Source organism: Paenibacillus konkukensis, assembly GCF_023523925.1.
GTDB lineage: Bacteria > Bacillota > Bacilli > Paenibacillales > NBRC-103111 > Paenibacillus_S > Paenibacillus_S doosanensis.
Map to the genome: position 1 here is coordinate 807,403 of NZ_CP027059.1, position 461,373 is coordinate 1,268,775.

At 53.7% G+C, this 461,373-nt stretch carries 409 protein-coding genes, 1 tRNA gene, 5 pseudogenes and 1 riboswitch (1 of these 416 only partly in view); of the genes and pseudogenes, 62 read left to right on the forward strand and 353 right to left on the reverse strand.

Annotated features, from left to right (window positions below):
- The 15 genes and pseudogenes from SK3146_RS03460 to SK3146_RS03530 form a co-directional block, all read right to left on the reverse strand.
- Window positions 1–279, reverse strand: partial view of an RNA-binding protein gene (locus tag SK3146_RS03460; RefSeq protein WP_249863762.1) — the 5' portion only. 54 nt of this gene lie to the left of the window's left edge; only the first 279 of its 333 coding nucleotides appear in the window; its start codon is at window positions 277–279; its stop codon lies beyond the left edge, outside the window.
- Window positions 280–409: 130 nt separating this feature from the next.
- Window positions 410–622 (reverse strand): YezD family protein, encoded by a 213-nt coding sequence (locus SK3146_RS03465; RefSeq protein WP_249863763.1) that lies wholly within the window; start codon window positions 620–622, stop codon window positions 410–412.
- 123 nt (window positions 623–745) lie between these two features.
- On the reverse strand, window positions 746–1,555 hold the full coding sequence (locus tag SK3146_RS03470; protein WP_249863764.1) for an alpha/beta hydrolase: 810 nt from the start codon (window positions 1,553–1,555) through the stop codon (window positions 746–748).
- 28 nt (window positions 1,556–1,583) lie between these two features.
- Entirely contained in the window at window positions 1,584–2,645 is a 1,062-nt protein-coding gene (locus SK3146_RS03475) for a sulfate/molybdate ABC transporter ATP-binding protein (RefSeq protein ID WP_249863765.1), read from the reverse strand.
- Between the two features lie 6 nt (window positions 2,646–2,651).
- The gene (gene cysW, locus SK3146_RS03480) at window positions 2,652–3,536 is read right to left on the reverse strand and encodes a sulfate ABC transporter permease subunit CysW (RefSeq protein WP_249863766.1); all 885 of its coding nucleotides are present in this window, start codon (window positions 3,534–3,536) and stop codon (window positions 2,652–2,654) included.
- Window positions 3,537–3,579: 43 nt separating this feature from the next.
- Window positions 3,580–4,416: a sulfate ABC transporter permease subunit CysT gene (cysT, locus tag SK3146_RS03485; RefSeq protein ID WP_249863767.1), complete on the reverse strand. Its 837-nt coding sequence runs from the start codon at window positions 4,414–4,416 to the stop codon at window positions 3,580–3,582.
- A 48-nt stretch (window positions 4,417–4,464) separates the two neighbouring features.
- Window positions 4,465–5,544 (reverse strand): sulfate ABC transporter substrate-binding protein, encoded by a 1,080-nt coding sequence (locus tag SK3146_RS03490; RefSeq protein ID WP_249863768.1) that lies wholly within the window; start codon window positions 5,542–5,544, stop codon window positions 4,465–4,467.
- 409 nt (window positions 5,545–5,953) lie between these two features.
- Window positions 5,954–6,424: a Fur family transcriptional regulator gene (locus tag SK3146_RS03495; RefSeq protein ID WP_249863769.1), complete on the reverse strand. Its 471-nt coding sequence runs from the start codon at window positions 6,422–6,424 to the stop codon at window positions 5,954–5,956.
- A 58-nt stretch (window positions 6,425–6,482) separates the two neighbouring features.
- Window positions 6,483–7,514: a CobW family GTP-binding protein gene (locus SK3146_RS03500; protein WP_249863770.1), complete on the reverse strand. Its 1,032-nt coding sequence runs from the start codon at window positions 7,512–7,514 to the stop codon at window positions 6,483–6,485.
- 260 nt (window positions 7,515–7,774) lie between these two features.
- Window positions 7,775–11,479, reverse strand: coding sequence for a cobaltochelatase subunit CobN (locus tag SK3146_RS03505; RefSeq protein WP_249863771.1), 3,705 nt, complete (start codon window positions 11,477–11,479; stop codon window positions 7,775–7,777).
- A 26-nt stretch (window positions 11,480–11,505) separates the two neighbouring features.
- The gene (locus SK3146_RS03510) at window positions 11,506–13,578 is read right to left on the reverse strand and encodes a VWA domain-containing protein (protein ID WP_249863772.1); all 2,073 of its coding nucleotides are present in this window, start codon (window positions 13,576–13,578) and stop codon (window positions 11,506–11,508) included.
- Entirely contained in the window at window positions 13,542–14,471 is a 930-nt protein-coding gene (locus SK3146_RS03515; protein WP_249863773.1) for a magnesium chelatase ATPase subunit I, read from the reverse strand. Before SK3146_RS03515 ends, SK3146_RS03510 begins: the two co-directional genes overlap by 37 nt.
- Complete coding sequence (locus SK3146_RS03520; protein WP_249863774.1) at window positions 14,468–15,235, reverse strand: ABC transporter ATP-binding protein; 768 nt, start codon at window positions 15,233–15,235, stop codon at window positions 14,468–14,470. The genes SK3146_RS03515 and SK3146_RS03520 overlap by 4 nt, the downstream gene beginning before the upstream one ends.
- Before the next feature lie 47 nt (window positions 15,236–15,282).
- Window positions 15,283–16,370, reverse strand: a pseudogene (locus SK3146_RS03525) (FecCD family ABC transporter permease).
- On the reverse strand, window positions 16,360–17,400 hold the full coding sequence (locus SK3146_RS03530) for an ABC transporter substrate-binding protein (RefSeq protein WP_249863775.1): 1,041 nt from the start codon (window positions 17,398–17,400) through the stop codon (window positions 16,360–16,362). The pseudogene SK3146_RS03525 and the gene SK3146_RS03530 overlap by 11 nt, the downstream one beginning before the upstream one ends.
- A gap of 273 nt (window positions 17,401–17,673) precedes the next feature.
- Between SK3146_RS03530 and SK3146_RS03535 the strand changes: the two genes are divergently transcribed.
- Both SK3146_RS03535 and trhA read left to right on the forward strand, forming a co-directional pair.
- A complete protein-coding gene (locus SK3146_RS03535) occupies window positions 17,674–19,032 on the forward strand; it encodes a poly-beta-1,6-N-acetyl-D-glucosamine N-deacetylase PgaB (RefSeq protein ID WP_249863776.1) in 1,359 nt (452 codons plus the stop codon).
- A 320-nt stretch (window positions 19,033–19,352) separates the two neighbouring features.
- The gene (gene trhA, locus SK3146_RS03540; RefSeq protein ID WP_249863777.1) at window positions 19,353–19,997 is read left to right on the forward strand and encodes a PAQR family membrane homeostasis protein TrhA; all 645 of its coding nucleotides are present in this window, start codon (window positions 19,353–19,355) and stop codon (window positions 19,995–19,997) included.
- Window positions 19,998–20,637: 640 nt separating this feature from the next.
- Here the strand turns inward: trhA and SK3146_RS03545 are convergent.
- The 7 genes from SK3146_RS03545 to SK3146_RS03575 all read right to left on the reverse strand — a co-directional run bounded on the left by SK3146_RS03545 (window position 20,638) and on the right by SK3146_RS03575 (window position 30,069).
- A complete protein-coding gene (locus SK3146_RS03545) occupies window positions 20,638–21,051 on the reverse strand; it encodes a DUF4395 domain-containing protein (protein ID WP_249863778.1) in 414 nt (137 codons plus the stop codon).
- Window positions 21,052–21,120: 69 nt separating this feature from the next.
- Window positions 21,121–23,529 carry a type IA DNA topoisomerase gene (locus SK3146_RS03550; protein ID WP_249863779.1) on the reverse strand — a complete coding sequence of 803 codons (2,409 nt, stop codon included), beginning with the start codon at window positions 23,527–23,529 and terminating at the stop codon, window positions 21,121–21,123.
- 77 nt (window positions 23,530–23,606) lie between these two features.
- Window positions 23,607–25,433: a cache domain-containing sensor histidine kinase gene (locus tag SK3146_RS03555; RefSeq protein ID WP_249863780.1), complete on the reverse strand. Its 1,827-nt coding sequence runs from the start codon at window positions 25,431–25,433 to the stop codon at window positions 23,607–23,609.
- Window positions 25,433–26,452, reverse strand: coding sequence for a response regulator transcription factor (locus SK3146_RS03560; protein WP_249863781.1), 1,020 nt, complete (start codon window positions 26,450–26,452; stop codon window positions 25,433–25,435). The genes SK3146_RS03555 and SK3146_RS03560 overlap by 1 nt, the downstream gene beginning before the upstream one ends.
- Window positions 26,453–26,529: 77 nt before the next feature.
- Entirely contained in the window at window positions 26,530–28,098 is a 1,569-nt protein-coding gene (locus SK3146_RS03565; RefSeq protein WP_249863782.1) for a type 2 periplasmic-binding domain-containing protein, read from the reverse strand.
- A gap of 113 nt (window positions 28,099–28,211) precedes the next feature.
- Window positions 28,212–29,084, reverse strand: a complete 873-nt coding sequence (locus SK3146_RS03570) for a carbohydrate ABC transporter permease (RefSeq protein WP_249863783.1) — start codon at window positions 29,082–29,084, stop codon at window positions 28,212–28,214.
- A 28-nt stretch (window positions 29,085–29,112) separates the two neighbouring features.
- Window positions 29,113–30,069: an ABC transporter permease gene (locus SK3146_RS03575; RefSeq protein WP_249863784.1), complete on the reverse strand. Its 957-nt coding sequence runs from the start codon at window positions 30,067–30,069 to the stop codon at window positions 29,113–29,115.
- Window positions 30,070–30,269: 200 nt separating this feature from the next.
- Here SK3146_RS03575 and SK3146_RS03580 point away from each other — a divergent pair, with 200 nt between their 5' ends.
- The gene (locus tag SK3146_RS03580; RefSeq protein WP_249863785.1) at window positions 30,270–32,423 is read left to right on the forward strand and encodes a HelD family protein; all 2,154 of its coding nucleotides are present in this window, start codon (window positions 30,270–30,272) and stop codon (window positions 32,421–32,423) included.
- A 240-nt stretch (window positions 32,424–32,663) separates the two neighbouring features.
- On the opposite strand, the gene SK3146_RS03585 is transcribed toward SK3146_RS03580, so the two are convergent.
- From SK3146_RS03585 to SK3146_RS03600, 4 genes are all read right to left on the reverse strand, one after another.
- Window positions 32,664–33,632: a 2-hydroxyacid dehydrogenase gene (locus tag SK3146_RS03585; RefSeq protein ID WP_249863786.1), complete on the reverse strand. Its 969-nt coding sequence runs from the start codon at window positions 33,630–33,632 to the stop codon at window positions 32,664–32,666.
- 53 nt (window positions 33,633–33,685) lie between these two features.
- On the reverse strand, window positions 33,686–34,528 hold the full coding sequence (gene larE, locus SK3146_RS03590) for an ATP-dependent sacrificial sulfur transferase LarE (protein WP_249863787.1): 843 nt from the start codon (window positions 34,526–34,528) through the stop codon (window positions 33,686–33,688).
- 197 nt (window positions 34,529–34,725) lie between these two features.
- Window positions 34,726–36,420 (reverse strand): putative bifunctional diguanylate cyclase/phosphodiesterase, encoded by a 1,695-nt coding sequence (locus tag SK3146_RS03595; RefSeq protein ID WP_249863788.1) that lies wholly within the window; start codon window positions 36,418–36,420, stop codon window positions 34,726–34,728.
- Between the two features lie 290 nt (window positions 36,421–36,710).
- Window positions 36,711–37,187, reverse strand: a complete 477-nt coding sequence (locus SK3146_RS03600; RefSeq protein ID WP_249863789.1) for a glutathione peroxidase — start codon at window positions 37,185–37,187, stop codon at window positions 36,711–36,713.
- A gap of 145 nt (window positions 37,188–37,332) precedes the next feature.
- Between SK3146_RS03600 and SK3146_RS03605 the strand changes: the two genes are divergently transcribed.
- Entirely contained in the window at window positions 37,333–38,634 is a 1,302-nt protein-coding gene (locus SK3146_RS03605) for an AAA family ATPase (RefSeq protein WP_249863790.1), read from the forward strand.
- 89 nt (window positions 38,635–38,723) lie between these two features.
- Entirely contained in the window at window positions 38,724–40,433 is a 1,710-nt protein-coding gene (locus tag SK3146_RS03610; protein WP_249863791.1) for a vWA domain-containing protein, read from the forward strand.
- A 153-nt stretch (window positions 40,434–40,586) separates the two neighbouring features.
- Here the strand turns inward: SK3146_RS03610 and SK3146_RS03615 are convergent, their stop codons facing one another.
- Together SK3146_RS03615 and SK3146_RS03620 are read right to left on the reverse strand one after the other, a co-directional pair.
- On the reverse strand, window positions 40,587–41,105 hold the full coding sequence (locus SK3146_RS03615; protein WP_249863792.1) for a GNAT family N-acetyltransferase: 519 nt from the start codon (window positions 41,103–41,105) through the stop codon (window positions 40,587–40,589).
- 46 nt (window positions 41,106–41,151) lie between these two features.
- On the reverse strand, window positions 41,152–41,772 hold the full coding sequence (locus tag SK3146_RS03620; protein ID WP_249863793.1) for an ATP-dependent DNA ligase: 621 nt from the start codon (window positions 41,770–41,772) through the stop codon (window positions 41,152–41,154).
- A 96-nt stretch (window positions 41,773–41,868) separates the two neighbouring features.
- Between SK3146_RS03620 and SK3146_RS03625 the strand changes: the two genes are divergently transcribed.
- Window positions 41,869–42,093, forward strand: a complete 225-nt coding sequence (locus tag SK3146_RS03625; RefSeq protein WP_249863794.1) for an alpha/beta-type small acid-soluble spore protein — start codon at window positions 41,869–41,871, stop codon at window positions 42,091–42,093.
- A 129-nt stretch (window positions 42,094–42,222) separates the two neighbouring features.
- Here SK3146_RS03625 and SK3146_RS03630 read toward each other — a convergent pair whose 3' ends face one another.
- The 8 genes from SK3146_RS03630 to SK3146_RS03665 form a co-directional block, all read right to left on the reverse strand.
- Complete coding sequence (locus tag SK3146_RS03630; protein WP_249863795.1) at window positions 42,223–42,852, reverse strand: pyridoxamine 5'-phosphate oxidase family protein; 630 nt, start codon at window positions 42,850–42,852, stop codon at window positions 42,223–42,225.
- 17 nt (window positions 42,853–42,869) lie between these two features.
- Window positions 42,870–43,541, reverse strand: coding sequence for an HAD family hydrolase (locus SK3146_RS03635; RefSeq protein ID WP_249863796.1), 672 nt, complete (start codon window positions 43,539–43,541; stop codon window positions 42,870–42,872).
- A gap of 148 nt (window positions 43,542–43,689) precedes the next feature.
- Complete coding sequence (locus SK3146_RS03640; RefSeq protein WP_249863797.1) at window positions 43,690–44,766, reverse strand: DUF3900 domain-containing protein; 1,077 nt, start codon at window positions 44,764–44,766, stop codon at window positions 43,690–43,692.
- Between the two features lie 129 nt (window positions 44,767–44,895).
- Complete coding sequence (locus tag SK3146_RS03645; protein WP_249863798.1) at window positions 44,896–45,522, reverse strand: superoxide dismutase family protein; 627 nt, start codon at window positions 45,520–45,522, stop codon at window positions 44,896–44,898.
- Window positions 45,523–45,620: 98 nt separating this feature from the next.
- Window positions 45,621–46,289 carry a GNAT family N-acetyltransferase gene (locus SK3146_RS03650; RefSeq protein WP_249863799.1) on the reverse strand — a complete coding sequence of 223 codons (669 nt, stop codon included), beginning with the start codon at window positions 46,287–46,289 and terminating at the stop codon, window positions 45,621–45,623.
- A gap of 16 nt (window positions 46,290–46,305) precedes the next feature.
- Window positions 46,306–47,169 carry a carbon-nitrogen hydrolase family protein gene (locus tag SK3146_RS03655; RefSeq protein WP_249863800.1) on the reverse strand — a complete coding sequence of 288 codons (864 nt, stop codon included), beginning with the start codon at window positions 47,167–47,169 and terminating at the stop codon, window positions 46,306–46,308.
- 17 nt (window positions 47,170–47,186) lie between these two features.
- Complete coding sequence (locus tag SK3146_RS03660) at window positions 47,187–47,864, reverse strand: class I SAM-dependent methyltransferase (RefSeq protein WP_249863801.1); 678 nt, start codon at window positions 47,862–47,864, stop codon at window positions 47,187–47,189.
- Window positions 47,865–47,981: 117 nt separating this feature from the next.
- The gene (locus tag SK3146_RS03665) at window positions 47,982–49,160 is read right to left on the reverse strand and encodes a HipA domain-containing protein (protein ID WP_249863802.1); all 1,179 of its coding nucleotides are present in this window, start codon (window positions 49,158–49,160) and stop codon (window positions 47,982–47,984) included.
- Between the two features lie 360 nt (window positions 49,161–49,520).
- On the opposite strand from SK3146_RS03665, the gene SK3146_RS03670 reads away from it, so the two are divergent.
- On the forward strand, window positions 49,521–49,667 hold the full coding sequence (locus SK3146_RS03670) for a DUF4023 domain-containing protein (protein WP_249863803.1): 147 nt from the start codon (window positions 49,521–49,523) through the stop codon (window positions 49,665–49,667).
- A gap of 420 nt (window positions 49,668–50,087) precedes the next feature.
- On the opposite strand, the gene SK3146_RS03675 is transcribed toward SK3146_RS03670, so the two are convergent.
- On the reverse strand, window positions 50,088–51,029 hold the full coding sequence (locus tag SK3146_RS03675) for an aldo/keto reductase (protein ID WP_249863804.1): 942 nt from the start codon (window positions 51,027–51,029) through the stop codon (window positions 50,088–50,090).
- 25 nt (window positions 51,030–51,054) lie between these two features.
- Window positions 51,055–52,056, reverse strand: coding sequence for a Gfo/Idh/MocA family protein (locus SK3146_RS03680; RefSeq protein ID WP_249863805.1), 1,002 nt, complete (start codon window positions 52,054–52,056; stop codon window positions 51,055–51,057).
- Between the two features lie 140 nt (window positions 52,057–52,196).
- Between SK3146_RS03680 and SK3146_RS03685 the strand changes: the two genes are divergently transcribed.
- Together SK3146_RS03685 and SK3146_RS03690 are read left to right on the forward strand one after the other, a co-directional pair.
- Entirely contained in the window at window positions 52,197–53,036 is an 840-nt protein-coding gene (locus SK3146_RS03685) for an AraC family transcriptional regulator (RefSeq protein ID WP_249863806.1), read from the forward strand.
- A 251-nt stretch (window positions 53,037–53,287) separates the two neighbouring features.
- The gene (locus tag SK3146_RS03690; RefSeq protein ID WP_249863807.1) at window positions 53,288–55,447 is read left to right on the forward strand and encodes a DNA topoisomerase III; all 2,160 of its coding nucleotides are present in this window, start codon (window positions 53,288–53,290) and stop codon (window positions 55,445–55,447) included.
- Window positions 55,448–55,519: 72 nt separating this feature from the next.
- Here SK3146_RS03690 and SK3146_RS03695 read toward each other — a convergent pair whose 3' ends face one another.
- Both SK3146_RS03695 and SK3146_RS03700 read right to left on the reverse strand, forming a co-directional pair.
- Entirely contained in the window at window positions 55,520–55,813 is a 294-nt protein-coding gene (locus SK3146_RS03695; RefSeq protein ID WP_249863808.1) for a hypothetical protein, read from the reverse strand.
- A gap of 60 nt (window positions 55,814–55,873) precedes the next feature.
- Window positions 55,874–56,782 carry a TIGR01777 family oxidoreductase gene (locus SK3146_RS03700; protein WP_249863809.1) on the reverse strand — a complete coding sequence of 303 codons (909 nt, stop codon included), beginning with the start codon at window positions 56,780–56,782 and terminating at the stop codon, window positions 55,874–55,876.
- Window positions 56,783–57,044: 262 nt separating this feature from the next.
- Here SK3146_RS03700 and SK3146_RS03705 point away from each other — a divergent pair, with 262 nt between their 5' ends.
- Both SK3146_RS03705 and SK3146_RS03710 read left to right on the forward strand, forming a co-directional pair.
- Window positions 57,045–57,485, forward strand: a complete 441-nt coding sequence (locus tag SK3146_RS03705) for a MarR family winged helix-turn-helix transcriptional regulator (protein ID WP_249863810.1) — start codon at window positions 57,045–57,047, stop codon at window positions 57,483–57,485.
- A 132-nt stretch (window positions 57,486–57,617) separates the two neighbouring features.
- Window positions 57,618–62,762 carry an AAA family ATPase gene (locus SK3146_RS03710; RefSeq protein ID WP_249863811.1) on the forward strand — a complete coding sequence of 1,715 codons (5,145 nt, stop codon included), beginning with the start codon at window positions 57,618–57,620 and terminating at the stop codon, window positions 62,760–62,762.
- A gap of 40 nt (window positions 62,763–62,802) precedes the next feature.
- On the opposite strand, the gene SK3146_RS03715 is transcribed toward SK3146_RS03710, so the two are convergent.
- The 16 genes from SK3146_RS03715 to SK3146_RS03790 all read right to left on the reverse strand — a co-directional run bounded on the left by SK3146_RS03715 (window position 62,803) and on the right by SK3146_RS03790 (window position 81,578).
- Window positions 62,803–63,600: an alpha/beta hydrolase gene (locus tag SK3146_RS03715; protein WP_249863812.1), complete on the reverse strand. Its 798-nt coding sequence runs from the start codon at window positions 63,598–63,600 to the stop codon at window positions 62,803–62,805.
- Between the two features lie 33 nt (window positions 63,601–63,633).
- Window positions 63,634–63,975, reverse strand: a complete 342-nt coding sequence (gene ytxJ / locus SK3146_RS03720; protein WP_249863813.1) for a bacillithiol system redox-active protein YtxJ — start codon at window positions 63,973–63,975, stop codon at window positions 63,634–63,636.
- A gap of 39 nt (window positions 63,976–64,014) precedes the next feature.
- Window positions 64,015–64,503 carry a metallophosphoesterase family protein gene (locus tag SK3146_RS03725; RefSeq protein ID WP_249863814.1) on the reverse strand — a complete coding sequence of 163 codons (489 nt, stop codon included), beginning with the start codon at window positions 64,501–64,503 and terminating at the stop codon, window positions 64,015–64,017.
- A gap of 100 nt (window positions 64,504–64,603) precedes the next feature.
- The gene (locus SK3146_RS03730; RefSeq protein WP_249863815.1) at window positions 64,604–66,736 is read right to left on the reverse strand and encodes a hypothetical protein; all 2,133 of its coding nucleotides are present in this window, start codon (window positions 66,734–66,736) and stop codon (window positions 64,604–64,606) included.
- A 4-nt stretch (window positions 66,737–66,740) separates the two neighbouring features.
- The gene (locus SK3146_RS03735; RefSeq protein WP_249863816.1) at window positions 66,741–67,628 is read right to left on the reverse strand and encodes an ABC transporter ATP-binding protein; all 888 of its coding nucleotides are present in this window, start codon (window positions 67,626–67,628) and stop codon (window positions 66,741–66,743) included.
- A gap of 3 nt (window positions 67,629–67,631) precedes the next feature.
- Window positions 67,632–70,556, reverse strand: coding sequence for an ABC transporter permease (locus SK3146_RS03740; protein ID WP_249863817.1), 2,925 nt, complete (start codon window positions 70,554–70,556; stop codon window positions 67,632–67,634).
- 11 nt (window positions 70,557–70,567) lie between these two features.
- The gene (locus tag SK3146_RS03745; RefSeq protein ID WP_249863818.1) at window positions 70,568–71,665 is read right to left on the reverse strand and encodes an efflux RND transporter periplasmic adaptor subunit; all 1,098 of its coding nucleotides are present in this window, start codon (window positions 71,663–71,665) and stop codon (window positions 70,568–70,570) included.
- Window positions 71,592–72,302 carry an ABC transporter ATP-binding protein gene (locus SK3146_RS03750; RefSeq protein ID WP_249863819.1) on the reverse strand — a complete coding sequence of 237 codons (711 nt, stop codon included), beginning with the start codon at window positions 72,300–72,302 and terminating at the stop codon, window positions 71,592–71,594. Before SK3146_RS03750 ends, SK3146_RS03745 begins: the two co-directional genes overlap by 74 nt.
- A 100-nt stretch (window positions 72,303–72,402) precedes the next feature.
- Window positions 72,403–73,932 carry a response regulator transcription factor gene (locus SK3146_RS03755; RefSeq protein ID WP_249863820.1) on the reverse strand — a complete coding sequence of 510 codons (1,530 nt, stop codon included), beginning with the start codon at window positions 73,930–73,932 and terminating at the stop codon, window positions 72,403–72,405.
- Between the two features lie 4 nt (window positions 73,933–73,936).
- On the reverse strand, window positions 73,937–75,646 hold the full coding sequence (locus SK3146_RS03760; protein ID WP_249863821.1) for a sensor histidine kinase: 1,710 nt from the start codon (window positions 75,644–75,646) through the stop codon (window positions 73,937–73,939).
- A gap of 75 nt (window positions 75,647–75,721) precedes the next feature.
- The gene (locus tag SK3146_RS03765; protein WP_249863822.1) at window positions 75,722–75,994 is read right to left on the reverse strand and encodes a hypothetical protein; all 273 of its coding nucleotides are present in this window, start codon (window positions 75,992–75,994) and stop codon (window positions 75,722–75,724) included.
- A gap of 48 nt (window positions 75,995–76,042) precedes the next feature.
- Window positions 76,043–76,831, reverse strand: coding sequence for a TIGR00266 family protein (locus SK3146_RS03770; RefSeq protein WP_249863823.1), 789 nt, complete (start codon window positions 76,829–76,831; stop codon window positions 76,043–76,045).
- Window positions 76,832–76,900: 69 nt separating this feature from the next.
- A complete protein-coding gene (locus tag SK3146_RS03775; protein WP_249863824.1) occupies window positions 76,901–77,392 on the reverse strand; it encodes an acyl-CoA thioesterase in 492 nt (163 codons plus the stop codon).
- 57 nt (window positions 77,393–77,449) lie between these two features.
- Entirely contained in the window at window positions 77,450–78,625 is a 1,176-nt protein-coding gene (purT, locus tag SK3146_RS03780) for a formate-dependent phosphoribosylglycinamide formyltransferase (protein WP_249863825.1), read from the reverse strand.
- 100 nt (window positions 78,626–78,725) lie between these two features.
- Window positions 78,726–80,639: a nitric oxide reductase activation protein NorD gene (locus tag SK3146_RS03785; protein ID WP_249863826.1), complete on the reverse strand. Its 1,914-nt coding sequence runs from the start codon at window positions 80,637–80,639 to the stop codon at window positions 78,726–78,728.
- A 33-nt stretch (window positions 80,640–80,672) separates the two neighbouring features.
- Window positions 80,673–81,578, reverse strand: coding sequence for an ATP-binding protein (locus tag SK3146_RS03790; RefSeq protein WP_249863827.1), 906 nt, complete (start codon window positions 81,576–81,578; stop codon window positions 80,673–80,675).
- Window positions 81,579–81,927: 349 nt separating this feature from the next.
- On the opposite strand from SK3146_RS03790, the gene SK3146_RS03795 reads away from it, so the two are divergent.
- Window positions 81,928–82,245 (forward strand): winged helix-turn-helix transcriptional regulator, encoded by a 318-nt coding sequence (locus tag SK3146_RS03795; RefSeq protein WP_249863828.1) that lies wholly within the window; start codon window positions 81,928–81,930, stop codon window positions 82,243–82,245.
- A gap of 147 nt (window positions 82,246–82,392) precedes the next feature.
- On the opposite strand, the gene SK3146_RS03800 is transcribed toward SK3146_RS03795, so the two are convergent.
- The gene (locus tag SK3146_RS03800) at window positions 82,393–82,656 is read right to left on the reverse strand and encodes an aspartyl-phosphate phosphatase Spo0E family protein (protein WP_249863829.1); all 264 of its coding nucleotides are present in this window, start codon (window positions 82,654–82,656) and stop codon (window positions 82,393–82,395) included.
- 163 nt (window positions 82,657–82,819) lie between these two features.
- On the opposite strand from SK3146_RS03800, the gene SK3146_RS03805 reads away from it, so the two are divergent.
- Window positions 82,820–83,503, forward strand: a complete 684-nt coding sequence (locus SK3146_RS03805; protein WP_249863830.1) for a response regulator transcription factor — start codon at window positions 82,820–82,822, stop codon at window positions 83,501–83,503.
- A gap of 304 nt (window positions 83,504–83,807) precedes the next feature.
- Here the strand turns inward: SK3146_RS03805 and SK3146_RS03810 are convergent, their stop codons facing one another.
- From SK3146_RS03810 to SK3146_RS03845, 8 genes are all read right to left on the reverse strand, one after another.
- On the reverse strand, window positions 83,808–84,539 hold the full coding sequence (locus SK3146_RS03810) for a YhcN/YlaJ family sporulation lipoprotein (RefSeq protein ID WP_249863831.1): 732 nt from the start codon (window positions 84,537–84,539) through the stop codon (window positions 83,808–83,810).
- 125 nt (window positions 84,540–84,664) lie between these two features.
- On the reverse strand, window positions 84,665–85,162 hold the full coding sequence (locus SK3146_RS03815; RefSeq protein WP_249863832.1) for a hypothetical protein: 498 nt from the start codon (window positions 85,160–85,162) through the stop codon (window positions 84,665–84,667).
- Window positions 85,163–85,239: 77 nt separating this feature from the next.
- Window positions 85,240–86,316, reverse strand: coding sequence for a Gfo/Idh/MocA family protein (locus SK3146_RS03820; RefSeq protein WP_249863833.1), 1,077 nt, complete (start codon window positions 86,314–86,316; stop codon window positions 85,240–85,242).
- A gap of 133 nt (window positions 86,317–86,449) precedes the next feature.
- Window positions 86,450–87,103 (reverse strand): response regulator transcription factor, encoded by a 654-nt coding sequence (locus tag SK3146_RS03825; RefSeq protein WP_249863834.1) that lies wholly within the window; start codon window positions 87,101–87,103, stop codon window positions 86,450–86,452.
- Window positions 87,100–88,476: a sensor histidine kinase gene (locus SK3146_RS03830; RefSeq protein WP_249863835.1), complete on the reverse strand. Its 1,377-nt coding sequence runs from the start codon at window positions 88,474–88,476 to the stop codon at window positions 87,100–87,102. Before SK3146_RS03830 ends, SK3146_RS03825 begins: the two co-directional genes overlap by 4 nt.
- A gap of 126 nt (window positions 88,477–88,602) precedes the next feature.
- Window positions 88,603–88,986: a kinase-associated lipoprotein KapB gene (locus SK3146_RS03835; RefSeq protein WP_249863836.1), complete on the reverse strand. Its 384-nt coding sequence runs from the start codon at window positions 88,984–88,986 to the stop codon at window positions 88,603–88,605.
- A gap of 12 nt (window positions 88,987–88,998) precedes the next feature.
- Window positions 88,999–89,319: a thioredoxin family protein gene (locus tag SK3146_RS03840; RefSeq protein ID WP_249863837.1), complete on the reverse strand. Its 321-nt coding sequence runs from the start codon at window positions 89,317–89,319 to the stop codon at window positions 88,999–89,001.
- A gap of 81 nt (window positions 89,320–89,400) precedes the next feature.
- Entirely contained in the window at window positions 89,401–89,934 is a 534-nt protein-coding gene (locus SK3146_RS03845) for a hypothetical protein (RefSeq protein WP_249863838.1), read from the reverse strand.
- Between the two features lie 101 nt (window positions 89,935–90,035).
- On the opposite strand from SK3146_RS03845, the gene SK3146_RS03850 reads away from it, so the two are divergent.
- Window positions 90,036–90,245: a hypothetical protein gene (locus SK3146_RS03850; RefSeq protein WP_249863839.1), complete on the forward strand. Its 210-nt coding sequence runs from the start codon at window positions 90,036–90,038 to the stop codon at window positions 90,243–90,245.
- Between the two features lie 207 nt (window positions 90,246–90,452).
- On the opposite strand, the gene abc-f is transcribed toward SK3146_RS03850, so the two are convergent.
- The 3 genes from abc-f to SK3146_RS03865 form a co-directional block, all read right to left on the reverse strand.
- Window positions 90,453–92,066, reverse strand: coding sequence for a ribosomal protection-like ABC-F family protein (gene abc-f, locus SK3146_RS03855; RefSeq protein WP_249863840.1), 1,614 nt, complete (start codon window positions 92,064–92,066; stop codon window positions 90,453–90,455).
- Between the two features lie 133 nt (window positions 92,067–92,199).
- A complete protein-coding gene (locus tag SK3146_RS03860; protein ID WP_249863841.1) occupies window positions 92,200–94,131 on the reverse strand; it encodes an ABC-F family ATP-binding cassette domain-containing protein in 1,932 nt (643 codons plus the stop codon).
- A 66-nt stretch (window positions 94,132–94,197) separates the two neighbouring features.
- Window positions 94,198–95,238, reverse strand: coding sequence for a M42 family metallopeptidase (locus tag SK3146_RS03865; RefSeq protein WP_249863842.1), 1,041 nt, complete (start codon window positions 95,236–95,238; stop codon window positions 94,198–94,200).
- Between the two features lie 106 nt (window positions 95,239–95,344).
- Between SK3146_RS03865 and SK3146_RS03870 the strand changes: the two genes are divergently transcribed.
- A complete protein-coding gene (locus tag SK3146_RS03870) occupies window positions 95,345–95,677 on the forward strand; it encodes an ASCH domain-containing protein (protein ID WP_249863843.1) in 333 nt (110 codons plus the stop codon).
- 158 nt (window positions 95,678–95,835) lie between these two features.
- Window positions 95,836–96,228, forward strand: a complete 393-nt coding sequence (locus SK3146_RS03875; RefSeq protein WP_249866161.1) for a hypothetical protein — start codon at window positions 95,836–95,838, stop codon at window positions 96,226–96,228.
- Window positions 96,229–96,266: 38 nt separating this feature from the next.
- Here the strand turns inward: SK3146_RS03875 and SK3146_RS03880 are convergent, their stop codons facing one another.
- The 13 genes from SK3146_RS03880 to SK3146_RS03940 all read right to left on the reverse strand — a co-directional run bounded on the left by SK3146_RS03880 (window position 96,267) and on the right by SK3146_RS03940 (window position 108,353).
- Complete coding sequence (locus SK3146_RS03880; protein ID WP_249863844.1) at window positions 96,267–96,557, reverse strand: Dabb family protein; 291 nt, start codon at window positions 96,555–96,557, stop codon at window positions 96,267–96,269.
- A gap of 48 nt (window positions 96,558–96,605) precedes the next feature.
- Complete coding sequence (locus SK3146_RS03885) at window positions 96,606–97,475, reverse strand: PP2C family protein-serine/threonine phosphatase (protein ID WP_249863845.1); 870 nt, start codon at window positions 97,473–97,475, stop codon at window positions 96,606–96,608.
- 3 nt (window positions 97,476–97,478) lie between these two features.
- On the reverse strand, window positions 97,479–99,209 hold the full coding sequence (locus tag SK3146_RS03890) for a DUF6382 domain-containing protein (RefSeq protein WP_249863846.1): 1,731 nt from the start codon (window positions 99,207–99,209) through the stop codon (window positions 97,479–97,481).
- A gap of 42 nt (window positions 99,210–99,251) precedes the next feature.
- Window positions 99,252–99,764 carry an A24 family peptidase gene (locus SK3146_RS03895; RefSeq protein ID WP_249863847.1) on the reverse strand — a complete coding sequence of 171 codons (513 nt, stop codon included), beginning with the start codon at window positions 99,762–99,764 and terminating at the stop codon, window positions 99,252–99,254.
- A complete protein-coding gene (locus SK3146_RS03900) occupies window positions 99,761–100,570 on the reverse strand; it encodes a TadE/TadG family type IV pilus assembly protein (protein ID WP_249863848.1) in 810 nt (269 codons plus the stop codon). Before SK3146_RS03900 ends, SK3146_RS03895 begins: the two co-directional genes overlap by 4 nt.
- Window positions 100,534–102,813 carry a hypothetical protein gene (locus SK3146_RS03905; protein ID WP_249863849.1) on the reverse strand — a complete coding sequence of 760 codons (2,280 nt, stop codon included), beginning with the start codon at window positions 102,811–102,813 and terminating at the stop codon, window positions 100,534–100,536. The genes SK3146_RS03900 and SK3146_RS03905 overlap by 37 nt, the downstream gene beginning before the upstream one ends.
- A gap of 89 nt (window positions 102,814–102,902) precedes the next feature.
- Window positions 102,903–103,922: a TadE/TadG family type IV pilus assembly protein gene (locus tag SK3146_RS03910; protein ID WP_249863850.1), complete on the reverse strand. Its 1,020-nt coding sequence runs from the start codon at window positions 103,920–103,922 to the stop codon at window positions 102,903–102,905.
- A 21-nt stretch (window positions 103,923–103,943) separates the two neighbouring features.
- Window positions 103,944–104,165: a Flp1 family type IVb pilin gene (locus tag SK3146_RS03915; protein WP_249863851.1), complete on the reverse strand. Its 222-nt coding sequence runs from the start codon at window positions 104,163–104,165 to the stop codon at window positions 103,944–103,946.
- A gap of 33 nt (window positions 104,166–104,198) precedes the next feature.
- On the reverse strand, window positions 104,199–104,564 hold the full coding sequence (locus tag SK3146_RS03920; RefSeq protein ID WP_349655211.1) for a type II secretion system F family protein: 366 nt from the start codon (window positions 104,562–104,564) through the stop codon (window positions 104,199–104,201).
- A complete protein-coding gene (locus tag SK3146_RS03925; protein ID WP_249863852.1) occupies window positions 104,531–105,064 on the reverse strand; it encodes a hypothetical protein in 534 nt (177 codons plus the stop codon). The genes SK3146_RS03920 and SK3146_RS03925 overlap by 34 nt, the downstream gene beginning before the upstream one ends.
- Window positions 105,065–105,070: 6 nt before the next feature.
- Window positions 105,071–105,976 carry a type II secretion system F family protein gene (locus SK3146_RS03930; RefSeq protein WP_249863853.1) on the reverse strand — a complete coding sequence of 302 codons (906 nt, stop codon included), beginning with the start codon at window positions 105,974–105,976 and terminating at the stop codon, window positions 105,071–105,073.
- 33 nt (window positions 105,977–106,009) lie between these two features.
- On the reverse strand, window positions 106,010–107,236 hold the full coding sequence (locus SK3146_RS03935; protein ID WP_249863854.1) for a TadA family conjugal transfer-associated ATPase: 1,227 nt from the start codon (window positions 107,234–107,236) through the stop codon (window positions 106,010–106,012).
- Complete coding sequence (locus SK3146_RS03940) at window positions 107,223–108,353, reverse strand: P-loop NTPase family protein (RefSeq protein WP_249863855.1); 1,131 nt, start codon at window positions 108,351–108,353, stop codon at window positions 107,223–107,225. Before SK3146_RS03940 ends, SK3146_RS03935 begins: the two co-directional genes overlap by 14 nt.
- Window positions 108,354–108,734: 381 nt before the next feature.
- Between SK3146_RS03940 and SK3146_RS03945 the strand changes: the two genes are divergently transcribed.
- A complete protein-coding gene (locus SK3146_RS03945) occupies window positions 108,735–109,163 on the forward strand; it encodes a hypothetical protein (protein ID WP_249863856.1) in 429 nt (142 codons plus the stop codon).
- Between the two features lie 439 nt (window positions 109,164–109,602).
- On the opposite strand, the gene SK3146_RS03950 is transcribed toward SK3146_RS03945, so the two are convergent.
- The 11 genes from SK3146_RS03950 to SK3146_RS04000 all read right to left on the reverse strand — a co-directional run bounded on the left by SK3146_RS03950 (window position 109,603) and on the right by SK3146_RS04000 (window position 119,515).
- Entirely contained in the window at window positions 109,603–109,863 is a 261-nt protein-coding gene (locus SK3146_RS03950) for a hypothetical protein (RefSeq protein WP_249863857.1), read from the reverse strand.
- 18 nt (window positions 109,864–109,881) lie between these two features.
- Complete coding sequence (locus tag SK3146_RS03955; protein ID WP_249863858.1) at window positions 109,882–110,622, reverse strand: MBL fold metallo-hydrolase; 741 nt, start codon at window positions 110,620–110,622, stop codon at window positions 109,882–109,884.
- 40 nt (window positions 110,623–110,662) lie between these two features.
- Window positions 110,663–110,821: a hypothetical protein gene (locus tag SK3146_RS03960; protein WP_249863859.1), complete on the reverse strand. Its 159-nt coding sequence runs from the start codon at window positions 110,819–110,821 to the stop codon at window positions 110,663–110,665.
- Window positions 110,818–111,486 (reverse strand): class I SAM-dependent methyltransferase, encoded by a 669-nt coding sequence (locus SK3146_RS03965; protein ID WP_249863860.1) that lies wholly within the window; start codon window positions 111,484–111,486, stop codon window positions 110,818–110,820. Before SK3146_RS03965 ends, SK3146_RS03960 begins: the two co-directional genes overlap by 4 nt.
- 52 nt (window positions 111,487–111,538) lie before the next feature.
- A complete protein-coding gene (locus tag SK3146_RS03970) occupies window positions 111,539–112,576 on the reverse strand; it encodes a 23S rRNA (cytidine(2498)-2'-O)-methyltransferase RlmM (RefSeq protein WP_249863861.1) in 1,038 nt (345 codons plus the stop codon).
- Window positions 112,576–113,346, reverse strand: a complete 771-nt coding sequence (locus tag SK3146_RS03975) for an ABC transporter ATP-binding protein (RefSeq protein WP_249863862.1) — start codon at window positions 113,344–113,346, stop codon at window positions 112,576–112,578. Before SK3146_RS03975 ends, SK3146_RS03970 begins: the two co-directional genes overlap by 1 nt.
- A 90-nt stretch (window positions 113,347–113,436) precedes the next feature.
- The gene (locus tag SK3146_RS03980; RefSeq protein ID WP_249866163.1) at window positions 113,437–113,772 is read right to left on the reverse strand and encodes a cyclic-phosphate processing receiver domain-containing protein; all 336 of its coding nucleotides are present in this window, start codon (window positions 113,770–113,772) and stop codon (window positions 113,437–113,439) included.
- A 173-nt stretch (window positions 113,773–113,945) separates the two neighbouring features.
- On the reverse strand, window positions 113,946–114,797 hold the full coding sequence (locus tag SK3146_RS03985; RefSeq protein WP_249863863.1) for a deoxyribonuclease IV: 852 nt from the start codon (window positions 114,795–114,797) through the stop codon (window positions 113,946–113,948).
- Between the two features lie 11 nt (window positions 114,798–114,808).
- Window positions 114,809–115,618, reverse strand: coding sequence for an Fpg/Nei family DNA glycosylase (locus SK3146_RS03990; RefSeq protein ID WP_249863864.1), 810 nt, complete (start codon window positions 115,616–115,618; stop codon window positions 114,809–114,811).
- Window positions 115,619–115,782: 164 nt separating this feature from the next.
- Complete coding sequence (locus tag SK3146_RS03995) at window positions 115,783–117,249, reverse strand: ribonuclease H-like domain-containing protein (RefSeq protein ID WP_249863865.1); 1,467 nt, start codon at window positions 117,247–117,249, stop codon at window positions 115,783–115,785.
- Between the two features lie 19 nt (window positions 117,250–117,268).
- Complete coding sequence (locus SK3146_RS04000; protein WP_249866164.1) at window positions 117,269–119,515, reverse strand: DEAD/DEAH box helicase; 2,247 nt, start codon at window positions 119,513–119,515, stop codon at window positions 117,269–117,271.
- 417 nt (window positions 119,516–119,932) lie between these two features.
- Between SK3146_RS04000 and SK3146_RS04005 the strand changes: the two genes are divergently transcribed.
- Window positions 119,933–120,319, forward strand: a complete 387-nt coding sequence (locus SK3146_RS04005; RefSeq protein ID WP_249866165.1) for a NucA/NucB deoxyribonuclease domain-containing protein — start codon at window positions 119,933–119,935, stop codon at window positions 120,317–120,319.
- Between the two features lie 148 nt (window positions 120,320–120,467).
- Here the strand turns inward: SK3146_RS04005 and SK3146_RS04010 are convergent, their stop codons facing one another.
- The 8 genes from SK3146_RS04010 to SK3146_RS04045 form a co-directional block, all read right to left on the reverse strand.
- The gene (locus SK3146_RS04010; RefSeq protein ID WP_249863866.1) at window positions 120,468–120,941 is read right to left on the reverse strand and encodes a YhjD family protein; all 474 of its coding nucleotides are present in this window, start codon (window positions 120,939–120,941) and stop codon (window positions 120,468–120,470) included.
- Complete coding sequence (locus tag SK3146_RS04015; protein ID WP_249863867.1) at window positions 120,938–122,191, reverse strand: DNA polymerase IV; 1,254 nt, start codon at window positions 122,189–122,191, stop codon at window positions 120,938–120,940. Before SK3146_RS04015 ends, SK3146_RS04010 begins: the two co-directional genes overlap by 4 nt.
- A gap of 271 nt (window positions 122,192–122,462) precedes the next feature.
- Window positions 122,463–122,675, reverse strand: a complete 213-nt coding sequence (locus SK3146_RS04020) for a hypothetical protein (protein ID WP_249863868.1) — start codon at window positions 122,673–122,675, stop codon at window positions 122,463–122,465.
- A gap of 94 nt (window positions 122,676–122,769) precedes the next feature.
- Window positions 122,770–123,738: a metal-dependent hydrolase gene (locus SK3146_RS04025; RefSeq protein ID WP_249863869.1), complete on the reverse strand. Its 969-nt coding sequence runs from the start codon at window positions 123,736–123,738 to the stop codon at window positions 122,770–122,772.
- 106 nt (window positions 123,739–123,844) lie between these two features.
- Window positions 123,845–124,771 (reverse strand): LpxL/LpxP family acyltransferase, encoded by a 927-nt coding sequence (locus tag SK3146_RS04030; protein WP_249863870.1) that lies wholly within the window; start codon window positions 124,769–124,771, stop codon window positions 123,845–123,847.
- 61 nt (window positions 124,772–124,832) lie between these two features.
- A complete protein-coding gene (locus tag SK3146_RS04035) occupies window positions 124,833–125,609 on the reverse strand; it encodes a GNAT family N-acetyltransferase (RefSeq protein WP_249863871.1) in 777 nt (258 codons plus the stop codon).
- Window positions 125,610–125,774: 165 nt separating this feature from the next.
- The gene (locus SK3146_RS04040; RefSeq protein WP_249863872.1) at window positions 125,775–126,467 is read right to left on the reverse strand and encodes an LrgB family protein; all 693 of its coding nucleotides are present in this window, start codon (window positions 126,465–126,467) and stop codon (window positions 125,775–125,777) included.
- The gene (locus SK3146_RS04045; RefSeq protein WP_249863873.1) at window positions 126,454–126,813 is read right to left on the reverse strand and encodes a CidA/LrgA family protein; all 360 of its coding nucleotides are present in this window, start codon (window positions 126,811–126,813) and stop codon (window positions 126,454–126,456) included. The genes SK3146_RS04040 and SK3146_RS04045 overlap by 14 nt, the downstream gene beginning before the upstream one ends.
- A 181-nt stretch (window positions 126,814–126,994) precedes the next feature.
- Here SK3146_RS04045 and tlp point away from each other — a divergent pair, with 181 nt between their 5' ends.
- Window positions 126,995–127,213, forward strand: a complete 219-nt coding sequence (tlp, locus tag SK3146_RS04050; RefSeq protein ID WP_249863874.1) for a small acid-soluble spore protein Tlp — start codon at window positions 126,995–126,997, stop codon at window positions 127,211–127,213.
- Between the two features lie 113 nt (window positions 127,214–127,326).
- Here the strand turns inward: tlp and rnz are convergent, their stop codons facing one another.
- Both rnz and metH read right to left on the reverse strand, forming a co-directional pair.
- Window positions 127,327–128,271: a ribonuclease Z gene (gene rnz, locus SK3146_RS04055; protein WP_249863875.1), complete on the reverse strand. Its 945-nt coding sequence runs from the start codon at window positions 128,269–128,271 to the stop codon at window positions 127,327–127,329.
- Between the two features lie 80 nt (window positions 128,272–128,351).
- A complete protein-coding gene (gene metH, locus SK3146_RS04060) occupies window positions 128,352–131,795 on the reverse strand; it encodes a methionine synthase (RefSeq protein WP_249863876.1) in 3,444 nt (1,147 codons plus the stop codon).
- Window positions 131,796–132,057: 262 nt separating this feature from the next.
- Between metH and SK3146_RS04065 the strand changes: the two genes are divergently transcribed.
- Window positions 132,058–132,600: a 1,2-dihydroxy-3-keto-5-methylthiopentene dioxygenase gene (locus SK3146_RS04065; RefSeq protein ID WP_249863877.1), complete on the forward strand. Its 543-nt coding sequence runs from the start codon at window positions 132,058–132,060 to the stop codon at window positions 132,598–132,600.
- Between the two features lie 83 nt (window positions 132,601–132,683).
- On the opposite strand, the gene SK3146_RS04070 is transcribed toward SK3146_RS04065, so the two are convergent.
- From SK3146_RS04070 to SK3146_RS04085, 4 genes are all read right to left on the reverse strand, one after another.
- The gene (locus tag SK3146_RS04070; protein WP_249863878.1) at window positions 132,684–133,481 is read right to left on the reverse strand and encodes an HAD family hydrolase; all 798 of its coding nucleotides are present in this window, start codon (window positions 133,479–133,481) and stop codon (window positions 132,684–132,686) included.
- Window positions 133,482–133,546: 65 nt separating this feature from the next.
- A complete protein-coding gene (locus tag SK3146_RS04075) occupies window positions 133,547–134,065 on the reverse strand; it encodes a hypothetical protein (RefSeq protein ID WP_249863879.1) in 519 nt (172 codons plus the stop codon).
- Between the two features lie 247 nt (window positions 134,066–134,312).
- Window positions 134,313–134,507 (reverse strand): DUF896 domain-containing protein, encoded by a 195-nt coding sequence (locus tag SK3146_RS04080; RefSeq protein WP_249863880.1) that lies wholly within the window; start codon window positions 134,505–134,507, stop codon window positions 134,313–134,315.
- 255 nt (window positions 134,508–134,762) lie between these two features.
- Complete coding sequence (locus SK3146_RS04085; RefSeq protein WP_249863881.1) at window positions 134,763–135,122, reverse strand: LysM peptidoglycan-binding domain-containing protein; 360 nt, start codon at window positions 135,120–135,122, stop codon at window positions 134,763–134,765.
- Between the two features lie 153 nt (window positions 135,123–135,275).
- On the opposite strand from SK3146_RS04085, the gene lexA reads away from it, so the two are divergent.
- The gene (gene lexA / locus SK3146_RS04090) at window positions 135,276–135,899 is read left to right on the forward strand and encodes a transcriptional repressor LexA (protein WP_249863882.1); all 624 of its coding nucleotides are present in this window, start codon (window positions 135,276–135,278) and stop codon (window positions 135,897–135,899) included.
- A gap of 62 nt (window positions 135,900–135,961) precedes the next feature.
- Here the strand turns inward: lexA and SK3146_RS04095 are convergent, their stop codons facing one another.
- From SK3146_RS04095 to SK3146_RS04145, 11 genes are all read right to left on the reverse strand, one after another.
- On the reverse strand, window positions 135,962–136,882 hold the full coding sequence (locus tag SK3146_RS04095) for an alpha/beta hydrolase (protein ID WP_249863883.1): 921 nt from the start codon (window positions 136,880–136,882) through the stop codon (window positions 135,962–135,964).
- A 60-nt stretch (window positions 136,883–136,942) separates the two neighbouring features.
- Window positions 136,943–137,551 (reverse strand): TetR/AcrR family transcriptional regulator, encoded by a 609-nt coding sequence (locus SK3146_RS04100; protein ID WP_249863884.1) that lies wholly within the window; start codon window positions 137,549–137,551, stop codon window positions 136,943–136,945.
- A gap of 276 nt (window positions 137,552–137,827) precedes the next feature.
- The gene (gene glnA, locus SK3146_RS04105) at window positions 137,828–139,165 is read right to left on the reverse strand and encodes a type I glutamate--ammonia ligase (protein ID WP_249863885.1); all 1,338 of its coding nucleotides are present in this window, start codon (window positions 139,163–139,165) and stop codon (window positions 137,828–137,830) included.
- Between the two features lie 95 nt (window positions 139,166–139,260).
- Window positions 139,261–139,674: a MerR family transcriptional regulator gene (locus tag SK3146_RS04110; protein WP_249863886.1), complete on the reverse strand. Its 414-nt coding sequence runs from the start codon at window positions 139,672–139,674 to the stop codon at window positions 139,261–139,263.
- 99 nt (window positions 139,675–139,773) lie between these two features.
- Window positions 139,774–141,021: a methionine gamma-lyase family protein gene (locus SK3146_RS04115; protein ID WP_249863887.1), complete on the reverse strand. Its 1,248-nt coding sequence runs from the start codon at window positions 141,019–141,021 to the stop codon at window positions 139,774–139,776.
- Entirely contained in the window at window positions 141,014–142,336 is a 1,323-nt protein-coding gene (gene hflX, locus SK3146_RS04120; RefSeq protein WP_249863888.1) for a GTPase HflX, read from the reverse strand. Before hflX ends, SK3146_RS04115 begins: the two co-directional genes overlap by 8 nt.
- Window positions 142,337–142,400: 64 nt before the next feature.
- Window positions 142,401–142,589 carry a hypothetical protein gene (locus SK3146_RS04125; protein ID WP_249863889.1) on the reverse strand — a complete coding sequence of 63 codons (189 nt, stop codon included), beginning with the start codon at window positions 142,587–142,589 and terminating at the stop codon, window positions 142,401–142,403.
- Window positions 142,590–142,806: 217 nt separating this feature from the next.
- Complete coding sequence (locus tag SK3146_RS04130; protein ID WP_434006855.1) at window positions 142,807–143,781, reverse strand: AAA family ATPase; 975 nt, start codon at window positions 143,779–143,781, stop codon at window positions 142,807–142,809.
- A 263-nt stretch (window positions 143,782–144,044) separates the two neighbouring features.
- Window positions 144,045–144,743 carry an HAD family hydrolase gene (locus SK3146_RS04135; protein WP_249866167.1) on the reverse strand — a complete coding sequence of 233 codons (699 nt, stop codon included), beginning with the start codon at window positions 144,741–144,743 and terminating at the stop codon, window positions 144,045–144,047.
- A gap of 15 nt (window positions 144,744–144,758) precedes the next feature.
- Window positions 144,759–145,403, reverse strand: a complete 645-nt coding sequence (locus SK3146_RS04140) for a histidine phosphatase family protein (RefSeq protein WP_249863890.1) — start codon at window positions 145,401–145,403, stop codon at window positions 144,759–144,761.
- Between the two features lie 124 nt (window positions 145,404–145,527).
- Window positions 145,528–146,745: a GTP-binding protein gene (locus SK3146_RS04145; RefSeq protein WP_249863891.1), complete on the reverse strand. Its 1,218-nt coding sequence runs from the start codon at window positions 146,743–146,745 to the stop codon at window positions 145,528–145,530.
- Window positions 146,746–147,026: 281 nt separating this feature from the next.
- Between SK3146_RS04145 and SK3146_RS04150 the strand changes: the two genes are divergently transcribed.
- On the forward strand, window positions 147,027–147,827 hold the full coding sequence (locus tag SK3146_RS04150) for a GNAT family N-acetyltransferase (RefSeq protein ID WP_249863892.1): 801 nt from the start codon (window positions 147,027–147,029) through the stop codon (window positions 147,825–147,827).
- Complete coding sequence (locus SK3146_RS04155) at window positions 147,824–148,372, forward strand: GNAT family N-acetyltransferase (RefSeq protein WP_249863893.1); 549 nt, start codon at window positions 147,824–147,826, stop codon at window positions 148,370–148,372. The genes SK3146_RS04150 and SK3146_RS04155 overlap by 4 nt, the downstream gene beginning before the upstream one ends.
- 67 nt (window positions 148,373–148,439) lie before the next feature.
- Here SK3146_RS04155 and SK3146_RS04160 read toward each other — a convergent pair whose 3' ends face one another.
- The 13 genes from SK3146_RS04160 to SK3146_RS04220 form a co-directional block, all read right to left on the reverse strand.
- Entirely contained in the window at window positions 148,440–148,970 is a 531-nt protein-coding gene (locus tag SK3146_RS04160) for a YdcF family protein (RefSeq protein ID WP_249863894.1), read from the reverse strand.
- 118 nt (window positions 148,971–149,088) lie between these two features.
- The gene (locus tag SK3146_RS04165) at window positions 149,089–149,496 is read right to left on the reverse strand and encodes a VOC family protein (protein WP_249866168.1); all 408 of its coding nucleotides are present in this window, start codon (window positions 149,494–149,496) and stop codon (window positions 149,089–149,091) included.
- Window positions 149,496–150,464 carry an ADP-ribosylglycohydrolase family protein gene (locus tag SK3146_RS04170; RefSeq protein ID WP_349655189.1) on the reverse strand — a complete coding sequence of 323 codons (969 nt, stop codon included), beginning with the start codon at window positions 150,462–150,464 and terminating at the stop codon, window positions 149,496–149,498. Before SK3146_RS04170 ends, SK3146_RS04165 begins: the two co-directional genes overlap by 1 nt.
- A 141-nt stretch (window positions 150,465–150,605) precedes the next feature.
- A complete protein-coding gene (locus tag SK3146_RS04175; RefSeq protein ID WP_434006856.1) occupies window positions 150,606–151,322 on the reverse strand; it encodes a peptidylprolyl isomerase in 717 nt (238 codons plus the stop codon).
- A gap of 73 nt (window positions 151,323–151,395) precedes the next feature.
- Window positions 151,396–154,305, reverse strand: a complete 2,910-nt coding sequence (locus tag SK3146_RS04180; RefSeq protein WP_249863896.1) for a transglycosylase domain-containing protein — start codon at window positions 154,303–154,305, stop codon at window positions 151,396–151,398.
- 363 nt (window positions 154,306–154,668) lie between these two features.
- Window positions 154,669–154,905: an RNA chaperone Hfq gene (hfq, locus tag SK3146_RS04185; RefSeq protein ID WP_249866170.1), complete on the reverse strand. Its 237-nt coding sequence runs from the start codon at window positions 154,903–154,905 to the stop codon at window positions 154,669–154,671.
- An 11-nt stretch (window positions 154,906–154,916) separates the two neighbouring features.
- Complete coding sequence (gene miaA, locus SK3146_RS04190) at window positions 154,917–155,888, reverse strand: tRNA (adenosine(37)-N6)-dimethylallyltransferase MiaA (protein WP_249866171.1); 972 nt, start codon at window positions 155,886–155,888, stop codon at window positions 154,917–154,919.
- The gene (locus SK3146_RS04195) at window positions 155,882–156,679 is read right to left on the reverse strand and encodes a class I SAM-dependent methyltransferase (protein WP_249863897.1); all 798 of its coding nucleotides are present in this window, start codon (window positions 156,677–156,679) and stop codon (window positions 155,882–155,884) included. The genes miaA and SK3146_RS04195 overlap by 7 nt, the downstream gene beginning before the upstream one ends.
- The gene (mutL, locus tag SK3146_RS04200) at window positions 156,679–158,760 is read right to left on the reverse strand and encodes a DNA mismatch repair endonuclease MutL (protein WP_249863898.1); all 2,082 of its coding nucleotides are present in this window, start codon (window positions 158,758–158,760) and stop codon (window positions 156,679–156,681) included. The genes SK3146_RS04195 and mutL overlap by 1 nt, the downstream gene beginning before the upstream one ends.
- 73 nt (window positions 158,761–158,833) lie before the next feature.
- Window positions 158,834–160,297 carry a S41 family peptidase gene (locus tag SK3146_RS04205; RefSeq protein ID WP_249863899.1) on the reverse strand — a complete coding sequence of 488 codons (1,464 nt, stop codon included), beginning with the start codon at window positions 160,295–160,297 and terminating at the stop codon, window positions 158,834–158,836.
- A 30-nt stretch (window positions 160,298–160,327) separates the two neighbouring features.
- Window positions 160,328–163,168, reverse strand: a complete 2,841-nt coding sequence (gene mutS, locus SK3146_RS04210; protein ID WP_249863900.1) for a DNA mismatch repair protein MutS — start codon at window positions 163,166–163,168, stop codon at window positions 160,328–160,330.
- 81 nt (window positions 163,169–163,249) lie between these two features.
- On the reverse strand, window positions 163,250–164,692 hold the full coding sequence (locus tag SK3146_RS04215) for a putative amidoligase domain-containing protein (protein WP_249866172.1): 1,443 nt from the start codon (window positions 164,690–164,692) through the stop codon (window positions 163,250–163,252).
- A 141-nt stretch (window positions 164,693–164,833) separates the two neighbouring features.
- Window positions 164,834–165,400: an outer spore coat protein CotE gene (locus tag SK3146_RS04220; protein WP_249863901.1), complete on the reverse strand. Its 567-nt coding sequence runs from the start codon at window positions 165,398–165,400 to the stop codon at window positions 164,834–164,836.
- A gap of 179 nt (window positions 165,401–165,579) precedes the next feature.
- On the opposite strand from SK3146_RS04220, the gene SK3146_RS04225 reads away from it, so the two are divergent.
- Window positions 165,580–165,858, forward strand: coding sequence for a hypothetical protein (locus SK3146_RS04225; RefSeq protein WP_249863902.1), 279 nt, complete (start codon window positions 165,580–165,582; stop codon window positions 165,856–165,858).
- A gap of 54 nt (window positions 165,859–165,912) precedes the next feature.
- A pseudogene (locus SK3146_RS04230) lies at window positions 165,913–166,086 on the forward strand (MFS transporter); the annotation flags it as partial.
- Window positions 166,087–166,154: 68 nt separating this feature from the next.
- On the opposite strand, the gene SK3146_RS04235 reads toward SK3146_RS04230, so the two are convergent.
- The 8 genes from SK3146_RS04235 to SK3146_RS04270 form a co-directional block, all read right to left on the reverse strand.
- Window positions 166,155–167,123 (reverse strand): aromatic acid exporter family protein, encoded by a 969-nt coding sequence (locus SK3146_RS04235; protein ID WP_249863903.1) that lies wholly within the window; start codon window positions 167,121–167,123, stop codon window positions 166,155–166,157.
- A 239-nt stretch (window positions 167,124–167,362) separates the two neighbouring features.
- Complete coding sequence (locus SK3146_RS04240; protein WP_249866173.1) at window positions 167,363–168,133, reverse strand: ABC transporter permease; 771 nt, start codon at window positions 168,131–168,133, stop codon at window positions 167,363–167,365.
- A gap of 85 nt (window positions 168,134–168,218) precedes the next feature.
- Window positions 168,219–169,010: an ABC transporter ATP-binding protein gene (locus tag SK3146_RS04245; RefSeq protein WP_249866174.1), complete on the reverse strand. Its 792-nt coding sequence runs from the start codon at window positions 169,008–169,010 to the stop codon at window positions 168,219–168,221.
- 45 nt (window positions 169,011–169,055) lie between these two features.
- Complete coding sequence (locus SK3146_RS04250; protein ID WP_249863904.1) at window positions 169,056–170,069, reverse strand: ABC transporter substrate-binding protein; 1,014 nt, start codon at window positions 170,067–170,069, stop codon at window positions 169,056–169,058.
- Window positions 170,070–170,481: 412 nt separating this feature from the next.
- Window positions 170,482–171,366, reverse strand: a complete 885-nt coding sequence (locus tag SK3146_RS04255; protein ID WP_249863905.1) for an ABC transporter ATP-binding protein — start codon at window positions 171,364–171,366, stop codon at window positions 170,482–170,484.
- A gap of 26 nt (window positions 171,367–171,392) precedes the next feature.
- Window positions 171,393–172,436 carry a FecCD family ABC transporter permease gene (locus SK3146_RS04260; protein WP_249863906.1) on the reverse strand — a complete coding sequence of 348 codons (1,044 nt, stop codon included), beginning with the start codon at window positions 172,434–172,436 and terminating at the stop codon, window positions 171,393–171,395.
- A 1-nt stretch (window position 172,437) separates the two neighbouring features.
- A complete protein-coding gene (locus SK3146_RS04265; RefSeq protein WP_249863907.1) occupies window positions 172,438–173,445 on the reverse strand; it encodes a FecCD family ABC transporter permease in 1,008 nt (335 codons plus the stop codon).
- A gap of 190 nt (window positions 173,446–173,635) precedes the next feature.
- Complete coding sequence (locus SK3146_RS04270; protein ID WP_434006884.1) at window positions 173,636–175,099, reverse strand: carboxypeptidase M32; 1,464 nt, start codon at window positions 175,097–175,099, stop codon at window positions 173,636–173,638.
- Between the two features lie 211 nt (window positions 175,100–175,310).
- On the opposite strand from SK3146_RS04270, the gene SK3146_RS04275 reads away from it, so the two are divergent.
- Window positions 175,311–175,646: an iron-sulfur cluster biosynthesis family protein gene (locus tag SK3146_RS04275; protein WP_249863909.1), complete on the forward strand. Its 336-nt coding sequence runs from the start codon at window positions 175,311–175,313 to the stop codon at window positions 175,644–175,646.
- A gap of 104 nt (window positions 175,647–175,750) precedes the next feature.
- Here SK3146_RS04275 and SK3146_RS04280 read toward each other — a convergent pair whose 3' ends face one another.
- The 5 genes from SK3146_RS04280 to SK3146_RS04300 form a co-directional block, all read right to left on the reverse strand.
- A complete protein-coding gene (locus SK3146_RS04280) occupies window positions 175,751–176,305 on the reverse strand; it encodes a beta-class carbonic anhydrase (RefSeq protein ID WP_249863910.1) in 555 nt (184 codons plus the stop codon).
- A 181-nt stretch (window positions 176,306–176,486) separates the two neighbouring features.
- Complete coding sequence (locus tag SK3146_RS04285; protein ID WP_249863911.1) at window positions 176,487–177,080, reverse strand: hypothetical protein; 594 nt, start codon at window positions 177,078–177,080, stop codon at window positions 176,487–176,489.
- Between the two features lie 104 nt (window positions 177,081–177,184).
- Window positions 177,185–178,624 carry a HAMP domain-containing sensor histidine kinase gene (locus tag SK3146_RS04290; RefSeq protein ID WP_249863912.1) on the reverse strand — a complete coding sequence of 480 codons (1,440 nt, stop codon included), beginning with the start codon at window positions 178,622–178,624 and terminating at the stop codon, window positions 177,185–177,187.
- Complete coding sequence (locus tag SK3146_RS04295) at window positions 178,617–179,357, reverse strand: response regulator transcription factor (protein WP_249863913.1); 741 nt, start codon at window positions 179,355–179,357, stop codon at window positions 178,617–178,619. Before SK3146_RS04295 ends, SK3146_RS04290 begins: the two co-directional genes overlap by 8 nt.
- Window positions 179,354–179,890: a DUF309 domain-containing protein gene (locus tag SK3146_RS04300; RefSeq protein WP_249863914.1), complete on the reverse strand. Its 537-nt coding sequence runs from the start codon at window positions 179,888–179,890 to the stop codon at window positions 179,354–179,356. The genes SK3146_RS04295 and SK3146_RS04300 overlap by 4 nt, the downstream gene beginning before the upstream one ends.
- Window positions 179,891–180,046: 156 nt before the next feature.
- Between SK3146_RS04300 and SK3146_RS04305 the strand changes: the two genes are divergently transcribed.
- The 3 genes from SK3146_RS04305 to SK3146_RS04315 all read left to right on the forward strand — a co-directional run bounded on the left by SK3146_RS04305 (window position 180,047) and on the right by SK3146_RS04315 (window position 182,892).
- Entirely contained in the window at window positions 180,047–180,496 is a 450-nt protein-coding gene (locus tag SK3146_RS04305; RefSeq protein ID WP_249863915.1) for a hypothetical protein, read from the forward strand.
- A 34-nt stretch (window positions 180,497–180,530) separates the two neighbouring features.
- On the forward strand, window positions 180,531–180,806 hold the full coding sequence (locus SK3146_RS04310; protein WP_249863916.1) for a YxcD family protein: 276 nt from the start codon (window positions 180,531–180,533) through the stop codon (window positions 180,804–180,806).
- A 151-nt stretch (window positions 180,807–180,957) separates the two neighbouring features.
- On the forward strand, window positions 180,958–182,892 hold the full coding sequence (locus tag SK3146_RS04315; protein ID WP_249863917.1) for a glycosyl hydrolase family 18 protein: 1,935 nt from the start codon (window positions 180,958–180,960) through the stop codon (window positions 182,890–182,892).
- A gap of 205 nt (window positions 182,893–183,097) precedes the next feature.
- Here SK3146_RS04315 and SK3146_RS04320 read toward each other — a convergent pair whose 3' ends face one another.
- The 6 genes and pseudogenes from SK3146_RS04320 to rarD all read right to left on the reverse strand — a co-directional run bounded on the left by SK3146_RS04320 (window position 183,098) and on the right by rarD (window position 190,067).
- Window positions 183,098–183,949: an energy-coupling factor ABC transporter ATP-binding protein gene (locus SK3146_RS04320; protein WP_249863918.1), complete on the reverse strand. Its 852-nt coding sequence runs from the start codon at window positions 183,947–183,949 to the stop codon at window positions 183,098–183,100.
- Window positions 183,946–184,749 carry a cobalt ECF transporter T component CbiQ gene (gene cbiQ, locus SK3146_RS04325; protein ID WP_249863919.1) on the reverse strand — a complete coding sequence of 268 codons (804 nt, stop codon included), beginning with the start codon at window positions 184,747–184,749 and terminating at the stop codon, window positions 183,946–183,948. Before cbiQ ends, SK3146_RS04320 begins: the two co-directional genes overlap by 4 nt.
- The gene (locus SK3146_RS04330) at window positions 184,746–185,024 is read right to left on the reverse strand and encodes an energy-coupling factor ABC transporter substrate-binding protein (RefSeq protein ID WP_249863920.1); all 279 of its coding nucleotides are present in this window, start codon (window positions 185,022–185,024) and stop codon (window positions 184,746–184,748) included. Before SK3146_RS04330 ends, cbiQ begins: the two co-directional genes overlap by 4 nt.
- Window positions 185,021–185,787, reverse strand: a pseudogene (locus SK3146_RS04335) (energy-coupling factor ABC transporter permease). The gene SK3146_RS04330 and the pseudogene SK3146_RS04335 overlap by 4 nt, the downstream one beginning before the upstream one ends.
- Window positions 185,788–185,943: 156 nt before the next feature.
- A riboswitch (cobalamin riboswitch) is annotated at window positions 185,944–186,134 on the reverse strand.
- A gap of 273 nt (window positions 186,135–186,407) precedes the next feature.
- A pseudogene (locus tag SK3146_RS04340) lies at window positions 186,408–188,544 on the reverse strand (thioredoxin domain-containing protein).
- A gap of 644 nt (window positions 188,545–189,188) precedes the next feature.
- A complete protein-coding gene (gene rarD / locus SK3146_RS04345) occupies window positions 189,189–190,067 on the reverse strand; it encodes an EamA family transporter RarD (protein ID WP_249863921.1) in 879 nt (292 codons plus the stop codon).
- Window positions 190,068–190,495: 428 nt separating this feature from the next.
- On the opposite strand from rarD, the gene SK3146_RS04350 reads away from it, so the two are divergent.
- Window positions 190,496–190,897, forward strand: coding sequence for a VOC family protein (locus SK3146_RS04350; protein WP_249863922.1), 402 nt, complete (start codon window positions 190,496–190,498; stop codon window positions 190,895–190,897).
- A 201-nt stretch (window positions 190,898–191,098) separates the two neighbouring features.
- On the opposite strand, the gene SK3146_RS04355 is transcribed toward SK3146_RS04350, so the two are convergent.
- Window positions 191,099–192,487 (reverse strand): flavin monoamine oxidase family protein, encoded by a 1,389-nt coding sequence (locus SK3146_RS04355; protein WP_249863923.1) that lies wholly within the window; start codon window positions 192,485–192,487, stop codon window positions 191,099–191,101.
- 414 nt (window positions 192,488–192,901) lie between these two features.
- Complete coding sequence (locus SK3146_RS04360) at window positions 192,902–193,087, reverse strand: hypothetical protein (protein WP_249863924.1); 186 nt, start codon at window positions 193,085–193,087, stop codon at window positions 192,902–192,904.
- A 13-nt stretch (window positions 193,088–193,100) separates the two neighbouring features.
- On the opposite strand from SK3146_RS04360, the gene SK3146_RS04365 reads away from it, so the two are divergent.
- On the forward strand, window positions 193,101–194,669 hold the full coding sequence (locus SK3146_RS04365) for a hypothetical protein (protein WP_249863925.1): 1,569 nt from the start codon (window positions 193,101–193,103) through the stop codon (window positions 194,667–194,669).
- Between the two features lie 121 nt (window positions 194,670–194,790).
- Here the strand turns inward: SK3146_RS04365 and SK3146_RS04370 are convergent, their stop codons facing one another.
- On the reverse strand, window positions 194,791–195,306 hold the full coding sequence (locus tag SK3146_RS04370) for a hypothetical protein (protein ID WP_249863926.1): 516 nt from the start codon (window positions 195,304–195,306) through the stop codon (window positions 194,791–194,793).
- A gap of 177 nt (window positions 195,307–195,483) precedes the next feature.
- Here SK3146_RS04370 and SK3146_RS04375 point away from each other — a divergent pair, with 177 nt between their 5' ends.
- On the forward strand, window positions 195,484–196,053 hold the full coding sequence (locus SK3146_RS04375; RefSeq protein WP_249863927.1) for a DoxX family membrane protein: 570 nt from the start codon (window positions 195,484–195,486) through the stop codon (window positions 196,051–196,053).
- A gap of 157 nt (window positions 196,054–196,210) precedes the next feature.
- Here the strand turns inward: SK3146_RS04375 and SK3146_RS04380 are convergent, their stop codons facing one another.
- Together SK3146_RS04380 and SK3146_RS04385 are read right to left on the reverse strand one after the other, a co-directional pair.
- Window positions 196,211–196,606, reverse strand: a complete 396-nt coding sequence (locus SK3146_RS04380; RefSeq protein ID WP_249863928.1) for a retropepsin-like aspartic protease — start codon at window positions 196,604–196,606, stop codon at window positions 196,211–196,213.
- Complete coding sequence (locus SK3146_RS04385; RefSeq protein WP_249863929.1) at window positions 196,596–196,853, reverse strand: hypothetical protein; 258 nt, start codon at window positions 196,851–196,853, stop codon at window positions 196,596–196,598. Before SK3146_RS04385 ends, SK3146_RS04380 begins: the two co-directional genes overlap by 11 nt.
- 312 nt (window positions 196,854–197,165) lie before the next feature.
- Between SK3146_RS04385 and SK3146_RS04390 the strand changes: the two genes are divergently transcribed.
- Window positions 197,166–199,502, forward strand: coding sequence for an nSTAND3 domain-containing NTPase (locus SK3146_RS04390; RefSeq protein WP_249863930.1), 2,337 nt, complete (start codon window positions 197,166–197,168; stop codon window positions 199,500–199,502).
- Between the two features lie 170 nt (window positions 199,503–199,672).
- On the opposite strand, the gene SK3146_RS04395 is transcribed toward SK3146_RS04390, so the two are convergent.
- From SK3146_RS04395 to SK3146_RS04450, 12 genes are all read right to left on the reverse strand, one after another.
- Window positions 199,673–201,358 carry a methyl-accepting chemotaxis protein gene (locus SK3146_RS04395; protein ID WP_249863931.1) on the reverse strand — a complete coding sequence of 562 codons (1,686 nt, stop codon included), beginning with the start codon at window positions 201,356–201,358 and terminating at the stop codon, window positions 199,673–199,675.
- A 206-nt stretch (window positions 201,359–201,564) separates the two neighbouring features.
- Entirely contained in the window at window positions 201,565–202,392 is an 828-nt protein-coding gene (locus SK3146_RS04400) for a metallophosphoesterase family protein (protein ID WP_249863932.1), read from the reverse strand.
- Window positions 202,377–202,847, reverse strand: a complete 471-nt coding sequence (locus SK3146_RS04405) for a carbohydrate ABC transporter permease (protein WP_249863933.1) — start codon at window positions 202,845–202,847, stop codon at window positions 202,377–202,379. The genes SK3146_RS04400 and SK3146_RS04405 overlap by 16 nt, the downstream gene beginning before the upstream one ends.
- Complete coding sequence (locus tag SK3146_RS04410; protein ID WP_249863934.1) at window positions 202,844–203,068, reverse strand: hypothetical protein; 225 nt, start codon at window positions 203,066–203,068, stop codon at window positions 202,844–202,846. The genes SK3146_RS04405 and SK3146_RS04410 overlap by 4 nt, the downstream gene beginning before the upstream one ends.
- Window positions 203,069–203,141: 73 nt before the next feature.
- A complete protein-coding gene (locus SK3146_RS04415) occupies window positions 203,142–203,387 on the reverse strand; it encodes a GntR family transcriptional regulator (RefSeq protein ID WP_249863935.1) in 246 nt (81 codons plus the stop codon).
- 109 nt (window positions 203,388–203,496) lie between these two features.
- A complete protein-coding gene (locus SK3146_RS04420; protein WP_249863936.1) occupies window positions 203,497–204,822 on the reverse strand; it encodes a Gfo/Idh/MocA family protein in 1,326 nt (441 codons plus the stop codon).
- A gap of 32 nt (window positions 204,823–204,854) precedes the next feature.
- Window positions 204,855–206,399, reverse strand: coding sequence for an extracellular solute-binding protein (locus SK3146_RS04425; RefSeq protein ID WP_249863937.1), 1,545 nt, complete (start codon window positions 206,397–206,399; stop codon window positions 204,855–204,857).
- A 37-nt stretch (window positions 206,400–206,436) separates the two neighbouring features.
- The gene (locus tag SK3146_RS04430) at window positions 206,437–207,270 is read right to left on the reverse strand and encodes a carbohydrate ABC transporter permease (protein WP_249863938.1); all 834 of its coding nucleotides are present in this window, start codon (window positions 207,268–207,270) and stop codon (window positions 206,437–206,439) included.
- Between the two features lie 56 nt (window positions 207,271–207,326).
- Window positions 207,327–208,229, reverse strand: coding sequence for an ABC transporter permease (locus tag SK3146_RS04435; protein ID WP_249863939.1), 903 nt, complete (start codon window positions 208,227–208,229; stop codon window positions 207,327–207,329).
- Between the two features lie 152 nt (window positions 208,230–208,381).
- On the reverse strand, window positions 208,382–209,437 hold the full coding sequence (locus SK3146_RS04440; RefSeq protein ID WP_249863940.1) for a response regulator transcription factor: 1,056 nt from the start codon (window positions 209,435–209,437) through the stop codon (window positions 208,382–208,384).
- On the reverse strand, window positions 209,437–211,206 hold the full coding sequence (locus SK3146_RS04445; protein ID WP_249863941.1) for a sensor histidine kinase: 1,770 nt from the start codon (window positions 211,204–211,206) through the stop codon (window positions 209,437–209,439). Before SK3146_RS04445 ends, SK3146_RS04440 begins: the two co-directional genes overlap by 1 nt.
- A 306-nt stretch (window positions 211,207–211,512) precedes the next feature.
- A complete protein-coding gene (locus SK3146_RS04450; protein ID WP_249863942.1) occupies window positions 211,513–211,809 on the reverse strand; it encodes a DUF4177 domain-containing protein in 297 nt (98 codons plus the stop codon).
- Between the two features lie 173 nt (window positions 211,810–211,982).
- Here SK3146_RS04450 and SK3146_RS04455 point away from each other — a divergent pair, with 173 nt between their 5' ends.
- On the forward strand, window positions 211,983–212,528 hold the full coding sequence (locus SK3146_RS04455) for a TetR/AcrR family transcriptional regulator (protein ID WP_249863943.1): 546 nt from the start codon (window positions 211,983–211,985) through the stop codon (window positions 212,526–212,528).
- A gap of 33 nt (window positions 212,529–212,561) precedes the next feature.
- On the opposite strand, the gene SK3146_RS04460 is transcribed toward SK3146_RS04455, so the two are convergent.
- From SK3146_RS04460 to SK3146_RS04470, 3 genes are all read right to left on the reverse strand, one after another.
- Window positions 212,562–214,307 (reverse strand): Rieske (2Fe-2S) protein, encoded by a 1,746-nt coding sequence (locus SK3146_RS04460; protein ID WP_349655190.1) that lies wholly within the window; start codon window positions 214,305–214,307, stop codon window positions 212,562–212,564.
- 191 nt (window positions 214,308–214,498) lie between these two features.
- Complete coding sequence (locus SK3146_RS04465; RefSeq protein ID WP_249863944.1) at window positions 214,499–215,812, reverse strand: (Fe-S)-binding protein; 1,314 nt, start codon at window positions 215,810–215,812, stop codon at window positions 214,499–214,501.
- Window positions 215,809–217,188, reverse strand: coding sequence for an FAD-binding oxidoreductase (locus tag SK3146_RS04470; RefSeq protein ID WP_249866176.1), 1,380 nt, complete (start codon window positions 217,186–217,188; stop codon window positions 215,809–215,811). The genes SK3146_RS04465 and SK3146_RS04470 overlap by 4 nt, the downstream gene beginning before the upstream one ends.
- A 293-nt stretch (window positions 217,189–217,481) precedes the next feature.
- Here SK3146_RS04470 and SK3146_RS04475 point away from each other — a divergent pair, with 293 nt between their 5' ends.
- Window positions 217,482–218,591 carry an alpha/beta hydrolase gene (locus SK3146_RS04475; RefSeq protein ID WP_249863945.1) on the forward strand — a complete coding sequence of 370 codons (1,110 nt, stop codon included), beginning with the start codon at window positions 217,482–217,484 and terminating at the stop codon, window positions 218,589–218,591.
- A 49-nt stretch (window positions 218,592–218,640) separates the two neighbouring features.
- Here the strand turns inward: SK3146_RS04475 and SK3146_RS04480 are convergent, their stop codons facing one another.
- From SK3146_RS04480 to SK3146_RS04490, 3 genes are all read right to left on the reverse strand, one after another.
- Window positions 218,641–219,420 (reverse strand): stalk domain-containing protein, encoded by a 780-nt coding sequence (locus SK3146_RS04480; protein WP_249863946.1) that lies wholly within the window; start codon window positions 219,418–219,420, stop codon window positions 218,641–218,643.
- A gap of 136 nt (window positions 219,421–219,556) precedes the next feature.
- On the reverse strand, window positions 219,557–221,248 hold the full coding sequence (ilvD, locus tag SK3146_RS04485; protein WP_249863947.1) for a dihydroxy-acid dehydratase: 1,692 nt from the start codon (window positions 221,246–221,248) through the stop codon (window positions 219,557–219,559).
- A complete protein-coding gene (locus SK3146_RS04490; RefSeq protein WP_249866177.1) occupies window positions 221,245–221,931 on the reverse strand; it encodes a GntR family transcriptional regulator in 687 nt (228 codons plus the stop codon). The genes ilvD and SK3146_RS04490 overlap by 4 nt, the downstream gene beginning before the upstream one ends.
- 672 nt (window positions 221,932–222,603) lie before the next feature.
- On the opposite strand from SK3146_RS04490, the gene SK3146_RS04495 reads away from it, so the two are divergent.
- Window positions 222,604–223,011, forward strand: coding sequence for a hypothetical protein (locus tag SK3146_RS04495; protein ID WP_249863948.1), 408 nt, complete (start codon window positions 222,604–222,606; stop codon window positions 223,009–223,011).
- A gap of 1 nt (window position 223,012) precedes the next feature.
- Here the strand turns inward: SK3146_RS04495 and SK3146_RS04500 are convergent, their stop codons facing one another.
- Together SK3146_RS04500 and SK3146_RS04505 are read right to left on the reverse strand one after the other, a co-directional pair.
- Entirely contained in the window at window positions 223,013–223,732 is a 720-nt protein-coding gene (locus SK3146_RS04500) for a YheC/YheD family protein (protein ID WP_249863949.1), read from the reverse strand.
- 186 nt (window positions 223,733–223,918) lie between these two features.
- Entirely contained in the window at window positions 223,919–225,127 is a 1,209-nt protein-coding gene (locus SK3146_RS04505; protein ID WP_249863950.1) for an MFS transporter, read from the reverse strand.
- A 307-nt stretch (window positions 225,128–225,434) separates the two neighbouring features.
- Between SK3146_RS04505 and SK3146_RS04510 the strand changes: the two genes are divergently transcribed.
- Window positions 225,435–226,694, forward strand: coding sequence for a multidrug effflux MFS transporter (locus tag SK3146_RS04510; protein ID WP_434006857.1), 1,260 nt, complete (start codon window positions 225,435–225,437; stop codon window positions 226,692–226,694).
- 79 nt (window positions 226,695–226,773) lie between these two features.
- On the opposite strand, the gene SK3146_RS04515 is transcribed toward SK3146_RS04510, so the two are convergent.
- Window positions 226,774–226,983 (reverse strand): hypothetical protein, encoded by a 210-nt coding sequence (locus SK3146_RS04515; protein WP_249863951.1) that lies wholly within the window; start codon window positions 226,981–226,983, stop codon window positions 226,774–226,776.
- 139 nt (window positions 226,984–227,122) lie between these two features.
- On the opposite strand from SK3146_RS04515, the gene SK3146_RS04520 reads away from it, so the two are divergent.
- Complete coding sequence (locus SK3146_RS04520) at window positions 227,123–227,284, forward strand: hypothetical protein (protein ID WP_249863952.1); 162 nt, start codon at window positions 227,123–227,125, stop codon at window positions 227,282–227,284.
- A gap of 111 nt (window positions 227,285–227,395) precedes the next feature.
- On the opposite strand, the gene SK3146_RS04525 is transcribed toward SK3146_RS04520, so the two are convergent.
- The 3 genes from SK3146_RS04525 to SK3146_RS04535 form a co-directional block, all read right to left on the reverse strand.
- Complete coding sequence (locus tag SK3146_RS04525) at window positions 227,396–227,602, reverse strand: cysteine-rich CWC family protein (RefSeq protein WP_249863953.1); 207 nt, start codon at window positions 227,600–227,602, stop codon at window positions 227,396–227,398.
- 30 nt (window positions 227,603–227,632) lie between these two features.
- A complete protein-coding gene (locus SK3146_RS04530; RefSeq protein WP_249863954.1) occupies window positions 227,633–227,821 on the reverse strand; it encodes a hypothetical protein in 189 nt (62 codons plus the stop codon).
- 94 nt (window positions 227,822–227,915) lie between these two features.
- Window positions 227,916–228,869: a carbon-nitrogen hydrolase family protein gene (locus SK3146_RS04535; protein WP_249863955.1), complete on the reverse strand. Its 954-nt coding sequence runs from the start codon at window positions 228,867–228,869 to the stop codon at window positions 227,916–227,918.
- A 228-nt stretch (window positions 228,870–229,097) separates the two neighbouring features.
- On the opposite strand from SK3146_RS04535, the gene SK3146_RS04540 reads away from it, so the two are divergent.
- Window positions 229,098–230,534 carry a MocR-like pyridoxine biosynthesis transcription factor PdxR gene (locus SK3146_RS04540; RefSeq protein ID WP_249866179.1) on the forward strand — a complete coding sequence of 479 codons (1,437 nt, stop codon included), beginning with the start codon at window positions 229,098–229,100 and terminating at the stop codon, window positions 230,532–230,534.
- 300 nt (window positions 230,535–230,834) lie between these two features.
- On the opposite strand, the pseudogene SK3146_RS35240 reads toward SK3146_RS04540, so the two are convergent.
- Window positions 230,835–231,235, reverse strand: a pseudogene (locus SK3146_RS35240) (GlcG/HbpS family heme-binding protein).
- Between the two features lie 177 nt (window positions 231,236–231,412).
- Complete coding sequence (locus SK3146_RS04555) at window positions 231,413–232,333, reverse strand: hypothetical protein (protein ID WP_249863956.1); 921 nt, start codon at window positions 232,331–232,333, stop codon at window positions 231,413–231,415.
- 131 nt (window positions 232,334–232,464) lie between these two features.
- Here SK3146_RS04555 and SK3146_RS04560 point away from each other — a divergent pair, with 131 nt between their 5' ends.
- Window positions 232,465–233,367 carry a LysR substrate-binding domain-containing protein gene (locus SK3146_RS04560; RefSeq protein ID WP_249863957.1) on the forward strand — a complete coding sequence of 301 codons (903 nt, stop codon included), beginning with the start codon at window positions 232,465–232,467 and terminating at the stop codon, window positions 233,365–233,367.
- 83 nt (window positions 233,368–233,450) lie between these two features.
- On the opposite strand, the gene SK3146_RS04565 is transcribed toward SK3146_RS04560, so the two are convergent.
- Both SK3146_RS04565 and SK3146_RS04570 read right to left on the reverse strand, forming a co-directional pair.
- Complete coding sequence (locus SK3146_RS04565; RefSeq protein WP_249863958.1) at window positions 233,451–233,885, reverse strand: FixH family protein; 435 nt, start codon at window positions 233,883–233,885, stop codon at window positions 233,451–233,453.
- A gap of 118 nt (window positions 233,886–234,003) precedes the next feature.
- Window positions 234,004–234,678 (reverse strand): hypothetical protein, encoded by a 675-nt coding sequence (locus SK3146_RS04570; protein ID WP_249863959.1) that lies wholly within the window; start codon window positions 234,676–234,678, stop codon window positions 234,004–234,006.
- Between the two features lie 299 nt (window positions 234,679–234,977).
- Between SK3146_RS04570 and SK3146_RS04575 the strand changes: the two genes are divergently transcribed.
- Window positions 234,978–235,403, forward strand: a complete 426-nt coding sequence (locus tag SK3146_RS04575; RefSeq protein WP_249863960.1) for a VOC family protein — start codon at window positions 234,978–234,980, stop codon at window positions 235,401–235,403.
- Between the two features lie 75 nt (window positions 235,404–235,478).
- Here SK3146_RS04575 and SK3146_RS04580 read toward each other — a convergent pair whose 3' ends face one another.
- The 6 genes from SK3146_RS04580 to SK3146_RS04605 form a co-directional block, all read right to left on the reverse strand.
- Window positions 235,479–237,020 carry a right-handed parallel beta-helix repeat-containing protein gene (locus tag SK3146_RS04580; protein ID WP_249863961.1) on the reverse strand — a complete coding sequence of 514 codons (1,542 nt, stop codon included), beginning with the start codon at window positions 237,018–237,020 and terminating at the stop codon, window positions 235,479–235,481.
- Window positions 237,021–237,418: 398 nt separating this feature from the next.
- Window positions 237,419–238,369 (reverse strand): carbohydrate kinase family protein, encoded by a 951-nt coding sequence (locus SK3146_RS04585; protein ID WP_249863962.1) that lies wholly within the window; start codon window positions 238,367–238,369, stop codon window positions 237,419–237,421.
- Entirely contained in the window at window positions 238,366–239,667 is a 1,302-nt protein-coding gene (gene melA / locus SK3146_RS04590; protein ID WP_249863963.1) for an alpha-galactosidase, read from the reverse strand. Before melA ends, SK3146_RS04585 begins: the two co-directional genes overlap by 4 nt.
- Before the next feature lie 22 nt (window positions 239,668–239,689).
- Window positions 239,690–240,514, reverse strand: coding sequence for a carbohydrate ABC transporter permease (locus tag SK3146_RS04595; RefSeq protein ID WP_249863964.1), 825 nt, complete (start codon window positions 240,512–240,514; stop codon window positions 239,690–239,692).
- Between the two features lie 16 nt (window positions 240,515–240,530).
- Window positions 240,531–241,433, reverse strand: coding sequence for a carbohydrate ABC transporter permease (locus SK3146_RS04600; protein WP_249863965.1), 903 nt, complete (start codon window positions 241,431–241,433; stop codon window positions 240,531–240,533).
- A gap of 51 nt (window positions 241,434–241,484) precedes the next feature.
- A complete protein-coding gene (locus SK3146_RS04605; RefSeq protein WP_249863966.1) occupies window positions 241,485–242,768 on the reverse strand; it encodes an ABC transporter substrate-binding protein in 1,284 nt (427 codons plus the stop codon).
- A gap of 237 nt (window positions 242,769–243,005) precedes the next feature.
- On the opposite strand from SK3146_RS04605, the gene SK3146_RS04610 reads away from it, so the two are divergent.
- Window positions 243,006–244,037 carry a LacI family DNA-binding transcriptional regulator gene (locus SK3146_RS04610; RefSeq protein WP_249863967.1) on the forward strand — a complete coding sequence of 344 codons (1,032 nt, stop codon included), beginning with the start codon at window positions 243,006–243,008 and terminating at the stop codon, window positions 244,035–244,037.
- 382 nt (window positions 244,038–244,419) lie between these two features.
- Complete coding sequence (locus SK3146_RS04615) at window positions 244,420–245,463, forward strand: SIS domain-containing protein (RefSeq protein WP_249863968.1); 1,044 nt, start codon at window positions 244,420–244,422, stop codon at window positions 245,461–245,463.
- A 139-nt stretch (window positions 245,464–245,602) separates the two neighbouring features.
- Here SK3146_RS04615 and SK3146_RS04620 read toward each other — a convergent pair whose 3' ends face one another.
- A complete protein-coding gene (locus SK3146_RS04620) occupies window positions 245,603–246,559 on the reverse strand; it encodes a LysR family transcriptional regulator (protein ID WP_249863969.1) in 957 nt (318 codons plus the stop codon).
- 136 nt (window positions 246,560–246,695) lie between these two features.
- Between SK3146_RS04620 and SK3146_RS04625 the strand changes: the two genes are divergently transcribed.
- Both SK3146_RS04625 and apgM read left to right on the forward strand, forming a co-directional pair.
- Window positions 246,696–248,183: an SLC13 family permease gene (locus SK3146_RS04625; protein ID WP_249863970.1), complete on the forward strand. Its 1,488-nt coding sequence runs from the start codon at window positions 246,696–246,698 to the stop codon at window positions 248,181–248,183.
- Between the two features lie 21 nt (window positions 248,184–248,204).
- Window positions 248,205–249,443 (forward strand): 2,3-bisphosphoglycerate-independent phosphoglycerate mutase, encoded by a 1,239-nt coding sequence (apgM, locus tag SK3146_RS04630; protein WP_249863971.1) that lies wholly within the window; start codon window positions 248,205–248,207, stop codon window positions 249,441–249,443.
- Window positions 249,444–249,554: 111 nt separating this feature from the next.
- Here apgM and SK3146_RS04635 read toward each other — a convergent pair whose 3' ends face one another.
- From SK3146_RS04635 to SK3146_RS04660, 6 genes are all read right to left on the reverse strand, one after another.
- Window positions 249,555–249,848, reverse strand: a complete 294-nt coding sequence (locus tag SK3146_RS04635; protein ID WP_249863972.1) for a hypothetical protein — start codon at window positions 249,846–249,848, stop codon at window positions 249,555–249,557.
- 145 nt (window positions 249,849–249,993) lie between these two features.
- Entirely contained in the window at window positions 249,994–250,179 is a 186-nt protein-coding gene (locus tag SK3146_RS04640) for a hypothetical protein (RefSeq protein WP_249863973.1), read from the reverse strand.
- Between the two features lie 73 nt (window positions 250,180–250,252).
- Window positions 250,253–250,738 carry a hypothetical protein gene (locus SK3146_RS04645; RefSeq protein ID WP_249863974.1) on the reverse strand — a complete coding sequence of 162 codons (486 nt, stop codon included), beginning with the start codon at window positions 250,736–250,738 and terminating at the stop codon, window positions 250,253–250,255.
- A gap of 192 nt (window positions 250,739–250,930) precedes the next feature.
- On the reverse strand, window positions 250,931–251,446 hold the full coding sequence (locus SK3146_RS04650) for a hypothetical protein (protein ID WP_249863975.1): 516 nt from the start codon (window positions 251,444–251,446) through the stop codon (window positions 250,931–250,933).
- A gap of 28 nt (window positions 251,447–251,474) precedes the next feature.
- Window positions 251,475–253,622 (reverse strand): ABC transporter transmembrane domain-containing protein, encoded by a 2,148-nt coding sequence (locus SK3146_RS04655; RefSeq protein ID WP_249863976.1) that lies wholly within the window; start codon window positions 253,620–253,622, stop codon window positions 251,475–251,477.
- 326 nt (window positions 253,623–253,948) lie between these two features.
- Complete coding sequence (locus SK3146_RS04660) at window positions 253,949–254,560, reverse strand: DUF7002 family protein (protein WP_249863977.1); 612 nt, start codon at window positions 254,558–254,560, stop codon at window positions 253,949–253,951.
- Between the two features lie 325 nt (window positions 254,561–254,885).
- Here SK3146_RS04660 and SK3146_RS04665 point away from each other — a divergent pair, with 325 nt between their 5' ends.
- A complete protein-coding gene (locus tag SK3146_RS04665) occupies window positions 254,886–255,089 on the forward strand; it encodes a hypothetical protein (RefSeq protein ID WP_249863978.1) in 204 nt (67 codons plus the stop codon).
- A 129-nt stretch (window positions 255,090–255,218) separates the two neighbouring features.
- Window positions 255,219–255,401, forward strand: a complete 183-nt coding sequence (locus SK3146_RS04670) for a hypothetical protein (protein WP_249863979.1) — start codon at window positions 255,219–255,221, stop codon at window positions 255,399–255,401.
- A 315-nt stretch (window positions 255,402–255,716) separates the two neighbouring features.
- Here SK3146_RS04670 and SK3146_RS04675 read toward each other — a convergent pair whose 3' ends face one another.
- The 6 genes from SK3146_RS04675 to SK3146_RS04700 all read right to left on the reverse strand — a co-directional run bounded on the left by SK3146_RS04675 (window position 255,717) and on the right by SK3146_RS04700 (window position 262,598).
- A complete protein-coding gene (locus tag SK3146_RS04675; protein ID WP_249863980.1) occupies window positions 255,717–256,823 on the reverse strand; it encodes a Gfo/Idh/MocA family protein in 1,107 nt (368 codons plus the stop codon).
- A 222-nt stretch (window positions 256,824–257,045) separates the two neighbouring features.
- Entirely contained in the window at window positions 257,046–258,317 is a 1,272-nt protein-coding gene (locus tag SK3146_RS04680; RefSeq protein WP_249863981.1) for an ABC transporter substrate-binding protein, read from the reverse strand.
- Between the two features lie 12 nt (window positions 258,318–258,329).
- A complete protein-coding gene (locus SK3146_RS04685) occupies window positions 258,330–258,776 on the reverse strand; it encodes a MaoC family dehydratase (RefSeq protein ID WP_249863982.1) in 447 nt (148 codons plus the stop codon).
- Window positions 258,773–259,933: a CaiB/BaiF CoA transferase family protein gene (locus SK3146_RS04690; RefSeq protein ID WP_249863983.1), complete on the reverse strand. Its 1,161-nt coding sequence runs from the start codon at window positions 259,931–259,933 to the stop codon at window positions 258,773–258,775. The genes SK3146_RS04685 and SK3146_RS04690 overlap by 4 nt, the downstream gene beginning before the upstream one ends.
- Window positions 259,930–261,093: an ABC transporter substrate-binding protein gene (locus SK3146_RS04695; protein WP_249863984.1), complete on the reverse strand. Its 1,164-nt coding sequence runs from the start codon at window positions 261,091–261,093 to the stop codon at window positions 259,930–259,932. Before SK3146_RS04695 ends, SK3146_RS04690 begins: the two co-directional genes overlap by 4 nt.
- Before the next feature lie 17 nt (window positions 261,094–261,110).
- Window positions 261,111–262,598: a DUF5605 domain-containing protein gene (locus SK3146_RS04700; RefSeq protein WP_249866180.1), complete on the reverse strand. Its 1,488-nt coding sequence runs from the start codon at window positions 262,596–262,598 to the stop codon at window positions 261,111–261,113.
- Window positions 262,599–262,913: 315 nt separating this feature from the next.
- On the opposite strand from SK3146_RS04700, the gene SK3146_RS04705 reads away from it, so the two are divergent.
- Window positions 262,914–263,957, forward strand: a complete 1,044-nt coding sequence (locus tag SK3146_RS04705; protein WP_310943267.1) for a LacI family DNA-binding transcriptional regulator — start codon at window positions 262,914–262,916, stop codon at window positions 263,955–263,957.
- 154 nt (window positions 263,958–264,111) lie between these two features.
- Here the strand turns inward: SK3146_RS04705 and SK3146_RS04710 are convergent, their stop codons facing one another.
- The 43 genes from SK3146_RS04710 to SK3146_RS04920 form a co-directional block, all read right to left on the reverse strand.
- Entirely contained in the window at window positions 264,112–264,609 is a 498-nt protein-coding gene (locus SK3146_RS04710) for a DUF1854 domain-containing protein (RefSeq protein ID WP_249863986.1), read from the reverse strand.
- The gene (locus tag SK3146_RS04715) at window positions 264,609–266,798 is read right to left on the reverse strand and encodes an ABC transporter ATP-binding protein (protein WP_249863987.1); all 2,190 of its coding nucleotides are present in this window, start codon (window positions 266,796–266,798) and stop codon (window positions 264,609–264,611) included. Before SK3146_RS04715 ends, SK3146_RS04710 begins: the two co-directional genes overlap by 1 nt.
- 448 nt (window positions 266,799–267,246) lie before the next feature.
- The gene (locus SK3146_RS04720) at window positions 267,247–267,726 is read right to left on the reverse strand and encodes a hypothetical protein (RefSeq protein WP_249863988.1); all 480 of its coding nucleotides are present in this window, start codon (window positions 267,724–267,726) and stop codon (window positions 267,247–267,249) included.
- A 253-nt stretch (window positions 267,727–267,979) separates the two neighbouring features.
- Window positions 267,980–269,335, reverse strand: coding sequence for a four-carbon acid sugar kinase family protein (locus SK3146_RS04725; RefSeq protein ID WP_249863989.1), 1,356 nt, complete (start codon window positions 269,333–269,335; stop codon window positions 267,980–267,982).
- A gap of 26 nt (window positions 269,336–269,361) precedes the next feature.
- Window positions 269,362–270,615 carry a ribulose-bisphosphate carboxylase large subunit family protein gene (locus SK3146_RS04730; RefSeq protein WP_249863990.1) on the reverse strand — a complete coding sequence of 418 codons (1,254 nt, stop codon included), beginning with the start codon at window positions 270,613–270,615 and terminating at the stop codon, window positions 269,362–269,364.
- Complete coding sequence (locus SK3146_RS04735; RefSeq protein ID WP_249863991.1) at window positions 270,612–271,289, reverse strand: aspartate/glutamate racemase family protein; 678 nt, start codon at window positions 271,287–271,289, stop codon at window positions 270,612–270,614. Before SK3146_RS04735 ends, SK3146_RS04730 begins: the two co-directional genes overlap by 4 nt.
- Before the next feature lie 20 nt (window positions 271,290–271,309).
- Window positions 271,310–273,319, reverse strand: a complete 2,010-nt coding sequence (locus SK3146_RS04740) for an alpha/beta hydrolase family protein (RefSeq protein ID WP_249863992.1) — start codon at window positions 273,317–273,319, stop codon at window positions 271,310–271,312.
- Between the two features lie 23 nt (window positions 273,320–273,342).
- Window positions 273,343–274,653, reverse strand: a complete 1,311-nt coding sequence (locus SK3146_RS04745) for a Gfo/Idh/MocA family protein (protein ID WP_249863993.1) — start codon at window positions 274,651–274,653, stop codon at window positions 273,343–273,345.
- Between the two features lie 186 nt (window positions 274,654–274,839).
- Window positions 274,840–277,890, reverse strand: a complete 3,051-nt coding sequence (locus SK3146_RS04750; RefSeq protein ID WP_249863994.1) for a hypothetical protein — start codon at window positions 277,888–277,890, stop codon at window positions 274,840–274,842.
- A 377-nt stretch (window positions 277,891–278,267) separates the two neighbouring features.
- Complete coding sequence (locus SK3146_RS04755; protein WP_249863995.1) at window positions 278,268–280,001, reverse strand: glycoside hydrolase family 127 protein; 1,734 nt, start codon at window positions 279,999–280,001, stop codon at window positions 278,268–278,270.
- A gap of 41 nt (window positions 280,002–280,042) precedes the next feature.
- Window positions 280,043–282,943, reverse strand: a complete 2,901-nt coding sequence (locus SK3146_RS04760; RefSeq protein WP_249863996.1) for an ABC transporter permease — start codon at window positions 282,941–282,943, stop codon at window positions 280,043–280,045.
- Window positions 282,944–282,955: 12 nt separating this feature from the next.
- Entirely contained in the window at window positions 282,956–283,990 is a 1,035-nt protein-coding gene (locus SK3146_RS04765) for an efflux RND transporter periplasmic adaptor subunit (RefSeq protein ID WP_249863997.1), read from the reverse strand.
- Between the two features lie 188 nt (window positions 283,991–284,178).
- The gene (locus tag SK3146_RS04770) at window positions 284,179–285,591 is read right to left on the reverse strand and encodes an S-layer homology domain-containing protein (RefSeq protein ID WP_249863998.1); all 1,413 of its coding nucleotides are present in this window, start codon (window positions 285,589–285,591) and stop codon (window positions 284,179–284,181) included.
- A 208-nt stretch (window positions 285,592–285,799) separates the two neighbouring features.
- Complete coding sequence (locus tag SK3146_RS04775) at window positions 285,800–287,131, reverse strand: ABC transporter substrate-binding protein (RefSeq protein WP_249863999.1); 1,332 nt, start codon at window positions 287,129–287,131, stop codon at window positions 285,800–285,802.
- A gap of 138 nt (window positions 287,132–287,269) precedes the next feature.
- Complete coding sequence (locus SK3146_RS04780) at window positions 287,270–288,613, reverse strand: ABC transporter substrate-binding protein (protein ID WP_249864000.1); 1,344 nt, start codon at window positions 288,611–288,613, stop codon at window positions 287,270–287,272.
- Window positions 288,614–288,647: 34 nt separating this feature from the next.
- Complete coding sequence (locus SK3146_RS04785) at window positions 288,648–289,721, reverse strand: hypothetical protein (protein ID WP_249864001.1); 1,074 nt, start codon at window positions 289,719–289,721, stop codon at window positions 288,648–288,650.
- A gap of 87 nt (window positions 289,722–289,808) precedes the next feature.
- Window positions 289,809–291,122, reverse strand: coding sequence for an ABC transporter substrate-binding protein (locus tag SK3146_RS04790; protein ID WP_249864002.1), 1,314 nt, complete (start codon window positions 291,120–291,122; stop codon window positions 289,809–289,811).
- A gap of 219 nt (window positions 291,123–291,341) precedes the next feature.
- Window positions 291,342–292,031, reverse strand: coding sequence for a hypothetical protein (locus SK3146_RS04795; RefSeq protein ID WP_249864003.1), 690 nt, complete (start codon window positions 292,029–292,031; stop codon window positions 291,342–291,344).
- A gap of 19 nt (window positions 292,032–292,050) precedes the next feature.
- Complete coding sequence (locus SK3146_RS04800) at window positions 292,051–292,761, reverse strand: hypothetical protein (protein ID WP_249864004.1); 711 nt, start codon at window positions 292,759–292,761, stop codon at window positions 292,051–292,053.
- Between the two features lie 220 nt (window positions 292,762–292,981).
- A complete protein-coding gene (locus tag SK3146_RS04805) occupies window positions 292,982–293,728 on the reverse strand; it encodes a hypothetical protein (RefSeq protein ID WP_249864005.1) in 747 nt (248 codons plus the stop codon).
- Window positions 293,729–293,787: 59 nt separating this feature from the next.
- Entirely contained in the window at window positions 293,788–294,774 is a 987-nt protein-coding gene (locus tag SK3146_RS04810) for a carbohydrate ABC transporter permease (RefSeq protein WP_249864006.1), read from the reverse strand.
- Between the two features lie 15 nt (window positions 294,775–294,789).
- The gene (locus tag SK3146_RS04815; RefSeq protein ID WP_249864007.1) at window positions 294,790–295,656 is read right to left on the reverse strand and encodes a carbohydrate ABC transporter permease; all 867 of its coding nucleotides are present in this window, start codon (window positions 295,654–295,656) and stop codon (window positions 294,790–294,792) included.
- Window positions 295,653–297,923 carry a DUF5696 domain-containing protein gene (locus SK3146_RS04820; protein WP_249864008.1) on the reverse strand — a complete coding sequence of 757 codons (2,271 nt, stop codon included), beginning with the start codon at window positions 297,921–297,923 and terminating at the stop codon, window positions 295,653–295,655. Before SK3146_RS04820 ends, SK3146_RS04815 begins: the two co-directional genes overlap by 4 nt.
- Entirely contained in the window at window positions 297,920–300,046 is a 2,127-nt protein-coding gene (locus SK3146_RS04825) for a YIP1 family protein (RefSeq protein WP_249864009.1), read from the reverse strand. Before SK3146_RS04825 ends, SK3146_RS04820 begins: the two co-directional genes overlap by 4 nt.
- Window positions 300,047–300,105: 59 nt before the next feature.
- Window positions 300,106–303,243 (reverse strand): glycosyl hydrolase, encoded by a 3,138-nt coding sequence (locus SK3146_RS04830; protein ID WP_249864010.1) that lies wholly within the window; start codon window positions 303,241–303,243, stop codon window positions 300,106–300,108.
- 29 nt (window positions 303,244–303,272) lie between these two features.
- Entirely contained in the window at window positions 303,273–305,348 is a 2,076-nt protein-coding gene (locus tag SK3146_RS04835; RefSeq protein ID WP_249864011.1) for a beta-galactosidase, read from the reverse strand.
- Complete coding sequence (locus SK3146_RS04840) at window positions 305,345–308,545, reverse strand: glycoside hydrolase family 2 TIM barrel-domain containing protein (protein ID WP_249864012.1); 3,201 nt, start codon at window positions 308,543–308,545, stop codon at window positions 305,345–305,347. Before SK3146_RS04840 ends, SK3146_RS04835 begins: the two co-directional genes overlap by 4 nt.
- An 18-nt stretch (window positions 308,546–308,563) precedes the next feature.
- Complete coding sequence (locus SK3146_RS04845; RefSeq protein ID WP_249864013.1) at window positions 308,564–310,654, reverse strand: hypothetical protein; 2,091 nt, start codon at window positions 310,652–310,654, stop codon at window positions 308,564–308,566.
- Window positions 310,651–313,704: a glycosyl hydrolase 2 galactose-binding domain-containing protein gene (locus SK3146_RS04850; protein ID WP_249864014.1), complete on the reverse strand. Its 3,054-nt coding sequence runs from the start codon at window positions 313,702–313,704 to the stop codon at window positions 310,651–310,653. The genes SK3146_RS04845 and SK3146_RS04850 overlap by 4 nt, the downstream gene beginning before the upstream one ends.
- Window positions 313,705–313,825: 121 nt before the next feature.
- Window positions 313,826–315,481: a hypothetical protein gene (locus SK3146_RS04855; RefSeq protein WP_249864015.1), complete on the reverse strand. Its 1,656-nt coding sequence runs from the start codon at window positions 315,479–315,481 to the stop codon at window positions 313,826–313,828.
- Complete coding sequence (locus SK3146_RS04860; protein ID WP_249864016.1) at window positions 315,471–316,358, reverse strand: sugar phosphate isomerase/epimerase family protein; 888 nt, start codon at window positions 316,356–316,358, stop codon at window positions 315,471–315,473. The genes SK3146_RS04855 and SK3146_RS04860 overlap by 11 nt, the downstream gene beginning before the upstream one ends.
- A complete protein-coding gene (locus SK3146_RS04865) occupies window positions 316,355–317,449 on the reverse strand; it encodes a Gfo/Idh/MocA family protein (protein ID WP_249864017.1) in 1,095 nt (364 codons plus the stop codon). The genes SK3146_RS04860 and SK3146_RS04865 overlap by 4 nt, the downstream gene beginning before the upstream one ends.
- Window positions 317,450–317,610: 161 nt before the next feature.
- Window positions 317,611–319,974, reverse strand: a complete 2,364-nt coding sequence (locus tag SK3146_RS04870) for a glycoside hydrolase family 95 protein (protein ID WP_249864018.1) — start codon at window positions 319,972–319,974, stop codon at window positions 317,611–317,613.
- A gap of 127 nt (window positions 319,975–320,101) precedes the next feature.
- Window positions 320,102–321,517, reverse strand: coding sequence for a DUF5605 domain-containing protein (locus tag SK3146_RS04875; protein WP_434006885.1), 1,416 nt, complete (start codon window positions 321,515–321,517; stop codon window positions 320,102–320,104).
- Between the two features lie 70 nt (window positions 321,518–321,587).
- A complete protein-coding gene (locus tag SK3146_RS04880) occupies window positions 321,588–323,018 on the reverse strand; it encodes a DUF5060 domain-containing protein (RefSeq protein WP_249864020.1) in 1,431 nt (476 codons plus the stop codon).
- A 31-nt stretch (window positions 323,019–323,049) separates the two neighbouring features.
- On the reverse strand, window positions 323,050–323,955 hold the full coding sequence (locus SK3146_RS04885; protein ID WP_249864021.1) for a carbohydrate ABC transporter permease: 906 nt from the start codon (window positions 323,953–323,955) through the stop codon (window positions 323,050–323,052).
- Window positions 323,956–324,861, reverse strand: a complete 906-nt coding sequence (locus SK3146_RS04890; RefSeq protein WP_375295452.1) for a carbohydrate ABC transporter permease — start codon at window positions 324,859–324,861, stop codon at window positions 323,956–323,958.
- 52 nt (window positions 324,862–324,913) lie between these two features.
- Window positions 324,914–327,889: an extracellular solute-binding protein gene (locus SK3146_RS04895; RefSeq protein WP_249864023.1), complete on the reverse strand. Its 2,976-nt coding sequence runs from the start codon at window positions 327,887–327,889 to the stop codon at window positions 324,914–324,916.
- Window positions 327,890–327,916: 27 nt separating this feature from the next.
- On the reverse strand, window positions 327,917–329,038 hold the full coding sequence (locus SK3146_RS04900; RefSeq protein WP_249864024.1) for an ABC transporter ATP-binding protein: 1,122 nt from the start codon (window positions 329,036–329,038) through the stop codon (window positions 327,917–327,919).
- Window positions 329,039–329,438: 400 nt separating this feature from the next.
- A complete protein-coding gene (locus SK3146_RS04905) occupies window positions 329,439–330,461 on the reverse strand; it encodes a dienelactone hydrolase family protein (RefSeq protein ID WP_249864025.1) in 1,023 nt (340 codons plus the stop codon).
- Between the two features lie 265 nt (window positions 330,462–330,726).
- The gene (locus tag SK3146_RS04910) at window positions 330,727–331,617 is read right to left on the reverse strand and encodes an AraC family transcriptional regulator (RefSeq protein WP_249864026.1); all 891 of its coding nucleotides are present in this window, start codon (window positions 331,615–331,617) and stop codon (window positions 330,727–330,729) included.
- Window positions 331,618–331,693: 76 nt separating this feature from the next.
- Window positions 331,694–332,758 (reverse strand): sialidase family protein, encoded by a 1,065-nt coding sequence (locus tag SK3146_RS04915; protein WP_249864027.1) that lies wholly within the window; start codon window positions 332,756–332,758, stop codon window positions 331,694–331,696.
- Window positions 332,755–334,944 (reverse strand): MGH1-like glycoside hydrolase domain-containing protein, encoded by a 2,190-nt coding sequence (locus SK3146_RS04920; RefSeq protein ID WP_249864028.1) that lies wholly within the window; start codon window positions 334,942–334,944, stop codon window positions 332,755–332,757. The genes SK3146_RS04915 and SK3146_RS04920 overlap by 4 nt, the downstream gene beginning before the upstream one ends.
- A gap of 149 nt (window positions 334,945–335,093) precedes the next feature.
- Between SK3146_RS04920 and SK3146_RS04925 the strand changes: the two genes are divergently transcribed.
- Window positions 335,094–336,395 (forward strand): IS1380 family transposase, encoded by a 1,302-nt coding sequence (locus SK3146_RS04925; protein ID WP_024982794.1) that lies wholly within the window; start codon window positions 335,094–335,096, stop codon window positions 336,393–336,395.
- A gap of 350 nt (window positions 336,396–336,745) precedes the next feature.
- Here SK3146_RS04925 and SK3146_RS04930 read toward each other — a convergent pair whose 3' ends face one another.
- The 7 genes from SK3146_RS04930 to SK3146_RS04960 form a co-directional block, all read right to left on the reverse strand.
- Window positions 336,746–337,735, reverse strand: coding sequence for a sialidase family protein (locus tag SK3146_RS04930; protein ID WP_249864029.1), 990 nt, complete (start codon window positions 337,733–337,735; stop codon window positions 336,746–336,748).
- Window positions 337,736–337,810: 75 nt separating this feature from the next.
- On the reverse strand, window positions 337,811–340,180 hold the full coding sequence (locus tag SK3146_RS04935) for a glycoside hydrolase family 95 protein (RefSeq protein WP_249864030.1): 2,370 nt from the start codon (window positions 340,178–340,180) through the stop codon (window positions 337,811–337,813).
- Between the two features lie 80 nt (window positions 340,181–340,260).
- A complete protein-coding gene (locus SK3146_RS04940; RefSeq protein ID WP_249864031.1) occupies window positions 340,261–342,981 on the reverse strand; it encodes a hypothetical protein in 2,721 nt (906 codons plus the stop codon).
- Between the two features lie 74 nt (window positions 342,982–343,055).
- A complete protein-coding gene (locus SK3146_RS04945) occupies window positions 343,056–344,357 on the reverse strand; it encodes an alpha-L-fucosidase (RefSeq protein ID WP_249864032.1) in 1,302 nt (433 codons plus the stop codon).
- 21 nt (window positions 344,358–344,378) lie between these two features.
- Complete coding sequence (locus SK3146_RS04950; RefSeq protein ID WP_249864033.1) at window positions 344,379–347,108, reverse strand: alpha-L-rhamnosidase; 2,730 nt, start codon at window positions 347,106–347,108, stop codon at window positions 344,379–344,381.
- Window positions 347,109–347,322: 214 nt separating this feature from the next.
- A complete protein-coding gene (locus tag SK3146_RS04955) occupies window positions 347,323–347,955 on the reverse strand; it encodes an SGNH/GDSL hydrolase family protein (RefSeq protein ID WP_249864034.1) in 633 nt (210 codons plus the stop codon).
- Between the two features lie 53 nt (window positions 347,956–348,008).
- Window positions 348,009–348,968 carry a dihydrodipicolinate synthase family protein gene (locus SK3146_RS04960; RefSeq protein WP_249864035.1) on the reverse strand — a complete coding sequence of 320 codons (960 nt, stop codon included), beginning with the start codon at window positions 348,966–348,968 and terminating at the stop codon, window positions 348,009–348,011.
- Window positions 348,969–349,152: 184 nt separating this feature from the next.
- On the opposite strand from SK3146_RS04960, the gene SK3146_RS04965 reads away from it, so the two are divergent.
- Both SK3146_RS04965 and SK3146_RS04970 read left to right on the forward strand, forming a co-directional pair.
- A complete protein-coding gene (locus tag SK3146_RS04965) occupies window positions 349,153–350,190 on the forward strand; it encodes a glycoside hydrolase family protein (RefSeq protein WP_249864036.1) in 1,038 nt (345 codons plus the stop codon).
- Window positions 350,177–352,894, forward strand: a complete 2,718-nt coding sequence (locus tag SK3146_RS04970; RefSeq protein ID WP_249864037.1) for an alpha-L-rhamnosidase — start codon at window positions 350,177–350,179, stop codon at window positions 352,892–352,894. The genes SK3146_RS04965 and SK3146_RS04970 overlap by 14 nt, the downstream gene beginning before the upstream one ends.
- A 121-nt stretch (window positions 352,895–353,015) precedes the next feature.
- On the opposite strand, the gene SK3146_RS04975 is transcribed toward SK3146_RS04970, so the two are convergent.
- The 6 genes from SK3146_RS04975 to SK3146_RS05000 form a co-directional block, all read right to left on the reverse strand.
- Window positions 353,016–353,450, reverse strand: coding sequence for a GNAT family N-acetyltransferase (locus SK3146_RS04975; protein ID WP_249864038.1), 435 nt, complete (start codon window positions 353,448–353,450; stop codon window positions 353,016–353,018).
- 17 nt (window positions 353,451–353,467) lie between these two features.
- Window positions 353,468–354,046: a hypothetical protein gene (locus SK3146_RS04980; RefSeq protein ID WP_249864039.1), complete on the reverse strand. Its 579-nt coding sequence runs from the start codon at window positions 354,044–354,046 to the stop codon at window positions 353,468–353,470.
- A gap of 13 nt (window positions 354,047–354,059) precedes the next feature.
- Window positions 354,060–354,701: a histidine phosphatase family protein gene (locus SK3146_RS04985; protein WP_249864040.1), complete on the reverse strand. Its 642-nt coding sequence runs from the start codon at window positions 354,699–354,701 to the stop codon at window positions 354,060–354,062.
- Between the two features lie 34 nt (window positions 354,702–354,735).
- Window positions 354,736–355,443 carry an FAD-dependent thymidylate synthase gene (gene thyX, locus SK3146_RS04990; protein WP_249866181.1) on the reverse strand — a complete coding sequence of 236 codons (708 nt, stop codon included), beginning with the start codon at window positions 355,441–355,443 and terminating at the stop codon, window positions 354,736–354,738.
- Between the two features lie 326 nt (window positions 355,444–355,769).
- Window positions 355,770–356,216, reverse strand: coding sequence for an 8-oxo-dGTP diphosphatase (locus tag SK3146_RS04995; protein ID WP_249866182.1), 447 nt, complete (start codon window positions 356,214–356,216; stop codon window positions 355,770–355,772).
- 79 nt (window positions 356,217–356,295) lie between these two features.
- Window positions 356,296–356,472, reverse strand: coding sequence for a hypothetical protein (locus SK3146_RS05000; protein WP_249864041.1), 177 nt, complete (start codon window positions 356,470–356,472; stop codon window positions 356,296–356,298).
- Between the two features lie 275 nt (window positions 356,473–356,747).
- Here SK3146_RS05000 and SK3146_RS05005 point away from each other — a divergent pair, with 275 nt between their 5' ends.
- On the forward strand, window positions 356,748–358,025 hold the full coding sequence (locus tag SK3146_RS05005) for a sensor histidine kinase (protein WP_249864042.1): 1,278 nt from the start codon (window positions 356,748–356,750) through the stop codon (window positions 358,023–358,025).
- Window positions 358,026–358,104: 79 nt separating this feature from the next.
- Here the strand turns inward: SK3146_RS05005 and SK3146_RS05010 are convergent, their stop codons facing one another.
- The 3 genes from SK3146_RS05010 to SK3146_RS05020 form a co-directional block, all read right to left on the reverse strand.
- The gene (locus SK3146_RS05010; RefSeq protein WP_249864043.1) at window positions 358,105–358,620 is read right to left on the reverse strand and encodes a GNAT family N-acetyltransferase; all 516 of its coding nucleotides are present in this window, start codon (window positions 358,618–358,620) and stop codon (window positions 358,105–358,107) included.
- 163 nt (window positions 358,621–358,783) lie between these two features.
- A complete protein-coding gene (locus SK3146_RS05015) occupies window positions 358,784–358,957 on the reverse strand; it encodes a hypothetical protein (RefSeq protein ID WP_249864044.1) in 174 nt (57 codons plus the stop codon).
- A gap of 28 nt (window positions 358,958–358,985) precedes the next feature.
- Entirely contained in the window at window positions 358,986–359,684 is a 699-nt protein-coding gene (locus SK3146_RS05020; RefSeq protein WP_249864045.1) for a PIG-L deacetylase family protein, read from the reverse strand.
- Window positions 359,685–359,862: 178 nt separating this feature from the next.
- On the opposite strand from SK3146_RS05020, the gene SK3146_RS05025 reads away from it, so the two are divergent.
- Window positions 359,863–360,114: an LSM domain-containing protein gene (locus SK3146_RS05025; protein WP_249864046.1), complete on the forward strand. Its 252-nt coding sequence runs from the start codon at window positions 359,863–359,865 to the stop codon at window positions 360,112–360,114.
- A gap of 54 nt (window positions 360,115–360,168) precedes the next feature.
- Here SK3146_RS05025 and SK3146_RS05030 read toward each other — a convergent pair whose 3' ends face one another.
- Window positions 360,169–360,333 carry a DUF3973 domain-containing protein gene (locus SK3146_RS05030; RefSeq protein WP_249864047.1) on the reverse strand — a complete coding sequence of 55 codons (165 nt, stop codon included), beginning with the start codon at window positions 360,331–360,333 and terminating at the stop codon, window positions 360,169–360,171.
- A gap of 229 nt (window positions 360,334–360,562) precedes the next feature.
- On the opposite strand from SK3146_RS05030, the gene SK3146_RS05035 reads away from it, so the two are divergent.
- Window positions 360,563–361,081 (forward strand): C40 family peptidase, encoded by a 519-nt coding sequence (locus SK3146_RS05035; RefSeq protein ID WP_249864048.1) that lies wholly within the window; start codon window positions 360,563–360,565, stop codon window positions 361,079–361,081.
- A gap of 567 nt (window positions 361,082–361,648) precedes the next feature.
- On the forward strand, window positions 361,649–361,873 hold the full coding sequence (locus SK3146_RS05040; RefSeq protein WP_249864049.1) for a hypothetical protein: 225 nt from the start codon (window positions 361,649–361,651) through the stop codon (window positions 361,871–361,873).
- A gap of 152 nt (window positions 361,874–362,025) precedes the next feature.
- On the opposite strand, the gene glgA is transcribed toward SK3146_RS05040, so the two are convergent.
- From glgA to glgB, 4 genes are all read right to left on the reverse strand, one after another.
- Window positions 362,026–363,453, reverse strand: coding sequence for a glycogen synthase GlgA (glgA, locus tag SK3146_RS05045; RefSeq protein ID WP_249864050.1), 1,428 nt, complete (start codon window positions 363,451–363,453; stop codon window positions 362,026–362,028).
- An 83-nt stretch (window positions 363,454–363,536) separates the two neighbouring features.
- On the reverse strand, window positions 363,537–364,637 hold the full coding sequence (gene glgD / locus SK3146_RS05050; RefSeq protein ID WP_375295451.1) for a glucose-1-phosphate adenylyltransferase subunit GlgD: 1,101 nt from the start codon (window positions 364,635–364,637) through the stop codon (window positions 363,537–363,539).
- A gap of 15 nt (window positions 364,638–364,652) precedes the next feature.
- Window positions 364,653–365,816, reverse strand: a complete 1,164-nt coding sequence (locus SK3146_RS05055; RefSeq protein ID WP_249864052.1) for a glucose-1-phosphate adenylyltransferase — start codon at window positions 365,814–365,816, stop codon at window positions 364,653–364,655.
- A gap of 5 nt (window positions 365,817–365,821) precedes the next feature.
- On the reverse strand, window positions 365,822–367,753 hold the full coding sequence (glgB, locus tag SK3146_RS05060; protein WP_249864053.1) for a 1,4-alpha-glucan branching protein GlgB: 1,932 nt from the start codon (window positions 367,751–367,753) through the stop codon (window positions 365,822–365,824).
- Between the two features lie 267 nt (window positions 367,754–368,020).
- Here glgB and SK3146_RS05065 point away from each other — a divergent pair, with 267 nt between their 5' ends.
- From SK3146_RS05065 to SK3146_RS05075, 3 genes are all read left to right on the forward strand, one after another.
- Window positions 368,021–369,157 carry a peptidylprolyl isomerase gene (locus tag SK3146_RS05065; protein ID WP_249864054.1) on the forward strand — a complete coding sequence of 379 codons (1,137 nt, stop codon included), beginning with the start codon at window positions 368,021–368,023 and terminating at the stop codon, window positions 369,155–369,157.
- A 210-nt stretch (window positions 369,158–369,367) separates the two neighbouring features.
- A complete protein-coding gene (locus SK3146_RS05070) occupies window positions 369,368–370,231 on the forward strand; it encodes a class I SAM-dependent methyltransferase (protein ID WP_249864055.1) in 864 nt (287 codons plus the stop codon).
- A 3-nt stretch (window positions 370,232–370,234) separates the two neighbouring features.
- Window positions 370,235–370,936, forward strand: a complete 702-nt coding sequence (locus SK3146_RS05075) for an RluA family pseudouridine synthase (protein ID WP_249864056.1) — start codon at window positions 370,235–370,237, stop codon at window positions 370,934–370,936.
- A gap of 153 nt (window positions 370,937–371,089) precedes the next feature.
- On the opposite strand, the gene SK3146_RS05080 is transcribed toward SK3146_RS05075, so the two are convergent.
- The 3 genes from SK3146_RS05080 to SK3146_RS05090 form a co-directional block, all read right to left on the reverse strand.
- Window positions 371,090–371,845, reverse strand: coding sequence for an ABC transporter permease (locus SK3146_RS05080; protein ID WP_249864057.1), 756 nt, complete (start codon window positions 371,843–371,845; stop codon window positions 371,090–371,092).
- Window positions 371,846–371,863: 18 nt separating this feature from the next.
- Entirely contained in the window at window positions 371,864–372,598 is a 735-nt protein-coding gene (locus tag SK3146_RS05085) for an ABC transporter ATP-binding protein (RefSeq protein WP_249864058.1), read from the reverse strand.
- 293 nt (window positions 372,599–372,891) lie between these two features.
- Window positions 372,892–373,299 (reverse strand): MarR family winged helix-turn-helix transcriptional regulator, encoded by a 408-nt coding sequence (locus SK3146_RS05090; RefSeq protein WP_249864059.1) that lies wholly within the window; start codon window positions 373,297–373,299, stop codon window positions 372,892–372,894.
- Between the two features lie 256 nt (window positions 373,300–373,555).
- Between SK3146_RS05090 and SK3146_RS05095 the strand changes: the two genes are divergently transcribed.
- The gene (locus SK3146_RS05095; protein ID WP_249864060.1) at window positions 373,556–373,723 is read left to right on the forward strand and encodes a hypothetical protein; all 168 of its coding nucleotides are present in this window, start codon (window positions 373,556–373,558) and stop codon (window positions 373,721–373,723) included.
- On the opposite strand, the gene gyrA is transcribed toward SK3146_RS05095, so the two are convergent.
- The 18 genes from gyrA to SK3146_RS05185 all read right to left on the reverse strand — a co-directional run bounded on the left by gyrA (window position 373,720) and on the right by SK3146_RS05185 (window position 401,517).
- Window positions 373,720–376,155 (reverse strand): DNA gyrase subunit A, encoded by a 2,436-nt coding sequence (gyrA, locus tag SK3146_RS05100; protein ID WP_249864061.1) that lies wholly within the window; start codon window positions 376,153–376,155, stop codon window positions 373,720–373,722. The two genes, SK3146_RS05095 and gyrA, sit on opposite strands and share 4 nt — an antisense overlap.
- Window positions 376,156–376,162: 7 nt before the next feature.
- Complete coding sequence (parE, locus tag SK3146_RS05105; RefSeq protein WP_249864062.1) at window positions 376,163–378,154, reverse strand: DNA topoisomerase IV subunit B; 1,992 nt, start codon at window positions 378,152–378,154, stop codon at window positions 376,163–376,165.
- Between the two features lie 73 nt (window positions 378,155–378,227).
- The gene (locus tag SK3146_RS05110) at window positions 378,228–379,220 is read right to left on the reverse strand and encodes an ABC transporter permease (protein ID WP_249864063.1); all 993 of its coding nucleotides are present in this window, start codon (window positions 379,218–379,220) and stop codon (window positions 378,228–378,230) included.
- Window positions 379,213–380,181, reverse strand: coding sequence for an ABC transporter ATP-binding protein (locus SK3146_RS05115; protein ID WP_249864064.1), 969 nt, complete (start codon window positions 380,179–380,181; stop codon window positions 379,213–379,215). The genes SK3146_RS05110 and SK3146_RS05115 overlap by 8 nt, the downstream gene beginning before the upstream one ends.
- Window positions 380,182–380,279: 98 nt before the next feature.
- Window positions 380,280–381,104, reverse strand: coding sequence for a GDSL-type esterase/lipase family protein (locus SK3146_RS05120; RefSeq protein ID WP_249864065.1), 825 nt, complete (start codon window positions 381,102–381,104; stop codon window positions 380,280–380,282).
- A 219-nt stretch (window positions 381,105–381,323) separates the two neighbouring features.
- Window positions 381,324–382,709: a M23 family metallopeptidase gene (locus SK3146_RS05125; protein WP_249864066.1), complete on the reverse strand. Its 1,386-nt coding sequence runs from the start codon at window positions 382,707–382,709 to the stop codon at window positions 381,324–381,326.
- 318 nt (window positions 382,710–383,027) lie between these two features.
- Complete coding sequence (locus tag SK3146_RS05130; RefSeq protein WP_249864067.1) at window positions 383,028–384,875, reverse strand: ABC transporter ATP-binding protein; 1,848 nt, start codon at window positions 384,873–384,875, stop codon at window positions 383,028–383,030.
- Window positions 384,872–386,707, reverse strand: coding sequence for an ABC transporter ATP-binding protein (locus tag SK3146_RS05135; protein ID WP_249864068.1), 1,836 nt, complete (start codon window positions 386,705–386,707; stop codon window positions 384,872–384,874). The genes SK3146_RS05130 and SK3146_RS05135 overlap by 4 nt, the downstream gene beginning before the upstream one ends.
- Before the next feature lie 477 nt (window positions 386,708–387,184).
- A complete protein-coding gene (locus SK3146_RS05140) occupies window positions 387,185–390,877 on the reverse strand; it encodes a dynamin family protein (protein WP_249864069.1) in 3,693 nt (1,230 codons plus the stop codon).
- A gap of 64 nt (window positions 390,878–390,941) precedes the next feature.
- The gene (locus tag SK3146_RS05145) at window positions 390,942–391,214 is read right to left on the reverse strand and encodes an NAD/NADP transhydrogenase alpha subunit (protein WP_249864070.1); all 273 of its coding nucleotides are present in this window, start codon (window positions 391,212–391,214) and stop codon (window positions 390,942–390,944) included.
- Window positions 391,215–391,253: 39 nt separating this feature from the next.
- Window positions 391,254–391,919, reverse strand: a complete 666-nt coding sequence (gene nth / locus SK3146_RS05150) for an endonuclease III (protein ID WP_249864071.1) — start codon at window positions 391,917–391,919, stop codon at window positions 391,254–391,256.
- Between the two features lie 221 nt (window positions 391,920–392,140).
- Window positions 392,141–394,897: an S-layer homology domain-containing protein gene (locus SK3146_RS05155; RefSeq protein ID WP_249864072.1), complete on the reverse strand. Its 2,757-nt coding sequence runs from the start codon at window positions 394,895–394,897 to the stop codon at window positions 392,141–392,143.
- A 51-nt stretch (window positions 394,898–394,948) separates the two neighbouring features.
- Window positions 394,949–395,506 carry a GerMN domain-containing protein gene (locus tag SK3146_RS05160; RefSeq protein ID WP_249864073.1) on the reverse strand — a complete coding sequence of 186 codons (558 nt, stop codon included), beginning with the start codon at window positions 395,504–395,506 and terminating at the stop codon, window positions 394,949–394,951.
- 13 nt (window positions 395,507–395,519) lie between these two features.
- Complete coding sequence (locus SK3146_RS05165) at window positions 395,520–397,235, reverse strand: N-acetylmuramoyl-L-alanine amidase (RefSeq protein ID WP_249864074.1); 1,716 nt, start codon at window positions 397,233–397,235, stop codon at window positions 395,520–395,522.
- 189 nt (window positions 397,236–397,424) lie between these two features.
- Complete coding sequence (locus SK3146_RS05170) at window positions 397,425–398,930, reverse strand: AAA family ATPase (RefSeq protein WP_249864075.1); 1,506 nt, start codon at window positions 398,928–398,930, stop codon at window positions 397,425–397,427.
- The gene (locus tag SK3146_RS05175; protein WP_249864076.1) at window positions 398,923–399,429 is read right to left on the reverse strand and encodes a hypothetical protein; all 507 of its coding nucleotides are present in this window, start codon (window positions 399,427–399,429) and stop codon (window positions 398,923–398,925) included. The genes SK3146_RS05170 and SK3146_RS05175 overlap by 8 nt, the downstream gene beginning before the upstream one ends.
- A 227-nt stretch (window positions 399,430–399,656) precedes the next feature.
- The gene (locus SK3146_RS05180; protein WP_249864077.1) at window positions 399,657–400,148 is read right to left on the reverse strand and encodes a cell wall elongation regulator TseB-like domain-containing protein; all 492 of its coding nucleotides are present in this window, start codon (window positions 400,146–400,148) and stop codon (window positions 399,657–399,659) included.
- A 70-nt stretch (window positions 400,149–400,218) separates the two neighbouring features.
- Window positions 400,219–401,517 (reverse strand): amidohydrolase, encoded by a 1,299-nt coding sequence (locus SK3146_RS05185; RefSeq protein WP_249864078.1) that lies wholly within the window; start codon window positions 401,515–401,517, stop codon window positions 400,219–400,221.
- A gap of 270 nt (window positions 401,518–401,787) precedes the next feature.
- Between SK3146_RS05185 and SK3146_RS05190 the strand changes: the two genes are divergently transcribed.
- Both SK3146_RS05190 and SK3146_RS05195 read left to right on the forward strand, forming a co-directional pair.
- Window positions 401,788–402,408 carry a DUF47 domain-containing protein gene (locus SK3146_RS05190; protein ID WP_249864079.1) on the forward strand — a complete coding sequence of 207 codons (621 nt, stop codon included), beginning with the start codon at window positions 401,788–401,790 and terminating at the stop codon, window positions 402,406–402,408.
- Between the two features lie 28 nt (window positions 402,409–402,436).
- Window positions 402,437–403,435: an inorganic phosphate transporter gene (locus tag SK3146_RS05195; RefSeq protein ID WP_249864080.1), complete on the forward strand. Its 999-nt coding sequence runs from the start codon at window positions 402,437–402,439 to the stop codon at window positions 403,433–403,435.
- Between the two features lie 96 nt (window positions 403,436–403,531).
- On the opposite strand, the gene SK3146_RS05200 is transcribed toward SK3146_RS05195, so the two are convergent.
- The 14 genes from SK3146_RS05200 to SK3146_RS05265 form a co-directional block, all read right to left on the reverse strand.
- Window positions 403,532–404,152, reverse strand: a complete 621-nt coding sequence (locus SK3146_RS05200) for a redox-sensing transcriptional repressor Rex (protein WP_249864081.1) — start codon at window positions 404,150–404,152, stop codon at window positions 403,532–403,534.
- Window positions 404,149–407,013 (reverse strand): ATP-dependent DNA helicase DinG, encoded by a 2,865-nt coding sequence (gene dinG / locus SK3146_RS05205; RefSeq protein WP_249864082.1) that lies wholly within the window; start codon window positions 407,011–407,013, stop codon window positions 404,149–404,151. Before dinG ends, SK3146_RS05200 begins: the two co-directional genes overlap by 4 nt.
- 86 nt (window positions 407,014–407,099) lie before the next feature.
- Window positions 407,100–407,741, reverse strand: coding sequence for a tetratricopeptide repeat protein (locus tag SK3146_RS05210; RefSeq protein WP_249864083.1), 642 nt, complete (start codon window positions 407,739–407,741; stop codon window positions 407,100–407,102).
- A 67-nt stretch (window positions 407,742–407,808) separates the two neighbouring features.
- Entirely contained in the window at window positions 407,809–408,192 is a 384-nt protein-coding gene (gene panD, locus SK3146_RS05215) for an aspartate 1-decarboxylase (RefSeq protein WP_249864084.1), read from the reverse strand.
- A 45-nt stretch (window positions 408,193–408,237) separates the two neighbouring features.
- Window positions 408,238–409,101: a pantoate--beta-alanine ligase gene (panC, locus tag SK3146_RS05220; protein ID WP_249864085.1), complete on the reverse strand. Its 864-nt coding sequence runs from the start codon at window positions 409,099–409,101 to the stop codon at window positions 408,238–408,240.
- Window positions 409,102–409,119: 18 nt separating this feature from the next.
- Window positions 409,120–409,974, reverse strand: a complete 855-nt coding sequence (gene panB / locus SK3146_RS05225) for a 3-methyl-2-oxobutanoate hydroxymethyltransferase (RefSeq protein WP_249864086.1) — start codon at window positions 409,972–409,974, stop codon at window positions 409,120–409,122.
- Window positions 409,975–410,281: 307 nt separating this feature from the next.
- A complete protein-coding gene (locus SK3146_RS05230) occupies window positions 410,282–411,262 on the reverse strand; it encodes a biotin--[acetyl-CoA-carboxylase] ligase (RefSeq protein ID WP_249866183.1) in 981 nt (326 codons plus the stop codon).
- Window positions 411,262–412,569, reverse strand: coding sequence for a CCA tRNA nucleotidyltransferase (locus SK3146_RS05235; RefSeq protein ID WP_249864087.1), 1,308 nt, complete (start codon window positions 412,567–412,569; stop codon window positions 411,262–411,264). Before SK3146_RS05235 ends, SK3146_RS05230 begins: the two co-directional genes overlap by 1 nt.
- 49 nt (window positions 412,570–412,618) lie before the next feature.
- A complete protein-coding gene (gene bshA, locus SK3146_RS05240) occupies window positions 412,619–413,788 on the reverse strand; it encodes an N-acetyl-alpha-D-glucosaminyl L-malate synthase BshA (RefSeq protein WP_249864088.1) in 1,170 nt (389 codons plus the stop codon).
- A 74-nt stretch (window positions 413,789–413,862) separates the two neighbouring features.
- Entirely contained in the window at window positions 413,863–414,561 is a 699-nt protein-coding gene (bshB1, locus tag SK3146_RS05245; RefSeq protein ID WP_249864089.1) for a bacillithiol biosynthesis deacetylase BshB1, read from the reverse strand.
- The gene (locus SK3146_RS05250; RefSeq protein WP_249866184.1) at window positions 414,558–414,977 is read right to left on the reverse strand and encodes a methylglyoxal synthase; all 420 of its coding nucleotides are present in this window, start codon (window positions 414,975–414,977) and stop codon (window positions 414,558–414,560) included. Before SK3146_RS05250 ends, bshB1 begins: the two co-directional genes overlap by 4 nt.
- Window positions 414,978–415,025: 48 nt before the next feature.
- Window positions 415,026–415,829: a 4-hydroxy-tetrahydrodipicolinate reductase gene (dapB, locus tag SK3146_RS05255; RefSeq protein WP_375295512.1), complete on the reverse strand. Its 804-nt coding sequence runs from the start codon at window positions 415,827–415,829 to the stop codon at window positions 415,026–415,028.
- 40 nt (window positions 415,830–415,869) lie between these two features.
- Window positions 415,870–416,385 (reverse strand): tetratricopeptide repeat protein, encoded by a 516-nt coding sequence (locus SK3146_RS05260; protein WP_249864090.1) that lies wholly within the window; start codon window positions 416,383–416,385, stop codon window positions 415,870–415,872.
- A 44-nt stretch (window positions 416,386–416,429) separates the two neighbouring features.
- On the reverse strand, window positions 416,430–416,768 hold the full coding sequence (locus SK3146_RS05265; protein ID WP_249864091.1) for a nucleotide pyrophosphohydrolase: 339 nt from the start codon (window positions 416,766–416,768) through the stop codon (window positions 416,430–416,432).
- 192 nt (window positions 416,769–416,960) lie between these two features.
- Here SK3146_RS05265 and SK3146_RS05270 point away from each other — a divergent pair, with 192 nt between their 5' ends.
- Entirely contained in the window at window positions 416,961–417,830 is an 870-nt protein-coding gene (locus SK3146_RS05270; RefSeq protein ID WP_249864092.1) for a YitT family protein, read from the forward strand.
- A 3-nt stretch (window positions 417,831–417,833) separates the two neighbouring features.
- Here SK3146_RS05270 and SK3146_RS05275 read toward each other — a convergent pair whose 3' ends face one another.
- The 53 genes from SK3146_RS05275 to cmk all read right to left on the reverse strand — a co-directional run bounded on the left by SK3146_RS05275 (window position 417,834) and on the right by cmk (window position 461,352).
- Window positions 417,834–418,700 carry a sporulation protein YpjB gene (locus SK3146_RS05275; RefSeq protein ID WP_249864093.1) on the reverse strand — a complete coding sequence of 289 codons (867 nt, stop codon included), beginning with the start codon at window positions 418,698–418,700 and terminating at the stop codon, window positions 417,834–417,836.
- 43 nt (window positions 418,701–418,743) lie between these two features.
- Entirely contained in the window at window positions 418,744–419,520 is a 777-nt protein-coding gene (locus tag SK3146_RS05280) for a DUF1405 domain-containing protein (protein WP_349655193.1), read from the reverse strand.
- Window positions 419,493–420,374 (reverse strand): menaquinol-cytochrome c reductase cytochrome b/c subunit, encoded by an 882-nt coding sequence (locus tag SK3146_RS05285; protein ID WP_249864094.1) that lies wholly within the window; start codon window positions 420,372–420,374, stop codon window positions 419,493–419,495. The genes SK3146_RS05280 and SK3146_RS05285 overlap by 28 nt, the downstream gene beginning before the upstream one ends.
- A gap of 232 nt (window positions 420,375–420,606) precedes the next feature.
- Window positions 420,607–421,278, reverse strand: coding sequence for a menaquinol-cytochrome c reductase cytochrome b subunit (qcrB, locus tag SK3146_RS05290; RefSeq protein ID WP_249864095.1), 672 nt, complete (start codon window positions 421,276–421,278; stop codon window positions 420,607–420,609).
- A 16-nt stretch (window positions 421,279–421,294) separates the two neighbouring features.
- Window positions 421,295–421,843, reverse strand: coding sequence for a QcrA and Rieske domain-containing protein (locus SK3146_RS05295; RefSeq protein ID WP_283942808.1), 549 nt, complete (start codon window positions 421,841–421,843; stop codon window positions 421,295–421,297).
- Between the two features lie 249 nt (window positions 421,844–422,092).
- Window positions 422,093–422,530, reverse strand: coding sequence for a DUF2487 family protein (locus tag SK3146_RS05300; protein ID WP_249864096.1), 438 nt, complete (start codon window positions 422,528–422,530; stop codon window positions 422,093–422,095).
- A gap of 115 nt (window positions 422,531–422,645) precedes the next feature.
- On the reverse strand, window positions 422,646–422,837 hold the full coding sequence (locus SK3146_RS05305) for an IDEAL domain-containing protein (protein ID WP_249864097.1): 192 nt from the start codon (window positions 422,835–422,837) through the stop codon (window positions 422,646–422,648).
- A 270-nt stretch (window positions 422,838–423,107) separates the two neighbouring features.
- Complete coding sequence (locus tag SK3146_RS05310) at window positions 423,108–424,244, reverse strand: hypothetical protein (RefSeq protein WP_249864098.1); 1,137 nt, start codon at window positions 424,242–424,244, stop codon at window positions 423,108–423,110.
- 145 nt (window positions 424,245–424,389) lie between these two features.
- Window positions 424,390–424,971 (reverse strand): histidine phosphatase family protein, encoded by a 582-nt coding sequence (locus SK3146_RS05315; RefSeq protein WP_249864099.1) that lies wholly within the window; start codon window positions 424,969–424,971, stop codon window positions 424,390–424,392.
- 21 nt (window positions 424,972–424,992) lie between these two features.
- On the reverse strand, window positions 424,993–425,625 hold the full coding sequence (locus tag SK3146_RS05320) for an anti-sigma factor family protein (RefSeq protein WP_249864100.1): 633 nt from the start codon (window positions 425,623–425,625) through the stop codon (window positions 424,993–424,995).
- Window positions 425,622–426,212, reverse strand: a complete 591-nt coding sequence (locus tag SK3146_RS05325) for an RNA polymerase sigma factor (RefSeq protein WP_249864101.1) — start codon at window positions 426,210–426,212, stop codon at window positions 425,622–425,624. The genes SK3146_RS05320 and SK3146_RS05325 overlap by 4 nt, the downstream gene beginning before the upstream one ends.
- A 444-nt stretch (window positions 426,213–426,656) precedes the next feature.
- On the reverse strand, window positions 426,657–427,748 hold the full coding sequence (locus SK3146_RS05330) for a prephenate dehydrogenase (RefSeq protein WP_249864102.1): 1,092 nt from the start codon (window positions 427,746–427,748) through the stop codon (window positions 426,657–426,659).
- Window positions 427,749–427,797: 49 nt separating this feature from the next.
- Window positions 427,798–428,898, reverse strand: coding sequence for a histidinol-phosphate transaminase (gene hisC, locus SK3146_RS05335; protein ID WP_249864103.1), 1,101 nt, complete (start codon window positions 428,896–428,898; stop codon window positions 427,798–427,800).
- 278 nt (window positions 428,899–429,176) lie between these two features.
- Entirely contained in the window at window positions 429,177–429,986 is an 810-nt protein-coding gene (gene trpA / locus SK3146_RS05340; RefSeq protein WP_249864104.1) for a tryptophan synthase subunit alpha, read from the reverse strand.
- Window positions 429,973–431,178: a tryptophan synthase subunit beta gene (gene trpB / locus SK3146_RS05345; RefSeq protein ID WP_249864105.1), complete on the reverse strand. Its 1,206-nt coding sequence runs from the start codon at window positions 431,176–431,178 to the stop codon at window positions 429,973–429,975. Before trpB ends, trpA begins: the two co-directional genes overlap by 14 nt.
- Window positions 431,171–431,878, reverse strand: coding sequence for a phosphoribosylanthranilate isomerase (locus tag SK3146_RS05350; protein WP_249864106.1), 708 nt, complete (start codon window positions 431,876–431,878; stop codon window positions 431,171–431,173). Before SK3146_RS05350 ends, trpB begins: the two co-directional genes overlap by 8 nt.
- A gap of 6 nt (window positions 431,879–431,884) precedes the next feature.
- Complete coding sequence (gene trpC, locus SK3146_RS05355; RefSeq protein WP_249864107.1) at window positions 431,885–432,682, reverse strand: indole-3-glycerol phosphate synthase TrpC; 798 nt, start codon at window positions 432,680–432,682, stop codon at window positions 431,885–431,887.
- Window positions 432,672–433,712, reverse strand: coding sequence for an anthranilate phosphoribosyltransferase (trpD, locus tag SK3146_RS05360; protein ID WP_249864108.1), 1,041 nt, complete (start codon window positions 433,710–433,712; stop codon window positions 432,672–432,674). The genes trpC and trpD overlap by 11 nt, the downstream gene beginning before the upstream one ends.
- Window positions 433,713–433,785: 73 nt before the next feature.
- Window positions 433,786–435,324 (reverse strand): anthranilate synthase component I, encoded by a 1,539-nt coding sequence (trpE, locus tag SK3146_RS05365; RefSeq protein WP_249864109.1) that lies wholly within the window; start codon window positions 435,322–435,324, stop codon window positions 433,786–433,788.
- Between the two features lie 463 nt (window positions 435,325–435,787).
- A complete protein-coding gene (gene aroH / locus SK3146_RS05370; RefSeq protein ID WP_249864110.1) occupies window positions 435,788–436,165 on the reverse strand; it encodes a chorismate mutase in 378 nt (125 codons plus the stop codon).
- A gap of 2 nt (window positions 436,166–436,167) precedes the next feature.
- Window positions 436,168–437,262: a 3-dehydroquinate synthase gene (gene aroB / locus SK3146_RS05375; protein ID WP_249864111.1), complete on the reverse strand. Its 1,095-nt coding sequence runs from the start codon at window positions 437,260–437,262 to the stop codon at window positions 436,168–436,170.
- 20 nt (window positions 437,263–437,282) lie between these two features.
- On the reverse strand, window positions 437,283–438,446 hold the full coding sequence (gene aroC / locus SK3146_RS05380) for a chorismate synthase (protein ID WP_249864112.1): 1,164 nt from the start codon (window positions 438,444–438,446) through the stop codon (window positions 437,283–437,285).
- 305 nt (window positions 438,447–438,751) lie between these two features.
- Window positions 438,752–438,916, reverse strand: coding sequence for a hypothetical protein (locus SK3146_RS05385; protein ID WP_249864113.1), 165 nt, complete (start codon window positions 438,914–438,916; stop codon window positions 438,752–438,754).
- Window positions 438,917–438,996: 80 nt separating this feature from the next.
- Window positions 438,997–439,776: a CheR family methyltransferase gene (locus SK3146_RS05390; protein ID WP_249864114.1), complete on the reverse strand. Its 780-nt coding sequence runs from the start codon at window positions 439,774–439,776 to the stop codon at window positions 438,997–438,999.
- Window positions 439,777–439,791: 15 nt separating this feature from the next.
- Complete coding sequence (gene ndk / locus SK3146_RS05395; RefSeq protein ID WP_249864115.1) at window positions 439,792–440,235, reverse strand: nucleoside-diphosphate kinase; 444 nt, start codon at window positions 440,233–440,235, stop codon at window positions 439,792–439,794.
- A gap of 67 nt (window positions 440,236–440,302) precedes the next feature.
- Window positions 440,303–441,277, reverse strand: coding sequence for a polyprenyl synthetase family protein (locus tag SK3146_RS05400; protein WP_249864116.1), 975 nt, complete (start codon window positions 441,275–441,277; stop codon window positions 440,303–440,305).
- A 14-nt stretch (window positions 441,278–441,291) separates the two neighbouring features.
- Entirely contained in the window at window positions 441,292–442,134 is an 843-nt protein-coding gene (locus SK3146_RS05405) for a menaquinone biosynthetic enzyme MqnA/MqnD family protein (protein WP_249864117.1), read from the reverse strand.
- Entirely contained in the window at window positions 442,097–442,729 is a 633-nt protein-coding gene (locus SK3146_RS05410) for a UbiX family flavin prenyltransferase (RefSeq protein ID WP_249864118.1), read from the reverse strand. Before SK3146_RS05410 ends, SK3146_RS05405 begins: the two co-directional genes overlap by 38 nt.
- Window positions 442,726–443,574, reverse strand: coding sequence for a UbiA-like polyprenyltransferase (locus tag SK3146_RS05415; RefSeq protein WP_434006858.1), 849 nt, complete (start codon window positions 443,572–443,574; stop codon window positions 442,726–442,728). Before SK3146_RS05415 ends, SK3146_RS05410 begins: the two co-directional genes overlap by 4 nt.
- 47 nt (window positions 443,575–443,621) lie before the next feature.
- Window positions 443,622–444,347 (reverse strand): demethylmenaquinone methyltransferase, encoded by a 726-nt coding sequence (locus SK3146_RS05420; protein ID WP_249864119.1) that lies wholly within the window; start codon window positions 444,345–444,347, stop codon window positions 443,622–443,624.
- A gap of 11 nt (window positions 444,348–444,358) precedes the next feature.
- Entirely contained in the window at window positions 444,359–445,222 is an 864-nt protein-coding gene (locus SK3146_RS05425; RefSeq protein ID WP_249864120.1) for a heptaprenyl diphosphate synthase component 1, read from the reverse strand.
- 89 nt (window positions 445,223–445,311) lie between these two features.
- On the reverse strand, window positions 445,312–445,833 hold the full coding sequence (locus SK3146_RS05430; RefSeq protein ID WP_249864121.1) for a hypothetical protein: 522 nt from the start codon (window positions 445,831–445,833) through the stop codon (window positions 445,312–445,314).
- Between the two features lie 113 nt (window positions 445,834–445,946).
- Window positions 445,947–446,177 (reverse strand): trp RNA-binding attenuation protein MtrB, encoded by a 231-nt coding sequence (gene mtrB / locus SK3146_RS05435; RefSeq protein ID WP_249864122.1) that lies wholly within the window; start codon window positions 446,175–446,177, stop codon window positions 445,947–445,949.
- A gap of 110 nt (window positions 446,178–446,287) precedes the next feature.
- A complete protein-coding gene (locus tag SK3146_RS05440) occupies window positions 446,288–447,214 on the reverse strand; it encodes a phosphatase PAP2 family protein (protein WP_249864123.1) in 927 nt (308 codons plus the stop codon).
- Between the two features lie 75 nt (window positions 447,215–447,289).
- Window positions 447,290–447,366: transfer RNA gene (locus SK3146_RS05445), tRNA-Pro, on the reverse strand.
- 155 nt (window positions 447,367–447,521) lie between these two features.
- The gene (locus tag SK3146_RS05450) at window positions 447,522–447,794 is read right to left on the reverse strand and encodes an HU family DNA-binding protein (protein WP_249864124.1); all 273 of its coding nucleotides are present in this window, start codon (window positions 447,792–447,794) and stop codon (window positions 447,522–447,524) included.
- A gap of 339 nt (window positions 447,795–448,133) precedes the next feature.
- Window positions 448,134–449,612, reverse strand: a complete 1,479-nt coding sequence (spoIVA, locus tag SK3146_RS05455; protein ID WP_249864125.1) for a stage IV sporulation protein A — start codon at window positions 449,610–449,612, stop codon at window positions 448,134–448,136.
- Window positions 449,613–449,929: 317 nt separating this feature from the next.
- Window positions 449,930–450,667 (reverse strand): hypothetical protein, encoded by a 738-nt coding sequence (locus SK3146_RS05460; RefSeq protein WP_249864126.1) that lies wholly within the window; start codon window positions 450,665–450,667, stop codon window positions 449,930–449,932.
- A gap of 3 nt (window positions 450,668–450,670) precedes the next feature.
- Window positions 450,671–451,000: a 2Fe-2S iron-sulfur cluster-binding protein gene (locus SK3146_RS05465; RefSeq protein ID WP_249864127.1), complete on the reverse strand. Its 330-nt coding sequence runs from the start codon at window positions 450,998–451,000 to the stop codon at window positions 450,671–450,673.
- Window positions 451,001–451,026: 26 nt separating this feature from the next.
- On the reverse strand, window positions 451,027–451,614 hold the full coding sequence (locus tag SK3146_RS05470) for a nucleotidyltransferase domain-containing protein (protein WP_249864128.1): 588 nt from the start codon (window positions 451,612–451,614) through the stop codon (window positions 451,027–451,029).
- A 21-nt stretch (window positions 451,615–451,635) separates the two neighbouring features.
- Window positions 451,636–451,929: a 2Fe-2S iron-sulfur cluster-binding protein gene (locus SK3146_RS05475; protein ID WP_249864129.1), complete on the reverse strand. Its 294-nt coding sequence runs from the start codon at window positions 451,927–451,929 to the stop codon at window positions 451,636–451,638.
- A 75-nt stretch (window positions 451,930–452,004) separates the two neighbouring features.
- The gene (locus SK3146_RS05480) at window positions 452,005–452,184 is read right to left on the reverse strand and encodes a DUF2768 family protein (RefSeq protein WP_249864130.1); all 180 of its coding nucleotides are present in this window, start codon (window positions 452,182–452,184) and stop codon (window positions 452,005–452,007) included.
- A 120-nt stretch (window positions 452,185–452,304) separates the two neighbouring features.
- The gene (locus SK3146_RS05485; protein ID WP_249864131.1) at window positions 452,305–452,604 is read right to left on the reverse strand and encodes a stage VI sporulation protein F; all 300 of its coding nucleotides are present in this window, start codon (window positions 452,602–452,604) and stop codon (window positions 452,305–452,307) included.
- Window positions 452,605–452,673: 69 nt separating this feature from the next.
- The gene (locus SK3146_RS05490) at window positions 452,674–453,717 is read right to left on the reverse strand and encodes an NAD(P)H-dependent glycerol-3-phosphate dehydrogenase (protein WP_249864132.1); all 1,044 of its coding nucleotides are present in this window, start codon (window positions 453,715–453,717) and stop codon (window positions 452,674–452,676) included.
- 17 nt (window positions 453,718–453,734) lie between these two features.
- Window positions 453,735–454,328 (reverse strand): glycerol-3-phosphate 1-O-acyltransferase PlsY, encoded by a 594-nt coding sequence (gene plsY / locus SK3146_RS05495; RefSeq protein WP_249864133.1) that lies wholly within the window; start codon window positions 454,326–454,328, stop codon window positions 453,735–453,737.
- A gap of 13 nt (window positions 454,329–454,341) precedes the next feature.
- On the reverse strand, window positions 454,342–455,664 hold the full coding sequence (gene der, locus SK3146_RS05500; RefSeq protein ID WP_249864134.1) for a ribosome biogenesis GTPase Der: 1,323 nt from the start codon (window positions 455,662–455,664) through the stop codon (window positions 454,342–454,344).
- A 107-nt stretch (window positions 455,665–455,771) separates the two neighbouring features.
- Window positions 455,772–455,963, reverse strand: a complete 192-nt coding sequence (locus SK3146_RS05505) for a capping complex subunit for YIEGIA (protein ID WP_249864135.1) — start codon at window positions 455,961–455,963, stop codon at window positions 455,772–455,774.
- A gap of 13 nt (window positions 455,964–455,976) precedes the next feature.
- Window positions 455,977–456,879, reverse strand: coding sequence for a YIEGIA family protein (locus SK3146_RS05510; protein WP_249864136.1), 903 nt, complete (start codon window positions 456,877–456,879; stop codon window positions 455,977–455,979).
- Window positions 456,880–456,894: 15 nt separating this feature from the next.
- Window positions 456,895–457,533 (reverse strand): hypothetical protein, encoded by a 639-nt coding sequence (locus tag SK3146_RS05515; protein WP_249864137.1) that lies wholly within the window; start codon window positions 457,531–457,533, stop codon window positions 456,895–456,897.
- 80 nt (window positions 457,534–457,613) lie between these two features.
- Window positions 457,614–458,699 carry a type 2 isopentenyl-diphosphate Delta-isomerase gene (gene fni, locus SK3146_RS05520; protein WP_249864138.1) on the reverse strand — a complete coding sequence of 362 codons (1,086 nt, stop codon included), beginning with the start codon at window positions 458,697–458,699 and terminating at the stop codon, window positions 457,614–457,616.
- A gap of 24 nt (window positions 458,700–458,723) precedes the next feature.
- Window positions 458,724–459,962, reverse strand: a complete 1,239-nt coding sequence (gene rpsA, locus SK3146_RS05525; RefSeq protein ID WP_249864139.1) for a 30S ribosomal protein S1 — start codon at window positions 459,960–459,962, stop codon at window positions 458,724–458,726.
- Window positions 459,963–460,085: 123 nt separating this feature from the next.
- Complete coding sequence (locus tag SK3146_RS05530) at window positions 460,086–460,670, reverse strand: lysophospholipid acyltransferase family protein (protein WP_249864140.1); 585 nt, start codon at window positions 460,668–460,670, stop codon at window positions 460,086–460,088.
- Between the two features lies 1 nt (window position 460,671).
- Window positions 460,672–461,352 (reverse strand): (d)CMP kinase, encoded by a 681-nt coding sequence (gene cmk, locus SK3146_RS05535; RefSeq protein ID WP_249864141.1) that lies wholly within the window; start codon window positions 461,350–461,352, stop codon window positions 460,672–460,674.
- Window positions 461,353–461,373: the final 21 nt, after the last annotated feature.

A 461,373-nucleotide genomic window follows, 5' to 3' on the forward strand; every position in this document is an offset into this window, starting at 1 on the left:
GTACAGTTGCTTCGTCACGCCGCCTTTGCCGAAACGCAGGATGCCGCCGCTCCGCTCTCTTCCGCCCCTCGCGTTAATGAGACGGAGGAAGGATAAGGTGGACTTGCGGCGCTGCAGCACATCGCGATAACCGAAACCGTACAGCCATTGATCGATCGTATTGTAAATACCGCGGTTCAAACCGAATGTCTGGAAACAATACGTTACGAATTGAATATCGGGCAGGTGAAGCACTTCCGATTCATCCAGCTCCGCCCATGGCTCTGCATTCGCTATCATCACGGGTCATCTCCCTTAATTGAATTTTATCGCGAAAAAAAGAGACTCTCCGGACCGGGCTTTGAAATTCTTGCGAACTCTCATGCCCCGTCGGGAGGTCTCCGGCAATCCGGTGGACCTTGTCTTCCCATTAGCCTCTGCGGCGGCTCCCTGGCGATCTGCCTTCGGCAGCGTTCTGATCTCGGAGGGCCGATTCCGATTCAAAGCGTTTGCGCTCCGTACGCTCGATTTGGACGATTCGGCCGTCATGGACGACAATTTGAACGGTTCCATACTCCAGCCCGTTAACCGAGTTCACAATTCGTTTGTTCCAAACGTCATCGATTTCCAATGGTTTAGCCATCGTAACCCCTCCATTATACATTATCCTCATCCGTTTTGTCGGATTATAATTAAAAGAGAAAACGTCTGCCGACGTCTTGTTGTAAAAGCAGCAGCAGCCTGTGTTGCGGGCTTAGCGTTATGTTTAGATCGTCCAATCGTACCAGTCCTGTTTTCGCTTATCAAGCGACAGCAGCCAGTTTTTGGTCGTCGACATCAGCTGTACGAACGACTGACCGGTAGAATACGTATGATCGGCTTGAAAAACGACTTCTTTATCGCACTGTCCTTGCGATCTGAGCCAGAACAGCTTCTGGTACAGGAAGCAGTAATCGACAGGGATCACCTCGTCATTCGTCCCATGAACGAGCAGCACATCGCCGCCGAACTTGCGCGTCTGCTCGAACGGCTGGTGCCTCGTCAGCGATTCGAAATATTCCGGCTTGAACGAATAGCCCAAGTAATCGGATGACCCTAGCTGCACGGCTTCCTCGTATGTTTTCTTACCGGTAATTTTAATAATATCGTTAAACGGATGAGCTACGGCCGACCAGAGCACCAAGGATTTGACCCGTTTATCCTTCGCAGCCGTCAGCACCGCTACGGCGCCTCCCAAGCTATGCCCCAGCAAAATGACGCGCGTAGGATCTACGCAATCGATGCCTAGAGCGTAGTCGATGACGGATCGCGTTTGGTCGATCATTGCATCAAGACCTCCCGCCCCGTAATCGCCGGTGCTTTCGCCGCATCCGGCAAAATCGAATCGCAGCACCATATATCCCAGCTCGGTAAATTCCCGCGCCGCCTTGACGAACAACCGGTTTACTCCGACCCGGCTGCCGATAAATCCGTGGGCGATAATGATGATCGGGTTTTTCGAGCCTGTAGAGGCCGGATAATGAAGAGTCGCCGCCAGCTCCTCTTGATCGCTTCGTATTGTAATATGATGTTCCATGACAACTCTTCCTTTCCGTTTGCTGGATTTAGATGTGTACCGGAAGCGGATCGATCTTCAGTCCGTTCTCAACCGTCCGATGCTCCTGTTCATTAAACAAATAAACGCGATGAATCAATACTTGCACCCGGTCTCCCGGCTTGAGCGCTTCCTGCTCCAAGGAGCGGTAAGCAAATATAGTTTGCCCGGCCAATTCGACCTCTATTTGCCAGTTCGTTCCGCGGAAATAAACGTTTTTTACGGTACCGGGCTCGGATGCGGACGGAAATGAAATTTCCGAGGCATAACCCACTTCTACGAACTCGGGCCGAATAATCGCTTTCGCCTCGCGCAGCTCCGCCTGCTCGAAGCCTTTGAAGCGGGTAATATGTTCCAAGCTGTTGGACTCCCCGATAAAGCCGGCTACGAACGGCGTCTGCGGGCGCTGATAGATGTCAATCGGCGCTCCCTGCTGCTCCAGCGTCCCCTGATGGATAATCATAATCTGATCGGCCACCTCGACGGCTTCCTCCTGGTCATGGGTGACGAAGATCGTGGTGATGCCGACCCGGTTAATCATATCCTTCAGCCACGTCCGCAGCTCCTTGCGCACCTTCGCGTCAATCGCGGCGAACGGCTCGTCGAGCAGCAGCAGCTGGGGCTCCGGCGCAATCGCCCTGGCGAACGCGACCCGCTGCCGCTGTCCGCCGGACAGCTGGTGGGGCAGCCGCTTCTCCAGCCCCTTAAGACCGGTCAATTCGATAAGCTCGGTAACTCTCGCCTTAATCTCCTGCTTGCCGCGCTTTTGCACCGTCAATCCGAAAGCGATATTGTCGTACACGCTCATATGGCGGAACAGCGCATAGTTTTGAAAGACGAAGCCGATGCCGCGTTCCTGCGGCGGCAGATCGTTGACTTTTTTGCCGTGGAACCAGATTTCGCCGGAATCCGGCTGTTCAAGTCCCGCCAGCATCCGCAATATGGTCGTTTTTCCGCCGCCGCTCGGTCCGAGCAGCCCGATCAGCCTGCCTTTTTCGATTTCGAAGCTGACCTGCTTGGTAGCCTGAAACGTGCCGAACGTTTTCATCAATTGTTTCGCTACGATATGCATGGTTCCCTACTCTCCTTCCTGCTGCTGAGTCCTGTTAAATCTCCACTCCACGATTGCCTTTACGACCAGCGTCACGACGGCCAGCAGCACGAGCAGCGAAGCCATGGCGAAAGCGCCGGCGAAATTGTATTCGTTGTACATGATCTGAATATGCAGCGGGATCGTATTCGTAGAGCCGCGGATATGACCGGAGACGACGGATACGGCGCCGAACTCTCCCATCGCTCTCGCGTTGCACAGGATGATGCCGTACAGCAGCCCCCACTTGATGTTGGGAACCGTTACTTTCCAGAAGATGCGCCAGCCTTTGGCCCCTAGCGTGACGGCGGCTTCTTCCTCTTGCACGCCTTGAGCCTGCATGAGCGGAATCAGCTCGCGTGCTACGAACGGAAACGTAACGAACACCGTCGCCAGGACGATACCCGGCAGAGCGAAAATAATCTTGATGTCATGCTCGCCGAGCCACGGGCCGAACCAGCCTTTCGCGCCGAATAGCAATACATAGATGAGACCTGAAATCACGGGCGAGACGGCAAACGGAAGGTCAATCAGTGTGATAAGCAGGTTTTTACCTCTAAATTGGAACTTGGTAATGGCCCATGCTGCGGCCAGGCCGAACACAACATTGAGCGGAACGGCTATTCCGGCCGTCAATAACGTCAGCCGAATCGCGGCGGCCGCATCGGGATCGGAGAAAGCGTTGAAATACACCTCGCTGCCTTTGCGGAAAGCCTCGACGAACACCGAAACCAAAGGGAGCACGAGCAACGAACCCAGAAACAAGATGGCGATGCCAATCAAAATCCATTTTACGACCGTCGGTTCGGTGATGTGCCGCGGTCTTTCCCGCGTTACCGAACCTGCTTTCACGGTTGCCACATATCCGGCCATGATAGATCCTCCTGAAAGTTTTGCCGAAGCAAAACCGGATTATTTACGAAGCACTGTTCAAGCGGTTCGCACGCCACTGAATGAAATTGATGACGAGCAGCATCAGGAAGGATATGACGAGCATTACGAGTGCTATTGCCGTAGCGCCCGCGTAATCGTACTGCTCCAGCTTCGTCATAATGAGCAGCGGCGCGATTTCCGTCTTCATCGGCATATTGCCGGAAATAAAGACGACCGATCCGTACTCGCCCACCGCTCTGGCAAACGCCAAGGTAAAGCCCGTTAATAAAGCCGGCAGCAGCTCGGGAAAAATAACCTTCGTGAACGTCTTCCATCTCCGCGCGCCCAAGCTGACCGCAGCCTCTTCGATCTCCTTCTCCAGCTCTTCAATCACCGGCTGCAGCGTGCGTACGACGAACGGAATGCCGATAAAAGTGAGCGCCAAGGTAATGCCTATCGGCGAAAAGGCGACCTTGATGCCGAGCGGCTCCAGCAAGCTGCCGATCCAGCCGTTCTGCGAGTAAATCGTCGTCAGCGCGATCCCCGCCACCGCCGTCGGCAGTGCGAACGGCAGATCGACCAGGGCGTCGATGAACCGTTTGGCCGGGAATGAATAGCGCACCAGCACCCAGGCGACGATAAAGCCGAATACCGTATTGACCAGCGCCGCGCCTATCGCCGTTCCAAAGCTGATTTTATAGGAGGCGACTACCCGCGGATCGCCGACCGTATGCCAGAACTGCTCCCAAGACAGACCGGACGTTTTGATGAAGATAGCGGATAACGGGAACAAAACGATGAGGCTGAGATACAGTACCGTATATCCCATCGACAATCCGAAGCCGGGTAAAATACTCCGTTCCTTCCAACCTTTTGCCATGGATTTCTCTCCTCTGACTCGCAATCTCTCTTCTATTGAACGACCGTATTACGGTTTATAGATTTGGTCGAAAACGCCGCCGTCGTTAAAATGCGTCTGCTGTGTTTTGGTCCATCCGCCGAACGGCTCGTCGTCGATCGTGAACAGATTGACTTTGCTGAACTGCGATTCATACTTTTTGGCTACCGATTCCAGACGCGGGCGATAGTAGTTTTTGGCGGCGATCGTCTGGCCTTCTTCCGAATACAAGTATTCCAGATACGCCTGCGCGACTTCTCGCGTTCCCTTCTTGTCGACTATTTTATCGACGACGGCGACCGGCGGCTCAGCCAACACGCTGATGGACGGAGTTATAATCTCGTATTTGTCTTTGCCGAACTCGTTAATCGAGAGATACGCTTCGTTCTCCCAGGCGATCAGCACGTCGCCGATGCCGCGCTGCACGAAGGTTGTCGTAGAATCGCGCGCGCCGGAATCGAGCACGGGCACGTTTTTGAACAGCTGCTGCACGAAATCTTTGGCTTTGGCTTCGTCTTTGCCGTACTTCTGATAGGCGTAGCCCCATGCCGCTACATAGTTCCAACGGGCGCCGCCGGACGTTTTCGGATTCGGAGTGATGACCTGCACGCCGGGCTTGATCAGATCGTCCCAGTCTTTAATTCCTTTCGGGTTGCCCTTCTTCACCAGAAAAACGATCGTTGAAGTATACGGCGAGCTGTTGCTTGCCAGCTTCTTCTGCCAATCCTTCTGAATGAGCCCCGCTTCCTGAATCGCATCGATATCGTAAGCGAGCGCCAGCGTAACGACATCCGCTTCCAAGCCGTCGATGACCGAGCGGCCTTGTTTGCCTGAGCCGCCGTGCGACTGTTTGAAGGTAACGGTCTGGCCGGTTTTATTTTTCCAATAGGTTGAGAACGCCTTGTTAAAATCCTGGTACAACTCGCGCGTAGGATCGTACGAAACATTGAGCAGCTCGACCGGTTTGGCCGCCGCCGTCTTGTTATCTCCGCTTCCCGCAGAAGCGTCCTGCGCAGCCGGAGCCGAGCCGCCGCCGCAAGCGGTCAGGCCGACCAAGGATAAGCTGAGCAAACTGACCACGGACCACTTTTTCCAATTGACATGAAACATATTGATTTCTCCCCTCGACATTTCGTTCTTCTTAAGGTTCGACCATATGTAATCGATTGTCGGCGCTGGGCAAGACTCGCTTCAGCGTTGGAATCTCCGGTGGTCCGGTCGATCAACATATATTCCGATGTGATTACTATGATTTATAGTCAGTATATTAGCACCGCTGGTACATTGTGTCAATCGTTTTTTGCAAGAACAAATCCCCAAAAGTGACGTGATGCTCTGAAGCTTATTCCGTCCGCATCCAGCCTTAGCTGGATCGGCGTCTAACCCTTCCTCTGGGATCGTTCTATGGGTAGACATTCCTTTCGGGGGAGACCACGGATATCCACAGGATATGGCTGCGCATCATTTCCTAAACAACGAAAAAACCTTCGGATTACGTGCATCCGAAGGTTTCATATTATCATTGCCGGGTGGTCGCATGCGCGGCGCATTCATCGCAATATCCGAAGATTTCGAAGCGGTGGTTGACGACTTGGAAGCCGTCCGGGAGGTTCGGTACCTGCTTCATCGGGCAAAATTCGAAGGTGACCGTTTTTTCGCATTGAAGACAGATCATATGATGATGATGATGCGTTTGACAGCGAGCGCGGAATTTCACGCCGTCATTCAAATAAAACTGCTCCAGCACTCCCATCTCGCTAAGCAAACGAAGATTCCGGTACACCGTGTCGAAGCTGACCCCCGGATACTTCTGCCGCATCGATTCGTACACGTCCTTCGGCGACAGATAGCCTTCCGCTTCCGCGAACAGAGTCGCCAAGCTCTTGCGCTGGTCCGTAATTCTCCAGCCTTTGTTGGACATGGCGCGAACCATCTCCTGAACCATTTCCTGCGTATCGCGCTGCTCGTGTTCATGTTGGTGTTTTGACATGATTTATCCCTCAATTATCGCATACTTAGGTTAATAATGCCTTAAATCGGGTATAGAGTCAATCTTTTTGCTCCAAAGCTTTCAGCTCGGCCGCCAGCCTATCCTTGGAAAAATGCTCGCCGATAAAGACGGCGACGTTCGGCACCGCTTCCTTCGGTGCAATTTTGACAAAATCCATTTCACGGTAAGCGTACTGGAATAAAAATAAGCTTGCGGTATCGGAAAACCGCAAAATCCCTTTAGCGCGGTATACTTCCTCCGGCAGTCTGCCCACCAGCTCCTCAAACGCCTCGCTGTCGATCGGGCCCGAAAAATAATGCGTGTATACCATGACATGATCATGCGAATGATGGCTGTGCACTTCATGCCCGTTCTCATGATCGTGTTCGTGCGACGGATGGCTGCAAGCTTCGCCGTGCTCATGGCCGCAATCGTGGCGCTCCGCACCGCCGGCCCGGGACGGAACCTCTGCCGTGCCTGCGGACCGTTCTATAGCGTCGAACATCGCCATATCGACCTGACAGCGAACGGTAGCCGTCATCGGCGCCGCCGGGTTCAGCTCGCGGATCTCACTCTCCAGCTCGGCCAGCCGCCCGGGCTCGATCAGATCGATCTTGTTCAAAATCAGCTGCGTCGCGCAGCGGACTTGATCCTGCATCAAGCGGAACGTCTTTCCCTTGCCGTTCTTCTGAGCCAGCAGATGCGCCGCATCGATCACCGTGATTACCGATTTGAGCTCCAGCTCCGTCAGCAGCGACGCATCCGTCACTCCTTCGAGTATTTCGATCGGATTCGCCGCCCCCGTGCATTCGACGAAAATGACGTCGGGATCGTTGTCCCGGATCAAATCCCTCAGCTCCAGCCCCAAGTCGCCGCGGATCGTACAGCAAATGCAGCCGCTCAGCATCTCCGTCATCGGGACGCCGTCTTCGACCAGCATGCCGTCCAGATTGACATCGCCCAATTCGTTCATCAACACGGCCGGCTTGCGGCCGCTCAGCTTATAATAATCGATGGCCTGCGACAGCAGGGTCGTCTTCCCGCTCCCCAAAAAGCCGGATAATATGTGTACAGGTACGGCTCGTTTCATTCTTTTCTCTCCTTAAGGACAACCGTCTATATAGAAAATTGTAGCTCTCATTGCCCGCAATGTCAATTATAAGTAATTATTACGATTAAAAATAAGATTCATCCGTCCGAGGCGAAAGCTTTCCCCAAATAAAGAAAGACGCCTGACGGCGCCCTTGTAAACATCTATTTCTCTTTCCTCCGCACATTGGCAGATTAAGCGCGGCCCGATCTTAGCATTGCTTGTAAAGTTCCGCTCGGCTAGTGCCGGGAAGCCTCCCCTTATTCGGCCTGTTCCTCTATCTTCCCTTCAAGCTGCATATAGCTTTCGTACAGTTGTTCCAGCTCCTCGTCGCTGGCCTGCCAATAACCGCGCTGATGGCTTTCGAGCAGCGTTTCCACCATATGGTGATACGCCCAAGGATTATTGTCCTCAAGCCGCCGGCTCATCCGCTCGTCGGCCACGTACGTTTCGTGCAGCTGCCGGAAAATCCACGGATCGACCCGATTCGTCGTGGCGGCCAGGCCGAGCACATTCTCGAACCGCCGGGCAATGTGCTGCGCTCCGTGATAATCGTGCCGAAGCAAACCGTCGATCCACTTCGGATTGGTCAGCCGGGTCCGTACTCCGCGCAAGATCGATTGCTCTACCGGCTCACTCCATACTTCCTCCCCTGTCGTGTCGGTAATGACGATGTCCGCTTGACTGCCTTTGGCCCGTTCGACCGATTTGGCAAGCCCGCCGAAATATTCATAGTAATGATCCAGATCGGTGATCTCATGCTCATGATTGCTGCGCACCTGCGAGACGATCTCTACAGCCGACAGCTGCCTGCGGAACAATCCGGGCATCGGCGTCCCTCTATGCTGCCCGCTGTACAGATGCTGCAGCCTTTTCGTAAACAATTCGGCGAATTGCGACTCATCCTCCCACTGCTTCGTCTCGATGAGCCGGCTTATCGAGGTTCCGTATTGTCCTTCGGCAGGTCCGAAGATGCGGGCGCAGGCCATATCCCACGCTTCGCCGGGCTCATAGCCTTCCTCCACCAGCGCACGGTGCAAAAGAAGCGACTGCTTCTTGAAGCCGTTCGCAACCTCCGGCTCATCGAGCTCGGATACGCGAACGAACAATTCATGCAGCTCCTGCAGCACATTCGGAAACATGTCGCGGAAAAAGCCGCAGATCGTAATAAGCACATTGATTCTCGGCCGTCCGAGCTCCTCCGCCGGCACGATCTCGTAATTCGAGCGGGCCCAGCTCATCCGTTCATTAACGCGAACGCCGAGATAATGCAGTATTTGCCCCACCGTTTCACCTTGCGTGCGCGAGGTTTCAAGGCCCCACAGGACAACGGCTGCCGTCTCCGGGTAGCTGCCGTTCTTCTCATAATGCATGCGCAGCGTATTGTCTGCGATGGCGGCACCGCGCCGGACCGCAGCGGCGCTCGGCACCGAGCGCGGGTCAAATTGCACCAGATTGAAGCCTGACGGGAGCACCTCGGGTTGGCGAATCGCATCGCCGGCTAAGCGTACCGGAATATAGCGCCCGTCCAGCGCCTGCAGCAGATGCTCCTCTTCCCGGTTAAGCCGCGAAGCCTCGTAGGCGGACCGTCCGCCGGCAAGCGCGGCTTGCAGCTCCTCCAATTGCCCGGGGTTCGGCTGCAGCTCGCCGGGCAGCTCTTGGCCGGCCATGTAACGCTCCAGCGCAGCGGCTTCCAGCGCGTCCAGCCGCTCCAGAAGCTCGCGGTCCGGCTGCTCCTGCAGCTTCTCGTCGTCGATGCCGACGCAATCGGCAATGATGCCGCGAAGCGAGCGGCCGCCGGCTCCGAAGCGCAGAACGAAGCGGGCGTACTGCAATGCGGCTTCATGCTCCAAGCCCTCGCCCAGCACATGCAGGCCGCTCGGAATAGCGGAGCGGCTCGTCCGGTACAGTTCCGTCTCTATCGCCTCGATCGTATCCGGAAGCTTAAGCCGCTCGGCCTGCTCGGCGATAAGTCCGCGGATGACGGGGCAGCGGGAAGGATCGGAACGTTCCGCTTCCCGATATTCGTGCAGCAGCGCATCCAAGCCGCCGTATTCCCCGTACAGCTCCGATACCGTGAAAGGAGGGGACTGGTACCCGATCAGCACCGCATGGCTTCTGCGCTTGGCGATCATCGCTTCGGACGGGTTTCCGACATAGTAATAATATAAATGAGGCAAATCGCCGATCAGATGATCCGGGAAACATGCCGAAGACATCCCGCTTTCTTTCCCCGGCAAAAATTCCAAAGTACCGTGCGTCCCGACATGAATGACGGCATCCGCTTCAAAGCTGTCTCTCAGCCATTCGTAAAAGGCAGCATATTGATGCGGAGGCGGCAGCGACGAGTCGTGATACGTTTTCTCCGGATGCTCGTGAACGCCGCGGGCCGGCTGCAAGCCGACGAAGACGCGCCCGACTTGAATGCCGGGTATAAGAAACTGACCGCTGCGGACCATAACGTCCCCCGGCGGCGTGCCCCATTCCTGCTCCATCTCGTCGGCCCGCGGCATGGAACCGAACCGACTCTCGTAACCGGAAGCTCCATAGCGAATCATGCCGCCTTGATGATCCGGCTCGCTCCAATGGGGAGAATTGACAATGCCGCCGTCCACGAACCTCGACTTGACTTGCTCCGCCGTCAGCGCTTCCGTGTCGTACCCTTCCCGGACAAGCAGCTGCAGCAGCCTGGCGGCGGAGGCGAACGTATCGAGGAAAGCGGCTCCGAACACATTGCCTTCTCCCGGCGGATAGTTATAGCAGATGACGGCGACGTTCTTCTCCGCGCGGGGCTTGGATTGCAGCCGGAGCCAGCGCTGCATGCGCCCGGCAAGCCGCTCCACCCTGTCGGGGATGAGGCGAAGCTCCTTCATACGAAAAGCGGACGGCGCTTCATCCCCTTCTTCCGTTACTTCGTGGAGCGCGGCGACAGGAAGCATTTCGATGCCTCCGTCCAGCTCGGGCAGCATCATCTGCACCAAAAACTCGGACGGCGTCAGCCCTTGAGGCGAGGCCATCCACTCCTTCCGTTCGCGTTTGGTTAACAAAAAAGGATGCAGCAGCGGAGCTCCCAGCTTCTCCAGCATAGCCGTCATTTTTTGCGAATCGCCTCCCACCGGCCCTGCTCCGAGCCGGAACGGGAGCAAGCTCACGATCAGGCTCGCCGGCCGCCCGCCGTTCTCCAACAGCGCCTGCAGCCGGTCCGCGTCGGCTCCCGCCAGCGCGGGAAAAGCGATAGGCAGTACATGCGCAAATGACCGGATTCGCTCGATAATGCCGGCGGCGCACCCGGCGGTATGCATCGGATAGCTTCTTGCGGAAAACAACACTGCGACGACGGGCAGCCCTTCCTGATGGGGATGAGCTGCCAGATGCTCTTGCCGCGTTGCGTAATAGGTACCCGTACCCGGCTCCCATAATCCCAGCTCCTGCAAAACGACGGGCGGCTCCGGCTCGGGCCAATGGCCGAATCCCCCGTATTCCCGGCCGATAAGGAGGAACAATTGATGCAAGTTATGCGTTCCTCCGCCGCGCCAATAATCGATAATGCGCAGATAGTTGGCGTAATCTCTCCTCTTCTCCGCGGATAAGCCTTGCGGAGAAGCGAAACGGCGATCGCCGCGCGACGGCGGAAGCTCGCTTGCTTCCAGCGAGCCGAGCCGAGCAAGCTTACGCAGCGGCTCGGCATCCCCGCCGACAACAATTTTGTGCGCCGAAGAATCGGCGCATGCTTGCAGCGAAGGCTGCAGCCATTCATAGGAGGTGCCGTGCGGGTCCAGAAGCAGCAGACCCGCTTCCTCGGCAGCCTGCTTCATCGCAGCGGCCCATTCCGGCTCAGCCGCCTGCTCTTCATGGAAGACAGACAACCGGATATGCCCGTAATAAGGGGCGGCCGGCTGTTTCATCAAGCGGGATACATCGGCCGCGGCGGAATACGATGTCGTTAGTAAAGCGATATGCAACATGTCGGTTTCTCCCTTTCTCTTGCGACTTACATCAGCTTGCGCACGGCGGCGGCAATTCGTTCCCCCTCCAATTGCTCCAGCTTCAAATAACGGGCGCCGAGCGAACGGGCCAGCTTGTGCGCCTGCCCCAGCTGAACGGGCCCTTGCTCCGTATCGACGATAAGAAGCGGAATTTGCGCCGCGGCGATTGCCCGCCCGATGCGGACGCACTCTTCCCATACTTGTTTCGTTCCCATTCCCTCCTCGCCGATCCCCTCGTTGGCTCTGCAATCGCTGAGCAGCACAAGAATCGGCGATACCTCCCGCCGTTTGCGCATTTCTGCAGCCAATGTCTCTCCGCCTTTGCGCAGCGCGTGCGCCAGCGGTGTTTTCCCGCCGGTCGGCATCTCCCGCAGGCAGCGCTCCGCCAGCTCCACGCTGCGGGTAATGTCCAGCGCCAACTCCGCTTTGCGCCCGCGGAAGGCGACCATGCCTACGCGGTCTCTCTTCAGGTAAGCGTCTTTCAGCAGCGACAATACCGCTCCTTTCACGGCCTTCATCCGCTCTCTAACCCCCATTGAGCCGCTGGCGTCCACAACAAATAAAATCGTGCTGCCGCATTTCCTTCGCCGCTCTTTCATGCGGATATGCTCGGGGAGAATGACAAGCGCCCGCTCCTTTTCCGCATACATCCGCTGATAAGGAGCGGCTGCCCGCAGCGTAGCGTCCAGCGCCAGATCGGCCGGCTTCCCAATAGGGACGGAAGCTCCGACATACCTCCCCTGCCGCGTGCCCGCGAGGCTCGTATCGCGCTTGCCCGATGCTGCGCGCAGCGCTTTGGGCGACGGAGGCGACGCCCAATCCGGCTGCCGTACCTCGAAGGTACCGCCGATAGCCGCAACCGTTTCTCGGGCCGTCCGGGACATGTCCCCCGTTGCCGGACGATGCTCCTGAGAAGCCGCCGAAGCGTCCTGCTCCCGTTCGGCGCGGCGTTGACCGGCAGAGCCGGAACGATCGAGCGGGGCCCGGCTTTCTCCGCGCCGTCCCGCTTGCTCCTCAGCCGCTCTATGCTCCGCCGTTTCGCCGCAGGCTCCGGCGCGTTCCGGTTCGGCAGGCGGCTTCGCCCGCTCTGCGGGGCGGGCGAAGCCGCCGGTTTCGCCGCGGCGCGGCTTATCGGTACCGGCGGCATCCGCCTCCGGCCCGCCGCGCTTCATGCGGTGCGGCAGCGCATAAGCCGCCGCTTCCTGCACGTGCCGCGCCTCTACCGCGCGGCAGCCTTCCCAGGCTGCGGCCGCTCTCGCGCAGCCTATAAGCGCCAGCTCGGCGCGATGCCCGTCGCAGCCGGCTTCTTGCGCGATCGCCGCCGCGAGCTCCAGCTCGGCGCGCCCGGCCGCAATGTGCGGCAGGCGGAGCCTTGCCGCCGCAATGCGCTTGCGCAGCGCCTCCGTCTCGGCGACGCAGCCTGCGGCGAATGCGGCGCGGTTCGCCTCGAAAGCGAGCGTCCGGCGAATAATTTCGCAGCGCCGCTCCCGCTCGGCCACCGTCTCCATCGTAACGCCGATGGCGAAACGATCGCGGACGGAAGCGGGCAGCTCTCCTTCGCCGGGGTCCATGCAGGCGATCAGCGCGATGCGCGACGCATGGACGGCGGACACGCCTTCGCGCTGCAGCTCCATCTGCCCCGATGCAGCTGCGTTGAGCACGATTCTCAGCGCCGAATCGTCCAGCAAGTTGACGGCATCGATATACAGGAAGCCGCCGTCCGCCTCGGCGAGCAGGCCTTTCTTTGCGCGTCTGCTTCCCGATCGCAGCGCTTCCTCCCAATCCGCCGACCCGGCGATGCGGTCCTCGGAGGCATGGGCGGGCAGCTCTTTCCATGGACCTGCAGCCTCATCCTCAGGCAGCAGCCGGGACAAGCCGCGGGCCAGCACCGATTTGCCCGTACCCGGCGCTCCCTGCAGCAGCAATCCTCCGATGCCGGGATGTACCGCCAACAATAGCAGCGCGCGCTTCGCTCTATCCTGGCCTTCAACCGCGCAGAAAGGCAGCGAAGCTGCGACCGCTTCTTCTATTGCCTGCCGCTTCATGCGAAGCTCGTTTCCTCGATCAACCGTTCCCATACGTCCGCCCCCTCGCGCTCTTCGAACGGACGCTTACGCAGCCGATGCGGCAGCACAAACCTCGCCGCCGCCCATATATCGGCCTCGCTCGCCTCCGTCCTCCCGTCCCAAGCGGCCATGGTCATAGCCGTCTTGATCATCGTAATATCGGCGCGGTGTCCGTCCACCTCGCAGCGGATGGACAGCTCCGCCGCCCGCTCCAGCAGCCGGTCCTGCAGCGGTATGCGGGGAAGCAGCTCCCGTGCCCGGTTGATGCGGGCAAGCAGGCTGCTCTGCTCCTGCTCATACCGCCCGCAAAAGCTTGCCGGATCGCTTTCAAAAAGCAGTCTGCGGCGTACGACCTCGGCGCGGCCCTCAACGTCCCGTTCTCCCCCGACCTCTACCGACAAGGCGAAACGGTCGAGCAGCTGCGGCCGCAGCTCCCCTTCCTCCGGATTCATGGTGCCGATCAGAATAAACCGGGATGGATGGGAGAACGATATCCCCTCCCGCTCCACCGTGTTCACTCCCATAGCTGACGCATCGAGCAGGACGTCGACCAGATGATCCTCAAGAAGATTGATCTCATCGACGTACAAAATATGCCCGTGCGCTTCGGCCAGCAAGCCGGGCTCGAACTTTTTCTCGCCGTGCCGGATCGCATGCTCGATATCCAGCGTGCCTACAAGGCGGTCTTCCGTCGCGCTGACCGGCAAATTGACGACCTTCAATTCCGGCAGCAAATCCGCCAAGGCGCGAACCGCGGTCGATTTGGCCGTTCCCTTCTCCCCTTTGACCAGAACTCCTCCCAGCATCGGATTGACGACCGATAACAGCAGAGCCTGCTTCATCGCATGCTGGCCGACGATGGCGGTGAACGGATATAGATGATGCTGCGCGTTGATGCTATTCATCGCTTTTCTTCCTCCTCTTGCCGCTCTCGGCTATGTATTAATCCTCTGGTTACAATAAGCGGCTTGCCCGTCTCGACGTCGGCGATCACACTGGCGTCCACTCCGAAAACATCGCCCAGCATGCGGGGAGTCAGCACGTCGGCAGGTGAACCCTGGGCATATATTTTACCGGCGCTCATAACAATGAGCTCATCGCTGTAGCGGGCCGCATGATGCATATCATGAAGCACCATAACGACCGTAATAGGAAGCGTTCGGTTCATCTGACGGACAAGCTCCATAATTTCGATTTGGTGACGAATGTCAAGAAACGTCGTCGGTTCGTCAAGCAGCAGCACCCGTGGCCGCTGCGCGAGCGCCATCGCGATCCAGGCCCGCTGTCGCTCCCCTCCCGACAACTGCCCGAGAGGCCGATGCGCAAGCGGCCTCATGCCTGCCGCGCCGATCGCCCATTCTATGATCTCCCGGTCCTCGTCTGTCTCTCCCTGCATGAAAGTCCGGTGCGGATAGCGCCCGAATGCGGCCAATTGCTGCACCGTCCATTCGGCGGCGCTTTCCTGCGTTTGCGCAAGCAGCCCCAACTGCCGCGCAGCCGCTTTGCCGCCCATCCGGTACAACTGCTTGCCGTCCAGCAGCACGGCTCCGTCATCCGGCTTCAGCTGGCGGGCCAATGCTTTGAGAAGCGTGCTTTTGCCGCATCCGTTCGGTCCGATTACGGCATGGATGCGGCCTTCCGTAAAAGCAAGGTCCAGTTTGTCTATCACCGTCTTTCCTTCATATGAAAGGCGCAGCGAACGAGCCGCCAGAACGCTCATACCCGATCCCCTTTCCTTCTTAACAAGTAGAGAAAAAACGGCGCGCCCAGCGCCCCCATAATAATGCCGACAGGCAGCTCCACCGGCGCAAAAATCAATCTCGCCACCGTATCGCAGCAAGTGACGACGCCGGCCCCCAGAAGCGCGGACGCCGGGATAAGCAGGCGATTATCGCCGCCGACCAGAAGCCGCGCGGAATGCGGCACGATCAATCCGACGAAGCCAAGCAAGCCGGCAACGCTGACGGCGCTTGCCGCAAGCAGCGTGCCGACGGCCGTCAGAAAAAGCCGAACGGCTTCCACCGGCAGCCCCAGGCTTCGCGCCTGAGCGTCTCCCAGCAGCAGCACGTTCATTTTGCCCGAACCGATAAGAGCAGCCGTAATGCCGATTAGCGTATACGGTAAAATAATACCGACATGAGGCCAGCTTTTGGCGGCCAACCCCCGACAAGAAATACAAGCGCGCCGTGCACCCGGTCGCTGTAGAACGTTAACAGCGCCGAAATGCCCGATCCCAGAAAAGCGGATACCGCTACTCCGGCCAGAATGACCCGCATCGGGCTAATGCCGTTTTTCCAGGCTAGAAGATAGATGAACAGCGCGGCGGCCGTCGCACCGAGGAAGGCGACCGGCGTTAACATGCCCTGCATATGCGGAAACAAAATCAGAAGGATGATGCCCGACAGCCCGGCCCCCGAAGAGACTCCGATAATATGCGGGTCGGCGAGCGGATTTCGCATAACGCCTTGCAGCAGAACGCCGGCAACGGCGAGATTCGCTCCCACCAGCGCGGCGACGATCGTGCGCGGCAGCCTGATGTTCCACAGCACCTCCCGCAGCGCCCCCGTCTTACCGGTAAACAAATAACCCGCCACATCCTTGACAGGAATAGCCACCGCACCGCTCGCTACGCTGAAAAGAAGCGATAAACCGAGAAAGAGCATGATGAACAGCGCTGCTGCGGGCACTCGCACTCTCGTTCCCATCCTGTCGGTCCGCTCTCTTCCCGGCCGCGATTGGTTCTTCCTTTTCCCCTCCGGCGATGCATGAGCAGGCTGAACTTCGGCGGAAGGTTTAATCGGCATGGCCGTATATCTCCGGATACACAAGCTTGCCCATGTACAGAACAGACTCGTCGAGCTTCAAGCCGGGGTTCGTCAAAAACAAAGACGACGGGGCGATGATCATCCTTCCTTCCTTAACGGCCCTTAGCGAGCTCCAGGCAGGATTGCTCTGCAGATCCGACTTGATTTTCCGCTCCCCGGTATCCTTACTGCCGTGAATGACGATAAAGATGTAATCGGGGTCCAGCTCCACCAGCTTTTCCAGACTATAAGGCGTCGTGGTCGGGCTCTTCTGCGAAGGCGTCAGCGTCTCCGCCACATTCGTCAGCTTGAGCAGCTTCGCTATTTCAAGTCCTGTCGTATCGCTGCGCTGCAGAGATATGCTGGCCGGCGTCACGTTCATCATCGCAAATGTTTTCGTCTCTGCCGGCCGCTTGAATAACAGCTGCTGCAAGCGCCCGTCCAGCGCGGCGAGCAGCTCCGTCGCATGAGGCTCCGTGCCGGCCAGCTTCCCCATCAGCTGGGTCTGCCGGATAATGTCTTCATAAGAATTCAGCCGCATCAGCGCCAACGGAATGCCGCTCGCCGCCAGCGCCTCCTGCAACGAGCTGTGAAATTGCGGGTGGCCGATGACCAAATCCGGCTTGAGCGCCACCAGCTGTTCCAAGCTCGGGCTGCTCAACTGTCCGACGCTGACCGCCTGCTCCGCTCCCTTGGGCGGCTGAATGTCCGGCGTATCCGTTCTTCCGACCGCTTGCCCGCCGACGGAATATAACAGATCCAAGTATTCCGGATTCAATACGACGATCCGCTCCGGCTTTTTGTGCAGCACCACCTGTTTGCCGGTGCTGTCCTCCCATTGCGCGAACACGGCGGCTTCCTGCGAGTTATTCCCGCCGGATGCGTTCACCGCCGCAGGAGCATCCGGAAGCTCTCCCCTGCCGGCAGGGGCCGTTCCCGCGGGTTCGGTTCCGCAGCCCGACAACAAAGCAATAGCCAATAGCGTGGAAACTACCGTTATGTAAGAAGCGTATCTCGGTTTTGACAGCAATCTGAACCTCTCCTCATTTTATCTAATTGTAATTTTTACTATAGTAATAATTACGATTTATAGTGTAATGGATTTCATTTCACCCGTCAATCGAAAATTGGCGTGCCGCAAGGTAAACACGCCCGGCCTCGCCGCCCGCCGTTTCAAACCGGCGACGATCAGCGCAGGCGGCCCCACGCTTTGGTATATATCCCGCTTTGAACGCCATATGCATAAAAGGGTATGATAGAATAACGGGCGGCGGTTGCTGCAGACTAGCGCGGAGGTGAGGCAATGAAATCTTTACTGGGTCCGTCCATTCAAATCGATCCGTCCTTCCCCTACTATTCGAACCGCTCCGAGCAGAGCATAGCCGATGAACTGCTGGCCGCAGGGTACCGTGTCGTTCATTATTTCGTAACCGACGAAACAAAAGTAAACGGCAAGCTGGTCGACCGATTGCACAGAGAGGGAATGACCGTCTGGGCTATGGTTCTCGGCAACGGCGCCTATACGACCGCCCATTTGCCGAAGGATTGGCCGGACTGGCAGATGCAGCTTCTGAAGCCGGTTCATGACGGCTATTATCGCCTCTCCCCTTTCAGCTACCGTTATACGGAATGGAAAAAGCAGGCCGCCGCAGATCTCGTGCGTACATATCCCTTTGACGGCTTCGAGATCGCGGAGCCGTATTTTCCCGAGTGGAACGGGCTGTCCAGCGGCGTCTACGGCGACTTGGGCCCCTATGCCCGGGCGCAGTTCAAGCTGCAATACGGCTCTCCCATCCCGGAATTTCGCTACTCCTCGTCGCCGCATTATTATAAAAGCAATCCGATCCTCTACCGGCAATGGATCGAGTTTCGCGTAGACGCCGTAAACCGGTTTTTGTTCGAAATCATCAACGGTCCCGGCGGTGTCCGGGAAGCGCGTCCCGATATTCGTATCGCGACGTGGTCGCTTGGGGTCGATGCGGGCCCGGACGCCGTCGGCAAGCTGCGGGAATACCAAGGCATCGACGCCGTGTCCATGGTCTCGACCGTCCGTCCCGACGCGCATTTCGTTCAGACGCATTGGCCCGATTGGATGCGCTGGAGACTGCCTGCGGACTACGCCAAACGCTACGAACCGTTCGTCGCAAGAGTCCGCGTGCTGCATCCCGGCTTGCCTCTGGGACTGCAGACGGATATCGGCTCCCTGAAGCCGATGCGGCGCTCCCGCGGTTGGCTGGAGCGGTTCGCCGCCGTATCCGGCGCGCTCGGTTATGCGACATGGACCGCTTACGAGCACCATCTTGGCAAGGCCATGTACACGGAGCAGCCGCAGCCGGTGCGGGCCGAACGGCATGGCGAAGAGCGAGTCAAGATCGTTTTTCAAAAGCGGGTTGATCCCGCCTCAGCCTCGCCGCCCGACCGATATGAGATCGTAACCGGCCGTAAGTCCTCGAGCCACCCCTTATATCCGGATCATGTGAAGGTCGACGGGAGTACGGTCTGGCTCCGAAGCGGGCAATTCCCCAAGGAAGCGTTCGAATTGTCCGTCTCCGGTATTAAGGACACTCCCGAATTGTGGCTTTTTCCGGAAAAGCGCGGCAACGAGATGTCGGCCCCTTATCATATTAAGGTGGACGGCACGGACAAAAACTCCAGCCTCTGACGGGAGAACCGGGCATGTTGATTCATCGGTAGTACGCGGCCTGAAGAGGCCGCTTATTTTATCGATGTGACTTTCGATGTGATTTTCGATGGGATGCGATGCGATGGGATGCGAACCGATGCGCTTGCGTCAGGAGCGATGACGGTAGATTCCGGCCGACCATGATCATGTATCGTTGCGATCCGACCGGCGGTCTCGGTATGCCGTTCGGTCGCTTCAGTAAAATCACGCATGACTATGTTGGTAAAAAAACGAATTTTCGGGAATGATAGGATCAGCGGCGAACCGCTTATTTTATCGTAATCGGAGTGAATGCGAAGATGACTTCCACATCATGGAAGGAACAGAGGGCTAACGCGGTCAGCCACGGCTTCGGAGCCGTGCTAAGCGCGGCGGCGCTCATAATGCTGCTCATGCGATCATGGCAATCGGGCAATATGCTGACGCTGCTCGGGGGCGGCGTATTCGGAGCTTCGCTGCTACTGCTCTACGTCTCGTCTACTCTGCTGCACAGCTCCAAGGAGGAACGGCGGATCGCCGTTTATGAAACTTGGGATCACGCGGCCATCTATTTGCTTATCGCCGGAACCTACACCCCCTTCCTGCTCGCCCTCCGCTCGGAAACCGTGGGCGTCTGCATGTTGGCGGCCGTCTGGACGCTGGCGTTGATCGGCATTGCGATGAAGCTGAAGTATCCCGGGCGGTTTCTGCAGCTCTCGATAGGCCAATATTTGCTGATGGCCTGGCTGGTCGTGCTGATTATCCGTCCCCTGCAGCAGTTGATGCCGCCGGCGGGCGTCGCCTGGCTGGTAGCCGGCGTTATGCTGTACAGCACAGGCAGCATCTTCTATTTTTGGCGCCAAATGCGTTATCATCACGCTGTCTGGCATTGCTTCGTCGTCGCCGGAAGCGCCTGCCATTTCATCGCGGTGTACGGCTATGTCATGCCCCTCTTCAACCGCTGAAAATGCAGGTATGCCGGTACCGGCATGATTCATAAAAGCATGGCGATGGACTGGATTCGCGACTCGATTCGCGGGCTGCGGTCGATAGAGGTTTCCGCTCTCTAATCGCGGCCTACGGCCCATAGAGGTTTCCACTCGCTGTTGCAGCCGGATTTCTTTCATTTTGAATCTCTCATGCGGGAGGGAAATCCGGCTGCAAGGGCGACCGTTTACGCTTTTCCCACTTTCTCCCCGCCCGCTTGGCGCCGTACACTCGCAGCGGACACAGCGGCCGTTATATAAACCCTATCGGCCATTTTGGATTTCTAACGGACACAGCTGCAGCTACTGGCCCAGCGCAGCCTCCTTGGTCAAGCATTTCAGGCATTTAAGTTCCGTGATGTCCGTCCCGTTTAAAAAATGTCTGTTTACGGCGAATTTAGCTCCATGGCGTCCGTTAAACTTAGAGAAACGGTTCATGCAAGGTTCCACGCGCACGGACTGAGCCTCGGGACTGCCTCATCCCAACTTTCGGGGTGTTCGAGAGTCTGCCTATGCGGACAAAAAAACCTTCGCTCCGCTGAAGCTGCGACTCCGGACTGTTAGGCAATGCCTAACAATCGGAGCGTGCGGTTCGTAACGGATTGAAGGTTCATTTTGCTTATTTTCTTCTGAAATTTTTCTTGAACTGATAATAAAGGAAACAGCCGACGCAGTAGCCGCACAGCGCGGCCAGGGCTGCGGCCGCAACCATACCGGCGGCAATATAGCCGACGATCGAGTGGGCGTTCGCCAAGAAGGCTAGCGTCGCCACCGTCAATAAAGCTACGGCGATGGCATTGTTAAACCGCTGCAGCTCTCTCGCTTCCGTCGCCGCTCCGGCAATCCGGCCCTTCAGCAGCGGCGCCGCGGCGACGATAAACAAATTGCCGCGCGCTCCCTGCCATAAACCGATCACTTGGATGGCCCACAGCACGACGATGAAGGCGGGCTGCCGAAACAGCATAGCCAAAAGTATGAACAGAACAATTCCCGCTTGATTCGCCCTGACGTAAGGGACAGGTATTTCTTGCATGACGCGGCGCCTCCCTTTAAATATGAAATTTGGTCGCGATACGCTAAACGGCGATGTTCGAAGCGCCCGCTAAGTTGCGGACACGGACTCGACGGTGAGCCTCCCCGTAGACCGATCGGCCAGCGCCAGCCGGCCTTCGACCGGCCTGCCGTTCTCGTCGGTCAACTGCATAAGCGCGGTGCGGCCCTTCTCGATGAGGAAGCGCACCGCCGTCTCGGACAGCGAGGCGCCGAAGCTGTCCTTCCAGATGACAAAGCCGCAGCCGGCTTTGTATTCGGTGCAGCCGTAGCCGCGGCGGCCCATGATGATGCGGCCGCCGCAGCCGGGCCGCGGGCACGCCGCGATGCCCGGCCGCGCCGCCTCGGCCTGCGCCGGCGCCCCCGGCGCAGCAGCGCCTGCCGCAGCCCGCACCGGCTGCGCTGCCCCTTCCGCGGCCCCGCCGACGGCGGCCGCGGCCGTGCTGCGCCGCGAGCGCGTACCGCTCGCGGGCGTCTTCGCCGCGCCCGCGCTGCGTGCGGCGCGCGTGCGCTTGGCCGCCGGTGCCGCGGCGGCCTCATTCGCGCCGGAGCCGGCGGCGGCGCGGGTTTTGCGCGTCCGCTTGGCTGCGCCTGCGGACGGGGCTTCGCCTTCGAAGGCCGTCTTGTCGGCCTTCGATTGCACGCGAACCTTATCGACGATCAGGTTCGTAAATTTCTTTACGTTGGCCATGAACGCCTCGTCCGAGGCCAACCCGCGGGCAATCTCATTGAGGCGGCGCTCCCAATGGCCGGTCATCTCGGGCGACGTCAGCAGATCGACGCCCGCCCCCCGGATCAGCTCCACCGCCGTGCGCCCCTTCTGCGTAATGACGATCCGCTTGCCCTGCATGACGATGTAGCCGACCTGCTTCAGCCGCTCGATGACGGAAGCGCGCGTAGCCGGCGTGCCTAGACCCGAATCCTTCATCGCGTCGCGCAGCTCCTCGTCCTCCACCTGCTTGCCTGCGCCTTCCATCGCCTTCAGCAGCGTGCCTTCAGTATACGCTTTAGGAGGCTGCGTCTCCTTCTCCTTGGCCGCCGTTTTGGCGCACAGGACGCCTTCCTTGGCATTCAGACTGAACGGAGTGCTGATTTCTTCCTCCGGCTCCTCTTCACCTTCCTTATCCGTCTTGCTTTTGCGTTTGGCCTGTTCCTTCTTCTGGTCTTCGTAGATCACCTTCCAGCCGAGGGACAGCAGCTGCTTGATCGTGCTTTTGAACGTTTCGCGCTCCACTTCCGTCAAGACCGTATGGACCTTGTATTCCGCCGCCGGATAGAAGTGGGACAGGAATCTTCTCACTATCAAATCGTATACGTTCTGCTCGTCCGCGGACAAGCCGCCCGCCTTTTTATGCGTCGGGAGAATCGCGTGATGGTCCTCGACCTTCGCCGGATTGCAAACCGCCCGATTGTTTTTGTGCACCAGCCGCTTGTCCGCCTGCTCCGCCAAATCTCCGTATGAAGTCCCGCGCAGCTGATCCAAGGAACGATGCATTTCGGCGATGTTTTGCTCCGTCACATAGTTCGAATTCGTCCGCGGATAACTGATCACCTTATGCTTCTCGTAGAGCGACTGGGCGATATCCAGCGTCTTCTTCGCCGAATAGCCGTATTTCGCGTTCGCTTCGCGCTGCAGCAGCGTCAGATCGTACAGCCGGAACGGATACTCCTTCGTATCCTTCACCTCATAGCTGGCGATGACGCCCGGCTTGCCTTTCAGCTTGGCCGCAAGCGCGGCGGCCTTGTCGGGATCGGTCAACCGCTCCCCTTGCCACAGGCCCTTGTATTCCGTCTCGCCTTGCCGGAATAGCGCCTCGACCTCGTAAAATTTGCTGGATCGAAACGCTTCGATCTCTTTCTGCCTGTCATACAAAATCGCCAGCACCGGCGTCTGAACGCGGCCTACGGAGAGCAGCTCGTTGTGCTTCGTCGTAAACGCCCGCGAGCCGTTCATCCCGATCAGCCAATCCGCTTCGCTGCGCGCCCTGGCCGCCTTGGTCAAATTATCGTATTCCGATCCTTCCTTCAGCTCGGCAAAGCCTCTGCGGATCGTCTCCGGGGTCAAGTCGGATATCCACAGCCGTTTAACCGGATGCCTCAGCTTCAAATGGCGCTGAATAAGCGAGAAAATATGCTGACCCTCTCGCCCGGCGTCGCAAGCATTGACAAGCTCTTTGCTGCGCTTGGCCAGCTCGGCGATCACCTTTAGCTGGTCCTTCGTCTTATAATTCGGAACCAGCTTGAACGTGCCCGGAATAATCGGCAAATCGTTGAAATTCCACTTTTTATATTTATCGTCATACGCATCCGGTTCCGCCAGCCCGATCAGATGCCCGATCGCCCATGTAATAATGTACTGCTCGCCCTCAATGTAAGTACGGTGATTTTTCGCCTTCGGATCGATGGCCGCGGCGATGTTTCTCCCCATATCGGGTTTTTCGGCAATGATTAATGTTTTCAAAAATATGTTCGCTCCCTACCGTGGACAATAGTTCCCATATTCGCCATGGTAACGAAAAAATGACGATTTGTAAATCGTCATTGATCGCTTCTGCCCTGGGAAGACATTGGCATAAGCATGAATATTTTCGTACCTTCGCCCGCTTTGCTCTCGATTCGCAGGCCGTATTCCTCGCCGAACACCATCTGAATGCGGCGGTGCACATTGACGATTCCGATCCCTCCGGTAACCCGCTCCTTGCTGCCATGATCGTCGGTCAGACGGTAGGAGCTCAGCCTCTCGTTCAACTCGGCCAGCTTGGCTTCGGGAATGCCCTCTCCGTTATCCTCGACGCTGACCCAGAAGATGCCGTCCTCCTCCCCGGCGTCGACCCGGATGTAATGATGAGGCTCCACCCCCTCGGGAAAGGCATGCTGGAAAATATTTTCCACCAGCGGCTGCAGCGTAAGCCGTACCATTTTGTGCAGCAAATACTTGGGCGGCACTGCGGCGTCGATTTCGAATTCATAATCGATCCGATGCCGGAGAATGACCATATACGTAAGCACATGCTTCAATTCATTGGCCACCGTAATCTCCTCAAGATTCGTTTGCACCGAATAACGAAGCATATACGCCATCGCCTTGACGATTTCCGATATTTCGTCCGAATCCTTCAATGCCGCATAGCAGGCGATCGTCTCCAGCGTATTGTATAGAAAATGCGGGTTGATCTGCATCTGAAGCGATTGAAACTCGGCCTTTTGCCGCTCCAGCTGCGTCTCCCGATTCGTCAATTCCGCCTCGTACACCTGCTTCACCAGCTCCGACAGCCGCTTCACCATCAGGTTGTAGCTGAAGGTCAGCTCATCAATCTCGTCCTTGGGCTCATAATGATTCACCGGAATCGTGACCCAGTTTCCTTTCTCCGTCTGCCTCATGCCGTTTTTGAGCACGCGGATCGGCCGGGTAATCGATAGGCCGAACCGCTGCGACAGCCATATGGCGAGGACGAGCGTCACCAGACCGATGGCGATCGTAGTCGTGCGGATGCTGGAAATCGGTTTTTTCAGCTGGTCCAGCGGCATGGACACGACCAGCGTCCAGCCCGAATAAGCGGATTTGCGGCTGACGAACGCCTGCTTCTTATTACCCTCGCCGCCTTCGAACATCTGCGCGTCGGAGGCGCCGATCTGCTCGCGCAGCTTGTCCGGCACCATCGTTCCGATCATCTCCCGCTGCGGATGGTACACGATTTCGCCGGATTCATCCATAATGAAGAAGTAGCCTTCCTCGCCGAGATCGATGCCTCCCCACAGCGTCGACAGCTCCCTCGACTGTACCTCGAAAGCGAGAATGCCGTTAAAATTCGGCGACGACAGCCCCTTGATTTTCCGCGCCAGCGTGATCACGCTATTTTTCCGCTCCGGCAGAATCGTCGTATTCAAGGCGCTGAGAAGGCCGTTGTCCTTCGTGCGCTGCTTCAGCATCTGCAGCTGCTCATGCACCTCAGACGGGGAGAGCGGCTGGTCATAGCCGCTGTTAAAGGCGAAGATCGCGTTTTCATTATAGCTGATAATATAGACGTTATTGATCTCCGGGTTGCTGATAAACAGCGGTTTGATTCCGTACGCCTTGATCGAGGAATAAAAGCTGTAATAATCGTAGCCGTCGATCCGCGGCATATCGATAAATTGCTTCACATCCTGGTTGGACAGAAGCGAAGTCATGGCACGATCGTAATTTTGCAAATACAGATCGGTTTGGTACATCGCGTTATTGACGATCTGCGACATATGACGTGCGCTTTGCTCGTCCAGCTCCTTGGATGCGCGGGTATACGTCACTACGCCTACGGAAGAGAGAGAGAGCACGATCACGATCAAAAAGTACGTGAGCAGCTTGCGCGACAAATTGCCCTTCATTATTTAATCCCCAATATGCTGCGGTACTCGGAAGGCGAATAACCGGTCATTTTCTTAAACATTTTCGTAAAATGCGGGTAATCCTCGTAGCCGACCTCCGCCGCAATATCGCTCATTTTCAGATGAGGGACGGCCATCAGCTTCTGCGCCAGCTCGATCCGCCTCTTAATCCGGTACTGTACGAACGTCTCGCTTGTCATTTTCTTAAACAAAGAGCTGAAATATGTCGGCGTCAAACCGACCATATCCGCCACTTCCTCCAGCGTAATTTCCTGGGACAAATGGTTGTCTATATACGATTTCGCCTCTTTCATCGGGTCCTTGTAGTTGCCGCTCCGCTTCACCGTCAGCTCGGCGGTCAGCTGTTTTAATTGACGGTCGAAGTCGGCGAAAGCCTCCTCCCGCGTAAGAAACCGTTCCTCCGATTTCTCAGGCGCAACCGTGATGGATTTGCGGGCCAGACGTTTGACCAGCATCGTAATGCATTCCTTCAGCAGCTCCTTCAGCTGCGCTACGTTCAACTCCGAGGACAGGCAGTACTGCTTCCACTGCTCGGTAAGCCGCTCCACCTCTTCCAGATTGAGCATCCAAATCGCATGCTCCACCTGCTCGATCCAATCCTCGTACTTGGTCAGCGACAAAAACCCCTTTGTTTTGGCTTTCATCAGCGTCTCCAATATATCGGCCACATCCGTTTTGGTAACGGGCTTGAGTAAATAATGCTTAACGCCGTAGGACATGCACTTTTGCGCGTATTCAAAATCGGAATAGCCGGATATAACGACAATAGGGATGTGCGCATACTGCTCATGAAGCTGCTTGCACAGCTCCAGACCGTCCATCTTCGGCATTCTTATGTCCGTAAAGATAATGTCCGGAACTTGCTCCCGGATGATTTCCAAAGCTTGAACCCCATTGGTAGCCGTCTCGATGCCGGATAACGGAAGCTCGCACTGCTCCGCCATCTTAGCGAGACCCTTACGAATAATCGGTTCGTCATCTACGATCAGTAATTGCATGCAGGAAATCCTCCTTCTCGCGAAAACGGGAAAAGCATCTACCCTTTTCGATGCCGATCCGGGTAGATGCTTATTCATTATTGATTGTTAAAGAGAGATACGCCGTCTTTCTTATTATATCGTTCCGTAGCTTCTTTAATAATCTCGTTGCCGCCTTTGGACTTGTACTCTTCGATAACTTTCGGCCAATCGGAGATCGGCTCTTTGCCGTAAATCATTTTGACCATGTGATCGATGATCAGTTTAGGGCCTGTGTCGCCGAGCGGCGTCAAGTCAGGATATTTGGAGAATGCTTTCAGGTCCGGATAGAAGCCGATACCCGGAAGACCTTCTTTGGAAAGAATCGTATCGAACGCAGTCAATGTATCTTTGCCGTCTTTGCTTTGCTCCAGCTGCAATTTGTTGTAGGTGGAATCTTGGCCGACCCACAGCGTTGTACGCCATCCTTCTTCAGCCGTTTCATCCTTGTTCGTAGGCGCTTTATACTTGATTTGCCCGTTCTCGACCGTATAGTTCTCGCCTTCGACGCCGAGGCTGAAAAATTTAGCCGCTTCGTCGGTCGTCATCCATTCGAAGTATTTCATGATGCCGGCCGCTTTATCCTTGTCCACATTCTTGTTCAGGTAGAACGTGCGGACCATCGGGGAATACAGGAAGTATCCGCCTTTGCCTTCGGGACCTTTCGGAGAAGCGATAACATCCACTTTTGCGCTCGGATCTACCGCCATTATGTTCGTCCGGAAGTTAGCCAAGCCTCCTCCTACGTTAGCCGACCACATACCGGATTTGCCTGCGTTGATGTTTTTGCTGTAATCCGTCGAAGAGATCGTGGCGAAATCTTTCGGGATCAAGCCTTCGTCATACATCGTCTTGTAGGTTTGCAGCGCTTTCTGCATATTCTCGACATCGAAGAATTTCGGCACCACCTGATCGCCCTGCACCTCGAACTGATCCTTGTAAGGAAGCACGTCGAACGCGCCCAGGAACGTATCGGCGTATTTGAAATTTTCGCGCATTTGGTAAGGATTTTCTACTCCCAGCTTTTTGAATGCGCGCAGCACGTTCAAATATTCGTCGACGGTTTTCGGTACCGGAAGCCCCGTTTTTTCCAGCAGGTCGGTACGGATGTACGTGCCGCGGCGGGACGGGTTCGTCAAGTAGTCGGGAATGCCGTAAATTTTGCCGTTATACGTAACGGAATCCCATGCCGCTTTCGGCACCTTCTTCAGCAGCGTAGGAGCGTATTGCTTCAGCAGATCGTCGAGCGGCTGGAACACGCCGGCTTCTACCGAACCGGCCATGTCTTTGCCTGTCGGCAAATCAAGGCTTCCCAGCACGTCCGGAATATCGTTGCCCGCGAACAGCACGCTCATCTTCTCTCTCTGAATCAGCCTAACATCCAGCTCCGTGTTGGTCAACTTATCCAGACGCTGAACCCATTTTTCTTTGCTCAGATCCGGTTGTTTTTGCCCGTAACCGTCGCCCGTCGTCGTCGGGAAGGAAATCGAGAATTTCAAAGGACCCGCAGGCGCTGCAGCCCCTCCGCCGCTTCCTTCCGCTTCCTTGGAACCCGATCCGCTCGAGCAGCCCGCAATGGAGCCGACCGCCAGAACAGATGCCATTACCAGGCTTACTGTCTTTTTCATATTACCCCTTCTCCCTTTAGAGTCTTGAAATCTGTTTGGTTGCGTTTACATTCGTATCATAACCTAACTGACCCTGAAGCAGAATTGCTAAAATTACGGAAGGTTGTGTTTTTTTATGATTTGATCGAGCCTACCAGCATCCCTTTAATAAAATGCTTTTGCAGGAACGGATACACCAGCATGATCGGTATCGTAGCTATGACGATAACCGCCATTTTAAGCCCTTCGGGCGACAGATCCATCGCCGAATCCAGCGCGGAGGAGTCGGAGGCTCCGAATTGGTCTGTAATGATCATCTCGCGAAGCCGCACCTGCAGCGGAATCAGCGAACGGCTGTTGATATAATAAATCGCTGCGGAATACGTATTCCAGTTCGATACCGCGTACATAATACCCATCGTAGCCATCGCCGGCTTGGACAGCGGCAGCACGATTCTCCACAGCATTCCCATCTCGCCGCAGCCGTCAATCCGTGCGGAGTCGAACAGCTCGTTCGGCAAGTTCATAAAGAAGGACCGCATGACGAACAAGTTGTACGCGCTGATCGCCGTAGGAATCATAAGCACCCACAAGGTATCCAGCATTTTAATGTTTTTGAGCAGCAGATAGTTCGGAATGAGCGGCGCATGAAAAATCAATGTAATGAGCACCATAATCAAAACGATTTTGCGTCCAAGATATTCCTGTCTTGATAAAGGATACGCAAGCGAAGCCGTTGCGAGCAGATTGATCAAGGTACCGCCCACGGTAATGAACACGCTGTTGCGGAACGCAATCCAGATCGTCTGGTCTTTCAAAATGCTGGTATAGTTCGCCGTCGTAAAGCTGACCGGCCAAAAATAGACGAGACCTTTATTAATCGCGACGCTGTTGCTGAACGATTGCGCGATCACGTGCAGCAGCGGCAGCACCATCGTTAATCCCAATAAAGTCAAAAATACGATGTTAATGACGTTAAATGTTTTTACACCTTTGCTGATAACCATATCGTTTCACCTCCATAGAACAGGCTCCCTAGTAGAGACCGTCTCCCGTAGCTTTTTTGCTGAAAGTATTGCCGATTACGATGAGCATCAGACCGACAAGCGACTTGAACAGTCCGATCGCGGTCGTATAGCTGTATTGACGGTCGACCAGGCCCGCCCGGTATACGTAAGTATCCAGTATTTCCCCGTTCTCGCTGTTCAGCGGATTAAGGAAAATGTAGACGCGCTCGAAGCCGAAATCGAGGAAGTTGCCCATATGCAGCAGCAGCAAAATCGTAATGGTCGGCAAAATCGTCGGCAGCGTGATCGAGAACGTCTGACGCCAGCGGCTCGCGCCGTCGATTTGCGCCGCTTCGTACAAATCCGGGTTAATCCCCGCGATAGCCGCCAAATAGATGATCGTTCCCCAACCGCTGTCTTTCCATACGCCCGATCCGATCAAGATCGTACGGATGTACGAATTATCGCCCAGGAAGTAGATCGGCTCGATGCCGAAGGTAGACAAAATTTGATTGACGAAGCCGGTTGTCGGAGACAACAGGCCGACGACGATACCGCCGACGATAACCCAAGACAGAAAGTGCGGCATATATACAACCGTTTGGATAATCCGTTTATACGCCATAATCCGCAGCTCGTTAAGCAGCAGCGCCAGGATGATCGGCACCGGAAACGCAAATACCAGGTCGTACAGACCGATCAATAACGTATTTTTCAAAATCGTAATAAACTCCGTGTATTCAAACATGCGTTTGAAATTCGCGAGCCCTATCCACTCGCTCCCCGTTATCCCTTTAAAAATGTTGTAGTCTTGAAAGGCAATAACCGAGCCTAACAGCGGCACGTATTTGAACAACAGGAAGAAAATAATTCCTGGAACTGAAATAAGATACAAGGCAAAATATTTACGGATAAACGCCGTCTTGGCATTGCCGGATTTAAAGTTTACTTGTACCCGATCAGAAGCTTGAATTTTGCTTGCCATACTACACCCCTCCTCTAGTTTTCGTGAAAGTTATTGTAACTAAATTGTACTTGGCGGCCGCTTGTCCAACAATGGACTGACTTGTAGTGAGTTGTGTTTTTTTACGTTTTCTCGCTTGGTTGCAATTTCCAAAGCAATTATGATATAGTAGATCTCCTGTCTTTTAAAACTAGGGTTGGAACGAATGGAGGTTTATCGTCTTGGAGTCCAGTGTGCAAAGCGCTTATCAGGAAGAATTGAATCGGCTTGAGGAAACGTTTAAAGAAATTGACCGGCAGCTCGCCGAGTTAGCTAAAATTCCCCCGTACACGGGTCACGAGCATACCGAGCAGGTGCTGGAATCGATACGGGAGGGCCGGCGCCGCAATCTGGCCGTGGCGCAGTCGGAGCCTTATTTCGGCAGACTGGATTTTCAGGAAAGCGGCCATCATAATCCAACTCCCTTATATATAGGAAAGGTCGGTTTGGAGAAAGATCCGACGCTGGAGCTCATGGTCATCGACTGGAGAGCGCCGGTTGCCAGCTTGTTCTATTCCTTTACCGGCGGCAATGAAGCGGTTACTTACGATTCCCCCGACGGAATGGTCGAAGGACTCGTTTACTTGAAGCGGAACTTGGTCATCCGCAAGCAGATTTTGCAGCGCGTCGTCGACACGTTCGATCGGGCAGGCGATAATATGGCCGTCACCGACGAATTTCTGCTGTACCGGCTCGGCGAGAACAAGGACAACAGACTGAGGGACATCGTCTCTACCATTCAGGCTGAGCAGGATGCGATTATCCGTGCCGTCAAGAACAGCGCTCTTTTTATTCAAGGGGTGGCCGGAAGCGGAAAAACGACGGTCGCGCTTCACCGGCTGGCTTTTTTATTGTATCAATACCGCGATCAAGTCCGCGCCGAGCGGATGATTATATTTGCGCCGAACCGCATGTTCCTCGACTATATCTCAGGGGTGCTTCCCGAGCTCGGCGTCGGGCATATCCAGCAGACGACCTTCACGGATTGGGCGCTGGAGCTCTTGGATCACGAAGTCAAGCCCGCCGATCAGGCGCAGCGGCTGCGGTACTGGTTTCAGATCGGCGGTCAGCGGCCGACGATGGACGATTCGGCTCCGGGACGGGTCAAAGGCTCCGTGGGCTTCATGCGCTGGCTCGACCGCGCGCTGCAGCAATATGAAGCCTCGGCTGGACCGCAAGCGGATTACTCCCCTTGGGACGGTACCAAGCTTCCGGCGGCGACGATCCGCCAATGGTACGACGTCGAGAACAAGCATGAGCCGCTGATGAAGCGGCGCGAGCGGGTGTTGGCAAGAATCAAGCGGTGGCAGGAAATGGAGCTCGACAAAGTATGGGAAGTCCATCTGAAGAAAGAATATAAGAAGAAGGCCGCCCAGCGGCTGCGCGAGTATACGAAGCAGTGGACGGAATACACGCCGTTCACCTTCTACAAAGAGCTGTTGGGGCCGCAGCCCCCCGCCTACCTCTCCTCGGAACTGCTTGCGGAGCTTTCGCCCGAGCTGATACGAGAGACGCAGGCGCTGCTGAAAAAAAAGCTCGTGCAGCCGGAAGATCTCGCCCCGCTTTTATTCATTCGTTCCCGGTTTTACGGCATACACGGCGAGCTGACTTTCGATCATACGGTGATCGACGAAGCGCAGGACTTTTCCCCGTTTCAGATCACTTTGCTTAACATGCATACAAGAAACCAGTCGTTTACGATATTGGGCGACTTATCCCAAGGCATTCATGCATACCAGGGCATTCACGATTGGAAGGAATTTATGAGTCTGTTCGAAGCGGAAAAAACGGCTTATTTCCAGCTGAACCGCAGCTACCGCTCGACTATGGAAATCATCTATTTCGCCAATGCCGTCTTAATGAACAGTGCGGAGAAGCCATCCGTGCTTGCAGAGCCCGTCTTCCGCAGCGGAGATCCCGTCAAGATCCGGCAGGTGGGCGAAGCCCAGCTTGCAGGACAGCTGCAGCAGGAAATGCGCCGTCTGCAGTCCGGCGAAGTCTCGACCGTCGCCGTGCTGGCCCGCACCGAGGAGCGGTGCGAGCAGCTGCACCGGAGCTTGACCGCCGAAGGCATGCAGGTTCATCTGATCGGGGCCGGACAGCAGCATTATGAAGGCGGCCTCTCGATCGTGCCGACGTTTATGGCCAAGGGGCTGGAATTCGACGCCGTCATCATTGTCGACGCCGATCCCGACCATTACTCGGCAATGCCGCAGGACGCCAAACTGCTCTACGTCGGCTGTACCCGCGCGCTGCACTCGCTTCAGCTGTGGTACGACGGCACGCCTTCCCCGTTAATCGCAAGCATACAGGGAGATTTCGCAGTAAGCGAATAGTTTTTATAATTGTTGAACAAAAAGAAACCGTTCTTGAGTCAATGGAAGTACCATCCGCCATTTACGAAAGGAACGGTTTCTTTGCGCATTTTGCAAAATCAGGCTGTTTATTTGAATGGTCTGAAGTTCATGAACATGGCCTCGGGGATGTTCGTCTGTACCTCTTTTTTAACGCTTTGATAAAAAAGCGGCCGCGCCGAACCTTTCGGTTCCAGCGCGCCGCTTCTCTTCGACTGCACTCTATTTAACCAAAGCCTGCAGCTCCGGCACTACATAAGCCTTGCCTCCGGTCAAAGCGCCGACCAGATTTTGCGCCGCCAGCATCGCCATATCATAGCGCGTTCTTGATGTCGCCGAGCCGATATGGGGCAGCGTCACTACGTTATCCATCTTCAGCAGCGGATTGTCCGGCGACACCGGCTCGGTATCGAATACATCTAAGCCCGCTCCGCGAATTTGGCCGCTTTGCAGCGCTTCGATCAGCGCCTGCTCGTCCACCGTTTGCCCGCGCGACGCGTTGATGAAGAACGCGCTCGGCTTCATCAGCTCGAAGTGCTCCTTGCGGATATAATGAACCGTCTCCGGCGTCAGCGGCGTCATCAGAACGACGAAATCCGACCTCCGAAGCAGATCTTCCAGCGCGCAGTAGCTTGCTCCGAACTTCTCCTCCGTCTCCGGCTTGCGGCTGCGGTTATAGTACAGCAGTTCCATATCAAAGCCGTGCACCGCCCGCTTCGCAATCGCTTCGCCGATCCGGCCCATCCCGATGATGCCGAGCGTCGTATGATGCACGTCGAGGCCGAACCACTGATCTTCCTTGATCGCGCCGCGTTGCCACTTCCCTTGCTTGACGAGCCGGTCGAGTTCGGCTACTCTTCTCGACGACGACAGCATCAGCGCCATGACCAGATCGGCGACCGTATCGTCCAGCACATAAGGCGTATGCGTGCCGATAATGCCTCCTGCCAACATGTCCTGGGTATGAAAATGATTATAGCCGACGGATACGGTGCTCACCGCTTTAAGCCGGGGAGCATGCGCGATCAATTCCGCGTTCACGGGTCCGGCTGATACGATTAAGCCTTCGTAATCCTTAATGACGGAGAGCAGCTCTTCCCTCGGGATAGAGCCTTGACCCTCCCATACGGTACAATCGCAATGCTCGTTCAAATAGTCAAGCACAGAATCGGGCAATTTTCGGGTAATCATTACTTTCGGTTTATGTGCCAACGCGCTTCGCTCCCCTCATTCAACGCTTAAGTTTATTTTACGGATTCGGCGTGGACCGCCTGCTGCTGCGGGCTAAGCACTTCGTTAAGACTTCCCGAGCGGTACCCTTTCAAATCCATCGTTACATACGCATAGCCGATTTCCTTGAGCTTGGCGTGAACCGTATCGGCGACGGCGAGCATTTCGGCCAAATCCGCCGCAGGAACTTCGATTCTCGCCAAATTGTCATGCTGACGGACTCGGACCTGACGGAATCCAAGCTGGATCAGAAAATCTTCCGCTTGGTCGATCATGGACAGCTTCAGCGCCGTTATCGCTTCCCCGTAAGGAATCCGCGACGATAGACAAGCGAACGAAGGCTTATCCCATGTGCGCAGCCCGAACCCGCGGGACATATGACGGATCTCGGACTTCTTAATCCCCGCCTCCAATAGCGGAGCTCTGACCCCTTTTTCATGAGCCGCCTGCAAGCCCGGCCGATGCTCGCCGAGATCGTCGGCGATCGCTCCGAACACGACATACTCGTAGCCCCGTGCCTCTGCGATCGGAATCAGATGATCGAACAATGAATTTTTGCAAAAATAGCAGCGGTTCGTCGGATTTTCGGCGTAACCCGGAATGTCGAGCTCGCTGGTATGAATCACTTCGTGTACGGCTCCCAGCTCTCGGGCTAGAACGATGGCTTCCTCCTTCTCCCTGACCGGATACGTCTCCGAATCGGCCGTAATGGCCAGCACCCGTTCCGGACCGAGAAATTCAAGCGCGGCTTTCAGCAAAAAAGCGCTGTCGACGCCGCCGGAAAAAGCGACGACCACTTTATCCATCGAACGGAGAATGTCCCCGAGTTTCTCATATTTTTGTTCCATGCTTTCCATCTTTGTATGCCTCCTGAAGAATTCCATGCGGAATCCGTATATCATTGATTTTCGGATACTCGATATTACTTTGCAATCGTGTGCAAAGAACTAGACGTCTACCGATGTCCTTGTAACATGCTCGGACCGGGTTCATTTCATTATAGTCTTTTTTGTGCGGCAGAAAAAGGGGTTTCATCAAGGTAAGTAAGTAAACTTTATCGGATTCCCGCACGCTCGCGGTGCAGCAGCCGTTCGAACTCCCCGATCGGAAGCGGCCGGCTGAAAAAATAACCTTGCCCGTGCGCGCAATTTTGCTGCAGTAAAAAACGCAGGTCTTCTTCCGTTTCCACCCCTTCGGCCACAACCTCCAGCTTCAGATGGTTCGCCATCGCTATGATTGTCGATACGATGGCCGCGCTGTCCGGATCGGTGCTGAGGTCGCGGATGAACGACTGGTCGATCTTTAATTTATGTAACGGGATTTTCCGCAAATAATGCAGCGAGCTGTAGCCCGTGCCGAAATCGTCCATCGATATGCGGATTCCCCAATATTTGAGCTCGTTAAGCTTGCGGATGACGCGGTCCACATTATCCATCGCCATGCTTTCGGTAATTTCCAGCTCCAGGTAATGCGGCTTCAGGCCGCTCTCCCTCAGAATGCCCAAAATATCTCCTACCAGATTATGCTTCTGGAATTGTCGCAACGACAAATTGACCGAAACGATCAGCGTAGGCAAACCGCTGTCCTGCCAGCGTTTATTTTGGCTGCAGGCCGTCCTTAGCACCCATTCGCCTATGGCTACAATGAGCCCCGTCTCTTCCGCCAGCGGGATGAATTGAACCGGGGAGATCATACCGTGCTTCGGGTGGTTCCAGCGGATCAGCGCTTCCATACCGATCAGCCGGTTGTTGCGGATATCGTATTGCGGCTGGTAATACAGCTCGAATTCCTCGCGCTCCAACGCTTTGCGCAGATCGTGCTCCAGCTCCAACCGCTGCAGCGGATCGTTCATCAGCTCGTCCCGCGTATGGCGGTACAGCCTTTGCCCCTTCTCGCGCTCCTTCGTCTGCACCTTCGCCGCGTGCCGGATCAGACTGTTCATGTCGGTACCGTCCCGTGGGTAGTGCGCGATGCCGATATTGCCCGGAATCGTCAGCTCCCGGTCGTATACGGCGTAGGGAACCATCAGCTTCTCATGAATAATCCGCGCTTCTTCCATAATAAAGTCGGGATCGGCGTCCGTCTTGTACAGTAGCGCAAACTCGTGATTGCCGAGACGGCAAATCAGATCCGCACGGCCTATCCGCCGCTGCAGCCGCTCGCTGACTTGCTTCAGCAGCAAATCTCCCCAGCTAAGCCCCAACGATTCGTTTATGATCGGAAACCGGTCCAGGCTGACCAGCATAATCGCAAAAGGGGCCGGCGGACTCTCGTTCCCTGCCGCGGCAAGCGTCTGTGTCAATTGAATTTGAAACAGAGTACGATTGGGCAGTCCGGTAAGCGTATCGTGATAAGCCATATGCTCGATAAGCCGGGACGCGAGCTTCTGCTCGGTAATATCCTTCATGATCAAATACACGAACCGCTCTTCTTGGCCGCATACCGGAATCAGCCGCAGCATAATGCTCAGCGTATGGCCGGAACGATGGCGAAACTCGAGCTCTCCCTGAAGCGTATCGCCCCGCAGCGCCCTTGGAAAATAGCCCGCGAAAGCCTCCGCTGCATCGGCCGACAGCATGGATGCGAACGGACGCAGGTTCAATGCCCGAAAATCATAGCCGGTAAGTCTGCCGCACTCCGCATTAATTTTAAGGATGTGACCGTGTGTATCCAGAAGCAGCATCGCTTCGCCGCTTAACCGGAATAATGGATGCGATGTTATAAGACCGATCGGATCCGAATCAATCATGGTGCAATCACTCTCCTACTTGCCACGCTATGTACGGTTATTATAGCATAGGTCGAACGATCCATGGCGAAAAGCATAGGAATTTGTTGAAATTTGTATTATTTCACGAACGTTATATGATTTTTTGAACATAATGCCGGAAAAATACGATTGATTGGGGGATACCGTATTCCGGCTGCCAGCGCCGGCAAATATCTTTTCAATAAAAAAACCGCCAAAGGTGGACTGCACCCCAATTGTTAGATACGATCTAACATTGGAGGCGCAGTTCATTCCCGGCGGTCCGTAAATTACAGCTGTTTGGCGATTGCGTCCCGAAGCTCGCTGTCCTCCGGCGCCACTCTGCTGGAGAAACGGCCTGCGATTTGTCCGTCCTTGTCAATGAGAAATTTCTCAAAATTCCATTTGACGTCGCCCTGCGGCTCCGCATGCTCGGTCAGCCATTTGTACAGCGGATGCTTGTCCTCTCCCAAAATCTTCACCTTATCCAGCACCTCGAAGGTGACGCCGTAATTCATGCTGCAGAACTGCTGAATTTCTTCGGCCGTTCCGGGCTCCTGGCCTCCGAAGTCGTTGCAGGGAAAGCCGAGCACGACGAGCCCCCGCTCTTTCCACTCTTGGTTCAGCTGCTCAAGCCCCTTATATTGCGGAGTAAATCCGCATTTGGAAGCTACGTTCACAATCAGCACGGCTTTCCCTTTGTACTCGTCCAGCGATTTGGTGCGGCCGTCCGCCGCGGTTACGGAAAAATCATAAATGGATGCCACCAGAATGCCTCCCTCAGTTCGATTTCTTTTATCTTAACATGAATAATGCTGGAATAAAAATCCTCGGCGGATTCGTATAACGAAAGCAATTTTGTTACAATGTAAAGGTTAAACTTTCCATGGACTACGGTTAGGAGGGCCCCTTATGAACGATATCCAATCGATCCAAAATAAATTGGAGCAAGCCATCGTGCTGCTGGAAGAACGGTTTCTGGAACGCGAGGAGCTTATTCGTCTGCTGCTGCTCGGTCTGATGAGTCATGAAAACGCGCTGCTGATAGGACCGCCGGGAAGCGCCAAATCGCAGCTGGCCCGCGCGGTTTCCCAGCTGTTCGGCGGCGGCGGATGGTTCGACTATTTATTGACCCGCTTCACGACGCCCGATGAAATGTTCGGCCCCGTCTCGCTGCAGCAGCTCAAGCAGGACGTCTACGTGCGCCAAACGGCGGGCTATTTGCCCTCGGCCGATTTCGCCTTTCTCGATGAAATTTTCAAAGCGAACAGCGCTATTCTGAATGCGCTGCTGTCGATTTTGAACGAACGCGTCTTTTTCAACGGGCGGGAGAAGGAGCAGGTTCCTCTTGTGTTTCTGATGGCCGCCTCCAACGAGCTGCCCGAGGACAACGACCAGCTAGCCGCCCTGTACGACCGGTTCTTGATCCGTTACGAAGTCGGATTTTTAAAACAAATGTCCAGCTACGAGCAAATGTTCCAGCTGCCGACAGAGCCGCTGCCTTCCCTGCTTTCGGTCAAGGATGTGGAGAGCGTACGCAAGGCGGCTGCAGCCGTAACCATCCCGGAGACGCTCATCTATATGCTCTACCGGTTGAAAACGGAAATGGAAACGAAGGAATTTTCCCTCTCCGACCGCAGATGGCGCAAAATCGGAGAAGTATGGAAAACGTCCGCTGCGCTTAACGGCAGAAATACCGTCAACGTATGGGACACCGTATATACGCCGCATATGCTGTGGGATTTCCCCGAGGATTTGCACGTGCTTCAGGAGCTGTTCCAGAAGGAGTTTCAGGAAGCGCTCAAGCAGGAATCCGAACGCGAGCTGCCGCTGCGCGCCTACGATCAAACGGCCAAGCACTGGCTCGGCACGGAAGACGAGCTGCATTCGTTTCAGTTCAAGAAGGAAGTCGGGGGCCGCATGAGCCAGGAAGCCCAGGAACAGATGAAGGATAAGCTGGAGAGCTGCCGCATCGAGCTGGAGGAAACGGCAAGAGCCTTGCGCGGCAAGCTCGTACAGTGGCAGCAGCGGGAAAAGGATTTGCCCGGTTATATCCGCAATCAAAACTTTCTGCTGACGCAAACCGACCGCTTCGCGGTCAAATATACCCATCTGCGTATCCAGGGAGAACGCATTCTCCAGACGCTGCAGGGACTGTACCGGACGCTGTTCGACCGCGAAATTCCAGGCGTCCAGTACGATTACACGCTCTAGGAATCTGTCCGACGGAGTACATCAGACAGACTCCTAGTAGTCTGCTGAACAAACGGCCCTCTCAATCTATTTGTCGGCGGTGACGAATTATGATCATACAATGCGCCCGAATCGACCGGTTCGTCTTTGACGGGTATGTCCACTCTTCGCGGACGGCGCAGGAATGGGTCCGCGAGGCGCAGGCGACTTCGCCGTGGTTTACGGTCGAACTGTTCGCCGATTTTTTCATGTGCTTTTACTTGCCGCAGCCGGACATCGATCGCGCTCAGGATGCCTCCGCCTTTCACCGCTGGCTTGTGGAACAGCTGCGGCAGCAATTTTTTTACCGGACGATCCATCCGAGAACGATCGGTGAAGTGAACGCCTCGTTCAAAACCGCGCTGAAGAGCTTAATGTGGCTCACGGCCAGCTACGCAGACGAAGTGAAACGTCGCAAGCAGGATGAGCGGATTTTGACGGCGATGGGCTTGAATGAACAGAAACAGCAAGCCCAAGAGCAGGCGCAAGTGAACGAGCATTTGTCGGAGAAGCAGCTGGAGCGGCTCAAGCTGGTCGGCTATACGCTGCAGCAAGGCAAGCGCAATGTGGAGGAAAAGCAAGCGGCGCTCGATACCCGTCCTCTGGTCGAAGCCGAAGTTGTCCGGCTGAAGCGGAGGATCGTCGAGCTTCAAGAAGAAATGCGCACCGACTTCACGCGCAGGGACAAAGCCCGGCTCAAGCTGAAAAAGGCGGAGACCGAGCTTCAGCAGCGCGAGAGGCAGCTCGAACGGTTTACGAAACGAGACCAGGACATGTTCCGGCAGCTCGAAGAGCAGCTTGGACAGTGGCTCAGCCGCTCGCTCAAGGAAACGCTGGAAACTGAGGAACTGGAGAGTTTGAACGTTCACGAGCTGCTGCAGGCGAGCCAGCGAATCGCCAACCGCCGCTGGGGCGCCGATCTCGGACGGCTGCACCGGCAGCAGTTCGCCAATTACCTGCAGTGGGTAGAAAAGCTCAAGCGGCATCCCGAGCTGATCGCGTTCCTGCAGGAGGTCGGACGCAACCTTCAGCATTTGAAGGTGCAGCGCAAGAAGCTGCGCTCCCCGCATATCCCGGAAGCGTATGACGATCTCAGGCAATCCGGCGACATTAGCCATATGCTGCCGAGCGAAGCGAGTCTGCTGGCCGATGCGGATTACGAAGCATATTTTACGGTCAAGTGGCTGGATCGCAAGCTGCTGACTTACAACGTATCCGGGTATGACGAAGAGCCCCAGAAGGGGCCGGTGCTATGTATGCTGGATACGTCTCATTCCATGCGCGGCGGCAAGCTGCGGCTCGCGCAAATCTTCGTCGCGACCTTCGCCGCCTTCAGCCTGCTGGAGCGCCGCGACTTCGTGCTGCTGCTGTTCGGCGCGCGCGGCGAGCTGATCGAGCAGCCGCTGTACTGGCGCAAGCCGGACTGGCCGGCGCTCTACGCGCTGGCGCAGCTCGCCTTCGGCGGCGGCACCCATTTCGATGCCCCGATCAAGCGCGGCATCGAGATTGTGGAAGGGCATCCGCGCTTCACGGATGCCGACTTCGTGATGGTCACCGACGGGATCGGGACCATCAGCGCCCCGGTTCGGCAGCAGCTCGCCGAACTCGGCAAGAGCAAGCAAGTGCGGCTGCACACGCTGATCGTCGGAAACGCGCGGCAGCACTTGGCGAATCGCTACGAGATCCTGGGGGTGTCCCATCAAGTGCGCTTCGCCGCTACGTGGGAGTCCCAGGACCCGATCAAGGACGAGCTCCTGCTCGACGTATTCCGCAAGCGCTAATCCGTTTCGGGCAGCCATGCCGGAAGATGCAGGCCCGTTTCATACCGTAGAACCGGCAGTCCCGGAGCAAGCATTCAAGCGCCGGACTGCCGGTTCTTTATTCGAGCCTGAAATCCGGCATCCTTCCCTGCCGAGCGGCACATCGTTCTTTCGTTAATCCGTTAACCGTTTGGCGTAGCAATGTCTAAGCTTTCCCCCGTACATTGGACGGGTAAACTGCCGCGTCAGCCCGGCCGCCTCCAAATTGTTAATGCTCGGCCTGTTGTCCGGATGAACGGTTGCATACAAATACAAGCAATGTCTCTCGCGGGCGCGCTGCTCGCGCAATTGATGGAAATATCTTTGTAAACCGCGCCCTCGCGCGCATTCGTGAACGACCGTAGAGTCCAGAACCGCTACGAAGGGCAATTCCTCCTCCGGTACGCCGAATTCTCTCCCGAGATTATCTGCAAACTTCAGCACCGTATACGCTACAAGGCGTCCGTCAAGGAAGGCGCCGTATATCTCCCCTTTGTCGCCAATGTGCTCGTACAAATATTCTTCCTCGTCCATAGCGAATAACGCTTGCGAGGGAAGCCGCGAGATGACGTCCGTCATAAGACTGCGTATTTTTTCCACGTCATCGTGACCTAATCGGCGTATCTGCCGCTCCATATTTTCCATATTCTTCATCGGTACAGAGCCCTTCTCGAATGATCTTTACGATTGATTGCTTCTTTCAAATTCCTTCTGAGTCCGGCTTAGGCGCTATCGCGAGCCAATCGTGGGAACGCCGGGACACATACGGACTGTCTTTGCGTTTGGCGACGATGCCGGGCAGCTGCTCCGCGAGCGATTTCCGGTACAAATCTTCTCCCCTGCCGTCCGCCTGTTCCGTAATCCGGAAATATTCGTCTTCTTTCAGTACAGACTCCAATACGGACCTGCGCTTCATTAGCGGCAGGCCCCGTAAATCCCGTCCTTTATACATGAGGATATCCCACACGATATAGCAAGCCGGCCGCTGCTTCATATAAGCCCGGATTCGCTGATGTCCTTTCGCTTGCAATCTGTCTCCGGCCAGCTTAGGATCGTACCGCCCGGTGTGCGGATCGAGGCAGCATACCTCGCCGTCGAGCACCACATCACCGTCTGCCGGCACCCGGTGAAGCTCCGGAAAATGCCGCGTCACTTCGTTCTTATCGCGCAGCCATAACCGCGTCTCAATGCCTTGGCGGGATAAAATAAGCCTCCGCCCGCCCCATTTAGGCTCAAATACGTACGCTTCGTCATTAAAGATACTGTCGGCATGCTCCGCCAGCATCGGACTTAATTTCATGGTCATCACCAATTTCATCATACCATGAGGCCTATGCATGAATAATTAGTTAATTGCTGGGGGAACATATCATTACTGGATGATTACTTACCAAATACAAACAACGAGGTGTCCATTATGGCAAACAACCAATCGAGAAGCAGCAACCAACTGGTCGTACAACAAGCATCTCAGGCATTGCAGCAATTGAAATACGAAGTCGCCCAAGAGCTCGGCATTCAAATTCCGGCCGACGGCTACTACGGTTACATGGCTACTCGAGATACCGGAGCCATCGGCGGTCACATGGTTCGCCGTCTCGTGCAAATCGCGGAGCAGCAATTGACGGGCTTCCACAAATAGACCGGCGCTACCCAAGACGCCTCCGGCTCCGCCTAGCGGATTTGGAGGCGTCTTTGCCGTTTGCCTTAATAAATATCCGTCCTCCTGGCGCAGCACGGCGGATAACCGCGAAGGACTAGCTCCGCTCGTTTAATACAGACGCTGCGTATAGCTTTCCACCAGCCCTTGGGCGATGCTCTGTTCGTCCCTTCCGGTATGCGCCGCCAAAATCCGGGCCGGCACCGGCAGACGCTCCCGCCCCAGCCAGCTCTCCGGCCTCCACAGCTGCGACCGTTTGAACGCCTTGGCGCAGTGCATGTAGCATTCCTCGACGACGACGCCGATGCCGAGCTGCGGACTCTTGCCCATCGCCTGCATCCGCTGCAGCAGCTCCTCATCCCGGGTCACGTAGGCCCGGCCGTTTACGCGCAGCGTTTCCTCCAGCCCCGGAATGAGGAAGATCAGGCCGATCTGAGGGTTGGATATAATGTTGCGCAGCGAATCCGCGCGCCGGTTGCCCGGCCGCTCCGGAATAACGAGCCGCTGCCCGTCAAGCACCAGTACAAATCCGGGCGCGTCGCCTCTGGGCGACACGTCGCACCTGCCCTCGCTATCCGAAGTCGATACGAGCAAAAACGGAGATTTGGCGATATAATCGCGGCAGTGATCGTCCAACGAGCCGATCGCTTTGCGCGCGACGACTTCGCTCGGATACCCCAATAGGTCCCGAAGTTCTTCTTCCCCTGTAATAACGTCCCGAAATTCATTCTCCCGCTCCACTGACGCATCACTCCATTCTAATCGTTTTCACGAGCTTCCATCCCCAAGCGAAGCAGCACCCCAGGCGTAATTTCTCTTATGGAGCTTACGACCGCCTCTGCCGCGGACACATCCTGACTACCCGAATCGGCATTCTGGAAGCCGATGCACTTCATCCCCGCAGCCTGCGCGGCCCTAACCCCGTGGCGCGAGTCTTCCACGGCGACGCAGTCGGTAGGGGCGACTCCGAGCAGCGCGGCGGCCCTCAGATACACGTCGGGCGCAGGCTTCCCTTTGCCGACCTCTTCCCCGCTGACGACGGCGGAAAAGTATTCGGCGATACCGAGCTTATCCAGCACGGCGAGAATAAACGATTTCGGCGAGGAAGAAGCCAAGCCGACGGCGATCCGGCGGTCCTTCAGCAAGCCGAGCAGCTCCGGGACGCCGTCGATCGGCCCTTCTGCGCTTTGCTGCAGCTCGTTCAGCTTCATTTGAACCTGCCATTCGATCAATTCTTCCAAGGAAGCCTCCAGATTGTGCTTTTCCTTCACTCTGCTCCACATATCGGGGTTTGTCATCCCGACGTAGCTTTCCAGCTCTTCCATATCGGCCGGTATTCCCAGCCGGTTAAACGCCATTTGTTCCACTTTGAAATGCAGCGGCTCGCTGTTGATCAGCACGCCGTCCATATCGAAAATGACCGCTTTCATCCGTGTTCTCCGCCTCCCCTGTAATAGCGGTGAAAAACGAGCGACCTGCGGTCGATAGAGGTTTCCGCTCGCTGTTGTAGCCGGAATCGCTTTTCCGGATTCAAACGGCCCCCCGCTCGTTGTTCACCGGGCTTCTAACCATCTTCTCTTACTCGCCGCTTTCGTCCGTTTTCCGCTGAATCCGGTCCACGATGCTTTCCAGCGGCTCGGGATCGAGCAATTCGACCGGCGATATGCCTTTGTCGAATTGCAGGAAATCCCCCTCCATCACGACGACATAGCGGCTGCCTACCTTGGCGATATGCAATTGGTCGCCAAAGTCCGCCAGCAGTCCGCGAACCGTCATGTTGCCGACCTTCAGCTTCATCTCGATATCCGGCTTCTGCTCGATCAGGATGGCCGACGCCTCCGAGACCTGCTCCGGCGTCCATTTCTCCTGCAGCTCCCGCTTCTCGCTGTAAGCCCACAGCTCCATCGCCTGAACTTCCTGCTCCTTCGCTTCCGGATTATCCTCGTACACTTGTTCGATATATTGATGCACGAAGCCGAGCACCTGCTCGTTCATCATCTCGGGCATCGATTTCTCATACTCGACGAATTTCAGGAAGTCTTCAAAATACCGCGCATGGGACGATTGATGAATTTTAAGCTCCCACGGCTCCACCATGCCTTCTTCCGGCATATGCGGGTACATGATCGACTTCATATTTTTGGCGTTGATCGCCATCTCCACTTTGTTAAGCAGGCTGCGCTCGTCGGTAATGCGCGCGATCTTTTGCTCGAAATCGCATTTTAAGACAAACAGAAACGGATCGTCGAACAGCTGCGCATGCTTCGCCCGCACGATAAAGACGGCGCCGCCGCGGATCGCGCTCGTATCCATGTAAGCTTGGACCAGAGCGTCCGCATGGCCGATGTACATTTCCTTCGTTTCCGCCGTCCGCAGCCGGTCAAACATATTATAGTTCGGATTGCTGTCCAGGTCGTAGCCGGGTTCTACCGCGAACCGTCCGATCTTGGTCGGCACCTGCTCCGCCTTCGGATTGCGCTCCGCATGACGCTTCGCTATCTTCGTAAATTCGCTGCCGAGAAACGAACTGAGCTCGCTCTCCAAATAATCTTCTCCGTCCAGCGTTTGATAATGCTTGTAATGCTTGCCGCCCTGGCCGTCCTCGCTTTCGGTTTGAATGACGAAGAAAGATATATATTCAACTTCAAATTTCATGTATGCAAGCTCCCCCGTGACAAATAAAAACCCACCCCATAGGCGAGATTACTCAGCCCCTAAGGTGGGTTCCATCCTATCGTATCACAGGTTTCTGCGGGCAGCAATGCCAAACCGCAGCAGCCGCGGCTACATAATGACGCCGCAGGCTATCCGGCTCCCGGAATTGCCGGAAGGATCGGTCTTGTAGTCATCGGCGTTCTCATGAATGACAAGCGCGGTGCCTCCGGTCTTCACGAGCGAATTCGCCTTATCCTTAGCCAAAGTCACCTTCGTATCGACGAACTCCGCGCGGGCGGTGCCGTCGGAGCCGACCTCCAGATTCGGCAGGTCTCCGGCATGATATCCTTGAGGATTGTCGAAGCCGTGCTTTTTGCCTTCCGGATTAAAATGCTCGCCGGCCGACGTGAAGTCCGGAGGCGTGCATACGCCGGTTTGGTGAACGTGAATACCGTGTTTGCCCGGAGTCAAACCGGACACTTCGACCTGGAACTTGACGCCTTCGGCTACTTGCGACAGCTTGGCCGTACCGATCTTCGTTCCTTTGCTGTTAATGATGTCGATCGACTTCGGAGCGACCGACGGCTCGTTCGCCTGAGCTCTGACCGTATCCGATCCGGTGCCGGCATTTTCATGCATCCCCGGATGGGCCTCATCCGCTTGGGCGGTCGTCGCCACCGTTCTCCATTCGCATCCGGATGTGAGCACCAATGCGAAGCTGAGCAGAACGGCTCCGCGGTTAACGATGTTTTTCATGTCTTTATCCTCCAATGGCCTGTGTAAAATGTTCCTTTTACATTGTATCCTATCGGAGAATAATTAAACATCGAATCGTCGCCCGCCGGCGCCTGCCCTTAACGAGCCAGAAAAGGATTGCGCCATTCCATCAGCATGGCGTAATGATGCGATTCTTCATCGTCGAGGTAATGCTCCGCCAAGGCAACCGGCGTTCGGCCGCAGCGCATCAGGAAGGTCAGCACCGGGTCCTTCAGCCGCCCTTCCAGCACGGCCTCAACGTACTGCCCGGCCGTCATTTGATCGGCATGAACATGATAACCGGGGAGTCTTCCTCCGCCGAGCAGCCTTTTCAGTTTCAATTCAATGACGACCTCGTACATCGAATGCATGAGCAGCTTGCCGAGCCCGAGCTTCCGGTAAGCGGGCAGCGCGCATATGTCGACGATATACAGCGTATCCCCCTGCGGGTTATGGTTGCGGATGTACCCGCCGTCGGTAGCCTGCTCCCATGTATGCCGCGGGCTGGCGGGATCGAAATCGACCCGCAGGCCGGTTACGGAAGCAACCGCCCTGCCGCCGATGTCCACGCACAGCGCCCCTTGCGGAAACAAAGCGACATGGTTGTCCAGCTGACGTTCGTTCCACCACAGCTCCGGCGGGAACGGGGGCGGGAAGCTTTGCCGCTGAATATCGATCAAGTCGGCGAAGTCGGCGTGCGTATAGCTGCGAACGGTCGTCATGACGGGGCGATCCCGGTCGAATACGTACAGCTCTTTCCGGTACAAGCCGTGTCCCTCCCTTCTAGCTCCAGTCCGTATACAAATCGGTTCTGCGGTCTCTCCACGTAGTGACGGAGCCTCTCTCGCGCACTTCATGAAGCAGGCTGAGGTCGAGATCGGCCGTAATTACCATATCGTGATTGATCTCTCCGGCAGCCAGAACCCCTCCCGGAGGAAACGGCACGTCATTGGGCGTAATGACGGCGGCCTGTCCGTAATTGCCTCTCATGAAATCGACCGTCGGCAGCGAGCCGACCGTTCCGGTCGTAACGACATAGATTTGGTTTTCGATCGTTCTCGCATGGCAGGTGTAGCGGACGCGATGGAAGCCGTGCCGGTCGTCCGTGCAGGACGGGCAGAACAGCACATCCGCGCCGCGGGCGCGCGCCATCCTTACGATTTCCGGGAATTCGACGTCATAGCAGATCAGCACGGCGATGCGCCCTTTATCCGTATCGAACAAATGAAGCGCGTCTCCGGCCTGCATATTCCATCCTTTAACCTCGGAAGGGGTTACGTGAAGCTTGCGCTGCTCGCCTACGCGGCCGTCCGGGTAAAACAGAAATGCGGTGTTGTACAATTTTCCGCCTTCTTCGATAATGTGGGTTCCGCCGATGAGATGCATGCCGGTGCTTTTCGCGAGCGACCGGAACAATTCCATATACCGCTCCGTATAAGCGGGCAGTTCTTCAATCGTAAGCGCTGCAGGATGATGCTTCCCGCCCCCGATCGACATCAGCTGGGTCGTGAACAGCTCGGGAAACAGCACGAAATCGGCTGCGAATTCCTCCGCGGTTTTAACGTAATGCGTCACCTGAGCGGCGAAATCCTCGAAGCTTGCGATCGTATGCAGATGGTATTGAACGGCAGATACTCTTAATTTCATAGGTAACGATGCTCTCCTTATTCATGGTTTGCTGGCAAATCTTTATCGCTCGCATTCGTGTTATCCTCGATCGGATCGAAGAACAAAATATGCGGTTTTTTCAAGCACCACGTCGTCATGCACCGCTGATGGGCTACGTTAACCGTCTTGAGCGGTTCCATCAGCAGCCCTTGCAGCCGCTCCGTCGTCTTCAGGATGCGTTCCTCGTCGGCGAGAAAGCGGGTGCTTCCGTCCGGCAGCTTATACCTTGAGTCTCCTAACGGAATGATCTTATTCTCGATTCCGATGCTTGTCGCCAGTCTGGCGAACAACAGCCCGCCGGGGCGAAGCACGCGCCACATTTCTTGTACCATTTGTTGAAAATGCGTTTCATTCTGGGCAAAATGGAGCACCGCGCAGCTGATGACGACGTCGAAGCGGTCGTTGGCAAAGCTCATCTTCTCGACCGGCTCCGACCTAACCTGATCGTCCGACCAGACGGGAGCCAAAGCCTGTCCCATCTTGCGAACCGTCTGCACCGCCTCGTCGGAGCGGTCGACGGCGTACACCGGATAGCCGCTGCGCAAAAAATACGTCAGGTTGCGTCCCATGCCGCAGCCGGCGTCCAAAATCCGCATCCCCTCGGCAATCCGGCCCTTCAGCAGCTGATCGAATAAATAAATATCAATATCGCCGAACAGTTCGCGAGGATTCATTCCCCTTATCAGCTCACTTCCAAATCATAACTGTTTTGTTCAGCCATTATATCATCAAAAAAGCAATCGTAACCACCGGTTTAATCGATGGCTTCCATCGCTCTATAAGGGCTCCATTTATTGCAAAAAATCTCTAGCCCTTGATCTCACAAACTTAGAAAGTATCCTCAAACGTTGATCTGGCAAGTTATATGACGGGTGTTTTTCAAATTCAAAACTCAATAATTTGCGAAGCTTGCTCCTGTGACTCGGTTCCATATACTTGGCAAGGAATTTTAAATCCTTGTTGGGAGTAAAGGCAAAAGTATATTGTCTCCAATCCAAATATGCATTTAAGTCCGCGAAATCAGTGTCCATAGCCTGATGTAATAATGACATTCCGTTGTCGAATATCGGAGCTACTTCCTCGAGTTCACCTGTAAGATTGTTTCTTAAAAAGCCAAAATTGCCAAAGTGTCTATCGTGGTTGGCAATGACGACATCAAAAATCATAATATCTATAAACCTGTCGTAAAAGTCTTTCATCTTGGATGTCGCAAATAATAATTCCGATGCGGATAATCCGGGATATGCAACATGAGCGGGAATAAAAGATATATCTTTTGATGTAAACAAAAGGCATATCGAGCAAAGCTTTCCCTTCCACTTCTCCAGTTCATACCGAACATGATTTAAACCGAGAGCTTCGGCAACCTGTGCCGAATAATACTCGGAATAAGGCTCTAATCCTGCATTTGCGGCGCCTTCAGTACCGCCTTTATATAAATAAACCTTTCCGTCGATTCTCCTCCAACATTTTGGCAGCATTCCGTTTGTTGTAAACTCGGGCGAACTGACAATGCCTTTTACTTTTTCGTTATAGCCAGTAAATGCAACCAGCGCCAACGTCTCCGAAAATTCATTATCATATAAATTGTGGTTAGTCCATGTTAGATCCTTCTGTTCCTCCGGGAGAATCCAATAATCATCCGTTAGAGAAAGACCTAAAGTTGTACGGAGCAGGTTTACCAGCGGAGGGTCGATATCAGGCAATGCGCTTAGCAAGTTTTCTACAAATACGCGATTCTTTGGTATAAACCGGCTCTGTACCCATCCTAGCAAATATTCATTCGTTAGCTGCATCCCATATGGTAAAACCGCTGGATTCGAATCGTGTACTTTCTCGATCCGACACAGAGTTTCTCTCATTCCGGTTAATATAATTTTGAAATCAATCAAAACATCGTCTTTTTTGCATAAAGAAAATCTATAGCTCCTCTGCACTTCCAAAGAAGCAAAAAGCTCCGTTTTTCCCAAAGGGTTCATCCTCCCATCCAGTCATTTTTTTATCTCCTCGTAAATTTCCTTCATCCCCTTTTTCCGTGATCCCCTTATAAAATAAATCGATTTCCGTTTCTTATATCATAGCACAGGACGAAGCCGCGACCTATACAGTAAATTTGCGAAAAGCACAAATAACGCAAGACTATGACAGCGCTTGTCACCCGTACATGACGGGTCCCATCCTCGCCATAGCGGAACAATGGAGAACGCCACATGCGCAGATGACATGGCTGCGGAGACGGCGAGGAGCGCCTATAAACCGAAAGTCGGACGGCTCTATATTTTGTTTCCCGCGGGGGAATACTACCCATCGGTGAAAGGAGGGAATCCCTGATGAAGAACAATTTGCGCGGCGATACGGAGAGTTGGGTAGAGAAAGTGCACGACACCCAAGCCAAAGACGAAAAAAACCGCAAACACCAAGGAGACGGTCATCCGGACAAGTCGCTGCCGGGCAAGCAGCATTTGGACGGCAACTAAACGCAAGGCGAAGACGAGGCGGCAGCCGTCTATCGGTGCCTTTCCCAAGATGTCCGGGCCGCATGTAACGGCAGCTCATATCGCTGCTAGCCAGCCGATGGGACTCTTTACGACGCTGATTGAGGGAACTCCGAAGTGGAGCTCCATGCCGCAAGAACAAATCCCCCAAAAGTGACGTGATGCTCAGAAGCTTATTCCGTCCGCATCCAGCCTAAGCTGGATCGGCGTCTAACCCTTCCTCTGGGATCGTTCTATGGGTAGACTTTCCTTTCGGGGGAGCCCACGGATTTCCACAGGATATCGCTGCGCATCATTTCCCAAACAACGACAAAAAGCACCCCTAGGGGTGCTTTTGCCATATGGACGGACCGTTCCGAAAGTAGCAAAAAGCGGCTTCGTCCTTTGTTCCACGCTCTTTCTCTAAGCTTCGACGGTATCGACATGCTCCAGCCAGTTCAGCTCTTCGGCGGTCAGCTTGATTTGTGCGCCGTCGACGCATGATTGCAGCTCGCTTAAGTCTCTTGCTCCGATCAGCGCTCCGGTCGGGAACGGCTGATTGATGACATAGGCAAGAGCGATCTGAATCATGCTCACGCCTTTGCGGGCGGCCAGCTCCTGAGCGCGGCGCAGCCGCTCCCAGTTGGCGTCGCTGTAGTAGACGCGGACGATTTCTTTGTCCTCCAGCTTATCGGGAGCGAATCGTCCGGTGAAAAATCCTCTTGCCTGGGACGACCAGGATAGCAGCGGTAGCTGCGTCCGCTCATGCCAAGCGCATGTCTCGGCGTCGGCCGATACGCAGCCTTTCCAATGCGGCTCGTTAGGCTTGGCGAGACTTAAGTTCGGGCTGCTAAAGGTAAATCCGGCCAAGCCGCTCGCCGCCGCGTAATCGTTAGCCTCCTGAAGCCTTTGATGCGTCCAGTTCGACGCCCCGATCGCGTGAATGCGTCCCGCGCCGATATGGCGGTTCAGCGCATCGATAATGACGCTGACCGGAATGTTTTCATCGTCGCGATGAAGCGCGTACAGATCGATATAGTCGGTCCCCAGGCGCTCCAGACTTTTGGCCAAATCGCTGTCGATATCCTCGGGCGTAACCCGCGGGCCGTCGGCGTTATGATGAGCGCCTTTGGTCAAAATGACCACATCGTCGCGATTGCCGCGCTCTTTCAACCACTTGCCGATCGTTTCCTCGCTTTGCCCGCCGCAATAAATATGAGCCGTATCTATGGTATTGCCGCCAATGGCAAAATAATTGTCCAACACGTCGCACACTTTACCGTAAACGTCATGGGTAAAAAAGTCGGAGCCTTGAATCAGGTTGGTCACCGGTTTCGGGCAGCCTGCAATACGAATCGTTTCCATAAGATATCGTCTCCTTATTTTGTCGTTACAACACTACGCGCACGCGTTCCTGAGCGGATTGCATGCAGGCGTCGATCACTTTCATGCCCCGGACGATATCGTCGGTGCCGAAGCGCTGAGGGCTTCCTTCCAATACGCTGCGGCCGATATCGTCCGCCTGCAGCGCGTAATGGTTGACATAAGGAACCGCTACTTCCCTGCGTTCCCCTCTGACGGTGACGAAGAAATGATCGTCCGCGTTCTGACGGCTGACGTAAGCGCAAGGAACTTCAATCCGGCCGTCGGTACCGATAATCTCCAGCACGTTGCGCCCGGCGGCCCACATGCCGCAGTCAAAGGTGAGCGCCACGCCGTCCGCGAATTCGAGCAGTCCCGACGCCATCATGTCGACCTGGTCATGCTCCGAAGAGAAGAAAGCGTGCACCGTCGCCGCTTGCGGCTCTTGTCCGAGAATCAGCCGCGCCGCGCTGATCGGATACACTCCGACGTCATACAGCGAACCCCCGCCCATATACCGCTTGTAGCGGACATTGTTCGCATCCTTGGCGTTGTTGAACGTGAATGCGCCGTGAATCCCGCGGATCGCGCCGATCTCTCCAGAGGCGATAACGTCCCGGATCATCGCATACCGCGGATGATGGCGGTACATGAACGCTTCCGCCAGCTTCACGCCGGCTTTCGCGCATGCGGCTACCATCTCTTCCGCTTCCTGCGAATTGAGCGCCGCCGGCTTTTCCACCAGCACGTGTTTACCGGCTTCCGCCGCCCGGATCGTCCATTCCTTATGAAGATGGTTCGGCAGCGGGACGTAAACGGCATCAATCTGCTCGTCGGCAAGAAGCTCTTCATAGCTTCCGTACGCTTTCGGTATATTCAGCGAGGCAGCGGTTTCCTTGGCCTTCTCCTCGCCGCGGCTTGCGATTGCCGCTACTTCTCCCGTTTGCGATTGCTGAATGCCCGGAATAACGGCACGCTTGGCTATGCCTGCACAACCAAGTACTCCCCAACGCAGCTTGCTTTGACTCATTGCAATCTCCAGCTCCTTCGAATGTAAACCTTAAATGTAGTACTTTATTGCTATTATATTGAACAATAATTAAAATGAAAATAACAGCTTATTGCACATCGATATAATAATATTGTCATCAAAAGGAGGAGTCTTCCGGTATGAGAAGACAACGTCTGCTGCCCACCTTGACTGAGCATGTTTACTTCTGTCTCCCCGAATCCGTCGGCTGGTATAGGGACGATCCGGAGCACACCGTGAACCGCCAGGAAGGCGCCTTGAACAACTTCAGCATTCACCTGATTGTCTCGGGCAAGGGGTATGTCGAGGCCGACAGCGAACTGCAAACGCTAGAAGCCGGCGACGCCTTCCTGTATTTCCCGCTTCAGCAGCAGCATTATTATTCCAGCGCGGACGAGCCTTGGGAAGTCCGCTGGGTTCATTTTTACGGATCGAAGCTGAAGGATTATTTGCTTGAGAACGGACTGCATCGTTCGCATCTATGGACGATCCGCCAGTGGAAGCCGCTGGAGCAAGCGCTGCACGAGCTCTTGATCGAAGCCGAGGAAAACTCCTTTTTCCAGCTCACCAGGCTTTCGACCTTGACCTATGCCGTAATTGCGGAATTCGTCAATCAGGCGGTTCCCTTAAGCGCCAACCAGCACGCCGAGACGACCGACCGCATTTTGCAGCTGCTCCCTCTGCTCCAGCAGGAAGCCTGCAAGCCGTTTGAGCTCGATGAATGGGCGCGGCAGGCGGGCATCAGCTCCTACTATTTCTGCAAGCTGTTCAAGAAGGTGACCCAGATGACCCCGATGACGTTCGTCACGCTCAGCAGGCTGCAGATGAGCAAGCAATGGCTGCTGGAGAAAGCGGACGTGCCGATTCGTCAAATCGCCATGGACGCCGGTTACCCCAGCACAAGCTACTTTAACAAGCGGTTTCTTGAGCAGGAAGGCATGACGCCGACCGAATACCGGGAGCTGTACCGCAACAAATAATTTCCGTCAGCCGGCTCTTGCGCTTAGCCAAGACACGTTCCGTCCAAGGCGAGCGGCCGCAGCGGCGGCATCTCTTTACCGGAAGGCTTGCCCGATCAAGCGGCTAGACGCAGACGACAATGCGCCGGAACATGGACAAGAGCCCCATTTTCCAGTAATGTTGTACATGATGGACGATGACCGTGCGGAATATGCGCCGCCCCTTACGCGCAATTCCCCGAAAAAATGCAGGATTTAGTAAAGGAGAAGCTATGAAATCACTCGTATTGGCCGAAAAACCGAGCGTTGCCAAAGAACTCGCCCGCGTCCTAGGCTGCAGCCAAAAACACAAGCATTATATGGAAGGACCGAAGCATGTCGTTACATGGGCGTTGGGACATCTTGTTACGCTTGCGGAGCCCGAAGACTATGATGCCAAATATAAAACCTGGAATCTGGAAGATCTGCCTCTGCTTCCGGAGCGCATGAAGCTCAAGCTGATCAAAGAGACGACGCCCCAGTTCCGGGCCATCTCGCAATTGGCCAAGCGCGCCGATCTGGAGCAGTTGATCATCGCAACCGACGCCGGGCGCGAAGGCGAGCTCGTCGCCAGATGGATTATGGAGCTGATTCATTGGCGCAAGCCGTATCAGCGTCTATGGATTTCGTCCCAAACCGACAAAGCGATACGCGAAGGCTTCGCCAAGCTGAAACCGGGGCGCGAATACGATTCGCTCTACCAATCCGCCGTCTGCCGCGCCGAAGCGGATTGGCTGATCGGCCTTAACGTGACGCGGGCGCTGACCTGCAAATTTAACGCCCAACTGGCGGCCGGAAGGGTGCAGACGCCTACGTTGTCCATGATGATGGAACGCGAGCGCGAAATACGCAGCTTCCAATCCAAGGATTACTGGATGATCCGCGGGCAATTCGGCGGCTTCCAGGCTCTCTGGCGGGGCAAGAAGCATCCTGACGGACGGCTGTTCGACAAGGCCGCAGCCGACGAGCTGGTAAGCCGTCTGCAGCGCGGCAAAGCAGCCGTATCCCAGCTGAAGGTTACCGGAAAGAGCGAGCCGCAGCCGCTGGCTTACGACTTGACGGAGCTGCAGCGGGACGCCAACCGCAAATACGGATTTTCGGCGAAGCAGACGTCGAACGTCCTTCAACGCTTGTACGAGCAGCACAAGCTGGTCACCTACCCACGGACGGATTCGCGCTATTTGACCTCGGATATGGTATCTACGCTGCCCGCCAGGCTCGAAAGCCTCAGCGTTCAGCCGTACGCCGCTTTGGTGAAACCGCTGCTTCGCAAGCCGCTGCCTGTCACGGGACGCATCGTCGACGACAGCAAGGTGTCGGATCACCATGCGATCATTCCGACCGAGCAGGCGCCGCTGCTGCATACGTTAAGCGCGGACGAACGCAAATTGTACGATCTGATCGTTCGCCGCTTTATTTCACTGTTTTATCCTGTGTACCGGTACGATGAAACAGCCGTTACCGTTGAAGCGGCGGGCGAGAGCTTCTACGCCAAAGGCCGCATAACGAAGGATTTGGGCTGGAAATCCGTCTATGGTCAAGATGGCTCGGCCTCCTTCTCCGAGGATGATGACGAAGATCATCGCGACCACGATGCCCATGACCCGCAGCAATCGCTGCCGCAGCTTCAAATCGGCGATACGTTCAAGGAAATCCGCATCAGCCTGGAGAAGCATATGACGAAGCCTCCGGGCCGCTATACGGAAGCCTCCCTTTTATCGCTGATGGAAAAGCATAACCTCGGTACCCCCGCGACCCGGGCGGATATTATCGAGAAGCTGCTGTCGACCGATACGATCGAGCGCAAGATGAACACGCTCCAGCCTACCGGCAAGGGAGCCCAGTTGATCGAGCTCGTCGCCCCGGCGCTTCGTTCTCCCGAGCTGACGACCCGCTGGGAGCAGGAGCTGGAGCGGATCGCCAAAGGCCGCGGCAATATGAAGGCGTTTCTGGCGGGTATCCGCGAACAAACCGTCGAGATGGTCAGCGAGGTCAAGAACAGCACGACCGAGTACAAGCCGCATAATTTGACGCACTCGAAGTGCCCGGATTGCAGCCAGGCACTACAGGAGATCAAAGGCAAGCGCGGCAAAATGCTCGTCTGCATCAACCGGGAATGCGGCTACAAGCGCGCCGCAGAGCCTGCGCTGTCGAACAAGCGCTGCCCGCAGTGTCATAAGAAAATGGAGATTCACACGGGCAAAGCGGGCAAATACGCCCAATGCCGTCACTGCAACGTCATCGAAATGCTGAACGACGAATCGCGAATGAGCGGCAAGGCCGCAAGGCGCAACGCTTCGCAGCTGATCAACCAGTACAGCGACAACACGAGTCTCGGTTCCAGTCTCGGAGACGCGTTGAAAGCGGCGCTGCAAAAGCAAAAAGAAGATTGAGGCCAACAAGGCCCCAATCTTCTTTTTATTTGCCCGCCTGCAGCGGCTGTGCGGCGGCTGGCCGGACGCGCATTAGCTCCGTGCGCCGGAACCGGCCTTCTCCAAAAGCTGCGGCTTGACCTGCAGCTCGTAAAATGCCAGCAGCTGCTCCTTTTCGCCGGGAGTGAACTGGTATTCGCAGTCGATCCCCCCGTCCTGCGGAACGATCTGCGCGACGCCGCCCGAATACGTGCAAATCAATAGCGCCGTCAAACCGGTTACATCGTCCGGAATCGTATCGGCATTGCCCACGCCGAAGCGGATCTCCACATCGATCCACTGCTCGTCGCGCAAATCGATCGATGCCCGCAAACGGATCAGCTGCATTTCTTTTACATCAACAGAACCATATTGTATCATTCGTCTCCCCTCCCCCGCGAGCAGCTCTTATTTCAGCTGTTTGGCGCTGCCGAGAAGATCTCTCAGCGCAGACTCCAGAACCGGGTACTGGAAGTGGAACTCGTACTCGGTCGCCAGGTAAGGAAGCGCCCGTTGCCCTTCCAGCAGCAGCGTCGAAAGCTCACCGAACATCAGCTTCATCATGAAAGCCGGAACCGGAAACCGGTGCGACGTGTTCATCGCTTTGGCCAGCGCCCGTCCGAACTCGTCGTTCGTAACCGGCTGAGGGGCGGTCGCATTGATTTGTTCGATAATATCTTCATTTTCGATGCAAAATTCGATTAGGCGGCATAAATCGTGAATGTGAATCCAAGACAGCACCTGCCGGCCGCTGCCGATCCTTCCGCCGATCCCCAGCTTGTACGGCAGCATCATTTTCGGGAAAGCGCCTCCGTCCATGCCGAGCACAATGCCCAAACGCAGCTTTACGATGCGGGTATCCGGGATGCTGTCCATCGCCTGCTCCCACTGCGCAACGACTCCGGATAAAAAATCCGATACGTTCGGATCGCTGTGTTCGACGAACGTTTTCGTCTCCGACGTGCCGTAAATGGATATTCCCGAAGCGTTCACGACGACCTGCGGCTTCTTCTCCATCCGGGAAACGATATCCGCGATTTGCTTTACCGTATCCAGCCGCGATTGCAGAATTCGTTCTTTGGCTGCATTCGTCCACCGTTGATTGATCGTTTCCCCCGCCAAATTAACGATGGCGTCGACACCCTCCAGCACTCTGACATCCGACTTTAACTCCGCCCACGTCGCATTGCGAATCAAGGAATGACTGGAAGGCTTGCGATTCCGTGAAATGAGAATAAGCGAATACTTCCGCTCCAGAAAATACTTGATCAAGTGCCGGCCGATAAAACCGGTGCCTCCTGCAATGGCAATCTTCATTGATGACTACTCACTTTCAACTAATGGGATATAAAAATATAACCACATTATATACTAAAATCGGCGATTAGCAAAAAAAACGGCGTAAAATCGGCCTAAAAAATAAGAAAACTTGCAATTCGGAGCCCTTTCCGCGCCGCCCATACGAACGCCATGAACGATATGAAGCGAAGGAGACGCCTCCTTTGCCCCACTTTGTGCGGTTATTTTATTGGCAGAATATTTGGCGAAGCTATATAATACTACTAACGGAGGTTACGCTATGAAAAATAATGAAGCGTTGGAGCAGTTCCTCACCCATATGCAAACGATCAATCGCCATATGCGCTCCAAAGTATTCGATCAGCAGCCGGATGCGCTGACCCGCGTTCAATGGCTCCTGCTCAGGCATCTTCACCGCAACGGCACTCGCACGATCGGCCAATTGGCCGTGCATCTGGATGTGCGCCCGAGCACCATGTCGCAAATGATCGACCGCCTGGAGAAATCGCGTCTGGTTTACCGCGAGTGCAGCCAGCCCGATGCCCGGGTGAAGAACGTCGGCTTGACGGATGAAGGCAAAGACCTCATACGCCGCACGGAAGCTCTGTGGATGGAAGCGTTGAACGATTCGTTCAACTTGTTCACGGAACGGGAGCAGGCGGATTTGATCGGGTATATGGAGAGACTGACCCGTGGGCTGAATAAGCATACGAGAAACTGACCGACTCTTGCCCGCTCCACGTGAATAAAGTCGATTGATGAAAGATATTGTCGGTTTCGGCAATTTCCTGTTGCTTCCTTTTTGCGAAAAAAGTAAAATATATTTAAATGGAAGTAATCGGAGGATACCCGCTTGTCATTGAACATAAACGATATCCAAATGCACAAATGGTACGATCACGAGCCGTTTGCCTTTTACCATGGCCTCGACCTAACCACTGGGCGCAAGTATTGGATCAAGATGCTGAAGACGGAATATCCGTCCCAGCAGGATGTCCAGTGGCTTATAAATGAATATGAAAACGGACAAACCATCCAACTGGATGAGCTGATCAGGCCCCTCCGGTTGGAATCCTACAACAATTCAACGATTCTTTTGTTGGAGCATTCGGAAGGCCATCCGCTTTCTCAACTAGCAGCTTCGGGTCCCCTGGAAATGAAGCTCTTTTTGCGTTTGTCCATTGCGATGACCGAGATGATCCGCAAGCTCCATCAGCTCAAATATATTCATTTGAATCTCTCCCCTCACGCATTCGTTCTGGAATCCGGCAGCATGAGCATGCAGTTGACGAATATACATAACGCAAGCCACTTATCATCGAACGACGGCATTCCGGCGCAGCCGGCGGAATTGATGTTCTCCGGTCTGCCGTACATGGCACCGGAACAGTTCGGCCGAATGGAGCGCAGCATCGACTATAGAACCGATATTTACTCGCTCGGTATCGTATTTTACGAACTGCTCACGGGCACGCTTCCTTTTGACGGCGCCGATGCTACAGAATGGATACATCAGCATATGACCAAACAGCCGATCACACCGTTCGAAGCGTGCGCTGACGTTCCGAAGCCGGTCTCCGATATTGTGATGAAATGTTTGGCAAAGCATCCGGAACACCGCTATCAGAGCGCCTTTGCGTTGAAATGCGATCTGGAGGCCTGCCTTGCCGTATGGCTCAAGGAAGGGTTCGTCGACAACGTTTCGCTGGGTGCGAACGCGGCTACGGACATCTTTCATATATCCGATTCGTTGTACGGACGCGATCAGGAGCTTGCCGACATTCAGAACGCCTATCATCGAATGCTGCTGGGAAGCAGAGAGATGGTGTTTGTTTCCGGTCTGTCCGGCGTAGGCAAGTCCTTTCTCATTCACGAATTTCGAAAGTCCGTGCAAACCGGCGACGGCTTGTTCATCTCCGGCAAGTTCGAGCAATTCAAACGGGATATGCCGTTCCAGGCGATTCAACAAGCCGGCCAGCAGATCGTTCATTACTTGCTGACTTTAGGGGAAGCCTCTCTGCTCATGTGGAAAAAGAAAATTGCAGATGCGGTCGGCCCTAACGGACAGGTGCTCATTGACATGATTCCCGATATGGAAAAAATCATCGGCAGTCAGCCTCCTCTGAGCAAGCTTCCGCCTGCGGAAATGCATAATCGGTTTCTAATAACCGTTCAGCAATTTCTCGGCGTCTTTGCCACCAGGGAGCATCCGCTCACCGTCTTTATCGACGATCTGCAGTGGGCGGACCCCGCCTCGCTGCAGCTGATTCAAGATTTGGCGTCGCAGAATTCTTTCACCTACAGCTTGTTTATCGGGACTTACCGGAGCAACGAAGTGACGGATACTCATCCGCTCAGCTGGATGATGGACAAGCTCAGGAGGCTGACGCACATCAATCTCGTTGCTATAGAGCTGGAAGCGCTCGGCGAGACCGACGTGAAGCATCTGCTCAAGGATACGCTGGGACCGGCGCACCCCAGTGAGCTGGGCGAGCTGACCTCGATGCTGATTGAGAAGACCAAAGGCAATCCCTTCTTCACCAAGCAATTTTTGCGCTCCTTGTACGACTATCAGCTGCTCGCGTTCAACTACGACGCGGGCTCATGGGACTGGGACATCGCCAAAATCAAAGAGCTGCACATTACCGACAACGTCGTTGATTTCATGATCAACAAAATACGAAGGCAGCCGGAGTCGGTCCAGCAGCTGTTGATGAAAGCCTCCTGCATCGGCCACGTATTCCCTATGCAGCTGCTGGCGCTTGCGGCGTCGCAGGATTCCCAGAAAATCGAACGCGAGCTGCGAAGCGCCGTCGACGAAGGTTTGATCGTCGCCGTATCCGAAGCTTCAGACGATCAGCCTTCCGGCAAATACGCTTTCCTGCATGATCGCGTCCATCAGGCCGTCTATTCTTTGGTTCCCAAACACCAAAAGAAAGAGCTGCACCATCTGATCGGCAAGCTTATGCTGGATACATTCAGCGAGGAGGCGTTGGAAGAATATATTTTCGAGATCGCCAATCAGCTAAATTTGGGCAAGGAGCTGCTCGTCGCCAGGCAGGAGAAAGAACGGCTGGCCGGGTACAATATGAGGGCGAGCCGGAAAGCGAAGGCGAATACGGCCTATGAGACCGCCTTGAAGTATGTGACGCACTGCGTGCGGCTGCTCGACGAGGACAGCTGGAACGGCCAATATGAATTGGCCTTCTCCGTCTATCTGGAGCTAGCCGAGCTGGAATATTTATGCGGACATTTTGAGGAGGCGAAGCGGTCCTTCGAACTCATTCTCCGCCGTGCGCGAACCAAGATGGCCAAAGCCGACGCCTACAACCTGATGATGGTGCTCTATACCAATTTGGGATTGCACGAGCAAGCTATGGAGATGGGGCTCGAAGGATTGCGGCTCTTCGGCATACCGCTTCAGCCGGCGGTCAAACGCTCCTCCATCCTGCTTGAACTGGCGAAAACCAAGTGGCATATGCTTGCCAAACAGCCGGAGGATTTATTCGATTTGCCGCAGATGGTCGATCCCGATCACCGGGCGGTCATGAGGCTTATGGTCAATTTGATCGCTCCGACGTATTACCTGAATTCCGATCTGTACATTTATTTGATGCTTAAGATGTTCAACTACTCGCTTCGTTACGGCAACTCGGAAGGGTCCGCGCTGGCCTATTCCACTTACGGCGTCATTATCAGCTCCATTTTCGGCGATATTCGCAGCGGCGCCAAATACGGCAAAGTCGGCCTGATGCTGTGCGACGCGTTCGACCATTTGCCGATCAAATGCAAAGTGTACTTCGGCTTCGGGGCGTTCACGAACAACGTAACCCAGCATATCGAGACCAATCTGTTGTACCTGAAAAAAGCTTATCAATTCGGCGTAGAATCGGGAGACTTCGTCTACGGCGGCTATTCGATCGCGTTCAGCTTTTTCCTGCGGCTGTACAAGGGAGACCCTCTCGGCGACGTGTATAACGAAACGGAACTGTACCATCCTTTCGTCCTCCGCGCGCAGGATAAGGATACGATCTATATCATGATGGTGCTGCAGCGGTTTATGCTGTTCAACAAGGAAGAGCCGGTTCCGCAGGCTAACGCCAAGCCCGGGGACCCGCTGAAGCCGTTCATGAGCAAGGAAGAGCTGGAACAGCTCCAGAGCTTCTCTAATAAGGCGACGATCCATACGTATTACGCGCTGCAGCTGCTGACCTATTATATGCTGGGCCGGCAGACCGAGGCCAAGCAGCTTATGGATACGGCGGAGCAGAGTCTGCAATTCGTCTTCGGCCTAATCCATGTTCAACTATTTTACTTTATAAGCTCGCTCGTCATGACGGCCATTTATGAAGAAGCCGAACCCGCCGAAAAGAAGATGTATTGGCGCAAGCTGCAAAAGCATCTGAAAATCATCAAAAAATGGAGCGTTCATTCTCCCGACACCTTCCTTCACCAGAAGCTGCTGATCGAAGCGGAGATGAACCGGATATCCGGCAGTCACAGTCTGGCCGCGGTGCTGTACGAACAAGCGATTTTTCACGCCGGCAAGCAGCGGTTCGTCCATATCGAGGCGATAGCCAATGAATGCGCCGCCAAATTTTACATGCATACCGGCAAGCTCAAGATCGCCCGTTCTTATTGGATCGAGGCCAAAATGCTGTACAGCAAGTGGGGAGCGGCCCGCAAAGTCGCCGAGCTGGAAGATAAGCATCCTTATTTAATTAACCGCGCGCCTTCAGCCCATTCGGCGATCGACGTAACGACGGTTGCCAAGGCTTCGCAGGCGCTATCGAGCGAAGCGGTATTTCATAAGCTGCTCGAAAGCTTCATGCATATCGTCATGGAAAATGCGGGCGCAGAGAAAGGCCTGTTGCTGCTCATTAGAGACCATCGCCTCTATGTCGAGGTGGAGAAGCGTCCCGACAAGCCGTTCGCGGCACTGCATTCGATTCCGCTTGAGGAATACGAGCATGCGGCCCTCTCCGCCGTTCAATATGCGATGCGCAAGGAAGAGCCTTTGCTGCTGCACGACGCCGCCGGCTCGCAGATGTTCCCGAAAGACGTCTATATCCAAACGCATTTGCCCAAATCCATGCTGATTTTACCTATTATGAAGCTCGGCAAGATGATCGGCGTGCTGTACTTGGAGAACAATCTGGCCACCCATGTTTTTCAGGAGCAGCGGCTCGACACGCTGAAGCTTCTGACGTCGGAAATTGCCGTTACCATCGAGAACTCCACTCTGTACGCCAATCTGGAGCATAAAAATTACGCGCTGCGTCTGCTGGAGGAACAGGAGAAAAACGTCCGGCTGCAGCTGGACGAGAAGGAACGCTGGGTGCAGTCGTCCGAAGCGACGATGCTCAATATCCGCAAAGCGCAGCATGAGCTCATAAACAATGTGCAAACCGTCCACGCGCTGTTGATGATGAATAAATACGATATGGCCAAAGATTATATTTCCGTCTGGTGCAAAGAAATTGTTCAACAGTCCGTCGTCAACTCGGTGAAATTCCCCGTACTCGGCGTCGTTCTGAATAATATCAGCCTCCCCTGCATCTCCGGCAAAATTGAGCTTCAGGTAACGGGAGACCTCGATTGCACGTTCGACGGGCTGACGCTGCCGATCAGCTACTTCTCCAGCATCGTGCATAATCTGCTTAAAAATGCGATTGAAGCGATACCTGACGACGATCCGCTGCGAACGCTGCGCCTTACGATCGAGGAGCTGGAAGATTCGTACAGGCTGTCCATTTTCAATACCGGCTCTTACGTCGAGGAGGCTTACCGAAAAAAAATATTCGACAAAGGCTTCTCCACCAAATCCGAATCGACCAATTCCGGACTGGGGCTTCACATCGTTCAGAACTACATTCATCATTACGACGGGACTATCGAATGCCATTCGGAGAAAGGCGTCGGCACAACATTCACAGTATGCTTGAAGAAAAAAAATGCCGCGCCCTCGCTCACGCTTGCAGAAGCGAAAAACCCTTAAGACATGTTAAGTGTCCTAAGGGTTTTCGGCCTATGCCGCTTCAATCGCACGAAGCAAAATAGGATTCAAGGAAACCGAGCGCATCCGGCAGATGCTCGCTCCAGTAATCCCATGTATGTTCTCCGGAATACTCTTCATACTTATGGCTGTAGCCGATGCTTTCCAGATGCTCGCGATAAGCGGCGTTCATTCCGTGCAGTTCGTCGCCGGTGCCGCAATTGAAATACAGAGCGGGACGCCCTTCTTCCTTCAGCCTGCGGCTTGCGAGCGCTTGAAGATCGTATTCCCCGGCATACGGGCCATGAAGCGGGCCGATCATCCGGCTTATATCCGAACGCGCGTACCGGGCGGCAATCGCCGCCGTGGATGTCAATGCCCCGGACAAACTGGCCGCCGCTCCGAACAGCTGTGGATGCCTCAGCGCCAGCGAGAACGCGCCGAACCCTCCCATGGATAAGCCGCAGACGGCCCGACCGCCCGGCTCTTTTCTGGTTCTGAACTGCTTATCGATATCCTCGACCAGATCATAAATGAAATAATCCTCAAACCGCCCGCTGCCATCGTACCAGTTCATATAAAAGGTTCCCGTTCCGTAACCTCCGTCGCTCGGCATCACGACAATGCAGCGGCGAAGCGAACCGGCCGCCATCATCCGATCCAGCGTCTGCTCGGCATTTCCTTTCAGCAGCCAATGCGCCTCGCTGCCGAACATGCCGTGAAGCAAATAGATGACCGGGTAATCGCGCTCTTCCCGCTCATAGCCGTCCGGCAAATAGACGAAGCATAATTTACGGGCATACAACGCTCCGGAGAAAAACGGATGCGGCCGCACAGTCATGGTTCTTCCTCCCTAGATGTCGGCGCGAACCGGTTAGTCGAGAACCGCCGTCATATGTTCTTCCGTAATGGCCCAGTGGGACGTATTCCAAATCGTCTCTTTATTTTTAATATACAAAATTTGCGGGGAAGCGTGCTTCACGCCGGTATCTTCCGCAATCTGATTCGATACCGGACGCGATTCGATAACTTTGACCAATACGTAGTCGACGTCATTGTTCGGCTTATTTTGCAGGTAAGCCTCGTATTCTTTCAGCGCGTTGAAGCTGACCGGACAAGCCGTACTATGCTTAAGCACAACGATAGGCTTGTTCGCGGTTCCATCCAGTTGTTGATTCCATTCTTCCAACGTCGTAATTTCTTTCCATTGTGTCATGATAAAACCTCCAATATCGTATTAGAATGACGGCCGTCCCTAGTCAAAGTAGAACAAGGACGCCTCAACGCTCGAGCCCAGCTCAAGGATGCCGTAGGAATACCGCGGCTGACGCCGTTTGTCGGTCGGTGAACCGGGATTAAATAATAAAATGCCGTTATGCAGCCCTTGGTAGGGAATGTGGGAATGGCCGAATACGATCACATCGACGCTCATATCGCGGAATGCGTCGATGGCTTTGTCCAGGGTAGACTTGCGCCCTCCGTCCCCATGCACCAAGCCGATGCGAAAGCCGGATACGTTCAACACTTTATGGCGTCCGAACCGTTCGATAATGTCCATTCCGTCATTATTGCCGGCGACACCGTCCGTAGGAGCGATCTGTTCAAACAAGCCGACAACTCTCTCATCGATCCAATCTCCGGCGTGAACAATCAAATCAACGCCCTGCAAGCCTTCAACCAGAGCCTGCGGAAGCTGCTTGGCCCGCCCAAACATATGCGTATCGGAAACGACCCCAACGCGCAAATGTACCCCTCCTTTCGAATGCCGCTCATTTCTTCATTCTACCATAACTTTCATAAAAGAAAAAAGCACCTGTTAAGGTGCTTTCAAACGCATATCCGCCTCAATCGGTTTTACCGAACCAGTCGATCGTTTGCGAGCCTAGAAGCTTGCGCATGCCTTGAAACTCGTAGTAGACGGAAAGCTTATATTTTTTAAGGGACTGGATTTTCCCGAGCAAATCGGAATCCTTGACGGTCATTTTATAGCTGTGTTCGCCCAGTTCTAGCTTCAGATCGTCGTCGTCCGCCGCCGTTTCCAGATAAAACTTTTGCTCGTAAGTCATGTTGCCGGCTTCGTCCTGGAATTGAATGATTACTTTGCTGCCGTCGTTATTCGTCTCCAGGAAGCTGTCCTTCTCCAGATCGTACAGGAAATTGACGCGCAGCTGGGAGCTGTCCAGCCAGGTGCTGATTTGGCTTAGCGATATGGTGTAGGGAGCGAACGACAATTGTTTCAGAGTCTCCTGCCCCTGCTGCCGTTCCCTTGGAAGCTCCATTTCGACGGCGTTAATATAAGCGTCCGGCTTGTCATCCGGCAAGCTGATGTGCTGATCGGTCACCGACTCCCCGACGACCAGCTTCAGACCGCTCGTATCCACGCTTACCGGCAGTTTCGTGGAAAAGGAGACGAGCGCCGTGCCCTGCGGGTTCAATTTCTGCTTCACTTCCCGCACCTTGGCCGGATACAACGAATCGTCCGGCGTTTTGACGAACGCCGACAGCTTCGGGATTGCGCCGGAGCGCTTCTCCCGGTTCGTCACCTCGAGCTGCGCTTCCAGCAGCTTACTTTTCCCGTCGGTAAATGTATTTATCGCGCGCGGCGCATACTGGGTGCTGCGCCCGGCCGCAGTGATCGATTGCGGCTGCCCGAACGGAACCTCCGGCAGCTTGACTGCCGATGGAGGCAGCAGAAATTGCGCGATGTCCTCCGTCCCGTTATCGCTTTCCTTCTCTTGAAGGACGAGCTTGATCGCCGAAAACGGGTATGTATACGGAATTTTGCCTACCAGCTGAACATGGACCGAAGCCGCCGGCGGAAGGCCCACAGCCTGATCCGTCTTGACTGCCTTAGCTTCTACCTTGACGCCGCCATCCAGCTCGTAATAAGCCTTCAATTCCGGGAAAGGCAGCGCTGCGGCCTGTCTATGCGAGATGCTTAGATCGGCGCTGAGCACGTCCTGGTCGTCCCACGGCATTCTGTCGAGCTTCTCCAGCTTCATTTCGTAGACTCCGTCTTTGTTGGTATACTCGATCGAATCGCCCAGCGATTGGGGGGCCTGCTGTTCGGCCGTCACCTTCAAAGTCGTCACCGGCACATCCAGTTTCAAATCGTTTGACACCGTGACCGGCTGGGTCATGACGACATCCCAGCCGCCGTCCGCGGCAGCTGCCGGAAGCTGAGCCGCCTTCAGCTGCAAGTCCAGCGGCACCTCCGGCTGCAGCTGCTGCTTGTCTCCGTTTACCGCGATGTCCAGCGGATACATTGCTCCGTTCGACGCGCGAAGAGAGTACTGATAACCCGGCAGCTTCAAGGTCGCCTGTCCCTTGTTCGTCAGCCTTAGCGTGAGCTTGGGCGAGATAAAGCTGTCGTTCGTCAGCGCAGACCATGCGGTGACTTCCAAGGCAACGGGCATCCCGCCCATGGAAACCGTCTTGCTTGCCGACTCTGGAGCGAAGACGCCGGCGGCCTCCGCCTCCTCCGGAAATCGGATGTCGCCCACCTTCTTTTCCAGCTCGGCGCTCGAATAATCCCATCGGATAATGCTAAACGACAGATCGCTCAAGACCGTCGCATCATTCACTGGGGCATAGAAGGAAAAGTCCATTTGCTGCCCGGCGGGAATTTCCTTCTTCAGCTTATCCTGCGGCAGCAAATCCGCGGTAAATTCGGCGCCGGAGCGGCTGTACACCTTCACCCAATAATCGAGAAACGACAACGAGCCGTTCCCGCCGTTCGTCACCGTTAACGTAAAATACAGCATGTTTCCGTTATCCCCAGGCATGACGGCGGCGTTCTTCAGCTCGATGCCGCTGTACGGCGAAAGCGCGACGGACGACAGTCTCGCCGCAGCGTCCAGCTCATCGCGCTGATAACCGAAGCTTTCGGCCATAGCCTTGCTATCCGGCAAACCCCAAACCGAGCTCGAAGCGAGCAGGACGAGCAGCGCCATTTTATTGATCGCAGACCTTCTCATGCTTTCACTCCTTCTCCTCGGGAGGCAGCAGCACAATGCGTCCGTCCTCCACCTGAACCCGGACCTTATTGGACGACTGTATGCCGATCGTTTGCAGCATATCGCCCGGTATTTGCAGCCGTCCTGACTTATCCAGTACGGCGTACTCCACATGGGAATCCTCTTCGTCCACTTGCACGCCCCGCTCCAGCTCCGCCAGCTCGTCGGCATACGATTTCTTGCGGATAATCTCCGAAGAGGTTTTGCCGTCGCGAATCGCTACGACGCGGTCCACCTTCTTCGCCAGCAGCGGATCATGCGTAACGATAACGACCGTAAGTCCCATCCGCCGGTTCAAGTCGCGGAACAAATCGAGAATCTGGTTCGCCATCTTCGTATCTACGGAACCGGTCGGTTCGTCCGCAAGCAGCATCTTCGGATTGTTCGCGAGTGCAATCGCGATCGCTACGCGCTGCTGTTCGCCGCCGGACAGCTGATTCAGCCTGTTCTTGATACGATGGCTGAGGCCGACCGCCTCCAGCAGCTCCAGCGCCCGCTCCCGCTTCCGTCTGCCCTGCAGCAATATCGGCAGCTCCACGTTCTCCAGCGCCGTAAGATAAGGAATCAAGTTCCTCGCATTGTTCTGCCAGACGAAACCGACGGTTTCCCGCTTGTATTTGACGAGATCCTTCTCGGTGAATTTGAGCAAATCTTTGCCGTCCACCTGAAGTTGGCCCGCCGAAGGGCGATCCAGCCCCCCCAGCATATTCAGCAGCGTCGATTTGCCGCTGCCGCTGTTGCCGATGATCGCCATCAGCTCGCCGGGCTCCACATGAAGATCCAACCCTTGCAGAGCTACGACTTCCAGGTCGGCGACCTTATATATTTTGACAAGGTTATCGCAATGTATCATGTTCTAATCCTCCCCGAGCTTCACAGCTTGATGAATTTTAATCCGCGACAGCATGGTGCCGAGAATGAACAGTCCCATCAGCAGCATCACGCTCACGATGATGTACAGCTGCAGTTGGTCGCGGGGGTCGAACGTCACCTGAAACGGCGGCACTTGACTTGACGATTGCAGCGAGAGCTGGAACATCGGCACGAATAACCGGCTCGTCAGACTGCCCGAGAGCAGCCCGATCGCGATAGCGGCCCCCGATGTCAGCAGCTGCTCGCCGATCAGCATAAAGATCAGCTGCCTGAACGATATGCCCATAGCCCGCAAAATGCCAAGCTGCAGCACCCGGCTCATGAGCGACAAAATCCAGTACAACAAAAAGCCGCAAAAGCTGATAACGATCGAAATAATAAACCCTAGCGTCATCACGCCGTTGATAGCCAGCAGAAACGGATCATTCTTGGATTTGATCAGCTCCTGTTTGGCGTCGGTCAGCTTGGTGACCGGGATTTTCTTCTCTTCCAGCGCGTCGTACAGCTGCTGGCTGGAAGCGTCCGGTTTCAGCTTCAGCCAGACGTCATACGGCTCGAGAGCCATATTATTCTGGATATAGGACAAATGGCCGACGATAAGCATCGGAGCCAGCACTTTCTTCGCTTTAGCGCCTGCCGCCGAGCCGCTTGAGCTTGCCGACTTATCCGCATACTTCGGATTCGGATTCCAGGACGGCCAATAATCGACGATGCCGTATATATTGAACATCGTGCTCTCTACCCCGTTCCACCCCGCGTACAGATGGTCGCCTACCTTCACATTGAACTGATCCGCTAATGTCCGGGAAATAAGCACCGCTTGCGGATTGGAAGCGAGCAGGTTCAAGTAGTCGTTAAAATAATGATCCAGCAGTCCGTCCCGCAGCCAGGCCGTATTTCCGAAATCGTCGGTATCGATCCCCATCATGGTGGCGGTTCCCTTCTCCTTGCCGACCGTAAATTGGGCCTCCGGCTTCGTAAACACTTTGGCCGCATGCTCGACACCCGGCAGCTGGGTCAGCGGCAAAAACGGCGGCTCGGAATACTGAATCTTTTTCTTCGGTTCCGGGATGACCGGGGTCGCCCCGGCGTCTTGATCATCCGCGTCATCCGATTCCTCCATATCCATTCCAGGCGGGGGCGCGTCATCCTCCCATTTGATCTGCATCGCGATATCGGCCCCGTTGCCGTACATGATTTTCTCTCCGGCATTTTTATTAATCGTTCTCGCTGCGCTTGCGCTGAACAGGCCCGTAGCCAGCGTAACACTCAGAAACACCATGATCGCCTGGTACTGCGTCGTCGACCGGCCTACCTGAAGCAGCGTCGAATATAGCGACGGAGGCCACAAACGGCGTCCGGCGCCGTAAATCCCGCGGATCATCCACGGATAAATGCGCAGCATGGCGAAGCTGGCTCCGAGGATGAATAGCGCCGGCACAAGAAACAGCAGCGGGTCCATCTGCAGATCGCTCGCCTCCAGGCCCAGCGATTGCATATCGGCCATTCTGCGCTCGAACGACTTCAGCCCGTAGAGCGCGATTCCGATCAGAATGAGGTCCAAAAAGTACTTGTGCCAAAACGAGGACTTGGATTGGCGGGCCATCTGCTGCTTATGACCGACGATGCTCGTTCTTGTGGCGAACAGCACGGGAAGCAGCGTCATTGCGAGCGAGCACAGCACCGCGATCATTCCGTATTGATAGGCTTCGCGGTTCAGCCGTACGTCCAGCGCCGCCCGCTGCACGAATTCGAGGAAGCCGTTGGAGGCCCCGAGCATCCGGGTTAAGGCAAGACCGGACATCGGGCCGGCGATGAGGGCGATGCCGCCCAGCAGCAGCCCCTCGACCGCGTATCCCAGAATAATCTGGAGTCTGCTCGCGCCCCGGCTGCGCAGAACGGCTATTTCGGTCTTCTGCCGCTCCGTAATCAAATTCGATACCATGAACAAATAGTACGCGAGCATAATCATGACCGGCACGTTCAGCGACCAGAGCATCGTCCGCAGCTTCTCTTCTTTGACATAATAACCGTTTAACGTCTGCAGAGCCGGAGCCTTCATCGAATAGTTGGGAAACTTCGAGCTAAGGAAATCTTCCGTCCGCTGATACGTCTGGATGAATCTAGGTATGGAATCCAGCTTCATCTGGCTGTAATCGACAGTCGTATACCAGATGCTGGAGCGCAGCATCAGCCGCTGCTCCTCGTTCACATTTTTCTCGAACCACGGGAATGCCGCGAGCAGGCTCGAGTTATAGCTCGACAACGCGTTGTACCAATACACGTCGTCGTACGATTTGCGGTCGATCACTCCGACGATTTTGAAACGGAACTTCTGCGGCGCCGCTTCGTCATCTATCTCATACTCCTGCCCTACGACCATCTTCAGATTCGTCAGCGCCTGATCGACAACTGCGACCTCGACAACGCCGTTCACCGGCTCCGCCGCCGGAAACTTGCCGTCGATCAGCCTGACGTGATCCTCCAGATCGCTCAGCGCGGTGATGTCGGCGAGCCGCTTGACCGTGCCGTCGATTTTACCGGCGTCCGCAGGCACCAGATTGTATTTGTCCGTCGCCCGTTCGATGACGTACGAGTTGATCGGAAGCTGAAAGCGCGGCTGCGCCGTATGAACCATATAATCGTCCGCATCGCGAATCGCTTGCTTCGCATCGGCAGGTTTAAGCTCCCCCGTAATGTAGGTGGACGTCCAGAAGATGCCAGGATACTGCAAAGTGTTTTCTTGCAGAAGCTCAAGGTCCTTCACCAGCAGCCGCTGCAAAATGGCGTTCGTATAAATGGGCATGCTGCTGACCAGTCCGACCGAGATGATCAGGCCCAGCAGCAGGCTGAATTCAAGCCATTTGTTTTTGATCATTTTGCGCATGATCATCACAAGAATTGCCAAGACCCGTCACCTCAATTGTTTAAAATCACCTTTTGCCCTTCCTTAAGCCCCTTGCGGATTTCCACCTCGGTGGCCGACACGATGCCTTTCTCCACGTCCACTTCTTTGCGGCTCTCTCCTTCCAACACCTGAACATAATCCCGCCCCAAATAGGAACGAAGTCCGACCTTCGGAATGACGAGGACGTTCTCCCTTTGCTCGGTCACGATGGAAATATCGGCATTCGTGCCGATCGTCACCTCGTCGGGAAGGCGATCGGGGACAATGACGATGGACTTGGCGTTTTTATCGGCGATCGCCTTCACATCGGATTGTGGAGCGGTAGCCGGAATCTGGACGACTTTCCCCTGAAGACTTGTCGATTTAATCTTTAATTCGGCCGTCATGCCTACCTGAATGCCGGTCAGATCGTTCGTATTGGCGGTTTCGTATACCAGCTTGATCGACTTGGGATCGGAGACGCTTACGATCGTTTTGTAAGCGGTTACCGCATCGCCCTGCTTAATCGAATCGATGTAAGTGACAATGCCGTCCACGTCGGAAATGAGCTTTGTTTTGGCCAATTGCTGGCGGAGCATATCAAGCTGTATTTCCTCCTTCTGGACGTCGAGGACTTTGGAACGAATGGCCAGAGCGTCTCCGCGCTTCTCATCCTTCGTCTGCTCCAGAGCGATCTTGGCTTTCTCCACGACCAGCTCCTGCTGACGGATTTTCCCCTCAATCTCTCCTTTGTCGAGCTCCGCCACTACATCGCCCTTCGCCACTTCCGAGCCGAGCATTACGTTGATTGCGGTCAATCTGCCTCCCGATTCGGGGTAGGACAAATACTGCAGCCTGTCGGAAGCGAAGGTGCCTACGCCGCTAATCTGCTTCGTAATGGTCCCTTTCTTCACTTCGTAAAGCTCGAAGTTTTCCTTGACGGGCTTGACCAGCGGCGGCTGCAGCGCCTGTTCTTCTTTGGGCAGCAGGCTGCAGCCCGGCAGCGCCAATACCGATGCGGCCAGCGCCGCCATAATGAACGGCTTATGCCGGTGATTAGCCTTCTTCCACAATGTGCCCATCCTCCAATGCGTATACTTGATCGACGATTTCCATAATCGCCGGATCATGCGTCGTTAAGACGATCGTCATGCCTTCCTGCTGGACGAGATCCTTAAACACCTTCATGACCTGCAGCCCCATCCGGCTGTCCAGCTCCGCGGTAGGCTCGTCGGCCAGCAGCAGCTTCGGGCGGTGAGCGATCGCCCGGGCAATGGCGACGCGCTGCTGCTCTCCCCCCGACATCTCATAAGGGCGATGCTTTATTCTCGCCTTCAGCCCGACAAAATCGAGCGCCTGCTCCGAATACTCCCGATACTTCGACGAAGGGACGCCGGCGATGCGCAAGCCGAATTCGACGTTCTCATAAGCCGACATATACGGCACCAGGGCGAAGGACTGAAAGATGAGGCCAAGCTGCGTGCGGCGCAGCTCGTTGCGCTTTTTGTCCGACATGACGGTGACGTCCTTTCCCATGAAATAGATCGCCCCTTCGGTCGGCCGGTCGAGCGCCCCGAGCATGTTCAGCAGCGTCGTTTTCCCGGAGCCGGATCGTCCTCTCAAAGCGACAAGCCGCCCCGCGGAAATGCTAAGATTGGCGCCGCGAAGCGCATGAACGGCCCCGCTTCCCTTACCGAAAGTCCGGGTTACGCCGAGCGCCTGGATAATCGGCTCCGCAGCGGATTGTTTCAATAACGGATAATTCATATCGATGGATTGCACCCCTTTTTCATGTAAGCGTTCTCTATCATAAATGTAACTTTTTCCATCGCATAAAAATAGACACCAATTTGTTAGGAATTGGTGTCTATTTGTTCTGTTCCTCGTATTCTTTCGGCGTGCATCCGACAATTCTTTTGAACGTCTTGGCAAACGCTTTGGCGTCGATGAAGCCGACGGCTTCCGCGACTTCATACACTTTCCGCTCGCCTGCGGTCAAAAGACGCTTGGCTTCGTCAATCCGGATGGCCGTAAGCGTCTCCGTCAGCGATTCGCCGGTTTCCTTGCCGTACAAATCGCTCAAATAGCTGCGGCTGAGCCTGACATGCTCGGCAATGTCGGATGTGCTGATTTGCAGATGATAATGACGCTCCATATAATGTATCGCCTTGCGGACGAACGGATTGCGCGAGACCGGCAGCGGCTTCGCTTGCAGCTGCCTAGCTAAAACGCGACAAGCCTCCGTCAGCCATGCCGCCAGGGAATCCATCCGCAGATGCGACTGCACGGAGACGGCCGTAACATACTTCCGCTCGAACGGCTCCAAATCCGCGGCCGTCTGCTGCCTAGCGAATGCGGCCGCCTGGCCGAGCAGCTCGTACACGAACGCGTACGCCGCATCGACGGCAGGCTGCAGCTGCAGCAGGCGCTCCCCGATTTGCCGGGACCAATAGTTCATCGCTTCTTCGTTCATCCCGGCAACGGCCCGCAGCAAATTTTGCTTCTCTTCCTGCGGAAGCAGCCCTTCCGCCGCTTGCTTCGCGAAGCCGTCGGCCGCTTCCCGGTCCGTCCCGTCCGCCGCCTCGTATCCATAGAAATAGCCGTGGCGCTTGCTCTCGTGCATCGCGATAACGTCTCTCAGCTGCTCGGCGCAGCGAATGCCCGCAACCTCGGTTATCAAGTACGACTCCGGCATGAGCCCGGCCTCTCCACCGAGAAAGTCCGCGAGCCCTCCGCCGTTCCCCGGCTTGTCATAGAAAAGCAGCAGCCGCTGTTCGCTCAGCGACACATAAGCGAGCGCATCAGGCCAGTGCCAACCGAGTACCGGCAGAGCTGCGCCGGGCGCGAAATAAATCATGAAGCTGGCCATTTCGGCGCCCGCCCCGAACCATTCGTTCGCCAGTTCTTCGTCAGGCTCCCCGCTGATCCACGTTTTTTGCAGCCTAAGGCCCCATTGGGCCTGCTTGGACTGCTGCAGTTCGCGATGCAGCCGCTCGCGCTGCGCTTTATCCGTCCGTTGGCTCTGCAGAGCTTCCCTGGCCTCGCCCAAAATAACCGCCAGCTGCTCCGGCTCCATCGTCGGCTTCAATATATAATCATGGGCCCCCCGCTTCATCGCTTCCTTTACATAGGCGAAATCGTCCAGGCAGCTGAGCACGACGATAGCGACATCCGCCCCCTCTTCCTTCAGCCGCTTGACCAGCTCCAAGCCGTCCATTCGGGGCATTAGAATATCGGTAACGATCAGATCGACGCGGCCGCTGCGCACAAACTCCCACGCATCCAGGCCATCGGCCGCTTCGCCCGCCCATTGCAGGCCGTGCTCCTCCCAGCGGATCATCGTTTTGAGCACTTTGCGCACGATCGGCTCATCATCGACAATCAGTACGTTCATCATGGGCTTATCCTACCTCGCTTTGATGCACCGGCAGCGTCAAACGTATCGTCGTTCCCTGCCGCGCCTTGCTTATAATGCTCATGTTATAGCCGTCTCCGTAATACAGACGGATTTTTTCCCGAATATGCTTCAGTCCGATACCGCTCATCCGCTCCCTCATCGCGGCCGCGTCGCTATCATGCCGCAGCGGCTCGCTCTCCATACCTATTCCGTTATCTTCTACTTGGCACAGCAGAAGCTCACGCTGCACGTCTAGCCAGATGCGGATAACGATAAGTCCCCCTTTTCGCCCCGGCTCGATTCCGTGAATAATCGCATTCTCAACTAAAGGCTGCAAAATCATGCGGGGAACGAGGCAGCCGTTAGTCAGCGAATCGACTTCGCATTCCAGCCGCACTTGATCGCCGTAGCGAAACGATTGAATTTCCATATAATCGCGAATCAGCCCGATTTCTTCGCGGATCGTGATGAAATCTCCCTTTTTCCCCAAGCTCGCCTGCAGCAGCCTTACCAGCGAGGTAACGACCTCGGCGATTTGCGGCGTATGATGCATCTTCGCCACCCATTTGATCGTATTGAGCGTATTATACAAAAAGTGAGGGTTCAGCTGATATTGCAGCGCTTCCATCTCCGCTTCTTTTTTCAACGATTCCTCTCTCTTTACCTGCTTGATCAGCTCTTCCAGCCTGTTGAGCATCTGGTTGTAGCTCTCTCCGAGCTCGCTCCATTCGCGGCTGCTTTTACGTACCCAATACGCTTTGAAATCGCCGAGCTCCGCCCGATTCATCAATGCGCGCAGATGCAGCATCGGGGTCGTAAAAAAATGACGAAACAAGTAAGCGCTTAAACCGATCACAAACAGCAGCAGCAGGATCGCCAGTGCGAGCGTCTGCCGAAAAGCTTGTCCGTGAGCATGCTCCAAGCTCTGCGGAGCTTCGATTCGCGACGTCCATACCGTCCCGGGCAGTTCCACCTTAAGCTGGGACCATACGGCATCGCCCTTCCACTGGGTCTGTCCGTCCTGCGCCGTCGCCCATTCCGGCTCTCGGACATCCCCGTTATAGGCCGAGGAGAACCTGCTGTACATCGTCGCGCCGTCCTGATCCAGCAGTTGGTTGCGCAGCAGCGGCCACTTGCCATAGATGTCTTTCATCAGCGAATCCATATCGATCATCATGTGCACCGAACCTCTGACCACATTCGTTTTGCGGTCCGCTACAGGCGCCGCATAGATCATTTCCGCCGGACCCGACACATCGTCCTCCGCCTGTCTGCGCACGATAACTCTATCCTGCTTCTGAAGCGCGCCCGGCTGAACGTCAAGCAGCGCGCCGGCCGCATCGGAGTTCGTGCAAATGATATAGCGTTTATCGTTCACCGCGACGCATAAATCCGATATATACGGCATCTGCGAGATTTGCTGTTTGATAAGCATGTCGGTATAGTCTCTGAGCGTCCTCTCCTCCGCCGAATCGCGGGTTAGCGAAGCGTCGGCCAGCCGCTGCACATAAGGATCGCCGCCAATGCTGCGGGCTATGCCGTCCAGCTCGGCAAACGTTTGCTTCAGTCTTTGCAGCGTCTGTTCGTGCAGACGCGCGACCTGTCCCGACATTTCGAGGCGCTCCTTCTCCGCCAATTGGCGGGAATAGAACGTAACGGTGGCAAGCACGGACAACGTGCATACGAGCAACACATAAATTAGCAGACGAAACATGCGCGTCTAATCTCCCGAAACCTCTCAAATTTGGAAAAAAACCCATGAGCCTTAAAGCTCACGGGTTTCATTTCGTTACGGCGTTCCTGCCATTTGAATCGCTTGAGCCGCAAGCTCGTCTTTATAGCTCGACATGCAGTTGCACAAGAAATCCTTGCGGCAAATCGGGCAAGGCTCTTTGAGCAGACGATTGACATGCGTCAAAACCGGTTCGCCGGATGCTGCTTCCTTCTCGAATATAAGTCGGCACGAAGTGCGGTCCTTCAAGTTCACCACAATTTCAAACAAACCATTTTTCTGGTTGTGGCTGACAATTTTGGCATCGACGACTTGTGGTTGATATGCCATTGATCTCAGCACCTCTCTTATGTATTTATCTTTGAATAATAGCTTGTTTTACTTATCCCCGTCAAGTAGATTGCCGATTCCCCCGAGAATGCTGCCTTCTTCTTTACGGCCGCCCGCGCGGGTAGCCGAAAGCACGCGGTCTGCCAGACGGCTGAACGGCAGCGATTGAATCCATACCCGTCCCGGCCCTCGCAGCGTGGCGAAGAATAAGCCTTCCCCGCCGAAAATAGCGGTCTTGATTCCTTTGACGAACTCGATATCATAATCGATATCCTGCGTCATGGCGACCAGGCAGCCCGTATCCACGCGGATCAGCTCTCCCGGAGCCAGCACCTTCTCGCAGATCGCCCCGCCGGCATGAACGAACGCCAGTCCGTCTCCCTCGATCTTTTGCATGATGAAGCCTTCTCCGCCGAAGAAGCCGGTACCCAGCTTACGCTGCAGAGCGATCCCTACCGATACGCCTTTGGCGGCGCAAAGAAAGGCATCCTTCTGGCAGATCAGCCTGCCGCCGAGCTGCGACAAATCCATAGGCAGAATATGCCCCGGATACGGCGAAGCGAAGGACACTCTCTCCTTCCCGCGGCCATGGTTCGTAAACAGCGTCATGAACAAGCTTTCGCCGGTCAACAGCCGTTTGCCCGCGCCGAACAGCTTGCCGACAAACCCCTTGTCATCGTCGCTGCCGTCTCCGAAAATCGTCTGCATATGGATGGAGCCGTCCATCATCATTAAGCTGCCCGCCTCGGCTACGACGCTTTCCCCCGGATCGAGCTCTATTTCCACATATTGCATTTCCGAACCGACAATTTGATAATCGATTTCATGAGCGTTCATTTGGCAATCCCTCCCGCTTCATACTATATCATACCTCGGCTTGGCAAGTCTTGCCTTGAGCAGCCTGGCTCAGACGGTCTTGGGACCGCGCTCCTCCTTGCGCTTTTTCCGCGCTTGGTACCGCTCCTCGGCGCTTGCGAACAGCTTAAGCTCCTCTTCGCTTTCGGGGATGACGGCGGGAACGGGAGTCGGCTTGCCCTCGTCGTCCAGCGCCACGAACGTCAGAAACGAGGTCGCCGTCGTCTTCCGCTCTCCCGTAAACAAGTTTTCGGACTGCACCTTGACGTAAACTTCCATCGAGCTGCGGTGCGTCCAGGAAACGAACGCTTCCAGCATGATGGCCTCCCCGACTCTTACCGGAGCGAGAAAATCGAGGCTGTCGCTGGATGCCGTAACGACGCCTCGCCGCGAGTGGCGCATGCTGGCAATCGTCGCGATTTTATCGATATACCGCATGACGACGCCTCCGAACATCGTCCCGTGATAGTTCGTATCGGAAGGAAATATAATATCGGTCATCGTCGAGCGTGACAAGCTTGCCGGTTTGGCTTCGTCAGTCATGATCCCGGACACCTCCTGTTGTTTTGACAAACAGCCTGCTCACGAAAAATAATTCGTTTAGTAGCTCAGCTTCAATAGAGCGGCGGCTTCGGCCGCCGTTTGACGAGCCTGCTGCACATCGTCCGCCGTGCTTAACGCAACCGCCATTCTGCGGCCTGCCTTGGTCTCCGGCTTGCCGAAGACGCGCACCTGCGTATTGGGAAGCGCCAGCGCCTGCCCGATGCCCTCCACGCGGAATTGCTGCCGTTCTTCCCCGGCCTTCAGCGTATGGGACGCTCCCGGCGTCAGCAGACGGATCGTCGGAATCGGGAAGCCGAGAATCGCTCTGACATGCAGCGCGAATTCGGACAAATCTTGCGTCACCATGGTCACCATGCCCGTATCGTGGGGCCGCGGCGACACTTCGCTGAAATACACCTCGTCTTTGCCCAAAAACAGCTCGACGCCGTAAATGCCCGTTCCGCCGAGCGCCTCGGTAATCGTTCCGGCAATCTGCCGGGCCAGCTCGATCTGCCGCTCGCTCATCGGATGAGGCTGCCAGGACTCGATATAATCGCCGTCCTTCTGCACATGGCCGATCGGCGCGCAGTACGTCGTTCCCGAAGCCGAGCGCACCGTAAGCAGCGTAATCTCCGATTCGAAATGAATAAACTGCTCGACGATGACTCGCGTCTTCTTGGCGCGGCCGCCTTCCATCGCATAGTTCCACGACGCCTCTACGTCGTCCGGCGTGCGGCAGACGCTCTGGCCCTTGCCCGAGGAGCTCATAATCGGCTTAATGACGCACGGCGTGCCTATTTTGGCGACCGCCGCCTCCAATTCCTCCAGGCTGTCGGCGAATTCATACTTCGCCGTCGGCAGCTGCAGCGTTTCCGCAGCCAACCGGCGGATGCCTTCGCGGTCCATGGTCAACCGCGCCGCCGTCGCCGTCGGAACGACGCGGAAGCCTTCTTGTTCAAGCTCGACCAGCACGTCCGTAGCGATCGCCTCGATCTCCGGAACGATCAGATCCGGGCGTTCCTGCAAGATCACCCGGCGCAGCTGCTCGCCGTCGAGCATATTGATCACATACGAGCGATGCGCCACCTGCATCGCCGGAGCGTTCTCGTAACGATCGACGGCAATCGTCTCGACTCCGAGCCGCTGGGCTTCAATGACGACTTCCTTGCCGAGCTCCCCGGAGCCGAGCAGCAGCATTTTCTTGGCCTGTCCTGATAATGGTGAACCGTACATGATTATCCTTCCTCCCGAAGCGAGAATACTTGCATCTGTAACCATTCATTTTCTTATGTATGACTGCACCGCCCGCAAGACCGGCGAATAAGCCGTGCGATTAGCGGAGCAGCAGTCTGCGCAGTATAGGGGCAAGCTGCCCGGCAAGCTCGGAAACGTCGGGTACGAGCACGCTGTGCCTTCCGTAAATATTTCTCATCGTTTCGCGTTCCGTGTCTTTAATAAACCCGCTGCCAATGAATACGCTGATGACCTCCACGCCCCGTCTTCTTGCCTGAAGAACGGCCTCGCACGTATCTACGATGCCTTCCTCATGATAATCGGAGGCCGACGGCTCTCCGTCTGAGAATACGAGCAGCACCTTCTGCTTCTCCGGTCGAGGCAGCAGCCTCTCCGACGCAATCCGGATCGCATAGCCGTCCCGGTTATCCTGCTCCGCCTGAAGCTGAAGCAGCTTGGCGCCGGCCGACGGGTCTGTCAGGCTGCCCGCGAAATCGGTAACGATCCGAAATACGTTCGGAGCGGCTTCCTCCGTCACCTCGTCCGCATCCTCCCAAAAGCCGATCACTTCATGCGGAATGCAAAGCTGAGTCAACGATTCGTGGAACAGCGCAATGCCGAGATGCGCCCGTTCCATTTTATCATACATGGAAGCGGAGCAGTCGACCAACAAGGAAAAAACGGCGTCGATCTCCGCGGCAGGCTGGCTGCGCTTGTAAAACAGCCGCGGCAGCGGCTCCCACGCGCTGCGCACCAGCTTGCGGCCGAGCCGCCCCGACAGCCGTTCTCCCCGCGGGGCGCTGCGTTTCTGCTCCATCGTCATTCGAATCGTCTTCTTCAGCTTGCTTGCGATCGGCTCCACCTGCCGCTTCATCTCCGCATAGTCCAGCAGCGCCCGCGAATCGGGCGCTTCCGCCTGCCTGTACACCGGCCTCGCCTTGCGGTTCAGCCGGCCGTACGGCTCAGCACCTCCGGCCGGACCGCCCTCAATGCGGTCCAGCGGCTCTAGCGACGGCAGCTCCGGCTCGTTCCGGTTCGCCGCCCGGGACGCTCCTTGCGCAATGCCGAGCGCCTGATCGTCGCTGTCCGCTTCGCGAACGTGGTCGCTTAACAGGTCGGTGCCGGAGCCCTGCTCGATATCGAAGCGGAGCAGCGTCTGCTCCTGCTTCTTCGTCTCGCGATGCCAGTTCGGCAGCTTCTCGCCCTTCTGCTGCGGCTCCTCCCGTTTCTCCAGCGGCAGCGTCTCGCCGCTCTTCAGCTTCTTCTTGCGCTTCAGCTCGCCGATATAGTCCCAGGACAGCGGCTGCACGGTCCCGTTATGGCGAAGCAGCGAGTAATAGCCGACCCGGCAATCGCTCTCCATGGAGCCAAGCTCCATCCACCGCTCCACGACGCTTTGGCACAGCTGCGCCGCCTCGACCGTGCTTCTTAGCGACGAGACGGCCCGCAGCCAGCGATTCAGCGGCTCCAGCAGCTGCGGGGAGCCTTGAGCCGTAAGCAGCAGCGATTCCGCCGCTTGTCCGTGCAGCAAGGCGGCTGCGGCGCACAGCAGAGCGTCGCTCAGCTCCTTGCGGCCGAAATGCCCGTCGCTCTTGGCCGCATAATGCTTGGCGAGAATCTGGCTGCGCAGCTTGAAACCGGAGGCGGTCCCCGGCCTGAGTCGGATGCAGATAGCCGTTAACCGGATTTCCTCGCACAAGGCCAGCAACTGCCGCGCCAGACGGGACAGCAGGTGGCCTTCGGACCAGTCCAGGTAGCCGGCCACGGCCCGCGAATCCGTAAACCACGCGCTGCCTGCGGCCCTTAAATACACATCCGTCTTCATTCCGGCCAGCTTCGTCTCCTCCGGATAATAGCTCCAAAACTGGCTGACCGCAATCATCTTTTCCCGATCGTCATAGAAGGAATGATAGGAAAACTCCAGCCGCAGCTCCTCCAGCCCGGACAGCGCCTTGGCCAAATCCAGCAGCTGCATGTGCAGAAACGCGTCTACCTCATTTTCAACAAAACGCATAAGCTCTCCTTATTACCCGCCGGTTATCGCATTTCATCCGAAATACGTTTCCGCGAGGTTGTTCACCAATGCCTGCTCCCGCTCGTCGTCCAGCTTATCGGCGATCGCTCTGCGGACGGCCCGCAGCGGCGCCATGTAGGCGGCCAAATCGCACGCATCCAGCAGCGCCCGTACGGATGCCGCTTCATCGGACAGCTGCCCGGAACGGATCTGCTCCTGCAGCTCCGCGGCCAGACGGACGAAGCGCCGCAGCTGATCGTCCGCCGACAAATGCGAACGTTCCTTCAGCAGCTGCAGCAGTTTGTCGCCCGCTAGATACGGGACGTCGACGACGACAAAGCGGTTTTTCAACGCTTCATTCATCGGCACCGTTCCTACATAACCGATATTGACCGCGGCAATGACGCGAAATCCTTCCTTGGCGCGGATCACTTCGCCCGTGAACGGGTTGGTTATCGTTCTCCGATGATCGAGCACGCCGTTAATAAGCGGCAGCGTCTCCGGCTTGGCCATATTCACCTCGTCGATATACAGCCAATGCCCCCGGGTCATCGCCTTGACGATCGGCCCGTCCACAAACTTCACTTGAGACTGCCCCTGCAGAACCTCCAGCGTTTTGAAGCCGATCAATCCCTCCGCATCGAGATCGACCGAGCAGTTGACCGAATGCAGCGGATAGCCGAACAAGTAGGACAACGTTTCCGCCAGCCGCGTTTTCCCCGAGCCCGTCGGGCCTTTGAGCAGCACGTTTTTCCCGAGTGCCAGCGCTACGATCGCATCCTCCAGCACGTGGTCATCGGGCGATTGGTAGGCGTCCTCGCCGATTAAAGCGAGCGACTCCGCATCCAGCGAATGGCGGAGAAACTCCCTCTTCTCCAGTATTTGTTTCAGCAGAGGCGCGGGAAGCTTCGAATCCGACCATCGGTCTGTAACTATCATGTTATCTAATCCTCTCGTTTAAAGCGTCTTTTACCTATCGTTGTTATACTGCAACAACCGATATTTTTCAACCGTTTATGTCAAATTGAGCGGCAAAAAAGCTTGACTCGTCACTCCGCCGTCAGCTTGGCGGACAAAGGTTCAATTTGTTAACGCTGTATTTTCCATTTTTTCACCGCGGATACATGCCAAATCATTCGTTAAGCTGTATAATAACATCAATGAATCCATCCGCTTGCTCGGATCGGATAAATCCGAATGGGAAATGCTGATCTTAGGCTTTTCTGAAAAGGGCTTACTTTTATCAAGTAACTTATGTTAAACTATAATCATGAAGGAGATGATATCCATGGCCGATCACGATTATCAGCTTTGTCCCAAATTCGAAGCTGCATTCGAGCTGCTCGGGAAACGCTGGACAGGCTTGATTATCCAGTCGCTGCTGAGCGGTCCTCGACGCTTTAAAGATATTTCGGAAATGATTCCGGGAATGAGCGACAGAATGCTGGCCGAGCGATTCAAAGAGCTGGAAGCCTCCGGCATTATATACCGTCACGTCTACCCCGAAACTCCCGTACGGATCGAATACGAGCTGACGGATAAAGGGAAGGCCTTGCAGCCCGTCATGGCGGAAGTTCATTTATGGGGCGAACAGTGGTTGAAATAAGACGTACAAAAAGACGATCCGTCACCGGTCGCCTAGTTTCATTCCATTTCTCCGCCAAAGTCAGTCCGCTGCAAAAGCGTCTGCGCGGCGGTATATCATCGGCTGCTGATTCGGGCACTGTTCTGCTCGCCTGTCGGCAGCTGATTTTTATGTGGTTTCGCGGTATTGTTTGCTTTTCTTCTGCTCCACTTGTTTACGCATGATCATCACGATCAATTGATCTAATTCCTTGCTCTTCTCCACGACATCAGGACTTGTCAATTCATAGCCGTTCACAGAAATCAATTGTTCCAAAGCCCTATTGCACAAGCGGATTTTACGCTCTAATTGAGCCGAGACCAGCATGGAATCAACCTCCCTGTGTTCATCAATTTGACACGACTCTTCGACAAATACAAGCTTGTCCTTCATTGTTTTTTCAGTTACAGTAAATATACTGTATATACTGATTATCTATATTATGATGGAATAGTTTTAAAAAAGTTGCAGACTTTGGATGCTTTTTGGCTAAAATTCTTCATACTTTCCTAACAATGTCACCTTTGAAATAAATATTTTTTTGGAGGAGGAATTCATGTCAACCATTTTATTGATTGAAGACGATCAAAGCATTGCCGATATGATTTCCATCTACTTATCGGAAGAGAATTATAAAGTCCGCTTCGCTCCCGACGGCAAACAGGGCAAGCAGCTGTTCGAAACGGTTCATCCCGATGTGATTATCCTGGATGTCATGCTGCCCGATATGAACGGAATCGAGCTATGCCGCGAATTCCGGACGCTGTCCTCCGTTCCGATTATGATGATATCGGCCAAAAGCGAAGTGTCCGAGCGAGTCAAAGCGCTTGTCATCGGCGCCGACGATTATTTATGCAAGCCCTTCAGCATGAGAGAGCTGGCCGCGCGTACGGGAGCCCTTCTGCGCAGATCGACCATGAATAAAGCCTCCTCGGAACCGGTGCGCGCCGAAGCCCGAACCATACGGGTCGATACCGAGAAACGCTGCGTATACGGCCGTAACGGCATTGTGGAGACGACTTATTCGGAGTTCGAGATGATGAAGCATTTTTGGCTGCATCCGGGCAAAGTGTTTTCCAGGGAGGAGCTGCTCAATAAAATTCGCGGTATCGACTCATTCGTAACCGAGCGCTCGGTCGATGTACATATAACCAATTTGCGTAAAAAAATCGAGGAGGATCCGAAAGATCCCAAGCATATTAAGACGGTGTGGGGCGTAGGCTATAAATTCGAGCCCTAAAAGGGTGGCGAAAAAGTCCGCTGCGGCGTCCATTCGATCCTCCAATCGTTGTTGAAATCGGATTCTTTGGTCTCGGCAAAGAACAAATCCCCCAAAAGCCATCCATGCCGCCGACGCGGCACCACAGACAATGGAAATGGGGTACCAAGAGTAATTTCCAGGGTAGTGACGTGATGCTCTGAAGCTTATTCCAATTACTTTCGGGGAGCCCCCGGATATCCACAGGAAATGGCTGCGCATCATTTCCTAAACAAAAATAAAACTCCTGACCGGCCAAGCGGCGCCGTCAGGAGTTTTTTTGCCGTTACCGGCGCGTATTCGTATCGCTTGGGAATACACGCTGGATCATCGTATTGAATTCGTTCATATAGACGGATGCATCGACGCCTTTACCGCTTTCCGCTTCGTAAAAACGAATACGCTGCACAAAATTCGGATTAGCCGAAGCATACACTCTCTGCACTGAAGGCTGCAATGCCATGATCTGCCCGGTTATCCGGCTGGCCGTCGAATGGCTGAGTCCGCCAGTCTCGGTCCAGTTAATCCGGTTCGCCCCCTTATCGGTTCCGAATAAACCCACTCCGCCTTTCGGGCTGAAGCTGTGTGCTTTCATGTCTTGATGCGCTTCTTTATCGACGTCATGGCCGTCCATCACCAAAGCGACGTAAGCGTTGTTCTCGGTAAACAGAACCGTAGCCTTATCGATGCCCGGCATTTGCTCCAGGCGGGACGAGATCTCCGGAGCGAAACGAAATGTTTTCGTTAGGTGAGGATTGGTCATATCCAGCTGCCTAAGAGCTCCCGGGTTGTCCGGCTGCGGACCGGAGTTCTGCTGCTTCTCCCACTTCGGTTTGACTCCCAGAGTCTCATTCTCGTTATTCAGGCTGCTCCGATCGTACAACGCATGATGATCCTTGGATTCCAAACCCCCGCCCAGCTGTTTGTTGCGGTTCTCGTTACAGCCTGCGACGGCAAACAACAGCCCTGCCGCCAGGCCGATCCGCCCTATCGTAATAAGCATATGTATCCTGCGCATGGTCACCCTCCTCTGTTACTCGTCGGTTACATGATTAGGATGAGTTATGCGCGGGAAAATATGCAGCAGTACGTTAAAGAACGAAAAAAGGAGCCGCTTATCGAATCATAAGGGCTCCCTTATCATTAACCGTTATCGTCCCGGCCAAGCGTCCGGTCGAGTTCCTCCAGCAGCTTGCGGACCGCTTCCTCCGAACGTTCCGGAGCTTGCTTGAACCGGAGAAGCTGCTCCTGAAGGCTGGCTCCGATTTCCTCGCTTTCGCTTTCCTGCTCCGTATAGGAAGGGTCGAACCATACGTAATCCCCGTCGGGACCGTTGCGCAAAAACGCCTTCTTCCAGTGCTCCGGATAATCGAAAGACTGCTCGCCGAAAACCAGTCCCAATACATCGTCGCTGTCGATCGGCATCAGATGGTGAAAGCTTTCTTCCCCGCTGCTCTCGGGCCCTATCGCCGCAATTTGTTTATGAATATAAGCATAGTGGAGATAATGCTCTCCCGTCAATTTATCCTTGGCGACTTCATACAGCTCGAGCGAATCCTCCTTAAGCTGCTTGATCGTCTCCAGACGCTCCTGAAGCCACTCGGATGGGACTCGTCTCATTTCAACGAATGACATAACCATAGTCTTCTCACTCCTATTGTCTGCCTAATGCTAATGCCTTCGTTATCGCTTGACGGCACCGGGCCAGCTTTAAAGACCTAGTTCCAATCCAACTTGACCACTTCTCCGCTTCGGGAGGATTCGTAGATCGCTTCGAGCACCATGCTGTTGGTTAATCCGGACAGACCGGACGTGAGCGGCTCTTTGCCGTCGCGAATGCATTCCAGGAAATGCCGGCTTAACCGGACGCGCGAGTTTTCGTCGCCTTCTTTTCCCGGTTGCAGCTCGACATCGGCCGTACGATCGAACAACTCCGTATGCAGCTTGCCTTTGCCGCCGCGCAGCGATGCTCCGCCTTCGGTCCCCATCACGTAGATGTACGGTTGGTTGTCCAGCATGTCGGTGTGGGCCGCCCAGCTCACATCCAGCGAAAGGGTGCTTCCGTTATCCATCTTGATCAGCGCCGTCGCCAAATCTTCGACGTCGTAGCTGCCGTTCCAATCCGGCGTTCCCCAGGTGCCGATGCCGCGGCGCTTCGGTCCGAACTCGGCGTAAGTCGTGCCGAATACCGATACCGGCTTCGGATTGCCCATAAAGTGCAGGGACAGATCCAGCATATGAACGCCGATATCGATCAGCGGGCCGCCGCCCGATTTGGACATTTGTGTAAACCACGTCCCCCAGCCCGGGATGCCTTTGCGACGAAGCCAGCCTGTTTTCACATTATAAATATGACCCAACGCGCCCTTGTCAATTTGCTCTTTCAGCTGCATATGAATCGGTTCCCACCGCATTTGATGAGCCATCATCAATGTTTTGTTCGATTTCTTATGCGCTTGGACAATTTCTTTGGCCGAAGCGGCATTGATCGCCATCGGCTTCTCCAGAAGCACGTGCTTTCCGGCGTTAAGCGCCTGTATGGCAATGGCGGCATGCATCTCGTTAGGAACGGCGATAATTACCGCGTCTACATTCGCATCCTGAAGCAGCTGCTTATAGTTCGCATAAACATGAGGGATTCCATGCTCCTTCGCTCTCGACTCCGCCAGCGGCAGGAATGCGTCGGCAATGGCGATAACCGCCGCTTCCGGCAGCTTCTTCAGCTCGTTCAAGTGAACGTTCCCGATGTTGCCGGCCCCGATCAGGCCGATCTGTATTTTGTTATTGGCATCCATGGCCATTCCATCCTCCCATCAATAAAACGCTATTCGTAAACCGATCTTAAATATACCACATGGCCGTAATTTTTTGCTATGCCGAAAAAACGGCTTGAAGCGCAGAAAAGCGCATTCAACGCCGTTTTAGCATTCACAGAATCCCCATATCCTTCGCCTTCTGCGCGGCTTCCTTGCTGCTTTTGCCGCCCAGCTTGCGCAAAATATTGCCGACATGGACCTTAATCGTACGGATCGATACGACGAATTTATCGGCTATTTGCGTCTGGGTATGCCCCTTCTCTATCAAATCCAGCACCTGGATTTCCGTCGGCGTCAGCAAATTTTTCAGTTCTTTGACGCGGACTTCATGCTCCAGCCGCTTAAGCCGTTTGAACTCCTCGCGCATTTGCGCGGCTACGCTCGGATGAATCGAGCTCCGGTTCGCATAGGCGTTGCGGATCGCCTGAGGAATTTCGGTGAAATTGGACTTCACCATATAGTCGACCGCCCCGACCTTGAAGGCTTCGAAGATCAGCTCCTTCTCCTCCATCGACGTCAGCATGATCACTCGGGCTCCGGTGCATTGGACGATTTCGGCCGCTGCCCAAATCCCGTCCGGGCTATCCGACATCATAATGTCCATCAGCACGACGTCCGCCTCCACCTGCTCAAGCAGCTCTACGGCCTCCTGACCGGAAGAAGCGGTGCCGACGATGCCGATATCGCCTTCTTTGCTCAAGTAGCCGGTCAATCCGCGAAGCCAGTCCTGATCGTCCTCCACGATGACGACACGTATGACGCTCATCTTCCGCGGCCCCCCTTCTTTTTGGGAAAGTTAATGAATACCGATGTCCCTGCCCCCTGCTTGCTGTCTATCGTCATGCTTCCTTTGTGCTTTTGAACGACAGAATAACAGTACGACAAGCCGAGACCGAAATTAAGCTTTTTCCCCGATTTGGTCGTATAAAAAGGATCGAAAACTCGCTTCAGCTGTTTTTTGTCCATCCCTGCGCCCGTATCCTTGATTTCGACCGTGATGTTCCGTTTCGATTCCGTCAGCCTTACGGTAAGCCGACCGCCCTGCGGCATCGCCTCCACCGCATTGGTCATCACGTTAGTGAATACTTCCGATAGCTGGGCGCGGTCCCCGCGAATGCTGCCGGTATAGCGCAGCTCCCTGACGGCTTCGACGGAACCGAGCGAGGGCGCCATAATCGCTTCCATACTTTGCTCCAGCAGCCGGTCCAGCCGCAGCTCCTCTTCATGCAAAATAACATCCTGCGTCTGACCTTGAATCCGGTAAATCATATCATAAATATGCTGGGAAGCGTTCATAATGACCTCGATATCCTGCGTCAGCTGCTCCTCATCCGCTTGCCCGGCCTCCGACTTGATCTTTTCGCTGAACAGCCGGATTTTGCCTACGTCGTTTTTGATCGCATGATTGAGGATGGCCGTCCCGGACGTAATCGCCCGCAGCGTGTAATCGAGCTTCTGGTTTTGAATTGAAATTTGCAATCCCATAAAACCGTAGCGAAAGCTGGAGAACAAGATGACCGTTAGGGTAAACCCGATCACCCAGGCATTATACCGCCACCATTCGTACAATCCGAAATACGTAGGAAGAACATATAAGGTAAATAAGGCAAAAAACAGCGTAGGCGCCGCAGCCAGCGTCGTCAGCATCCGGTGCTTGCGCAGAAACGAATTTCTCTCTTTCACCGTTGCGTGAATCAAAATAGCAATCCCTGCTAAAATATACGGCGTCGTCCACAGCGTAACGAACCGATATGGAATCGGATCATCGGCCGACGGCTCGAAGGCGAACGAAACCAGCACAGGGATGAGCAGCGCCCAAGGCACCCATCTTTTCCGCAGCGACCATGAGGAATAATGGGGATGATACACTACGGTGAACATAAGAAACGTATAGGGCAAGCCGTAATAGCAGACGAGCGAGCAGATTGTTTCCGCCTGCGTCATCATCCCGGCAACGGGCTCGGTCAGCCAGCCTTGATCATAGAAGAACGGCATGACGTCATCATGTATGACCGCCGAAAGCCCCCCCGACCCTCCAGTGAAAGCGATGCTGGCAATCCAGCGCGTCGTCTGCCGCTTCGGGTCCGTCACGATCAGCAGGAGACCGATGGTCCACAAACCGATAAGCACAAACAACATCGAAACCGACACTCCAGTCAACCTATATGCGAATCCCGCTTGCAGTCCGCATCTCCCGAAAACCGGGGGTTATTTTTTAGCACATCAGGTCGAACCTCTTTGAAGGGACGTCGATAGACGTTTTTCTCATACGGAATATTCGCTTTTCAACTGCTCCAGCTCCTGGATGCTGCGCTCCGCCCATTTTACCGTTTGCCGAAGCATATGCAGCTCAAGGTCCAGCGACTTCTTCAGCGAACCGGCGTAATCCGGAACCTCGCCCCGGTACGGCTTGATCGTGTACAAAGGCATAAGGGCAATCTCCCCAAAAGCTAACGCGCGGCGCTGATGAAAAAAAGCAACGTCCGGGTTCATGGGATTGTGCAAATCGCCTTGAGTCGGATGCTTCAAGACCGCCAATATTTTCACCGCAGCCTTGGATGCCGAAGACATCTCTACGATTTCACCGATATATTCTCCTGTTTTATATTCCGCCGTGACCAAACTTCCGATAGCAAGTGAATCGTTCATGGGCTGCCCCTCCTAATCTTGTAATGAAGCTTCAAACCAGACCAGCAGTTCTCCTACGTCCTGCATCCGGTATTTCTTCTGCATCCGTTGACCGCCGCCGGACACATTGACGATGCAAGGGACGCTCTCGATTTGCCAGCTTTGCGCCAGCTCCGGGCAAAAGTTGGCGTTGCATTTCACGATGGGCAAATTTCCCCGGATCGCCGTAATGACTTGAAGCATCTTCTCCGTAACCTTGCAAGTACCGCACAGCGGCGTAAAAAAATAAACGAACAGGCGCCCTTCCTCCCGTTCCAGCCACTGTCTCACCTGCACTTCCGTCCACTCTTCCACGCCGTCTTAACTTCCTTTCCTTCCGAGAAGCCGAGCGCTTGGCATGTATGGATGCAGCCCTCTCCTCAGTCATCATACGTTTCAACGGGAAGCCGCGTTCCCTTGGCGCTCCAATCGTTCCATGCTCAGCGCCAAATGCTCCAGCAGGCTGGGGATATCGTCAATCTGACGTTCGTCCAGCTTTCGGGAAAATTGGACCGTCACATGGTTGGTGCGGACGGACGGCTCCTGTCCGTATACGGTTTGCACGACTTGAAGGATCGACGGAGCTTCCCCCCAAATCGAACGGAGGATCGCCTCCGCCTCTTCGCAATCGCGGGCCGGTTCCTGGATCGGGTATACAAATTCCAGCTCCAGACTGCAGCCGGGCTGCTTGCCCTGCTCCGCGAGCAGCTCCGCCGACAAATCGGCTAGCGATGCCTTCAAGAAGAAGCTTCCCTTCACCGCTCCGTCAGGCTTCCTCACCGCCTCCATACCAAAGCTGCGCGACATGGCGGACAGCTCGACGCGGTCGGTCCGATTCACGATTTGCAGCTCCCCGCTCAAATCCATATCGTACATCGCGCCTTCAAACACGACCTTCAAATTGTCAAAAATCGTAGGGTCGAACATCATGCACCTTCATTCCGTTAACTTGAGTATATAATATTTTTCGCTTGCTTCCTATGGGACAAATCAGTACAATGATATCATCCAATTCAAGGAAGGTGTACAGCATGTCGGATGTAAATCAATCGAACGAATCCGGTGAAGAACCGAAAAAGATCAGCCTCGCCGACGCGATCAAAAACAAGCTTGCCCAGAAAAAACAAGCTCAGCACGATGCAAAATCGAATCCTCAGCAGCGGGCCGGCAACAGCGCTGTCATGCGAAGCCAAAACAACAAAAAACCGAACAACCAGCGCCGCCGCACCGGCGGAAGCTAAGCGACATACCGCACGGATGGCGGCAGGAAGGCTTGCACATTAGCAATGAACTCAAGGGCGAGAGCAAACTGAAGTTTTCCTATGCGGTAAAAAGAAGGATGAGCAGATATTCCGGCTCATCCTTTTTTCGTTGAATTGCTTTCGTTCTACGCTGCAAACCGCCGGGCGGGACGCAAGCAGCCTGCGCTCCTCCCGTCCCCCGGGAAGTTACGCGTACAGCTGCTCGCGCTGCTTCTTGATTTCGTCGCTTTCGAGATATTCGTCGTAAGTCATCATCTTATCGATGATGCCGTTCGGCGTAATTTCGATGATCCGGTTAGCCACCGTTTGAATGAACTGATGGTCATGGGAGACGAACAGCATGGAGCCGTCGAAATCGACCATTCCATTATTCAATGCCGTAATGGACTCGAGATCCAAGTGGTTCGTAGGTTCATCCAAAATAAGCACGTTAGCGCCGCTCATCATCATTTTGGACAGCATGCAGCGCACCTTCTCGCCTCCGGACAATACGCTCGCTTTCTTCAACGCTTCTTCGCCGGAGAACAGCATGCGTCCGAGGAAACCGCGAAGATACGATTCGTCTTGATCCTTGGAATATTGGCGCAGCCAATCGACCAGGTTCATATCGGAATTAAAGTATGCCGAGTTGTCTTTAGGGAAATAGGCTTGCGTCGTTGTAACTCCCCATGCGTACTCGCCCGAGTCCGCCTCAAGCTCGCCCATCAAAACTTGGAACAGCGTCGTTTTGGCATGGCCGTTCGGCCCGACCAGCGCGATTTTGTCGCCTTTATTCAAGGTGAAGCTGATATTGTTCAGCACAAGCTCGCCGTCGATCGTCTTGGTCAGCTTGTCGACCGTCAAAATTTGCTTGCCCGCTTCGCGCTCCGGCTGGAACTTGATAAACGGATATTTCCGTGTGGAAGGCTTAATATCCTCCAGCGTCAACTTCTCCAGCTGCTTCTTACGGGAAGTCGCCTGCTTCGACTTGGAAGCGTTGGCGCTAAAACGCTGAATGAACGCCTCCAGCTCTTTGCGCTTCTCTTCTACCTTTTTATTGGATTCGCGCGTCAGCTTCAAAGCCAATTGGCTCGACTCGTACCAGAAGTCGTAGTTGCCCACATACAGCTGGATTTTGCTGAAATCGATATCCGCAATGTGCGTACATACCTGGTTCAGGAAGTGACGGTCATGGGATACGACGATAACGGTGCCTTCGAACCTCGCGAGGAAGTTTTCCAGCCAGTTAATCGATTCGATGTCCAAGTGGTTGGTAGGCTCGTCGAGCAGCAAAATGTTCGGGTTCCCGAACAGCGCTTGCGCCAGGAGGACGCGGACTTTCTCGTTGCCGCCCAAATCTTTCATTTTTTGCTCGTGCAAATCTCTGGAAATGCCCAGACCGATCAACAGCTCGGCCGCGTCGGATTCCGCCTGCCAGCCGTCCAGCTCCTGGAATTCTCCCTCTAATTCGGCGGCGCGCATGCCGTCTTCTTCGGAGAAATCCGGCTTGGCGTACAAAGCGTTCTTCTCTTCCATAATTTCAAACAAACGGGCATGGCCCATCATAACCGTTTTTAAAACTTCCATTTCGTCATATTCGAAATGGTTCTGCTTCAAGACCGCCATCCGCTCGCCGGGGGTAATGCTGACTTCCCCTTTGTTCGGCTCCATCTCGCCGGATAATATTTTCAAAAAGGTAGATTTACCGGCTCCGTTGGCGCCGATTAAACCGTAGCAGTTGCCCGGCGTAAACTTGATGTTGACGTCCTCGAACAGCGCCCGCTTGCCGTATCGTAAAGTGACGTTGGATACTGTAATCATTCTATGACCTACTCTCTTCATTTAGTGCGTTAACGCCCTCAAAAGCTTCCAATCACAAATTATATCATAAAAAGGCCGATTTTTCCCAATCTATACGATAAAAAAATGTTCTGCCGCTTGCTGCTTCGCTCTTTTACTTATTTCCGGCGATTTGCTCCACAAGCTCGGACAGTTCGGCCCACCGATCCATCGCCTGTTCCAATTGGGTGCTGACCTGCTGCTCTTCGGCATACAGCTCCTGTACTTTGCCGTAGTCGCTGCCGGCGCGTTCAATCTCCGTCTTGATGACGGTGAGCCTTTCTTCTAACCCGGCGATCTTTCCTTCGATCTCGTCCCATTCCTTCTGTTCCTTAAAAGACAGCTTGCGGGGGCGCTGCGCCTCCCGCTTGCCGGACGCTTCGGCCTGCTGCAGCCCTTGAGCCCCGGAAGACGGCTGCTGCTTGCGGACTTCGCTCTCCGCCTGTTCCTCTCTGCGGACGGCTTCCATATACTCCGTATAGTTGCCGTAAAAGTGGCGAATCTGCTCCCCGCCTTCGAACGCGAATAAATGATCCGCAGTGCGATCCAAGAAATAGCGGTCATGCGATACGGTAATGACGGCGCCGGGGAAGTCTTCCAAGTACTCTTCCAGAATCGTCAGCGTCTGGATGTCCAAATCGTTGGTCGGTTCGTCCAGCAGCAGTACGTTCGGCTCGCCCATCAAGGTGCGGAGCAAATACAAGCGGCGGCGCTCTCCGCCCGACAGCTTGCCGATCGGCGTCCACTGCAGCGACGGGGAAAACAGGAAGCGCTCCAGCATTTGCGCGGCTGTGATGCTCTCGCCGTTAGCCAGGCGGATCACCTCCGCCGCTTCCTTGACGTATTCGATGACGCGCTGCTTAGGGTCCATCTCCACAGTTTCCTGCGTGTAGTAGGCGAGCTTCACGGTCGATCCGATCTCGATCGCCCCTTCATCCGGCTGCAAGCGGCCCGCGATCAGATTAAGCAGCGTCGATTTGCCGCTGCCGTTCGGGCCGATAATCCCGATCCGGTCATCCGGCAGAACAATGTAGCTGAACTGGCCGAACATCCGGCGGCCTTCGAACGATTTGCCGACGTCCTCCAGCTCGATGACCTTTTTGCCGAGACGGCTTGCGCCGAGCGCCATTTCCAGCTTATCGGCCGGCCCGTCTACCTTCCGGTCGCGCAGCTCGATCACCCGTTCGACCCGCGCCTTCTGCTTGGTCGTACGGGCTTTGGCGCCGCGCCGCAGCCATGCAAGCTCGCGCCGGAGCATATTTTGCCGTTTGTCCTCCTCGGCGGCCTCCCGTTCGAGACGCTCCGCCTTCTTCTCTAGAAACGCCGCATAATTGCCGTCATAGCTGTACAGCTTGCCGCGGTCGAGCTCAAAGATGCGGTCCGCGACGCGGTCAAGAAAATAACGGTCATGCGTCACGAGCAGAAGCGCGCCCTTCCATTTGCTCAAAAACTCCTCCAGCCATTCCACCGTCGCATGATCGATATGGTTCGTCGGTTCGTCCAGAATGAGCAGATCGGCCGGCTGGATCAGCACCCGCGCCATCGCGACCCGTTTGCGCTGGCCTCCCGACAGGACGCCGACTTTCTGGGAGAAATCGTGAATGCCGAGCTTGGTCAACACGGTTTTGGCGGTCGTATTCGCCTCCCATGCGTTCAATATATCCATGCGCTGCTGCACGGCAAACAGCCGGGACTGCCGCTTCTCGTCCTCGGGGGCTTGCTGCAGCGACAATAAAGCTTCTTCATAATCGCGCAGCGTCTGCATGAGCGGCGTATCGCCGTAAAACACCTGCTCAAGCACCGTACAATCGGCATCGAATTCGGGATTTTGCGGCAAATATTCGACGCGGAAATGATTCGAGTGGATCAGCTTGCCGGAATCTACCGATTCGAGTCCGGCCATCGCTTTAAGCAGAGAAGACTTGCCCGTCCCGTTAACGCCGACCAGTCCGATCCGCTGCTTTTCATTGATTTGAAATGAAATATCGTCAAATAACACTTTTTCCCCGTAGCTTTTGTTGAGATGCTCCACGGTCAAAATATTCACTGCACTACAGTCCTTTCTTTACCGTACGTTGTCCGGTCCGTTATCTTGCTTCGGCTTCGCCGGATTTCACGTTTCCGTCACATAAGCGGTTAACAGCGCGATCGTATTCCATAACGCATCGCCGTGCGTCCGTTCCATGCCGTGCGAGGCATGTACGCCGGGGCCGATCAGCGCGGCCCGGATATTGCTGCCTCCGCGCAGCGCGGCCGAGGCGTCGGAGCCGTACTGCGGATAAATATCGACGGCGTAGCCCAGTCCGTCGCGCTTGGCAAGCTCGATCAGCTTGGTTGTCATATGATAATCGTAAGGGCCCGAGGAATCTTTGGCGCAGATCGAAACGTCATGCTCCGCGCAGGACAAGTCCTCCCCCATCGCCCCCATATCGACGGCAAGCAATTCGTCGATCTCCGGCGGCAGGTAAGCGGCACCGTGGCCGACTTCCTCATAGGTGCTGATAAACAGCTTTAATGAATAGGCAGGGGCGATGTTTTCGCGGCGCAGCAGCTCCAGCATCCCGAACAGCGCGGCGACCCCTGCTTTATCGTCCAAGTGACGCGACTTGATATAACCGCTGCTCAGGAAGCGGGTACGCGGATCGAACGAGATGAAGTCGCCGACGCCGATGCCGAGCTGCTTGACTTCCTCCTCGGAAGAAACCCGTTCATCCAGCCGAATCTCCATCACCGCTTCCTCCCGCTTCAGCTCTCTCGCGTCCGGGTATACGTGAACGGAAGGCTTCGTCGTCAGGATCGTTCCTTCGTAAACGCGCCCGTCCCGCGTATGAACGAGGCAGTACTCATTCTCGACGGCGCCCATCATAAACCCGCCTACCGAAGTAAAGCGCAGCGCGCCGTCTTTTTTAATGGAACGAACCATCGCTCCCAGCGTATCGACATGACCCGATAACCCGACGACGCGTCCTTCCTGCCGCCCGGGCACGGTGATAACGCCGCCGCCCTTATTCGTATAGGAGACGGACAGCCCCAGCCTGCCCGCCTCCTCGGCGACCACCTTCATAATCGGGTGGCAGTAGCCGCTCGGGCTTGGCGTAAGCAGCAGCCGCTCCAGCAATCGAAGCACATATTCGCGGTTGATCTTGGATTTCATCTTTATCGGCTCCTTCGGATCGTTGTATCGGATCTATCTCCATTTGCTATCGGTAATTTTTTCATGTAAGCTAACAAATGAATAATTTCAGGGAGGAATACACTATATGCCAGAAACATTGCCGCCAAAAACCTGTTCTATCGAACGTCTTGTAACCGTTGCGGAAGACGTGGAAAAAGTCATTCGCGGGGAAAAGACCGCGACCCGCCGCAACGGCCGCTACGCCGATCCCGGTGAAATCATGGAGCTTCAAGGCCAACAATTCGAGGTTCACAAAGTTTATCAGCAATCGCTCGGCGAATTAACGGACGCAGACGTTCAAGCCGAAGGCTACGCCGATGTGGAGAGCTACAAAAACTATATTCTGTCCATGCATGCAGGCATGCCATGGCTTCCTCACATGAAAGTGTGGGTTCACGAATTCCGCCGGGTTCAATAACGAACTTAAGGCAAGTCTTGGGAATTCGCATCCTTTTTAAGCAAGCGCAAACAGTGTAGTCTTCATTAAATGAATGCTACACTGTTTTATTCACCATTTCAAGTTTGGAGGCTTATCTTTTGTATTCGTGGCTCGTTTTCATTCATGCGGTAAGCGCGATGGTTTCCATCGGACCTTTTTTCGTCCTTATTCCTATGCTTGGCAAGCTTCGTACTGCCGAAGACGCCGTATTGTCCTCTTATCTCGATTCATTTCATTTTGTCGTCCGTTTGTCCAAGCATTCCGGGCATGTCCTCGTTTTCTCCGGACTGCTGCTCCTTTGGCTCGGCGGTTGGCCGTGGAATACCCCCTGGATTGCGGGTACGTTCGTCGTGCTGTTCGCCTCGTTGTTTTTTATGGCTCGCGCCTTTTCGCCGACGATACGCAAACTGCGCCAGCCTGACCACGACCGGAATAAGCTGGTGCGCAAGCTGACGCGTTCATTGTACATCTATATGTTTGTGCTGTTCGTTATGCTCTGGCTGATGATGATGAAGCCGGCCCTTTGGTGAACGCCTCACGGGTACCGGCTTTTCGTTTGCTTCTCAAGTTAGGATTCGAAATCGACGCAAATGCTCGTGCCGTCCAGCACCCGCTTCATATGGGCCTTTACTTCCTCGTGAACCGGATGAGTGTCGTATACGGCGAGATCTTCCACCGAATCGAATTTCGTAATCAGGGCGATATCGTACGATCTCTCCAAATGCAGCACATCCGTCCCTACTTCAATATGCCTCAGGACCTCAATCTTCCCTTCCATATTCTCCAGTACGCGGACGGTCGCTTGAACCGATTCCGGGCTGCGGTCTTTCAATTTGAACAGAACAATATGTGTTAGCATGACGGCTCTCCTTCATTCAATCTCCTGTTTTTCAGCCTGTTTATTATATCACTTTCTCCATTCGACGGGGAATAGCATACGAATGTTTTTCATTCGATGACAAGCTCTTCTCCATCCGGTAAACGAAGGATTCAACGGCTTCAAGAGCAGCACGCTGATATTGTCGTTGGAACGGTTGTCCAATGCCCGGTCGACCAGAACGTCGCTTAGCTGCTGAACATCGGTATTCGCTTTGTCGTGTTCAATAAGCAGCCGCTCCATCACGCTGTCGGTTATACGATTATAGAAGCCGTCGCTGCATAGCACGAACAAACTGCCGGGAGTATAAAAGCCGGTACGCCGAATCAGCTGAAGCTCTTTATGGGCTCCCAGACATTGAAGCAGCATGTTCCGCCGGGGATGTCTGCGCGCCTGCTGCTTGGACAGCCTCCCTCTGCGAACCTGCTCCGAAATCCAAGACTGGTCTTTGGTCATTTGCCGTAAATGGCCGCGGTTAAAGTGGTACACTCTGCAATCACCGATGTGGAATATAAAGAACGTTTCATTCAGCAGAAAAAGCAGGGTCAGAGTGGTGCTTATCTGACATCCTGCATCATTGCCAAGCCTAATCAGTTCTTCGTTGATCGCGCGAAACAGCCGGCTGACCTCAGGGTTCAGCCGCAGCCAGAAATCGGCTTCGCGAAACAACGGGTGCAGCTGCCCGTCAAGCCAATGTCTGACTTGGTTCAGCGCAGTTTCACTTGCTTTGCTTCCGTCTCCGCTTCCTCCTACTCCGTCTGCAATGGCAGCAACCGCATACGGTTCGCCCCGGCTCGTCGTTCCGATTCTTAACAGCGACCGGTCTTCATTGATCATACGAAACCAACCCGGATGAGTGGCTGCCCCATAGTGCCAGTTTACGGCAAATGTTGTTTTCAAGCGCTACAACCCCATTTTAAAAATAAATTCAGTATTCACGATTTTCACGACGTCGCCTTCCTGCAGCTCATAAATCCGGTACGGCGCCAGCAAATCGCCGTTTACATACGTGCCGTTGCGGGAGCCCAGGTCTTTGACCCCGTAGCTGTCTCTGTCTCGGACAATTTCCGCGTGAAGCCGGGACACTCCCAGTTCCTTATGCTCGTAATCGACCTCTTGCCCGGCGCGGCCGATGACAAAGCACGGCTTGTCAAGTCTGATTTTGGCAGCCCGTTCGCCATGCCCGGTCTCCAAATACGGAACATGCGGATGCGGAGCTCCCTCCATGCCCGGTTTAAGCAAAACCGTTGCATCCGGAGGACCCAGCAGCGTAGTCCGCTGCTCCAGCGACTCGTAGTAGCTTCGGTTTACGCCGCCCGAATCCGGCTCTTCGCGATCCGTCTGCCGGACGGGTTCAGGCATCCGCTCGATAATCCCGGCGAAACGCGAAGGCTGGGCGGGCGGCTGCTTCTCGGAAGCCGCATTCGACATCAGGAAGGAGGATAACGAGGATGACGGTTCGGCGGACGCCGGTTTGTTCAGGCGCGCCAGAATCGCTTCCGGAGAAACGGCTTCCCGCGCTCCCCCGTCTTCCTCTATCACTTCGGAAGAGAGCTCGGCCGCCTCTCTGGACGGCAGCCATATGGCCAGCCCGACGAACGCCAGGTCGCCGATCAGCAGAGACAACCCGCCGCAAATGTATAACCAAGCCTCGCCCGGATGCTCAAGATACTGTTTCCACACGAGACAAAGACCGAGGATGCTTATCAGAATGATGGGCAGCCTGAATTTCTGCGCTGCCTTCCGACCCTCCGCGCCCTCACCGCGTTGGCCCTTGACGCCCTCAAGCGGCGGTGTATCCGGGGCGGAAGCTGTCCGCGAGTCTTCCTGGACGGGAATGCCGATTTCACCGTATGCTTCCGCCAGAAACGGTATAGCCCCGGCTGACGGCGGCTGAGCCTGCGGCGATTCCGCCGCTGCCCTCTCTGTCCGTTGGAAAGCCGCCGCCCCTCCTTCTCCCGCCTTGGATGCCGGTATCGGAGCCGGGGAAACCCTCGGCACATCCGCTCCGTCAAGAGGAGTAAGCATCGGCGCCTGCGCATTCTCTTGCCCTCCCGTATGCATATGCTTCAGCAGCAAAGCCTTGAGGCCCGGCAGGTTGAACGCAGCGTCGCCAAGGTAACTCATCAGTTCCTGGTATCCGCTGCCGGCAAGCTCCGACACTTTGTGCACCAGCCTTGAAGCCAACTGCTGCAGCTCTGCGGCGACCGGCTGCTTATCCGGCAATTCCTTCACCGGAACGTATGTAATATATATATCGGTCACGTGAGCCCCACAATAAATATAATCTTCCTGAATCATGTATTTTCCTTCTTGAAGCATGTTGACGCCGCTTTCCGCCACCGTATCCGCGATCAAATAAAGCAGCGTAAAAAACTGCTTCATGGACAAGCTCTCCAGCCGGAGGCGATGCGACAGCATCCGTTTATCCGTAATGTTGTAACATAAGCGGATATTTCCGTCCAGTTCCTCCGCCTGCATGTCTAACAAACGGGGAATACGGTTCGCCAGCAGCATATTAAGCTGAAACGCCGACAGCTCGTCCCTGCGCAGCCCGTTTTCCTTAAACAGCACCATGTAATGGCCGTTCAGATTGCTGTAATCGACTTGTAATCCGTATATAACCTGTTGCAAGCGAGAACGCCCTCCTTTCTCTTTTTTTCATACGGTAAACATTTAAATGAACTGGATATAGGCCGTGACCGCCGCCGGAAGCACCGCCCACATAAATGGAAAACGCAGATGATGCGACGAGCGGACGTACGGTTTCCACTGCTTCCTGTCTTTCCAGAGAAACGTGCCGAACAGCAGCATGAAGATTCTGCTCCAGGTGTTCTTCCACTGCCGGCGCCACAATAAAATGACGCAGCCGACCAATGCGGCATAAAGCAGCGAGTACATCATACTTTGCAAAACGAGCTCGCCGCCCGTCAATGCTCCGATAGCGCCGAACAATTTGACGTCCCCGGCGCCGACGGCACGGATTAAATACAAGACCAGCATGGGCGCGAAGCCGACCGCCGTACCGATCAGCGCATAACGGACGCCGGCCGTTCCGGACATAGCCGCATGGATAGCCATCCCCGCGAGCCAGCCTGAAGCCGTCAGCGCGTTCGGGATTTTACGCTTCCGCACATCCGTTATAAAAGCGGCTATAAGCAGACAACCTGCCGCTATTGTCGTTATCATCCTGCACCTCCCACCCAGGCTCGTTCATAAGCTTTCTTGCGAATCACGACCGTTTTTTTGAAAAACGGCACGGATAGCGGCAGCTCGTACTGCGCTTCAATTCCGATAAAGGCGTTCTCTTTATGCTCGAAATCCGGCAAAGTGACGTTCGTTACTTTAAGTCTTTCTTCCTTTAACCGGGCGGTATTGGCGTAATGGTAAACAATCGGGGTAAACGCGGCGTTGACCAGCGGTTTATATGCTTCCTCCAGCTTTTGCTTCGCCTCCTCGGTCTTCGCATTCCCGAGTTCCTCAAGATGCTCTCTGTACGTTTTCTCCCAGCCCACCAGCTTAATCACCGGGTCCGGAATCCAGCGCTCGTAGTCTTCAACGAATTGCTCTGTATCGACCGCTTTTTGTTTGGCGGAGTCGATCGAATCGAGCACCCGGTCGACCCAGCCGCTGGCCGAGCTGTCATTCCATTTATTTCTCGCTTCCTGATACAATAAATCGACCGGATACATGTTCACGGCCATGATCTTCGTCGTCTCGGAGACCGCAGATTGCAGCGCCATTTCCGCCAAAGATATTTGCAGGAAAGCGATCAGCATCAGGATAAAGGACAGGAACAACGGCAATACCAGCGACGCCTCCAGGACGATCCCTCCCTCGTCTTTCCGAAGCAGCTCCGGCCTGCTCCATCGCTTCCATCGTTCCCATTGTTTCCATTGTTTCCGTTGTTTCCGTTGCTTCCATCGTTTCAGCGAACCGTCGCTTTGAGCGGACTGCATCAGTATGCCATCACCCCTGTCTTCGTGATCAGACATCTGCCCTGCTCCACCTGACATGAACTGAGCCCGGTCTTTCCAAGCTGTTTCATGAGTCCGGGAAGAAACCACAGCTTGATCGAGGTCGTCGCGGTTCCGGAGATGTAGGTTGAGGTTTGCAGCAAATCTTGGCCGGTGTTGAGCTGGATCAACGCTTGCATCCGTGCCAGCATCACCTCGTCGCGGCTGTGCAGCAGAAAGAACAGACGCAAGTAATCCTTGTAGCTCATCTCGAAAAAGCTGCCAAGCTTCTTGGATAAGGGCACCATCCCGCCTTGAACGAGCTTAGTCATATCCTGCTGAGCTTGCATCGCTCCTTCGGCGACGGCCGCCAGGAAGACGAGCAGCGGCGACCCGACGTTCAACATCTCATTTTTCGGCTCCAGCAACGCTTCTGCCGTTCCGATGGCAAGCCGGAATGCGAACATCTCCGCATAAGCTAATGAATAATTGCCTGAGCATGATCCTGCTCCGTAGAGCAAATATTCCAGCTCTTGATTAACGAGGGCGTGCTTGGCAGGCTGGGACAGCTCTTGCGAAGCTTTGGGCTGACCGTTCTTGTCTTTCTCCAAACCAAGCGTTCTGTAGCTGAACTTGCTGACGGCGAATTCATCGACGTAAAACTCGTCCCGCACATCGACAAGCAAATCCGTGAGCCCGCCGATCAGCTTCATTGCGCTGGCTCCGGCTTTATCCGCGTTGTCTAGCTCTATAACGGGAACCGGCTGGGTCGGGCTGCCCGCTTGATTAGCCTCCAAATAAGCTTGATAATAGCCTTTGCTTCCTTTGGACGGGTTTCCTTGCAGCGTAATGTACTTCTCTTTCATAGCGTCCGCGCCCGAGACGCTGCAAATCCCGAGCACCTGGGTAGCTTGATCCAGATAAGCCTGGGCTTTGTTTCTTTGCTCCTTCTTCGAAGTCGCGACAGCCGACCTGTACCGATTCCGCTCCGTTTCCTTGGCGCCTTGCGACGCTTGCAAATCCTGCGCTTGCTTCCAGAATGACTGCAGCGTCGTTTTAGCATTTTTGTAATTGCCCTGATCGAACAGCACGACCGCGGCAAGCTGGGACTTCAGACCCGAGAAGGTCGCGACGACCGCCGAGGCCTTGCTTCCGTAATCGTCAAGCTCGGCTCTGGAAATAAGGTGAATCGATTGAAACGATTGATTGGCGTCCATCGCCGCCGAAGACGCGTTCTGAGTCTGCACGGCGCGCAGCTCGTCATTGAGCTGATCGTTGGCAGTCTTGGCTTGATTCAGCGCCTCTTCGAACGCCTTGATCAGCTCCTGCAGCTGATCCGCGTCATCGCTGGATTTCAGCTTCAGCGCCGCAAGCAGCTTGGCATATTCCAGCAAATCGTCAAGCAGCTTCTCCCAATCCTTAATTTTGGCGTACAACTGTTGAATCTTCTCTATGATGTCTTTCCGCTTGTCCCTAAGGGAGCTGATTGCGCCGGCAGCGCCCGCCCCCGCTTGCCGCCAGGAATCGATCCTGCTGTCGATCCGGTCCAGATCGTCATCCAAATCGTCGATCTCCTTCTTGGCATCCTGAATCGACCGCTTGACCCCTTCTACGGTATGAATGCCCACCTTATCGCTCAGTGCGTTCAAGTCCGCCAAATGCGTTTCGTAAAAGGGCTGTATCGTCGCCGCCTTTTGATAAATAGCGCTCCACTTGCTCCAGGCTTTGTCCAGCTGCGCGTCCCTTTCCTCCAGCAGCTTCTCGATCTTGGCGGCATTTTGTCCGAACTGTGAGGCTTGACCCATCACGTTCGCCAGATTCGTTTTTTTGAACTTGTCGGCGATTTCCAGAGAATAGATGATCGGAGCGCGGTATTTCATCTCCTCCAAAATCTGCTGCTTCAAGATCGAATGACTGCCCAAGGAATAATCGGAAGTCAGCGTCGAATTATCCTTCTCCAGCTTCTGATCGATAAACTGAAAGGATGAAGGTCCGAGAGAGCCGGACAGATTGCCTTCGACGGCGCGGAAAAACAAAGCCTTCTCCTGCTCCTCCGGCTGAGCCAGCGCGTAAAGACCGTATGCGTGCAGAGCGGGAGAAAAGGAGGACAACGTCGAACGCACTCCCGTCTTTACCGCATTTTCCGCTTCCTTCTCCGATACTTGAATGCGCGCGAAATCGATCAGCAGAGCGCAAAATAAAAATATCGGCACGAGCACAAGCAATAAATAGATTGAAACGGCGCCATGCTGCTCCGCGATCAACCGCCGCAGCCTTCTCACGTAAATCCCCCTTTCTATATGTCAATAAGCTCCTTAGCCGGTGATTCCAACATGACGCAGGGGCATAATGCCGGATGCAATGCACAGTTTTATTCATGAATTACAATAACGATCCCCTGACGCTCCAGTTCCCGCTTAAACGATTCGGATAGCTTGACTTTGTCCTGATTGCGCAGCTTGAAGAAATGCCATACGACCCCTTTAACTTCCGTACCGTTCCTCAGCAGCGCAACATCTTTAGGCAGCTGTTCTTCCAGCAATTGTTTTTCCTTAAAATTAAAATACGCTTGGTGCGCCACCTGATTGGCGTCCATCGCATCGACTACCCGCGTAGTAGAAGCATTTACCTGAAAGGTCTTTCCCGTTCCGTTCACCAGCGCGCGCAAGTAAGCAGCAGCCTCTTTATGGCCTATAATTTGGGCCGGCGATTCCGGGACCGCGTTCGGCTCCTTCATCGCTTTCAGCGCGGCGGCCGGTTTGATTCGCCCCTGGACCTCTTTAATGAAGGTTCTCGTCAAATCGACCAACCGGATCGATTCCATCGGATCGACAATCTGCGCTTCCGCTTCCGAAGCGACCTGCTGATTCAGCCAGCCGGCGGCAAAGAGCGGCGAGCGGAACGGCTTGTCCAATTGAACGGTTACTTCTCGGGACAGACCGTTATTTACGTACTCCATCTTACCGTTCCAATCTTTGGAGATCAGAGCTCCCGCCTTGGACAGCTTCAGCTCGGGACCGTCCTCGTAACCGGAAGAAGCAGGAAGCGCAACTTGCGCGCCGGCATTTGGAATCAGAAACCGGAACAAGTCCGACATGCTGTCGTTCGTCAATCGCCAATACAAGCCGTCGCTGCGCTCATTCGGATCAGCGTCTCCCGTCACCGGATCTCTGGCCGTATCATCCCACGTAAACGCGGCTCTGTCGGCGGCCAGCCCGGCGCGCTGAAACGCGGATGACGTCTGAAACACATACAGCCCCAAAAACAGCAGAGCAATCGTGCTGATCAAAATAACCGGCAGCACGAAGCTCGCCTCGATGGTAAAGCTGCCCGAGCCGTCGCGGAAAAATCGAAGGCCCGGCTTGGACGATCGCTTCCATAACCGCTTCATGTTCTTCGGCTCCTAGTTTCTTTACTTTGGACTAATATTTCCCGCATCGCTATTGATTGTCCCCGTTTGATTCGTAATTTCCGTATTCGCAGAATCAAACAGCCCCTTGACCCACTGCATGATCCACCTTCTGAACGCAATCGCGATAATAACGAGCACCGCCAATATAAGTAAAATCTCCAACGTCCCCAAGCCGTCCTCTTCCTGCCAAAACCTGCGAAAACCATTTTTCATCATATCCATATTCAAATTCTCCCCTTCTGTATCTATACTGGTTCAACCCATCGTTAAAATGGCCGGAGCCGCAACGATGATCATCACGACCATAAAAATAAGCACCATAGGAAACACCATCTTGGACGACGCCTCCTCGCCGAGCGTTTTGGCCAGCGATTTCCGCTTATCCCATAAAGTAACGGACAGCTCTTTGAGCGACATTACCAGCTCGTCCCCGCCGCGCTTGTAATTTAACAGCAGCGTCGTCGTAAATAAGGAAACCTCCTGCACGCCGCATCGTTTGTTGAAATCCTCCATCGCCTTGGCAAACGATCCGTTCATGCGGATTTCGTGCGCCGCGACAGCCAGCTCAGTTAGCAGAGGGCTCTGGCTTACATCCGCCTTCTGGTCGACGCAGCGGAGCAGCGCCTTCTGTACCGTCTCCCGGCATTGACCAGCAGCACGATCTGATTGAGCATTTCGGGGAGCTCCAGCAGCATCTGCCGCTTCTTCTTGAGCAATTTCCCGGCCTGCTCCTTATACAAGACGAACGGGAGAAAAGCGGTCAGACAAAGACCGTAGCCAAGCAGCTCCGCATTCCCGTCGGCCAGCCATCCGATAAGCGTGCAGCCCGTCATGACGGCCACACTGAGCGAAATCATCCTGATCAGGAAGCATCGGGTTCGAACAAGGGCCGTCTTGCTCCCGTACAATCCGACCATCACCTGATGCACCCTGGAAACCGCCTCGGGAAATCGGTCCGCCAGCCTCATGCGATCCATCAGCCACAGCGATAGCGGCGCAAGAAACGGAAGATCGAGCTTGTCCCGATGCTCTTGAATAAAATCGGCATATGCGGAACGCGCTCTCCAGGTAAGAAAAGCTGCGGTTACAACCTCCAGCGCAAATAAAATAAGCAGCAGCAATCTTCATCACACCTTAACATTCATAATCCAGCGGGTTATCGCGAAGCAGCCGATGAGAATCAAGAGCGCCACCGTCATAATCAAATATCCCGCTCCCTGGTACAAAGGCTCCATATAATCGGGCGAACTGAAATTTAAGACAGCGACGACAATGAGCGGCGCGAAGGATAACACCTTGGACTCGAATCTTTTCTGAGCCATCATTACTTGAATATCCTGCTCGATATCCAGCTTCTCCTGAATAATTGAAGCCGTCCGCCGGATAACATGAACCAGATTTCCCCCGGACCTTTTGCAAGTAATAAATACGTCCGTGAATTGTTGTATGTCCTCCACCTGCGCCCGAGCGCTCCAATCCTTAAGTGCGGCTTCGATCGTTTCGCCGTTTTCAATCCGCCGGTTTACCGTCTCCAGCTCCTTGATAATGAACGCCTGAGCATCGGGATATAAAAGACGCAGATCCGATAAAGCCTCCTGAAACGCCGATTCCACGGATTTGCCCGCCCCCAGGGCGGATGACAACGAAGATAAAGCCTGCTTGAACTGCAGCTGAAGCTGGAGCTTCCGCCTGCGGATCATTTCTTTGCGCCACAATACGGGACAATACAGGCCCGCGCAGGCCAATATTGCAGTCGCGGCTGCGCTTTTGTAAAAAATAAATCCGACCAGCCCCGCTCCCGCCATGCCAATGACGACGGAGAGCACCCGTTCGTTGACGCTTAAGCGGTACTCGCTATAGTTCGTCAAACCGGTAGCGTGCGGCGCCGTCGCCTCGGGTTCCTGCGAAAGCCGCAGCGGCAAGCGAAACCGCTTCAGCCGCCCGGCCGCCCCCGGACCAGAACGAGAACGCAGCAGCGGCAGCATGAGCCAGCCTCCTCCGGCAACCGCTATGACGGCAACAATATAGATCATTCAACGGCCTCCTTTCACGGTAATCTTTGCCCGCTAAAGCGCAATTCCGGCCATCGCCAGCTTTTCCGTATGAATCAGCGTATTCCCGGTCGGACGCAGCTCGCCGACAACCCGGCCGCCCGCATCTTCTCCGGTTTCCACAAATTCGTACAGCCTGTTCAGCTTCACCTCTCCGTCTTCGATGCCCGCCACCTCGCTAATCTCGGTAACCCGGCGCGATCGGTCCCTCAGCCGCTGCAGATGAATCATCACATCGATAGCGGAGCAAATTTGCTTGCGGACGACATCGACGGGAAGCGAGGCGCCGCTTAGCACCATCGTCTCCAGCCGGCTCAGCATGTCGGTCGTCGAGTTGGCGTGCCCGGTGGACAAGGAGCCATCATGTCCGGTATTTAGAGCCGCCAGCATATCCAGAGCTTCAGCTCCCCGCACTTCCCCCACGATGATCCGGTTCGGCCGCATTCGCAAGGAAGAGCGTATGAGATCGCGAATCGATATTTCTCCTTTGCCTTCCGTGTTGGCATTGCGCGTTTCGAGCCGAACCAGATTAGGCACCGTGCGAATCTGCAGCTCCGCCGAATCTTCGATCGTGATGATCCGCTCATCGTCGGGGATGTACTGGGATAAGGCGTTGAGAAACGTCGTTTTGCCCGATCCCGTGCCGCCGCCGATGAATACGTTGTATTTCGCCTGAACCAGCTTGATCAGAAAGGAAGCGGCCTCCTCCGTCAGCGCTCCTTTACCCATCAAATCGCGCAGCGTCAGCGGCGACTCGGGGAATTTCCTGATCGTCATGACCGCGCCGTCCAGCGCGACCGGCGGCAGCACGACATTCACGCGGGAACCGTCAAGCAGACGGGCGTCTACTATCGGATTCGCTTCATTTACAGCCCGGTTCACCTTGGCAACGATCGCCTGGATAACATCCTCAAGCTTTTCTTTGCTTTCGAACTTGACGTCGGCCAGACTGACCCGACCTTCCCGCTCGATGAAAATCTGATCGTATCGGTTGATCATAATTTCCGTTACGGCCGGATTATCGACCAGAGGCTGTAAAATATCCAACCCTCTGAACGAATGAAACAGCCGCATAATGAGTTGATGCTTTTGACCCGCTGTCGAATAGGTTTCGAACGGATAGGCGAACACTTCCTGCTCGATCAGCTCCAGCAGTTGTTGATCGGTCACCGATACGGACAAATCCAGCTTTTCCTTGACGACCTGCTTTAGAACGGCTACCGTTTCCTCAGACCACAGCATGCCCCGTCTCCTCCGATACCATAGAGCGGAACATAGGAAGGGCTGCCAGACTCTCGCTAAAAGCGCCTCGCACCAATATAGCGTCCGCTCGGCCGTAAGACTTCCACTCCGGTATATAAGGCAAATAACCGCTAACGGCCACCGGCAGCCCCGAGCTTTCGTTGCTTAGCGTCCCGCTGAACTTGTTGACGACCAAGCTTACCTTATGCATCCAGTCCGGCCCCCACGGCATGCTGTACAGCTGCTGCAGACGCCCTTTCATTTTGTTCCAATGAACGTATTCATCCAACGTCAGCCACAGTACCTGATGACTTAACTGAAGCGAAGCTACAACTCGGGGATGAAGCGATGTATCCAAGTCGAGCAATACGAAATCATAGGCGCCCGAGGCCAGAACGGATTGGACAAGCGCCTCGACATCCTTGCTGGACATTTCCGCAAGCTCAAGCGGTTCATGATTCCCCGGAAAGTAATCGAATCCCATCGTCCCATGCTTTCGTTTATACTGGTCTACCTTGGCGGCCTGCAGCTTCGGATCGTTTTTTCCGTAATACAGCATCCGGGAAAAGCCGCTTTTATCGGGCTCTTCCTCCCGCTCTATCCAAGCTACCGTCGGCAGCTCCTCCATATTCAGGTAAAATACTTTCCGTCCGGTTAACGAAAGCTCCCTGGCAAGATGCATCGCCGTCATCGTCTTGCCGCTGCCGCCTGCCGCGGAATAGACGGAAATGACTTGCGCAGAACGATTGCCTTTCAGCAGCCGCGACGCCGTAAATTCGTTATAGTGCGAAACGACATGGGACAGAAGCCGATTCAGCGGCTGATACTTGCATAGAACCGGATATTCGACGATATCGGCGGCAGCGGGCAAATCGGTCACGATCATCAAGCAGCCGTGCCTTTTTTCGAATACCCTCTCCGGCAGCGGCATGAAGCGTTCATGCGCCAGCAAAATAAACGCCTCAGAAGCCTGCTCGATATAAGCGAAGCCATGCTCTCTCGTCGTAAACGCCGAAACCGTAAATGCGGCGGAATACTCGGAGGTTCTGACGTAAGCCGTCACCATCTCAATGAAATATGCGTCGTCATCCAGCAGTACCAATTTCATTTTGCTCATAGGTTTACAGCCCCTCCTCCTTTAAATTTCATCTTCTCTCTTGCCAGCGGATTTCCGTTACATGACACCCTTTAACTGTAAAACTCCGCTTGTAATCAGCACGGTTGAAATGACCGCGAGTACAACGGCAATCTTCACCCGATTCGTAATCTTCTATCCCCTCCTGCATTCGTACACGCAAAAAAAGCACCGACTGAACAAGAACGAATTCTTGGTCAGCGGTGCTTCCGCTTACGAATCACATATTTGAGAAGATTATACCACATTCCTGGGATTTTTCAACTATAATATCAATTCCTGTCGATATATGGTCTTATCTGGTTATTTATTTTACGCATGGACATACTATCCTCATATACATGATATGAAGGAGCAAAGCACATGATCAGCAATCGCGAGTTAAAGGGGCAAATCGAGCAAATTACAGAGCAGCAGCAATCGTTGACGGATGAGCTGCAGCATATAAAAAGCTTGCTTCAAAATCAATCCGACGACCAAGGCGGGCAGCAATCCGGCGGCGAAGATTCATCCCAGCAGCAACAGCAGCAAGGAGGGTCCAATTCGATTGCGGGCATTGCCAAAGATTTCTCCAAGCTCAAGGATTTAACGAGCCAATTGGAAACCAAGATGCAGGATTATATTTCGAACAATTCCAAAAACCAGCCTTTAAGCGATGAAGATGCCATCAATCTTGTATTAAACATTATGAATGGAATGATCGATTGGTCCATGGATCTCGTGTCCAGGCAGCAGCAATCAGGCTCTTCCGATCAGTCCGGCCAGTCTGGCCAGTCTAACCAACTCCAATAACGAGCTTTCCATAAGACATCTATTTGCTTGCAAAAAGCAAAATCCAATGCTTCTAAAACAGTCATAATAAGCAACCTTCGCGGTTGCGCTTTTTTATTTGTCCTGTTCGCAAGGGCTTTCCGGTCCGGTTAACTGCTTGCCGTCAATCAAATCGGCATTAAATCCTGCCTCTCCGCTTTCGGCTTGCATTCCCGACACACTCCGACGACCGATCCGTGCACGCCCGCGTAGAATGTGATCCGATCCGTTTTCTTTTTACAATACGAGCATTTTTGCTTCGCTTCATTCCGCTTCTTGAACTGAGCCATACGCACAATATTACGATTCCGCGTGCGGCGCCTTTTTAGCACCGCGAAACATCCCGCGACAGCGAGAATGATAACGATAACGGCCACGCTAAGTATTGTCCCATTGACGACCATCACATCGCCCCCTTCGACTACTCCCGTAAAGCGTCTCTCAGCCTGCTGGACATACTGCTTTCTTTATTCGTCGCGGCTCCGCGAAGCTTCCTGACTTGCTCCTTCAAACGGCTGTTTTCCGACCTCAGCGTCTCTATTTGCGCCAACAATGCCGTCTCCCTCTCGTAGGCTTCAATGCATTGCATCAATAGCCGTTCGGTCGGTCCTTCTGCATCGGCCGACAGCCGTTTGAGCGCTTCGCGAAGATGATCGGCCTGGGCCCGGTACACTGCGTCCATAAGCCGGCCTCCTTTCCGTTATAGCGGCAGCTTCAAGCCTTTGGCGGCGAGAATGACTTCTCCGCCGTAATGCCGCTTCACTTCTTTTATAAGCTCCGTCCGATCTCCAAAATGCGGCAGATGAGTTAAAACTACGGTCTCTGCCTTCGCCTGACTGGCCAAGTATCCGACCTCGGCGGAATTCATATGGCCATAGTTGCGGGCGTTTTGAAAATCCGCATAAAACGAGGTTTCCGCTACAAGCACATTGGCCCCTTCGCAAAATCCGATCAGGGATTCGTCATAATAGGTATCGGCCGTATAGACTAACGCAGCTTGGCCGTCCGTTATTTTACATCCTAAACAATAAACCTCATGAAACGTCCGGAAAAACTCGAATTTTAGCCCGTATAGCTCTAAACTATCGCCAGCGCCGACAGGCAAAATTACAGACCCTTTCATGGTCCGGCAGGCGGGCGTTCCCGCCCCTTCGGAAGGCTCGGCGACATAGATCGGCAGCGGTTCCGTCCGTTTTCCCAGATCGGTATCGATCAAGCAAGCGTACTGCAAACATCCCAAATCGGCAATATGATCATAATGCTGATGGCTGATGAAGACAGCGTCAAGCTCGTGTAACGCCAGCTCGTTCTGAAGTACGGAGAGCACCCCGCTGCCGCAGTCAAGCAAAATCCGCCGGCCTCTATGCTCCAGCAAATAACCCGATGTAGCCTCACCGGCCTCCGGGTAAGCTCCCCAATGTCCAAGCACGGTCAATTGCATCGCTTATCCCTCCCGTTTCATTATCGGCCACGCCTGTTTTCTACAGCAAAACATCCGTTCCCGGCTTGTCATCCTTAAGAAAGGGGATGGAGCCCGGGGGGATGGAACGCGCCCGTTCCAAGCGATCCTGCTGCAAAAACATCATCCCCATCACCGCAATGACAAGGAACAGGCATAGCGGGACAATCACCCTTCTCACCTGGCAGCCTCCTCCCGGTTCGGCTCTCGCTCTTCGGTTACATACACGGATGCTGCGATTTCCCATAATTTTTTCGGTTTATGATACCGATGCATGACGTCTTCCCGCATATATTCAAGCTGCCAGCCATGAAATAAACGCTCCAGTTGCTCCGCGTCGAAAAACCGCTTGCGCAGGCCGTCCCGTTCAAAATAATTCGGTTCGATCTCTTCTCCCTGCCCCGCCCCAAATTCGGTATCCTTCACCGAATTGACTCTGCACAGCAGCGCCCCGCGAGGCATAAGAATCCGCTTCAGCTGACTGACAATTTCCGTTGTCTTTGACCATGAAAAGTAATGCAGGCTTAAATCCGCCACAATCACTCTCGCGCTTCCCGGCTGGAACGGCAGCCGCTCCGCCAGGTTGACCCGTCTCGTCTCCGCAAGCGGCACATGCCGCCGCAGCTTCAGAAGAGCCTCCTCCGACCAGTCGCAAGCGATCACCCGGTAGCCGCGCTCCGTCAAATACAAGCTGTCTCCGCCGGCCCCGCAGCCGAGGTCGATGATCGGCGCATCCTGCGATTGCCGCAGCAGTTCTTCGTGTTTAACCAGCCAATCGTCATACTGCGGCTTGCCGTTATCCGGCTCCGCAAACATTCCGTTCCAGTATTGCCGCTCTTCCTGCATACGCATCCTCCCCGTCCGCCCTATCCCGGGAATACAAAGCTTCTTTAAGCACTTAGGACTTAATAAAAAATAAAGTAAGCTCCTCCCGGTTATGAAACAGCTGCTTCGCCTTCTGCAAGGCCAGCTCCGGCGCCAAGTCTCCCGTAAGCTCCCGCACCGTTTGAAAAGGCTTCTTATGCATCAGCTTAAGCGTGATAATGGCGGTACCGCCGCTTTGAAGCGAATAAAGCAGGCCTTTGATCAATTTGCCCATCTGCCGCGGGCTCCAGCTCATATCGCATACGAGCAGATCGAACGATTGCTCCTTGAACCGGACTTCTGCGGCGTTTTTTTGCAAAAAGGTCAGCTGCGGATGCCGCAGCAGCGAAGCGTCCAGCTTGGCCGGATCGACCGCCGTCACCTTCACCCCGCGCTCCAGCAAAAGCGAGGTCCAGCCGCCCGGGGCGGCGCCGATATCGAGTGCGGACCGGTACTGGGAATAATCCAGCCCGAAAGTCCGCTCCGCCTCCAGCAGCTTGAACTTGGCCCGGGACACTTGTCCTTCTTCCTTACGGAAGCGGATGGCCCCGCCGGACCAGTCGCTTAAGTTCTGTTCCGGCTTCGAGACTCCGACATAGGCGGTATCCTCAGTGAGAAATACGGATAGGATGACATCGGCATCCTTCACAACCGGAATAGCCTCGTATCGTCCGGCAAGCGCTTCGTCGATCGCCTGCTTGCAAGCCCCGGCCGCGATGCCGGAGCCGACCTGCTCCGTCTTGCGGACTTGAACGGCAAATTTCGTTCCGGCCTGCAGCTCAAGCTCCCGCTTCTGCGCGGCGAAGCCGCCGAGAGCCTCCACCGTGCCGTCCCATTCCAGCTCCGCATCCACCGGCTGCATATGGCGCAGAAACATCGGCTCCCGGTCAAGAAGTCGCTGCGTCGCCTCCTGCCTGCCCGCCGGAACCATAAACAGAAATATTTCGGAAGGAACCAGGTGGCTGAACCGGGTTCCGGCTTCGAATAAACGGCGGATTTCCTCCTGCGCATGCTGCCCGAAGCCGTGATTCGCCGTTCCTATGAAGGTGCTGTAAACCGTCTCTTCCGTCATTACAGCACCTTAATCCAAGGACGTCCCTGGAACCATTCCAGGCTGACGGGCACTTGAAACGCCTTGAGCAAATTCTCTTCGTTCAGCACATCTTCCTTCTTGCCCGAGGCTATGATCCGGCCTTGATCGATCAGAGCCACATGCGAGAACATCGGCATAATTTCTTCAATATGGTGCGTCACATACACGACCGTAATATTTTGCTTGCCCAGATCGTTGATGTTTTCCAGCAGCCTCTCCCGCTCGAACAGGTCGAGTCCGGAGCAAGGCTCGTCCATAATCAGAATGCGCGGACTTGTCATTAACGCCCTCGCCAGCATGACCTTCTTGCGCTCTCCTTGAGAGAGCGTGCCGAGCGGCTGGTTAGCCAGATGCGCGAGCTTAACGACCCCCAGCATTTCCAGCGCCTTCTGCCGCACCTCCGCCGGAATTTCTTGATAAAACCGCAAAAATCCGTATTCCCCGGTAGCGATAACCTCCCACACCGGATCGCCCGGGTTCAGCTTTTCGTACAGCGACTGGCTAATATAGCCGATTTGCTTGCGCACTTCCCGGACATCGCATTCTCCGTACGTATGGCCCAGCACCTGAACTTTGCCGCGGCTCGGAAACTGGTAGCCGTTAATAAATTCCAATATCGTCGTTTTCCCGGAGCCGTTTTTTCCGAGAATGACCCAATGCTCGCCGTCGTTCACCCGAAGCTCAACATCCGATAATATAGACCGCTCCTCGCGGATAAAATGAATATTTTCCAAAGATAAGACCTGCATGAAACCATCACAACCTATTCTAATTTAATTAATGGGGCTAACCATCGGTTACTGCCGTTCCCCTTGCGGGCCGACGGCGCCTGCCGCGCTTCAGGAACGGTCGGCTATGTAATGCAGCCTCTCGTAAGGCACGGGGCCGCGGGAGAGCTTAACCCCTTCCGGGACGCTTTGGTATAACAGTTCGTACATCGATCTTCGCCCGCTAATACTGGAGCTGTGCAGATAGATTTCCCGCGGGTAGCACTGCTTGGCGATCATGAACAGAACGACGTCCATTCCCGTCGGCTGATCCCACCCCAGGTCAAAATCGAGAGACAGCACGTCGACCTCGCCGTCTTCCAGCAGCAGCTTGCATTCTTCCGCGGTGCGAGCCGAAACGAAGCCCTTGGGACATGCCCTCATATCGTCCAAAAAAACATGAATGATGGTAACCACGCTCCTGCCATGAAAAAATAGGTTGATTCTGGAGGAACGCAATAAGTCAGAAGCGCCCCCGGCGCAGCTTTCCGGCAATGATCCCTGCCTCCTGCGGCTCCGCCGTCTGCCGAAACGGCCAATATGCTCTCGAAGGAGCGAATGCCGGCCGTTAAGCGGCGGCGTCAAGGCTTGGCGTCTATTTCCGCCAACGCGCGCACATACTCGATTTCGGGAGCGTGGCTGCCCCCGTACGGCACCGGCGTTTCGAGAATAACGGGCACCTTCAGGCCGCGGAGAAAACGCAAGCTTTCACGGAAGCGCTTCTCGCCTATTTCCCCTTTGCCGATCATCGCATGGCGATCCTTCAGCAGCCCTCCTGCATACCTGGAGTCGTTCAGATGAACGGCCGTCAAATGGTCGAAGTAGCCCAGCCGTTCGGCTGCGGCCTGCAGCTTCTCCCACCCTCCCGGCTCCGCCGGCCACAAGCCGCTGGCGTAGGCATGGCATGTATCAAAGCAAAAACCGATATGCTCCCGGCGGTCGGACAGCGTGCGAATCTGCACAAGCTCTTCTATCGTCGTTCCCATCAAAGAGCCTTCTCCCGCCTGATTCTCTATGAGCAGCTTGGCCGCCCCCTGCCAGTCCGCAAGAACCTCATGAAGACATTGTATAATATTTTTGTACCCTTGTAACGGGTCCGTCCCCTTATATTTGCCGAAATGGACGACGACGCCCAGCGAACCGCATGCTTCGGCAATCTCCAGATCGTTGCGCAGCGACAGTACGCAAGCTCTGCGCAGCCCTTCGTCCTCCGACGCCAAATTAGTCAAATAAGGCGAATGAGCGATCGAAACGATGCCGTGCTCCCGGCAAAACGCGGCGCAAGCTGCGGCATCCTTGCCGCTCCACTGCTTGATAGTCAGGCTGCGCGGATTTTTGGGAAAATACTGATAAGCGGAGGCTCGCATCTTATATGCCGTTCTGGCCGCTTCCAGATAACCGCGGCGTATGCTGAGATGGCACCCGATATACATGCTCATCCCTCCTAGCGTTGACAGTTCAAGCAGCAAAACGATTTTTTGGAAGACACGTCGCTGCGCTCCAGCAAACGGCCGCACCGTACGCAAGGCTCTCCCTCGCGGTCGTACACCTTGCACCTGCTGTCATAGCCGCCCGTCAGCCGGTCGCCCGGAAACAGCGGCATATCCATGTATCCTCCATAACGCGTCGCTTCCGATAAGACATGGCGCATCGCGTGGAACAGCCGCTCCAATTCTTCCTCCGACAGCTGCTGGCACCGCCTGGACGGCAGCAGTCCCGCTTCAAAGCAAATTTCATCGGAATAGCAATTGCCGATGCCGGACATGACGCTCTGATCCACCAGAACAGATTTGAGCGCCCCCTTATGCTGCCGCAGCAGCCCGGCGAAGCGTCCGGCCGTAAACTCCGGCTCCATCGGCTCGGGGCCCAGCTTGCTCAGGAACGCTTCCGCCTCTCGCTCGCCGTACAAATGCAAATAGCCTAAGCGCAGGCCGATAAAATAAAGGCGGAGCGCTTCGAAGCTCAGCGTCACTTGAACCGTCCGCTCCGGCTTCTCCTCCGCCGTACCGAGGAACAAAATGCCCCCGAGCATTAAATGCAGCACAAGCACCTGCGAGCTGCTCAAATGAAACAATAGATGCTTCGCTCTCCGCTCCATCCTTTGGACGGACGTGCCGATCAGACTGCGCTCGAACAGAGCCGGCGGCACGTTGATCGACTTCTCCCGCTCCACTTGGACGCCCGTAATGACGCGGCCTGCCAGTCTTTCCTGCAGCAGCCTCTTGTAATTCTCCATTTCCGGAAGTTCCGGCATACCATGCACTCCTTCTATAAAGCGTGGCGATATGAGGTGCGGCCTGCGGCCTCTTTTTTACCACTCTTCTATAAGTGAAATTATTGCAGCGAAAACCGTCATCCTCCGCCGCCTTTATCTCCTTATATTTCCATATCGGAGCGAATTTATGCCTTTCCTTGCCGCTAGATCAGGCTGTCCATCCAATAGCCGGACTCCTCGCGCGCGGCGCGCTTCCGGCCTGCAGAAGCTCCCGGCACGCTGCGCTTGCTGCGCCCCGCCTGCTCTTCCCGCTCCAGCTTCCGCCTGAGCCGTTCGATCCGCTTCTCCATACCGGCGAGGACCGCCTGCTGCTTGCGCTGCTCGTCCGTCAGCGCCTTCTTGCCCCTGGAGGCCGCCGCCTCCTGCCCGCGGGGCCGCAGGAGCGATTGGCGCAGCCGCGTTTTGCCGAGCGCCTGCTCGGCGAATTCCAGAGCGAGCGCAAGCCGCTTCTCGCGATGCTCGTAGTGCATCGACAGCTCGATATACGGCTCCGTCGAAGCCGTGCCGCGCTGTCCCTTGCGCTCGACATAAGCGGACCATAGCCGCACGGCCTCCTCATACCGATGCCGCTGTTTGTACACTTGCGCCAGCGGCAGCAAATACTCTGCGGTCTCTTCATCCGGTTCCGGCTGCAGCAGCAGCGTCCGCAGACGTTCGAAGATCGGCTCGGCGTCCGTTTCAAGGCCCAGCTTGTCAAACCATAATCCGAGTCTGTACTGCTCCTCCAGCTCCATCTCCGCCAGAGCGTATTTACCCTGCAGAACGCGGGAGAAATGGATCGACAGCCCCGCCAGCGACAGCAGATCGAGCTCGTTATGTACGAATATTCCTTTGACGACGGATACGTCCTTCTCCGCCAAATATTGAAAATATAACGTAGGGGCGAGCGATCCCGGAACGTCCTCTTCCCTCGTTACGTGCAGCCGTTCCTCCTCGACCTTGCCGAGCCGGCAGGAAGGCAGCGTATGCCTCCACAGGCTCCGGGACGGATACAGGAAGTCGAGATGGCCGGCGATATCCGGCTCCGAAGGCATCCGGTTCAGAATGTAGCGGTTTTTGATCAGCGGCCAATCGAACGTTTTGCCGTTATAGGAAACAAGGTACGGATGCCGCTTCAGCCGTCCTTCCAGATGATGCAGCATCGCAAGCTCCTCGCCGGGATTGCGAATGAACATTTGCTCTACGACAAGCCGCTGCCCTTCGTAGAACCCGATCCCGATCATGAACGGCACGTTGCCCGCGCCGATGCCGAGCCCCGTCGTTTCCGTATCGAGGTACAGCAGTTGTTCATAGGAAAGCCCGCTTTGAACCGCCTCGACATCCCCCGGCAGCAAAATGGACATCAGATAGTCCGACTGCCCTTGCAGCTCATTTAACCGGTAGCGGCCATGGGAATAAGAACCTTCGTACGCGACGCGCCTGAGCACGAAAGATCCCCGTTCGTTATGCTCCAGATGCGCTCCTATCTCGGCCCATTCGCTCCCGTCCGCCGCCGGCTTCGCCTCCGATACGACGGCAGCCGCTGCGGCGGCGCCTTCCGGCTCGGCCGAGGCTGCGCCTGTGCCGCCCGGCTTCTTATGACGCAGCAGCTTCTCGCGCAAACTGCTCAATCGGATCGCCTCCCTTCGTTTATAGGAATCCTAACAACTCCACGCTTTGCCGCTTCGCGCTCATCCCTTCGATTTCCGTGCCGATGCAGGAAGGGCAGCCGTCTTCGCATGGGCATTTGCGAATCAGACTTCTCGCCGCCGCCTTAATTTCGTCAAACCGCTTGTAGACATCTTCGGCAAGCCCGATTCCGCCCGGATAATGATCGTAGATGAAGATCGTAGGAAGCTGCGTATGCTCAGCCCTTATTTGCGAAACGACGTGAATATCGCTCCGGTCGCACATCACGTGAATGGGAACGATATGTCTCAGCACGTTGGATATGCCGAGCAGAAGCTGCTCCAGCGTCTTCGTTCCGAGCGACGGATCAACCTCCTTCAGCTCGATCCAAGTCGCGCTCGTATGCAGCTCTTCTTCGGGAAGATGGATTTGCCCATACCCAATATTTTCCATTGTTGTCAAACGGATTTTTTTGAAAATGGTCGGCATCGCATTCACCACGACGTCGCCGTAATGGATCGCGGTCGTCCGCCTGCTCTCCGTCCGGTCCGTCTCCAGCACTTTGAGCTTGACGGCCAAATTCGCATCGGTGTAATACTCCACGTCGACTTCCCGCACGTAGGCCTTCTTATGCTCCCAGTCCAGCTTCTCCACTTGGTACTGCGTGCCCTCATGCAAATAAATCGCCTCGTCGTGGAGCAGCGTCATCGCGCTGAACCGGTCCATTTCTCCGATAATCCTGACGTTCGCCACGTCCGACTGATCGATAATGACCACATTCTCCTGGGCCGCCGAACGCAGGCTGACTTCGCTGGCCGGAAACGACTGGCTCGCCCAATAGAACGCATCGCCCGCATGATGCAGCACCCGCTCTTCCACCAGAAACTCCAAAATATCCTCTATCTCCAGCGGGCCGAACTCTTCCCCTCGCTTGAAGGGAAGCTCGTACGCCGCACAGCGCAGATGATCGACCAGAATAATCAAATTTTCCGGGTTGATTCTGGCCGATTCCGGGGAACGGTCAAAAAAGTATTCCGGATTTTGCACGATATACTGATCGATCGGCGTATTGCCGGCGACCATCACAACGAGAGCTTCCCCGTGCCGCCTCCCGGCCCGTCCCGCTTGCTGCCATGTGCTGGCGACGCTTCCGGGGTAGCCCGTCATAATACACACCTGCAGCTGCCCGATGTCTACGCCGAGCTCCAAAGCGTTCGTGCTGACGACGCCCATAATCTCCCCGTTTCTTAACCCTCTTTCGATTTCTCGCCGCTGCTTGGGCAAATAACCGCCCCGGTAGCCCCTTACGGACTTGGCTCCAAGCTCGTTTTTGACCAGCTCCTGCAAGTGGCTCAAAATAATCTCCACCCTCACCCGGCTCCGGGCAAAGACGATCGTCTGCACTTTGTTGGCCAAAAATGTCCGGGCCAGCCGGTTGACTTCAACCGTCGAGCTCTTCCGGATATTTAACGGCTTATTGACGACCGGCGGGTTGTAAAAAACAAAATGCTTCCGTCCCCGGGGGGCTCCGTTATCGTCGATGAGCCGCATCGGACTGCCGGTCAGCTGCTCCGCCAGCTCCTTCGGGTTCGCTATTGTAGCGGAAGTGCATATAAACCGCGGACTGCTCCCGTAAAATCGGCAAATCCGCCGCAATCTGCGCACGACGTTCGCCACATGGCTGCCGAACACTCCTCTATAGGTATGCAATTCGTCAATGACAATATATTTAAGATTGCTAAATAAACTGACCCACTTCGTATGATGAGGCAGAATCGCCGAATGCAGCATATCCGGGTTCGTAATGACGATATGCCCGACGCTGCGCACAAGCTGGCGGACCGCCGGGGACGTATCGCCGTCGTAAGTAAAGCTCTTGATGTCGATGCCCATCTCGGCGATGATCTCGTTCAGCTCGCTCTTCTGGTCCTGCGCCAGCGCCTTCGTCGGAAACAAGTACAGCGCGCGGCTGCCGTCGTCCTCGGCGATCGCCTGCAGAACGGGAAGGTTGTAGCATAACGTTTTTCCCGAAGCGGTCGGGGTGACGGCTACGATATTCTCGCCCCGGCGCACGGTTTCGTACGCGGTATGCTGATGCGTGTACAGCCGCTCTATTCCTCTCTTCGCCAAGGCGGCTTGAATCCTCCGGTCTACGCTTTCCGGCAATGGCCTTGTTCTCGCTTCTTGCGGTTCGACTTCATGCCAATTCACTATATTTTCATCGCCTCTTAATTCCCGGATCAAATCGGAAAGCGATTGTTTTCGAATCATTTTTTATCCTCCACCCGCAGAACGATCGTTCCCCCAATATATATTCATTATATCGAATACATGTTCGCTCTTCAATGGTTTTGCCGGATTCGGCCTTGCAAAAGCGGCTTTAACGGGAAATGCTCTCCCCGTCTTTGCTCGACAGCATCCGGGTTTCGCCCTGTTTTTTTGTCGCACCTCACCTGAAATGACCAAACGCCGTCGAATGATCGTACGGCGCAGGCGGTTTAATATTTGAATTTTCAGAAATTTTTGTCGGTTCCTGCGCTTTCCCGGGAAAAGTTCATTCCTCGCACGGCCCCGCCTTTACACTCATTACCTTTTGCCTTTATGATAGGATTAGTTTTTTTGAAGGAGAGACCGCTTGTGCGCAATCGAAAGATGTTATTTTCACTTATTATCACCCTCTTCCTCATGGCCGGTTCGGCGCTTTACGAGAAACTGGGACTGCCCGTCAGCGAGCTTACGGATCATTCCGCGGTCGTCCAGCTCATCTTCCCGGCGGACCGCTATCCCGAGACCGCAGCCCACATCAAGGAAGCGATCCGGGCCGGACAATCGCGCATTTGCACGATCCATCGCGGAGGAGCCGAGGAGAACCGGAAGCATTCGCTTCACGACGTTCCGACCAAGAAAGGCTACGACCGCGACGAGTGGCCGATGGCCATGTGCCGGGAAGGCGGCCAGGGCGCCGATATCAAGTACATAACCCCCGCGGACAACCGCGGAGCGGGCAGTTGGGTGCAAAATCAGCTTGACAAGTATCCCGACGGCACGCAAGTTGAATTTGTTGTAAAATAGTACATATAATCCCTTTTCTTGTTTCACTTTTCTCCACTACAGCAGAAGAAATGAGCCTACGCGTGAATATGCTTTATTACGCGCAGCATGAAAACATCGTCTGAAGGTGCCGGCGATGTTTTTATTTTCTCTACGTTTTCTGCTTAGCTCACTTTATGCTCTGTCTCAACAAGTTCGCCATATCATCTAAATATTTCGTTAATCGGATGCTTATTTCTGAACGGACCACGTCTCGGACGATGCCGAATCGTTCTTCGTAGCCGCGGCAAATGATTTTGTAATAAATCACCAAATCAACCTGTTCATCCTTGATTACTTTTATATTCCGCTTGCTTAATTCTTTTCGAAGAGCGTACATGTCCTTAGTGATTCTATCCATAAGCACCTGTGCAGATACTAAAAAATGCCGGCGCAAGATGCCGGTGGAATTCTTTATGTCGTCCGCAGCCCTTTGGACCATCGTAAGCAAAAGAGGCAGAAGAACATAATCTCTGACCATTGTGAGCTCATCGCCGGTGGGCCGTCCCTGATTCTTGGGTTCATTACGCTTCTCGTATTGCTCCACGTGTTCCGTGAGTGCCATTTTCGACTTCCATCTTTCATTGCCATCCAATTTGCTCATGCCCAATGCCCCCCAATCTGTGCCGCTCTTTCGAATGCTTGCGCTGTTTTTTGCAGGGATGACGCTCGAATCATCGCAGTGAGGCCGAAGCGATCTTTAATGGCATCGATTGTTTTGGCGCACCTAATGAGCTTTTCCCTGTCCTCGAACAAGTCCAGCTGGTAAGTTTCATCGCCGGACAAACCAGTAAGAGTGATGTGCAGCTGAGTTAGCGGCATACCTTGCCAATGCTCTAAAAACAGCTTCTTCACGGCGGAACCTACCTCATGTTCTAAATAAGTGGGCCGCATCAAGCTCATTTGCCGACCAAAATGAAAGGATCGGCTGCCATCCGTTTCAGCAGCTCCAACTCCGATGACGCGCCCCATATAACCGTATTTTCGCGCACGGCGGCATACTTCGATCACTAGCTCAATCATGAGGGGCTCAATATCTTCGATCGTCTTGTATAGGTTCCATTTAAGAGCTCTTCCGTTATTTATCACTTTGACTTGACTTCTCATGCCTGCGACAACAGGACTCGGGTCGATACCTCTCGCCGTTTGCCAGTAATATTCCGCTTGTATATCGCTTTGCCGCCCCATCCGATAACGCAATCGCTGCTTAAATTCACCTAAATCGAGCCGGGCAATATCGCCAATTGTTCGAATCCCCATGCGCATGAAGTGACCTGACATACGGCTGGCAACCATAAACATCCGGTAAACCGGCAAAGGCCACAAATCGGATTCGATATTATCGTTAGAGAGGGTGTATATCCCCTCCAGTCTCTTTTTCGCGAAATTATCCGTGGCCATTTTTGCTAAAATTTTCGTTGGCCCGATGCCGACACGCGACCAAACACCGGTGGAAAGATGCACTCGCGTCTGAATTTGACGAGCTATTTCTTCTGCCGTTCCAAACAAAGCAATCGATCCTGTCACGTCCAGGAATTGTTCGTCTATGGAATACGGCTCCACTTGATCGGTAAATGATTCATAAATCTCTGTGATTAGTAGCGATACGGCAATATAGGTTGCCATTCTCGGCCGAATGACAACCAGATCCGGACATTTGGCTTGAGCCTCGCCGACCCGTTCGGCTGTCGTAACGCCTCGTGCTTTGGCAATCGGGCATGCGGCTAGAATGATGCCCGACTTTCTGGCGGGATCTCCTACAGCAACGGGTTTATCGCGGTATTCCGGGTGCGCGGCTTTCTCGACCGAAGCATAAAACGATTGGCCGTCCGCCAGCATAATAACGCGTCTCATCTTACCCACTTCCCTTTAACCTGATGACTTCAATCTGTGTGCAAATACAGAACATATGTTCTGTATTATCTTATTCAGAATAGCGAACGAATATTCCGATTGCAAGAGGTATTTTTTCACAGTTGATTTTAAACGCAAAAAAATTCCCTGACATCTTGAAGGACGTCAAGGAACCCTGGACTTGGAACTCCTATGCATGTATGCCCACCCTAGCCGCCGTGCGGACAACAGAGAGCTTTCTGTTCGTAATCTGCGCTTTCCCGGGAAGAGCTTAGAGCAAATCCGAGGAATCGTCATAGTCGAAGCGGATTCCATCCTGAGCGGCCGTCAGCTTGGGAGACCCGTTCATCGCCGCTTGCGCATTCGTCTGCAGCTTGCCCAGCACCTCGCGGTACTGTTTGACTTTCGATTCTTTCGGCTCTGCATTGATGGCCAACTGCAAAGCTTGTTCGATTACGGCAATATCATGACTGGTAAAATCCATGCCGCACTCCCCCTTGAGAATCAATTTTCACTTATTTAGTGTATCCCAAAATGAGGATAATCATTCCTGCTGCGCCATCAAATCGCAGGATGCTTCAAACAAAAGGCGGGTCCCACATTTTTTTGCGCCAGCCGAGCGTATGCTCGCGTACATTCAAATTGCGGTCCAATCGGACATCGACCCCGAAGGGCAGCCGATGATTGTACCAAAAGCGAACGTCGCGCCACTGGACTACATAACCGTCCGGCTGCTCCGTGCAGCTGACGTGCACCCGCTCGGCGAAATAGAGAAACGCCCGGACTCCGCCCGCCGCCATGGTCGCTTGAACGACCGCATTGGAGGAGCCTTTGGCATATTCATCCTTGAGACAAACATGGCCGTACAGCAGCGTTCCCGTATAAAAATGCGAATCCGTCTCCATCACGAACTGCCACCGGAACCAGTGCATTCCCGGCATGACTTGGCAGATTCCTTCCTTCCCGAGAACGGCGCGCACCCGCTTGACAGCCCAGCTATGATGCGCCGCGCGGGCGGCGATATAGACCGCCGTAGCCGTGTAAATCCATGCAAACATAACGCCCGGGCGAAACCCGTCCTCCGCCAGCCACCAAACGAGCAGCCCCGTTCCGTGCAGTAGAAACAGCGCCGGATCGAATACGGGCAAAATGTCCAAGTGATGCCATCTTTTCGACAACGGACGAAAGCACTGTACGCCGTATACGTTAAGCCAGTCGAGAAACACGTGAAACGCCACGGCGATAAAAGACCAGGCCAGCACATACAGCGCTTGATCCCATATATGAAACAAAGAAGCGATCGGCATCGTCAAGATCAGCGGCCAAACGAGCAGCGCAGGCAAGGAGTGGGTCATGCCGCGATGAAACCGGATGTATGCAGGGTAGCCCTTGAGTCTTGCGATCGAATCGATGTCAGGCGCATGCGACCCGATCAAAGTTGCCGTTAGAATCGCCTGCGTCAGCTCAGGCTGCTGCGCCGCGGCAGGCTCCAGCATGGCAAGGCCCGCCAGCGTCGCGCCAAAAAGCAAATGGCTGCCCGTATCCATGATGATTTCCCTCCTCACAGGATAATTGCGCAGGAGGCCGCCCAAGGCCGTTCTCGGCCCCGCAGCCCTTTGCCGCCGAAGAAGGCCGCACCCTCGCCCATCCATACTAAGCGGTATGGGAGCGCTTCGCATTCATCTCGTCTTCCTCCCAGCGCTCCTCTGCGTTAAACCAGTAAAACCATTGCTCCGGGTGCCGCCGGATCACTTCTTCCATATGCCCGTTCAATAGTTGAGCGGCCTCGCTTCTTCCGGAGCGGGAGTACGCCGCATACAGATGCAGAGGCTGACCGAAAACGAGCCGATGGACGAAAGCGCGCTCCCTTATGCCGTAGAACGGGATTACGGGCGTCCGGCTGTCGATGCCCAGCATAGCCGCTCCTTCCGGCGTCCGGGTCGTTCTCCCGAACAACCGGGACTTGGGAAACGAAGGCCTGTAAAAATCCCCGAGAATAAACACAACGCCGTTAGAAGCCAGATGGGCGCGCAGCTTCTTCATCAGCGCAAGCGGCGGAGTCCGGTCGTAATCGAGCCCAGGGCAGCCCAATCGGGCAAAATGCTCGTAGAGCGGCAGCAGCTCGGCGCTTCCTCCGGTCGCTATCGTCAGACAAGAGTACCTTTGGCACAAATACCAATAATAGTAAAAAAAATTGCCGCAATGCGGCGTATATACGATAGCGCCCCGCCCCAAGAGCAGCGCTTCCTCCAGCCGTTCCTCGCCTTCCGCGCGGAAACGCCACCGTTCGCTTCCGGGAAGACGCTCCGATTCCAGCATGATTTCATACAGCGTGATGATCAGATTTTGAAAAAAACGCCTGCGCAGCATCTTGATCTCGCTTCCCGGCGGTTGCTCCAGCAAATCCTCCATGTTGAGCCGCACCTTCGCAGCCACTCCGTTTGCCGAAGCGGCGCATAACGCCGTGCCGAGCCAGCGGCAGATCCACAGCATCAAGCGCCGCGGCATCCAGCCGCAGCAGCGCGAACATGCCTTAAGCAGGCCTTGTCTGCGGGTTACCGATTCGATCCATTCATACACTAGCAAACCCCTCCCCCAAACGCTTCATTGCCGCAAAGATAGACAGCCTCAAGCCGCCGGATTACTGCCGTTCCTTGAGAAAATGCTTCTTATATCTTCGCGTCACTCTTTCCTTCTCCAGCACGATGAAAAAATCGACCGTATCGAACAGCGCGTCGTAAGCGGGATCGCCTGCGATCTCCGCCCCCAGCCATTGATAGCCTTTCATCAGCGGCGGAAGCTTGCGGAACCATTCCTTCTCGGGAAGCTCGCATGGGATATGCCGGAGACCGGCAATGGCATGGGTCGCCAGCGGCCGGATGCCGAACCGCTCCGTAATCACCCGCTTGGTTTTCAGCATGCTGAAAATATCGTTCAAGTTGTCGAGAGAAGGTATGCGCATACTTGCGCAGCCGATTAAATAGCGGAATTCCCGCTCCGCCATGTAACCGGCTATTCCTTCCCACAACAGCTGAATCGCTCTTCCTCCCCGATAGGCGGGATCGACGCAGCTTCGTCCGAGTTCCAGCGAATGCCGTTTGTGCTCCCCAAATGCGGATAGATCGAATTCGGTTTCCGAGTAAAACCCGATTTCGGCTCCGGCTCTTTCGCCCGGCAGCAGACGGTACGTTCCGACAACGCAGCCGCTGTCCATATCCTTAACAATCAGATGATCGCAGTATCCGTCGTATTCATCCCGCTCCAACCCGGTGTCGTTCAGCATTCGCATATTTTTTTCCTCTTCGACAAACACCCGGTACCTCAGCCGCATGGCCTGCTCGATTTCTTCGGTTGTGGAAGCCAGCATGACGGACAGATTGGACTGCTGAGGACTTGCTTGCGTGGCAGTTGGAATCATCGTCAACACGCCTTTCTTTAGGAAAGTGAAGGTTCGCTACACGTTTAGCGTATCAGACGATTATTAAGCTCACGTTTGCGCGTTGTTAATATTTTGTAATGATTCCTCCTTTTGCCCGAAAAAAAGACAGCGCGCTCTAACTGCAAGGCGTACTGTCTCGATTTTTTAGCGGAACAAGCCGTATAAGGGGATGAATAAGATCGATGTGATAATAGCCGCGGCTCCCATAGCAAAACCGCTCACGCTTCCCTGAAGCTCCGAATCGCGGATAATCCGTGCCGTTCCGATGCCGTGGGCAGCCGTTCCGATCGCCGTGCCCAGCGCAATATCGTCGTGTACTCCGCACAGACGCAGCAGCCCGGGTCCGAACATGCTCCCGATCAGCCCGGTAAGCACCGTCAGCACCGCGGTGAGCTCCGGAATTCCTCCGGCTTGCCGCGATATTTCGAGAGCGATGGGCGAAGTCACCGACTTGGGCATCATCGTCACCATCAGCTCCTGCGATCCGCCGAGACTCCATACGAAAGCCGCGGACAAGATGAGCGCGCTTACCGATCCCGCGGTGATGCCGCCAAGGATGGACGGCAGGCTGGAGCGTATGCGCCGCGCGTTTTTGTACAGCGGTATGCCGAGAGCTACCGTGGCCGGTCCGAGAAAGAAGACGAGCATATCGCCCCCTTTCCGGTAAGCTTCATAAGGAATGTCAGCGCTTAATAAAAATACGATAATAAGACCGGAGGTTATAAATAACGGATGAAGCCATGACCATTTGCGATATAAGGCCAAAGCCAGCGAATAACAAATGACGGATAACGCGATGCCGAATAACGGCTGCTGCAGCAAACTATCGGGATTCATGGCGCTCCCCCTTTTTGCTGCCGCCGGTTAGCTTGACAACCCAGCCCGTAACGAGCAGAACGCCCGCCGTACTGGCAAATAAACTCACCAACAGCTGCACCGCATGAAGGCCGATATACTGGAAAAATACCATCGTCCCCACGACAAACGGGGTGAAAAAGAGCAACATATGCTTGATCATAAATTCCCCCGCCTCTTCTACCCACTCCAGCTTCACCAGCTTGAGGAATAAGCTCGCCGTAAATAAAATAAGTCCGATGACATTAGCTGGAAGCGGTATATGGCCCGTCGTATGCAGCACATAACCGGCCAAATAAAATCCCGTTAAAATCGAAAACCCGAGCACGGCTCCCCCTCCTTCTCGTTTTTGTTGATCGTTGCCGTTGCCGTCGCCGCCTTCTTCTTATTCCTACGAAAGGAACCGCCCCGGCATGTATATTTCCCCGTTTCATGTGGGAACGTAACTCTTGGTGCTTAAACCGCATCGCCGCATATTTTAATGAAGCATAAAGGAGCTGGATACGATCATGGCTAAACCGGATAACCGCGAGGATAACGCCGCACATTTGCAGCAGCACATCCAAAACACAAAAGAAAATCTGCAGGAAAGCGAGCAATATTTGGCCGAGCATGCCGAGGAGATCAGCCCTCAGGAAAAACAAACCTTGCAAGCCAAGAACGCCCGCCGCGAGAAAAGCATTGACGGTTTCCACAGCGAGCTTCAAGACGAATCGGGCCAGCAATAACGGCCCGGTCTTTATGAAGGAATGTCCCGCTTAGGCAGTGCAAACACCCCCTCTTTAAATCGGAAGAGAGGGTGTTTGTTTTTCTCCAAATTGGGCGGGGCTTTCTCTGCTCCTCACTCGTCGCGTTTTTTTCGCGGCACCTCATAAGACCAGAAATCGCGCGCCAAATAGGTAGTCTCATGCAGTTGCTTGGCTTCATGCACGAGCAGCTCCGCCTCTTCCTTCTGGTAGCGCGAGCTGATGTGAGTCAGTATAAGCGCTCCCACGCCGCCCGCTTGGGCCGTCCTCGCCGCATCCATCGCGGTGGAATGGTCATATTCCTTGGCCAGCTGCTTCTTCGCCTCGGCAAAGGTCGCTTCATGCACGAGCACGTCCGCATCCTTCGCCAGCTCCAGGGAATAGTCGCAAGGCTGCGTATCTCCAAGCACCGTCACAATACGCCCCGGATAAGACGGGCCTATGAAATCCGACGCCTTAAGCACCGTGCCGTCCTCCAGCGTTACATCCTTGCCCTGCTTGATCCGGCCGAATAAAGGGCCCGAGGCGAGGCCCAGCTCCTTCAGCTTCTCGACCTGCAATCGGCCCTGCAGCGATTTCTCCTCGATCCGAAAGCCGAAGCTGTCCACCCGATGCACGAGCGGCGCCGCGCTCACCTTGAACTGATCGTCCTCGAACAGCGTCATCGGCTCGGCCGCGGCAAATTCACGAATCGTCAGCTCATAAGTCAAATGAGCCTCGCTCACCTGAAGCGAAGTGCGAACGAACGCCTCCGTCCCCTTCGGGCCGTAGATGGTGAAGGGAGCGTCTCCCCCTTGATACGAACGGCTCGTCAACAATCCGGGAAGACCGTACAGGTGATCGCCGTGCAAATGCGTAATGAACAGCTTCTCCAGCTTGCCGATTCGGATAGGCGATCGCAGCACCTGATGCTGGGTTCCTTCGCCGCAATCGAACATCCAATATACGTTCCGTTCGGCGAGCAGGTTCAAAACGATGGAAGTCACATTGCGTTCTTTGGAGGGCATTCCCGCCCCCGTGCCGAGAAAATAAAGTTCCACTGCCGTTTCTCCGTTCCGTTTAGGTTAAATGATAGGGAAAGAGCGGAGTCCGCAACCGAACTCCACTCTACTTAACATGCCTAACTTTTATCCACATTAAAATAGCGCGCTTGAGGATGGGCGAAAACGATCGCCGACACCGACGCTTCCGGCTCCATCATGCTGCCTTCCGTCAGATGGACTCCAATATCTTCCGGATGCATCAGAGCGAACAGCTGCTGCTGATCGTCCAGATTCGGACACGCCGGATAACCGAAGGAGAAGCGCTGGCCGCGGTACTTCGCTCCGAACCGCTCCTGCATCGTCATCTCCGCAGAGTCCGGGAAGCCCCATGTATCGCGCATCATTTGATGGACGCGTTCGGCCAAAGCTTCCGCAATTTCAAGCGCCGTCGACTGCAATGCGTGCGAGCGCAAGTAATCGCCCTTCTCGCGCCATTCGGCGGCTTTCTCGTTAATGCCGTGTCCGGCCGTAACGACGAGGAAACCGATGTAATCCATCTCCCCGCTGTCAACCGGCTTCAAGTAATCCGCCAGGCATAAATACGGCTCCGTCCCCTGCCGCGGGAACTCGAACGTCTGAAGCACCTTCGTGAAATCGTTCGGATCATACACGAGAACCTGTTCTCCGGACGACTGCGCGGGGAAAAAACGATACATGCCGTGCGCGCGTATAATGCCTTCCTGCTGGGCTTCGGTAAGGATCTGATCGACCGTTTCCTTCAACTGCACCGCCTTCGGGTCCCTTTCCGCAAGCAGCTTATCAACCTTGCCCTTCAAGCCGAGATGATGACCGAGCAGCATCTGCATATTAATGTACGGCATAATATGACTGATCGGATAATCGCGGATGACGCGGCGCTCCAAATCCGGCGGCACCTGAACCGGCACGGTGCGGTCCACGGTCGATGTGCGAACCCGCGTCAGTTCCGGCATCACTTCTTGCTTTTTGCCGGATTCCAGCACATCGGACTCCATGCTTTCGCGCAGCTCCTTGACGAGCTGCTCCTTCTGCTTCGGATCGCTGAGCTTGTTGGCGATATCGAGTCCGTCCATCGCATCCTTGGCATACAGCACCAAGCCTTCGTATTCCGGCGCGATGCGGGTTTTGGTGAACTTCCGCGTAAGCGCGGCCCCGCCTACCAGAATCGGCACGTCGATACCGGCGTTTTTCAAATCTTGGGCGGTTACGACCATCTGCTGAGCCGATTTGACCAGCAGACCGGATAAGCCGATAGCGTCGGCTTTTTCCTTGCGGTAAGCCTCGATCAGCTGCTCCGGCGGCACCTTGATGCCCAGGTTAATAATTTTATAGCCGTTGTTGGATAAAATGATCTCCACGAGATTTTTTCCGATGTCATGGACATCGCCCTTCACGGTCGCGAGGATGATCTTGCCCTTCACCGCGCTCTCCGCCTTTTCCATAAACGGCTCGAGATGGGCGACCGACGCTTTCATGACTTCGGCGCTCTGCAGTACTTCGGCGACGATCAGCTCGTTATTGTTAAACAGCCGTCCGACTTCTTCCATCCCCTTCATCAGCGGCCCGTTAATAATTTCAAGCGGGGCGTACTTGCTCATCGCCTCGTTCAGGTCGGGAATCAGCCCTTCCTTCGTTCCTTCAACGACATACGAAGCAAGCCGCTCCTCCAGCGTCAGGTTGGAGATTTTCTCCTTCTTCTCCACCTTCTTCTCGCGGAAATGCTCCACAAACTCGGCCAGCGTCTGGTCGTTCGTATGGAAGATCAGCTTTTCCGCAAGCTCCCGTTCATGCTCCGGAATCGAAGCGTAGCGCTCCAGGTTTTGCGTATTGACAATCGCATAATCCAGGCCCACCTTCGTACAGTGATACAAGTATACGGAGTTCAGCACTTCGCGGCCGGCCGGCGGCAATCCGAACGAGATATTGCTTAAGCCCAGAATCGTCTTACATTCCGGGTACTTTTCCTTGATCATCCGAATGCCTTCGATCGTTTCGACGGCGGAACCGATATACTGCGGATCGCCCGAACCGACAGGGAACATATTCGGATCGAAAATAATATCCGACGGATTTAAGCCGTATTTTTTGGTCAGCAGCTCGTAGGCGCGATCGGCGACTTCCATCTTCGCTTGCCGCGATACCGCCTGCCCGCGCTCGTCGATCAAAATCATAACTACAGCGGCTCCGTACCTATGGATCAGGGGGACGATACTCTGAAATTTCGTTTCCCCGTCCTCCAGGTTAATGGAGTTAATAATCGCTTTCCCTTGCGAATATTTCAAGCCCAGCTCAATGATATGATCATACGTCGAGTCGATCATGAGCGGAACCTTGACTTTTTTTACGACTTCCTTCAAAAAGTTTTCCATCGCATAGGCTTCGTCGATATCCGTATCCTGAACGTTAATGTCGATAACATATGCCCCGTTCTTCACCTGCGCGCGGGCGATTTCCGCCCCTTCCTCAAACTTGCCTTCCTTCATCAGCCGCTTAAACATCCGCGAACCCGAGATGTTCGTCCGTTCGCCGACCATGTAAGGGCGATTGGCATCTTCAAGATATACGGTCTCAATGCCGGATACGGCAGGCAAGTGCCCCGCGGAGCTTTCCCGCGGTTTGTAAGCGGACAGCGTCTCGGCCATCGCGCGGATATGATCCGGCGTCGTTCCGCAGCAGCCGCCGGCGATATTAAGCCAGCCTTGTTCCGCAAAGCCGGCCAGCTTCATGGCGAGCGATTCCGGCGATTCGTGATACTTCCCGTTCTCATCCGGCAAGCCCGCGTTCGGATAACAGCTGACGGCCGTCGTAGCCAGCTCGGATAACGTGCGAATATGATCGCGCATAAATTCCGGACCGGTCGCACAGTTCAGCCCGATTGAGATCGGCTTCAAGTGCTCCAGCGAAATATAGAACGATTCGATATTTTGCCCGGCGAGCGTCGTTCCCATCGGTTCAATCGTACCGGAAATCATAATCGGAAGCGTGATGCCTGTCGCTTCCATAGCTTTGCGTATGCCGATGCTGCCCGCTTTGACATTTAACGTGTCTTGGGACGTTTCCAGCAGCATGGCGTCGACTCCGGACTCGATCAGCGCCACCGCTTGCTCATAGTAGCTGTCCACCAATTCGTCGAATGTGACGCCGCCGGTAACGGACAATGTTTTCGTCGTCGGTCCCAACGCTCCCGCTACATAACGCGGCCACTCCGGAGTGCTGAATTTTTGGGCCGCCTCTACCGCAAGCTTGGCAGCCAATAGATTGATCTCCCTCGACCGGTCCTGCAAATCATATTCGGCCAGGACGACGCTGGTTGCGCCGAACGTGTTCGTCTCGATAATATCGGCTCCGGCAGCCAAGTAGGCCTCATGAATTTTGGATATGACATCCGGCCGGGTAACGACCAAATACTCGTTACATCCGTCCAGCTCTTCCCCGCCAAAATCTTCAGCCGTCAAATCTTCCTGCTGAATCATCGTTCCCATGGCGCCGTCCAAAATCATGATCTTTTTCTTTAACTGTTCCTGTAAAGCGGGTTTGCTCATAACAATCTTCCTTTCACCGACGTCCTTCCAACCGTTGCTTGGATGTATGACCCCTTATTCCGTGCGGAATATTTATAATCAGTCGAATAATGTAGATTTAAGTGTACCAGAAAGCCACACTAATGAAAAGGCAATTCCAGCCCGCTTTCACTAATGACGATAATTCCTATAGGTTTTATATACGATCAGTCATCGACAGATTGCCAACTTTAAACTATAATACGTATAAGAACCTATTTAAGAATTCGAAAGAGGGATGAGCATGGCAGAAATTCGTATTCGCAACACCGATGAGCGTATCTCCGGAGAAGACAATGTAAAAGCGTTTTTGGATAAACAAGAAGTATTGTACGAGCATTGGGATGCCGGCAAGCTTCCTGCAGCGCTGCAAAATAAATTCATTTTATCCGACGAAGAGAAAGCGCAAATCTTGGCTACCTTCGAAGACGAAATTAAAGATTTGGCGAATCGCCGCGGCTATCTCACTTGGGATATCATTGCATTGTCCGACGCTACGCCTAACCTGGACGAATTACTGAAAAAATTCGAACAGGTTCATACTCACACCGAAGACGAAGTTCGTGCCATTACAGCCGGTAAAGGCATCTTCATCATTAAAGGAACCGACGATGTCGGCTATTTCGACGTCGAGCTGGAAGCCGGAGACGTGATCTCCGTTCCTGAGAATAAACCGCACTTCTTCACTCTTATGGATAACCGTCAAATCGTTGCCGTTCGGCTGTTTATCGAAACCGAAGGCTGGATCGCTCATCCGTTCGCGGATCCTACTTTCCAAAAAGCATAAATCCCGAGCCGACCGCCGTCCGGGCGCACCTGCGAAGAAGACCCTGCCGCTTGTCCCCAAGCAGCGGGGTCTTCTTGTGCTACTTACTTAATGGAATCGATAATGCCTTGGATTTGACGAAGATTCGTAATTTCGTATGCAGGGATAATTTCATCCGTTCTTGTCAGCTCATGACGGTTGATCCACATATTGCGCATACCTGCGCGGCCTGAGCCCAAAATATCCGTTGTCAGCTTGTCCCCGATCATAACACCTTGTTCGGCCGTAATTCCGAGAAGCTCCATCGCATGATGGAATATCGAGACAGCCGGTTTGCCTTCGCCGAAGCTGCCGGAAATGACGATATGATCAAAATACGGCGCAAGCTCGGGAACGCCGGCCAGCTTCTCCTTCTGCAGATCGGGCGATCCGTTCGTTAATAAGAGCAGCTTATAATTTTGTTTCAATTGGTTCAAAACCTCAAAGGTCTCCTCGTAAACGATGGGACGGCTTCTGCGCTCCGCCGGAAACAGCTCTCCCAACCGATATCCGAGCTCCGCATCTTCGATGCCGACCGCCTTCAAGCCGCGTGTCCACGACTCCGTGCGATAAGCGGGAGCCAGCTTCTCCAGCTTGCGGAAATTTTCGTTCTCGCCTTCGGTAAAATGGGCCCACAAGCCTTCGAACGGATTAATTCCGATCATCTTGGTGAAAGGAAACGTTTCATACGATTCGTACAAGGCGCGCGCTTCCTTGCGTACGGCCTCTTCGAGCGCCGCCGGATCAATGGACGGATACTGCTTAGCCGCCTCCTCGCAGGTTGCCCTGAAAGCTTCTTTTACGCTGCGGTCGTCCCACAATAACGTATCGTCCAAATCAAATAATACCGCTTGAATAGTCATGCCGATTCCTGCCTTTTCCCCATGTGATTGTCCATGTGATTGTATTGTAACTTTGGCTTAATGCTTCAGGCCGCCCGTTCATTTCTCAAAGCGACCTCATTGCGCTCCGCAAACTCCTTGAGCGTCTGCGACAAGCTGTCGATATCGAATCGGTGGTACAGCTTCGTAAACACCCATTTCGCCTTGGAGGTCGTCAAGGAAATGACAACCGCATCCTTCTGCAGCAAAATCTCTTCGATTTGCGCAGCCTCCACCCTCTTATCGCCGCCGAACCGGCGGGAAACCAGCTCCTTGCGGCCGATTTTGAGGAAAGGCCGCCGCAGCCAAAAAATAAACAAGCCGAGAGCGATGTAGCTGCCTCCGGTTACCCAGTACAGATTATCGCTTTGATATACGTCGTAAAACGCTATAAAGCAAAAAATCCCGACGCAGATCAAAACGAGCGGCATCAGCCAGCTGCGCCCGCGAACGGTTACCGAACCGTCGGATACCGCCTCGCTGAGCCGCGGCTTGCCCTGCTTAACTCTGGCTTTGTTCGTTACTTTCGTGTTTTTCTGAACCATACGTTCCCACTTGCGAGACATGTTCCCAATCTCCTTAGAAAGGTCGCGAAGCCTGCTCCTGCCCGATAATACCCGCATACCCGATCCCTCTGATCCGGCAATCCGTCGTCGAACCGCTGCCGGGAAAGACGACAGTCTAGTCGGCGCGCCCGGCATGGCGGTTCTAGCCGCAGCAGCTTAACGCCTTCATGAATTGATATGCCAAAAAGCTGGCGCAATCGGCGTCTCCGGATTACCGGAGATGACCAGTCACCCCAACCTAAACGCATTATTGTTTGTCGTCTTCATCCACGAACCGGATGTTCTCCAACTGATTCCGCAAATTGTTCTTGAATGCCTGGATATAACGCTTTCTTAGTTCGTTGCGCTCCTCCAGCTCTTCATCCGTTAGGCCAACCGACTTCGCCTTACGGGCCAGTTCATTAATTCGTTTGATGTACTGATCGTGTTCCTTTTCGTTCATGCCAATCCTCCCGGTTATGTCATGCTTGATCATTTCCATCGGAAAAGAAATTCAAGCATAAAGCAAAAAATGCATCAAACTATACTTTGACATTAGAGGATTCGATTGTCAAGAGCCAAGAAATACGAGTCATCATCCTGCAGTCCAATGTTTGAATTATAGAACTCCCGCAGCGGAGAACACCGCCTTCAAAGCCGAACGCCGGCGCTTCTGCGGACCGTTCCCGCTTGCTTCGTCTTTCTTTCACGCCATTATCTAAGGAAGCATCAGCACCTGGCCCTCATGAAGCACGTTCGAGTCCAAGCGATTCAGCTTCTTCATTTCATCCATATATTCACGAACATTGCGGCCTTTACGGACATGCGCGCTGGCAATCCCCCACAATGTATCTCCTTTGACGATTTCGACCGTATGCTTCACCGGGGCCCCGCCGTTCGATGCTGCGAGCACATCCTGATCCCCTCCTAATAAGGAAGCGCACAAGCTGAAAACAAGTATAATCAAAACGGCGGCCAGCAAACCCGCCGTTCGCATCAGCTTTCTTCTGCGCGCATGGAGACGAGATTGCGCTTCAGACACGGAAAACACCGAGTTACGGAATAATTGCTCATTCATATACATCGAATACGACCCCCAAACATTTGTTCTGTTCTCAAAATAACACGAACAAATGTTTGTGTCAATCCGTTTTTTTCGAACTTATGTTTGTGCGAACTCCGGTTCTGTGTTATACTTTGGATAATTATTACCAATACTGGAGTGATTCTGATGACCAAACTATCCAATCGGCAGATGGCGATTCTGGAATTTATCAAGAATGAAGTAAAAGATAAAGGCTATCCCCCCTCCGTACGCGAAATCGGAGAAGCTGTCGGTTTGGCTTCCAGCTCCACCGTACACGGACATCTGGAGAGGCTGGAGAAGAAAGGTCTTATTCGCCGCGACCCTACCAAGCCGCGGGCGATCGAGATTACGGACGGCACTTCGGAAGAAGGCGGCCAGTTCGCGCTTACCGTCACCCGGGTACCGTTGATCGGACGAGTCACTGCCGGTGTGCCTATTACAGCAACGGAGAACATCGAGGATTATTTCCCTCTTCCCACCCACTACGTAGGGGATCACAACGTATTCATGCTGAGCGTTATCGGAGACAGTATGATCGACGCGGGGATTCACAACGGAGACTACGTTATCGTGCGCCAACAGCAGACGGCAAACAACGGTGAAATCGTAGTAGCGATGACCGAAGACGACGAAGCGACGGTCAAGCGCTTTTTCAAGGAAAAGGATCACGTTCGGTTACAGCCGGAGAATCCTTCCATGGAGCCGATCCGGTTAAAGAACGTTTCCATTCTCGGACGAGTTGTAGGCGTGTTCAGGGACATTCATTAAATGAAATGATAAACAGCCGGCAAGCAGGAGCGAATCCTGCTGCCGGCTATTTTGGTTTTTCACTAATGCAAACGACTCTTGATGAACGCTCCGATATGATCGATAGCCGCCGCCCCTTCCGGCACAATCGCAGCCAACTGCTGAAAAACACACCACATTTGCTCCCATACCTCGAAGCGAACATTTACGCCGGAGGCCCCTGCCTTTTCGGCGAACGCCGCGCATTCTCCAAGCAGCACTTCTGCCTCCCCGACTTGAATGAGCAGCGGCGGCAAGCCTTGCAAATTTTGATGCAAGGGCGACAGGGCCGCAGGCTTAGGCTGCGATCCGTCCAAATAATGCTCGGCGCACATTTGCGAATTGCGCAAGCTTCCGAGCGGATCGGATTGTGCGCAGGAAACGTACGTGCCGCTGTCAAAATACAGAAAATCCGTATGCGGAGACAGCAAAAAGGCGCCTGCGGGCAGCGGTTCTCCTGAATCCCTCAAAGCGATAAGCGTCATCAGGGCCAGCGTCCCGCCTACGGAATCTCCGCCAATCACCATATCGTCCGGCGAAATTCCGCTATCGATAAGAGCTCTGTAAGCGGACAAACAATCTTCGTTGGCGGCGGGATACTTATGTTCGGGCGCCAGCCGGTATTCCACAGTCAGCACCTTGGCGCCGCTCGCTCCGGCAATACGGGCCGCCAAATCGCGATGCGTGTCGCAGGACCCTGCAATAAACGCTCCGCCATGAAAATATAAAATCGTCGCCTGTTCGTTCGGGCGTTCCCGATCCTCTCCCACCCACTCGGCCTGCAAGCCTCCGACGCGATCCGTTCTCGTAACGGTCCCCGTTAATTTCGGCAGCGCCGAAATAGCAGCAGCCTCTTCCGAGCGAATTTGGTTTGCCGTCTTGCCCTCGTAATGAAAATTCTCCTTCAAATGCCGCTTCACCATTGCCAATGTTTCCGGTTGAGAAAATGCCTTGACCTTGATCATAGCCCGCCTCCCAAATAATACTGAACGTTCAGTACTAAATTAGCAAAAAAAAATTTTCAATTAGGTCTTGCTGTGAACAGAACCGTGCGTGGCCATAAACAATTGCAGAAACAGTTCATCAAACCGCTCTTTTTCCATGTTGAAATAGCTCACCCATGATTCGGAAAAACACAAATAAGAATACAAAGGAATGACTCCGGTAAAAAATTCGGCGATCAGCCTTTCATCGCGAGCCTCCTTGTCGGCTTGATGCAAAGGGGCATCCGTAGGCTCGCTATCCGCCAGAGCCTCCACGACTTGATAGAGGATCGGCTTATCGCTCGATTTTTTTAAAGACTCAATAAACATAATTCGAATCAAGTCGGCGTTGCGCTCCGCAAATTGCTTGTAGCGATGCTGAAGGCGGTCTTTCATGTTCTCACGCTTGGTCTCCGGGGTATCGTCCGCGGCCAAACGCAAAAGCTCCTTGTATTCCCGCATAAAGTCTGCAAACAGCACTTCCCGAATTTCATCCTTGCTCTTGAAGTGATAATAGATGAGCGATTTGGGCACATTCGCTTCGCGGGCAATTTCTTCGATTCTGGAGCCTTCAAATCCTTTCTCGGCAAAACGCTTAACCGCTGCTTGCAATATGCGGTTTCTTGCGTCGGGTGTGTTCGTTCTAGTCATAATATTCATCCGTCCCTTTTAGTACTGAACGTTCAGTCATAACTTTAAGCCAGTTTACTGCATTTGTCAATATTTAGTTTACGCCCTCTCCAGATCGTAACGCGAGCACACCAAAGCCCAAGAAGCCGGTTATACTGCGAACGAACGGATTGCGGACGACCGAATTCGCCATCACGAAAAAAAACAGGGACACGCACGGAAGAGTTACTTCATAACTTCTCCCTTGCATGCCCCTAACGCAAAATCTTTCTTCAGCTTACGGATACGGCTTCGCGCCTAGTACAGCGTCAAATACTGATCGCGTTCCCACGCGTGTACTTGAGTCCGGTAGATATCCCATTCAATTTCCTTCAGCTCGACAAAGTGAGCGAGCGCGTGCTCTCCGAGCGCGTCGCAGATGACATCGTCACGCATCAGTTCGTCCAGTGCCTGCTTCAAATCGCCCGGCAAGCTTGGAATCCCCTGCTCTTCCCGCTCCTCTTCCGACATAACATAAATATTGCGGTCTGTCGGAGCCGGCAGCTGCATTTTGTTCTTGATGCCGTCTAAGCCGGCCTTCAGCATAACGGCAAGCGCCAAGTAAGGGTTCGCCGCAGGGTCCGGGTTGCGCACTTCCACGCGCGTGCTGAGGCCGCGGGAAGCGGGAATCCGGATCATCGGGCTGCGGTTGCTGGCGGACCAAGCTACGTAGCAAGGCGCTTCGTAACCCGGCACCAGACGTTTATAGGAATTGACGGTAGGGTTCGTAATGGCTGCAAAGGCGCGGGCATGGTGTAAAATGCCGGCCATATATTGTCTCGCTGTAGCGCTCAAGCCCAGCCTGTCGCTTTCGTCATAGAATACGTTCGTTTTGCCGTTAAACAGCGATTGATGGCAGTGCATACCGGAGCCGTTCACACCGAACAGCGGCTTCGGCATGAAGCTCGCATGCAAACCGTGCTGTCTGGCCACTGTCTTTACAACCAGCTTGAACGTCTGAATCTGGTCGGCCGCTTTAATCGCGCTCTCGTATTTAAAATCGATCTCATGCTGGCCCGGAGCCACTTCATGGTGGGAAGCTTCAATTTCAAAGCCCATTTCTTCGAGCGTCAACACGATTTCGCGGCGGCAATTTTCGCCGAGATCCATCGGAGCCAGGTCGAAGTATCCGCCTTGATCGTTCAATTCCATGGTAGGATTGCCGTTCTCATCGGTTTTGAACAAGAAAAACTCCGGCTCAGGGCCGACGTTCATTTCGGTGAAGCCCATTTCCTCCGCTTCTTTCAAGGCGGCTTTCAGAATGCCGCGAGGGTCTCCGGGAAACGGTCTGCCATCAGGCAAATAAATATCGCAGATCAGCCGGGCGACGCGATCTTCCGTAACCCACGGAAACACGACCCAAGTATCAAGGTCGGGGTACAAGTACATATCGGATTCTTCGATACGAACGTAGCCTTCAATGGAGGAACCGTCGAACATCATTTTGTTGTCCAGCGCTTTCTCCAACTGGCTTACCGGAATTTCAACGTTTTTGATCGTCCCGAGCAAATCGGTAAATTGCAGGCGAATGAAACGCACGTTTTCTTCCTTAGCTATGCGCATGATATCTTCTTTGGTGTATGCTTTTTTACTCACAGTCAATTTCTCCTCCTTGAATTAACTAAAATGACAGGACATGTTCGGAGTACAAACATAATTTAAAATTATGAACATGCCGGGGTGAAGCCTTTTCATTTTTTGAAGAAACGCGAGAGCTCTCCCTGGATCAACGAAACCTGACCCGGGCGCTTGCCGCCGCCCAGCAATTGCTGCTTCAGCATGCGATGGAGCTGAGAATCGGTTAATTCCCTGCGTTTGACTTCCGTCTGCTCGTTCAGCACGGTAGCTTCCTCCGAGTCCTTGGACACTGGCAGAAGCACCTGCTTAATCCCCGCGATATTAACTCCCTTCTCGATCAAATCCTTGATCTCGAGCAGGCGCTCCACATCGTTAAACGAGTACAGACGCTGGTTCCCACCTGTTCTGGCAGGTATGACGAGCTCATGCTGCTCGTAATAACGGATTTGCCTTGCCGTCAAATCCGTCAGCTTCATTACGATACCAATCGGAAAAAGCGCCATATTACGCCGTATATCATCACTCATGACCTTATCACCCCTGTAAACTAAAAACCTACCCCCATTGTAACCTTCCTACATAAACGTGTCAAGTCGTGTTAGGTTTATGCCATATATAAGCTGGAGTTACAACAGCCCGCGGTCCATCATATTTTGCAGCGCGGTAAGAACGCCTAATTTACAATGGGAGTATGTTAAACCTCCTTGCATATAGGCGATATACGGTTCACGAATCGGCGCGTCGGCGGACAATTCGAGACTGCCTCCCTGAATGAACGTGCCGGCGGCCATAATGACGGGATGCTCGTAGCCCGGCATATCCCAAGGCTCCGGAACGACGTGGGAATCTACGGCGGCCGCCTGCTGAATGCCTTGAACGAATGCAATCAAATGCTTGTCGCTTGTGAACTGAATCGCCTGAATCAAGTCCGTGCGCGGATCGTTCCAATGCGGATGCGTAACGAAGCCGAGCTGCTCGAATACCGCCGCGGCGAAGATCGAACCTTTGACGGCTTGTCCGACCAAATGAGGCGCAAGGAAAAATCCTTGATACATACTGCGGGTCGTACCCAGCATCGCTCCGACCTCTCCGCCGATTCCCGGCGCGGTCAACCGATAGGAGGCCAGCTCGACATACTCGCTTTTCCCGGCAATATATCCGCCTGTCTCCGCCAAACCGCCGCCCGGATTTTTGATCAGCGAACCGGCCATCAAGTCGACGCCGACCTGCGTCGGCTCTTGCAGCTCGGTGAATTCACCGTAACAATTATCTACGAAGACGATCGCATCTTGTTTCACTTCTTTGACAAAACGCACCATTTCGCCGATTTGCTCCACCGTGAACGACGGTCTCCACGAATAGCCGCGAGAGCGCTGAATTCCGATCACTTTCGTCCGTTCGTTAATACGGCTGCGAATGGCGTCATAATCCGGAGCCCCGTTTTCCAGCAGCGGCACTTCTCCGTAAGCGATCCCCCAATCCTGCAGAGATCCCTTGCCGTCGCCGGGCCGGCCGATGACTTTATGCAGCGTGTCATACGGCCTGCCGGTGATCATAAGAAGCTCGTCCCCCGGCCGAAGCACCCCGAATAAGGCGGTGCCGATCGTATGGGTCCCGGACACAAAATGCGGCCGCACCAAGGCGGCCTCCGCTCCGAACACTTCCGCATATACTAAATCCAGCACTTCCCGGCCGCGGTCGTTATAGCCGTAGCCGGTCGAAGCCGCGAAGTGATAATCGCTTACTTTATGGCGTTGAAACGCGCGAATGACCTTCCATTGATTCTGATCCACAATGCGGTCGATTTGCTTGATTTTCCCCTCGATAACCTGCTCGGCACGCTCCATCCATGCCGTAATGCGTTCGTTAAACATACTCCGTGCTCTCTCCCTTGTCTCCTGCCTGATCCATGGCGTATGACGCCAGCAAATACCCCAGTTTGTCGTATTCCTTGTTGTTGATCCGGACCTGGAACAGCATATCGCCGCCGTCCACTTCATTCTCCAGCACCTCGCCTACCCGGTACACCAGCGAGATCACATCGCCTTTTTCCGCGGGGATGCGGAACGTTTTGCAATCCCCCATCAGCTTGGATTCGATCAGTTCGCCGATGCGGCGCAAATCCTCGTCGCGGTAAGCGGAAATCCGCAGAAACTCCCCTTCGGTCGTCAGCATCTCCACCTGCTCCGGCGTGCACAAATCCACTTTGTTAAACAAAGTGACCCGCTCCTTTTGATGAGCGCCGAGCTCTTCAAGCACCTGGTCGACAACCTTCATCTGCGTATCCATCATTTCGGCGGACCCGTCCACGACGTGCAGAATCAAATCCGCTTCGCAGGCTTCCTCCAGCGTGGCGCGGAATGCGGCTACAAGGTCATGGGGCAGATTTTGAATAAAGCCTACCGTATCGGTCAAAACGATGCTTTTGCCGCCCGGCAGCTCCAAATTGCGCGAGGTCAGATCCAGCGTGGCGAACAGCTGATTTTCCACATAGACGTCCGCCTGCGTCATTTGGCGCAGCAGCGTCGATTTGCCCGCATTCGTATAACCTACGAGGGCGACTTGAAACACGCCCGTTTTTTTACGGCGTTCTCTATGTAGAGTGCGATGCCTTACAACCTCCTGAAGCTGCTGCTTCAGTTCGCCGATCCGGTCGCGGATATGACGGCGGTCCGTCTCCAGCTTCGTTTCCCCGGGCCCGCGCGTCCCGATGCCGCCGCCCAGGCGAGACAGGTTCTTCCCTTGGCCGGACAGCCGCGGCAGCAAGTAGCTGAGCTGGGCCAGCTCCACCTGAATGATGCCCTCGCGCGTCTTGGCTCTCCCGGCAAAAATATCCAGAATAAGCTGCGTGCGGTCGATAATCTTCACATCGAGAAACTGCTCCAGATTACGCACCTGGGCTCCCGACAGCTCCTGATCGAAAATCGCCGTGTTGGCGCCGCGCTCCTCAAGCAGCTGCTTCAGCTCCTCGGCCTTCCCTTTTCCGATAAACCATTTGGTGTCCACGGTTTCTTTGTTTTGAGACAGAGTGTCCAGCACTTCCACGCCGGCCGTCTCCGCCAGGCTCACTAATTCCGTAAGCGAATATTCCGGCGAGTAAGCCTCCTGCCGCTTCATCTGCAGCGTTATGAGACTGACGAGAACCGCTCTCTCCCGAACGTGTTCAATGTTATGCGTCGATGGCTTCATATATATTTGTATGTCTCCTTTACAGCCTTGCGTTTCAGCTTCACGTCCCCGGAACGGAGCATCGTTAAGCCGTGCTTGCCCGGCTGTGCGTATTTTGATTAGGCAGGCGTACGACATGACTGCGCTTCGCTTTTCCGATCCGATTGCGGGCAAACGGAACGTTGCCGAACGCCGTATCCGTCTGCAGCAACTGCTCCATCCCCTGAGAGTAGCCTGCCATAATAAGAATGAATTGATTCTTATTATTTTCCATTATCTTGGCTTATCCTCAAACCTTCTGCTAATGACATTGTCTATTTTATACACTAACTGCGTTCATCTTCAAGGACAATAATTTTTTCTAGTCATATTTCAACAATTTCCCTAAGGAGAGAAGCCTCATAAACACCTCTATACATCCAAATATCCGGCCGTCATGAAAAAAGCCATACATATCGATATATGTAGGCCTAAATAAAAAAAACGATTCCTTATGCAAAATTCGAAAAGCCTGATTTCAACGAATTTGCTGCATCGTTAATTAAGAAGTCTTCAGGAATAAGCTTGGTTAAATCCTGTTTGGTTGGTTGATTGTATTTCCTGACTATTCTAACGGCATGATGTCGAATTGCCTTTTCAAGCAGATTTCTAATAAACCTGGCGTTGCTAAAATTCAGGGAAAGCTGAATTTCCTGGTTCATGTGTTCCTTGATTTTTATAATCGCTTCGGGTGAAATAATGTAGTCTCTTTCGGACGCAAGTTTATTTGCAATTTCAATCAATTGGGCTACGGTATAATCGGGAAACTCGACTTGAATAGGAAATCTTGAGGGTAAGCCGGGATTGGTTTGCAAAAAATCTTCGATTTCTGTGGGGTAACCTGCAAGGATTAGCACAAAGTCATTTTTGTGATCTTCCATCGACTTTACTAAGCAATCAATCGCCTCCTTGCCGAAATCCTTTTCCCCGCCTCTTGCGAGGCTGTAAGCTTCATCTATAAAGAGGATGCCTCCTAAAGCCTTTTTAACCAATTCTCGCGTCTTTAAAGCCGTATGCCCGATGTACTCCCCGACTAAATCGGCTCTCTCCACTTCCAGCATATGCCCTTTGGATAAAACACCCATCGATTTGAAAATTTTTCCCATAATTCTCGCTACGGTCGTTTTACCAGTTCCGGGATTCCCTTTAAAAATCATATGGTATACTTGGCTGCCCGTTAATAGCCCGGCTTCTTCTCTGAAGCGTTTCACCTGCAACGTCGCGTAAATTTGAAAAACCAATTCCTTAACTTCATCCAAACCAATCATTTCGTCAAGCTCTTTAAAAATATCGGAAAAAGTCTCGGTTTGATTTATTAGCTGTTTAACATCGTTTTTAAGATTCGATGCACTTTGTTCTGATGATGGTTTAAAAATGATATTTATTTGCCGGTCTCTAGTCGTGATCAATCGTTTATCTTCACTCACCAATCCATCACCTTCCCTTGTCTTATAGATATTATGACTGTTGCAAGGGATACATGAGTTTATTGCCGAGAATTCTGCTCCTGTTCATCGATCGCTGTAGCGCAATTTCTTTTAGCACGCAATCTGAATTTGATCCGCCGGTTCGACGCATCCGCCCCTGCGTATCACCTCTTAACCCGGTGTTAGCAGTATATACGCAGGAGCCCGGGTTAATGTGCTATTTTTCTTCCTTTATTGTAAAACCCTTTTGCAGAAGTTTAAAATCAGCCTATCCGTTTCTCCAGCATTCGATGCAAATCGACCAATTCATGCAAGCCGCTCACAGTGTAATCGGGCGAATACGGCAAGGCGCCGTCCCAGATATGCTCCCCCTTCAGCCAAACGGCCTGCAGGCCGCAGGCCTTCGCTCCGCACACATCGTTAAGCGGATGATCTCCTATGAACCAGGCTTCCTGCGGCTCTGCTCCGAGCGCTTCCAGCGCCATCTGAAATATCCGCTCGTCAGGCTTCTTGATTCCGACTTCCCCGGAGATCAGAATCGCGCGGAAATACGGCCGGATGCCGAGACGTTCGATCTTTCCGTTCTGTACGGCCGAAGAGCCGTTAGTGATCAGACCGAGGGGAACTCCCGCCTGCCGGAAATAACCCAGCATGTCGAGCAGCCGCTTCATAGGCCGCGTGCACTCGGGTATCGTACTCTTCCAAATGGACAAGTACTCATCCGCCGAAGGCGGATTCCGCCATCCGACCGCCCGGACAAACAGCTCGAACGCCTCCGCCTTGTCCCGGTAGCCATTGCCGTCAGCCGCCTGAAACGCCCGATGCACAAACTCGGGCTCCCGGCAAGTAAATTGAGCTCCGAACCGTTCCGTCAAGCGGCCGACGTAGTCGGCTATCGCCGCGCTCCGGTCGGACAACGTTTCATCCAGATCAAACAGTACGGCTTTGGGAATTTGCATCATAGCCACCTCATATTGTTAATGATCCGTTTTCACTGCTCTATAGACTCCTTCGATCCGCTCCATCGATTGAAAACGTCCGGAATGAAACGTCAGCCGGTACACGTCCGGATTCGTCAGCCGCTTCCACTGCTCGAATCCGATGCGATTGTCGTAATGCCCCAGCAGCAGCGCCATCAGATTGCCGTGCGTGACGACGACAGCGCCGCGGATCTTCAGCCCAAGCAGGTCATCTATCGCAGAAACGGCTCTGTCGGCCGCTTCCCTGCTCGTTTCGCCGCCGGGATAGCGCAGATCGGCATCCTCAAACGTTTGCTCCAGGCATCGCATCCAATCCGGAAGCTGAGCGCCGCTTAATCTCCGTTCCGCAAGTCTTGCGTCCGTAGTTAATTCAAGATTCATCCGCCTGCAGAAGGGCTCGATCGTCTTCACCGCACGAGCGAAAGGACTCGCAACGACACGCTCAATGGAAAAAGGCGCCAGAAGCGAAGCCAATCGCTCCGCTTGACGCCATCCTTCGGGAGTCAGACGCGCTGCCGCTTCCTGTCCTTCCGCCTTGCAGTGACGCACGACATAAACAACCTGCAGCTCCTCCATCCCGGCCATGCTTATATCCGTAACAGGCATATTCTCCGCCTCCGGCGAACCTGACTCCGTATTCACACAAACGTCCCGTTCCTCCGACATCGACCTTCTCCTCTCGGGGCATAGCGACGGCGGCCAAGGAGTGCTGTATCCGGCCTCCCGCTTGGGAGACGCGCATCTAACGGCATCGCTTTTTTCCGTATTATACCACAGCTTCCGCCATATCGGGGAGCTCGTCTATGAATGCGGTCCAATCCGCCGCCATTTCCTGCTCGGTCAGCAAGCAGCGGTCCAACGAAGCGATCAGCCGCTCTTTGTCCAGACCGATCCCGATAAATACCAGCTTGCTCGCACGGTCTCCGTACACCGGATCGTACTCCGCCGCCAGCTCCTCGTCCTCGGCCAGCAGCTGCTCCCGCTCCTCCGAGCTCAAGGCCGCCACCCAATACCCGGCAGGACCGAATTGAATGGAAGGCCCGGCCTGACTCAAGCTTTGAGCCATCTTGTTGCGCGTCGCAAGCCATACGATGCCTTTGGCCCTGACGATTTCCGCAGGCCACTCCTCCAACCAGCGGGTCAGCCGCTCCGGATGAAACGGACGTTTGCGTTCGTAGACAAAGGAGGAGATGCCGTATTCCTCCGTTTCCGGAATGTGATGGCCCGCTTGCAGCTCCTGAATCCAGCCGGCCGACTGGCTCGCCTCGTCGAAGTCGAACAATCCCGTGTTCAAAATCAGCTGCGGGTCCATTTTCCCGTTACAGGTTCTAATCAATTTCGCTCTGGGCTGCAGCTTGCGAAGCACCTGCTCCAATTCGGACAGTTCGTCCTCTTCGACCAAGTCGCATTTATTCAAAATAAGCACATCGCAAAACTCGATCTGACTGATCAGCAAATCGACGACATCCCTCGTATCGTCTTCGCCGACGGCCTGCTGCCTGTCCAGCAGCGTCTCCCCCGAGCTGTAATCATGCCAGAAGCGGTTCGCATCGACCACGGTCACCATACAATCCAACCGGCAAATTCTGGACAAGTCGATCCCGTGCTCTTCGTCGATATAAGTAAACGTCTGCGCTACCGGCACCGGCTCGCCTATTCCCGTGGACTCGATCAATATGTAGTCGAATCTCCCTTCGAGCGCCAGCCGCTCAACTTCCTTCAGCAAATCCTCTCTCAGCGTGCAGCAAATACAGCCGTTGGACATTTCGACCAGCTTTTCGTCGGTACGCGACAATCCGCCGCCGCTGCGCACCAAATCCGCATCGATGTTCACTTCGCTCAGGTCGTTGACGATAACCGCAACCCTCAGTCCTTTTCTATTGTTCAGCACGTGGTTCAAAATCGTCGTCTTGCCCGCGCCCAAATAACCGCTTAGCACGGTTACGGGAATTTTGGTTTCGCTCAAAGCCGGTTTCTGTTGCATGGATACCATCTCCTAAATGTAATTTTTACGATATTGATCTAAAAAATAGCGCCGCTTAAACGGCAATCGTGACCATATAAACGGATCTATTTTAATAGTAATATTTACGTTTTAATATTGTACGGAAACATTCCTCCGCTGTCAAGCGCCTACGATTCCCAAAAGGTAAATCCGCTTCAAAATAACGCGCCCGAAACGGATTGACGGACGGGCGATTCTAGTATATTTTTATACAAACCAACGAAATCATGAAAGCTACAGGATCGGAGGTCTTATGTACTATGACATCATTCACACACAGCGAACAGCGGGCGCTTATCGGGCAAATCGAAAGATTGGCCATGCATACTTGGCCGGCTCAAACGACAACCCTATACGGACCATGGGTGCTTCGCTCGTCGGAAGGCATCACCAAAAGAGCCAACAGCGTCTGGACCTCCTCCGACGCTCCGCTCCCCGAGGGGGATTGGTTCGGCGATGTCAGCCGCTTCTACCGCCGTCAGGGGCTGTCTCCGATCTATCATATCAGCGATATTTCGCCGGACGGCTTGGAACGTTATCTGGATCAGCAGGGCTACAGGAAGGAAGCTCCCTGCTCGGTCATGATCGCCGCTACGTCCGAAGTCATCCGCAACACGGCGCCGGATGCCGGCGACGAGGAAGCTCTCGCGGTCCACATTCGGCTGGAGCATGACGACGACTGGCTGGAGCACTTCCTGGAAGCGGAAGCGTTCGATAGCTCCAAGAAGCGGTTCTATGACCGGCTATACGCCGATATTAAGCCGCTGAAAGGCTTCATAACCCTATACGCCAATCAGCGCTTCGCCGCCGTCGGAACGGTCGTCGTGGAAGAAGGCTGGGCCGGAATTATCAACGTTGCCGTCGCCCCCCGGCTTAGAGGGCAAGGAATCGGGCGCAAGCTGATGAACCAATTGGCGCTCTGGAGCCGTGAGCAAGGCGCGGAGCATATGTACTTGCAAGTGCTGGACGATAATGAAGCGGCCCGCAAGCTGTACCGCAGAGCCGGCTTCGATGTGTTGTTCGGTTACCATTACCGGATCGGAACGGAGGCAAATTCATGAATACATTCAGTTTCGTGCGAAGCTCCGTAAACGATTCGACCCGCGTTTCGCAAGCCGAGCCCCGCCATACGGACGCCGTCATGGAGCTGCTGATCAAAACGGCGGAATGGCTGAGAAGCAAAGGCTCCCGTCAATGGAACGGCCTGCTCGAAGGCAGAGATCATCACGGAATGGCCGAAGCGATATCCGCGGGTCACGTGTTCGTATTCGAACAGGAGAGCCGCCTGGCCGGCGTCGTCATGCTGCTTCAGCAGCCGGGAGAATGGGACAGGCAGCTATGGGGGGAAGAAGGACACGAAGAAGCCGTGTATGTGCATCGTTTGGCCGTTAACCGGGACTGCGCAGGGACCCGCCTCGGCCGCGACATGATGGCATGGGTTGAAACCGGCATCCGCTTTCCCGGCAAAAGCAAAATTCGTCTCGATTGCGTCGGCGACAACCCCCGGTTAAACGAATTTTACCGCAGTCTGGGCTACGAATATCAAGGCCTGAGCGCAAGCGGCTTCAGCAAATACGAAAAGCTATTATCCAGCCCGAAGACCTGACGCGCCCAATTGCCCAAAAATAAGCCGAAGCGGCTTCTCCCTAAGGGAGCGAACCGCTTCGGCTTGCTTATGCCCGGCCTCCGGTTTGAACCAAAAGAAGCAGCTTATCCAGCTCCCACTTGATCCAGGCCATCGTCTCCCGGCTTTGATGCCATGACATCATGAGAACCTTGCTATCCACAGCAGATACTTCCGGATGCTCCAGTCCGACAAACTTCGCGATATCGAGCGCTCTCGGCGCATGGTACTTATGCGTGATGATCACGGTTGAATGCCAGTCGTTCCGTTGAACTATCTCTCGGCTGAACAATATATTTTCATAAGTGCTGGTCGAACGCCTTTCCATAACAACAGCGGTATCCGGTATCCCGAACCGCAGCAGATAGCTTCGCATCCCATCGGCTTCGGTCAGCTGCGAGTCGCTGCGGTCCGGTCCTCCGGAGACGATGATATGAGCGATCCGCCTTTGTTTATACAGCAGCGCCGCCCGATCGAGCCTTTCCTTCAGCGCGGGAGAGGGCTCCCCGTTCCATAACGCCGCTCCGAGCACGATCCCCGCGTCCCCCGAAGCCGAGAGATGATCCGGCCATGTATTCATTTGCCACCAAAGGCTCCCAATCCATAGGGCACATATGGCGGCGGCCGCAAGAAGAATTCTTCCCGCCCATGTTCTGACCAGCGCGGCGGCGGTCTTCCTGACGATTCGCGCAATCACGTTACGTCCACACCTTCATTCTGCTCTCCAGCGTCCCCGTGAACAGCTCCAGCTGGATTCCGTCCGGATCGAGGAAATTGACGCTCCAGCCTCCGCCACGCTGCAGCGGCCCCCGCACGATCGACACGCCGGCCTGCTCCAACACATGCACCGCCTCAGGGAAATCCGCCTCGGCAATAGAGAACGCCAAGTGGTCCAAACCGCAGCCTACACCGCTATCGTCGGCGCCTTCCGCGCGCCAGGCTCCGCTTCGCTCCAGAAGACAAATCCAAGCATGGCCCCACTCCAAATACGCATCCGTGCGGCCGCGGTGCACGAGCTTCATACCGAGGATCGCCGTATAAAAGCGAAGCGAACGCTCCAAATCGCTTACCCTCCAGGTTGCATGATTAAAGCCGTTCGCCCTGATCATCCCGCCTCTTCTTCCTCTTGTCCGTCCCTGCGTTCCGCAGCCTCCAGCAGAGCGGCGGCCGTCTCGGCGATGTAGTCGCTCATCGTCAGCTTGGCGATCCAATCGGCTCTTATCGCTTTTACTCCGTAATAAGCGCCGGCCAGCTGCCCGTAAATCGCTCCCGTCGTATCCGCGTTCTGTCCCAGATTGACCGCCATCAGGCATCCTTCGGTAAAGCTGTCGCTATGCTGGAACGCCCATAATGCGGCTTCGAGCGAATGGACTACGTAACCGGTCCCTTGGATTTCGGGAGGCTGCTTCGTTTTAAACGATCCGGCGGCGATTTGCCGTATCTCCGGCACCAGCCGATGCTTATCCCAAAAGCCGGGAACGGGAGCGTATGCTTCCGATAGCAGCTCGGCTTTCTCCGCTCCCTGCAGCGCCCCTACGATCAGCCCGCCGTAATATCGGCAGGCGTCCACCGCGACAACCGTCGCGTGCGTCGTCAGCGAGCTGTCTCCCGAGCGGATCATCGCCTCGGCGGGTGTCTGCGCGAAGAAGAGCGGCACCGGAGCCAGACGCATAAGCGAACCGTTGCCCGCCTCCGTCTGTTTCAACGAGCCGCTGAACGGCTCCCCGCTCCGCTCGAACCGTTCGAGCGCGGCGCGCACCGTGTTGCCGATATCAAAGCATGATCCGGTCGAGCTCAAATAGCCGTCGCGGTACCAGCGAACGTACCTCTGCATCTGGTCGAGCGGATGGAATTTGCCGCAGTGAAGCAGGCTCTCCGCCAAGCATAACGCCATGGACGTATCGTCGGTCCACTGCCCGGCCTCAAGTCCGAATACGCCGCCCCCGACAAGCTCACTTACCGGCTCGAAGCTCCCCGGATCGCGGAATTCCACGGTTGTTCCGAGCGCATCCCCGACAGCCAGTCCGAACATACTTCCCTGGTATCTCTCCAGCTTGGAAATTGGCAATGTCATGTTGAAATCCTCTCCTTTTATAAGACTGCGGATGATCGTGCGGCCTTGCGGGCCCGGGTGCAAAAACAGCGTGGAAGCCCACGCTGTGTTCATCGATATATGTGTATGCCGCTTGGGCGGATGTCCTTACTAAATCATCGGCTATTTCTCGGAAATTTCCACCGCTTGAATCGTCACCTTCTCCGTCGGCGAGCTCTTCTCGCCCGAAGCTCCCGTCGTGACCGGCGTAGCTGCGATTTGGTTCACGACATCCATCCCTTCGGAGACCTTCCCGAAGATCGTATAATTCGGCGTATTGTTCAAGCCTTTGCTATTTTCGCCGGTGCAAATAAAAAATTGGCTGCCGTTCGTATTCGGGCCGGCGTTGGCCATAGCGACGATGCCCGGCTCGTATTTATGCGTCGTCGTCTTCAGCTCGTCTTCAAATTTATATCCCGGACCGCCGCGGCCCGTTCCCTCCGGATCGCCCGTCTGCACCATAAACGCCTGTATGATGCGGTGGAACGTCACGTCGTTATAGAAGCCCTGCTGGGACAAAAACACAAAGTTGTTGACCGTTTTGGGAGCGTCCTTGGCAAACAGATCGATTTTGAACGTGCCCTTCGACGTCTTAACCGTCGCTTGATACGTTTTGTTCTGATCGATCGTCATCGCCGGCGGAGAAGACCAGCTCTTCTTACCGGAAGCCTGCTCATTGTTGTTCGCCGGCTGCTGCGAAGATTGGCTTCCGCTTGTTTGACCCGCGGCCGCATTCCCTTTGTCCGCCGCAGGTTTGGTGCCGCAGGCGGATAGCAGAAGCGCACAGACTACCGCGACGGCCGCCCATTTGGCTGTCATAGCTGTAAATGATGCTTTCATGATTCACACTTCAACTCCATTTTTTGGTTTGTGGACGAGTCCATACGGATATTATACTACGATTGACCAAATGTTAACAAAACCTCCAAGTTCCCTTGGAGGTTTTGTCTGTGCGGCAGCTAGCGCGTACCCGCGCCGCCTGCGCCTGCGGCTCTCCCCGCAGCCGCATCGCCGGCCGCCGGGCCGCTGCCGGCGGCGTCGCTCGGCGGGGCGGCGCCCTGCGCCCCCGCCTCCGGCGTTGTCTTGCCCGGGGCGTCCCCCCGGGCGCAGCCCCGCTGCCGCTGCCCGTTCCCGGGGCAGCGCTGCCGCCTCCGGTACCGCCGCCCGGCGCGGTACCAGGGTCCGTCGTGCCGGCGCCGCTGCCGGCACCCGTGCTTCCGGTGCCGCTGCCTGCGGCACCGCCGTTGTTGCTGCCGCCGGGCTTGCTTTGCTGACCGCCCGGCTGAGAGCCGTTCGGGCTGCCTTGGCCTTGGCCCTGCTGACCGCCCGAATTGCCTGGGCTCGGCGCGCCGGTGCCGCCATTGCCGCTGCTGCCGGCGCCCCCCGTCTGTCCCTGCTTACCGCCTTGGCCTTGGCCCGGCTGGCCGTTCGCGCCGCCTCCGGCGCCCTGCTGGCCATTCTGGCCTTGACCGCCTTGCTGGCCGCCTGGGTTCTGCCCATTTTGGCCCTGTTGGCCCCCCTGACCGTTCTGACCGTTCTGGCCTGGCTGGCCGGGCGCGACTCCGTCCGCGCCGCTGTCCGCCGGTACCGTGACGCTTGCCGCGTTCGACTGCGCGCCGGCCGTTCCGCTCTCCGTATTCAGCGGAACGACGACATACTGATACGTCGTTCCGGGCTTCACCGTAATATCCCTGACCTCGGTTACCGAAGTCGTCAGCATCGGTTCGGACGGAAAATCCTTATCCTTATCTTCCTTGCGGAAAATTTGATAGGAAATATTGTCGCCCGCGCTCGACCAGTTCAGCAGCACTGAACGGGTGTCCTTGACGTACTCCGCCTTCAAATCGGCGGCCGTCTTCGGCGGAGCGCCGAGTTCAGGCACATTATCCGGCTTGGTGAACTGCGTCATCGGTTTGTTGGCCAGCGCTTTCTGCATCACTTCTTTGAAGATGACGGCCGGCGCTCCGCTGCTCATCGTAACGTAATGCTTGGCGTCCGCTTTGTCGAAGCCGATCCATACGGCCGCGCTCCACTCCGGCGTATAACCCGTGAACCACAGGTCGCGGTTGTACTTCTCCAAGCCCTTGATGACGTTCTGCGTCGATCCCGTCTTACCGGCCAAAGGACGATCGAAGCGTGCGGATGCGCCGGTACCGCCAGGCCCGACGACGCCTTCCATCAGCTGCGTCATATAATAGGCCGTCTTCGGGCTCATGACCGATTTGCGTTCCTGCTTGAACGTATAAACTTCCTGCCCTTTGTCGTCCAAAATTTTCGTAATCGCATGGGCTTTGTTCAAATATCCGTTGTTGGCAAAAGCGGCGTAGGCCGTCGCCATTTGCAGCGGAGTCGCCCCATTGGTCAGCCCCCCGAGCGCGATCGCCAAGTTCCGGTCCTTGACCGGATCGAGCGGAATGCCCATATTAATCGCGAAATCCATTCCTTTTTTGACCGTAATTTCGTTCAGCAGCCAAATCGCCGGCGCATTAATCGAACGCTTGACGGCATCGAACATGGTCACCTGCCCTTGGTATACGCCGTCATAATTTCGCGGCGAGTATCCGCTATAGGATACTTGCTTATCCTGCAGCATGCTGTAAGGCGTATATTTGCCGCTCTCGATAGCCGGAGCGTACACTACGATAGGCTTGATCGAGGAGCCGGGCTGCTGCGGAATCGTCGCCCGGTCTAAGCCGCGGGCCACATAATCCCGTCCGCCGATAATCCCGATCAGACCGCCGTCTTCATTGTTAACAATCGCCATGGCGCCCTGCATCTTTTGCTCGGGACCGTCCTTTTGGAAAAACTTGTCGTTCGCAAACGTCTGCTCCATCACTTTTTGCGCGGTGGCGTCCATCGTCGTATAAATTTTGTAGCCGTTCGTCAGCACATCGTCTTCGGACAAGCCGTACATGTCGTTCGCTTCTTCAAGAACATAATCGAGATAAGTCAAGTAATCGTTAGAGCTTGTCTTCGGCACCTCGGGCGGCGTATATTCTACGGCTTCCGCCTCAAGGCGTTCCGCTTCGGTAATATATCCCTGATCCTGCATCAGCCTTAGAACGACGCTGCGGCGCTCCTTGGATTTCTCCGGGTTCGAGATCGGGTTATACGTGCTCGGCGCCTTCGGTATCGCTGCGAGCGTGGCCATCTGCCACAGCTTCAGCTTGCTTAGATCGGATACGTTAAAATATTTTTTGGCGGCTACCTTGATCCCGAAGGAACGGTTGCCGAAAAAGATCCGGTTCATATACATCGTCAATATTTCATCTTTGGAATAATTGTTTTCCAGCGCCACCGCGATCGACATTTCGGTCGCTTTGCGGAAAAACGTTTTATCCGCCGTCAAAAAGACGTTTTTGGCGAGCTGCTGCGTAATCGTGCTGCCGCCTTCGACGGCGCTGCGGGCGACGACGTCCTTCACCAGCGCGCGCCCGATCCCGAGAAAGTCGATTCCCGAGTGCTGGCCGAACCGCCGGTCCTCCGTCGCGACAAAAGCTTCCTTCAGCTTTTGCGGAATTTCCTCCGGCTTCACGATTTCCCGGTTCTCCTTCATTAAAGTCGCCACTTCGTTGCCGGAATTGTCGTAAATATGCGAAGCTTCGTCCATGTCCAGCTTATTGATGTTTTCCTTAAGCAGCTTTTCTCCGTTAATAATAATGAAAATATAAACGCCCAATGCGCATATTAAGGCCAGAACCGCTGCGATGAACGTAAACATCAACGCTTTGCCTGCGCTGAATTTGCTTTTTTTCTTCTTGGTCTTCGTCTTTGGTTTCGGTTTTCCTGCATTTCCGGAAGGCGTTTTTTTTCCAGTAGGCATTCTCTCTGTCACCTCTTACTCTCTCTAAGCTTCCTATCGGTTTTCCGCCCGCTTTTCACCGGGCTTCGCAAAACTCCGGCCAACGAGCGCCGGATGCGAAAACAACTTCCCCTGCTCAAGCTTACGTTACAAGCGGACGTTGGTTTCAAGCGCGTTAACCGGGATCGCTTCTCTAACGTTGTCTGCTCGCCTCTAAGCGACCGGTTCGCCGGTGAACACTGCCATTAGGACATGTTCTTCGCGGTCCGCTAACGAAAAGAACAACCCTAAGGGATCGGGTTGCTCTTATGGACGTTATTAAATTAGACGGTATTTTGAGCGAAAATGTTGCGCTTCCTCTTCGTCCCGCCATCCATGACTCGGTTAGCCTTCGCTGTTGTCTTGCATGAGCGAAACGGAACGCTGAGGCGTAAAGGTCGAAATCGCGTGTTTGTAAACCATTTGCTGACGGCCTTCGCTATCGATGATAATCGTGAAATTATCGAACGCACGGATGACTCCGCGGATTTGAAACCCATTGGTCAGATAGACGGTTACCGGGATGTTTTCCTTGCGCAGCTGGTTCAAAAATGTGTCCTGAATGTTAATCGATTTGTTCATCATGGGCCCCCTCAAATAAATTGACGTTCGATTTTTAGCTTATCTGCTATTATAGCATGAATCTGTTCCAAGTGGGCAGAAAAATTTTCCATATCGGTGACGTCCACCCACTCGATATCTTTCATGTGGCGAAACCACGAGAGCTGACGTTTGGCGAATCGGCGCGTGTCCTGCTTCAGCTGAAGCACCGCTTCTTCCAGCGGAACGGCGCCCTCCAAATATCCAAGAATCTCCTTGTAGCCAAGCCCCTGCATCGAGATGTGCTGCCGTCCGTAGCCATGCTCTTGCAGCCTGCGAACTTCGTCTACGAGCCCCTGCTCGATCATCAGATCGATACGCTCTTCAATACGTTTATATAGTAAAGCTCTGTCCATTGTCAACCCGATGATACACAGTTCGTAAGGCGATTGTTTTTTCTGTACCTTCAACTGCTCGGAAAGCCGTTCTCCGGTCAGATGAAAAATTTCCAGAGCGCGGATAATGCGCCGCTGGTCGTTGGCATGAAGCCGCTGCGCCGATTCCGGGTCCACCTCCCGAAGCCTCTCCAGAAGCGCCTCGTTGCCGTGCTCCTCGGCATACAGCCGCTGCGCTTCGCGAAAATGTTCATCCGACCCGCTCTCGCTGAACTGATATTCGTAGCAAACCGATTCCACATAGAGTCCGGTACCGCCGACGATAAAAGGAAGCTTGCCCTGCGCATGGATGTCGGCGATCTTCTCCCGCGCTCTTTCCTGAAATTCGGCTACGGAAAACGGGTGATCGGGATCGTGAATATCGATCAGATGATGCGGGACCAGTTCCCGCTCCTCCGAAGTAACCTTGGCCGTGCCGATATCCATTCCCCGGTACACCTGCATGGAATCGCCGGAGATAATCTCCGCCCCGTATTCCGCCGCCAGCCTTAGGCTGAGCTTCGTCTTGCCTACCGCGGTCGGTCCGACAAGCACGAGCAGCCCGGGCTTGTTCAAAGCCTGTGTCACAATCGTATCACTCCGTACGCAATTTTCGATGTTGAGCGGTGTAACTCCGCAAAGCCCAGCCGGGCAAATTCCCCGCTGTCCCGATGCTCCTTCATCACAACGGCTCTGCGCGCCGCCCGCCGGGCCTCATGGACCGCTTCCTCCGTGAGCGCCCGCGCGTCCGCCAGCTGCCGTATCGAACGGATCGAATTGGATTCGTGAATCGGCTTGCGGAACATCGGGTCAAAATAAACGACGTCAAACGATTTCGCATCCTGGCGTCTTAAAAAATCAAGATGCTCCTCGTGCAGCACGCGGATGCGTCTCATGGCGTCCGTCATGCCCGGTATATCGGATACGTACTCGCCGAGCCCTTGTTGAAGCAGCAAAAACGGCAGCGGACTGCTCTCCAAAGCGGTCACCTGCCCGGATTGCCCCGCAGCGAAGGACAGCGTAACCGCATCCGAGCCAAGCCCGGCGGTGCAGTCCAAAATCCGGTCTCCGGGGCGGACGCCGGCCATTTCCAGCAGCGTATCCGACTCCCCGTTCAGCAGTCGCTTAACGCGAATGGCGGCCGTGCTCGGATGAAAAAACAAAGCAGGCTGCTGTTCATGATAATACTCTATTCGCTCTCTGGTTACAAGCAGGATATCCGGATCGTCGTAGGTCAAACAGAGCTGAGCCAGCGACATTCGCGCCCGCCGGACCCGGCGCACGTTTCCTTGCACCCCCTTAAGCTCCTTGATTTGCGCCGCCAGGCGATCGGCAAGCTCCAGCTGCTCCCGCTGCGGATCATAAGAAGTCGTAATCAGCATTACATCACCCGCTTAAACATTTTTTCCAGCTCATAGGTGGAGAAGCTGATGACGATCGGACGGCCGTGAGGGCATGTATAAGGATTCCTGCAGGCGGCCAGCCTGTCGAGAAGCCCTTCGATTTCCAGCGTGCTGAGACTTTGATTCGCTTTGATCGACGCTTTGCAGGAACACATAATGGCGGCCTTCTCGCGAAGCTTGCCAAGATCGATGGTTTTGCGTTCGGAGAGAAGCCACTCCGTCATTTCCTCCACCAGGGCGCGTTCGTCCCCGGCGGGAAACCAGTGCGGGTATGCCCTCACCAAATAAGCATTGCCGCCGAACGGCTCCATATATACTCCCGCCTGTTCAAGCATCTGAACCTTTTCTTTGAGCCGCTCGGCCTCGGAAGGGGTAAATTCCAGCGTAATCGGCATCAGCAGCTCCTGGCTCGCCTCCGCAGGCTTGCCGAACTTCTCGTAATAATATTCGTAATTGATCCGCTCATGCGCCGCATGCTGATCGATCAAAAACAACCCTTCTTCATTTTGCGCCACGATATACGTTCCGTGCATTTGCCCGATCGGAAACAGCTTCGGAAACTCAGGCAGCGCGGGAGTCTCCTGCTCGCCGCCGGTCATAGCCTTCAGCAGAGCGGCGCTGGACGCGGCTTGCTCCCGCGCGTTCTGCTCCCGCTGCCGATAATCCGACCGCGCGGACTCTTGTCTTCCCGCAGCCGCATTTCTCACCGTGCCAGCCGGGGCCGGGCTTACCCGCGAAGTTTCGCCGGGCTCGCCGCGTTCGTAAGCGCCCCGTTCGGCCGGGGCTTCCGGGTAGCCTCCTCTCCCTGCTGCAGAGCCGCCGAATCGGCCTGAAGCCTCTTCTCTGTCGCGGGGAGAATGCGGCCTGCTCCACTCTTGGACGGCACCCGCGTCAGGCGAAGCCGGAGACGAACTCAAGCTCTCTCTCAGCTTCCAGCCGGAGGCGTTCGGCTCCGTCCCGGGCGCGGAGGGCGGCGCTGCAGGCGCAGCCGAAGGCCTGTACAGCTCCATTTGCTCCTGCACCACCGCTTCTTTCTTCGGTTTGACCGCCGACGCCGCGGACGGAATCAGCACCTGCTGATTCAACAGCTGCTTCACCTCCTGCTCGACGAATTGAATCAGCTCCTGCTCCTTGCTGAAGCGCACCTCCAGCTTGGCCGGGTGAACGTTGACGTCGACGAGCGTCGGATCGGTCTCGATGTGAAACGCCGCAATCGGATAGCGGTTGATCGGAAGCAGCGTATGATAGCCCTGCAGCAATGCGTGGATAAGCGTATAGTTGCGGATATACCGGCCGTTGATGATCGTCGAAATGCCGTTCCGGTTCGCTCGCGTCGTCTCCGGCTTGCCTATATAACCGCGGATCGTGTAGTCCAGATGCTCGCCTTCGATGCGCAGCATATTTTTGGCGACGGCTGTGCCGTAGATCGCTGCGATCACCTGCAGCATATCCCCGTTGCCCAGCGTCTGGATCAGTTGGCTGCCGTTATGCTTCAGCGTAAAGGCGATTTCCGGATGGGCCAGACTGAGACGATAGATGAAATCCGATACATGGCCGAGCTCGGTTTGTACCGTCTTCATATATTTCAAACGGGCCGGCGTATTATAGAACAGCTCCCGGATTTGAATATCGCTTCCGCGTGAGGCCGCCGTCTCCTCCAGCGTTTTAATCGTACCGCCCTCGATGACGAGCCGGTGCCCGAGACCGTTCTCCTCCGTCGATGTTACGCAGGTTACTTTGGATACGGCGGCGATACTGGGCAAAGCCTCGCCCCGAAATCCGAGCGTGCGAATCGCGAAGAGGTCTTGGCTGCTGGCGATTTTGCTTGTGGCATGACGGAAAAAAGCGACCTCGCAATCGTCCTTCTCCATCCCGGAGCCGTTATCGCTGACGCGGATCAGTTCGAGTCCGCCTTCTTCGATGGTCACATCGATCCGGGTACTGCCCGCATCAATGGCATTTTCTACCAATTCCTTAACGACGGAAGACGGCCGTTCGACCACTTCCCCCGCTGCGATCTGGTTAGCGATATGCTCGTCCAAAATTTTAATTTTGCCCATATAGCCATTACTCCTTAAATAACCCGCAAAATGGGGCCTAGACTTGGAAGCTGATTCAAAAAGCTAAGTCTCGTTACTCCCCGCTGCTTTTCGTCGCGTTCAAATCTACCTTATCGCCGCTATCGGTGTAGTCGAGCTGCGGGAAATATTGTTTGAAGCGTTCGGCGTTCAAATAACTCGATCCGTTTTGGAGCAGCAGGCTGCCGTCGGATGCAGCGAACGTATGAGTCTCTCCGTTAGCCGTAATATCTACGGATTGAGCGGCCGCATTCCATTGGACGGTACCCGCAAGCAAAGAGCTCAACACCCGGGACGGAACGTACAGCTGCCCGTCGTTGCGAACGACGTCGAACAAATCCTCTACGGGAATCTGATTGATCGATACGCCGCGTCTGTTAAGCTCGACGCTGATTGTATTCACGCCGGCCTGCTGCAGCGCCGTAACCAGCTGCGGCACCTCGCCGTCGACATCGATGTCGGGCTTCAGACCGACTTTATTGACCTTGCGCAGCTTAGGCGTCAAGTACTCTTCTATCGTCACTTTCAGCGCGCCGCCGTTCGAGAGCGGGAACAACGTTTGCACGCTTCCTTTGCCGAACGTGTTGCGGCCGATCACCTTCGATACGACGTTGTAATCTTGAAGCGCTCCGGTCAGCACCTCGGATGCGCTGGCGCTGTTTTCGTTGACGAGAATGTATAGAGGGAAAGGCTGCGTCGTGCCGCCCGAAAACTTCACCGGCTCGTCCACATTGTTCTTGTCTTTCGTATGGATCAGAATGCCTTCCTTGACGAACAGCTTGGCCATATTTTGCGCCGTATCCACAAGCCCGCCCGGATTATCGCGCAGGTCGAGGACGAGACTGGTCAGCCCCTGCTGTTTCAATTCGCCTAGCTGTGCCGCCGTCTGCTCGTCGGCTTCGCTGGAAAATCCGCTGACCCGGATATAGCCTACGCCCTGATCGAACATTTTGTGGGTCACGACGGGCACCTGAATCGTTTGTCTGGTCATGTCGAGGTCGATATTCTGCTGATTGCGCTCAACCGTTATCGAAACCTTGGAGCCTTCGGGACCCATGATTTTATCGGTAACTTCATCGAGCTTCTTCCCTTCCGTCGACACTCCGTCGACAGCGGCGATCCGGTCGCCGGGAAGCATTCCGGCCGTTTTCGCCGGACCGTCGAACACTTCGGTGACATAAGCGTTATTATCTTCGGACCGGACTTTAATGCCGATTCCGACATAATTATTTTCCAATGCGTTGTTGAACTGCTTCAATTGGTCGGCCGTAAAATAGACCGTGTACGGATCGTTCAACGATTCGACCATCGATTCGATGGCGATATCCGACAGATTGGTCCTGTTCGGAGCGCTGACGTGATTTTTCTCCAGCAAATTCAGTACTTCTTTGATTCGGGACGAATCGGCATCCGTTTGTTCGGCGGCAAAGACGGAGGAAGCGGCCGGGAATAACAGTGTGAGAGATAATAATGCGGTAGCGGTGCGCCGACCTAAAGTACGGTAGCCGTTCGGTTTCATAAGAGATTCATCCTTTCGCTTTTAACAACGTTAAGATAATTGCTTTTTCAAGTCGAATAAAAAGTTCATCGCCATCATCGGCGTCATATTCATCAAATCGGCCGATTTCAGCTGTTCGGCCAGTTGCTCCAGCTTCGGATCGGATTTTTTCTTCGTGCGCTCCGGCGCGGCCGCGGTTTCCTGGAACAGGCTGAGCTGAACGTAGCCGCTCTCCTTCACCTGCTCCGGCTGCTGCTGCGGGTCCTTAACGGCCGCGGCAGCGAATGGCGCGGGTGCCGCCGTCTCCGGCTCAGCCGTCATAGCCATAGGCTCCGCCGCTGCAGCTCCGGCATCCGGCATCGCTGCATCCGCCGCAAGCGGCAGCTCGGTCCGGTTCGGCATCTGCGCCTCCTGCAAAGCGGAAGGCTTGTCCGAAGGCGGCGCCCCTATGCCGGCCACCGCCTCGCTCTCGCCTTGAAGCAGCTCGGCGCGCGCTTCGAACGCGTGCAGCAGCTCGTACGAGCGGTCGATAATCCCGCCCGGCAAACCGGCGATCTGCGCGCAATAGATGCCGTAGCTCGTGCTCGCCGCGCCCGGAATCAGCTTGCGCAGAAACGTAACCTGACGGCCGCTCTCCTTGACCGCCATGCAATAATTGCGCAGCCCGGCGAGCGTTTCTTCCAAATGCGCCAGCTCGTGAAAATGGGTCGAGACGAGCGTCTTGCAGCCGATCTTGTCATGCAAAAATTCGATGACCGCCTGGGCGATCGCCATTCCTTCGCCGGTCGAGGTGCCGCGCCCCAGCTCGTCGATAATGACCAGGCTTCGGGCGGTCGCCTTCTCCGTCATGACCTGGATGTCCATCATCTCGACCATGAACGTGCTTTGGCCGCCGATCAAGTCGTCGGCAGCGCCGATCCGGGTGAAGATCCGGTCCAGAATAGGAACCTTGGCGGACTGCGCCGGAACGAAGCAGCCGATCTGAGCCATCAGGCAGATGATCGCCACCTGGCGCATATACGTGCTTTTCCCGGCCATGTTCGGGCCTGTGATCAGCATCATGCTGCCGTCTTCTCTGCTCAGCCGCGTATGATTCGCGATGAAGAAGCCGTCCTGCATGACGGCTTCGACGACGGGATGGCGGCCTTCGTCCACCCGCAGCTCGAAATCGTCCCCTATCGCCGGCTTCGTATACCGGTTAGCCGCGCTGACGGCGGCCAGCGACTGGTACACGTCCATCGTGGCAATCAGCTCGGCCAGCTGCTGCAGCCTGGATATATGGGCGGACAGCTTCTCCCTGAGCTGCATGAACAGCTCGTATTCCAGGTCGACCATCTTCTCCTGGGCTTCGAGGATCAGTCCTTCCTTCTCCTTCAGCTCCGGCGTAACGAACCGCTCGGCGTTGGCCAGCGTCTGCTTCCGTTCGTAACGGCCTTCCTCCAGCGAAGGAAGATTCGCTTTGGTCACTTCAATGTAATAGCCGAATACTTTGTTGTAGCCGATCTTCAGCGACTTCACGCCGGTCCGCTCGCGCTCCTGCTTCTCCAGCTCGGCAATCCACTGCTTGCCGTTCGTGCTGGCTTCGCGCAGCTGATCGAGATAGGCGTGATAGCCCGCCTTAATCATGCCGCCGTCGCGAATCGAGACGGGCGGCTCGTCCTGGATGGCGGTGTCGATCCACGCCATCACGTCCTGGCACGGGTCGATCCGTGCCGTAAGCTTCGCCAGCGTCCCGGAGCCCGACGCTTCGCCGATCTGCTTCAGCAGAGGCACCTGCCGAAGCGATGCCTTGAGCGCGACGAGATCGCGCGCATTGGCGTTGCCGTAAGCGATGCGCGCCACCAGGCGCTCGAGGTCGTAAACCTCCTTGAGCGCCTGCTTCAGCTCATCGCGGACGATCAGCTGATGGTACAGCCGTTCCACCGCCTCCAAACGCTCGCGGATCGCCGTTTCGCTCATCAGCGGCTTCTCGATCCAGCGGCGCAGCAGACGGCCGCCCATCGCGGTGACCGTCTTGTCCAGCAGCCACAAGAGCGAGCCTTTCTTCGACCGGTCGCGCACCGTTTCCACAAGCTCCAGATTGCGCCGTGTGAACGGGTCCATAATCATATACTGGTTCTGCTCGTAAACCCGAATATGCTTGATATGAGCAAGAGACCGCTTTTGCGTCTCCTGCAAATAAGTCATCAGCTGCCGCACGCAGGCTTTCGCTTCGGCGGGCAGCGCCGCCAGCTCCGCTTCTGCGAAATAGTCCTCCAAGGAAACCGCCGTATGTATAGTCGACGCGGACCGCGGGGTCATAACGACAGAGCTGGCCCACCCGGCCGGGTTATTGTCGCGCAGCTTCTGAAGCAGTTCGGCCGATCCCAGCAGCTCCGACGGATGATACACATTCATCTCGTCGGTCACAAGCGTAATCGTCCCTTCAAGACGCGTTACGAACAGCTCGCCCGTGGAGATGTCGCAGGCCGCGAAGCCGAAGCAGCCTTCCTGCTCTTCCGTCACGGAAACCATATAATTGTTGCTCGTCTCGCCGAGCGATCGCGCATCCATGACCGTACCCGGCGTCACAATGCGGACGATTTCCCGCCTGACGACCCCCTTGGCTTGCGACGGGTCCTCGACCTGCTCGCAAATCGCAACCTTATACCCTTTTTCTATCAGCCGGGCAATATAGTTATCCGCGGAATGGTACGGAATGCCGCACATCGGAATGCGCTCCTCGGCGCCTCCCTCCCGCCCGGTCAGCGTAATCTCCAGTTCGCGCGCGGCGTTCACCGCATCTTCAAAAAACATTTCATAGAAATCGCCCAAGCGAAAAAATAAAAAAGCGTCCTGCACCTCCGCCTTAATGGCGAGGTATTGCTCGATCATAGGAGTGTATTTGGCCATGCTTGTTCCTCCATGCTTTCCTGCGTACTATTGCGATAAAACGGGCGCATTTCGCCATTCTATCTATTCTCTGCTATTATATCACGAATTCATAGAGGATGGCTCTTTTCTATGAAAAGGCCCGATTTTCCACTTGCGGCGAATATCCTCCTGCTCGTTCCAGCCTTTCATTTGCAGCAGCATCGTTTTGAGCGGAGTCAAATAAGCTTCATGCTTGCGAAAGCCCGGCAGCTTTACCATATCGCTCCACAAACCGGGAATGAGCGGACGTATTCTCGGCTTGTCGCCCGAATAGTAAGCCTGCTGGATGTTCGGTTCGCCGAGTGGCCTTGCCGGAAGCAGACGGTGGTGATCGGCAATCAGCTTAGCCAGTGCTAGCACTCCTCTGGCCACCGTCGGGGAAGTCATCCAGCTGGGCAGTACGCGATACTCGAACCCGCCGTGCCGCTGCCTTCGGAAATCGCCGAGAAAGCCGTATTTCGGCCTCCTCCCGCCAGTCGTCTCATCCTCCAGCAGGACGAGCGGCAGCGCCAAATAATTGTCGAGCGTGCGCAGCAGCTCCGCGCTCAGCCGGACGCCGCTGAAATGAATATGCCCGCCGAGCGGGAACCCTTTCACGGGCATCCCTCCCGCAATCCATTCCAGCGTGCCGTCGGCAATGCTGCGGGAGGCGAGCTGCATCGTGCGGTGCAGATTGATCATCATCTGCCGCACCTCTCTGCTCGGCTCGGGACGAAGCTCGGCCAGCGGATAAATTTTGCGGAAGCTCGGCAGCACAATCGCATCGCAGCCAACCGGTCCGTCCTTCTCCAGAAAGTCGGACGCGAAGATCACCTTGCCGCGCTCGTTGCGGAGCAGAAATTCCGGATCGGCTCCGAGCATCGCCTCCTGGAGAGGATGCTCCGCTTCCTCCTTAAGCTCCAGCGCCAACTTATGCATCGCGTCCGCGAACAGCTCGGCAAGCCGCTCATCCAGCTGCGGCACGGCGCCGACCTCCAGCACCGTGAGTTCCCCTCCCGGGCGCACGCCCACACGTACGACGCCGTAATCGAGTCCCAGCGCGTAAATCGCCTTGACCGCCTCCCGCTTCGCTCGGATGGCGTGATAGGAAGGCGTCTCCGCCAATACCTCGACAAACCCGCTGTCCTCCTGCTTTTTCTGCAAAGGATGCGAGGTCCCGAAATAAACCCCGTGCGATTTCTGAAACAAAGCGAGCGCTTGGAGATGGAACACCGGAATAACGTACTCGTAGGTCCAGCGCGGCAGCTCTGCGCCGGTCTCCGGATTCATGCGGATGCCGTGCAGCTCCAGGCATTCCGCCGCTTTTCGGGGGTTTGCCGCGCGCAGCACGCTTTTGACGGGCTGAACCGACCTTCGGCCCGATTTTTCCGCATGAAAGCAGCCCCAATGGATGATGCAGGTCGGCTCCTGCGAGACGGGCAGCCTCGTTCCGTGCGGCAGCCGGATTTTATCCAGCAGCAGCTGCAGGGTCGGTTCGTTGGAATGGAGCAAAAAAACGCGCATCACGAGCTATCCCCCTTCGAAAAGAACAATGGATTCGGCTTCCGCAGAGCCTATTTTGGCGGCGGAAGGGCTTCGAAACAAAAAAGAGGGCTGACGCCCTCTGCCGAAATGAACTATAGCCACATATACTAAAAGCAGAAATCAGTTCAAATCGTCGTCTAAGAGATCCGGATCGAGATCCTCAAAGTCACCGTCATCGGCTTCGTCGAAATCAACCTGTTTGTCGTCGAAATCATCGCCGCCGTTAGGGTTCACCACAACCCAAATTTTGGTTTCCGCGATCATTTCCACTTTGAATTCGCGCTCCACGCGAATGACGACACTGTCCCCGCTCGCAGATATGCTCGCTTCCACGCAGTTCGGTTCCTGTGTGGCTTGCGCCGCAACTTCAGCCGTTGACGGTCTGTGCTTCTTGTCGAGATAAGACAGTCCGACCGCCTCCACGTAAGAGATCGTTTCTTTCGCAACATCGGTTTTGGTATTTTTGTCGTAAGAATACCAAATGTTGATGTCATAAGTACCCACTACTTCCACGTGATCTCCCGACTTCACCGCATCATATTGGTTGTTGATAATCCAAGCACCCAAAATACTCGTCGGAGCATGAGGCGGAGTGACCGTGTTCGTTACTTGGGAAAATTTACGACCTTTGCCGCAGACAGCCTTCGTATAGATCTCTCTGTAATGCAAATCTTTATCTATTGACATCTTTTCAACCTCCTCCATACAATCATTCATTACAATTGTATGCAGGACATAGGCGAATGTTGATTAAACGGAAGTCCCCAAATAAATATTCTTTGTAAAAACAAATAGAACTTAGCCGATTTAGGTTCTACAATAGGCTATGAACGTATAATCATCAATCTTTCCTGCAGGCGCTACAGATGGAAGAACGCGATCGTCGGATTATACTGACCGAAGACAGGCAGATAGATGCCGTTGCCAGGCTAGTCGCTGCATTCGCCGCTATTGTTACCCCTCGGGCCATCGTTTTTTGCGATGATGAGGCGGACGAAGCGCTGTTGGCCAAGATCGCAGACAGGAGTACGGCGTACATACCTCGGGAACATATGCCCATGTTGATGATGAGCAATTGGAGACGGGATTACTTGACCGGCTTGCAGCATTTGGCGCTGAATCTGATGATTACGGAATGCTGCTAGAAGCAAAAAAACATGCGCATACAAAATAATCCTCTCTTGTGAAGGAGCTGCACAATGGCTACCGTATTTGGGGTTATTATCTATATGACATTTATTAGCCTTGGAATTCCGGATTCTCTGCCTGGATCGGCGTGGCCTGCAATTCGGCCCGACTTGGGCGGTTCATTCGGCTTCGCGGGGATCTTGTCCATGATTGTGGCTGGAGGAACTATCGTATCCCGTCTTTCACAATGTCAATCATTAAGCAATAGGCATGTCCCCTGCGCGGCTTTTCGCTTTTATGTGCAGGGGACGGTTTATTTTTGCGCAGCGTATCCCACATTCTTTTGCTTTTTCGCCCGCTTGGCTACGGCCAGATACGCCCTCAGCTCCATGATGAGCTGCAGCAGCGCGGAGCGGATCTCGAACTCCTCCCGGCTCGCCGGCAGCGGCATCCGCTTATAGCCGGCGACAAGCGATTCCAGCGCCTGTTCGGCGCGTCCCGTATAATAATCTTCCTTGACATCCTCGCTCAAGCCTTCGAACACGGATGCGAGCCCTTCGCCGTGCGGCAGCGTCTGATATACCTGCGCAACCAGCTGCATCATCCGGTCAATAGAATCGAACTGTTGCTTGCGCATATAAAAGTAGGCGAACCAGGCGTTCTGCTCCTGGAGCAGCACATTTTCCTTCAGCCGCTGAGCTGCCTGCAGCCCTTGCCGGATCAAGCTTTGTGCCTCAAGCAGCTCGCTGCCGTCCCAAATATAGCTATCGTCTTTCAAATGACGGGCGATCTGCACGAAAATCTGTGAAAAACAGGACTCCAGCTTATTTTTCAGCTCCGTCAGCTGCTTGTCCTCCCGCGGCATATAAATAATGTTGATTAACGTAGCCGTGCCGAGGCCGATGAGCAGCAGCGCCACCTCGTTGAGCAGCAGCTGCGTCGATATGCTTTGCGCGGTAAATACGTGGAACATGACGACAGAGCCGGTCACCACGCCGTCCTTCAGCTGCAGCCGCGACAGCGCCGGATACAGAATCAGAATACATAAGCTGATCACCCATATATCGAAGCCGATGAGGCCAAACAGCAGCGCCGACAAAGCAAGACCGAGCAAGGAAGCCGCGATGCGTTGAAACGACGTTTTAAGTCCTCTCTTCTTCGTGACGTCGATGCCCAGGATGGCAAGCAGACCTGCGGACAACGGCGAATGAACGCCGAGCAGCTGAGCCGCCGTAATCGACGCCCAGACGGCGACGGCCGTTTTTATAATGCGGATTCCCATAAACGACCCCTTTCTGCAGCCGCTGAAAGCGTGGTGAAAACGTCCGCTGCGGTACTCATTTGATCTTCCAAAGGCGAGCGCTGACGCTTTTCCAGATTCAAAAGGCCACTCCGCTCTTTGTTCACTACGCGATAGTCCTGTCAGCTCTACGCAGCATGCTCTATTACAGCCGTATCCGGCGGCGGGACGGGTTCATGATCTTGCTCTATAGCCTCCCGTCTCCCGCCGTCCGCCTTCTTCTACTTCCGCTTGCTTCCTATCAGCTTGCCTTCCAGATAGGCGACGGCCTGATACATTAAGGTCGCCGCAATGGCAATCAGAATGACGCTGCCGATCACCAGCGTAAAGTTAAATACTTGAAAACCGTATATGATCAAGTAGCCCAGGCCTTCCTTGGAGACGAGAAATTCGCCGACGATCACGCCGACCCAAGACAGTCCGACGTTCACCTTCAACGTGGAGACGATCGTCGGGTACGAGGCGGGCAGTATGACGTTCTGAAATACTTTTCCCTTGGAGCCGCCGAATATGCGAATGACCTTCGTATAGTTCGGATCTACCTCTCGAAAGCTCATATATACCGTTAAAATCGTAATAATAACGGTCAGAGACAGCGTAGTTGCTATAATCGATAAAACCCCGGGCCCGAGCGCTACGATAAACAGCGGTCCGAGCGCCACCTTCGGCAGGCTGTTCATCACGACGATGTACGGATCGAGCACCCGGGATAAAAAGGGCGACCACCAGATCAGCGCGGCAACGGCCGTGCCGAGCAGCGTACCGAGCACGAATCCGGCGATCGTCTCCCACAGTGTCACGCCCAGATGAATCAGCAGCGAACCGTCCAGCAGCTTCGTATAAAGCAGTTCCCCGATCCGGCTGGGGAAGCTGAATAGCAGCGCGTCGATCCACTGCTTTCGTCCGGCCACTTCCCATAAAGAGAAAAAAGCAATGAGAATGGCCAACTGGACCAGCCTTACCTGCCAAGCAACCTTCCGTTCCCGGGACATAAACCGGGCATATTCGCGTTGTGTCAGCAGCCGTCTTGCCGATGCTTCCGAAGAGGCGGCCGCTCCCGGCGATCCGGGCTGCCGCTCATTCATGCCGATCTCCCCCTTTGGCTTCCATATCGTCGAATTGTCCCCACAACCGATGAAATAAATCGTGAAAACCCGCTTCCTCCCTCGCCTTCAGAGGCAGGGCGGCGCGAATGTTCCCGGGCACCTCCACCTCGGCGCGAATCCGCCCCGGGCGGGGCTGCAGCACGATAATCCGGTCGCTCATCGCGATGGCCTCCGTAATATCGTGAGTGACCAGAATCGCCGTCTTGCCGCGCGAGCGCAGCGTGACGGCGACGAGATCCTCAAGCTGCAGCTTCGTCTGATAATCGAGCGCGGAGAACGGCTCGTCGAGCAGCAGTATATCCGGTTCGGTCGCCAAGGTCCGCACCAGCGCCACGCGCTGGCGCATCCCGCCCGATAATTGCTGCGGGTAGCTGTCCGCGCAATCGGCCAGCCCCATATCGCTCAGCAGCTCCAGCACAAGCGGCTTATAAGCCGCTTCTTCCTTGCCTGTAAGCTCCAGTCCGATCGCCGCGTTCTCGTAGATGGTGCGCCACGGAAACAAATAATCCTGCTGCAGCATATAGCCGACCTTCGGCGTCGGCCTTTTGATCCGTTCCCCCGCTATAAGCACGGTGCCTTCCGTCGGAAGCAGCAGTCCGCTAATCAGCGAGAGCAGCGTCGTTTTGCCGCATCCGCTAGGACCGATCAAGCTGACAAACTCTCCTTGCTCCACCTGCAGATCGATCTGTTCCAGCGCCAAGGTTGCGCCTCTGCCGTTCACATATACATGGGAAAGCTGCCGAAGTTCCACGACGGTTTGCATTTGCATTCGTATCCCCTCCTCCCGGACTCGCGGTCACCTTCCTCGCTATTTCACCGCTTCCTTCGCTTTTTCGGCAAACTGATTGTCAACAAGCACCTTGTAATCCGCGCGCTGTTTCAATTCGCCGGCCGATTCCATCACATCCTGCAGATTGTTCCATTCCTGCTCGTCGATCATCCCGTCGGTAGAGAACGAGCCTTGATCTTTATAGCGTTTGACGACGCCTTTGACGACTTCCTTATCCGTATCCTGGAAGAAGGACATTATCGCATCGGTAATCTCGTCGACGCTGGCGGTTTGCACCCAGTTCTGAGCCTTTTGAACGGCGTTCGAGAATTTCTGGATCGTACCGCTGTTTTTGTCGATAAAGCTCTTCTTCGCCATAAAGACGGTGTACGGCAGCTTCCCGCTCTCTACGCCGAACGAAGCGATGACATACCCTTTACCTTCCTTCTCGATAACCGTCGCCTGCGGTTCGAACAATTGAACGTATTCTCCCGTTCCGGAGGCGAACGCCGTCGGGATGTTGGCAAAGTCGACGTTCTGGATCAGGTCCAAATCTTTATGCGGATCGATGCCGTGCTTTTTCAGCGTGAATTCCCCCGCCATTTGCGGCATGCCGCCTTTGCGCTGTCCGAGAAACACTTTCCCCTTCAAGCTGTTCCAGTCGAATGCCCCGGTTTGCGGCTTGCGAGCCACAAGGAAGGTTCCGTCCGTTTGCGTCAGCTGCATGAAATTGATCACCGGATCGCCGCTTCCCTGCTGCTGTACGTAAATCGAAGTTTCCGAGCCGACCAGCGCCACGTCGATGCCTCCGGAGAGCAGCGTCGTCATCGTCTTATCTCCGCCCGAGGTCGTCGTCAAATCGATATCAAGCCCTTGTTCTTTGAAAAATCCTTTCGCTATCGCGACATATTCCGGAGCGTAGAAGATGGAACGCGTCACCTCGCCGATCCGCACCTTCGTCACTTCCTCCTTGCTCCCTTTGCCGCATGCCGTAAGCGTTAATGCCGCCGCAAGCAGTAAAGACAGCGCCAGACTCCATCGTTTCCTGTTCATAGGCAAGTCCCTCCACTCGTTTTCCTTAAGATGGGATAGTCTATGCATCAGCCCAGAGAAAGGTTCGGAACCGATACAGCGCCGGGTTGTCCATAGGCAAGAACAAATCCCCCCAAAGTGACGTGATGCTCTGAAGCTTATTCCGTCCGCATCCAGCCTAAGCCGGATCGGCGTCTAACCCTTCCTCTGGGATCGTTCTATGGGTAGACATTCCTTTCGGGGGAGCCCAGGATATCCACAGGATATTGCTGCGCATCATTTCCTAAACAACAAAAAAACGCCCGTTCGCTAATGAAGCGGACAGACGTTTCTAAATATGCAGCGATTGATGCGCGGCCTGCGTCGAGGTTAGGGTTTCCAATCGCCGCTGCAGCCGGATAGCCCGATGAATGAACGGCCGAAAGCAATGCCTTCAGGCCGTAGTAGGAATCCGAGACTGTCCCGTTCCTTGCCCGGGCTGGCTGGAATTCGCGCTGTCTTCGGATACGGCATTCTGCTCTCCCGGATCGATCGTGCGGCCCTTTCCGTACGGAATAATCAGCGGCGTTCCGTAGAAAGGATCTTTGAGCACCTGACAGTCGAGATCGAACACGGATTGGATCATCTTCTCGGTGACGATGTCCTCCGGCTTGCCTTGCGCCCAAATCGCCCCGTTCTTGACGGCGATCATGTTATGCGCGTAGCGGCAGGCGAGGTTAATATCGTGAAGCACCATCACGACGGTGCGGCTTTCCTTCTCGTTCAGCTCATAGAGCAAATCCAGCACCTCGATCTGGTGCGTCATATCCAAATAGGTGGTCGGTTCGTCGAGCAGCACCGTATCCGTATCCTGAGCCAGCGTCATCGCGATCCAGGCTCTTTGCCGCTGTCCGCCGGACAGCGCATCGACCGTACGTTCGGCAAACTCGGTCATACGCGTTTTGTCGAGCGCCGTGCGCACCATTCGCTCATCTTCTTCCGACCACTGCTGCAGCCAGCTTTGATACGGGTACCGCCCCTGCTTGACCAATTGAAGCACCGTAAGCCCTTCGGGAGCCGTCGGACCCTGCGGCAAAATCGCCAACCGCTTGGCAATTTCTTTCGTAGGAAGCTTGGATAGCTCGTGTCCGTCAAGCACAATGGTCCCCTTCTGAGGATTCAGCAGACGGGCCAGCGAGCGCAGCAGCGTCGATTTACCGCAGCCGTTGCTGCCGATAAGCACCGTAATTTCTCCCTTTGGAATAGTTACGCTCAAGTCTTTGAATATAGGTACGGTTCCGTAGGATAAGCTTAAGCCCTTGGCTTCCATTGCGTACATCCGAAGTCATCTCCTTCAATCGTCTATCATGAATGGCGGTGTTTGTAGAGCAGGTACACGAAGAACGGCGCGCCGATGACCGCGGTGAATACGCCGGCCGGAATGTCGAGGGGCGTGAACAGCGTACGAGCCGCCAAGTCCGCTACCAGCAGAATGAACGCTCCGATCAATGCCGAAACCGGTAGAACGCCTCCGAAGGCCGGTCCGACCAGCTTGCGGGCGATATGGGGCGCCATCAGTCCGATAAAGCCGATGGCTCCGCCGATCGCCACCGCCGCCCCCGCCAGTCCTACGCTAAGCAGAATGAGAATGGCCCGCTTCGCCTGTACGGCGCTGCCGACGCCGGCCGCGATATCTTGACCGAGCTCCTGGACGTTAACTTCCCGTGCCAAGAGCAGCGTCACCGGCAGCAAAACGACGACCCAAGGAAGCAGCACGAGCACGTCTTTCTCCCAGGAAACCCCGTAGATGCTGCCCGTCATGAACGTCATCGACTTGTTGGCCAAAATAATCGGTCCGGATATCATCAGCATGTAAGAGATAGAGCTGTAAGCCGACGACATCCCGATGCCGATCATAACCATTCGCAAAGGCGATACGCCTTTCTTCCATGCTAAAATATAAATCAAAAACGTCGACAAGAACGCCCCAATAATGGCGCATAGGGGCAGCCACTGGATGCTGATCGTACCGCCCAGGAAAAAGAAGAAGCATACGGCCCCGAGCGACGCGCCGCCCGTAATTCCCACGATGTCCGGGGAAGCGAGCGGATTGCGGATCAGCCCTTGCAGGATAGCGCCGGAAACGGCGAGCGAGCTGCCGACCAGCACGGCCACAATCATCCTCGGCAGACGAAGCGTGTGCACAATGACAGTGTTCGTTTCCGAGCCGATGCCGAGAAACACTTTAATAACTTCGAGCGGCGTGATTTTGACCGAGCCGACGCCGGTTCCGATGATGAAGATCGCCGCGTTAACGATCATTAATCCGACAATCACCCACAGCATTTTTTTACTCACGAGAAAAGAGAACGGAGGCTTCTTGCTGCGAAGTGTCCAATATTTGCTCATACTACGATCTCCCTCCTTTCCGCGCAATATACACGAAGAAAGGAACGCCGAGCAATGCGGTGACGACTCCAACGGGGACTTCCTTCGGCATCGCGATAAATCTGGACCCGAGGTCCGCAAGGAGGATCAGAATCGCACCGAGCACCGCGCAATACGGAACGACCCAGCGGTAGTCGGTGCCGACCAGGTACCGGGCGATATGCGGGATGATAATCCCGACGAAGACGACCGGCCCGGCCACGGCCACGGAGCCGCCGGACAAGATGACGATGACGACTGCCGCGCCGAGCTTTATGTATACCGTTCGCTGGCCAAGGCCCTTGGCTACGTCGTCTCCCATGGCCAAAATATTCATATGGCGGGATAGCAGCATCGCTGCGATCAGTGCGATTGCAATATAAGGAACGACCGCGCCCAGCATCTTCAGTTCTCTGCCTGCGACGGAACCGACCAGCCAAATCAGCACCTGATCGAACGCCTTGCCGTTCGTCAGCAGAACGCCTTGGGTTAGCGACGAGAAGAAGGCCGTCACCGCCGATCCGGCCAAAGTGACCTTTACCGGCGTTAATCCGTCTCTGCCGAGCGAGCCCATCACGTAGACGATCCCCGCGCTGAGAGCGGCTCCGATGAAAGCGACCCAGGTCAGCGTCATCATGCCCGCGGACGGTCCGAAACCGACAAGCAGCACGATGCAGAAAGCCGCGCCCGAATTAACGCCGAATAAGCTGGGCGAAGCCAGCGGATTTTTCGTCAGCGCCTGCATGTAGGCGCCCGCCACCGCAAGGCTGGCACCCACGGTGACGGCGATGAGCGCGCGCGGTATTCTCGTCGTCTGAATGATAAGATGGTCGTTGCTGCCGTTGAACGCGGTATACGCTTCAACGACGGTATTCCAGGAATAATTGTTGACGCCGAACATAATGCTTGCGGCGGCCGATGCGAGGCAAATCAGGACAAAAAAGATGAGCCCTGCGATTTTGGCTTGCTGCGAATGGAATAAAGCTCTCATAAGACCCTCTTTTGCTTTTTTCATTTATAAAAGAATGATAAAATAAGTACTTTTCCATTCTATGAGAACCGTTATCAGTTGTCAACGATTTTGAAAATCATTATCATGGAGAACCGTGCATAAACAAAAATACCCGCACCGATCGATAGCCTCGACCGTACGGGTATTTCCAGAAATGCCGATTTACCGGTTACAGCTTGTAAATATCGCCGAACTTCTTGGCGAAGTACTGCACCAGGTAATCCGGGTTCAGCTCCTCGCCCGTCACCTGCATAATAATTTCGTTCGGGCTAAGCGCCTTGCCGTAACGGTAGATGCGATCCGTCAGCCAATCCTTGATCGGCAGCAAATTCCCGCTCTCGATCAGCTCGTCGTAGCCTGCAAGCTGCTTCCTCAGCGTATGCTCGATCTGCGCTGCGTACATATTGCCTAGCGCGTACGAAGGGAAATAGCCGAACGAGCCTCCGGCCCAGTGAACGTCCTGCAGCACCCCTTCTCCGTCGCTCGCGGGTACGACGCCGAGATATTCCTTATATTTCTCATTCCACACTTCCGGAAGATCCGCTACGCGCACCGATTCGCTGAACAGCGCTTTCTCGATTTCATAACGAACCATAATATGCAGGTTATAAGTCAGCTCGTCGGCTTCGATGCGGATCAGCGATGGCTTGACTTCATTGGACGCCCGGTAAAACTCCTCAACCGATACGCTATCGAATTGCCCCGGATAATTGGCTTGCAAATCTTTATAATATCGTTTCCAGAACGGACGGCTTCGCCCGATCATATTTTCCCAATAGCGCGATTGCGATTCATGAATCCCCATCGAGGTGCCTGTGCACAGCGGCGTGCCGATCAGCTCGGGCGAAATGTTCTGCTCATACAGTGCATGGCCGCCTTCGTGGATCGTGCCGAACAGCGCGCTGTTGACGTCGTCGAGCAAATAGCGGGTCGTAATCCGCACATCTCCCGGATTCAAGCCTGTGGCGAACGGATGAACCGTCTCGTCCAGCCTGCCCGCTTCGAAGTCGTAGCCCATTTGCCCTAAGATAAAGAGGCTAAACGCTTTCTGCTTTTGCTTGTCGAAGCGCTGTCTCAAGAAGCCGGTTTCCGGCTTATGCGGCGAAGCCTGGACGGCCGATAGAAGCGGAACGACCTTTTCGCGCAGCGCGCCGAACACTTCATCGAGCTTAGCCACGGTCATGCCCGGCTCGTACATATCGAGCAGCGTATTGTACTTATGCCCTTCATAGCCCCACAGCTGAATAAACTCCAGATTGGCCGCCACGATTTTCTCCAGATAAGGCTGGAACTTGGCGTAATCGGAAGCTTCCTTCGCTTCCTCCCAGACCGACTCGGCTTGCGAGGTTAATACGACGTATTCCTGATGCAGCTTGGGCGGTATTTTCTTGCTCCGCTCATAATCCTTGGCGCATTCTTTGACGACGGTGCGGTCCGTAGAACTAAGCAAGGCCTGCTTATCCGATTCGTTGAAATAAGCGAGCATCTCTCCCATTTGTTCCGACACGGCCATGGCGAAATGCTCGGCGGACAGCATGCCGACGACTTCGGAACGAGTACCGATCCCTTTTTTCGGCGCCCCGGTCCTCATATCCCAATACAGCAACCCGATCGCTTCCTCGTAGCTCTTCATTTTTTTCAAATATTCCTTGAACTCCGTCAGCTTCTGGTCAAATCCCTGTGCGGTCACGGACAGCACCCCTTTCCCGATTAAAAATAACATTCTCTTCCATGATACTTCGTTTGCATTAGAGAAGCAACTTGCTCCGCGGAAGCCTCCCCCTGCCTTGCGCGCACCTGCTTGAACTGTGCTAAAATAGAATATAGAAAAGGAGAGGACAGCCATGCAAATTACTTTTACGGACCAAGCGGTCGACCAATTAGACAAATACCAAATTAACGAGAACGGGGAACTGAAGCTGGTATACGATTCGGAGGGCTGCGGATGCGCGGTCAGCGGCGTGCCGACCTTATGGATCGTGGACCGGGCGGGAGAACGGGACCTGCGTGCCGAGGGAACGCCTTACGAGCTGCTGTACGAGAAAAAGCACGAAGTGTTCTTCGAGGATCGGATGACGCTCGATTATGCGGACAACCGCGGGTACGTGCTCAAGAGCAGCGGACAAATCTACAACGCCAACATGCGTCTTATTGATAAAAGGGATACAACCGCAGGGTAAGATTCCCTCCGGTCATTCCCGACGGCAAAAAACAGCCGGACAGATTGCGCCGCCCCTTCAGGAATGAAGCGGAGCGAAGCCTGTCCGGCTGCTTGTCGTTCGCCTTAGTCTCCGGTTACGAGATCCAGCTTGCCTGTCGCCGGATCGATGATCAGCCCGTGAACGGGAATGTCCGGAACGAGAGGATGGTTTTTAATGACGTTGACGCTGTTTTTGACGCTTTCGGCTACGTCGTCGAAGCCGCGCAGCCATCTTTCGATATGCAGACCGGAATATTCCAGAGTTTGGAGCGTTTCTTCCTTAATCCCCCGCTCGATAAACTTCTTCTTCGTAGCCTCCGGATTCAAGTGGCTCATGCCGCAATCATAGTGGCCGATAACGAATACTTCGTCGGCGCCCAGCTCGTAGATCGCAACGATAATACTCCGCATAATGCCCCCGAACGGCGTCGACACGACGCCTCCCGCCGCTTTGATCATTTTGACGTCGCCGTTTTTCAAATTCATGCTGGCCGGCAGCAGCTCCAGCAGACGTGTGTCCATACATGTGAGAATTACGAACTTCTTATCCGGGAATTTGGATGTCAAATAAGGCTCGTACTTCTTTTCTGTCACGAAGGACCGGTTAAATTCCAAAATTTCATTCAGCAGCTTGCTCAATTGAATCTCCTCCCACCGAGTTCGTCTGTTTGGCTTGTCCGTTCTTTAAACGGGATTGGTTATCAAAAATAGGCCAGCCGATTTTCCCCTATTTCATTAACCTTATCTTTTTTTTCATAGATTTTCAAGATCCTTCATAAATTGAATGCGGTTCCACTGCAAATTCGTACCGAAAAACGTCTTAGGGCTGCGGCAGCTTCCCCTCGAGCAATCGGATCAGCCGCTGCTCCACATTGCCTGTGCGCCTCTGGTCGCCCGTGACCGGCGTATCCGCCTGAGCTTGCGGGACAGGCTCCGCCGCCTGGCCTTCCTCCTCGCGCTCCTGCCTCCTGCGCTTCTGAAACTCCTGCACCATCTTCTCGCGCTCCTCCTGGCTTAACCCGTCGAACGGCTTGGAATCCCGGGCAGCCTTCATCCGGGCATGCGCACGCTCACGATAATCGCTGACGAACCGTCTCTGCTCGTTCGTCAGCAGGTCGATGATGTCCTGCCGATCGGCTTGCGTGAGCTCTCCCGTTCTCGTGTTGCGCTGCACGACGGGCAGCATTTGCTCGGCTTGCTTCCTATTAATAGTAAGCTGAGCCTGCTTGTCCATCTGAACGAGACTTTGGAACAATAGCACCATGTCCCGCTCCATATCGCTTTGCACATCTTCCTCTTTCTGCACGGGGGCAAGCGAACGGGCGTCGGCCGCGGAATGATCCGGTTCGCATCCGCTAAGCATGGCTGCCACACTGATCACCAAGCCGATCGTACGCAAACAGCGATTGTTCATTAGCAGCCCCCCTTAATGACAAAATATCCCGCCTCTTTGCTATAGAGACAGGATACTGTGTAACTTTGATTAAATTATGCTTGATTTGTGAAAATTGTGTAAAATCATTCCGTCTCCTCGCTGAGCGGAAATTTCAATCTGAATTCCGTGCCTTCCCCGTACCGGCTCGTGACGGCGATCGTTCCTTTCATCCCGCTGACCAAGTGCTTGACGATCGTAAGTCCTAAGCCGGTCCCGCCCGTGGCCGTCGCTCTCGACGGCTCGACCTTATAGAACCGGTCCCATATCCGGTACAGCTCCTCCTGCTCCATGCCGATTCCCGTATCCTTAATCCGGATGACGGCTTCCTCCCCTTCTCTGCGCAGCTCCACAGTGACCGTGCCGCCAGGAGGAGTGAACTGCATGGCGTTATACAGCAGATTCTGCATAATTTGCACGAACCGGTCCTCGTCCAGCTCAGCCTTTACCGTCTCGCCCGGAGGTGGCAGCAGCTCCTTCAAAATCAACTGCTTTTCCTGCATCGGAGGCCGCATCAACGCCAGCACCTGGCTGACCGCTTCATTAAGCCGAATCGGCTGCGTCCGGAAGACGTCCACGCCGTTCTGAATCCGGGCAAGATCGAGCAGATCGTTCACGAGCCGCTGCAGCCGCTGCACTTCCTGATCGCATATTTTCAAATAATGCTCGTATTTATCCTGAGGAATAACCTTGTCGTTCATCGCCACGATAAACCCGCGCAAGGTCGTCAACGGGGAACGCAGCTCGTGGGAGACATTAGCCAGAAACTCCTGACGCGCATCCTCCCATTGTACGAGCTGATCCACCATGAAGTTGAAGCTTTTGGCCAGCTCCCCCACTTCATCCTCGGACGTAACCGGCACGCGGGTCGTGAAATCGCCCCCGGCCAGCTCCAGCGCCGCCCGGTTCATCTGCTGCAGCGGGCCCGCCAACTTGCGCGAGAGGATGAACAAAATGATCGCTACGGCGATCAAGGAGAAGATCAGCGGCACGATGATGTTCCAGCGGACGGCCGCCAGCGCCTCGCTCACTTCGAGCACGGGCACGTTCAGGAAAATGACGATAGGCTCCCCGTTCATCTGCGCCGGCGCGTAATAGGTCAAGAGTCCTTCCCGGGGCCGGTCGTCGAATTTGTACTGTCCGGCGACGAAGCCGCTCTGTCCTTTCAAGCCGTCGATGAATAAAGGGTCCATTTCCTTGGGAATGACGGTGCCCTCGCGTTCCGAGGAGCCGTTCAAGACGTTGCCTTTGGCGTCGATCAGCCATACCTGGCCGTTGATGCCTCTGGCGATCAGCCGGATGCCGAACCGCAGCTCCCGCGTGGAGATCGTTCCCTCCTGAACGGATGGCATCAGCTTGGACACTTCTCCGAACCGGGAGGAGAGCAGCTCCTTCTTATCCTTGTAAAATAAATCCGTAAAATAATTGTTCCAAAATAAGGCCAAGCCGAGAAAAAACAAAATGCACGTCGCCAAAAAGGACAGGAACAGCTTAATATAGAAGCTTCGGTACCACCGCTTAAGCATGACGGGTAACCTCGAAGGAATAGCCGATGCCCCACAGCGTTTGGATAGCCCATTCCGGATTGGCTCCGAGCTTTTTACGGAGATTTTTCACATGGGCGTCGACCGTGCGGGTTCCGCCGCTAAAATCGAAATTCCATACGTAACCGAGAAGGTCTTCCCGCGAATAGACCCTGCCCGGATTGGAAGCAAGAAAATGCAGCAGTTCGATTTCTTTGGGCGTCAGATCGACTCTTTCCCCGTTGACCGTCACTTTATATTGCTCGGGATCGATCATCAGCGAGCCGACGCGCAGCATGCTCTTGACCGTTCTGGACGCCTGGGCCGCCGCGGCCGTATGCTGCGACTGCGTCCGCCGCAGCACCGCCTTGATTCGGGCGATCAGCTCGTTCGGATCGAACGGCTTGACGATATAATCGTCGACGCCCAGATTAAAAGCGCGCAGCTTGTCGATCGATTCGCCCTTCGCCGTCAGGAAGATGATCGGCGTCTGCGAGATCGGTCCCGGGTCGCTGCGAATCTCGCTGCACAGCTCAAACCCGGATCGGTCCGGCAGCATCACGTCGAGCAGCACGATATCGGGAGTCTCCTCCCGGATCAGCTGCATCACTTCGCTGCCGCGATAGGCGATGAACGGCTCGTATCCGGCGTGCTCGAGATAGAGCCGGATCACCTCGACGATATTCGGCTCGTCGTCGACAACCGCCACCTTGCCGAGCTTCACGGCGTTCGTCATGGCTCCATCCCCCGCTGCCGCGCCTTCCGGGTCCGGCTCAGCTCCCGCTCGGCCACAACCGAGCTGCGATCCCGCAAACTATGCTTATGAATCAGATACGTGTCGGCCAGATCGCTCGGCCGCCTCCAGGTCAGTCCGCGTTCCGCGCAGCGCTCCACGCATTCCGCTTCCAGCCGGGGGTCCGAGAGAGGAAGGTCCAGGTCCTCGTACGCCGTCCCGGCACTTGCGATCTGTGCGAGCCGCTCCTTGAGCCGGCTTCTCATGAGATCCGCAGCGATGCCGAGCGCAGCCATTCCTTCGTCCGTCAACTGGTTCAGCGCGCTGCCCAGCATCTTCGACGCTCCTATGAGATTGTTTCTCCGTTGATGATACAGCCCTACGGCGACCTGGATCAAACCGACATAGCAGGAGGCGAGCGGGTCGCCCGGGCGCTCTTTCCAAAACTCTTCCATCACTTCATGGCATTCGAAAAAATCACGCTCCGCGTGAAAATAAATCAAATAATCGATATAAGCTTCAGGATAAGCTGACATGAAATAACCGCCTCTTGTAGGTAGAAAATAATAGAGCTTTTTTTTGCTCCCTCTATATTGTATCAAGAAGGGATAAAAACTGAAACCTTTGTCCAGATTATTCGTAGTAAGATTTAACAGCGGCAACAACAAAACATTTTTTGGAGGGTCAACCGTATGTGGAAAAAATTATCTCTCATCATGATGGCTTGCGTCATCGCCTTCTCGTTCAGCGCGGCGGGAACGGCAGACGCGGCAAAGGGCTCGTACAAATCCCCTAAGAAGAGCTTCAGTCCGAGCACGACGACGAACCAGACGCCTAACAGCGGCGCAAGCAGCAAAAACGAACCGGCCGCTTCGACGAAGACGAACACCGGGACGACAACGAACCCGACGTCGGCGACCAAGCCCGGATTTTTCGGCGGCGGCTTTATGAAAGGCATGCTGCTCGGCGGTCTGGCCGGTATGCTGTTCGGCGGCTTGTTCGGCAACATGGGCATGCTCGGCAATATTCTCGGCTTGCTGATCAACGTTATGGCGATTTTCGCTGTCATCGCTATCGTGATCAAGCTCGTTCAATATTTCCGCGAGAAGCGCAAATACAACGAACAGCCTAAACGCTACTAATACCATATTTGGAGAATGACGAGGTCGTTGCACAATGAGATTGTCGGAGCAAGATATCATTAACGCCATTTGCCTTCACATCGGCGAGCGCAAGCAGCTTCATCCAAGCCAGGTGGAAGTCGAGCTGATGTGGGACGAAGACTACGGGTTCTCCGCCGAAGTATTCGCGGAGGGACGAAGCCAGATTATTGTGGCGGCGAACATGCTCGAAGCGATCGAGCGGTATCTGCTGACGCAAATGAACATCCGCGTATTCCGCGATCAGATTGAGCTTAAGTTAGAAGACGAGATCGTGGCCGATATCGCTTAAATAATCGAATGATCCAACCCCCGTTCAAAGCCGGACAAGCCGCCGAACGGGGGTTTTTCTATGCCTGTTTGTCTTTCTACTATTTTCCTTCGCAACTTCTGCTAGGCTGGATGCGTTTAATAGGATAGATTTAGTAGAAAGAGGCTGATGCATGTTGAATCGCAAGACCATACTGATCGTCTCCGTCATGGCGCTGTCCTTCTCTTCCTTCGGTTCGGCCATGGCAGCGGACAAAACCTCGAAATACCGGGTTTATCAGGACGACCGCCTGATTCTCGAATCGTCGGATTACAAAACCGCGGAAAATTACGCCCGGCAGTTTTCCGACAGCCATGTGGAAGATATCGGCACGCGCCAGTGGCTGTGGAACAACTACCCCCGTTATAAAGTGTATCAAAGCGGCTACAGCAGCTCTGCCTGGGAATTCGCCACCTTGGATCAGGCTGTGCGCGAAGCCGCCAAATGGACCCATGCCAGCGTGCGCGACCTGCAATCGGGTGGCTGGGTATGGAACAACTACCCGAAATACCGGGTATACCAGGGCGACGCTACCATGGCTTCATGGGAGTTCGCCACTTTGGCCGAAGCCAAAGCCGAAGCGGGCAAATGGAGCAACGCCCATATCATCGACTTAAGCACTAATCAGTGGGTGTGGGATAATATTCCTGCAGCTGCCAAAGAAACGCTTCGCGCTTCGGGAAACAAAATCTATCATGTGTATCAAGGCGGCAATTCGATGGACGGCTGGGCTTTCTCCTATTTGGAAGACGCCGTTAACGAATCGCTCAAATGGTCCAATTCCACCGTCGTAAACAGCGAGAAAGGCAATAATGTCGTATTTTCCAACGTTAAGCAGTACAAGGTGTACCAATACAGCCAACTGCTCGATTCCTTCATCGATCTGGACGATGCGATTGCTTACGCCAAGCAGTACGCTCATACGAAAATCATTAACGACGATGCCTCCTCCTCCGGAAGCGGCCGTACGATCTGGTCTAATTATCCTTATTATCAAGTTTTCCAAGGAGAGACGTGGATTTCCGACTCCTCCAGCATCGCCAACGCGGTAAGCTATGCGATGAAGTACAGCAACGCGTCTATCCGGCTGCTCGATGACGGCACGAAGATTTGGGACAACTACAGCAAGCTTCAGTTCTGGGGCTGGAACGGCAGCTCCAGCAACGATACGATACGCAGCCAGGTGAATACGACCTCCGGTCTCGACGTCGTATCGCCGACGTATTTCACGCTCGCCGACGGCGCCGGCGGCCTGACCGACACTTCGAACAAAGATACGGTCGCCTGGCTTAAATCGCAAGGATATGCCGTGCAGCCGCTTGTCAGCAACCAGTTTGACGCGAACCTCACCTCCGCGTTTTTGGCTAACGCCGACGCGCAAACCAAGTTTATTCAAGCTTTGGTGAATAAGGGCGCGGAGCTCGGCGTGAACGGGCTGAACATCGATTTTGAAAGCTTGGCGGGCAAAGACCGCGCTGCGTTCACGAAATTCATCGCGAACCTGACCGCAGCCGCACATGACAAAGGCCTGCTAATCTCGATCGATCTTCCCCGGGGCAGCGTCAAGTGGAACGCCCAGACGGCCTTCGACCATGAGAAGCTGGGCGGGATCGTCGACTACATTATAACGATGACCTACGACCAATATTGGAAAGGAAGCACGGAGGCCGGTTCGGTCGCCGGGCTGCAGTGGGTCGAGGAAGGCATTCAGGAATTTCTCTCCTACGGCATTCCGAGAGACAAGCTCATTATCGGTATTCCGTTCTATGTCCGCGAATGGCAGATTGACGGCTCCGGCAATCTCGTGAGCAACCGGGCCGTCTTGATGAAAGACATGCCGGCGCTCATCGCCAGCAAAAACGCCAAATTGACATGGGACGAGCAGTTCAAGCAGTATCGGGTCGAATACAGCGAGGGCGGCTTCCAATACGTATCTTGGCTGGAAGATCAAGATACCGTCAAAGCGCGTCTGGAGCTTGCCAAGAAATACAATCTTGCCGGAGTCGCCGCATGGCGCTTGGGCTACGATACGACCGATTTGTGGAAGACGATGATTCAGGAAAAATAAGATTTATCCCTTAATGGACAAAGAAGGCCCCGATACGAGGCGGAATTGCTTTTCTCCGCTTACGTTTCGGGGCCTTTTGCCGTACGAACGATTTATGTTTACTTGGCGCCGACAGAATTGCGCTCTCTAAACTGCTTGACAGCCAGCGCCATATTGCGGAGCGAGGCAACGGTCTCCTCTACGCCGCCGCTTTTTCACCGCGTTTCTAGCGCTGCAGCTGCACAGCCAATGCGGTTCTTATCCATCGTTTGAAGTCTTTCAGATTGCGAGGAGCTTCCGCGCCCCGCCGCATCGCTTCAGGCAGCTCGTTCCATAGCTCCAGCAGCATCGGAAGCTCCAACCCTATGGCGCGAAGATCGTCCCCGCCTTCGAATACGTCCATCGGCGTGCCTTCCCGTACACAGCGGCCTTTATCCATCACAAGCACCCAATCCGCCCAGGCAAAGGCCAGATTCATATCGTGCGTCGCCATCACCACCGTGATGCCGTCTCGATGAATCCGCTCCAGCTCCTCCAGCAGCTGCTGTTCGGACTGCCTGTCCAAATAAGCCGTCGGCTCGTCGAGCAGCACAAGCTCGGGCTCAAGCACCAGCACGCCGGCCAGCGCGACCCGCTTCTTCTGCCCTAGGCTCAGCTGATGGATCGGCCGATCCGCCAGCGCCGCAAGTCCCATCGACGACATTATCGCCCCCGTGCGCCTTGCGATCTCCGGCTCGGGCACGCCCGCATTGCGAAGGCCGTAGGAAATATCTTCGCGCGGCGTGCTTAAAACAAGCTGCTGCTCCGGGTCCTGGAACACAAGGCCGACTCGTTCCCGCAGCTGCTTCAGGCTGCTCCGGCTATAGGAGAGCGGCTCGCCCTTCCACAGCATTTGTCCTGAAGCCGGGCGATGAATTCCTATCGTTTGCAGAAACAACGTCGATTTACCGGAACCGTTATGACCGCAGATCGCGGTCTTCTTCCCTTCCGGTATGCTTAAGGTCAGCCCTTCAAGCGCCTTCGCCTCCGTGCCGGGATAGCTGTAAACAACCTCTTGCGCCTGCATAATCGGCTTCATCGCATCCCCCTCCATCTCAGCCAGCATTCCGCTGCGATGAGCAGAACAACGCCGCCGTACATCTCCAGCTTGTACCGCCCCGGCATCGGCTCGGCCTCATAGGGAGCCATCCGGATGTCCTCCGTAAAGCCCCTGGAGATCATCCCGTTCGCCAGCCCCTGGTAACGCTGCATCGTCTTGCCGAACAGCCGCACGACAAGAACGGCCGTATCCTGCAATCTGCCGCGAAAGCCCTGCTGTCCTCCACGCGCCCGCTGCGCAACATAAATATCGTGCGCCGTATCGGCGAGCAAAAATAAAAAGCGGTACGTTATCAACATCAACTCCAGCACCAAATGAGGCACGCGCAGCTTGCGCATGACCTGGAACAGCTCCGTCATCGGCGTCGTCAAGATCAGAAACAGCGTCGCGGACAAACAGGCGAGAATGCGGACGAAGAGCTTCATCGCCAGATGGAGTCCGTTCCAGTTCAAATACAAGGTCATATGGGAAAAAGCGCCTACTATGATGCCATGCGTCATCTGTTGCGCGGAGCCCGCCGGTTCAATTTCCAGCAGCAGCACAGGCAGGCTCCCGATAAAAAACAGACAGGAGGCGCCTAAAAACGCCCCGTAATAGCGCAGCGGAATCTTCGCGTACCCGATCGTCCACACCAGCATCCAGCCGAATAGCGCGAGCTCAACGACCGGATGCGTCAGGTAGGCGAGGAAGACGAGAGCGGCGGCGAAGCCGCTTTTCCACATGGGCGGTACGATCCGCAGCTTGTTATTGTAAGATAGAACATCGATCGTTCGAATCATTGCGTCTTGGATTTAGCGGATTTTCCTTTGAACAAGCCGATCGTGTACCCGATAAATCCGGATCCGAGCGCAGCTTGCAAGGCGAACAGCATGCTCTCCGTCTCCGGCGGCGGCTCCAGCAGCGACGAGAACCACGGCTCGTAAGACGGCTGAAGCGTCTTGATCATATCCTCGGCGGCGTCATCCGCTCCTCCGAATTCTCCTTTTACGAAAAGAAGCGGAAGAACGGCCAATAACACCACAGCGATGAGAATCCATTTCGTACTGTTTTTCACGATTCTTTGACTCCTTTCATTTGGCGCTGCAGCAGAGCCAGCTCATTGGTGCTGTAAGATTGCAGCCAATTCCAGATCAATACGGTCAGCAAGCCCTCGCTGATCGCGAGAGGAATTTGCGTTATGGCGAAGATGCCGCCGAATTTCAGGAACGAAGCTGCAATGCCTCCCTGCTCCGCCGGGAATGCCAGCGCCAGCTGCAGCGAAGTGACGACATACGTAGACAGGTCGGCCAGGGCCGCCGCCGTGAAAATCGCCAGCTTCTGCTTGCCGGAGGCGTTCATCATCCAGCGATACACATAATAACCGACGACCGGACCGGCCAAGGCCATCGAGAAGGCGTTCGCTCCCAGCGTCGTCAAGCCCCGTGCGCGAGCAGCACCGCTTGGAACAGCAGTACGATCGACCCGAGCACGCTCATCGGCAGCGGGCCGAACATGACCGCACCGAGGCCCGTCCCCGTCGGATGCGAGCTGCTTCCCGTAACGGAAGGAATCTTGAGCGCAGACAGCACGAACGTAAACGCTCCGGCTAACCCCAGCATAATCTTCAGCTCCGGCGTCTCCTTCGTAATTTTCCTTAATGCGCGCAGCCCCAGGACAAAGAACGGAATGAACGCGACCCACCAGAAGATCGCCCATCCCATCGGGAGAAATCCTTCCATAATGTGCATGGCATAAGCGGATTCGGGCTCGTTGACGCTGAAGTACAGCACAAACCCGAGGACGAGGAGCAGCGTGCTCATCCATTTTTTTCTTTTCATTGCGAATACAACCTCCTGATCGATTGGTTTCGCGGGCAACAAGAAAAGACCAATCCGTCTCGAATTGGTCGTGGGTACGTATGAATAGACGACATCAGCGCTTAAGCTCCTGCCGTTTCACGATTCGTACACCGCTCCTTTCCGCGAAGGACTCTTGGTGCATAGTTAAATTAGGTAGGTCTCCTGGCTCACGGATCGCTGTCTTCTTTCGCCTTCCCCGGTGGGTTAACCCCGAGTGACGTGATGAAAGAAACTCCCCGTATACAGTGGCGGGACCGCTCGGGATTTGCACCCGATTCCCTGTTACCCTTTGTCTTCACAAAGGCACCTAATTTACGGAATGTACGGACAAAATGAACAAGCGAGACGCCATCCATGTGCAGGAGAGCCGCCGCCCTTCGTTCTATCCGCGATAAAACCTGCTACCAGCCCGGACAGCGAAGCTCCAAGACGTCGATTACGGTTTTATCCTATTCCATATGCAGTTCATGTAGTACAGACTTATGTGTTATTCGCTGCCCGGAGACAAACTCCTGCTTAGGTCCAAACTTTTTATGGCAATACCTGAAGAGGTGTTGACCCGAGCCATCGCGGTAAATAAGCAGAAATTCGTTCCGCCGCTACTCGTCCATCGGATCAGCTAACAGCTCGGCCAACTCGTCCACATCCGCCGTCGGCGACTGACAAGCGAAGTCCACGCAGACATAAGCCGTCGTTCGTCCCCCGATCGCCCGCTTGTCCTGAACGAGCGGAATGAGCTTCGCCGTCTCTTCCCCTTCCTCGCCCGCCGGCACCAGCACCGTCAGCGCATTCGGCCGGAAGCCGCTTCGTGCCGCTTCGATCATCTGCTGCGTTTCCATCGCGTCGCGCCTTCCCGCAATGACAATCTCGCTTGAAGGGCCGTAGGCCATGTCCAGCGCGATCAGGAACATCGCGTGCCCCGAAGGATAATGCTCGATCGCCCCGGCGAACGCTGCGAGCTGCGTATCCGCTATTCGCGACAGCTTGGCATCATAGGTCAGCTTGGCCAGCTTCTGCAAATTCATCGCCGCCACCGAATTGCCGGACGGCAAAGCTCCGTCGTAAATCTCCTTATTTCTTGTAAACAAAGCTTCGCCGTCGCTGCCGTAAAAATACAACCCGCCGCTTTGTTCGTCCCAGAACAGCTCCAGCATCTGCGCGTTCAGCTCAAGCGCCAGCTTCAAATAGCTCAGGTCGAACGTCGCTTCGTACAGCTCAATCAGCCCCCACACAAGGAACGCGTAGTCGTCCGCATACGCCAGATATGCCGCTTCGCCGTCGCGGTAACGCGCCAGCAAGCGCCCGTCCTCTCTCCTCATGTGCGATATAATAAACTGCGCCGCCTTGACCGCCGCCTGCAAATACGTCTCATTGCCGAGCGCCTTATACGCTTTGGCCATCGCCATGATGACCAGACCGTTCCATGAGGTCAATATTTTGTCGTCCTTGCCGGGATGAACGCGCCGCTCCCTCTGAAGGAACAGCTGCTGGCGGCAGCGTTCCGCTCGCTCCTGCCATTGCTCGGCCGTTCCCCCTTGAAGCCGGGCCGCCGTCTCCAAATCGCGTGCAATCAGGTTCGGAATGCTCTGCCCCTCGAAATTGCCTTCCGCCGTAATATCGTAGAGGGCGCAGTACCATTCTCCGTCCTCGGCCCCCAGGATGTCTGTGACTTCATCGGGGGACCATACGTAGAACTTGCCTTCCTCCCCTTCGGAGTCGGCATCCTCCGCCGAATAGAAGCCGCCCTCCGGATGCGTCATATCTCGTAAAATATAGGTAAACACTTGCTCGGCGACTCTCGCATACTTCACCTTGCCAGTCAGCTGGTAGGCTTCGATATACGTCCAGGCCAGCAGGGCGTTATCGTACAGCATTTTCTCAAAATGCGGAACAAGCCACCGCTCATCCACCGAATAACGGGAAAAACCGTATCCGATATGGTCGAACATTCCGCCGCGGGACATCGCATCCAGCGTTTTCTCCGCCATCCGCAGCGCCGCCTCCTTGCCGGTCCGCTGATAATAGCGAAGCAAGAATGACAAATGATGTGAAGTAGGAAACTTCGGCCTGTCGCCAAACCCTCCGTACTCCGGATCAAACCGCTGCTCGTACTGCTCGAACGCCTTATCCAGGACGTCTTCGGAGAGGGTCCCCTTCAGGTTCGACAGCATCGTCCTCTCGACCTCCTGAACGACCTGCTCACTCGTCTCGGCCAGCTTGTCCGGGCTCTCCTTCCATGCATCGGCCAGCTTCGTCAATATCTCCATCAGTCCGTGACGCCCATACCGCTTGCACTTCGGAAAATACGTGCCCGCGAAGAACGGCTTCTTCTCCGGCGTCATCACAATCGTCAGCGGCCATCCCCCCTGCCCGGTCAACGCCTGGCATACCGTCATGTATACATTGTCCACATCCGGCCGCTCTTCGCGGTCGACCTTGACGGCAATGTACTCACGGTTCAGCAGCTCCGCTACTTCCTGATCTTCGAAAGATTCTCTTTCCATTACGTGGCACCAATGGCAGGTTGACACTTTACACCCCAATTATTGTATATAGCCGAAGCTAGGAATAGCCTATACTTAAGAATACGGGTTTACTTTCCCGAGCAGCCTTACTGAAAGCTTCTTCTCCCCAAGGGAACCAGTCCACAGGATTATGAGCATGCTGCAGCAGGTATGGGCTTTTTTCATTGATCAAACGGTTAGTATATTTATGCTTAACTGTTTCATCATGCATAAATTAACAACTCCTATTTTCAAATTATATGATTAAATAAAGTATAGCCAATAAACATAGCAAAAATAAAGATGCTGTAGGAAAACCTATGCTTCTAGGCGTAATATTAATTCTTGATAGTTCTGAAGACTCATTCATGCAACGTACTTAAATAACACTTCCATCTTCACATTTTACAATCTTATAGGAGGCTTTTTCGGAAGCTGAAGGTTCTGCCCCCAAATTTGAGGGGAGCTTGTCGTCTTCCCCGTTTTGCGTAATCTGGCAAATCGCTGTTACCGGAATGTATGCAAATTTATGATTTACTTTATAGTAAGTGCAATTTTCTTATCTTGTTAAACTTCTTTATTTTTTCTTGCGACCGCCGCTTTTTCTTGTTCAACTGCTATCTAGGCAAGATCTTGATTTCCATTTGCCGCGCTAAACTCTATCCTTTCATAGGATACGTTTTTAGTATAAATTTCATGTCGTTGCCAATCGTGGTCGTGAGCTGATAAATTTAAAAAAGGACACTCATTTGGATGTCTCTCCTCTATTCTCAAACTCTATTTCCTGCCCTTAACCCCACACAGAAAACAGCCACCTCCTCCTCAGCGGACGGAAATGGCTGTTATGACTGTACCGGGAGCTGGACGTGTTTGCCGTCAGCGCGCCTTCGCGAGTTTCGTGCCGCGAACTGATGCCGCAGCGTATACGACAAGCGCTGTCCAGATGAGCGCGAAGCCGATGAGAAGAACCGGCGAGACCGATTCCTTGAACACGAATACGCTCAGTAACAGCATGATCGTCGGCCCGATGTATTGTACGAAGCCGAGCGTGGACAACGCCATCCGGGCGGCCGCTCGCGCAAAGAAAAGCAGCGGTAGCGCCGTTACCACGCCGGAAAGAAGCAGTTCAACGAACGTGGATACAGGTAGCGTCCATGCCGTTGTCTTTCCCACGGTAGCCAAATAGATCCAGTAGCCGAGCGAAACAGGAAGGACTACAGCCGTCTCCGACAGCAAGCCTACAGAAGCGTCTTGTCCAATCTTCTTCTTCGCGAGGCCGTACAAGCCAAACGTCGCGGCCAGTGAGATTGAGATCCATGGGAACCGTCCGTAGTCGATGGCAATGATGAGCACCGCGGCGCTAGCGATGGCAATCGCGAGCCATTGGCCACGGTTTGGCTTCTCACGAAGGAAGACAACCGCAAGCAGCACGTTCAGCAACGGGTTCAAATAATAACCGAGGCTTGTCTCGACGACATGGTCGTTGTTGACCGCCCAGATGAAGATGAGCCAGTTAGCAGCGATCAGCAGTCCGCTAGCGGTGAGCGACAGCAGGAGCGAGCGGCTAGCCGCAATCCGCTTAAGGTCACCCCAGCGACGCTGGACGGTAACGAAAATACCCATGAAGACGAACGACCAGACAACCCGATGTGACAGAATCTCGCCTGCTGGCACATCGTTAAACAACTTCCAATAAAGCGGGAGAACCCCCCACATGATATACGCGATAATAGCATTGATCAACCCGTTGTTCATAATCAGTTTCCCTCCTCTCACTCCGTTGTCTTAACGGATTATACGCCTCGATCATCGTTTAAGTAAAGGGATTAATATTGGGGCCCAAATAATATGTTACGGTATTGTATTAAATAGAAAACCGTGCCCGATATGGTCAAACATCCCGCCGCGGGACATCGCATCCAATGTTTTCTCCGCCATCCGCAGCGCTGCCTCGTTTCCGTCCGCTGATCAGCAGCTCCGCTTATTCTTGATCTTCGAAAGTTTCTATTTCTATTACATGGAATCAATGGAAGTTAAATCCAATCAATTCCAATGTCAATTCAACCGCAGGGGGCATGACAGAAAAGTTATACCTTGCGGTTTTCATAAAATTCGCTTCTGCTACCAATAGTAGAGTATAGTATAGTAGAGTAGTTGAAAATAGATTCCAGGAGGCTGCAGCCATGTCACAGGAGATTTGGATTAACCTACCGGTCAAAGATGTTGAGAGGTCAACCGCCTTTTTCAATGAGATTGGATTCCAGGCGGTGAGCGTTGGTAACGAGAGAGCCCAGCTTGCCATTGGCCAAACAACGATTCTGCTGTTCCCGGATGCGGCGTTTGAGAAATTTACTGGTTCAAAAACCGCAGATACTTCCCGCAGCGCAGAGGTAATATTTTCCATCGGCACTGAAAGCAGAGAAGAAGTAGATGCCTTTATCCAAAAAGTAGAGTTTGCCGGAGGAAGCATCTTTGGCAAGCCGAGTGAAATTGACGGCTGGATGTACGGCGCAGGATTTGCCGACCTGGACGGTCATCGCTGGAATCTGCTGTACATGGATAAGAACAAAATGCCGAAACGCTAATATGGAAACGCCGGTCACCTGCATAAGGTCACCGGCGTTTTTTACACCCCGTATAATCTCCATTTGTCAGCGAAAGGCTCGCCCTTGATTTTCCATTCTCATATATCTTAACCATCTGTTACTTGAACTCTGCTGTAAATGTTCGTCTTTGCTTTGGCATAGTTAGATCCGCTCCTTATCTCTTCGATTGTTTGCAAAGTACTATATGTTGTTACTGGAAATAATTTGATTTACCGTTCGCAACGCAGAAGAGATCGCTCCTTCAATCCAACCGGGAAAAAGACTTGTATTATCGCCAGCAAAGTAAATTCTACCTTGTGCGGCAGATAGTTTCGGGAGCATTCGAATCATCTGTTTCGGCTTATACCAAGCATATGCACCTCGGGAGTATGGATTATGATCCCAGGAAAAGACCATCCCGCCTTCATAATTAGACGACAATTCGGGAAGCACCTGTTTGATTTCTGATACAGCTGAATTAATATTGCCAGTTCTGGATATTTCCCGCGCCGATTCACCGGAGGAGTACGAACAAATTAACCCCCTCCCTGAAGACATTTGAGCGAAGGTAGCATCAATCAACCATCCAATTTTGAGATCTGTATTTATTGTAGTAAAGGAACTTAAGTTGTTCCAGAATCTAGTTCTGCTTTGTACGACGGTACGCGTAACGGATGTAGTAAGTTGATTTTGAATGACATCATTTTTTTCTTTGCTAAGCGGCGGAGAAAAATGAATCGTGCGCAGGACTGTAGAGGGAATGGCCACAACGACCCGATCACAGTTGATAGTGAAAATTTCGCCGGAATTATTATATTGGACAGTTACTCCTTTATTACTATGTTCAATGTGCGTCACAGCACATCCATAACTGATATTTGAGCCAATTGTAAGGGCAAGCTTTTTCGGCAATTGATCCATTCCACCCACTATAGTTCGTGTACCACTTTCGGAACTGGTCATTTTTAGGTCAAGCAGACGCTGTAATGCAGATACTTTGCGAATTCCATCTCCTAACATTTGCATATATCCAATTTCAAACAGCTTAATCGCACCCGAAGATGCCCCTTGACCTTTAAGATATTGTTCCATCGTCATGGAATCGAGCAGTACCGCTTGTTTTGTTGGCCACCCCGGCAAAAAAGGATTACCCGTTGCTTTAAGTCCCGGCTTAAGATATTTTTCGAACATTCCCGCATATCCTAAAATTCTTTCCTCGGCTGTAAGTGAAACAGGCCATAGTGCAGGTTCATCCGGAGAATCTATTATTAATCTCCCGTCGATATATGACAGACTTCTATTGGGGACTGGTAAATTTATTAATTGAACCCCGACTTGCTGGGCATAACTCAATGTGAGAAAATGATGCGCTCCAATGAAGGCAGCCCCCATTTCACAGAACAACCCGTCAGAAAATTGATCCCGCATCGTGTATACTCGACCACCCGGTTGACTATTTGCCTCTAATATACGCACATTATATCCTTGTTTCATAAGCTCTAAAGTGCATACCAACCCCGCCATCCCCGCCCCAATAACTACAATACGCTCCGGAAAACGACCTATCACCATAAAGTCCGATTCCTCCATATATTCCCATTAAAGGCATCATGTGCGATTATAATCATTTCGTTCGTGGGCTCTTCTTATTATTCTATGCTGTCCTTTACTTCAATAAAACAATAAAGAAGCTGCCTATCCCCGGGCCGGAAAGGATGCAACCTTTAAAACGGCTGCATCCGCGCTCCCGCTGTCCACATATTTGTTAACGTACGCAACCAGACTACCGCCCTGTTTCCAAGGCTTCCCGGAGTAATGCCGACAATGCAAAAATTTCTTGCTAGGACCTTAAAATCGATTTTTATATTCAGGAAAAAGCATCATTTTGGTGTTAATCTGACCACAGTCCCCATTGAGTTTCATATACACCGGGGCAAAGACCAACAGTGAAATATGCATTCCTAACATCGGATTTTGCGGTGTTATATGCTATTGTTGCTGTCGCTAAAGCAATTGCATATCCTCCAGTAGCTGCCCATGGCTGTAACGTAACGCCCCACTAATAAGTGCAATTGCATCCCCCAATGTTCTAAATTTTTCCCTATTTTTTCCATACCCCTGCAATAAAAATAAAATATTGGAAACTTTTCGGATAATTAGAAGTCTATATAAAAATAACACTTCAAACATGGTGGTGAAAAATTTGAAAAATAAATGGATTGCTTTGCTCGCTTGTATGGTGACTTTTATTCCATTTTCGGCGATACAGGCAAAGGCTCCAAAAGTGGGCGACTACGTAGGCGAGGCGTTAGCGACCGACATAGCAGCTTATGTAAACGGGGCCCCCATTCCGTCGATGAATATTGAAGGCTATACGGCGGTAACGGCGGAGGATTTGCGCAGCTACGGCTTCGACGTGGCGTGGTCGCCGACCTCGCGGTCGCTCGTCATTGAACCTGCAGCTCAGAAGGTGCAGCCTGTCGTCAAACCGAATCCAGCGGCCGATCGACCGATCGGAACCAAATTCAAGGATGTGCTGTACACGGACATCCGCACCTACTATGGCGACAAGCCGATTCCGTCGTACAATATTGACGGTCAAACGGCTATTAGGCTCAACGATTTGGCGCCATTCGGCACGGTCGATTGGACTCCGGAAAAACGTACGATTTCGTTCCAGGCGTCCCCGCCTCCCGCGAAGCCAGCAAATCCGCTACGCCAAGCAGGAGCAACGCTAACGGTGTCCAGCGAGAAGGACATCAATATCAAGCTACAGTTTACTGATGACGGCGAGTATCAGGATGGAACCAAGGTCGGATTCCCAAGGAACGGACTCCCCTTCTTCCAGTTAGCGCATTTCGCCGATCAGCTTGGCTATACGATAACAACCGATGGCACAAACGTGACGGTGTCCAGCGGGCTCTATGCTTTTCGTTTGCATCCAGATTCGCAAGAGGTGGAGCTTTACTGGGGGGATTCCTGGGTGAAGAGCTACCAGCTTGTCTTCCCTCCTCACAGAGCAGATGACAGTCTGTATCTGTATTCGTTAGACATGGGGAGACTGTTCGGATATACAGGCACCTGGAATCAGGAACAGCGGACGCTGGACGTGCGCTATGAATCGTATGCTGTCAGCGATTATGGCCTGCCCATTAAAGTAGATGGAGAGACAGCAACGGTCAAAGCGGCCGCGACACTCCCCTCCGATATGCCCTTCGGCAGTGCCGGCGAACTAAGGCTAAGTCTGGATAATAGCCATACATTCGGCAATGGCGGCTCGGGTGCGTTCGGTCAGCCGATCAATCAGAACGCTGTCGTTTGGGCGCAAGCCCCGATCCCGCTCGCCCTGGGTGACAACAACATCACGGCCAGGCTCTCATCGGGTGAGCGTATCCTATATTTGGCCCATTACAACGTGCAGACCTCCTTTGCCGATTATCCGCTGCAAGTGGATCTCCTGAGCTTTTCATTGGATCAAAGCAAACAGGGCTACCTGACTACCGATGCGACCAATTTTACGTTAACGGGCAAAGCATCCGGCAGATTTTACATTAGCACGACAAAATGGAAGCTGGGCTCGCCCCCAACCGACTCATCACCAATGGCTGTCAACGTAGATGAAAACGGAGCTTTCCAAATGCCTTTGTCGCTGGAGCAGGGCAAAGGCTTGTATAAAGTGGATGTATTGACGACAGTTGCGACACCACGCGGTAGTTTAGGCTATCTGGATGCCGGGCACTTTTACGTAAATTTGCTGAGTGACGGACAGTAAACTGGATTTCGGGTGTACGGCAGATCTTACCCCTGTCGAGGCAACCTAGGAAAAATATACAGGAGAAGGTATCTGCCTTCGCGTTGTTATGAAATAATGACTATTGGATTTTTCAGCGAAATTACTGAATAATATGCTTCCGTTTTAAAATGGCTATCGCCTCATTGACGCGGGAAGTGTTTATGAAAATGGCGGTATTTTCCCCATAGTACATAGCTTTCACTCTTACATGGCGGAATAAAGCTTCATAGATGCTTCGGATAACCCCCGGGGTGCCGGCGACGGTGTTCAGAAACTGAATTACGATTTCTTCCCGGAATCGAACCCCTAAGGAGCGCAGCACTTCCCGCACGCCGCGATTCGCCCGGATGCTGAAACGCCCAGGGGGGCCGACGACGAGCTTCACGAAATTAAGGTTGCCTCTCTTGGTTTGTGTGTACCCGGTGATGCTAATTCCCCGATTGGCGATACCGTTCAAGATACGATTGAGGGTTTGATCATGGACGTGAACCGAAAATTGCAATCTTTTCAAATAATTTGTGTTTGAGGAACCCGGCATTTGTGCACTCCCTCCAGTTTTGCAATGAATATACACAATGTATTCGTTATGGAGGGAAAGAACACGGTACTTGCCCATGGGCTTGTAAATTCGAATATTCGTTTATTAACGAGTTGAACTCGGCGTTCACAGCATCTCCCCTTCACAAAATAGACAAGCGCCGTTCATCATTTTTTGCACGCGTGCAGGAATAATGACATATTTAGAGAATTAATCCATATGTTTAATCTAGAAAATTGTGGAGGTCGATTTGAAATGAATTCAGTGAATTACCAAGGAAGGAATGTCATTATCCCGGAAAATCCAGTTTCCCGCTTTTTACTAAGCGATACCCGGGCAGCTTGGATCTGGCTGATCATCCGCGTGTATGTCGGATACGAATGGCTTGTCGCGGGTTGGCACAAAGTAACGGCTGACGCATGGGTAGGAGCCAAAGGCGGCACTGCACTTCAAGGCTTCGTCAAGGGAGCGTTGACGAAAGCGGAGAGTGGAGCGGACGTAACCGGCTGGTACGCCTCCTTCTTACAAAATGTTGTACTGCCCAACGCCAAAGTATTTGCGTACATGGTCGCTTATGGAGAAATACTGGTAGGACTTGGTCTTATCTTGGGCTTGCTTACCGGAATTGCAGCCTTTTTTGGCGGATTGATGAACGCCAGTTATTTGTTTGCCGGCACTTTAAGCACCAACCCTCTGCTTTTTGTATTAGCCACTTGGCTAGTATTGGCGTGGAAAGTAGCCGGCTGGTACGGGCTTGATCGCTGGGCGCTCCGATACTTGGGCACGCCGTGGCATGCCAAAAGCTCGACAAGTATGAAGCTGTAATATTCGAATCAAGGAACATCATCGTTCATTTACTAATGCTTCCCTTTAGCAGACAGGTATAAAAATCATCCTGCTGCTTGAAGGGGAGCATTTCTTATGGGCCCGCTTCCCGGCTCACAATAAGAACAAGCCGTAAGCGCACTCCAGAGAAACCGCGCTACGGCTTGTTTTTATTTGCAGAATATAGCTGGAGTCTCGATAAATCGATAATGAAATTTCCCGGAATTAATATGTCCAAACCAATTAGACCGTTTATCCCCGGGTATTCTCCAATTTTTCCAAAATCGATATAAAAGTCAGAGACAGTGAAAGTATCAAATTGCACTTGATCGATCTTTCTACGTATTGAGGCTTCCCTTCCGCCAATTCCGACCATAAACCGAATTTGATCCTCCGGTTCGTAGGAGTTAAACAGAGCTTCAACTGCGTCTATTGAAATAACGGATTCAGCGGCACCAGTATCAATGACTACATCAGTTATCGTCATAGAATTTCCATGATGGACAATGGTAATGGATGAAAGGAATAGACCATCTGAGTATTCAAGATTCATGCGACGGTTTTCTCCTGATCATTGGCTTTGACCGGACCTCGATAATAATATTTTCGTTAGACGTATGGTAAACAAATCGCTCATTTTTTGCAGCAAACAATTCCTTCATGGCTTCCTGAGCATCCGGTATCGGTTTGATAACCGCTACTTCCTCTATATGAAGCTTTCTGTCTTCATAATGTGATTTCAACTCTTCCAACAGTACAAATTGATCCGGGAATAGGTCCCGCACTTCCGTCCATAGCATGTTACCACCTACCTTGAATGAGTTATGTTAATTATACCAATCGCCTTGACCATCAAACAAGTGACTATTACATGCTAATGATTCAAATGAATCGGCTGGGCTGCAGTCGTATTGCAGCAGGGTATGGTAGCTTTTTGTTGGCTAGGATGCCACATACCTTTTTTTCGAATATATCTGGATTAAAGATATTTCACCAAATTATTTAACCCAACTTACCTTCTTATAAGGTATAATGATTGTGAATATCTACCATTAAAGAAGTTAAACAGGATTGTTGCAACTAACTATGTATTTATTTAAGGGTGAATAAAAATGTTTAATTATCATAATTTAAATGACGTCGAATTTGAAGAACTATGCAAGGATATAATGGAGAGAAAAATCTCCACTTCCCTACGATTATTTTCGAAAGGAAGAGATGGCGGCATTGATTTAACCGATAACACTTACACACACAATATTATCGTACAAGTCAAGCATTACATCAGAAGCAGCTATTCTAATCTGCGAACATCTCTAAGAAAAGAAATTGAGAAGGTGCGTAAGTTGCATCCTAATCAATATTATATATGCTGTGGGATGGAACTGACTGATAGTAACATCAGAGAAATATACAAGATGTTTTCAGATTTCATGACTACGGATAAAAATATAGTAACTTTAAACGAAATAGATGAATTTCTTCAAAATCAAGAAAATACAGACATAGTTAGAAAGCATCATAAATTATGGCTATATTCTTCAAAGATATTAAATGAAATATATAACCAAAACATATTTATAGACTGCGAAACGCTTTTGTGCGACATAAATGAAGATAGTGACTTTTTTGTGCCCACCAAAATTTATGAAGCATGTGTCGATCATTTAGAGCAAAATGGATTACTTATGATAACAGGCGGACCTGGTGTCGGGAAAACAATCACTTCTAAAATGCTAGTTTTATATTTTGCTACTCAAGGGTACAGAGTCAGGTATACAACCAATGGAGATATTGCAAACATTAAAGACTCACTTTCACTTGAAAAAGACCAAAAAGAAATAGTTTTATTAGACGATTGTTTAGGCCAACATTATTTTAAGATGAAACAAACACAAGAAAATGAGTTACTCTCTTTAATAAAATATATAAAATTATCTAAAAATAAAAAGTTGATTTTAAATTCAAGAATAACCATTTTTAATGAAGCTAAAGAACGTTCTACAGAATTTAATATCTTCTTTGAACAAAAAAAGATAAAAAACCACACAATTAATATGGATGAAATAACTCCACTTGAAAAAGCTAAAATATTTTACAATCATTTGAAGTTTAAAAATATACCAATCGATTATTACAATTCAATAAGAGAAAATAAACAATATTTGAAAATTATTCAACATAAAAATTATACACCACGTATTATAGAGCATGTAACATATGAGCATAACTACTTAAAAGTGCAGGCTGCTATGTATTTTAACTATATTTTCGAAGCTCTTACAAATCCAAATGATATTTGGAAAAATGAATTTGAACAGCGGCTTCAAAGCATAGACAGGGCTTTTTTATCAACTTTATACTCTTTAACTGATACTAACGTTGATTATGACATTTTGAAAAAATGCTTTTATAAACGCTTATCAAGAATGAAAAATATTGATTTTACTTTAGATAATTGGAGTTTAGTTTTATCGCGGCTAAATCAGTCCATCATTAATATAATTGATTTAAAAGGCAAAAAACGCGTTGGAGTAATTAACCCTTCTGTCAATGATTATCTTAAAATTGTTTTTATGAACAACTTATTGGAATTAGGTGAAGTACGCAATTCAATAAGTTATTTCATTCAGTTTGAGCGATGCTACCCAAAAGAGGAACTTCCTCATATTTATCATCAACTTATCGTTAGTGAAAAAATAAACGAAATTGAATTTGTTAGTATGCATCAAAAAAATTATTTTGTAACAGCACAAATTTGTCAAAATAGCATAAAAAATATTAATTATAAAGAGATTATTTCCGATTATTTTAATTATTCATATTGCAATAGTTATCCAACAAATTGGTTGACTCATTTTGAGATAATTGACACTTTGCTTAATGACGAATTATATTTATTTTATTCTATTGAACTTCTTATTAACAAAAAAGGTAACATTGAGAACTTAATAGGCCACTTAAATTTGGATGAATTAATCTTTACCATTAGTCTTTTAGATGATTTTTATAAAATCAATGATATGGAATTTTTGTGGTTTAGGTTACTTTGCAAAGAAATGATTGATAATACGGTAATGGACTATATAGAAAATATAAATACTTCCGATTACTGTGATAACTACGATATTAGTGAGTTAATTACAGCAAATACAAGGACATACTGGACTAGAGGCGATGTAGAGGAATATATTGATAAAGATTCTGCAGTGTCCGCCTTAGAGAAAAAAATAAGCGAAGAAATCGAAAACGAAATTAAAGAAAAGCTATCTTTGTTGGATGAAGGTCTTATCAACACTTTATCTCTGCCAGAATCATACAGTCTTAATACAACTGAAATTGAAAATGCAATTGACTCCTATTTGAGGGAAATTACTTACGACAATTCTAGCCGTAGTCGTTCAAGTGAGTCGTTCGTCTCCGAAATTGAAGCTATTTTTGAGCGTTAAGATTTTATCAAGGAGCTGTTTCCGTAGTTTTTAAAAACTACAAAGAGACAGCTCTTCTCCTTAAAATCAGCAAATCAGACCATTCCTGCCTTTGGATTCATCCTTTAAAATCCCGAAAATCTTGACCCGACGGTGCTATTTCCAAACAACATTCCGCTGCACCAGGCCCGCTAAACTCTAAACCTGGCAATCTGATTTTGTAATTGCTCGGCCATTTGGGATAAGGAAGCAGCGGAGGAGAACACCTCTTCCATGGAAGCCAATTGCTCCTCCGTAGAAGCGGAGGCTTGCTGGATTCCCAGTGCGGATTCCTCGACTGTATTGGAAATAAAGATCATGGAGTTGCTGACATGGTCCGTGCTAGCATACATTTGCTCCGCAGCTGCCGCTACTTCTTGAATTTGAGTCAGCACCTTTTGCACCGACCGGTCGATATGCTGAAACGATATTCCTGCCGTATGGACCACGAGAATGCCTTCGTCTACTTCTTTAATGCTCGATCGCATTGATTGCATAGCCGCGTGCGTGTCTTGTTGGATCACGGATACAAGGCCGGTAATCTGATCGGAAGATTTCGACGATTGTTCGGCAAGCTTGCGAATTTCACTTGCAACTACCGCAAAGCCTCTCCCTTGCTCTCCTGCGCGCGATGCTTCAATGGAGGCGTTTAATGCCAGCAAATTCGTTTGTGCCGCTATGTCTGAAATCATTTTTACCGTGTCCCCGATATCTTGGGATCGTGTTTCCAATCCATGAATAACTTCCGACAGATCTTCAATAGTTTGATGGATAGAGCTCATTTGATCAATGACGCGTTGGATGGCATGATTGCCTTCCAATGACTTTTCAGCGGCATCCGAGGCGGACGATGAGACACTATGCGCATTGACAGCAATTTGTTGTGCGCCTACGGACATTTCATTGACTATGTGTACACTTTCTTTGACACTTTGAACCTGCTTATCCGACCCGGCGGCGACCTCCTGAATGGCCGAAGCAATTTGTTCTGCGGCAACGTTCGTCTGCTGGGCGCTCGCTGTCAGCTCTTCCGAAGAAGCGGCCACATGTTCGGCGCCGTCAGCGGTTTGAGCGATGAGTTCACGAAGATTACGAACCATTTGGTTGAACGAATCGGCTAAATCACCGACTTCATCCCGAGTTCGCGCTTTAATTTGATTCAGCGTCAGATTACCTAGGGCGATTTGTTTCGCCGCATTTGCAATGAAAACAATGGGTTTGGATATGAATCGGGAAATAACGAAGCCAATTAACACGGCCATTAGGAACGCAATGACACTAATAACCGCAATGACTTTCTTAACGGATGCGACCAATGCCGAGTTTTCTGCGCTACCCTCATCCACAAGCTGCTGCTGCCCGTCGGCAATTTCTTTAGCTCGGCTCTCTATGTCGCGGCCAATCTGAATCACAGCTGAGGCGGCCTTTGCCGCAGCTTCCTTATCGGTCTCCATTAAAGCAATAACTTGGTCGGCCTCTTGTTTGAATTGTTGATTAAGCTCGTATAGCTTGTTAATGTTGTCTTTGTCTACGTCGCGCTTTACCATCTTCAAAGTGGAATTCATAAGCTCTGTCAGGTTGTTATGCGCTTGATTGAACCTGTCTAATCCATCTTGATTCGGGCTTAACAGATAATCCCGTAAACTGCTCATCTGCTGGAGCGTCTCCGCCCTCATATCTTTGGAATTGGATAAGATTTTTTCCCGCCTATCAACCAAATCGCTATATGAATTGTCTACTTTTTCCAAATAATAATGAGACAGAGTACTTATCAGTCCTAGAAGAAGCGCTATAGCTAAAAAACCAGTTAATATTTTATTACCGATGGTGAATCTCATACGATACCTCTTTTTCCATTATTTTCAATTTTCAGGAGCGGCCGTCTTCACAGTACCCTTTTGTTCACATCTGAAAGAATCCGATACATCCTAACACACCCATCTGAACAATTTCTGAACAGCCGAAACTAAAAAAACACCCCTGTTCCCCGTAAGGAATAGGAGCGGCATCGCTCTTTGCGATCAATCGCAATCATGTAATACTTTTACAGCAGCATGATTTGGTCCCGATCTGCTTCTTGCCCCTGTGCCTGTAATGGCCGATGATATTGAGGCAGCTTATCGTACAGAATCCGCGCAGCTTCTACTATCTCTCTATCCTCAACAGCCACTACTCGGGTGCGGACTTCAGACTTATCGATCTCCACGAGGCGTATGGAAGGATGGCACATGCACGCTGCAGTTTGAATAAAGCTCCACTGTTCTTCCCTTGCGATGGAGTGCACGTGATTGTGGCCGTTGAAGTAAAAGCCGGTTCCCTGCCTTTGTCGTAAAATAGCGCGCATATCAATGGCCGGATCCATATGCATCTTTTCATCCGTTGACGTAGCTGTCGTGTTATATAGGGGATGATGGGCAAACACGAAGATCGGTTTTGACGGAGAAGCATGCATTTGCGTTTCCAGCCAGTCCAATTGGTCCGCCTTAAAATGACCGCTGTAATCTTGCGGGTCCATTTCCCTGGTCGAATCGACAAACACGAATAGGGCATCTTCGGTTTCCAATACATCGTTCAACGGGTGATCCATCAATGATTGAATTTTACTTTTAGGTAATTCATAGGCATCGTGGTTGCCTAATATATGGCGAAACGATACGCCGGAATTACGAATATGCCGATAAACATGTTCAAATTCTTCCTCCAACCCCATGTGAGTCAAATCCCCAAGGGAGATGTGTACATCCGCTTCCATTTCAAAGAATATTTCCAAAAAATTTTCATAAAATCGTTCTTTAGCCAATAACAGCTCTTCATTCCCTTGTACCAACTGATGATCGAAAAAATGCAAATCTCCGATTATGGCCAGACGCATCGTTCCAGCTGAGGCAAGCGAGCCAAATGGCGTATCCTCTTGATAGACGCGCCAAGGAAAATCAAGATGGAGGCTACCACAATTCCGGGTAAAACCAATTTAAAGGCAATATGCCGAAATACACCGTAATCGTTACACCCGTCAATGATCGCAGACTCAAATACTTCCGTCGGAATTTGATCGTAAAATCCCATGAACAGCCAAATGGCCAACGGCAGCGAAAAGGTAATGTAGCTGATCAGCAGCCCGGTCAAAGAATTCAGGAGACCCACATTCTGATAAATAATATAGAAAGGAATCGTATAGACAAGGCCGGGAATCATCCGAACAATGATGACTGTGTATAATGCGGTATATTTGCCTTTGAAGTTATATCTTGAGAACCCGTAACCCGCCATCGTTGCCAACAATACCGCCCCGACGGTAGTTGCGACGGAGACAATCAAACTGTTCAAGAAATAGATTCCGGCTCCCCCTTTGGAAAATATTTCGATGTAGTTCCAGGCTTGAGATGGCACTGAACGGGAACCACAATATGTTTGACAATGCTTTTCCCATTGATTTGAGAAAGCAAAGATTGTACGGCTTGCCTGCCCATTTCCTTATAATTTTGCTTGATAAAATGAACATCCGGCAGACCGACTTCGTCAAAGGTTGTCATTTCTGCTTTGTTCAATAAAGACAACTGTTTCAAAGCTTAAGTCTTAAAATCGCTTCATTATACTTTTCATCGAGAGTCGGGAAAATGATCATGCCATAGACGCCGATTCCTCTGAATTTTTCGATCGATCTTCGATAGAAGCGGCGTACTTATTGTTTTTACCCAGTATTTGATTCGTAATGTCATTATCCGATACGAAGGTTCCTTTGCCCTGGACTCTGACAACAATTCCCTGGTCCGCCAAGCTTGTCAAGGCATTCTTTGCCGTAATACTGCTCACATGATACTGATTCATCAATTCGCTTTCAGACGAGACCCGATCGCCCGGCCGCAAAGTTCCTTCGCGTATCTGATTAACGATGTATATATTTCTAGAAAAAGACTAAGAGCTATCCCTACGCCATGAATGGCAGAAGGATAGCCCTTTGTTTACCTTACCTTATTTATTTACCTTGTTTCACCGCTTCTATGCCGCCGATTTCTATCATTCTGCCTTCCAGGCGCGAATGCTCGCCGGCAAATCCGATCTGATGCCCGTAAATCGATTTTTCCAAAGAGGTAGAGGAGATCGACGGCGCTTCCCCTCGCAGAACTCTCACGAAATCGGCTACTAGCAATAAATCTCCGCCGCCGTGGCTGTCGTTCGTAACCGGCACCTCAACCCGTTTTTCCGAATATTCGTGTCCTTTGCGCGGATCGGGATGCCGGATGACAAAGCTGCCGTCCTCCAAAACGCCGGTTATTTCTCCCTTCGTGCCGATGATGTGAATGGTGCGGCATGGCCTGGAGGTTGCTCCTACCATATTGTGGCTCGCCGTACAGCCGTTGTCGAACTCAATGATGACCGACTGATGGTCCACTACATCGTTGTCGCAATGCCATACGCATCGGCCGTACGGATTGTCCGTCCGCAGCGATTCGATGCGCTGCTCCAGGCTCGGCTCCGATCCCAAGTACGAATTATCCCATACATAAAAGCCCCATCGCCCTTGATCGATATAATGCTTGCGCGCGGAATAGATGCAGCTTTCCTCTATTTGACAGTCGACCAAGCAGCGCTTGCCTGCGCCATGAGGCGCGTTTGCCGGCTTAAACTGCAGCAGCCCGCCGAAGCTGCTTACCTTGCTTGGCTTGTCGCCAACCATCCAGGAAATAATATCCAGATCATGACAGCATTTGGCCATCAGCATGGACGACTTGCATTTCTCTACCGAATTCCATTTCCCCCGAATGAAGGATACCGCCATATGATGATAGCTTACATGCTCGGCGGTTTGGATATTTACAATGTCGCCGATTCCCCCGGAGGAGACGGCTTCGCGGATCGCTCTGTAGAACGGAGCGTACCGCAGCACATGACAGATCATGACGGTTCGTCCATATTGGGTTGCCGTCTGATACAGCTGCAGCATCTCCTGCTCCGACGTAGCAATCGGCTTTTCGAGAAGAACGTCATAGCCGGCCTTCAGCAGCGGAAGGGTCGTTTGCACATGGAGATCGTCCATGGTTCCGTTAATGACCGCGTCCGCCAGTTTGGGCGCGCTTGCCAGCTGCTCCACCGTTTCAAAGCAGCAGCTGTCATTCAGGCCAAATTGTTTGGCCGTCAGCTTCCTGCGCTCCGGGTCCGGCTCTACGACGCCCGTTACTTGCAGCTCGTCCGGATGCTTCTTCGCATAGGAAGCATACAGCAGACTGCGGTGTCCTGCCCCTACAATAACGACGGTGATCGGTTTGCCGCTCTCCGATCTTTCGCAATGCTCAACATTCATCGCTCTTCATTCCTTTCACTGTAAGCTCTCGATTATTTTTTATTTTTCGAGTTGTACCATTCGGTAGCTTCTTTAATAATTTGATCTCCGCCACGCTTCTTCCAATCCTCTACAAACTTATCAAAGCTGTCGATCGGTTCTTTGCCGGTAATAATTTTTGCCGCCATCTCCATCCACAGGCCGTTTTTGCCCAGCTCCGGCTTCGACAGCATGGTCGGCGTTATCGGCATACCGACGCCATCGTTGACGCGTCCTTCATTTTTAGCGACACTCAGCGCGTTCAAGATCAAATCGGAATCCTTGCGGCCCTTCATAAATTCCTCGTTGGCCAGATAGGACGGCCCGACAAGACGCAGAAACATTAAGTGCATGTTTTCTTTATTGATTGCATCCACGGTAGTTGCATATTTATATTGGATCTTCGAGTTTTCCACCGTATAATCCTCGTTCTCCAAGCCATAATCCAGGAATTTTTGGGCTTCATCGGAGTAAAACCAATCCAAAAACTTAATCGCCGCTTCAGGATTTTTATTCGATTTAGGGATGGCCCACACATTGCCTACAGATGAGCTGAGACCTGTCCCTCCTTTGCCGTCGGGACCGACCGGCGCCGGGATATTGATGAGCGAGGACGAAGGCTCGGTCTGTCTGACCTCCGACTGCCATTTATCCGGATAGCTCGGGTCATGGACCCACATGCCGACTCTTGCTGCGCCTTTAATTTTCGCATCCCAATCTTTGCCCTGCTGCACGAATATTTCGTTGTCCATCAGCTGCTCTTTGTAAAGGCTGCGGTGAAGCTCCAGAGCGGTCTTCATTTGAGGGCGGATCAAGTTCGGAACGAGCTGGTTATTTTCAAATTTCCAGCCGTCGGGAATGACATCGTACGCTCCGAAAAACACATCGGAGAAAGCGAAGTTCTGTCGTCCGGAAAAAGGAATTTCATCCGGCTTGCCGTTGCCGTTCGGGTCCTTTTCCTTAAAAGCCTTCAGCATCGCCACATAGTCGTCGACCGTTTTGGGCACTTGCAAATTCAATGTTTCCAGCCAGTCTTTGCGTACGTAGACGACCGAGTTCCGCACATAGTTTTCGCCCGGAATGGCATATATTTTCCCCTTTTCGCTGACCAAGGTGGAATCCCACGCTTCCTGGGGGATTTTTTTCAGCAGATTGGGGGCGTACTTTTGGAGCAAATCGTTCAGTTCGTAGAACGCTCCGTTCTTAACGGCGGGAGCGACCTCCGGGGTGTTGATCCCGTTAATCTGAAGAATGTCCGGCAGATCTCCCCCGGCTAGCAGCAGCGTCAGCTTTTGATTGAATTCCGCGTGCGGAATCAGCTCCAGCCTTACATCCGTCTTGGACAATTCGCGAAGCTTCTTGACGTATTTGTCTTCGTTAATATTGGATGATCCTTCCACATAGGGCAGCCCTCTCGTGCCCAGTCCGATTTTCACTGTCGGAGGTTTTGCGGGGGCATCGGCATTGCCGCCAGTCCCCGGCTCCTGCTTGGAACAGCCGATCAAGGTCCCGAAGGCCGCAAGCAAGCAAATGGTCGCTTTCAATGTTCTTTTTTTCATGGATGAACTCTCCTTGTTCTAATAATGGAATCTATGATTACCCTTTGACCGATCCTAGCATAGCTCCTTTAATGAAATGCTTCTGGATAAACGGGTAGATCAATAACACGGGAACAGCCGCAACGATAATCGTCGCCATTTTGATGCCTTCCACCGATTGCATCGACATCTGTACGCTTTGCATGACATTCGCGGCATCGCTTTCGACGATAAGCTGGCGCAGCTTGACCTGCATCGGATAAAGCGCCGGATCTCGCAAATACATAAGCGCGGAGAAATATCCGTTCCAGTGGCCGACGGCATAAAACAGGCCGATCGTTGTGAGAGACGGCATGGATAGCGGCAGCACAATGCTCCAGTAGGTGCGGTATTCGCTGCAGCCATCGATCTTGGCGGCTTCCGTCAAGCCTTCCGGGATCGCTTGAAAAAAAGAAATCATAATAATTAAGTTAAATGCGCCGATCAAACCGGGAACGATCAGCGCCCATAACGTGTTCAGCATCCCCAAATATTTGACGACTAAATACGACGGAATCAAAGGCGCCGGAAAGATCATTGCAAACAGGACGAGCAGAATGAAGAAGGAACGGCCCTTCAGCCCTTTCCTGGCAAGTCCATAAGCCATTAAGGAGGTGAAGAAAAGATTCAGCAGCGTGCCGAATACCGTAATATACACGGTGACGCCGATGGATTTCCAGATGGCGGCGTTGCTGAGCACGGAGCTGTAGTTCGCAAATGTGAAATCTACGGGAAGGAGCGTAACCCGCCCCTGCACGATAGCCGTTCCTCCGCTGAAGGACCCTGCCAGTATGTTGACGAACGGCAGCAGCATCATCAGTCCGGCGAAGGTAAGGAATGTGAAATTGAACATAGTAAACCATTGTCTGGATGTGCCTGTCCTGGGCATGCGTTGCACCTCGTTTCCCATCAGTAGAGTGAATTGCCGGTAAGCTTTTTGCTGAGCTGATTTGCGCCCACAATAAGGATCAGCCCCACGACGGATTTGAACATGCCGATAGCCGTCGTATAGCTGTACTGGCTGCCGAGCAGCCCCGCCTCGTAAATATACGTGTCGATAATCTCGCCCGTCTCCTTGACAAGCGGGTTAAGCAAAATGTAGATTTGCTCAAAACCGAGGTCAAGCATATTGCCGATTCTGAGCAACAGCAGCACCATAATCGTAGGCATCAGAGCCGGCAGCGTAATACTGAACACCTGCCGCAGCTTGCCGGCTCCATCGACGTCCGCAGCCTCGTAGAGCTCCGGATTGATGCCTGCGAGCGCTGCCAAATAAATAATCGTTCCCCAGCCGACTTCCTTCCAGATGCCTGAGACGACCACAATGCTGCGGAAATATTCCGGCTGCTGCATGAAGAAAATTTTTTCTTTGCCGAAATAACTCAATACTTCGTTGACGATGCCGTAATTCGGAGATAAAGCGCTGATCACCAAGCCGCCGACGATTACCCACGAAAGAAAATGCGGCAAATAAATGACCGTTTGAATGACTCGTTTAAACATCATTTTTCGCACTTCGTTCAACAGCAGCGAAAGAATAATGGGCGCCGAAAAGCCGAATATGAGCTGATACAGGCTGATCAAAAGCGTATTGCGCAAAATCCGCGAAAACTCGGGGTACGCAAACAAATGTTCAAAATGCTTCAAACCGACAAACGGACTGCCCGCCACTCCTGAGAACACATTGTAATCCTGGAAAGCGATTACATTCCCGGCAATCGGGATGTAACGGAATATAACGAAAAATAACACTCCCGGCAAAATCATCGAGTAGACTTGCCAATTTTTCCATACAATCGATTTCCTAATCATATTACCACCTCATCTGTCGAATCATCCGGATAAGAAGATCATAAGCGCTTTCAAGCAAACCGTACATGCCGTTTCTTTAGAAAACCTGCGTTTTTTTCTGCGGCTTTTGCCGTTCGTGACCAAAAGAAAGAACCTTGAGGTTTCTCAGGGTTCTACTCAACGCCGATTCTTTTTCTATACTCTCTTGGGCTATATCCGAAATGCTTCTTGAAGGTTCTCGTAAAATGGGGATAATCGCTGTAGCCTACCGCTTGGGCCGCTTCGTACGTTTTACAGCTCGAGTTATGAAGCAGCTCCTTCGCTTTCTCCATGCGCAGACGGGTCAAATATTGCACGAAGCTTACTCCCACCGCATCCTTGAACGACTGGCTCGCGTAGGATAAAGACATGTTCATCTGTCCGGCGATCGTTTGCAGCGACAGTTCCTCGTCCATGTAATGCTCCTCGACGTAAGCCACGGCCTGTTTGATTACGTGAAAAGCGCCGTGATTCCGCTTGGCCTGGACGCTCCGCACATGCGCGCTAACGCCGTCTTCCAGCAAACGCCATGCTTCAGGCTGCCCGAATGCTTCCTGGAAGCGGGTGAAATCTTCGCCGCTCGGCTCAAGCAGCGTATATCTCTGCAGCTCCTTGCCTATAAACAGCAGCAGCTCGCAGCACAAGTGCTTAAACTGCGCCGGATCGGCCGCTTGTTCCGTACATTGGGCATAAACGCCGGCCAGCTCGATCTGAATTTGTTTTTCGTTCAAGTCCCAGATCAGGTCGGCTATCCGCTGCCCGGACGTTTTACAGTACCACAGCCAGCTGCTTCTTTCGGAGGCCATTCTGGCTTTAGCGTCCAGCTTGCCGCGGATTTTCCGTAAAACCTGATCCAGCTGCTCCGGCCGAATCGGTTTCAACAAATAATCGGCAACTTCGGATTGCAGAGCCTGCCTCGCATACTCGAACTCCCCGTAACCGGATAGGATGACAATCTCGCACGGCAGACCGCGTACTCTGCATTCCCTGATCAGCTCCAGCCCGTCCATGACCGGCATGCTGATATCCGTAACGATCAAGTCGGGCGGGTTCTGCAGCGCCAGCTCCAATGCTTCTTGCCCGTCCTCCGCCGCTCCGGCGACGATAAAGCCGCTGCCCATTTCCGAAATCAGCTTGTGCAAGCTTTTCTTAATCATGTACTCGTCATCGACAATTAATACTTTATACATTAGGCCAGTTCTCCCGTCTCATGCATCTTCCCGGCGGCAGCGGGCAATATGACTTGGATAACGCTTCCGAGCTCGTCGGATTGCAGCACTTGAAGGCCGTATGGAGCGCCGAACAACAGCCTGATCCGCTGGTGCACATTGCGAAGTCCGATCTTTGTCGATACTTCATCCTCCCCATCCTTCATCGCCGGCTCGGATTCTTCCTTCAGAAAAAAACGGTTATAGCTGTCCATCGTCTCCCGGTCCATTCCTTTTCCTTTGTCTATGATCCTGAGCAGGTAGCGGTCATCGCTCCATTCCCCGGCAATGCCTATATAAGCCGGTTTAAGCCGATGCTTCTCGTAACCGTGGCGAAAGCAGTTCTCGACAAGAGGCTGAAGGGATAACCGCACCGCTTGTACATGCGAGATCGCTTCTTCGTCGATATGCATCTCGATGTGCAAATAAGGGAAACGCTCCTTTTGAATTTCCAGATACGTCCGAACATGTCCGATCTCGCCCTTAAGCGAGATAACCTGCATCGAATCGCCGATGCTGAAGCGGAACAAATCGGCAAGCGCCGTAGCCATTCGGCTGATCGGCATCACTCCTTCGACAATGGCGTAGGAATTGATCATTTCCAACGTGTTATACAGGAAATGAGGGTTTACTTGGGATTGAAGCGCTTGCAGCGCCGATTCCCTCTGTTTGATAACCAATTCCCTCTCCCTGATCTGGGACGTATGCACCTCTTCGATCAATCTGCGCAGCTCGCGGACCATTTTATTAAACCCGTGATACAGATTGCCGATTTCATTGCCCCGATGCTCGGGGGCCGTGACGCTCAGGTTGCCGTTTTCCGCTTGTCTCATCAGCCGTTCCAGCTTGGAAAGCGCATTCGTAAGCGAAAGCGAGAAGCCCCCGATAACCAAGATGACAACGGATGCAAAAATAAGCCCTCCCCATATGGTCACATTGCGCAAGGACAGCAGCTCGGCGGTCAATTCATGAATGGGAACCTGCGAAACGATAGTCCAATCCGTGTAAGGAGACTTATTAAATACGACCAGATCTTTCGAGGAGTGCTCGGAATGAATAAAAGCGCCTTGCTTGAGGTGTTGAATTTGCTTGGAATACCAATCGGGTACCGAAGCGCCACGCATCGACTTATCCGGATGGTAAATTACCTGTCCCTTGGCATCGGCAATCCAGAGGAATCCGGTTTGGCCGATCTGAATCTGATCGACAATTCTGGATATTTCATTTAACCGCAAATCGATGATCAAAACGCCGTTCGTCTTATATTCAGACGCATCCTTGAACTTGCGGGTAATCGTCAAGAGCGGAATGTTATCATGCCAGCGAATCCCCACAACGGAATAGTTTTTAGTAGCCGGCATGTCCAAAAATCTCCGGTAGTCTTTCTCCGATAAAGACGAGCCCGAGCTGGAAACGGAAATCCCTTCGTCGGAAAAAATGCTGAACGAATAAATTTCCGGACGTCCGAACACGACCTGCTGCAAAAGCTCGTCTTGAATTTTTCTCGTCATCATAAACCGCTCGAACGATTGATCCGGGGTCAGCTTCATAAAGTCCCGGATCAGCGGATGCGTAATAAGCGGAAACGTCGTCCGTTCCAAATCCATAAAATAAGCGTTCAAATGCTCGTTGACCTGCTTCACGATCTGCTCGTTAAAATCAACCGCCGTGCGCTCTATCGATAATGTGGATTTATCGTACCATAGCTTCCCGAACACGAGCAAAGGAATACATACAAAAAATATAAACAAAGCAATCAACTTCGTGCGTATGGATAAATTCTTTTTCCCCATGTGCTTGTGATCTCTCCGTGATGAGAAATTGGAATCGCAAACCCGTATCGTTCGTACCGATCCATTGACATTTAGAATAACATAGTATTTAAGGTTGTTGTAACCATTTTATAAAAAAAATTTATTGCATATGTCCGTAAGAAAGCCGCCGAAAGGCAAGTGTCCTGCAGCAGCATGGCAACGAATTACTTACATTTTTTTCCTGCAAAAAAAGACAAACGGGCGGGTCTCAGCCTCCCATTTGCCTATTTTGATGCAGTCTGCTTATTTTTTTCTTTTGAACACGCAGATGACTTCCTTTGAAGACCCTTGGTGTTGGCTCGTGTCAAAACATGATACCAGCTCCCACCCGTTTGATCCCATCGCATTGAGTTCGCTGTCGAATTCTTCTACATCCAGCTTTCCTCCGGTAAAAAAACCTTTGGTGAAAAACTTCAGCGTTCTATATTCCCATTGTTCCATAATTGCATATTCCTTCCTTTTGCTCGGATCATATAAAAAAGCGATGAGTGCCTTGCTATCTTGCTTGGCAAGCATTTCAAGTATATTGTACCATACCATAGAAACCTCCGGAATATTTTCCGGAAGTCCCGCATCTTCCCTCCGTCCCCCTTATCCTCACTATAAAAACAACAGCTTATGGTTATCGACATATATTTGATTAATCAACTTACGTTTATTATTATTAAAGCAAGACGTTTATTTTCTATATGAAAGCTTGGGGGAAATGTACGATGGCAAAAGTGGATCGGAGAATTCTGAAATCGCAAGAAGCTATGAAAAAAGCGGTGATTGAATTGATGACGGAAAAAAATTTCGATGAAATTACCATTCAGGACATTGCCGACCGGGCAAATATTAACCGCGGGACGATTTATCTTCATTATCAGGACAAATTCGATTTATTGGATAAGCTCATAGAGACGCATATTAACGAGTTAAGGGAAATGGGCGAATGGGCTTGCAAGCTGGATTGGTACAGCGGTCTTTTGCCCTTTTTCGAATACTTCGAGAAAAACTATTTATTCTTTTCGACCATGTTGGCGAGTAAAGGAGCTCCTTCGTTTCGAACGCGGCTTCTCGATTATATTACGGAAGGATTCAAAGGCGAGATAGATAGAGAAAGCGGCAAAAATGCCGATTTAAGCGAAGAGGTTTTGCTGCAATATGCCGGAACCGCTTATGTCGGCGTCATTGAATGGTGGATCAAAAACGGAATGCCGCATCCGCCTCAAGTTATGGCCAAACAAGTCGGAGTTATGTTGGAGAGATCGCTCTGATGAATGGCGCGTGCGTTCATCTATATCTCCTGTTCAAGACTCTTCGAATAACTTCTCGCCCTTGTGCAACCGCCAGGCGATCTTCGCATTGCGCGGCAGATCCCGGGGAGTCGGGGCATGAGCGGCCAAGTAACGGGTAGCGGCGAACAATAGCGTTTGTTTGGCCCGTTCGGCCGACTCCCCGCTCGCGGAATCCCACCGTTCATATTCGGCAATAGCGGCTTCAAGCATTTGGAAGGAATGAAATTCGGCGTCTTCCCTCAATAAGGCGTGACCGAGCGCGTTGATCAGTTTAGATGGCTCTCCGCCCGCCTGCAAGAACCCGGCGACCCAATCGGAAGCTTCGTTAACCTGCTGACGCTTATCCATAATATCCAGCAAGCCCGAGGCGTTCAGCGGGTCTATGCCTGCTTTCGGTTTAGGCTTGGGCGCGGCAGGTACGTTCAAGAACCGGTCCAGGTAGAGACTTACGGCGCCGTAATAAACCGCGCGAAGGAGCAGCGGATGCCGGCTCCGGTTCAAAATCTCATGTACCGCATGCGCATAAGTGAACGTATGCAGTACGGCAATCCAATCGCCGAAATCGTTTTGGGTATGAAACCGGCAAATGCGTTCCGCAGCCGCAAGAGCAACGAATTGAGCGATTTGCACCGGGGAACAGCCGTCCGTCAGCAAATCGGTTATAGCCTGAATCGTCTCCAGCGGCTGATCGCCAAGCAGCAGCTTCAGCAATCGTTCTTCTTCTTCCCGGCTTAACGCTCTGGCGTCATGAAGCGAGTTCAGCTGTTCAAGAGAGAGAAATGCCTGCTTAAGCGGCTCGACCAGGTTGACCGGGGATTGCCATTGATGCAGCTCTTCACTCCGCGTCGGATTGCCGAGCAGAGGCACCAGCGATGTAAGAATGCGTTCTTGCTCCGAAGGATCGGCCAAGGCGAGCGCTTCGAAAGCTTTGTTATGAAAATCGAGCGTATGTCCGCCGTCCAAATAAAAATGATCCGTTACCGCCAGCAGCATCATTTCCATGATGCGCTCATGCGTGAAGCCCCGGCGTATGGCCGTCAGCAGCACTCTCTGGGCGCCCTGGGTGTCTCTAACCTCCAGACAATTCCGATACCAGGCAATCAGCCGTTCTTCAGTCACTTCGCTGGCCGGCAGCGGCGTCAATAGATGACGTTCCGCGCGGCTGGAGCGATTTCTGGCCACTTGATGCAGCCCATGATAGAGGGCGAGGATTTGAGCGTCCTTGTCCAGCTTCGGCAATATGCGGGTCATCGCGGTCAGAATCGTTAAGTCAGCCCCCCAGCCCGTTCCGTACTGCACGCCGAAAGCAATCCCTGCCCGCGCTATTTCCGGCGCAGCCACGCCGGATTCCATGAGGCCTACGACAGCCTTGGCGATGACGATTCCGATATTTTGCTCCAGGCCCTCCTGGAGCCGTGCCATATATTTCTCCCGGTTATACGCGTTCTTGGGAAGCGGGTTGACCCAAATCTCCCCGTCTGCGCATAACACTTCATGCGAGGAAACATCGTCCGCCCAAGGATCAAGCGTCCCGCCGCTGCATACGTCAAACCGCGCATGATGCCAATGGCATGTCAATATGCCTTCGCAAAGGCTGCCCATATGGAGAGGAAAGCCAAGATGCGGACAGCGATTATCTACCGCGTACACGTTATCTTCGTGATAAAATACGGCGATCCCGCCTTTAATAACAATAGACCGCTGCTGCTTAAGCGCTTCCAATGAGCCGGCGTGCGTCCATTTATCCATTGTTTTCATCCGTAAACCTCCTCAGCTTTTCGGTGTGAGCTTTGTCCGCCCCTATTCATTATAACAAGGAGAATACCCGGCATGGCGAAAATTTGGAAAAAAATCCGTTCTTTACAACCGCACTTGCTGATTTTAATCAACGTATGTCTATATTTTAAGCGAACTCGGGATCATTGCAATCGTCTGGCCGCGAAAGCAGCTCAGGAAATTCCCGCCGCTTCCGCAATATATTCGACCAGATGGAGCGCACGCATAGAACCGGATAAACCGGCTCTTTCAATGCCTAATTTCATTTGCAGCAAGCATCCGGGATTCGTGGTAATGACCGCGGCGGCCTTCGTGCCGGTTACATGCTCCATTTTCCGGTCCAAAATGTCAATGGAGGCCTCGTAATGGACGATATTGTAAATTCCCGCCGAGCCGCAGCACATCTCCGCCTCTTTCATTTCGACCAGCTCGACATTCGGAACGCTGCGGATCAGCTCAAGCGGTTCTTGGGTTACTTTCAGAACGTTGGTCATATGGCAAGAACGCTGGTAGGTCACCTTCTCCGGCGGATGATCCGCGACAAGGACGCCGCCGCACCATACGAGCAGCTGGGAAATGTCCTTCGATTTCGCCGCGAACCGCTTCGACCTCTCCGACCACTGCGGGTCGTCGGCGAGCAAATGATCGTACTCGGCTAGCATCGCGCCGCAGCCGCCGGCGTTGTTCACGATATAGTCCGCCTCTCCCCGTTCAAAAGCGCGTTCAAAAGCGGCGATATTTCTTCGCGCGAGCGATTTGCTTTCGTCCAATTCTCCGGAATGGGCATGCAGCGCCCCGCAGCACGTCTGGTTATCGATCACGACGACGTCGCAGCCCGCTTCCGCCAGCAGCTTGACGGACAGCTCGTTAATAGTTCTGAACATCGCATCCATCACGCAGCCGGAGAAAAACGCAACCGTAAACTTCCGTTTTCCTTTGGCCGCAGTAAACCGCGGGAGATTCCGCCGTTCTCTCGGGGACACCGCAGGAGGCGTCGCCGCTTCGAATTCGCCCAAATGAGCGGGCAGCCTGCTTAGGACACCGCTTTTTCTGGCGACGGCTTGCAGACCGCTCTTCTCATACAGCCATTTGCCGTTTCCGATGAGATTCATCGCCAGGCGGCTCGGAAACACCTTTTTGAACAGCGTGTACCGCAGTATCCGCACCGGCAGGGAATACGACTTGCGCCGCACAATCGCCGCCCGTGCCGCCTCCAATATCGCGCCGTACTCCACTCCTGTAGGGCATGCCGTTTCGCAGGCGCGGCAGCCGAGGCACAAGTCGAGCGGTTCCTCGATGACGGAAAGATCCGTAATTTTTCCTTCGCCCGCCATCTTCACCAGGTTGATGCGCCCCCGCGGAGAATGCGTTTCCTTCCCCATCGTCGCGTAGGTCGGACAGGCCGGCAAACAATATCCGCACTGCACGCACGCGTCCGTCTTCTCGTATTTCAGTTCTCGGCGCAGCGCCGCAAGCTGTTCGTTCATTCGCTCAACACCAGCTTTTGTCCCGGCTCGGGAAAAATTTTACCGGGATTCATAATATGATTCGGGTCCCACGCTTCTTTAATCCGCTTCATCATGTCAAGCCCGGCCGCTCCCAGCTCCATCTCCATGAAAGGAGCCTTCATCGTGCCGATGCCGTGCTCTCCGGACAAGGTGCCACCGAGCTGGACGGCCGCTTCAAAGATTTCCGCGACCGCCTGCTCCACCCGCCGCATTTCCTCCCGGTCCGACTTATCCGCCAAAATATTCGGATGAAGGTTGCCGTCCCCCGCATGGCCGAAAACGACCAGCTCAATGTTATACTTCGCCTTGATCTGTTGAAGCCGGCGGCACATTTCCGGGATTTTACTGCGCGGAACGGTGGCGTCTTCGGAAATTTTGGTCGGCTTGATTCGGACAATCGCGGGAGAGACGAGCTTCCTCGCCTTCCACACCTCGTCTTTCTCGCTTTGCGTCCGGGGAATCCGCACCTCTCTAGCCCCGGCCTCGCCGCATACCTTGGATACTTGCTCGGCCTCGTCCTTAACGGCTGACGGATGACCGTCCAGCTCGATCATAATCATCGCCTCGGCGTCTTTCGGCAGGCCCGACGGCTCGTAGTTTTCCACGGCGACCATGGATGCTTGATCCATCAGCTCCATTTTGGCAGGCAGTATGCCCGAGGTCAAAATTTTCGATATCGCGCTCCCCGCATCGATAAGGCTGTCGAAGATCGCCATCACCGTCTCCGAGGCGGGCGGCTTGGGGATGAGGCGCAAGTACGCTCGCGTAATAATGCCCAGCGTGCCTTCGGAGCCGACGATCAGCTTGGTCAGATCGTACCCCGTGACGTTCTTCACGGTCCAGCCGCCGGTCCGAATCAGCTCGCCCTGCGGCGTAATCACTTCGAGCCCGATGACGTAATCCTTGGTCACCCCGTACTTCAAGCCGCGCGGACCGCCCGAATTTTCCGCCAAATTGCCGCCGATCGTCGATACATGAGAGCTGCTCGGATCGGGCGGGTACATCAGCCCCTTCTGCTCGGCCGCTTGATGGATGCTCGCGGTCAGCACTCCCGGCGACACGACGGCGACCAAGTCCTCCTCGTGAATCTCCAGCACCTGATTCATCACGGACAGATCGAGCACCATGCCGCCCTTCACCGGAAGCGGTCCCCCGCTTAAGCTGGTCGCCTGCCCGCGCGGATATATCGGGATGCCTTCGCGGTTAGCCAGCTTAACCAGCCCGATCAGCTCCTCGACGCTCTGCGTCTGGATAACGACATCCGGCAAATAGGTGCCGAAGGAAGCGTCGAACGAATAGCTGTACCTGTCGCTTTCGTCCGTCAGCACTCTTCCGGTTTTGACGATGGATTTCATTTCCTGGATATGGGAAGCGTTTACTGCTTTCAACGGTTTTCCTCCTCTTCAATGAATGACGCCTTGCATTTTGATCGACTCCGGTTCTTCCCTTCACGTATTTGTAATAGAAATTGTTCCATAATAATAGATCAAAATCAATCCTTGTTTTGATCTTCCAAGCGCTTCCGAATCCGATTTCGGTAAAAATAGGCGTATTTATTCGGAAAATGGTAAATTTAATTTCATCCGAATATAGGAATAAAAAAATATAATGGATATGTATATATTTTCTTCATTTAGGAGGAGAACCGGTGCGCAGCCTTTTTATCCAATCGAGATTCAGATTATTTGTCTTGGCGGTTTCCTTACTCTTCGGAATGGCGGGCATTTCGTGTTTGGTTGCTGCACATACCTTAACTCTGTGGAGCAAGCAAATAAAGCTTGGCTACTTGGATGCAGTCGTCAAGCACTCCTTGGAAATTCAATCCATATCGATACTGCTTGTTACCCTCTTCTTAATAGGCGTTATTGTGTTATCCGCCCGGTACCAAGCGTTGAAGGGAAAGCTCCTCTTTGCGTCCGGTTCCACATTGATTGTCCTGCTTGGCTCCTATGCAGCGCTCTGCCTATATATTTATTGGAATCAAGACGAAATCATAAACAAAAATAATATTATATTCCAATCGCAAAAAGCTGAAAGCATCTTATCCGAAGCCATTCAGCAATCAAAATTATATGGCAACAGCAGAATAGAGGAAATAAACTTGGTTGCTCCCGATCATACCCAATTAAGCGGTTGGCTTATAAAAAACGAGGTTCAAGAAAAATCGCCCTTAATTATTTATTTTGGGGGAGCGGCGGAAGAAGTGTCGGATATTTTGTTGCCGGCGACTAAGCTTAAAGGCTGGTCCGTAGCCGCAATTAATTATAGAGGCTTTGGCTTAAGCGAAGGGACTCCGACTCAAGAAAACGTATTTAACGATGCTGCTCTTATTTATGATTATTTCATTCAGCGGCAAGATATTGACCGTGAAAGAATCGTCTCCATGGGATATAGTCTTGGAACGGGGGCAGCCGTTCATTTATCGAATCATCGGGCAACGGAAGGAACCGTGCTTGTCGCTCCCTTTCACAATCGTACGGACAAAATAAGCCATTTGTTCCATCTATCCTATTTTCCTATGTCCGTCATTTTTAAGCAGCCGTTTAATTCCATATCCGTTGCTCCTAAGATACGAACTCCCTTACTTTGTCTTATAGGAGATGAAGATAAAAACACTCCAAATGAAATCTCCATGAGGCTTGTTGACAAATGGGGCGGCAAAACGTATACAAAAACAATTGCCGGTGCGGACCACTTCTTGTTGTTTACTAGAGATGAGGCTTGGACGGAGATCAATGCCTTCTTGGCAGATTTGTAACGAGCAGACACAAATAAGCGCCTCCATTAAGGAAGCGCTTTGTCTTGATTTAATCAAGAATGCCTGTTTTTTTCAGGTCTTCGATGTTGAAGTAATTTATTTTGTTATACCGTTTTATTTTGATATTTTTAACAGTTGTCTCGCCATTTTCTTGACTTCTCCATTCATCTGGCAATGTCAAACGAAGATATTCTTCAGGCTGGGTAGAGAAAGGTGAGTTTGTAACTACTAAATCGTTTGGCTTCTCTTTGTCATAAACAACATAGTACCCATAAATCACGTCTAGAAGCCCTGACTGCATCCATCCTTCAGAAAGTTTAGGCGGTAAGGTTTTACGTCCCTCAAGTGTTGCTCTCACAAGCTCTCCATCATCATCATCCGTAAATATCCCAATAAAATCCCCATTTTTATACGCAGTATAAACAATAGCACCATTGACTTTAGCAAGCCCGGAACTATTGACAACCTTCGTATCAGGCTTTAATGTAATATTCCCTCCGGGAGTTGCCGGTGTCCCCGTCGCCGGGTCTGCTGATTGCTCCGTTGGCGCCGCCGCGTCGGACTTTCCATCGGTACCGATCTCCACGCGTTTCAATTGATCGTTCCATGTATAATTCACACCGGTCAGATCGCCTAACTTGGCTAAAGGAACATAAGTGCTCCCGTCATAATTGAGGATCGGGTTCGTCGAGTCCTTATATTCTTTACCGTTTACAAAAAGCGGATAAGTAACCTCCGTCAATATGTACTGCTTCACTGCATCCGCTAAAGCGGTTGTGCTAATCGTAAGCACACTGCCGATGATCATGCCGGCGACGATTTTTTTCACAAGCTCTCTCCTCCTGAAGCATAATATATATACTCTAACAGGATTCTTCGAAATTTTCCATAAATTGCTGCATTTTTTTGTCAAATCCCATTTCGAAAAAAAGTGCTGGACACGAAGTCGCCGTCAAAAGACAAGACTATTCAAACCAATCGGTTACAGCTCCCCTGGAAGCCGAAGATACTTGTCTGGCATACTTGCCTAGGGCGCCGGACGATGCTTTCAAAGGCGGCTGAACCCAAGCCTGGGCACGCCGTTCCCATTCGGATTCGGATATGTCGAATTGAATTTCCTGCGTCTTGCTGTCAATCGTAACAAGATCGCCCGTCTGAAGGAAGGCGATAGGACCGCCGACCTGCGCTTCCGGCGCGACGTGGCCGATGACGAAACCGTGAGACCCTCCCGAGAACCGCCCGTCGGTGATGAGCGCGACTTCGCCTCCCAGCCCTTTGCCGACGATGAGCGCGGTAACCGAGAGCATCTCGGGCATGCCCGGTCCTCCCTTGGGACCGCAATATCTGATGACGAGCACGTCGCCTTTTACAATCTCGTTGTTTACGATCGCTTCGGTCGCCTCCGCTTCGCTGTCATACACTTTGGCAGGCCCGGTAAACCGGTGCTTGCGCATGCCCGACATTTTAGCGATAGCGCCCTCGGGCGCAAGATTTCCGCGAAGAACGACAAGCGGGCCGTTCGGTTTCAAAGGATCGTCGAACGAGCGGATGATCTCCTGATCTTCCGCCAGGTCCGGAACCTCGGCCAAATTCTCGGCCAATGTCTTGCCTGTCACCGTCAGGCAATCGCCGTGCAGCAGCCCTTTGGCCAATAACAATTTCATCACGCCCTGAACGCCGCCGATATCGTTCAAATCCTGCATAACATGCTTCCCGCTGGGCTTGAGGTCGGCGAGATGCGGAACCTTCACGCGAATCCGTTCAAAATCGTCGTAAGTCAGATCGACTCCGGCCGAATGGGCAATAGCGAGCAGGTGAAGGAACGCATTCGTCGAGCCTCCCAGCGCCATCACGACCGTAATCGCGTTCTCGAAAGCCTGCTTCGTCATAATATCCCGGGGATAAATCCCCTTTTTCAACAGCTCCATGACGGATTGCCCGGCATTCTCGCATTCCTTGGCTTTATCCGGAGAAATCGCCGGCGTCGAAGCGGAGCCCGGCAAGCTCATCCCCATCGCTTCGGCGGCCGTGGCCATCGTATTGGCCGTATACATTCCCCCGCATGCGCCGGGACCGGGACAAACGCTGCATTCTACCTTGTGCAGCTCTTCTTCGGTTATCCTGCCGTCGTGATACTGCCCTACCGCCTCGAACGCGCTGACGATATCCACCGGTTTGCCGTCCAAATGGCCCGGTTGAATCGTGCCTCCGTATACATAGACGGACGGTACATTCAATCTGCCGATGGCCATGAGGCAGGCAGGGGTGTTTTTATCGCAGCCTCCGATCGCCACCAATCCGTCGAAGCGTTCCGCTCCGGTGACAATCTCAATGGAATCGGCAATCGCTTCCCGGCTCGGCAAGGAAAAGGTCATTCCCTCGTGCCCCATCGAGATTCCGTCGGAGACGGTGATGGTGTTAAAGATCAGCGGAGCTGCGCCATGCCGCTGCAAGCCTTGTTTGGCATGCACCGCAAGCTCGTTGATGTGCATATTGCACGGGGTTACTTCACTCCAGGTGCTCGCGACTCCAATCATCGGCTTCTTGAAATCCTCATCCTGAAAACCGACGGCGCGCAGCATGGCGCGGTTGGGGGCCCGATTGACCCCTTCGCTGATAACTTTACTGCGGATTCTTAAATCCTTATGATCGCTCATGATTCTTTATCTCCTTCACTTAGAGTCTCATAAAGCTCGTGCATAGGGCGAATAATATTTTGCTTCATGATCTTGAGAGCCTGCTCGGAGTTCCCTTCCATCAGCGCCTCGACGATCCGATCATGCTCGTCGGCCGAAGCCATGGTCGTCGTCATCGCTTGTTTGAGAAATACGTACTTGAACCGGCGGATATGAATTTGCAAGGATGCGCTGAAGGACTCGACGTACGGATTATCCGACAGGTCGACAATCAGGTTGTGAAACTGCTCGTCCAGCTCCATCGCCTTGTACGGCTGCTTGGTCTCGATGGCGAGACGGAAATCGGCATTCAGCTGTTTTAAGATCTCGACTTGCTCCTGGCTTATTCCTTGCGCGGCTTGCTCCGCCGCCAAACCGTGCAGAGCGGCAAGCGTCGGGTACATTTTCAATATGTCTTCCTTCTCGATCATCGTGACTCTCGTTTCCTTGCCCGGATGCATGGATACCAAGCCTTGAACCTCCAGAAGCTGAAAGGCTTCCCGGATCGGGGTGCGGCTCACCGACAACGTTTCGGCCAGCTCCGCATCAAGCAGCTTCTCTCCCGGCTGCAGCGTGCCGTCGATAATCCAGCGCTGAATTTGTGAAAATGCTCTTTCTTTGGCGGACATGCGAGCCGGTGCGGAAAAATTTTGCGGTATCGGCAATGGAATCATCCCTTTATTCATTATATTGTTATATGCAATATATCGCATATGAATGGAAAATGCAATATGAAATCACTGACGCACGGCGAAGCCATGAACGCAGGAACAAATCCCCCAAAAGTGACGCGATGCTCTGAAGCTTATTCCGTCCGCATCCAGCCTAAGCTGGATCGGCGTCTAACCATTTCTCTAGGATCGTTCTATGGGTAGACATTCCTTTCGGGGGAGACCCCGGATATCCACAGGATTTTGCTGCGCATCATTTCCTAAACAACAAAAAAAAGCCCTCACAATGAGGACTTTTTCCAAACAAGCGAATGAAACATCAGATGGCTGCTCACATGCCGTCGCCAATATTCCCAAGTATGACCGCCGGGATGCTCGATATAAGTGTGCGATATTTCGCTCCCCGACAACCGAATATCATCGACCGGGCCTTGCGCTCTCTTCCGTGGCTTCCTTGCAAATGAGGTTCTTTTCACCTAACATCCGTTAATTCCCCTATATTCAAACATCCTTATTGGCTGTCCTGCTTAAAGGGGCATCCATCATGACACTTATCACCTATTTTTTTCCATCCCTTACCCATGTTACCATTTGAACTGAACCGACCCTCAAAGAAAGGAGTCATTGCAGAAGCCGAATTTCAAATTGAGAAAGGATGATGATGTAATGAAAAAACGTTTGACCGCCTCATTGCTGGTGCTCATTGCTTTATTCCTGGTCGCTCTCCCGGTAAGCGCAAGTTCGGTGGACCAATGGGTGGAACTCGACTATTGGAGCTCCTCCAAAGATTCTTACAGCCGATACGGCACGGACGTGTATATTAACGTAAGCAACACGGCGGTCGGCAGCAACAGGAGCAGCATTTATTTTGAAGTCGTGGATGCATGGGAGGGCGTCATTGACTCCGGCGTCGTCATCCCTTCCTATGATTATTACAACAACATTCAAAACGGCGAATACGTGACATCCAGGGAATACCACTTTGATACGGCTCATCCCGTTCATGTGGTTCTCTACAGCATGAACGGCTACGGCAGCGAAGGCGATGCTTATATTATGTGGGAGAATAACTAACTCATTTCGTTATGTGAGCGTAGCTCAAAATTCGCCTGTACATCGTTTTGTTCTTCAATGCGTTGAAGATACTCATATCGGGCTTCGTATTGATCTCCAGAATCCATGGCTTCATTCGGGAATCGACGGCGATGTCGACGCCGAAAGCGCGCTTGGTTTTGTAGCTTTTGGCGAGAACTTCGCTGGCTGTTTTGCCCAGCTTTTCTATGCTTTGAATGTATTTTTTTCGGGCGTCCCGTTTCAGATGCGATTGGAGCAGCAGCTCGAGGGGAAGCGGGGTTCCGCCCGAATGATAGTTCGTTACTATTTTGTTGGGTCTAGCCAGCCTTCCGACGATGCCTGTCGGGATGAATTGTCGATGCTTGTTCTTTTGCACCATGACCCGGATGTCAAACGCCCGATCATTATGCTTGAGCACGGCAATCCCTTTCTGAACGACAAACGGACGTTGGATTAACCTGCTATGAATGGAACGGTATAAAGCGTCAATCGTAGGAAAGTGCCTGGATGCGGTCCCGCTTCGCAGCGAGAAACCGTTTTTTGTTCTGCCGATTTTATATATTCCGTGCCCTCCTGTGCCCGTATCAGGTTTCAAGTAAAGCGATTCGTACAGCCGAATCATTGCTTTAATATTGGCTTTAGTGGCAATCCGGGTATCCGGCAAAAAAGAGCTTATAGATTGAAACCGTTTCATGAAGCGATATTTTCCCAACTTTCCCATTTTATACTTCACCCTCTTCACATCATCAGCCTCCCGCGTTTTCACCAAACTAATATATGTGCGCAGAGGACATGTGCGGTACGGGCGAACGTTGATTTTTCAACTAAACATAAGCGGATACATTTTAAAAAAGCATGATCATTTCCCCAGCGGTTTGGGGTTGATCATGCTGTTTCTATGCACTTTTTACATCGAAGACTTCTCCGCACGAACGGAAACCGCTCTTCTCCCGCCCGTCAGGCGCCTGACGGACAACCAACTGCTCGCGCATAGCACGCACGCGCCGAACAAATACGGAAGGTCGATATGAATATCGAATAAAATGCCCGCAGTCACCGGCCCGAATATATTGCCAAGGCTCATATACGCATTGCTCATCCCGGCTACAAGCCCCTGCTCCTCTCCGGCTTCCTTGGACAGCATCGTATTGATCGTCGGGCGTAAAATATTATTGAACGTAAAGAACAGCATCGTCATGAGCATTACGTAGTAGAAATTGCCGGAAAATAGCAGGCACATTAGCGATACGGCGGATAACAGCAGCATGGCGCCTATAATCCGCTTTTCCCCGAATCGAAGCGTGATCCGTTCCGTTAGGACGACTTGATTCAGCGTCCCTATTAAAGAACATACGGTAATGAGGATGGCGATCTCGCGTGTAGTGAAGCCGTACCCCTGCACTACGAAAAGCGGAAAAATCGCCTCGAAATGGGTCAGACCGAACGTAGTGGCAAAAACAATGAGCAGTAATATAAAATAACGGGAGGTCACCGAAAATGCAAGCTGACGAAACACATTCTCCCTGCTATTCCCGGATTGCCGGCGCGCCTGACGCACCTCCGGGGATAACGGCTCCCGCAGCAATTTCAGGCTGCATATCATGGCGAGCAATCCTGCGCACGCGGATGCGTAGAACGGAGCTTTGATCCCCAGCTCGGCAAGCATCCCTCCGATGCCGGGCCCGATAATGAATCCCGAGGACATCGAAGCCCCGATCCACGACATCGCTTTGCTGCGCTGATCGTCAGTCGTAATGTCGGCGGCATAAGCCATAATGGCCGGCACCAATGCCGCCGAGCCCATGCCCCCGATTAACCGCGACACGAATAATAAGGGCAGCCCTCCTGCAACGGCCGCCAATAAGTTGGAAACGGCGAATAAGCAGAGTCCGGCGATAATCACCGGTCTGCGGCCGTATTTATCGGACCACTTGCCTGCAATCGGAGAAAACAGAAATTGTGTTAGTCCGAAGCAGGATACCAGTAGCCCGGCCGCCTGACCTCCCGCCCCAAATTCCTTGAGAAGATCCGGCAATATCGGAATGACAAGCCCCATGCCCAGCATGGCGAGAAACATATTTAATAGTAATAATGGAAACGCCGACTTAAAAAGCATCTGTTATCTCCTCTGTAGTCAAAATGAAAAAGAGCCTCGGATAGCGGCTCTCCTCCTTTTCTATGCCTCTAGTATATTACCATGCGTCTATTCATAAGGAAAATATATAAAATGTTACAATTCCTAATGTTTTTTATATACCGTGCTTCCATTAGAGCCATTTCAAGCCAATAGGTCCTGAGTCTATCATGCAAGCTCAGCTTTTCTTCCATTTGCTATGCCGAGAACAGGTATGCCTAGAACGGCGATTTTGCTACAATAAAGTGGTTGTTTTAAGATCATACATTCGGGAAAGCAGGGACAATTCATGCAGTATAAACATTCGGATGCAGGCGGGATTCCGCAGTCGTCCGTTTCCATCGGTTCCTCTCCGGCGAAGTCCAAGGCGATCATGGTTGCGATTTTGGGCAGCTTGGCGATGATGGGACCTTTAACCATCGATATGTATTTGCCGGCGCTGCCTACGGTAGTTACCGATTTCCGCACCACCGCTTCCACCGTTCAGTTAAGCTTAACTTTTTACTTAATCGGCTTGTGTCTAGGACAGCTGCTCGCAGGCAGCATCAGCGACATTCGCGGCAGACGCGTTCCGATGCTGGCGGGACTGCTCGTATATGCCCTGTGTTCGCTGCTCTGCGCATGGAGCCCGACGGTCTGGTGGCTCATTATTTTCCGGACGCTTCAAGGCTTCTCGGGCGCGGCAGGCATGGTCATCTCGCGAGCCGTTGTCCGCGATCTGTACTCGGGTACGGAGCTGACCAAATTTTTCACCTTATTGATGATGGTCAATGGCGCCGGTCCGATCGTCGCGCCCATTATCGGGGGGCAATTATTGCGTTACACGTCCTGGCATGGCGTGTTTGTCGTGTTATGCGGAGTGGGGATCGTCATGTTCTGCGCCGTCCTGTTCGGCTTGAAGGAAACTTTGCCTGCGCATAAGCGCTCGAAGGGCGGCTTCGGGACTACGATCGGCACGTTCCGCAGTCTTCTTAAGGACCGGGTGTTCATGGGATATGCGATGTCCTCGGGCTTCGTCACCGCAGCTTTATTCGCTTATTTATCCGGCTCGTCCTTTGTTCTTCAAAACATTTACGGAGTTTCGCCGCAAATGTACAGTTTTATATTTGCCGTCAACGGCGTCGGTTTCGTGGTGACCTCGCAAATTACCGGCAGACTTGTGGGCCGAGTGCCCGAGATTAAACTGCTCGTGAGCGGGTTCGTGATGGCCGCAGCCGGAGGCGTTCTGCTGCTGCTGATGCTGCTGCTCGGAGTGGGGCTGGCGGGGGTGTGGATCTCGTTCTTCCTGATTGTAAGCAGCGTAGGGATCGTCGGGCCGACAAGCTCGTCATTGGCTCTTCAAAGCAAAGGCAAAACTGCGGGAAGCGCCGCCGCGCTGCTGGGCGTTCTGTCGCTGATCTTCGGAGCGATTACCTCTCCGCTTGCCGGAATCGGCGGTGATCAGTCCGCTCTTCCTCTCGGCATCCTCATCGCAACCGCCTCGGTCGGATCGATCTTGTGCTATGTGATCCTGATTCGCCGTGCGCATCGGAATAGCGGAACGGTATAAACCGTCTCGTCATCCAATCCGTCATTTCAATGAAAAAAGGCAGCCCGTCGGCTGCTTTTTTATTATCGCAAAACTCGGGTCAGGAGAGCTCTTCCTGATTATCCGCCAGTTGGGCCTGCACATGCTCCTGTCTCGCTTGTTGGAGCTGTTCTTTGGCCTCCTGAATGTCCTGATCTCTGTTGACATTGCTGTGTCTGGCTTCATTCAAAGCATGAAGCGCATGATTCATCGCGTTCTGGGCCTTTGTCCTTGCGCTTTGCTCTTGCGGGTTCCCCTGTTGTTCCGTCATTCGCTATTCCTCCCTTCTACATAGGTAAACAAAATTAATATGGTCGGAATATTCGTTTGTCATTCATATTCTCCTGGACTTTGCAAATAATATTCAAAGCACTTCGAGTCACTAAGCCAAAAATCATAGGAGGACAGCAATGGAAAACGAAAAAGAACGGGTGGAAAACGTCGAGGAGCCGGAAAACGCCGCGGATATAGTCCATGTTCCCGAGGGGGCGAAGGATTTTGTCGATATTATCGGCGACGAGAATCTCGATGCTTTTGGCAACGCCGGTTCCAATTCCCTTATCGGTCCGTAACACGGAATAACCGCCTGCATGAAAACCTCGCCTTCCACCGGGACGATTCCTGTTCACCGTTGGAGCGAGGTTACGCATGAGGCGGTTCATTTGCATTACATGCAGTTGAAATTACAACGGCTTGCCGATTCGGAACGATTCTGCGCAATTACGGCATATGCAGGCTTTACCTCGCAGCGGTTCGGGCACCCGGTCTCTCAGCTCCCGGGGGATATTGGCACGAAAGCACCAGCAGTCTCCCTGCTTCGCTTCGCAATGATTGGGGCCGTTGCAAATAGGGCAGCGGCGCTCATCAACGCCTGTTGTTTCGTTATTCAAGAAACGTTCCCCTTTCCCGGCGAATCGGCTTTAATGAGACAGCTTGGCTTTGAGCCGCGCCTTCTCGGCCTCTTCTTCAGTAAATCCATCCTTCACCAGCTGTTTTTTGACTCTAACCGCAAAAAGGTCGGCTCCCAATTCCAGCTCCGGCGTATCCGCCGCTTTATACCGCTCGGCCATCTGCTGAGTGGCATGCTTTAATTGCTTCCTCTTCTCCATGATCCCACCCTCTTGGATTTTTCCATATATTCTCATTATACATGATTTATAAGGAGGAGCAATCGGTTTCCTTTTTCTATGGGGAAAAGCCGGTTTAGGTCTGATCGAACCGTACGATCGACTGCTTCTTCTCGTTAACGATAAGCTGGAAGACGTCCGGGCGGCTGTAATGCCCCACGGCATCGAAGTCAAACCGGCTTTGCGTAATGAGAGAGCGGTCCAGCACAGCTAGCAAAATACCTTCCTGATGATAGAGCGGTTGGGCGATATATTCGCCGAGCGGTCCTACGACAGCGCTTCCCCCTCTGCTAAGGACGTCGTCGTCGCCCTCAATATCGTCATAGCACGACAAATCGGCCGGATAGGACGCCTTGGTCGCAAATTGGTTGCAAGCAATGACGTAACACCGTCCTTCGCAAGCGATATGCCGGATCGTGGCCTGCCACGTATCGCGGGCGTCCGCCGTTGGGGCCAGCAAAATATCGATGCCTTTGGCATACATGGCCGCCCGGGCCAGCGGCATATAGTTTTCCCAGCAGATCAACCCGCCGATTTTACCGAAGGGGGTGTCGATAACGGTTAGCGTACTGCCGTCGCCTTGTCCCCACAAAAGACGTTCGGAACCGGTAGGAACGAGCTTGCGGTGCTTTCCCAGCACTTCTCCTTCCGGCCCGATGTATACGATGGAATTATACAACGTGCCCGTGCTGAACTCCCGATCCCGCTCCACAACGCCGATTGCGAGGTACACGCTGAGCTCCTTGGCCAACTCGCCGAGCAGCGCGGTTTCTTCACCCGGTATGTCGATGGCGCTCTCCCAATAGCGCTGCCAATCTTTCCTTCCGTCGGACGTACGGCTTCCGACCCGCGCACCGAAGCTTAAGCCTCGCGGATAGCCGGGTATGAACACTTCGGGAAAAACGATCAGCTCCGCTCCTTGCCGAGCCGCTTCCTTCGTCATCTGCATGATCTTGTCCATAGCGGATTGCTTATCGAACAAAATCGGCGCGGCTTGAACGACGGCTACCTTCATCTGCTGCTTGTTCATTCCATTATCCCCCGATCTATGAATATATTCCGATTCGTTTACTATGATAAAGGAAAAGCGCGTAAAACAAACCATCCACTTCCGGTTATTTCGAACCATCCATGTTCAAATAATCGCTAAACAATTGTCATCGTTATGATAAAAACCAGAGTCTTCCTTTAGAATAAGGAATGGTATGATAAACATCACAACGACGTATTATTTTACGAAATAAAGGGTGATAAAATGATGTGGAAACCCGACCGGCAAGGCAAAAAGCCGCTATACGAGCAAATTGCCGACCACCTGGAGCAGCAAATTTCTTACGGCGAATTTCCGCCGGGCAGCTTGCTCCCGTCGGAACGGAAGCTGGCGGAGCAGCTCGGCGTAAACCGCAGCACCGTCATCTTGGCGTTCGCCGAGCTCCGATCGATGGGCATCGTTGAAAGCCGGACAGGCAGCGGAACGCGCGTCAGCCGAACCAAATGGGAAGCGATGCCGAAGCATACGCCCAATTGGAGCCGTTACTGCGAGGGAGGAAGCTTTCTGCCCAACCTGCCCTTCCTGCGCAAAATTCGCGAAGCGCTGGCGCAGCAGCCTTCTCTGATCGATATGGCCAGCGGCGAATTATCGCCGGATTTGGCGCCGACGGACGAAATTGCGGCGCTCATGAGCGAGCACCGGTACACTTCGTATTTGGGCTACGACAATCCGCAAGGCTATGTCCCGCTTCGAGAAGCGCTCGTAGGCTATTTGGACGCGTACCGAAAAATTCAGACGACCGGGTCGTCGATCCTGATCACTTCCGGCTCTCAGCAGTCGTTATATTTAATTACGCAATGCTTATTGTCTCCGGGGGATGCCGTAGCGATTGAAGATCCTTCCTATTGCTATTCGCTGCCGATGTTTCAATCGGCCGGGCTCCGCCTATTCCGGCTGCCTGTCGACCAAGACGGAGTGCGTCCGGAAGATATTCGCATTTTGTACAAAAAGCATCGCATCAAGATGGTGTTCGTCAACCCGAATTTTCAGAATCCGACAGGAACGGTATTAAGCATGGAGCGGCGCAGGCAGCTGCTCCATATCGCAAGCGAGTTGGGACTGCCGATTGTCGAGGATGATCCGTTCAGCCTGACTGCGTACGGCGAGGAAGCTCCCGTGCCTCTGAAGTCGATGGATACGAACGGCTCCGTTCTGTATATCGGCTCATTTTCCAAAATCGCCGCCTCGGGCCTCCGCATCGGCTGGATGGTCGCTCCGCATTCGATCGTGGAACGGCTGGCGGATGCCCGGCAGCAGATGGACTTCGGTCTTAGCGTGATTCCTCAGCAGGTGGCCGCCCAGTTCATCCAATCGTCATACTTTCAACCCCATTTGGAACGATTGCAGCTTCAGCTGCAGTTCAAGCGGGACCTCGCGATCGCCTCCCTGCGAAAGGAGCTGCCGGATTCGATTTCCTTCACGGCGCCTCAAGGCGGGCTGCATTTGTGGTGCCAGCTGCGGCATGATGTGCCCGACGGCAAGCTGCTGGAGGAAGCCGTCAGGAAAGGCGTCGTGTTTGTGCCCGGCAGCGTCTACGGCTCGGATGCGGGTTTCGTCAGATTCACTTATGCGAGAGCGAAGGCCGAGGACATCGAGACGGGCATTTCCGGCTTTGCGCAAGCGCTGCGGGAGCTGCTGAGCTGATCCGCCCCTTATAAGAAACAACCGCAGATACGAGGGCTCTGCGGTTGTTTTTTCATCGTTATACAGCATAATCCACATCGATCCGGCGACGATCACTACAAGAATGACCAGCCCGATAAATATAGCCCCGAGCAGAGCCGTTACGCCGAGCCAGCCGATCGGCGCGCTGCGCTGTCCACGGTGCATGGCAAGCAATGCCAAATAAGACCTTCCGGTTTACGGAAAGGTCCTACTGTGACTGGCGTTCCGCCTTGTGCGAGCCGGAACGCAAATAAGGCGCATCCCCCGGGAGGCCGGAAATTAGCTATGCGTCTGCACCGAGCCGATACGCGCGCTAACATGGGTACCCGCTTTTCCCGTCATCGCTGTAAATGCTTGAACCGCCGCATTAGCCACTTCCATGTCCTGAGTGCTGCTGCCCCCGCTTACGCCGACGCCGCCGACAAGACGGTCGCCGCTCATAAGAGGTATGCCGCCCCCAGAATAACGATACGTCCGCCGTTGGTCGTATTAATCCCGAACGAAGGCCCGCCGGGCTGCGCCGCCTGCGTTAAATTGGCCGTCGGCATCCGCATGGCTGCACTTGTCCAGGCCTTGTTCTTGGAAATTTCGATGCCGGCCAGCCGCGCCTCATCCATCCGGTGAAACGCGACCAGATTGCCTCCGTCGTCTACAATCGCGATATTGCTGGCGAGCCCCATTTGCCGGGATTTTTGTTCGGCCGCGTCGATCAACTTTTTGGCCGTCTCCAAAGTTAACTTAACCAAGCTCTCACTCCTTCCCCATACTGCTACAACATATGATGGGAATGTGAAAACCGTGATCAATGACTATCCGTTCGCAAGGTGAGCGCTCTCCGCCGACAAGGAAGCAGTGCCTCATACCGATACGCCGGTGCTTTTGGCAGCAGCCGATGCGTCGTACTTTTTGTAGACCGCCGCCAAAGCGAACAGGAACAAACAAGCGCATAGCGTGCCGAGCGGAAGCTGGGGCACAATATCGTCCGGAAATAGAAACGGCAGCAGCGGGAATGCATAAATGGCGGGCATCCGAACCTTCATCAGCAGCTGCAGCAGCAGCATCAGAACGATATCCAGCAGGGTAACGAGCAGCCAAGCGTCGATAGCGTAAAACAGCAAGGTGCCGACCGTCGCCGATACGGTCAGCGCAATCCCCTGCTTGAAGGCCGTTTTTCCGGTATAGTCCGGCTTCTGGATCGACTCGTAGATCACGACGATGACGGGCGGAATGACGGCCAGCCGCTCGAAACCGGTAAGCCCGCAAACGCCGAGCCAAAGAAACAGAAGGAGCAGGAACATCCACGTATTTTTCGAGGGGGAATGGACTATCGGCTGCAGCGGCCGATGCCATCGGAACCAAATCACCGCAAGCATGAATACGAAAGTAAAGGAAAAGATAAGAAGGACCAGCGTCCAGTCATGCGCATCCGTAATCAAAGGCAGCAAGCCGGTTGCCAGCGACGGGGCGAAATTCGATCGGATCAGACGCAGGATGAGCATAATTAGAATAAACGTTAGGCCGACCTTCGCCAGGTAGGCCAGATGCAGTTGATTGACGGAAAATCCGATGACGGACGTAAGGGACGGCGCCAGACAAATGTTGAGCGGGTCCCTCAGCCAATTCGGATCGCGGTAAGCCCACATGGCGACCGCCATCGCCGCCATTTCCGGAAGAATGCATTCTTTGCTGCCCCATAGAACGGAACCTCCGACCATACTCAGAATAAAAGCAAATGCCGCAAAATACGAACCTACCACCGCTTTTTTCGTTATATTCATCTACTCTCCTTTCTCATCGGCTCGCATAACGCCTTGTTCTCCTCAGCTACTTGAAGTATACATGCAGGATGTATAAAATAATAATATACGTTTTATATTATCTATAATTATACTGTATAGAAGGTGCGGAATTGTCCATTAACTTGCATGCTTTGATGCTGTTTTATCATGTTGCTTTAACCGGAAGCGTTACGGAAGCCTCGAAACGGTTAAATATTAGCCAGCCCGCCATTTCAGCGCAAATTCGCAATTTTGAAAAGCAGTACGGCATGATTTTATTTGAAAAAAAGGGCCGAAATCTGGTGTTAACCCCGTTTGGGCAAAAGCTTTTTAAACCGACTGAAAAATTGTTTATTCTGGAAGAACAGATTCACACTATGATTGAGGATTATCAGAAGTATCCCAAAGGAAAGCTGCGGATCTCCGGCAATTATCTTGCAACGAGTGTCCTGATTCCGAAATGGGCATCTCTTTTTAAGCAAAAATATCCCGAGGTCGAAGTGGTCATTTCAACTGTCAATTCGCAAACTGCATTCGATAGCTTACATCATTACGAAGTCGATATCGCTATATTCGGGAACAGCAATATTACCACTCAAACGAGCCACTCCCTGCAATGTTTGGAATTATACAGCGACGAATTTGTATTCGTAGTGGCGCCCAACCATAAATATGCCAACCGGCATATCTCCATAGAAGAAATGATCAGGGAACCGTTCATCATGCGGGAAGAAGGGAGCACGACAAGAAGGAGGCTAGTTGAAGTATGCGAGGCGCATAACGTGAACCCGCCAAAGATAGAGCTGCAATTTAACGGTCTGAACGAAGCGATCCAAGCCGTCGTAGCCGGATACGGGGTAAGTTATGTTTCTCTTCTTGTAGCAAGTCAATTCATTCAACGCGGAGAGTTGGCGACCGTAGAGGTCGACGGAATCCGGCTTACGAATAAAATCGTGCTCTGTTCTCATGAGCCGGCTTACCTCGAAGAATATATCCGCGACTTTATTTCGATAATCCTTAAAAATAAAGCTTAGCTGGAATTCCGCATAAGCCAAAGAACCCCTTGGAAATGATTCCGCGGAGTTCTTCAGGGGCATTCTATTATTGCTAGACTCGATCAAGATGATACTCGATTGTTCGAAGGAATGACTTCGTCAACGACCAGTTCCTTTTGCGGCGTCGACACTTTCCCTTCTTTATCTTCAACATGAGCTTTCACGTAATATACACCGCTTTCCGGAAACATCGTCCGGGCGCGATACGTGCCGTCCAGCCAATGGGTAGACGTGATCCATTCATGCTTCTCGCTGTCTTTTCTCCAAATTTCAAACTCGACCTTGCTAGCATCCTTTACATCTTGATCCCCCTGTGTCAGATGAGCGTCTATAAGAACGGCGCGCCCAGGCAGAAGCACTTCCTGAACGGTTTGCACATCGACAACGACCCTGGAGGCTTGGCCATTCTCGACGCCAGCGGTTTGCGAACAAGCGGCGGCGATAAGAAGACCTGCAAGCGCCGGTAATAAGAGCATGCTCTTTTTCATATCATTCATCCCCTATCTTGTTGTTGTTTCAACCACCCTTGCAGCTTAAGTATACATAGGGGACTCTTCGATGAATAATATATTATTTGTACTATCTATATAAAAAGAGAATAGATTGCCGGCGATCCTACTTTTTAAACCGTTCCATGAGCAGCTTCGCTTGCGCCTCCATCTGCTTCTCGATCGAGATCGGATCGCCCGGGAGGAAATCGTTAACATTGACCTGAATAACCCGATTTTGAGTGACGACCGGCAAGCTGCGCCAGAGCGGAGCTTCTTTAAGCTCTTGCTCCAGCTTGGCGTTATCGCCCTTCTGCCAATCGTAGACGGTCAGAAATACATAGTCGCCCACATAGTCCGGCAGCGTCTCAAGCGAAGCTTTCAAATAGGACGGCTCCTTGTCCATAACGGCTTCCTGCACTTTGGCGGGCGCTTTCTCCAGCGAGATCGTATTGCCCAAGTCATCGATGCCCTCAGACAAGCCTAACGGCTTCAGGAATGAGGAATCCCGGAATTGGCTCAATTGATTCGAGGTCGCTCCTATCGGTTTCACTCCTACAGCCAGCAAGTGCCCCATGAATTGATCGATGAGAATCCGCTGCGGATGCGCCGGCATCGTCACTTCATGACCCGCGTAATCCCGGAATACGCGGGTCATGTTCTCCGCCGCCGATGCCGCTTGGCCGTTGCCGGACTGGGACGTCGAAGCCGACGCAGAGTCTGTGCCGGGCGCCTTCCCGGGGGAACTTGCGCCGCAAGCGGCTAACAGTACGGCCAACAGCACGCTAATCGCTGTCGTCATAGTGAATTTGGGGAATAACTTCATCGCTTTTCTCCAGCTCCCTCCAATCAATAACGATTCTCATTATCATCGCAATAGTATGCTCTATCCCCGTCCTCATGACCATAGACGATTATGCTCATTGTGCCCGCTTCCTTCGGTATCGTTTCCGTCGGCTTCAAAGAACATATCTGGCGGCTGCGACATATTGGAGCTATAAAAGGGTGGTGATTTCGTCGAGTAGAAGTTTCTTTTAATGGCAATGATAGTGTATAGTTATAGCGTTAACATCAATAATTTTCCATTTAGGAGTGAAACTGATGTCCGTTAATGTCTATTTTAATTTCAACGGGAACTGTCGAGAGGCGGTAGAATTTTATGCGGAGGCGTTCGGCACGAAGCCGCATATCATGACCTTTGAACAAGCTCCGCCGAATCCCGACTTCCCTCTGCCGGAAGAAGCCAAACATCTGGTCATGCATGCGCGGCTGAATATCGACGGCAGCGTAGTCATGTTCTCCGACGTATTTCCCGGCATGCCTTTCACCGCCGGAAGCAATATCACAATTTCCATTGTCAATAAAGATGTAGACAAGCTGAAATCGTATTATCATAAGCTGAAAGAAGGCGGCGAAGTCCGTATGGAGCTTCAGGAAACGTTCTTTAGTAAATGCTACGGCAGCCTTAAAGACAAGTTCGGCATCGAATGGCAGCTCAATCACGATAACGGCGAAATGGGAATGTGAGAAAAGCTTGCCAATTGTAGCGAGAAAAGAACCTGGAGCTCAAACGCCCCGGGTTCTTCTCCACTCAGTATAACCCTATTCATCCGCTCCGATATTCACCGCGGCGCCCTGCACTCTGGGCTGGCCGTCGATATCGTAGTCGCCGATTATCGCCGTATCGGTATAGCCGGCATCGATCGCGGGAGAGGCCGCCTTCAGATGAAAATCATGGCCCGCCTCATTGACAAATTGAGGATCGGCGAACAATGAATGCGCATCGTTGCCGGTAGCCGTTTGATAAGCGGAGAATCCGGTGCGCAGCGTATTTTTCCACTTCCACAAGCTGCCCGCACTGCCGGCCGGGGCGAAGTACAAGTTGTAATCGACCGTATTTCCCGTATTTTGAGTATACCCGTTATAGATCAAATAGTTGGAAGAGCTTGCCGCCATAATATTGTTTTTGATCACATTGTTTTTGGTATCGTACTGCACCAGCAGTTGTCCGCCGTTTAACCCGACCGTATCGTTTTTGTACAGCGTGTTGTTGACGATTTTACAATCTGTGGTGGAGCCCCTGTTCGTATCGTACCCGCCCATAGCGATGCCGGTATAACGGTTGTTGTATACGATATTATTGCGGACGGTGATGTTGCTGGTCGAATGGTTTTTATGCTCCGAAGCGATTTCTATGCCGATGTCGTTGTTATAGCTGTAATTTTGCTCGATGACGGTGTCCTTGCCGCCGTCGACATAAATGCCGTCGGCCGCGTTGCTGCCGTTAGGAAGCGTTTTGCCGTAGGACGGATTGTTGTTCGATGAAATGTTGTATACGACATTCCCCTTGACGAGCCCGTTGCGTGCCTGATCATAGGCTTCGCTTGGAGCCGTGCCCTCGAAACCGATCACATCGATGCCGATATTATCGTTATCGTGAACAAGATTATTCGTAATGGCGAACGTATCGACGTTGCCGTTTACGACAAGCGATTCGCTGGAGCCGAGCACAAGATTGTACAGCTCATTGCCGTCGATCGTGATGCCGCTGATCGGGCTTTTCTTGCTGCCGTACACGGCGATGCCGTGCGCATCCCGTCCCAGCAAATCGGAACCCGTAGGAGTCGCCGTATTTTTGATGTCATGCACTTTGTTGTTCAAGAGGCTGATGCCGCTGCCGGCTCCTTCCACGTAAATGCCGACAGGCACTTTGTTGCGGGTCGACGTCGTAAAATTGCGGATCTCGAAGCCTTTTACCGTAATATAACTGGCGTCGATAATTTGTACGAGTCCTTCCTCTTCGGTGACGGACAGGCCTGTGCCGTCGATGACCGGCAGCTCCGAAGCGTAATTGGTGAATGTAATCGGACCTGCTGCGGCAGAGCCCGAACGCGTAATGCTCAGCTTCTTGTTATAGGTGCCGCCGCGCACATATACCGTGCTTCCCGGAACGGCCGTATCGGCCGCGTGCTGCAGCGTTTTCCAAGGGGAAGCCAGCGTTCCGGCATTCGAATCGTTCCCGGTCGGCGACACGTAATACTCGGTTCCGGCCGCTGAAGCTTTCGGCGGAGCCGCATTTCCAAGAGCCAGCCCTAAGGCGGCGATGCTGAGGCCGATCAATGCTCGTTTACCGAATTTCAACATAAATTATCAGCTCCTTCAATCCAACATGTTTTTGCAGACTGCGTCTTCTTTTCCATCACATCCGCTTCATCACTGCCGGCTAATCCAACCTTGCAACATTCATTGTAAAATATACCGGCTTTCTTATTCCGGCCCTCATATTCCGGCTTCATTGTCGTTGCCGCTGGCTCCTATGCCGGAAGCCGGGTGTCGCTCGGCCATCACCTCCTTTCATACGAGTGCGCAAGAGCACCCTCCCGCCGTTAGCCGATACGGATGGCCGGCGAGCTGCCGCATGCGCTCTGCCCGCAGCCCGGAACGGCCGCCGGACAGGCGCGAGGCGCGCGAGCGAACCGGAGCTGCGCCGTCTTCGTGTTTCGGACGACGCCGGCCGATCGGACCCGCTCGCCGCCGCAACCTTACTCCGCCTGCAAGTGCGCTACGCCCTCCGCCGTCGGCAGGCTGCCGGTACCTCCGACGCCCAGCGTCGATAGCGCGCCGCAAGCGTTGGCGTACCGCAGCAAGGCTTTGCCTGTATACCCGTGCAGGTATCCGTAGATCATGCCGGCATTGAAGCAATCCCCGGCTCCCGTCGTATCGACGGGCGAGACGCGATACGGCTCGGCGAAGACGATCGCACCGTCCGGCTCGCATAGCGTTGCCCCTTTGGAGCCTTGCTTGACGGCAATCCGGCCTGCGGATCGAGGCATCTGCGCGAACGCCTCCTCAAGCGACTCCGCTTCGAAGATGTGCAGCATCTCTTCCTCGCTCGGTATAAACCAATCCGTATGAGCGAGCAGTGCGACGATCCCTTCGCGATCCCACCGGTCCCGCACGTCCCAGCCGGCGTCGAACGAGGTAGTGACGCCCAGGCCGCGCGCCCGCTCGAACAGCTGCGGCCAATGCGGCCTCATGCCGTCCTGCAAATAATACGAGCCGAAGTGAAGATGGCTCGCTTCGTCCAGCAGCGCGTCCGGGATATGCTCCGGACTAACCAGCGGAATGCTGCCCGGATAAGTGAGCAATCCGCGGTCCGCCGGCGTAGAGAACGACATCGTCACCCCGGTTTGCACGCCGGGCAAGGCGACGACATGCTCGGCGTTCACGCCCATGCGCTCCAGCTCGGATATGCAGAACTTGCCGAAATCGTCGGCGCCGACCACGCTGACGAAGCGTACGTCCGCGCCCAGTGCCGCAAGCGCGCATGCGGTAATCGCCGAGGAAGAACCGAGAACGACCTGAAAGCCGTCGACGAGCTTCTCGCGATTCCACTCCGGCATGACATCCCGGCCGGTAATAATCATATCCACATTCAGCTCTCCGACGACGACTACGGTTGGGGCGCAGCCCCTTCTTTGCGCGCTCCTCATCGCAATACCGGGATGAAATCCCGCTCCGCTTCGTACAGCTCCTCGAACATGTCGCCGATTTCCTTCAGCGAGCATACGGCGGCCGACAGAGGATCGATCATAAGCGCATGCCGCGCCATTTCCTTGTCGTTCTCAAGCACGGCGCCGACCGCCAGCTCGAAGAACGCCATATTGGAGCGGCACAGCGCCGCCAAATGCTCCGGCAGCGCGCCGAAGCGGCACGGATTCACGCCGTTGCGGTCAACCATGCAAGCCACCTCGACGACGCCGTTTTGCGGCAAATTGGGGATGAGCCCTTCATTCGGCACATTGCCGTAAATGACCTTCGGCTCGTTCTTCAGCATCGCTTCAATAATGATCGCCGCGTACTCATTGCTGGATTCGAGCTTCAACGGCAGCGTCCCTTCCAGCTTCCGCAGGATGTTCTCGTCGTTCTCCTTGCGCCAGATCGGCCAATTATCGGCATAGTAGCCGGTCGCTCCGTTATAGCCGGAGCTGCAGTGCTCGTCGATCAGCTCCTGCCGCTTGCGGTAATACGGAATGTACTCGGAGAAATGGCCGCTCGATTCCGAGACAAAAGCGCCCAAATATTTCATTGCGTCGAACCGTACCGGGTCTTTCCTCAGCAGATCGGGATTTTGAATCTTTTCGCGCAGCACCGGATACAGATCCTTACCCTGATGCGTCAGCTCCACGAACCAGGACATATGGTTGATTCCCCCGGCCCGCCACTTCAGCTCCTCATACGGAACGCCCGCGTATTTTGCCAGCTGGCGCGACGTATTTTGAATCGAGTGGCACAGCCCGACGACCGGAATGTCCGTAATGCGGGAGGTAAGCAGCGTCACCGCCGACATCGGATTCGTATAGTTCAGAATGATGCTATCCGGGCACAATTCCTCGATATCCCGCACAATGTCCATCCAGCTCGGCAGCGTGCGCAGCGTCTTGAACAAGCCTCCGGGTCCCAGCGTATCCCCGATACATTGATTCACGCCGTATTTGAGCGGAATTTCGTATTCGTACCGGACGGTTTGCAAGCCGCCGACTTCAATCTGATTAATCACGAACTGCGAGCCGGCCAGCACCTCTCTGCGGTCGACGGAGGCGATGACATCCCAGCGCTTTCCGGTCATCTCCACGATTTTCAAGACGAGCCTGCGGGCGATATCCAGCCGGTTCGCATCGATGTCAACCAGAGCGATCGTACCGCCCTCCACGCCTTCAATGTTCAAAATATCCACGGCGATTTCTTGCGTAAAGGCGCTGCCCGCGCCGATAATCGTTATTTTGGTCATAGGTTTTCTCTCCATTTTTTGTTTATTTCATGCCGGTCATCGTCAAGCCTTTAATGAACTGCTTTTGGAAAATAAGGAACACGATAATGACAGGAATCGTAATCAGGACCGCCGCCGACATGACGACATTGTAATTGACGACATGCGTGCCGTTAAAATAAACGAGCGCCAGCGGAACCGTCATTCGGTCGATATCGTTGAGCACGATCAGCGGCCATAAATAGTTGTTCCAGGCATTCATGAACGTGAAGATGCCGAGCGCCGACAGCATCGGCAAAATCAGCGGAGCAATGATGCGCACCATCAGCTTCAACTCGCCCGCCCCGTCCAGTCTGGCCGCCTCCAGCAGATCATGCGGAATCTCCTCGATGAATTGCTTCGCCAGAAATACGCCGTACGAGCTGACCAGATTCGGCAGCACGATCGCTGCCAAGCTGTTGATAAGCCCGAGTTTGGCCGTAATCAAATACGTCGGAATCATAATGACTTGAAACGGAATCATCATCGTCGCCAGCACGAGCAGAAACCAAATCCGCTTGCCCCGGAACTGATGCTTGGCGAATACATAGCCCGCAAGCACGCTGGTAAGCAGCGTAGCCGCCGTGATGATGATTGAAGTGAAAGCGCTGTTAAGCAGCCATGTCCCAAACGGGGCGTCCTCCAGCACCGTGCGGTAGCCTTCCAGACTGGGATGCTGCGGCAGGAAGCCGCCGGAATCCGAGATAATATCCATGTTGTCCTTGAAGGAAGACAGCACCATCCACAGATAAGGAATCAGCATCATGCCGGCCGTCAGCACGAGAGCTGCAATGACGGCGGAGTCGATCCAAACATTTTTGCGATGCATAGTATTTAGCCTCCTGTCAATACTCCCACTGCGTGCGGCCCCATTTCAGCTGCAGCAGCGTGACTAGCAAGATGATGACCAGGAACAAAGTGGCCAAAGCCGACGCGTAGCCCATATTCGAGTTGGAGAAGGCCTGATCGTAAATATGCAGCGCCAGCACCCTCGTCTCGTTGAACGGCTCGCCTTTGGTCATAATCTGGAACTGCGGGAACGCCTGGAAATAAGAAATGACGGTGGTGATCGTAACGAAAAGCGTCGATCGGCTGAGCAGCGGGAGCGTCACATGCCTGAACAGATACCAGTGATTCGCCCCGTCCAAAATAGCCGCTTCGTAATACATCTCCGGTATCGAATCGAGACCCGCCATGAAAAGCACGATATTGTAGCCGATATCCGCCCACAGCGTCATCAGAATGACCGAAAACAGCGCATAATGCGGGTCGCTCAGCCATTGGACGGGAGCCAGATGGAGCTTGCCCAGCACCATGTTGAACAGCCCGTTCTGGTAGCTGAACATCGTGCTCCAGACGATCGCCGTACCGGCCAGCGGTGCAATCGTCGGCAGGAAAAATACGGTGCGAAACAAATTCTTCAGCCAGCGCACCCGCACCCGCTGAATGGCCATCGCGATCGCCAGCGTTATGACCAGATTCGCGATGACGGTGACGACGACGAATTTGCATGTGATCCACAGCGATTTCAAGGCGACGCCGTCCGTCAACATTCGCATATAATTCGCCGCGCCGACATATCGGGCGTGATCGCTCATCGGATTGTATTGAAATACGGATAAAACGAGACTCCAGGCAATCGGCAGGAAGGCAAATACGCCGAACAACAGCAGCACAGGCGTTAAAAAAGTGAATACAAACCGCCTTTCGTTCCGGTAACGGACGGATTTCTTTTTTACAGGTTGCATTGGCTTGTTATCGCTCATTACAGTCGCTTCATTCATCCCCTGACACTCCGATCATTTATGGTTGTCCTGACTGTCGTTGATCGCTCTTTCCATCGTTTGGAGGCCGGCCTCCACGCTCTCCTGCCCCGTTGCGATCAATTGGAAATGGTCGTTCACTTGCTTGAAGAAGTAATCGCGGTCCGCTATGGGACCGATCCACTCCCCGTACCGGAGAACCGCAAGCGAGGTTTTCATATACGGATTTTGCCGGACGAATTCGGGGTCCTCGGCTACCTCCTTCTTGGCCGGAACCGTAAAGGTGCCGAGATTCCATGCTTTCAGATGATCCTTCCGCGCCATAAATTGAATGAAATCGAGCGCTTCCGCCTGCGCCTTGCTCTTCTCGGCGACGACGGTTCCCCAGCCGGATTCCGCTGCGAACACCGGCTTCTCCGAGGTGAACGACGGCACGGGCACATAGTCGAAATCCTGAACCTTGTAATTGTCTAAGCCCGCCGCGATCGTCCACGGTCCGCGATAGGTCATGGCGGAGCTGCCGCGGAAGAAATAATCCGAAGTGTCGAGCTGGCCGCCGAAGGCCGTCAAATCCGTCACCCGATCGTCGGCGACAAGCGCCTTCAGCGCCGTCATTGCCTTAACCGCTTCCGGGGTCCGGAAATTCACATGATCGTCCTCTCCCCAGAAGCGGCCCTTCTGCTGCAAAATGAGCGAAAGGAGCGTAAAGGTAATATTATCCCCGGATACGAAGTCGAAGCCCTTTACTTTAATGCCTTTGTCATCCCGCACGGTCAGCTTCCTCGCATCTTCGACGAGTTCGTTCCAGGTGGCCGGCGGGCGCTCGATCCCCTTCTCCTTCAGCATCTGCGGGTGGATGAGCATGCCGCCGTTCTCGATGTTGTACTCCATCGGCAATCCGTACAGCTTGCCGCCCATCATATAGCCGCCGAGCGGAGCGTCGTAGTATTCCTTGCGCAGCGCCTCCCCGTTCGGAAGCTCGGCCAGCGCCCCGTTCCGCGAATATTCCGGTACCCAGGTGCCGAACATTTCGGCGATATCGGGAGGCGTTCTGGCCGAGAAGGAAGCTTTCAGCTTCTGATTGTAAATTTCATAGGGAAAAGCCTGGAAGCTGATCTCCACATCGGGATGCTCGCTTTGATATTCTTCAATCAGCTTCTTGTAGGCGTCGACGAAAGCGTCTTCCTGATGCCCCCAAAAAACAAGCTTTACTTTACCTTGCCCAGCGGTTGCATCCGGGTTATTTCCCGACGAACAGCCCGAAATTGCAACAGTTGCGCAAATTACAGAAAATATTGCGGCAAATTTTGAAAAACGCATGATTATTCCTCCTTTCAAGTTGATTTTGCACTTGCTCACCCTGCTCACATGAAAAATATAGCGCATTCAAAAGAAGTCGTCAACGTTTATTTTTCATGTTTTTGCCGCAAATTTTATTGTAATTTTCATCTTTTTTGCACAAAACTCAGTTGACCTTGCGCCTATTTTTACTTAACATAGATGATAGGATTTTGCCGCAAAAATAAGTCTGACATGGTGAAAAGGCAGGTTATAGATATGCCCACATTAAAAGATATCGCCGAGCGTGTCGGCGTCTCCATCTCTACCGTCTCCCGCGTGCTGGCCAACGAGTCCAACCGCGCGGTCAACAACCTTACTAAGCAAAAAATTTGGGACGCCGCACGCGATCTCGGCTATCCTGTCAAGCCGCCGACGCAAGAGCCGCAATCTGCGGCCAAAGGAATCGGCTGCATCGTATCGACGATGCAGGACCGTCATTACCATCCCTACTTTTCGGTTATTTTCGAAGGAATTGACAAGGAGCTGTCCAGGCACGGCTACAAGCTCTCGTTTACCCATACGCTGGAAGATTTGAAACGGCCGGACATTTTCCGTGAAGTGACGGAAGACGCGCAGGTCGAGGGCGTCATTCTCATTGAAGGGATCGACAGCAGCATTTACAGCCATATCAAAAAACATATCAAGCATATTGTCGGTATCGACGTGTCCGACCCGACCATACCTACGATCTCCTACGACCGGGTCGAGGCGGCCCGGTTAGCCGTCGCGCATCTGATCGGGCAGGGCCATCGCGACATTATGTTCATCGGCGGCACCGGATTGTCCGGCGACTTCGACCGCGAGAAGCGGTACCGCGGCTACAAGAGCGCGCTGGAGCAGGCAGGCCTTGCCGTCCGCCCGGAGCATGTGCTGAGCGCCGAGTGGGAGCCGGACAATGCATACCGGCTGATGCTGAAATTTCTCGATCAGCCCGGCGGCCCCCTCCCGACGGCCGTATTTGCGGCCAGCGACATTATGGCTATGGCCGCGATGCGCGCCATCTCGGAGAAAGGCTACCGCATCCCGCAGGATTTCGCCATTGTCGGCTTCGACGATAACGAGCCGTCGCGCTATACGGTGCCGCCGCTGTCGACGATTCATATCCCGACGTTCGAAATCGGAATCGTCGCCGCCAAAACGATGCTGCAGTGCATCGAATCTCCGTACCCGCTGCCCGTCAAAATTTTGCTGCCGTTCGAGCCGATGTTCCGGCAGTCGAGCGACTGGCGCGTACCGCAGCAGCCGTAACCTCCGTCAAGAGACCGGCCTACCCTGCTGTCTTCGCGAAACGAAACCCCGGATAAGCCAAAAGGACCTCGCCTCCGCTTCGTTGCGGATTTGAAGTCCCTTGGCTTTTCTTTATGTCCGAATGTTTTAAGCGTCCTGCAAATTTTGATCGTTTATTTCATCATCGCGATCGCATACAGCTTACATCATGATTTATTCCATCTTTTTTAGTGAAAATATCGATTCGAAATGATAATAAAGCCTTAATCAACACCGACAAAATTGCGTTTTGGTTATAAAAATCATTTTTTTGACGGAAAAAATCATTTTATGATTGATATTTCTAATTATTTCATTTAAACTGTCCTTACATACCCATGTATTCTATAGGAGGTCATCATTCATGAGTTTAACTTATAGCGAAGTTATCCAGCAATATTCCGCTTTACGCGAAACCTACAATTATATGCTGTCCAAGCGCGAAGACATCGTCGCCTTCGTCCGCAAGCAAGCGGTCTCGTCGATTACTTTCGTCGGCTGCGGCTCCAGCTACTGCTTAAGCGAATCCGCCGCTTTCTCCAGCCGTTTGCGTGCAGGACTTCCTGCGAGCGCTTTGGCGGGCGGAGACTTGATGCTCAACCCGCAGCGTTACCGCGCTTTGCTGGAGAACACGCTGCTGATTGCGCCTTCGCGCTCCGGTTCCACCAGCGAGGTCGTCGAAGCCGTCCGCCTCATCCGGACTGAGAAGCATGTTCCGGTTGTAGCGCTATCCTGCGTAACGGATTCCCCGTTGTCGCAAAAAGCCGATTTGTCCCTGGAACTGCCTTGGGCGTTCGATCACAGCGTATGCCAAACCAGAACGGTAACGAATTTGTATGTCGCCAATTTGCTTATCAACGCTTTCATCGGCGGCGACGAGAAGCTGATCGCCGATATTGGGACGGCGATCGAGCAAGGCGAAGCCTACATGAAGCGCGTGGAAAGCGGCATTCGCCAAGCGGCCGACTTCGCATGGACGAACGCGGTAGTGCTTGCTGACGGCGAGCTGCAAGGACTCGCCTCCGAAGGGGCGATCGCATTGACCGAAATCGCCAAAGTACAGGCGCATTCCTTCCACCTGCTGGACGTCCGCCACGGTCCTATGGTAACCGTCGGCGCAGATACGCTCGTAATCGCCGCGCTAACCGGAGACGGCACCGAGCATCAGAGCAACCTTATGCGCGACATTAAAGCGAGAGGCGCCAAAATCATCGCTTTCGCCGACCGCGCCGAAGCGGTGCCGCAGCAATTCGTCGATCTGGCCGTCATTTCCGACAATCAGCTTGACGTCGCGGCGCAAGGCATTCCGTTCATTTTCATCCCGCAAATCGTCGCCTTAAGCAGCGCCGAGCGCCAGGGCATTAACCCGGATCAGCCGGACGGTCTCGTCGCCTGGGTGAAGCTGTAATTCCATTCCCGGACGCGTCTGCGGAAGCAGTTCAAAACCTCCAATCCTGCCGTATCAGGCGAGATTGGAGGTTTTTTTCGCGTTCGCCGAACATTCGCGCTTCGGTATTTCTAGAGAAGACGGCGGTCGAAGCCGCCGGTCAGCCCGCATGCGGCTCATCGGTTTTCGCAACCGCCGTCATGCAGCCGGCAGCCGCTTGGCGATCGAACATCCTTCCGCGCTCCAGCATTTGAATAAACTGCTTCGACGCCGGGGAAAGAAGCTTGTTTTTGAAATACACATAACGGATTCCCCGCTCAAGCTTGACGCCTTGAATCGGAATGGAAGCCAGCAAGCCGCTGCGGATTTCCTGCGCGACGGCGAATTTGGACACGATGGACAACCCCAAACCGTGAATCACCCCCTGCTTGATCGCCTCCAGATTGCTAATTTCCATATCGCTTCGGAACGAAATGCCGTATTCCGCGAACTTGCCTTCCAAATAGGCCCGGGTGGCCGATTTTTTCGGCTTCCACAGCATCGTTTCTCCTCGTAAATCCTCGATGGCGCATGCTCCACTCTCTGCAAAAGCATGATCCGTCTTGGCGATCAGAACAAGCTCGTCCTTGTAGAAAGTGGCCGCCTGCAGCCGCGCATCGTCCAGCGGGATCTGGTCGGAGATCACGAGAAACTCCGCCTTGTTCGACTCCAGCATATCGATGAGCTGCCGGGACGACGTAATATTCATATTGATTCTAATCCCCGGATAAGCTTGATTGAACTCGCCGAGCAAAGCGGGCAAGAGGTATACTCCGACGAAATTGCTTGCTCCGAAAGATAACGTGCCGTGCGTCAAATCATCCAATTGCTGAAGATGATCCCGCGCCGATTGCAGCAAATTGACAATCTGCTCGGCATAAGGCTTAAACAGCTCGCCTTGCTTGGTTAAATACAGCTTTTTGCCGATGCGGTCAAACAGCGGGCTGCCGATGTCGTGCTCCAGCCCTTGAATCTGCATGCTGACGGCCGGCTGCGAGCAATAGAGCAGCTCCGCCGCTTCGGTAAAGCTCAAGCATTCCGACAAGGTCAAAAAGGTTTGCAGCTTCGTTAAATTCATCTCCCGCTCTCTCCCTCCATCCCCTTCAAATAAACCATAAGATCTTCTTATGATTATTCAAATAAAATCAAATTGTATTATCATTTTACGCTGACTATAATGAAAGCGCAACCATAAAACAAGGGAGGAACCAAAGATGACAGAGGAAGTGCAACCGGTGAATAAGGCGGCCGCCGATCCCCCGCCCGTACGGAAAAAAGGGCTGGAAGAGAAGATGAAGAGGTGGGGCATCCCTATCGCCATCATCGTGTTTTTGATTTTGTTTTTCATGCCGGCGCCGGAAGGCTTGAAGCCGGATGCGCAAAAATCGATTGCGATTTTCACGGGAGCGCTTGTGCTGTGGATTACGACCCCTATCCCCATTTACTTGACTTCGCTCCTGTCGATCCTGCTGCTTCCGCTAACCGGAGCGGTGAAGGATCAGGAAGCGGCATTCGGCACGCTCGGCTTTGACGTCATATGGCTTATGGTGTCCGCCTTCGTCCTCACTTCCGCTATTATGAAGTCGAACCTCGGCCGCCGCTTCGCGCTGTGGATGGTGACGAAATTCGGCAAGACGCCGGTGCGAACGCTGCTCGTGCTGGTGCTGATCAATTTCATCCTGGCCTTCTTCGTCCCTTCCACGACGGCGAGAGCCACGCTGATGGTGCCGATTTGCCTCATCCTGCTCGATATTTACAAATCGATTCCCGGCAAAGGCAACCTAGGGAAAGTTATGCTGCTGCAGGGCGTGCAGGCGGATGCGATCGCGACCTCGGGCGTGATGACCGCCACGGCGGGCAACATTATCGCCGTCGGCTTCATCAACGATCAGGCCGGCGGTCACATCGGCTACATGGACTGGCTGCTGGCCTCCATGCCGACGGCAATCATCACGATGCTGATCACGTTCTTCATCGGGCTCAAGCTGTTCTCGATCAAAGGCGAATCGGCCTTCGAACACGCGACTGACACGTTGAAGGAAGAATTGAAAAAACTCGGGCCCTTTTCCTTGAACGAGAAAAAAGCGACGCTGATTTTCGCGCTTACCGTCATTCTGTGGGCTACGGGCGATTACCAGAAAGGATGGTTCGGCTTTGAAATCAGCACCGAGCAGACCGCCGTTCTCGCCGCCCTGCTCTGCCTGCTCCCCCGGATCGGACTGCTGACCTGGAAGGAAGCGAATATCAAGTGGGATCTGATGATTTTCGCCGCCGGGGCTTATGCCGTCGGCAATGCGCTGGATAAATCCAAAGGCGCGGAATGGATGATCAAGAAGGTGATCGCCGGGCTGGGCCTGGAGCATATGAGCCACGCCCTAGTCTATGTGCTTGTCGTTTTTCTCAGCATGTACAGCCACCTGATCTTTACGAGCAAGACGGTTCGGGTCACGATTCTCATCCCGGCGTTTATTGCGCTCGCCAAATCGCTCGGCATGGACCCCGTCGCCCTCGCGCTCGCATCGGCGATGACGCTGACGTATACGATCACGCTGCCGCCGCATTCCAAAGTCAATACGATTTATTTTGCAACCGGCTATTTCACTGTGTTGGATCAGGTCAAATATGCCATTGTGACTTGTTTTATCGGCGCCGCCGTCATCAGCCTGTCTTTGTTTACATGGTTCAAAATACTCGGATTATAACGCATACTGGAGGACATTACATTGCGCAGAAAAGTTATCGTCGCTATCGCAGACGGGCTGGGAGACCGCCCGCATCCGCTTCTTCATGATAAGACGCCGCTGGAGTCGGCAAGCCGCCATCATTTGGACCGGCTTGCCATGCAGGGCATTACCGGTATGATCGATTTGATCGGCCCCGGCATTCCGGTAGGAACCGATATGGGCCATCTCATCTTGTTCGGCTATCAGCCGGAGCATTACCCCGGACGCGGGCCGATAGAGGCGCTCGGCGTCGGGATGACGGTGGAGCCCGGCGACGTCGTGCTTCGCTGCAATTTCGCTACCGTAGACGACGAAGGGATCGTCCTGGACCGGCGGGCCGGCCGCATCCGGCAGGGCACTGCGGAAATCGCCGAAGCGCTGAACGGCATGACGCTCGAAGACGGCGTCCGCGTCTATATGCAAGCGGCCACCGAGCACCGGGCCGTCCTGATCGTTCGCGGCAGCGGATTGAGCGACCGGATCAGCGACTCGGACCCTCATGCGCCTAACGACGGGCATCCGTATCATGAAGTCCATGCGCTCGATGCGTCGGAGGAAGCGCGCCGAACGGCCCGCTGCTTGAACCTCTTTTTACAGAAATCGCATGAGCTGCTCAGGTCGCATCCCGTCAATGAAGAACGCATCCGGCGCGGAATGCTGCCCGCCAACTTCATCTTGACGCGCGGAGCCGGACAGGCCGCGCATCTGGAGCCGATAACGCGCCTTCGGGGTATAACGGGCAGTTGCATCGCCGGCGAGAGCACCGTGCTGGGAGTCGCCCGGCTAGCCGGGTTCGAAGCTCTCACCCATACCGCTATGACCGGGAACCTCGACACCGATATCCGGCTCAAAGCGCAGTGGGCCCTTGAGCAAATCGCAGCGAAGGATATGGTGTACGTTCATATGAAGGCGCCGGATTTAAAAGGGCATGACAATGATCCGCGCGGCAAAGTGCAGGCGATCGAGCGGTTCGACGAAATGGTCGGCCTGATCGCCGACCAGCTGCCGGAAGACACTTATTTGGCGGTTGCAGCGGATCACTCCACTCCTTGCGAAGTCGGAGAGCACACCGGCGATCCCGTGCCCGTGCTCATCTACGGACCCAGCCTGCGCAGAGACCGGGTATTCCAGTTTACCGAGCTCGACTGCGTATACGGCGGACTCGGCCGTCTCACCGGACATCAATTCGTAACGACGCTGCACGGCTTGATGGGCTGCGTCCGGAAACAAGGCTCCTAAATCCGCCCCGACCTCTCCATGAAATCACCTCGCAAAGCGAATGCGAAAAAAGGATGAACGCTGCCCCAGCGCTCATCCTTTGCTTTGTTTCGGTAGTGCTCGTCGTCATGATTATTCGTCGCTAAATTCAATATCGTTAAAATCGGCTATGTACTCCAGCTTATGATCGGAACGGTTCACCGCTGCGGCAAACAGCTCCTTATATGGCGTATCGGTTACGGCGATTCGGTTATCTCTTCGCTTCCACTGCTCCAGCACTTCTTGCGAAATCTCGAACGGCAGCAGCGGCTTGACGGAACGTTTGCTGTGAACCACGATATACTTCTGATTATCCATGGCCACAACCACGTTGTTCTTGTAAACCATCTGCAAATGCTTTTCCTTCTCTGTCTGGTGTGCGCTCATATGTTCCCCTCCGAATCGTATTATATTACATTCTATGGAATGAAACAATGAGAATAAAGTCATAAATGTCCATTTTTCAAACTGCTTCCATATCGGTGCGAGCCTGCAAACCCGCGGCTGCCGCGCATTCCGGCTCATTTTGCGGTTATTGCAGCTGCAACCCCATTCGCGATTTTATGGCCAGAATGACGTCCTTTTGCTCCTGAATCGCCCTCTTGTAATGATCCAGCTGCTTTACGTAAACGGCATATTCCTCTTCGGCTTCCTTCAAAGCCTGCTCCGCTTCGGCCAGTTTGATGCTTAATTGCTCTCTCGCCGCTTCATCGTCCATCCCGTTCGTCTCCTCTATGTGGTAAAAAAAGACCATCGAGCGATTCCCGACAGTCTTCTTCGCCTATTTTGTTTCAAGCAGCCCCAAAGCGGCGGCAGTATGTCTCCAGTTCGTCCATAACGACCGTGTATAAGACCAGTTCATTCACAACGGATTGCGTCGAACCGGGAAGTCGGCCGAATTTGGACAACAGCCCTGCAAGACCCGTATCGCCCGCAGGGACCCAGAACTGCACCTGCACTGCCTCCGGGTTATCGGAACGAATCAGACGGAGCAGCTCCTGCAAGCCTCGCAGGAACAGCGTCGTTCCCCGATAAGCTTTGTCAATAAAAGCGACCTCGATCTGGCATATATGGCGATCCTCGTACTGATTTGCGCCGGTGCCGTAGACAAAGCCTGCCGCTCCCGCCAATTCGTAAGGCTCTTCATTCCATATGAGCATAGCCTTACCGAAAATAAGCGGGCTTCCCAGGAAGCCCAGCTTGACTGCAAAAGAATACGGCAGGTTCAATTCATCATGCCGCTGCAGCAAATATTTGACATACGCTTCAAAGTCCATTTCAAGCAAGCAAGGACGAAATACGTATGACATTATTTGGATGCCGGTTGCGCTCTCAGCGTGTCGTTGATGATGACGAGCTTTCCAAAGCCGCTGCCTTTTTTAACGTCTTTATTGCCAAACCCTACTGGTGGAAACATGAGGGATTCGCCTCCTTCTTTTCATAATAAAATTCGCTGTCTCTAAAATGTATTATACCTTGTCGAACTTTTTTAGAATAGCCATTATTTTGTTAACTTTCACACAAAAGACAATTTCTGGCCCGAGAGCCCCCTCGCGCGTATAACTCATTTCGCTAAACTTGGAGTATAATCGGCATAAATAGCCGTTTTCTTGCAAAGCGGCTAATCGAAGCTCCTCCACTTCAGGATGTTCATTGACGATTTCGTTTACCCAAAACCGCAGTCCCTGCACAAAAAGCTTCGTCTTCCGGTGAGCCCGGTCGGCGATCGCCATATCGGCAAATGCGACCTCTTTGTCCTTGAACTCTTTCTCCGGCGTCCCGTGGTAATAGGCCAACACGCCGATGACTCGCCCGCCGGCATCCCTTACCTGAATCAAATGGCCTTGCGACGTATAGGAATACAATAAACCGATGGCATCGACAACCGTAAACGAACGATGAAAATCATGCCGGTTTTCCAGCATAAATAAACTGGCTCGGGCAAAATCTTCATCTGTCGTACAACGCATACACTCTATCTTCATCGCGCTCCCCCTTTCATAAGTTCGACTCCTACATGCGCTGCTGCAGCGTATCCTCCAGTGTTCTTCGAATTTGCGGGTACTCCGCCGTCAGCTGCAAGAAGGCCTCGCGCCTCACGGACAGCAGAACCGCCGGACCGAGCGCGCGGACTGTAGCATTGCGGGGAATGTCCTTCAAAAGCGCAATTTCGCCAAAATGATCCCCATCCTGCAAAACAGCTACCCGCTTCTCTCCCGCTTCAGGCGTATACTTCAAAATTTCTACTTTGCCGCGGACCAGAATATAGCATTTGCCGCCCTCGTCTCCCTGGCGCACGATCACTTCGCCCTCTTTGCAAGTTTCTGTTGCGAATAAACCGGCGATATTCTCAAGCAGCGCCGCTTCGATTCCTTGGAAGAAGGGAAGCTTCGCCAGACGCTCGACATCGACCGTGGCGCGGCGTCCGTCTTCGGACAAGTGGAATCCGTGCTGCTTCTCCCACAGGCTCTTGTAGAGCCCTTGAAGCTGCAGCAGCTCCGGATGGGCGCCGGACTCGACGATGCGGCCGTCCTGAAACACGTAGATCGTATCCGCGTCTACGACAGAGGCCAGCCGGTGAGTTACCGATACGATCGTCCGATGTCCGCGAATGCGCCGCAGCAATTGATTAATATCCGCCTCCGTGGCCGGGTCCAACGCCGAGGTCACTTCATCGAGCAGCAGCAGCTGCGGTCTTCTCAGCAGCGCTCTGGCAATGGCGATACGCTGCCGCTCGCCGCCCGACAACGAACCCCCTTCATGGTGAATCCAGGTGTCATAGCCTTCGGGCCAGCCTGCGATGATGTCGTGGATTCTAGCCTGCTTCGCCGCCTCTATCATATCCGCCTCGGTCACGCCTTTATTGTCCAGCAGCAAATTGTCGCGGATTGTCGCATGGAAGAGAAACGTCTCCTGCGTAACGAGCGTCGCAAGCGACCTCAGCGAAAACTCGCTGACCGTGCGCAGATCATGCTCACCGATCGCCACGATCCCGTCTTTCGGATCATAGAAACGGGATAGCAGCTGCAGCGCCGTACTTTTGCCCGACCCGCTGGGTCCTACGAAGGCGACGTACGTGCCCGGCTTGATATGCAGGCTGACGTCTTTTAACTGCAAGTTATCCTCGGTGTAACCGAAGCTGACCCGTTCCATCCGAATCCCGGCAAATGTTGCAGGAAGCTCCGCAGGCTGCGCGGCCTCCGGCACGTCGGGCTGCTGCTCGAGGATTTCCCCTATCCGGCGGAAGCTGATACGCGAATCAATCAGGTTCGGGAGCAGAAACGACACATTGGAGCCTGCCTGTCCTACGCTCATAAACAAGGTAAAGAAAGCCATAAACCCGCCCACCGACATCTCGTCATGGAAAATCAGGTAACCGCCGAAGCCGATCATAATTCCGTTCAAAATCAGCAACGTGGTTAGCGGCAGCCGCTCCATCAAGGAATTGGTCATATGCATTTTAAATCCCAAAGAAAACAGATTATGAATTTGCTCTCGGGCAAGCTCCCGGAAGCGCTGCTGCTGATGCAATCCTTTAATCGTCTTATGTCCTTTCGCCATCTCGTCGATCGTGTTGGAAAACCGCTCTTGAGCCTCCTTGTAGCCGGAGTGTACGGCTTCGGCTCTCCCTTGCAGCAGTCTGGGGCCCGCGAACATAAGAGCCGATCCGGCCAGCACGGCCAAGGTGAGCTTCCATTCGATCGAAAACAACATAAAAAGGCCCAGCAAAATGCTCAAAGCTTCCTTCAAAAAAAAAGGCAGCGAAATACGGATAACCCTCTCTATCGAAGCCATGTCTTCCGCGAAACGCGTAACCAGATCACCGACTCTATACCGCTGATAAAACGGCAGCGACTGCTTCTGCAAATGTGCGAACAACTCGTTTCTCAGCTGCCGGATTCCTTCGCCGCTGACCCTCCCGAGCGAATAATCTCCGCAGGCGCTTGCGGCAATATTGAGCAGTCCCCCGCCGAGCAAAATGCTCAAAATGACGATGAACACTTGAAAATTTTTCGGAGCAAAAGCCTCGTCCACCAAATATTTGAGACTCAACGGGGCCGCCACCGCATACGCCACTTCAAAAAAAATACTGAACAAAAAAACGCCGCACAACAGCTTGTAGACAGTAAAGTAGCGCAGCAAAGCCTTAAAAAAATTCATCTGAATCTCCGCCTCCCAGTATCAATAGATTACCGCAGTTTCTCAAGACTGTAAACGGTAACCAACGCCGGTTCGGCTAAGACGAAAAAGCCGTATCAAAGCGGAATTCAGGCGGCCATGCTGTCAGCAAGGAATAAGTATTGAACGGGCCAATCAGCATGATGCCAGACTTGGTGCTGACCCGCACGAGCGGGGGATGGCAAGGCGCCGCTTACATCGTTAATGGCAGTAAGACGAAGACCCCCGGCTTATCGCTGAGATGCCCACAGTCGCTAGATATGCGCCAACCATTGGAGGTGCACTTCACAATCGGACCGGGGGTTTTGTCATGAACGGCATTGCAGCTCCTCGTACGTCCGCCATAGTTTTTTCCACTTTCCGGGAACACTCTCGCTTCGGCTCGTATAAACGGCTTGCAAATAAGGGGATATAGGCGCCGCTTCCTTTTCCACCAGTACCTCCAGGATGTCGGAAGGCTTGCCCGGCACCAGCGAATCGTCCGTAAGCCCAAACCGTTCCAGCGGCAGAAACATCGCAGCGCTTTTCTTATAGAAGCACCGGTTCGGATAACGCGGAGAACTGCCGGAATCGTACTTGGACAATTTGATACGATCGTAGAAGTCGGTTAAGAACGCTCCCGCATCCAGGCGAAGGACGGCAAACTCTGTAGCGGGCTCCCTTCTTGTATAAGTGTCCATCATCTTTCGACAAGCTTGCAGCGTCGGCCAAAAAAACACATGCCGGTTCAGGATATCGCGAAATTGCTCCTGCGTCACGTCCGAGTCCAGCATCGCATCGGCGATTTTCAAATGAGGGTTGATCGTCATTTCATAGTTCCCGCACATTATTTTTTGCGCGGTCAAGCGGCGCTCCCGATCCGGCGAAGAGCAGATGCCGCGGCTGGACAGCAAAGCGTCGAAATGCGCAATAGCAGGCAAATTTGCCGTTCTTGTAAAATGGTACAAGGAGCTCCGGTTAGGCGATGCGGTAATCCTATGTACATCTCCTTCATGAGTCCCGCTCCTTCCGGGAAAACCGGCCGCTTGACAAACGGTTTGTCCCGTTACAAAATTTCACCGAGGGAACGAACAGCTTCTCTCATAGCTCATTATGCCATGTTCATCCTCCCTCCATAAGCGGTTTACCCGTGAACAGATCAAAAAATTATCAGAATATTCACATTTTTATTATTGACTTGAAAATGCTTACAGATTTACTATTTTACCCATAAAGAGAAACGACCATTTAAAGGGAGTGGATGTTATGAATGCCCCTATTGTCGATCGTTCCAACGCTTGCTATGAGGACTATATCCGATTCAGTAAACGTACCAAGTACGAGCTGGCCGCTCTCCAAAAAAGCTACTATGCGGAACTGCACTCCCTGCGCGAAGAATTGGACATATTGCTGCTTGAGCTCCAGAACATTCATTCCAGATTAAACCGGCCCTATATGCAGACAGCCTAGAAGAGTGGCGATATATTCGTGGCCGGTCCTTCCGCTCGTTTTACGCAAGCTTCTTCCGGAACGAGTTATGCATATTTATCCAGCAGCAGTGGCACAATAGGCTATGCATCGACGAGGAAGGAGCTGCCCTTGGCTATGAACGAAGACGAGAAAGATCTTTTTAACGAAACATCGTATACCGTTGCCGGGATCAATACGCCGGCGGATCAGGAAAACTGCACGGCGACCGATATGCTCAGCGACGCGGTTGCCGAGATGATGAACAGAATCGAAGAAGATTTTATAGGAGAACCCGAGCAAAAGTCCAAATAATTGGCTGACTGCTTAAAGCGGAACCGCAGACGAACGGCTTAACGGCGCGTCGTTTGCGGTTTCTTCCGGTTAAACGGAACAAATCCCCAAAAGTGACGTGATGCTCTGAAGCTTATTCCGTCCGCATCTAGCCTAAGCTGGATCGGCGTCTAACCCTTCCTCTGGGATCGTTCTATGGGTTGACTTTCCTTTCGGGGGAGCCCACGGATATCCGCAGGATATGGCTGCGCATCATTTCCTAAACAACAAAAAAACGGATGCGCAGCGCCCTTAATAAAGTCGCAGTCCGCGGTCATCCGTCCGCTGTAATGTAATTTACTCTATTTCCGTTACGTAGACAGGTCTGTTCTCGCTCATCGAACGATACGCCGCAAACACGGTGCGCAGCGTGATCAAATTATCCGCTATGCTGTTCTCCGGTTCGCGGTCCTCCTCAATCGCCCGCATCAATTCTCCCATCGTTCCCATGAAAGCATGGGGGAACCAACGCCCTTCCAGCTTCGGCGCATACAGAGTGCCGGGTTCAAGCAAGTTGCTGTACAGGCTGATCGTATCCTCTCGCCCTTCCGGATAATTATACAGCGCTCCGTTTGTACCTTTGACTACCCCTTCGGTGCCTTCGAACCGGAACGTCGCATACCAATCCTCCTGCGGCATCCGATTGTTATGATTGTCATGGACGAGCGCTCGAACGTCTCCCGGATATTTGATATGGATCATCGTCCTTGTTTCGCCGGCATAAGGCTGATTTGGAATTTTGGCGCCGTCCGCATATACGTATTCCGGTTGAAGCCCCAGCACATAACGAATCGAGTCCAGATAATGAATGCTGTGGTACATAACCTCCAGCGTCGATATTTGCGTCAACCACGGCCAGTTTTCCCACGGAGTATGCACATTGACTTGAACGGTGCCCTGCAGCAGTTGTCCCAGCCAACCGCGCGCCGCGATACTGCGGCTTGCCTGTATGCCCGGCGACCAGCGCATCTGCTGATTGACCGCCGCTTTGATTCCCGCCGCCGCGCAAGCGTCGACAAGCGCCCGCGCTTGCCCGAACGTCTCTGCGAGCGGCTTTTGGCACAGCAGATGCTTGCCGTAAGACGCCGCCTTGAGCGCAATGTCAGGCTGGTGCTTGGCCGGAACGGCTATATCGACAATCTGAATTTGCGGATCGGCCAGCATCGCTTCCAGCGTTGCAAATACTTTCATCCCCGGATACCGATTCGCCAGTTCCTCGGCTTTGGCCTGATTCATATCATAAATGCCCGCTACCTGAAACCCAGCCATCCGATAGGCCGGCAAGTGAGCTTGGGCGACGATTTCTCCTGCCCCGACAATCCCGATCGGTCTCGATCGGTCTATCGGCAGCTTCGGCCTGTAATCCACTTGAAGCGAGCCTGCCCGCTGCGGCTCCATAACCATATGAAATCCTCCTCTTCTTTATATATGAGTCTGTCCGATGAACCGCGTAGAAGGTATATATGCAAAATGACAGTGATCATGCGGCGTTAGCGGCAACAGCACCTGACAAGCGGTGGAATGCGGCGGCGCGCATACGTTTATACTTCCTCCGAGTGCTGTAGTCCCCGGATTTCTTGCTTGCATAGTCAGGCCCTTGAGTAGGTTAAAATCCTGCTTGCCGGCTCACGCGCGCCTATGCGCCAAAATGTCGTCAATCTGCTTCGCCGCTTGATCCAGCGCCGATGCGACATCCTTCTTCAGACGAAGCGCGTCGTTCACCATATGGGACAGCACTTCGTTCATCGCCGGATACTCGGGAATCGGCGGCGGACTGTTCACCTGTTGATGAACCCGTTCGATATGCTCGTAATACGGAAACTGCCGGCGCACCTCCTCGTCCCTCCAGGTCGACAATCTCGTCCCGTTGCCGCCGCATAGCGAAGTGGCTTTATCCATCTCCGCCGACGCCGTCTCCTTAATGAACCGGTATGCCGCCTCCGGGTTTCGGCTGCCGGCGGCAATGCCGAGAATCCAGTAAATATTGAGCGACATATGCCGCCCTTGCGGCCCGTCCCCCTTCGGAATAAGGCCTGTGCGGACTTTGCCGGTAATTTTCGACATGTGCGGCATATCCGCCACGGCCGCGAAGCCGGCCCAGTTCCACATCATCGCTGCGCCGCCTTGGGCGAAATAATCCCCGCTGCGGACGCTATCCATCTCCAGCGCCTCGGGCGGGACGACCCGATGCTTATGGATCAGGTCGACAAGAAACTGCAGCGCTTCGCGTCCGGCCTCATGCTGGAACGCAGCCTTTCCGTCCGGCGTTAACAAATGGCCGCCTCGGCTCCATAGATGAATCAGGAAATCGTACACGTTGTTGTGGCCGTCCGGGAACGACGCGGTCACAGCCCCGTACATTCCCTGTTCCGGGCGGGTAAAAAATTTCGCCACATCCACAAACTGCTTCCATGTCGCCGGAACATCCAGCGGATAACCGTATTCCCGGGCAAACGCGAGCCGCTCTTCGCCGTCCGTAAACAAATCGCTGCGGTAAATGAACATCTCCGGACCGTCATGATAGGCGATGCCGTAGATGCGGCCGTCTTCTCCCGTCTGCAAACCGCGCATGCTAGGAGCCCATGCATCTGGCCAGCCCTCCGGCGGATCTTCCTGCAAAAACCGGTCAAGCGGCAGCAAGAGCCCCTCCCGGATCGCTTCGGGCAGCCAGTCCGTAACGCATAGAAATAAATCATGAGCTCCGCTTAGCGCTTCCCGAGAAGTGACCATCCGGTCGTACAGCTTGTGAATTTCTTCGAACTCGCGCTCTACCCTCCAGCCGGAAAGCTTCTCGAAATGCTCCGCCTGAACGCCGAACGAAGCTTCAAAGCCCGCAAATTCCCGCGATATAAGCCGCAATTTCCGTACGTTCCGGTTATTCGTATCCGATGAATTCAAGCCGTCCGCCTCCTATTCGCTCCGTTTTTTTACCATTAACAGATGGTCGCAGACGAGCACGGTTTCTCCATGCTGGTTCGTCGCTTCGCAGCGCTCGCTTACAATCCCGTAATCGGGACGTTTATGGTGATCCTTCTTCTCATGGATCGTGACGCGCACACGAATCGTATCGCCGATAAACACCGGTTTGACGAACCTGAGCCGATCGTAGCCGTAAGAAAACGCCTCGGGATTTACCTCCGTCGCGGTCATCCCGACGGCGACGCTGAAAATCAGCGTGCCGTGGGCGATCCGCTGCCCGAAATCCTGCTGCTTGCACCACTCCGCATCCATATGATGCGGGTAAAAGTCTCCGGTCTGTCCGGCATGCATAACAATGTCCGTCTCGGTGATCGTTCTGCCGAACGACTCCCGGAAGGCACCGAGCTCATATTCCTCGTAATACTGCGAACGGATCATCCCGGCATCACCTCCTCTTTAATTTGCGCGGTATGCTCGCCGATTTTGGGCGCTCCGACGGGAGAGAACAGCAATTGGCCGTCGATGCGGATCGGACAGCGTGTCGTCGTCAGCTTGGCCCCGTTCCCGTTCACCGTCTGCTGGGTCATGTTCAGCTCGCGGAAAGCGTCATGGGAGAGAAGCCGCTCCCAGTTCAGCACATCCGCGCACCAATAATCCGCCGGCTCCAGCCGGGCTATCCAATAGGAAGTGGTATTCGAGTGCAAATGGCGCTTCAAGATCGTCTTGATCTTGTCGCGATGCGTGAACCAGGTGGAAGGCTCATGGAATGCGGTCAGCTCAGCGCAATCGAGCAGCTGTCCAAGCTGTACGACCGAGCCCATGGCGAGCGCCAAATAACCGTCCGCCGTTTCGTAAATGCCGTAAGGAGCTCCCAAATAAGCATTCGCATTGTTCACGGCGCTCCGTTCCGGCAGCTTGCCTCCGTCGTTCATATGCGTCGTCAGCACCTCGAATTGAACGTCCAGTATCGATTCCAGCAGACTGACCTCCACGTAGCCTCCCTTCCCGGTAACCGACCGCCTGACAAGACAAGCAAGAATCCCCTGCACGAGGTGGGCCCCGGCGAACATATCGGCTACGGACAATCCGAACGGCACGGGCGGCTGATCCGCGTTCCCGTTAAGCCAGGCAAGACCGGAGAGCGATTGTACCAGCAAATCTTGTCCGGGCTTGCCGCTCCACGGCCCCGTTTTACCGTAGCCGGTGATTTCCCCGTAGACCAGCCTTGGATTCCATTCCTTGACCGCATCGTAATGCAGACCGATTCGTTCGATAACGCCGGGGCGGAAGTTTTGAATCATCACATCCGCCTTCTCGATCAGTGCACGGATGAACTTCAAATCCTCGGGGTCCTTCAAATTGGCCGAAACGCTCTCTTTGTTGCGGTTGATAGAATGAAACAACGTGCTGTCCCCGTCCAGCTCCAGATTGGAGACGTACAGTCTCCGGCACAAATCTCCCCCGTCGGGCCGCTCCACCTTAATGACTCTAGCTCCCAAATCGGCAAGCCGCAGCGCTGCGGACGGCCCCGACAGAAATTGCGCAAAATCGAGCACCAGCAAGCCTTCCAATGGTTTATATCCGGTCGTCGTCATGCCTGCTTCTCCTTTGAAATGATCAATGATTCGCGGTACAGCTCGTTTAACCGCTCCAGGATGCGGCCGGCATTGCCGCCGCGCATCATATATTCACGCACATCATCGCCCGCATGATCCTGAAAATGCAAATAGCCGTTATAGCGCGGTCTCATATAAGCCCGGTCCAGAGCAGGCAGCGTCCCGGCAAAATAACGGCCGCAGATGCGGTTGGTTTCTTCGTCCGTCCACGCTCCCCTATGCCCGGGCTGGCCGCCGCTCATTGTATACAGCGTCCGCTGCACTTCGGGGGACGCTGCAAACTGCGCATAGCGCACTGCTTCCTCCTTATGGGAGCAGAAGGCCGACACGGCCAGTCCCGTCCCCCCGAGCGTCGTCCGCAGCGGTCCGACTGCGCCGAAGGAGACGACATCCCCGAAGCTAAGCGTCTTGGACGAATAGCCCTCGCGCGCATAGTTGGAATAACCGTATGCAAACGGGCAGTAGCCGATCTCGTCGGTCCGGCTCATCGCCTCGTATACGGCGATCGGATTCATCCCGAAGATGTCGCTGCGGCAGCAAGCCGCGAGCTCGCGCAGGCTGTCCAGCGCAGCTTGCCCGATCTCCGCCGACACTACGATCTCATCGCTGCGGAACGGCTCTTCGCCGTGCGCCAGGCACAGCGCATAAAAATTCATCAGACTGTCGATGGCAATAGCCGGGAAAGCGACCATGTTCTTGCGGGCGAGCCGCAATAGGCTATCCCAATCCTTCGGAACCGCCTCCCCCTCCCGTTTCAATACATCCTCCCGCCAGGAGGCTACGGGCGCGGCAGCATCGATAGCCAAAGCCGTTTGACTTCCGTCGAACTCGTAACTCTTATGGGATACGCCGACGGAATGGGCGGCTTGGTCTTGCAAATAGTCTCCGTTCATGTATTCGTTAAGCGGAAGAAGCACCTTCGAACGGGCCGCGTACCCCGCCCAAGGATGATCAATCACAAGCAGGTCGTACTGCTCGACCAGCTTCTCGATCGGCGCGTCGGCAAACTCCTGGAGCGACCGCTTCTCCCAGCGGATATCGACGCCCGGATTCAGCTCGGCAAACCGCTGCGAAGTGGCGGCCATCGGCACAAAGCCCCGCGTATGATTCCATGTAATCCCTCGAAGAACAATGCTCATTACAGTCCCCCCGTACATCAAGTCAGCTTCGTTATTAAAAGACCCATATAAGGCTTGCCCGGCAGTTCCACCCGGCATGATCCTGTGAACGTTCCGTCCAGCGGAACAGATTCCATAGTCCACGTATCCAGCAGTTGAATGTTGAATTGCGCGTCATCCGGAAGATCCACAACCCGGTAAGCCGGACGGTGGATACCGAAATATTGCAAATAATATTCGCCGGCAATGCCGATGGTGGGCACATCTCTTACAGGCAGAGGCTTCAAGCCCGGCGGAGCCTGCTCCAATACGCGGCGCAAATATTGAATGCGCGGCCCGCTGTCTCCGTACAGCCTCCCGCCTTTGGCCCACCAGATTTCGTCTTCGGGATGGATGAAGGTTTCCCCATGGGAGACATACCCGCCTCGGGTAACGCCGTCCCAGAAGCGTCGCACCATCTCCTCGCCCGTCAAATTGCCCCAGCGCTGCGGAATATTGCCCTCATAGCCGCATTCGTCAATGACGACCGGCTTACGGTACAGCTTCTGCCACTCATGCGCCAAATTCACATCCCAATGCTGGATGCTGCAATGAGTGACCCAAGGCTTGCCGTGATCGTACATGACAACGCTCTCCGGATCGTACATCCGGGTTCCATTATGAATCGAACGCAAATGATCGTAAGGGTCTTCGGTCTGCACGATGCGGAATAACCGGTCCCAATCTGACGGCGCCTTCGCTTTCATAAAATCGTATTCATTGGCCAGCGACCACCACACATTGCAATAAGGAGACAATCGGGCTATCGCATATTGCAAATAAAGCTCGTCGGCATGGGGAGGCATTGCATCGAACCCCCATCGCCCTTTGTCATACGGATGAAAAAGGATCAAGTCCGCTTCGATGCCAAGCTGCTGTAATTCCACAATACGCTTCTCCAAGCGCCGAAAGAACATTGGGTTGAACCTAGTGAAATCAAATCCGTCTCTTGGGTTGCCCTCAAAGGGAAAGAGCTCGGGTTCCGTGCCGTTGAAGCTGTAATTTTTCGGAAAGACGCACATGCGGATTTTATTAAACGGAGATTGCGACAGCGTATGCAGCGTCTCTTCCTGGAGACGGTCTTCTTGATGGGTCCAAGCGTAGCACGTTGTTCCGAACGGATAATACGCGGTGCCGTCCTCGTAGGCAAAATGATATTCATCGCGAACCCTGACAGGTCCGCGGCTTCCCGGAGCGGGCTTCGAACAGCGGAAGCTCCCCTCGATTCCCGCAAGCTCTGGAATGTTGCTGGAGGTTACATAAGACCAATCCCCCAATGCATCAGGCATGCAGCGAACACGATACATTCCGTCGCCGTCATAGAAGCCTCTCGTCCGCAGCGTCCGGTTTCCATGACGAAAAATCGCCTCCAACCGGATGTCCCTATACGGATTTCCCGCCGCCGGGCCTTTCAGCGCCAAATTAAAAATCCCCCAGCAAGGCACGCTCAAGCCGGGCTCTCCCGCTTCACGGTTAATCAAGTTCATCACTCCCCTTGACGAATTGTTGCGGCATGTAAACGGACTAAATATCTACTGAAAATTTAGCCCGCAACGTAAAAAAAGTAATCGCTTTCGTCGATTCCCACCCATATTATACCTGACCTACCCGTTTGTCAATTAGGCATTTCCACCCGATAACACGTGAATTCGATCCATTTTCCGGTTCAACTAAACCGTTTTAGTTCGTTTACTTTATTTGTTGTTTATACATTGGCAATTTAGTATAATGTTTAGTGACATTCTTCCATAAAAATACGGCAAATTACAAGGTATAACCAAAGGAGTGCATGTTGATTGAAAATGGACGATATCGCCAGATTAGCTAACGTATCCAAGTCAGCCGTATCTTTGGCGTTGAACGGCAAGCCGGGAATCAGCATGGAGACCCGGATGAAAATAATCAATATTGCCAAGGAAAGCGGGTATACCCCGCGCGCACAGACGCGAACAGAAAAAACAAGTGGCTCTTCAAACATACTTCGCTTTGTGGCATGCACCCATTCCGGAATCGTGCTGGAACATTATGCCCAGCAGCCTTTTTTCATGGAGCTTATTCATTGCTTTGAGGAGCAGTGCCGCTCCAACGGATATTCCCTGTTCTTTTCTTCCGTGCCTTCAGACCAGTTGGAACAGCAGATCGGCCAGTTGGAAACGGAGAACGAATCCAGCGGCATCATTCTTCTCGGAACGAACCTGTCCAAGGAACAAATCAGACTGATCAGCGGCAAGCAGCCGAATCTGGTAGTGCTGGACACTTGTTATGAAACGGAACAGGCCAATTTTGTCGTAATGAACAATAGGATGGGGGCCTATCAAGGAGCTAAGCATCTGTTAGACTCAGGCCATCGTCGGATCGGCTATGTGCAATCCCAGTATCGAATGTACAACTTTGATATGCGAAGACAAGGCTTCCTCGCTTGCCTGGAAGAGCACGGAGTTGCGTTTGACGAACGCGATGCGTTCACCGCTTCCCCCACCGTTGTAGCCGCCTACCCGGACTTGGTCGAGCTATTCCGCCGGCGCAGCGGCGATCTCCCTACCGCCCTGTTCTGCGAATGCGATTATATCGCCATTAGCGTGATTAAATCGCTGACCGAAGCAGGTCTTCGCGTACCCGACGACGTGTCGGTCGTCGGCTTCGATAATATTCATGAAGCGGTCGTTATATCGCCCGAGCTGACAACGATTCACGTTGAGAAAGAAACGATTGCGGAATTGGCCGTACGCAAACTGATGGGCATGATCGAACATAACGATCAGGTCACGGTAAAAACGATGGTGGACACGCACCTGGTCATCCGCAAATCATCCCGTCCGCTTCTTGAGCAAGTCAGCCAGATGTAAAGCGGGACTGGCTGTGCGGTCAAAGCCGCATGTATGCGGTAAATTCGAACGAAGACGCCTGAGAGCGGCAAAAGACCCCTGTCCTATGATGAACGGCGCGTTCCTTGCGAACCCGTTCCATCAGTTGCCCAGGGGTCTTCCCTATTTCATACGGCTATAAAATTTTGTTCCACTGCTTGCGGCTGTGCGAATCCAGAGCCTCTACCGACTCAATCTCACAGCGGCGCCCCTCGATATCCGTAATAAGATAACGCCCGGAAGCGGGCGACTGCAGATGCTCGTGCAGGTTGCGCAGCGCGAGCGTCATAGCGCCGAGCGTCGTCTCCACCTTCCATATCCATAGAGCGGGTTTTTGCGCGATGCTCTCAATGTGGGTGACCCGCGGGATCAAATATCGAAGATTCAGCTCCCGTACGGCTTCCTCCCGGCTTCCCGCCTCCAGCTCCTCAAGCTCTCGGATCAATCCGATTTCTTCCTCCTTCGGCGTGCGTACGGATATGTACTCCATCGGCCGGGAAAAGGGATAGGAGCGATACAGCAGCACCTCCGGGTACTCCACCCCGTCGATAACCGCTTGCAGAACGCCCCCTTCGCTTCGCCCGAACCATACGCTGCCGGCATTCAGCATAACGATTTCATATGGATCGCGCATCAGCTTTGCACCCCCTTAATTTTGGACAGCTCCCGCTGCGCTTCAACCAATTTATAATAAACTCCCTGTTTATCGAGCAGCTCTTCATGCGTTCCTACCTCGACGATCTCTCCTTTGTCCAGCACGACCAGCCGGTCGGCATTACGCAGCGTAGACAGCCTGTGGGCGATCGCGAATGTCGTTCTCCCCTTCACAAGACGAGAGATTGCTTCTTGAATCTGCCTTTCGGTCTCCGTATCTACCGAAGCGGTCGCTTCGTCAAGGATCAGTATGCGCGGATCGTGCACGATCGCCCGGGCGATTGCAATACGCTGTTTCTCGCCGCCCGACAGCCGGTGTCCGCGCTCTCCCACCTTTGTATCGTAGCCGTCCGGCAGCCGCACGATAAAATCGTGGGCATTGGCGATCTTCGCCGCCCTCATGATCTCCTCCGGCGTCGCATCCGGCTTGGAATAGGCGATATTTTCCGTAATCGTTCCGTCGAATAAGAAGGTTTCCTGCAGCACGACGCCGATTTTTTTGCGCAGGTCCTCCTGCTTAATCTTCTTTAGAGGGACCCCGTCGATGGCGATCTGACCTTGGGTCGGGTCGTAGAAGCGGCAGATCATATTGATCAGCGTCGATTTGCCTGCGCCCGAATGACCTACGAGACCGATCATTTCACCCGCGGCTACCGTCAAGTTAATATTTTTCAGCACGGGATGATGAGCTTCATAACCGTAGGATACCTGGTTCAGCACGACCCTGCCTTCCACCCAATCCAGCGGAACCGGCTCGATATCGTCAGACACGTCCGAAGGAGTATCCATGATCTCGAATACGCGATCGGCGGAAGCCATCGCCCGGCTGGTCCAGTTCAGCGCCTGGCTGAACCATTGGAGCGGACCGAACAGCATCCCGAGGTAAGCGGTGAACGCCATTAACGTACCGAGCGATATTTGGTCGCGCAGCACCATCCAGCCCCCGAAATACCATACCAGAATGGCGCCTGAGGTAGAAATAAGGGCAAACAGCGGGAATACGCCCTGCCACATGCCGTCGGCCCGAATATTTTGCTCCACAAGCTCCAAGTTCGCCTCGCCGTAACGCTTCATCTCCGTTGGTTCCTGTCCGAACGCCTTAACGACGCGAATGCCTTGCAGCGCATCGCCGACCAGCATATTGAGCCGGTTGATCGCTCTCCAATGACGGTGCCAGCGGGAGCGAATCGTCGGCCAAATGATCATCGAGGTAATCACGATCAGCGGCGTAGGGATAATCGCGTAAATCGCCAGCTTCCAGTCGAGACTGACCATCATCGCAATAATCGCCGCCAGCATCAGCACCTGCCCGGAAATCCACATGACCCCGTCGGTCAAAAACTGTCTCATCGCTTCGGCATCGCTGTTGACCCTGCCGATAAATTGCGACGTTTGCCGCCGGTCGAAAAAGCCGAGCGATAGCCGCATCAGCGAAGAATAAATATCTTTGCGGATATCCCCCATCAGCTTGCCGCCCACCCAGACGCCGACATAGCCGCGCAGCGTCTGCATGACGGACAGCATGATTCTCGTCCCGGCAAGACCAAGCACAAACCAGAGCAGGGCTAATCCGACGGTCTTCGGCTGCAAAACGTCATCCACAATCACCTTGGTGAGAAAAGGCGGCACCAGCTCCATCAAGGTTGCGGCAATCAGCATCAGCGCGGCCGTCGTCATCTGCGCGCGGTAAGGCTTGGCATAGCTCAGCAGCCGGACGGCCACCTTGCCTTTGTCCGTACAAACCGAGCATACGGAAGTGCCTTCCAGCAGCGGCGTGCCGCACTGCTTACATCGGCGGGGCAAATCCTTGACCGACGCCGCAGGAAGCGGCTGATTTTCAGAAAGCGCTTTAATAAGTCTGGCGGCAAAGCCGAATTTTCCGGCATGACCGGAGGTATACCGGACGAGCGCAACCGGGCCCTTCGGCGTGTCCGCGGTCAATGTGCCGCCGCCGATCGCATTGACGATGCGGCAATCGGCGACCTGAGCCGCCAGCAGCTGCGCGAGCCGTTCCCCAGTGCGGCTGCAAACCATCACCTCGTCCTCGGTCACGATCAGCCACCGTTCCCCCTGCCCGCCGTGCTCATCCACATCCGCCATAGCGGCGAATAAAGCCGGAGCGGCCAGCTGGGATTCTACGGCAAGCGGGAGCTTTTCCAAAATCGACATGAACTGTTCTCTCCTTTTCCTAAAGGCATCTTTCTTCTTACCGATTCGGACGTCTCTGCAAGCGCTTGTCATCGAGTATATGTACGAACATCATTGGACGTTCGGCCTTACCTAGCTTATGCCTTATGGAAATATAATCCAAGGGCGAGAAAAGTTTAAAATAAACTTTACTATGGAAACACAAGGCATGGGAACATGCATTCCCGTAATTGTCATTTTAACAAATATATCCGGAATATGTAAGCCATTATTTTCCTCATTTATATGTTTCTCACATTCCATATAATATGAAAGGATTGCCAAATACTTGGCAGAAAAAGCCAACTAAGAGGCAATCCTTATTAAGTTATATCATAGTTCCTAGAATCGTTTTGAGTTAACCGCATAATTATTCAAATCTTGTCGAAATCTCGATGCATTAAATGATAGAGATAGTTGATAGTGATTATTATTGTACTCCAATATAAAAATCAACAATCAATCTTTTCCCGCCTGTTGACATACCACTTAACATAACATCGACGGGGCCCGAGTAACCTCCCATATTTAAATTAATGTCATCATTTCCGTTCCAAGGTAGTTCAAATTCCTCAGAGTGTCCGTAATATTGTATTTGTAAAAATAGATATGGTATATCACCAGATTCCCATGCTTCAGTGTTCCAATGAATTTTCAATTGATTAGCATTTGTAACATTGGTTGTGCCAATTAAGTCAGCGAAGCAATACGATGAGCCTAAAGATGTAAGACGATAACTCGCGCCGTCATCATAGGTATGCGGCTCGAATATGTCGTTGCAATAAAGCCCTTTTTCAGAGACGAGAGTCGACCAAGTAAAAGGCGTAAAACTCGCCGCGAATGCTGATTGAGAAAAGGAGAGTAGGGAAATTATCAGAACAAACGTGGTTAATAGTTTTTTTATTTTCAAATTCATTTGCCTCCTGATAAATGTATTTAATTAGTTGGCCAACTAACCATATATTACCATATATGTATTTTCAAAAATATAGGTGGAAGTTATCACATTCTATTTATGATTTATTATATTGTATTTGTAGCATCAAAGCGGCCATCTCAAGACAACTGCCAAAAAGCCTTTCCGGCCAGAACGCGCGTCACCTGCCCGCAATTCCACCCTAGCCTGAAAGGCTTCTCTTGATCTTATTCGCATCGAACCCGCGTTATCCCCCTGTGCGTACCCGTTCGAAGAAATCAGGCGGGCCGACCTGTCCTCCCTTCAACACTACTTCCAGTCCGTCCAGCCTTTCGTCCTCCGAGTACGCCCGGCATAACGGTCCGCCCGGAACGACCGGCGCGATCATCTCCAGCGCGTATAAATTCAATTGAGAAGCGGCAAAGCCCGAAGTATCGCCTCCGGCCAGCACCAGCCTTCTCACTTTGGTGTGCAAGATCAGCTCCCTCGCCAATGCGCCGAGACGCCTGCCGATCAACTCTCCGCTCGCCGCCGTGCTTCGCCCACGCTCTCTAAGCATCGCCTGTGTACGCTCAATGGCATCGTCTTCCGGCCCGAGCGCGGTATACAAGATGACGCTGTGGCCGACACCGAGCAATCTGCTTGCCTGTTCCAGGAAGGGGACCAACGCCTCGGACGCCTCATCGTCTTCCGCCATACAGAGCTCCGCCGGAACCTTTATGCCCGTGAAGCCATGCGCCAGCGCCCACTCAATCTGCGCCTGCGTAACGGGCGAGCAGCTGCCGGAGATGACGAGCAGCCGGTCCACAGCGTCCGCAGGCGCCATAAGATACTCGGAAGGCAGCTCGCCTGTACTCTGCCAATGCGTAACGAGCGCATACTCCACGCCCGAGGAGCCGACGGCAAACAGCCGCGTCTTCCCGCTTTCCCGCGTCAGCAGCGCGCCGATGCTGCGTAGATGCCGCTCGTTGAGCACGTCGAACAAAACAATATCCGGCTGCTTCGCCAGCAGCTTGCGGTAGGCCTCCTCCAGCAGCTCTCCCTCTTGCTCCAGACTAATGATATCCATGAGCTCAATGGTCAGCTCTGTCTGTCGGGCCAGATGCAGCTGCAGATCCGCCTCGTTCATCGAAGTAATCGGATGCTTTCGCAAATTGGGATGCCGGTCCAGCCGTACGGCATGATCTCCGACGGCGGCAAAATGATTGCCGAAGACGGTATAGCGCCCGAGCACGGGAGAACCCGCTACGACAGGGATATAGGGTCTATCCGGGAAATGCTTCTGCGCAAGCTCGATCACTTTGCCGATACTGCCGGTCTCAGGAGAGGAATCGAAGGTAGAGCATACTTTATAATGGGTGATGGGAGCGCCGAATACCCGCAACGCTTTAAACACCTCGGGCAAAGCGCGCTCCATTTCATCCGGCCGCATCGTACGGCTGACTCCGGCGACCCCGAAGCCGTCGTAGCCGGCGAATTTGGCGTCCCACAGCGCCTTGTCCGGCACTTCCATGAATAAGATGACGCGCAGCCCTCCCCTCGTCAACGCTTCCAACACATCCGTCGATCCCGTAAAATCGTCTCCGTAATAACAAATCCGCATTGGACTCTCACCTTCCCGCTTCGGGTTTACCCCAGCAAATCGAGCGCCTGCCGCAGCTCTGGACGACCGGCGGCATATTCCTCCAGCGGTACGCCCGCGAGCGCCGCTTCCCAGCCCTGCACGAAGCTGCGGAAGCCGGCGCCGAAGCCTCCGGGATGACCGTGAATGCCGCCTCCGGCGATGTTCATTACATCGACCGTCTGCAGCTCGCGGTATGTTTGCGGAGCCGATCCGGCCCATTGCTTCGAGGAAAGCACCGGAAGTACTCTGTCCGACTCGTCGCGAATCGGTGTCAGGCAACCGCGGACTCCGTCAATGACCGAAGCGTTATCTTCATAAAATTTATTGTTCAGCCCATTCACATGCAAATGATCGACTCCGCTCAGACGGCACAGCTTCTGATAGGCGGCGAATGACATGCCGAGATAAGGATATCTCGACATCATTCCCCATTGATTGCGGTGACCGTGTATACAGACCTGCGCATGTTTGCGCAGATGCGCCACGCCGGCCAACCCGATGCTGTTAATACTTACCATTACGCAGTTGCCGCCATGACGCTGCACCGTTTCCAGATGGCGCAGCATCGGCTCGATATCGTCCGTAATGTTGAAGGCGTACATCGTCTTTTTACCGGTCCGGTCAGCCGCTCTCTCGATTTCTTCCATCGCGGTCTTGACGCGTTCCTCCAATGGGGCATAAGGAGGGTTTCCGTGTACCTCGTCGTCTTTGATAAAATCGATTCCGGCCGAGGCCAATTCGCGGACGATCAGACGCAGCTGCTCAGTAGGCAGGCCGACATTCGGCTTAATGATCGTTCCGATAATCGGCCTGCCGTAGACGCCGGTCATTTCTCTTGTCCCGCCGATCCCGTAGCGCGGCCCTTCATACCGCTCGCTGAAAGCTTCCGGAAGTTCGAGATCGATTAGCCGTATGCCGGATAGTTCTTCCAGCTCGAACAAGTTCCCTGCCACTGTAGCCAACACGTTAGGAATGGAGGGGCCGATATTTTCATAAGGAAAGGCGATTTGGACGATGCCCCTCTTATATTCTCCTTTGCTTCCCGAAGGAATCTTGGCTCCCGGAAGAGACGGAAACGGCGAGCTCTCCAGCGGCTGAATGGACAAAATACGCGCCCGGTGCCGTTCCTTCAAGCTTTCCGTCTCACCCGCAATCGGCATGAAAGTCCCTGTGGACTGCTCGCTGACGATAATCTCCGCAGCCTGCTCCAATGAGAAGGCCGTTTCCAGCAAATAAGTAGCGACAATCGGGCTGCTCATCGCGCGTTCACCTTGCCCATCCGCTCTAGCTGTTCCCTGACGGCGATAATGCCGAGGCGAGGGCTGGAATACACGGGGAGGCCGGTCGCCTGCCGCAGTGCTTCTTCCATCCGGATCATGGAGCCTTGCGCCAATACGAGCACATCCGCTTGCTCCGCCGCTTTCTTGGCCGCTTCCAGAATGAGGCGGTCATGCTCCTCCGGCTGCCCCGACGTTAACGCCTGATACGCTCCCTCTGCCAGAGCATCGGCAATATTTACACTGCTGCCCTTCAATTCCGCTTCCTTTTGCAGCAGCCTGCGAGTCGGCTCCAACGTAGTGGGCAGCGTAGCCAGCACTCCGATTCGATCGAAGCCCTGCACAGCTTGCTGCGCCATCGCTTCGTCAATTTTCACAATAGGCACACCGATCATCGGCTTCGCCCAATCGGCCACTTCGCCGACGGACGAGCAGGTATTGAAAATGACGTCGGCTCCGAGCTCCTCGGCATGCCTGTAATATTGGAACAGCCTGCGGGTTACTCCCGGCGTTACCCGTCCTTCCCGAATGACTTCGGCGATGAGGCTATCGTCCAGCAGCGTCACCAGACGGCAGCCGGGAAGCTCTTCGCGAAACAACGGCTGAATTCTTTCTGCCAATCCTTGCCCTGTATAAATTGCGGCTATCGTTGTCATAGTTACCTTCCTCCTCTTGTTTAGCTTGCCGAATGGCTGTTCGCGCCGAGCCGATCAACCGGACTTCCAGTTCCCTCCAGCCGCCCGTCGCGGTCGAGCCATTGCCGTGCATCCGGCAAATCCAAATAACGAAGCATTCCCGGCATAATGAAGCTGAGCGAATCCGTTTCGTCATAGAACGGTTCCCTGATCCAATCGGCTATGCTGTTCATGCATTCGTCCATTCGAACCGATGCTGCTCGTGGGTCCAGCAAAGCCGCCAGCGCTGCATACATGCCGTATTTCCCATGACCGTACAGTCGGATGTCGCTCGGGTCAATATTTTTGAGAGAGAACGCCAGCTGAACGGCTCGCAGAACATCATAGGTGCGCACGGCGGCCATGCTGTCGCCGAGCCACATCATTTCATCGGTATGCCGGTCGATAATGCCAAACCGTTTGAACGGCCGATCCGTCGGCGAGTTGAGGTGCGGGAGCAGCGGGCCGATTCCGGTCGGATTCAGAACGAACGCAATTCGGCCAGCCGCACATGTCTCTTCAATCCATTGGGCATGGGCCTCCAGCTGACTGGACCCGCCGTCCCACACGGCAATCGTCACCGGCAGCTTCTGACCGTGAAGCCTGGAATCATAAAACTGCAGCGCATGATTAAGCAGCCCAGGCTGACTCCACCATATCGAACGAAGCACCCATAGCTGACCTACTTCCCCTCCGCCGGAAGGGCGAGGATTCAGATCGCACAACTGCCTGTTATAGAACACCGTCCGTTTCAGCCAAGCCATAGCCCGACTTTTCCGTTCTTCCTCGCCAAGCGCTGCCCGCTTTCCTTCAAATAAAGCTAATCTATCCACATTTTCCGCAAAGACGCTTTTCGCTCCTGCAAGCTCTCCGATGACCTGACCGCTCTTTGTGCACAGAAGCTGTTCACTCGGTATCAGCTCAATTTGCTCCTCGGACGGAGTTACGGCACTGCCATTCAAATAGTTGGAGAAAAAGGCTGCCGCCGCCTTAGCCAGAGGCACCGTGAACCGGTGCACATTCTCATCCTCGAATAGCTGCAGATCTTCGCCTCGGCCGAACATATCCCAAAAGCGGCGGTTGACCCCGACCGTATGACGAGGCGCTTCGATAGGCACCGAATCGTAGGTAGTGGCAAGAATCATTACGGGACGGGGAGCCATCGCCAGCACAATATCTTCGTGATCGAAGCCGTAAGCGGAGAAACCCGGCCACTTCTGCTCCGCATCCTGCGCCTTGCCCGTCAGCAAAAAGTAAGGACGGTTCATAATAAAACCGCCCGGCGCTGCGGCTGCAATACGCGTATCGTACATCATAAGCAGCGAGGTTTGGGTGCCGCCCCCGGAATGGCCTGTAACCCCGATCCGCTGCGGGTCAACCTCGGGGCGAACACTCAAATAATCGACGGCGCGCATGGCGTCGTGCAGCATATAACGGGCCAGACTATCGCCGAGCGGCATACACTGGCGGCCGACATTTTCATGCTCCGTCACGCTGGTCATCGGAGCCTGGTCCGTCTGCGGATCATAGTACCCGAACCGTTCTCCCTGTCCCACCGGGTCCAGAGCCATCACGACGAGTCCGGCGTGGACCAGATAATGGCATACCGTCTGATATTCGTCGCAATGCTTCGCCTGTTCCCTATGTCCGCACAGCAGCAGCACAGCCCCTCTTCGTTCCGTAATCCCATCGGGTATATATACATTCGCAGTTGCGTATACTTCCGGTCTCGGTTCAAAAATCACTTTGTCCACGCGGAATCCGCTGCCTTCCACAGTGCCTGTCACCTTGGCATTCAACGGCGTATCGGAGGCGGGCATGCCCCCGATACATCTCTCCAGCCCTTCGCGGATCTGCAGTTGTCTCTGCTCCAGCGTCTGACGGTCTTTGATCGCAAGACGCGCTTCCTCTCCACGCTTGGCTGCCCGCATAGCCGCCTCGTATACCCACCGTGGCAGCTGGCTTTTCACATCGAAGTGGGCGATGCCCACATTTTCAAATTTATCGTACACTATCGTTATCTCTCCTTCTTCCGTTAATGAGCTCCGGTCGCCCCGGCCACTGTCTTTCCGGCCAGCAGCTCCGTTATCCGAACGGGCTGCCCGGTTTGAGCCGACTTCCATATCGCCTCGCCGGTCAACACCGAGTACGCCCCCGCCTCCGCTCCCGCCATAATCGGATACGTTCTTAGCGGATCGGCGCCAAGGAACAAATCCTCCAGGAGCAGCGGATCTCCTCCCCCGTGGCCTCCGGGACGCGGGACGACATGAATCGTCTCTTTTCCTCCGAACAGAGGGTAGTACTCAATCGTCTGCTCCGGCACCGGATAACCGGCGCGCTTGGAGAGAACTTCCTGCGTTTCAATGCGGCCTTTGGTGCCGTTAATAGCCAATCGGTAGCCTTCATACGGCAGGGAGAAATTAACCGAATAACTCAGCATCGCTCCTTTGTCGTATTTGACTACCGCAGTATAGGTATCTTCAATGTCGATCTCGGAATCGAAAATGCAGCCGTCAGCCCGGTAGCCGGTATAAGCTCCCGGTTTCACGTCCAGCTGCGTCAGATGATCGTCCTCCGGAACCACTTCTTTGCTGCGGGTAGACCATCGCATAAAATATTGACAGCGCTGCTTCACTTGACAGGTGCCGCAATATCTGCCGTCTTCCCTGGCCGGATTCAGCTCGCCTTCCGGTCCGAAATAATGAAGGGCGCCGTACGCAAACGCCTCCAGCGGCTTTTGATCGATCCACCAGTTGACAAGGTCGATATGATGCGTGCTTTTATGTATGGACAAGCCTCCGGAATTTTGTCTTTTGCGATTCCACCGTTTGAAATAGCTCGCCCCGTGATACGTATCCAAATACCAGTTCAGATCGACGGAGGTTACCTTCCCCACTTTCCCCTCAAGCACCAGCTCTTTTATTCTCGTATGGATCGGAGCATAGCGATAGTTAAAGGCGACGTAGAGCGTTCCTCTACTGCCGTTTTGCGCCTCCAACACCCTACGACAGTCACTGCTGGTCGTAACCATCGGCTTCTCCGAAATAACGTCCAAGTGATGCTCCAGACCCTTGACGATATACTCGGCATGGGTGTGATCAGCTCCGGCTACGATGACGACATCCGGCTTCGTCTCCTCAATCATTCGCTCGAATTGCTCCGGAGCGTAGACGGGCAGTCCGTTCAATGCGGGAAACTTGCGGAAGCAATTGGCGAACCTGCCCGGATCGGCGTCGAGCAGCCCGACAATTTCGCAGTAGGGCTGGAACGTCTCCAGCATGGAACGGATGAACATTCCGTTCGCTCTCGTGCTTACCCCGCATATGACATATCTTTTTCTCGCCACAATGCATTCCCTCCATTCTACTGTAAGTATACAAAGCTACTCGATGCAAAGAATTAGTAAATCCGATCTTGATTATAGGCGGATTGCGCTCAGCCTTATATCAGCAAAAAAATTGCCTCCGCCATATTTAAGACGGAGGCCAGGTCTATTTAAAAGGAGGAGAAAACCGGAAGAAGAAACGCTGGATTATTTCAAAGTAACGACCACATTCTTTTCCTTTTGGTCGGGCCCTACGGCCTTGATTGTGAAGCCTTGCAAATTCACTTTGTCCATAGAATATTGGCCGCTCTTCGGCTTAAAGACAAGCTTGTAATCATCGGTCATGTACAAGGTATCCTTGTCCTCTTCCTTCGTGCCCGCTTTATAAGTCACGTCAGCAAGCGTGATACTGACGCCGAATAAGTCTAAAAATGGTGTCGCCATCTCCGAATTTTTATTCTGGGATTTATCTGCTGTATTTGTAAATGTATTATTAAGGTCATCTTTTACTTGCAGGTTACTAAACTTAGTATCCCAAATATAATAATCGTTGATATCCGAAGGCGATATTGTTTTTGCCCCGCTATATTTGAGTTCGCTAAATTTCAAATCAGAAGCAAACACGGTTAAATTCATCTGGACTGTCTTGGTACCGTTAGGAGTAGTGAATCCGATAAGCGCGGTCGTGCTGCCCGGATTCAGTGCAACAATTTTCTTAGGGTCGCTCGGATTATCCACGGAGACAATATTCGGAGTGGAAAAAACCACACTCGTTATTTTTGGAGTCGGAATCGAAATATCAAATCCATCCTTATCCTTTGCTACTATATTTTTAAAATCTTTCACTAAATTGCTCTTGTTAGCTAAAATGTATTTGGCATCGCTTTCGATGGCTATCTTTTTTTCCTTATTCGATCTCTGAATGATACCTTGATCGATTAAGAATTTACCGACTGCAAAATAACTTGAATCCATCTCCGCGTAGTAATTAAGCTCCCTGTCCTTGCTGTTGAGCTCGGCCCAGGTAAAGCTCTGCGTCCTCGCCGTCATCGAGCTTATTTCAGCGGCAATCGGCCACTTCGTCGGATCGGTTTCCTTAGAATCCTGCTTCGCTTTGACCAATCTTGCCGTTAAGGAGTAGCTTCCCAGTTTTTTGGTTGCTGGCGTCACTTCGACTCCTTTGCCGGCCGCATCCTTCGCTAACTGCCTTATAACCGGATTTGCATCGTTGATTGCCTGCTTGCCGCCACCGGTCGCTTTACCGGTATATGCACCTTCATCGCCGCCGATCCGTTTAAGCTCGTATTCCATCTGATATTCGTTGCTTGTTGGAGTAAATACCTCGTCGTATTGATCTTTAATATTAAATTTAAAAGTAAAACCTTTATTGGCTTCAGGAATCAGCCTATACACATGCGTTTGATCAAAATCGAGCCTCTCCAGCGTGACAGGTACTCGTTCGTCTTTCACATCCAAATCGCGGACGGTTTTTTGACCGCTGTCCCTCAAGGAGGCCTCAATCGAAGCTTTACCTGAACCTGTAGCTTCCAATATCGCTATATTGCCCCCACTGTTAACGGCTCCACCATCGCTGGAGGAAGGGAGCTTAATGCCTCCCGTGCTTCTTACCTGAAGCTCTCCGGACTTATATAAGTCCAGCTTTTCTTGCGTGCTGAATACGTATCCTTCGGCATCGCGCACAATTAATTCAAGCGATAGGTTCTTATCCCCCTCCGCAATGACGCCGGACGGCTCCTTCACTTCCACGCTCGCTGGAACCTTCGGCGTCACCACACTAATTCGCAAACTCGCGTCTTCCCCCGACCCCATGGACATCAGATGAAGAACAGATGACGTATCGTGCTTGAAATCGGAGTAGGTTTCCAGTACGAGCTCGGGATACCCGTCGTTATCGTAATCCTCAAACGTGTTGTCCTTCATATTAGAGAACAAAGATTCTCCCTCGACACGCTTGTAAATGCCGGTTTCCAAATCCTCCAGATTGTCCATCCGGTAGCCGTATTGATCGTACGCCGTGAACGATAAGTAGGCTTTATTGCCCGGCTGCAAATATTGTTTGCTGCCGTGAATGGCAAGCTTGCCTAGTTTAATTTTCGATACGATTGCAAAATCTCCGATAACGAACGACTTATTCACCCGCAAATCATTCGTTCTGTCATAGATCGATACCATAATGCTGCTGCCGCGTTTTTCTTCCGATAAATCCAGCTTGAACGCCTGCTCGCGGGGAACGTTGCTAACCGATATTCTCGAGGCATACACATCGAACATACCGGCGGCCGCTTCGGTTTGCTCTCCATACTGGTTCAGCTGCCTAAAGTCGACGATAACTTTGGAACGAGGCAGCTGGTCCGACGAGTTTACGAACTCCAGCTTTTCCGCACGTTCATCCTCCGCAGTAAATTCGGCCGTTTTCGTTTCTACGCTGTCATCGTCGAGTCCGGACAATTCAACCGTGTAGCTTCCTTTCCGCAGCTTGGATTCCAATGTGATCGTAGCGGATTTTTTATCTTCCGACCAAGCTAATGTTCCAGGCCACTCGACTCCGTCCTTTTTCACGGTTAATACCGCTCTTGACGATTTGGTCGAATCAACGGCTTTGTCGAAGGCCACCGTTACTTTTCTCGCACCGGTCGGCTTCGCTTCAGTAACGGAAATTTTACCCTCTTCGATCATAGTGAGCTCTTCGTAAACCCGCTTCGCTTCATAAGCCGACTCCACGAGCATTCTTCGCGTCACCATCCGGTCGCCGTAGAAATGTCCGTCATCCTGATTTTGCATAATGTTCAATTGCAGCGCCATCGTAACGAACCGCGCTAACGTATTGGAAACCTTGTCCAAATTGGAAGGGCTTGCGTCCGTAATCGGCGTCACTTTCCTTGCTTCATCCGCTTTGCCGATACCGTAAATCAAATATTTGGCGAAATCCTGCCGGGAAATGTTGCTGTCTCCGTCGACCACCATACCGTCGCTCGTAATCAAGCCCAGCTTTTCAAATTCGGTCCGGAATTTATTTGTAAGCGCTTCATCATCCTCGCTGGCAAAAATCGTCTCGCTTACTCTTACGAACTCGCTGCGAGTAATCATTTGATCGATGCCGAAATCGTCTTCAGCTTCCGCTTGCAGCACACCCTTGGCCAGGAAGAAGTTGAACCTGTTCTTCAACTCATCGGGCAGCGCTTTCAAATCGTTGTATTGATCCGCCAAATTTTCCGTCCCGATCGCAGTAGCTGTCACGTCCTGAGCTCCAGCTTCGGCCTCTCTCTCAACTGCTGGGGCAGCCTCAGCGTCGGTTTCACTATTTACAGTCTCTACCTCAGCATTTGCCGCCGCATTCGTATCGGCATAAACGACCACCGACATCATGGACATGGATAGTAGGGATAACGATACGATAGCTGATACAAACTTTTTCTTTTGCGTTTTCTTTTTCATTTCGCACCTTCTTTTCATAGTAATTTCATATGTCAACATTTGTCTTGTATATAAAATAGTATGAAACCATAAGTTCGTTATAGGCTGTTTCTTGCATGTTTATAGGTATATTTTTCTTTCTGAGCCAAGGGACCGGCTGCCGCCCCGAACGGAACGGCAGCCGAAAACCAACCGCCGGTTTACCAGTAATATTCCTGCTCAAGTCTACGGTATTGGCCCATCTTCATCGGAGCTTTATCGAAGATTTGCCGATGATTGTAGAACGGATGATGCGTTCCTTCCGGGCTTAAATGAACGACATCGTCACCGCGCCACTGAGTAACGAATTCTTCTCCCATCGCTTTTTCGACAGTTTGCCGCTTGCTGACCGGGAACGTTACCGTTATCGTTTCGCCTTTACGCGTCTCGCCCAAATCAAGAAAACGCTGCTTCACCCACATGCTCGGGTCGCTGCCGGATTGCGTGTGCGCAGTACCGTCCAATTCTCTTTGAATCATTACTTTGGCGTATCCCGCCCAATCCGGAATGCGCAGCAGAAGCTTAGGTATGTTCTGATGGATGTCCAGCACGACTTTGCCTTCATGCGGCAGATGGCTGCTCACATCCAGCCAGCGCGATCCTCTGTTGAGCAGGAAGTTCACGCTGACCGTGCCGTTGTTTTCAGTCATAGTATTGCTCCAGCCCATGAACAGCCCGCGGGTACCCGAGCCGATGCAGCAGGTTTGGAGATCGCTTGTGTGGCCCCTCCCTCCGTGCTTGTCGCAGCAGAAGTCGTTCGGAGCGGAATAACCGGCGAAGGCGCCCCGCGCCCGCTCGGCCACGTTATAGAACGATTTGAGACCGACGTCGTCCGCATCTTTATGATCGAGGCTGACGACCCAATCCAGGTCGAGCAGCTGCGATTCCGTCAGATGGTTGCGCAGAAACCGCTCGACGACCGCCCAATATTCGGTATATCCGCTTTGCGCCAGCATAATCCCTGTCGAGATGAGGTCGACCAGAGAGCAGGTTTCATGCTCAAAAGCCTGATCGTGCATATCTCCCGGCGTCCAGCCGAACGCCGTGCTCCATGTAAGCGCCCAGTCATAGCTCTTTTTGACGAAATGCGTGAGCGAAGCATCGCGAGTAAACCAAGCAAAGCGGGCCAAGGCGTCAAGCGTCCCAATGCGCGTATGGAAATGGCCGCTGCGGTAAGCAAGCGCATCGTTAAAGCTGCCGTCCGGGTTAAACACCCCGCTGCGCTGTACGATCAATGCCGCAAAATATTGGCATAGCTCAAAAGCATCCGTATTGCCGGTCAGCTCATGGTACTTCAGCAGCGGCATAATCAAGCGCCCGCAGAATGCGGCGGGGTCCGGGGCAAGCCGCAGCTGCACGGCATTGTTGGACGGCCAGCCGTTCACGGTATATTCCGAAGCAGGGTAATACCATACATCCCGTTCCTTGACCGCGATCCGCTTCAATGCGGCGACATGCTTGTCGGCCACGCTTTTAATTTTGCGGTCTCCCGTCGACATATACCAAGAAGTCAACGCGAGAATAACCGCTCGCTGATCGATTAAGTTGGCGGTCGGCTCCCATGGCGCTTTCGGATTTTTCATCCGGTAGCTCAGTCCGTCGTCCTTGAAAAAACCGAGGAAGTTCTCGCGGTACTTGGCTTCGATATCCAGTCCCCTCTCCTCTCCCGACATATGCCTGGCCAAGACCAGGGCATCGATCAGACGGCCGTGGCTGGAGCCGTAGTCCCAATCCCCATGAGTCAAATAAGCCGGCTGCTCCAATAAATTGGCGGCAAAGAACGGGATATGCTGATGGTCCTCATCCGACATGCCGATAATGGCATGAAGCACGTGGCCTGCCCGCTCCTCCAACATTAACGTATCGGGTATTAACTTTTGATTTTTAGTGATCATGCTCATCATCCGAATGCTCCTTCTCCATATAATTTGTTCATTTAATCCTCTCCAAGCTTGACAGCCTGATGAATGCGGATTCTCGAAACGATATGCGCCAGAATCATTAGCGCGACGGCAATCATAACGGTAACAATCCAGTACAGACGCACTTGATCGTGCGGATCGAACGTTACCTTAAACGGCGGCACCTGCGTCTTCGGATCGAACGACATTTCAAACAATGGCACGAACAGCTGGCTCGCGATGCCCCCTGTCATAACACCGATTCCGATCGCCGCTCCGGATATCAATACCTGCTCGCCGATCAAAATGACCAGCAGCTGAAAAAAAGAAATGCCCATAGCCCTTAATATCCCGAATTGCAGCGTTCGGGCACGCAGCGATAAAATCCAGTACAGCAAAAAACCGAAAAAGCAAATGAAAACGGAAATAAGGAAGCCGAGCGTCATCACGCCGTTGATCGCCATTTGGAACGGGTCTTTAATCGCCTTGATCTGCTCCTGCTTGGCATCGCGAAGCGATTCGATCTCGTAGCCGTGGTCGGAAACCGCCTTGTACACCGCCTGGCTGCCGGCTCCTTCTTGAAGCTTCAGCCAAACTTCATAAGGCTCCAATGCCAAATTATTTTGAATGTATGACAGATGGCCGACGATGAGCATCGGCTTTTTCACTTTGGTTGTCGTTCCCGCTTTGGAGGTTACCGTCACCGTGTCGTTCGCTCCAGGGTTAGGATTCCAAGAAGGCCAATAATCGATAATTCCGTAAACGGTGAACTGGGCTCCTTCAACACCCGACCAGCCGACGGTAATCGTATCCCCCGTCTTAACGCCGTAATCTTCAGCCATGGATCGGGAAATCAGCACGGAGGACGGTTTGGCGGCAATCAGGTTCAAATAGTCGTAGAAATGATGATCCAGCAGCCCCGACCGCAGCCAGGCGGTTTGCCCGAAATCCTTGGTCTCAATGCCCATCAGTTCAACCGTATCCTGCGTCTTCCCTTTGGCAAAGGACGCGTCTTTCCTAATAAACACCTTCGCGGCATGCTCTACCCCAGGCAGCTGCGTGAACGGCAGAAACGAAGGCTCGGTGTACTGCGTCTTGTGCGGCGTTGCTGCTTCCGCATCGTCTTCCGCCGATTCGTCTCCCTCCTCGCTGAGCAGGCCGGTAAGAATAGCCGGAGGCGCGTCGTTCTCCCAGCGGATTTGCATCGTAATATCGGCTCCGGCCGCATAGCGGATCTTGTCCGTCGTATTTTTGTTAATCGTTCGCGTTGCGCTGGCACTGAACAGTCCCGTAGCGATCGTAATGATCAGAAACACCATAATATATTGATACTGAGTCGAGGAACGGCTAACCTGCAGCAGCGTAAAATACATCGACGGAGACCACCATCTGCGGCCCGAGCTGTAAATCAGACGCATCATCCACGGGTACAGCCGAAGCACGAGCAGCCCCATCCCCAGAATGAACAGCGCGGGAATAAGAAACAGCAGCGGATCGACCCGCAAATCTCCGGATTTCAAGCCGAGCGAGAGCAGGTCCTTGATACGGCTCTTGTAGTTATACAAGCCGTACAGAGCAATTCCAATGACAATTACGTCGATATAGTACGTATGCCAGAACGAGCTTTTTTTCTGCCTTGCGGACTGCTGCTTATGCCCGACGATCGTCATTTTCGTGGCCAGCAGGACGGGAATGAGCGTCATGACAAGGGAGCTGCCTACGGCGATCAATGCATACAGAAACGCCTCCCTGTTCAGCGATACGTCCAGCTTGGCGCGCTGCACGAATTCCAGAAATCCGCTGGATGCTCCCAGCATCTTGGTCAAGTACATCCCGGCATAAGGTCCGACGAAAAAAGCGACTATTCCAAGCACCAAGCCCTCGACCGCATAGCCCATAATAATTTGCAGGCGGCTCGCGCCACGGCTCCGCAATACGGCTATCTCCGTCTTCTGCCTTTCCGTGATCAAATTGGCTACCATATAAAGGTAAAATCCAAGCATCAGTACGACAGGAACGTTGAGCGACCACAGCATGATTTTCAAATTCGCTTCTTTGACATAGTACGCTCCGAGCGTCTTCAATGCAGGAGCGTTGTAATTATGATTTTCATACAACTCATCCATATGCTTATCAATTTGAAAATGCGCGGCAATAAACGTATTGATCGTCGGCAGCGTCATCTTCGTGTAATCGAGCGCCCAATACCAATAGCTGGATTGAAGCTGCAGCTTATCTCCTGCAGTGAAGTCTTTTTCAAACAGGCCGTAATCAATAATAAAGCTGTTCTTGTAGCTGCTTGGAATGTTGTACCAAAATACATCCGAGTAATCGCTTCGGTCCAACACTCCTACCGGTTTAATCCGAACTTCCGTCTGATTGCTCTCATCCCGAATGACGAACACGGTGTCCAGCACCATCCCCAGCTCCGTCAGCGCCTCCGGGACGACGAGCGCTTCATACACTCCGTTCACCGGTTCCTTAGCCGGAAGCCGCCCGTCAACAAGCCGGATATGCTGCTCCAATCCGTCGATAGCCGTAATATCGGCCGACCGCTGCCGGGTCGTATCCACCTTGTCCGGTTCCGCCGGAGTCACGTTATAACGCTGTGTGGCCCGCTCGCGAACATAATACTGCTCCGGAATGCCGAACCTTCCTCCCATCGTCTGGAAGAATGCGTCCGATTTCGCCAGCTTGACGCTTTTCTCCTTATCTTCCGCGGGCAGATGAGCCGATAGCCAGTAAATGCCGGGATATTGGCCGAAGCCCGCTTGCAGCTGCTGAAGCTCCTGGATCAAGAGACGCTGCAAAATCGCATTCGTATAAATCGGCATGCTGCTTGTCAGTGCGACAGATATAATCAGCCCGAACAGCAGACTAAGCTCCAGCCATTTATTATTGATCATTTTGCGCAGGATCATCGTAAAAATCGCCAATGTCTTAGCCTCCTAGTTCGCCAAAATGATTTTTTGGCCCTCGCTTACGCCCTTGCGGATCTCTACCTCCGTCGCAGCGACAATCCCTTTCTCCACATCGATTTCCTTGCGGCTTTCACCGTCAAGCACCTGCACATAATCCCGCCCCATATAACTGCGCAGCCCTGCTCTCGGGATAACGATCACATGATCTCTGCTCTCGGTGACGATGGTAATGTCCGCCTGGGAGCCGATAGTCACATCTTCGGGCAAACCTTGCACATCAATGACAAGGGATTTATTGTTCTTATCCTGCACCACCTTGTTATCGCTTGGAGCTGCGGTCATCGGCGTTTGCACGACTTTGCCCGGGTACGTCTTGTCCTTGATTTTCACCGTAACGTCCATGTTGATTTCCACGCCCGCCAGGTCATTCTGGCTGGAAGCGGTATAAATCAGCTTCATCTGCTTCGGATCGGCCAGCGTAACTACTTGTTTGTAAGCTGCGACTTCGTCTCCGGGCTCGATCGAATCGACGAAGGTGACGATACCGTCGACCGATGCGACGAGCTTGGAGTTTTCCAGCTGCTTTTGCAGCGAATTCAACTGGATTTGCGCGCTTTCCATGTCGAGCTTCTTCAATTGAACCGAAGGGTCGTCCGCTCCTTTATCGGCGATTTCCTGCACCAGCGAAATTTTCGCTTTTTCGATGGCAATTTCCTGAACGCGGATTTTCGTTTCCAGCTCCCCCGTATCCGTCACGGCGACAACATCCCCGCTGCTCACTTTATCTCCCAGCTTGACGTTGAGCGATAACAGCTTTCCCGCCGCTGTCTTGTAATACAAGTAGTCTGTCTTGTCGGAGGCAAAGGTCGCCACCCCGTTAATTTGTTTGACGATAGCGGCCCGCTTCGCTTCGAAAACGTTCAACGTCTCCTTCACCGGCTCGACGAGCGGAGGCGCAAGCTCCTCTTCTTCTACAGGAAGCAGCGAGCATCCCGTCAGCGCCGCCATTGTCATCCAAACCCCGAATGCTAGAAGAATCTTGTGCATCAGCTTATTCGACATGTTGACCAGCCCCCAATGCGTGTTACCAACACCTTACTATGAAAACGCTGTCGTGTTTTGGGGGATTTAATTCATCTTTATAGGTTATTTACTCCATCCTTATACGATAACGCCGTTCTCAATGAAAAAGGGAAAACCCCGAGAGGAGTTTTCCCTTCCATACGATATATTTAAAGAACTATGGACGATTACAGCGCACCGACCGCCCATAAGCAGGACGCATCAAACAGCTTCCACGCTTCATCTGTCCCATTGTCCTTCATTTGACTGGCATCCGGACCGTACATGACAGTGCGAGCCACTACCGCTTCGCCCAAAATATTTTTGGAGCCTTTTTCATAACCGATAACGATAGCTTTGCTCGGATCGCTTTTGAGGCTTGCAATGACGATGCCGTCGCTGCTCGGAATGCCGAAAGAAACTGGCGCGGGCTCATAATAAAAGTCCACATCGCCCTTCAAACCGGCAGCCAGCGGATGATCTTCGGCTTTGATGGTAGAGGCCGTTTGCTTCTGCACGGAAGTTCCTTCGGAAACCGTCGAGAAGTCGGCGTCGCCGAACGAAATCGACTTGTTATAAACGATCGGAATTGGAACGTCTTTCAGCTTTTTCTTGACATACTTGGAGTTCGTGGACGAGCCGATAACGATCAGATCAAAGCCTTGTACCGCGTCCACCGTCAGCTTGGTGCTGGACAGACGGGTGACCTCGAAGCCAAGCGACTGCATGCGGTTTACGATTGCCTCCTCATCCGTACGCAATTTGACTCCTTGCATATCGCTCGTAATAATAACTTTTTTCCCTTTGACGGACACTTTATCCGGTTTTGCATCCGGTTCCGCCGGTTTGGTGTCCGGCTGCGGCGTTGTCGCAGGCTCCGTCGGCGTTACAGGCGTCGTTGGCGACGTAGGAGTCGTCGGAGTTGTCGGAGCAGTCGTTCCTTTATCGTTAAACAGCATTTTGGCCTCATAGCTTGCGAGCGCCAGCATTTTACGCGTAGCCGGAGCGCTTCCGTCGAACTTGCCGCTATCGAGGTTCGTCAGCAGCTTTTTATCCAGAGCAAGGGCCACATAACCTTGAGCCCAGCCGTCCACGCTGCTGTCGGACACGGGAGTAACGGATTTCACCGCATCGTCCAGTCCGAGGCCGCGGATTAGAAACGCCGCCAGCTCCTGGCGAGATACCGGACCCGACGGGTTGTACGTTTTGCCTTCTGCGTCATAGCCGTTGGTCAAACCGGCCTTCTTCAGCGCCTCTACGTAAGTCAATGCCCAATGATCGGAGCTAACGTCGTTGAACGAAGACTTTGTAAGCGTTTTATCCATAGGCAGTGCGAAAATGATAGTCGCCACCTTGGCGAACTGAGCACGGTCCATTTGGGCATCCAGGCCGAACGTATCGTCGGTCAATCCGCTGAACACGCCCTCGCGAATCAATTCATCCAGCTTGTCTTTCAGCTCCTGAGGCTGATCCTTCAAATCTTTAAAATCGTTTACGCTCTTAACCGGAGCGGAGCTCCCCGTATCAGCCGCAAAAGCGAACGGGATCACCGTCAGCGATAAGAGAAGGAAACATAATAGTGAAGAGAACAGTTTTTTCATTTAGTGCACCTTCCTAAATTTAGTGTGACTGCCTGTGGCCTTCCTGAATTTTATCGGCAAAAACATAATAGTTTGAGCTACCACCCCCTTTCTCCCGACGTTTGAATCATCCATCATCCGCGGCCTTTCTTCTCTTTAAACATAATACGAATTAGGCAAAAGATTATAGGGGCTTTGAAGCATCATTATAGGTTCATTATTCCTTCTATTATTTTTGTGCCGCTTTGTTCAGCTCTTCCTTGGCGGCTTTTTCGGTCAAAATCGCCTTCGTCTCCTTCTCTTCCGTCATGCGCAGCGCCGTTACCGTATCTTTGGACTCTTTGGAAATGAGCGGATCGAATACGTTCTGGGTCGCTACCAAATGATAGGTTAGGCCCGGAGCGCGCGCAGGCGTGGCGCCGGCATATTTGCCGTAAAAAATCGAATCGATATGCTTGCCCTGCATTTGCGGCAAGTTTTTTCCGAAAGCGGCCTGTACCGCCGGCGTTTGCACCGGTACCACATTCCCTTCCTTGGCAAGCTCTATTTGCATTTCTTCGCTAAGGAGAAAGGAGATGACCTGAAACGCCAAATCTTTTTTCTGCGATTGCTTCGTAATATAGGCCGACATCAAATTCGGCTGGTACCTCGTTTCTGGCAAATCGGCGAATACGGGAACCGTGGAAATATCAAAATTCAACTGCTTGTTATCTTCGTAAAATTTGACGATCCGGTCGGCAGAAGCGACAGCCATCGCAATGTTGCCTTGAGAAAACTTTTCAACCGTATCGAATTGGTTGGCGGGAATGTCGTAAAACCTCCGCAAATTATCCACCAGTTTCTTCCACCCGTCCGACACCAGGCTTGCCTTGTCTTCCGTAGCGCTTAACGGATGGAGCGACAGCTGATTGTAATTCATATAGTGGCCGGGATTTTGCGAATACCCTTTATAAGTAATTTCCCCTTCGACGCGGGTCAGCTTCTTGGCCTTCTCGTAAGCCTCGTCGTACGTCATTCCGTTATGCGGATAATCGACTCCGAATTTATCGAAAATGTCTTTGTTGTAAAAGAGCAAAAAGTCTCCGATCAAAAAAGGAAGACCGTAGACAGCGCCGTCCTGGGAAATATTCCGCATCCGGTCCATCGAGGGGCCGTTCAGCTTGCTTGTGTCGAAATTGTACTTCTTAATGAGCTCCCTCATGTCGTATTGAAGGTCGTTATCGAGAATATAGCGGTTGAGATTCAAATGCGAGTCGTCCATAATAATGTCGGGAACCGTGCCCGCCGCAATCAGATCCTGATATTGTTTGCCGGGGTTATCCCAGTGAACGTGCTTGATTCGGATGTCGGGAAACTTCTTCTTGATAAACTGACCGATCTGCTTCTCGAATATGTCTTCTTTGACGTAAAACGCAGGCCATACCGTGTAAATAAACAATTCGTTGTCCGGCGACGCCGCTTCGTCCTTTCCTTCTTGAACTATGGCCGGGGCGGATTCGCATCCCGCTAACAAGACGGTCGCTGCAGCTAGAAGCAGCGTCAACTTCACACTATTGCGCATCGGTAGCTTCCTCCCTTGAATGGTTTGCTCCGGGATTGCCCCGGGAATGACTCAATACAGCCAAAGCAAAAAGGCGCTCCTCCATCCGAATCGTTTCATGGTAGAAGCGCCCCTAAGCTGTTTTAGTTACCTGTTCCTTTATTTTGCCGCCGCTTTGTCGACCTCGGCTTTGGAAGCCTTGAGCGTTTCAATCCCTTTGGTAGACTGCTCCTCGATCATCCGCAATGCGGTAACGGAGTCTTTGGATTCTTTGAAAATAAGCGGAGCGAATACATTTTGCATCGGCACGTCATACCATAACAGACCATTAGCCCGTGCCGCAGGCGGCATCGCCGTCTTGCCGTTGTAGATCGCTTTAATATTCTTGCCTCTCATCTGCGGCAGGTTCTGTCCGAACGCCTCCTGCACCGCTTGGGATTCCATCGGTACGAGCACGCCCTCTTTGGCCAGATCGACCTGATGCTCCTCCGACAAGATCGCCGCCATAGCCTGGAAGGCCATATCCTTCTTCGTCGATTGCTTCGTTATATACATCGAGTAGACGTTCGGCTGATAGCGCGTATTCGGCGCTTGGCTGAACGACGGAACGGAGACGATATCGAAGTTCAAGTTTTTGTTTTGCTCATGGTAAGTAACCAGATGATCCACGGTAGCTACCGCCATCGCAATATTCCCCTTGCTAGCGAAGGTCTCTACGGTATCGAACTGGTTAGCGGGGATATCGTAAAATCTGCGCAAATTGTCTACGACCGTTTTCCATTCCGGCGTATTCAAGCTGGCTTTATTTTCCGTCAAGCTTAGCGGGGACAGCGAGAGCTGGTTATAGTTCATGTAATGCCCCGGATTTTGCGAAAAGCCTTTGTAGGTTATTTCTCCGTCCACACGCGTCAGCTTTTTGGCCAGCTCGTAAATTTCGTCGTAGGTCATCCCGTCCGTAGGATAATCCACTCCGAACTTATCGAATATATCTTTGTTATAAAACAACACGAAATCGTTATTGTTATACGGCAAACCGAACAGCTTGCCTTCCGGCGTCAAATTTTTCATTTGCGCGACAAGCGCCGGATTCAGTTTGGTCACGTCAAAATTATACTTTTTAATCAAGTCCCCGATATCGTATTGGAGATCGTTGTCAAAAATATAGCGCTGCACATTCATACGGGTGTTGTCGAAAATCAGGTCCGGTATCGTACCGGCCGCGATCATATCTTTATATTCCCTTCCTTTATCCCAATGCACATGCTTAATCGTCATATCCGGAAACTTCTTCTTCAAAAATTGCCCGATTTGCTTATCGAAATTTTCTTCCTTGGAAAAATACGGCGGATTTACCGTGTAAATCAGCAATTCGTTATCGGGTGATTTCTGATCCGTTTTACCTTCATTGGTTGCAATTTCGGATATAGCCGGATTATCGGTACATCCGGCCAAAAGACCGATAGATAGCGCGATGAGCATCGAGCCTTGAAGCTTTTTATTCATGCTCTATTCCCAACCTTTCTTTTACTATGTGGAATCAGCCGTTTTGCAGCGTCCATAGAACGAGATTATCGAGCAGTTTCCAGCAAGCATCCGTCGCATTTTCCTGCAATCCGTTGTTTAGAAAGAAGAAGGAAACACGTGCTTTCACCTCGTAGCCGTCATCGGCTTTGGTGCCTTTGTCGTAATAGTAAATAGCCGCCTTCTCTTTATCGCCCGGCGCGGTTGCAATGATCTTCGCTTCTTTGCCCGGGAGGCCGTAACCGATGCCGATCTTGCTGTTCGTTTCTTTATAAATGTCGACGGAGCCTGACAGCCCGCCGGCAACCTTATGATCGTTGTCGACGATATCGATCGATTTCACATTGAGTACATTGGCATTCTCCTCAATGGACGATAAGCCGAGGTAGAACATGCCGTGGTTTTTCACATACACGGTCGGAATCGCAACCTCTTTCATGATGCCTTCCTTCAAAATTTTGGAGTTCGTCGTTTGGCTGAAATAGATCAGATCCATGCCTTTCGTTTCATCGAGCGTAAACTCCTTGTCGACTACACGCGTTACTTTGAAACCCAGCTTCGATAAGCGGTCGGCGACAAAATCGTCCTCCGGCGCTCTCTCCCTGCCGATCATTACAAGCTTCTTGCCTGCGGCGGAAATTTCTTCTTTCTGCTCTGCTGCCGGTGCAGGTGCGGCAGGTGCCGGAGTGGCTTTCGGCGCTTCGCCGGATGTGTCGGCCGGGGCTTTTGTCTCCTGCGCAGGCTGCTGTGCATCCGTCTTCGGCGCTTCCGGCGCCGGCTTGGTCTCATCGGCCGGAGCTTTCCCCTCCGCCGGTTTCGGCGATGCTTCCGGTGCGCTCTTATCACCGTCCGCCGGGGCTTTCGCGTCGTCCTTCGGCGTATCCGTCGGAGCCGGTGTAGCTGGAGCTAGCGACGGAGTTGGCGATGGAGTCGGTGTTGGGGATGGCGATGGAGACGGTTTCGGCGTGCTGGACGCCTCCGCGCCTTTCGGCGCCGTTCCGCCATCCGCCTGGTTCGCTGCCGGGGAACCGCAAGCGGCGATGGAAATGGTCATGACAATCGCGATCAGCAAAGCTATTATACGCTTCATTACTAATTCTCCTCCTATGTATGATAATGTTAACAACAGCAAACCTCCAGCTCCACCTTTCGAGTGCCGCTGGAGGTTGCGCTATGATTACTTATTGGCTGCCTTTTCCGTTAAAATGCCTTTGGTCGTTTGTTCCTCGATCATCCGCAGCGCAGTCACGGAATCCTTGGATTCGCCGAAAATGAGCGGCGAGAACACGTTGTGAAGCGGCACGTCAATATATGTCAAGCCGTTGGCGCGGGCAGCCGGAGGCATCGCGTTTTTGCTGGCAAAGATCGCTTGCGTATGCTTGCCCTGCATTTGCGGCAAGTTTTTGCCGAACGCTTCCTGAACCTTCTGGCTTTCCAGCGGCCCGATAATCCCTTCCTTGGAAAATTCGATTTGCATCTCTTCCGACAGCAGGTACTGCAAGATTTGGAACGCCAAATCTTTTTTCGTCGATTGCTTCGTAATATAGGCCGCATACATATTCGGCTGCGCTTTCGTATTCGGAAGATCCGAGAACGACGGCATGGACGCAATATCGAAATTCAAGTTTTTGTTCTGCTCATACCATTGAATAATTTTTTCCGACACGTGCACGCTCATCGCCATATTGCCTTTCGGGAAATCGTCGACCGAAGTAAACTGGTTGGCCGGAATTTCGTAGAAGCGTCGCAGATTGTCGACCTCCCGTTTCCAGCCCTCGGTATTGAGCTCCGCTTTATCCTCCGTCAAGCTAAGCGGCGACAGGGACAGCTGATTATAGGTCATGTACAAGCCGGGATGCTGCTGGTACCCTTTGTACGTTTTCTCGCCTTCGACGCGGGTCAGCTTCTTCGCCAGCTCGTAAACCTCGTCGTAGGTCATGCCGTCCTTCGGATAATCGACGCCGAACTTATCGAAAATATCTTTGTTATAGAACAAAACAAAATCGCTCAATTGGAACGGCAACCCGTAAATTTTGCCTTCCGGCGTCACGTTTTTCATTTGAGCCATCGCCGCAGGATTCAGTTTGCTCGTATCGAAGTTGAACTTTTTGATCAGATCGGTCATGTCGTACTGAAGATCGTTTTTGAGAATATAACGCTGCAAATTCATTCGCGCATTGTCGATAATAATATCGGGAATCGTTCCGGCGGCGATCAAATCCTTGTATTCTCTTCCTTTATCCCAATGGACATGCTTAATCGTAACGTCTGGGAACTTCTTCTTCAAATATTGCCCGATTTGCTTATCGAAAATTTCTTCCTTTGCATAAAAGGCCGGATACGACGTGTAGATGAAGATTTCGTTAGCCGGAGATTCCGGCGTTTTGGTAGCGCTGGGCTCCTCCACAGGGTTGGCAGGAGAAGCGGTACAGCCGGCAATCATGGAGACCGTAGAAGCGATCAACAGCGTTGACTTCAATGCTTTTTTCATTTTTGACAAGATCCTCCCTTATTCGTTTCTGACATCGTTTCAGTAATTTCTCTACGGGCCGTGCAAATCATGTAAACGCTTTGAAAATTCGTTATCGGCGATCCTGCACGGCCGATTTCAATAGATTAATGATCTATTAATACTTTATTACGAAAAGAGTCCGCTTTCATTGGGCGAGAATTCATTTTTATAGGTTATTTGTGCTGCATCTCCTTCGCATCATGCTCCGGTTACCCACTGCACCGCCGCGTCGAACAGCTTCCAGCCGTCGTCGGTTTGGTTAATCTCCTCGCCGCCGACCAGATAAAAGTAAACTTCTCTCGCCGGCAGCGGCTCTTTGCTCATATTCGGCGTCCCCTTCTCAAATGCGCAGATGACCGCCCGCCGCTCGTCATCGGGAGCGGAGGCGATGATGTCACCGCCTTCGGGCACGACAAAACCGATTTTGCCCTCGGACTGGTACACGGTAACATCGCCCTTAAACCCTGCCGCCATAGGATGATCCGCCTTTTTGATCGTCACGGCTCGGCCCCTGAAATCGCCGTTATCGATATCCGACGACTTGCCGGACAGCTCGATATCGCCTATGTTTTGCGATTCCGCATAAATTACCGGCACCGGCGACTTTTTCAGCTTATCTCCCACCTTGCCGGAATTGACGGTCGAGCTGACGAATACGAACCGGTACGCCAGCGCCTGCTCCGCCGTAAGCTCTTTATCGGCCGTAACGTAAACCTCGTAGCCGAGCCCCTTTAACCGCTTCACGACCAGAGCGTCTCCGCCCCCTTCCCTGCCGACGAACAGCGCCTTCTTGTTGGCCTCGGCCTTCGGGGCCGTCACGGAGGAAGAGCAGGCGGCCAGCAGCATAACCGCCATGATCACCGCGATCCAGCTTAGCTTCCTTTTCATAACCATAAACGCCTCCCCGCTATTTTTTTCCGAGAGCCCATTGCACGGCCGCATCGAACAGCTTCCAGCCGTCATCGGTCTGGTTGATTTCTTCGCCCTCAAACATGTAGAAATACACCTCGCGGGCGGCGACCGTGTTGCCTTTCACATTTTTCACGCCTTTATCGTACGCAAAGATCGTCGCTTTCTGATCCTCGCCCGGTACGGTAGCGACGACGATCGCTTCTTTGCCGGGGATGGCGAAGCCCATCTTGCCGTTATCCTTGTATACGTCGATCTTGCCCTGCAAGCCGGCGGCCAGCGGGCTGCTGCCGTCCTTGATCTCAATCGTCTTGGCTGCGTTCCCTCCGGTAAGGGAGCCGTAGGCTTCGACGTCCGCCATGCCCGTATCGCTTGTCGACTGCGGTTCGGCATAAACGACGGGGATCGGAATGTTTACGAAAATATCTTTGATTTTATTCGAATTGACGGATTCGCTGACATAGATGAGCGCCATGCCGTTCGCCTTCTCGGCCGTCAGCTCTTTGTCGGCGACCACGGTGACTTCCAAGCCGTGCTCCTGCTTCAGCCGTTTGGCGGTAATGCCGTCGCCCCCGCTATCCCTGCCGACGAACAGCACTTTGTTCCCCGCAGCGGCGGGAGCCCCGGACGAGCCGGCCGGAGCGGAATTGCAGGCCACCAGGCTTAACAACATCATCACAGCAGCGATTGCAACCAAGAAACGTTTCATTCGAACTACCCCCTGTACATTAGTGGTATAACCAGCACCAAACCATTCCTAAGCGTTCTTTAAAGGGATGGTGAAAAAGTCCGCTACGGCGTCCATTTGATCCTCCAATCGCTGTTGAAAACGGATTCTTTGGCGAACGCTAAACGCTTCTCCAGATTCAAATGGCCCCGCCGCTCTTTTTTTACCACCCTTCTATTGTAACCGGATGCAACACTTCTCCTTACTTGCCGCCGTTGGCCGCAGCCCATGCTATGGCCGCATCGAACAGCTTCCAGCCGTCGTCCGTCAGCTTAGATTCCTCGCCTGTCGGCAGGGAAAAATATACTTGGCGGGCGGGAACGGCTTCGTTATTAATATTTTTGGCCCCTTTTTCGTAGCCGAAAATGGTCACTTTCTTGTTATCCCCGCTGGCAGGATATTCAGCTATTACCACCGCTTCTTTGCCCGGGTGCAGACCGTAAGAGATTCTGCCTTCCTCTTTATAGATGGCTACCGTATCCTTGAGTCCTGCCGCCAGCGGATGCTTGCTGTCCAGAATATGGACCGTTCTGACTTTGTCTTCATCACCGTACTGTGATACTCCGACAAGCCCCGCATCGCTTGCCGCCTGATTTTTGGCAATGACGACCGGCACCTTCGACGTTTTGAGCTTGGCGTCCATCTTCGAGGAGTTTACCCCCTCGCTTACGTAGACAACGCCGTAGCCGTTCGCTTTGTCTACCGTAAAATCTTGATCGACGACATCCATCACCTGATAGCCCTGCTTCTTCAAATGATTGATGATGAACGCCTCGCCACCGCCTTCTTTTTTGCGGATCACCATTGCTTTCTTGGCATTTGCCGAGCTTTCCTGAACCCCGCCGGTGGAGGCGGGAGCGGAAGAGCAGGCGATGATCGAACCGAGCATAACGATCGCCACCATTAGCGTGACCCATGCTTTTACAGGATGAACCGAATGTGTTCTCATGTGCATCGTTCCTTTCTTAGATTTCATTTTATTTGGAATGGTTGGATACAAACGGCGGTTTACTCTACCAAACCGGTTCTTTCGACACCTTCGATAAACCAGCGCTGCGTGAACGAATAGAGCAGCATCGGCGGAACGATCATCAGGAAGGTGGTGGACATCCGGATCGCTTCATCCGTCACCGACGGGCCGTACTGCTCGGCTTGCTGCCTTAAGGCGGTAGCGATCCGTGAAATGCCCATAGACAGAGGCGCCGTCTCGATATCCGCCAAATACATGCTAGGCAGGTAGAAGTCGTTCCAGGTCCAAATGAAAGAGAACAGAAATACGACAAGAATCGCCGGCTTGGCCAGCGGCATCATCACTTTGTAAAAAATTTTGTACACGCTGGCCCCGTCGATCCGCGCCGCCTCTTCCAGCTCCTTCGGCTGGGTTGAAAAAAACTGGCGGTAAATGATGACGAACAGCGCACCCTTAAGCCCCAGACCGAAGAAGGCGGGCACGATAATCGGATAAATCGTATTCAGCAAGCCGAGCTCCCGGGCATAAATAATGTTCGGTAAAATCGTCACCTGCATCGGCACGATGAAAGTCAGCAGCAGGAAAAAAAACATGACGTTCTTGAACGGCACCTTCAATCTGGCGAACGCGTAGCCGGTTACTGCGCAGGACATCGTCTGCAGCAAAGCGACCGCCAGCGCCATCGTCAAGCTGGTGGCAAGCGCTTTGGGGTATTTCAGCCACTCCCACGCATCCTGCAGGTTGCCGAGATAAATCACTCTCGGAAACCAGTTGACGGCGGGATCGAGCAGGTCGTCGGCGTTTTTAACCATCGTCGTCACCATATGAAGAATCGGCTTCAAATAAATGTAGGCCGTATCGAGCAAAATCAGATAAATAAAGATCCGGAACAGCAGCCCTTTATCCGCTTCTCTGCCTATAAGCTTATAGCGGATGTCCAGGAGCCAGGACCAAAGGGCCGGCTCCTTCCCATTCCTCGTTCTTAAACCGATCACAAGCATCGCCCTTTCGACATTGGAATTCAATGATCTGGAATCTGATTATCTGGAATCTCTTTGCGATTTGGTTGCCCTGCTGAAAATAATAAAGATAATGCTCAAAAATACGCTGATAATGACGAAATAAATCCAGATAAGCGCGCTGTATTGCCCGTATTCGCTGTCCCGCACTTTTTGCAAAATCGGGTTCGTCGGGAATGTGAACAGGTCCACGACCGTATATATCATGTTCAGGAAAATGAACGGCGTCATAGCCGGCAGCGTAATTTTCCAGAACGTTTCCCACGGGCCTGCCCCGTCGATCCGCGCGGCTTCATAAGCGGAATTGGAGATCGTCTGCCTGCCCCCCAGGAAGATCAAGATTTGCACGCCGGAATACCACAAAATGAGCACGAACGAATCGAGCACGCCGATCAGCGGACCGGACCAGGTCGCCGATAAATTGGCTTTAATGATCCCGGATACGTTGTATTTGGACATAAAGCCCAAATCGCCTTCGCCTTGGGTCAGAAACTCCTTTACCACCTCGCCGGTCGATAAAATGACGGGAAGAAAGAAGATTGCGCGGAAGAAGGTCCGCCCCGCAAATTTCTGATTCAAAATAATGGCGATAAGCAGGGCGAAGATGACGATGATCGGAATCATAAACAACGCTTGCCTCAGGAACGGCAGCAGCTGGTTATACAGCATGTCTCCGTTCTCGAACAAAATGTAGCGATAATGCGTCCACCCGACGAACTGGGTGGTCGTGTAGCTGGCCGTGATCGTCACCTTCTGAAAGCTCATGAAGAGCGAATAGCCGAGCGGAAACGCCATAAATACAAGAAATCCGATAAACCAAGGGGCGATGAAGATCGACCCTTCGACATATTCAAGCAGGGATGCGCGCAGTTTCAGTTTACTTTTCATCGTCCGGCTCCTCCTTGAATAACGACAAAGTTTTGCGCGGGTACTTCCATGCCTTCGCTCCGGTAAGGCTCGATGCCGTAGTTGACGATGATCCGTTTGCCGTTCTCATACGTCGTTTCCTTGACATTCGGAGCGATCGTCCGATGACCCGTAATGAATTGGCTCTGCACGTCGCCCAGCGCTTCGTTATACTGTTTGTACTGCTCGGCCGCCATGTCAGCCCAATCCGTAAAATGCGTGTTATAGTAGCGGATGCCGTACGCATTGACGAATTCCTTCGTCTCCGCCCGGGTGAATACGAACGAAGGCGTCGCCCCGTACTCGATGTCCCGCAAAAAGTCGTTTATATCCTCCTGGCGGTTATTTACGTATTCGGAGGAGTAGGTGATGAGCCCGTGCGCCGCGATTTGCGCGAACGGAACGGCTTCGTCGGTAAATAAGTCGTAAGAATGGTCGTATACGAGATTCTGAATATGATTGACCTCCGGCAGCGTGTAGAAGCTGGATTTGTTACCGATGACGCCGCCGAGCGTCTCCTTAATGTTTTTCAGGATCGACTCCTGCACGTCTCTCGCCTCGTCGCGGTGCGAACCGTAGGACGAGTTGTAATCGCTGAACAGCCGCTGTCCGATCCGGTTGACGCCCAGACCGTCCACGCCAAGCTCCTTGTAGGCGGCAAGCTGCTTGCTCACCATCTCCGCCGCGAATTTGTCGCTTGTCACAGGCACTCTCGCATTGTTATAGAGAGGGTTAAGATTCAGCTTGCGGCCGGCCAGATTGACGACCGCGTGGAACTTCTCGTCGAAGCCGCCCGCTCCCGTGTTGTTCATCCCGTACTCCGTATCGAGATAAACGGGAAAGCCTTTGCCGTGGGCGTCGGCAATGAACTCCTTCATCCCTTTGTCGCCGCCGACCTGCGGATCAACGGGCAGCGATTCGCCGAATGAGCTGTAACCGCCCTTCTGCCAGCCCATAAACATCAGCGACATGTTGCGGATTCCTTTGTCATACAGCGAATGCACCATTTCGGTCGCTTCCCCGGTGCTGGTCAAAGGGATGTACCGGTCGGTAACGATCCCCTTCTCGCGGTCGCCGCCGATAATATCGACGTGCATCGGCAGATCGGCGCTTTTGGCGCTCGCGCGCTGAACGCCCTTCTCGCTCATCAGGTAATCGCGGTATTTCTGCGCCATGCCGACATAATCCGCTTGCCCGCTGCCGAGAATGTAGTATCTTACGACCCGGTCGCTGCCGAACAGTTCGTTCTTGTTATAGTCGACGAAACCCCATTCGTCGGGAGAATTCCGGCTCGTAAACTGCAGGAAGCTGGAGCGGAAGTTCATCGTCGACGTAATCCAGTTGTAGCCGCTTAATACGCCCGAAGGCGAGGCTACGATGTTGGCGTATTCCTCCCCGTCCTGCAGCACGGCCAGAAAGCCTTTGGAGCCGGTCTTCATGCCGAATACCGGCATAATGATTTTGTTGCGGTTATTGCTTAATCCGGCAAATGTATTGTCTTGCCCGTATACGCTTTCATCGTATAGCTTATTGACATTCAGCTGATTATCCTTGAACCGGATAAGCGCTCCTGCCCCGTCCGGAATCAGCATGTAGCCGTCCTGCCCTGCGGAATATTCCGCGCCGAAGAACGGGAACAGCCTCACCCATACAAGGCCCATCTTCGTTTCCTTGATTCCTTCCCGGACGACCTTCGTCTCCACGTAATCTTTATCGATTTTGACTTCCACGGGAATCGTAAAGCCCGTCTCCGGGAATTCGTAGGTTAAGGCGAAGCCGCCGGGAATCGTCCGCACGTCCTTCACCTTGCCGCTTTCTGCGGGGATATTCGTTTCCTTGGCCTGCAAAATGCTCTTGGAAAAGTCCACGTATTGCACCATGAGCGGGGACGCCAGATGCTTCTTCCAATTTTCCGATATTTTCTCCTGCGCCCAGTACTGGGGATCGGGATACGAACGGAATACGTTGTTATTTCTTTTATCCTCCACGATAAAATGTCCCGTGCCGGCATCCATTTTTAGCCGCAGTGCGTCGGACTCCGCAACGGTTTTGAAGTCGCTATCCTTGGGCAGCTGCGCCTGAATCCCCTTCTGAGGAGGCGCCGAGCTATCCTGCCCCGCCATGACATTTCGGGCCTCCGGCGGCGTCCGGAATTCAAACTTGGCGTTAGCCAGCAAAACCGCGACGGCGATCAAGAGCAGAACGGTTACAATGGCGGATGGTTTATTTATTTTGCCGAGCCAAGTCATCTCAAGAGCACCTCCTGGAACATCTCGTAAAACAGCGACGCCAAATCGTTCGTCAATCCGGCGGTAATGAAGATCAGCACTCCGATGACCAGCATGGTGCAAAGAGTGAGGAAAACATTCATCACCGTCTCGCCAACGCTGTAGTTATGCACCCATTGTATTTTCCAGAACATCAGGAGCCCTATCCATACGAGCATCGCATTGGCGATAAAGTTGTAGATGGACGATTCGGATAACGTCATGACGTTGGATATAAGGGCAAGCGGAACGCCGATGATAATGTAAGGCACCAATGCGTAAGCGCTGCCGATTAATATATCTCTAAACCGTCCCTCTCCGCGGTAAATGGAGCTGACCAGATAGTTGGCGATAATCCAGGTGATCCATACGATAAAAAATTGCGTAAAGATCGAATAAACATCGACCCGAACTGCCATATTGAACGAAAAGCTGGTGAAAAACTCCTTGAACAGCAGCGCTCCGTAAACGCCTATCATAATGAGCAGCGCCGCGGCATAGCTGCCCTTGCCTTCATACCTGACCGCGGTAAACCCGTCGACAGGATGCTTCAAAATATAGAGGGCGTGCTTCAAATGAAGGATAAAGCTCCACTTCCATCTCGGTCTGTTTTTCCACTTTAAGCGGAATCGGCTTTTGGCCGTAAGCCGGTCAAGTACGACCAACGCAATCGTCCCGAAAAACACGATGCTGGCGATCCAAGAGAAGTTTTTCTGAAACCAGCGCATTCTAATTTGCCAAAAGGAGTCGGAATACCCTTCATGATCCCCGGCTTCCTTGAACAGCTTCTCTGCCGACTCGAAATTTTCTTTCTTATAGGCCGCTTTGGCCAGCCCCAGAATCGCCGGCGTGAACTGTGCGTTCATACGCAGCACATCCTGCCAAGGCTTCTCGCTCGCTTCGTAATAGCCGGCCAGCGTCTGCAGGTTCGCTTGATTGACCTTCTCGCCGAACTCCGACAGGCGGAATACTTGGACGATATTTTCCTGATCGTCGAGAACGAACAGCTCGTTGCGCGAGTTGACGTCCAGCGCGACCGGGCTTTTGATCAGCCCGACCTGCGAAGAGCCTACAGCCGACGGGCCGCCCCAGAAATAAAGCAGATTGCCCGAGGAATCGTAATGGCTTATATATTTGTACTGCTGGTCGACAACGATCATATTGCCGTTCTGGTCTACCGCGACGTCGATCAACTGCGGCATGGTAACGACGTTCGCCTGAAGAAGCGCCGTATCCATCGGCCGGTATTCCCCGAATTCCTTCTGCGAGCTGCGCAGCAGGTTCTCCCCTTTAATATTCAGCTTCTTCAATTGGTCGGTCTTGATCGTTCCGCCGGTAACGGTATAAATATAACCGTTCTTATCCGTGGCGACGCTGTTGATCGTCTCCGGCTTCTTGGCGATCTCGTTGGCGTACATTTCCTTGGTGTACAGCCAACGCTTGAGCGCATCCAGCGCGGAAAGCACCGTTTTGTTGGCTCCGAAAAAGCCTTGAAACTTGCCGCTTCCGTCCAGCAGTACCAGACCTTCGTAGCCGCCGTGAACCGCTACGTACAAAAAGCCGCGCTCATCGACCATGACTTTGGACGGATCGTATACGAACGTATCCGGGATGTACCTGGAATCGGGCCGCTTATACTCTTGCTGCAGCTTGCCCGTCTTATCCAGCTTGATTACCCGCTTGTTGCCCGTATCGGCGATATAAATATCGCCTTCCACGGTGACGAACACGCCCTCCGGCTTCAGCAGCGGGCTCTCGGGAACCGTGATATAGCGGATCAACTGCCCTTGTTCATTCATATGGACAATCCGGTTATTGCCCGTATCGGCGATATAAATGTCATTGTGCGGATCGATAAAAATATCTTTCGGCGTCTGCAGCGGCGACTTGATCCTCTGCGCCGAATTGCCGGGATCGGGAACGGACAGATCCTGCCCGATGACGCCGATCGGGTAATACGCGGGCTGTAGCCATATCAGATTGCCGTTGCTGTCCTTGGTGAACGTGGAATATTTCACTCCCGCCTCCGCCGTCGCAGGCAGCAGCGCAGTACACAAGATGATCAAGGACAGAAGCAGCTTCCACCTATTGCATCTTATTTTCATGCTCTTTCCTCCAATTCTGTCTCTTCATTCGATCTTGAACCTGTCCTGCGACTGCGGAGTTAAGACCGGCTGAGCAGTCTTATCCGTCCAAACAAGCCGTACGGACGCAGGTTATAGTCCGGGGTATAGTCCGCCCCCTCCTTGCGAAACGACCCCCAGCTCGTTGTGGAAGGATCTCCCGACCTAAGGTGGAACGGACCGAGCATATTGCGCGGGCTGCCCATCACTTCAAGATCGATCCGGTTCTCGCCTTCGCGCAGATACTCCGTAAGGTCTACCAGATTAGCCGCTCGCCATGGCACATGCCCCGCCGTTCGGCCATTGACTCTGACCTCCGCCGTGACCGCGGAGTAGTCCCCCAGCTCCAGCAGCGTCCTGCGCCCCCGCGGCGGGTGATGCTGCGCGAAATCAAAGTGATAGACGATACTGCCGCAATAATGCGTATATCCTTGCAGACACCAGTCGCCGAACGCAAGCTTTGCAGGCTCGGCAGTCACTCTGCGCCCCCGGTCCACCGCAAAGCCGCCGATCAAATAGATGTCCTCCACTTCCATCCCGTTATGGTAACGGCAGGATAGCGTCAGGTCGTTGCCACCCTGTTTCAAAGAGGGCAGCAGCACCTTATCGAACGAGCGGTCGAGGAACCAGCCGTCCGGCGTATTGGCGACCGGCATTCCGTTCAGCCGAATATCGTATTGCCTTGCCGATTCGACCACCAGGTGCACCGGTTCTGCCGGAACTTCCGCTGCATCGAACGAAAACCGGAATGACGCCGGCGTGCCGTTGCCGGGATGAGGATCGTGAATCCATTTATACCGCTGCTCGATTCCGTTGCCGTACACCTGCCTCATGCCGAGCTTCTCCCTCACATCCCGCTGCGCCCGCCAAACGTCCATTTCCTCCGACCACTCGCCGTGGCCGCCGAGCCGGTAAGAGCATCTGTCCAGCGTCAGCACGTTCGGCGCGGTGCGGCTGAAGCCGCATACCGGTCCGAGCTCCGCGATCAAGGATAACGATTCATTCGCCGCGGCGGGCTCCCGGGAGGCGTTCGCTTCACGAACCGGGCCGTCCGCCTGTTGGCTTGCAGCCCAAGACCCGCCGCCGAAAACGTACAATGCCGATCCGGCCGGACCCAGCTCCGCATTCCATTGGAGAAAGCCGCCTGCCGCCTCCGCTTCGATCGTCTTCACCGCGCCGGTCAGCGGACACCACTGCTCGACGGCGCCGCTACCTTCCAGGCGGATGCGAACCTGATGAGTCCCTTCCCGGTCGTTGTTGACGACAAACAACAGCCGGCTTCCGGCCTGATCCAGCTCGCGCAGCATGTAGAGCAGCTCGGGCGCTTCCAGCTGCTGCCCGTTCGTCAAGCTGACCCGGCGGGGGCTTATCGCTTCAAGCGCTTCGATCACCCGCTCGGTCTCCTCCGTCTCCGTCACATTCGGATGATCATACAGTTGCGAGAGCCGCTCTGCGGCTTCTCGACCTTCGATCATCGCGGGCCGCGGACCCGTCGCGACGATGCGTCCGCCTGCATGAACGAATTGCGTAAGCAGACGGAACGTGCTCTCCAGCATCGTGTCGATAGGCGGAATGACGACGACGGAATATTCCGCCTGCTCAACGGCCAGCTTGCCTCCGCGCACGGCGCCGACGTCCGCCATAATCGTCTCGTCGCCGAGATCGATATCGTAATGCGCTCTCAGCAGCTTGCCTAAAAAGGCGTTGAACTCGTGGCCGAAGTGATTGGCCGCGGACACATCCTTATCCTTTCCCCTCGCCTGGGCCCCGTACGGCAAGGTGCCGATACGGCTCCAAGCCGTCGAGGCCGGATGCAGCACGAGCACGTCGCGCACCGGCTTGCCTTCGCTCAATACGGCGGATAACCGCGCGAAGTAATCCTCCGCGACATGATTGTATTTCCACCAGCTCGTATTGTAGTTGAATACCGGGGGATAATCGCGCTTACGGCAGCCCTTGATCGAATATAAGGCCAAATGCTGCGAGCGGACGTTCACGCCGAGCACATATTGGAAGTCGCCGATCCATTTCTGCCCTTCGAAGGTGAAGCCCCAGCCCGTGCAGCCGTACGTTTCCGTAAGCACCTGCTTGCGTCCGAACTGATGGGCTACGCTCGTGCACTGCTTAACGGTTATGTATTCGCTCGTTTGCTCGTTCAGCATATCGATGCCGGGAACTTGCTGGTACCGGTAGTTCGGCATGACCGCTCCGCATACGCGGGTGGCGGTGCCAAGATTGTTCTCCCACAAATAATGTCCGGTAAAAGCGATCCCGTTCCCGTCGCACCAATCTCCGAGCTGTTTGGAGTACGCCTCGCTGAACCGCTCGGTGAGCGTTCTCCAGTAATCATGCCTTACCCATGCGGATTTTTCCCCGTCAAAGTACAAATAAGGAACGGCTTCCAGCACATCGTAACCCCGCCGCCGCTTGAAAAATCCGGCAAACGATTCGCTCCACGGAAGCCAGCCTCGGCCCGGCGTAAACCGGCAGTGCCGGTCATGAACGCTCGGCTCGTCGGTGAACACGCCGCGAACCGTCCGGCCGAACTGGCCGCCGACCTCGCGCTTGTACGCCTCGTACGTAATGTCGATAAAGGCTGCGACGGTATCGGGGTTCAAATTGTCGGGCGGCGCCTCGTTATTGAACCATTCGCTCCGCTCGGATACTTCCACGCGGAAAACGAGCAGCACCTCATGCCCGCCCAGCTCAGGCTTTCCGCCCACAGGCAGCCGCTCGCACCGCAGCATGCTTCGCTCTTCGATGACGGCGCGGAATAACGCAACCGCATCGGAATAATCCTCAGCCAGGCTGCCCGGCGCAACAACCTCCAGCGTAAGCCCTTTGGCGCGGAAGGCGTCGCCTCCTCTTGCCTGCACCAGCCCTCCGGCGAACCCGGACGGCCAGCGGTCCTCGTCATAGAGCCATACGTGCATGCCCAGCTCTTCGGCCGCCTGTACGGACCGGCGAACGCAATCCATCCATTCCGGACCCATGTACACGGTCTCCAGTCCGTCCCGGGAATGAATGAAAAATCCGCCCATTCCCTGCTCCTTCATCTGCTTGATCTGCCGGACCAGCTCTTCTCCGTCCAGCTCATCGTTCCAGGCCCAGAAAGGGACGGAACGATATTCCGTTCCCGGCCGTTCGAACCGCCGGAGCAGCCGCTCCCGCATGTCCATGCTACCGCCTCCTCGTTTGCATAAGGGTATTAAGCGGGTGCTGCAGCTTCGTCTTCTCCGCCATGCCGCAAAATAAGCACGCCCTTCGGCTCCAGCCGAAGCAGGCCGCGGACCTTCGTCCCGCTCAGCAGTTCCTTACGAACGGTATCGCCCGCATCGATTTCCCGTTCTTCGTCCGCATGATTCATAATAAAGGTATACCGGATTCCGTCCTTCTCCCGGCAGGTTACTTCAACATCCTCGGGCGCTTCGCATAGCGGCGCGATTCCCGCGCGGTCGCATAGATAGCCCATCCACTTCCGCAGGAACGCTCCCTCCGGCTCTGCAGCCGCATACCAGGCTTCTCCGCGGCCGTAGGAATGCCGGGTGATCGCCGGACATCCGGCATAATAATCGCCGCCGAATACGGCAACGGCCTCCGCGCCCTCCGTGTGCACCGTTTCGCAAGCGGTACGGCAAGCATAGGCGCCTTCCAGCGACCCCAGAGTCTTCTGCATGACCAGCGAATTCCGCTGCTCGGGGAATAGCGCGTCGATCTCCTCCACCCAGATGCCGAGCAGCTTGCGCAGTTCTCCGGGATAACCGCCCGGGGTGACGAGATCGGTTTCGTTCACGATACCGCTGAAGAAGGTCGATACCAGCGTCCCGCCCTGCTCGACGTAGCGCTCCAGTTTCTCTGCGAAGCCCTGCTTAACCATATACAATAGCGGCGCAATGACCAGATCATACCCGCTCAAATCCGTCTTGACATGGATGATATCCACCTGCACATGATGGCTGTACAAAGCGTCGTAATATTTTTGAACCTGGTCCAAATATTTGATATAGGAAGAAGGGCCTCCGCCCAGCTCGACCGCCCACCAGTTTTCCCAATCGAACAAGATGCCGACGCGGCTCTTGATCGTGGAACCGATCAGCTCTCCGCCGAGCCGCTGCAGTTCTCCTCCCAATTGGGCGCATTCCCTGAACACTCGTGTATGCTCATGACCCGCATGATCGATGACCGCTCCGTGGAACTTCTCATAAGCTCCGAGCGACCGCCTCAGCTGAAAGAACATGATCGATTCGGCGCCCCGCGCAATCGCCTGATAGCTTCTGACCCTCATCACGCCGGGACGCTTGGCCGGATTGACGCTCTTCCAGTTGATCACCCCGGGGCTTTGCTCCATCAGCATGAACGGAGCGCCGTCCTTAATCCCCCGCATCAGATCGTACCGCATAGCCATATAGCTTTCCGGTGTATGATTCTCGGGATAAATGTCCAAGGCGGCGATATCCAGATACGGCGCCCATTTGAAATAGTCCAGCGGCTTATACGTCCCGTTCCCTTGAAAATTGGTCGTGACGATGGCTTTCGGCATCACTTCTTTAATGGCGTCGTACTCGATCAGATAGCACTCCAGCCAGCTGTCGCAATTAAACCGGAAGAAATCGAGCGTAATGCCTTGAAAAGCCGTCTGATCCGCGTTGCCTCCCGACAACCCTTCGCTGAGGCCGCTGGGAAGAACGATCTCCTCCCAGTCATAGAACGTATGGCCCCAAAACCGGCTGTACCAAGCTTGGTTCAGCTTCTCCAGCGTGCCGTAGCGCCGCTGCAGCCACTTGCGGAACGCTTGCTCGCAGCGCTCGCAGTAGCAGCGGATGCCGATTTCGTTGTTGACATGCCACAAGAGCAGCGCCGGATGATCCTTGTATCGCTCGGCCAGCTTGCGCGCCATCAAACCGGCATAATGCCGGAAGGTCGGGCTGTTCGGACAGGAATTATGCCTGCGTCCGTATTTGCGCTGCTTGCCGTCGGCCGTCACCGTCAGCACATCGGGATATTTCCGCGCCATCCAGGCGGGATGGGCCGCCGTGCTCGTTCCCAAGCAGACCTTAACCCCGTGCTCTTGCAGCTTGTTCATCGCCTCGTCAAGCCAATCGAAGCGATACGTCGTCTCATCCGGCTGGTTGAGCGACCAGGAGAATACGTTCAGCGTGGCGATGTCGATGCCCGCCAGCTTGAATAAACGCATATCTTCATCCCAAATGTCCCGCGGGAACTGCTCGGGGTTATAATCGCCCCCGTATACGATTTTGGAAAAAGCAACCGGTGCAAAGCTCATTGCTCAACCTCCTGTTTTCCATTCGCTTCCTTATGCCGTTCGCCTTCATCCGCTTCCGTCAGCGGCTTCGGCCGCGCTCTTCCCAATCCCCAAGGGGAACGGTCTCGCTCCGAGAACGGCTTCAGCCGAACGGAGAACTCCATCTCCTGCGCCTTCAGCAGATAGCTGTCCAGCGGCGGAGCCTCGCCGCAGCTGTGATTGCCGATGGGGGCCTGCCGGTAATCGAGATGCAGGATCGTTTCATTCAGCCGGATCAGATCGTACGTATGCTTCGCCCTGCTCAAATTGTCCGTCGAATAGTGGCCCGCGCTGACATTAAGCGTAGGCATGCCGCCTATATACATCCCGGTTCCCGCCGCATTCGTCGCGACCGCCCACCGGACATCGGCTTTATTGCCGTTCTCCTGAGGCTTAATATAAGGAACGAACTGCTCTTGAACCGAACCGCCGTATACGCCGAGCCGTCCGCTTTCTTTACGGTCCTCATAACATTCGTGAGGCCCGAGACCGAACCAGGAGAAGCGGTCGAACGGCCCCGGCAGCGCCAGCTCGAAGCCGAACCGCGGCAGCGGAGGAAGCTCTTCTGCAGGAACGATCCGCGCTGTGATCATGATATCGCCGCTTCCGTAGATTTCATACTTCGTCCATGTCCGGAAGCAGACCGGCAGACCGGCGGCCCCCAGCGCGCCTCGCACCTCGATGGCGAGCGCAGAGTCCCCGTGCCGGAACGTCTCGACCGCATCGACACGCTGCTGCAGCGCATCGAAGCCCGCTTTCCTCCATTCCTTCGCCTGGCGGGAATCGTTATCGATCGCCGCCCGCCACAGCTGCAGCTTCGGCCCTGACGTCAATAACGGAACCCCGTTATATTGCCAAGCTTCAATCCCGCCTTTGCCGATATTGAACTTGATGAGGAAATCGTCTCCCTCTATGTTAAGAAACCTTTTCGTTTCGATTACGTTTACCGCAGGCATAGATTCAAGTGCGATATAAGATGGCGTCTTCCGCTGTCCGCCCGAAACCCCGGTCTCAATCATGATTTCCATCGGAATGTCGGCCCAGGCGATCTCATGTCCCCGCGGAGCCCAATCGGACGCTTGCTTCAAGGAGAAGCGGATATGCATCCAGCAGACTCCGTCCTCATGAACCGCCGACTTTTTGCTCCAGGGGACATGTACGGTCGTCTGCTCTCCAGGGCCCGTATTCAGCTCGGGCAGCTCCCCTTGCTCCAGCACCCGTCCGTCGCAGTAAAGCATCCAAGTACCGGCCAGATGTTCGAGGGTAAGAAAGTCGTAACGATTATGCACGGCGATCAGCCCCGATTCCATATCGATCGGCTCGATCTTGACCGGCTCCAGCACCTTTTTCACTTCGAGTATCGATGCCTTCGGCCTGCGGTCGGGAAACAGCAAACCGTCTATGCAAAAATGCCCGCTGTTCGGATGATCTTCGAAATCGCCGCCGTATGCGTACCAAGCTTCCCCGCTGTCGGTATGCTGCCAAATGCCGTGATCCGCCCATTCCCAGATCAATCCTCCGAGCAAGCGCGGGTACTTGTATACCGCGTCCCAGTATTCCTTCAGATTGCCGACGGAATTGCCCATCGCGTGGGAGAACTCGCACATCAGATACGGTCTCGGGTCCTCCTTCTCTCCCTCGGCGATGACCGCTTCCAGCGACGGATACATGCTGCTGACGATATCGACGACCGGAGCATCCTTCGCCCGTTCATAATGAATCGGACGGGACGGATCGGCCCTGCGTATCCAATCCGCCATCGCATCATGGTTCGGGCCGTATCCCGATTCGTTGCCGAGCGACCAAACGATGATGCTGGGGTGGTTTTTATCCCGCTCCACCATGCGGATCGCGCGATCGACAAAAGCTTCCTTCCATGCCGGGTCTTCGGCCAAATAGCTCTCGTTGCCGACAAAATGGCCGCCGTGCGTCTCCAAATCCGCTTCATCGATCACATACAAGCCGTAACGATCGCATAAATCCAGCCAACGTTTATCATTGGGGTAATGGGACAAGCGGACGGCGTTCATATTATGCCGTTTCATCAGCATCATGTCCTCGATCATCGATTCGTAAGGAATCGTAAACCCAAGCTGCGGATGAAATTCGTTGCGGTTAACCCCTTTCAAAATAACCGATTTGCCGTTCACCAGCAGTTGACCGTCCTTCACGGCGATTTCCCGAAAGCCTACCGCCGTGCTTGCCGCTTCCAGTACTTGATCTTGCCCGTCGGTTAATTCCAGTCCGAGGTAATACAGATGAGGCGTCTCCGCGCTCCAGCGAAGGGGTGCGGCCACCGCAAACTCCGCTTCGAGCTCCCGCCGTTCCCCCGGAGCCAACTCGTTCACGATGACGGCCAAGCCTTCACAAACTTTGTTTCTCATGCCGTCAAGCAGCGAGATGCGCATTTGGCACGGCTCGGCAGTTCGGGAAGCGTGATCGTTGCCGATGTGAATCTTTACGCTGAGCACCGCCTCCGCGGTCGGCGCTATGAAGCGGGTATGAACCGCCACATCACGGATATGCGCATGCGGAGCGGATTTGATATAGACGTCCCGGAAAATGCCGCTTAACCGCCATTTATCCTGATCCTCCAGATAGCTGCCGTCGCACCATTGATAGACTTGGACGGCGATGACGTTCTCCCCCCGCTTCAGCAGCGGCGTAATGTTGAATTCCGACGGCAGATGCGAGCCCTGCCCGTAGCCGGCCGGATGCCCGTTCACCCATACGTGAAAGGCGGAGTCTACTCCTTCGAACACGAGAAACTGCTGCCGATCCTCCCAGCCTCCGGGAAGCCGAAAGCTCCTGCGGTAGCACCCCGTCGGATTGTCGTAAGGAACGTAAGGCGGGTCGATCGGGAACGGGTAGTAGCTGCTGGAATAGAGCGGCCGTCCGTACCCTTGCATCTGCCAATTGCCGGGGACGTCGATACGAGCCCAGCCTTCAGGCTGAAAGGACGGCTCGAAGAAATGGTCCGGCGCCTCATCCGGACTGTCCGCGTAATGGAAATCCCAGCTTCCGTTCAGCGATAAAAAATAAGGAGAAGCGGCAGGCTCGTTCGCTATCGCCGACTCCAATTCGGCGTAAGGGATCAGACCGACGGAGGGCGGCTCCGCATTGCGGCTCAGCACTTCGAGATTTTGCCAATCCGGCATCGCTTGTTTGTTAACGTCCACGTCGTATGCCCCCTTTCATTATTTGGCAAGTTCCGCCTCTTGGAACCGTATGGCGTTTTGCAGCATTAAGGCGATGACCCAGGAAGGATTCCATTTATTGCTATGGCCGCGGTGGTTCCAGTTCGTCTGGAAAAAGCCCTCTGCCTGCTCGCCGATAATATCGAATTTCCATTCTCCCGGCTTCGTGCATATGCCCTGACCGAGCGCGTCGAAAATCATGCGCCCCCAGCGCTCGTCATCCGCCCTGCCGGTCGAACGCCCGAAATCCCACAGCTCGAAGGTCGGGAAGAACACATCCAGATGATGATTTTGCACGCTGACTCCCGGCCAACCCGCCGCCTGAAAGCCGGCCTCCCGGAACATGGAGCCTTTATCGTATACGGGATTCCACATATAGACGAAGGTCAGGAGCCATTCGGCCGAAAGCTGCGCCCATTCCTCATAAAGCGGCTTGCCCGTCGTTTTATACAGATGGTAAGCGGCCAGGAAGAAATACATACCCGCTTCCTTATCCTCGCATTTGGCATCCAGCGTGGAGCGGGCGAAAGGACGATCGAACGTGGCTGCATGCAGCTCGTAATAGCACTGCATCATCGCTTCGGCCGCAGCCAAATAATCGGGCTGTCGCGTAATCCGGTAAGCTTGCACCAAAGCGATCAGGCAGGGCAGCCCTGCCGCCGTAATCATATTATCGTAGGGTTTTCCGGAGAGATCCCAAGCCGCGGGAAGGATTCCGTCCTGTAAGCCTCCGCGGATAAACAGGTCGGCCGCATCGCAAACGGCTCGCACCCATTCCTCCGGTATCGCTCTGCCTTGCTCGCGGAACAGCAAAATAATGTCCCCTAAATCCGCTATCGTTTCGCCGTAGGCTCTGCTGGATACGACCTTCTCCTGACCGGAACGGAAATCGTCCCAGCGGGTTTCATGCAACATATAAGAGCTGTGCCGGATTCCCGGCACTTCGGTTTCGCTTTCCTTAACATAGAAGCTCGCCGCCTGCACGCATCTTGCGATACGCTCCCCTTCCCCCCGGGAGAAGCCCAGCTTGGCGTCGCACCAGGCCAGCTTCAGACATTGTCCGGTCCAGCCGTACATATAGTGCAGCGGATGCTTGGAGACATTGCCGAAGGAATTCGAATCGGTAAATTTGATATACCCTGCCGCTCCCCCGGCCCCGGTTCTCCACCTGTCATCCAGCGCGTTCGACTTCAACCGTACGATCTCCGCCGCTGTATGCGGTTTGGCGCCTTCGGGAGCAAACAGCCCGGAAGCGGCGCGAACCACCTCGCGGAACGCTTGGCCCGAGCGGCCGATTGCGCCCCAATGAAGCGCATACTCCTTTTCCAGCGCAAACCCGGGCGCAAAATCGAGATAGCCGCCGTCGTAAGGCTGCGTCCTGCTTTTGGACACATAGACGACGTCTTTCTCGCCGTTCATCATCAGCACGCCGCTCATGGCGGCAAACGTCAGTCCCCGCTCCTCTTGAAGCGCTCCCAGCGATCCGTAATGGACCTTGCCGTCCGGAGTTTCGACATAGCTCGGGAGAGAGAATAAGGTAAGGAAGCGAGCTTGCTCCCCTTCCCGCCACTCCGCGTTTACCGCAGGAATCGGCAGGCGGTGCTCCTCGCATAGAAACCCTCGGCCCGCTCCTTCTCCGAGCTTGGGAACGATCCGCTGCGGATCGGAGGACGGATTATTGTTGTAGATCATATGCGGGATCGTTACCTTCTCCTCTTGCTTTCTGTCCAACGGGAACAGCAGACCCGCTGCCGCGTCGCGCAGCGTCATGCCGCTGCGATTCTCCCAGGCAGCGGAAATCCGCAACAGTCCGTTCGCGTCGAAGCCGAGACGTAAGGAGAATCGTATCCCGGACAAGTCGCCTTCGACAACAAGGCGCTCTTGCTCCTCAGACAACTTGGTGTGATTCAGTCGCACAGGCTCGCTGCTCCAAGGTTTACGGACGGAGAAACACAACATTTCCTGCAGCCGTCCTTCGAAATAAACGGCGGATGATTCTTGATCCCGCAGCGAAATCGTCACTTCATCCCGCTCCGCCGTCACTTCCGCCGACTTCCGGCGGTCTGCGCTGAACACCGTGTACCGCGTCATGCCTTCGCACCTCCGCTTTGCAATAGGGTAATTAGTAACCTGTCGAGCGTCGGATTAAAGCCGACCCTTCCCGACAGCGGGAAGCAAACGGCGTAAATCCGGCCCTTGCCGACTTTTTTCTCCGCAATGATCGGCAGCTTGCGCTTCTGACCGTCGGACTCGCCCTGCGTCGTATAGGAGAAGACGATCGGCTCCAGCCCCTCCCCCAGCAGATGGCTGTGGCTGATTCCGTCGAGGCGGTCGTTTTGCAGATTGTAAAAGTAAGCGAAATCGTCATGCTTCATCCATTGCAGCTCCGGCCGGTTCGCATTTACTCCGAGCGTATACACTTCTTTGTACTTGGCCGTCTTGATTTCGCCGCCCTCCAGCTCCCAGCAAGTATGGTTGGAAGTAGATACCGGACGTCCCAGAATGAACATGGCGGTCGCTCCGTGACGGACTTTTTCCAGCAGCGAGGTCCGGTGCCGCACGAACGCCTCCTTCGTGGAAACGATAATCGCCCCGTCCTGCGCGTCGTCCTCCTCGTATGAAGAACTCTCCAGATCGAGCAGCGAGCACAGCACTTCCGATTCGGAGTCCAGATAAGAAGCGCGAACCGGCTTCGGCTGCAGCCGCCTCATCCGGGCGAAGGCTTCGAAACGGAAGCGTTCCGCGTTAAGCTCCGCTCCGTGCTCGTCGATTAAGGCCGCATCGATGAAGAACGGCTGCCGCTCCGCCGTCGGCGGCACAGAGAAGCGGATAGTACCGGCATAGCGAGAGGATGTCTGCGGCAAATCGCATGTCATTTCGTAGCTCCCGTAATCCCTCTGGCCGTCGCGCAGCGTAGCGATGATCCGGCAGCCTTCGTAGCTTTGATCCGTATCGTTCAAGAGCCACGCTTCGATTTCCATCGTTTCCCCTTCATACACTTTCAGGCGGTCGCAGCGCAGGTTCACCCGCACCGGCTCCAGACATTGCTTATAGGTGAAATATGCCGGCTTGGGAATGCGGTCGGCTCCGACCAGCGCCTTCATCCAGCCTGCCGGCCATGCGTCGATCAAGAGATGGATCGCCGTCGAAACGACCAGATCCGTTCTTCGCCGCCAAGCATCGGTCATCAGCTTCGTCGCCAGACATTGGTGCTGCTGGCTCGCTTCAATCCAGCTGTGCATCGAATGCTGCTCCCCGAACCAATCGCCGTGCATCGCATACGTCTGCGCTCCCTTGATCCGGTTCGGCGACCAACGCTCCTTTGTATCTTCGGGCAGCCATTCTCTTGGATAGCGGCTCGTCATTAGCTGCGCATTGTCCAGCCCTTCTGTGCCATACTCTCCGCAGCCCGCTTTCCAGCCCGGACGAATGGCCGGCAGAAAGCCTTTGTGCAGTTTTCCGAGAGTAATTCCGTTATTCGTGTACCACATCGTATAGCAATGAAAATCGGGCAAGCCTTCACGTGTCGGCGGGTTATAGTCGCCGTCCGCGTTTTTCACCACCCGGTCGGGATTTTCCACATAAATCGCCTGGCGAGCGGCGATGAAGAACGCTTCCAATTCGTTGCGGTGCAAATGCCGATGTCCTTTGCGCCGCTTCTCCGTACGCGACGGCTCGTTAATCAGCGACACCATGACGGAGGAAGGATGGCTGCGAATCAGCCGTTCCATGTCGGCCGCCTGACGGACGCCTTCCACGAACTGATTGCGGCGGATAAAGCCGAAGGTCGGCAAGTCGCATTGGTGCATCATGCCCAGCATGTCGAAATAATCGTAAATTTCCTCCTGCACGGGCCGCTGCGTAATCCGATAAAAGTTCATATTCGCCGCTTTGGCGATCAAGATGTCGTCGATGAGCTGTTCCGGCTTGTTTTGCATCACGCACTGCTGCAGATGTCCCATTTCATTGGCTCCCCTGAGAATGACGGGGCGGTTGTTCAGATAGAGCGTTCCTTTCGGCTCTCCGTCTTCATCCATATGAAACTTGCGCATGCCGAACGTGCGGTCCAGGCAATCGGTGCAAACGCCGCCGTTATTCACTTCGACGCGGGCTATGTATAGATAAGGCGCGTCCGGCTCCCACATACGAAACTGAGGGAAATCGACTTTATAGCGAAAATAATTGATTCCCGGCCCTGCGTAAGCTATCTGAAAGCTTAACGGGCCGATGCCGGTTCCGGCAAAATTTTTCGGGATCAGCTCCAGCTGCATTTCGAAATCTTCCAGCAGCTTGTTCGTCGTGTTCATCGCATCGATCCACACCTCGACATGGCCTTCGTCGAGGTTAGGGCGCACGAACACATCTTGGATGAATAACTCCGAGCGCTGTTCCAAATACACCGCATTATAAATGCCCGCTCCCGGGGGGCAATGATTCCAGCCGCTGTACGGATCGTCCCAGCCCGGCCCCGTCGCCGCATACATTTTGTCCCCGTCCAGCTTCGTTCCGCCTACCCCCATCATCGGGTAATCGTTATCGACTTCGACGACAAGCGTATTATGCTGCTGCAGGAAGTCGGTCACATCGAATTCGAACGGGGCGAAGAAGCCTTCGTGACTGCCGATGCATTTGCGGTTTAAATAGACGGTCGCTTTATAATCGACTCCTTTGAATACGAGAAATACCCTTTTGCCGGCCTGAACCGGTTCGTAGGCAAACTCTTTACGGTAAAATCCGGTCCATTTGCCCTTATCCCCCGACGGCCCGCGAAAATCAGGCACCGTGGCCTGCTCCCAATCGCCCTCGCCTTCGAGCACGCGAGTGAAATTCGCATCTTCCGCCGTTTGATAACGGAACTGGAAGCGGGTATGCCGCTGCCGATCCCGCGTCAACGAGGGCGCCGGAGCCAGATTGCGCATGAAAGGCCGATATTTCATGCGCAGCAGCTGCAGCTCATGCTGAAACATGGTCAGCTGCGTCTCGTATGAAAAGGCCGGGACCTCCTTGGCCATCTCCGATCCCGGAGCGAAATACGCTTTCTCGTAAGCTATCGGAGGAATTTCATGCAATTCGTCTTTATTTCCCGGATGTTCGCGAAACGCGATTTCGGCGAACGGGTCCAGATGTTGGGTCTGCTCCAAATGAATTTCCTCCTTTACTGCATCAACTGGAACCTTGGAACTATGAAACCTGGGGCCGCTTTCTTCAATACGATAGCAAGCGCCAGCCCCTGTTCCGGTTTCCAAGTCTTATCCTGTCTTCTTATGTCGAACGGATTTCAAAATCCAATTCGCTTCCGTCTTCATTCCGTGCGTACATCCGAACTTCTTCCTTCCCGAAGCGCTGCATCCAGCAGTCCGCGTCGCCGAGAAACGGCTGTACGGCTTCCCGAACGTTTTCACTTAGGAAATCGTCCGTGACAAGCCATTGTCCCAAGCCTTTGGCTCCGCTTATTCGGACATCGGCGGGACAGTCCTTTGGCAGCAGCCAATCGGCTATGACGACGACAGCCCCGTCCTCGGCCTTTTGGCGCAGCGCCTGAAATGTTGCATCCGACAAATCGGAACCGCCCGCCATGATCAGCTTAGGCCGGCCGAGCTGCCGTCCCGTTACATATCCGTCGTATACGAGGACGTTATGAACGGGATACAACAGCGGATGAATCGGCTTCCGTCCGCTGCCTATGTAGCCTTTTTCCAAAGGAAAGCGTTCTATGGAAACCTCCCGCTTCAGCTCATGCCTCGGGAAGTCGTATCCCGGTATATGCATGCAGCTTCCGTACGCGGGAATGCGTCCCCTGCTGAGCAAATGCCATATGGTAAACACGCTTTGACTGCGTGCAATGGACTCTTGATCCGACGAGCGGTTTCCGAACAACCGTTCATTTTGACCATAGTTGCTGTCGTCGGAATGAATGATCACGATATCCGGATCGGCTTGCGAATGATGCCACCGGAGCGGATGCCCGGGAACATAGCTTTTAACGAACTCAAGCCAAACTTCGCCGAATTCCGTCTTCGTGAAGCCCTCGCCCGTGCTGCGGAGAAGCACATCGGCATTTTCCACAAACAGATGGGACGGGCCCATCCAATAGCCCATTCGGAGAGCCGAAGCGAACTCCTCCGGCGAATGTCCGGGGAACCCGTGAAACCGCGTGAACCATGCCCCTGTATCGGGTCCCCACAGATCGGCGCATATCCACATGTTTCTTCCGTACTGCTTCGCCGCCCCCAGCGCGGTAGAAAGCTGCAGCGATTGGAACGATTCCTTCATGATCTTGGGACACAGCTCCATCCCCGCTCTGGCGTAAGTATGGAACGAAGTCGGAAACACCTGCTCGGAAATCAGCGGCATCGCCCCCGGATTGCGGCCTGCCCGGTTCATTGCGTCCCCGACATGCCGGACTCTGCCGCGCACGGCCGACTCGACGCCGAGCCGGGATCGTTCAAGCGTCTCGCCGTCGGTGAGTCCCCAATGCGGGAACCAGCCGTCCTTGCGGTACTGTGCCGCATTGATTTGCAAATGCTCCGGTTCGTCGTACAATAAGCCGATGCAGCGTCCGGAGGCGGCAGCTTGAGCCAAGGCGTCATCCGGCAGGTCGTACCGGTTCGTGCCCTCGACCCAGGGCCCGTTGATGTTGCCGTACTCGTTGCCTAGACAAATATCGAGCCCCGCTCCGGCCACATCTTCCAGAAGCTCCTTGTAACCCTGCATTCCCGGCAACGCATGATGGACGTAGAAGTCCGCCTGCAGTTCTTGAAGCGCCCGGATAAACGCTTGCGGCTCAGGTCTCGGGTCCTGCGACGGGCACACGCTTCCGGTTCCCGTTCGCATGACCGAATCGGAAGCTTCTTTGCCCCACGGGTCCTGCCAAGCGACGACAGGTCCTTGAATGCCTAACCTCGGTTTACGCTTCATGGGCATCACGCGCATTCGGTTTTGCTTCCCCCGCCGCTGCAAACGCTTGCCGAATCAGCTGCAAACATTCCTCGACTTCTTCCGGCTTGGCATGTTCAAGAATTAACGGCACATCCGGCAGCCTTTTCATCAGAAATTCCGCATAAACGTTCCAATCCGCCTGTCCCGCGCCTACCCTTGGCGTCGTAAAGCCTTCGTCGGAATAAAGCGAATCCTTGGCGTGAGCGATCGGGGACTGACCGGCAATGCAATCGAAGATTTCGGTCATCGCCCGGCGCTGAGCTTCCAAGCCGCTCAAATCTTGCACCGTCAAATAATTGAACGGGTCCATGATCATGCCGAGCCCTTCCGTTCCGAGCTCCTGCAGAAGCCGCTGCGCCTGTTTCGGCTCGGCCAGCACATTCAGCGCGAAGCCTTCAAGCAGCAGCACCGCATTATTTTCCGCCGCGCGTCTTTGAAGCCGCTGCGTAATGGCGAGAAGCTGCTCCCACGCTTCCGGCGAACGGTTTCCTTCGTAATCCCGCCATGCGTTGGAAGGATGCAAGCTTCCGGTTTCCGTGGCGATATATTGGGTTCCATAAGCGGAGCACAGATCGATCATTTTCTCCAGCTGGACCAATTTTTCTTCGCGTTTTGCCAAATTCGGATTGAGCAAATTCGTATACCCCGACAGGCCGACGATCTGAATGCCTCTGCTTGCAAAAATCCGACAAATTTTATCGGCCCTTGCGGTAGAGAACGGCTCGTCATCCATCACCTGCAGCTTCTGCTTGATGTCCAGTTGAACGTAACGGAGCCCGTGCTTCCCGGCCTCCTCCGCCATCGCTTCCGCAGAGAAACCCATATAGACATAACTCATAAATCCGAGTTCGTTCATCCTCGTTCGCCCCCGCTCCAAATTTCCGTTCTCTCGACGACCCTGCCTTCCTCGCTGGAGGCAACCATCGCCGTCGTCATCGCAATCGTCTGCAAATTGTCCTCGATCGTTACCGGAGGCTCCTGTCCTTGATCGAGCGCGGTAATAAACGCGAGCATGGAACCCGCGAAGGCGTCCGGGAACCAGCTTCCCTTCAGCTTCATTTCGTGAATGACGTTTTTATGCTTGTTAATCGCCATATACAGCGTATCCTGCGTGCACCACAAGCTTCCTTCGGTCCCGTCCACCCACCATGTATTGCTGTGGGAACGGTTCGCTTTGGCGATGTTGTTAAAATGAAGCGAAGCCATAAACGGATGTCTGCCGCCCTTCGGACCGAATTCGACATTGGCCGAATAGATGAGCGGATCAATCGCATTCTGCTCCCTCAGTTGAGCCGTCGTACAGTGCACTCTGGACCAATCTTCGGGATACGGGTTAAAATAACGGCATAAATCGACATAGTGGACGCCGTGATCGACGATATTGAAATTTTTCATCTTCGTCCACCACCAACCGGCCTGATCCTGGAACGAGCGCATATAATGATGAATGCTGTAGATTTCTCCGATCAGCCCCTGCTCGATCGCCAGCTTCAGCGCTCTGTGCGCCGGAGCCCACCGTGCCTGCTGGTTCACGCCGAGCACGATGCCGAGACGCCGGGCTTCCTCGCCGAGCAGCTGCGCGTGCTTGATGTCCATGGCAAGCGGTTTCTGACATAAAACGGGGCGCGGCGCTTGGCTGATGCTTCTCAGCACCTCCAGCCTCGGTGCCGGATGGATCGCCATGTCGATCACCGCTACCTCCTCCATCTGCAGCAGCTCGTTCACATCGGTCGTCCATCTCGGAATGCCGAATTTCTCCGCCGTTGTTCGGGCCGCTTCCTCGCTGACATCGCAGCATGCGGCAATATGTAAACCATACTTGCGGTAAGCGGGCAGATGCGCCGTGTTCGCTATGCTTCCGCAGCCTATGAGTGCGATGCCGTATCGGTTTAAATCGGATATATGAGATTTTCTCGGTAAGTAATCTTCCGGTCTTATAAATTCCATTCTAATCACCTCTCGATTTTTACTTTACACCAGTTCAAAACAACATATATAGGTTGTTTCTGCCCACTTTCGGGGCGGATTGCAGCAAACAGGCCACCCGGTTAGGATGGCCTGTCTGTGATAGCTCCGAACGATGCAGCGCGAAGCTTGCGCTTATGCTCTTACGATTGCGACGAGGCCCGGCTCGGCTCTATAGGCTGAGCCTGCTTTTGCGCCGTGAGGACATACGTTGCTCCGGCAGCGGCTTCAAATTCGGTCAAATAACCCGATGTCCGACACACTGCCGGCTTGCCGTTCATCTCCACCCGCAGCGGAGCCTCGGGACGGCGGCAGGCGATACGGCATATTCCCGATTGCGTCGCTTTCAGAACGCAGCGGGTCAGCTCGCCCGCTTCCCATTCCATGTCGATCTCATAGCCTCCGCGCGCGCGCAGCCCGGATACTTGACCGCTCTGCCAGACGCTCGGCAGCGCCGGAAGCAGAGCGATTTCTCCGCGGTGGGATTGCAGCAGCATCTCGGCGATGCCGGCAATGCCGCCGAAATTGCCGTCGATCTGGAACGGCGGATGATTGTCGAACAAGTTAGGCAGCGTCGACAGGGAGAGCAGCAGCTTCAGATGCTCGTAAGCCTGCTCCCCATCCTCCAAGCGGGCATAGAAGTTAAGAATCCAGGCCCGGCTCCAGCCCGTATGGCCTCCTCCGTGCTCCAGCCGGCGCTCCAGCGTCCTTCTGGCCGCTTGCGCCCATTCCGGCGTATGCCGCACATGAATGATTTCGCCTGGATGCAGGGCGAACAGATGGGAGATATGCCGGTGACCGGGATGCACCTCATCCCAATCCTCCACCCATTCCTGCAGTTGACCGTGCTTGCCGATTTGCGGCTTCGGCAGCTTGCGCAGCGCCGTCTCCCACTCCGCGCGAATCCCGTCGTCCATCTGCAGCAGCCCGGATGCTTCGATGCAAGCCTGGAACAAAGAGTAAACAATTTGCGTGTCCATGGAAGGGCCGATGCACAGGCAGCCTACGCTGCCGTCCGACCCGATATATTTGTTCTCGGGCGAAGTGGAAGGCCCGGTGACGAGCCGCCCCTGCATATCCTCGAACATATAGTCGAGGAAAAATTCGGCCGCTTCCCTCATGACAGGATACGCTCGTTCGCGCAAGAAACGCCCATCCAGCCCGAAGCGGTAATGCTCCCATAAATGAAGCGACAGCCAGGCCGCTCCCATCGGCCAGATCGAGCCCGGCATAAAGTTGCCCTCGATTTGGGTCGCGCCCCACATATCCGTATTGTGATGCGCTACGATACCTCTGCAGCCATACACCTTCTGGGCCGTAATTCTGCCGTTCGGGCGCATCCGGTCGATCAAATCGAATAAAGGCTCGTGACATTCCGACAGGTTGCATACCTCAGCCGGCCAGTAGTTCATCTCCGTATTGATATTGATCGTATACTTGGACTCCCATGGCGGCGTAAAGCTTTCATTCCATATGCCTTGCAAATTGGCCGGATTCGAGCCGGGACGAGAGCTTGCCATCAGCAGATAACGCCCGAACTGAAAGTAGAGCGAGATCAGGGAAGGATCTTCCGCCCCCTCTTTCCATCTTTGGAGCCGCGCATCCGTCGGAAGTAAAGCGGTTTCATCCTTTTTGGCGGCTGGTCCCAAATCCAGCTTGACACGCTGCATTTTAGCCGTGTGGTCGGCCAAATGATCCTGCTTCACCCGCTCGTATCCTTTGCCCGCGGCATGCTCCAGCTGCTGTATGCATTCTCCCAGCGGATCTTCACAGCGGAAAGTCGTACCGGCGGCGACATAAAGCGTAACGGTCTGCGCCCCGTGCACGGAGAGAAAATCGCCGATGACGCTCACCGTGCCTCCCTCGGCCACCGCTTTGACCGCCGCCGTCAGCGTCACCCCGTCGCGGCCGCATTCGCCCCTCATCACAATCGTGTCCTTACCGAAACGATGGGAGCCTTCGTCGAACGGTCTGCGGCTCAAATTCATCCGTAGGTTCAACATCCCCGGCCGGTCGCACGAAACCCGGACGACCATAACCTGATCTACGGCGCTGCTGAACAGCTCTCTGACATGAGGCACGTCGTTCAGGCTGTAGCACACATGGGCAATGCCCTGCTCGATGTCGAGATCTCGGTAATAATTGGAGATCATCTTCTTCTCCCCGTCATGGTACAGCTGCAGCTCGCCCAGCGGCTGATAAGGATGAAGCGATTTGGGAATGGACATCATTCCCATCTGGGCCAGTTCCTCCGCTTCCACATGGTTTCCCTTCATCAGCAGCCGGCGGACCTCCGGCAAATATTTGCGCCCGTCCGGGTTATTGCCGTTAACCGGCCCTCCGTACCAGACAGAATCTTCATTCAACTGAAGCCGCTCTTGATTGACCTTGCCGAAAATCATCGCACCGAGCCGCCCGTTTCCTATCGGCAGCGCATCCGTCCAGGCTCTTGCCGGCTTCTCGTACCACAGCTTCATCGTTCCCGTTGATTTACGCAAAGATTCCATAATATCTCTCCTCTTCTTAAACTAAGTCGGATCGTTTTGCCGAAGCCAGGTGATATTACATGCGGCCGCCGCGGTCGATAATGGTCTTGGCAGCACACGCGCCGCCCCGACTCCCTATCGGCTCCGGTCACTTGTTAACCGCACGTCTAATGCGCAGAGCGTAATACAATTGGGCAGGCAGATCAATGCGGAACCTTCCTGCAAACTCCCCCTGCAGCGGGGTGATCGTCATGTTCCACGTATCGATCAAGTCGACGCAATACTGCCCTTCCGGAAGCGAAAATTCTCGGTAACTAAAGCGATGGGGACCGAAATATTGCAAATAATATTCCCCGCTTACCTCCAGCGTAGCCGCATCAAGCCTGTCGCTGCTGTAAATCATATCCGCGGGCGCTTCTTCCAATATCCGGCTGAAGAACCGGATTCGCTGCACGCTTTGTCCCTTCAGCGATCCTCCGTGTGACCACCAGAGCGGCCCTTCCTCCTCATCGCCTAAGTAGGTCTCTCCGTGGGTCACATAGCCTCCGCGACAGCGGCCTTCCCACATCCGCAGCACCATCTCCTCCGCCGTCAGGCTTCCCCAGCGCTTATCCAGATTGCCTTCATAACCGCATTCGTCGATAATGACCGGCTTGCGGTACTGCTTCGTGCATTCCGAGGCGACCCTCACATCGCTGTGCTGAATACTGACGTGGGTAATCCAGGGAACGCCGAAGTCATACCAAGTGCGGCAGTTATGTATCGATCGGAGATGACCGGCCGGGTCCTCCTCCTGCACAATACGGAAAAACCGCGTCCAATCCTCGGGCCGCTTATGGGTCATCAGATCGTACTCATTGGCAAGCGACCACCAAACGTTACGGAATGCGCTAAGCCTCGCGACAACATATCGCAGATAACGCTCGTCCTCCTCAGCCGTCATCCGGTCGAAGCCCCAGCGGCCTTCGTCGTACGGATGGAACAAGATCAGGTCGGCCTCGATGCCCAGCTCGGCCAAATCCTTCACTCTCCGCTCCAAATGGGCGAAATAAGCGGGATTCGGGCGGCTAAAGTCAAAGCCTTCATCGGCAGAACCGGCAAAAGGATATATCGGGGGCTCCGCCTGATTAAATTCGTAGTGTTTGGGAAACACGCACATTCTTATTTTGTTGAACGGGGTCTGCCGCAGCGTGCGCAGCGTCTGCTCCTGCAGCTCTTCCTCCTGCAAATGCCAGACATAGCCGGTTGTGCCGATCGGCGTATAGCGAGTGCCGTCGGCATATTGAAAATGAACCTCGTCCTTGACCCGGACGGGCCCATGATTGCCCTCTTCTCGGCCGGAGCAGACGAAACTCCCCCGGGTGCCGTCCAGAGCGGGACAGTTTGCGCTGACCGAGTAAGTCCAATCCCCTTCGAGCTCGGGCATAAAGCGAATGCGGTATCTCCCCTCCCCGTCGTAGAAGCCTTCTACCGCCGCTTCATATTCGCCGCAGCGAAAGCAAGCGCTTAACCTGACATCCGTAAAAGGGTTGCCCTCGGCGGGCCCTTGAAGCGTCAGCTCCATCAATCCCCAACGGGGCACAATCGTATCGGTGCTCGTACTCAGTACGTTCTCCTCCTCTCTTTCCGGCCCCTCATACTTTCTGAAGGCGCAAAGCCATGTACGGTTTGCCGGGAAGCCTCACTTTGGATTTTCCTTGAAAGACGGGTTCCAGCGGGGTTATCGTCATATTCCATATATCGATGAGCTCCGCCCGGAAAGCGGCGTCTTCCGCCAGCTCGACGTATCGGTAGGCGGGCTGGTAATTGCCGAGATAAATCAGCTTGTACGTCCCGTCCTCCCCGGCCTGAATCCAGTCTTCCGGAGCCTCCTCCATAATCCGACGCAAGAAAGCGATACGCTCGGCGCTTTCTCCGTACATCAATCCTCCGAACGAAATCCAGGCCCGCGTCTCGCGGTCGATGAACGACTCCCCATGCGCTACGAAACCGCCGCGCGAGAAGCCTTCCCAGAACCGGTGGACCATCTCCAGGCCCGAAATATTGCCCCATCGTCTCGAGCTGTTGCCCTCATAGGAGATTTCATCAATGACAATCGGCTTCGCCGCAGCTTCGCGCCAATTGGTCGTCAAAGCCGCGTCCCAATGCTGGATGCTCTGATGCGTAATCCAAGACTTCGTATAGTCGTACAGCGTAGACGATTTATACATCTTCGTTCCGTTATGAATCGAGCGCAGATGCTGATACGGATCGCACTGCTGAACGAATTGGATAAGGCGGTCCCAATCCGCCACGGTTTTAAATTTATTGAAATCGTATTCGTTGGAGAGCGACCACCATACATTGCGGTAAGCGGCCAGCCTTGCGATCACATAACGCAAATAAAAGCAGTCTTCCTCCGGCTCCATATTATCGAAGCCCCAATGCCCCTTATCGTACGGATGGAACAAAATCAGGTCGGCTTCGATCCCGAGCCGCTGCAGATCCTCGATTCTTCGCTCCAGATGGGCGAAGAACGACGGGTTAAAGCGCGTTTTGTCAATATCCTCGGGACAAGTTCCGGCGAAGGCAATCTGCGGCGGCTTCATGTCCCGCGTCGGCAAGAGGCACATTCTCACCTTATTGAACGGCGAATTTGCCAATGAAGCCAGCGTATGCTCCTCCAGTTCCTCATTACCGAGATGCGTCCAATGATAGCAGGTAGTTCCGAACGGCATATAGCGCGTGCCGTCTTCATATTCGAAATAATATCGGTTCTTCACCCGCACCGGACCATGATTGCCCGCAGACGGAGCGACACAGAGAAACTCGCCGGCAATGCCGTCAAGCTCGCTGCAGCTGCTCCTTGTAACAAAGCGCCACACGCCCGGTTCGTCCGGCATGAAGCGGATTTTGTACGTTCCGTCCCCGTCATAGAAGCCTTCGGGCTCCAGCCTTCGGTTTTTGTATTGAAACGTTGCAATTAGCCGCACATCCCGGTAAGGGTTTCCCCCGCTCGGCCCGCTTAAGGCGAGCTCGAACCGTCCCCATTGCTCCACACGGTCCTTCCACTGCTTTATGCTCATCGGTACTGGCGCCTCCTTCCTCTGTTCCGTCTTATTTAATGCCGGAATGAGCCATTGTAGCAATGACCTTGCTCTGGAATAACAAAAAGATGATCAAATTCGGTAAAAACATCAGCAGCGCCGCAGCCGCAGCCGCTCCCTGCCTCGCCACGCTGTTAGCCATGCCGCTGGTCAGCGTCGAGATGTAGAACGGGAACGTTTTCATCTCTTCCTGCTGCATGAACAGCGTCGACGTCTCCGTATTCCCCCATGCGGCGTTGAAGGCAATAATGCCGATCGTAGCTACGGCCGGCATGATGACCGGCAGCACGATTTTCATAAAAATCGTATACTCCCGCGCCCCATCCATCTTCGCCGAGTCAAGCAGCTCGTTCGGCAACTGGTCGATAAACTGCTTCATGAGAAACACCCCGGTCGGCACTGCAACCATCGGCATAATATGGCCGAGATACGTATTCATAATGCCGAGCTTGCTGACGACCAGATACCGGGGGATAGCTACGGTTTCCGGAGCAAACAACAGCGTCAGCAAGATCATCCCGAAGACGAGCTTATGTCCCGGAAATTTATGCTTGGAAATCGGGTAAGCGCACATCGCGCTGACTACTGTAACAATTATAACGCATAAAATCGCCACGACGACACTGTTAAAAATATATCTTGTAATCGGTATCGCCGTACCTTTGGTTATCGCCAGCAGCTCGACGAAATTTTGAAACGAAGGATGCCGGGCAAAAATGTTAGGCGGATAAATAAACAGCTCCTGATACGGCTTCAATGCGTGGTTCAAAATATATACGAGCGGCATCAGCATAAAAATGCTGAGCACGACCAACAGCAGCACCGCAAATTTCTCGAACGGCCCGAGCCTGTTCAGCCTCGACCTTCTTCGCCACGGAATCAGCTTTCCCAGCTTCTCCGCGCTCATGACTTTCATCTATTCGTCCTCCTTCGTTCCGAACAATCTCCAGCAGAGCTTGTTGGCTGCGTAAATAAGAATCAGCAGGAATACGGATAATGCCGTAGCATACCCGAGCTCGAAGCGGGTAAAGCCGTAATCGTCGATCTGGCTTATAATGAGATGCCCCGCATACTGCGGAGTCGGATTCATCCCGGACAGCTGCGTGCCGATCCCCCCGGCTTTGAATGCGCCGACGATCGCCATGACCGCGCCGAAAAGCATCTGCGGCTTGGTCGATGGTATCGTAATATACCAGATTTCCTCGAGCCTGCTTTTAATTCCGTCCAGCCTTCCCGCTTCGTACAGCTCGTGATTGACGTTCAATATGCCGGCCAGCATCGCCAGAAAGCCGATCCCCATGCTGGACCATAAAGTGACGACGATCATCGACGTCATCAAATGCTCCTTGCTCGTCACCCACAATACCGGCTCGTTGATCAGACCCAGCTTGATAAGGAAGCTGTTCAAGTAGCCGATCCGGTCGCCGGATAACAACGGCAGCCAGATGATGCTCATCGCCACTCCGCCCGCAAGGGACGGAGTATACAAGGCGAGAGTGAACCATTTGCGGTAGACGCCCGGCAGTATCGAGATTAGCCAAGCGAGCAGGAACGAGGCGGCATATCCGCCGGGACCTACAATCGTCGCAAACTTGAACGTATTCGGAATCGCATACTTGATCAAAATCAAATCCTGGGAAAGCATATACCGGAAATTGGCCCAGCCTACGAACCTCGGCGGCTCAAGCGAGTTGTAATAGGTGAAACTAAGCCCGAAGGCGGCGATAACCGGGATCATGATAAAAATCATAAAGCATATCATGAACGGTGCGATAAACACATACGAAGCGCGGTACTCCCATATCGCTTGAAAAGGCGACATCCGCTTCTGCTTCGCCCGGCTTGTGGAAGTATGCGCTGCCGTTACGGCCTGCTCACTTTTTAACATACTTATCCACCCCTTCCCACGGTTTGGTTATACTAGGCAAGTTTAATGACTTCACGACATTGCCGTTGTCGTCGATAAAATGGAATTCCTGCATTTTCCTTTGAATCTCCCTGTCGATATCGACAATGGCGGTCTCCAGAGAGGTTCGGTAGTTGATTCCGTCCACGACCGTCCGGTTCCAGGCGTTCTGCAGCTCGCGCTCCATGAAATAGCTGCCCGGCACGTTAGGAATTTCTCTGAACCATCTCCACTGCTCCATGATCGCGTTCAAATCGTCTTTTTTCCAAGGAAGCTTGGCGAAAGCGTCGATATTCGACGTGTTCCAGCGGAAGCTGACGCCGTTCAGCGTCTCCAGATCGGTGCCGTAGCGCTCCTGAATTTCAGCCGACGTCCACCATTTGAGAAACTCCCAGCTCTCCTGCGGCTTCTTCGTTTGTTTGAAAATTGCGGAGGATTGCATGCCTCCGCCCATCCAGCGGGCTACGGTGCCGTCCGGCTGCTTCACGCCGGGAATCGGAGCGACGCCCCACCACCCGTTCAGCTCGGGAGCGGCTACCGTCAGCTCGATATACATCCCAAGATCGCCGATCCCGAGCGGGATCGTGCCGTCGCGGAAATGCTGATAGAAGCTGGAGAGCGAGCGGTCGACCGCGTACTTGTTGTACAGGTCGGTCCATTTCTTGAACGAGTCGAAGCCCTTCTCCGTTCCGAGTGCGGTCTTGGAACCGTCCGCCGCAAAATAATCGGCGCCGTTCTGAAGGAAGAACGGGTTATGGCCGACCGGCGTAATGTTCATGCCGTTTTGCTGCAGAATCGGCAGCATTTTATACACATCGTCCCAAGTGTCGGGGACGCTAAGGCCCAGACTTTGCAGCACATCCTTGCGGTAATACATCATCTGGAACGTCTGCGTTTCCGGCATTCCGTAGTAGCCGCCGTTATAATAGAACGGCGTCCACGAACCCGGAGCAAACTGTTTGTACACTTCGTCAAAATCCGGAAATTGCTTTAAATCGTATATTCCGTTACGCATTGCATACTCGAACGGCAAGTCCTGTCCGAGCCCCAAAGCGACGTCTGGCGCTATCCCTGCGGCGTTCATCAGCACGAGCAATCCTGCGTCGGGGAGCAGGTTGACCTTCACTTTGATGCCGGTCTGCGGGGTGAACGATTCATTGGCCAAATCCTGCAGCAAATTCACATAGTCCCTTCCGCGCAGCACCCACACGTTCAGTACATCGTCCTGCATTTTATTCAAATTTTCCTTCGGCATAAAGGAATAAAAGAAATTAATGAAGGCCCCTTGAATTTTTTGCGGCATCGACGCTTCCATTTTCGGAAAGCTCTTCTCTACCGGCGCAATGAAGATCCGGTCGAGCTGGAGCGGCTGCGTATTGAGCTGCTGAATCAAATCGCCGATTTTCCCCTGCAGCGTCACCAGCCGGCTCGCTTCGTACGGAATTTCATTCTCGTTTTTCAGCAGCGACTGAATGTCCTGCTCGACGGTCACGATACCTTGCGACACGGCGTCCGGACGTCCGTTAACGGTTTCCAGCCTTGTGCGCACATCGGCCAGCTTTTTCCCGAGAGCGCCTAATTGCTCGATGAAGCCCGGAAGATCCTTGCGGATTTCCCATGTCCGGTTTTTATCGTCCACGCCTCCCGTCAGCGCTTTTAAATCGGCCGCCAGCTTTTTCAAATCGGCAATGCCGCTCTCCAGATCGATAATGACCGGCTTCAAAGGCGCTTGCGTTACGCGCATCGATAACGTATTTTTTCCTTTTTGCAAATAAAATTCGAACGGCTTGCCTGCGCTATCCTCCAGCGTAACGCCTTTCCAGCCGGAAGCGTACAGGAAACGGTACGCCTTCAGCTCGGCAAACGGCACCTTGCCGTTAATCGAGATCGTACGGAAGGACGAACGGTTCGAGAGGAACGACTGCTGCGCCCGCATCGCGATCTTGTAATACCCGCTTTCCGGAACCTCGAAGCTCCAGCTGGCCTCCTGATTGCCGGTGGACCACCGTTCTCCGTCGATCGTATTGTATGTAATTTTGCCCCGTACGTACGGAACGGATGCGATGTCGTTGTCATAAGACAACGGGATGGATGAATCGTTTTTCCAATCGACCTGCTCGGCCTCGATGACGATCGGATCGGCTTGCACCGCAGCCGCGTCGGCCGGAGACGTTCTTCGGACCGTCTGATACGGGTCCGTAATGACCGGCGCTTTGAACGAGACGGATTCGATGGCGACCGGATCGCTGCCGGCGAAGCGAATCTTGTGCTTGCCCGGCGTCAAATACCAGAGCAGCGGGTCCTCATACGAGCCCCCGGAATCGCGGAACGAATCGCTCAGCCAGCCGGAAACATCTTCCGCCATCGGGCGTATCTCGTCTCCGTTATCGTCGGTGCGCGCCGGAAGCTGGTCCTTCCAATGCCGATACAGCTGGACGGATTTCGATTCCAGATAAGGATTGGCTCCGTCCACCGATACGTTCCAGGCGATCGGCTTGCGGTGCTTCGGATCGACGAACGGATGGTACGAAAGCTCCATCGTGTACAACCCGCCTTGCTCGACGTTCACCTCATATTCAATCCATTCGTCGCCTTGAGCGTTCCATATCAAGACGTTGTTTTTCCCGTCGTAAGAGCCTGCGCTCACATTCGCCTGCTCGGACTTGCCGCTCACCGCATTGCCGGGAACCGTAATCATTCCCTTGTGGTCCATGGCGGCGCCGTTTTTCTTCCACTTCTCCAGCACTTCCAAATAGTACGGATCAAGGGATTGACTCTCATCCGCTTTCTTCACAATCCCGGTAGTCTTTGCATCGGTCGCGCCGCTTCCCGGCGACTCGCCGCTGCCATCGGCGAGCCCGGGGAGCGTAGGGCCCAGCACAAAGACGAGCGCCAGCACAGTGGCCAGCCACGGGCGGGTTCTTACTAATGTCTTCAACTCCATCCCTCCGCTGTTTCTTTAGCTTCAAGCTTAGTATGCCAAATTATCCATCGTATCTTTATCGAAGAAGAGCGCTTTATTCATCGCAAGCGTTAGCGTCAGCTTTTCATTTTCTACAAATTGATGCTCGGGACGGGTGCGGACGATAAACAGATTCGGCGCGCCGATGTCCATATACAAATACAAGTCGGCTCCCATCAGCTCATTAATTTTTTGTATTCCGACGATTTGGGCACCCGGATTCGCCTCGCGAAAGGCGGGCTCAAGGTGGACGTTCTCACAGCGAATACCGAGAATCACGTTGCGGTCGACCTTTTTTTTGCTGCGCAGCACGTTCGAATGTTCGGCAGGGATTTTTAGCGCGTAACGGCTTGTATGAAACTCCAGCTCGCCGTCGGCGTTTTCCTTGATTTGCCCCTCCACCAGATTGATCGGCGGCGTTCCGATAAAGCCCGCTACGAACATGTTGCGCGGGTGATTGTAAATTTTTTGCGGCGTATCGACTTGCTGAATGATGCCGTCTTTCATCACCACGATCCGATGCCCCATCGTCATCGCCTCGACCTGGTCATGCGTGACATAGACCATCGTTACCCCGAGCTGCTTGTGCAGGCGGATAATCTCGGTCCTCATCTGCACCCTCAGCTTGGCGTCCAGATTGGACAATGGCTCATCCATCAAAAACACCTGAGGATTGCGCACGATCGCCCGGCCCAAGGCTACGCGCTGGCGCTGACCGCCGGACAACTGCTTCGGCTTGCGGCTTAAAAACTGCTCGATTTCGAGAATTCTCGCCGTTTTTTTGACTGCAAGATCGATTTCATGCTTGGGCATTTTGCGCAGCCTGAGACCGAAAGCGATATTCTCGTATACGCTCATATTCGGATACAAGGCGTAGTTCTGAAATACCATCGCAATATCGCGATCCTTGGGCGGCAAATGATTGACCAGTTGGTCTCCGATATAGAGCTCGCCGGAGGAAATGTCCTCAAGCCCGGCGATCATGCGGAGCGTTGTCGATTTGCCGCAGCCGGACGGTCCGACCATAACCAAAAATTCGCCGTCGAGAATTTCCAAATTAAAATCTTTTACGGCCTGCCCTTTTTCCTTTCCGTATCGTTTTTCGATGTGGTTTAAAAGAATGCGCCCCATTGCGGCACCCCCAATAATCATTTTCATAGCTTTTGACAACGGTTTCACATTTCCGCCGGAAACAAAGACATTCGCCGCACAGACCTGCTGGGTCCGGTGGCTTGACTTCACCGAAGCGCTGAGCGCCGGGAAGCGATATTTCTATTGGCGATAAAAACTACCTCTATTCGCGGTCGCTCGTCGGTGATGTTGCATCGGTAAGCGTTTTTACCTCCACATAGAAATCCTGACTTCACCGAAGCGCAAGCGCCGGGAAGCGATATTTCTATTGGCGATAAAAACTACCTCTATTCGCGGTCGCTCATCGATGCTTGTGCTTCGGTAAGCGTTTTTATCATTATACCTCCACCCCATTACGCGATTATAGGTGATGATAACTTACTCTATAGGGTAATCATGCTCAGGCTCTCAGCGCGGAAGCCAGCCATTCATAGGACCGGCGCCCCGAAACCTCGTGTTTGCCCGGAAATAAATCGCTTCCGAGACGTTCTCCAGCCCCCTCGGCGGCGTAGATTCCCTCTAGCGCCGAGAGCGCAGCCTTCACGGACTCGCAAGGAAATAACGGGTCCTCTGTGCCCGATTCGACAAACAGCGACCTAGGCGCGATCAGCCCTATCAGCTCGGGTAAATCGGCGTAAGGCAAAATAGACGGCAAATAATTGTCGATACAATGATTCATCGCAAGCAGACTGCCCCGGAACGTGCTCGCATAGGCGCTCAGCACCGCCGCCCCGATCCGCTCATCCAGAGCCGCGCTGAAAGCCGCGATCATTCCCCCTCCGGAGAAACCCATCGTTCCGATCCGCGCCGCATCGACCTCGCTCCTGCCGAGCAAATAATCCAGCGAACGAATCGCTTCCAGAACACGCAATCCGGCCGCCGTTCTGCCGTACATCAGCAATCTGGAGGCAAGCGCATGGCAGGAGCTCGCTTTCCGCGGATCTTTGCTCCGCTCCGCAGCAAGCCGCCGATCGCCGAAGCCGATAATTTCGGGAGCCATCACAACAAGCCCCCGTCGCACAAGCTGCAGAGCGAAATGACCGGTAAGCCCCGGATTCCCCTCCTCGCCGGTACCGTCCGGCTTCAATCCGACAATTTCCCGGCTCCCGTAACCGTGCCCGTGCCAGGCGATCACAGCAGGAGCAGGTTGAGCGATTCCATGCGGAATCAGCAAATATGCAGGCATTCGCAAACGCTCAAAGGTGGTGTAAGCGATGCGCTCCAGCGTATAGCCGTCCTTCTCTTGCCGCTCCAGCAAAACCGGGTTCAACGCCTCGGGCATTGCCGGGAACCGGCCGAGCGATTGCAGCAGCCGCTCTCTCACCTCATGCTTTCTCTGCTCCCACGGCTTAAGCTTGCTTGCCTGCCCGTTCAACGCCTGGCTATCATACAAATCGTTTAAAAATTCATCCGGCGACCACATCGATCATCCCTCCGCTTGTTTTTCTGGAATCCGTCTAGAAGCGGTGAAAAACGCTGACTGCGCATGCGAAAGCATCCTCCGATCGCTCTTGTCCCCTGATTTCTTGAATGTTTGGGGATGGTTATTTCCTTTTTCCCACGGAGAAAATCCGTTTTTCCCCAGATTTAAATGGCCCCTCCGCTCTTTTTTCACCGGCTTTCTAAACCTTGTGCACTCTGCGCAGTGCAAAAAGAGCTGCACCCGTATGATGGCCAGCCCTCCTAGCTTAAAGCGATATCGCTTTGTCTTCGAATTCCTGAAAGTTTTGTCTGTACTGACGAGGCGTCACGCCGGTTTTTTTGCGAAACAGCGCATGGAAAAACTTCATATCCAAATAACCGACCTGGTTGGCAATTTGATAAATCGGGATATCGGTCGATTTCAGCAGCTCGCAGCATTTTTGAATACGGACATTTTGCAAATATTGGGTGAACGTAAGTCCTGTCGTCTTTTTAAACAACCGTTGAAAATGGCTCGCGCTCAAGTAAAAATAATCGGCTACATCCTGAACTGTAATGTTCTGCGTATAGTTGCATTTGATGAAGTGGACGACTTCCTCCAGCTTGCTGAACGACGCCGGCTCTTCTTCATTTTTCAGCTCGAACCGCTTCAGCATCACAAGCATCTGTATGAGGAGGGCGACCAGCACCGTGTCGAAGCCGGTGTTTCGTTTCAAATATTCGGAGTACATCGTTTGGAACATCGCCGAGAACGTATCGTGTTTATCTTGAAAATGCAGCCACCGTTCGCTGCACTCATGCGGATAGTAAAAAATATTGTATGTAAAAGAGTCCTTTTGCAAAATAGACTTCCACTGATCCAGCAGCTCATTGCGGAAGATACAGTTGTAAATGACCAGCGTCTTGTCCTGCTTCGGCGAAGACGGGCGAAATACATGCGAGGTTCCGATAGGAATGAGGAACAGATCGCCCTGCTTGATCGGAATGACCTGATCTTCAATATAATGATAGCCGCTGCCTTCCCCCACAAAGCTGATTTCCGTAAAATCATGCGTATGCTGCGCCGTTGTAAACGATTCCAATTCACGATTGATGAAAATATCCATATTTTCGTCAAAGAAGAGGTCGCCACATAAATGATCGATTCTTCCGTTCATGTCCATTCACCTCAGGTACATGATATTTGTGTTGCTCCAGCCAGAAAATGCCGCAATTCGGCCGAGGACAGGAAATTTATTCCTGCCTCGCCCACTCTTCTTCTACACGAACATACTTAATTCCTTTTCGCAAGTATGAAAATGCGACATGAATCGCACCGTCTTTTGTCGTAATAATGGAGGGATACGAATATCCGATCTCGGAGTCCTTGTACTCCAGATCCGCCATCTGCACGTTACGGAAGTACGGCCATGTCTGCCCTTCATCTTCGGATATGGCCAGCGTAAGCGGCGTGCGCAAAGGCTTCCGGCGGAAATTTCCTTTGCTGGACACCCAGCGGAATTGGTCGCGCTCCATCGTGGAATCGTTGAAAATAAGCGCCAGATGACCGTTATGCAGGCGGGTCAGCTGAATGGACGAATTGTTGTTGGCAAGCTTGCTTTTAACCGGAACGGTCCAAGTTCTTCCCTTGTCATAGGAATGGCTCGTATAAATCCGGTCGGCCTGCCGGCTGCGGAATACGGCATACAGCACACCGCTGCCTAGCTCCACAATATTCATTTGGACGCGGTGAACGCTTCCTTGAACAGGGTGTTCCTGCCAGGTACGGCCTTGGTCCGTACTGATCTGGACGACGCTGTAATGTCCGTCCATCTTGCAATAATAGGCCGGCAATATCCAGTCGCCGTTGCTCAGCACCACAATCGGCTGGCGCAGGAAGATGCCCATACCGTCGAACAGCACCTCGGGAGGTCCCCAAGTGAAGCCCCTGTCTTCGGAAATGCGGCGGACGACTCTGGACGTTTTCTGATTATGCGGCTCGTTCGACGTATGCATCAGCCATAGCTTACCGTCCGGCGCCTGAAACAAAACCGGATTTTGCTCCGATCTCTCCGGATCGCCCGACAGCTGCACCGGCGCTTCCCAGACATGCGAGCCGGCAGGCAGCCTGGACATGACGATATTCGTATCGGGATTGCCTTCCCCGCTTCCGTTGAACCAAACGCACAGCAAATCTCCGTTATCCAGCTCCAGCAGATTGGCCGCATGGCTGTCATTCGGATGAATAACGGGAAGGAACGCTTCCCGGATGGAGGAATCGTTCTCCGGCACGGTGACGACTCCGTTAAATCGACTCATAACGACACCCCTTGTCCTTGATGAATGAATTGTTGCAAAGAAAATTCCCGACGGCACAGCGTCTCTGCCTGAAAGATCCGCTTCCCGTTCACATACACGCAGTAGCCTGCCTCCAGAGGCTGCTGCCCGCAGTCCGGTCCGCAATCGCTTACAAGCGGATTCCGGTACGAAATCCGAATATCGGCTCCGGCCGCCTTCACCCGATCCAGACAAAAATAATCCAGCCCGATGTCGATCGGATCGATGATCAGTTTGTCCTGCTCTATGTTCAGTCCGGCTACGTGGGAAATAAGCAGATCGATATAGTAAGAATGATTGTATTCCTGCTCGTCGCTCAGCGGTTCGCCCGTCTCGCTGTTGTAATGCTCCACAAGCCCCGGCTGGTTCAAATCGCGCTGCATGAAATGGAGGAACGAATATTCGCGGAAATAATGGGCGAAATCGCCGTCGAATCGGTGATTCCTTCGCTTGCTCTCCTTAGCCAGCGCATCCAGCGCGATGGAATTCGTATACGGCCATGTCGGTCCGTCCCATACGCATCCGTTGCGGCCTTTGACGAAATGGCCCATCCAGCCTCCTTCCTTGGAGTAAGCCGGGCAATCGGCGGATACCGAAGGAAACGGACATCTCGTGCGGAACTCCCGCTCGTTCTGCAAATGCTCGATCATACCGTCGAACCGTTCGTCGATCATCTCCGCCCAGCCGGGATAAATGCCGACGATGTTTTTGACCATCGCCTTCTCGTCGGTTTCATAGTGCAGATCGTAGAAAAATTGCGTTTCCTCATCCCACATTTTGGCGATAATATCCCGTTTGATCTCCCCCGCCAGCTCCGCATACGCTTCCGCCTCCGGATCGCCGAAGGCTTCGCATAGCTTGGCTACGGCCTGCGTGTTCAAGTAATGATAAACCGCCCGATCTACCCTTTTCAGATGGGTATACGTGGCTTTATCCTTCGGATTTCTCGGGTAATTATGAAAATACCAGTAGCTGGGCTGGTACTCCTTGCCTGTTCGCGTATGTTTGTGCTCAATCAGCAGTTGATCGGCATCGTTGCCGTGTATGCGTTTCCACGAAGCAACCTGTTGTTTCAGAGAAGGAAGGAGTCGTTCAACCGCCGAGCGGTTTCTATGTACAAGGTACAGCTTGTAGGCCGCCCAACAGGAGAAATTGGCGAAGGAATGCATGATCGTATCGACGGTCATGCAGCAGTACATCCCGTTTTCGTCCGCGCCTTCCTTCATATTTTGCAGTGAGCCTTCGCAATAGACCGGATCATGATACCACCTCGCATCCATCAGATGCAGCGGTACGGATAAATTGATCAGCTTGCTGAATTCCCAGCCGCCTTTACCGAACGGCTTTTTGCTCTTTTTGTGGGATCGTCCCTCGTAAAACAGCGGATGCTGCAAATGACCGTACTGCGGGTCCGCCAAATTATGCCGCAGCAAAAACCAGCGATACGCCCAGGTTTTGTTCAGCAGTTCGTCGCTAGAGCGAAACACAGGCGTTTTGTCGAACCAGGACTGGTACTGTTTCTTATACTCCGCGATGATCTGATCGGCATTCGTTCCCTGCCGTACATAGCGCAGCGCCCGCTCTCTCAATACCTCACGGCTGTCCCGGCCGTCGATTCCGAATGCCCCGGCAACGATCAGTTCTTTCGTCTCTCCCGGCCTGATTCGCAATTCGCTTAGCAAGCCCGGTTCGCTTACAGCGATGACCCCCGTTACATCGAAGCTGTAATGCTCGATTTCAAATGTGCCTTGCAGCGTGCCCCCTTCGCATTCGCTGAACAGGTCCTCATAAGTCTCAAGCCGCAAAACAAGATCTTCCTTGCCGCCATTCGTCCAGGTCTGGCACGACACCGCACAATCGTCCCAAGCAATAAACTTGCGCTCCGTCAAGGACAAGCGACCGCTTTCATATTCCATCAGCAGGTGGCTGGGAAACCACTGCGTCCGGCAAGGCTCGAAGCTGACGATCCCCTGAGCGGTTACGGCGTACAACAAAGGAATGTTGATCTTGTGGATAAAATCGAATCTGCCGGCAAATCCGGGCCTGGGCTCCACATAATCCGCCCATAGCCTCGCTCCGGTGGAACCGAGCAGTAACGCGCCGGGAAGCGTGCGCAACGCCTTCTTCCCCGCCTGCAATTCCTCATCCCAAAGGCTGCCCGTTGGCATGAACTCTCCTCCGTTCTGAGCTAATTAATATTCAATTTACCCTGAATTTCGAAAGTACTGCGCATTAAAAACATAAAAAGGGCTCCAAATCTTTGGTAGAATGGTGTTTGTCCAGGACAACATCACCCAAAGAGAGGAGCACCTTTTAGGTGAAGTCTACCACACCGGTCAGCAAAATCAAGAGCGAATTTTCGCTGCAGAACGCCACGAGTTTCGGCGGCGTCAAAATCTTTTTGGCCTATCTCGAAAAAATCAAGCTCGCCGAGGCCATGCAGCGCCTTTCCGGCGGCAAAGCGCACAACGCCATTTTTCCTGTTCATCGCATCCTGCTCTATCTAATGGTTGGCTGGATGCTGGGCTGCGGGCGTATTTTTCATTTCCGCAAGTTACAGCACGATGTGTTGCTTTGTCGTTTTCTGGGAGGCCGTCTGCCGCATCACAGTTTGCTGTACAAGGAGCTCGCGCGTCTGGGCAGATCCTGCCCGCAGCTCCCGACGGAACTGCGCAAGCTGAATATGGAAATCATTCATCTCTGCTTGCCGTCCAAGCCAATCCTTGATCTGGACTCCTCGGTGGAGACGGTATACGGGGAGCAGGCCGGCGCGGCCAAAGGCACCAATCCGCATAAGCCCGGACGAAACAGCTACCATCCGTTGCTGGCTTTTGAAGGGCAAACCCACTTGAATCTGAATGCGAGGCTTCGCCCCGGCAACACGCATTCTTCAACCGACGCAATCGACTTTTTGCAGCAAACCTTCGCACTGCTCGGCGAGCGCCAAGTGGCGTACGCCCGGTTCGACAAAGGCTTTGGCGGCGAGGATTTCTACCAACTGTGGGAAGGCCGCAAGATCGGTTACGTCGGCAAAATGAAATGGACCAAACGCCTCGCAAGCGACGTGGCGGCTTGTCGCTACTGGACGCGCTATGTCGACGAGGACTGGATCATCGAGGGCATCACTTTGATTTACAAAGCTACGTCCTGGAAAAAGCCCCGTCGCGTAGCGGTCATTCGTAAGACGCAAGTCTGCGAAGACGGTCAAGGCCGCATCGTATTCGACGAGGACTGGCAGTATGAAGCGATTGTAACCAACCTGGAGTGGGAACCAATTGACCTATGGCGCTTTTACAACCAGCGTTGCTGCATGGAAAATTACATCAAAGAGGCGAAAGACGGTTTTTCCATGGACCGGATCGCGACCAGTGATTTTGAAGCGAATGAAGTCGATCTGCTGATCAAGTTGCTGGCCTACAATTTGTTCGAACGCTTTAAGCGCGATTGTTGCGAACCGATGCATCAGGGTTATACGATTGCAAGATTCCGACTGGAGTTCTTTCATTGCGCGGCGACGCTTGTTCGGCATAGTCGCGCGGTCGTGCTCAAGCTGATCAAGGATTTCGACGGTCGTCATGCATGGAAACGAATCGAAGCCAAAGTGGTTCAATTGGAGTGACGGCTTCCAACATTTCACATGGAAAACAACAATGCCCCTTTTCTGGGGAGGGGGGAGTTATCCCCATGTGGATATTGGTTTCAAAATTTCGCTGGTCCCACTCCCACTTATTCACAGTTGTTGATCCGCTCCTGGATGATCGCCACCGCATTCTTATGCGCTTTCGAAATTCAGGTTTACTTACATGCTTAAGTATATAAAATTTCAATGCGCGATGAGTGGTGGTTATCTGCTCAATCTATAGGGCAATTACACTTATTCCCTTTGCTCCATGATGCAATGAATCCCCTAGTCCGGTCCGGGAACCGGTAGGGGATTCGCTATGGCTTGGAACGGGCTTCCGGCGGCTGTTAAGAAACCGCCTCCGATAGCCGAATATGATAAAAGGCGATGCGCTCTCTTCTCCACGTGTATGTAATATACAGGTCGCTGCCTCTGGCGACGATCGCCGGATACGAATATTGCTTGATCCCTTCGTCCAGCTTCAGCTCCTGCTTCCACGTCCTGCCGTTATCCTCCGACAGACGCAGCACAAGCGGGGTTCGCGGTCCCTTCTTCTTCCCTTCCTCGGTGCGGACGGGATTGTAGACAAGCGCGAGCACGCCGGAATCCAGCTTCGCCAGATCGATCCCGCTGTTATTGTTCGGCAGCTCGGTAGCATACGCCTCGCACCAGGTTCGCCCGCCGTCGGCGGAATCGCTGCGGTATATTTCCCCCTCCGTGCTGCGCGTCAACATATGCACATTTCCCGGAACGGACTCCCATAGCGCCGGTTGGATAATCCCCTTCCCCCTCAGGCGGCTGTGGTCGATCGGCACAGTTTCGCTGCGATGCCATGTCGTCCCTCCGTCAAGTGACAGATCGACGAAGCAGTCCCAAGCCGGCTCCAGCGAAGCCGGAGCGGCGATCGTCCCGTCATGCAGCAGAATGGGCTTGTTTTTGACAGGCCCCCGGCCTCCCGCATCTCCTTCCACCAGCTGTACGGGCTCGCTCCAAGTAATCCCCTGATCCTCGGAATACATAACCATCGTAACCCATTCGGCAATGGAATGGCCTACTTTATAATACAACTGCAGCACTCCGTCGGGTCTGAGAAACAGCACCGGATTCCAATGCGGCACTCCCTCGCGATCGGCTGCCTTGACCGGGGCCGTCCATCCCTCCAGGTTGCGCCGCGAGACCCAGATGGCTACATCGCCCGCCTTCTCCGCAGTGCCGCCGAACCAAGCGGCTATAATCTCACCGCCGGGCAGCACCTCCAGCGTCGATGCGTGGCAGCTCGGGAACGGTCTGTCCTCTTCGAAAATAAATTCCTTCACAATATGTTTATATTCTACCAACAATGAATCCCCCTTCTGTCCCGTGCAGCGCCGCCTCCTGTTGCAATCGGGAGAGCGCGCCGCTTCCTCCTTCGGTTATACGGGCACTATGTCGTAGCTTTGCCCGGCCTCCGTATGCCATACAAGCTCATGTCCGGTGCTCTCGCCGGCAATATCGGCTCCTCCGCGCCGTACGGAAACCGGATGCGGCGTCCATAAGCGGCAGGGCTTGCCCGCCGAAGATAACAGCCGGGCGCGGACTAATCGGCCCTCCGCCCATTCCATATCGATCTCGAATCCGCCGCGGGCGCGCAAACCTTTGGCCGTTCCGCGAGACCACTGCTCGGGGAGCGCGGGCAACAGACGCACCCGGCCGCCATGGCTTTGCAGAAGCAGCTCGGCGATCCCTGCTGTCCCCGCCAAATTGCCGTCGATTTGGAAAATATCGAGCTTCACCTTCGGGTGCCGGTGCGCATTCATCAGGTTCAGATGCGTTCCGGCCAGCAATTCGTTCAAAAACCGATGGGCCTTGTCAGGCTCGCCCAGACGCGCCCAGAAACTGACCGTCCAAGCGCAGCTCCATCCCGTATGCGCCCCGCCGTGAGCCAGCCTCCGCTCCAATGCAGCACGACAAGCTTCGATCCAGACCGGATCGTCTTCCCGCGTAAACAGCCCGAGCGGATGCAGCGCGGCCAGATGGGCGATATGGCGGTGTCCCGGCTCCAGTTCATCATAATCTTCCGCCCACTCCTGCAGCTGCCCGTGCTTGCCGATCCGAAACGGCGGCAGACGGCGCAGCGCCTCTTCCAGCTCCCCGCACAACCGCGCCTCCTTCTGCAGAATACGTCCCGCTTCGATACAATGGCCGAACAAGTCGCGGATCAGCGCCATATCCAGAGTGGAAGCGTAGGTTACGCTGCTTTGCTGGCCGTCCGCCGTGACGAACATATTCTCCGGCGACGTCGAAGGACAAGTTACGAGCTGGCCGTCAGAGCCTTCCACCAGCCAGTCGAGGCAAAACAAAGCAGCCTCCTTCATCGCCGGGAACGCCCGCTCAAGAAATCGCTCGTCTTGGCTGAAAGCGTAATGCTCCCATAGATGATGGCACAGCCACGCGCCCGCCATCGGCCAAAACGCCCAACTCGGAGATCCTCCGACCGGAGTCGACGTTCTCCACAGGTCGATGTTATGGTGAGCGGTCCAGCCTCTGCTGCGGTAATGAACGGCGGCCGTCTGCCGTCCCGTCCACCGCAAATCCTCAATCCAATCGAGCAGCGGCTGGTGGCATTCCTCCAGATGGCAAACCTCCGCCGGCCAATAATTCATCTCGACGTTGATATTCGTCGTCCAGCTGCTGCACCAGGGCGGCTGCGTCTTATCGTTCCATATTCCCTGCAAGTTGGCCGGCTGAGTGCCCGGGCGCGAGCTCGACAGGAGCAAGTATCTCCCGTATTGAAAAAAAAGCGCCGCCAAGCCCGGGTCATCCGCCCCTTCTCTTACGGCGCGAATCCGCTCATCCGTAGGCATCCCGTTCATCGCTTCGTCTCCCAGCTGCAGCGCGGCGCGGCCGAAGTAAGCGCCGTATTCTTCGATATGCCGCGCTTTCAGCCGCTCATAGCCCGCTGATGCCGCATGATCCAGCCGCGACTCGCACAGCCGCGCCGGGTTCGGCGCCGATGCGGAAGCGGGATCGCCCCTGAAGCCGTTATAGCTCGTTGCCGCAGCGATGAACAGCGTAATCGCGCCTGAACCGGTAATCCGCATTCTGCCGCCGCTCGTCTCCACCTTGCCCTTCTCCACCTCGACATGAATCTGCAGCTCGAAGCTCATGCCCTTGCCTTCTTCATACTTTACCGGATCGGGCGCCTTCATCGTGTTCGGAAGCACATGATACGGGCTGCGGCCGGAGAGCTTAAGCCGGTTCGGCGCCGTCTCGCTCACCGTATAACGGAGCGGACTGTGCAGAAGCACGGTGAGCGCCGTCTTGGCGTTATGATGCAGACGTACGGCCATCACCTGATCGGCGGCCGATACGAATACCTCCCGCGTGCAGAGCGCTCCTCCCAAACGGTAACGGGTCCTTACGATCCCTTCGTCCATGTCCAGCTCTCTGCGGTAACCTGTCGCTTCTCCCTGCTCGTCAAACCACAGCTCCATATCGCCGAGCGGCATGTACGACTCGATCTCTTCTCCTTCCATGTATTGTTCGATGATGCCCTCCGCTTCCTCATGCCGCCCTCCGAAAATCAGTTGGCGCGCATAGTCCAAATGCAGTTGGACGTCGTGGCGAACCTTTTCTCTCGGCTCTCCCGACCATAAGGTATCTTCATTGAAGCTGATCCGCTCTCTCCCGGCGCCTCCATATACCATGCCTCCGAATCGGCCGTTGCCGACGGGGAGCGCCTCGAACCAATGGCTCGCGGCTTGTTTGTACCAGATCGCCGAACGGCTGCCGGTTCCGGACATTGGTTTTCCTCCTCTTCGCAGGTAAGGCCGGGAAGCCGGACCGGGTAATGTCCCGGACAAGCCCCCCGGCCGTCGTCATCCTATTCGTATAACCAATCCAGCGTTTCCACGCCGTCGTTTTTATGCTCGACATTTCTCGGGCGAATGCTCTGCCCTGCAGGCACAACGCCGAGAAGCAGGTACGCTCCTTTGCCGAAATCCAGCGTATGCCGGCCGGCATCGAACCGGAAGGCGTGAACGTTAACCGAAGGGTATGCGTACAAGCGCAGTCCTTTTTTCAGCAGCGGCTCGTAGCCTCCCATATCGTCGGCATGCGTATTTTCCTCCAGGCTCGGGGCCTGCAGCCACTGCTGATCCTTGGAATTAAAATATCCGATCAGCACTTGCGCCGGCTCGGCAAGCTCGAATTCGAGAGCAATGCCGCGAAGCCCCGCTTCCCGCTGGCTGAAGCGCACGCCGGTCAAGCCGTCGAGCTCCTCCGCGCAGCCGACGATATGAATATCGCCGTCCGTGAACACCTCCGCGCCCTTCTCCACGCGGAAGGTTTCCGCATGGCCGGAAAGCAATGTGAACGAAGCCTGCTCCAGCGCGGAAATCGGCTGCTGCCTGTTCTTCAATGCCTCCGGCAGCGTTCCCGACTTCAGCTCTTGCACATGGAAGCGGAAACGATCCAGCTCCTGCTCGTACACCGGCAGACATTCGCGCCAGTGCCTGAACTCCATTCCGTTGCGAATCGGCACCTTCCGCTGCGGCGTCTGCATACTGTTGGCGAACAGATACGTATCGTCCGTCAAGCTCGTCAATCTGCGGTAGCTGTTCAGGCTGCTTTCCATGTAATCGCCCGCCCGCTCCAGCAGATCGGTCCGCTGAAAGTAATCATCCTGCACGGTATGTTTATACGTTAACAAAAGGATCGCTGCCCGCACTTTATCCGCATATACGCCCACCATCTCGCGAATGGCCTGAACATCGCTTCTCAGCCGCTCGAACTCGGCGCGGCCCCGCGTCACGGCGCCCGCCGCCCGATCGATCGCCTCCAGCGCATCCTGCGCATGGCGCTCGCTGTCCGCGATAATGTCCGGCGGCGTCTCTCCGACATGAGGCTCCTTGCCCAGCTCCCTGACGACGTACTCCTCAAGCCGTTCTCCCTGAGGCGACTGCGATTCCCACAAATCCGGCCACGGCATATGACGCTCCGGATTCGTAAGCTGGCTCATCGTCATCCCGAGGCTCATCGTCTGGCGGTTTCCTTCGGTTATGCCGAAGCGGCGCAACAGCTTAGGCGCACACTCGCCCGCCGCCTCATAAGCGTCCAGAATCGCTTCGCCCGCTTCCCGGCTGCCGTACCGCTCCGCCAGAAGTCCGCTCCAATAATGACGTTCCGCTTCGGGATCGCGGTCCGGGTTCCAGGCGTAGCGGAACCAGGCCGCATACCAAATCCAATCCCGGTCGATTTGTCTAAGGCGCGGCGCGCCTTCCTCCGGCTTATCCGGCGAATAAGGCCAATCCCAGAAGAACAGCGGATACAGATGAAGCCCGTTCGACTTCAGCCGGTATTTGGCGGCCTGCATGCATTTTTGAATGAACGCCGGCGCGCCGTAACGGAACGGCTCCAGATTGGCGAGAATATGTACGTTCACGATATGAATCGTCTGCAGCGAGCCGAGACGGTTATGAATGTCCTGCCATTTCCCCCTCGGCGTATAGGTCGTCAGCGATTCGCCGTTGTACTTGGCCTCGGTGTACAAGTTCGGATACAGCGGCAGCGCAGCTTCGATCACCTTTTGCGGCTCGATGGCGTGGGAGCGCAAAATGATCGGCGGCTTCTCCTTGACGTTGGAGTGACGGAGCCCTTCCAGCAGTCCGGCGATAATCGTATCGTTAAACCATTCGACGCCGTAAATTTGCCCCTGCAGCGCTTCCCCTAGGCAAACCATCAAGCCGACGTTCGGGAAAGAGCGGACAAAGGCCGCGATCGATTTCTTGTAATAATCGGCGGTCAGCGGAAGCGGCTTCGGCTGATGCAGCTTCAGCCCGTGCTTCTCGGCGAACGGCAGCGGAATATGTATATTGTAAAATTTCAGCACGAGCCAGATGCCTCTGCGGTCGGCCTCCTCCGCCAGCCAGCGGAACGTATCCACGTTCAGCGCAAATTCCTCTTCGGTCACTTCCAGCGCCTCGGGGTAATCCTCCAGCTTGACGAGCGAGGAGAACGGATGCCCGCTCCACAAGTAGATGATGTTGCAGCGCTGCTCCAGCAGCATATTCAGAAAATCGAGCCACAGCGCCCGGTCGTAAAACCACGGGAAGCGCCCCGGCGTTATCGGGTATTCATACGTTTGCCGCGGCGGTTCAACCGTCGTCTTCTGCAATCCGATAGCCGGACCGCGCAGCGAGAAGTCGGGCGCATCGCCGTAGGCGAGATCCTTCGGCAGCTTTCCCGCTTTCCCGATGCGCTCGGCAAGCTCCTGGCAGCCGTACAGCACGCCTGAATCGTTCCCCCCGGAAACGACGGTTAAATTCCCCGGCAGGCTGTACAAGTAAAAGCCTTCCTTGGCCGGAGCCTCCGTATGATACAGCAGCACATCGCGCCGTTCAAGCTCTTGCAGCAGCGCGGATTCGCCGCGGCTGCCTGCGTACAATCGGATTTCGTCCTCCGCCCGATAATTGTCCCAGCTCCAGTCCGCCTCTTGCAGCCGGACGTCATAGCCGGCCTGCTGCAGAGCTTCCTGCAGCAGCCGGATACCGTATTCCACCCGCGGCGCGGGCCGGCTGTCATGGCCGATAGTGATCGTTAACATGAGTCGGTGTTTCCCTCCGTTTCCTTGTATCGTTTCTTGGGTATCGTTTCCTTGTATCGTTCTACAGTCCGCCTCTATTTCAAAAACAGCTCGATAACAGGCACCGTTACATTCGGCTGCTTGACGGGAAGCGATAGCGTCAGCGTACTCTCGTCTCTGCCTTCCCGATAAGCGCCTTCCTCGATCCCGCTCTGCACGAAGCCTTCCTTGAAGCGGATTTCGGAGGCGTCGTTCAAGAGCTGGGCATATTCCACCCGTCCCGCGAAGCCGCGCAGATGAATATTTTTGAACGGCCAGCTGTAGACGTGCAGATACATCCGATTCGTCTGCGGATTATAGGTCAGGCGGCAGTCCCTCGGGCATTCGAAGGAATCCGGAGCCTGAGTGCAGCCGTAGATGGACCGACTATGCCGCTTCATCCACTCGCCGATCCCTTTCAGGCGGTCTATGGCGCGCTCGTCGAATTCTCCTCTTCCGGTCGGACCGACATTGAGCAGCAGATTGCCGCCTTTGCTCACGACGTCGATCAGCATTTTGATCAATACCTCGACGCTCTTCCAAGTCTCCTCCTCGCGGTGGTAGCCCCACGAACCGCTGAACGTATGGCAGGTTTCCCATACGACGCGTTTGCCGTTCACCTCCACCCAGCGGGTCGGAATATACTGCTCGGGCGTCGTAATGTCGCCCCCAATCTGCAGCCGATCGTTGAGCAATATATTCGGCTGCAGCTCCCGGATCATCCGAACCAGCTCGGCGCTGCCCCAATCGTCCTTGCCTTTACCGGCCAAGCCGTTCTCCTCGGGGAACGAGAAATCGTAGAACATCAGATCGACCGGCCCGAATTCCGTAAGCAGCTCGCGGGTTTGACCGAATAAATAGTCGCGGTATTGCGCAAAATCCCGCTGCTTGCTAGCTTCGATGAACTCGGGATCGAAGCGCAGCGGATGCTTCGGATCGACCGTATAATGCGGATGATGCCAGTCGATCAGCGAATGATAGAAGCCGACCTTCATATCGCGGCGGCGAAACGCATCGACCATCGGCCTAAGCACGTCCCGCCCAGCCGGACTGTTAGGAGCTTTGTAATCGGTCAGCTTGCTGTCCCACAGGCAGAAGCCTTCATGATGCTTCGTCGTCACGACGAAATATTTCATCCCCGCGTCGCCGGCGAGCTGAGCCCATAATTCCGGGTCGTACAGATCGGGATCGAACCGCTTGAAATATTTGCCGTATTTCTCCGGAGACAGTCTCTCCCGGGATTGCAGCCATTCATGCCGCGCTCCGAGCGAATATAACCCCCAATGAATAAATAAACCGAACCGGTCCTGCGTAAACCATTCGCTGTTGCCCGTCGTAGGTTGAATCTCAAAAGTCACTTCGTTTCCCCCTTGAATGGATTATGAAGATTGCATCATTTGATCCGGCATCGCATCCGAGCCGTTCTCTCGCGCCTGCGCCCCGCTTGCCCGAGAGAGCCGCGAAATGAACGTATAACTGCCGGAGCCTGCTTCGAACACCGTGTAACCGCCTTCCGTCCGCAGGTTATGCAACGAATCGTAAACCTGCAAGCTGTCGTTTAAAATAACTCCCGGCACATAGACAGTCGCGGTCGTATTAACCGGAATGGCGGCCTTCATCACGAACCAGGATTGCTCCCGCTTCCACTCGACGCGGATCGTGCCGTAGACGGAGCGAAACTCGCCCGAAGCATGCTGCAGCCCTCCGCCTGGACGCGGCCGCAAGATCAGATGCTTATATCCCGTCCCGTCGCCGTTGTTGATGCCGAGAATATTCTGGTACATCCATTCGCCGACGGAACCGAGGGAATAATGATTGAACGAATTCATGCCCGGATTCTGGAAGCCGTCCGTTTCCGTCCAGGCGTCCCACCGCTCCCAGATCGTGGTCGCTCCGTGCTTGACCGAATACAGCCAGGAAGGGAACGTATCCTGCATCAGCAGCGAGTACGCCACATCCTCGCGCCCCGCCTCCGTCAAGGCGGGCAGCAGATAGCCGACGCCGAGAAAGCCGGTCGTCAAATGGTTGCCGTGCTCTTCGATATTGCGGACCAAATGCTCCGTCGCAAGGCTGCGTTCTTCCCCGGAAAGCAGGTTCATCTTCAGCGCGAGCACGTACACGGTCTGCGTATCTCCTTTGATCCGCCCGTCCCGGCCGACGAAGGCGCGCCGGAAAGCCTCCTTGATCTCAGCGAACAACCGGTCGAACCGCTGCGCGTCTCCGGTTTCTCCCAGCGCGGCGGCAGCCTGGGCGAGCAGCCGTGTGCTGTAGGCAAAATAAGCCGTATCCAATACGTCCTTCGGCGTCTCCGCATTGACCGAAAGCCAATCGCCGTAGTTGGAATAACCGGGACGGATCAAACCGTCGCTGTTCGCCTGCAAATACTCGACCCAGCGCACCATGGCCGGGTAGCATTCCCGCAGCGTCCGACGGTCTCCATACACTTGATAGACCGTCCATGGAATGACGGCGCCCGCATCTCCCCAGCCTCCGTTATCCGGAGCATGCCAGTTCAGCTCTTCGTGGTTATGCTTGAATTCCTCCCAGCCGGCATCCGGCGCTACGTCGGGAAACGCTCCCGAAGCGTGCTGGGCATCCATGACATCGATCATATATTTATGGAAAAAGCGGCCGACATCCATATTAAAGCTGGCGGTACGGGCAAAAATCTGCGCGTCTCCCGTCCAGCCGAGCCGCTCGTCGCGCTGCGGACAGTCCGTCGGCACACTGATGAAATTGCCGCGCTGGCCCCACTCGATATTGCTGAGCAGCTTGTTCAGCATCACGTTCGACGTGTGAAGCTCGCCGGTCCGCGCAGTCGCCGAATGCACGACTCTGCCGATAACCGTATTCAGCGTAGGCGGGCTTAAGAGGCCGGCCACTTCGACATAACGGAACCCGTGGAAGGTGAAATGCGGCTCCAATACCGCCTCCTTCTCCCCGTTCAGCATGTACGTCTCCTGCTGTACCGCTTCGCGCAGATTAATGCTGTACAGCGTATTATCGGTGTTCAGCATTTCGGCGCAAGCCACCGTCACCGTTTGTCCGGGCTGCGCATCCTCGACGCGAAGGCGGACCCAGCCGACCATATTTTGCCCCATGTCGAAAAGATAGGTCCCCCGCTCGGTCCGCTTCAGACTGACCGGCAGCAGCTCCTTCATCACCCGAACAGGCGGGTCGATCTGCGCGGTTAGCGCGCCGTCGTAGCGCCCCAGCACGACAGGCCGCTCCCAGGCGGCATCGTCAAAGCCCGGCAGCTTCCAGCCTTGCGGCTCCAAGCGAGAGTCGTAGGCTTCGCCTTTTAACAAATCCGAATACAGGATCGGCCCTGCGAACGTTTTCCACGTTTCATCCGTTACGACCTGCGCGGAGGTGCCGTCCTCATATTCGATATGAAGCTCGACGAGCAGATGAGGATTGTCTCCATACCGGTTATTGCCGAACATTCCCACATGACCGGCATACCAGCCGGTGCCTACAACAGCGCCGACGGTCATCTCTCCCGGCTGCATAAAGGCCGTCACATCGTAGGTTTGGTACTGTACGCGCTTTCCGTAATCGGTCCAGCCCGGAGCAAAGTAATCCTGCCCGACCCGTTCCCCGTTCAAGTGCAGCTCGTACAGCCCCAGTGCGCTGGCATAAGCGAAGGCTTGCCTGACAGGCTTTTCCACCCGGAACGACCTGCGGAAATAGGGGGATGGCAGCAGCCCCTCATACTCGGTTTGCTCCGGTTTGGATCTGGCGATCCAGCGGGCCTTCCACTCGCTTCTCTCCAGAATCCCCATCGAATATCGGGCGATGCCGCTCCAAGCGGACGGCTGGTCCTCCCCGTCCCAGACTCTGACTTTCCAATAGTACACTTGGCGCGATGCCAGCGGGCTCCCGTCATACTCTACGTGAACCGATTGATCGGATAACACCTTGCCGCTATCCCAAACATCGGGTGCGTCGTCCTTCAGCCGCTGCACGCTGGTCGCCGCCATCACTTGATAAGCCGTCTGAACCAGGCCGTAAGCTTCCGATTCCATGATCCAGCTGAATCTCGGCTTGCGCGTATCGAGCCCTAACGGGTTCTCGAAGTATTCTGTCTTCAAGTCGGTTATTTTCATCCTTTTCTCCCCTATACGCAAATAAATGATGTTTCCTTCGCTTGCAACCAGTTTACAGGAATGCCGTGGAGCAACTATAGGGCGAATTCATCCTCTTTATAGGCGCTGACTTGCACCTTCGCCCCCCCGTCGGCCGCTTGTCCCAAGCTCCCGGGCCAAAACAGCAAAAGCTGCAACCACAGAATTGTGGCATGCAGCTTCTCCTTGTAAAAAGCTAAGACTTGTGGGCCAGTACCGCCTTAAGCCATGTAGACGCCATTAAGGTGTCGCCGAGGCTATTCATATGGACGCCGTCGGTCGTCAGATCCTGTCCGGTGTCGCAGCCGATGAAACGGATAAACGCCTCATGGGTCGGGACGAGAATGGCGCCGTATTGCTCCGCCAGCCGGTTCACCGCCTCGACGTACGGCTTAAGCAGCAGATTGCCCGTCGAGTCCTCGTACTCCTTGATGACCGTAGGCTGCATCAAAATCAGCCGGCAGCCCGGAATCGAGCTGGCCCGGTCCAGCAGACGGCGGTACACTTCTTCGAAGCGGTCCGGGTACACCTGCTCGACATCCGGCGCATCCATCTGCCGCCATACATCGTTAATGCCGATCGATACGGATACCCACTGCGGTTTATGATCCATAACATCCAGCGTCCACCGCTTCTCCAAGTCGATGACCCGGTTGCCGGAAACGCCCTCATTAATGATTTTGAGCGAGAGCTCCGGATAAAGCGCCGTCAGCGTATCATGCAGCATGCGCACGTAGCCGTTGCCCAGCTTCAGCGGGTCTTTTTTTCTCCCCTTATCCGTAATGCTGTCGCCGATAAAAACAATTTTGTCCTTCGCCTGAAAAAGCATAATTGCCTGTCTCCTCCTCATTCATTCGGGTATGCCGGCATCGCCGCTCTTCGTCAACAAGGCTGGGATACCGTTTGCAAATAACGCTTCACCAGAACGTACAGCTCATCGAGCTGCTCCACCTCTAGGCGGTGGTTGCCGCCGAAAACCGCCGCATCTTTTGAACGGCAATGCAGTCCGATGTCCAAACCCTTCCTGCCCAGATGATACTTGGCATTAACGGGATATTGCTGCAGTTCGATCAGCGAAGCCGCTCCGATAAAGGCTTGAATCGCTTCGGCCGCCTCCGGCTCCTCCTGCCAGCGTGCGGTCAGCCGGACGTAGAGATCGGGATGAAAGTTGGCCATCACGCCGCTGAATCCGGCCGCCCCGAGCTTCAATGAAGCCAGCAGCGTCGCCGAGTTGGCGTTAAAAATTTGCAGCGGACTGCCCTTCACCGCTTCGAGCTTCGCAGCCAGCTGCGGCAAGCTGCAGCAGGTATCCTTCAGGAACCAAAATCTTCCCGTTTCGGCGCACCAGCGCAACGTTTGCGGCGACAGAAGCCTTTTGTACGGGTAAGGACATTCATATATGCCAAGCGGCACGCCGGGCACCCGCTCCAGCAGCCGCTGCGTGCGCTCCATCCATACGTCGTCGGATTCGCTTTGCTTCGCCAGCCGGTTGCTTACCAGCACGACTGCGGCGACGCCGGTATCGGCGATGCGCCCGATCTCCTCGGCTTGCCCCTCGGGTCCGTCCGAAATATGTCCGGATGCGATGACCGGCACCCTGCCCGCAGCCTGGTTCTGTACAAACCGTGCAAGCTTGACCCGTTCCTCCAACGAAAGGTAGAACATTTCGCTGGATTGACATACCGCGAATAACCCTTGCACGCCCTGTCCGATATACCATTCCACCAGCTGCTCCAAGGCATGATAATCCACCTCAAGGCTATCGGTAAACGAGGTAATCATCGTCGGCCATACGCCGCTTGGTATGCTGTTTGCAATCATCGGCAGCAATCCTTTCATCATCGTTTCCCTTACTATAAGCGGAATCGGCCGAACCGGAAATGGGGGATTCAAACCAACTCCGTCGCCCGGCGGCGGACAGAAGGTTCAATTCACCTATAGTTGCAGCCGGTTAACCCCCAATTTTATCCATCCTCTTATAGTAAGCTGACAATGAGAATAAAGCGCTTTATCCAAGGAGGTCCGCATGAATATTCAACCTTATTTAACCCCTTACAAATGGGGCAAGCCGGTGCTGACCGGCTCCGGCATTCCGGGTCGTTTTGACTATAATGCCGTGGATTGCCCGTTCGTGTTTCAACATAACAGCCGCTTTTATATGATGTACGTCGGCTTTGACGGCACCGGCTATCAGACGGCCCTGGCAACGAGCGGCGACCTGCTGCACTGGGAGCATCTCAGCGTCATCCTGCGCCGCGGCGAGGGTTCGGACTGGGATTCCGTCAATATTGCCGGAACCTGGATGATGAAGGAAAACCGGCTTACAGCGCCTCCCGTGCTCAAAAAATGGAACAATAAATATTGGCTCGTCTACCACGCTTACCCGCATACCGGCTACGAAGAAGGTTCAGCCAAAATCGGTATCGCCTGGACCGAGGATGAAGATCTGCTTACATGGCACCGCTGCAGCGAGCCGATTCTCGCACCCGAGGACGGCGCCGACTGGGAAAAGGGCGGCCTTTATAAGGAATGTCTCGTCGAGCATGAGGGGCGCTTTTATTTATTTTACAATGCCAAGAACAAAAACAAAGGCCGCTGGATCGAGCAAACCGGCGTCGCTTTCTCCAGCGATTTGAAGCATTGGGAGCGTTACGAGCATAACCCTGTGCTGCCCGTCACTCCGGAAGAGTGGGATTCCGGCTTCGCCAGCGATCCCTGCGTGCTTTTGAACGGGGATGAGTGGGTCATGTACTACTTCGGCTTTAATTACAAAAAAGCCCAGGAAGGCCTCGCCTTGTCGCGTGATCTTCTCAACTGGCAGAAACATCCCGATCCGATCATTACCGTCGGCGAAGAAGGCGGCATCGATTCGATCTTCGCCCACAAGCCGTCCGTGATAACGCATCAAGGGGTGCTGTATCATTTTTACTGCTCTTGCAGACCGTATCGTGAAGGCGATCCGACCTGCAATTACGGCAAAGAATTCCGGACGATTACCGTAGCGACCTCTCACGAGCTGCCCGGCGCTTCCGGAAAGGAGCGGTGCGAAGATGCAGCCGGATAATCTGCTTGTCGAACATACGCCTAATCCGCTCGGGCTCGACGTCCTTTCCCCCGCATTCAGCTGGAGCTATCAGGGCGGACAAGAACGCGGCCGTTATCAAACCGCCTACCGTATTATCGCATCCTCCCGCGAGGAAGATGCCCTGCTCGGTCACGGCGACGTATGGGATAGCGGCAAGGTGCTCAGGCGCAGAAGCATCCATGTGCTGTACGGCGGGAAAGCTCTGCTTTCCCGTAAACGATATTACTGGAAAGTGCAGACATGGGATCAAGATAACCGGATGAGCGAAAGCGGCATTGCGTGGTGGGAGATGGGGCTTTTGAGCGGCTCCGACTGGCGGGCGAAGTGGATCGGCGAACCGGTTCGGGATGCTTCGGAGCAGGATGCCCTGCCGATATTCCGCAAGGAATTCGTTATGCGGCGGCCCGCAGTCCGCGCGCGCGTCTATGCTGTGGGTCTGGGGCATTACGAGCTGCGGCTGAACGGAGGCAAAGTCGGCAGCGATGTGCTCGAGCCCGGCTGGACGAACTATAACAAAACCTGCCTCTACTCGGTATACGACATTACCGATCTGCTGCAGCAGGGGCCTAACGCCGTCGGCGTGCTGCTCGGCAACGGCTTCTACAATGTGACCGGCGGGCGGTACCGCAAGTTCAAAGGTTCGTTCGGCAGGCCGAAATGCCTCGTTCAATTGGAGATCGTGTACGACGACGGCACGGAGGACGTTATCGTCACCGATACCGGGTGGCAGACCGCATCCGGACCGATCACCTTCTCCTGCATCTACGGCGGAGAAGATTACGATGCCCGGCGCGAGCCCGCCGGTTGGGATTTGCCCGGCTTTCGGCCCGAAGACGGCGATGCTTGGCAGCCGGCAGCCGCAGCCGAAGCCCCTTCGGGCAAGCTCAAGCGGCAGGCGACGGCGCCGCTTCAGGTGATGCGCTCGTTCCGGCCGGTGCACATCGCCGAACCCGCTCCCGGCGTCTATGTCGCCGATTTCGGACAAAACTTCTCGGGCTGGGTCGCCCTTACCGTATCGGGCCCGGCCGGATCGCAAATAACGCTCACGCCGGCGGAGCTGCTCCGCGAGGACGGTACCGTCAACCAGAAGTGGACGGGATCTCCTTACAAGCTGAAATATACGCTTAAGGGCGAAGGCGATGAAACCTGGTCCCCCCGCTTCACCTACTACGGCTTCCGTTACGTCCAAATTGAAGGGGCCGCTCTCGCCTTAACCGCTCAAAACCGCGGAAAAACCGGCGCAGAACTGCCGATGCTGCTTGCATTGGAAGGTCAGATGATCTATCCCGACATCCGTACCGCGGGCCGCTTTGCTTGCTCCGACGAGCTGCTGCTGCGTACGCACGAGATTATCAATTGGGCTATGCTCAGCAATACGAAGAGCATTTTTACGGACTGCCCGCATCGGGAAAAGCTGGGCTGGCTGGAGCAGGTCCATCTTATGGGGCCGTCCCTCGCTTACAATTACGACGTTCAGTCACTCTTTGTCAAGACGATGGAAGATATTCGCGACGCGCAGCTTGCAAGCGGCATGGTTCCTACAACGGCCCCGGAGTATGTGGTTTTCTCGGAACAATGGCGCTGCTTCCGCGATTCCGTCCCTTGGGGAGCCGCCTACGTGCTGATCGGCTGGAACTTGCATCAGCTGTACGGTCATACCCGCATATTATCCGAGCATTATAAAGGCATGAAAGCTTATGTCGATTATGTTACCGCCAATTCGGATGATTATATCGTCCGCGGAGGCCTTGGAGACTGGTACGATGTAGGGGACGAGGACCCCGGTTTCGCCAAAAATACCCCCGTTGCCCATACGGAAACGGCCATGTACTATCATGCGGTCGATGTATTCGTGAGCATCGCCCGGCAGTTGGGACGGCTTGAAGACGCCGCCCGCTACGAGAAGCTGCGCGAGCAAATCCGGACGGCGTTTAACCGGGAATTTTTCGACCCGGCCTCTTGCCGCTATGCGACCGGAAGCCATACTTCCCAAGCTATGCCCCTCGTTCTGGGACTGGTCGACGAGCGTTACAAGCAGCAGGTGCTGGAGGTGTTAATCGAGGATATTCGCGGCCGCCGGTTCCATACTACGGCCGGGGACGTCGGCCACCGTTATGTACTGCTGGCTTTGGCGGAGAACGGCCGTTCGGACCTTATCTACGAAATGACCCGGAGCAAGGAGCATCCGAGCTACGGCTATCAGCTCGCCCATGGGGCGACGACGCTGACGGAAGCCTGGGACGGTCCGACGGTGGGCAAATCGCAAAATCATTTTATGCTGGGGCATTTGGAAGAATGGTTATACGCCGGGTTGGCCGGATTTGCTTACCGGTATGATCATGAGCTCGAAACATACAGCCTGAGCTTCCGGCCTTTCGTCACCGGGGAAGTGGAAGAAGCGTCTGCGGAGCATCATTTGCCTGCCGGGACCGCAAGCATCCGCTGGCGGCGCGACGGCAAAGCGCTCACGCTGGACATCGCGATTCCTCCAAACTGTATCGGCGAAGCGCGCATTCCGGCGTCGGCCTTGACCGCCGAAGCGATCACGGAAGGAAGAACGCCCCTATCGGCGCGCCATGATATCAAGCTTAGCCTGTCCGCCGATAGCCATACCGATGTCGTTCATGAAGCGGTCATTCGGCTTTCTTCCGGACATTATCATCTCCGCGCCCTGCTGCCGTAAAATTTTCCCTTTCTGAGAACGTCGCCCAATGAAACGGCCGCCTTCTTTCCGCTACACGGAGAAGAAAGCGGCCGTTCTCTGATTACGGTAGGGGCAGTGATCCGGTCAAGATCAACGCCTTTTATCGCTTGCCCGTCTTTCTTACGAAGTCGGGCATTCGGCGCATCATCCGCTCCTGGTCCCGCTGGAAATCGAACTGCTCGTATAATCCGTGCGCATCCGCCGTGCCCAAAATTCCCATCAAATCCTTCAATTCATCCGATTGCACGATAGCCTGAACGAGTTTTTTCCCGATCTGCCTGCCTCTATACGCTTCATCGACGAACACGTCGCACAGCCAGTACATCGTGGCTCCGTCCGTGACGACCCGCGCGAAGGCTACTTGCCTGCCGTCTGCGTAAGCGCCGTAGCAAATCGAATTGTCGATAGATTTCCTAATTCTCTCTTGCGATCGCTTGTTGGCCCAGTAGCTTCTGGAGAGGAAGCCGAGCACTACGTCAAGCTGAAGCAGCGACTTGTCGCTGCTAATAACGATAGATTCATCCGTTCCATTCATACGGTAACGCCTCCTGATTATGGTCTTCCTTCCGCCGTTTCGTCCGTCCGGCTTCCCGGAGAGGGGATATGCCGTTCCAGTAGCGCATCATCCCACACTTGAACCTCGATATACCGCTCCGGACCGCAGCTTCCATCTCCATTCCAATGCTGGGGCAAGCCAAACTTCGCAATTACATCAAAAATCTCATTTTTAGTAAAAACCGTCTTGCGGTAAGGCTTTCCATCCTCATATCGCATCGTCGGAAACAAATCTCCATAGGTAAAACTCACCTGCGACGGGTCCAATGCGTCCAAAGGAATGCTGAGCTGCACCCCGTTACGATACCATGATTTAATCCATTCACACGGGCCGAGGGTCATATATTGGGGAGAATGCTGGAGCGGTTTCCCGCCTTTAATTATAAAAAGCTCGCGAGCCTTTTGCTCCAGTTCGCGTCGTACATCCAGATAATCATCAGACCTCCTGCTGGCAAAGAGCGCCTCATCCTGCTTGATTCTTTGCATCACATCCCGGTATTGTTGATTGCTTAATCGGGATATACTTCGAAAAGGCCCCTGCTCAGCTTCATAATAATGATAGAGTATATCGACCACGACGTCCCTCCGCTTAATCCCCGAACCCGGTATCCGGCTCTGCGTTCAGATGGCTCGTATCGTTTATCCTGCATACGGTTTTGTTTCGATTCCAGCTCGTAATCGTCAAATGCGTAATACTGCACGGATCGATATCGAACGATATCTTCGCTACCAGCTCGGGAGGAAATTCAAGCCACCAATGAATGATGGCATTGATCGTATTGCTATGACTGACGATAACGGCCGTCTCCGCTTCATCCTCGCGAATGCTCTCCATAAACGCGAATACGCGCTTTTGCAGCATATTCCAGCTCTCGCCTTCCGGATAAGGAACCCAATCCAGCAGAGGCTCGGTCATCGGCAGCTCCAGCCGCCGGGCCTCATCTTTGGACTTGTCCGCCGCCAGCCCGTTATTCAGCTCTCGCAGCTGAGGAGCAAGTGTAGGCTGCTTCTGGAACATAGCGCCGATGATTGCCGCCGTCTCGCCGGCTCTCGCTTGATCGCTGCAGTAGCAGTTGAAGGGCTTGCCGTCCATCAGCTCCTTCAGCCGCTCCCCGGTTTTTCGCGCCTGTTCTCTCCCTGCGCCGGTGAGCTGAGAATGGGACCAGCCTCCGACTACGCCTTGCAGCAAATGGTCCGCCTGGCCGTGCCGGATCAAAATAAGCTCCTTCAAGCCGATCGCCTCCCTATGCTAGGATAGATGGAAATTAATGCGAGCCAATGAGCTCGTCCAACGAAACCGGATAGAGGGGCTTGCTGAGCTCCAATATCGCTTTGGCATACTCTTGAATTTCTTTCTGCGCATCATGTTCAAGACGCTGGTTCAAGAAATGGCATATCGATTGCAGGGAAGCCGTCCAGTACCAACGGACATACATTCCGTACGCCGGCAAAAAAAGCCTCGCCTGCTCCGCGCAAACGCCGTCGTTTAGAGCCGCTTCGTATTTACGGATTCCTTCTTCGATATACTCCCTAAGCTCGGCGGTCAGCTTGTGTCCCTGCTCCGTCGGACTCAGCTCGCCGCTCCCCTGCTTGGAATGAGCCGGCTGGCTTCTCCATTCGCCGCTGGCGGGAATGTAGAACGCCGGTTCCTCGGTTATGTATCTGCGGCTGGACTCGTTCCACGCTTCCAGACTGTCTCCGGTCCCCTCATAATGGGCAGAGCCGACGACATACTTCCACCACTGTCTGGCCACCATCAGCGGGGCGTAGATTTCATATTGCAGCATGACGTGCCGAAACGGCGACGTATGGCCTTCTCTGGCCAGGAAACGGATCAAACGAATATCTTTATCGCTCAGCTCCGTCGATTCTTTGGCATACGAAACGCGGGCCGCATTGACGACCGTCAAATCCGCCCCCATGTGGTTCACCAGTCTTACATAGCCTTTATCCAGCACTTCAATAAATGACATCGTCTTCTCTCCTCTTTCGGCATGGTGAATGCGACGACGGCCGAAGCAAGCGAAGGCCGCTATATAACCGCCGAACGAGTAGCCGGAACCGATAAAAGACTCATACTGCGCAGCTTCTTGCGGATCATGCTCCCATACTTTTACATAAGGTTCCTCAAGGTCCGCCAACTCAAGCCGGATCGTCGTGTGCAGCGGAGTCTCTTCCTTGAACGCCCGATACATTTGGTTGGAGCTGTACCCGCATCCGCCCAGACTCAATTGATCGCCCGCATCAAATCGCTCCAGCGGCCCAATGTCCATCGCTCGCTCTCACCCGACCTTCCAATTTATTCATACTGCCGAAACGTTTCCTTCCCTTCGGTGTTCGTTTGCGAATCCCACAAGGCGCTCAGCTCAAAGGTCCCTTGGTTAAAAAACAACGGAAACCGGCGCTTAAACCAGCTTTGCATCGGAAGCTCCAATGCTTCCTCCTTATCGACCCACAACAGATCGCCCTCCGGGGGATTCTGCAGCAGTTCGCCTTCGAACTCCGTTACCAAATAGTTGAACACCATATATCTAAGGTTTTGACCCGGATCGCAAAACTCGTCCAGTCCTTTGTATGCGATCCGTTTCACGGTAAGCCCGGTTTCTTCTTTCACTTCGCGGATCGCCGCATCGACGATGCTTTCAGGAAAATCTACTTTGCCCCCGGGAGCGATATAACCGGGAAATCCTTTCTTATCCGGCCTGTTGATCAACAGCACCTGATTTCCGTTTTGCACCATGCACATCGTGTACAGTTTAACATTGAGCGTCACTGTGGTTTACACCGCCTACTATACTAAATGGACAATCTTTATCCTATACAAGCTACTTCTCGCTGCGATTCCGTTTGAAATTCAGCAATGCCGAAATAGCAAAAAGCACCGCCACGCCAATATAACCGTATTTCACCGTGTTAGAGGTAGTGATGAAGCCGGCGACGACGAAAGCGACGGCGGCCAACAAATTCAATATGCCTACATACAAATACGGACTCTTTTTCATAACAAGCGGTTCCTACTCCCATTCGCAAATTTGACCTTGTCTTGCCGTACAAGACCTTCCCTTTATTGTAACACGAAAAGCCTGAAGAACAAGGTAAACCGCAGGCTCAACATACCCTCTTACAGCCTCCTTCTATGGGCTCGAATGATATTTTTCAAATCGCCGGAAGGGAAAACCTGGGGCTTTGTCGAATATTTTCTTGTCAAGCGATCCGTTCCGGATTTGCCAGCAAGCCAGTCCTAACCGTAAGCCATCTTAAGCCCCCGGGAGCGTTTATGTTAAGCTATTTCAAAGATTACTTATTGAATATTTTCTTTATTTTCTCCCCGCTGGTGTTTTATCCGTACATATACAAAACGAGCAGCAATCCGTTCTTATACCGCTTGCTTCTCTATGTTCTTGTCTCCGTTGCCCTAGTAACGACGATGTCATTTCCCATTGAATTAAACGGTTTGAAATACGATTTTCGTTCGATTCCGCTGACTATCGGTTCTTTATACGGGGGCTCTCATGTTTCCGCTTTACTTTACTTGACTCTTGTTACATACCGCTATTTGACGGGCAACCCCAACAATTGGCTTTACGCGGTTTCCTTGCTCCCCAGCTTTCTGATCGTCTACTTGACGCTCAGGAACTATTCCAAGCGAAAATTGCTGCACAAGCTCCTCTTGGCCGTCACCGCCTGCACCTGCATTAAAATGATTACCTTCTCGTTTTATTTATCCGCTCTCGGGCAGATGAGGCTTCTGTTCGTCGATACTTGGACGACGCTGGAAACTTATATTTTGCAAGCGTTCATCGTCGGTGTATGCGTCTATTTGATCGAATGCCTGAACCGGTATTTTCGCATGCAGGAAGAAGTAATTCAGAGCGAAAAAATAAAAATCGTCAGCGATATGGCCGCTTCCGTAGCTCACGAAATCCGCAATCCGCTGACAACCGTCAGAGGGTTTATTCAATTGTTGGGCGCCGAGCACCTGGATCAGGACAAAAAACAGTTTTACCGGAACCTGTGCCTGGAGGAATTGGACCGGGCGCAGCTGATTATTACCGATTATCTCACTTTAGCCAAGCCGGACCCGGAGCTTATCGAAAACATCGACATTCACGAGGAAATCCGTTATTTATCGAACGTGCTGATGACCTACGCCAATTATTACAATATTCATATCAACACTGTGATCGAGGAGACGAGCGTTCTTCGCATAACCGGAGATAAATATAAATTCCGGCAAGCGTTGATTAACATCGGAAAAAACGGGATCGAGGCTATGGCTCACGGGGGACTTCTCGAAATCTATGCGACGGCGGACAACGACGGCGTCGCCATCACGATCAGCGATACCGGGACCGGTATGACCAAAGATCAAATTCAACGGCTCGGGAATCCGTATTATTCGACGAAAGAGAAAGGCACCGGGCTTGGAACGATGGTATCGTTCGGCATTATTAAGAAGATGGGCGGCAAAATTGATATTCAAAGCGTTCCCGGAGAAGGGACGCTTTACAGGCTGGTGTTCCCCAAAGCTGATATGCCGGAGTCCGCCAGCTAACGGCAGTTGTCCCGCTCTACGCCTTCATCAGGAGCCCGTTTGGTTCGCCCGGCAGCAGTGCAGCAGTCCGGCCGATCGGTTATTCGCTATATGAATAACCCTCTTGTTCTCCGTTTGCAAGGAGCAGTTCAAATTCGATCTCGTGCCTAATCGGGATTCCTTCATCGCTATACAGCGGAATGCTCGGCTTATGCTTTCTCGCCTCTTGAACTGCATCGGCATAAAAGCCTCTCATATTGAAGCCACGCTTCTGATAGAATCGGATGGCCTTCCAATTTTCGTTCGTCGTAATCAGCCAAACTCTCGCGCATTTCCTCTCGTCAGCCTTAAGCCTGACGAGCTCCAACAACCGGGTACCGATCCCGACGCCTTCTTTCGTGCTCTTCAGAGATACGACTTCACATTCGTCGTGCACGATAGTATATACGATAAAACCAAGAACTTCCGCTTCATTATCCGCCCTTGTTTTCACAGCTATAAACCCCGGTAATTTCTGTAGAATATGCACCTGCTTGCGCGAAATCACAATATCTTCTTGAAACGGATATCGATCCGTCTCGTTTAGCTCGATGAAGGTTACGTCGCCCTTTTTCACAGCTGCCTCCCCTTGTATTCCAACGACAAAATGATAATCCCATTTTATCACATTTCCATATTTAGGGTATAGAAGAAACAAAAAAAGCTTGAAAACTCAAGCTTTTTGGCGGCGCTTATAGCGTCGGCGACGGCTCCCGCACCTCAATCTGGCTATCTTGCAATCAACCTTCGATACTGAAAATGACCAGGTTGTTCCATTCTCCCGCGTTTTTCGTAAATTCATCCTGATCGATGATGGAATATTCGTTGGAATCGGGTTCAAAAATGACGTAGTACGATTTATTGGTTTCTCTAAACAGTTTTTTGGCCATGTCGATGGCATATTGTTTTGTCAAATTCGACGCCCCCTACGCACATATTAGGTCAGACGAGCCCGTCCGTTACCGACTGTTCCGATTTCGCCGGGTAAAAACTCCCTCTCTCCCAGGAAAGGACGAAAGCTTCATACCGCCTCTGCTGCGGGCAAACGCGAAGATCGCCAAAATAACGGGCTACCGCATATTTCTGCGAATCATGTGCCTTTAGCGCCGCCGCTTTCATATCCCACCATGGTTCGGTATCGATGGAGACGGAAGGGCGATGTCCTTGTTCCTTCAGCGTTTCCGACGCAACGTAGTACAGCTTCTGCACGGACGGACAGTCCCCGCTCAAGACGACGGATGTCGTTATTTTGGAAATCGCCATATGATCCGGATGGAAGTTTCCCCCGTCTTCCGGGAAGGTAATTACAATTTCAGGCTCATGTGCTCGGATAAACTCGGCTACGCGCTTCACGAACCATACGTCGTCCGCCGCGTTCAGCTTGCCGTCCGGCAAACCCAGATGCTCTACGCGCTTAAGCCCGAGTATAGCCGCCGCCCGCTCCATTTCTTTCTCGCGTCTTGCGCCAAGCTGCTCCTCAGTCAAATGGCCGACGTCGCCGTTTTTTTTGCCTGCATCTCCCCTGGTAGCCAGCAGTAAAATAGGCTGGTCGCCGTTATCGGTCAGCTGCCTGATCAAGCAAGAAGCAAGGAACGTTTCGTCATCGGGATGGGCAAATATGAAGGCCGCGGTACGTTTCATCGTTCATCCTCCTCCTCTCCCCATTATATCAATTGTTATCTTGGGAGATAAGAGCCTGCGGCAAATTATTAGGCCCACACGCCGTCTGATAGATTTGCATATAATACAACATGTCCTGCTAGAAAAATGGAGTATCGTTGCAGCAGGAAAACTATCGTCCGGAAGGGAGGGGTTTGTTATGTCACGTACGCGCAATTACCGCAAGTGCAGGCAATATATGAACAAGCAGGTTCGAGTTAAGACGACCGACGGTCGTGTATATCAAGGCACAATCGTCAAGCTGGACAAACACAGAGTCTATCTGCGAGTGTCCCGCAACCAGACCGGAAATAAGGCCTCCGTTTCTTTTTTCCCGTTTCTGCTGCCGCTCGTGCTGTTCGACCTGCTCGTTATCGTTTTGCTGGAACGGCCCTTTTTTAGAAGATTCTAACGCGTTCGGCTCAAAACATGCAGCCCCTCTCCATAAGAAGCGGGGCTGCTGCTTTCAGGCTGTCGCCGGTTGTTCTTTGGGCAATGTATAAGGCTCCTTGGCGCATACTCCAGCCTGATACAGATTGGAGCTGAAGTAATGAAAGCCGCTTTTGAAAACGAATTCACGTTCGCTAAAACCAAGCGGATGAAGCTGCTTGCACAGTATGCAATAGTACATGATATGCACCCCTTGTTTCCTACTTAATTCAAATTATCACTATGTTTATGAATAAAATGTGATGATTATGCTTATCCCTGTGAATTAATTGTAAAAAATAATGAGAACCCCTATTTTCTCCGCCGCAATACTTCGAAAATCTTTCTACCATATTTTGAGGATTACCAATAACTAGGGCGCATGATATACTACTCCCAGATACACCACTAATGGCTAATGGGAGGATTATATGACAAAAGCAAGTTGGCTAACCAGAACCATTGTTGGAGCAAGCTGTCTCACCCTTGTTTTGACATCCGCTATGATCACCGCCCCGATCTCGGCTCATGCCGCAACCGCAGAAGTTCAATCGACTGCAACCGCCAGTCAGAAAGCGGACAAGATTATCGCCAAGGCGAAGTCCTTACAGGGCAAAGTACGCTATGAATTCGGAGTGAACAATCCGTCTAAGATGATCTTCGATTGCTCCTCTTTTACCAAATATGTATTTGGCACTCAAGGAGTCACGCTCAAATGGGGTTCCACCGCACAGAGCAAACAGGGCACCTATGTCAGCAAAAGCAACTTAAAAAAAGGCGATCTGATCTTCTTCAGTACGACAACGCCGGGGAAAGTGAATCATGTTGGTATTTATATCGGAAACGGCCAATTTATACATAACACAATTGGCAGCTCCGTGAACGGGGTCATTATAAGCGATCTGAGCAAATATTCGAGTCGCTATATTACAGCTAGAAGAGTATTGTAACAGAAGATAATAAATAATCCCTATTGGAAAAGTAGAGTTTTCCGCAATGCAGATGCCTCTTCCTTGAGGCGCATTCCGCCTTCGGCCCGCGCTTTCCAAGGCATTGCAGAACGGCAAATGTAAGGCCCGCACGTTCCGCTTATAGCTTGAGTGTAAATTATTTGGTAAATAAGACGCAATAGGTTGATAGAACCAGAACTAGTCCTATGACACTTTTTTTGTATAGGTCTGTCGAAAGCTTGTCGCTTTAGGGCGTATTTTCTCCGGTCCGGACTTGCATTCTTAAGCGCCGCACGAGCTCCCCAGGAACTTTAAAAGCACCGATTTGGGGCCGCAGCCACTGGCGCGCCCGGCAGATGCGCACTCGAAAAACGGATTCACAATAAAAGAAAGAGCCTATCCTGACAAGGTTAGGCTCTCTTCTTCGTTGACCGCAAGGCGCGGCCCTGCCGGCAAAAACAGCAGGCAGGCTGTCATATTATCCTTCGGAGGCTCATATAATGAATATCATGTCCAAAGATGAACAAGCATGAGACCTCAGTAAAAAAAAGGGGAGTGGAACTGCACATGTGGGAAAGCGTGTTGAAGAAAGATCAATGGGAAATCCAGGTTGATCAGGATCACAAATCGATCTTGCTCAATGTTTCCACTAATGCGGCCGGCAGCGGGCACGTATCGCTGCAGCTCGACCAATCGGAGCTCTTCGAGCTGCTGCACACCTTCTTATCCATCAACCGTTCCTTCAACAATGAGACGATGTATTACGACGATCTGGCCGCAGATCATTCCTGATAAGAAGGTGCAGGCTCGCCGGAAAAAGCCAAAGACAGCCCGATAGCGATTGAACCGTCCTCAAGTGCCAGAGAAGCATGCAAAAACGGAGGAGCGGTTCAAAATCGATCAGGCTGTCTTTTTGTCACATCCGGATATTATTCCCGGTGAGGCTATCGAAGCATCTGTTCATACAATGCGGCATATTCCTGCGCCGATTGCGTCCAGCTGAAATCCTTTTGCTTAATATTGTCCATAATGCGGGCCCAAGCTTCCTCTTCGCGATACAGCCGCACCGCCCGCTCGATCGTATACAGCATGTCATGCGCATTGTAATGCGCGAAGCTGAACCCCGTGCCTTCGCCTGTCGCTTCATTGTAAGACTGCACGGTATCCTTCAGGCCGCCGGTCTCCCGGACGATCGGCACCGAGCGGTACCGCATCGCTATCAGCTGTCCGATCCCGCACGGCTCGAACTGCGACGGCATCAGGAACAAGTCCGACGCCGCATAAATTTGCCGGGCCAAGCCTTCGCTGAACGTGATGTTGGCGGACACCTTGCCGGGATAGCTTTCCTGGGCCCAGCGGAACAGCTGCTCGAAGCGATGTTCTCCCGTTCCGAGAATAACCCACTGCGCATCCAGCGCCATGAGCTCGGCCATCACGCGGTCGATCAAGGCGAGTCCCTTCTGCTCGACCAGACGGGTTACCAGGGCGATCAGCGGCACATCCTTGCGTACCGTCAGCCCCAGCCTCTCCTGAAGCTTCAGCTTGTTCTGCTGCTTCTTCTCCAGCGAATCGCGGTAATGGACTTCCAGATTCGGATCGGTCATCGGATCGAACTCGGCGTAATCGATGCCGTTGACGATTCCGTACAGCCGGTGGCTTTGGCTGCGCAGCAGGCCGTCCAAATATTCGCCGTAGAACGGCGTCTGAATTTCCGCCGCATACGTCGGACTGACCGTCGTAATGAGATCCGAATACAACAGCCCGCCTTTCATAAAGCTGGCTCCCCCGTACTGCTCCAGCGCATAACCGGTAAAATGCTCGTCCCCTAGCGCGAAGAAGTCCTTGAACAGCTCTTTGGCGAATACCCCTTGATATTTCAAATTATGAACCGTCATCATCGTTTTGATATGAGCGTATTTCGGCTGGTAGCTAAAATGGGCGCGGTACAATACCGGAATCATTCCGGCCTGCCAATCGTGACAGTGAATCACATCGGGAATGAAATCGATATGCTGCAGCGAATCCATAACCGCCCGGCAAAAGAAAGCGAACCGTTCGGCATCGTCCTCATATCCATAGCAGCCCCGGCGGCGGAAATAATATTCATTGTCGACGAAGTAAAATACGATCCCCTCATGCTCCAACTTCAAGATACCGCAGTACAGCTGTCTCCAGCCCATCTGCAAAGTGAAGGTGGAGACGGTTTCCATCGCCTGCGCATACTGATCGGGAATATCTTCGTATTTCGGCAGTATGACCCTCACGTCCAGTCCCTGCCCCGCCAATTGCTTCGGCAGAGAGCCTATGACATCCGCCAAGCCTCCCGTTTTGACGAAAGGTACGGCTTCCGATGCGGCAAATAACACTTTCATGGCTTCCCACTCCTTTTCAATTGAGACTTGCCCGAAGAAAAAAAGACGGGGCGCCTCGAATGACGTCCCCGCCTTATCGCGCGTCAGATAACCTTCGTTTTGGAAGCGATGAACGGCGCCTGTTTATCCCCGGTAAGCACCCGGCCCCTGCTAATAAATACGTCCTTGTCGAGAATCGCATTTTCGATAATGACATTTTCTTCAATCTCGCAGTTTTGCAAAATGATGCAGTTTTTCACATATGCGCCCTTGCGGATTTTGACGCCGCGGAACAAAATGCAATTCTCCACCTTGCCTTCGATCACGCAGCCGTTGGCGATCAGGGAGTTGCGGGTATGGGCGTTATCGGCGTATTTGGCCGGAGGTTCGTCTTTGACTTTGGTAAAAACGAGATTTTTTTGAAAGAACAGCTCGCGCCAAACATTCGGATTCAGAAGCTGCATGCTATGTTTATAGTAGCTTTGAATCGTATTCACTATGCCAGTATGTCCTTTATGCTCGTATCCGTAAACGCTGAGCTTGCCGATATTTTTCATAATGCCGTCGCGGACCAAATGATCGTAGCCCTGCGCCAGGCAAGACTCGACCATGTCAAGCAGCAGCTCCTTGCTCATCACGTACATTTCCATCGAAATATTGTCGTTGCGCAGACGGCCGGAATGATCTTCCATCACGGTAACCTGTCCGTCTTCTTTGACGGCGAGCCGGCGGAATTTGGCGAATTCCTCTTCTTCCGCTTCCTTGTAGACGACCGTAATATCGGCGTTTTTCTCCAAATGGTAATCCAGCACTTCGTTGAAATCGAGGTTGCAGACGATATGGCTGCGGGAGATGACGACATATTCCTCGCGCGCCCGGTAAAAATAATCGCGGTGGCTGTAAAATTGGAACAGGTCCCCGCGAGCCATCCCCGTCGTTTCGTGCAAAATCGCAGGCAAGAGGAACAGCCCTCCGCGTTTGCGGTCCAAATCCCACTCCTTGCCGGAGCCGAGATGGTCCATCAAGGAACGGTATTTATGCTGTGTAAAAACGGCGACGTTCTCCATCCCGGAATTGACCATATTGGAAAGCGCAAAATCGATCAGCCGGTACCTCGCTCCGAAGGGAACCGAAGCCACGCAGCGGGAATAGGTCAGTTCTTCCAGATCATCAGGCTCGTTCACCAGATTGATAACACCCATCATTCGCTTCATACGAACTCACCCTTTCAAGTTGGTCATCGTCGCCATACTGATAGTTTCATTGCCGCCGATCAAGATGATGTTGGAATCGCCGTCCGCGTCTCCGATGACGCAGCCGTCTTCTACGACGGTGTTCTCCCCTATGATCGCCTTATATATTTTTACGTTGTTCCCGATCTTCACATTCGGCATGATGACGGAGTCCTTGATGTAGCAGCCTTCGCCAACGTGCACGCCATAGAACAATACGGAATGATCGACTTCTCCGAATACGCTGCAGCCCTCGTTGACGAGCGAGCGTCTGATTTGCGCCGTCGGAGCCACATACTGCCCCGGCTGGCAAGGATTGACCGAATAGATCCGCCACTCTCGGTCGTTCAAATTAAACTGCGGCTCATTTTCCAGAAGATCCATATTCGCTTCCCATAAGCTCTCGATCGTGCCGACATCTTTCCAATAACCTTCGAACGGATAGGCATATATGTTTAATTTTTCGCGAAGCATCAGCGGTATGACATCTTTACCGAAGTCCTTGCTGGATTCGGGATTGTTCTCGTCCATCGTCAGGTAGGCTTTAAGCACCTGCCAATTGAATATGTAAATGCCCATGGAGGCCAAATTGCTCTTGGGCTCTTTCGGCTTCTCGGCGAATTCGACAATACGTTCGTCGTCGTCCGTGCTCATGATCCCGAAGCGGCTTGCTTCATCCCATCTCACTTCGATGACGGCGATCGTGGCGTCGGCGCCCTTTCTCTTATGAAAATCGAGCATCCGATCGTAATCCATCTTATAGATGTGGTCGCCGGATATGACCAGAACGTATTCCGGATCGTACTGCTCGATGAATGATATGTTGCGGTAAATTGCGTTGGCCGTACCCCGGTACCAATCGCCGCCCTGCTGCTCCATATAAGGGGGCAGCACGGTTACTCCCCCGCTTTTGCGGTCGAGGTCCCACGGTGTCCCGATGCCGATATACGTGTTCAGCACGAGCGGCTGATACTGCGTCAGCACGCCCACCGTATCGATGCCCGAATTGGTGCAATTGCTCAAAGTAAAATCGATAATGCGATATTTCCCTCCAAAATGAACGGCGGGCTTCGCCAATTTATTGGTTAACACTCCTAAACGCCGTCCCTCGCCCCCTGCGAGCAGCATGGCCACGCACTCTTTTTTGCGCATCGAACCTATCCCCTTTCTCTTTTTCCAGCAGCTTCTTTGCGTCCAATTTTGACAGGCTTCAAAACAACGGTTGCAAGCGGGGGAATCGTAATATGCAAGCTGCAAGGCTGGAAGTGCCAAGACACGTTCTCCGTCTTGAGCCTTCCCGTATTCAACTGCCCGGACCCTCCGTAAACAGGGGTATCGCTGTTAAACCGCTCCGTATATTCCCCCGCAAAAGGTACGCCAATCCGGTATCGTGCGTGGGTTACCGGAGTAAAATTGCAGACAATGATCAAAAAATCATTCGGATCGCTCGATTGTCTGGTGAAAGTAACAATGCTCTGGTTGTGGTCGTGCGGATCAATCCAGGAAAATCCTTCGGGGCTGTGGTCCAGCTCCCAAAGCGCTTTTTCTTGCAAATAAAGGTGGTTTAAATCGTGGACGTACTGATGCATGCCCCGGTGACTGTCATAGCCGAGCATTTCCCAGTCCAGATCCTCAAGATCCTTCCATTCGTCGAACTGCCCGAATTCGCCGCCCATGAACAGCAGTTTTTTGCCCGGATGCCCCATCATATAGCCGTACAGCACCCGCAGGTTAGCGAATTTTTGCCAGTAATCACCCGGCATTTTGTTGAGAAGCGATTTCTTGCCGTGCACGACCTCATCGTGAGATAAGGGCAGCACGTAATTTTCGGAGTAGGTGTACATGAAAGAAAAAGTTAGCAAGTTATGCCGGCCCTTGCGGAAATACGGATCGCATTCCATGTAGCGCAGCATGTCGTTCATCCAGCCCATGTTCCATTTGTAGTTGAATCCGAGGCCTCCGTCATGCACAGGCGCGGTAACGAGGGGCCAGTCGCTCGAATCCTCCGCCATCATAAGCGCATCCGGATAATGGGCAAATACCGTCTGGTTGAGCTTCTTCAAAAACGCAATCGCTTCCGGATTGTCTTCCCCGCCCTGCTCGTTCTTGATCCACTGCTCGCGCGGCTTGCCGAAGTTCAAATACAGCAAGCTGGCGACGGCGTCGACCCGCAGACCGTCAATATGGAACATATCCATCCAGAACAAGGCGTTGGAGATCAGGAAGCTGACGACTTCCGGCTTGGAGAAATCGAAGGCCATCGTCCCCCACTCGGGCTTCTCGGCTCTGAGCGGATCGCTGTGCTCATAGAGCGGCTGGCCGTCAAAATGGCGCAGGCCGTGATCGTCCTTCACAAAATGCCCCGGCACCCAGTCCATAATCACGCCGATTCCCTGCTGATGGCAGCGGTCGACAAAATACATGAAATCCTTCGGCGTTCCGAAGCGGCTGGTAACGGAGTAGTAGCCCGTCGCCTGATAGCCCCACGAGCGGTCGAAAGGATGCTCGGCGAGCGGCATCAGCTCGATATGGGTATAGCCCATGTGCGCGACGTAATCCACCAGCTCGTCGGCCAGCTCACGGTACGTATAGTACCCGTCGCCCGGCTTCTTTTTCCATGTGCCCATATGGACCTCATAGATGTTCATCGGCCGGTCGTACGGCAGCTGCCGGCGCTTCGCTTCCTGCCAGGCGTCATCATGCCATTCGTAACCTTCCAGCGAACAAACCCGGGAGGCCGTTCCCGGCTTCAGCTCGGAATGAAAAGCGTACGGATCGGCCTTCCATACTAGCGTTCCGTGCGAGGTGACGATCTCGTATTTGTAATACTCGCCCTCGCGGACATTTGGCACGAACAGACTCCACACGCCCCAAACGCTGATTTTGCTGAGGACATGCTCGCTGCCGTTCCAGTAATTAAAATCTCCAATAACGCGGACTTCGCGCGCATGGGGGGCCCAGACGGAAAACCGAACGCCAAGGGTCCCTTCATGCTCCGTAAAATGCGCCCCCAACACCCGGTAGCTGCGGAACAAATTCCCTTCATGAAACAGGTAAAGATCTTCCGGACCAGGGATTACGCTCATCATAGGTCACACATCCCTTATTGTTCAATTTTGCGCCTCTAATATTGAAATACTACATCGATTGGCAAATTCCTCTCCGTTTTTTTCAAATAGTTCGTTAATTCTAAAAACATACTTATTTTCCGTCCGAGGAGGATTTTGTCAATTCGTCTGGAATACTTTTTATTGGGCGATTCGAGTATACGAGTAAACGTCCTGCATTCGCTCCGGCGATTCGAACAAGGACTGCCCGAAGCTGGCCGTAAGGCAAGAAAGGATGTCATTACACGAATGAACGACAAATTGAAAGGCTTGGTGCTTGGCCTCTCTCTCGGCGTTATGCTGACAGGGAGCGTGGCTTACGCCAGCGGAACTCAGATTGAAGTATATTTCCAGAACCTGAAATATATGTTTGACGGTTTTGAGAAAAAACCGGCGGAAGATCAGGGCCAAGGTTTCATCTACAACGGCACGACCTATGTGCCTCTTCGTTTCGTCAGCGAAGCTCTCGGCAAGGACGTCCAATGGGATGACGAGACCCAGACGATCTGGGTCGGCAAGAAGCTCGATACGGCAGCAACCGTCGCCGAATATCAGGGAGGACAGGTGACGCGCGGCGATTACGAAAAGTTTGCGGCCGTCATGCGCTTCCTGAACCCGCAAAACGCGCAGCATGAGCAGGACAATCAGTACAAACAGTATATTATTGACCAAATCGCCGCATCTCATATCATCGCCGGCAAGTTGGATGAAGAAACGGCCGCCAAGCTTCCCGCTCTCGTCGACGGGCAAATGCGGCAATTGGAGCAGCTGAATTCGTCCTCCGCCCAAACCTTAAGCGAGCAATTGAAGCAGCAGGGCCTCAGCGAGGACGATTTGAAAACGTTTGTCCGGGATACGGTAACGCTGCAGACCTGGTCGACCAATGCGGTCGACGATGCGACCGTCAAAGCCGAATACGACAAGAAAGCCGCAAGCGGCGACGAGAGCGTCATTACCGCATCGGTGAGACATATTCTCGTGATGAACGAGGACGATAAAGGCAGCAAGCTGCCTAAGGAAACCGTCGACGCCAAGCTGAAGGAAATTCAAGACAAGCTTGCGGCCGGCGCCGATTTTGCCGAGCTGGCCAAGCAGTATTCGGAAGACCCTGGCTCCAAGGATAACGGCGGGTTATATGCGAATGTGCCGGTGAGCCAATGGACCGAGAATTTCAAGAAGGCGACCATGACGCTCGAACTGAATAAAATCAGCGATCCGGTCGAAACGGAATACGGCTATCATATTATCCGCGTGGAATCGCGCGGCGTCATTCCTTATGACGAGCTGAAAGAAACGCTTAAACAATCGTTATCGCAAACGAAATACAATGACTTCATGACCAAAGAGCTTCCGGGCCTGATCACGAACGTAGAATTGCCCCAATAAGCTTGTTCCGATTATGGGAAAAGACGACAGACCGGCCAACGAGCCGGTCTTTTTGTCATCGACTTTTGTATAAAAAGCTTGATGCTGTTCTCGGTTGACTTTCCCCAGGCCGCTCCATGGCTTTACGCAAGCAATTAGTGTAAAATGTGGTAGGTGCTTTTTTTGAACAACGGAATGCACACGGGAAAATGATAGAAGGAAGGTTACATTATGTTTGCAGCACATGATTGGAAAGATTACGAATTAATCGATACGGGAGACGGCGAGAAGCTGGAGCGTTGGGGCAGCATCGTTCTGCGCCGGCCGGACCCGCAAATTATCTGGCCGATTCACAAGGAAAACGGCTTATGGCGGGGCGCCGACGCCCATTATCATAGAAGCGCGAGCGGCGGCGGTCAGTGGGAATATAAGAAGGAGCTGCCCGAGCGGTGGACGATCTCCTACGACAAGCTGTCGTTCCATATTAAACCGACCAGCTTCAAGCATACCGGACTGTTCCCGGAGCAAGCCGCCAACTGGAAGTGGATGATGGATAAAATCCAGGGAGCGGGCCGCAAAATCCGCGTCCTCAATCTGTTCGCCTATACGGGCGGCGCCAGCGTAGCCTGCGCCTATGCGGGGGCGGACGTATGCCATGTCGACGCGTCCAAAGGGGTCGTGCAGTGGGCCAAGGAAAATTTGCATCTGTCCGGACTCGGCGACCGTCCCGTACGCTTTATCACCGACGACGTGTTCAAATTCGTACAGCGCGAACAGCGCCGCGGCAGCAAATACGACGCCATCATCATGGACCCTCCTTCCTACGGGCGCGGCCCGAACGGGGAAACTTGGAAGCTGGAGACGAATCTGTACCCGTTCGTGGAACAGTGCATGCAGATTATGTCGGACAGGCCGCTGTTCATGCTGATCAATTCGTATACGACCGGCATTTCCGCCACCGTATTGAAAAATATTTTGGCCATGTCGATGGGCCGGGCCTACGGCGGCAATATCACCTGCGGCGAAATCGGCCTGCCGATTACCGCTTCGAAGCTCATGCTCCCTTGCGGCATTTTGGGCCGTTGGGAGGCGTAACGGATGGCGCAAGCCTCTCTCCCCGCCATAGAAGTGCTGTATGAAGACAACCATGTGATCGTCGTCGTCAAGCCGGTGAATGTGCCGACCCAGGAGGACGATTCGCGGGACCCTGACTTGCTGACGATGATCAAGCAGGATTTAAAGCATCGTCACCGCAAGCCGGGCAACGTCTACCTTGGGCTTGTGCACAGGCTGGACCGTCCGGTCGGGGGCGTCATGGTATTCGCCAAAACGTCGAAGGCCGCGTCCAGACTATCCGACGCGGTGCGCACCCGCTCCATCCGCAAAATCTACACGGCGGTCGTAAACGGAAGGCCGCAAGAGCCGCATGGGACGCTAAAGCATTATTTGCTCAAGGATACGAAAACGAATATGGTATCCGTCGCCGTTCCCGGCAAGCCGGGGGCCAAAGAGGCCGTGCTCGACTATCAGGTGCTCGACCATTCGGAAGGTCTCTCTCTCGTGCAGGTCGAGCTTCATACGGGACGGCCGCATCAAATTCGCGTGCAATTTGCGGCAATCGGCTGCCCGCTCGTCGGAGACCAGCGATACGGCGCCCATCTGACGAAGCCCGGTCAGCAAATCGCGCTTTGGTCGACCGAGCTCAGCTTCGAGCATCCGACGACGAAGGAGACGCTGAGCTTCCGTTCCGCGCCTCCCGCATCATACCCTTGGTTTCTTTGGAGCGAGAAGCTGCAATAGCGCGAGTATCCATGAGCATGATCGGAACCTAAGCTTCGGCACAGAGCGCCCCATCATGCATGCGCACAAAAGCCTGTTTCCGCCATTTGGCAGAAGCAGGCTTTTTAATGTGCCGGGACGTTTGGCGCACCCCGCATGGAAGCACGGGGCTCACTATGACCCGATATCTATCAATCTATCATCTTTGGTAAACCACAGCCTGTAGCAAAGCAAGCTGAGCAGAATGCTCGTCAATGCCGCCGAGGAGACTAAGGCGAACATGATAAGCACCTGATAGCGGACCGCTTCCACAGGATTCGCGCCCGCGACGATCATCCCGGTCATCATGCCCGGGAGCTGAACCAGCCCTACGGTTTTCATTCCGTCTATCGTCGGAATCATGCTGGCCTTGACGGAGCGCTTGAGCGGCTCGTGAATCGCTTGGCGCGCAGAAGCTCCGAGCGACAGGAGCGCTTCAATCTCCCCTTTGGACGCCTGCGCCTCGCGCTTCATCTGATTGATGAACAGGCCGGAGACGACCATCGCGCTGCCGATCGTAATTCCGCTCATCGGAATCACATACTGCGGCGTCCTCTCGATAATGTCAAGGCTGAGCAATAGCCCCATCGTCACCGCTTCCGTCGCGAAGATCGCAATCGCAATTCGCCATCGTATGCCGGCAAGCCCCCGCCCTCTATGCCCCGCATTCCAGGAAGCGACCGCAATCATCGTTCCTATAATCAGCAGCAAAAAAACAACGTTGTCCGCATTAAACACAAACTGCAGCACGTAGCCGACCAGCAGCAGCTGAACCGCCGATCTTACCGTACCGATAGCGATTTCCTTTTCTAAACCCAGCTTCTGCCACATGGAAATTAAAATCGTCACGGCAATGAAAACAAGAGTAAAGCCTAACGCCGTATTCGTCATTCCGGTTTCCCCGCTCCTTCACGGAATCTGTAAAAATTTGCGCGCCGCTTCGGAATCGGGACGCTGAAAAAACAATTCGGTGTCCATGTTCTCAAGCAGCGTATGCTCGGCCATAAACCAGACCTTGTGGCTGTTCTGACGAGCCTGCTTCAGGTCATGGGTCACCCAGATCATCGAAGCCGCTTCCTGCCGATGCCAGGAGGCGAGCAGCCGCTCGACGGCTTGCTTGCTGTGCAAATCGAGCGATGCGGTAATTTCGTCAAGCAGCAAAATATCCGGACGCAGCAGCAAAGAACGCACCAAAGCGACGCGCTGCTTCTCCCCGCCCGATAGGTCGGAAGCGCGCTTGCCCAGGTCCAAATGCTCCAGCCCGCAGTCCCGGAGCAATTGGCTGGCCAATGCCCGGTCAAACGGCTGCTTATGTAAAATGCTGACGGCCCTCAGATTATCCTCCACGCTCCCCGGCAGCATGACGGCATGCTGGGCGACGTAGCATACCTTCTTCCTCCATTCCTGCGAAGTCCATTCTTCCGGTTTTCGCCCCCGATAGCGGATGCTTCCTTCGCTGGCTGCGTCGAGAAGCCCGATGATTCGCAGAAGCGTGCTCTTCCCTTGCCCGGACAAGCCGAGCAGCGCGATGACCGCAGGCTGCTCCAATCGCGCCGTTACGCCTGAGAACAGAACCCGCTCCTCCCCTAACGCAGCGATCCGCTTGCTCAAACCGTTCATATCCAATATTAGTTCCGTACTCATCGCCAAACTCCTCTCCTGCACCGACAGCCGTTCACATGATATGACGCCTATCATTATACCAGCTCGCGCCTGCCCATTCACGGCTTTAACGCAAACAGGCAAGGAGGAAGCTCTCCCCCTTGCCCTAAGCCATGCCTGATCGGCGTTGTACCGGCGACCTTTCCCTGCCCTGAATGTCGGCCCTGCAAGTGCGGTGAATACATGAGCGACCTGCGGCTGCATGTTCACCGTGCTTCCAGAGCGATACGTCGAATACACGCTGCTTATTATATGAGCCGTCTGCCCCATTCTTTTTACGCGTTAGCGACTTTTCCTAACAAGTACACCAGGAGCTGCTGATTATGAGAGGAAATCCGGCTCAAATAATTTTGCAGAAAATGCTCGCGGATGCTCAGCCCTCGCTGACACTCGGCCTTTCCTTTCTCGGTCACATGAACCCACACGATCCGGCGGTCCTTCTCGTCGCGTTCGCGCGAAATCAGCTCGGCCTTCTCCATCCGGTCCAGCAAGGTCGTAATCGCGGCCGGCGTCGTCGTCAAAAATTCAATGAAGTCCGAAGGCTTCATCCGATCGCGGCCCGACAGCAGCTCGAGCACCGTCAGCTGCCCTTCCGTTAACGTCGGGGCCAGCTCCGTCTCCATATGGATGCGCAAATCCTTGGAAAGCTTCCACCACAGCTTCGCAAATTCCTGAGTAATCACATTTCATCACTCCTGTATCTACCATACTTTACTTCGAGTTTCATAAAATGGGCTCTTAGGAAAGTTCATCCGGCCGTTCTTGCTGTAGTTCCTATTATACCATCGCCAAAGCGCGGATTAAAGGTTAACAGCGTAAATATTTTAAGACTTTAAACGATAAAAATCAGGAACATTAGACCCCATTCAACATATATTGCAATATGGGCTTTTGACTATAGGCGGAGCTTGTCAATTTATGCGAAGGAGTGATGCGGACATGGAGGCGTGGAAAAAGCATATCGGAGAAAAAGCGCTGGAGAAAGGCATAATAAACGACCCACAGTGGCTGGAGAAGCTCGATGATACGATGCCAGTGTGGGCCGTTTTGGACCTTTTCTTACAGCTTGTTGACCGGCTGGAGCCGGATTACAACAGTTACGATTAATCGATCTTGAGCAGATCCGCAATCAAATCGGTTTTCGCGACGGCAATGACTTGGCGACCGGTCGATTTGCGCTGCTCGATCGGCGTTTTCTCGGACGAGAACGACATCCGTTCGCCGCTTTGCAATACGGCTGTCAGAAGCAGTTCTTCCTTAACGGTGTAAGCTTTGACTAGCGCTGCACCGTTCGGTTTAACCCGCTTGCCGTCTTTAAATTCGAAGGTGAAGATCCCTTTGCCGCCCCGCCCTTGCACGGGGTAATCGAGAATGAGAGAACGTTTGGCATACCCGAGATCGGAGACGACCAGAAGCTCTCCTTCCTCGCCTTGAATCCATTCGGCGCTGATTACTTCGTCGTCCTCTTTCAGCTGAATGCCGCGAACGCCGGCAGCCGCGCGCCCCATCGGGTTGACTTCGTCTTCGCGGAAGCGGATCGCCATCCCCTGCTTCGTTACCAGCATAATATCCTGGTCGTTAGTGCTCAGCTTCACGTCGATCACCGCGTCATTCTCGCCGACCTTGCACGCTACGATGCCGATCGACCGGTTCGTCATATACTCCTTCAGATCCGTACGTTTGACTTGCCCTTTCTTGGTCACGAAGACAAGCGACTTGCCCTGCTCCTCGAAGGTACGGATCGGAATGACGTTCACAATCTTGTCGTCCTTCGGAATAGGTATGACGTTGACGATGGCCGTGCCGTTTTCCTTCCATTTGTACTCGGGAACCTGATGGACCGGAAGCAAGTAATATTGGCCCTTCTGGGTGAAGATCAGCAGGTTTTCCAGCGTATTCACTTCCAGCAGATAGCGCACATAATCGCCCTCTTTAAGACCCGTCTTCTCCAGCTCGCCGCCGGAACGGGTGAAGGACAGCTTGCTCGTCCGCTTGATATAGCCCTCGCTCGACAAGGTCACGAACACGTCCTCGGCCGCAACCATAACCTCCAGGTTGACCTTGAGCTCCTCTACCTCGTCCTGAATGTCGGAACGGCGGTCCACGCCGAATTTGGTGCGAATCCCGGTCATTTCTTCCTTGATGACGTTCATCAGCTTCTTCTCGCTGCCTAAGATTCCTCGCAAATAGGCGATCGTCTTCTGAACCTCCTTCAATTCCTTCTCGATCGAATGAATCTCCAGATTGGTCAGCCGGTACAATTGCAGCGTCAGGATCGCGTCGGCCTGGCGTTCGGTGAAGCCGAACTGCGCGACCAGATTATTCTGGGCGTCCTGGCGGTTTTTCGACGCTTTGATCGCGGCGATCACTTCATCCAGTATGTTAAGCGCCTTGGCCAGCCCTTCCAGTACGTGAGCGCGGTCCTCCGCCTTTTCCAGCTCGTACCGGGAACGGAATGTGATCACTTCTTTTTGATGGTCGATATAGGCTCTCAATATTTCAAGGACGCCCATTTGCTTCGGCGTCTTATTGACGATCGCCACCATATTGAAATTATACGTCACCTGCAAATCCGTCTTTTTGAACAAGTAGGCCAGAATGCCCTGCGCATCGGCGTCCTTTTTCAGCTCCACGACGATTCGCAGGCCGTTGCGGCCGCTTTCGTCGCGGACGACGGAGATGCCGTCGATTTTTTTCTCCAGACGGATGTTTTCCATGGACGTAACCAGACGGGATTTCACCACCTGGTACGGAATTTCCGTAACGACGATCTGCTGGGCTCCGCCGCGCACTGTCTCAATTTCCGTGCGCGCGCGCAAGTAAATGCGCCCTTTGCCCGTCCTGAACGCTTCCTTGATCCCCTCGGAGCCCATAATGATGCCTCCCGTAGGGAAATCCGGCCCTTTGAGAATCTGCATCAGCTCGTCCAGCTCCATGGAAGGCCGGTCCATCAGCGCCACGCAGGCGTCGATCACTTCGCGCAGATTATGCGGCGGAATCTCAGTGGCAAATCCTGAGGAAATGCCGCTGACTCCGTTCACGAGCAGATTCGGATAACGGGCCGGAAGCACGACAGGCTCCTTCGTCGAATTGTCGAAGTTATCCTTGAATTGCACAGTGCGCTTCTCGATGTCGCGCAGAAGCTCCATCGCGATTTCCGATAAGCGGGCCTCGGTATAACGCATCGCGGCAGCCGGATCATCGTCGATCGAGCCCCAGTTGCCGTGGCCGTCGATCAGAGGATGTCCCATCTTCCACGGCTGAGCCATGCGGACCATCCCTTCGTAGATCGAAGCGTCGCCATGCGGATGATAGTTACCCATCACGTCGCCGACGGTCTTGGCCGATTTCCGGTACGACTTGTCCGGCGTATTGCCGGCGTCGTACATCGCGTACAAAATGCGCCGCTGCACCGGCTTCAAGCCATCCCGCACATCGGGAATCGCGCGGTCCTGAATAATGTATTTGGAATAGCGACCGAAACGGTCGCCCACTACTTCTTCTAAATATGCGGGTAAAAAGCTTTCCAATATCGTCACAGTTCACCTACTCCTCGAACTCGGTAAAGTCGACATTCTCGATGATCCAGCGCTTCCGCGGATCGACCTTGTCTCCCATCAGCGTAGATACGCGCCGTTCGGCTTTGGCCGCGTCCTCAATCCGCACCTGCAGCAGCGTCCGGGTCGCCGGGTCCATCGTCGTTTCCCACAGCTGATCCGGGTTCATCTCGCCCAAACCTTTATAGCGCTGCAGCTCGATGTTTTTGCCCAGCTCCTTCGATAGCGCCTGCAGCTGCTCGTCGGTCCACGCGTACCTGATCGTACTGTTTTTGCCTGCTTTCTTCGTCACCTTATACAGCGGCGGCTGAGCGATGTAGACTTTGCCCGCATCGATCAGAGGCTTCATGTAGCGGTAGAAGAACGTCAGCAGCAGCACCTGAATGTGCGCGCCGTCCGTATCGGCATCGGTCATGATGATGATTTTCGCGTAATTGCTTTCGGAAGCGTCGAACTCTGGCCCTACGCCGGCTCCGATAGCCGCGATGATCGCTTTGTATTCGTCGTTCTTCATAATGTCCGACAGCTTCGCCTTCTCCGGGTTCATCGGCTTGCCCTTGAGCGGCAAAATCGCCTGATGCTTCGAATCCCGCCCTTGCTTGGCCGAGCCCCCGGCGGAATCCCCTTCGACGATGAACAACTCGTTGCGGGAGTAATCCTTCGACTGCGCCGGCGTCAGCTTGCCTCCCAGGTTCGAGCTCTCGCTCCTGCCCTTCTTGCCGCTGCGCACTTCCTCGCGGGCTTTGCGCGCCGCTTCGCGGGCTTTGGCCGACTGCACGGCCTTCTTCATGATCATCTGCGCCACTTGCGGGTTTTCCTCTAGGAATACGGCCATTTTATCGGACACGACCGAGTCGACCGCGCTGCGCGCCGAAGCGCTGCCGAGCTGATCCTTCGTCTGGCCGACGAATTCGACCTCGCCCATCTTGATGTTGATGACCGCCATCATCCCTTCGCGCAGATCCTGTCCGTCGAGATTTTTATCTTTTTCCTTCAAAATCCCGCTTTTGCGGGCATAATCGTTCATAACCCGCGTGTAGGCGGTTTTAAAACCGGTCTCATGCGTGCCGCCGCCGCGGGTCGGAATCGAGTTGACGAACGAAACGATCGTTTCCGTGTAACCGTCGTTGTACTGCAGAGCCACTTCGACCTCGATATCGTCCTTTTCCGCGGTAAAATGAATAACCTCATGCAGCACGTTCTTCTCTTCATTCAAAAATTGAACGAATTGACTCGCTCCGCCTTCGTATTGGAACGTCTCCTGCTTGTCGGACCGCTCGTCCTTGATCGTCACCTGAAGTCCCGAATTCAAAAAGGCGATCTCTTGTAAGCGCTCCAGCAGCGTGTCGTAGTTAACGGCCGTGCCGCCTTGGAAAACGCGCTTATCCGGCTTGAACGTCACCTTGGTGCCGGTTTGCCTCGTGTTTCCGAGAACCTCCAGCCCCGCGACAGGCTCGCCCACATGCTCTATGCCCTGCTCGTCGACCCAATATTCGAACCGCTGCCGGTGAATCTTGCCGTCGCGGTATATCGTGACCTCCAGCCATTCCGACAGGGCGTTCGTTACCGAGGCCCCTACGCCGTGGAGACCGCCGGATTTCTTATACCCCCCGCCGCCGAACTTGCCTCCGGCATGCAGAATCGTAAACACGACTTGAGGCGTCGGAATACCGGTCTTATGCATTCCCGTCGGAATGCCGCGGCCGTTATCCTGGACGGTGATCGATTGGTCTTTATGAATCGTAACGTCAATCTTGCTGCAAAATTTAGCGAGATGCTCGTCGACCGCATTGTCGACGATTTCCCATATCAAATGATGAAGCCCCGACGCGCTGGTGCTTCCTATGTACATCCCCGGTCTTTTGCGGACCGCCACGAGGCCTTCCAGCACCTGGATATCGTCGGCGCCGTAATCTGCCGCCGGCGCGGCGGCTGTGCTTGTGGCAGTTGTGCTTGGGAACAAATCGATTTGCTCCGTCATCGCAGCCCCCCCTTTACTCTTGAAACTTTCGCCTTCGCGAAAGTTCTATTGTGCATTATAACATCTAGCGCCGTCAGTTCAATATATCTTTTTTCGTGAAGACCGCGAAAGAAACCGCCACGGAAACCAATCCCCATACGGTCAAAACGCTTAAGGAAAACGGCAAATCCATGCCTTTAATGGGCGGAAGCGAGCCGGTCAAGTAATCGGTCAGGCGCAAATTGACCATGAATAAATATTTTGCCGTCTCCCAAGAGGATACCATATTTGTCAAGATCGTGCCCGAAATAAGCACCGCCAGCATGAGTCCCATGCCCGCCGCCGTGCTGCGAATCAGCACAGATACCATCAGCGACATGACGGCGACGACGACAGCCGAGAACCAGACAAGGCCGAATTCCATGATCAGGTACAGCCACTGTTCCACCGGCCGGACGAAGGAAGTGTCCACTTCCGTGCCGACGATTTTAAAGCCGAAAAATACCGGCATATCCCATCCGCCGTAGCCGAAGACGACGCCGGAAATCAGGTAGCACAGCACCGCCGTGGCGATGACGATCAGCGACGTGAACAAGATTAGGCTGACCAGCTTGCTCATCAAGATTTTCCATCGTCCGACCGGCCTTGTCAAGAGCAGCTTGATCGTGCCCGTCGAATGCTCGGAGGAAACCAGGTCCGAAGCGACGACCATCACCATGAGCGGAATGAACAGCCCGACCGCGTTTTTAATGAATTCTCTTGTAAAGGTTACCCCGTTAGGAGCCGCGGGATTCACATCTTTATCCAAATAATATTGCGCCAGCATCACTTCGACCTTGCGGAACTGCTTCCACTCCTCCGGCACGCGGGCGCTTCCTATGCTGCGCGTGTAATCGACGATCTTCTGGCGCTGCTCGGCCCGCCAATCGGAGGTGCCGAACTGCTTAAGATTATTTTGCGCCACCTTCATCTGCGCATAAGTAAACATCGGAATAAGGGCAGCCAATATGAGCAAAACGACAAGCAGCCGTTTCTTCTTTATTATTTTGATGCACTCGTTTTTGATTAACGGATATATGCTAACCAATGCGTTTCCCCTCCGTTAAACTTAAAAATAAATCCTCGAGCGTCGGGCTTTTCGTCTCTACGCCGTACAGCTGCACTCCCGCTTCGACCAGCTCCCGCGTCAGCTGCGGAATCGCCTCGGACTTAAGCTGCGTAACGATGTCGTGCACGGCCGGCTCGGCGGCCGGCCTGTCGAATTCCTCCGGCCGGTGAATCACTTCCAGCACAACGGCGTCCTCCTGCCGCTGCAGCAGCCGAAGCGCCCGGTCCATCGGCGCAACCCGCCAAATGACGCGACTTGCCGATTCGTCGATAAGGGCGTCGACCTCGCCGACTTTAATCACTTCGCCGTGGCTGATGATGGCTACCCGATCGCACATTTGCTGAATTTCGCTCAGCAGATGGCTCGATACGAACAAGCTGAGGCCGGTTTGCGCCAGCCGCTGAATAAACTCGCGCATCTCTTTAATCCCCTGCGGGTCAAGGCCGTTGGTAGGCTCGTCCAATATGAGCAGCTTCGGATTGTTCAGCAGCGCCTGAGCTATGCCGAGACGCTGCCTCATCCCGAGCGAATAAGTTCTCACTTTATCGTGAATCCGCGCGTCCATCCCGACGATATCGACGACCTCTTGAATTCGCTTCGCGCCTACTCCGGGCAGCATCCGGGCGAAATGCTCCAGGTTTTCCCAGCCGCTTAAATACGAGTACAGCTCCGGGTTCTCGACGATACAGCCGACATACTGGAGCGCTTCGTTATGCTCTTTGTGCACGTCATGCCCGCAGATCGTAATCGAGCCTGCCGTAGGGGCGATCAAATCGACGAGCATGCGGATCGTCGTCGTTTTGCCGGAGCCGTTGGGCCCTAGAAAGCCGAAGATTTCACCGGCGTAGACCTCGAAGGAAATGCCCTTGATGATCTCTTTCTTTTTAATCGTTTTCTTGACGTTCTTGACCGACAAAACAACTTCCGCTTGGCTTCCCATCCCACTCTCTCCCTTATATCGAAAATCGGCTGCCGCCAAAATCCCGGTAACTGTATTTCTCGGCTTAAGTCCTCGTTCACCGGGGTTTTAAAAGTGCGCTATCGGACGATCTGCGCGATCCGTTCGGCGATCCGCTCGTATCCGTCCTGATTCGGATGGAAATGATCCGTATACAAATATTTGTTCAAGTTCAGCTCGAACAAGTCGTACGTCGGCACGAGCACCATATTGTTATGCTTGTTGACGATTTCGAACGCGGAGCGGTTCCATTCGTCGATGAGGACGGAGCCCTCCCGCTTGTCGTCAAGATCAAGGAACGGGTGGTACAGCCCGACGTAGCAGACGATCGCGTTCGGATTTTGCTTCGCCACGGTATCCAAAATTTGCTCCAGCCGCTTCAGCGCCGCAGGCATCCGCTCTTTGGCCGCGCCGGGATTGAACCCTTCATCCGAGGAGCCGTTAAAGATTCCTTGACCGCCTTCGAACAAATCGTTGCCGCCGGCGGTGAGCAGAATAAGGTCGGCTTGTCCGATCGCTTTGCCGATGTCCTTCTTGGCTTCCATATCCTTCAGCACGTCGCCTGTCGTGAAGCCCGGAATCGCAAAGTTATTAAGAATAAAGACCGGCTTGCCGAACTGCTTCTCCAGCTTTTCTTTCACTTGACCGACATACCCGCGGCCGGATAAATCGCCGGTCCCCGCGCTGAGCGAGTCGCCCAGGGCGACAATTTGAATTTTGTCTTTGGACGCAAGCGGGGTTTCCTTCGGTTTGGCCGTCTCTTGGGGAGCCGCCGCTTCATTTTGCGCCGCCGGCTTCGGAAACATAATCTGATTGACGGCATAGCCGAATCCGTACATACAAAGCAAGGTCGATAACAAGGCGGCGAATCCGACCGTTCGCCACAAAAATCGAGTAGACAGCAAGTGCATTTCTCCCCTTTTTCAGCATTCGACATCTTAAGTTGTTTTCATTTTTAGAGTAGCGGTTTATGCGGCGATTTGCAAATTTCAGCCATTATCGGCGCTGCCCGCACCGAATTTTTGGCAACAAAAAGAACCGGTGATCTGGCCTCATCCCGGCATTATCCCCAATTATTCCCTTTTCTCTCCGATTTCAGACAGCGTCCAAAGAACCGCTCCTATCTAATCGTCGGCCTTCGCCAAATAAGTGAGCGGATTCAGCTGCTTCTCCCCTTTGCGCACCTCAAAATGCAGGTGAACGCCGGTGGCATTCCCCGTCTGGCCCATAATGCCGATTTTTTCGCCTTTTTGGACAAGCTCGCCTTCGGCGGCAACAATTTTGCTCATATGCCCGTACAACGTGCTATAACCGTTTTGATGGTCGATGATGACACAATTGCCGTATCCCGTCTTCCAGCCGGCAAACGCGACTTTGCCGTGATCGGACGCCAGGATGCCCGATTGCTCGGAGACCATATCCGTACCCGGATGGAAAGAACCCCACCGCCGTCCGTATTCGCTGGTCAGCTTCGCCCGGTATACCGGCCATGCGAAAACGCCCGTTCCTACCCCGGGAATCACCTTCGTGCCCTTCCTCACGACCGCCTGCTTCGCCGGCTTGAGCAGCGCTTCATCGGAGCGCGCTTCGTCGACCAGTTCCCCGTTGATCCGCGTCGTCAAGTAATGGACTTCCTTCAGGCCGCTTTCCCCGTCAGTTACGGTTTCCTTGTTTCCGGCCTTCATCTCGGGATCGTCGATATATTGCGTATCGTAAGGCACCTCGACGGTTTCCGCCCGTTCCGTCACCGTTTTGACCGTCAAGAGAGGCTGCAGCACCGTCAAATTCAACACGTCCCCGACACGGATGACCGTACTCTTAATCGACGGATTGTTGTCATATATCGTTTTTTGGCTAATATGAAACTTATAGGCGATACAGGAGATGCAGTCGCCCCGCTGCACGATATACTGCACCGGCTGGACGCCCCCGGTTTCGATCCGCTTCAGCAGCTCGCCGTTATCGTCGATATCGCCTGGTTTCAGCTCTTTGGTAACAAGCTGTATTTGCTGTACGAATTCTACCGACTTCAGCAGCAAACCGTCCTGTTCTTCCGCCTGCTGCACATACTTGCTTTTGTACAGGTCAAATAACCGGTTCACCGCCGCGGCGTCCTTAACATAACCGAGCGGCTGACCGTCAATGACGACTTGCACCCCTTTTGTCTGAATCTTGACTTTACTCTCCAGCGCGCGCAGTACCTGCTCGTTGTCGAACGCCGCCTTGTATTCCCGCTGCTCCAAATAATGAATCGGATCGATCAGCAGGCCGGTCTGCACCGTCGGATACATCGTCGCGGCCTCTTCCCGCTTCTTCTTCAGCCAATCACTCACTACCGTCTTGTCGCTAACTGCGCCGATCAATTCCGTTCCTGCAAACACTTGATAGCGGGTTACTTTATGCATCGTCATGTATACATAACCAGAGGAGAGGAGCAGAACGAGCACCGTCATCATACAGCAGCAGACGACCAACCATTTGTCCTTTTTCCAGCCTATTATGTAATCCACTTGTACCTCCCGTTTGTCAAGCCGTTGTCAAAGCCCACCTTTCTATCGTATTCCTTCTCGTCCCCGATTATCACCCGATTTGTCCATGGAACGATAGCGCCCCGTCAAGCCAAGCCCGCTTCAGTCCGGGCTGATGCCCGCTCGCTGCGCGTGTTTGCCGCCTCGATATTTTTCACGCTCCTCTTAAAAGGGTGGTGAAAAAGTCCGCTGCGGCGTCCATTTGATCCTTCAATCGCTGTTGAAATGGGATTCTTTGGAATATGCGAATATGCGAAAAAAGGACGCCGCCGGGCGCCCTCCTTCGCTGCTTCGCTCTATTTAGCTTACTTCCCGCAAGAATCGATACTGCGCTTGAATCAAGCCGTAATAAATCCCCTTCTGACGCATCAGTTCCTCGTGGTTGCCCTGCTCCATTATATTGCCGTGATCCAGCACGACGATGTTGTCGGCGCTGCGGATCGTCGAGAGCCTGTGAGCGATAATGAACGACGTCCGGCCCGCCAGCAGCGTCTTGAGCGCTTCCTGAATTTTGAGCTCCGTTTCCGTATCGATGCTCGCCGTCGCTTCGTCGAGAATGAGAACGCGCGGATCGGCCAGCAGGGCGCGAGCGAACGAGATCAACTGCCTTTGGCCCATCGACAGCACGTTGCCGCGCTCCTGAACTTCCGTATCGTAGCCTTGCGGCAAATTAACGATAAAATCATGCGCCCGCACCGCCTTGGCGGCGAATTCAATCTCCTCGTCCGTGGCGTCCAGCCGCCCGAAACGGATATTATCGCGGATCGTGCCGGAGAAGATAAACGTATCCTGCAGCACGATGCCGACCTGGGAGCGCAGGCTCGGGATCGACACGTCGCGGATATCGTGGCCGTCTATCGTGATGGTTCCGCTCGTTATGTCGTAAAACCGGCATAGCAGGTTAATAATCGTGCTTTTGCCCGACCCCGTGTGACCGACCAAGGCGATGGACTGCCCTGCCTTCACGCTCATATCGATGCCCTTGAGCGCAAGTCTGCCAGGCTCATACTCGAACTTCACCTGCTTCAGCTCAATATCGCCCCGCACCGGAGGCAGCGGCTTCGCATTGTCCGCCTCCGCCACATTCGGCCGCTCGTCGATAAACTCGAAGATACGTTCGGAGGATGCCATCGCGATCAGCATTTGCGAGTACATTTGCCCGAGACGGTTAATCGGCTCCCAGAAGTGGCCGATATACGTCGCGAACGCGACGAGCAAGCCTACGGTGATTTCCTGCTGCTGAATGAGATGCGCACCGAACCAGAACAAGATACAGTAGCCGATAGCTCCCGTCACTTCGATGATCGGGTTGAACGATTGGTTCAGCGTAGAGGCTCTGTTCCACGATTTGTGGTTATCCATGTTCATCTCGTCGAAGAAGGCGATATTCTCTTTCTCCTGGGTAAACGCCTGCGTAACCTTGATGCCTTGGATACATTCGTTCAGATGCGCGTTGATGCGCGACTGCTTCGTCTGCACCACCTGCCAGGCGCGCCGGATATGTAAGCGCAGCTTCGTCGAAATGACGAACATGATCGGCACGGTGACGATGATGGCGGTACCCAGCTTAATGTTGTAAAATAATAGGATAAGAACAATTCCGACCAGTTGAACGCAATCGATCAGCAGGTTGACGACGCCGTTGGTGAACAGATCCTGCAGCGAATTGACGTAGTTCGTAATCCGGACGAGGATCGAGCCGGCCGGCCGCTTGTCAAAAAATTTGAACGACAGCGTCTGAATATGGCTGAACAAATCATGGCGCAGATCGTAGATGACCTTTTGGCCTATCGTGTTCGTATAGCGGATGCGGTAATTGTTGGCGGCCCATTGGATCAAATAGAGCGCCAGCATGCCGCCTACGCATTGCATAAGAAGACGGCTGTTGCCTTCCTTCAGCGCATGGTCGATCGCGTAGGCGATGAGCAGCGGGTTGAGCAGCTTCGTTAACGCGCCGACAATCATCATCGTAACGATGACCGGCAAGATTTGCTTGGCATAAGGCTTCATGTAGCGGCTGAGCCGCTTCACCTGTCCCCAATCGAATTCTTTGTCCAACACTTCATCGTCCTGATAAACGAAGCGCTTCCCGGACTGCGAGGCTTCCTTGTTTTCCTGCCCCGTTTCGGTTGTAGCCGACTTGCTCACTGTGCGAACCCCCCTGCTTTGATGTGACCAGCTGCAGCTACCTGATCGGTCGCCCGGTGCGGCTTGAATGCGGCTTCCGCGCCTCCGTCCGCATCCGCGTCCGGCTGGTCGGCGAATTGAATTTTGTACGTTTCCAGATACGGCCCTTCCTGCCGCATTAACTGATCATGCGTGCCTCTTTGCACGATCCGCCCTTCGTCGAGCACGATGATTTCGTCCGCATGGCGCAGCGAAGAAATCCGGTGGGCGATAATGAACGTCGTTCTCCCTTTCATAACCTCTTGGAAGCCTTGCTGGATTTCATGCTCCGTCTCCATGTCGACCGCGCTTGTCGCGTCGTCGAGAATTAAAATTTTCGGGTTTTTGAGCAGGGCGCGGGCGATTGCAATCCGCTGCTTCTGGCCGCCGGAGAGCCCCATGCCTCTTTCGCCCACGATCGTGTCGTAGCCGAGCGGCAGCTCCATAATAAAATCATGCGCTTTGGCCAGCTTGGCGGCGTTAACGATGTCGTCCGTCGAGATGTCCTTCACGCCGTAAGCGATATTGTTGCGAATCGTCGAAGAGAACAAGAACGTCTCTTGGAAGACGATCGCCATCTGATTGCGCAGGCTTTCCAGCGTCACGTCGCGGATATCTCTGCCGTCGATTTCGATCGAGCCTTCCTTCACGTTATAGGCGCGCAGCAGCAGCTGAATCACCGTCGACTTGCCGGAACCGGTGCCGCCGAGCAGCCCGATCACCGATCCTGCGGGAGCATCCAGCTGGAAATGATGCAGAGCCGGTTGTTTATCCGTGTATGCGAACGTCACATCGTTGAACTTCACATGCCCCTGGACCTGTTCGCTCGTCAGCGCTATCGCGTTGTCTTTATCCTTTACATGCACGTATTGATGCAAAACTTCGAGCATCCGCTCGCCGGCCGCCTTCGACTGGGTAAAGTTATTAATATGGAAGCCGATGCCCCAGAGCGGGCCGATAATATACCAAATCAAGCTGAAACAGGCAACCAGTTCGCCCAGCGAAATCGCATCGTTAATGACCATGTAGCCGCCGATGCCGAGCAGAATGACGACGCTGAGGTTCGCGAACAGCTCCATGAGCGGAAAGTAACGCGCCCAAATGCCGGATGTCGTCACGTTATTGACCTTGTAATCCTCGTTGCGCTCGGAAAACTTGCCGATCTCGAACGGCTCGCGGGCGAACGATTTGACCGTGCGCACCCCCGTAATATTTTCCTGAACCGAGGTCGTCATCGAGCTCATCGATTTGCGGATCGAACGGAATGCCGGATGAATCTTGCTTTCGAAGCGAATCGCCGTAAAGACGAGAAACGGCATAAATACCATCGTAATCAGCGTCAGCTTCCAGTTGATGGTCATCATCATGATCGTGCCGAAAATGAACATCATGAAAACGTTTAAGATTTGCACGAAGCCGAACCCTATAAAATCCCTTACCGCCTGCAAATCCGCGGTCAAACGGGACATCAGGTCGCCCGTGCGCGCTTTGTCGTAATACTGGAACGACAAATACTGCAATTTCTTGTACAATGCGTTCCGCAAATTGAATGCGGTTTTGTTGCCGAGCTTGCCGCTCATCACCCCATGCAAAAACTGGAAAAACGCTTTGCAGCTTACCACCCCTACGACCAGTAATGACAGATAAGGCACCACGGAAAAATTGTTTTTCGAAATCACATCGTCGATCAGGTAGCGCAGCAGGTTCGGATAAACCAGTCCCAGCGCCGTTGCGGTCATCAGCGAGAAAATCGATGCGAACAAATACTTTTTCTCCGACCAGTAAAACTCCTTCAGTTGCCTAAAGACTTCCATGGTGACCCCCTCCAGTGAACTTGCAGCCCCAAAAAAGGCCGCTTAAGCAAAAATGGCTTCCGAAGCAGCCAAAGCCGCGTTCGAAAGCGTTCGCTTTTTTTGAATATTAACATCATCCCTAAGGGGCGGCAACAATACCCGATGGCATAATTCTCCTTAAAGGGAGAAATAAGCGCGTTTCTTCACAAAATGGCAGCACAATCCACCTATATCACGTATTTAATGCCAAATCTCGCCATATGTAAACCCTTTCAATAAAACCGCTAAAAACGGCCGGTTCCCAGGGATAAACCGGCCTTGAATCAGCCTGAAAAGCCAGGTAATCTTTGCTTGAAAAAAATCTTTCCGCCCCTTCCGCGGGGCGAAAATCGAAGTTTGTAAAGAGGCAGAGCATGGACGGCGGATGGCGCGCCTCCGATTGGTGACGCGCTCCGCCCTCCGATTACCCGCCGGACCGTGTCTAACTGCAGCCGGCCGCTAGGAAAGGTAGCCCAGCAGCTTGCCGTGCTTCGCTTCCAGCTCCCCTATATCGATCTTCATCTCCAGCGCGGCGAGCTGCCCGTCGGCGTATTCGCCCAGCTCCTCCTGCATCCGGCCCGCCAACGCGCGGTACCACGCTTGCAGCTGCTCGCGGTATTCCGCTTCCAGCCGGTCGGTCTGCTGCTGCACATAGACGGCTAGCGGCTCGTTAATGCGCGCCTCCAGCTCCGTACGCATCGACTGCTTGCCGCTGCCCTCGAAGAAATGCTTGGCATTCTTGTAAAAGCCGGCAAGCCATTTGACGGTAACGGCTTCCTGGGCGTTGAATGTCCCCGACACCTCCGGCGTCCGGAACGATTGCGCTTCGTAAGCCGACGGGCGGAAGCCGGACAAGTCCGCGCCCAGCGCATGCAGCCACTGCTCTCTGCGCTTTTTGGCCGTCTGGTTGATCGCATTCTCGACCCGCAGCGTCGTAGCCAAAATTTCCTGCGACAAGTCGAAGGAAATCATCCGGCGCAAATCGTCCCAAGCGGACTGCACCAGCGCTCTCGCATCCTTGCCTTCCTCGCGGAACACAGCAGGGTTGAATGCCAGATTGAACAGCTCGCCGAACCGGAACGTGACGCGCTGCTTGACATAATACAGCAGCTCCTCGATCTCCTTGCGCAGCTCCCGCTCCTCCGGTTCCGTGGATAGATCTTGCAGCATCCGGACCGCTTCGCCGAATGATTGGCGGATCGCCGACGCCTTGTTCAGCCGCTCGCTCTCGTCCGACTGGGCGCTTGCGATCCAGTCCTTAAGCACGTCCGCGGCGCGCACCAGATCGCTCTGCCCGGAGCGAACTGCGATTTCGGTCAGCTCCTCCAGCGAGAAGCGGACGAAGTCCTGCTCGAAGGAGGCGATGCCCGACGCCTGCACCGTCTCCTCGTCGCCGGCCAGCTTGGCTTCGAGCGCATAATAGCTGGACAGCGGATAAATGCGCGGATGACGGATGCCGTGCTGCTGCAAATTGCTCTCCACATGGGCTACCACCCCGTCCAGCTCCTCCGAGGAGGAAGCCAGATCGGCGGCGTTGACGATGAAGAACATTTTATCCAGCTCAAAGCTGTCCTTCACCCGTCCGAGCTGCAGCAGAAATTCTTTATCCGCATGGGAAAACGCATGATTATAATAAGTGACGAATAAAATCGCGTCCGCATTTTTGATGTAATTAAAAGCAACCCCCGTATGGCGGGCGTTAATCGAATCCGCTCCCGGCGTGTCGACCAGAACGATGCCTTGATCGGTTAACGGATTGGAATAATAGAGTTCGATCAGATCGACGAAGCACGATTTCGCCTCATCGGCGGCGTATTGGCCGAACTGCTCCGCATCGACGCGCAGCTCGCCGCCGATATGCGGCTTCATCTCGGGCCAGCCGCGTTCTACGGCCTTCAGGAACGTGTAATGCGGCTTGCCCTTGGCCGACACCTGATCGGCCGACAAGCGGCGTATCGCCGCCAGGCTGTCGTCCAGACCGGAGACGGCGATGCCGAGCACCTCCAGCGAGTAACGGATGTCGTCGGTCAGCCGGTCCATGCTCTTCAGCACGACCTTCGCCGTGCCGTGCGGCCAGCCGTTCTCCGGCTCCGGCGGCATGATCTTGTTGATCGCCGCCGTCGTCGGATTCGGCGACACCGGAAGCACCCGTTCGCCGATCAAGGCGTTGGCGAACGACGATTTGCCCGCGCTGAACGCGCCGAACAGCGCGATCGTGAAGCGGCTCCGCTCCAGCCGCTCCGCCTTCTCCTGCAAGGAGCGGCAGATGCTCGCGAGCGGCGCCAAGCCGGCGAGCTCGCCGGCCCCGGCGGCCAGCCGGGCCGCCGCTTCGCGCAGCCGGGCGCGACGCCCGCCCTGCGCCAGCGCCGCAGCGCCCGCGCGGGCCCCGCGGCCCGCCGCCGCGGCTACGGCCGCGAGCGCCTCGCGGGCGGCGCCGGAGCCGCCGGTCGCGGCCGGCTGCGCTGCCGCGGAAGCCGCGGGCGCGCCTGCGGGGCCGGACGCCGCCGGGTCCGGCAGCGCTGGCGCAGGCGCCTGCAGCGCGGCGAGCGGCGCCGCCAGCTGCGCGGCGTAGGCCGCCTCCGCGGCGGCGAGGCGCTCGAGCTCGCGCAGGCTGCCGAGGCGGCCTTCGAGCGCGGCGAGCCGCTCGCGCAGCTCGCGGAGCTGAGGCTCCTGCGCGGCCGCAAGAGCCGCCGTCAGCTCGTCGATCAGCTCGAACGCGAGCTTGCGGTACTGCAGCTTCACCTCGCCGGCGAGCTGCTTCGTATAGTTGAGCGTATAGTCGCCTCCGAACCCGGCGGCCTCATTCACCTGCTCGGCCAGCCAGCCGGGCGCAACTTCCAGATGAAGCCGTTCCGCGGCTTCGCGAATCCGCTCGGGCGCAAGCAGAGGCCCCGCCTCCGCCTCCATGCCTTTGGCAAGCGCCTGCTGCAGATGACGCTCGATCTGCGTCGCCACTTGCCCGGCAAAATCCGCATGGAACGCAAGCAGACGCCGTTCCACTTCCTTCGCCGTCTTCGCCGCGCCGGCGAAGAAACCGACCTTGAAGCCGGGCTTCCGGCTTTGCAAATAATCGTGCGCGAGATCGCGCGTTACGGCAGGGGTAATATTGGCGTTATCCAATATTCCCCCCGTTTCCTTGCGCAGCGCCGCACGCAGCGCCTCCGGCTTCGCTTCGCCGTCCGTCAGCGCCCGGCTCAGCTCCGCCTGCTGCCGCTGCGCCGACTCGGCCTCCTCGTCGGCGGCCAGACGGGCGCGCAGCTCCTCTTTGGCCGACTCATTGCGTTCGGCCATCTTCCCGGCATGCGCCGCGGCCAAATGCTGCGCCGATTGCCCCAGACTCAGCGCGGCGAGCGGCCCGCGCTCCTCGATCAGACGGCGCAGCAGCCAATCCAGCTTGCCCCATTCGCTGTGCGGATGATCCGGCGCCTTCACCGACGTATAGACGATGCCGTCAGGCTGAATATGCCAGTTGGCGAACGCTTCGCGGACTCCCGCCTGATAATCTTCGAACGACAGCTCCTGATCCCGGTGTTTGTCGACCTGATTGATCAGCAAATAGAGAGGTTTGCCCCACTCTTTCATCTTTTTCGTAAAAGCAAAGTTAATTTCCGACTGAACGTGATTGTAATCCATCACATAGAAGACGACATCGGCCAAATGCAGCGCGGATTCCGTCGCCAGCTGATGCGCGTCGTCCGTCGAATCGATTCCCGGCGTATCGAGCAGCGAAGCGTGATCGCCAAGAAAAGGAATCGGATAACGGAGATTAACCGTTTCGATATCTTCGCCGTTTTTGCAATAGGCGGCCAGCTCGCTGAGCGGCACGGATTGCACCTTCGGCGCTTCTCCTTCGTTTTCGGTTCTGTGAGCGACTTGCGCTCCGGACTCGCCGTTGCTGATGCTGACAATATTCGCGCTCGTCGGAATCGGGCTCGAAGGCAGCAGCTGATGGCCGCACAGCTTGTTGATCAAGCTCGATTTGCCTGCCGAGAAATGTCCGCAGAACGCAATATAGAAGCCGCCGCTTTCCGCTTTTTGCAGCAGCTGTTTTAATTTTTTCGCATTGCCGCCGTCCTGCTCCCGCTCCACCTGCTGAAGCAGTGTACGAATGGCGCTTTCCATCGTTTCCCCAATAACCGTCAAGTTGCTCATCCCAATCTCCCCGTATCTATTCTCATGCTCTGGAACAACAAAAAAAACCGAATTGCTTCGGCTTTTAGTGTACCACACTTTCATTCACGGGGATAAAAATTTCGAACAAATTGCGGTGCTGCAAAATCGTAATGTCCTTATCCCGCACTTTCATAACGACAACCTCGGGCTTTGTTTTCATACGGTCTATGTAATTGTCGGGCACATCTCCCGATTCCATCACCGTAACGCCCTCGACTTGCTTCTCTTCATTTTCCGCCAGAGGCGTATTCAATACTTTCTCGTAAATATCGGAGAACACTTCAAAATCGTTGGTATATACCGAAATACATTTCATGATAATCCCATCCTTATCTTTTTGCTGTGGTAAAGATTGCTACTGTATAGGTTTCCTACGACTACCGGATTTCATACGTTTTTTTCCTTCACGGCACGTTGCGGCCAAAGGACAGCCGCCGCATTGCGGATTTTGCGCTTTGCAATGATAACGCCCGAAAAAAATAAGCCGATGATGCGTATCCGTCCATTCCTCCCGGGGAACCAGCTTCATAAGCTTTTTCTCGACTTCCAGGACGGAATCCTTCAGGTTCGCCATTCCCAACCGCTTGGATACGCGCTCTACGTGAGTATCCACTGCGATAGCGGGGACGCCAAAAGCGTTGGACACAACGACATTGGCCGTCTTGCGACCTACGCCCGGAAGCTCGACCAGCTGTTCGTGAAGCTTGGGAACTTCGCCGCCGTACTTGTCCAACAACATCGCGCACAGCGCTTGAATGTTTTTGGCTTTATTGCGGAATAACCCGATTCGACGAATATCCTGCTCCAATTCTTCTACTGGAACGGCAAGATAGTCTTCGGGACGCTTGTACTTTTGAAACAAGGAAGCAGTTACTTTGTTGACCGTCTCATCCGTACATTGCGCAGATAACAATACGGCTATCGTCAGCTCAAAGGGATTCGTATGATTGAGCTCGCAATGAGCATCCGGGAACATCTCCGCTATCGTATTCAATACTTCCCGAACCTGCTTCTTGTTCATAGTGACAAGCTACCTCTTTCTAGTAGTATAAACTTCAGTTTAACGAATCAAGCGTCAGGAATCAATGACTTCATCCGACAAAATACGAACTTTTCACGAAATTTCATAAAAAAATATAGTTCTTGAGATACAAAAGCCGTCTAAACGGCAGAAATGCAGCTTCTCCCCTTTAGACGGCGCTTTTGCAATAAAAGTTACTTCACTTTTCGCTCTTTACTCTATTATTTTTCCATCTCGTAAATTTTATCGTCGAGCACGTAAATCGTCACATCGTCATTTTCGGCGAAGCTTCCCGCGGCTACGGCCGATGCGCCCTGATGCAAATAAGCTTTGGAATACAAAGTATAGGTCGTTTTATCCCCGGACACGCCCGCTTTAAGCTGCATCAGATTCAATACGGAATCATAAGCCTGCACTTTACGCTTGCTCGCCGCAGCTACCGTAATAATGGTCTGATCGCCCTTGACCACTTCAACTCGATCGTTGACCTTCACCGAAGCGAGATCAGCCGATGCGGCGCCTCCAATATTCACGGAGAACTGCTTGCCTACGGTAATGGTCTGAACGCCCGCAGTATAATCTTGAACCGTAATGGTTCCCGAAGCCGTGTCGACGGCAGTCACTTTACCGCGATTCGCGGTAAGCAGCTCTACGCTTTCCAGCTTTTTGCCCGTATACGCTACTTTCATATACTCGTCGATCGCAATATCTTCGAAGCTGTGGGTCGCTTTGCCCGGATTCAATATTTTGTCGTTGTTATCGATGACGAATGTAAGCTTCCCGCCGCTCGAATCTTTCACGCTGACCTGACGCTCTTTGTTATCGGTAATTTGCGTTTTATAAACCGCCGTTTTCTTAATCGCGATCGACATAATCGTATCTTGGTCGCGGTTCAATGAACCTACAATGTTGTCGCCGATCTTCACGTCGCTGATCGTCGCATTGGCGATAGCCAGCGTCTCGACCGGGACGCTCGCCGTAATGCCGAAGGTTACGTTTTGCCCGCCTGCCGTACGGATCGTAATTTGGCCCGTCGACGCGTTAACCTGAGATACCGCACCTTCCGCGTCTTTGGCATATTTGATGCTTACGACTTTGTCCTTGGACACTTTCAGATCGACCTTGGTTCCTTTGGTTTTCGTGAACTTGCTGGTGAAGTCGTCCAAATTCATCGGCGCGTCCCAATAGCTGATGCCTGTCGTCTCCGTCATTTTATAGGCATAAGGAGTTCCGTTCTCGTCCGTAACGGTCAACAGCTTGTTTTCCGCATCGTAGTTGACGATTCTGGCGAAGGACAGCTGTGTAACGCCACGGCTTGTGACCGTCACTTTCACAACCTTCTCATTGACCAGATCCAGCTTCAGCTTGTCGCCCAGCTCCAAATCGAAGAAGCCCGCCGTTCCCAATCCGTCGATCGAGACAACGGCATTATCGTCGATATAAAAAGCACCGAGGGTATTGTCCGGCTTGTTGATCGTCAATATTTTCTTGTCGTCGCTGACGCTGGTCAGCGTTCCTTCCACGGCGCTGCCGATATCGGCCTGCTTGCTCACCTTCACGCCGGTAATTTGATTGTTTTTAATGTCATAAGAAACGATGTCGCCGACTCTCAGCTTGGATAAATCCCCTGTCGCATTCCCCGGAAGCGTAACCGCCAGCTTGACGCTAATCGGGAACGATTCGTTTTCTCCGGATGTTTTCTCCAGGAACGTGATCGTATTTTGATCCGCATCGATGCTGACGATCGTTCCCTCCGACGTCTTGCTGATCGGCACCTGTTTCACAACAATTTTCGAATATTTGGAATTAGGAATAAGAAGATTCCGCTTCAATTGGATAATGCTTCCGACCGGTATCGAGCTTAAGCTCAGCCCTCGGCCGTCACTATCGGTAACCGTCACGTTTTCCGCCAGATCCTTCAGATCCTCGGTTCCTCCTTGAGAGACGGAAACCATCATTTTGGATACGTAGAGTTGCTCCAGCGTCCCCTCATACGTCTCCATTTGCTCCGTATCGTTAGTAAGCTCTATGTAGGAAGCCGTTCCTCTATCCTGAATGACATAGACTTCATTCGTTTCTTTAATATCGCTGGAAGGAATCCGCGAATCGCCCTTGTAGAATACCGTATCCGACGCCAGCGTATATTCGCTCGTTTTACCCTGCTTATCCATCACGGTAATCTTGCGGTCTTTCAAATCCATCATATACCCGATCGCCACGCGCTCCGAATGCGTCGTAAGCTCCTTGTCCGCACGGCTGAGGAAGGTCGCCATTTGCGCTCTCGTCACGTTGCCTTTCGGATCGAAATTGTTATCGTCCACACCGTTTACGATTTCAAGGCTAACCGCCGCGTTGATATAACCGACGGCCCATGAAGACATGTCCTTGGCATCCTGGAATATCGAAGAATCGGCGCTTTTCTTGTCGGCCAAATCCTGCTTGTCGATGGCGCGGATAACCAGCTTACAGACCCATTCCCGGCTGGCCGGGCTTGAACCCCAAGCGGTTTTGGATTTGGCGTTATCCGAGCCGGAAGCTTTGGAGCCGGCGCTGCCGGAGCCGTTCGTATCGGCTTCTTCGTCGACGGTTATCAGCCCTTTATCGAATGCGTAAGCAATATAAGGCTTGGCGTAGCTGTCTACGGTCACCGGAAGAATCGTCTCGCTCTTGTTCTTCAGCGCTTCGTTCTCAAGACCCATCATTCGGATCGCCATAATGACGACATCCTGCCGGGATACCTGCGTATCCGGGCTGAATTTGCCCTTATCCACCCCTTGGATAATTCCAAGCGCCGCCAGCTTCGTAATATGCTTGATAGCCCAATGATCGCTGCTTACGTCGGTAAAGGCCGTTGTCGTACTGCTTGTTGCGCTCGTTTTGGTCACGGTATCCGCCGCATAGACGGGACTTGCGACCAGCACGGATAAAGCGATAATTCCTGCCGCCATTTTCTTTGAATGCTTATACTTGTTGTTCATATACTTGCTCCTCCCGGAATTCTTCGATTGCCAGCTTCAACAAAAGCGCGGTTATCCGCGCTTAATCGGATGAGGCAGATCCATATGTCCCATCAAGCTTTCCACGGCTTTGCCGTCAAGCAAAATGTCCAGATTCTGAATCTCTGAAAATTGAAATACGTTCTTTTTCAAAGCTTGCAGCAGCAAGCTCTCTCCCCCGGAACCCAGCCTGGATTCGGGAGCCATCGACACGTCGACAGTCAGGGTCTGATCCTTCAGCGTGACGGAATTGAAGGTAAAGCCCTTCATCAATGGAATTCGCTTGTCGTCGGAACTTACCGTCAACGTCTTCAGCGCGGCCAAATACTTGTCGTTGTCCTGTTTGTAAGAGATGACCGCTTCCTGCTCGACTAGTCTTTCTCCATTCTCATCACCATAATAGGTTTTAATCTTCATCTGCTTGACGTCTTGGGCCGCCGGAGTCGGGGTCGGAGTCGGCGCCGACGATTGCGCCTGCTTGCCCGTCTCCTGTCCGCCGGCTGCCGGCGCGGGTTGTTTCTGCCCGCATGCGGCGAGCAGCGCGACCAGCGTAATTCCGATAATGGCGCCGTTCACTAACCGTCTTTGCATCGCTATCCTCTCCTTAGTCGATATTCAACTGCTGTTTGATAGCAGCAACGATGGACGCGGCAACTCGATCTTGAAATGCATCCTGATACATAACTGCTTCCTCGGACTTGTTCGTTAAAAATCCGATTTCCAGCAGCAGAGAAGGCATCGTCGTATTTTTAACGACATAGAAATTTTCCTGCTTCACCTTGCGGTCGGGAAACTGTGTAGATTTCAATAATTGTTCATGCATCAATTTGGCGAAAGGCAAGCTTTGGTCCGTATAATAATACGTTTCCACGCCTTCTACGGATTCCTTGCCCGCCGAATTGGCGTGAATGGAGACAAACAGATCCGCGTTCATGTTGTTGGCGAAAGAAGCCCTGTCTGCAAGCTCGACGAACGTATCGTCGCCGCGGGTCATGTACGGCTCGATTTTTGGCTCTTTCTGAAGCAGCTTGTTCACCTTAAGGCCGAGCGAAAGCACAAAGTCTTTCTCCATGCGTTTTGTCGCCGAGATCGCGCCGCTGTCTTTGCCTCCATGCCCCGGATCGATAACTACCTTGTATTTATCCTTGGCCGCGGAGATCGTCCACGACAGCTGATTCGGCACCTTTTTCACGGACGGCTTGAAATCTACTCTATTAGTTAAATCTATTATTATTCTAACGATAGACGATTCTTTTGAAAATAGCAAATATCGAATTTGCGAGACGCCGGCCCGGTTTACCTTGATGGTTCCCTCGCCCTTGTCGTTCAGCTTGAGCGTCGGGTCAAGCTGGCCGTACGGAATATCGATGACGATACGGTTTTGACTGTTCACGGCCGATACGTTCGCTGCTTGATCGGCGCCGCTCGTTTTGATCACAAACTGGTCGCCCTCAAGCGCTATCGAGCGGATCGTCGTCAAAGGCTCCTTGGCCTGGTCTTTATTCTGATCCTTGCCGCCGTCCTTCCCTTCCGCAGGGGAACCGGGTTGTCCGGACGAATTGACGCTTCCCGGCTTGTCCGCCGCGGTTCCTGCAGCATTGTTCTTGCCCGCGTCCGCCGCGGCTGCGCTTCCGCCTGTTTTATCCGGCTCAGGCTTGTCCTGCTGCTTGTCCCCTGCTGCGTTCTGCTGTTTCTCGCCCGGCTTATCTTGCTGCTTATCACCGGCGTTATCCTGCGGCTTGCTCTCCGTCCGGCCGTCCGTTTTGCCTTCGTCCTTGCCGGCGGTTGCGGCTCCTTCGTCTTTGCCCGGTTTCGCTCCGGCTTCTTCCCCGGCCGCCGGTTTGCCGTCTGCGCCCGCCGCGGGCGAGGAGACCGCCTCTTTGACGTCGCCCTCCGACTGGTATAAAAACACGGAACGGGTCAAGTCGTCCCAGGTTACGTCCACTCCGAACTGCTCGCTGACAAAGCGCAGCGGAAGCAGCGTATTGCCGTCCACGATTGTTGGAGCCGTTTCCAATTCGAACGATTCGTTATTCACGAGAGCACTCTGCTTGTCGATGAACAGCTGGATGCTGACGCCCGACTTATCGATCGTTACTTTACGGCTCTTTTCATCCCATTTGACCTTGGACCCTAGCGACTCGGCAATGATTCGGACAGGAACGACGGTATTGTCCTTAATAATGCGCGGAGGCACCTCCGCGACAAGCGGCTTGCCGTTCAGAAACAGCTGGATCGGCTGTACCGCGGCGAAAGCCATCATCGGACATAACAGCAAGGAAAATAGCAGTAAAGATAATAACGTAGTAGCAACTCTCATCTTACACCTCAGCTTATGTATTTTGAATTTTGTTATGAATGCGGCTATTATGCAAAAACGACCGATATTATGGCGAAACTTACCAAAAAAATAGACGCCAAAATGACGGAAAAGTTGCGGAAAACGACAAAAAAAGCTCGAAGCTGCAGGCTAACGGCCTGAACCTCAAGCTTTTGGCGTCATTTTGTTCTATGCGGTCTGCAATCGGGATTGCTCCAGCAATTGACGGAACTGGTCTCCCGACAAAACCTCTTCTTTTACAAGAATCGAAAGCGACTGCTCGAATACGATGCGGTGCCGTTCCAAAATCTCGCGCGTGCGTTCGGTCAGCTGCTCCAAAATAGCGGCGTTTTCCTTCATCAGCTCTTCCTTCGTCACCATTTGACGGTCGATAATACCGAGATTCGTTAATCCGGAGTCCATCATCGTGCGCACTAGGTGCAGCGACTGTTCAAAATCGTTGCGGGAACCGGTGCTTCGCCCGCCGTAGAACATTTCCTCGGCTACGGCGCCGCCCAAAGCGACAATAATTTGCTCCTCCAGCTGCTCCTTTGTATACAAATACTGGTCCTGCTGCGGATTATGACGCACATAGCCGAGCGCTTTGCCGCGCGGGCTGAGCGCAACCTGGGATACCGAACCCGGACGAACGTTCTCTGCGGCTATAGCATGTCCCAGTTCATGAAGCGCTACTCTATCTCGTTCTTCCTTCGTCGATTCGCGGTCCGTCCGCTCTCCGATCATCACCTTGTCTACAGCTTGCGACAAATGCTTCTGTTCGATCAGCGGCGATTCTTCGCGCATCGCGTAAATGGCCGCCTCGTTCATAACGCTCTCCAGCTGCGCGCCGGAGAATTGGAACGTTTCCTCGGCGATCATCTCCAAATTCACTTGCTCTGACAGCGGCTTGTTTTTGCCGTGTATATTCAAGATATGCAAGCGGCCCTTCTTGTCCGGCAGATCCACTTCGATATGACGGTCGAAACGGCCAGGACGAAGCAGCGCGCTGTCCAGCATCTCCTTGCGGTTCGTCGCCGCCATAAGGAGAATGCGCGGAGAATCGGTCGTATGAATGCCATCCATCTCCGTCAGCAGCTGGTTTAACGTCTGATCGTATTCGCGATGCTGCCCTCCGTCGCGCTTGCCGCCGATCACGTCGATCTCGTCGATAAACACAATGGCGCTCTCTTTGTTTTCCTTTGCGGCGCGGCTGCGCGCTTCCTTAAACAATTCGCGGACCCGGCTCGCCCCTACGCCGACATACATTTCGACAAACTCACTGCCGGAAGCGGCGATGAACACCGAATTCGTATAATGCGCCGCGGCCTTGGCAAGCAGCGTTTTCCCCGTTCCGGGAGGCCCTTCAAGAAGAATCCCCTTCAAAGGGCGAATGCCCAGCTTGCGGATCTCTTCATGCTTGATCAAAAAATCCAGAGCTTCCTTAAGCTCGATTTTGGCCCGCTGCTGCCCTCCGATATCGTCAAAGGTCAAGTACGCCGGCGCCTTTCGGGTCCGGGCTTTTCGTTCGGAGCCTCCGAAGCCGCTGCTGCCGCCGCGCATCTGGTTCATATACAGTATTGTGCCTAAAATGACGGCCGCAAACACAAGCGGAATCGCATTGATGCCGATAAAAAACAAGAAAATGATAACAACGGGAACCGTTCCGATGAAAATTTCCTTATAAATTTTACTCATTCGGCCACACCCCTAACTTCTCAGGCGTGCGCGGGAGCATAACATATTTGCTTTTATCCCCGTTCGTCAATGTAATAAATACGTATTTATCGTTCATTTCCGTAGATACTTGCAGGTCAGATACCGTGCCGGCGCGCGATTTCAGCGTCGCTGGAATGTCCGAATAATGTTTGGTTTCCATCGCCTGGGCTACGTCGAACAAGGCGGACGACCACCATGCATCCAGATCGGCGGACGAATCGTTCACGACCTTTAATTTCAGTTCTTTTTTACCGAGAATCGAAGATCCTTCGCTTTGAATATGGTCATACACTTCACGCAGGCTGGTTCCCGGCGTCATTTTAATATCGATTTCCGCATCGTTTGCCGTAAACCGCGTAGTGACCAGTTCCACTCCGGGGGTTTCTTGGACAATATTCGTAAGCGGACTTTCCATTGCATAGCTTTGATATACGAACCAACCTCCGAACAGCACGGTGGCGGAAACTACTACACTCACTATCACAGGTAAGAGACGCAACTTCATGAGCCGACGTCCCCCTTTCTATATAATAATATATCAACTAAAGTATATAGAAAGTATATCATATGATATATCAGTTTGCCCGATGTAATGTGTGGTAATGCATCCTATCCCAACCGCAGCCGCCGTTGTATTAAAAAAAGCGCCGCCGCGGCACCGCAATCCGCTATATATGCGAAAATGCGATGCGACAGCTGCGCCATCTATTGAATGCTCAAACGATACGTATCCAGCAACGTGCCCTCTTTAAAAGTATAATAATCGTAATAATAGCGCTCATCGCCCGAATCATCCGCCGGCAGCTTGTAGAAAGCCTCCCATATTAAAGCGCCGTTCAGAACGCCCGGCATCGCCCTTAATAAGTCCGCTTCCGGATGCTTGGCTTCGACCTGGGCTTCGATTTGCTCTTCAGTGACGCCGTCCGACGCCATCTGCGCGAACAATTCCTCTTCCCCGACCCATACGATCATCTTCTGTCCGATTTTATTCTCACCGTGAATGACCGTATACGGCTTGTCTCCGACGAACCTTTCGACTTTGTCCGCTTTAGTTAACAACGTTTTTTGATAGGCGGTCTGAACTGCGGCCCGCTGGATTTTCCATTCGTCTTCCTGAACCGCGTTGATGAACCGTCCTCCAAAAAATAACAGAAGAGCAACGACAGCTACGGAGGCTATCGTTATTTTCAGTTTCATCGGGGGATTGACCTCCTAAACATTTTTGCCAGAACGCCGCTGAATGCGGCGGCAGAACAACATGATTTGATTAAGCGCTCGTCAACCGTTCGAAGCAGCGCTGAGCTTCGGCCAGTACTTTTTCCTCGTCAATCGTCAAACATTCGCCGTTCTTCACGAGACGCTTCCCGTCTACCCATACATCTGTCACATCTTTGGCCGATGCGGAGTACACCACATGCGAAACATAATTCGTTTTCGGGAAGAAATGAGCCTGATCGATATCGATGGCGATGAAATCGGCCTTCATCCCCGCTTCGAGGGCGCCGACATCGTCAAGCCATATGGAACGGGCGCCTTCCAGCGTCCCCATGCGGATCGCTTCCTCGGCCGGCACAGCGACGGGATCGCCGGTGACCGCTTTATGAATCAGCGCGGCAAGCCGGATTTCTTCGAACATATCCAAATTATTGTTGCTTGCCGCGCCGTCGGTGCCGAGCGACACCTTCACGCCGCGCTTCAGCAGCTCGGGCACCCGGGCGACTCCGCTTGCGAGCTTGAGGTTGCTGCCGGGATTATGCGATACGCGAACGTCATATTTTTGCAGCAGCGAAATTTCTTCATCCGTCAAATGCACGGCATGGGCTACCAGCGTAGGTCTGGCGAATACGCCAAGCTTTTCCAGATGCTCTACGGGTCTCGCCCCGTATTGATCTACGTTATCCTGCACTTCGCGGGCCGTCTCCGACATATGCGTATGAATAGGCAAATTCAGGTCGTGAGCCGCCTGCACAATTTTCTCGATGTAATCGGGAGGACAAGTATACGGAGCATGCGGAGACATCATCGTCGTAATGCGTCCGTTCGCTTGGCCGTTCCAATCACGGGCAAATTGCACGGCTTCCTTCAGCTTGGCGTCCTGTACCTCCGGAGGACATAAGCCGATCACGCCGCGCGTCAAGACGGCGCGCATTCCGCTGCGCTCCACAGCCTGCGCGACTTCGTTCATATGATCGTACATATCGACGAACGTCGTCGTCCCTCCCTTGATCATCTCCAGGATGGACAGCTCCGTTCCCCAACGAACATCGTGAGCGGTAAACTTGCCTTCCATCGGCCACATTTTCTCCTGCAGCCAAACCTGCAGCGCGAGGTCGTCGCCGTAGCCGCGCAAGAGCGACATTGCCGCATGGCAATGCGTGTTGACAAGCCCCGGCATGAACAGCTTGTTCGTTCCGTCAATACGTTCGTCATACTGCTCCAGCGGCAGCGGCGCTTCCGTGCCGATATATGTAATCCGGTTGTCTTCTATTACCATACAACCGTTAACGATCGGATGTTGTTCATTCCATATAATGAATTGTCCGTTAGTAATTATCGTTTTTTTCATAATCACCTTATCCTTTCCGACTCCTAGCATCAACCTCCACTGTACAACTTCGTTAGCCGAAAAGCAAGTAATAGAGCGGCTGTCAAGAGGTTTAACCGCTGCATCATTAATGTTTGATGAACATATTCTGAATTGGATAAACTATGATTGCATTCCCTTACTCTGATGTGTTATTTTTATTTTTGGTGTTCATTTTCACGCTTATTCTACATTATTCGCGATCATTATTCGTTGTGTAAATTATTTACATATATTGAAGGAGGCTGTTTCATGCTTTTCGCCAAAAAGAACGATACCGACTTTTTGCTCCTGCTGATCAAAGCGTCGGAAAATACGCTGCACGCGGCGCAAATGTTTCGCAACGCCGTAATGGGAGATCAACCGCCCGCAGCGTTCTATCCTCAATTGAAGGATTTAGAGAACAAAGGCGATCAGATTACCCATCAAATTTTCAAAGGGCTGAACAAAGTGTTCATTACCCCATTGGATCGGGAAGATATTATGGAACTTGCCTCCAAAGTCGACGATGTCATCGACGGGATCGAAGCGACGATCGCACGTTTCGATTATTTGAACATTAACGAGAGCGATAAGTATATGCAGGAGTTTTCCGCCGTTCTTGTTGCCAGCTGCCAGCATATTCTCGATGCCTTCAAACTATTGTCCAAAAAGAAATATATGCAAATTACCGAACATACCGTCCAAATCAACAGCTTGGAGAACGAGGCCGACCGGTTAATGCGGGAAGGAATTCGCGAAATTTTCTTGAATCCTCAAGACCCTTATCACGATTTCAAGCTTAAGGAGCTCTATGAACGCCTTGAGCAAACTACGGATGCCTGTGAAGACGTAGCGAACATTTTGGAAAGCGTCGTATTGCGTTATTCGTAAGCTGCTTCGCAACCGGTAGGAGGTAATTATGTTAACCCTTTTGTTCATCATCGTAGGATTGGCTTTGCTGTTCGATTTCATCAACGGCTTTCACGATACGGCCAATGCGATTGCAACATCGATATCGACCAGGGCATTATCCCCTAAGGTAGCCGTTTTTTTCGCGGCCACCCTCAATTTTATCGGAGCGGTTTACTCCTCTGAAGTGGCCAAAACGATCGGCGGCAAAGTCGCCAATCCGGCAACCATCGAAAACGGGGTTACCGTTGTCATCGCGGCATTAATTACGGCTATTATATGGAATTTAGTCACTTGGTATTTCGGCATTCCTTCCTCCTCCTCGCATACGTTGATCGGAGCTTTAGCCGGCGCCGTCGTGGCCGGTGCGGGGATATCCGCAGTCAACTGGAGCGGCTTTAAAGAAATTATCGCTATTCTGATCCTGTCTCCCATGATCGCTTTTGCAACAGGATTCATCATTATGTGGATCATTAAACAGATCATTTTTGCCAGCGGCAATCATTCCCGCTCGAAGCTAAATCGAATGTTCCGGTTTTTTCAAATTTTTTCGGCCGGCCTTCTCTCCCTGTCGCACGGAGGCAACGATGCTCAGAAAGCAATGGGAATTATCGTTTTCGGAATGGTGGCGTTAGGGTACCAAACCAATTTGGACGTGCCGTTATGGGTTAAATTATGCGCGGCTACCGCCATGGGCCTCGGCACTTCGATCGGCGGATGGAAGATCATCAAGACCATGAGCAAAAATCTGATTAAGATCGAGCCGATCAACGGGTTCGCTTCCGATCTGAATTCATCCATCGTTATTCAGATTTCGACGGCAATGGGGATGCCGTTGTCCACGACGCATGTCATTTCGTCCTCGATTATCGGGACGGGATCGGTACTGAGGTTTCACGACGTAAAGTGGGCGACCGTTACCAAAATGGTTATGACTTGGGTCATTACGATCCCGATTAGTATGGCGCTCTCTTATCTCATCTACAAAGTCGTTTCTCTCGTCATTTGAGCTTGATTTCTCCTTACATACGATTAACCGTTACACGCCCAAAAAGCCTACATCGCTGTAGGCTTTTTTTGACGTACTTTTTTGACGTATAGGTTTCTAATCAAGATAGTACGCGAGGCTTTGCAGCTCCGTCGTAAAATCGGCGTGATGCACCCGAATTTCATTCGGAACTTTAATAATAATCGGAGCAAAATTCAAAATCGCTTCGACTCCGGCCTCGACAAACTGATTGGCTACTCCTTGCGCTTCAGCGGCAGGAACGGTAATGATCCCGATTCTTACATGCAGCTCTTTGATCGCTGCTTTGAGCTCTTCCATCGGCTTCACATTCAAATTGTTGATCGACTCCCCGATCTTCGATGCGTGCGCGTCGAAAACGGCGACAATTTTCATATTATCTTTCAAATAAGCGTTATAGTTGCATAATGCCCGCCCAAGATTACCCGCTCCGACGAGCGCTACCGGAATCACTTTATCAAGCTTTAAAATTTGCCGTATTTTTTCGATTAAATAGTCGACGTCGTAGCCGATTCCTTTTTTGCCGAACTCTCCGAAATAGGCGAGATCTTTGCGGATTTGAGCCGGGTTAAGATCCAGCTTTTGACCCAAATCCTGCGAAGATACCGTATTCACGCTTTTTTTGCTCAATTCGTTCAAAAACCGTAAATAGACCGGCAGTCTGCGAACGACCGCTTCGGAAATTTTAATTGTTTTCATACGTCGCTTTCCCCCATCCACTGCTTAATTCTCGGTACCAATTGATTGGTCGGCATATGCTCGATTTTGGGGCCGGGCAGCGAGTACAAGAAGTACTTTCCATATGTCGTATCAATGACCCGGGTATCATATATAATGACGATGCCTTTATCGTTCGCCGTCCGAACCAATCTCCCGAAGCCCTGCTTAAAGCGGATCACGGCCTGGGGCACCGACAGCTTCATGAAAGGATTTTGGTTAAGCTTCTTCAAATTTTCCGTCTTCGCTTCCACTAACGGATGATTCGGAGGCTGGAACGGAAGCCGCACGATCGCCAGACAGCTCAGCGCGTCGCCGGGAATGTCCACGCCTTCCCAGAAGCTGCTCGTTCCCAGCAGTACGCTCGCCGGACTGTTCTGGAACAAGCGGGTCAGCTTGCTCCGGTTGCTGCTGTCAACCCCTTGACCCAATACCTGAATGCCAAAAGGGCTCAGCACTTCCTTCAATGCCGCGTGAGTGAGCTTCAGCATCCGGTTGGACGTGAACAGCACCAGCATACGTCCTTTGGTCTCCAGCGCTACCTCGGCAAGCGATTGCGTCAGCCGGTCCAAGAACTGCTTCTCTCCTGAATTGCCGCGAATGCTGGGGAAATCTCTTGGAATCGCCACCAGCGCCTGCTGACGATAATTGAAAGGAGAAGGCAGCTGCACCGTCTTCAGTTTGGCCTGTACGGAGCCGTCCTTCACTTCTTCAAGTCCCAGCTGCTCGCAGGTATAATCAAAAGACTTGCCTACGGAAAGCGTAGCCGAGGTCATGATGACGCTGTCTTTTACCTCGAAAAAGTGCTGCTGAAGCATCGGGCTGACGTCGATCGGAACGCAAACGAGCTGCAGCGATTTGCTCTTGTTATGCTGTCCCCCTTCAAGCCAATATACGTAATTGTCGTCCGGCATCGTCATAAAAAAATGCAGATTGTCACGGTGACGGTACAGCTCCTTGACGGTGCCGCCGATATCGGTTACGACTCCCTGAAGATCCTGCTCGTCTTGAAGCTCCTTCATTTCGCTGAGCATTTTATCCAGTTTTTTCAAAACCTCGGAGCAGTTCAAATAAATGTTCTCTTCGAGAACAAGCAGCTTATCCCACGAGCTTGGCGTCTGGTCTTTCTTAATCCGGAATACAAGCTGTCCGCCCTCGGTTTGCGACGGATCGGAACGCGAGGCAAGCAGTTGGTACAACAGCTCGGCCAGTTCGTCCCACTGTTCCTTAATCGCAACGATTTTCGGAATGACCGCGTCTATAACGCCGCTCCACGCTTGCGCCCGCTCCGATTCCTCGCGCTGCAGCCTGGCCTTCAGGGAAGATAATTGGCCGCTGCGGCCGTCTTTATACAACCACCATAACGTATTCAGGAAAGCCCCGTAGAACAGCTCGATACCCAAATGCTTGCTGGCTACTTCCTCGAAATGATGCGCTTCATCGATAACAAGATGCTTATAGGACGGCAGAAGCCGGTTTTCCGCCTTCGTATCCGTAAACAGCATAGAGTGGTTGGTTATAATGACATCGGCCGTATTGGACTCATGCCGGGCACGATGATAAAAGCAGCGTTTGAACCAGGGGCATGCTCTGTTCAGACAGGAATCGGAATCGCTTGCCACCGTATGCCAAAACTGATTGCCTTTATTCGTGGCAAAATGCAGCTCTTCTTCGTCGCCCTGCTTCGTTTCGCTAAGCCAGACAAGCATTTGTCCGGCCGTGATCCGGTCTTCTTTGCCGTTTTCAAAATCTTGAAGATTCATTTTATGCTCGAATTTGCGCAAGCACAAATAATGACTTCTTCCTTTCAACACCGCCGCGCGAAAGCCCACCGGAAATAAACTGTGCAGAAGCGGTATGTCTCTTTCTCTAATCTGCTCCTGCAAATTGATGGTGTGCGTACTGACAAGCACCTTCTTATCCTTCTTCAGCCCGTAATACAGCGACGGAATCAAATAACCGAGCGATTTGCCCGTACCGGTTCCCGCTTCGATCATCAGATGCTTGCCTTCTTCGAAAGCGGCTTCGACCTCTTCCAGCATCTTCACCTGAGCTTCGCGGTCCTCGTAGGACTCGAAACGGATTTGCAGCTGCTGTTTGAGCCATTCATAAAATTCGGCGAAGCTATCCGGAATCGATTGCATTTCGTCGTCCTCGCGCACCGGCTCTTCGTTGCCCCACTCATCCACATTGATGGCAAACTGGCGAAAATAACGTCCTTCCTCCGTATCCACAGAGGTAAACATTTCCTTATACGCTTTCATTTCATGAAGAAACCATCCGAGATCGCTAGTCACTTCATCGAAAATAAGGGATAACCGCTGAAGCGTAAGCAGCGGCAAGCTTTGGAGCCTCTCCAAGCAGCGCAGCCAAACAAGCGCCGTCGCTTCGGCGTCGCTGTCCGCCTGATGCGGCCGTTCATGCTCAATGCCGAGCGACTGGCAAACCATGTTTAGCTGCAGGCTGCCCAAATACGGAAACAGCACGCGCAGCGTATCCATCGTGTCCAGCACCTTGCCGTCGAACGGAAAATAACCGTGCTCATCCAGAGCCCGCTGCAAGAATGCCAAATCAAAGGCAATATTATGCCCGACCAGGACGGTATCCTGCAAAAGCGGCACCATTTGCCCAATAACCGTATCAAGCTCCGGGGCATCTTTGACCATCTCATCGTCAATGCCGGTTAACGACGTTATAGAAGAAGGTATACCTATCCCGGGATTGACCAGAGAAGTATACCTGTCGATGATGTAGTCGTCTTGTATAATGACGAGGCCAACCTGTATGATGCGATCCGCAGGCTGGCTCCCGGTCGTTTCAAAATCCAAAACCGCGAATTTCATTACTTTTATGTCAATCCCTTCATTCCCACTCTCTTCTAAGCATACCAATACTCTCGGGAAAAGGGAATAGTAAACTTATCCTTCGTTTAACGGTAAGGCTGCTGGTGAAACTGCAGCTGGCCCTTCTTTTCGCAGCACAGTCCCATCTCCATCAGAGGCTGAACGCTGCTCGGGTCCGTTTGAAACGCCAAATTAAAATATTCCGCGGCTTTATCCATATTGTCGTGATGAACTGCTTGAATACATCCCATCGCATTGTAAGAAATAGCTCTCATCTGCAGGTTATTCGTTAATTGCGCCAAAAAATGAAAATGACTGTAGCTTTCCGCGATATCTCCTCTGCGCAAGTAGCTCATGGCCAAATAAACTCGCGCCAATGTAAAATCAGGCTGTTTGCTGACGATAGCGGAAAATTCGCGGATCGCCTCGTCGTACATCCACAGTTTGTAATACCCTTGTCCGCGCACAAATTCGTCCGACCGCTTGCCTTCCAATTCCGGGTCCATCATATTGGCAGCATATAAAGGATGATGGTGCTGCTGCTGCTGATGGAACGCGGCCAGCTTTTCTTCAAACAACAGCCATTCTTCGATAAACGTATCGCTCATGGCCTTTAGCGTGCGAAGCTTTTCCTGCAGCTCCTTCTTTCTTGCTCCTGTCGCCTTATCGTACTTGGAGGCAATCTCGTCCAGCATCTCGTTCATGGAGGCAAATAAATGTTTGAACATGTATGCATCCCACCGCCTTTAAGCTGAGCATACCCTCATTTTTTGCCCCCGGACTTGTTTTCATTCGTTACAGGACGGTGGAATGAATTTCTTCCTTCAATACGCTGACGGCCTTGTTATTCTCGCCCATGATGGCCACTTGCGGATGATGCTTTCTGGCTTCTTCGTCGGTCAGCATGACATAAGATAAAATAATGACGGTATCCCCTACATGCACCATGCGCGCAGCCGCCCCGTTCAGACAGATGACACCGGACCCGCGCGGTCCGGGAATAATATAAGTTTCGAACCGTGCACCGTTATTGTTGTTTACGATTTGCACTTTCTCGTTAGGCAGCATATCGATCAGATCCAACAGATCCTCGTCGATCGTAATGCTTCCTACGTAATTAAGATTGGCTTCCGTTACGGTAGCGCGGTGAATTTTCGATTTCAGCATCGTTCTGAACATGTTGAACCCTCCTAAAAGTTTTCTGAAGGAAAACTTACTAGCCGTTTATTTTCGGATAATGATATTGTCGATCAGCCTCGTTTTCCCGAATTTGACGGCCAAGGCGATAATGAACGCCGGCGTCGAACGAAGATCGGTTACCGGCACCAATGAAGGATACGCTAAAATATCCGCATAGTCAATATCCGCAAGCGGAGACTGCCGGATGTGATCGATTACGGCCTGCCTCAGCTCCTCCGCCTGCAATGAGCCGGAATCGCTCTGAACGAGTCCCTCCGCCATCCGTAGCGCGGCAGACAGCACCAGCGCCTGTTTGCGCTCCTCAGGCTGCAAATAAACGTTGCGCGAGCTCATGGCGAGCCCGTCTTCCTCGCGGACAATCGGACACGGCACAATGCCTACAGGGGTGTTGAGATCGTCGACCATCTGCTGAATGACCGCAATCTGCTGCGCATCCTTCAAGCCGAAGTAAGCTTGATCAGGCTGTACGATATTAAACAGCTTCGTTACGACGGTAGCGACACCGTCGAAATGGCCGGGACGGGCCGCGCCGCACAACCGCTCGGTTACTTCCGATACGGAAACGACCGTTTTCGTCGGCTGCGGATACATTTCTTCTACAGAAGGGAAGAAGACGATGTCCGTGCCCGCAGCCCGCGCTACGGCCAGATCCCGTTCCTGATCTCTCGGATAGCGGGACAAATCTTCGTTCGGTCCGAATTGCAGCGGGTTGACGAAGATGCTGAGCACGACCAGATCCGATTGTTCGCGCGCCGCTTCAAGCAAGCTGGCATGCCCTTTATGAAGATATCCCATCGTCGGCACGAAGCCTACTTTCAGCCCGCTGTTTTCCGCTCTTGCCGTCTTTACCGCTTCCCTGACATCTTGGATACGATGTAAAATTTGCATTTCTTCTCCCCCGCTCGTTTATTTCTTGCTTCCGTACAAAAATTCGGCTACCTGATCTTCCATTTGAAAGGAATGCTCCGGCAGCGGAAAGCGGCGCTGCTTCACTTCGTCGGCATACTGCTTCAAACCTTCGCGGATGATGTTTCCGACTTGGGCGTATTCCTTGACCATACGCTTAGGAACGATGTCCGAGGCGTAGCCGAGCGCGTCATGGAATACCAGCACCTGTCCGTCGCAATGAGGACCCGCGCCGATGCCGATCGTTGGAATCGACAGCTCGGCTGTAATATGCTCCGACAGCTGATCCGTCATCAGCTCGAGCACGATGGCGAATGCTCCTGCTTGCTCCAAGGCTTTAGCGTCTTCCAGCAGCTTCTTCGCCTGCTCGGTACTTTTTCCTTGAATTTTAAAACCGCCGATTTGATGAATCGACTGGGGGGTCAAGCCGATGTGGGCCATTACGGGAATGCCCGCCTTCGTACAGGCTTCTACCGCCGCGGCGATTTCCGTTCCGCCTTCCATCTTGACCGCCTTGGCACAGCCCTCCTGCATGATTCTGGCTGCGTTGCGCAGCGTCTGATCCACGCTTCCGTGATAAGTCATAAAGGGCAGATCCGTAACGACAAACGCCGTTTGCGCCGCTCTGGCAACCGCACGGGAATGATATACCATATCGTCCAGAGTGACAGGGATCGTGGAGTCGTACCCTAATACGACATTGCCCAAAGAATCGCCGACCAAGATGGCGTCGATTCCCGCTTCCTCGGCCAATCGGGCCGACGGATAGTCGTAGGCGGTAATTATGGAGATGGGTGTTCCTTCTTCCTTCATCTTTTTCAGCTTGGCTGTTGTTACCGGTCTCCGTTTTTCCATCACAAACACTCACCTTCCTCCAACGTTTTACGCCGATAAGTTGTAGTATAAACAAAAAAACCTTTTAGCCTACGGGAGCTAAAAGGTTCACATGGCAAAAAAAATCATATGATCCTTCTGTCTCGGTCCGTTAGGCTCAGAGCAGAATCCGACATATTCCAGGTAAAGCTATGCAATTGTCCGTCATGTCTGGTAATAACTTCCAATCGTTCAGCAAGTGCAATTCCGCATGGATATCGCCTTGCATGAACATTATACCAGACTTTTCTTTCTTACAACACCCTTTTTCGACACGCCGGCGCAATTTTCAGGAAGAAAATTGAATATCCCCCGAATACCACTTGGTCACGGTGCCGTCCTGCAGCTTTACTATTAGAGCTCCGCTCTCGTCGATGCCGAGCGACGTCCCTTCCGCCAACCCTTTTGGGGTTTGACAGGTGACCGGGCGGTTCAACGAAACGCTGAGCGCTTCCCATAGCAGTTTGATCGGCCCGAAGCCCTGTTCGTGATATATATCGTACAAGCTTTCCAGCTCCTGCAAAAAGGCAACGAGAATTTCCGACCGGTCCATTGTATGACCCGCTTCGATCGCGAGCGAAGTCGCTTTCGCTCTCAACTCGTCATCGGGATAATCGTCCGGCAGCAAATTAACTCCGATCCCGACTCCCGCTACGACATAATTCAAATTTTCTTCTTCCGCGCTCGATTCAAGCAAAATGCCGCTGATCTTCTTCCCGTCGATAAGCAAATCGTTGGGCCATTTGATTCCGATAGGCAGCGATGTAATTTGCCGGAGAGACCTGCATAAAGCAACGGCTACAAGAAGAGTCAGTTGGGGAGTAAAATGCAGCGGAATGCGCGGCTTTAGGATCAGCGTCATCCACAGCCCTTTCCCTTTCGGCGAATGCCACTTGCGTCCCAGCCGTCCCCGGCCGGCGAGCTGCTGCTCGGCAACGACGAGAGTGCCTTCCTGCGCCCCCTGCTGAACAAGCTCTCTGGCTACGTTATTGGTGGAATCCACCTCGTTCATGTAATGTATGCTCCGCCCCAGGACGCGCGTATGCAGGCGGCCTAAAACTGCCTCCACATCCAGCTTGTCCGGCTTGGCGACGAGGCGATAGCCTTTGCGCGACACCGCTTCGAATTCATATCCTTCTTGGCGCAACCTTTCGATATGCTTCCAGATCGCCGTCCGGCTCACCTGCAGCGTCGCGCTGAGCTCTTCTCCCGACAGAAACTCGCCCGGCCTGGCCTCGAACGTACGCAGCAAATGTTCGTTTATGTTCATCATTCATCCCGTTCCCGCTCAGTTAATTGATCATAGCGCCGCGCTTCAAGCAGCAGAGCTTCTTTACTGTTGGGAGTAGTCCCCAGCGCAGCGGCTCTTAATAAATGCTGCAGTACCGGAGCTACCCAAGGCCCCGCAGGCTTGCCGATATGCGAGATCAGCTCGCCTCCGTTAATCTGCAGCTCCGCCGTCTTGCCGACCGGCATCTCATCGAGCCAGACGGCGCTGCCGCCGGCAAGGCTGCGGGCTTGACCGCTCTCAATTCCCGCCGAAGCGGCCGCATCTTCATCTATGGCGAGAATGGCGCCTAGAGATCGTATGGCCTGCTTGCCGAATCGAACCGCGGCCAACTTCCACGACTCTCCGTAGGAAGAAGCGGTGACCTCTCCGGCCGGGTCGCCGTTCAAGCAGCCGGCTACATTGCGGGCTGCGGCGATAATAAGCCGCACTTCCTCGACCTGATGGTTCGAGAAAGTCAGATTTCTCAGTTCCTCCTCTACCGCCTTCGCCTCGGCTCCGAGCTGTAAATACATATAAGCCCAACGCTCAAGCGGCGAATGAAGCTGCGCGAGCCCTTCGGACAGCCGGTCCGGGCTGACATCGGCCAGCAGAAGCGGCAGCTTGCAGTAACGCAGCGCTCCGCTTGCCGCCAGCAGTTTGACCGCCTTCACCGGCGCGGCTCCGGCAATCATCCGCTCCAGCTCCATACGGACCCGTTCCATGGCAATATGCTTCAGCAAGTGGACTTGCGCAAGCAGCGCTTCCCACGTAGCGCCTTCCACCTCCATGGAGTATTCCGCGGCGAAGCGGATGCAGCGGAGAATCCGCAGCGCGTCTTCCTCGAACCGCTCCTTGGCTTCGCCGACGCAGCGCAGTATGCCCTGCTCCATGTCGGCCCTCCCGTGAAACGGATCGATCAGCCTGCCCTCCAAATCGAGCGCCATCGCATTCATCGTAAAATCGCGGCGGCGCAGGTCTTCGTATAAGCTGTCTATGTATTCCACCCCGGCCGGCCGGCGGTGATCCTCGTAGGCATCCTCTTTGCGGAACGTGGTCACTTCATAAGGCTGGCCTTCGATCACGACGGTAACCGTGCCATGCTGAAGACCTGTCGGTATCGTTCGCGCGAACGCCGACTTCACCTGCTCCGGCCTTGCCGAGGTGGCGATATCGTAGTCCTTCACTTTGCGGCTCAGCAGCTTATCGCGGACGCAGCCGCCGACCAGATAGGCTTCATATCCTTGCTTCATCAGGGCCTCCACAATGGTGAGAGCTCCCCGTTCCAATCGCTCCAACGGCTCCTGCATTTCAGACCCCCGCATGCGTAATCGGCCGAATCATCCGGCACGGTACCGCTCAACAATTCATCGGTTTCATCTTTAGTTCCTCGGGCATCGGTCTCTCCAGTACCCGATAATATATTTCCTCATACTGACGGGTAATCACATCGTTACAGAACGTAAACCTCGCTCTGTGCAGACAAGCTTGCGTCACTTTCTCGTACAACGCCTTATCGGTCAGCAGCATTTTCGTATAATAAGCCATTTGGTCGACATCTCCGATATCCGCCAAAAATCCGGTTTCCCCGTGAGTGATCAGCTCAGGAATGCCCCCGGCATTCGATGCGACGGAAGGCACGCCGCAAGCCATCGCCTCCAGAGCCACGAGCCCGAAGCTTTCCTTCTCGGAAGGCAGCAGCATCACGTCGGACAACGAGAGAAGCTGCGCCACATCGTCCTGCTTGCCGCAGAAGGTAACTCTGTCGAGCAATCCGCGCTCCTTCACCTTGCAAAGCACCTTGGACAATTCCGGGCCTTCGCCGACAAACAGCAGCCTGGACGGCACGTCGCGGCAAATTTTATCGAATACTTCCACCACATCCGTTACCCGCTTGACCGGGCGGAAGTTAGAAATATGGATCAATATTTTCTCGTCAGGATGCGCGAACTCCTTACGCAAGGCGGTCACCTCGCGCGGATAGTAAACCCGCTTGTCGACAAAGTTATAAGCCAGATCAATCGGCTTCTCGATCGAAAGCAGCTTGCGCGTTTCCTGGATCAAGTCCCGGGATACGGCGGTGACCGCATCGCTCCCGTTAATGGCGTAGCGGATCAGATCGCTCAGCGATTCATCCTGCGCCAGCACCGTAATATCGGTGCCGTGCAAGGTGGTAACTACCTTGACCCTGTCTCCTACCATTTGCTTGGCGAGCAGAGCGCACACCGCATGCGGAATCGCATAATGAACGTGAAGCAGATCGAGCTCCTCCAGTTGAACGACCTGGGCCAGCTTGCTGGCCAGAGACAAATCGTACGGAGGATATTTGAACACATAATAATCATTGACTTCCACTTCATGATAAAAAATATTTTTATCAAACTTCCCAAGCCGAAACGGCATGCTGTGCGTAATGAAATGCACCTGATGTCCTTGTTCCGCCAGCAGCTTGCCGAGCTCGGTCGCCACGACGCCCGAGCCGCCCAGCGTAGGATAACAAGTAATTCCGATTTTCAACCGATCCTTCATGCGCTCCCCTCCCTTGCCTCATATGTTAAGTATCTTATTCGTTTATCCCGTTATGTATATCCGTCTTCCTGCCGTCAAAATAAATCGACCATATAAGGAAGCTTGCTTACAAATCCTTCGGCATACGGAACCATCCGCTTTTGCCCGAGCATGCGATCCTTGGCCTCCACTCTTTCCAAGTATCCTTGGTTAAGAGGGGTGGCGACGAAATCGTTGTTCGCCCCGACAGCCTCGAATTGCGTACGGTAAGCTCCGAGCGCCTGCATCTTGCGTCCATGCACGTCCGTAATATCCACGAGCAGATCCGACTCGGCGACATCGTTAATAAAGTAAAAATAACTTTGTACTACCGTATGCGCTTCCGTCTGCGGCTCGTATTTCCTCAGCTTGGCGTTGAACAGCGCCTCCTGCACCAGCTTGCTGCACGCAATATGATCCGGATGGCGGTCTTCCCAATACGGCGCAAAGACGATTCTTGGCTTATACTTGCGAATTTGCAGCGTAATGGCCCGAATCTGATCCGGCTCCATCCGCAATCCGCGATCGGGAAGCCCCAGATTGCTGCGCGCCGCAAGCCCCAAAATATCGGACGCCTGCGCGGCTTCCTTCTGACGAAGCTCTACCGTGCCGTTCGAGGACATCTCCGCATAAGTTAAGTCACAGATGCCGACTTTATACCCTGCCGCCGTATGCTTGGCGATCGTTCCCCCCATACCGATCTCGGCATCGTCGGGATGCGCGCCGAAAATGAGAATATCGAGCGCTTCCGTCATTCCGGCACACCCGGCTTATATTTGTGCACCAGCTCTCTCCACGCAAAATCTCCGCGGTCGAGCGCCTTGACCAGGATCTCCGCCGTCGCAATATTCGTCGCCACCGGAATCCCCTGCACGTCGCATAGACGCAGCAGCGCAATGATATCCGGCTCGTGAGGCTGCGCCATCAACGGGTCGCGCAAAAAGATGATCAGATCCATATCGTTCGTCGCCACCATCGCGCCGATCTGCTGGTCCCCGCCAAGCGGTCCGGACATAAAGCGATGAATTTGCAGCTTCGTTTGTTCCATAATTCTCGTTCCCGTCGTTCCTGTAGCGAACAGCTCATGGTGTTCAAAAACGGTCTCGTAGGCGGTAATGAAGTTTACCATTTCTTCTTTTTTTCTATCGTGTGCAATTAGCGCTATTTTCATTGACATCCCTGTTAGGCTCCTTTAGTCACTGTAAATCTTCGTGAGACATTAATCTATAAAATGTTCAAAACCGTACACCATGCCGGTAATATCCATTACCTTTTTCACGGCAACGTTGACTCCTGGCATATATCCGGCGCGATCGTAGGAATCGTGGCGGATTTTCAGCGTCTGCCCGAACGCTCCGAAGATAACCTCCTGCTGCGCGAACACGCCAGGCAGCCGGACGCTATGTATTCTAAATCCATTGTATAGTCCGCCGCGGGAACCTTCAATCGTTTCTTCTTCGTTAGGATTGCCTTGACGGAGCTCCTGACGCGTCTGCGAAATCAGCTCGGCCGTCTTGACCGCCGTACCGGACGGGGCATCCAGCTTCTGATCGCCGTGGTATTCGATAATCTCCAAATGCGGCATATACTTGGCGGCTTGCGCGGCAAACTTCATCATCAGAATGGCTCCGATCGAGAAGTTCGGGGCGATAATGCCGCCGATTCCAAGCTCTCTGCATTGCTTGTCCAAATTCTCGATATCCTCCGGAGTAAACCCGGTCGTTCCCATCACGGGACGAACCTTATGACGCAGCGCCAGAGCGGTATGGAGAACCGCCGAATGAGGAGCCGTGAAATCGACGAGCACGTCCGGCTTCCCTTCTACCAAAGCCATCTCCAGATCATTGCTCATATGAATTCCGCACGGGTCCATACCGACAAATCTTCCCGCGTCGACCGTAGGATCGGAAGTCCGGCTTACGGCCGCGACCAGTTCCAGCTCGGGATCGCCCAACACCATTTTTACTACTTCACGGCCCATTCTGCCGCTTGCGCCTGCTACAGCCACTCGAATTCGACTCATTATCTATTCTTTCCTTTCATTCAACAAAAGTGTTAGATCGCTACGACTGCATATATTCCTTCCATTTGGCGCGGCACTCTTCCAGCAGCCGAATGCCGGCTTCATGCTGCGGATCGAGCTTGAGCAGCTCGCGGATCGCAGCAATCGCCTGACTGTACTCCTGAACCTCCGCATAAGCGACCCCTAAGAGCAAAAACGCCTCCGACGACAACGAATCCAGCGCGATGGCCTGCTTCAGCAGCGAAATAGCCAGCCACGCTTGATCCCCGGCTTTCTCCAAATACGCCTCCGCTTGCCTGACGATCTCTTTGGCTTTAAGATGCTGCAGATGATACCGGTAATGCTCTTCGTCCGGGTCCAGCTCAATCGCTTGGGAAGCGTGCTCCAGCGCCTTGACCAGCTTGTTGCTTCTGGCGTACGTGATCGATAATCTATAATGAAAGGCGGCGTTACCCGGTTCCATGGCAATCGCCTGCTCGAACCATTCTATCGCGCTCTCAAAATCATTATGGAGTATGGCATCGTACGCTTTTTGAATCAGCTCATGCCCTGTCATCAGCCCATCCTCCTTCGGCAAGGTGATGGTACAGCATATGAGCTTTATTCGTTATCCGTGTTTATTTTTGTCCACCGGTTAGCGTCTCTTGTGCGAAATTTATGCATAATCTTGTCATGCGCTTCCGTCAGATCGATGCCTAAGGAATTGGCAAAACAGATCGTTATAAACAAAATATCGCCGAGCTCCAGTTCGATGGAGTTGTCTTCTTCCGAAGCTTTTTTCGGCTTTTCGCCGAATTGATGGTTCACTTCCCTTGCAAGCTCCCCGACTTCCTCGGACATTCTGGCCAGCATCGCAAGCGGGCTGAAATATCCTTCTTTAAACTGCGATATGTATTGGTCGACTTCCTGTTGAAGTTCCTGTAACGTTTTTTCGGCCATGTACGCTGCTCACCAACCTTGTCTTTATGCATAAACATTCATTTGTCGTTACCGATCCTATATACCATGTTATCGCAAACGTCTGGGGATGACAAATTTTTTTTGCTTGAAACTAAGGCATACTATGATTAAACTTACACTAATCCGGTCGTTATATGTCTTGAAAGTTCATTTTCCGGGAGGTCGATTTCTTTGTTATCCTCTTATCCGCTCGTCAAATGGAAGAACCTGCTGCCCATCACGTTAGGGACGGCAATCTACGCTTTCGGCCTTCATTATTTCGTTATTTCAAACGAGCTTATGGAGGGCGGGATCACCGGAATCGCTCTCTTGCTCAATTACAGCTTTCATCTTCCTCCGTCCGCGACGACATTGGTCATTAATATCCCGCTATTTTATTTGGGATGGAAAGTTCTCGGCAAGGAAACGATGCTCAACACGGTGATCGGCACTGTCTCTCTATCTTTTTTCCTCTGGATAATGGAACAACTGATCCATCGCGGCTGGATTGTGCCGTTTCACTCCGAACACGACTACTTTCTGGCCGTCGCCTATGCAGGCGTCACGCTGGGCGTCGGTCTGGGGCTTGTCTTCCGGTACGGCGGCACGACAGGCGGGTCGGATATTATAGCTACGATCGGGCAAAAGTGGCTCGGCTGGAGCATGGGCCGGGTCATTCTCGTATTCGACTGTCTGGTCATCGGCTCGGCGCTATTTTTTATCCCTAAGGAAAAAATATTGTATACCTTCGTCGTCGTCTTCATTACGACCAAAGTGATCGATATTATTATCGAAGGGGCCTACGCCGCGCGGGCGTTTACCGTCATCACCGATCACGCCGAGGAGCTCGTCGCCAAAATTGCGGAGCATATGGACCGCGGAGCTACCATTATTCCCGCCGTCGGCGCGTACTCCAAAGCCCATAAGAACGTCGTCTATTGCGTCGTCTACCGGCAGGAAATGAAAAGGCTTAAAGACCTCGCCCGTTCCGTCGATCCTCGCGCATTTATCATAATCAACGAGGTTCATGACGTAGTTGGGGAAGGCTTTAAGCCCGAATAATCGCTATGCTTCGTCTTTCTTGCGGACTAGCACCAAGCCGTTGTCTTTCTTCGCCAGCCGCCAGCCTGCGAACCCAAGTGCGGCCAAAATAACCGAACCGATCGCAAACGTCCACAGAATCGGATTTCGATCGTCGACGACAGGCAGGAAGGCGGTCGTATCCTTCTTCAAGAACAGCTTGTCGAGCATTTGCCGGACCGTCGGCAGCAGGTTGCCGACCGGTTGATAAGGCTCTTTCTCCGTCCGGGCTTGTCCGCTCATGAAAGTAACCAGCGAATCCAGCTTCTCCACATCGGTTGCGTCTCTGCTGATCAAAAGGCTCGGATGAATGATCGAAATATGCCGTTCAAACAGAAACACCGATTTCTGAAACTGCTGCGCTTCTTTATCCTTCGCCGCCTGCTCGATTCCGTTCACGTCGTCCTGCAGCAGCTTGTAGTACTGCAGCCACATCGGCTGCTCCGGATGCGACAACGCGTCGGTGGCCAGACGGATTTGCGCGGCGGCTACTTGTCCTTCATCCGGCGAGAAACGCGCCGCATTGAACACTCTCTTGCCCTGAGTGACGGCTTCCGTCAGAGCGTGCAGCCCGTCCAGCGTCGTAAGCCCCTCGTAACGAATCGTCGTCACTTGATCGCTCAGCTGCTGCAGCGCGTCCCGCCCCCCCATAACATCCCCCTGCATTACCTTCTTATACATATCGTCAGCCGTCCGGTTCAGCAGCTCCACCCTCTGCAATTGCTCCGTAGACGGCTTAGGCTCCGCCTCTTGCGCCGGTTTCTCCGCCTGGCGGCAGCCGGCGAGCAGCTGCATTCCGAGCATCGCAACCAACAAGAGGCCGATGCCTCTCCCTACTTTTATACGCAACATCGGACATCCCTCCTATCATCATCCTATGGGGGGATGTCCGCATTTAGACCTCGCGTTTATTCAAAACTTCCCTAACCTTCATAATAACGAAGGCGACGACCAGACTGACAAAGCTGAGCTCAACCGTAAATGCCGCAACCGAAGGAAGGTGATCCATCAAGCTTTCCGGCAGCCACGGGAATACCCCGACGGCATAATCCATAAAATCATTCCACAACGTCCATACCGCCACCGCAACGATAGGCCAGAACCGGTACGTGTATAAACGCCAATATAATAAAGCTTCGGCCGCCATCCCTAAATGCGAGATGCTCAGCATCCAATCCTGCCAGTTCACTTCGCTTCCCATATACGCGCCGGCCCAAATGATCGACACGGCCCATACCCCGTATTTGAAGGAGGTGACGACGGCGAATGCTTCTACAAATCCACGGAACCATCCGGGACGGGGAGCAAGAGACCGCCCTTTGTACGAGTCGACCAGCAAATAGGCCAGAACCCCGGTAAAAAACAAGCTGGCCGTCGGACTATCGGGAACGAACGGCAAATAAGCCGCGGACATCGTTTCAGCCGTATACGTCATCTGGTTCCAATACCATTCGTAACCATATATCGTCCCGAGAAGATTAACCCAGAACAGGCTCCACAGCATGAAGCGGCTGGATAAAAAAGCTCTGGAAAAATAGGAGCGAATCGACATGCTTAGCAATAGGTTTCCCCCCGCCTGAAAATGCTTTCGTTTCTTCCATTGAAAAGACCTGACCGCAACATAAGCGACCAGGTCCTTCGTAACTACTCTTTCTTTTGCTTGGACAACCACTCAGCCACCTTGTCGATGTCGGCGTCCGTCAAGCCTTTTTTGATATTATCATCGTATTGAGGGGACATATTGCCTTGCCCTTTTTTGATGATGTTCAAAATTTCATCCTTGCTGTGCTTGTCGCCTACGCCGCGCAATGCAGGAATTCCGGAAGAAGGCATTCCTTTCAATTCGCCGCCGTGACATGCTACGCAAGTTGCTTTTTTATAAATTTCCGCACCCGGATCATCCGGAGCTACGATCGCTGCGGCAGCAGCCGGTTTCTTGGCGCCGCCTCCGCCGCTCTCTGCCTTGCCGGCATGAAGCTCTTCCTCGCGTTTGATGTGCTCAGGCACCAGGTTTTTATCTTTCATCTCGTGTTCGTAATGCGTCCACGAAACGACCGTCAAATAGGTGCAGGCAACCAATGTGAGAAACATTAAAGTCGAAGCGATCGGGCGTTTGTAAAAGCGTCTTTCTTTCCCCGTGTCCAGAAAAGGAGCTACCATCAAGCCGCCGAACATAATAGCCGGAATGACCAATGTTCCCAAAACGACGAATTGATCGGAAGTATACGGATATTTCAGCAATTGATACATGAACAGGAAGTACCAGTCAGGCATCGGAATAAACTGTGTATTGGTCGGGTCCGCGGGATAACCAAGCGGAGCCGGGTCGGATACGACTAGAACCAGGATGCCGACGAGTACGACAACCCCTACCATCCATTCTTTGAGAAGGAAGTTCGGGATGAATACTTCGGATTTTCCCGGGAAAGCCGAATAATCCGGCTGAGCCATTTTAGCAGATCTCGTCCGAACGCGAGAGTCTCCAACATAAACGATTTTTTCGTCAGACTTATGGCCGTGTGCCAATTTCGCCCCTCCTTACTTCTTTTAGTGTCGGAAAGCCTCCTCATGTCTTGCCCTCATGAAGAAATCTCAAGCTCTCCGCACGCAAGAACTGCCGTTTCAACGCGACCTGTCGTCCCCACAGATCGAAAAGCCGCGCTGCGGTTTTTCGAATAACGTTCTCGCTTGCAACAGCGAGACTGGCTGTAAACTGAAGCCGCTTCCTTGATTGATACAATGCCAATCGAAGTCTTGCTTACAGCGGACCGGAAATCCCTTGCTTACGAATCATAAAGAAGTGACCCGCCAGCAATGCCAGCAAAATGCCCGGGAAGAAGAACACGTGCAAAGCGAAGAATCGAGTCAACGTTTGCGCACCGACGATCTCGCCGCCTTGCAGGAACGTCTTAATGTAATCGCCGATATAAGGAGCGGATGCGGCGATCTTGATACCTACCTGCGTTGCAAAGTAAGCTTTGTTATCCCACGGCAGCAAGTATCCGGTGAAACCGAGACCCAACATGACGAAGAAGATCAGCACGCCTACTACCCAGTTCATTTCGCGCGGCGCCTTGTAGGAGCCTGTAAAGAACACGCGAAGCGTATGTAAGAACATCATGACGATAACAAGACTGGCACCCCAGTGATGCATACCGCGAACGATGACGCCGAATGCAACCTTATGCTGCAGATAGTCAACACTCGCATAGGCGTTAATAATATCCGGCACATAATACATCGTCAGGAACATACCGGACAATATTTGAATAACCGTAATAAAAAACGTCAATCCACCAAAGCAGTAAACAAATGCGGAAAAATGGTGCGCCGGGTTAACGTGTTCGGGAACCTCGTGATCGGCAACATCTCTCCACATCGGCGTGATATCAAGACGTTCATCAATCCAGTTATACATACTTTTAAACATCTGATGTTACGCCTCCTTATTTCACCCTTTTGTTAGGACCAAGTTGTCCTAAATAAACGAACCCATTCTCCACCTTGAGATCGTATTGATCCAAAGGCGCCGGCGCTACAGCAAGGTTTTTGCCATCTACCGTATAGTGCGCGCCGTGGCAAGGACAGAAATACTGATCCTTGTACTCCGGATTGGCATTCCAGTTAACCGTACATCCAAGGTGCTTACAGGTCGGGTTCAAGGCGAAGATGTTGCCTTGCTGATCCTTGGAAATCCAAGCTTCCAATTCAACGTCGCTCTCATACCAGCCGTCGACCTGATGCACTTGAAATTTGAAGGATTTCGGTTCGTTCTCGATCTTCGCTTCTTCGACTACCTTGACCCAATCGGCTTGCGATTTAGGCTGAAGGACCGGATCGATAGCAAATCGAAGCATAGGAACAATCATACCGGCGCCCATGAACGCAGAAGCTCCACCAAGGGTATAGGACAGAAACTGCCTGCGGGACATCTCGCGACGTTTAACCGGCCTCTCACCCTGATGCTGCGCATCATGACTGTTGTGCTCACTCATTCTCGTTCTACCCCCTTTTGCAACATATATCACGTCGTTCGACATAACTTTACACCACATACTAGGACATTACTAATAATAGCTTACGACTCTAGGTGCGTCAAGAATGTTAACTTCCATTTAGAGCCATCAATTCTTGTCCCAGCAGTAACTGTTAACGAAATTGTCACAACTGTTCATGAGGGGAAAAATCGCGTCCCGTACTTAGAATTAGCAAAAATGTAATCAATCATACACGCTTCGCAAAGGTTACCTTCCCGACCATAAATGCTGCAGTTGCTCGGCAATATGCCGCTTGATCTCAGCCAGATTTTCAGCCAATTCTCCGGGCGTCAGAATAAACGTTTTGTCCGCGCCGCGAATTTCGCCAAGCTCGGCTAAGCGACCGTCGGCGGACACAAGAACGACATAGGGGAAGTTGTCCTTTAGCCGGCCGCACATCGTCGCAACCAGCTCCCGTCCTTCTTCTCCTTCTATATAATGAAAAGCGGGATACGTCAGCACTCTTCCTTTGTACGGAATTTCGAAGCAATCGAGCGCATCTCGCAGCTGCTCCAGCGCCCTCGTCGCTTCCCAGGGCTGCTCCTTTCCCGTCATACCCGTTACGGGCAGCAGGCACGTATCCACGTAGGGTTTCAGACTTTCCCATGCCCCCTGCTCTACATCGCTAAATTTCATCGGCTTCATTCACTCTCCACATCAGTATTCATTTCTCCACATAATGTAACACAAAAAAAAGACATATGATTGGTTCTCACATGCCTTTCAAAAAGATGTCATAATTTAGGCCAGGAGCTTCGGTTCACTTGCCATGAGTATTGAGCGATTTCAGTTCTGTCGTGAGGGCTAGAAACGATTGTTCGTCTCCTTTTGCCAAAGCCAAATCAATTTCTCTGTACAAATACTGCTCCTTATATTTACGTATGGCTTCATCCAGCACCATCTCCGCAAACAAACTCAGCATCATATCATTGGAAACGTTCATTTTGCCCATTAGAACCTACCTCCAAACCGGTCTCGCGTTAATATTTTTAAAACATCATCAGCTGCCTGTACTCCGCTGCCCATCTTTGCATCCATTCCATCGGTTTGTTTTCTTGCTGCATTGCCGGGACGATGCGAACCATCACCCTTGAAAAGCGAACGGTAAAGCTGCCCCTACTTAAGCATATTCACCCTTTTTCGGCCTCGATAAGTACAACAGCCCCTATCGCGCCGAATGTGCTTTTACCTACATTAGGGCTAGCCGTTGCTCCCCTCCCGGTCACGCTTCGCCCGAACGGTTTTCGAACGGGATTGTAATCTTATCCTCGTCAGCGACATAACTGCCTTGGATCACGCCGTTTCCGAGCTTCGTAACCTGTACGACCGTGCCGAACTCATCGCTTTCGCCGATCCGAAGCAGCCCCAAATGCATCATCATCCGCACGATGCGCTGCTCCAGCACAGACTCGGGCGTATCATAATAAAACGGGCGGATAAGCGGCACGAGCGTTTCTTTTACCGACTCCAGGGTGACCCAGCTCTTCGCTATTTTATCGAGCCAATGGACCAGAGACTGCAAATTCGGAATCGCGTTCTTATACAATCTCAGCCAAAACCGGTACACCTGCACCAAATCTTCCTTGGTCGCATGGGTTACACGCTCCCTGCCTTTATCGCTGAGCGCGAGCACCTGATGATGTTCCGTTATCAGTTCTGTATAGTAGCAATAATCGTAGATGAAAGAAAAACGATTCGGATAATCTTTGAACATTCTTCCGTAGCCGAAGCGCCAAGCCGTTTTGGGGGCAGGCTCTTCCTTAACCGAAAGCCGGTCCAGCACCTGCAGCAGCTGCCGTTTGTACATCGTGTTATCCGCTGTAAGCACTGCCTCGTTCTGATGAACATATTGCAAAAAATGAGCGATATCGTCCACAATCAGCTTCTGCTCGTCCCGATACACCTCAGGCTCCTTGGCCGCGACAAGCCGCCGTTGAAACTGTTTGGTCAGCGCATCGCCGAACCTTCGCTTTAAATCGGCAGGAACCTGGAACAAATAACGCGTTTGCTGCGAATAACCGTTGAACAGCCAGCCCCTCTGTTTAAAGCGCAGGATCATATCCCGCGGGTTCCATTCCTCATCCTCTTCCTTAATAAAGCGGCTCTGCTGCACCCTGGCAATAAGCTCCTCCAGGCTGAACGATCCTCTCGGATCGAAAATCAAAGAGTTGAGAAAACGAACATCCTCAATCGGCATGTCCGTGACCTGCCGTTCAAATACCTCTTTGCGGTTGACGGTCGTAAGAATCGACTGAATGAGCTCATTTTTGGAGTGACCGTTGCATTCACAGTTGTACGTATGGGCAATTCGGCTCAAGTCTTGAATATCCGCATAGCTTAACATATCCGCTAAATTCATGGTACAGCACCTCCAAATAGGCTTAGTACCATTATGGGAATTTGCGCCGGATTTAAACGCCGATTGCAAGAAAAACTTTCCTGCGCGGCGCTGGCTGCACAAAAAAAGCCCGTGGATTCACGGGCTTTCTTTAACTCCATTTATTCTAGATGACCGGCTCCAAATGAGCCGTACAATTCAGCAGCCTGCAATGCCAGCCGCTGTCAACGGCCTCCATTATCGTAAGCGACGTATTGTGCAAATGGGATTCCACCGGCCTGCCCGTCAAAGAATGCAGAACAGGGGCGATATAACCGCCATGACTAACCAGCAGTATTCGCTTTCCCGGTTGGGCGGCGCTTAGCTCCCGAAGGAACGCATCCCAACGCTTCAGCAGTTCCTCGTCCTTCTCCATTCCCAGCTCCAGCTCTCTCCAGCCTTCACCCCAGCGGGCGATCCTCTCCTCCTGCGTCGTCCCCTCCACTTGCCCGAAATAACGCTCCCGCAGACGGGCATCGACACCGATAAACGGAGTTCCCGTTACATTCGATATCATCTCGGCCGTTTGTCTGGCCCGAATCAGATCGCTCGCGATCACCCCGTCCCAGCTGTCGCTCTTCAGCCGCAGGGCAAGCAACTCGGCTTGGCGCACGCCTACTTCCGCCAGCTCCGTATCCATCTGACCCTGCATCCTCCCGGCCAGATTCCATTCTGTAGTACCGTGACGAATAAAACCGATTGTAAGCATTAAATCCTCCTGTAAGGCCGATTAAGATCTCGTTCTGGACAGCCAGTTCATAATAAGCAGCGTGCACGTCAGACCGAGAAGCGAAACAAAGATCATGTAATCTTTTATCGTGTGAATAGGGCCGACCTGGTACATGAACGGCTCGCTGAATCCTTTCAAGCTGGCGACGGCCGAGGGCATCGTATGTACGTTCATCGATTCCTGCTTGCTTCCGGCCACGACAACCGGGTCGCCTATCCGGCCGAATACGGCGGATTCTCCGGAGACCATAGCAGATTCCGGCGCAGCTTGATGCGTCACCGAGTATAGGAAAGAGCATATAAACAAGGCAAGACAAAAAGCGATGATGGCCGATACGTTGCGGCGCAGCTTGAACGTCATGGCGTACATTTTGTCGGCGACAGGCACTCTCCACGATTCGTCCTCATAAATGCGGTTCATGACGCTTCTCGAAATCGGTGTGGACATTTCCGCGAACTCGCCGGTTTCCGCTGCCGACTTGATGAGCTCCGTGCTCTCGCGCCATATTTCGAATTCGGCGGCGCAGCAAGGACAATTTTTTATATGTTCATCCACATACTGCCGCTTCAGATCATGCTCGGGCAGATCCCAGTAGACGCCTAGCATCTCTTGTACTTCTTCACATTTCATCATCGATTCATCCCCTCATACTCCTCAAAAATCGGATCAAGAAAGTATGGTTCCAACTGGAGCTTTACACTCGCTCTCGCCCTGAACAATAAGGATTTAACCGAACTTACGGTCTGCCCAAGGATATTGGCAATTTCCTGATAATCCAATTGATCGTATTCACGCAAAATAAGCGCAGACCTCTGCTTCTCAGGCAAATTGTTAATGGCATCCCGGACCATCGATACTTTCTCGTTGCGAAGCGCTGTTAATTCAGGCATAGCGTCGGCCCCGGCATGAGGCTCAAGTCCGCTTTGCTCCAAAGAAACCTTTGTATTTTTATTTTTTCTCAGCTCGCTAAGAACGGTATTTCTGGCGATCGTATATAACCACGTGGAAAAGGTCGCCTCCACTTCGCGAAACGAGTGCAGACTCCGGTATGCTTTATAAAAGGTTTCGTTGCATAGATCCTCCGCCAACGACTCCATTTTTGCGCTTTTCAGCATGTGGTAAATAAACGCCAATATTTTTCGTTCATAGCGACGCATTAATTCATCATATAGCTGGACGTTGCCGTCCTTGATCTCTCTGATCAACTGGGAATCGGTCATTGAATTACGACCCTCCTTGTGATTCCTGCTTACTCCCAGCGATTCTACTTTGTTTGACTATACGGGAGTAAAAAAGTTGCGGTATATTTTCAAAAAAATTAAAGATCGGACTTCATCCTTAATAACATTCGGTAAACTCGGTCAAAAATCCTGCTTAATCGACATATTTCAGACAACTTTCAGAATAACTTCCAAAAAAAGGTGTAATTTATTACGACTAATGTCCCCCTTGGAGCAAACTGAAGGCCGCCGGTAATTCCCCGCTCTTTCTAAGAAATGCCGCAAAACAAAAAAAAGAACCACCTTGGAAAAGGTGGCTGCACATAGTGCCATTATTCGGATAGGAGTGGAGAGAAACCATACTGTACTTTTATTATATGTATACGTTTTCAATTTGTCAATACTTTTTTGAAAACGTTTTATTTGCGCCAAAAGAAAAAAGAATTACACGTGAACCGTGTAATTCTCTTTCGCGAGTAGTTCAATAGCCTTATCCATCTGGTACTCGTCCCGGAAAGATAATCGCAGCACGCCCGGGATATCTTCCCTGCTTTCGATGATCTGAATGTTGCTCAAGTTAATTCTGTGGCTGCCGAGCAGCGTAGCGATTTGGCCGATAATGCCAGGATGATCCGGCACATCGACATAAACCTCGTACACCGAAGTCAGCACGCCCTTGCGCCTTTCGGGCAGAGCCGAGCGAAACTCGCTGGAGAGGCGGAATTGCTCCGCAATCCCTTCCCCGTCTTTCTCCTTCAGCAGCCGGATAAACGAAGCGATCTCTTCATTCCAGTCCTCCAGCAGACGAAGGATGACCTCGCGGTTATCGAGCAATATGTCGCGCCAGACAACCGGATCGCTGGAGGCGATACGGGTAATATCCCGGAAGCCGCCCGCGGCCAAATTCTGGTACAGCTCGTTTTTCTCGTTGTAGCGGGCGATTTGGTTGACCAGCGCCACTGCGATAATATGCGGCAGATGGCTGATCGCTCCGACAATATCGTCATGAAGCTTCGGGTCCACCTTCACTAGATGGGCTCGCGTCCACTGCAGCAGCTTCGTCAGCCGCTCGTATACTTCGGGCGGTATGGACTCATCCGGCGTCAGAACGTAAAACGCATTTTCGTACAAATGGGAAGTAGCCGCCTCCACGCCCGACTTCTCCTTCCCCGCCATCGGATGGCCGCCGATAAAATACGCATCCTGCAAATCCAGCTTCGAAGCGAACGACGCGATCGAGGCTTTGGTGCTGCCGACGTCCGTGATGATGCAGCCCGGCTTCAGAGGCAGCTTGGACAGCTTGACCAAATATTCCTGCAAATTGCCTACAGGAACACAGATGAAGATGAAATCGGCGTCAGCCGCAGCCTCCTCCATCGAGGTAGTCGCATCATCGACAACCTGCCGCTTCAAGTACTTCTCGACGGACCGGGGAGAATTGGAATGTCCCACAACGGTTATCCCCGGCTTTCCCTTAAAGCACAGCGCCAAAGAACCGCCGATCAAGCCCACTCCAAAAATAGCTATTTTAGTCATGAACAGGTTCCTTCTCTATTTACTAACGCTTGAAAAAGCGAAGCTTCTCTTATGCGTTCACAGCCACTTCTTTTAACGCCGATTGCAGGGCGCCGATAAATTTCTCGTTCTGCTCCTGGCTGCCTACCGTGACGCGCAGCATCGTCGGCATGCCCCAACCCGGATCATGGCGAACGATAACGCCTTTTCTGAGCAGCGCCTCGAAAACGAGCCCGCCCGGACGCTCCACGTCGACCATGACGAAGTTGCCGTGCGCAGGGTAATAGCTCAGCTTCAGCTCGTCGAACTGAGCGGATAAGTACTTAATGCCGCGGGCATTCGTTTCACGGCAGTCCGCAATGAACTGTTCGTCCTGAAGCGCAGCGAGAGCCGCTTTTTGCGCGAAGCCCGTCGTATTGAACGGCTCGCGGACTTGATTGATCGATTTGATCACTTCAGGATGCCCGATGCCGTAACCGATACGAAGGGTCGCCAGCCCGTAGATTTTGGAGAACGTGCGCAAAGTAATGACGTTCTTGTACTGCTTGACCAGGCCGATGCTGTCCGGATATTGCCCGCTCACATTGTACTCCGCGTAAGCTTCGTCCAAAACGACCAGAACGTGGGACGGCACTTTGTTCAAAAAGTCCACGACTTCTTGATGCGAATGCATCGTGCCGGTCGGATTGTTCGGATTGCACAGCCAGATGATCTTGGTGCGCTCGCTTACTTTATCCAGCATGCCTTGCAAATCGTGATATCCGTCGATGCACGGCACTTCGATGCACACGGCGCCTTCGATTTCGGCGTTATGCTTATATTGAGGGAACGTCGGAGAAGCCATAATCGTCTCGTCGCCCGGAACGAAGTAAGCGCGCGCAAGCATCAGAATGATCTCGTCGGAGCCCGCTCCGAAAATAACTTGGTTCGCTTCAACGCCAAAATGCGCCGCCACGGCATTCGTCAAATCTACGGCGCCGCCGTCCGGATAAATGCTGGTTTGATCTACGTGAGCGATAATCGCTTCTTTGGCTTTAGGGGAACATCCGAACGGATTTTCATTGGAAGCCAATTTAATGACTTCGGTTAAGCCGAGTTCTCTCTTTACTTCTTCCATCGGCTTGCCTGGCTTGTACACCGGCAGATGGACAATGTTTTTCTTGGGCTGCACTCAAGGTCACCTCATTCAAATAATAAGTTCTGCTATGGAAAGCGCGCGCCCCTCGGGACACGCTCTTCTATTGGTTGCTTCCTAGTAATTTTCTCACAACTGCTATCAAATGTGAAGTTTTATATTGCCGAACTATGAAATTAATTAACGCTTAACGAAGACCTTGCGGATATTGCGGCGGTTGAGCCGCATTCCCGCAGCGGCGCCCAAGCCCGCTTCTTCCGCCGTGAAAAAAGCAAAGCCTCGCCGATTCCGAGAATAGCGAGGCTTTCGTCTACTTATCCTATTAAATTTCTTACAAATTGATCGATGCGAGAGAGCGCCTGCGGACGCGTCGCATCCTGCTCAAATAGCGGCAGCGCCTCTTCCACCTGGCGCACCAGCGCGCTGCCTACGACGATGCCGTCGCAAGTCTCTGCGAATCTGGCAAACTGCTCATGAGTAGATACGCCGAAGCCGATAGCGATAGGAAGCGCCGTCGACTGCCTCACCGTCTCCAGGAACGAGTCGATCCCGCTGTGAAACTCCGTTCTCGTGCCCGTAACCCCCAGCGAGGAGACGCAGTATACGAAGCCGGAGGCGCGGGATACGATGCGCTTGATCCGGTCGTTGGAGGTCGGAGCCACCAGCGGAATCAAATGGATGCCGTGCTCGTCGGCCAGCTTGCGGACTTCCGCATCCTCTTCCATCGGAAGATCGGGGATGATTAATCCGCTGATCTCGCTTTCCTGCAGCATCGGGAAAATCCGCTCCAACCCGAACTGCAGCACCGGATTATAATAAGTAAACAAGATGAACGGCAGCTCGCAGCCTTCGCTTCTCGCTTGACGAGCCGTATTCATTACGTCCTGGACGGACACCTGATGGTTTTTAAGCGCCCGCATCGATGAGCGCTGAATGACGGGCCCGTCGGCGAGCGGATCGGAGTAAGGCACGCCCAGCTCCACCATGCTCGCGCCGGACTGCTCCAGCTGCTTAATAATATCGACCGATGTCTTCAAATCCGGATCGCCGATCGTTAAAAAAGGAATAAATGCAGGCTGCTTGCGCTGCTTCAGTTCGGCGAATACACGATCAATGCGATTCATGAACAGCACCTCCCAGATAGCCCATAATCGCTTCCACGTCTTTGTCTCCGCGTCCGGACAAGCTCACGACGATGATCTCGTCTTTGCCCATCGTAGGAGCCACTTTCATCGTTTGCGCGATCGCATGCGCGCTCTCCAGCGCCGGAATGATGCCTTCCGTGCGGCTCAGCAGCTGCAGCGCATCCAGCGCTTCCTTATCGGTAATCGGATGGTATTCCGCGCGGTTGGAATCCTTGAGGTACGCATGCTCCGGCCCGATGCCCGGATAGTCGAGTCCGGCCGAGATGGAGTGCGCTTCCTGCACTTGTCCATATTGATCCTGGAGGAGATAGCTCATGGAGCCTTGGAACACGCCGTGGCTTCCCATCGTCATCGTCGCCGCGTGCTCCTTCGTTTCAATCCCGCGTCCCGCGGCTTCGGCGCCGATCAGACGAACGCCTTCATCCTGCACGAACGGGTAAAAAATGCCGATTGCATTGCTTCCTCCGCCTACGGCGGCAATAACCGCATTCGGCAGCTTGCCTTCCAGCTCCAATATTTGCTTGCGGGACTCGTCCCCGATAATTCTTTGGAAATCGCGGACCATCATCGGATAAGGATGCGGGCCGGTAGCCGAACCGAGAATGTAGAACGTATCGTCGACATGGCTCACCCAGTAGCGCAGCGTTTCGTTACAAGCATCCTTCAGCGTTCTGGTGCCCGAAGTAACCGGAACGACTTCCGTGCCCAGCAGGTTCATTCTAAACACGTTCAACTGCTGGCGCTTCATATCTTCTTCGCCCATGAACACTTTGCATTCATACCCGAGCAGCGCCGCGACGGTAGCCGTGGCCACGCCATGCTGACCCGCCCCCGTTTCGGCGATCAGTTTCTTTTTGCCCATATATTTGGCAAGCAGCCCTTGACCCAAGGAGTTGTTGATCTTATGGGCGCCGGTATGGTTCAAATCTTCGCGCTTCAAATAAATTTTGGCGCCGCCCAGATGGGCCGACAAGCGCTCCGCATAATACAGCGAGGTCGGTCTGCCCGAATAACGATGCAGTAAGTATTGAAGCTCCTGCTGGAACTTCTCTTCCTTCACATATTTCTTGTAGGCTTCTTCCAGTTCGATCAACGCGTTCATTAAAGTTTCGGGAACGTAGCGCCCGCCGAACTTTCCGAAGCGGCCTTGCTCATCCGGTACGTTATACACGATGCTTCACCCTTTCGACAAAGCTGGTTATTTTCATAATATCTTTTACGCCATCGGTTTCGACTCCGCTCGACACATCCACTCCATCGGGCGTATAAACATCCAGAAGCTCTCCCACATTATCCGGCTGAAGTCCCCCCGCCACGAGCAGAGGAATCCCTGCAGCCCGGCTCCAAGCCTGGTATGGGGGTATCGCCTCCCAAGAGAACGTTTTTCCGGAGCCTCCGCCATATACCGGATCGAACGTGTCCAGCAAAATAGCGTCCACGGTTTCCGCGTACGGGTCCAGCGCGGCCGCGATAACGCTGTGCTCGGCATCCGAATCGTTTGCCCCGGCCGCTTGCCCCGTCCGGGCTACCGAAACGACCCTCCACAGTTTGACTCCGGGAAACTCCGACTTGATGCGTCTGCACTCTTGAGGCGTTTCATGTCCATGCAGTTGTAAAATATCGAGAGGAGCTTCCTGCATCACCGCAACCAGTTCCTCGCGAGTAGGATTAACAAGCACGCCGACGGTCAACGGGACAGCCTTCCCGGCTTCCCGCCGCTCAGCAATAACCCGAATCATTTCGCCTGCCTGCTGCGGCGTCACCTGCCGTTTGCTTTTGGCAAAAACGAATCCGATATAATCGATAGGCAGATGCAATATCGATTGTACCATATCCGGAGTCTTTAACCCGCATATTTTTACGCTTGTCATATTGCTTTACCCCTTCGCCGCATAAGTCCCGAGCAGATCATGAACCGCCTGCCCCACGACCGGCTGCCGCATGAAATGCTCTCCGATCAATACGGCATGCGCACCGATCGATTGCAAATAATCAATTTCCGAAGGTTTGGAAATGCCGCTCTCGCTTACGATCGTAACATGCTTCGGAATGTAGGCGATCAGCTCTTCCGTCGTTTTCAGCTCGGTGACGAACGTCTTCAGATTGCGATTATTGATGCCGATCAACGATGCATCGAGCGTCAGCACCCGGTCAAGCTCTTCCTTGTCATGCACTTCAATCAGCACATCGAGGCCGATGCTCTTCGCTTCGCGGGCGAACAGCTTCAACTGCTCCGTCGTCAATATAGCCGCGATGAGCAGCACGGCATCCGCGCCGATGCTGCGCGCTTCATAAATCTGGTGCAGATCGATCGTAAAATCTTTGCGCAGAATCGGCACTTGAACCGCGCCCCTAACCTGACGCAAATAGTCGTTGGAGCCTTGGAAATAGTCCGCGTCCGTCAAGACGGAGATGCAGTCCGTCCCGGCTTGCTCGTAAGCCTGAGCCAGCAGCACAGGCTCGAAATCTTCACGAATTAGCCCTTTGGACGGAGAAGCTTTCTTCACTTCGGCGATCAATCCCATCGGGCGCTTGCGTCCTGAGGACAAAGCTTTCTCGAAGCCGAGCGTCGGCGCAAGCTCCGCAATTTCCCGCTCCAGCTGGGTCAAAGAGATTTTTTCTTTCAAGTCTGCCACTTCTTTATGCTTGGTAGCTACAATTTTATCAAGAAACATGTCTGATTTCTCCCGTAAATTGGACTAGCTCCTGCAGTTTGCCTAGCGCCTGGCGCGAGTCGATCACATGAGCCGCATATTTGACGCCTTCCTGCAAGGTGGCGCATATTCCCGTAACGTAGAAGCAGGCTCCCGCGTTGGCGAGCACGATATCGCGGCATGCGCCCTGCGCTCCCTGGAACACGCTGTGAATAATTTCCGCATTGACCGCCGCGTCGCCGCCGATCACTTCCTTCAGGCTGGCGCTGCGCAAGCCGAGCAGATCCGGCGTGATTTCGTAGGTGACGATCTCTTCGTTCTTCAGCTCGGTCACCTGCGTCGCGTCGGAGATGCTAATTTCGTCGAGACCGTCGAAGCTGGCTACGACAAGCGCTCTTTTCACGCCCAGAGCCCGCATTACATGGGCCATCGTCTCCGTTTTGCCGCGATCGAAGATACCGAGTACCTGACGATCGGCTCCGGCCGGATTCGTCAGCGGTCCGAGCAGATTGAACACCGTCCGGAAGCCGAGCTCTTTGCGAGGCAGCGCGGCGTGTTTCATCGATTGGTGGTAACGCTGGGCGAACATGAAGCAGATGCCTACATGCTTCAGACATTCAGCGGCCTGCTCCTGATTCAGCTCGATATTGACGCCGAGCGCTTCCAGCACGTCGGCGCTGCCGCTCTTGCTCGACATCGCCCGGTTGCCGTGCTTGGCGACCCGGATACCGCCCGCCGCCGCTACAATCGCCGCGGTCGTCGAGATGTTGAACGTATCGGCGCCGTCGCCGCCCGTTCCGCAAGTATCGAGCAGATTGAACTGCTCGGTCTCCACCCGGTTCGCCTTCATTCTCATCGCTTCGGCGAAGCCGGTAATTTCCTCTATCGTTTCGCCTTTCATCCGAAGCGCCGTCAGGAAGCTCCCGATCTGCGAAGGCGTAGCCAATCCGTCCATAATGTCGGACATGACCCCTCTAGCTTCCGCGCGGGTCAAATGATGCAATCCGATCAATTGTTGAAGCGCCTGTTGTACCGTAAATTGATTTTCCATGTAAACTGCCTCCCCATAAGTTCTTTAAGCAGCCGACAATGGCTCCGAAGCCCTCGGCCGACAGAGATTCGAATTAATAGTAGTCGTGGTTGATGACGCTGTGAGCTACCGGTCTAGGGGCGAATACGGCTTCGGCCGTGCGAATCGACTTCAGCATCCCCTTCGCTTTGTTGACGGTCTCCTGATACTCGCTCTCGGCGACGGAATCCCATACGATTCCCGCTCCCGCCTGCACGTACGCCTTACCTTTTTTGAAAATAATGGTACGGATCGTGATGCAAGTATCCATATTGCCGGAAAAGCCCAAATATCCGATAGCTCCGGCATAAGCGCCGCGAGCTTCATTCTCCACTTCCGCTATAATTTCCATCGCTCTCAGCTTCGGCGCTCCCGATACGGTGCCCGCAGGCAAACACGAGATGAACGCGTCGAAGAAATCTTTATCCTTGGCAATCTTCCCGGTGACATTCGATACGATGTGCATAACATGCGAGTAACGCTCCACTTGCATGAAGGTGTCGCAGCGCACGCTGCCGAATTCGGATACTCTGCCGATGTCGTTGCGTCCGAGGTCGACCAGCATCAGATGCTCGGCGCGCTCCTTCTCGTCGGCCAGCAGCTCGCGCTCGAACGCTTCGTCTTCCTCCGGCGTTTTGCCCCGCGGGCGCGTTCCGGCAATCGGCATCGTCTCGACCTTCTCGTCTTCGACGCGGACGAGCAGCTCCGGAGAGGTACCCACGATCACTTCGTCGTCCATCTTGAGGCAGTACATGTAAGGCGAAGGGTTCATCGTCCGCAAAATACGGTATACGTGCAGCGGCGATACGTCGGTTTCGATCTCGAACCGCTGCGACAGCACTACTTGGAATATATCGCCGGAACGAATGTACTCCTTCGCTTTCTCCACATTGGCGACGTACTGCTCCTTCGTCAGGTTGGACTTCAGCTCGCCGATTTCCACGTCTTCCGGAATCGGATGCTGCTGCATCGACAGCGCAGGAAGCGGACGCTTCAAACGCTCGATCGTTTCGTCGATTTTGGCGCAGGTCGCTTCATAAGCGGCCACAATCTCCGCGTCCGAGCCATGATGGGGAACATGGACGTTGGCGATGACCTTAATCTGCTGCTTGAAATGATCGAATACGATCACTTGATCGCAGAACATAAACTGAATATCGTTCATGTGCAGGTCGTCATTGCGGTGCGCCGGCAATTTTTCGTAATATTGCAGCAAATCGTAACCGAAGAATCCGACGGCTCCGCCCGTAAACCGCGGCAAATCCGGAAACGCAGGGCTCGAATACGCCCGCAGGTAAGCTTTCAGCACGTCGATCGGCTTCTCGATGGAATGTTTGGTTTCTTTCTGACTCTCGATTTTCGTCACACCGTCTTTGGCCGTGATCATCATAAACGGATCGGTTCCGATAAAGGAATACCGCGCCCATTTCACGCCGCCCTCGACGCTTTCCAGCAGGAAGGCTCTCTTCTCCTCGTAAAAGTGCTGGAACACGCGAATCGGCGTTTCCGTGTCGGCCATTAAAGACCGGACGACCGGGATCAAATTATACTGCTTCGCCAGCCGGATAACTTCCTTTGCTTCTGGTGTGTACATATCGAATCTCTCCTCTTCTCGTCTCAGCCTCAGCTTCCCCTTCGGAAAGCCGGCTTTCTGCTTGTTTGCCCGCCAACGGGTATTTTCAACAAAAACAAATCCCCCAAAAGCCATCCATGCCGCCGACGCGGCACCACAGACAATGGAAATGGGGTACCAAGAGTAATTTCCAGGGTAGTGACGGGGGAGCCCCCGGATTTCCACAGGATATTGCTGCGCATCATTTCCTAAACAATAAAAAAGCCTCTACGTCAAAGTAGAGGCGGTTTTTAGATGATCATAAACATACTTAGCCCTGGCATCATCTTATCGATGACAATAAGAAATATAAGTGCTCGCAACAACTGCACCATAGGCTTAAGTACTTTACTCGGCTCATCTCAACTAGGCTCTACTCTGCTCTAAAACTCTCTTCTCTTCTCAATCAACTAACAAATCAGCTACCATAACTATACTATGCCGCTTATGCTTTTGTCAATTTAGATAAATCGGGACGAAGACGCATAGCCTCTTTCAAATAAACATGAACGATCTCGTCCTGCTTTTTCTCCGTATTGGCCATTACCATGAGCCGAATGCACTTTGGCAGCGCGCCTTCTACGGGAACTTCCAGAGAACACATCAGCGGTACAAGCTCCCAGCCCGGAAGCTGGCGGATCGCTTGAGCGGGGAACGTACTGGTCAGATCGCTTGTCACCGTAACGAATACACAAGCAAGCTCATCCGGTTTAATTCCGTTTTCAACGATGATTTGATTCAACAACTCCGTCGTCGCGCTTAAAATTTCATTTTTCTCGTCATGCTCCACGGTCGTGGCGCCGCGAATACCTCGAACAAACATGGTCAAGCCTCCTGTTTCAATTGCTCTACGACATCTCTTACCCATGCCGTAGATACGTTTTTATTGATTTCCACCTTGCCGATCGCCGTCGGAATAATAAATACCATCGTACCTTCTTTGAACTTCTTGTCGTGCATCATCGCGCTCATGATCGCATCCGTATCCAGATGAGCGGGGATGCGCGTCGGCAGTCCGAATTTTTGCAGAATCCGTTTGGTCACCGTATAAATATGCTCCGGATAGCCCAGCTTCATCGCCAGCTTCGCCGAGCCGACCATCCCTATAGAGATCGCTTCCCCGTGATGCAGCTCATTGTAATTGGCCACCGCTTCCAGAGCATGGCCTATCGTATGGCCGAGATTGAGAATAGCCCGCAGATCGTTCTCCTTCTCATCCTGGGACACGACGATTGATTTCACCCTGCAGCCCTGGTACAGTCCGTACTGCAGCGCTTCCTGGTCGAGCGCGATCAGCTTCTCGGCGTTGTCTTCCATCCACTGCGTAAACTCGGCGTCCCAGATCAAGCCGTGCTTGATCATCTCGGACAGCCCCTCGCGCACGATGCGCTCCGGCAGCGATTGCAGCGTCGCCGTGTCGTACAGTACCATTTCCGGCTGATGGAACGCGCCGATAATGTTTTTGGCGAGCGGATGGTTGACCGCCACTTTGCCGCCTACGCTGCTGTCATGAGCCAGAATCGTCGTCGGAATTTGCACGAAACGAATGCCTCGCATGTAGCTGGCCGCCACAAAGCCGGCCAAATCCCCGACGACGCCGCCGCCCAAAGCGACAACTGTGGACTTGCGGTCTAGCCCGGCCTGCAGTGCCGTCGTTACGATATCCTCCAGCACGCCGAGCGATTTGGACTTCTCTCCCGCGGCTACGATATGGGAGACGACGGAGTAACCCGACTCCTGAAGCTTGCCCATAATCGGAGCCAGGTGATGCTCTGCAACATGCGAATCGGTAACCAGCAGGATCGGAGAAATTTTGCTGATGCCGTGCTTATCGAACAAGCCGCCGATTTGATCCAAAATCCCTTCGCCGATATAAATCGGATACGATCGTTCCCCTAAATCAACCGTTAGCTCCTTCATCCGGTCCTCGCCTCTTTCCTCTAGTAACTTTTCACTTGCTCCAAAAAGCTGTTGTAATTGTTGCGAATCTCCTCCAGAGAATCTCCGCCGAACTTGTCGAGAAACGCGCTTGCCACTTCCCAGGCAACGATATTTTCCATAATGACGCCCGCTGCCGCTACGGCGCAAGTATCGGAACGCTCCACCTGAGCGGTGAACGCTTCCTTCGTATCGATATCGACGCTCTGCAGCGCTTTGTACAGTGTCGAGATCGGCTTCATGACGCCGCGTACGACGATAGGCTCGCCGGTCGTCATGCCGCCTTCGAAGCCTCCCGCACGGTTGGAAGCGCGATAGAAGCCTCTTCCCTCCTCATACATGATCTCGTCGTGTACTTTGGAGCCTCTCAGCTTAGCCGCTTCGAAACCGATGCCGATTTCGCAGCCCTTGAACGCTTGGATCGACAAAACCGCCTGCGCGATGCGTCCGTCCAGCTTGCGGTCCCACTGCACATGGCTGCCGAGCCCGACAGGCACGCCTTCGATCACGCATTCCACGATGCCGCCGAGCGTATCTCCGTCTTCCTTCGCCGCGTCGATCGCCGCGATCATACGCGCTTCGGCTTCCTTATCCACCACGCGCAGCGGCGATTCCTCGGTAATGCGGATCAAATCGTCGATCGGCAGCTCCTGGCGGTTCACTTCCACCTCGCCGATGCGGATTACTTGACTGGCCACTTTAATGCCGAATGCGGACAGCAATTGACGGGCTACCGCGCCGATAGCCACACGCATCGTCGTCTCCCGGGCGCTGGACCGTTCCAAAATGTTGCGCAAATCTTTTTGATTATATTTCAAACCGCCGTTCAAATCGGCATGACCCGGACGCGGCCGGTTTACCCTGCGCTTCGTCTCGTCGTTGCCTTCGATCGGTTCGATATTCATTACGCTCGTCCAATGCTTCCAGTCGTTGTTCTCCACGACGAGAGCGATCGGAGCGCCTGTTGTTTTGCCGTGTCTTACGCCGCCGACAATGCTCGCGGTATCTTTCTCAATCTGCATGCGGCGTCCGCGTCCATACCCTTTTTGCCGGCGCGCCAATTGAAAATTCACTTGTTCAAAATCGATGGTTACATTGCTCGGAAACCCTTCGATAATCGCAGTAAGCTGCGGACCGTGCGTTTCCCCTGCTGTTAAATATCTCACACTCGTTGTCCCCTTTCATCCTATCCCCAAAAACGCAGCAATAACCGACCGGCACGCTTTAGCGCTTTTATGTACTCCATTCATGTGCTAATTATAGTATAGGCGCCACCGTTTGACAAGAAACGGACTCAAATCCCGGGCCGAGCGTCAAGGGCCGTCCGCGGCGGAATGCGCAAATCTGAATAAAGCCCTCCCTGTACGGAAATCCGATTAGCATCGTTTCCGGGCGCAAAAAAAGATGCCCCGCTTAGGGCTCGTACCCCTCAGCGGCGCATCTTCGCTCAATCGTAGTGCTTCCTGCTCTATCAGCCGTTGACGGGCTGCTTCTTGAACGGACTCGGAAGCTCTTTCAGCTCCGGGTCCTCCATCATCCCCATCACTTGCAAAGAATCGATTCCCATAATTTGCGCGCATTCCTGCACCGTAATAAATCCTCTTCGATAAGCCATGATCACTTTTCGTTTATCCACCGAATCCCCTCCTGCAGATTTTTGTCGATTATTCACAGTATAGGAACAGATGGAAAAAGTTATACATGGCTTCCGCTTTTTTAGCCTTTTTTCCGATAAAAGAACGTTTCCGCAGGCTCAAGCTCATATTGTCCCGGAGAGAAAATTTGTTCCGTGCTGCCGACAAACAAGATGCCTCCCGGCTTCAGCGCATTGGCGAATTTATGATATAACAAGTGCTTGGCTTCTTCCGTAAAATAGATCATGACGTTACGGCAAATAATCAAGTCGAACTGCGTATCGAACGGATCGATGAGCAAATTTTGCTTCTGAAAGCGAATTTCTCGCTTCAGTCCGTCCGCAATCGAAAACGTCATATTTTCCTGCTTATAATATTTTTTCAAGTACGCTTGCGGCACATCCCGGATCGAACGATCGGAATATACGGCCTTCTTCGCCTTGGCCAGCGCGCCCTCGTCGAGATCCGTGGCCACCAGCTGCGCATCCTGCAGCGCGCCGAGCTCCGCCAAAATCATCGCCAGCGTGTAGGGCTCCTCCCCCGTCGAGCAAGCGGCGCTCCAGCATTTCAGCTTGCGGGTTTTGCGCAGCATTTCGGGTAGAAACTGTTTTTCCAGAACTTCCCACCGATTCGGATTGCGCCAAAATTCGGATACGTTAATCGTCATCCGGTCGAGAAATTCGTAGAACAATTCCTTATCCTTCGTCATCGCCTCGAAAAAGGAAGCGAACGAGTCGTACCCCTTCTTCATCCGCAGCGTAGTCAGCCGCCGTTTCATCTGGGCTTCTTTATATTGCGCCAAATCGATAGACGTGTAATCTTTTACCTTTTTGATGAACAGCAGAAAATCCTGATCCTCCATGCCGGTCTCCTCACCCTAGATCCACTGGCTTATGACTTTGCTGTAATTCAACAACTCGTGCTCGGCGAAGAAATTGGCAATCTCTCTTTGCGCGCTTTCCGGAGAATCGGAACCGTGAATCAAATTATAATTCGTATGTATGGCGTAATCGCTTCGAATCGTTCCCGGGGCCGCGTCTAGGGCGCTGGTCTTGCCGATCATCGCTCTGGACAATGCGACGACCTGATCCCCTTCCCATACCATGGCAAATACGGGACCGGATGTGATGAAGTCGACCAATCGATCGTAGAAATCTTTGCCCTTATGCTCTTCGTAATGCCGCTCCGCCAGCTCTGCCGTCACTTGGATTAGCTTGGCGCCGACGAGCTGAAATCCTTTTTGCTCGAATCGTTTGACGATTTCGCCGATAAGACCGCGTTGGACGCCGTCGGGCTTGACCATTAGAAAAGTACGTTCCATCCCTCAATTCCCCCTTTTCTTCCCAATATATCACATAAACCGCATGATGATAAACCGTTTTAACGTTTTAATAAGAACGATTGCCGATAAAATGGGCTACGCCGATCAAATCTTTCTTGGCCTGTATGTCCGGCAAGCTGTGCAGAACGGCAATCGCTTTGTCGATATAGCGGTTGGCCAGCTCTTCCGCCTGCCTGATGCCTTGACTGCCGCGGATCAGCCCGATAAACCGGCTGACGTCGATTTGGCCGTCGGCCTCCTGAATTTTCCGCAGCTCCTGCATGAGCGGCACGCGCAGCCCGGGCTCCCGCAGCGCGTAAATGACCGGGATCGTGATATTGCCCTGCCGGATATCGCTGCCCGGAGGCTTGCCGATCTCCTTCTCCGTACCGCACAGATCGAGCAGATCGTCCCTTATCTGAAAGGCCATTCCCACGTTATAGCCGAACGAATACAACCGGTTCGATACCCATTCGTCCGCATCGGCCGCAATAGCCCCGAGCTGGCAGCTTATTGCGATCAGCAGCGCCGTCTTCCGGCGGATTCTAAGCAAGTAGTCGCGCAACGTCTGCTCTGCGTTGAAGAAGAGGCGGATTTGCTCCATCTCGCCGATGCTCATCTCCAGTATCGCCTTGGACAACGTTTGGTGTATCGCGGGATTGCCCAGGCCGGTCGCTACGTGAAGCGCTTTGGCAAAAATATAATCGCCCGTGAACATGGCAACCCGGTTATCCCATTTGGAGCGGACGGTCAGTTGGCCGCGGCGGGTTTCCGCATCGTCAATCACGTCGTCGTGAACAAGCGAAGCCATATGTATTAATTCCAGAGACACCGCTACATGCTTGACACGGGTCAAATCGTAGGTGCCGAATTTCGCACCGAGCAGAACAAAAATAGGCCGGATTCTTTTGCCACCTGCCTTTAGCAAATGTACCGACGTCTCGCGCAGCATGGCGTGATCGGTGTCGATACTTCGTTCCAGCTCTTTCTCTATGTACGAAATATCCTTTTTCATTTTTGCGTACAGCTCAATCAGTTTCATTCCGTCACCTGTGTTCAGTATTTGTCGTTCCACAATTGAATCGGCACTTGTTTATCGAGCAAGCCGAGCTCCCATGCATAGCGGTAATACAGCTGTAACCCCGCTTGCTGATCCGGACCGAACTCGTACGTTAACGTCGAGAAATACCGCTGCCAATAAGCGGCGTCTCCGCCGATCTGCCGCTGCGCTTCCTGCACGAGAGCCGTCATATCGCCAAGCGATTTGCGTTTGCTTTCCATGAAGCCTTCGTAGACGCGGGCGATCAGCTCCGGATGTCGCTCCGCCGCCTGCTTGCGGACAGCACATACGGCAAACGACATCCACTGTCCCGTTCGGCGCGTCCATTCCTCGGCAAGATCGGTCACGTGCCAGCCGTGCGGAAGCCAGCTTTCCCGGATTGCATGGTCGCCGATCAATAGAGCCGCATCGGCCGTGCGCATCATGTCGTTCAGCACGGGGGCCGCATCATGATAAACCGGGTCAACCCCATAAAACCGCTGCAAAATAATTTTAAGCAGATTGACGGAGGTTGCCGACGTCGTGGGCAAAGCGATCGAAGCTCCCGACAGCTCGCTCAGCGGCTTCCGGTGAAACAGCAGGATGGACTGAACCTGACGAAAAGCGCTGACGGACATATCCGGCAGCAGCACGTACTGCTCGCAATGCTCGCCGTAAGCGAAAGACGAAATGGGACCGATGTCGATCTCGCCTGCGGCCATCGCGGCATTTAATTGGGTAGGGACCTGAGTAACCAATTCCACTTCCCCTTGAAAGCGTTCATAAGGGAAATAATAAAAGAAAGGCCAGACATTCGTAAAATCAATCCGGCCGATGCGGATCGCCTGGCTTCGTCTCATCCTCCGTCGTCCCCCATCTTTTATACAATTCATGCTCCACATCCATGCTGTCCAGCACTTTGCCGACCATAAAATCGACCATATCGTCCATCGACTGCGGCCCTTGATAAAATGCCGGCATAGCCGGAATGATTCTGACTCCCATGCGGGCCAGCTTCAGCATATTCTCCAAGTGAATCGCGTGCAGCGGCGTTTCCCGCGGCACGATAATCAGCGGCCGGCCTTCCTTCAGCATCACGTCCGCCGTTCGTTCAAGCAGATTGTCCGAGGCGCCGTGAGCGATGCCGGACAACGTCCCCATCGAGCACGGAATGATGACCATTCCGCTGGTCCGGAAGGAGCCGCTGGCCGTGCTGGCCCCGATGTCCTGAATCGGGTTGTACACATAGCCGCCGGAGTATCCGCCGAAATGCTTCTCCAGCATTTCCTTCCTGCGGGCAGCGTCCCAGCCGAGCTCCTCTTTGAGCACCCGCCAGCCGGCGTCGGTGATCAAGAGATGGATGTTTAATCCGCGGGCGAGCAGGAACCGGCAGAGGCGTACGCCGTAAACGGCTCCGCTAGCCCCGGTAATTCCTACGACCCAGGGCCTTGTCATCCGCGGAACACCACCAGATCGACCAGGGTGAACACGAACATCGCCACGCTAATGACGCTGTTGAGCGTAAAGAAAGCGGTGTTCAGCCTGCTCAAATTTTTCGGCGTCACAATCTTATGCTCGTAGAATAGCAGCGCGTTGGCGAGAATGAGGCCGGTCAAATAAACCCAGCTGAGATCGGTCAAATAGAACAGCGTGAGCAGCCCTAACGCCGTGATGACATGGAACCAGCGGGCGATCCGCAGCGCCTTGGCGACGCCGAATCGTTGCGGGATCGAATGCAAGCCTTCCTCGCGGTCAAACTCTTCGTCCTGGCATGCGTAAATAATATCAAAGCCTGCAACCCAGAAAGCGATCGCTACGTAGAAGATCAAAGCGCTCAACGTCACGTTGTTCGTGATCGCCACCCAGCTGCCGAGAGGAGCCAGCGCGATCGTAAAGCCGAGAAACAAATGGCACGCCCATGTGAAGCGTTTGGTATAAGAATAGAAGACCAGTAAGAAAATAGCTATAGGAAGCAGCTTCATCGATAGCGAGCTTAAATTGGCCGTAGCCCAAAACAGTAATGTGAATGAAATCACAATAAACAAAATGGCTTCCTTGGAAGAAATCAGACCTGCCGGAATGGCCCTGGCGGCCGTCCGCGGATTTTTGGCGTCAAACACCTTGTCGATAACCCGGTTCAGCCCCATAGCGGCGCTTCTTGCGCCTACCATAGCCAGAATGATCCAGCCGATTTGTCCCCAACCCGGCAGTTTTTGAAAAATAACGACCGAACCGAGCAATGCTCCCATAAACGCAAAAGGCAGAGCAAACAGCGTATGCTCGATTTTAATCATTTCCATAAACACTTTTGCTTTTTTCAACAACATTCGTTTTCCACTCCCATTTCTTATTGCGCTCCCTTACTCTTGATGCCGATATGAAGAGCCGCGATGCCTCCGGTAAGCGGAAAAGCTTGAACTTGGGTCAGTCCCGTTTTTCTGAAAATGTCAGCCAACTGCTTATGATCAGGAAAATGAATTAATGATTCCGGCAGCCATTTGTACTGCTCATATCGTTTGGCAATCAACTTGCCGAGCATAGGTAAAATATTTTGAAAATAAAAATAATAAAGCCCCTTGAACGGCTGCCAAGTCGGCTTAGACAGCTCCAAAGAGACGACCATGCCTCCAGGCTTGACGACTCTCTGCATTTCCTCGATGACCTTCACCAGATCCGGCACATTGCGAAGCGCAAAGCCGATCGTCGCATAGTCGAACGTATTATCCTCGAACGGCAAGCTCATCGCGTTGCCTTGAGTGAGCTTGATCTGCGATTCGAGCCCCGCTTCCCGCACTTTCACGGCTCCGTAATCAAGCATATTTTGACTGAAGTCGAGACCGATCACTTGACCGCTGCCGCTCGCCCGCGCCGTGCTGATCGTCCAGTCGCAGGTTCCGCAGCATAGATCGATCGCCGTACTGCCCGGCTTGACAGCCATTTTGCTCATCGTAAATTTTCTCCAGGCTTTATGCCTGCGGAAGCTGAGAATATCGTTCATCAGATCGTATTTCGGCGCGATGCTCTCGAAGACGGAATGAACGAATTCTTCTTTTGACTTCGCTTTGGATTGCACGAATTTTCACCTCAAATTTCTTCCAGCGCTTTAGGTGTCGAGAGGTAACGCGCAAAAGGCTCTCCAATCAATTGCAGCTCCTTAGCCAATTCCTTCGATTCCAGCGTCTGCAGCTTATCCTGCAGCTGTTTCATGCATGAATCCAGCATTTGGTACAGCTGCGGCGTAATTTTATATTTAAGCCAGATGGACCGCAGCTTGGCGTAGTCCGGATCTTCGGCTTGAACATGCTTGCCCTCTTCTTTGGAAGCTTGATGCAGGATATGCCAGTATCCCCAGCTGTCCCGGTACTGCTGTGCCGATTCCGAGCGGCCGATCTCCAGCAGCAGCACTTCGCACCGCGTGAACAGCCCCAGCACCTCCGGCCACGCATGCCGCAGAGACTCCTCCATCAAACAGGCGAAAGCCAAATACAGCTGCGCGCGGATTTCGACCGACAGCTTGATGTAATCGTCGGCCGTCAAGTTCAGCTGTCTCATCTTTTGATACAAATTCATCTTCTTGCGGTTGACTTCGCAGATGGCGTTCGACAAGATCCCTATCAGCTCGATCTGTCCCGCATGGGAAAGCAAATAATAAAAACGGCTGCTAAAGTAGTCTCCGGCCAACACCTTGAGCTGCCTCGACCTTGCCGCTTTCGTTTCCTTCGCGTTATTGGTGATGCTGACCAAATCATGCGTGTCCATCCCGATTTGGACCAAAGAAGTGACCAGACTGAACAATTCGCTGTAGCCTGATAACGAGCTGTGTCTGCTTAAGAACGCATACAACAAATGTGTCCGAAATTCAGGAAATACCGGCAAGTCGGTATGCTGCCGGATCATGTCGTAATCCATATATTTTCGGGCCATTTCGGGGATCCGATAAGAATTCATAATGTGCCTCCGAACCAATCCAAAGAATCGCTGATATCACAATCTAAATTATTATAGCACAATCCGCAGAGACTCGCACAATACTTGTCTTAACTTTTTGCGTCGAATCGCTGCTGCCATTTTGCCGTATACGTCACGCGGAAATGCGATTGCAAATATTGCTCCATCTCCTCTGCGCTCTGCGTTCTGGGCGTGATTTCCCCAGGAAGCCACTTTTCCCTTCGCGCATCCGTAGCCAGCAAAAGCGACGTGCCGCCTTCTTTCGAGCCGTCGAGAACGCGAATCAGCACCTGATTGATATTGGTCGTGCCGCTGAAGAAGTAACGGGATAACTCGTACATATCCTGTATGATCTCCGCCTTCTCCGAAGAAGGGGAAGCAAACAGGTCGACCGATACGATCGCATGGGTCAGCTCGACATGGCTTATGCGCAGATGCAGCTGCACCTTGCTCATCACGTCGACGATATTGTTATCGGAAACCGGCTGCGCTTTAACGGTATGAAACGCCGGGATATTCCACTTGCTTTCCAGCTCAGGCAAAATGGACAATCCCAGAACAAGACCTACGGAAAGTACAATGGTGATGAGAAGACGGGAAAACCATTTCATCGGACAAAATCCTCCTTCACTTCATCTGCGTCGTGTGTGAATGCTTGGCCGAAATCCCTCTTCTATCATTGTACAACGAAAAAAAGCAGGCTATGCCTGCGAAATTTGAAAAATTATTCCTCCGTATCCAGAACCCCGTGCTTTGTCATCACGACCGCTTTGCCGCGGATTTTGACAGCCGACGTGTGCGCCGTAAACTGAGCGATCATCACTTCGCCTTTGTCCAGCTTCTCGGTGTGATGAAATTTCGTATCTTGCCCGCGGGTGAGTCCGATGACCTGAACGCCGTTCTCTTTGGCCTTTATGATGAAGTAATCCCCTTGATTCACGTTACCAGCTTCCATGGCAATCTTCCCTTCCTGTCCAACGTCTTTACTTGTATGATGCAGAAAAACAGTCCCGTTGTCAACTATTGCCGGCGGCATATCGCTGGCGACAAAAGAAAAGCCGCCCGTCAGGCAGCCATGGTGTCTGTTGCGTATGCATTGTCTTTCTTTTTGCTGTAGAAGCCTTTGAAGCGCTGCGGCAGCAACCGGGTCGCCACGCCGATCAACAGATCGGCCAGCTTCACGATCAAGTAAGCGAACGCCATTCCGGCGATCACGTCAAGCACCCAGTGAATTTGCAAATACAGCGTCGAGAAAATAATCGCCGAGCAGTATGCGACCATCATGTATTTAAAAATCCGATCCTTTTCGCGCAAAGCCAAAAGCAGCATCGCAAAGGAGATCGACGTATGCATGCTCGGGAAGCAGTTCATGACATTGACGAGCAGATCGTTCTCCGTCGCAAACTGGCGTCCCAGCAGGTCGGGCTGTCCTTTGACCCACCAAACTTCGCGCAGCAAAATCAAATTGTAAAACGGCAGTATGAGCGGGAACTGCAGCAAATGCCCGGACAAAGCGTAAGACATCATCTTCTTGACGCTTTTGGTCCAGAAGCTGCGCACGATACAAACCCACAGCGACAGAACGAAGCCGTAGTTATATACCCACACCATCCAGTTGTCCAAGCGAGGGCGGGCGATGATTCGGGTCCATGCGCCGTCGTTGAAGGGGATGCTGTTCATCATGCTGTCCCAAGTCCACGGATGGCGATTGTTTTCGAACATCCAGTTGGCGATCTTCCACCACAGCCCGTTGCCCGAGCCGTAGAAATAATAAAATACGCCCAGCAGCGGCAGGCCGAAAATAAAAAAACGTTTCCAATCGACATCGGTTTGATCTTTGCGGACTCCCAATAAGCAAATCATCAGCAGCACCCAGCAGGCCGTGCTCCAGTTGCCCACGACGCCGATCCTCCAAACCAGGAAAATCGAAACAATGATGCCGTACATGGTCCAGTCGTTGGACGCAAGCCACATTCTTGCTTTCTCTCTCACTCTAGTAAGCCCCCTCATTCATCTAACCGCGGCTATTCAAAACAAAAAGACACCGATTTTACGATGTCTTTTTCATGGTCGGAGTAACACGATTCGAACGTGCGACCTCACCCACCCCAAGGGTGCGCGCTACCAGGCTGCGCCATACCCCGATTGTCATGTAAACAAGTATTATTATAAGATGGCTAGGCCCGATTTGTAAAGTATTGATGAAGATTTTTTGGGCTAGAAATATAAACACCCGAACCTTTACGATTCGGGTGTTATGCTATCGAAATAGCCGTAAGACTTATGTACTTACGCTTGATTATTGGATTCCGTCTCTCAGAGCTTTACCCGGTTTGAAAGCCGGGATTTTGCTGGATGGAATTTCGATTTCTTCACCCGTTTGCGGATTGCGTCCTTTACGAGCGGAACGTTCACGAACTTCGAAATTTCCGAATCCTACCAGTTGCACTTTATCCCCGCTTTGCAGAGCTTCGGAGATCGCTTCAAAAACAGCCTCAACCGCTTTAGTAGCATCCTTCTTGGAAAGCTCGCTGGTTTCTGCCACCTTGTTAATCAATTCAGATTTATTCATGCCATTCACCTCCCCCCAAAACTTAATTTCAAGACGGTTCTTAGCAAAAGAGAAGTACGCCGTATTGACGATTTTTCCTGTTACTTCCTTTGTTAACCGAAAAGTTCAAAAATATACATGCAAGCCCGCTAAAACCTTGAGAGAAGCCTTTACCGGCAGCTTTCCAGCCCCAAAAGAGCGGCTATCTTTATCGCAGCGGAAGTTCGTCCGGATTACCAAACTTTGCTATTCCTATGCGGTAAATCAAGACTATAGTAATACACGGCAAACACTTTTTCAAGTCAAAACGAAAAAATGCACCCGCAAGAGTGCATTTTCTCCTGTATTTGGTGAAATTTATTACAAAATGATTGCGATCAGGCCGCCGGAGCCTTCGTTGATGATGCGCCCGAGCGTCTCCTGCAATTTGTACCGGGCGTTGTCGGGCATCATAGCCAGCTTGCCTTGAATGCCTTCGCGCACGATGGAATGCAGCGATCTGCCGAAAATATCGGATTCCCATATTTTGAGCGGATTGTCCTCGAAATCCTGCATCAGATAGCGCACCAGCTCCTCGCTCTGTTTCTCCGTGCCGATGATCGGCGAAAACTCGGATTCGACATCGACGCGGATCATATGAATCGACGGCGCCGTCGCCTTCAGGCGCACCCCGAAGCGCGAGCCTTGCCGGATCAGCTCCGGCTCATCCAAAGCCATCTCGGCGAGCGTCGGCGGCGCAATGCCGTAGCCGGTCGTTTTGACCATTTCAAGCGCTTCGGCAAAATGGTCGTACTCGCGCTTGGCGTGGCTGAATTCCTGCATCAGCTGCAGGAGATGATCCTTGCCGCGGATTTCGACCCCGACGACTTCCATCAAGATGCGATCGTACAGCTCGTCGGGAGCGTACAGATCGATCTCGGCCACGCCTTGCCCCATATTCATGCCGGCCAGCGCCGCTTTATCGATAAATTCGTATTCCTCGAAGTGGCTGACCACACGGTCCACATCGCGAAGTCTGCGGATATCCTGCACCGTCTCGCGGACGGAATTTTCAAAGTGGGAACGAAGCCAGTGGTTTTCCTCCAGCACCATAACCCAGCTTGGCAGGTTGACGTTAACTTCGTGAACGGGGAATTCGTAGAGCACTTCGCGGAGCACGGAAATCATATCGTCTTCATTCATATTCGCTACGCTCATGGCCACTACGGGAACGTCGTGACTCGCTTGCAGCTCGCCGCGAAGCTCCTGGGCGATTTCGCCGTTAGGCTTGGTGGAGTTGACGATCACGATGAACGGTTTGCCGACTTCCTTCAGCTCGGAAATAATCCTCGCTTCCGCATCGACATAGGAAGAGCGCGGAATTTCGGCGATGGAGCCGTCGGTCGTAATGACGACGCCGAGCGTCGCATGCTCCTGAATCACTTTGCGCGTTCCGATCTCGGCTGCCTCCTGGAACGGGATCGCTTCGTCGAACCAAGGGGTATTGATCATCCGCGGGCCGTTCTCGTCCTCATACCCTTTCGCCCCCTCGACTACGTAGCCGACGCAGTCCACGAGACGAACATTGACATTCAGTCCTTCAGCAACATGCAGCTGCACTGCATTGTTCGGTACGAATTTCGGCTCCGTCGTCATAATGGTCCGGCCCGCTGCGCTTTGCGGCAATTCATCCGTAGCACGGATACGATCGGCCTCGTTTTGAATGTTGGGCAGCACGATCGATTCCATAAAGCGCTTGATAAACGTTGATTTCCCCGTACGGACCGCTCCAACGACCCCCAGGTAAATATCCCCGCCAGTACGCTCTGCAATGTCCTTAAAGATATCCACTTTTTCCAATGAGAATCCCTCCTACAGGTTGTTTAAGACGAAACTCGTACACATGCTTTTTGGACTAGTAAAAATATATGTACTAGCTAACAAAATATGATGATTCGAAATCATATATTTTATTTTCAAATCACTCCTTGTTTGACAACGGCAACCTACCGCGGCTTCATCTCTTTGTGAATATATGAACGGTTGCCGCCTGATATTCTTGGACAAACGAAAAAAGTCCCCTTACAGGGACTCGCGGAAGGCGGGCCGGCTCGGCGGAAACGGCAAAAAGCCTCTATCTCCCTTGTAAAGGTTAATAGAGGCTCGGCTGCGCCGGATTATTCGAGAACCGGCGTCGGCTGTCCGTTCAGCCAATGATAGGGACCTGTGCGCGCCGGAACATAGTAGGATTCCTGCACGAGCAGCTCTCTTAAGTCCTGATTTGGCTTCAAGCTGCTTTGAAGCGATTTTTTGTCAATAAGGCGCATAATTTCCTCCGAATAATCGATAGATACCCGTCCCGTTTCATCGATCAGGAAGGGCAGCATCACCTGTCGCGTGTACATGCTGCTTGCCTGTATCGGCTTTTTGTTCATTTGGGCAAAATCGATCCGAAAATACGACGGAGCCACGGCTTCGCCCAGAGGCAGCTTTCCGTTATTTTTCGACTTGTACTCATCCACCTGCTTTTGCAGCTCTACCGTCAGCTGGAACGATGTCAAATCCATCATTTTGACCGTAGGCTCGGTTTCCGCATCGACAAGCACATAGATGGCCGTACCGCCGTTTTCAAAAGCGTTGGCCGGGATATTCGAGATCAGTCCGCGTTCCTTGAGCTTTTTGAAATCGATCGGGTATTTCTCGTAAAGCGGCGTCATTTGATCGCTGTTTTTGATAGGCAGCACGCCGGTTTTAGTATGAAACTGATCGACCGCATTTTGTACGACGAAGACATATTCGCCGGATGCGACCTGATTTTGTTTGAGCTGCTCCTTCGGATACATACAGCCCGAGAGCAATATGAACGCCGTCAGCATCCAAATCGGCGCCCATGCTTTCCGTAGCTTCCATTTCATCGGTTATTCTTCCTCCTGCTGCCGCTCCAGCTGCTTTCTTACGGCCGCTTTCAGCGGGTCCTCGGGCAAAGTAATGAGGCAATCGCCCGTCACTTTGGCTTGGCAAGCAAGCCGGAATCCCTCCTCCAGCAGACCGCCGAGCTTTAAACGTTCGTTCTGATTGGCGGCGGCCAATCCTTGATCGCCCGCCGTCACTTTGCACATCAGACAGGCGGCTTTTCCCCCGCAGCGGGTGCGGATCGTAACCCTCGCCCGGCGGGACGCATCGAGCAGAGTCGTTCCCGGGCGCACTTCAACCGATTTGCCGTCCGGCAAAAACGTTACGCGAGCCATCTGACCGTTCTCCTTTTCCTTCCGAGTTATCCTTGCAGCAGACGCTGCAAACGGGAGACGAGCGCATCGCTGAGCCGATTGCGCGCCACGAGCTGATCCAGCGCTTTCGTCCATCCGCCGTATCGGCTCGCCATCACCCGGGCGATGGCTTCATACCGGTCAGGCCGGTCCCTGAGCAGATTGAAGATCAGCTCATGCTCCAGCGGCATCAGCTTAAGCTGACGCCCTGCGCTGTCTGCGAGCGGGTACGACGCCGCCAGCTCCTTGTATAAATAGTCCGTCTCCACGCGGTACACGCTCTCATGCGCCGTCACCTCGAAATCTCCGACCAGCTCCAGCGTAATGCCGGACAGGCGGTAATGACTCAAGACGGAATAGTACACGGAGGAACGGTCCTCCTTCTGCTCATCGATCGAATAGGCCAGCAAAGCGCTATGGATGGCCGCCGCTCCGGCCCGGTCGGCATACATATCCAGGTCTCTGGGCGCCTTCGCGATAGAGACTCCCTGCATTAGCAAACCGCAGCTGCCTCCGATCAGCCAAGGCTCCTTCACCCGGCTCAAATCGGCAAGCAGCATCTTCAGCGCATCCCCCAGCTTGTCTATACCTTCCACGACAATCCCCTTTTCTTACCTTTAAAAATAAGGCTTATACTGCACCGTCACAGGCCCGTCCTGTTTGACGACAGCTTGGCAGCCAAGACGAAATCCGGCTTCGATCTCTTCCGGCTCCAGCCTGTCCAGCTCGGCGTCCGTCGGTTCGCTTAGCAGCCCGTTTCCTTCTTTAATCAAGCATCTGCATCTGGCACAGGTGCCCCGGGTGCAAGAGAACGACCAATCGACGCCATGCTTCATGGCGAGATCCAGAATCGTCAATCCGCCTTCTCTCTCTACTTCCTTGCGGACCTTGCGTCCAATCAACGTAATCATAGATGTTATACCCTCCAATACGTATGAAAAGCCTCTTACGGGGCGATCTTTGCGGCGGCCGCCGGTCTCGCCGGTCTAAAGCAATGAAACCAGCATGTACAGCAAAATCGGAATAAACATTAAAAAAGCGATGATCGACAATACTGCCCGAAGAACGCCCTTCGTTCTCGTTCTGGCAAAAGAAATGATCAAAGATGCGAACACCATCAACCCGATTGCGATAAACGACGCCCACATTTTATCCATCGAAGACATGAACTACGACCCCTATCGAATGAATTATTATGTATGATCGAAAACACCCAAAATATTCTTTGCTATTATAACATAAAAAAAGCATAAGCGCGCCCGAAGGACGCTTATGCCACGAAACTGTTATTTTTTTGAAATCAGCTTCATAAGCTGCTCCATCGTGTTGCCGTTCTTGCTGCCCTTCACCGATTGTATGATCTCATTGATGGTCGATTCGGACACCGGTACGTTCACCAGACCGGATACTTGCTTGATCAACTGCCGCAGCTGCGCTTCGCTTTGCATCGTGGAAGGCTTAACGCCGCTCGCCAGCTTATAAATATCTTTTTCGCTCACATTTTTTCCGGTTTTCTTTTTTACGGCATTCAAAATGTCTTTTGGCGTATGTTTGTCGGCCACTGTCCTGTCCCTCCTTAACCTCATAGCCCTCTAAAGGGGTTATGAACCTAAGGTATTGTATGAACCGCGGTCATGAACCGTGTAGGCGCATAACTACCCGAACCATTTTGTTTGCACAGGCTTGGCTACTTCCTCAAGCTCATGGGTGCGTCCGCGCCCCATCAAATCCTCTACCGCCGCCGCCGCCGTTTTCCCGTTGAACAGCACCTCGTACAGCTCGTCGGCAATCGGCATCGTCACATCGTATTGACGCGACAGCTTGTAAGCCGCTTGCGTCGTTTTGACGCCTTCGACGACCATCCCCATCTGCTTGAGCACGTCATCGAGAGGATGCCCCTGCGCGATCAGGTAGCCCGCCCGCCAATTACGGCTATGCTTGCTGGTGCAAGTGACGACGAGATCGCCGATTCCGGCCAGACCGGCAAAGGTGAGCGGATTGCCGCCCATCGCGGTGCCCAGTCTGCTTATTTCCGCAAGCCCTCTCGTCAGCAGCGCCGCCTTGGCGTTATCTCCGTAGCCGAGCCCGTCGGTGAGGCCCGCACCGAGCGCAATGATATTTTTGAGCGCTCCGCCTACTTCCACGCCGACGACATCGGGGTTGGTATACACGCGAAAGCTCGAATTGATCAGCAGATCCTGCGCCTCTTCTGCCGCTTCAGCATGTTCGGAGGCGACGACGACCGTTGTCGGACACTGCTTGATGACTTCCTCCGCATGGCTCGGACCCGACAGCACGACGATGCGCGAAGCATCGTATTCCGGAAGCTCGTCGGCGAGCACGGTAGACATTCTTTTCAAGGTATCCGCTTCAAAACCTTTCGTCGCATGCACCAGGATCGTCTCCTTGGAGAGATACGGCCGCATTTGCTTGGCTACCTCCCGCATCGCGGACGAAGGAGCCACCACGAAGACGCCTTTTGCCCCGCGCAGCGCTTCCTCCATCGAGGTCGTGGCGCGAATCCGCGGCGAAAGCTCTACATCGTCGAGAAACCGGTGATTGCGGTGCTCTGCGTTAATCTCCGCCACCTGCCGCTCATTTCTGGACCACAACCATACGTCGGAATCGTTCTCCGCCAAAACAGAAGCAATCGCCGTGCCCCAGCTTCCCGCAACCAAGACGGATACTTTGCCAGGCATGAGTCAACACCTCCGAATTATTTTTTGGAACCGATTTTACTTTCCTGACCTTTAACCAATTTGACGATATTGCCGCGGTGGCGGAACCATGCGAAGACAAACACAAACAGGCTCAGCCAAAAAATTTCTTTCGGTCCCTGCATGAACCAGATAAATAATGGTAAGAGGGCTGTAAACAGAAGAGAACCGAGAGAAACGTAACGGGTGAGTACGATCGCCAAGATACATACGATGCCGGCGTAGACGACGGCCATAGGAGCTACGGTAATCATAACGCCGATCGTAGTGGCTATCCCCTTGCCGCCTCTGAATCCGAAATAAATCGGCCAATTATGACCGGAGATGGCGGCCAGCCCGCACAGCGCTTCGATCAGAACGTCGCCGCCGCCCAGCCAGCGCCCGATCAGCACGCCCGCTACGCCCTTCAGCGCGTCGAGGATAAGCACCGTCACCGCGGGTCCTACCCCGAGAATCCGCAGCGTGTTCGTAGCTCCCGCATTGCCGCTGCCGTGCTCGCGGATATCGATCCCTTTGAGCAGCTTGCCCGCCAAATAACTGAAACTGATAGATCCCAGCAAATAAGCAATTATGATTGAAATAACGAAAAGCACCGCTGATCTCTCCCTATTCGTCGTCCGATTTTTTACGCGTGAACAATCTTAGCGGGGTTCCTTCGAAGCCGAATGCGGCCCGGACTTTGTTCTCCAAATAGCGTTCATACGAGAAATGCATTAATTCAGGATCGTTCACGAAGAAGACGAAGGTCGGAGGTTTGACCGAAACCTGAGTCGCGTAATTGATTCTCAGCCTTCTGCCTTTATCGGTCGGAGGCGGATTAATCGCTACCGCATCGGAGATGACGTCGTTCAATAGATGCGTCTGAATACGCAAAGCATGCTGCTCGGCCACCTGATCGACGACCGGAAGAAGCTTGTGGATGCGCTGCTTCGTCTTGGCGGACAGAAACACGATAGGCGCATAGGTCATAAACAGGAAATGATCGCGGATTTTTTGCGTAAATTGCTGCATCGTCTTATCGTCCTTGTCGACGACATCCCATTTGTTCACGACGAAAATCGCCGCCTTGCCCGCTTCGTGAGCGTATCCGGCAATATGTTTGTCCTGCTCGATAATCCCTTCCTCGCCGTTGATCAGCACAAGAACGACATCGGCGCGTTCAATCGCTTTCAGCGCGCGCATGACGCTGTACTTCTCCGTATTCTCGTACACTTTGCCGCGTTTTCTCATCCCGGCGGTGTCGATGATAACGTATTTTTGCCCGTCCCGCTCAAACGGCGTATCGATTGCGTCCCGCGTCGTCCCGGCCACATCGCTGACGATAACCCGGTCTTCACCCAAAATTGCGTTGGTCAGCGACGATTTGCCGACATTCGGGCGGCCGATCAATGCTACGCGGATCACTTCTTCCCCGTACTCTTCGTCATGCGTATCCGGGAAGTGATGGATGACTTCGTCCAGCAAATCGCCGATTCCCGTGCCGTGAGAGCCCGAGATACCGTACGGGGTGCCGAAGCCGAGGCTGTAAAATTCGTAAATATCGTCTTGCCGCTTTATATTGTCGACCTTATTGACAGCGAGAACGACCGGTTTCTTCGCACGGAACAAAATCTCGGCCACCTCGTTATCGGACGGCGTCACTCCGGCCTTCGCATCGACCATGAAAATAATGACATCCGCTTCCTCAATCGCCAATTCCGCTTGCACGCGGATCGATTTCAACATCTCATTGTCCCCGTCGATTTCAATACCGCCGGTATCTATAACGCTGAATTCGCGATCCAGCCATTCTCCGACTCCATATAGCCGGTCACGGGTTACCCCCGGCATATCTTCTACAATCGCAAGCCTGTCTCCGATAACGCGGTTGAAAATAGTAGATTTACCGACATTCGGACGGCCGACTATGGCCACTATGGGTCTTGCCACTTGACTTCATTCCCTTCCTAGCTGCGCAGTTAAGCAACATGAAAAATTTCACAATCTACATCATAGCATTTGCTTTCCTTGAAAGCAATGGAATCTATGACTTGCCATTATGAGGATGAACTTTTATGATCCACGAGAATCAGCGTCCCGTTCTCCAGATCGTGAGTGGTGGCGTCCAAAATTTTTTCCAGCTTGAACGCCACCTTTTGCAGCTCGTCCGCATCCTTGACGAAAAAAATCGGGGCTCCGCCTGCAACCTGCTGCTTATCGGCCGTGACCACCGCCATAATTTTGCCCATAGCGCATTCCTCCCTAACCTTCTGCAGTTACATCCGCTTCCGACGGCAGCCTAACGGCGCTCTCCAGCACCGGGGAGTTCAACAGAATTTGCCGCGCTTTTTCCGCGTCTTTGATCTGCGGCAGCAGGAAAACGGCCAATCTCCCGTCATTAATATCCAGCTTGGCGAGAGGAACCAGCGCCGGCTCCCCGTCATCCCGGTAGACGCCGAGTATCGTCGATATGTCGTGAAGCAAAGCCTGGCGCTGCCCGAGATTGGCAATCGTCACCCGGCTGTTCTGATTTTTGGGAACGACAACGAGCCCGATTCCGTGTTCGGCTATTTTTTGCCGGGTATCCTCCAAGCCGAGGTTCATGATGTAAATATCGTCCACGAACAGATTCGGTCCGTCGACGCGCACTTCTCCCTTCTGTACGTCGGCGATATGCGAAATGCTTTTGCCGCTCTTGAACCGGTTCGTAAACAAAATGGCGGCAATGCCGGCGACAATGCCCCAATACCATGCAAAAACGATGCTGAACAGCGCGGCGACGAACGCGGTGAATATGACCATATAGTTTCTGCCTTCGAACACCATGGCGATCCCTTCGATATAAGTCGCCCCCCGCGGCACAAGCTCCATGCTGTCGATTTTCGACAACGTTTGCCGTTCCATATTGCGGACATCGCGGAATTGCTGGGCCGCCACGGTCAAAAAGGTGATCGCGGTATAGTTTTTATCCAGCAGCGACGGCACCGCCACAGAGCCGAGTCCTGCGGCGATAACGCCAAGCGCAATGTGAATAATTTTCCCGTGAGGATAAGTCGGGTATTGCCGGTAATCCGTCTGCAGCATGCTCAATCTCGCCAGCAGACCGAATATGACCCCCATAATGATCCCTACCGTATATTTTTGCTCTGCAATCCACTGCCACATTCCGTGTCCCCCTTTTTACTCACTATCGCCGCCGCCTCTGCGCTTTATACCTTCAGTCATCCAATTGACGCTTTTTTTACAGGCCAGCAGCCCGAAGCCGGTAATCAGCGACAAGCTTCTGCTCATGAAGACGGTCAGCCACCAGCGGTCTTGGAACGACTGATACCCGATCTGCAGTCCCGCATAATCTTGATGCAGATAGCCCCGATACAGTTCGGCCAGCAGTAAACCGATGGAGAGAGCGGCCAATTGAACGGACGGGATCTGAATCAAGACGCTGGCCAGCAGCCCGATGATCAAAGCGATGGACACCTCGGTGCCTCCAAGAAATAAAGCGGGGATCAGATGAATCGTCTCCTGCATGAAGAAGCAGAGCGAGCCGAGGAGGGCTCCTACGGAAAGCATGTGCAGACGATAGACGAAGCCGCGCATGGTCCACAACGTATAAGCGGCAAAAACCAGCAGCACCGCTACGCACAGATTGACGCGGCCGCCGGCTGCGGGGACAGTCAATTGGGATGCGACAAGCCAGCAAACAAAAAAAAGAAGTATGACCTTTGAAGTTATACCTCTTACAATAATGTCTTTCCAGCCGCTTGCGAATAAAATCAGCGCTACGACCATAAGCAATAAGGACAAGTATCCTGGATTCATTCGCACCACCTAAGAACGTAGCGTATTCAAAAGCATGGCCCGCATGTACGGCCAGCCGCTCGTTTCTTAGTATGTCTAGGTTATGTAATTTTTATCAATCCTGTGCGGCCCGCGTATTCTTGGATATTTATCCCTCTGGCCGAGCACCACTGAGCCGTCTCTCCGGAGAGGACGACGGGCGCGTTCCACAGCTGCGCAACTGTCGGGGCGCCAAGCGCCGTCATGACCAGCTTAAGCTCCCGATGCATATGCCCGATCTGGGAGATCAGAGCATCCACCCCTTCGGTTCGCAGCGTTCTCAGGAATGCTCCCGCAATGCCTACCGCCGACGCACCGAGCGCCAGCGCTTTAACAACCTCCAAGCTGCCTTGGATGCCGCCGGAGCCGATCAAGGCAATCTGCCGCCCGTTGTGCCGGCTCTCTTTGAGCGCCTCGGCAGACTCCAGCAGCGCCACAGCCGTCGAGCATCCCCAATCGTTCAGCCACTCCATCGGCTGCTTGCGCCGCGCGTTCTCGATAGCCGCGAAGTTCGTGCCTCCGTAGCCTCCGACGTCGATTGCCGCAACTCCTGTCTCGAGCAAAGCGAGCGCGCTTTCTTTGGCCATGCCGAAGCCAACTTCCTTGACGATGACCGGGACGCCGACCTTATCGGCGATCGAAGCGATGCGCTCCAGCATACCGCGAAAATCGCGGTCTCCTTCCGGCATGATCAGCTCCTGCATCACATTCAAATGAATTTGCAGCGCATCGGCTTGCAGCATATCTACCGCCCGCAGCGCCTGCTCCACCGTCGCCTCGCTTCCCAAATTGCCGAAAACAAGACCGGACGGGTTCATCTCCCGCACCACTTTGTAGCTTGAAGCCACCTCCGGATTTTTCAAAGCCGACATTTGGGAACCGACGGCCATTGCGATTCCCGTCTCTCTGGCGGCAACCGCCAGATCGCGGTTAATCTCTTCCGTTTCCTGGGCTCCCCCGGTCATCGCATTAACAATAATCGGCGAGCTCAAATTGAGTTCGCCGATCGAAGTTTGCAATGTGATGAGCTCGGTAGAAGCTTCAGGGATACAATTATGAATCAGCTTGATGTCGGAGAAGCCTTGCTTTCCGCTTTGACCAAGCTGTAGAGCATAATGTACATGCTCCAGCTTCCTAGGTATCCGCACCCTGTTTCCTCATTTCATCACTGCTTATTTGAATTTGCTTAATTTATCCCCGAATCTCTCGCCCAAAGTAAGGTTGAGTCCTTGGTTTTGATATTCTTCGGCAATGGCCGTTTCTTTTTGGTTTCTTGCCGGTCTGTCCGCTTTAGGAGCAGGAGCCGCAGGAGCTTCCTCGGTTTCCTTGATGCTCAAGCTGATGCGTTTCTCATCGGCGTTAACGTCCAGTACTTTCACTTTCACTTCTTGTCCTTCTTTCAGCACTTCGAAAGGAGTCGCGATGTGACGGTGAGCAATTTGGGAAATGTGAACCAAGCCTTCAACGCCGGGAGCCACTTCAACAAATGCGCCGAACGGAGCAAGACGCTTCACGGTTCCGGTTACGATATCGCCGATTTTGAAGCTGTCGTTCACCTTTTGCCAAGGGCCCGGTTGAGTCGCTTTGATGCTCAGGCTGATGCGCTCGTTAGCAGGATCCAGCTTCAAGATTTGCACCTTCACTTGGTCGCCTTCTTTAACAACCTCGGAAGGAGTTTCTACATGATGCCAAGCCATTTCGGAAATATGCACCAGACCGTCGATGCCGCCGATATCTACGAACGCGCCGAACGGAGTCAAGCGTTGTACCGTACCGTCCAGTTCTTGTCCGACGGACAGCTGAGCCAATACTTCTTGCTTCTTGGCCTCGAACTCTTCGTCCAATACGTCTTTCTGAGAAAGGATCACTTTGTTTTTCTCGCGGTCCATTTCTTTCACGCGAAGACGCAACGTGCGGCCTTTGTAGTCGCTGAAATCTTCAACGAACGTACGCTCTACCATCGATGCGGGAACGAAGCCTCTCAAGCCGATATCTACGACAAGACCGCCTTTAACCACTTCGGCAACCGCAGCTTCGATAATCGTTTTGTTCTCCATGTCCGCTTGGAGCTGATCCCAAGCTTTCTCGCTGTCCACAACGCGTTTCGACAAGACCAGCTTTTCTTTGTTGTCGTCGATAGTCAGTACTTTCAGTTCCACTTCCTGGCCTACTTGAACGCCTTCGCCCGCGTTACCGAGAGTAACGGAAGAAAGCTCGCGCACAGGAATGACGCCGTCGTACTTATAACCAACGTCAACGAATGCCTGATCGTCGTCGACTTTAATGATTTTGCCTTTCACGGTATCTCCCTTTTTGAGCACGGACATATTGGCCATGGATTCCTCTTGGGATACCTCTTGCTGATTTTGCTCCTCTTGCACATTTTGCTCTACGTTTGTCTCTTCTGACATGGTTCAATGCCCTCCTTGATTAGCAACCTAACAAATAGTAGTTACAATTGCTGCTGTCTTATATAATTTACCGGCGTGAAAAGAATGCGCGGTTAATTGTTTCTCTAAGTATTCCACATATTCTCAATTCGATTCGTGCTCTTTGACCATAGCTCTAATAACGGTCATGATTTTGTCGGTCGCCATCTCCAGACCCTCTCCTCCGGCATCGGCGAACTCGCTGATATCTACCGGCTTGCCGTAAACGAGCTTCATCCGTTTGAACGGCTTATAGCCTCCGACGATGGCGGCGGGAATCACCGTAGCGCCCGATTTCAGCGCCAGCATGGCGGCCCCTTTCTTGCCCATCCCTCCGGCATTGCTTCTCGTGCCTTCCGGAAAAATGCCGATGATGTTGTTCTCCTTCAGCAGCTGCAGCGACAAACGGATCGATTCCTTGCTGACGCCGCCGCGCTTGACGGGGAATGCGCTGATTCTGGGAAGCACCCAGCCCAGCACCGGAACATCGAACAGCTCGGCCTTGGCCATATAATGCACGCGCCTTCCTACAAGCGGACTCCCCAGAAACGGAGGATCGAAATTGCTTGTATGATTAGCGCACAGAATAACGGGAACACCTTCAGGAATGTTTTCCTTTCCTATCACCTTCAAGCGGAATACGGTTCGAAAAATAAAATGAAATATGGCGCGAAGCGTCGAGTAAAGCATGCTACTTCCCTCCGCCGACTTTAGCTCTGCAAAGCTCCAAAATGCGTTCCACCACTTGAGAAATATTCATCTCCGTCGTATCCAGCAAGATGGCATCGGCTGCCTGAACCAGCGGCGAGGTTTCCCTCTCTTCGTCCATGCGGTCCCGCAAAGCGATCTCCCGCTCCAACTGCTCCAGCGTAACGTCCGCGCGGTCGTCCCGGACTTCCTTGTAACGTCTCTCCGCTCTGGTTCTTACGCTCGCAGTCAAAAATATTTTCAATTCCGCATCCGGCAGCACATGGCTTCCAATATCTCTGCCGTCCATCACGACGCCCTTGTCCTGCGCAAGCAGCTTCTGCTTGTCCGTCAAAATTCGGCGAACCTCGGCAATCTGCGAAACGCGCGAAACATTGCCGGTGACGGCCGCGGAACGAATATCCGCCGTTACATCCCGCCCGTCGACAAACACCTGCTGCCCTTCCTGCCCCGGCACAAGACGAATATCAAGCCGTTTGGCGACCGCTATCACATCCGTTTCCTGATCCGGCTGCAAATGAAGCTGCAGGATGCTCCAAGTGACGGCTCTATACATGGCCCCGGTATCGACATAAACAAATCCCAACTCATTAGCGACAAGGCGGGCAATCGTGCTCTTCCCTGCCCCCGCCGGGCCATCTATAGCTATGTTGATCTTTTCCAAAACGCGGGCCTCCCAAGCAAT

What these genes read in the sequence shown, in the direction of transcription:
- SK3146_RS05405 (WP_249864117.1), bottom strand. Translation starts at nt 442,134, where the DNA reads ATGAGACGAAGCCAGGCGATCCGCATCGGCCGGATTGATTTTACGAAT.
- SK3146_RS03930 (WP_249863853.1), bottom strand. Translation starts at nt 105,976, where the DNA reads ATGATCTATATTGTTGCCGTCATAGCGGTTGCCGGAGGAGGCTGGCTC.
- SK3146_RS04805 (WP_249864005.1), bottom strand. Translation starts at nt 293,728, where the DNA reads ATGAGAACACATTCGGTTCATCCTGTAAAAGCATGGGTCACGCTAATG.
- SK3146_RS04375 (WP_249863927.1), top strand. Translation starts at nt 195,484, where the DNA reads ATGAATTCAGTGAATTACCAAGGAAGGAATGTCATTATCCCGGAAAAT.
- SK3146_RS03705 (WP_249863810.1), top strand. Translation starts at nt 57,045, where the DNA reads ATGAAAAATAATGAAGCGTTGGAGCAGTTCCTCACCCATATGCAAACG.
- SK3146_RS03695 (WP_249863808.1), bottom strand. Translation starts at nt 55,813, where the DNA reads ATGCAGCTGATCCGTTTGCGGGCATCGATCGATTTGCGCGACGAGCAG.
- SK3146_RS03965 (WP_249863860.1), bottom strand. Translation starts at nt 111,486, where the DNA reads ATGCAGGAAGAGCGGCAATACTGGAACGGAATGTTTGCGGAGCCGGAT.
- SK3146_RS04915 (WP_249864027.1), bottom strand. Translation starts at nt 332,758, where the DNA reads ATGAGTCGATTTAACGGAGTCGTCACCGTGCCGGAGAACGATTCCTCC.
- SK3146_RS04700 (WP_249866180.1), bottom strand. Translation starts at nt 262,598, where the DNA reads ATGAACTTGATTAACCGTGAAGCGGGAGAGCCCGGCTTGAGCGTGCCT.
- SK3146_RS04835 (WP_249864011.1), bottom strand. Translation starts at nt 305,348, where the DNA reads ATGAGCTTTGCACCGGTTGCTTTTTCCAAAATCGTATACGGGGGCGAT.
- SK3146_RS05190 (WP_249864079.1), top strand. Translation starts at nt 401,788, where the DNA reads ATGCTTTTCGCCAAAAAGAACGATACCGACTTTTTGCTCCTGCTGATC.
- SK3146_RS05155 (WP_249864072.1), bottom strand. Translation starts at nt 394,897, where the DNA reads ATGAACAACAAGTATAAGCATTCAAAGAAAATGGCGGCAGGAATTATC.
- SK3146_RS04310 (WP_249863916.1), top strand. Translation starts at nt 180,531, where the DNA reads ATGAGATTGTCGGAGCAAGATATCATTAACGCCATTTGCCTTCACATC.
- SK3146_RS04955 (WP_249864034.1), bottom strand. Translation starts at nt 347,955, where the DNA reads ATGCTTTTTCAGGCGAAGGACAAAATTGTTTTTATCGGCGACAGCATT.
- SK3146_RS03465 (WP_249863763.1), bottom strand. Translation starts at nt 622, where the DNA reads ATGGCTAAACCATTGGAAATCGATGACGTTTGGAACAAACGAATTGTG.
- SK3146_RS04155 (WP_249863893.1), top strand. Translation starts at nt 147,824, where the DNA reads ATGAATACATTCAGTTTCGTGCGAAGCTCCGTAAACGATTCGACCCGC.
- SK3146_RS04710 (WP_249863986.1), bottom strand. Translation starts at nt 264,609, where the DNA reads ATGCGCGATCCATATGAAATCGTTATGCTGAATGCCGGCAGCGTATGG.
- SK3146_RS04635 (WP_249863972.1), bottom strand. Translation starts at nt 249,848, where the DNA reads ATGAGCGCACACCAGACAGAGAAGGAAAAGCATTTGCAGATGGTTTAC.
- hflX (WP_249863888.1), bottom strand. Translation starts at nt 142,336, where the DNA reads ATGAAGCCATCGACGCATAACATTGAACACGTTCGGGAGAGAGCGGTT.
- SK3146_RS05400 (WP_249864116.1), bottom strand. Translation starts at nt 441,277, where the DNA reads ATGAAACTGATTGAGCTGTACGCAAAAATGAAAAAGGATATTTCGTAC.
- SK3146_RS03635 (WP_249863796.1), bottom strand. Translation starts at nt 43,541, where the DNA reads ATGAAAGCGGTCATTTTCGATATGGACGGCGTGCTGATCAACAGCGAG.
- SK3146_RS04860 (WP_249864016.1), bottom strand. Translation starts at nt 316,358, where the DNA reads ATGAACGAACTCGGATTTATGAGTTATGTCTATATGGGTTTCTCTGCG.
- SK3146_RS04950 (WP_249864033.1), bottom strand. Translation starts at nt 347,108, where the DNA reads ATGAAAATAACCGACTTGAAGACAGAATACTTCGAGAACCCGTTAGGG.
- trpD (WP_249864108.1), bottom strand. Translation starts at nt 433,712, where the DNA reads ATGGAAAATCAATTTACGGTACAACAGGCGCTTCAACAATTGATCGGA.
- abc-f (WP_249863840.1), bottom strand. Translation starts at nt 92,066, where the DNA reads ATGATTACAGTATCCAACGTCACTTTACGATACGGCAAGCGGGCGCTG.
- SK3146_RS03805 (WP_249863830.1), top strand. Translation starts at nt 82,820, where the DNA reads ATGTCAACCATTTTATTGATTGAAGACGATCAAAGCATTGCCGATATG.
- SK3146_RS03815 (WP_249863832.1), bottom strand. Translation starts at nt 85,162, where the DNA reads ATGGTTATGTCATTCGTTGAAATGAGACGAGTCCCATCCGAGTGGCTT.
- SK3146_RS04430 (WP_249863938.1), bottom strand. Translation starts at nt 207,270, where the DNA reads ATGTTCAATTTCACATTCCTTACCTTCGCCGGACTGATGATGCTGCTG.
- SK3146_RS05390 (WP_249864114.1), bottom strand. Translation starts at nt 439,776, where the DNA reads ATGGAGGATCAGGATTTTCTGCTGTTCATCAAAAAGGTAAAAGATTAC.
- SK3146_RS04770 (WP_249863998.1), bottom strand. Translation starts at nt 285,591, where the DNA reads ATGAAAAAACTGTTCTCTTCACTATTATGTTTCCTTCTCTTATCGCTG.
- melA (WP_249863963.1), bottom strand. Translation starts at nt 239,667, where the DNA reads ATGACCAAAATAACGATTATCGGCGCGGGCAGCGCCTTTACGCAAGAA.
- SK3146_RS03875 (WP_249866161.1), top strand. Translation starts at nt 95,836, where the DNA reads ATGGTTTCCATCGGACCTTTTTTCGTCCTTATTCCTATGCTTGGCAAG.
- trpA (WP_249864104.1), bottom strand. Translation starts at nt 429,986, where the DNA reads ATGAATCGCATTGATCGTGTATTCGCCGAACTGAAGCAGCGCAAGCAG.
- SK3146_RS04025 (WP_249863869.1), bottom strand. Translation starts at nt 123,738, where the DNA reads ATGGATACGGGCAGCCATTTGCTTTTTGGCGCGACGCTGGCGGGCCTT.
- SK3146_RS04830 (WP_249864010.1), bottom strand. Translation starts at nt 303,243, where the DNA reads ATGGACATGCGGGAGCGGCTGCTCCGGCGGTTCGAACGGCCGGGAACG.
- SK3146_RS04495 (WP_249863948.1), top strand. Translation starts at nt 222,604, where the DNA reads ATGAAAAAACGTTTGACCGCCTCATTGCTGGTGCTCATTGCTTTATTC.
- SK3146_RS04005 (WP_249866165.1), top strand. Translation starts at nt 119,933, where the DNA reads ATGGCCGGTTCGGCGCTTTACGAGAAACTGGGACTGCCCGTCAGCGAG.
- SK3146_RS03850 (WP_249863839.1), top strand. Translation starts at nt 90,036, where the DNA reads ATGTCGGATGTAAATCAATCGAACGAATCCGGTGAAGAACCGAAAAAG.
- SK3146_RS04645 (WP_249863974.1), bottom strand. Translation starts at nt 250,738, where the DNA reads ATGGACTTTGAAGCGTATGTCAAATATTTGCTGCAGCGGCATGATGAA.
- SK3146_RS04515 (WP_249863951.1), bottom strand. Translation starts at nt 226,983, where the DNA reads ATGACGGAACAACAGGGGAACCCGCAAGAGCAAAGCGCAAGGACAAAG.
- SK3146_RS03515 (WP_249863773.1), bottom strand. Translation starts at nt 14,471, where the DNA reads ATGAATAGCATCAACGCGCAGCATCATCTATATCCGTTCACCGCCATC.
- SK3146_RS03560 (WP_249863781.1), bottom strand. Translation starts at nt 26,452, where the DNA reads ATGCAATTACTGATCGTAGATGACGAACCGATTATTCGTAAGGGTCTC.
- SK3146_RS05250 (WP_249866184.1), bottom strand. Translation starts at nt 414,977, where the DNA reads ATGAAAATAGCGCTAATTGCACACGATAGAAAAAAAGAAGAAATGGTA.
- SK3146_RS04875 (WP_434006885.1), bottom strand. Translation starts at nt 321,517, where the DNA reads ATGGAGCTGACGCTTCAAGGGCCCGCCGAGGGCAACCCTTTTACGGAT.
- SK3146_RS04685 (WP_249863982.1), bottom strand. Translation starts at nt 258,776, where the DNA reads ATGATCCGTTCGCAGTATTACGAGGAATATGAGCTCGGTGCCTTCCGG.
- SK3146_RS04205 (WP_249863899.1), bottom strand. Translation starts at nt 160,297, where the DNA reads ATGAAACCGAACGGCTACCGTACTTTAGGTCGGCGCACCGCTACCGCA.
- SK3146_RS03880 (WP_249863844.1), bottom strand. Translation starts at nt 96,557, where the DNA reads ATGCTAACACATATTGTTCTGTTCAAATTGAAAGACCGCAGCCCGGAA.
- SK3146_RS04350 (WP_249863922.1), top strand. Translation starts at nt 190,496, where the DNA reads ATGTCACAGGAGATTTGGATTAACCTACCGGTCAAAGATGTTGAGAGG.
- trhA (WP_249863777.1), top strand. Translation starts at nt 19,353, where the DNA reads ATGACTTCCACATCATGGAAGGAACAGAGGGCTAACGCGGTCAGCCAC.
- SK3146_RS04215 (WP_249866172.1), bottom strand. Translation starts at nt 164,692, where the DNA reads ATGCGCGTTTTTTTGCTCCATTCCAACGAACCGACCCTGCAGCTGCTG.
- SK3146_RS04075 (WP_249863879.1), bottom strand. Translation starts at nt 134,065, where the DNA reads ATGTCTCGCAAGTGGGAACGTATGGTTCAGAAAAACACGAAAGTAACG.
- SK3146_RS04510 (WP_434006857.1), top strand. Translation starts at nt 225,435, where the DNA reads ATGCAGTATAAACATTCGGATGCAGGCGGGATTCCGCAGTCGTCCGTT.
- SK3146_RS04065 (WP_249863877.1), top strand. Translation starts at nt 132,058, where the DNA reads ATGGCAGAAATTCGTATTCGCAACACCGATGAGCGTATCTCCGGAGAA.
- SK3146_RS04730 (WP_249863990.1), bottom strand. Translation starts at nt 270,615, where the DNA reads ATGAGCAGCCCGATTGTCGCTACTTATTTGCTGGAAACGGCCTTCTCA.
- ytxJ (WP_249863813.1), bottom strand. Translation starts at nt 63,975, where the DNA reads ATGACACAATGGAAAGAAATTACGACGTTGGAAGAATGGAATCAACAA.
- SK3146_RS05530 (WP_249864140.1), bottom strand. Translation starts at nt 460,670, where the DNA reads ATGCTTTACTCGACGCTTCGCGCCATATTTCATTTTATTTTTCGAACC.
- SK3146_RS05265 (WP_249864091.1), bottom strand. Translation starts at nt 416,768, where the DNA reads ATGGCCGAAAAAACGTTACAGGAACTTCAACAGGAAGTCGACCAATAC.
- SK3146_RS04665 (WP_249863978.1), top strand. Translation starts at nt 254,886, where the DNA reads ATGAATGCCCCTATTGTCGATCGTTCCAACGCTTGCTATGAGGACTAT.
- SK3146_RS04735 (WP_249863991.1), bottom strand. Translation starts at nt 271,289, where the DNA reads ATGACAACGATAGCCGCAATTTATACAGGGCAAGGATTGGCAGAAAGA.
- SK3146_RS04390 (WP_249863930.1), top strand. Translation starts at nt 197,166, where the DNA reads ATGTTTAATTATCATAATTTAAATGACGTCGAATTTGAAGAACTATGC.
- SK3146_RS04040 (WP_249863872.1), bottom strand. Translation starts at nt 126,467, where the DNA reads ATGAATCCCGATAGTTTGCTGCAGCAGCCGTTATTCGGCATCGCGTTA.
- SK3146_RS05040 (WP_249864049.1), top strand. Translation starts at nt 361,649, where the DNA reads ATGTGGGAAAGCGTGTTGAAGAAAGATCAATGGGAAATCCAGGTTGAT.
- SK3146_RS03470 (WP_249863764.1), bottom strand. Translation starts at nt 1,555, where the DNA reads ATGGAACATCATATTACAATACGAAGCGATCAAGAGGAGCTGGCGGCG.
- SK3146_RS04360 (WP_249863924.1), bottom strand. Translation starts at nt 193,087, where the DNA reads ATGTTTGAAGTGTTATTTTTATATAGACTTCTAATTATCCGAAAAGTT.
- SK3146_RS04995 (WP_249866182.1), bottom strand. Translation starts at nt 356,216, where the DNA reads ATGTGCATGGTGCAAAACGGAAATCAGGTGCTGTTGATCAACAGGCCG.
- SK3146_RS04395 (WP_249863931.1), bottom strand. Translation starts at nt 201,358, where the DNA reads ATGAGATTCACCATCGGTAATAAAATATTAACTGGTTTTTTAGCTATA.
- SK3146_RS03565 (WP_249863782.1), bottom strand. Translation starts at nt 28,098, where the DNA reads ATGAAAAAGACAGTAAGCCTGGTAATGGCATCTGTTCTGGCGGTCGGC.
- aroB (WP_249864111.1), bottom strand. Translation starts at nt 437,262, where the DNA reads ATGAAGGAGCTAACGGTTGATTTAGGGGAACGATCGTATCCGATTTAT.
- SK3146_RS03730 (WP_249863815.1), bottom strand. Translation starts at nt 66,736, where the DNA reads ATGAGAAGGTCTGCGATCAATAAAATGGCGCTGCTCGTCCTGCTCGCT.
- SK3146_RS03755 (WP_249863820.1), bottom strand. Translation starts at nt 73,932, where the DNA reads ATGATGAACGTACTGATTGTCGATGATGAGCCGATCGTGCGCAAAGTG.
- SK3146_RS05185 (WP_249864078.1), bottom strand. Translation starts at nt 401,517, where the DNA reads ATGAAAAAAACGATAATTACTAACGGACAATTCATTATATGGAATGAA.
- SK3146_RS04255 (WP_249863905.1), bottom strand. Translation starts at nt 171,366, where the DNA reads ATGTACGCAATGGAAGCCAAGGGCTTAAGCTTATCCTACGGAACCGTA.
- SK3146_RS03585 (WP_249863786.1), bottom strand. Translation starts at nt 33,632, where the DNA reads ATGATTACCCGAAAATTGCCCGATTCTGTGCTTGACTATTTGAACGAG.
- SK3146_RS03820 (WP_249863833.1), bottom strand. Translation starts at nt 86,316, where the DNA reads ATGGATGCCAATAACAAAATACAGATCGGCCTGATCGGGGCCGGCAAC.
- SK3146_RS04800 (WP_249864004.1), bottom strand. Translation starts at nt 292,761, where the DNA reads ATGAAACGTTTCTTGGTTGCAATCGCTGCTGTGATGATGTTGTTAAGC.
- SK3146_RS05410 (WP_249864118.1), bottom strand. Translation starts at nt 442,729, where the DNA reads ATGACAAGGCCCTGGGTCGTAGGAATTACCGGGGCTAGCGGAGCCGTT.
- SK3146_RS04450 (WP_249863942.1), bottom strand. Translation starts at nt 211,809, where the DNA reads ATGGTATGGTACAATATACTTGAAATGCTTGCCAAGCAAGATAGCAAG.
- SK3146_RS05460 (WP_249864126.1), bottom strand. Translation starts at nt 450,667, where the DNA reads ATGAAATGGAAGCTACGGAAAGCATGGGCGCCGATTTGGATGCTGACG.
- SK3146_RS04460 (WP_349655190.1), bottom strand. Translation starts at nt 214,307, where the DNA reads ATGAAAACAATGGATAAATGGACGCACGCCGGCTCATTGGAAGCGCTT.
- SK3146_RS04260 (WP_249863906.1), bottom strand. Translation starts at nt 172,436, where the DNA reads ATGAGCAAATATTGGACACTTCGCAGCAAGAAGCCTCCGTTCTCTTTT.
- SK3146_RS05145 (WP_249864070.1), bottom strand. Translation starts at nt 391,214, where the DNA reads ATGAAATGTATTTCGGTATATACCAACGATTTTGAAGTGTTCTCCGAT.
- SK3146_RS05035 (WP_249864048.1), top strand. Translation starts at nt 360,563, where the DNA reads ATGACAAAAGCAAGTTGGCTAACCAGAACCATTGTTGGAGCAAGCTGT.
- SK3146_RS04795 (WP_249864003.1), bottom strand. Translation starts at nt 292,031, where the DNA reads ATGAAAAGGAAGCTAAGCTGGATCGCGGTGATCATGGCGGTTATGCTG.
- ilvD (WP_249863947.1), bottom strand. Translation starts at nt 221,248, where the DNA reads ATGAGCGATCATAAGGATTTAAGAATCCGCAGTAAAGTTATCAGCGAA.
- SK3146_RS04820 (WP_249864008.1), bottom strand. Translation starts at nt 297,923, where the DNA reads ATGACTTGGCTCGGCAAAATAAATAAACCATCCGCCATTGTAACCGTT.
- SK3146_RS03985 (WP_249863863.1), bottom strand. Translation starts at nt 114,797, where the DNA reads ATGTATATCGGGTGCCATCTCAGCATACGCCGCGGTTATCTGGAAGCG.
- SK3146_RS04600 (WP_249863965.1), bottom strand. Translation starts at nt 241,433, where the DNA reads ATGCAACCTGTAAAAAAGAAATCCGTCCGTTACCGGAACGAAAGGCGG.
- SK3146_RS04440 (WP_249863940.1), bottom strand. Translation starts at nt 209,437, where the DNA reads ATGTATAAAGTATTAATTGTCGATGACGAGTACATGATTAAGAAAAGC.
- SK3146_RS05305 (WP_249864097.1), bottom strand. Translation starts at nt 422,837, where the DNA reads ATGGGCAAAATGAACGTTTCCAATGATATGATGCTGAGTTTGTTTGCG.
- SK3146_RS03620 (WP_249863793.1), bottom strand. Translation starts at nt 41,772, where the DNA reads ATGATGAAATTGGTGATGACCATGAAATTAAGTCCGATGCTGGCGGAG.
- SK3146_RS03670 (WP_249863803.1), top strand. Translation starts at nt 49,521, where the DNA reads ATGAAGAACAATTTGCGCGGCGATACGGAGAGTTGGGTAGAGAAAGTG.
- purT (WP_249863825.1), bottom strand. Translation starts at nt 78,625, where the DNA reads ATGTACGGTTCACCATTATCAGGACAGGCCAAGAAAATGCTGCTGCTC.
- SK3146_RS05505 (WP_249864135.1), bottom strand. Translation starts at nt 455,963, where the DNA reads ATGGGCAAAATTATGGCGGTGGTCACGGCCGATAAGCAGCAGGTTGCA.
- SK3146_RS03500 (WP_249863770.1), bottom strand. Translation starts at nt 7,514, where the DNA reads ATGAAACGAGCCGTACCTGTACACATATTATCCGGCTTTTTGGGGAGC.
- SK3146_RS04675 (WP_249863980.1), bottom strand. Translation starts at nt 256,823, where the DNA reads ATGGTTATGGAGCCGCAGCGGGCAGGCTCGCTTCAAGTGGATTACAGG.
- SK3146_RS04400 (WP_249863932.1), bottom strand. Translation starts at nt 202,392, where the DNA reads ATGCGTCTGGCCATAATCGGAGATTTGCATTTTTTCGATCATCAGTTG.
- SK3146_RS04240 (WP_249866173.1), bottom strand. Translation starts at nt 168,133, where the DNA reads ATGTCCCGGGAACGGAAGGTTGCTTGGCAGGTAAGGCTGGTCCAGTTG.
- mtrB (WP_249864122.1), bottom strand. Translation starts at nt 446,177, where the DNA reads ATGGAAGCTGGTAACGTGAATCAAGGGGATTACTTCATCATAAAGGCC.
- SK3146_RS04195 (WP_249863897.1), bottom strand. Translation starts at nt 156,679, where the DNA reads ATGCTGATTACGACTTCTTATGATCCGCAGCGGGAGCAGCTGGAGCTT.
- SK3146_RS04095 (WP_249863883.1), bottom strand. Translation starts at nt 136,882, where the DNA reads ATGATCAAGGTCAAGGCATTTTCTCAACCGGAAACATTGGCAATGGTG.
- SK3146_RS03495 (WP_249863769.1), bottom strand. Translation starts at nt 6,424, where the DNA reads ATGTCAAAACACCAACATGAACACGAGCAGCGCGATACGCAGGAAATG.
- SK3146_RS04655 (WP_249863976.1), bottom strand. Translation starts at nt 253,622, where the DNA reads ATGAATTTTTTTAAGGCTTTGCTGCGCTACTTTACTGTCTACAAGCTG.
- SK3146_RS05140 (WP_249864069.1), bottom strand. Translation starts at nt 390,877, where the DNA reads ATGAGCAACTTGACGGTTATTGGGGAAACGATGGAAAGCGCCATTCGT.
- SK3146_RS03735 (WP_249863816.1), bottom strand. Translation starts at nt 67,628, where the DNA reads ATGATACATTGCGATAACCTTGTCAAAATATATAAGGTCGCCGACCTG.
- SK3146_RS03970 (WP_249863861.1), bottom strand. Translation starts at nt 112,576, where the DNA reads ATGACGGAAGAGACGGTTTACAGCACCTTCATAGGAACGGCGAATCAC.
- SK3146_RS05275 (WP_249864093.1), bottom strand. Translation starts at nt 418,700, where the DNA reads ATGTTGCGTATAAAAGTAGGGAGAGGCATCGGCCTCTTGTTGGTTGCG.
- SK3146_RS04470 (WP_249866176.1), bottom strand. Translation starts at nt 217,188, where the DNA reads ATGAAATCCATCGTCAAAACCGGAAGAGTGCTGACGGACGAAAGCGAC.
- SK3146_RS05315 (WP_249864099.1), bottom strand. Translation starts at nt 424,971, where the DNA reads ATGCTTACAATCGGTTTTATTCGTCACGGTACTACAGAATGGAATCTG.
- SK3146_RS04870 (WP_249864018.1), bottom strand. Translation starts at nt 319,974, where the DNA reads ATGGAATCTTTGCGTAAATCAACGGGAACGATGAAGCTGTGGTACGAG.
- SK3146_RS04125 (WP_249863889.1), bottom strand. Translation starts at nt 142,589, where the DNA reads ATGGAAAATAATAAGAATCAATTCATTCTTATTATGGCAGGCTACTCT.
- SK3146_RS05515 (WP_249864137.1), bottom strand. Translation starts at nt 457,533, where the DNA reads ATGAATCCAGGATACTTGTCCTTATTGCTTATGGTCGTAGCGCTGATT.
- SK3146_RS03605 (WP_249863790.1), top strand. Translation starts at nt 37,333, where the DNA reads ATGAACGATATCCAATCGATCCAAAATAAATTGGAGCAAGCCATCGTG.
- SK3146_RS04015 (WP_249863867.1), bottom strand. Translation starts at nt 122,191, where the DNA reads ATGAGACGCGTTATTATGCTGGCGGACGGCCAATCGTTTTATGCTTCG.
- SK3146_RS04295 (WP_249863913.1), bottom strand. Translation starts at nt 179,357, where the DNA reads ATGACGAACGCCGTGAAGCTCGGCAAGGTGGCGGTTGTCGACGACGAG.
- SK3146_RS04265 (WP_249863907.1), bottom strand. Translation starts at nt 173,445, where the DNA reads ATGAGAGCTTTATTCCATTCGCAGCAAGCCAAAATCGCAGGGCTCATC.
- SK3146_RS04895 (WP_249864023.1), bottom strand. Translation starts at nt 327,889, where the DNA reads ATGGAGTTGAAGACATTAGTAAGAACCCGCCCGTGGCTGGCCACTGTG.
- SK3146_RS04425 (WP_249863937.1), bottom strand. Translation starts at nt 206,399, where the DNA reads ATGAAAAAAAGAACATTGAAAGCGACCATTTGCTTGCTTGCGGCCTTC.
- SK3146_RS03790 (WP_249863827.1), bottom strand. Translation starts at nt 81,578, where the DNA reads ATGATAGTTACAGACCGATGGTCGGATTCGAAGCTTCCCGCGCCTCTG.
- lexA (WP_249863882.1), top strand. Translation starts at nt 135,276, where the DNA reads ATGACCAAACTATCCAATCGGCAGATGGCGATTCTGGAATTTATCAAG.
- SK3146_RS03640 (WP_249863797.1), bottom strand. Translation starts at nt 44,766, where the DNA reads ATGAAATTTGAAGTTGAATATATATCTTTCTTCGTCATTCAAACCGAA.
- SK3146_RS04885 (WP_249864021.1), bottom strand. Translation starts at nt 323,955, where the DNA reads ATGAAAGTCATGAGCGCGGAGAAGCTGGGAAAGCTGATTCCGTGGCGA.
- SK3146_RS04940 (WP_249864031.1), bottom strand. Translation starts at nt 342,981, where the DNA reads ATGTTAACGATCACTATCGGCCATGACAGCCGGCCCGCGCCGCGGGTG.
- SK3146_RS04865 (WP_249864017.1), bottom strand. Translation starts at nt 317,449, where the DNA reads ATGGAATTTATAAGACCGGAAGATTACTTACCGAGAAAATCTCATATA.
- larE (WP_249863787.1), bottom strand. Translation starts at nt 34,528, where the DNA reads ATGGAAAGCATGGAACAAAAATATGAGAAACTCGGGGACATTCTCCGT.
- SK3146_RS05160 (WP_249864073.1), bottom strand. Translation starts at nt 395,506, where the DNA reads ATGCAAAGACGGTTAGTGAACGGCGCCATTATCGGAATTACGCTGGTC.
- hfq (WP_249866170.1), bottom strand. Translation starts at nt 154,905, where the DNA reads ATGAACAAATCGATTAACATTCAGGACACATTTTTGAACCAGCTGCGC.
- SK3146_RS03475 (WP_249863765.1), bottom strand. Translation starts at nt 2,645, where the DNA reads ATGCATATCGTAGCGAAACAATTGATGAAAACGTTCGGCACGTTTCAG.
- SK3146_RS05030 (WP_249864047.1), bottom strand. Translation starts at nt 360,333, where the DNA reads ATGTACTATTGCATACTGTGCAAGCAGCTTCATCCGCTTGGTTTTAGC.
- SK3146_RS04245 (WP_249866174.1), bottom strand. Translation starts at nt 169,010, where the DNA reads ATGCAAACCGTCGTGGAACTTCGGCAGCTTTCCCATGTATATGTGAAC.
- cbiQ (WP_249863919.1), bottom strand. Translation starts at nt 184,749, where the DNA reads ATGATTCGAACGATCGATGTTCTATCTTACAATAACAAGCTGCGGATC.
- SK3146_RS04725 (WP_249863989.1), bottom strand. Translation starts at nt 269,335, where the DNA reads ATGCGGATTTGTTATTACGGAGACGATTTTACGGGATCGACGGATGTG.
- SK3146_RS05085 (WP_249864058.1), bottom strand. Translation starts at nt 372,598, where the DNA reads ATGAGTACGGAACTAATATTGGATATGAACGGTTTGAGCAAGCGGATC.
- SK3146_RS04970 (WP_249864037.1), top strand. Translation starts at nt 350,177, where the DNA reads ATGCAGCCGGATAATCTGCTTGTCGAACATACGCCTAATCCGCTCGGG.
- SK3146_RS04270 (WP_434006884.1), bottom strand. Translation starts at nt 175,099, where the DNA reads ATGAAGAGCTACGAGGAAGCGATCGGGTTGCTGTATTGGGATATGAGG.
- SK3146_RS04960 (WP_249864035.1), bottom strand. Translation starts at nt 348,968, where the DNA reads ATGATGAAAGGATTGCTGCCGATGATTGCAAACAGCATACCAAGCGGC.
- trpE (WP_249864109.1), bottom strand. Translation starts at nt 435,324, where the DNA reads ATGTACACACCAGAAGCAAAGGAAGTTATCCGGCTGGCGAAGCAGTAT.
- SK3146_RS04285 (WP_249863911.1), bottom strand. Translation starts at nt 177,080, where the DNA reads ATGAACAATCGCTGTTTGCGTACGATCGGCTTGGTGATCAGTGTGGCA.
- SK3146_RS03895 (WP_249863847.1), bottom strand. Translation starts at nt 99,764, where the DNA reads ATGATAACGACAATAGCGGCAGGTTGTCTGCTTATAGCCGCTTTTATA.
- glgB (WP_249864053.1), bottom strand. Translation starts at nt 367,753, where the DNA reads ATGATGAGCGTAATCCCTGGTCCGGAAGATCTTTACCTGTTTCATGAA.
- SK3146_RS03870 (WP_249863843.1), top strand. Translation starts at nt 95,345, where the DNA reads ATGCCAGAAACATTGCCGCCAAAAACCTGTTCTATCGAACGTCTTGTA.
- SK3146_RS03555 (WP_249863780.1), bottom strand. Translation starts at nt 25,433, where the DNA reads ATGAAGGGCAATTTGTCGCGCAAGCTGCTCACGTACTTTTTGATCGTG.
- SK3146_RS03575 (WP_249863784.1), bottom strand. Translation starts at nt 30,069, where the DNA reads ATGGCAAGCAAAATTCAAGCTTCTGATCGGGTACAAGTAAACTTTAAA.
- SK3146_RS04300 (WP_249863914.1), bottom strand. Translation starts at nt 179,890, where the DNA reads ATGTCAGCTTATCCTGAAGCTTATATCGATTATTTGATTTATTTTCAC.
- SK3146_RS03990 (WP_249863864.1), bottom strand. Translation starts at nt 115,618, where the DNA reads ATGCCGGAACTTCCGGAAATGGAGAATTACAAGAGGCTGCTGCAGGAA.
- SK3146_RS05135 (WP_249864068.1), bottom strand. Translation starts at nt 386,707, where the DNA reads ATGGAAGTCTTTAGGCAACTGAAGGAGTTTTACTGGTCGGAGAAAAAG.
- SK3146_RS05210 (WP_249864083.1), bottom strand. Translation starts at nt 407,741, where the DNA reads ATGTTCAAACATTTATTTGCCTCCATGAACGAGATGCTGGACGAGATT.
- SK3146_RS04910 (WP_249864026.1), bottom strand. Translation starts at nt 331,617, where the DNA reads ATGAACGGAAGAATCGATCATTTATGTGGCGACCTCTTCTTTGACGAA.
- SK3146_RS03975 (WP_249863862.1), bottom strand. Translation starts at nt 113,346, where the DNA reads ATGCAGGTCTTATCTTTGGAAAATATTCATTTTATCCGCGAGGAGCGG.
- panD (WP_249864084.1), bottom strand. Translation starts at nt 408,192, where the DNA reads ATGTTCAGAACGATGCTGAAATCGAAAATTCACCGCGCTACCGTAACG.
- SK3146_RS04235 (WP_249863903.1), bottom strand. Translation starts at nt 167,123, where the DNA reads ATGGGAATCCGCATTATAAAAACGGCCGTCGCCGTCTGGGCGTCGATT.
- SK3146_RS03505 (WP_249863771.1), bottom strand. Translation starts at nt 11,479, where the DNA reads ATGTTGCATATCGCTTTACTAACGACATCGTATTCCGCCGCGGCCGAT.
- SK3146_RS04825 (WP_249864009.1), bottom strand. Translation starts at nt 300,046, where the DNA reads ATGAAAATAAGATGCAATAGGTGGAAGCTGCTTCTGTCCTTGATCATC.
- SK3146_RS05000 (WP_249864041.1), bottom strand. Translation starts at nt 356,472, where the DNA reads ATGAAAAAGAGTCCGTATTTGTATGTAGGCATATTGAATTTGTTGGCC.
- SK3146_RS05330 (WP_249864102.1), bottom strand. Translation starts at nt 427,748, where the DNA reads ATGACTAAAATAGCTATTTTTGGAGTGGGCTTGATCGGCGGTTCTTTG.
- SK3146_RS03835 (WP_249863836.1), bottom strand. Translation starts at nt 88,986, where the DNA reads ATGAACGATTCACTTGCTATCGGAAGTTTGGTCACGGCGGAATATAAA.
- SK3146_RS04275 (WP_249863909.1), top strand. Translation starts at nt 175,311, where the DNA reads ATGCAAATTACTTTTACGGACCAAGCGGTCGACCAATTAGACAAATAC.
- SK3146_RS04595 (WP_249863964.1), bottom strand. Translation starts at nt 240,514, where the DNA reads ATGCATCGCAAAAATGTTTGGATCGACTCCGCCGTCATTGCAGCTCTC.
- mutL (WP_249863898.1), bottom strand. Translation starts at nt 158,760, where the DNA reads ATGGGCAAAATTAAAATTTTGGACGAGCATATCGCTAACCAGATCGCA.
- SK3146_RS04575 (WP_249863960.1), top strand. Translation starts at nt 234,978, where the DNA reads ATGTCCGTTAATGTCTATTTTAATTTCAACGGGAACTGTCGAGAGGCG.
- SK3146_RS03760 (WP_249863821.1), bottom strand. Translation starts at nt 75,646, where the DNA reads ATGTTTCGTCTGCTAATTTATGTGTTGCTCGTATGCACGTTGTCCGTG.
- SK3146_RS04555 (WP_249863956.1), bottom strand. Translation starts at nt 232,333, where the DNA reads ATGAATATAACGAAAAAAGCGGTGGTAGGTTCGTATTTTGCGGCATTT.
- SK3146_RS03535 (WP_249863776.1), top strand. Translation starts at nt 17,674, where the DNA reads ATGAAATCTTTACTGGGTCCGTCCATTCAAATCGATCCGTCCTTCCCC.
- SK3146_RS05170 (WP_249864075.1), bottom strand. Translation starts at nt 398,930, where the DNA reads ATGAGTAAAATTTATAAGGAAATTTTCATCGGAACGGTTCCCGTTGTT.
- SK3146_RS03690 (WP_249863807.1), top strand. Translation starts at nt 53,288, where the DNA reads ATGAAATCACTCGTATTGGCCGAAAAACCGAGCGTTGCCAAAGAACTC.
- SK3146_RS05020 (WP_249864045.1), bottom strand. Translation starts at nt 359,684, where the DNA reads ATGAAACGTACCGCGGCCTTCATATTTGCCCATCCCGATGACGAAACG.
- SK3146_RS04175 (WP_434006856.1), bottom strand. Translation starts at nt 151,322, where the DNA reads ATGAAAGCATCATTTACAGCTATGACAGCCAAATGGGCGGCCGTCGCG.
- trpC (WP_249864107.1), bottom strand. Translation starts at nt 432,682, where the DNA reads ATGTTTCTTGATAAAATTGTAGCTACCAAGCATAAAGAAGTGGCAGAC.
- SK3146_RS03940 (WP_249863855.1), bottom strand. Translation starts at nt 108,353, where the DNA reads ATGAGCAAAATGAAATTGGTACTGCTGGATGACGACGCATATTTCATT.
- SK3146_RS05480 (WP_249864130.1), bottom strand. Translation starts at nt 452,184, where the DNA reads ATGTCTTCGATGGATAAAATGTGGGCGTCGTTTATCGCAATCGGGTTG.
- SK3146_RS04355 (WP_249863923.1), bottom strand. Translation starts at nt 192,487, where the DNA reads ATGGAGGAATCGGACTTTATGGTGATAGGTCGTTTTCCGGAGCGTATT.
- aroH (WP_249864110.1), bottom strand. Translation starts at nt 436,165, where the DNA reads ATGTTTGTTCGAGGTATTCGCGGCGCCACGACCGTGGAGCATGACGAG.
- nth (WP_249864071.1), bottom strand. Translation starts at nt 391,919, where the DNA reads ATGAACAAGAAGCAGGTTCGGGAAGTATTGAATACGATAGCGGAGATG.
- SK3146_RS03900 (WP_249863848.1), bottom strand. Translation starts at nt 100,570, where the DNA reads ATGTCTGATCACGAAGACAGGGGTGATGGCATACTGATGCAGTCCGCT.
- SK3146_RS04615 (WP_249863968.1), top strand. Translation starts at nt 244,420, where the DNA reads ATGAGTTTAACTTATAGCGAAGTTATCCAGCAATATTCCGCTTTACGC.
- SK3146_RS03685 (WP_249863806.1), top strand. Translation starts at nt 52,197, where the DNA reads ATGAGAAGACAACGTCTGCTGCCCACCTTGACTGAGCATGTTTACTTC.
- metH (WP_249863876.1), bottom strand. Translation starts at nt 131,795, where the DNA reads ATGAGCAAACCCGCTTTACAGGAACAGTTAAAGAAAAAGATCATGATT.
- SK3146_RS03490 (WP_249863768.1), bottom strand. Translation starts at nt 5,544, where the DNA reads ATGTTTCATGTCAATTGGAAAAAGTGGTCCGTGGTCAGTTTGCTCAGC.
- SK3146_RS05195 (WP_249864080.1), top strand. Translation starts at nt 402,437, where the DNA reads ATGTTAACCCTTTTGTTCATCATCGTAGGATTGGCTTTGCTGTTCGAT.
- SK3146_RS04455 (WP_249863943.1), top strand. Translation starts at nt 211,983, where the DNA reads ATGGCAAAAGTGGATCGGAGAATTCTGAAATCGCAAGAAGCTATGAAA.
- SK3146_RS04755 (WP_249863995.1), bottom strand. Translation starts at nt 280,001, where the DNA reads ATGATCACTAAAAATCAAAAGTTAATACCCGATACGTTAATGTTGGAG.
- SK3146_RS04305 (WP_249863915.1), top strand. Translation starts at nt 180,047, where the DNA reads ATGTGGAAAAAATTATCTCTCATCATGATGGCTTGCGTCATCGCCTTC.
- SK3146_RS04035 (WP_249863871.1), bottom strand. Translation starts at nt 125,609, where the DNA reads ATGATTCCAACTGCCACGCAAGCAAGTCCTCAGCAGTCCAATCTGTCC.
- SK3146_RS03795 (WP_249863828.1), top strand. Translation starts at nt 81,928, where the DNA reads ATGGCCGATCACGATTATCAGCTTTGTCCCAAATTCGAAGCTGCATTC.
- SK3146_RS03825 (WP_249863834.1), bottom strand. Translation starts at nt 87,103, where the DNA reads ATGAGCGTCATACGTGTCGTCATCGTGGAGGACGATCAGGACTGGCTT.
- SK3146_RS03660 (WP_249863801.1), bottom strand. Translation starts at nt 47,864, where the DNA reads ATGAATCCTCGCGAACTGTTCGGCGATATTGATATTTATTTATTCGAT.
- SK3146_RS04110 (WP_249863886.1), bottom strand. Translation starts at nt 139,674, where the DNA reads ATGAGTGATGATATACGGCGTAATATGGCGCTTTTTCCGATTGGTATC.
- SK3146_RS05465 (WP_249864127.1), bottom strand. Translation starts at nt 451,000, where the DNA reads ATGGCTCGCGTAACGTTTTTGCCGGACGGCAAATCGGTTGAAGTGCGC.
- SK3146_RS03610 (WP_249863791.1), top strand. Translation starts at nt 38,724, where the DNA reads ATGATCATACAATGCGCCCGAATCGACCGGTTCGTCTTTGACGGGTAT.
- cysT (WP_249863767.1), bottom strand. Translation starts at nt 4,416, where the DNA reads ATGGCAAAAGGTTGGAAGGAACGGAGTATTTTACCCGGCTTCGGATTG.
- SK3146_RS03945 (WP_249863856.1), top strand. Translation starts at nt 108,735, where the DNA reads ATGATCAGCAATCGCGAGTTAAAGGGGCAAATCGAGCAAATTACAGAG.
- SK3146_RS05025 (WP_249864046.1), top strand. Translation starts at nt 359,863, where the DNA reads ATGTCACGTACGCGCAATTACCGCAAGTGCAGGCAATATATGAACAAG.
- SK3146_RS04250 (WP_249863904.1), bottom strand. Translation starts at nt 170,069, where the DNA reads ATGAACAGGAAACGATGGAGTCTGGCGCTGTCTTTACTGCTTGCGGCG.
- glgA (WP_249864050.1), bottom strand. Translation starts at nt 363,453, where the DNA reads ATGAAAGTGTTATTTGCCGCATCGGAAGCCGTACCTTTCGTCAAAACG.
- SK3146_RS04650 (WP_249863975.1), bottom strand. Translation starts at nt 251,446, where the DNA reads ATGAAGATAGAGTGTATGCGTTGTACGACAGATGAAGATTTTGCCCGA.
- panC (WP_249864085.1), bottom strand. Translation starts at nt 409,101, where the DNA reads ATGCAAATTTTACATCGTATCCAAGATGTCAGGGAAGCGGTAAAGACG.
- SK3146_RS05450 (WP_249864124.1), bottom strand. Translation starts at nt 447,794, where the DNA reads ATGAATAAATCTGAATTGATTAACAAGGTGGCAGAAACCAGCGAGCTT.
- SK3146_RS03655 (WP_249863800.1), bottom strand. Translation starts at nt 47,169, where the DNA reads ATGAAATTAAGAGTATCTGCCGTTCAATACCATCTGCATACGATCGCA.
- SK3146_RS05005 (WP_249864042.1), top strand. Translation starts at nt 356,748, where the DNA reads ATGTTAAGCTATTTCAAAGATTACTTATTGAATATTTTCTTTATTTTC.
- SK3146_RS04570 (WP_249863959.1), bottom strand. Translation starts at nt 234,678, where the DNA reads ATGACGACAGCGATTAGCGTGCTGTTGGCCGTACTGTTAGCCGCTTGC.
- SK3146_RS05235 (WP_249864087.1), bottom strand. Translation starts at nt 412,569, where the DNA reads ATGCAGGAGCCGTTGGAGCGATTGGAACGGGGAGCTCTCACCATTGTG.
- SK3146_RS03750 (WP_249863819.1), bottom strand. Translation starts at nt 72,302, where the DNA reads ATGAATTATCCGTTATTGAAACAATCCGCTGCGGAGCCGATTATCCAG.
- SK3146_RS04530 (WP_249863954.1), bottom strand. Translation starts at nt 227,821, where the DNA reads ATGGAGAAGAGGAAGCAATTAAAGCATGCCACTCAGCAGATGGCCGAG.
- SK3146_RS05310 (WP_249864098.1), bottom strand. Translation starts at nt 424,244, where the DNA reads ATGAATTTAGCGGATATGTTAAGCTATGCGGATATTCAAGACTTGAGC.
- SK3146_RS04080 (WP_249863880.1), bottom strand. Translation starts at nt 134,507, where the DNA reads ATGAACGAAAAGGAACACGATCAGTACATCAAACGAATTAATGAACTG.
- SK3146_RS03830 (WP_249863835.1), bottom strand. Translation starts at nt 88,476, where the DNA reads ATGTTGTTTGTGCTTATCGGTTTGTGGACCATCGGTCTCCTGCTGATC.
- SK3146_RS04580 (WP_249863961.1), bottom strand. Translation starts at nt 237,020, where the DNA reads ATGTTGAAATTCGGTAAACGAGCATTGATCGGCCTCAGCATCGCCGCC.
- SK3146_RS04935 (WP_249864030.1), bottom strand. Translation starts at nt 340,180, where the DNA reads ATGTCCGGAACCGGCAGCCGTTCGGCGATCTGGTACAAACAAGCCGCG.
- SK3146_RS05180 (WP_249864077.1), bottom strand. Translation starts at nt 400,148, where the DNA reads ATGAAACTGAAAATAACGATAGCCTCCGTAGCTGTCGTTGCTCTTCTG.
- SK3146_RS04320 (WP_249863918.1), bottom strand. Translation starts at nt 183,949, where the DNA reads ATGAAGCCGATTATGCAGGCGCAAGAGGTTGTTTACAGCTATCCCGGC.
- qcrB (WP_249864095.1), bottom strand. Translation starts at nt 421,278, where the DNA reads ATGTTTAAAAGTATGTATAACTGGATTGATGAACGTCTTGATATCACG.
- SK3146_RS04695 (WP_249863984.1), bottom strand. Translation starts at nt 261,093, where the DNA reads ATGAGCATTGTTCTTCGAGGGATTACATGGAATCATACGCGGGGCTTT.
- SK3146_RS03785 (WP_249863826.1), bottom strand. Translation starts at nt 80,639, where the DNA reads ATGCGTTTTGTTGAAAATGAGGTAGACGCGTTTCTGCACATGCAGCTG.
- SK3146_RS03955 (WP_249863858.1), bottom strand. Translation starts at nt 110,622, where the DNA reads ATGCAATTGACCGTGCTTGGACATTGGGGAGCTTACCCGGAGGCCGGT.
- bshA (WP_249864088.1), bottom strand. Translation starts at nt 413,788, where the DNA reads ATGAAGGATCGGTTGAAAATCGGAATTACTTGTTATCCTACGCTGGGC.
- ndk (WP_249864115.1), bottom strand. Translation starts at nt 440,235, where the DNA reads ATGGAACGTACTTTTCTAATGGTCAAGCCCGACGGCGTCCAACGCGGT.
- SK3146_RS04845 (WP_249864013.1), bottom strand. Translation starts at nt 310,654, where the DNA reads ATGACGCGGTACACGGTGTTCAGCGCAGACCGCCGGAAGTCGGCGGAA.
- SK3146_RS05475 (WP_249864129.1), bottom strand. Translation starts at nt 451,929, where the DNA reads ATGATTACGTTGATTGGACGCAAGGTCCGCAAGGAAGTAGAGAGAGAA.
- cysW (WP_249863766.1), bottom strand. Translation starts at nt 3,536, where the DNA reads ATGGCCGGATATGTGGCAACCGTGAAAGCAGGTTCGGTAACGCGGGAA.
- thyX (WP_249866181.1), bottom strand. Translation starts at nt 355,443, where the DNA reads ATGTCATTTATTGAAGTGCTGGATAAAGGCTATGTAAGACTGGTGAAC.
- SK3146_RS04535 (WP_249863955.1), bottom strand. Translation starts at nt 228,869, where the DNA reads ATGAACAAGCAGCAGATGAAGGTAGCCGTCGTTCAAGCCGCGCCGATT.
- SK3146_RS04620 (WP_249863969.1), bottom strand. Translation starts at nt 246,559, where the DNA reads ATGAATTTAACGAAGCTGCAAACCTTTTTGACCTTGTCGGAATGCTTG.
- SK3146_RS03745 (WP_249863818.1), bottom strand. Translation starts at nt 71,665, where the DNA reads ATGATCCGGCGATTATGGAAATCGTCGATCAAGTATACGCATTGGAGG.
- SK3146_RS04880 (WP_249864020.1), bottom strand. Translation starts at nt 323,018, where the DNA reads ATGAGCATAAAGCAGTGGAAGGACCGTGTGGAGCAATGGGGACGGTTC.
- SK3146_RS04780 (WP_249864000.1), bottom strand. Translation starts at nt 288,613, where the DNA reads ATGAATAAAAAGCTTCAAGGCTCGATGCTCATCGCGCTATCTATCGGT.
- SK3146_RS03645 (WP_249863798.1), bottom strand. Translation starts at nt 45,522, where the DNA reads ATGAAAAACATCGTTAACCGCGGAGCCGTTCTGCTCAGCTTCGCATTG.
- SK3146_RS04020 (WP_249863868.1), bottom strand. Translation starts at nt 122,675, where the DNA reads ATGGATTTTACCAGTCATGATATTGCCGTAATCGAACAAGCTTTGCAG.
- SK3146_RS04520 (WP_249863952.1), top strand. Translation starts at nt 227,123, where the DNA reads ATGGAAAACGAAAAAGAACGGGTGGAAAACGTCGAGGAGCCGGAAAAC.
- rpsA (WP_249864139.1), bottom strand. Translation starts at nt 459,962, where the DNA reads ATGTCAGAAGAGACAAACGTAGAGCAAAATGTGCAAGAGGAGCAAAAT.
- SK3146_RS04900 (WP_249864024.1), bottom strand. Translation starts at nt 329,038, where the DNA reads ATGGGGCGCATTCTTTTAAACCACATCGAAAAACGATACGGAAAGGAA.
- SK3146_RS05295 (WP_283942808.1), bottom strand. Translation starts at nt 421,843, where the DNA reads ATGAGTGAGCACAACAGTCATGATGCGCAGCATCAGGGTGAGAGGCCG.
- SK3146_RS04010 (WP_249863866.1), bottom strand. Translation starts at nt 120,941, where the DNA reads ATGAGCAAATTGGATGGCAATGAAAGATGGAAGTCGAAAATGGCACTC.
- SK3146_RS04975 (WP_249864038.1), bottom strand. Translation starts at nt 353,450, where the DNA reads ATGAATGGAACGGATGAATCTATCGTTATTAGCAGCGACAAGTCGCTG.
- SK3146_RS04135 (WP_249866167.1), bottom strand. Translation starts at nt 144,743, where the DNA reads ATGATGCAAATTCCCAAAGCCGTACTGTTTGATCTGGATGAAACGTTG.
- SK3146_RS04965 (WP_249864036.1), top strand. Translation starts at nt 349,153, where the DNA reads ATGAATATTCAACCTTATTTAACCCCTTACAAATGGGGCAAGCCGGTG.
- SK3146_RS05165 (WP_249864074.1), bottom strand. Translation starts at nt 397,235, where the DNA reads ATGAGAGTTGCTACTACGTTATTATCTTTACTGCTATTTTCCTTGCTG.
- dapB (WP_375295512.1), bottom strand. Translation starts at nt 415,829, where the DNA reads ATGAGTCGAATTCGAGTGGCTGTAGCAGGCGCAAGCGGCAGAATGGGC.
- SK3146_RS03775 (WP_249863824.1), bottom strand. Translation starts at nt 77,392, where the DNA reads ATGACTGACGAAGCCAAACCGGCAAGCTTGTCACGCTCGACGATGACC.
- SK3146_RS04565 (WP_249863958.1), bottom strand. Translation starts at nt 233,885, where the DNA reads ATGAATGATATGAAAAAGAGCATGCTCTTATTACCGGCGCTTGCAGGT.
- SK3146_RS05320 (WP_249864100.1), bottom strand. Translation starts at nt 425,625, where the DNA reads ATGATGAAATGTGAAGAAGTACAAGAGATGCTAGGCGTCTACTGGGAT.
- SK3146_RS04605 (WP_249863966.1), bottom strand. Translation starts at nt 242,768, where the DNA reads ATGCGTTTTTCAAAATTTGCCGCAATATTTTCTGTAATTTGCGCAACT.
- SK3146_RS05300 (WP_249864096.1), bottom strand. Translation starts at nt 422,530, where the DNA reads ATGAAGCCGATGAAATTTAGCGATGTAGAGCAGGGGGCATGGGAAAGT.
- SK3146_RS04100 (WP_249863884.1), bottom strand. Translation starts at nt 137,551, where the DNA reads ATGACTAGAACGAACACACCCGACGCAAGAAACCGCATATTGCAAGCA.
- SK3146_RS03765 (WP_249863822.1), bottom strand. Translation starts at nt 75,994, where the DNA reads ATGGCATATCAACCACAAGTCGTCGATGCCAAAATTGTCAGCCACAAC.
- SK3146_RS03510 (WP_249863772.1), bottom strand. Translation starts at nt 13,578, where the DNA reads ATGGGAACGGTTGATCGAGGAAACGAGCTTCGCATGAAGCGGCAGGCA.
- SK3146_RS04225 (WP_249863902.1), top strand. Translation starts at nt 165,580, where the DNA reads ATGGAAGAACGCGATCGTCGGATTATACTGACCGAAGACAGGCAGATA.
- SK3146_RS04765 (WP_249863997.1), bottom strand. Translation starts at nt 283,990, where the DNA reads ATGTCGAATAAGCTGATGCACAAGATTCTTCTAGCATTCGGGGTTTGG.
- SK3146_RS05350 (WP_249864106.1), bottom strand. Translation starts at nt 431,878, where the DNA reads ATGACAAGCGTAAAAATATGCGGGTTAAAGACTCCGGATATGGTACAA.
- SK3146_RS05075 (WP_249864056.1), top strand. Translation starts at nt 370,235, where the DNA reads ATGGCGCAAGCCTCTCTCCCCGCCATAGAAGTGCTGTATGAAGACAAC.
- SK3146_RS03675 (WP_249863804.1), bottom strand. Translation starts at nt 51,029, where the DNA reads ATGGAAACGATTCGTATTGCAGGCTGCCCGAAACCGGTGACCAACCTG.
- SK3146_RS04920 (WP_249864028.1), bottom strand. Translation starts at nt 334,944, where the DNA reads ATGCCAACGGGCAGCCTTTGGGATGAGGAATTGCAGGCGGGGAAGAAG.
- SK3146_RS04070 (WP_249863878.1), bottom strand. Translation starts at nt 133,481, where the DNA reads ATGACTATTCAAGCGGTATTATTTGATTTGGACGATACGTTATTGTGG.
- SK3146_RS04790 (WP_249864002.1), bottom strand. Translation starts at nt 291,122, where the DNA reads ATGAAAAAAGCATTGAAGTCAACGCTGTTGATCGCTTCTACGGTCTCC.
- SK3146_RS03800 (WP_249863829.1), bottom strand. Translation starts at nt 82,656, where the DNA reads ATGAAGGACAAGCTTGTATTTGTCGAAGAGTCGTGTCAAATTGATGAA.
- SK3146_RS04385 (WP_249863929.1), bottom strand. Translation starts at nt 196,853, where the DNA reads ATGCTATGGACGGAAGTGCGGGACCTATTCCCGGATCAATTTGTACTG.
- SK3146_RS05325 (WP_249864101.1), bottom strand. Translation starts at nt 426,212, where the DNA reads ATGACCGATTCCCAGTTGATCAGAGAGATCAAGGACGGCAACGTCCAG.
- SK3146_RS03845 (WP_249863838.1), bottom strand. Translation starts at nt 89,934, where the DNA reads ATGATGTTCGACCCTACGATTTTTGACAATTTGAAGGTCGTGTTTGAA.
- SK3146_RS04610 (WP_249863967.1), top strand. Translation starts at nt 243,006, where the DNA reads ATGCCCACATTAAAAGATATCGCCGAGCGTGTCGGCGTCTCCATCTCT.
- SK3146_RS04315 (WP_249863917.1), top strand. Translation starts at nt 180,958, where the DNA reads ATGTTGAATCGCAAGACCATACTGATCGTCTCCGTCATGGCGCTGTCC.
- SK3146_RS03910 (WP_249863850.1), bottom strand. Translation starts at nt 103,922, where the DNA reads ATGAAGCGGTTATGGAAGCGATCGTCCAAGCCGGGCCTTCGATTTTTC.
- SK3146_RS05065 (WP_249864054.1), top strand. Translation starts at nt 368,021, where the DNA reads ATGAACGACAAATTGAAAGGCTTGGTGCTTGGCCTCTCTCTCGGCGTT.
- SK3146_RS04160 (WP_249863894.1), bottom strand. Translation starts at nt 148,970, where the DNA reads ATGAATACATGGCCGGATCATCTCTCGGCTTCGGGGGACGCGGGGATC.
- tlp (WP_249863874.1), top strand. Translation starts at nt 126,995, where the DNA reads ATGGCTAAACCGGATAACCGCGAGGATAACGCCGCACATTTGCAGCAG.
- SK3146_RS05260 (WP_249864090.1), bottom strand. Translation starts at nt 416,385, where the DNA reads ATGACAGGGCATGAGCTGATTCAAAAAGCGTACGATGCCATACTCCAT.
- SK3146_RS04465 (WP_249863944.1), bottom strand. Translation starts at nt 215,812, where the DNA reads ATGAACGAACAGCTTGCGGCGCTGCGCCGAGAACTGAAATACGAGAAG.
- SK3146_RS03570 (WP_249863783.1), bottom strand. Translation starts at nt 29,084, where the DNA reads ATGGTTATCAGCAAAGGTGTAAAAACATTTAACGTCATTAACATCGTA.
- SK3146_RS04505 (WP_249863950.1), bottom strand. Translation starts at nt 225,127, where the DNA reads ATGCTTTTTAAGTCGGCGTTTCCATTATTACTATTAAATATGTTTCTC.
- SK3146_RS04775 (WP_249863999.1), bottom strand. Translation starts at nt 287,131, where the DNA reads ATGCGCAATAGTGTGAAGTTGACGCTGCTTCTAGCTGCAGCGACCGTC.
- SK3146_RS04180 (WP_249863896.1), bottom strand. Translation starts at nt 154,305, where the DNA reads ATGCCTACTGGAAAAAAAACGCCTTCCGGAAATGCAGGAAAACCGAAA.
- SK3146_RS05485 (WP_249864131.1), bottom strand. Translation starts at nt 452,604, where the DNA reads ATGAGGTTAAGGAGGGACAGGACAGTGGCCGACAAACATACGCCAAAA.
- rarD (WP_249863921.1), bottom strand. Translation starts at nt 190,067, where the DNA reads ATGAACAACGGGTTGATCAATGCTATTATCGCGTATATCATGTGGGGG.
- SK3146_RS04435 (WP_249863939.1), bottom strand. Translation starts at nt 208,229, where the DNA reads ATGATTAGGAAATCGATTGTATGGAAAAATTGGCAAGTCTACTCGATG.
- SK3146_RS04625 (WP_249863970.1), top strand. Translation starts at nt 246,696, where the DNA reads ATGACAGAGGAAGTGCAACCGGTGAATAAGGCGGCCGCCGATCCCCCG.
- SK3146_RS04085 (WP_249863881.1), bottom strand. Translation starts at nt 135,122, where the DNA reads ATGAATGAGCAATTATTCCGTAACTCGGTGTTTTCCGTGTCTGAAGCG.
- SK3146_RS04150 (WP_249863892.1), top strand. Translation starts at nt 147,027, where the DNA reads ATGACATCATTCACACACAGCGAACAGCGGGCGCTTATCGGGCAAATC.
- panB (WP_249864086.1), bottom strand. Translation starts at nt 409,974, where the DNA reads ATGGAAAAACGGAGACCGGTAACAACAGCCAAGCTGAAAAAGATGAAG.
- SK3146_RS03935 (WP_249863854.1), bottom strand. Translation starts at nt 107,236, where the DNA reads ATGCTGTGGTCTGAGGAAACGGTAGCCGTTCTAAAGCAGGTCGTCAAG.
- SK3146_RS03915 (WP_249863851.1), bottom strand. Translation starts at nt 104,165, where the DNA reads ATGGATATGATGAAAAATGGTTTTCGCAGGTTTTGGCAGGAAGAGGAC.
- SK3146_RS04890 (WP_375295452.1), bottom strand. Translation starts at nt 324,861, where the DNA reads ATGTCGCCTTTTCAAGCGATATGGGAGTACCGCGCTTCGTATGTGTTT.
- dinG (WP_249864082.1), bottom strand. Translation starts at nt 407,013, where the DNA reads ATGAAATTCGCGGTTTTGGATTTTGAAACGACCGGGAGCCAGCCTGCG.
- SK3146_RS03770 (WP_249863823.1), bottom strand. Translation starts at nt 76,831, where the DNA reads ATGAACGCTCATGAAATCGATTATCAAATTGTCGGTTCGGAAATGCAA.
- SK3146_RS04585 (WP_249863962.1), bottom strand. Translation starts at nt 238,369, where the DNA reads ATGAGGAGCGCGCAAAGAAGGGGCTGCGCCCCAACCGTAGTCGTCGTC.
- glgD (WP_375295451.1), bottom strand. Translation starts at nt 364,637, where the DNA reads ATGATGGGTGTTATCAATCTGGTGAACGAGCCTGATGATCTGGAAGAA.
- SK3146_RS05070 (WP_249864055.1), top strand. Translation starts at nt 369,368, where the DNA reads ATGTTTGCAGCACATGATTGGAAAGATTACGAATTAATCGATACGGGA.
- mutS (WP_249863900.1), bottom strand. Translation starts at nt 163,168, where the DNA reads ATGGCCAAATACACTCCTATGATCGAGCAATACCTCGCCATTAAGGCG.
- SK3146_RS05095 (WP_249864060.1), top strand. Translation starts at nt 373,556, where the DNA reads ATGGAGGCGTGGAAAAAGCATATCGGAGAAAAAGCGCTGGAGAAAGGC.
- SK3146_RS04540 (WP_249866179.1), top strand. Translation starts at nt 229,098, where the DNA reads ATGTGGAAACCCGACCGGCAAGGCAAAAAGCCGCTATACGAGCAAATT.
- SK3146_RS03715 (WP_249863812.1), bottom strand. Translation starts at nt 63,600, where the DNA reads ATGACTGTGCGGCCGCATCCGTTTTTCTCCGGAGCGTTGTATGCCCGT.
- SK3146_RS04705 (WP_310943267.1), top strand. Translation starts at nt 262,914, where the DNA reads ATGGACGATATCGCCAGATTAGCTAACGTATCCAAGTCAGCCGTATCT.
- SK3146_RS05055 (WP_249864052.1), bottom strand. Translation starts at nt 365,816, where the DNA reads ATGCGCAAAAAAGAGTGCGTGGCCATGCTGCTCGCAGGGGGCGAGGGA.
- SK3146_RS04500 (WP_249863949.1), bottom strand. Translation starts at nt 223,732, where the DNA reads ATGGGAAAGTTGGGAAAATATCGCTTCATGAAACGGTTTCAATCTATA.
- SK3146_RS03950 (WP_249863857.1), bottom strand. Translation starts at nt 109,863, where the DNA reads ATGGACGCAGTGTACCGGGCCCAGGCCGATCATCTTCGCGAAGCGCTC.
- SK3146_RS05490 (WP_249864132.1), bottom strand. Translation starts at nt 453,717, where the DNA reads ATGCCTGGCAAAGTATCCGTCTTGGTTGCGGGAAGCTGGGGCACGGCG.
- parE (WP_249864062.1), bottom strand. Translation starts at nt 378,154, where the DNA reads ATGACGGAGCAAATCGATTTGTTCCCAAGCACAACTGCCACAAGCACA.
- SK3146_RS05430 (WP_249864121.1), bottom strand. Translation starts at nt 445,833, where the DNA reads ATGAAATGGTTTTCCCGTCTTCTCATCACCATTGTACTTTCCGTAGGT.
- SK3146_RS03545 (WP_249863778.1), bottom strand. Translation starts at nt 21,051, where the DNA reads ATGCAAGAAATACCTGTCCCTTACGTCAGGGCGAATCAAGCGGGAATT.
- SK3146_RS03625 (WP_249863794.1), top strand. Translation starts at nt 41,869, where the DNA reads ATGGCAAACAACCAATCGAGAAGCAGCAACCAACTGGTCGTACAACAA.
- SK3146_RS03595 (WP_249863788.1), bottom strand. Translation starts at nt 36,420, where the DNA reads ATGATTGATTCGGATCCGATCGGTCTTATAACATCGCATCCATTATTC.
- SK3146_RS05510 (WP_249864136.1), bottom strand. Translation starts at nt 456,879, where the DNA reads ATGTGGCAGTGGATTGCAGAGCAAAAATATACGGTAGGGATCATTATG.
- SK3146_RS04170 (WP_349655189.1), bottom strand. Translation starts at nt 150,464, where the DNA reads ATGACATTGCCAATTTCCAAGCTGGAGAGATACCAGGGAAGTATGTTC.
- SK3146_RS03680 (WP_249863805.1), bottom strand. Translation starts at nt 52,056, where the DNA reads ATGAGTCAAAGCAAGCTGCGTTGGGGAGTACTTGGTTGTGCAGGCATA.
- SK3146_RS03700 (WP_249863809.1), bottom strand. Translation starts at nt 56,782, where the DNA reads ATGAAGATTGCCATTGCAGGAGGCACCGGTTTTATCGGCCGGCACTTG.
- SK3146_RS04640 (WP_249863973.1), bottom strand. Translation starts at nt 250,179, where the DNA reads ATGGACGATGAAGCGGCGAGAGAGCAATTAAGCATCAAACTGGCCGAA.
- SK3146_RS04115 (WP_249863887.1), bottom strand. Translation starts at nt 141,021, where the DNA reads ATGTTTAACGAACGCATTACGGCATGGATGGAGCGTGCCGAGCAGGTT.
- SK3146_RS04905 (WP_249864025.1), bottom strand. Translation starts at nt 330,461, where the DNA reads ATGTGGTCGCCGGATGAATTTTTAAACGATTTGTATGATAGCCAGGCG.
- SK3146_RS04220 (WP_249863901.1), bottom strand. Translation starts at nt 165,400, where the DNA reads ATGTCAATAGATAAAGATTTGCATTACAGAGAGATCTATACGAAGGCT.
- SK3146_RS05200 (WP_249864081.1), bottom strand. Translation starts at nt 404,152, where the DNA reads ATGAAAACAATTAAAATTTCCGAAGCGGTCGTTCGCAGACTGCCGGTC.
- SK3146_RS04145 (WP_249863891.1), bottom strand. Translation starts at nt 146,745, where the DNA reads ATGCAACAGAAACCGGCTTTGAGCGAAACCAAAATTCCCGTAACCGTG.
- SK3146_RS03615 (WP_249863792.1), bottom strand. Translation starts at nt 41,105, where the DNA reads ATGAAGAATATGGAAAATATGGAGCGGCAGATACGCCGATTAGGTCAC.
- SK3146_RS04715 (WP_249863987.1), bottom strand. Translation starts at nt 266,798, where the DNA reads ATGTCGATTTTGGAAAAGCTCCCGCTTGCCGTAGAATCCCAGCTGGCC.
- SK3146_RS04370 (WP_249863926.1), bottom strand. Translation starts at nt 195,306, where the DNA reads ATGGGCAAGTACCGTGTTCTTTCCCTCCATAACGAATACATTGTGTAT.
- SK3146_RS05415 (WP_434006858.1), bottom strand. Translation starts at nt 443,574, where the DNA reads ATGGAAATGATTAAAATCGAGCATACGCTGTTTGCTCTGCCTTTTGCG.
- SK3146_RS05080 (WP_249864057.1), bottom strand. Translation starts at nt 371,845, where the DNA reads ATGACGAATACGGCGTTAGGCTTTACTCTTGTTTTCATTGCCGTGACG.
- SK3146_RS03865 (WP_249863842.1), bottom strand. Translation starts at nt 95,238, where the DNA reads ATGAAATCCAAGATCAACCGCGAATATGTGCTTCGATTGCTGGAGCGG.
- SK3146_RS04855 (WP_249864015.1), bottom strand. Translation starts at nt 315,481, where the DNA reads ATGAAGCGTAAACCGAGGTTAGGCATTCAAGGACCTGTCGTCGCTTGG.
- SK3146_RS05115 (WP_249864064.1), bottom strand. Translation starts at nt 380,181, where the DNA reads ATGGGAAGCCAAGCGGAAGTTGTTTTGTCGGTCAAGAACGTCAAGAAA.
- SK3146_RS04290 (WP_249863912.1), bottom strand. Translation starts at nt 178,624, where the DNA reads ATGCTTAAGCGGTGGTACCGAAGCTTCTATATTAAGCTGTTCCTGTCC.
- SK3146_RS04785 (WP_249864001.1), bottom strand. Translation starts at nt 289,721, where the DNA reads ATGAAGCGTATAATAGCTTTGCTGATCGCGATTGTCATGACCATTTCC.
- SK3146_RS04690 (WP_249863983.1), bottom strand. Translation starts at nt 259,933, where the DNA reads ATGACGACGACCGGATATAAACCATTGGAAGGCTTGCTGGTGCTCGAT.
- SK3146_RS05230 (WP_249866183.1), bottom strand. Translation starts at nt 411,262, where the DNA reads ATGAACATAAACGAACATTTGCTGCGTACGTTCGAGGCCAGGCCGGGC.
- SK3146_RS03810 (WP_249863831.1), bottom strand. Translation starts at nt 84,539, where the DNA reads ATGCGCAGGATACATATGCTTATTACGATAGGGCGGATCGGCCTGGCG.
- SK3146_RS05425 (WP_249864120.1), bottom strand. Translation starts at nt 445,222, where the DNA reads ATGAATTCTTATCGGATCCCCGAAATGGCCCGAAAATATATGGATTAC.
- SK3146_RS04420 (WP_249863936.1), bottom strand. Translation starts at nt 204,822, where the DNA reads ATGAATGTTGAGCATTGCGAAAGATCGGAGAGCGGCAAACCGATCACC.
- SK3146_RS04815 (WP_249864007.1), bottom strand. Translation starts at nt 295,656, where the DNA reads ATGAAAAGTAAACTGAAACTGCGCGCATCCCTGCTTGAATATGTCGAA.
- bshB1 (WP_249864089.1), bottom strand. Translation starts at nt 414,561, where the DNA reads ATGACGGAAGCGCTCGATATTCTCATTTTCGGCGCGCATCCCGACGAT.
- SK3146_RS04380 (WP_249863928.1), bottom strand. Translation starts at nt 196,606, where the DNA reads ATGAATCTTGAATACTCAGATGGTCTATTCCTTTCATCCATTACCATT.